The sequence below is a fragment of the Pseudomonas neuropathica genome (assembly GCF_051174785.1).
Classification (GTDB): Bacteria; Pseudomonadota; Gammaproteobacteria; order Pseudomonadales; family Pseudomonadaceae; genus Aquipseudomonas; species Aquipseudomonas neuropathica_A.
The window spans coordinates 4,190,001-4,651,373 of the sequence record NZ_CP195111.1 but is presented as its reverse complement, the minus strand read 5'-3'; the positions used below and the strand labels follow the sequence as shown (position 1 = coordinate 4,651,373).

Sequence of the window (461,373 nt, the reverse complement as noted above, 5' to 3'; positions counted from 1 at the left end):
CCCGAAACTCGCTGAAGAGTTCGGCTTGCGCGTGACACTGGGGATCTGGATCAGCCCCGACCAGGAACGCAACGAACGGGAAATCACCCGCGCCATCGAACTGGCCAACACCACGCGCAGTGTGGTGCGCGTGGTGGTCGGTAACGAAGCGATCTTCCGCAAGGAAATCACCGCCCAAGAGCTGAGCGTGCTGCTCGATCGCGTGCGCGCAGCGGTGAAAGTGCCAGTGACCACCTCCGAGCAATGGCACGTCTGGGAAGAACACCCGGAGCTGGCCAAGCACGTTGACCTGATCGCCGCCCACGTTCTGCCGTACTGGGAATTCATCCCCGTCGACAAGGCCGGCCAGTTCGTTTTCGACCGCGCCCGCGATCTGAAAAAGATGTTCCCGAAAAAACCGCTGCTGCTCTCCGAAGTCGGCTGGCCGAGCAACGGCCGCATGCGCGGTGGCGCCGATGCGTCGCCGGCGGATCAGGCGATCTACCTGCGCACCCTGGTCAACAAGCTCAATCGCCAGGGCTTTAATTACTTCGTGATCGAAGCGTTCGACCAGCCGTGGAAGGCCAGCGACGAAGGTTCGGTCGGCGCCTACTGGGGTGTGTTCAACGCCGCGCGACAGCAGAAATTCAACTTCGAAGGTCCGGTGGTCGCGATCCCGCAGTGGCGCGTGCTGGCCATCGGTTCGGTGGTGCTGGCGCTGTTGTCGCTGACCTTGCTGATGATCGACGGCTCGGCCCTGCGTCAACGCGGGCGTATCTTCCTGACCTTTATCGCCTTCCTTTGCGGGTCGGTGCTGGTGTGGATCGGCTACGACTACAGCCTGCAATACAGCACGTGGTTCAGTTTGACGGTCGGCTTCCTCTTGGCGCTCGGTGCGCTCGGGGTGTTCATTGTGTTGCTCACCGAAGCGCATGAACTGGCCGAAGCGGTGTGGATTCACAAGCGTCGGCGCGAGTTCCTGCCGGTCGAGGGCGACTCCAGCTACCGCCCGAAAGTCTCGATCCACGTGCCGTGCTACAACGAGCCGCCGGAGATGGTCAAACAGACCCTCGACGCCCTCGCCGCGCTCGATTACCCGGACTACGAAGTCCTGATCATCGACAACAACACCAAAGACCCGGCGGTGTGGGAGCCGGTGCGCGATTACTGCGAAACCCTCGGCCCGCGCTTCAAGTTCTTCCACGTCTCGCCCCTGGCCGGTTTCAAGGGCGGCGCACTGAACTACCTGATCCCGCATACCGCCAAGGATGCCGAAGTGATCGCCGTGATCGACTCCGATTACTGCGTGCACCCGAACTGGCTCAAGCACATGGTGCCGCACTTCGCCGACCCGAAAATCGCCGTGGTACAGTCGCCGCAGGATTATCGCGACCAGAACGAAAGCACCTTCAAAAAGCTCTGCTATGCCGAATACAAAGGCTTCTTCCACATCGGCATGGTCACCCGCAACGACCGTGACGCGATCATTCAGCACGGCACCATGACCATGACCCGGCGTTCGGTGCTGGAAGAGCTGGGCTGGGCCGACTGGTGTATCTGTGAAGACGCCGAACTGGGTCTGCGCGTGTTCGAGAAAGGCCTGTCGGCGGCGTATTACCACGACAGCTACGGCAAGGGGCTGATGCCGGATACGTTTATCGACTTCAAGAAGCAGCGTTTCCGTTGGGCCTACGGTGCGATTCAGATCATCAAACGTCACACCGGCAGCCTGCTGCGCGGCAAGGACACCGAACTGACGCGCGGCCAGCGTTATCACTTCCTCGCGGGCTGGTTGCCGTGGGTCGCGGATGGCATGAACATCTTCTTCACCGTCGGCGCGCTGTTGTGGTCGGCGGCGATGATCATCGTGCCGCAACGGGTCGATCCACCGTTGCTGATTTTCGCAATCCCGCCGCTGGCGCTGTTCGTGTTCAAGGTCGGCAAGATCATCTTCCTCTACCGTCGCGCCGTCGGCGTGAACCTGAAAGATGCGTTCTGCGCGGCATTGGCCGGGCTGGCGTTGTCGCACACCATCGCCAAAGCGGTGCTGTACGGCTTCTTCACCAGCAGCATTCCTTTCTTCCGCACGCCGAAAAACGCTGACAACCACGGCTTCTGGGTGGCGATTTCCGAAGCGCGGGAAGAGCTGTTCATCATGCTGCTGTTGTGGGGCGCGGCGCTGGGGATTTTCCTGGTCAACGGCATGCCGAGCAACGACATGCGTTTCTGGGTGGTGATGTTGCTGGTGCAGTCGCTGCCGTATCTGGCCGCGCTGATCATGGCGTTCCTGTCGTCGTTGCCGAAACCGGCCACTGCGCCGGAGCCGGCGCCGGTCGTCTAAATCCTCATCGATGCACTAAACGGCGGCCAATGGTCGCCGTTTTGCTTTAAGATAACCGCCATTTTGCGGGGCTTGGCGTGATACGCGGTGTAACTGACCGAACCCAATCCCTGTGGGAGCGAGCTTGCTCGCGAAGGCTTTGTAACATTCAACCCTTATGTTGCCTGATACACCTCTTTCGCGAGCAAGCTCGCTCCCACATTGGCCCTCGCTCAAATTCATGATCCCGGAGTTTTCCATGACGGCCCACGCCGACCTTTCGCCGACCCTCCAACTCGCCATCGACCTGATCCGCCGTCCATCCGTGACGCCGGTCGACGCCGATTGCCAGAAGCAGATGATGCAGCGCCTGGGCGATGCCGGTTTCACTCTCGAACCGATGCGCATCGAAGATGTGGATAACTTCTGGGCCACTCACGGCAGCAACGACGGGCCGGTATTGTGCTTCGCCGGCCACACCGACGTGGTGCCGACCGGCCCGATCACCGCATGGCAGATCGACCCGTTCAACGCCGTGATCGATGAACACGGCATGCTCTGCGGCCGCGGCGCGGCGGACATGAAAGGCAGCCTGGCATCGATGACCGTTGCCGCTGAGCGTTTTGTCGCCGACTATCCGAACCACAAGGGCAAAGTCGCGTTCCTGATCACCAGCGACGAAGAAGGCCCGGCGCACCACGGCACCAAAGCAGTGGTCGAGCGTCTGGCCGCGCGTAGCGAGCGTCTGGACTGGTGCATCGTCGGCGAACCGTCGAGTACCACACTGGTCGGCGACGTGGTTAAGAACGGCCGTCGCGGCTCGCTGGGCGCCAAGCTCACGGTCAAAGGCATTCAGGGTCACGTCGCCTATCCGCACCTGGCGAAGAATCCGATTCACCTCGCCGCTCCGGCGCTGGCCGAACTGGCCGCCGAGCATTGGGATCACGGTAACGATTTCTTCCCGCCGACCAGTTTCCAGATCTCCAACGTCAACTCCGGTACCGGCGCGACCAACGTGATTCCGGGCGATCTGGTGGCGGTGTTCAATTTCCGTTTCTCCACCGAATCGACCGTGGAAGGCCTGCAGAAACGTGTGGCCGATATTCTCGACAAGCACGATCTGGACTGGCACATCGACTGGGCGCTGTCCGGCCTGCCGTTCCTCACCGAACCTGGCGCGCTGCTCGACGCCGTGTCGGCGAGCATCAAGGAAATCACCGGTCGCGAGACCAAGGCGTCGACCAGCGGCGGCACGTCCGATGGCCGCTTTATCGCAACCATGGGCACGCAAGTGGTTGAACTGGGCCCGGTCAACGCGACCATTCACCAGGTCAACGAGCGCGTGCTGGCGGCGGATCTCGACGTACTGACCGAGATCTACTACCAGACCCTGATCAAGTTGCTCGCCTGATGCTTGCGTGCCCGATCTGCAATGAACCGTTGAATGCGCTGGATAACGGCGTGGTCTGCCCCGCCGGCCACCGTTTCGACCGTGCGCGGCAGGGTTACCTGAACCTGCTGCCGGTGCAGCACAAGAACAGCCGCGACCCTGGCGACAACCAGGCCATGGTCGAAGCGCGCCGCGATTTCTTGAACGCTGGCCATTACGCGCCAGTGGCCAAGCGTCTGGCCGAACTGGCAGCGAGTTATGCGCCAGATCGCTGGGTCGACATCGGCTGTGGCGAGGGTTATTACACCGCGCAAATCGCTGAGGCGTTACCGAACGCGGATGGCTACGCATTGGACATCTCCCGTGAAGCGGTCAAACGCGCCTGCAAGCGCAACCCGGCAATCACCTGGTTGATCGCCAGCATGGCCCGCGTGCCGTTGGCGTCGGGCAGTTGCCAGTTTCTTGCCAGCGTGTTCAGTCCTCTGGACTGGGAAGAAGCCAAGCGCTTGCTCAGTGTCGGCGGCGGTCTGATGAAAGTAGGCCCGACCAGCGGCCACCTGATGGAATTGCGCGAACGCCTGTACGACGAAGTGCGCGAATACACCGACGACAAGCACCTGGCCCTGGTGCCGGAAGGAATGGCGCTGGCGCACAGTGAAACCCTGGAATTCAAACTGACGCTGGACAAGCCCGAGGATCGCGCCAACCTGTTAGCGATGACGCCCCACGGCTGGCGCGCCAGTGCCGAGCGTCGTGCGGCGGTGATCGAACAGGCCGAGCCGTTCGAGACCACCGTGTCGATGCGCTACGATTATTTCGTTCTTCAATAACTTTTGGTCTCGGGCGAGTGCCCGGGGCCGGCTAAATCCGCGAATGGATTTTTCAGACCCGCAGTGAGGACATCCATGCGCCAACCGGATATCGAGATTTACCTGAAAGACGCCGACGTCGACCACAAGGCCATTGCGGCCTGGCTGGGCGCCGCGTTGGGCCCGTGCAGCGACTGGGTACAGAAAGGCCAGACTTACAAGTGCAAGGCCGGCAACATTCCTGTGACATGGCTGCCGAAAGCCGTGGGCAAATGGAACAGCCTGTACCTGGAAAGCGACCAGACGCCATGGGACGACGACATCGCCTGCGCGCGTGCCGCGTTTGCCGCGCTGAACGTCGAAGTGCGTTGCGCACCGGGGACGTGGGTCGAGGAAGAAGGTGAGGAGACGGCAGATCGCTGGATGCGCATCAGTGCCGATGGTGAAGAAGAAATCACCTGGAAAACCGCGTAACAACAGGCAACGCGGATACAAATGTGGGAGCGAGCCTGCTCCGGGCGGCGTTCCGACGAATGCGTAGTGTCAGTCGATATGAATGGTGACTGATACAGCGCATTCGCGAGCAGGCTCGCTCCCACAGTGGTTTTTGGCGTTCTGGAGGTTTGTGTTACAGGCCTACAACATCCTCAGCCTGCAAACCCTTCTCGCCGGTAATCACCGCGTACTCGACCTGCTGACCTTCAGCCAGCGACCGATGCCCTTCGCCGCGAATCGCACGGTAGTGCACGAACACGTCCACCCCGTCTTCGCGCTGGATAAAGCCGTAGCCTTTGGCGTCGTTGAACCACTTCACATTGCCGGTTTCACGTGTTGCCATCTGTTCATACTCCTTTTTTATTATTGAACAGGCTTTTCGCAGGAAAGCCTTAGAGGAACGTCAGCCTGCGTCCGACGTCCATAAAAGGGCCCCGGCGACAGACCGCCGAGTATATGACAGGTGCGAAAAGTCTCAACAGGAGATTACTTCGCCGCTTTTTTGCCGATTTTCGAGTAATCCGGCACACTATCGCCCACCCGAGCAAACGCTCGGTTTTATTCACTCACGCAGAAGCCGTATGACCCGTTCCCCGTTCCGCCGTCTTGTGTTTGGCACCTTGCGCCGACTGTTGTACCTCTGGGTTCGCTCGGAGACGATCAACCAGTCGTCGTTCACCCTCAACCTCGACCGCAGTCGTCCGGTGTTCTACGTCCTGCAAAACCCTTCGCTGACCGATCTGGCGGTGGTCGACACCGAGTGCACCAAGGCCGGCCTGCCGCGTCCGGTGCTGCCGGTGTCGGTGGGTTCGCTGATCGAACCAGCGGCGTTTTTCTACCTGACGCCGGATCCGGACTGGCTCGGGCGCCAGGACAAGCGCGGCGCACCGCCGACCCTGACCCGTCTGGTCAGCGCCCTCACCCAGAACGCTGCTGAAGATGCGCAGATCATCCCGGTCAGCGTGTTCTGGGGCCAATCGCCGGACAGCGAAAACAGTCCGTGGAAGTTGTTGTTCGCCGACAGCTGGGCCGTTACCGGGCGTCTGCGTCGGCTGCTGAGCATCATTGTTCTCGGGCGCAAAACCCGCGTGCAGTTCTCCGCGCCGATTCACCTGCGCGAGCTGATCGAACACAACAAGGGCCACGAGCGCACCGTGCGCATGGCCCAGCGGATCCTGCGCGTACACTTCCGCAATCTGAAAGCTGCGGTGATCGGCCCGGACATTTCCCACCGCCGCAATCTGGTCAAAGGTCTGCTCAACCAGCCGTTGGTCAAACAAGCGATCCTCGACGAAGCCGAGCGCGAAAACATCTCCCCGGAGAAAGCCAAGGCCCAGGCCCTGCGCTACGGCAACGAAATCGCCTCGGACTACACCTACACCGCGATCCGTTTCCTCGAAGTGGTGCTGAGCTGGTTCTGGAACAAGATCTACGACGGCATCAAGGTCAACCACATCGAAGGCGTACAGAAAGTCGCCCAAGGTCACGAAGTGATCTATGTGCCGTGCCATCGCAGCCACATCGACTATTTGCTGCTGTCGTATCTGCTGTTCCGCAACGGCCTGACCCCGCCGCACATCGCCGCCGGGATCAACCTGAACATGCCGGTGATCGGCAGCCTGCTGCGCCGTGGCGGCGCGTTCTTCATGCGTCGCACCTTCAAGGGCAACCCGCTGTACACCTCGGTGTTCAACGAATACCTGCACACCCTGTTCACCAAAGGTTTCCCGGTCGAGTACTTCGTCGAGGGCGGCCGCTCGCGCACCGGGCGCATGCTGCAGCCAAAAACCGGAATGCTCGCGATCACCATGCGCAGCTTCCTGCGTTCGTCGCGGATGCCGATCGTGTTTGTGCCGGTGTACATCGGTTATGAGCGCGTGCTGGAAGGTCGCACCTACCTCGGCGAACTGCGCGGCGCGAGCAAGAAGAAAGAATCGATCTTCGACATTTTCAAAGTCATCGGTGCGCTCAAACAGCGTTTCGGTCAGGTCGCGGTAAACTTCGGCGAACCGATCAAACTCGCAGAATTCCTCGACGCCGAGCAACCGGACTGGCGCCAGCAGGAACTCGGCCCGCAGTACAAGCCGGCGTGGCTCAACGAAACCACCAATCGCCTCGGCGAAAAGGTCGCACAGCACCTCAACGAAGCCGCCGCGATCAACCCGGTCAACCTGGTGGCGCTGGCGCTGCTGTCGACCACGCGTCTGGCGCTGGATGATCGCGCCATGGCGCGGGTGCTGGATCTGTATCTGGCGCTGCTGCGCAAAGTCCCGTACTCGCCGCACACCACACTGCCGGAAGGCGATGGCCGCGCGCTGATCGAGCACGTGAAAGACATGGACCTGCTCGCCGAGCAGAACGATGCGCTGGGCAAGATTCTCTATCTGGACGAGCAGAACGCCGTCCTGATGACTTACTACCGCAACAACGTCTTGCACATCTTCGCCCTGCCGGCGCTGCTCGCGAGCTTCTTCCAGAGCGCGTCGCGCATGAGTCGCGAACAGATCCTGCGCTACACCCGCGCACTGTATCCGTACCTGCAATCGGAACTGTTCATTCGCTGGACGCTGGACGAACTGGACGGTGTGGTTGATCAGTGGCTCGAAGCATTCGTCGAGCAAGGCCTGCTGCGCTTCGAGAAAGAGGTCTATCTGCGCCCGGCGCCAAGTTCGCGGCATTTCGTCCTGCTGACGCTGCTGTCGAAGAGCATCGCCCAGACCTTGCAGCGCTTCTACATGACCGTGTCGTTGCTGATCAACAGCGGCCAGAACAGTATCAGCGCCGAAGAGCTGGAAGACCTCTGCACGGTCATGGCCCAGCGCCTGTCGATCCTCCACGGCCTCAACGCCCCGGAGTTCTTCGACAAGAGCCTGTTCCGCCACTTCATCCAGACCCTGCTCGACCTCGACGTGCTGCGTCGCGACGAGGCCGGCAAACTGAGTTATCACGAACTGCTCGGCGAACTCGCCGAAGGCGCGGCCAAACGTGTGTTGCCGGCGGAGATTCGCTTGTCGATCCGTCAGGTCGCGCTGCATCGCAGTGAAGATGCTGCAGATCAGGTCGTCGCCCAACCCGAGACCTGATGCAAACCTGGTGGGAGTGAGCTTGCTCGCGAAGATAGAGTGTCAGTCGACATCTGAGTGACTGAAACACCGCTTTCGCGAGCAGGCTCGCTCCCACATTGAAAAGGAGAACGTCCGATGAAAAAACTCACCCTGCTCGCCGCCGCCACAATACTGAGCGCCTGCCAATCGACAACACCTGCCGGCAAGGTCGGTCTCGACGGTGAAGTGTTCTACTTGCAGCGCATCGCCCTGCCACCGAGCGCGACCCTCAGCGTCAGTCTGCAGGACGTTTCCCTGGCAGACGCGCCAGCCGTAGTGCTGGACGAGCAAAAAGGCCCGGTCAAAGGCCAGGTGCCGCTGCCCTTCCACTTGAGCTACGATCCGGCGCAGGTCAAACCCGGCCATCGTTACTCGGTCAGCGCGCGCATTGAAGTCAACGGCGAACTGATGTTCATCACCACCGAAAACCACGCCGTGCAACTCGACGGCAACGACCCGCAACCACTGAAAATCCGCGTCGACGCCGTTCGTTAATTCACTTTCTGCAACAAGGAAGCCGCCATGCTCCGCCCTACCCTCCGCTTCGCCGGCCTGTGTGCAGGCCTGATGATCTCCGCCAGCGCGCTGGCCCTGTCGCTGAGTGACCTGTCGCAAAAAGACGCCACCGGCGGCCTCAAGGATGCCCTGACCCAAGGCGCGCAAATCGCCGTCAAGCAACTGGGTACCCCCGGCGGTTTCAGCAACAACCCGGACGTGAAGATCGAACTGCCGGGCAAACTCGGCAAAGCCGCGAGCAAGATGAAAGCCTTCGGCATGGGTGCTCAGGTTGAAGAACTGGAAACCGCCATGAACAAGGCTGCGGAAAGCGCCGTGACCCAGGCCCAGCCAATCCTCGTCGACGCCGTGAAGAAAATGAGCGTGGAAGACGCCAAAGGCATCCTCAGCGGCGGCAAGGATTCGGCCACGCAATACCTCGACAAATCCAGTCGCGAACAGATCCGCGTCAAGTTCCTGCCGATCGTCAAGCAGGCAACCGACAAGGTTGGCGTAGCGCAGAAGTACAACGCCTTCGCCGGCCAGGCCGCGACGTTCGGCGTTGTCGATGCGAAGAGCGCCAACGTTGAAAACTACGTCACCGAGCAAGCGCTCAATGGCTTGTTTGAAATGATCGGCAAACAGGAAGAAACCATCCGCCAGAACCCGGCCGCTGCGGCGACCAGCCTGGCGAAGAAGGTGTTCGGCACGCTTTAAGCAGTCGCAACACGGGGGCGATTCGATTCGCTCCCGTGCTTCCCTCCACGTACAGAATTACGTAAAAAAAATACCCACTCCCGCCCCATCTTCCTTCTCTCAAAAAGCTGCAATTGGTCCAGCCCCTCCAGAGCCGAAGTCGCCTCGCTGTACGAGCAACCAAAATTTTCCGCCACATTATTCGCTGTGAACTCCTTCGCCTCCCCGCTTTTTGCCGCCTGATACACCGCGCGCTGTTTTTCCGTCATCTGATCGAAGTAGCCAGAATTCGTCAGCCAGCGCTCGAACTTTTCGGTGTAGGCCACGCTCTTGCGGTAAACATCGGCAAACCCGAGCACCGCTCGCTGGATCACCGAACACTGGAATTCGATGAAGTACGTCAGATCCAGTTCATCCGCCTCGGTATGCAGGTATGAACGTCCATATTTCACTGGCGCATTACGCAGTAACAAACTGATCGCTATGTAGCGAAACGCCGCAAATTCATTCTTGAACATGAACCAGTAAAACAACGCCCTGGCGACCCGCCCGTTGCCGTCGCGAAAGGGATGCTCGTAGCCCAAGGCAAAGTGCAGCGTGATCGCCTTGATCAGCGGATGCAGGTAGCTCGCCTCTTGCGGTGTGCCCTCTGGAAGGTTGATCCAGTGCGACAGCCTCTCCAGCCGCGTGGCCAATCCTGTCGCAGGTGGTGGCCGGTGCACGGTGTTGCCCGCCCCATCCTGAACGACCACTTCGTCGTTGGTTCTGAACACCCCGGGTGAATACTGCTCGTCATCGATGCCCTCGACCCCCACCCGATGAATCGCTGCAATCAAATCCACGCTCATGGGTTCGTAACGTCTCTCCCAGGCAAAATTCATCATCCGGTAATTACCCATCACCATGCGCTCATCCGGAGTACGGGGCTGGCGCCGCTGCTTGAGCATGTCCTTGGCCACACGCGTAGTCGTCGCAGCGCCTTCCAGCTGACTGCTGGCGATGGCTTCATCTTCGATCAAATCGTTAAGCAGATAACTGAAATGTGCCCGTTCGCCGATCTGGCTGGTCATGTATTCCAGCGCCGCCGTACTGGCCTGCCGATCCACAATTGAGATGGTTTTCTGTGCCAACGGCGTCAACAGATACTTGCCCCACTGCACAGGCTCGCCCAGTGGCAGAAGGTTAATGTGCTGGGCAGCCCGTGCCTTCTTGACCAAGGCCCAGCACAGTCTGGCATCCAGCCCCGCCGCCCAGCGATAACGCAACGCTTCAAATGGCAGATAACGACCTTGATCATCGAGCGGCTTGAGTAGCGCAAGATAGTCAGCCAGACGCTGCCGATGGGGCGGGCGCGCCAACAAGTCGAACACCGGGTCGGTTCTGCCTTTCAATGCTGGCGGCTTTTTCATCAAGACAAACTCAGGAAAGCTGTAAAGCAGAGGCTGGAGTACAACATCCGAGGCAATCTGGCTCAAGATCAGAGGCTTCTGAAAAAGATGTAGGAAGTGGCGCAAGTAAAGCGGGCTATGGGTCGTCAGCTAGAGACTGGTCGGCGATCAGGCTCGCACACAGTTGAACTGAGTACACCTGCAAAAAACAGGTCGGCTGTCAGGCCGCCATCGCGAGCAAGCTCGCTCCCACAGTTGGATTGAGTACACCTGCAAAAAACAGGTCGGCTGTCCGGCCGCCTTCGCGAGCAAGCTCGCTCCCACAGTTGGATTGAGTACACCTGCAAAAAACAGGTCGGCTGTCCGGCCGCCTTCGCGAGCAAGCTCGCTCCCACAGTTGGATGGAGTACACCTGCAAAAAACAGGTCGGCTGTCAGGCCGCCATCGCGAGCAGGCTCACTCCCACAGTTGGATGGAGTACACCTGCAAAAAACAGGTCGGCTGTCAGGCCGCCATCGCGAGCAGGCTCACTCCTACAGTTGGATGGAGTACATCTGCAAAAAACAGGTCGGCTGTCAGGCCGCCTTCGCGAGCAAGCTCGCTCCCACAGTTGGATTGAGTACACCTGCAAAAAACAGGTCGGCTGTCAGGCCGCCATCGCGAGCAGGCTCACTCCTACAGTTGAACTGAGTACACCTGCAAAAAACAGTTCGGCTGTCAGGCCGCCTTCGCGAGCAGGCTCGCTCCCACAGTTGAATTGAGTACATCTGTAAAAAACAGGTCGGCTGTCAGGCCGCCTTCGCGAGCAGGCTCGCTCCCACAGTTGAATTGAGTACATCTGTAAAAAACAGGTCGGCTGTCAGGCCGCCTTCGCGAGCAGGCTCGCTCCCACAGTTGGATTGAGTACACCTGCAAAAAACAGGTCGGCTGTCAGGCCGCCTTCGCGAGCAGGCTCGCTCCCACAGTTGGATGGAGTACATCTGCAAAAAACAGGTCGGCTGTCAGGCCGCCATCGCGAGCAGGCTCACTCCCACAGAAGAGCAAGAGCAGACCGCTTCTGCTCCTCACCACTCAACAGGATGAGCGTTAGCTCGGCTGCAGCTTTTGATCTTAGAGCCCGTCGGCAGGCTGAGTGGAGGGATTGATCCGGGGGTGGGAGCGCAGCGACCGTTCGACGAAGTCGAACACATCGAAAGGAGGTGCAGCGAAGCAAACCGGAAGCGATGCCCCCGGATCGATCCCGGAGCGAAGGGACCCCGAGCCTCAGCGAGGGGCCGAACGTCAGGGCAAAGCCTTTTGGGTTACCTTTTCGGCGTTTGGAAAAGGTGACTCGCTGTAAGAGCGAAACCGCCAGCGGCAGCACCCGAAGCAACGGATATTCACAAAGAACAACCAGAGCATGGTCGGCCCAAAGGCCGCCACGCTACCCACAAATCAAACGGAGTCTTTGCGAACCCTGAACCAAGCCGCATACAACGCCGGCAAAAACAACAGCGTCAGCGCAGTCGCAACAATCAACCCCCCCATGATCGCCACCGCCATCGGTCCAAAAAACACACTGCGCGACAACGGAATCATCGCCAATACCGCCGCCAGCGCCGTCAACACAATCGGCCTGAAGCGTCGAACCGTAGCCTCGATAATCGCCTGCCAAGGCTTAAGCCCCGACGCAATATCCTGCTCGATCTGATCCACCAGAATCACCGAATTGCGCATGATCATCCCGGACAACGCAATCGTCCCCAACATCGCCACAAACCCGAACGGCTGACGGAACACCATCAAAAACAACGTCACCCCGATCAACCCCAGCGGCGCCGTCAAAAACACCATCGCCGTACGCGAAAAACTGCGCAACTGCACCATCAACAACGTCAGCACAACGACGATGAACATCGGCACCCCGGCATTCACCGACTTCTGCCCACGCTCGGAATCCTCCACCGTGCCGCCAACATCCAACAGATAACCATCGGGCAACTCGGCACGAATCGAATCCAGCGTCGGCATGATCTGCTTCACCAGCGTCGCCGGCTGCTCCTTGCCATAAATATCGGCGCGCACGGTCACGTTCGGCAGCCGATTGCGATGCCAAATAATCCCTTCCTCAAAGCCGTATTCCAGCGTGGCAATCTGCGACAACGCCACACTGCGACCGTTATCCGTCGGCACCGCCAGACTCGGCAGCAACGACAATTCAGTGCGCTCATGCACCGTGCCGCGCAGCAGAATCTCGATCAACTCATTGTCTTCGCGATACTGACTGACACTCGACCCGGTCAACGAACTCTGCAGAAATTTCGCCAGATTCGCCGTGCTCACACCCAACGCCCGGGCACGATCCTGATCGATATTCAGGTACACGACCTTGCTCGGTTCCTCCCAATCCAGATGCACATTGACCACATGCGGATTCTCGCGAACCTTGGCTGCAACCTTACGTGCCAGCGCACGGACTTCTTCGATGTGTTCACCGGTGACGCGGAACTGCACCGGATAACCAACCGGCGGACCGTTTTCCAGACGCGTAACCCGCGAACGCAGCGCCGGGAATTGCTCGTTAAGCGTTTCAATCAACCAGCTGCGCAGCGCCTCACGCTCCTCGATGTTCTTTGCCAACACCACAAACTGAGCGAAGCTCGCCGCCGGCAATTGCTGATCGAGCGGCAGATAGAAACGCGGTGATCCGGTGCCGACGTAAGCCACGTAATTGTCGATGCCGGCGTGATCCTTGAGCAGCGCTTCCAGACGTTTGACTTCACCGGTGGTATTGGCCAACGACGCGCCTTCAGCCAGTTTCAGATCTACCATCAACTCCAGTCGATTGGAGGCCGGGAAGAATTGCTGCGGGACGAAGCGGAACAACATCACCGAGGCAATAAACAGCCCGACTGTCAGCACGATCACAGTCTTGCGGTGCGCCACGCACCACTCCACCAAGCGCCGAACGCGCTGATAAAACGGCGTGCCATACGGATCAGCCTGACCGTCACCCGTGCCATGTTTGGCCGCATGAATTTTTGCCAGATCCGGCAGGAGTTTTTCCCCCAGATACGGCACGAACACCACCGCTGCCACCCAGGACGCGAGCAACGCAATGGTCACCACTTGAAAGATCGAGCGGGTGTACTCGCCGGTGCCGGATTGCGCCATGGCAATCGGCAGAAACCCGGCGGCGGTGATCAATGTGCCGGTGAGCATCGGGAACGCGGTGCTGGTCCAGGCGTAGCTCGCCGCGCGGATGCGGTCGAAGCCCTGCTCCATTTTGATCGCCATCATTTCCACGGCGATGATCGCGTCGTCCACCAGCAAGCCCAGCGCCAACACCAGCGCGCCAAGGGAGATCTTGTGCAGGCCGATGCCCAGGTAATACATGCAGGCGAAGGTCATCGCCAGCACCAGCGGAATGGTCAGCGCCACGACCATGCCGGTGCGCACGCCGAGGGAGAAGAAGCTCACCAGCAAGACAATCGCCAGCGCCTCGACCAACACCTGGACGAACTCGCCGACCCCGGTTTTCACCGCCGCCGGCTGGTCGGAGACCTTGCGCAATTGCATGCCGGCCGGGAGGTTTTTCTGGATGCGTGAGAACTCGACCTCCAGTGCTTTGCCGAGCACCAGAATGTCGCCGCCATCCTTCATCGCCACCGCGAGACCAATCGCGTCTTCGCCCATAAAGCGCATGCGCGGCGCCGGTGGGTCGTTGAAACCGCGACGCACATCGGCGACATCGGCGATGCGGAACGTACGATCACCGACGCGGATCGGGAAGTTCTTTATCTCATCGACTGTCTGAAAATTCCCCGAGACCCGTAGCTGCAAGCGCTCGCTACCGGTTTCAAAGAACCCCGCAGTGGACACCGCGTTCTGTTCTTGCAGCGCTTGTTGTACCGCCGCCAGCGGCAGGCCGAGGGTCGCCAGTTTGACGTTGGACAACTCGACCCAGATCTTCTCGTCCTGCAAACCGAGCAAGTCGACCTTGCCGACATCCTTGACCCGTTGCAGCTGGATCTGGATACGGTCGGCGTAATCCTTGAGCACCGCGTAATCGAAACCATCCCCCGTTAGCGCATAGATATTACCGAACGTGGTGCCGAATTCATCGTTGAAGAACGGCCCCTGAATATCCGGCGGCAACGTCTGGCGAATATCGCTGACCTTCTTGCGCACCTGATACCAGAGGTCGGGAATCTCCTTGGAGTGCATCGAGTCGCGGGCAATGAAGGTGACCTGGGATTCACCGGGGCGCGAGAACGAGACGATGCGCTCGTATTCGCCGGTTTCCATCAGTTTCTTTTCGATGCGTTCGGTGACCTGACGCGAGACTTCCTGCGCGGTCGCACCCGGCCAGCGAGTCTGGATGACCATCGCCTTGAAGGTGAACGGCGGGTCTTCACTCTGGCCGAGCTTGGTGTAGGACAACGCACCAACGATGGCCAGCAAAAGCATCAGGAACAGTACGATCTGGCGATTACGCAGCGCCCATTCGGAAAGGTTGAAGCGCATCGGGACTTACTCCTTGTCCGCCAGATTGACCACACGGTTGGAGCGATCCACCGGACGCACCTGCTGCCCTTCAAGCAACACATGCACACCAGCGGCGACCACCCAGTCGCTTGCGTTCAAGCCTTCGAGCACCGGCACGCTTTTCTCGCCGAACGGGCCGATGCGCACCGGGGTTTTCTTCAAGGTGTTGTTGCCGTTGACGACCCACACGTAGGTCGCGCCGTTTTCGGCGGTGAGCGCCGAGAGCGGCACCGACAGGGAAACGCTATCGGCCGACTGCACAAACACCCGGGCGCTCTGGCCCAGTTCAGCCGGGACTTTGCCGCTGGTGAAAGAAATGCGTGCGGCGAAGGTACGCGAGCGCGGATCGGCGGCGGGCGACAGTTCGCGGATCTGCCCGGCGAAACGCTGGTTTTGCTGCGTCCACAATTCAACAGTTACCGGCTGACCGACCTTGAAGCGGCCAAAGCTCTGCTCCGGCAGGCTGATCAGCACTTCGCGCTCGCCATCAGTGGCCAGGGTGAATACGGTTTGCCCGGCGGCAACCACCTGCCCAACCTCGACCGAACGCTTGGCGACCACGCCATCCTGCGGCGCACGGAGCACCGCGTAACTGGCCTGATTGGTCGATACGTTGAATTCGGCTTTGATTTGTTTGAGGCGGGCTTCACCGGAGCGGTAAAGGTTTTCGGCATTGTCGTAAGCCGAGCGGCTGACCATCTGCCGATCCATCAGGGTCTTGTAGCGATCACGCTCGGCACGCACCAGATTGAGATTGGCTTCGGCGGCAGCAACCTGAGCGCGGGTGGCTTCCAGTTGCAGGCGCACGTCTTGCGGATCGAGTTCGGCGAGCGGTTGATCAGCCTTCACCCGCTGGCCTTCATCGACCAGTCGTCGGCTGACTTTGCCGCCAATGCGGAACGCCAGATCGGGTTCGTAGCGAGCGCGAACCTCGCCCGGATAACTTTCCATCGCCTGCCCCGAAGGCTCTGGCTGCACGACCATGGCCGGTCGCACGGTGACTTGCGTCGCCTCTTCCTGACCGCACGCTGACAAAAGGAACGCCAGACTCACTGGCAACGCGAGGGACAACGCATGGCGGAACATGGTGACGGACCTTTCGCTAATGGTGCTTGGAATAATTATACTGGTGGGTATGGTATTAATAGCAAACTCACCAGTCCAGTATTAAAAGCGAAGAATGTCGAACAATCTTTCAGCTCCAAACGGTCCGGGCCGCCCCAAGGATCTGGCCAAGCGCCAGGCGATCCTCGACGCGGCGAAAATTCTGTTTCTGAGTCATGGCTATGCCAACACCAGCATGGACGCGGTGGCGAGCGAGGCGGGCGTGTCGAAGCTGACGGTCTACAGCCATTTCAACGACAAGGAGACGCTGTTCTCCGCCGCCGTGGTGGCCAAATGCGAGGAGCAATTACCGCCGTTGTTCTTCGAATTGCCCGAAGGCATCGCCGTCGAAAATGTGTTGCTGAACATTGCGCGAGGCTTTCATCACCTGATCAACAGTGATGAGTCGGTGAATTTGCACCGCTTGATCATGGCGCTGGGCAGTCAGGACCCGAAGCTGTCGCTGATCTTCTTCGAGGCCGGCCCGCAGCGCATGGTGCAGGGCATGGAGCGGCTGTTGACGCGCATCCACGAAACCGGCGCGCTGAGCATTGATCTGCCGCGCAATGCCGCTGAGCATTTCTTCTGCCTGATCAAGGGTGCGGGGAATTTTCGGCTGTTGTATGGATGTGGTGAGCCGTTGAGCGAAGAGGCAGCGGAAAGCCATGTGCAGGAAGTTGTAGCGTTGTTTATGCGTGCTTACAGGCCCTGACTTTTAAGGTGCCTGAGCGGACGCCTTCGCGAGCAAGCTCGCTCCCACCTTAGAATGCATTTCAAATGTGGGAGCGAGCTTGCTCGCGAATGGGGGCGCCTCGGTCTCAGGGTTTGAGCGCTTTCTTCGGGTAGATGTCATACCGGCTCGATTTGCCATCCAGCGCATGACTCGGCTTCGGCCCCTCGATGCACGGCGCCTTGCGTGGTCGCTTGACCACCACCCGGTGCGTCGCCAACGCCAGCGCAGCCTGCAACAGCGCAGGCGCATCCGGATCATCGCCCACCAACGGTCGGAACAGGCGCATCTCTTTCTTCACCAGCGCAGTCTTCTCGCGATGCGGAAACATCGGATCGAGATAAATCACCTGCGGCGGCTCGCCTTCCCAATTCTGCATGACCTCGATGGAATTGCCCTTGAGCAACTTCATTCGCGCCACGATCGGCGCCACATCGAAATCTTCCGCAGCACGCGCCAGACCATCTTCCAGCAGCGCGCCAATCAGCGGCTGGCGTTCGATCAGGCTCATTTCGCAACCTAGACTGGCCAGCACGAATGCATCCTTGCCCAAGCCTGCCGTGGCATCCAGCACGCGCGGACGCACGCCTTGAGCGATGCCGACCGCCTTGGCGATCATCTGCCCGCTGCCGCCGCCGTATAGCCGACGATGCGCCGCGCCACCCTCAACGAAGTCGACCCGCACCGGCCCCGGTGCGTCCGGGCCGAGCTGTTGCAGCTGCAAACCCTGCTCGCCGACCTGCAGGGCAAACTCGCCGTCCGCCACTTCAAGCGGCAGGCCCAGGCGCTCGGCCCACTGCCCGGCTTGCGCTTCAAACGTCGGGCCGAGGGCCTGAACATGGATGCGGCAGGCCGCAGGTTGCTCGATCATGGAAAACACGCTCAAAAATTCAAGGATCGGCAAAAACCGCCGATAATTCATTCAACGCGCATTTTGCCAGAGCTGAGCGTCAACCGAAAAAAATGTCAGGCATTCTTCCCACATCGATTGGCTACATCTCGCCCCATGGCGACTTTAGCCGTCACAACACTCAAGCACTGAGCGGCGTCAGTCATCTGTGGCAGGATTTCTTTGCCCAGGCGCTGGCCGAACAGACGAGTGAAGTGGTGCCTGCCTGCGGCACGTTCCCTCCGGTTGACCTGAGCAGCCCTGAAGAACCGACCATCGGCAGCGAGCTGCACGCGCACATCGTCAGCCAGCGCGAATGCAATGTGGTTGAGACCGAAGTGCGTCCGCCGGAACCGCTGTTCCTGCCGATCGCCGAATTCGAAATGGACTTGCTGGACAAACCATTCCCGCCGTTCCCGCCGGAAGAACTGAAAGCTCAGCAAGAACAACAGGATTTCGACAGCAGTTGGGTGCGTCCGGTGGTGATCAACAATGGTCAGCCCGTTCCAGAGCCTGGCCCGGCCCCGCAGAAGAAGCCGCTGTACCTGCCGATTGCCGAATTCGATCTGGATCTGCTGCAAAAGCCTTATCCGCCGTTCCCACCGGAAGAAATCGTCGAGCAACAGAAGGCGCTGGACTTCGATAACGGCTGGGCACGCCCGATCGTTCTGCAGAACCTGCGCCTCGCCGCTTAAGCCTCAGCGACACACGCTCCAGCGTCCGACATCGACATGAAAGTGATTGCGGTGGGCGGCGTTGTAATCCGGACTCAACACCACACTGAACGCCTCACAGGCGCCATCGCGCAGCTGACGCAGAAACTGCGCGTCCTGATTTTGCTTGGGCCAGTCCTTGAGCACGCTGACCGTGCGGCCATCGGCCAGACGAACCCCGGCAATGTCCAGCGCATCAGCACTGGCGTGGCGGCTTAGCGCACCGCTTTCGCGATTGTAGACATTGCGACAGGCGAAGCTGCCGAGGTGATCAACCCGTGCGACCTTTTGCCCGTAAACGGATTGCGCGGCGGGTTGCAGCGTTTGGTGTTCGAACATCGCGTAGGCCACCGCCAACGGGCAACTGGCGAGGAAACTGCTGCTCAGCGCCACCTCACCGCCCTGCACACGCAAGGCGCCGATCAGCGGACACTTGGCGTCGGGGCTGTCGGATTGCCGCGTGACACGCAGAGCAGAACTGCTCAAGGCCTGGTCGCAGAGTTCGGGGTCGCTGCGCAAGCGCATCAGCTTGTAGCCAGTCAGCCAGTTGGGCGCGGCTTTCACGTCCAGTGGCACCCATGGATTCCATTGCGGCGGCACGTCCAGCCAACCGCGCCAGACACTGAGCGCAGCGCCGCCAATCATCAGCAGCACCAGCCAGAATATCCACCGCCCCATGTTCAGCCTTTGAAAAACTGATTGGCTTTGGCGTACGCCATCGACTGCGAGGTAAAGCCGAACGTGCCGGACTGCTGGATTTCTTCAGCGGCGCGGAAGAACTCGCCGAACGCTGCCAACGCCAGTGCCGAACCGGTACTGATGCGACGCACGCCCATTTCCTGCAGTTCCTGCACGGTCAGTTTCAATCCGCCAGACATCAACACATTCACCGGTTTCGGCGCCACCGCGCGTACCACCGCCAGTACTTCTTCGACGTTGCGCAAACCTGGCGCGTACAACACGTCGGCGCCCGCTTCGGCGAAGGCCTGCAAGCGGCGAATGGTGTCGTTGATATCAGGATTGCCGTGCAGGTAGTTTTCCGCGCGCGCCGTCAGGATGAACGGAAATGGCAGCGTGCGCACAGCGGCGACGGCGGCTTCGATACGTGCCACCGCGTGTTCGAAGCAATAGATCGGCGCATCCGCGCGACCCGTGGCGTCTTCGATCGAGCCACCGACCGCACCCGCCTCTGCTGCGCGAAGCAGGCTTTTCGCAGCCTCGGTCGGATCATCGGAAAAACCGTTTTCCAGATCCACTGCCACCGGTAAATCGGTGGCCGCGACAATCGCGCGGACATTGGCCAGGGTCTCGTCGAGACTTAACGCGCCATCGGCCTTGCCCTGGGAAAACGCATAACCGGCGCTGGTGGTTGCCAACGCCTGATAGCCGAGACTGGCGAGCATTTTCGCCGACCCTGCATCCCACGGATTGGGAATGACGAAAATCCCCGGACGTTCATGCAGGGCTTTGAAGGCGTGTGCTTTAACGGCTTGGGCATCCATCGGCAGGCTCCAGGGCAGGAAAAATCCGCCTCAGAGCAGGCCAAGTTGCTCCGCGGCGGGTTCTCTGTATAGCTCAGGCAGCGCTGGCAGGCCAGGCAAACGTTGCATCAGTTGTGCGTGAAAACGTTGCGCCAGCTTCGCCGCAAGGAGGTTGTCGGCGGTGTGCAGGAAGATGTACGGCGTGCGGCCCTCTTCGATCCACTCGGCGATTTTCGCCACCCACGGCACCAGGAACGGGTCATTGGCTTCCAGCTCCGGGTGGCCGATGAAACGCACCTGCGGGAACTGGGTGAACGCCGCCGGGCGCGTCGGCACTCGCGGCTTTTTCGATTGTGCGTGGATCACCGAGGACTCGGTCGACAGGCAACTGAACAGCGCACGCGGGTCGAGGCAGATGCGTTCAACGCCACGGTCCAGCAGCAGGCGATTGAGCAAGCGTTCGCTCTCGCCCTTGGCGAAGAACTGTTCATGCCGCACTTCCACGGCCAACGGGCAATCCAGCGCATCGATGAACGCCGCCAGTTCCGGCAGGCGATGCGGTGTGAAGCTTTTCGACAGTTGCAGCCACAGCGGCGAAACGCGTTCACCAAGAGGCTTGAGTAATTGCAGAAAGGTTTCGGCGGCGGTCAGTTGCTCGCGCAGGTCACCGCTATGGCTGATATCGCCGGGGAATTTGGCGGTGAAGCGAAAGTGTGCGGGCATGACCTCGGCCCAGCGCTGTACGGTGGCGGGCGACGGGCTGGCGTAAAAGGTCGTGTTGCCCTCGACGGCGTTGAACACCTGCGAATAGAGAGCGAGGAAGTCGGACGTTTTTGCGTCTACCGGGTACAGATACTCGCGCCAGGCGTTTTCGCTCCAGGACGGGCAACCGAGGTAGTAAGGCAGAACCATCAGATGTACAGATCGAGGCCCAGCACGTCTGCATCCCAATCAACAAAACCGGCGGTACTCAGGTAACTGGCCAAGGCCATCGCTACGCTCTTTTTCATCGCACGGTGATAGATCATGTCTTGCTGACGGGCAGGCAGATTGCTCAGGCGTTGGGCCGAGGCCTTGGCAGCACGGGCAGCCAATTGCTCTTCAGTCGGGAATTCCAGCTCGCCGTCGATATCGTCGACGGATTCATCCAGCGCCACATTGCCTTTGCGAGGCTTGCGCTTGATGGGGTAGGACTGAGAGGAGAGGCCGTCTATACGCATAAATTCATGCTCGGTATCGATGATGGCAATTTAGCGGCACTTGACCGACTTAGCAAACCGCCGAGTGATAACTAGAACACATAAAGCGCAAAAGGTTTAAAGCGAGGGGTTAGAAACTGACGATTGGCTGGATTCGCGGGCGACTTAGTTCCATGTGGGAGCGAGCTTGCTCGCGAAGGCGGTGTGTCAGAAAAGCAGATCGGGACTGAGACACCGCATTCGCGAGCAAGCTCGCTCCCACAGGTGTTGTGGTGAATCAGCGAGCTTTCGGGGTGGCGACTTTGTCGCGCAAGTAAACCGGTTGCGCGTCATCCGCCGGAATCGATTCGCCGCGTTCCCAGGCAAAACGCGCCAAGGTCAGCAAATCTTCGGCGTGAGGCAGCATGCCGGCGTCGGAGCCGGTCAGCTCGACCGCGATACGCTCGCCATAACCCCAACCGGTGCCAGCACCAAACCAGTCGCCACTGGCATCGGCCGGCAGCGCAGCAACTTCTGGTGGCAACACCGCTTCGGCACCGACCAGACGCATCTCCCCTGCTGTCTCGCGGTAGCAGCCCCAATACACTTCATCCATCCGCGCATCGATGGCCGCGGCGACCTGGCTCACGCCATGTTCACGCAACGCTCGCTGCGCCAGCACTGCGAGGTTGGACACCGGCAACACCGGACGATCCAGCGCAAACGCCAAACCTTGCACAACACCAATGGCAATCCGTACCCCGGTGAATGCACCCGGCCCGCGACCGAAGGCGATCGCATCGACCGCTTGCAGCGTGGTGCCGGCGTCGGCCAGCAGTTGCTGGATCATCGGCAGCAGCTTCTGCGCATGCAGGCGCGGGATCACCTCGTAATGGCTCGTGACCTTGCCGTCATGCAGCAAGGCAACGGAGCAAGCTTCAGTCGCGGTGTCCAGGGCCAGCAAGGTGCTCATCGATGTTTCCAAAAACAGGGGTGGGAAAGGGCGTCAGTATAAACAACTACGGCCCGCAAGCGGGCCGTGGATGATGCTGCGGTTCAGACATTTCAGCTCAGAGCAGCCAGCACCTTGGTGGTGATTGCATCAACCGAACCGACGCCAGGAATGTGGCTGTACTTCGGCTTGCCGTTGGCAGCGGACAGCTTCTGGTAGAACTCCACCAGCGGCTTGGTTTGCGAATGGTAGACCGACAGGCGATGACGCACGGTTTCTTCGGTGTCGTCCTTGCGCTGTACCAGCTCTTCGCCAGTGATGTCGTCTTTGCCCGCAATTTTCGGCGGGTTGTAGACGATGTGGTAAACGCGGCCGCTGGCTTCGTGAACACGACGGCCGGCGATGCGTTGCACGATTTCTTCGTCTTCAACAGCGATTTCAACCACTGCATCCAGCTCAACGCCGGCAGAAACCAGTGCTTCAGCCTGCGGAATGGTGCGCGGGAAGCCGTCGAACAGGAAACCGTTGGCGCAGTCTGGCTGAGCGATACGGTCCTGAACCAGTGCGATGATCAGGTCATCCGACACCAGGCCGCCGGCATCCATGATGCTCTTGGCTTGCACGCCCAGCGGAGTACCGGCCTTGACCGCTGCACGCAGCATGTCGCCAGTGGAAATTTGTGGAATGCCGAATTTTTCGGTGATGAACTTAGCCTGAGTACCTTTACCGGCCCCGGGAGCTCCCAGCAGAATGACGCGCATTAGATGTGCTCCTCAATTTTTTTATAAAAAGCTTTTACAAAACAAAGGATTCGCCGCTTGGGACGAATCCTGAAAATACGGGTCGTGGCCGCACAAACGGCCAAAGGCTGATCAAGATACACAGCAGGCTGCGCCCACACAAGACGCCAAAAGTCGGAGAAACCGACGCCCCCCGCGACCTTGCGACGCGGTAACCCAAGTCGCAACCCCATCATTAACTGTCGCCTGCCGGCACTTTCCGTCGTCAGGCAACGCGGCATCCGGTGAGTGTTCCGGGGGCCGCGTGCCCAGACAAAAACATTAGCCGGTATTTCGCAAACCGGCGGCAATCCCCGCCACAGACACCAGCAACGCCTGTTCTACCGGGCTGCCCTGCTCGACATTCTGTTGCCGCGAGCGGGCCAACAGTTCGGCCTGCAATAGATGCAGCGGATCGAGGTAGGTATTGCGCAGGCGGATGAATTCCAGGGTGTCAGGGCTATGGGCCAGCAGCTGCGACTGCCCGGTCAGGCCGAGCACCACGGCGCACGCCTGCGACAATAGGTCGCGTAACTGCGCGCCCAACGGCAGCAGATCCGGCTCGACCAGACGCTCGTCGTAGGACAAGGCGATGTCGGCATCAGCCTTGGCCAGGACCATTTCCAGCATGTCGATGCGCGTACGGAAGAATGGCCACTGCTCGCGCATCTGCCCGAGCAACTCACCTTCGCCGCGTTCCAGCGCCTTGCTCAGTGCCGATTCCCAGCCGAGCCAGGCCGGCAGCATCAGCCGCGTTTGCGTCCAGCCAAAAATCCACGGAATCGCCCGCAGGCTTTCAATGCCGCCGGCACGACGCTTGGCCGGACGACTGCCCAGCGGCAAGCGGCCCAATTCCTGCTCCGGCGTGGACTGACGGAAGTACTCGACGAACTGCGGATTTTCCCGCACGACCTGGCGATAAGCACTGACACCGTCAGCCGCCAATTCATCCATCAGATGGCGCCATTCCGGCGTCGGTGGCGGTGGTGGCAGCAACGTCGCTTCAAGCACCGCCGCCAGATACAGATTGAGGTTTTGCTCAGCGATGTCCGGCAGGCCGAATTTGAAGCGAATCATTTCGCCCTGCTCGGTGGTGCGGAAACGCCCCGCCACCGATCCCGGTGGCTGCGACAGAATCGCCGCGTGCGCCGGGCCGCCGCCACGTCCCACGGTGCCGCCACGACCGTGGAACAGCAGCAGTTCGACTTGTTGCTCGCGGCAGATTTCCACCAAGCGTTCCTGCGCGCGATATTGCGCCCAAGCCGCCGCCGTGGTGCCGGCGTCCTTGGCCGAATCGGAGTAGCCGATCATCACTTCCTGCGGGCCTTGCAGTCGTGCGCGGTAACCCGGCAGCAGCAACAGCCGCTCCATCACTGGCCCGGCGTTGTCGAGGTCGGCGAGGGTTTCGAACAACGGCACCACGCGCATCGGCCGCAACACGCCGGACTCTTTGAGCAGCAGTTGCACGGCGAGCACATCGGAAGCCGCGCCGGCCATGGAAATCACGTAGGAGCCGAGCGAGGCGCCCGGTGCGGCAGCGATTTCCTTGCAGGTGTTGAGCACTTCAGCAGTGTCGGCGGACGGTTTGAAATGCGCCGGCAGCAGTGGCCGACGATTAGTCAGTTCTTGCGTGAGGAAACGGATGCGCTGTTCTTCATCCCAATCTTCATAGCGACCGAGACCGAGGTAGTCGGTGATTTCGGTCATCGCCGAACTGTGCCGCGAGGAATCCTGCCGCACATCGAGACGCACGAGGAACAGGCCAAACGTCACCGCCCGGCGCAAGCAATCAAGCAACGGGCCGTCGGCGATCACGCCCATGCCGCATTCGTGCAGCGAGTTGAAACACAGCTCCAGCGGATCGAGCAGATCGCGGTTGTTGTGCAGCACATCGGCTGGCGCCGGGGTTGGCGCAGTCAGCGCGGCGTGTGCCCAGTTGCGCGTGGCGCGCAGGCGTTCGCGCAGTTGTTTGAGCACCGCGCGATACGGTTCAGCACTGTCGCCGGCCTTGGCTTTGAGAGCGTCGCTGGCCTGCTGCATCGACAGTTCGGCTGCCAGATGATCGACATCGCGCAGGTACAAATCCGCGGCCATCCAGCGCGCCAGCAGCAACACTTCACGGGTTACTGCGGCGGTGACGTTGGGGTTGCCGTCTCGGTCGCCGCCCATCCACGACGCGAAGCGAATCGGCGCCGCTTCCAATGGCAGGCGCAGGCCGGTCGCTTCATGCAAAGCCTTGTCGGCCTTGCGCATATGGTTGGGGATCGCTTGCCACAGCGAATGCTCGATCACCGCGAAACCCCATTTGGCTTCATCGACCGGTGTCGGTCGGGTGCGGCGAATTTCTTCAGTGTGCCAGGCTTCGGCGATCAGCCGTTGCAGGGTGTTTTGAATCTGTTCGCGTTCGGCGCTCGTCAGGTCGCGATGATCTTGCGCGGCGAGTTGCCCGGCGATCGCGTCGTACTTCTGGATCAGTGTGCGTCGTGCGACTTCGGTCGGGTGCGCGGTCAACACCAGTTCGATTTCCAGCCGTGCCAATTGCCGGGCCAGCGACTCGGCGCTGTGACCTTCGTTGCGCAAACGGGCGAGCAATTCCGGCAGCACGCGGGACTCGAATGGCGCCGGCTGCGACTCTTCGCGCCGATGGATCAACTGATACTGCTCGGCGATGTTCGCCAGATTGAGAAACTGGTTGAACGCCCGCGCCACCGGGAGCAATTCGTCTTCGCTCAATTGATTGAGGCTGGCGCTCAGTTCAGCGTCCATCGAGCCACGCCGGTCAGCCTTGGCGCCTTTGCGAATCTGCTCGATCTTGTCGAGGAAAGCCTCGCCGTACTGATCTCGAATGGTGTTGCCCAGCAGCTCTCCGAGCAGGTGAACATCTTCGCGCAAGCGTGCATCAATATCGGTCATCAGCAGTTCTCCAGCAGTAATCCGGACGGCTTAGAAACGAGTGCATGACCTAGAGAGTGCCGCTCTACGACGCTTCTTACAAGCAGCCGACGAAGGGACGTTAAACCTTGTGGGGGAAAGCTAGTCTCAACAGTAAGCCGTACAACGGCTTGCCGCCGGCGCTGCCGGACACTCACCCAGGCCTGCCATGAGCAGGCGCGAAATGAGGTCATCATGAAAATTCGTGAACTCGCCCAGCATTGGGAAGAAAACGCCAAGGGTCGCCTGACCGACACTGGCTACACGATTCATCTGGACGTCGAAGCCGCTGCGCGTCTGGCAGCGATTGCCGAGATGTACCCCAAACGGCACGCCGAAGAACTGCTCGGCGAACTGATTGGTGCAGCCCTTGAAGAGTTTGAAGCGAGCCTGCCGTATGTTAAGGGTTCGACGGTGGTGGCGACCGATGAGGAAGGTGATCCGTTGTATGAGGATGTTGGGCCGACGCCGAGGTTTCTGGCGTTGTCGCGCCGGCATTTGCATGACCTCTCGGCCACTGCCGGCAAGCAGAAACACTGACACAACCTAGTCCATAACTGTGGGAGCGAGCCTGCTCGCGAAAGCGGTATATCTGTCGACATTGATGGTGACTGGCAAACCGCTTTCGCGAGCAGGCTCGCTCCCACATTGACTGCATTTCTGCCTCCAGATCGACGTTTTTCCAGTATTGAAAATGCCCGCGCGTACCACTCTCTGCCGCCAAAGTTCCCGCTTTAGAGCCTTGTCCATTCGGTCAAAGTTTTTTTTGGCGATTAGCCATCTTTTCTGAACTTTTGAAAAATCCCACCGGTCGGAACCTGTAACCACGCCTGGAACGAGCGTTTCAAAAACGCGCTTTCACACGTCGCTTGCGGCTCCTCGACCAGGATGGATTCAGATGTATTCAGGAGATGCCTAATGGAGTTGAAGACCATGAAAAACCAAACCTCGTTTACCCACCTGCGCGGTCTGAAACTGGCTGCTCTGGCGATCGGTACCAGCTTCGTGCTGGCCGGTTGCGCTGGTAACCCACCGACCGAGCAATACGCCGTGACCCAGTCGGCCGTGAACAGCGCGGTCAGCGCTGGCGGTACCGAGTTCGCTGCGGTTGAGATGAAGCAAGCGCAGGACAAGCTGAAACAAGCTGAAATCGCCATGCACGACAAGAAGTATGACGAGGCTCGCACCCTGTCCGAGCAAGCCGAGTGGGACGCTCGCGTCGCCGAACGCAAGGCTCAGGCAGCCAAGGCTGAACAAGCCGTGAAGGATTCCCAGAAAGGTGTTCAGGAACTGCGTCAGGAAAGTCAGCGCACCGTGCAGTAAGCGCGCATCCCGATAGCAACGCTGAAACTTTATCGATAGAAAGGACGAAAATTATGCGTAAGCAACTGATGATCCCAGCTCTTCTGGCCGCAAGCGTCGCTCTGGCTGCCTGCTCGACTCCGCCCAACCCGAACCTGGAACAGGCGCGCACCAACTACGCCGGCTTGCAAGCCAACCCACAGGCGAGCAAGGTCGCGGCGCTGGAAACCAAAGACGCCAGTGATTACCTGGACAAGGCCGACAAGGCTTATCTGGACAAGCAAGACGCAGCCAAGGTCGACCAACTGGCCTACCTGACCAACCAGCGCGTGGAAGTGGCCAAGCAGACCATCGCCCTGCGCACCGCTGAAAACAATCTGAAGAACGCTGCCGCTCAACGTGCTCAAGCGCGTCTGGATGCTCGCGATCAGCAGATCAAACAGCTGCAGGACAGCCTGAACGCCAAGCAGACCGATCGCGGTACGCTGGTGACCTTCGGTGACGTGCTGTTCGCCACGGACCGCGCCGACCTGAAATCCAGCGGTCTGGTCAACATCAACAAACTGGCGCAATTCCTCCAGGAAAACCCGGATCGCAAAGTGATTGTCGAGGGCTACACAGACAGCACCGGTACCGCTAGCCACAACCAGTCGCTGTCCGAGCGTCGCGCCAACTCCGTGCGTACTGCACTGGTGAAAATGGGCGTTGATCCAGCCCGTATCGTTACCCAAGGCTACGGCAAGGAATATCCGGTTGCCGAGAACGGCAGCGTTTCCGGCCGTGCGATGAACCGTCGCGTGGAAGTGACTATTTCCAACGACAACCAGCCAGTAATGCCGCGTTCGGCGGTCAGCTCGAACTAAGCTTCAGGCTGTAACGCAAAAGCCCCGCCTGAGTGATCAGGCGGGGCTTTTTTGTGTGGGCTGAAATCGCAGCCCCTCACCCCAGCCCTCTCCCGAGGGAGAGGGAGCCGATTTGTGGTGCTTTCAGAATTTGTGTTCGACACGATGGATCAGGCCGGGCTTTTTTGTGTGGGCTGAAATCGCAGCCCCTCACCCCAGCCCTCTCCCGAGGGAGAGGGAGCCGAATGGGGGATGCTCAATAGCTGCGTCGACCTGAGAGCGCTTTGCCGAATCCATAATCGACACAATCTTTCAGGTCGGTGTATAGCGAAAGACAACTCGGTCAGTCCCCTCTCCCCCTGGGAGAGGGCTAGGGTGAGGGCTGAACCTGCAGAATCACTCCTCCAGCTTCTGCGGGGTCTCTTCGCCCATGCAACGCACCGCTTTTTTCTGCGCGTTGATCAATACGCCGGTCAGGCCTTTCTGCTCGGTGTCGAATAATACCAGCACGCCATCGATGCACTGCGCGACTTGCGGTGCAGGCTGAAGCGAAATCTTGTAATCCTCACCCGGCACGGTCTTGAGCATGGTGAATTCATTGAGCAGCAACGCATCCTCGGGTTTGGCGAAGTGCAGGTAGCCGTAGTACCACAGCGCCCCGACGGTGCCGAGGATGCTGCAGATACCGGTAATGATCAGCGGGATGGCGTTGCGTTCTTCAGTCATTGCGGACTCTCATCTTCAGAATTCGGGGGTGTCGGGTAATTAGGGATTTCGCCGAGGCGGCGCAGGCCGTTGAAATGCTCGGGATCATCCAGATAACGCAGCATGACTTGGCGCCAGACCGGGTCGCCGAAGGTCTGCACATGGCCGCCACGGGTCAGTTGCAGCACACGCGGTGGCGGCGCAGCCTGATACAGACGGATGCCGTTAGAAAGTGGTACCAGCGGATCGTCGATGCTGTGGAAGATCAGTTTCGGCACGCCGTTGAGTTGCGGCATCGAGTTGATTGCGCTGTCGCTGTCCGGCACCAGCCACGACAGTGGTACCTGGAATGGCCAGGTCAGCCACGAAGTGCTGAGAGCATATTGGCCGACGCTGCGATAGCTCGCGGGCACGCCGTCGAGCACCACAGCCTTGAGTTGTTTCTGCCGCTCGGGATGCTGCACCAGCCAATGCACGGCCATCGAACCGCCGAGGCTCTGACCGAGCAGAATCAGCGGCTTGCCTTTGACCTCGGGCGCCTTGTCGAGCCAGGCGAACGCGGCGTCGATGTCCTGATAGATCGCCGGCAAACTCGGCTCGCCCTCGGACAGGCCATAACCGCGATAGTCGACCAGCAGCACTTGATAGCCGTTTTTCGGCAACCACCAGCTGCCGCCCAGGTGCATCGGCAGATTGCCGCCGTTGCCGTGCAGGTGCAGAACCGTGCCTTTGACCTCGACACCGGGTTTGGCTGGCAGCCACCAGGCATTTAGCTTCAAGCCGTCAGCCGTGACCAGCGTGACGGTGCGGTATTCGAGTTTGGCTTTTTCCGGGGTGAAGATTTGACCGGGCTCGGGGTAGAACAACAAAGAGCTGCAACCACCGAGGGTCAGTAGCAGGCAGATGATGCCGAGGATTCTCATCCGGTGAAACCTCGCGAAAATAGGGAGTCAGACACAAATCAAAACTGTGGGAGCGAGCCTGCTCGCGAAAGCGGTGTGTCAGCCAACATTAATGTTGAATGTGAAATCGCATTCGCGAGCAGGCTCGCTCCCACAGGGGATATTGGTTATTCAAAGGATGTTGGAATAGTCCGCTTCGATCCGGTCCAGGCTCAAGTGATTGAGGAAGTTGGAGAAGCACATCCACGCCGACAACGCATTCAAATCGCGGAACTGGTCCGGCAGATACTTCGGCGGCACCACCAACCCTTCATCCACCAACTGACGCAAGGTACGCATGTCTTCCAGCGTGGTCTTGCCGCAGAACAACAACGGAATCTGCTCAAGCTTGCCCTTACGCACGGCCAACTGAATGTAGTTGTAAACCATGATAAAGCCCTTGAGGTAGGACAAGTCTTTGGTGAATGGCAGACCGGTCGGTGTCGAACCACGGAAAACGCGACTGGCGTTGCCGTAACTTTCCGCCATCTCAAAGCCCTGCTCGCGGAAGAACTCGAAGATCTGCAGGAAGTCGGCGCCCTCCTCGACCATATGAATGGCGCGGGTGCGGTTGGTCAGTTTGCGCAGACGACTCGGATAGGAGGCGAAGGTGATGATCTCCATCAGGATCGCCAGGCCTTCCTGGGTCACCGTCGACGACGGCGGGCCTTTGGACAGGAAGGTGCAGATCGGCTGATTCAGACCGTTGAGCGTAGTGCCGACGTGCACCAGGCCTTCGTGGACTTCCAGCGCGCGAACGTCACGATCGTTGAACAACGCGTCGGTGCGGATCTTGATGTAGTCAGCGCCCGCCGCTGCGTCGGCAACGATACCGTCGGACTCAAAGACGCGGATGGTTTCCTCGGCCTCGCCAAAGACCTTGTTCAGACGGGTTTGCAGCAGGTGCACGGCGTCCTTGGCGGTGAGGATTTTTGGCTCGTCCTTCAGATCGCCACGGCCGTCGATGTTGTTCAGGTAGTCGGACATCATCAGACCGAGGTCCGCCAAGGTCGGGTCGCCAGCGTGGAAAGCATCGGAGGCGGCGCCGTACAGCTCTTGCGAGATCAGGCCGAAATCCTCGGTGCCGCGCGCTTCGAGCATGCGCACCACCATGCGGTACTCCTTGCACATGCGCCGCATGATCTGCCCCACCGGGTTGAACTGACCGAGCTGGCGGGTGATGTCGCGCTCGATGTTCTGGAATTCCAGTTTGACCTTGCTCGAATCGAAGGTCAGCGGCCGGTTGAGGTAGTAGTCACGATCAACGGCGGGCATTTCCTTGCCCTTGGCCTTGAGAAAGCCCTTGCGCACGTTCTCGTCCCACTTGACCGCGTCGAGTACGCGGATCGGCGTCTGCGCCAGCACAATGCGATCGGACAACATGCGTATCGTCTGCTGGTAATCGTCCACCCGAAACTCCTGTAGAAAACCTGACGTAATGAATTATTGGGCGCGGGCCTGGCGCTGGTAGCGCACGGCTTCAACGAAGACATCGGAATTGGCCGGATCGTCGAGGTAAGCAAAGACCTTGTCGAGGTTGCTGTCGACGTGCACGCCGTCGCCATCGTCGGTCTGGAAGACCTGACCGTCGAGGGCTTTTTGCTTGATCGCTTGATTGATCTGTTCGAGATCGAGGTTGTAGACCACCAGTTCGTGTTTGTCGGTGAGTTCGAAACCGGCGATGGTGAAGTGGCCGCCGTACTGCGCCGGGACTTTCGCCGACAGATACCAGCGGTTGCCATGGCGCGACACGGTGAACGGATAGGCTTCGCGTTCGTGGGGCTTGGCCCTGAAGTACGTGACCGCCTGATAGCGGTCGTTGCCCAGGCGCGTCAGCTCAAGGTTCATCGGCTCGCCCCAGGCGTTGGTGCTCGACCATTTGCCGAGCAAGCCCTTGGGCGCGGGATCGCTGGCGGCCAATGGCTCCTTGAAGGTCACCAGACAACCACTGAGCAGCAGGAACGACAAGGCCAACAGCACGCCACGCCAGGCTTTCATTCAATACTCCCTATGAACACACAGCCCTGAAATATCGCCGCAATTCCCTGTGGGAGCGAGCCTGCTCGCGAAAGCGGTGTGTCAGGCAACAGAGATGTTGAATGTCAGACCGCATTCGCGAGCAGGCTCGCTCCCACAGGGTGAAGCAACAGCGGATTACACCGACGCGAGCACCAGGTGCATGTAGCGCGTCAGAATACCGAGCATGTCCTCTTCGGCCAAAGGCTCGGCGTCGTTGAGCAGGCCCTGATATTCCATCCGTCCGATAATCGCCGTCAACACCTTGGCATCCTGTTGCGGTTCACGCGAGCCCAACACCTGGAATAACTGGCAGGTACCCTGCAACAGAATCTGCTGATGTGAACGCACCAGAATCGCCAGGCGCGGGTTGAGCAACGCTTCCTGGCGAAACGCCTGTTCAGCCATCAAATGCTCGCGACGGTTTAGCAATTGCCGGTGAACATAGTCAGCCATCAACCGCGCAATGTCGTCAGCCAGTTGCGAGCGCGACTCCGGGCTGCCGTCACCACTGACGACCATGTCACGCAACAGACCTTCATTGTTGACCCACAACTTGGCCATGTACGCCGCGCTGCGCTCGACGTATTGAGCGAAGGTATCGGTGAGCAGGTCATCGATGTCCTTGAAGTAGTAAGTGGTCGCCGACAGCGGCACACCGGCCTCGGCGGCCACTGCGCGGTGGCGCACGGCACGCACGCCGTCACGCACGACAATACGCATCGCTGCATCGAGAATGTCCTGTCGACGCTGCTCACTGCCCTGTCGGCTGGCCTTGCGACCCTGGTACTGAACGCTTTCAGCGACCGCAGTGGCGATACCCGCTGCACCTTCTTGAGCTATTGCACCCATCACGACAGGACTTCCTCTGCTATTGCAAAATTAACCAATTGATACATTTGTACCAGACAGGCAATAAAAAGCCGCCTGTTTTAGGCGGCTTTTTAACTGAAACGTTTACGCTTGCGGTCGCATGTGCGGGAACAGGATCACATCGCGGATCGACGGCGAGTTGGTCAACAACATCACCAGACGATCGATGCCGATACCTTCACCGGCCGTTGGCGGCATGCCGTACTCCAGCGCGCGCACGAAGTCAGCGTCGTAGTGCATGGCTTCGTCGTCGCCGGCGTCCTTGTCGGCCACCTGCGCCATGAAGCGCTCGGCCTGGTCTTCCGCGTCGTTCAACTCGGAGTAGGCGTTGGCGATTTCACGGCCACCGATGAACAGCTCGAAACGGTCGGTGACGTTCGGGTTGTCATCGTTGCGACGGGCCAGCGGCGACACTTCGAAAGGGTACTGAGTGATGAAGTGCGGCTGCTCCAGCTTATGCTCGACCAGCTCTTCGAAAATCATCACCTGCAGCTTGCCCAGACCTTCGAAGCCCAACACCTTGGCGCCGGCCTTCCTGGCGATGGCGCGAGCCTTGTCGATGTCGTTCAGATCATCGGCAGTCAGCTCAGGGTTGTACTTGAGGATCGAGTCAAACACCGACAGGCGCACAAACGGCTCGCCGAAGTGGAACACCTTGTCGCCGTACGGCACGTCGGTGCTGCCCAGTACCAGCTGCGCCAGTTCACGGAACAGTTCTTCGGTCAGGTCCATGTTGTCTTCGTAATCGGCGTACGCCTGATAGAACTCCAACATGGTGAATTCAGGGTTGTGACGAGTCGAAACGCCTTCGTTACGGAAGTTGCGGTTGATCTCGAAAACCTTTTCAAAACCACCGACCACCAGACGCTTGAGGTACAGCTCAGGCGCGATACGCAGGAACATTTCCATGTCCAGCGCGTTGTGATGGGTTTCGAATGGCTTGGCCGCGGCGCCGCCCGGAATGGTCTGCAACATCGGCGTTTCGACTTCGAGGAAGTCGCGCTTCATCAGGAAGCTGCGGATGTGCGCGATGACTTGCGAACGCACGCGGAAGGTCTGGCGCACGTCTTCGTTGACGATCAGGTCAACGTAGCGCTGACGGTAGCGCTGTTCGGTGTCGGTCAGGCCGTGGTGCTTGTCCGGCAGCGGACGCAGCGATTTGGTCAGCAAGCGCACGCTGGTCATTTCAACGTACAGGTCGCCCTTGCCGGAACGCGCCAGGGTGCCTTCGGCGGCAATGATGTCGCCCATGTCCCAGGTTTTCACCGCGGCCAAAGTGTCTTCCGACAGGGTTTTACGGTTGACGTAGACCTGGATGCGACCGGTCATGTCCTGGATCACCATGAACGAGCCACGGTTGAGCATGATGCGACCGGCAACCTTGACCGGGATTGCAGCCTCTGCCAGCTCTTCCTTGGTCTTGTCCGCGTACTGTTTCTGCAGTGCATCGCAGTAGTTTTCGCGGCGGAAGTCGTTCGGGAAGGCATTGCCCTTGGCGCGCTCGGCAGCCAGCTTTTCCTTGCGCAGGGCGATCAGGGAGTTTTCTTCCTGTTGCAGGGCTTGCGGGTCGAGTTGTTGGTCGCTCATGTCTTTAGATATTCCATCAGGTTCGTTGCCCCCGGGCCTTGCAGCCCGGGGATCGCCAGCAGGCTGGCTCCTACAGGGATCGGGTTGAATCAGCCGATCCTGTATGCGTCTTTTACAGCCCGGATTTCAGGCTGGCTTCCAGGTACTCGTCGATATCACCGTCGAGTACCTTGTCGCAGTCGCTGCGTTCGATGTTGGTACGCAGATCCTTGATCCGCGACGCATCGAGCACGTACGAGCGGATCTGGTGACCCCAGCCGATGTCCGACTTGGTGTCTTCCAGCGCTTGCGACGCGGCGTTGCGTTTCTGCATTTCCTGCTCGTACAACTTGGCCCGCAGCATTTTCATGGCGGTGTCCTTGTTGGCGTGCTGGGAACGTTCGTTCTGGCAGCTGACCACGGTGTTGGTCGGTACGTGAGTGATACGTACGGCCGAGTCGGTGGTGTTTACGTGCTGACCACCGGCACCGGAGGAACGATAGGTGTCGATCCGCAGGTCTGCCGGGTTGATTTCGATTTCGACCTTGTCGTCGATCTCTGGCGAGACGAACACCGCGGAGAACGAGGTGTGGCGACGGTTGCCGGAGTCGAACGGGCTCTTGCGCACCAGACGGTGCACGCCGATCTCGGTACGCAGCCAGCCAAAGGCGTATTCACCCTTGATGTGCACGGTCGCACCTTTGATACCGGCGACTTCACCGGCCGACAGTTCCATGATGGTCGCGTCGAAACCGCGTTTATCCGCCCAGCGCAGGTACATGCGCAGCAGGATGTTGGCCCAGTCCTGGGCTTCGGTGCCACCGGAACCGGCCTGAATGTCCAGGTAGGCGTTGTTCGGGTCCATTTCATGGCTGAACATGCGGCGGAATTCCAGCTTGGCCAGATTTTCCTCGAGACGGGCCAGCTCGGCGACGACATCGCCCACTGCGCCTTCGTCGTTCTCTTCGACGGCCATGTCCAGCAGGTCGCGGCAATCGGCCAGACCGCCGTTCAGTTCGTCGAGGGTATCGACGATCTGTGCCAGCGCGGCGCGCTCGCGGCCCAGTTCCTGGGCGTATTCAGGTTTGTTCCAGACGCTCGGATCTTCAAGCTCGCGATTGACTTCAGTCAGACGCTCATGCTTTTGATCGTAGTCAAAGATACCCCCGAATAGTTTCGGAGCGCTCGGACAGGTCCTTGATGGTGTTCAGGATCGGGTTGATTTCCATGACGGGCAGCACTCGTTGGCGAACTTTTGAAAGCCGGCGAGTATAACGTAATCAGGCTGTGACGGCAGCCCGTCTGGCGGCTCCGGGGGTGAATGGCTTGAGGTTTCTGTGTGAGTCGAGATTGCCAGCCCTCACCCTAGCCCTCTCCCGGAGGGAGAGGGGACCGATCGGGGGATATTTGAGAGATACGCCGACCTGAAATGGTTATACCGAATCCATAATTGCCACGCTTACAGATCCATAATCGCCGAGGTCTTTCAGGTCGATGCAGGACCAAAGACACCTCGGTCGGCCCCCTCTCCCTTTGGGAGAGGGCTGGGGTGAGGGTAAGCGTTTATTCGATCCCGACCTGATTACGGCCGTTGTTCTTCGCCAGGTACAGGCCACGATCCGCCGCCGAAATCAGCAACCGGCAATCACTACCCGCCTGCGGCACCATCGTCGCCAGACCAATACTGATCGTCAGGCTCGCCCCTTCCGCCGGGGTGTTGTGCGGAATTTTCAGCGAAGCCACGGTCTGGCGCAGTTTCTCCGCGACCAGCCGCGCGCCGCCCGGCGAGGTGTTCGGCAGCACCAGCACAAACTCCTCACCGCCATAACGCGCCGGCAAGTCCGAGGGCCGCGCGCTGGCATCACGGATCGCCGTAGCGACCTTGCGTAACGCTTCATCGCCTTCAACGTGACCAAAGCTGTCGTTGTAGGACTTGAAGTAATCAACGTCGATCATCAGCAACGACAATTGGCTCTGGTCACGTAGCGAGCGGCGCCACTCCAGTTCCAGGTACTCGTCGAAGTGCCGGCGGTTGGACAGCCCGGTCAGGCCATCGGAGTTCATCAGCCGTTGCAGCACCAGATTGGTATCGAGCAATTGCTGCTGGCTGACGCGCAACGCACGGTAAGCGGCATCGCGTTGCAACAGAGTCATGTACGAGCGCGAGTGATAGCGGATGCGCGCCACCAGTTCGATGGTGTCCGGCAGTTTCACCAGATAATCGTTGGCCCCGGCGGAAAACGCCGCGCTTTTGATCAGCGGGTCTTCCTTGGTCGACAAGACGATGATCGGAATGTCCTTGGTCGCCGGGTGATTGCGGTATTCGCGCACCAGGCTCAGGCCATCGAGGCCGGGCATCACCAGGTCCTGCAGGATCACCGTCGGTTTGATCCGCACCGCCTGGGCAATGGCCTGCTGCGGGTCGGAGCAGAAGTGAAAGTCGATGTTTTCTTGATTCGACAGCCCACGGCGCACCGCTTCGCCGATCATCGCCTGATCGTCCACCAACAACACCATGGCGGCGTTTTCGTCGGTTTTAATGTCGTCGATCTGTAAGTCATTCATGGGCGGTCACCTGAGTACTGCGGGGGTCAGGATTGCGGATAAACCTGTTCATTTGGGGAAAACCTCCAGCAATCGTGACGCTATCTTTTCCAGTGCACGGATTTCGACGGCGGCATCAATGGCCGCAGCGGCCTTGGGCATGCCGTACACCGCACTGCTTTGCTGATCCTGCGCGATGGTCAGGTAACCCTGTTGGCGCATGAGCTTAAGCCCTTGCGCCCCGTCGCGCCCCATCCCGGTCAATAAAACCCCGACGGCGTCGCCATTCCAATAGCTGGCGACACTCTCGAAAAACACATCGATCGAGGGTCGATAGATCTCGTTGACCGGCTCGGCGGTGTAGGCCAGCGTGCCGTTTTTCAATAAACGAATATGGTGATTGGTGCCGGCCAGCAGCACCGCGCCCGCTTGCGGCGGTTCGCCCTCGCGGGCCAGACGTACATCGAGGCCGCTGGCGCTGGCCAGCCATTCGGCCATGCCGGCGGCGAACACCTGATCGACGTGCTGCACCAGCACAATTGCCGCCGAGAAGTCACGGGGCAGGCCTTTGAGCAAGACTTCCAGCGCTGCCGGGCCGCCCGCAGACGATCCGATCGCCACCAGCCGCTTGCACGAGGCGGAGCTGCGCTGGGGTGTCGGCGCCGGGCGCGAGCGTTGCGGCTTGTCGCCGATCAGCCAGCCAATATTGAGGATCTTGCGCAGCAACGGCGCCGCCGCTTCCTGCGCATTGCCAGCGCCGAGGGCCGGGGTATCGACCACGTCCAGCGCGCCGTGGCCCATGGCTTCGAAGACCCGGTGCACGTTCTGCTGGCGGTCGACGGTGACGATGACGATCGCGCACGGCGTTTCGGCCATGATCCGCCGGGTGGCCTCGACGCCATCCATAACCGGCATGATCAAGTCCATCAGGATCAGATCCGGGGTGTTTTCGGCGCACAGTTGCACTGCCTCGGCGCCGTTGCGGGCGACCCAGACCACCTGGTGCGCCGGCTCGAAGGCCAGCGCCCGGCGCAGGGCCTCCACCGCCATGGGCATGTCGTTGACGATTGCGATCTTCATGCCCGCGCTCCTCCGATAAGCTCGACCACTGCGTCGAGCAGGGCGTCGTCATGAAAACTGGCTTTGGCTAAATAATAGTCGGCGCCGGCATCGAGGCCACGGCGGCGATCCTCTTCCCGATCCTTGTACGACACCACCATCACCGGCAGCGATTGCAGACGGTTGTCGCGGCGCAACAGGGTGACCAGTTCGATGCCGTCCATGCGCGGCATGTCGATGTCGGTGATCAGCAAATCGAAGTCCTCCGAACGCAATGCGTTCCAACCATCCATGCCGTCCACCGCCACCGCGACGTCGTAGCCGCGATTGAGCAGCAGTTTGCGTTGCAGTTCGCGCACGGTCAGCGAATCGTCGACCACCAGCACCCGCTTGCGCGCCGCCTCGGCGGCCTGATTGCCATGACGGGCGATGCGTTCAAGGCGCCCGGTGTTGAGCAGTTTATCCACCGAACGCAGCATGTCTTCGACATCGACGATCAGCACCACAGAACCGTCGTCGAGCAAGGCGCCAGCGGAGATATCCTGCACTTTGCCCAGACGCTCATCGAGTGGCAAGACCACCAGGGTGCGCTCACCGATGAAGCGCTCGACGGCAACGCCGTAAACCGCATCACGTTCGCGGATCACCACGACTTTCAGGGTTTCGCCACTGTTCTGGCTGGCTGGGCGATTAAGCAACTGGCTGGCCGCAACCAGCCCGACGTGCTGGCCTTCGTGCCAGAAATGCTGTCGACCTTCGACTTGCACGATGTCTTCCGGGGCCAGATCACACATGCGCTCGATGTGCGCCAGCGGGAAGGCATACGCCTCTTCACCAACTTCCACCACCAGACTGCGCACCACCGACAAAGTCAGCGGCACTTCCAGATGAAAGCGACTGCCCTCGCCCGCCGTCTGCTCCAGCACAACCGCACCGCGCAACTGGCGAACCATGTGTTGAACGGCATCGAGGCCGACGCCCCGCCCGGACACTTCGGTGACCGTGTCGCGCAGGCTGAAACCGGGGAGGAACAGGAACGTCAGCAGTTCTTCTTCGCTTAGCTGCGCTGCGGTTTCAGCTGGGGATAACTGCCGCTCGACGATGCTGCGACGGACCTTCTCCAGGTCGACGCCATTGCCGTCATCGTTCAACTCCAGCACCAGCAGGCCGGCCTGATGCGAGGCGCGCAGGCGGATCAGGCCTTCCTCGGGCTTGCCCTTGAGCAAACGCTGCTCCGGGGTTTCGATGCCGTGATCGACGGCGTTGCGCAGCAAATGCGTCAGCGGTGCTTCGAGTTTTTCCAGGACATCGCGATCGACCTTGGTTTTCTCGCCTTCGATCTCCAGGCGTACCTGTTTTCCAAGGCTGCGGCCCAGATCGCGGACCATGCGCACCTGACCGGTGAGCACATCGGCGAAGGGCCGCATGCGACAGGCCAACGCCGTGTCGTAAAGCACTTGCGCGCGTTGGCTGGCCTGCCAGGCGAACTCGTCGAGTTCGGCGTTTTTCTCGCTGAGCAGTTGTTGGGATTCGGCGAGCAAACGGCGCGCGTCTTCCAGGGCTTCCAGCGCTTCAAGGCTCAGCGCGTGCTCCTTGAGGTGCACGTTGAGGTTTTCCAGCGCGCGCAGGCCGTTGTTCTGCATGCGCTTGAGACGCTGCATGGTTGCCAGGTGCGGTTTCAGGCGTTGGGTTTCCACCAGCGATTTGCTCGACAGATCGAGCAGACTGTTCAGCCGTTCGGCGGTGACCCGCAGCACGCGCTCACCACCCTCGGTGGTGCGTTTGGTCTTGCGCGGCGCAGGCTCCGAAGGTTCGAGCGTGGCTTCGATGGTCGGCGCTGGCGTCGGTTCAAATACGGGTGGCGCTTGAAGTTGCAACTCGGCCATCGGTGGCGTTGCGAGCGCTGCCGGAGGCGTTGAAGGGTCAAGCAAACCTGCCATCAACGCCACATAAGCTTCAATATCGCTCGGCTGCGGAGCATTGGCCGGTGTGGCGATGCGCATCAGCAAATCGGTGCCCTGCAACAACGCATCGATGTGCTCGGGCCGCAGCAACAACCGTCCTTCCTGCGCACTGACCAGGCAATCTTCCATGACATGGGCGACGCTGACACCGCTGTCGATGCCGACAATTCGCGCCGCACCTTTGAGCGAGTGCGCCGCGCGCATACACGATTCCAGTTGATCGGCCTGGGTTGGATTGCGCTCGAGTGCCAGCAGCCCGGCGCTGAGTACTTGGGTCTGCGCTTCGGCTTCGAGGCTGAACAGCTCCAGCAGCGAAGCGTCGCGCATTTGCTCGGGGGTCATGTGAGGCTCCGGGTCACGGCGGACAACAGCTGTTCTTCATCCAGCCAACGCAGGCTGCGACCGCGATATTGCAGAACGCCACGGGTGTATTTCGCGCTGGCTTGCGCCCCGGACTGCGATGCCGCATCAAGAATGCGCTCGTCGATGGCATGAATCCCATCGACCTCATCCACCGGCACCACCACCGGTCCGCCATGGGCGGCGATGATCAACATGCGCGGCATGATGCGCGCGCCGGAGGCTGGCGCGGCGTTGCCATCCAGATCAAGCAACTCAACCAGCGACAGGCACGCCACCAGCGCGCCGCGTACATTCGCCACGCCGAGCAAAGCGCGCGAGCGCTGGTGCGGCAACGAGTGAATCGCCTGCAGCGGCGCGACTTCAACAAGGCTGCGCGTCGCCAGCCCCAGCCATTCTTCGCCGAGACGGAACATCAGCAACGAGCGGGTTTTCACATCGATTTCCACGGCGGTCGCCACCGGGTCGCGCTCGTCCTGCTGCAACGCATAACGGTCGAGCAGGCGCGTGGCGGCGGCGGAATAAACCGAGCAATTGCGGCAGTGAATGTGCTCTTCAAGCAGCGGACAAGACTTGTCGCCGTGGATGCCGATGCGGTTCCAGCAATCGTCGATGGCCCGGGCGTCTTCGTGGGTAACGTTCAAGGTGTCGGACGGGATCATCGTTTACGCTCACTGTCAGCGGTGCGGCCACTGCGGGCGGCGCGCTCCTGCAATCGTCTGGCACCCGCCGTGTCGCCCTGGGCCTGCAGCAGCGCGGCCAGGTGCATCAACGCTTCGGGATGTTGCGGTTCGAGGTACAACGCCTTGCGGTAGAAACCCTGGGCTTCGAGGGTCAGGCCGGCGACATCGCTGAGCAAGCCGAGCCAGTAAAATACTTGGGCCACCGGTTCGTGGCTGCGCAAATATTGTTCGCACGCGGCGCGGGCCTCGGCGCTTTTGCCTTCGTTGGCCAGTGCAGCGATGTTGGCCAGCAGGGTCGCGGCGTCGGGATTCGCGCTTTTGCTGGCAATGGGCAGCGGCGTCACTGCGGCAAACGGTCGATTGCGCACCACCGGAGGCGGCGCGCTGCGCAACGGTTGGCTGACCGGCAACGTGATCGGTTTGGGCGTCGGTAGCGGTTCGGGGTGCGGATCGCTGTGGCGGCTGAACGCAAAGGATTGCGGGATACCGATCGAGCGCATGCCCAAACGCCCGAGCAGACTGCCCTCGGCCGGGCCGATAAACAGCACGCCATCGAAATGGGTCAGGCGCTTGAGCACCTCGAACACCAGTTTTTGCGTTGGCTGATCGAAATAGATCAACAGATTGCGGCAGAACACGAAATCGAACGCCGGCTCACTGGCCAACAGCGTCGGATCGAGCACATTGCCGACCTGCAAACGTACCTGCTCACGTACGTTCTCGTTGACCCGATGGCCATCCTGCTCAGGGGTGAAATGCCGTTCGCGAAAGTCCAGATCCTGGCCGCGAAACGAGTTTTTGCCATACAGCGCACGCCGGGCCTTTTCCACCGAGAGCGGGCTGACGTCCATGCCATCGACCTTGAACTGATGCGGTTTAAGCCCGGCATCGAGCAAAGCCATGGCTATCGAATAGGGTTCTTCGCCGGTGGAGCACGGCAGGCTGAGGATGCGCAAAGCACGCATATTGTTCAGCTCGGCGAGGCGATTGCGCGCCAGCTTGCCCAGCGTGGCGAAGGATTCCGGGTAACGGAAAAACCACGTTTCCGGGACGATCACTGCTTCGATCAGCGCCTGTTGCTCATCCCGTGAGCCTTGCAGCAATTGCCAATATTCATCGGCATTCGCGGCTTGCGAGAGCGTTGTGCGCTGGCGCACGGCCCGCTCGATGATCGCCGGGCCGACCGACGTCACATCGAGGCCGATGCGTTCCTTGAGAAAGTCGAAAAAACGCTGATCACTGCTCATGCCTGCGCCTCAAGCTGCGCCGGACTCAGCGGCGGATCGGGGAACAGCAAAGTACGCACGGCGTCATCGAGCAAGTCATTGACCCGTACCCATTGCACCAGTCCGTGGGCATCTTCACGCACCGGGCCGAGGTAAGGCGCCTCGCGGTTATCGAGGCCGTAAGGCTGAAACTCTTGCGGATGGCAACGCAGGGTGTCGGTGGCCTGTTCCAGAATCAGCCCGAGCCATTGCGCGGATTGCGATTCATCCGGCTGATAATTGACCAGCACCAGCCGGGTGCTGGTGCGCGCTTCGGCGGGATGGCCGAAGGTCAATGCGCTGAGGTCGATCACCGGCACCACCGCACCGCGATAGGCGAATACGCCGGCAACCCACTGCGGCGCCCGGGCGATCGGCTTCAACGGCAGGCGCGGCAGCACTTCCGCCACTTCGGTGGCGCGCAAGGCGTAGCGCTCACTGCCGATGCGAAACAGCAGGAACAACGCCGGCTTCGCCACCTGCGCGGCGCTGCGTTTGGCGATGATTTCGCTCATCAGACTTTGAATCGCGAAACGCCGCTGCGCAGCCCGACGGCCACCTGGCTCAGTTCGTCGATGGCGAAACTGGCCTGACGCAACGATTCGACGGTCTGGCTGCTGGCGTCGCCCAGCTGTACCAGCGCATGGTTGATCTGCTCGGCACCGGTGGCCTGAGCCTGCATGCCTTCGTTGACCATCAATACCCGCGGCGCCAGCGCCTGCACCTGATGGATGATCTGCGACAGCTGCTCGCCAACCTGCTGCACTTCGGACATGCCACGGCGCACTTCTTCGGAGAACTTGTCCATGCCCATCACCCCGGCAGACACCGCCGACTGAATCTCGCGGACCATTTGCTCGATGTCATACGTGGCAACGGCAGTCTGGTCCGCCAACCGCCGCACTTCGGTGGCGACCACGGCAAAGCCGCGACCGTATTCACCGGCCTTTTCGGCTTCAATCGCTGCGTTGAGCGACAACAGGTTAGTCTGGTCGGCGACTTTGACGATTGTCACCACCACCTGGTTGATGTTGCCGGCCTTCTCATTGAGGATCGCCAGTTTGGCGTTGACCAGATCGGCCGCGCCCATCACCGAGTGCATGGTGTCTTCCATCCGCGCCAGACCTTGCTGGCCGGAGCCGGCCAGCACCGAGGCCTGATCGGCGGCGGTGGACACTTCGGTCATGGTGCGCACCAGATCGCGCGAAGTGGCCGCAATCTCACGGGAGGTCGCGCCAATCTCAGTGGTCGTCGCGGCGGTTTCGGTGGCGGTGGCTTGTTGTTGCTTGGAGGTGGCGGCGATCTCGGTCACCGAGGTGGTCACCTGCACCGAGGAGCGCTGCGCCTGGGACACCAGCGCGGTCAGCTCGGTCATCATGTCGTTGAAGCCGGTTTCGACGGCGCCGAACTCGTCCTTGCGGTCGAGGTTAAGACGCGAACTGAGGTCGCCGGTGCGCATGGTTTCGAGGATCTGCACAATGCGGTTCATCGGCGCCATGATCGCGCGCATCAACAACAGACCGCACAGACCGGCGGCCAGCACGGCAACCAGCAGGGAGATGAACATGCTGAATTTGGCGGCCGCCACGGCATCATCGATATTGTTCATGGCCTGATCGGCGACTCTCTTGTTTTCGCCGATGATGTCGTTGAGCTTCATGCGCCCGGAGTACCAGGCAGGCGTGAGCTTGTCGTGGAACATCTTGACCGCGTCCGCTTCCAGATTGCGCTTGTGCAGGTCCAGCACGGCATCCTGAATCTGGATGTAGGCGTCGTGGTACTTCTCGAACGCAGCGAACTCGGTACGGTCCTCGTCGGTGGCCATGGTCTTGCGATAGTTCTCCATCTGCTCCTGCAGACGTGCTTCGAACGCTTTGTAGTCCGCCGCGTCCTCGCTGGAAATCCCCTCGCCTTCCTTGAGCCCGAGCAGTTCTTGCGTCTGCAGATAGCTGTCGACCCAGGCGCCACGGATCATCGAGCTGTAATAGACGCCGGGAATTGCGTCATCACGCACGCTGTTTTCACTGGCTTCGATCTTCAACAGCCGTGAATACGAAACGACGACCATCAGCAACATGATGGCGATAATCACCGCAAAGCTCGCCAAAATGCGTTGGCGCAACGTCCAGTTCTTCACAGTGATTCCTCGTGCCTGATCGAAATGCGGGGAGTATAGCCGAGGGCGGTGTTTCATTTATAAGACGCTTTTTAACCCTCGGGCCCGTCCGGCATGGTTTGCGGGAGGGCTCTGGGGTGGGACTGTCCGACAATTGCAGGTGAGCGTGCCAGTGGGGTACTGGCAAAAGGAGGCGATAGATCGGCCATGGCGTATGCAGTGAGGCTGAAACATCATCGCGAGCAGGCTCCGTGCACGCCGGAATAACCTGTGGGAGCGAGCCTGCTCGCGAAGAGGCCGGAACGGTCAACATCGATGTCGTCTGACCCGGGCGCCTTCGCGAGCAGGCTCGCTCCCACAGGGGGTTGCGATTGTTAAAGCACGCCGTCTCTACACAGAGGCCAGCCGCACCTGCTTCTCCAGCTCCGACTTCAACCCCGGCTCGAGCTTCAACTGTCGCGCCAGTTCATCCAGATAGCTCTTCTCCATGAAGTTCTCCTCATCCACCAGCATTACGCTGGCGATGTACATCTCCGCGGCCATCTCAGGTGTGCTCGCCGCACGGGCGACATCGGTCGGGTCGAGGGGTTTGTTGAGCTCGGCGTGGAGCCAGTGCTGTAACTCCTGATCGTTATCGAGCTTGGTGAATTCGCCTTCGATCAGCTCACGTTCGCGGTCATCGATATGGCCGTCGGCCTTCGCGGCAGCGACCAGCGCCTTGAGAATGGCCTGGCTGTGTTGTTCGGCCTGCGCCGGTGGCAGACGATCAAGGGTCTGCGGTTCACTTTGTGGGGCGGTGCCTTTCTGCGCGTTGTAGTTGCCATAGGCCTTGTAGGCCAGCACGCCAAGCGCTGCGAGGCCGCCGTAAATCGCGACTTTGCCGCCAACCTTGCGCACTTTCTTGTTACCAAGCAGCAAGCCCATCGCGCCAGCCGCTAACGCACCGCCGCCCGCCCCTGACAACAGGCTGCCAAGGCCGCCAGTGCCCGAAGAACCGCCGAGCAAGCCGCCCAAGCCCCCGCCGGCCGATTTGTTCTGCGCTCCGCCAGCCTTGTTCTGCAACAGATCCTGGCCCGACTTGAGTAGTTGATCGAGCAATCCACGGGTGTTCATGTCACGCCTCCAAACCAAGGGTATCCGGCTTTATAAGGCCGTCAGCCTAGTTCGAAAGTGCCCACGACCTGCCAGTGAGTGTGCTTCCAGATATTACTGCTCTTCCTTGTGCGCCATAAATTGAAGAAGCCCACCCACTGTGTTCAGTCATCAAAGCGTCAGCACAAAATCGTCAAACACCCAGGCAACGTTACCTCGTGCGACAAGCTCCAATCTCTTGATATTCAACCCTGAGAATTCGATACCTCTGTATGGCCTATCGAGTCTGACTTGTCCGAGAGAGCGGCCGTCGTTGTCATAAAAATGAACTTCGCCATAGGTATTCAGGGGTTGATTTGCAGCGAATTTGAAGCTCACCTTTTGGCATGCTCGAACGAACGTAAGTTCTGCCTTCTCTTGCGCCAATACATACCAATGAAGCTGTTTTCCGGGTACACCAGTACCTATTTCAGCATGTGTGTACACAGCCGGATTTGGCTGGTGAACTACAGTCGTTAACAGTTTGAAGGTAAGAACCGGCGTCACGAGAATTTCATTAGCTCGGAAGATCTTCCGCGAAAGCTCATTATCAAAGTTCTCGACCAACAATGTCTTGACCGTATAGATCCTCTCCGGAAACTTCACGACCTGCTTGCCATCGGGGCTGCCCGAATAATTCACGCTCATACCGATTCTTAGCTGGCTTGAGTCATGCAGCGTGAACAGCCAGTCCAATGGTATTGAACGGCTCAGCCCTGAAGCTGGAGCGAGAATCCCCTTGTCCTCGAAACTCGTCGCTTTACCCTCCCGGTCTGTCCCGCTGTAGATAAACGAAACCAGTTGGTTTTTGACCTGATGGGGCCACTGACTGACCTCCAGAAGCGTTTGCGTGTGCAGTTGCGTGACGTCCAGATCGCCGCCATGCGCATCACCGATAATCGGGCTCGGCAGGTCAGGATGGTAGTCCGTAATGGGCCCGATAGTGGCCGCAAGTATTGGCGATGTCTGAATCGGCTTGTCACCGCGCAGGTGCACAGAACTGAGCTCCACCCGCTCGCCGAGATTCGCCGCAATGAATGCACTGTCGAGTTGAAAGTTGGCCCGACTGTAGGAGTTCAGCGGCTTGGGCTCAAAGGTTGGAGATCCCGCTCCCGCGGCGCCCTTAACGATGAGGAGGAATTTTTCGTCCGGGCGCGGAAGATAACCGACGATTTCGATCCGACCCGTAGCACCTTGCAGATTGGCAGAGTCCAGTGGGTCGAGAACTCGTTTGACCGATTTTAGCAACTGCGGTGCAAGCAACCCTGGCAACCCCTCGCCCTTGACTTTGGCAGTGGTGACTGCCGAGTTGCCGACCGAGGCGCCCTCTCTGATAAGTGTGTAGGTCACCGACACGACACTACCAGCGATAACGCTCTTGTTCTCGATCTTTAAAATGCTCGGTTGCTTCTGCCCGAACTGGTCTTTGCCGACGGTGCCCGTGGCCGTAACGACAACGTCCGGGTTGCCTGTGACTCTTGCGGTGAAGGTGGCAAAGATCAAATCGCCAAACAGGAAACGCGGATCACTGGTGAGTACAACGATCAGCAAATCATTTGCACCGAGCTTCTCAAGTTGAATATCCGGGTCATCCTCGGGATCATCAAGGATTTCGCGCAACAAAGCCTTGGGCAATTGGTTACCCGCCAAATCCACATCAATGGTTTGCACAGCCGACCAGAGTGAGTCCGGATCCGGATTGTTACCCAACTGATCGGTAACCGTATAAGAGATGTTGAATTTCGGATGATCCCCGGCCCTTTCCAAGTCTGCACGGGTGACGCTGAAACAGACCTTGACCGGATCACTGGAACCCGGATCTGGCGCCTGAGTCTCGGTGACATCGTGGTACACATCATGGCCATTGAGGTTCAATCGAATGCGGTCAAAAGCACGGCAATATGGGTAAGAAACGCACACTTGGGCACCAGCGGCAGGAAAGTCCGGGCCAACGCCGTTGCGCAATGCATCGGACAGGATCAACTCGAGCTCGGAATGTTCGCCGTCTCCTGGAGTGGTGTCTTGATTACCGGGACGGACCTTGTTGTATAGCAACTCCAGCGGTGGCTCGGAGGTGCCAATGTTTCCACTGCCCCGCTTCACGGTACAGGTGATCCGGTTAACAACATCGGGAAACAGTAACTTATGGGGAATGTGCAGTGTTACAGCATCGTCTTCGGCGAGCGTCTGCACACTGTCGATGCCGGGTTGACCATTCAGATTCAAAAACACCGTATCGCCCCGTCGCTGGTTCAGATACGGATCGAAGACAACTTTTGCGCCTTTCGGCGCCAAATCATAGATGCGCAATGGAACGCCCAAATGCGCGCCTTTGACCGGTCGTGTGGCTTCTGGCAGATCAGGTGGACTCAACGCCAGCACCTGATTGTCCACCTCCATGACACCTGACGTCAGCTCATCACTTTGTGGCAAACAAGTCGGAGCTACCGGTTCTGAGCTATCAGATTGCCCGGTGGGGATCGTGTCCATGTGAATCTCCTTATCGCAGATTGAACGCCAGAAATCTCTGCAATCAGTGAGCGCCGATAAGGGCCACATGGACAACTGTCAGAAATTACAGGTAGAGGCCCTTTCCCGACGAATGGCAGGAGCAAACTGGCGATTCATTTTCGGAAATCGATCCATCGACTAAAAAGATATACAGTCCGAGCCATCGATTAAATCGCCCACCGGGTATTCCCGTCATGATGACCCTGCGTCAGATCCGTCACTTCATCGCCGTGGCCGAAACCGGCTCAATCTCCGCCGCCGCACAAACCGCGTTCATTTCCCAGTCGACCCTGACCCTGGCAATCCAGCAACTGGAAGAGGAAATCGGCGTCAGCCTGTTCAGCCGCCACGCCAAGGGTATGACGCTGACACACCAAGGTCATCAATTCCTGCGCCAGGCGCACCTGATTCTGGCGACTGTGGACAACGCCAAGCGGAGCCTGCAACAGAGCACCGATCAGGTCGCCGGGCAGTTGACCGTCGGTGTGACCAGTCTGGTGGCCGGGTATTACCTGGCAGATTTGCTTACCCGGTTTCAACGTGCCTACCCCAACGTCGAAATCCGCGTGATGGAAGATGAGCGCCCTTACATCGAGCATTTGCTGGTCAGTGGCGAGATCGATGTCGGCGTGTTGATTCTCTCCAATCTGGAAGATCGCCACGCTTTGCAGACTGAAGTACTGACCCACTCACCGCACCGTTTGTGGCTCCCGGCCCAGCATCCACTGCTGGAGCACGACAGCATCAATCTTGCTGACGTCGCCCGCGAGCCGTTGATTCAACTCAACGTCGATGAAATGGATCGCAACGCCCAGCGTTTCTGGCGCGGTTCCGGGCTGCAACCAAAAATAACCCTGAGAACCGCATCCACCGAGGCCGTGCGAAGTCTGGTCGCCGCCGGTTTGGGTGTGTCGATCGAGCCCGACATGACTTACCGCCCATGGTCGCTGGAGGGCGACATCATCGAAGCGCGGCCCATCGCCGACCTCAATCAGACCCTGGACGTGGGCCTGGCCTGGCGCCGCGGCACCGCGCGTCCCGCATTGGTCGACCCATTCCTGACCGTGGCCCGTGAGCAACCCCACGGCGGACGCAAGCCATCTATTTAATCGAATGCTGTCTTCAGTATTTAGAATTTGTCGACCTCGGAGCCGCGCACTAGTCTTGCTGCATCTATAAGACGGTCGGCTCCCGGTTTCAGGGAGCAACAATGGCCACACAAGAAAAGAGATCGCGGAAAATGGTTGGCGTGCAGACCCCGATGTGTACCGCGTTGTTGATCGATGGCGAACTGGTCGGTGGGGAAGGTTTTGTCGAGCCGATTCTCAACCCGGCCACCGGTGAAATTCTTACGCACATCGCCGAAGCCAGCACCGAGCAGGTCGAAGCCGCCATCCTCGCCGCCCACCGCGCCTTCGGCGAATGGTCGCGCACCACGCCGCAGCAACGTTCCAACCTGCTGCTCGACATTGCCAACGCCGTGGAAAAACACGCCGACCACCTCGCCCGCCTCGAATCGCTGAACTGCGGCAAGCCGTTGCACCTGGCGCGTCAGGACGATTTGACGGCGACCGTCGATGTGTTCCGTTTCTTCGCTGGCGCCGTGCGCTGCCAGACTGGTCAGTTGAGCGGCGAATACCTGCCCGGCTACACCAGCATGGTCCGTCGCGACCCGATTGGCGTGGTCGCCTCGATTGCGCCGTGGAATTACCCGATCATGATGGCCGCGTGGAAGATCGCCCCGGCCCTCGCCGCCGGCAACACGCTGGTGTTCAAACCGTCCGAACACACACCGCTGTCGATCCTCGCCCTGGCGCCAGCGCTGGCCGAAATCCTGCCGCGCGGGGTGATCAACATCATCTGCGGTGGTGGCGAAGGCGTTGGCAGCCATTTGGTCGGCCACGCCAAAGTACGCATGGTCTCGCTGACCGGCGATATCGTCACCGGGCAGAAAATCCTCCAGGCCGCCGCGAAAACCCTGAAACGCACGCACCTCGAACTTGGCGGCAAAGCCCCGGTGATCGTCTGCAACGACGCCGACATCCAGGCCGTGGTCGACGGCGTGCGCACCTACGGTTACTACAACGCCGGGCAGGACTGCACCGCCGCTTGCCGGATCTATGCGCAGGGCGGGATTCACGACAAGCTGGTCGCCGAACTCGGTGCTGCCGTCAGCAGCCTGCGCTTCGCCGGCAAACGTGATGCCGACAACGAGATCGGCCCGCTGATCAGCACCCGCCAGCGCGACCGCGTGGCCAGTTTCGTCGAACGCGCCCTCGGTCAGCCGCACATCGAACGCGTGACCGGTGCGGCGGTGCATTCCGGCGCCGGTTTCTACTATCAGCCGACGCTGCTCGCCGGTTGCAAACAAAGCGATGAAATCGTCCAGCGCGAAGTGTTCGGCCCGGTGGTCACCGTGACCCGTTTTGACGAACTCGCGCAGGCCGTCGACTGGGCCAACGACTCCGAATACGGCCTCGCCTCGTCGGTCTGGACACAGAACCTGGACAAGGCGATGCAGGTCGCCGCGCGCTTGCAGTACGGCTGCACGTGGATCAACAGCCATTTCATGCTGGTCAGCGAAATGCCCCACGGCGGGCTGAAACGCTCCGGCTACGGCAAAGACTTATCCAGTGATTCGCTGCAGGACTACAGCGTGGTGCGGCACATCATGGCCCGCCACGGCCAGCATCTCTGACTACGCTAATAACAAGCCGTTAACGGCATGCTTCACCGCGTTCACAACTGCCCCGACCATAATTTAAAGAAGAGGGTTCAACCATGTTCGTGCACAAGACCGCACTGCTCAGTGCAATCACCACGGCCCTGCTGGCCAGCGCAAGCGTTTCAGCTGCCGAGCCGTTGAAGGCTGTCGGGGCTGGCGAAGGTCAGCTGGATATCGTTGCGTGGCCGGGTTACATCGAACGTGGCGAGAGCGATAAAGCCTACGACTGGGTCACCGGTTTCGAGCAGGAAACCGGCTGCAAGGTCAATGTGAAGACCGCTGCGACCTCGGACGAGATGGTCAGCCTGATGGCCAAGGGCGGATACGACCTGGTCACCGCGTCGGGCGATGCCTCGCTGCGGTTGATCGTCGGCAAGCGTGTGCAACCGATAAACACCGCGTTGATCCCGAACTGGAACACCCTCGACCCACGCCTCAAAGACGCGCCGTGGTACGTGGTCAACCAGCAGACTTACGGCACCCCGTACCAGTGGGGCCCGAACGTGCTGATGTACAACACCAACGTATTCAAGACCGCACCGACCAGTTGGAACGTGGTGTTTTCCGCGCAGGATCTGCCCGACGGCAAGCCGAACAAGGGCCGCGTGCAGGCCTATGACGGGCCGATCTACATCGCCGATGCGGCGTTGTATCTGAAATCGACCAAGCCTGAACTGGGCATCAAGGATCCGTACCAGCTCACCGAAGATCAATACAAAGCCGTGCTCGATCTGTTACGCGCGCAGCAGCCGCTGATCCACCGCTACTGGCATGACACCACGGTGCAGATGAGCGACTTCAAAAACGAAGGCGTGGTGGCGTCGAGTGCCTGGCCGTATCAGGTCAACGGTTTGATGAACGAGAAGCAGCCGATTGCTTCGACCATTCCGAAAGAAGGCGCTACGGGTTGGGCTGATACCACGATGCTGCACGCCGAGGCCAAACACCCGAACTGCGCGTACAAGTGGATGGACTGGTCGCTGAAACCGAAAGTCCAGGGTGATGTGGCGGCGTGGTTTGGTTCGTTGCCGGCGGTGCCAGCGGCGTGCAAGGAGAGCGAATTGCTCGGCGCTGAAGGCTGCAAAACCAACGGTTTCGACCAGTTCGACAAGATCGCTTTCTGGAAAACCCCGCAGGCTGAAGCCGGCAAGTTTGTGCCGTATAGCCGATGGACCCAGGACTACATCGCGATCATGGGCGGCCGCTAGCTCTCAATAACGACGCGGTCTGCCCCCTTTCCCCCTTGGGGGAGAGGGCTGGGGTGAAGGGGTAGCTTTTGCCTTTGCTCTTGATCTCAGAGCACTGGCCGAAACCGCCACCCTCACCCCCCGCCCTCTCCCGGAGGGAGAGGGAGCTAAAAGCAATTTCAGCGCCCTGCACACCTACTGTAGGAGCTGCCGCAGGCTGCGATCTTTTCGACGCACACACGACTTTTTTGAAAGCCCGTTTTACCGGAGCACCGCACCATGACGCTTGCAGTCCAGTTCACCAACGTTTCCCGGCAGTTCGGCGACGTAAAAGCCGTTGACCGGGTCTCCATCGATATCGAGGACGGCGAGTTCTTTTCCATGCTCGGCCCTTCCGGCTCGGGCAAAACCACGTGCTTGCGCCTGATCGCCGGGTTCGAACAACCGAGCGCCGGCTCGATCCGTATCCACGGCGCCGAAGCGGCGGGTTTGCCGCCGTATCAACGCGACGTCAATACGGTGTTTCAGGATTACGCGCTGTTCCCGCACATGAACGTCCTCGACAACGTCGCCTACGGTTTGAAGGTCAAAGGCGTCGGCAAAACCGAACGTCACAAACGTGCCGAAGAAGCCTTGGACATGGTCGCCCTCGGCGGTTATGGCGCACGCAAACCAGTGCAGTTGTCCGGCGGTCAGCGCCAACGTGTGGCCCTCGCCCGCGCCTTGGTCAACCGCCCGCGCGTGCTGTTGCTCGATGAGCCTTTGGGTGCGCTCGATCTGAAACTGCGCGAACAAATGCAAAGCGAACTGAAGAAGCTGCAACGTCAACTCGGCATCACCTTCATCTTCGTCACTCACGATCAAACCGAAGCGCTGTCGATGTCCGATCGCGTCGCCGTGTTCAACAAAGGCCGCATCGAACAAGTCGACACGCCGCGCAATCTGTACATGAAACCGACCACCACTTTCGTCGCCGAATTCGTCGGCACCTCGAACGTGATTCGTGGCGATCTGGCGCGTGAAATCAGCGGTCATCCGCAGCCGTTTTCGATCCGCCCGGAGCACGTGCGTTTTGCCGAAGGCCCGCTGGCCAGTCACGAAATCGAAGTCAGCGGGTTACTCCACGACATCCAATATCAGGGCAGCGCCACGCGTTATGAATTGAAACTGGAAAACGGCCAGACCCTCAGCATCCGTCACGCCAACAATCAGTGGATCGACAGCAGCGCACAGCACCAGACCGGCCAGCGCCTGAGCGCGCGTTGGGCGCGGGAAGCGATGATTCCGCTGCACGACTCCGTGCCGAGCGGGGTGTGACATGAGCACGCTCGCGATGACGTCATCGCCGCCGTTGCGCAGGTTTTCCAACCTGCTCTACCGCAAGCCGAACCTGTACTTATCGATGCTGCTGGTGCCGCCGCTGCTGTGGTTTGGCGCGATTTATCTCGGCTCGTTGCTGGTGCTGTTGTGGCAGGGTTTCTACACCTTCGACGACTTCACCATGGCGGTCACCCCTGACCTGACCCTGGCGAATTTTGCCGCGCTGTTTCAACCGTCGAACTTCGACATCATCCTGCGCACGCTGAGCATGGCCATCGTCGTGTCGATCGCCAGCGCCATCGTCGCGTTCCCGATCGCCTATTACATGGCGCGCTACACCACGGGCAAGACCAAGGCGTTTTTCTACATCGCGGTGATGATGCCGATGTGGGCCAGTTACATCGTCAAGGCGTATGCGTGGACGTTGCTGCTGGCCAAGGGCGGCGTGGCGCAGTGGTTCGTGCAGCACCTTGGATTGGAGCCGGTGTTGCAGTTCATTCTGGGGATTCCCGGCGTCGGCGGCAGCACCTTGTCGACCTCGCATCTGGGGCGGTTCATGGTGTTTGTCTATATCTGGCTGCCGTTCATGATCCTGCCGATTCAGGCGTCGCTGGAACGTCTGCCGCCATCGCTGTTGCAGGCCTCCGCTGACCTTGGTGCGAAGCCGCGTCAGACCTTTATGCAGGTGATTTTGCCGCTGTCGATTCCGGGCATCGCGGCGGGTTCGATCTTCACTTTTTCGCTGACCTTGGGTGATTTCATCGTGCCGCAACTGGTCGGGCCGCCGGGCTATTTTGTCGGCAGCATGGTGTACGCGCAGCAAGGTGCGATCGGCAATATGCCGATGGCGGCGGCGTTTACGTTGGTGCCGATTGTGTTGATCGCAGTTTACCTTTCGATCGTCAAACGACTGGGGGCTTTCGATGCGCTCTGAGAAAGCATCATCAGGCTTAAAGATCGCGGCCTGGGGCGGGTTGCTGTTTCTGCACTTCCCGATACTGATCATCTTCCTCTATGCCTTCAACACCGAAGAAGCCGCGTTCAGCTTTCCACCGAAGGGCTTCACGTTGCACTGGTTCAGCGTGGCGTTTTCGCGACCGGATGTTCTGGAGTCGATCAAGCTGTCGCTGCAAATCGCAGCCATCGCCACGTTGATTGCGATGGTGCTCGGCACGCTCGCATCAGCCGCGCTTTATCGTCGGGATTTCTTCGGCAAACAGGGCATCTCGCTGATGCTGATCTTGCCGATTGCGCTGCCGGGAATCATCACCGGGATCGCGCTGCTGGCGACGTTTAAAACGCTGGGCATCGAGCCGGGGATGTTCACCATCATCGTCGGTCACGCGACCTTCTGCGTGGTGATCGTCTACAACAACGTTATCGCCCGCCTGCGCCGCACTTCGCACAGCTTGATCGAGGCGTCGATGGACCTCGGCGCCGATGGCTGGCAGACCTTTCGCTACATCATCCTGCCCAACCTCGGCTCGGCGTTGCTGGCCGGCGGCATGTTGGCATTTGCGTTGTCGTTCGACGAAATCATCGTCACCACGTTCACCGCCGGGCATGAGCGCACGTTGCCGTTGTGGCTGCTCAATCAACTGAGCCGGCCACGGGATGTGCCGGTGACCAACGTCGTCGCCATGCTGGTGATGATGGTGACCATGTTGCCGATCCTCGGCGCGTATTACCTGACGCGTGGTGGCGAGAGCGTTGCCGGCAGTGGCGGTAAATAAATATCTAACAGACACCAAAAATCCCCCTGTGGGAGCGAGCCTGCTCGCGAAGAGGCCGCCACATCCGACATTGATGTCGACTGATACAGCGCTTTCGCGAGCAGGCTCGCTCCCACAGTTTCAATCCGGTTTCGGCAGAAAAATAATAGATTCAAAGAGGACAAAAGCATGCAAACCAAACTCCTGATCAACGGCCAACTGGTCAACGGCGAAGGCCCGGCGCAACCAGTGCTCAATCCCTCGCTCGGCGAAGTCCTGGTTGAAATCAACGAAGCCAGCGAAGCCCAGGTCGATGCCGCCGTACGCGCCGCCGACAACGCCTTCGCCGAGTGGTCGCAAACCGCGCCGAAAGACCGCTCGCTGCTGTTGCTCAAACTCGCCGACGCCATCGAAGCCCACGGCGAAGAACTGGCCAAACTGGAATCCGACAACTGCGGCAAACCCTACAGCGCCGCGCTCAACGACGAAATTCCGGCGATTGCCGACGTGTTCCGTTTCTTCGCCGGCGCCAGCCGTTGCATGAGCGGTTCGGCCGCTGGCGAATACCTGCCCGGCCACACCTCGATGATCCGCCGCGATCCGGTCGGCGTGATTGCCTCCATCGCGCCGTGGAACTACCCACTGATGATGGTCGCCTGGAAAATTGCCCCGGCGCTGGCGGCCGGTAATACCGTGGTGCTCAAGCCGTCGGAACAAACCCCGCTAACCGCGTTGCGTCTGGCCGAACTGGCGTCGGAAATCTTCCCGGCCGGCGTACTCAATCTGGTGTTTGGTCGCGGCCCTACCGTGGGCAGCCCGCTGGTTACCCATCCGAAAGTGCGCATGGTTTCGCTGACCGGCTCCATCGCCACGGGCGCCAACATCATTTCCAGCACTGCCGACAGCGTTAAACGCATGCACATGGAACTGGGCGGTAAAGCGCCGGTAATCATCTTCGATGACGCCGATATCGATGCGGCGGTGGAAGGGATTCGTACGTTTGGTTTCTACAACGCCGGCCAGGATTGCACTGCCGCGTGCCGGATTTATGCGCAGCAAGGCATTTACGACAAGTTCGTCGAGAAGCTCGGCGCGGCGGTCAGCAGCATCAAGTACGGTTTGCAGGATGATCCTTCGACTGAACTGGGGCCGTTGATTACGGCGCAGCATCGTGACCGTGTTGCCGGGTTTGTCGAGCGTGCTGTGGCGCAGCCGCACATTCGTTTGATCACTGGCGGCAAGGCTGTTGATGGCAATGGTTTCTTCTTCGAGCCGACCGTGTTGGCCGATGCGCAGCAGGACGACGAAATCGTTCGCCGCGAAGTGTTTGGCCCGGTGGTCTCGGTGACCAAATTCACCGATGAAGCGCAGGCGCTGGAATGGGCCAACGATTCGGATTACGGCCTCGCCTCCTCGGTGTGGACAGCGGATGTAGGACGCGCGCATCGCCTGTCGGCACGCTTGCAGTACGGCTGCACGTGGGTGAACACGCACTTCATGCTCGTCAGCGAAATGCCCCATGGCGGTCAGAAATTGTCCGGTTACGGGAAAGACATGTCCATGTATGGTCTGGAGGACTACACCACGGTTCGGCATGTGATGTTCAAGCACTAAGTCTTTAAAAGCTTCGCGAGCAGGCTCGCTCCCACATTAATTGAAATGCGTTCCCCCTGTGGGAGCGAGCCTGCTCGCGAAGGCGTCACCTCGGTTTCAGGAAGGAAACCGGCACTACGCACCACCAGGATCCCAAAACAATAACTACCGAACCGGGCGGCGCCCACAAAGCCCCGCCATGGCCTCGGCCATCCGAAATCTGCCGATTTCACGGAGCAATCACACATGAGTTCCTCACCCGATCTCGTCACAGCCGTTGCCGACAGCGATGCCGAACAACTGCGCAAACTGGGCTACACCTCCAACTTCAACCGCAGCATGAGCCTGTGGGAAAACTTCGCCTTGGGCTTCACTTATCTGTCACCGGTCGTAGGGGTTTATACCCTCTTCGGCCTGTGCCTCGCCGCCGGCGGCCCACCGATGTTCTGGGCCTACTTGCTGGTCGGGTGCGGTCAGTTGCTGGTGTGCCTGATCTTCGGCGAAGTGGTTTCGCAGTTCCCGATTTCCGGCGGCGTTTACCCTTGGGCACGCCGATTGGTCGGCAAGAAATGGGCGTGGATGGTCGGCTGGATTTACTCCATCGCCCTCTGCGTGACCATCGCTGCCGTTGCAGTCGGCGCTGGCCCGTACCTGGCCGCCATGCTGGGATTTGAGCCGAGCAACAACACCAACATCGTCATCGCTCTGGTGCTGACCTTGTTCGCCACGCTGGTCAACCTCAGCGGCACCAAAGTGCTGGCGCGCATCGCCATGTTCGGCTTCCTCTGCGAACTGGTCGGCGCGGTAATCGTCGGTGTTTACCTGCTGATCTTCGAACGTCATCAGCCGCTCAGCGTGCTGTTCAACACCTTCGACATCAGCGTCGACGGCTCTTACCTGCCGGCGTTCCTCACCGCATCGCTGGCAGGGATGTTCCTTTACTACGGCTTCGAGGCCTGTGGCGACGTCGCCGAAGAAACCCCGAACCCGAGCGCAAAAATCCCGGTGGCCATGCGCATGACCATCTACATCGGCGGCATCGCAGCGATGTTCGCCTGCCTCGCTCTGATCCTCGCCGTGCCGGACATGCAAGCCGTGATCAACGGCACCGACAAAGACCCGGTCACCACCATCCTCGACAACGCCTTCGGCCCGGTCGGCTCGAAAGTGGTGATGGGCGTGGTGATGATTTCCTTCATCTCCTGCGTCATCAGCCTACAGGCCGCGGCGAGTCGTCTGCTGTACTCCTACGCTCGCGACGAAATGGTCATCGGCAGCCGACTGCTGAAAAAGATTTCTCCTACCACCCAAGTACCGGTTGCCGCACTGTTCGTGTCCGGCGTCCTGCCGGCCCTGATCATCGCTCTCGGCTTCTTCCTGCAAGACGCCGTCACCACCATCGTCAGCTTCGCCGCCATCGGCATCTACCTCGCGTTCCAGATGATCGTCCTGGCCGCGCTGTACGCCCGCAGCAAAGGCTGGAAACCGAGCGGCAAATTCACCCTCGGCGCGTGGGGCTGGCCAGTGAATGTCGGCGCGCTGGTGTATGGCGTTGGCGCCATCATCAACATGGCTTGGCCACGCACGCCGGATGCGGCTTGGTATGTGAATTACGCGATGGTGTTGAGCACGGCGATCGTGATTGGTTTGGGGCTGGTTTATATGTGGATTGGCAAGCCGTATGACCATGGCAAGGCGCCGGCTGGGGATGCGTGGAAGGTGAGTCGCTAAGAGCCTGCGATCCCGGCATCGACAAGGTGCCGGGGTTCAGGAAAACCGAGAAAAACCATCAAAAAGAAAGCTCTGCCTGATCGTGTTTCAGCAAGGAAATACGATCGAACAGTTTGATTTTTTCATTGGCTTTTTGCTTGGCGTGATCGGACATGAATGCAATCAACTCTTCGAGCTGACTGACGTCTCCGACTACTTTGAATTCCTTTTCCTTGTTGACGAAAACAAGCGACTTCTTCTTTCTCGACAACAATTCAATGACGTTGCTGAGCGTGCCGGTGCTCTTTGCATCCCAGATCATCAAGCCGTAGTCGGCTGCTTCGGCCATGACGACGTCTTTCTCGGTGAAGAAAACTCTCGACCCTTTCGAATGTTTGGAGTCGACTGTTCTGGCGGGCCAGTGCCCAAGGTTGTTCCTCGGCGCCGAACCGCTGCAGAACACCGTGGTTCTGGATCGTTCGAGACTCAGCAGGTACTCCTGAATGGAGGTATCGGCGCCACCTGCATCCCCAACCACCACCTCAAAATCAGACGCCACGATATTATTGATACGCTCTTTAACCTTCGGATCAAGGTTCTTGATGTTGATAGAGCCGGCAATAAATACAGTCGTCATTGAGTTCACTTCCAAGTTAGCGCTGCGACGTAAATTTTCCCCCAGCCCTTATCCCAAGGGCCGTTGATCTGCTTGAGAAACACCTTCATTGAATTCTCCGTTATTCGTCACAATCCTTTGAGCCCGGAAACCAAGGGCCGAGCATCTGTAGCGATGCGCGAGATTCAAACAAATAACGGAAAAAACACTGGTTAGGGGCGGGCTCGCTGGCACCCATGCAAAAACAGGCATTTCCTACAGGCGTGACCTTCAAGGAAAAATCTTGTTTCCTACAGTGGATGGCGACTGAATGGCCTTGGTTCAGCCAGCGCCTGCCAGCAACGTCTCCTCTCAACTACTGAGCCAGGCCAATGGGGGGAGGCTCGGAGAGGACTTATGTGTCAATCGGCTGGGGCTTTGAGAGGGCTTCGAACTCATCCATCAAAAGGTGAATTTCAGTGCTTGGGTTGTGTTCGCCACTGAGGGCGACATCCTCAAGAACTTTGGGGGCCAGCGCTCTTGCCTGCTGAAATGGCTTTCCGAGTAGCTGAGCGAAGTAGCTGACGTCTTTGCCTTTCTGATAGTCAGCCATGCTGGGTTTTGCTCTGAGGCTCTTGGTCACCAAATCAGCCGGAGAGTTCTTCCCGGCTGTGCTGAACGGTTTTCGACTGTAGCCAAAGTGCAGTAGTAGCCAAAACTCGAAGCACGGATAAGATGCGATGACTTGGATTTTTGGATAAGACTTCGCCACATTCAACGCTCGCTCGAAGCACATGTGGGTGTCTCGATCCAAAACACAGAACACCTTATCGAAGCTTTTTTGCCTTACGACTGCTCGCTCAACAATGCCGCTTGGATGTGTAACACCGCAGTGGACGATCTCAACTTGGGCCTTGGCCCGAAAATAAAACGCGGCTTCCTCCAGATAACGTTTCCCTGACTTACTGTCTTCACACAATACCAGCACCTTAGGCTGCGGTTTGAAGCGGGAAGCCTTGCGATCGAACGATTTGAACGAACTCACTACCCTCACCCCCGCCTTATCAGCGGCAGCCCGCGATAACGCCCTTCGAAGTAACGCTTCTCGACATCCTCGCTTTCCCGGCCGCCAAAATCGTGTACGGAAAACAGGCTTGTGGCGCCATGAGCATCACGTTCTGTAATCCAGAACTGGTCACGCCGCAGAATCTTTTCATTCATCAGATGGGTATCGTGTGTCGTGAAAATCAGTTGGGTATCCAACCCACTGTCCAGATGCTTTGCGATCAAGTCAGCGACGATTTCGGGATGAAGACTGCTATTCAGTTCGTCGACGCAGAGGATCCCACTGCCGCCGGTCTGATTCATCATGAACCAGGGCAACCAGAAACCAATCAGGTTTTTGGTACCGCAAGACTCCTCCGAGAAGTCGAACTGCGCATCGCCTGAAATGCTGGAATGCGTGAGGGTCAGTTTGTCCCTTTGAGCCGCCGCGAAGAACTCCTTCAAGGTCAGTTTTCTGTTGCTCAAGTCTGCACAGGCGTCATCCGGGTCGAGTTGTATCGCAGACACAGGAATATCCAGCGCACTGAGAAAATCGCGCAGGTTGCTCGTATGATTTTTGACCATTTGCAGAAAGCGAATCGAGGCTGTGGATAAGCCAAGCATGTTGTTTTGTTCAATGACTAGCAGACCGGTTTGAAACCAACTGAATGGAGTGCCCAGTTGACTCAACTCTTCGCTGCTATGAGTGACGGCTTGTGCAATAAACAGCATCGTCGGACTGGTCAATCGACGCCAGGCGCAATGCACTTCCTTGCCGCCCTCAAGGGCTTTACCAAACAGGTAATGCTCACCTTCAGCATCAAACCGGCGGTCATAAAGCAGTGTTTCCTTACCTTTCGGGTAAGCAGTCAGTTGTTCCTGAACAATCCTCTGCGCGGTCAGCCCGAGGACAAACCGATAGCGCAGTCCGCCCTGAATAAAGTCGTACTCAAAGACACTGGGCGCATCGCTCAGAGTGCAATCAAATCGAAAGGGTGAAACAGGCAGCGCGTCGTCATTTGAACCACGTGGTGTCGCTAGCAAGCGTCCGACGATGCCCAGTGCGCGGATCAGTGAAGACTTTCCGGAGGCGTTCGGACCGTAAATAGCTGCAACCTTCAACAGCTCCGGAAGCTTTTCTGCGCTCGTGGAGGCTTTGAACGTATTGCGCGTTTTGCTCAGACGAGGGCTCGCCGCCATGGACAGGGTTTGCCTATCCCGAAATGAGCGGTAATTGGATACCGAGAATTCGATCAACATGAAGAAAACCTGCAGTTCATTGCTTGGGTTTTCATGAATAAACGAAAAAACAGGCTTCAGATGCAGACGGACTGCAGCGAGTGCAAAAACAGGCATTTCCTACAGATGCAGCCTTCCTGAAAAAGCCCCATTTCCTACAGTTATTGTCGATAGAACAGACTTGGTGCGCAGAGCACACGGCAGATAGTCTTCTTTCCGGCTGTGACATCAGCAGCCCGGTGTCGAAGCCGGAACAAAATCAACATGGCGCAACCGCGCTCATTTGAGTGGCGGCTCTATTCTCGATATTGGAGTCGACAAATGCCTAACCACGTACAAATTCCTTCTGAAACCTCCGCTTTCTTCACCCCCACCGCCTTCACCCGCCACAACCGTTTCCTCCACGCCTTCATGCAAGATCACGAAGCCTGGTTCTGTGTTCAGGATCTCGGTCGCCTGATGGGCTATCCGCTAAACGAACGCCTCACCCTGAAACTCGATCCCGACCAGCGTCGCCATGTCCTTCTGCGTCGGGACGGCGAAATCATCGATTGCGCGATGGTCAGCGAATCCGGCCTGTTCGCCCTGCTCGTCCATCACTTCGTCCCGGAAAACCGACACCTGCGCCAATGGCTGAGCCATGAAGTCATCCCGATGCTGCGCGACACCCATTCAAGCCCAGTAGGAAACCATCCGAGCTTGAGTTCGATGCATTGGGCAGGCGTCACCGTGCCGTTGCTGCACTGGCAACAGCAGGCGTGGGTCAAATGGCGGGATGTGCCGGAGTTGATACACGGCCAACGGCCGTATCCAGTCCTGGGAACGTGTAGCTGATCCAAATAAAAAGGGGCGGACCTTTCAGTCCGCCCCTTTTTATTTCCACTCAAAACCGCGAAACACTCCGCATCGCATCCACCAGATACCGCATCGCAATCCGGTCGTTCTCCGAAAGCTCCCGATAACGCTCCACCAGCTTCACTTCGTCAGAGCTGAGCCGACGCCTTTTGCGGCCGCTGCCGAGGCAGGGAAAGATGCCCAACATGTCGGTGATCCCTTGTATTTTTGCCATGGACGATGTCCTTCAATACTTCAAAGAATTGCTAAACCACCACATCGCCCTGCCCCTTACAGCAGCGCCGTGTGCCCTACCGGTCAGCACCGGTCATGCCCATAGAATAGAAATTAAATCGGCGCTGAAAAGCGGTTTTTAGAGTAATTAGTCGAAAAAAGCAGATATGCCGTGTAAATCAGAACGCCCTGTCAGATTTTTAACCGACATGTCTTGTTTCATTGACACACTGGCGCGGTGAATCAACGAATTTTGCATTGCGAGCGAACCGTTTAAGCTAGCGGGCATCTGTTAATAGTCCGTTGCGTTTGGCCGAAGGCTTGTCCGAACCGTTATTTCTGATCCAGCACGTGCCAGGAACGGCGCGGGATTGCACACGACAGGTTGTATTTATGCACCGCAGGAATTTGCTCAAAGCGTCCATGGCCATTGCGGCTTACACCGGTCTTTCGGCCACTGGCTTGCTGGCCAGCCGTGCGTGGGCGGCCAATGGCGGCGCCGCCGATGGCGAGGCTCAGGCCTTCGACTTCGAAGCGCTGAAGCGCCAGGCCAAGCAACTGGCTGGCAGCGCCTATCAGGACACCAAACAGGTGCTGCCGCCGACCCTGGCGACCATGACCCCGCAGAACTTCAATGCGATCCGCTACGACGGCGAGCATTCGCTGTGGAAGGAAAACAAGGGTCAGCTGGACGTGCAGTTCTTCCACGTCGGCATGGGGTTCCGTCAGCCGGTGCGCATGTACAGCGTCGACGCCAAGACCCGCACTGCCCGCGAAGTGCATTTCCGCCCGGCGCTGTTCAACTATGAAAACACTTCAGTCGACACCCAGCAGCTCAAGGGTGACCTCGGTTTTGCCGGCTTCAAGCTGTTCAAAGCGCCGGAGCTGGATCGTCACGATGTGTTGTCGTTCCTCGGCGCCAGCTATTTCCGTGCGGTAGACGCCACTGGCCAATATGGCCTCTCGGCGCGCGGCCTGGCGATCGACACATACGCGAAAAAACGCGAAGAATTCCCTGACTTCACCAAGTTCTGGTTCGAGACACCGGACAAGAACGCCACCCGATTTGTGGTGTATGCCTTGCTCGACTCGCCGAGTGCCACTGGCGCCTACCGTTTCGACATCGACTGCCAGGCCGAGCGCGTGGTGATGGAAGTCGATGCGCACATCAATGCGCGCACGGCGATCGAGCAACTGGGTATCTCGCCGATGACCAGCATGTTCAGTTGCGGCACCCACGAGCGCCGCATGTGCGACACCATCCACCCGCAGATCCACGACTCGGATCGTCTGGCGATGCGGCGCGGCAACGGCGAGTGGATCTGCCGCCCGCTGAACAACCCGGCGACCCTGCAATTCAATGCGTTTGCCGACAAGGATCCGAAGGGTTTCGGGCTGGTGCAGACCGACCACGAGTTCGCCAACTATCAGGACACTGTCGATTGGTACAGCAAGCGCCCGAGCCTGTGGGTAGAACCGACCACCGCGTGGGGTGAAGGCTCTATCGATCTGCTGGAAATTCCTACGACCGGGGAGACCCTCGATAACATCGTGGCGTTCTGGACACCGAAAAAACCGGTGGCTGCCGGGGATTCGCTGAACTACGGCTACAAGCTGTACTGGAGCGCGCTGCCGCCAGTGGGTACGCCGTTGGCACGGGTGCACGCGACCCGTTCCGGCATGGGCGGATTCACCGAAGGTTGGGCACCGGGCGAGCATTATCCGCCGGTCTGGGCACGTCGTTTTGCCGTGGACTTCACCGGTGGTGGTCTGGATCGTCTGCCGCAGGGTACCGGGATCGAGCCGGTAGTGACCTGCTCGAACGGCAAGGTGCAGGACTTCAGCGTGCTGGTGCTGGATGACATCAAGGGTTACCGGATCCTGTTCGACTGGTACCCGACCAATGACAGCGTGGAGCCGGTGGAACTGCGCTTGTTCATTCGCACAAATGACCGCACGTTGAGCGAGACCTGGTTGTACCAGTATTTCCCGCCGGCGCCGGACAAGCGTAAGTACCCTTGAGGTTGCTCTAGCGTTTGGGCGGGCCTCTTCGCGAGCAGGCTCGCTCCCACAGTTGATCTCGGCCGATCACAAAAGTCATGACCGGCATGATCCAATGTGGGAGCGAGCCTGCTCGCGAAGGCCGTACAGGCAAAACAACATTCAGCAGATAAAAAACAAAGCCCCGGCCATCACTGACCGGGGCTTTTTTGCTTTACCGCGACTGACTCAATCGCGCAAATCAGACTCATGAATCGGCTGATCACGATGGGTCGCACGCTGATACTGCGCCGGCCACACCGCTTTGCGCCCACCCAGATCATCGTCCGCGTGCAGCGGCCAATACGGATCACGCAACAGTTCGCGGGCGAGGAAGATGATATCGGCCTGACAGGTGCGCAGAATGTGCTCGGCCTGCGCCGGCTCGGTAATCATTCCCACGGTGCCGGTGGCGATGCCTGACTCCTTGCGCACACGTTCGGCGAAGCGCGTCTGATAACCCGGCCCGACCGGAATTTCCGCGTTGGCCGCCGTCCCACCCGACGACACATCAATCAGATCCGCGCCAAGGGTGTGCAGGCGCCGCGCCAGCTCTACGGTTTCGTCCGGATTCCAGCCGTCTTCCACCCAGTCAGTCGCGGACACGCGAACAAACACCGGCAACTCCTCAGGCCAGACCGCCCTCACAGCTTCAGTCACTTGCAGCACCAGACGAATACGATTTTCAAACGAACCACCATACTGATCCCGGCGCTGATTGCTCAGCGGCGAAAGAAACTGATGCAGCAGATAACCGTGCGCGGCATGCACCTCAACCACACTGAAGCCGGCCTTCAGCGCGCGCTTGGCGGCATCGACAAACGCCTGAATGACGTCGGCAATCTGCCCTTCATCCAGCTGTTTCGGTTGCGTGTGTTGCGGATCGAAGGCAATCGGCGAGGGCCCGACCGGGGTCCAGCCGCCATCATCGGGTTTGACGCTGCCATGCTTGCCGATCCACGGCCGATGGGTGCTGGCCTTGCGCCCGGCGTGGGCCAGTTGAATGCCGGCGACCGCGCCTTGGGACGTGATGAAGCGGGTGATGCGTTGCAGCGGTTCGATCTGTTCGTCATTCCACAGGCCAAGGTCTTCGGCGGTAATTCGCCCGTCGGCTGTGACCGCCGTGGCTTCGGTAAATACCAGACCGGCACCACCCACCGCGCGGCTGCCGAGATGCACCAGGTGCCAGTCGTTGGCCAGGCCGTCGACGCTCGAGTATTGGCACATCGGTGAGACGGCGATGCGGTTGGGCAGGGTCAGTTGGCGCAGGGTGAAGGGTTCAAGCAGCAGACTCATGGGGCACCTCTCAAATCAGTGGGCAGGCTCCAGGGTTCTGTTTGAATAGTCGACGAGTGACAGGAAAAGGTGCAGCACCCGCCCCCGCGGGCAAAAAATTCGACAAGACGTCACAAGGCCAATCAAGCAGTGCTTAGAGCCTAGTCGACAACCGGGGATGAGGGAGGGTTCAGAGTAATTCTGTGTGTGAAAGTCCGCCTTCGCGAGCAGGCTCGCTCCCACAAGGACAACACCGTACCTGTGGGAGCGAGCCTGCTCGCGAAGGGGTCAGCGCGGTTCGATATGAGCAATCATCAGTTGCACAGTCTCGTTACCCCGAAATTCGTTAACGTCGAGCTTGTAAGCCAGTTCAACCCATTGAATCGTCGGATTCGGCCAGATATCGCGGTCAATACCAAAGGCAATGCCATCCAGTTTCACCGAGCCGCACTCGCTCTTGAGCACCACTTTCAGGTGCCGCTCGCCGACCACCCGCTGTTCGACCAACTGGAACACGCCATGAAACAGCGGCTCCGGGAAGTGCTGCCCCCAAGGCCCGGCATGGCGCAAGGCGCGGGCCAGTTCGAGGTGGAATTCTTCAACCGCCAGCGTGCCATCGGTCAGCATGCGCCCGGTCAGGTCTTCTTCGCGAAGTTGCCTACGCACCTCAGCGTCAAAGGCCTCGGCGAACAGCGGAAAATTCTCCTGTGGCAAGGTCAGACCGGCCGCCATTGCGTGACCACCGTACTTGGCGATCAGGTTTGGATGCTGCGCCGCTACCACGCTCAAGGCATCGCGAATGTGAAAACCTTGAACCGAACGCCCCGAGCCCTTGAGCAAACCATCGCCCGCATCGGCAAAGGCAATGGTCGGACGGAAATAACGTTCTTTCATACGCGACGCGAGGATGCCGATCACACCCTGGTGCCACTCCGGATCGAACAGGCACAAACCAAACGGCATTGACTCCACTGGCAAGTCCTTGAGCTGCGCCAGCGCTTCACGCTGCATGCCCTGCTCGATGGATTTACGATCCTGGTTCATGCCGTCCAGTTGTGCGGCCATTTCCCGGGCCTGATTGGCGTCGGCGGTGAGCAGGCATTCGATGCCCAGGCTCATGTCATCCAGCCGTCCGGCAGCATTCAGGCGCGGGCCGACGATGAAACCGAGATCGGTGGAGGTAATACGTGCAGCGTCACGCTTGGCCACTTCAAGGATCGCTTTGATCCCCGGCCGTGCGCGTCCAGCGCGAATTCGTTCGAGGCCCTGATGCACCAGAATCCGGTTATTGGCGTCCAGCGGCACCACGTCAGCGACGCTGCCCAGCGCCACCAGATCAAGCAGTTCGCCGATGTTCGGCTGCGGCTTGTTCTCGTACCAGCCGAGGCTGCGCAAGCGTGCGCGCAACGCCATCAACACATAGAAAATCACCCCGACGCCGGCCAGCGCCTTGCTCGGAAATTCGCAACCGGGCTGGTTCGGATTGACCAGCGCATCGGCCAGTGGCAGTTCATCGCCGGGCAAGTGGTGGTCGGTGATCAAGACCTTCAGACCTGCACGCTTGGCTGCTGCCACGCCTTCGACACTGGAGATGCCGTTGTCGACGGTGATCAGCAATTGCGGCTCGCGGGTCAGCGCAACTTCAACGATTTCCGGGGTCAGGCCGTAGCCATATTCGAAACGGTTCGGCACCAGATAATCGACATGGGCCGCACCGAGCAAGCACAAGCCGAGCATACCGACGGTACTCGCCGTCGCGCCGTCCGCATCGAAGTCGCCGACGATAAGAATGCGCTGACGTTGCTCCAGCGCCGTCACCAGCAGGTCCACTGCCGCATCAATGCCCTTGAGCTGCTGGAACGGAATCAACCGCGCCAGGCTCTTGTCCAGCTCCGCCTCGGATTGCACGCCCCGCGCCGCGTACAAGCGGGTCAACAGCGGTGGCAGATCACCGAGAAAAGGCAGAGTGGCAGGCAGTTGGCGAGGTTCGATACGCATGGGGTGACGGAGACTTCTCTTGATTACGTGGGATTATTCCGGTGGTGACGCGGGATCAGCCGCGCTCACCTTGCAGCCATTGCAACTGGACTTCGTGCTGACCACGATCGTCGGTGACGAAGATCGTCCCTTCGCTGATCATCACGTCCCACTTGATAACGCGGGGCATGTCCTTGGCCAGGGTTTCCAGCACTTCTTGCGGAACCGCTGCGATGTTGACGTTTTTCAGGTTCTTGATCGCCGGGATCACCTTGGTTTCCCAGACGCGCAGGCTGCCGTAGGCCAGCAGGCTGGTGCGCTCGGTACGACGCGAGCACCAGGTCAGACGATCGGCGTCTGGCTGGCCGACTTCGATCCAGTGCAGAACACGGTCGTCCAGGCTCTTTTCCCACAGCGCAGGTTCATCCACGTCTGACAGACCACGGCCAAACGACAACTGCTCGTTGTACCAGAGGGCGTAGGCCAGCAGGCGCACGGTCATGCGCTCTTCGGTTTCCGAAGGGTGACGGGCGATGGTCTGCTTGACGCTCTCGTAGACACTGCGGTCGAGGTCGGTGAGGTTCAGTTCAAACTTGTAGGTAGTGGACGGCTGGGCCATGAACGGGCTTCTTGATACGAGGAAAGTCGGCAAGTCTAACCGATGCGGTAGGCAATCATCGAATTGATGGCGATCAACCTGCGGCGTCTGACAGCCGGCTATGTTAAAACGCTGTATCCGCTCAGCCTTGTCCTACAGGATTTCGCATGCCGTTCACCAGCAAACCGCTCTCGGGTCTGAAAGTCATTGAATTGGGTACATTGATTGCCGGGCCGTTTGCCTCGCGTATTTGCGGCGAGTTCGGTGCCGAAGTGATCAAGATCGAGTCGCCAGACGGCGGTGATCCCTTGCGCAAATGGCGAAAACTGTACGAAGGCACGTCGCTGTGGTGGTTCGTCCAGGCGCGCAATAAAAAGTCGCTGACGCTGAACCTCAAACACCCTGACGGTTTGGCGATCCTGAAACAACTGCTCAGCGAAGCCGACATCCTCATCGAGAATTTCCGTCCCGGCGTGCTGGAAAAACTTGGCCTGAGCTGGGAAACCCTGCACGCGTTAAACCCGAAACTGGTGATGGTGCGTCTGTCCGGTTTCGGTCAGACCGGGCCGATGAAAGATCAACCGGGCTTCGGTGCGGTCGGCGAGTCCATGGGCGGTCTGCGCTATATCACCGGTTTCGAGGACCGGCCACCGGTGCGTACCGGGATTTCCATCGGCGATTCGATTGCTGCGCTGTGGGGGGTGATTGGCGCACTGATGGCGCTGCGTCATCGCGAGGTTAACGGTGGCACCGGTCAGGTTGTCGATGTGGCGTTGTATGAAGCCATTTTCGCGATGATGGAAAGCATGGTGCCGGAGTTCGACGTGTTCGGTTTTATCCGCGAGCGCACCGGCAACATCATGCCCGGCATCACGCCCTCTTCTATTCACACCAGCGCCGACGGCAAGCACGTGCAGATCGGCGCCAATGGTGACGCGATCTTCAAACGCTTCATGCTGATCATCGGCCGTGAAGACCTGGCTAACGATCCGACACTGGCGAGCAACGACGGCCGCGACAATCGCCGCGACGAGCTGTATGGCGTGATTGATCGTTGGGTCAATTCGTTGCCGCTGCAAACTGTGCTCGATCTGCTCAATCAGGCCGAGGTACCGGCCAGCCGGATCTTCAGCGCCGAGGACATGTTCAACGATCCGCAGTACCTGGCCCGAGAGATGTTCCTGCACGCCAAGCTGCCTGACGGCAAAGACTTCAAGATGCCGGGCATTGTGCCGAAACTCTCTGAGACACCGGGCTCCTCCGAATGGGTCGGGCCGCAGCTCGGTGAACACAATGCGCAGGTACTCCACGATCTTGGCTACGACGAAAAGCAGATCGCCCGGTTGCGCGAAGACGGAGCCATTTGAACTGAAACGCCTGCCGACACCGGACGCCAACCGCGCTCACCAGTGGTGGACGTGGCGGCTGTTCGGCTTGGTGTTTCTACTGACCTTGCCAGCGTGGGCTCAGGCGAAACCGACGTTGACCTGGTTATTGCGCGACTTGCCACCACTGACCATTTTCGAAGGCCCGAAAAAGGGCTTGGGTGTCATTGATCACCTCATGCCGATGCTGATTGACGGAATGCCGCAATACGAACACAAGCTGATGCGAGTCAATCGAGCCCGAGGCATTCAGATGCTTCACGAAGCCTCCTTCACCTGCGACCCGTCGCTGATCTGGAGCAAAGAGCGCGCGCAATGGATCGCGTACTCCATCCCGGCCTTCCGCGCCGTCAGTAATGGGCTGGTAGTGCGTCAGAAAGATCGCGGAGTGTTGGAGCCGTTTCTCGTGGAGGGTGAAATCGATCTGGCAGCGCTTCTAGCCAATGGCAAAGAGAAAATCGGTGTCGTGGCTGAGCGCAGTTACGGTGAAAGGGTCGATGACTTGCTGCGCCAGGCACCCCAGGACGCCCTGACACCTCATTACGGCAATGACGCCCTGAATAGTCTGCTGATGATGCAGCGCCTGGGACGACTACAGGTGGTGCTGGGCTATTGGCCAGAAATTCGTTATCAGGCTCATCTGGCGCAAATCGCCGAAGACGAGTTGCTGTTTTATCCGATTCGCGGCACCGGTAAATACCTGTCGGGCTACATCGGCTGCTCCGACACACACCAGGGCCGCCAGGCGATCAGCGAAATAAACCAACTGCTGCGCACCCTCCCCCACGATCAACTGAACCAGTTGTACGCCGACTGGCTGGACCCCGCGATGCGAAGCGACTACCTCGAACAGGCCCAGGCATTCTTCGAGCAGCAAGCGGCGCCATGAGCAAATCGCAGGCAAAAGAAACCCCGAGAAGTGGGGAGACGACTCGGGGTTAAACGTGGCCTACATAAAGACCCGTAGCAGCAAGCGACAAGCACCGGAGCACAATGCTTGATCCTGCTGTTATGGGGTCTGACTGACAAGGATGCAGGAAGGTTCCCACAAAAAATATTTCATCTTTACAGCGCCGCACGCTTGTCCAGTGCAGCGTTGCGCAAGGCCGCGATCACACAAGGCTCCAGCCGTCCTTCAGCGATCAGAACGTCGCGGTGCAAACCGTCGACGACATCGGTCAACTGGCGCTTGTCGGTCAGTTGCGCCTGATTGAATTCGCGTTCCACCACAATGGCGCCGTGACTGTTCTTCAAGGTCACCAGGCATTCGCCACGGGAACCGCTTGGAGACAACGAAACCTGATACGGGCTCAGAGCCTCACCGAGCAATAGACTGATACTTTCCATCTCGATCTCCACTCAATAGTCCGAAAACTGTGTGCCTGGGGCGTGTTCACAATAAATGACCACCGGCCCGAGAAGAAAGTTCTGCATACCGATCGCCCCGTTCCTGGAGTGTCACCGGTCTGTCAGAGCATGCACGGCGAAGATGACAGAAAAATAACCGTCCCTGTCAAACCCGGGCGGGTGGCGAAGCGGCGATCAGGTAGCTGTCGAGCAAACCGCGCATCAGTACCGCCGACACAGGGGTTTGCAAGCGCCCCAGCAAGCGCAACCGGTGCTTGCACAGCAAGGGTTGGAGATCGTTCAGCAGGCTCGGTGCGACCGTCCCCAGCAGTATCAGCGCACGCGCCTCATGTTCAACCGCCAGATGCTGGATCAACGCCAGGCCATCGCCGCCCTTGAGTTGCGGATCGCAAATCGCGATATCGACCACGCCGCGATGACTCAAGGAAGACAGGGCCGATGCCAGCGACGGCGCCGTCAGCACGTCATAGATGCCAATGGCATTGAGCATTTGATGCAATGCCATCAGCTGGAACGGATTGGGTTCTAGTATCAGGACTTTAAGCGAGCGCATAAGCGACCTCTGAAGCGACAATCGCGGACTCTCACCGCAGTGGTTGTCACTCTAGGGCAGCCGTCCTAAGCCTCCCATCAGAAAAGTAGCCGCGTCGTATAGGAGATTTCCCATCTTCAATGCAGACATCGGCACCCGCTCTCTGTACGACGCTGGGTTATGTCCGTCCAGCCACCCAAAAGCCCACGCAATTTACCGTCGGCACTGTAGAACGGTACCGTCCATTGATAGACCTCACGGGGACCGCTCTTGAACTGCAATCGCCGTTTGCTGAAGCGCGACTTGCGCGTGCGCAACTGCACCATGAACTCATCGTGCAACATCAGCGCCGTGGCGTCGGGCAGCGAATCAACCTCGATCAGCAACCGCCCTTGCACCTGATCCAGTCGAATCGACAGCGCCTCCTCATAGCTGCGATTGCACATGACCAGCCGTCCTTGCAGGTCGCGGACGAACACCGGATCAGGCATCGAGTCGATCAGCGCATGCTGAAACGCCAGTTGATCGCCCAGATCCTTTTCCGCCGCGCGCCGCAGTTTGATAACTGCCGTCAAACGCCGATTCCACACCAGCGACAACAAACCGAACACACCGAGCCCGCCCATGCCCCAACACCCCCATTCAAGCATCTGCTGCCAGACCGACGGCACGGGCGCCGGAGCTATACCTTCCAGCCATTTCAGGCGGATCGCCCGCAATTCGGCTGCGGGAAACGCCTCAAGGGCCTTGTTGAGAATACTCAGCAGCACAGGCATGCCTTTGCGCACGGCCAGGTTATCCGCTTCCCATTTGCCCTCGACCAGACCTCCGACCTTGAGCAAACCCAGCGGGTAAAGCTGCGCGCCAATTTCGTTTTCGATGGTGGCGTAGGCTTCACCGCTTTCAACCAGCGCCCGCGCCTCGGCGTAAGTCTTGACCGAGCGAATCTCGATCGAGGGGAAGTCACGCCTGATCATGTCTTCCAGCGCATGCCGGGCCGGCAGCACCAGCACCCGCTTGCTCAATTGCTCGAAAGATTCCAGCCGCGGCGCATCAGCGCGGCCGACAAACACCCAGCCCGCGCCACCGAACGCGTGGCTGTAATCCAGGAACGCCTTGCGCTCCTCGCTCATGGCCAGGGTCGTACTGATATCCGCCGCGCCGCTCTCCAGACGTTCGAGCATGTGATCGGTGGAAAACGATTCCTGATGTACAAACCGCAACCCGGTCATCGCCGTCACACGCTTGAGTACATCGTTGTTCAAGCCGCTCCATTGCCCGTGCTCATCCTGGAACAGATACAACGGGTACTGCACCGACGTGACCGTCACCTCGGGGTTGTCGCGAATCCATTGACGCTCGTGTGCGGCCAGTTCGATGGGCTGGACTTTGCCAGCCACGGCCTCGTCATGCAGCGCCAGTTGCGCCGCCTCACTGCTGCGCATCAAGGCCAGTAATGCGAACAAGAACAGCCCAACCAGTGCCGGTTTCAAACCTCTATAAAACAGCATTGCCACTTCCTTCGTGATCGACTCACCCGTCCTTCGTGGGTGAAAACCCGAGCAGTGTGGCAGCAGAAACAAAAAAGCCCGTCAGGAGACGGGCTTCAAAATGTGACAGCTTTTACTGGCTTAAAGCGGCTTGCCGCGGTTGCCATGCTGGCTGACAAAGGCTTGCACGGCTTTCAGTTCGTTTGGCAGAACGGTGCAACGCTCGTTTCGCTCAAACAAATCAGAAAGATGTGTAGGTAGCTCGAGCGCTTTTCCTACACCGGCTTTCTCCACTGCATCCGGGAATTTCACTGGGTGCGCGGTGCCGAGGATCACCATCGGTATGTCCAGACTGCGGCGACATTCACGCGCAGCTTTGACGCCAATGGCGGTGTGCGGATCCAGCACTTCGCCGGTCTGCTCGTAGACTTCGGCGATGGTTTCGCAGGTTTGCGCATCGTCTACGGCCAGCGAGTCGAACAGTTTACGGGCTTCAGTCCAGCGCTCTTGCTCGACGCTGAAACCGCCGCCCTGTTTGAACGAGTCCATCAGGCCGGCAATCGCCGCGCCGTTGCGACCGTGCAGGTCGAACAGCAGGCGCTCGAAGTTCGACGAGACCATGATGTCCATCGACGGCGACAACGTGGCGTGCAAGGTTTCCTTGACGTACTGATTGCCGCTCATGAAGCGGTGCAGGATGTCGTTGCGATTGGTGGCGACGATCAACTGGTTGATCGGCAGGCCCATGTTGCGCGCGAGGTAGCCGGCGAAGATGTCGCCGAAGTTGCCGGTTGGCACCGAGAACGACACCGAACGCGCCGGGCCGCCCAACTGCAGGGCTGCATGGAAGTAGTAAACGATCTGGGCCATGATCCGCGCCCAGTTGATCGAGTTCACCGCGACCAGACGCGTGCCTTTGAGGAAGCTCTGGTCAGCGAAGCTGTTCTTGACCATTTCCTGGCAGTCATCGAAGTTGCCTTCGATGGCGATGTTGTGGATGTTCTCGCCGAAAATCGTGGTCATCTGGCGACGCTGCACTTCGGACACACGGTTGTGCGGGTGCAGGATGAAGATGTCGACGTTTTCGCAGTGCTTGCAGCCTTCGATGGCGGCCGAACCGGTATCACCGGAGGTGGCACCGACGATCACTACGCGCTCGCCGCGCTTTTCCAGTACGTAGTCGAGCAGACGACCGAGCAGTTGCAGGGCGAAGTCCTTGAACGCCAGGGTCGGGCCATGGAACAGCTCCAGCACCCATTCGTTACCGTTCAACTGACGCAGCGGCGCCACGGCGCTGTGGGCGAACACACCGTAGGTTTCTTCGAGAATCTTTTTGAAATCCGCATCGGGGATGCTGCCGGTGACGAACGGGCGCATGACGCGGAAAGCCAGTTCGTGATACGGCAGGCCGGCCCAGGAAGCGATTTCTTCCTGGGTGAAACGTGGCAGGTTTTCCGGAACGTACAGACCGCCGTCGGTGGCGAGACCGGCCAGCAGGACGTCTTCGAAATTCAGGGCCGGTGCCTGGCCGCGGGTACTGATGTAACGCATGACTGACTCCAATGGAGAGTGTTCACAACAGCGGCCCCACTGACGGGGCCACCGCAGGACAACGACTTAGTTCAGGTGCTCGACGCGGATCCGTACAACCGGACCATTGACGCCGGCCAACGCTTCGAGGGCGGCGATGGCATCGTTGATGCGCTGCTCGACCACGCGATGGGTCAGCAGGATCATTGGCACCAGACCGTCGTGTTCCTCGACTTCCTTCTGCATGATCGACTCGATGTTGATACCGCGCTCCGAGAGTATGCTCGCCACCTGAGCCAACACGCCCGGATGGTCCTTGGCCTGAATGCGCAGGTAGTACGCGCTTTCGCAGGCTTCGATCGGCAGGATCGGATGCGCCGACAGCGAATCCGGCTGGAAGGCCAGGTGCGGCACACGATTCTCCGGATCGGAGGTCATGGCGCGAACCACGTCGACCAGGTCAGCGATCACCGACGAAGCGGTCGGCTCCATGCCGGCGCCAGCGCCGTAGAACAGCGTCGAACCGGCAGCATCACCGTTGACCATCACCGCGTTCATCACGCCGTTGACGTTGGCGATCAGACGATCGGCCGGAATCAGCGTCGGGTGTACGCGCAACTCGATACCGGCGGCGGTGCTGCGCGCCACACCGAGGTGCTTGATGCGATAGCCCAGCGCTTCGGCGTAGTTGACGTCAGCGGTGGTCAGTTTGGTGATGCCTTCGGTGTAAGCCTTGTCGAATTGCAGCGGAATGCCGAACGCGATGGAGGCCAGAATCGTCAGCTTGTGCGCGGCGTCGATGCCCTCAACGTCGAAGGTCGGATCGGCTTCGGCGTAACCCAGTGCCTGAGCTTCGGCCAGCACGTCTTCGAAGGTACGGCCCTTCTCGCGCATTTCGGTGAGGATGAAGTTACCGGTGCCGTTGATGATCCCGGCGACCCAGTTGATACGGTTGGCGGACAGGCCTTCACGGATCGCCTTGATCACCGGAATGCCACCGGCCACGGCCGCTTCGAATGCGACGATCACGCCTTTCTCGCGAGCCTTGGCGAAAATTTCATTACCGTGAACGGCAATCAGAGCCTTGTTCGCGGTGACCACATGCTTGCCATTCTCGATGGCCTTGAGTACCAGCTCGCGGGCAACGGTGTAGCCGCCCATCAGCTCTATGACGATGTCGATCTCAGGGTTCGTGGCCACTTCGAAGACATCGTTGGTAATCGCAATACCGGTCGTCTGGAACTGAGGCTTTGGCGTGCGCATGGCAATTTGTGCCACTTCGATTCCACGCCCGGCACGACGAGCGATTTCCTCGGCGTTGCGCTGAAGTACGTTGAAGGTACCGCCACCGACGGTCCCTAACCCACAGATGCCTACTTTGACCGGATTCACTGTGAACTCCCCATAAAACGGCCGACGCGGGGTCGGCCGGAAAACAACCGCGTGCTCGCGGCTCTCTATTAATGGCCCGGCGATGGTGCTGCCAGGCCATGATCGTCACGGCTGACCGTGACGATGCGAATTTACTTCGCGCCCAGCGCCAGTTTGGCGACTTGTGGCGCAGGCTGGTAGCCCGGAATCACTTGTCCGTCAGCCAAAACGATGGCCGGTGTACCGTTCACGCCGATCGACTGACCGAGGGCAAACTGTTTGGAAACCGGGTTATCGCATTTGGCGGCCTTGATTTCCTTGCCATCGACCATTTTGTCCATGGCGGCTTTTTTGTCTTTCGAGCACCACACGGCTTGCAGTTGCTCGTCACCCGGCGAGTTCAGACCCTGGCGCGGGAACGCGACGTAACGCACTTCGATGCCGCGCTTGTTCAGCTCAGGCACTTCGGCGTGCAGCTTGTGGCAGTACGGGCAGGTGGTGTCGGTGAACACGGTGATATGCGACTTGGTCTCGCCCACGGCCGGGTAAACCACGGTTTCGGCGACCGGGATAGCGTTGATCAGTTTGGAAATGCCCAAGCGTTCGGTCTTCTCGGTCAGATTGACCGGTTTGCCGTCCTTGAGCTGGAACAGGTAACCCTGAACGATGTACTGGCCATCGGCGCTGGCGTACAGCACGCGGCTGCCTTTGAGTTTGACTTCGTACATGCCAGGCAGCGGGCTGGCATTGATGCTTTCTACCGGAACCTCGAGTTCGAGTTTTTCCAGGCTTTGACGAATCGCTTTGTCGGCCGCGTCATCGGCGACGGCAAAGGTGCTGACCAACGCAATGGCTGCGGCGGCGAAAATCTGGGTCAGACGCATGAGAACTCCTGAAGGCGGACAAATGAAACGATCAGAACGCCCGTGCCGGAACACCGGGTCATAACCGTCCATCGTGCAAACCGGCAAAGCCTAACACATAAGGCCACGGTGGCCGAATGCGCCTGTCGCCGTAGATCACACCGCTTTATGTAGGAGCTGCCGAAGGCTGCGATCTTTTGATCTTGCTTTTGATTTCAAGAAAACAACATCAAAAGATCGCAGCCTTCGGCAGCTCCTACAGACAATCGTGTGTTCAGCCGCGTGGATGGTGTTTGGCGTGCAGATCCTGCAAGCGGGCGCGGGCGACGTGGGTGTAGATTTGCGTGGTGGAGAGGTCGCTGTGGCCGAGCAGCATCTGCACCACGCGCAAATCCGCGCCGTGGTTGAGCAGGTGCGTGGCAAACGCATGACGCAAGGTGTGCGGCGACAGCGACTTGCCGATCCCCGCGACCTTGGCCTGATGCTTGATGCGGTGCCAGAAGGTCTGACGGGTCATCTGTTCGCCGCGCTGGCTGGGGAACAGCACATCGCTGGGCCGCCCACCGAGCAGTTCACCTCGACCGTCACGCATGTAGCGTTCGACCCAGACAATCGCCTCCTCGCCCATTGGCACCAGCCGCTCCTTGCTACCCTTGCCCATCACCCGCAACACACCTTGACGCAGGTTGACCTGCTCCAGCGTCAGGCTGACCAGTTCGGTCACGCGCAGTCCGCAGGCGTAAAGCACTTCAAGCATGGCGCGGTCACGCTGGCCGATCGCTTCGCTCAGATCCGGTGCTTTGAGCAGCGCCTCGACGTCGGCTTCCGACAGGGATTTTGGCAGTGGCCTACCGAGTTGTGGCATATCGACGCGCAACGTCGGGTCAACGCTGATCAGCTTTTCCCGCAGCAGATAGCGATAAAATCCACGCACGCCGGAGAGAAATCTCGCGGTCGAACGCGGTTTGTAATTCTGCTCCAGCCGCCAGGCCAGATGATCGAGGATCAACTCGCGTCCGGCATTGATCAGTTCCAGGTTCTTCTCCTGCAACCAGCCATTGAACAGCGCCAGATCACTGCGATAAGCGCCACGGGTGTTATCGGACAGGCCTTTCTCCAGCCATAAAGCGTCGAGGAATTGATCAATCAGCGGATGGTCGATGGCAGGCATGGGCGCTCAAGTCACACAGCCTCAAAGACTGTGCGCAAATGTAGAGTGAACTGTAGGAATGGGCGCTAGTCTTTCATAGCCCGCTATTTCAAGGAACAGGGAGCTTCAATGAACGAGCAGCAAATTCTCGTGGCGTTTGGCGGGATTGGCGCGGCAGCGCTGGGTTGCCAATGGCTGGCCTGGCGCCTGAAGCTGCCGGCGATTCTGTTTCTGTTGCTGACCGGCATTCTGGTCGGCCCGGTGCTGGGCTGGCTCGATCCACAGGAAATGTTCGGGCCGCTGTTGATGCCGCTGGTGTCGCTGGCCGTCGCGCTGATTCTGTTCGAGGGCAGCCTGACCCTGCACCTGTCGGAGTGGAAGGAGATCGGCAGCGTCGTTCATCGTCTAGTGACCATTGGTGCGATCTCGACCTGGATTGTCATCGCGGTCGCCACGCATTTCCTGCTCGGCTTCGACTGGATGCTGGCCATCCTGTTCGGCAGCCTGACGCTGGTCACCGGCCCGACCGTAATCGTGCCGATGCTGCGCGTGGTGCGGCCGAAAGCCTCGATCGCCAACATTCTGCGCTGGGAAGGCATCGTCATCGACCCGATCGGTGCCCTCCTCGCCGTGGTGGTTTACAGCTTTATCATTGCCAGCGCTGAGGGCCATGGCCTCAAGCAAAGTCTGTTTACTTTCGGTGGCGTGATTCTCTGCGGTGCCGTATTCGGCATTGTCGGTGGCTGGCTGCTCGGCACGGTGATCCGCAGGCAGTGGCTGCCGGAGTATCTGCATAACCTCGCCTCGTTGGCGGCGGTGCTGGGGATTTTCATTGCTTCGAACACCGTGATGCACGAGTCGGGACTGCTGGCGGTGACGCTGATGGGCATGTGGCTGGCAAACATGAAGGGCGTGGATGTGCGGCATATCCTGCACTTCAAGGAAAACCTCAGTGTGCTGCTGATTTCCGGGTTGTTCATTCTGTTGGCGGCGCGCCTGGATTTGTACGCCTTGATCGGATTAGGCCCGCTGGTGCTGATCCTGCTACTGGTAATCCAGCTGATTGCCCGGCCATTGAATGTGCTGCTCAGTACAGCGGGGTCCAGCCTGAGCTGGCGTGAGCGCGCGTTGCTGTGCTGGATTGCGCCGCGCGGGATCGTCGCGGCGGCGGTCTCGGCGATTTTTGCGATTCGCCTGCATGAGGCAGGACATGAAGGTGCATTGCTGCTGGTGCCGCTGACCTTTGCGGTGATTATCGGCACGGTTGTGCTGCAAAGCGCCACGGCACGACCGCTCGCGCGCCTGCTGAAGGTTGCAGAACCGGCGCCGAGTGGCTTCCTGATCGTCGGCGCCAACGGCCCGGCGCGGGAGCTGGGCAAATCGCTGCAGCAACTGGGCAGCCGTGTGCTGCTGACCGATTCGAGCTGGGAAAACATTCGTGCCGCACGCATGGAAGGCTTGCCGACATATTTCGGCAACCCGGCCTCGCAACATGCCGATGCGCATCTGGATCTGGTCGGGCTGGGGCATTTGCTGGCGCTGTCGCCGTCGGGTGAACTCAATACTTTGGCGGCCATGCGCTTTCGCCATGACTTCGGACATCAGCGCTTGTTTGGCTTGGCGAGTGGGCATGAGAGTCGGCGCAGCGATAAACATCGGGCGAGTCTGGAACATCGAGGCAATCAGTTGGGCAGCGAGGCGTTCACCTACGCGAAACTGGCCAGTCAGATGGGCCAGGGCGCCGAGTTGTACAGCACGACGCTGACGGATGGCTTCGGATGGGAGGATTACCGCGCACTGCATGGCAATCGCGCCACGTTGTTGTTTATGCGCGATGACAGTGGCTGGGTGCATGTGGTGACGCCGGAGACTGCGTTGAAACCGGGATCCGGGTGGACGTTGTTGGCGTTGGTTCAGCCTGAGGCCAGCGGCGCCTGAGCTGACGCCTTCGCGAGCAGGCCCGCTCCCACAGGTTCTGTGCCGGACACAAATGTTGCATTCACCCCGATCACTGTGGGAGCGAGCTTGCTCGCAAAGGGCGCGACTCGGATTTGGATCAGGCCGCAAAGCCTGGCAGCACCGGCACCGGCCGCTTGTCATCATCAATGGCGACAAAGCTGAACTGCCCATGAATCGCCTTCTCACGGCCATCACAGCTCATGCTCTCGACAAACACTTCCACCTCGACCTTGAGACTGGTGTTGCCGACCTTGATCACCTTCCCGACCAGCTCAACGATGGAGCCGGCCGGAATCGCGTGATTGAAATCGATGCGATCGGTGGACACAGTCACCAGCGGCAGCCGGCAAAAACGCGTAGCGGTGATGAACGATACTTCGTCCATCCACGCCAGCGCGGTACCGCCGAACAGGGTGTTGTGGTGATTGGTGGTCGGCGGGAAGACGGCTTTGGTTACGCGGGTCACCGAGAGCTCGGTGCGGCGTTCGATTTCCTGGTCGCGGGGGGTCATGGCAATTGCTGCTCGTGTATACGGGTGCCAAGCAAAGCAAGATCAAAAGATCGCAGCCTTCGGCAGCTCCTACAGGGGAATGGGAGGAATTGCGGGCAACAAAAAAGCAGCCCGTAGGCTGCTTTTTTCTGCATCGGAAGCTGGACTTAAGCCAGTTTTTCCTTGATGCGAGCTGCTTTACCCGACAGGTCGCGCAGGTAGTACAGCTTGGCTTTACGTACGTCACCGCGACGTTTAACAGCCATGCTGTCGATCTGCGGGGAGTAGGTCTGGAAAGTACGTTCTACGCCAACACCGTTGGAGATTTTACGAACGGTGAACGCACTGTTCACGCCGCGGTTACGCTTGGCGATTACAACGCCTTCGAACGCTTGCAGACGGGAACGATCGCCTTCCTTCACTTTCACCTGAACGACAATAGTGTCGCCTGGGGCGAAGGTAGGGATTTCTTTGGTCATCTGCTCTGCTTCGAGTGCAAGGATGATTTTGTTGGTCATGCTGTGCTCCTAAGGTAAATCGTTCGATCTACCATCGATACGTTGTTAACTATCGTCCCGCTCGCGGATGTATTCCTCGAGCAGCTTCTTCTCTTCTCCAGAAAGCGAGCGGCTTTCCAGAAGATCGGCGCGTCGTTCATAGGTCCGACCAAGGGACTGCTGTAAACGCCAACGCCGGATATGCGCGTGATTGCCACTCAGCAACACGTCGGGAACACGCTGATCCGCATACACCTCAGGTCGGGTGTAGTGCGGGCAATCCAGCAGACCATCCGTAAAGGAATCTTCCTCAGCGGAATCCGCATGCCCTAAAGCTCCAGGCAGCAGTCGTGTAACCGCATCGATCAGGACCATGGCCGGCAGCTCGCCGCCAGACAGTACATAGTCGCCAATCGACCACTCTTCATCGACATGAGCCTCAATAAAGCGCTCGTCAATGCCTTCATAGCGGCCGGCAATCAGGATCAATGCATCCGATTGTGCCAGCTCGCGTACCGCCGACTGAGTCAGTTGACGGCCTTGGGGGGACAGGTAAATCACCTTCGCCGCCTCCCCGGCTGCTGCCTTGGCCTGAGCCAGAGCATCTTCCAGGGGCTTGATCTTCATCACCATGCCCGGACCACCGCCAAACGGGCGATCGTCTACAGTGTGATGCCGATCCGTCGTGTAATCTCGCGGATTCCAACAGGTCAGCTGCAAGAGCCCCTGTTTGACCGCACGACTGGTGATGCCGTAGTCGCCGATGGCGGAAAACATCTCGGGAAACAAACTGATCACTTCTACGCGCAAATTAGCCACGTTTAGAAGTCCGCGTCCCAATCCACCTTCATCTCGCCCGCTGCCAGGTCGATGGCCAACACACATTGCTCCGTATAGGGCAACAGGCGTTCGCGATCATCCAGGCTGCCAGCGCAAGGCTTGACGACCATTACATCATTGGCGCCGGTTTCCAGAAGATGATCGATTTTCCCGAGCAATTGCCCAAGGGTGTCGATGACCTTCAGACCTTCCAGCTGGTACCAGTAGTACTCGCCTTCGGTCAATTCAGCGAACAGATTGCGCGGCACGCAGATTTCATAACCGGCCAGAAGACGAGCTTCTTCACGATCATCGAGACCCTTGAGCTTTGCGACCAGGAACTTGTCGCTCCCGCGTCCACTGACCAGCTCGACCTGTTTCACATTGCCTTCGCGCTTGAGCGTCCAGGTTTTGTACTGCAACAGGTTTTCAGTCGGATCAGTAAAGGAATAAACCTTCACTTCGCCGCGAACGCCATGAACAGAATAAATTTTGCCAATAACGATCAAATCATCGGCAACAGCAGGCGTCGCGTTCATATTGCTCAGGCCGCAGCCTTGGCAGATTCCTTCAACAACTGAGCAACGCGCTCAGAAGGTTGTGCACCAACGCTCAGCCAGTAGGCTACGCGCTCTTGGTTCACGGACAGACGAACTTCCTGACCACGGGCAACAGGGTTGAAGAAACCAACCTGTTCTTTGTGGGAGCCGTCACGCGGGTTACGCGAGTCGGTTACGGTCAGGTGGTAAAACGGGCGCTTTTTGGAGCCGCCAAGGGCAAGACGGATTGTTAGCATGTGAACATCGTTCCTGTAGTCGGTGCTGCAAATCTAAATGCACAGCGGGCATGGGTGCCCGAAAGGCCGCATATTCTAAGGAATATCCGGACTTTTGCAAATGACTTTTTCCGGCGCCTGTGGCATGCCGTGCAGATTTGCATAGAGAGCCGTCGATGAAAACGGCCAGTCAGCTCCCGCCGAGTGCGGGTTTGCTGTTGATCCTGCGTCCTTGCAGGGTCTGCGCCGGTGCGACGACCGGCGAAGTCTTGGTGTCCTGTCTCACCCATTTCGCTCATTTTTGGCGAGCAGAATGGGTGAGACGGGACACCTTACATTTTTGGCATGCCGCCGCCGGGCAACATTCCGCCCATGCCGCGCATCATTTTCGCCATACCGCCCTTGGCGGAGAATTTCTTCATCATCTTCTGCATCTGCTTGTGCTGCTTGATCAAGCGACCGATGTCCTGCACCTGAGTGCCGGAACCCATGGCGATCCGGCGCTTGCGCGAACCACTGATCAGCTCAGGGTCGCGGCGCTCGGCCGGGGTCATGGAATTGATGATGGCTTCCATCTGCTTGAATTGCTTCTCTGCGGCGTTCTGGGCATTGCCCATTTGCGACAGGTTGACGCCGCCGATGCTCGGCAGTTTGTCCATGAGCCCACCCAGGCCACCCATGTTCTTCATCTGTTGCAGCTGATCGCGGAAGTCTTCGAGGTCGAAGCCCTTGCCCTTCTTCAGCTTCTTGGCCAGTTTGTCGGCCTTGTCTTTATCGAGGGTCGCTTCAGCCTGTTCGATCAGGCTGAGCACGTCGCCCATGCCGAGAATCCGCGAGGCGATACGCTCAGGGTGGAACGGATCGAGCGCTTCGCTCTTCTCGCCCATACCGATGAACTTGATCGGTTTGCCGGTGATGGCGCGTACCGACAGGGCCGCACCGCCACGGGCGTCGCCGTCAACCTTGGTCAGAATCACACCGGTCAGCGGCAGCGCATCACCGAAGGCCTTGGCCGTGTTGGCGGCGTCCTGACCGGTCATGGCGTCGACCACGAACAGGGTTTCGACCGGATTGATCGCGGCGTGCAGCGCCTTGATCTCGCCCATCATCTCTTCGTCGATGTGCAGACGACCGGCGGTATCGACGATGACCACGTCGATGAATTTCAGTTTTGCTTCTTTAATAGCCGCGGTGGCGATGTCGACCGGCTTCTGGCTCAGGTCGGACGGGAAGAACGTCACGCCGATATCGTTGGCCAGGGTTTCCAGCTGTTTAATTGCGGCCGGGCGGTAAACGTCCGCCGACACGACCATGACCGACTTCTTCTTGCGCTCTTTAAGGAAGCGCGCCAGCTTGCCGGCGGTGGTGGTTTTACCGGCGCCCTGCAGACCGGCCATCAGAATGACGGCTGGCGGTACGGCGCTCAGGTTCAAATCTTCGTTGGCTGCACCCATCAGGCTTTCGAGTTCGGCCTGGACGATCTTCACGAACGCCTGGCCCGGCGTCAGGCTGCGCGACACCTCGGTGCCGACAGCGCGCTCCTTGACCGAATTGACGAAGTCCTTGACCACCGGCAGGGCGACGTCGGCTTCGAGCAACGCCATGCGCACTTCACGCAGGGTGTCTTTGATGTTGTCCTCGGTCAGCTTCGCCTTGCCGGTGACATGGCGCAGCGTCTGCGAGAGACGGTCGGTTAAGTTTTCAAACATTGCGCGATCCTTTCAGGCCCTGTGTAGACCGGGATAATGGCGGCCCAGACCGGAATCAACATGTGCTCGGCGAGCCTGCGGCGTGGGCAGGTCGCGGATTATAGCGAAGACTGCGGCTGGCGGACACCTCGCTGTCAGCTTCCTGAGTCTTTCGTGCCATGGCGGTTCTATGCCAAACTCAGCCCCTTTCGGGCTTGCCTAACAGGATTTATGCTCCCCTTGTCACCCAGTTTATTGACTACCCTCGCCGCCGCCCTTCTATATGCCGCTGCGACCCTTTATCAGAGCACCCGTCTGGCCACCGGCGCCAAGGCGAACAAGCGCCTGCTGGTCAGCCTTGGCGTTCTCGCCGTCGTGGCCCACGGCGCCAGTCTGCTCACGCATTTGCTGACCCCGATCGGTCTGGGCCTGGATTTTTTCAGCGCCTCCAGCTTGATTGCCGCGGCAGTGATCGCGCTGACACTGATTGCCTGCTCGCGGATTCCGGTGGAAAACCTGCTGGTGCTGCTGTTCCCGCTAGGTGCGATCACCGTGCTGCTGGCGCAGTTCGCGCCGACCGGTACGGTGCAGATCATCGATGAAGAGCCGGGCATCCTCGCGCACATTCTATTGTCGATCCTCGCGTACGGCATGTTCACCATTGCGGTGTTCCAGGCCTTGCTGCTGCTGGTTCAAGATCACCAGCTCAAGCACAAGCACCCGTCCGGGCTGATCAAGAATTTCCCGCCGCTGCAAACCATGGAAAGCCTGTTGTTTGGTTTCCTCTGGGCTGGCTGGACACTGCTGTCGCTGTCGCTGATTTCCGGCTGGCTGTTCGTCGAGAACCTGTTCGCCCAGCATCTGGTGCACAAGACCCTGCTGGCGTGCCTGGCCTGGATCGTCTTCAGCGTACTGCTCTGGGGCCGTAATCGTCTCGGCTGGCGCGGTCACAAGGCGATTCGCTGGACCCTCGCCGGTTTCTGTCTGCTGATGTTGGCGTATTTCGGCAGCAAACTGGTTCGTGAATACATCCTGCACATCTGACGGGCGGCATAAATGGACGCTTTGCCCATAGGGCCGATGCTCGCGGTATTTGTCCTGCTGATTTTGTGGTCAGGGCTGTTTACCGCCGTCGAAATCGCGCAGCAGCACCTGCTCGCGCAACGCACCGCCTCGCGCGCCAGCGATAAACCGCTGGCGAAGCTGAGCTTCCCGCTCGACAGTTTGATCCTCTGCAACACCCTGTGCCGCGCACTCGCGGTCGTCATCGCGACGTTGCTGGCGATATTCCTCTGCGAAGAAAACGGCCCTTGGGCCGCATGCCTCGGCGCTGGGGCAATCCTGCTGGTGTTTGCCGATTACTTCCCGCGCACCGTCGCCCAGCGCTATCCCGATGCCGTGCTGGCGTTCGGCAATACCTTGCTGGCGGTGCCTCTGAAGATTGTCTATCCGTTTGCCTGGCTGTTCAGTCGTATCAGTGGTTTGCTGATGAGCCCTTTCGTGCGCAAGGTCCAGGTCGTGCAGCAAAGCGAAGATGACTCGCCTGCCGATCGATACGACGATCCAGAGCATCCAGTGCGCGCGCACCCGGTCTCAGGCATTCATGCGCTGGACAACATCACGGTCAACGACATTCTGGTGCCGCGCAGTGACGTCGACGGTATCAACCTCGACGACTCGATCGAAGAGATCATCGAACAACTGCGCCATAACAAACGCACACGCCTGCCGGTGTTTCACAGCGACATCAACCAGGTCGAAGCGGTACTCAACACCCGGCAGATCCGGCATCTGCTGAACAACGGTGATCTGACTCGCGAGGCGCTGCTGGCCGCCAGTTACGAACCGTACTTCGTGCCGGAAAGCACGCCGCTGCAACTGCAGTTGCTGAATTTCCACAAGCAGCAGCGGCGGCTGGGCATGGTGGTCGACGAGTACGGCGAAGTGCTCGGCATCGTCACACTGGAAGACATTCTCGAAGAAATCGTTGGCGAGTTTGAAAGCGAGCACAGCCTCGATAATCCGCATATTCATCCGCAGGGCGATGGCCGTATGGTAATTGACGGTACCGCGTCGATCCGCGAGTTGAACAAGTGTTTGGGCTGGCATCTGCCGAGCGATGGGCCGAAAACGCTGAATGGGCTGGTGACTGAAGCGTTGGAGACGATTCCCGAGAGTGTGGTTTGCTTGAAGATCGGTCGTTATCGCCTGGAGATTCTCGAGACCGAGGAGAACCGGGTGAGCAAGGTGTTGATCTGGCATACCTCTTCTGCGCCTGCTTTGGTGCCTGCCCGATAAAAAATCAGAAGATCTTTTGCTCTTGTTTGATTGTTAGCCTCCTTCCTATAATCGAAACGCTTACCCAAGCCCCGCCGAACCTTGTGCTTACCCCGCACCCAACAGGCTTCGGCCATTTCTGTTGTACTCCGGCGACTGTTCCTACCTGAAACAGCGACCGCGCCTCATCCCACATCCCTGGGTGTTCGACCATAATAATTCGCTCCAACGGAGCTCATGACTGTCAGGGATCACCGCATGACGACCAGTACTGCTTATAGCGACACCGCGCCTGCCCAACCGACGAATTCCGCCACCCGCGTGGCCACGGCGAGTTTTATCGGCACCGCAATCGAGTTCTACGACTTCTATGTTTACGCCACGGCCGCTGCGCTGGTGATCGGGCCGGTGTTCTTTCCGCAGACCTCCGGCACGGCGCAGATGCTCTCCGCGTTTCTCACTTTCGGCATCGCGTTTCTCGCCCGCCCCCTGGGCTCGGCACTGTTCGGCCACTTCGGTGACCGCATCGGGCGCAAATCGACGCTGGTTGCTTCACTGCTATTGATGGGCGTGTGTACGACACTGATCGGCGTGCTGCCGGGTTACGCCACCATCGGTGCCTGGGCGCCGATTCTGCTGTGCGTGCTGCGTTTCGGCCAGGGTCTCGGATTGGGCGGTGAATGGGGTGGTGCCGCTCTGCTGGCCACGGAAAACGCGCCGAAAGGCAAACGTGCCTGGTTCGGCATGTTCCCGCAGCTTGGCCCTTCGATTGGCTTTCTCGCCGCCAACGGTTTGTTCCTGACGCTAGCCATGACCCTCGATGACGAGCAATTCCGCAGCTGGGGTTGGAGGATTCCGTTCCTGCTCAGCGCCGCGCTGGTGATGGTCGGTCTGTATGTGCGATTGAAACTGCATGAAACACCGGTGTTCGCCAACGCCATCGCCCGCCAGGAACGGGTAAAGGTGCCGCTGGTCGAGCTGTTCAGCCAGTATTGGGCACCAACCTTGTTGGGCGCAGCGGCGATGGTGGTCTGCTATGCACTGTTCTATATCTCGACGGTGTTTTCCCTGAGCTATGGGGTTTCCACGCTGGGTTATAGCCGTGAGACGTTCCTTGGTCTGCTGTGCTTTGCCGTGCTGTTCATGGCGGCCGCGACACCGCTGTCAGCCTGGGCCAGCGACCGTTACGGGCGCAAACCGGTGCTGATCATCGGTGGCGTACTGGCGATTCTTTCCGGTTTTTTGATGGAGCCGTTGCTGACTCAGGGTTCGACCTGGGGCGTGGCGCTGTTTCTGTGCATCGAGCTGTTCTTGATGGGCGTGACGTTTGCGCCGATGGGGGCACTGTTGCCTGAGCTGTTTCCGACCCATGTGCGTTATACCGGCGCTTCGGCGGCGTATAACCTGGGCGGCATTGTCGGAGCCTCGGCGGCGCCGTTCTTTGCGCAGAAACTGGTGGCGATGGGTGGTTTGAGTTATGTCGGCGGGTATGTGTCGGCGGCGGCAGTGCTGAGTGTGATTGCGGTGCTGTGCCTGAAGGAAACGCGCAATAACGATCTGAATCAGGTTGCCTGACAGAAGGTCAAAAGCTTCGCGAGCAAGCTCGCTCCCACAGGGTTTTGGGGTTGGTCACAGATTCTGTGTTCACCCCATCCCATGTGGGAGCGAGCCTGCTCGCGAATGCCGCGACTCGGTTTAGAGTTCTACGACAACAGCCTGAGCAGCACGGGTCGCCTTGGCACGCGCAGCCTCGATCGACTCATCTCGCGCCAGCGCCACGCCCATGCGGCGCTGACCATTCACTTCCGGCTTTCCGAACAGGCGCAACGCCGTGTCCGGCTCGCTCAGCGCAGCGCCGAGGTTGGCGAAGGCGGTCTGTGTCGACTGCCCTTCTACCAGAATCACCGCCGAAGCCGAAGGCCCGAACTGGCGAATCAGCGGCACCGGCAGACCCAGAATCGCGCGAGCGTGCAAGGCGAACTGCGACAGATCCTGCGAAATCAAGGTCACCAGACCGGTATCATGCGGACGCGGCGAGACTTCGCTGAACCACACCTGATCACCCTTGATGAACAGCTCAACGCCGAACAGACCACGACCACCCAGCGCTTCAGTCACCGCTTTGGCAACACGCTCGGATTCAGCCAGGGCAATCGGGCTCATGGCTTGTGGCTGCCACGATTCCTGATAGTCGCCCTTCTCCTGACGGTGGCCGACTGGCGCGCAGAAAGTGGTGCCGCCGATGTGGCGCACGGTCAGCAGGGTAATTTCGTAATCGAAATCGATGAAACCTTCGATGATCACCCGACCTTTGCCCGCGCGACCGCCCTCTTGCGCGTAGTCCCAGGCTTTCTGCACGTCATCGGCACTGCGCAGCAAGCTCTGGCCTTTACCCGACGAACTCATCACCGGTTTGACGACGCATGGGAAACCCAGGTCCTCAACGGCTTTGCTGTAGTCCTCGAAGGTGTCGGCAAAGTGGTACGGCGAGGTCGGCAGGTCCAGCTCTTCAGCGGCCAGACGACGGATGCCTTCGCGGTTCATGGTCAGCTGCGCAGCACGCGCGGTCGGGATCACGGTGAAGCCTTCGGCTTCCAGCTCAACCAGAGTGGCAGTGGCGATGGCTTCGATTTCCGGCACGATGAAGTGCGGCTTCTCGGCTTCGATCACGGCACGCAGGGCCGCGCCGTCGAGCATGTTGATCACGTGGCTGCGATGGGCAACCTGCATGGCCGGCGCGTTGGCGTAGCGGTCGACGGCAATCACTTCAACGCCCAGGCGTTGCAGCTCGATCACCACTTCCTTGCCCAACTCACCACAGCCACACAGCAATACGCGGGTCGCGGTTGGCGACAATGGAGTTCCGATACGGGTCATCTCAGGTCCTCAAAGAAGCGGATCATCGAGGAAAGCAACGCCAGACGCGCTTTCCATGGGGAGAAAGCGCGGCATTTTACATGAACCTGAGGGTTTGGCTTCAGCCGGCGACAGCCTGTTTGCGCTCACGCCAGGCCATGATCAGCCAGACGGCAGTGACGCCGGCAAATTTCGAAGCCAGTGCGGTGATGATCACCGGCGGCGTCAACAGGTCGATCATGCCGAAGAAGATGAAGGTATCGAGGGGAATGCTCAGTGCCGAGCTGATCCACAAACGGTCGCGCAATGGTCGCTTGGTGATGCTGAACACCAGCCAGTCTATGCACTCGGAGACCGCGAACGCTGTGGCGCTGGCCAGCGCGATGGAGGGATCTGAGGTGACGTAGGACAGCACCAGCGCCGCCAGCATCGCGACGATCGCGCCGTGGCCGAAGCGGGTTTGCACCATATCGCGCAACACGAACACCAGACCGCCCCAGGCCGACCAGATGATGTCCAGGTGTGGCGCGGTGGAAAAGGCGAAGTTGATCAGCACAACGCTGCTGATGTAGGCGATGAGGAAAATCATGGAGGCGACCTGTCAGATTGGCGCACAGGTTACTTGACCGGCAGATCAAGAGCCACCCCCTCACCCCAGCCCTCTCCCCCATGGGGGCGAGGGGGAAAGGGAGCCGATCTCCATGATGTTCAAAACCGAGTTCGACGCGGTATTTTCAGGTCGGCGTGACTCGTCCAAACAACCCGGTCAGTCCCCTCTACCTCTGGGAGAGGGCTAGGGTGAGGGCCTTCCCAAGCCGATCACGACTTCGACGAAGGCAGCATCCACACCAACCCACTCGCCTTCGCCCGCTCATGACACAACCCCAGCACCACCCGGCGCTCGTCATTGCTCATGCGGCCCCAGCGGGTGATCTCCTCGACCGTACGCTGGCAGCCAGTGCAGATGTCAGCCTCATCCAGCGCACAAATATTCACGCATGGCGAGGCGACCGGTCTTTCGGGCGTGTTCATTCTTCCTGCTCAACCAGATCGCGCGCATAACGCTGGGAGTTATGCACATAGTGCGCGGCGCTAGCCTCAAGCATCTTTTTCTGCGCCTCGGTCAGCTCGCGCACGACTTTGCCCGGCGAGCCCATCACCAGCGAGCCGTCAGGAATTTCCTTGCCTTCGCCGATCAGCGAGTTGGCGCCAATGATGCAGTTCTTGCCGATCTTCGCGCCGTTGAGAATCACCGCGTTGATGCCGATCAGACTGTAATCGCCAACGGTGCAGCCATGCAGCATGGCGTTGTGGCCGATGGTCACGCCAGTGCCAATGGTCAGCGGAAAGCCCATATCGGTGTGCATCACCGTGCCGTCCTGCACGTTGCTGTTCTTGCCGATCAGGATCAGTTCGTTGTCGCCGCGCAGCACGGCGTTGAACCAGACGTTGGCGCCCTCTTCGAGTTTGACCTTGCCCACCAGCACGGCATTGGGGGCGACCCAGCTCTGTGGATGGGTCTCGACACGGGCGTCGCCCAAGCGGTATTTCATCTTGTTTTCCTCAGGGCTCACGGTGTGATGGCCATTCGAACGATGGCTTAGGTGTTGATAAAGCTTTTCGGTGGTTGATGCAGGCTGATTTTCGCGTCATAGAGCAGGTTGATCAACTCGACGATCATGATCGCCGTCAGGCCCCAGATCTTGAAATCGCCGTAGCGATAGCTCGGCACGTACCAACTGCGGCCCTGATAGTCGATGCGGTGAGTGTGCTCGCGAGGGTCTTTGCGGAAGAACTCCAGCGGCACACTGAACACGGCCGCGATTTCGGCATCGTTGGCGCGGTATTCGACAAAGTCGGGGATGACGCCGACATAAGGTGTGACCTTGATGCCGTGCAGGGAAATCAATGGGCTGAGTGGACCAATGACTTCTACCAGTCCCGGCGGCAGGCCGATTTCTTCTTCGGCCTCACGCAGCGCGGTAAAGATCAGGTCCGGGTCTTCCGGATCGCGGCGGCCACCGGGGAAAGCGACTTCGCCACCGTGGGTCGAGAGCCCGCTGGCGCGCAGGGTCAGTACCAGTTCCGGCTCGTCACTGCGGGTGATCGGCACCAGAACGGCGGCCTCGGGGAAACGTGTATCGGTCTCCAGCGTGCGCGGTGTGTGGTTGCTTACCCGATGCAGTAGCTCGTCCAGCATGAGTGTTCTCGATCTGTGCCTTACCCCGCATCATGCACCAATCATTGCGAGCGCCCAAGCCCCCGAAACCCTTCGTGTCGCGAAACGACAACTTGCCGACCGGCACCGCAGCACGCCAAGATAGGCGCAGCATTCAGGAAGCCCAGCATGAAATTTTGCAGCCACTGCGGTAACCCGGTCACCCAGCGCATTCCCGAAGGCGATTCGCGGCTGCGATTTGTCTGTGACAGCTGTCAGACCATTCACTATCAGAACCCCAACATTGTTGCCGGCTGCGTGCCGACCTGGGGCACGAAAGTGCTGTTGTGCCGCCGCGCCATCGAGCCACGCTTGGGTTACTGGACCTTGCCAGCCGGTTTCATGGAGAACGGCGAGACCATCGAACAGGCCGCCGTGCGTGAAACTGCCGAAGAAGCCTGCGCTCGGGTGCGCAATCTGAGCATCTACACATTGATCGATGTGCCGCACATCAGTCAGGTGCATGTGTTCTTCCGTGCCGAGCTGGTCGATCTGGACTTCGCCGCCGGCCCGGAAAGTCTTGAAGTGCAACTATTCGACGAAGCCGACATTCCCTGGGACGAGCTGGCTTTCCGCACGGTGGGGCGTACCTTAGAATGCTTCTTCGCTGATCGGCGTATCGAGGCGTATCCGGTTCGTTCGGAATCGATTCCTCCACTCGCTCAGCCTGCCATCACCTGAAATATCCATAAATAAAATAGCTGCGTCACTCCCTGGGGAATCGTTTCAATGCGCTGGTTGCTTGCCCTGTTGTGCCTGTCGTTCGTTACCGTCTCCCAAGCGTCATTCGTGACCACCGTGACGCCGGCGAATACACCGCTTATCGAGAAAGTCCTGGTACTCAAATCGGCTCATCAACTGCAGTTGATTGCCGACGGCAAGCCGCTCAAGACCTATCGCATTTCCTTGGGCAAGGGCGCGAAAAAAGGCCCGAAACTGATTGAAGGCGACAAACGCACACCGGAAGGTTTCTATTGGATCGACTGGCGCAAGACCAGCGACAAATTCAACCTGTCGATGCACATTTCCTACCCGAACATCAGCGACTCGGCCCGCGCCCGGCGTGAAGGTGTCGAGCCTGGCGGGATGATCATGATCCACGGCACGCCGGATTCGGAAGAAACCCCGGAAGACCTGTTCCACACCCTCGACTGGACTGATGGCTGCGTCGCCATGCGTAACGTCGACATGCGCGAAGTGTGGAATCTGGTGCCGGACGGCACGATGGTCGAAATTCGCCCTTGATCCCTGACCACTGGTCACCTGCAAAAAAATAAATCAAAAGATCGCAGCCTGCAGCAGCTCCTACCGAGGTGATACCACTCTCAACTGTAGGAGCTGCCGCAGGCTGCGATCTTTTGCTTTTTACAGGCCACCACTAATACCACTTGAAACCACAACCTCTGAAAGCCGCCAATCCATTGGGCCAGATACCATTTCATCGCGTTGACATGGTATTCAAGTGGTATTAATTTCCGCCCCACAAGCGAGCCACAACAATCCTATACTCGCGTCGGAAATGACCTACATGAACGACTTCCAGACCCTACGCCCAGACGACTCCCAGCCGACGCCGCTGTACCTGCAACTGGCGCGCAATCTGGAAGCGGCGATTCATGCCGGGCAGTGGAAATCCGAGCAGGCGATGCCCTCGGAACGCAACCTCAGCGAGCAACTGGGCATTTCCCGGGTGACTGCACGCAAGGCGTTGGAAGTCCTCCTCGATCAGGGGCTGATCCGTCGCCTGCAAGGTTCCGGTACCTTCATCACCCCACGCCTCGAACAACCGCTGTCGCGCCTCTCCGGTTTCAGCGAAATGCTCCGCCTCAAGGGCTTCGTGCCCAGTTCACAGTGGCTGGAACGCGAAATCACCCTGCCGACCCACGAAGAACTGATCCGCCTCAGCCTGTCGCCGAACGACAAGGTCGCGCGCATGAAGCGTCTGCGCAAAGCCGATGACACCGTTATGGCCATCGAAATGAGCACCCTGCCCGCCTCGATCATGCCCAAGCCGCAACTGGTCGGGGATTCGCTCTACGAATACCTCGACGGTATCGGCAAACCGATCGTTCGCGCCTTGCAGCACATTCAGGCGATCAACGCCTCGGACGAGTTCGCCGCGCTGGTCGGCATCGCCCCCGGCACCGCCATGCTGCTGATGACCCGGGTTGGCTACCTGGAAGACAACACACCAATCGAAGTCACCGACACCTATTGCCGCAACGACTACTACGACTTTGTTGCAGAGCTGCGCCGCTAAGCGGCCCAAAGCGAGAATCAAAATGTCCGAAGACAACATCCTCACCGCCAGCGGCTGGGTTCGCGGCCGGCTGATCCACGAACACGGCAAAGTCGTGTCGATCGAAGGCGTGCCTTGCGACCCGGCAAGTAATGACTTGCCGTATCTGCTGCCGGGCTTCATCGACCTGCACGTCCATGGCGGCGGCGGCAAAGACATCATGGAAGGCGCCAGCGCTTTCGAAACCATCACCAAAACCCACGTGCGTTTCGGCACCACCTCGCTGCTGGCCACCACCATGACCGCGCCGAGTGCCGAGATCTCCAGCGTCTTGAAGGAAGTCGGAGCATTCTGCGAACAGCGTCCGCAAGGTGCCGCGCGTGTCCTCGGTGTGCACCTCGAAGGCCCGTACATCAACCCCGGCAAACTCGGTGCACAGCCGAACTTTGCCCACACTGCTTTGATGGCCGAGGTCGAAGAATATCTGGCACTGGCGCCGATCCGGGTGATCACCATCGCCCCGGAAATCGCCGGCCACGACGGTTTGATCCGTGAGCTGAGCAGCCGTGGCGTGCGCATGCAGATCGGCCACACCCTCGGCAGTTACGAGGAAGGCGTCGCCGCCCTGGATGCCGGCGCGACCAGTTTCACTCACCTCTACAACGCCATGAGCCCGCTGCATCACCGCGAACCGGGCATCGTTGGCGCGGCACTGGCTCACGCCAAATTCGCCGAGCTGATACCGGATCTGCTGCACGTGCATCCCGGTGCCATTCGCGTGGCCCTGCGTTCGATCCCGTGCCTGTATTGCGTCACCGATTCGACCGCCGCCGCCGGCATGCCCGACGGTGAATACAAACTCGGCAGCCACACCGTGACCAAATGCCTGGGCGGTGTGCGCCTGCCCGACGGCACTCTGGCCGGCAGCACGCTGACCATGGATCAGGCCCTGCGCAATCTGGTGAAGATCGGATTGCCGATCGCCGAGGCTTCGCAACGACTTTCGCAATTCCCCGCCGACTACCTCGGCATCACTGAACGCGGGCGCCTTGCACCTGGGGCCTGGGCCGACTGCGTGCGGCTGGATCGCTCACTCACACTGACCGCCGTCATGGTCGAAGGAGAAGACATTGACTTCAAAAATGCTTGAGGAGGCGCTGTCCTCCTTCGAGGCCGTGCAGGCCCAACTGCAACAAATCGACCCGCAGATGATCGAGATTGCCGGACGCCTGCGTCGGCAGCCACCGCAAGTGGCGATGACCGTTGCGCGCGGCAGTTCCGACCACGCGGCGAGCTACTTCGCTTACCTGACCATGCAGCAACTGGGTGTGCCGGTGGCGTCGTTGCCGATGTCGGTGGTGACCATGCAGCAAGCGCCGTTGAAGGTCAGCGGTCAGGTTGCGTTCGCGTTCTCGCAGTCGGGACAGAGTCCGGATCTGGTCAACAGTCTGCGTCTGTTGCGTAAACGTGGCGCGCTCAGTGTGTCGATGGTCAACGCTGCCGATTCACCACTGGAAGCTGCCTGTGAATTCAGCGTGCCGCTGCTCGCCGGCATTGAAAGCAGTGTCGCTGCGACCAAGAGTTTTATCGCCACCCTCAGCGCCAGCGCCCGTTTGATCGCGCACTGGAAAGAAGACAGCGAATTGCTTGAAGCCGGCAATGCCCTGCCTGAAGGCCTGCAAGAAGCCGCGAAACAGGACTGGAGTGTGGCCATCGAAGCGCTGCGTGATTGCGAGCGTTTGATGGTCATCGGCCGAGGCGCCGGATTCGCCATCGCTCAAGAGGCAGCACTGAAATTCAAGGAAACCTCGGCGATTCAGGCCGAAGCCTTCAGCAGCGCGGAAGTCCGTCACGGCCCGATGGCGCTGATCGATGAACATTATCCGTTGCTGGTTTTCGCACCGCGCGGAGCTGAACAGGCTGGCCTGTTGAGTCTGGCAGCAGAGATGCGTCAACGCGGCGCCCGTGTGTTACTGGCCGCGCCGGATGACATCGCCGAGCGCGACCTGACGCTGACCCGCGCCGAACACCCGGCCCTTGATCCGATTCTGGCGATCCAGAGTTTCTACGTGATGGCCGCTGGTCTGGCCGTGGCCCGTGGCATGGACCCGGATCAGCCGCGCCACCTGAGCAAAGTGACCCGCACGCACTAACTCCGAATGACTGCACACCTGATGAGACCGAGCCATGCACAACAACAATAAAGAGCTGACCCTCAGCGCCCCGCTCAGCGGCCCTGTGCTGACGCTCGCCAAAGTCCCGGACGCGGTGTTCGCCAGCGGCGCGATGGGCGACGGGATTGCCATCGACCCCATCAACGACACCCTGTACTCGCCGTGCGCCGGGGTGATCATTCACGTCGCCCGCACCGGCCACGCACTAACCGTACGCGCAGATAATGGCGCGGAAATCCTCCTGCATCTGGGTCTCGACACCGTTGAACTGAACGGCGAAGGCTTCTCGATGCTGGTCAAGGATGGCACGCGTGTCAGCAAGGGTCAGCCGTTGTTGCGCTATGACCTGGACAAGGTCGGCCAGCAGTGCAAAAGCCTCGTCAGCCTGTTGATTCTGACCAACAGCCAGGATTTTCAGGTGCGACCGATTACGCTGAAAGCGGTGAAGGTTGGCGAGCCGTTATTACACATTGTTGCGCGTAACAGCGTGGCGGCGAATGTCGCGGAAGTCGGCGGACCTGAGGTTCACGGTCATGTGCTGGTAGCTCATCGCGGCGGTTTGCATGCACGCCCCGCTGCGCTGATTCGGCAGACCGCGCAAGGTTTCAAAAGCCAGTCGCAACTGCACTTCGCCGGCAAATCGGCGCCGTGCAACAGCCTGATCGGTCTGATGGGGCTGGCGGTTGGCGAGCAGGATGAAGTGCAGGTCAGCTGTCAGGGGCCGGATGCCGAAGCGGCGCTGCACGCGTTGCTCACCGCGTTGGCCACGGCGCTGCCGGATGACTGTCACGCTACGGCGCCGGTGAGTGTCGCGTTGGTCAAACGCCCGGCCGAGGCTGGCGTATTGCACGGTGTGTGCGCTGCACCGGGATTGGTCGGCGGGCCGCTGTTTCGTTTGAACGCGATCAGTTTGCCGGTGGATACGGGCAATCATGATCCGTTGCAACAACTGCAGGCGCTCGACACTGCATTGAATCAGGTGCGCAGTGAAATCGACGGCACCCTCGCCCAAGCGAAAAAACACAAGAATGCCGACGAAGAAGCAATCTTTGCCGCGCACTTGGCACTGCTGGAAGATCCGGCACTGCTCGATGCTGCACAGCAATCCATCGAACAAGGCACGGCGGCGACTCACGCCTGGAGCCAGTCGATCGACGTACAGTGCGAAGTCCTGCAACACACCGGCAGCGCCCTGCTAGCGGAACGCGCCAATGATTTACGCGACCTCAAACAACGCGTGCTGCGTGCGTTGCTCGGCGAAGCGTGGAATTACGATGTGCCGGCCGGCGCTATTGTTGCGGCGCATGAGCTGACACCGTCGGATCTGCTGCAACTCAGCGCCCAAGGTGTCGCCGGGTTGTGCATGGCCGAGGGTGGCGCGACGTCGCACGTGGCAATTCTGGCGCGCGGCAAAGGTCTGCCGTGCATGGTTGCATTGGGTTCGGCATTGCTTGATCAACCGCAAGGGCAATCGGTGGTGCTCGACGCCGACGGTGGTCGCCTCGAACTGGTGCCAAATGCCGAACGTCTGGCCGAAGTGCAACAGGCGCAAATTGACCGTCAGCAACGCCGCGACGCGCAACAAGCCAAGGCTCACCTGCCTGCCGAAACCCGTAATGGTGTGCACATCGAAGTCGTCGCTAACGTTGCCTCCAGCGGTGAAGCGGCAGATGCCTTCGCCAACGGTGCCGATGGTGTCGGTCTGTTGCGCACCGAGTTTCTCTTCGTCGATCGCCAGACCGCACCCGATGTCGAGGAACAGCGTGCTGCCTATCAAGGCGTGCTGGATGCAATGGGCGATCACCCAGTAATCATCCGCACCATCGACGTCGGCGGCGACAAGCAACTCGACTATCTGCCGTTGCCGATCGAAGCCAACCCGGTGCTCGGCCTGCGCGGCATTCGTCTGGCTCAGGCCCGTCCGGAAATCCTCGACCAGCAACTGCGTGCGCTGCTGCAAGTCAGCCCGCTGCGTCGTTGCCGGATCCTGTTGCCAATGGTCACCGAAGTCGATGAGCTGCTGCACATCCGCCAACGCGTCGATGCGCTGAGCCTGGAGATGAGCATTACGCAGCGCCCGGAAATCGGCGTGATGATCGAGGTCCCCGCCGCCGCGTTGCAAGCCGAACAACTGGCCGAACATGCCGACTTCCTTTCGATCGGCACCAACGACCTCTCGCAATACACCCTGGCGATGGATCGCGATCACGCAGGTCTGGCCGCCCGCGTCGACGCCCTGCATCCGGCGCTGCTGCGCCTGATCGCCATGACCTGCGAAGGCGCGGCGCTGCACAAGCGTTGGGTCGGCGTCTGCGGTGCCCTCGCTTCCGATCCGCTGGCCACGCCGGTACTGATCGGTCTGGGCGTCACCGAACTGTCGGTCAGCCCGGTGCAGATCGGCGAAATCAAGGATCGCGTGCGCCAGGTGCACGAAGCCGAATGCCAGCGCCTCAGCCGCGACCTGCTCAAACTCAGCAGTGCCGCCGCCGTGCGCCACGCCTGTCATCAACATTGGCCTCTGCGCTAACAAAAACAAAAAGGACAAACGCCATGTATCAACTCTTTATCGAAGGCCTGCAACGCCTCGGCCGCGCGCTGATGCTGCCGATCGCGATCCTGCCGATTGCCGGCCTGCTGCTGCGTCTGGGTGACACTGACCTTTTGAACATCGCGATCATTCACGACGCAGGTCAGGTGATCTTCGCCAACCTGGCAATGATCTTCGCCATCGGCATCGCCGTCGGTTTCGCCAAGGACAACAACGGCACCGCCGGCCTGGCCGGAGTGATCGGTTATCTGGTGATGATCTCCACGCTGAAGGTGCTCGATGCGAGCATCAACATGGGCATGCTCGCCGGGATTGTCAGCGGCCTGATGGCAGGCGCGCTGTACAACCGCTTCAAGGACATCAAGTTGCCGGAGTACCTCGCGTTCTTCGGCGGCCGACGGTTTGTGCCGATCGTCACCGGGTTCGCAGCGGTCGGTCTGGGCGTGGTGTTCGGCTACATCTGGCCGCCGATTCAGCACGGCATCAACGCCTTCGGTGCACTGATGATGGAAAGCGGCAGTATCGGCGCGTTCGTGTTTGGCGTGTTCAACCGCCTGCTGATCGTCACTGGCCTGCACCACATCCTCAACAACATGGCGTGGTTCGTGTTCGGCAACTTCACCGACCCAACCACCGGAGCTCTGGTCACGGGTGACCTGTCGCGCTACTTCGCTGGCGATCCAAAAGGCGGCCAGTTCATGACTGGCATGTTCCCGATGATGATCTTTGGCCTCCCGGCGGCGTGTCTGGCGATGTACCGCAATGCCCTGCCGGAACGCCGCAAGGTGATGGGCGGGATTTTCCTGTCGATGGCGTTGACCTCGTTTTTGACCGGGGTGACCGAGCCGATTGAATTCGCCTTTATGTTTTTGGCGCCGTTGTTGTATCTGCTGCATGCGTTGCTGACCGGGTTGTCGATGGCGATTACCAATGCGCTGAACATTCACCTCGGCTTCACCTTCTCCGGCGGCTTTATCGACATGGTCCTGGGTTGGGGGCGTTCGACCAATGGCTGGCTGGTGATTCCGGTCGGGCTGGCGTATGCCGTGGTGTATTACGCAGTGTTTGATTTCTGCATTCGTCGCTTCAATCTGAAGACGCCGGGGCGTGAGGATGTGGCTGTCAGTGAAAAAGCCGTACTCACGGAAAACGAACGCGCCAGTGCCTACATAAAGGCATTGGGCGGGGCGGAGAACTTGGTCACCGTTGGCGCCTGCACTACGCGGTTGCGCCTGGAGATGGTCGATCGCAACAAGGCGTCCGACGCTGATCTGAAAGCGCTGGGCGCGATGGCGGTTGTGCGTCCGGGCAAGGGTGGGAGTTTGCAGGTTGTTGTCGGGCCAATGGCGGACAGCATTGCGGATGAGATTCGCCTCGCCATGCCTTCACTGGGGCGTGCGGTTCTGGTTGAAACAGCTGTTATTGCTGATGAGCCGAAAGTTGTTGCCGTTGCCGGTTCCGAGGCGCAGCAATGGCTGAACGCGTTGGGCGGTGGCGACAATGTGCTGCAACTGGATTGCATTGCGATGACGCGGATTCGCCTGCAATTGGCGGATGGAAAGGCGTTGTCCGAGGCGCAGTTGAAGGATCTGGGTTGTCACGGTGTCAGCCAGTTGGATGGCGGGGTCTGGCATTTGCTGGTGGGCGATAAGGCGGCGAGTTTGAGCGGGGCACTGGAAAGCCTGGTCAACCGCAGCGAGGTTAGCGCCAAAGTCTGACCCCACACATCACCCCTGTAGGAGCTGCCGCAGGCTGCGATCTTTTGATTTTGCTTTTTTACAATCATAAGCAAGAGCAAAGAGATCGCAGCCTCGTTTCACTCGACAGCTCCTACAGGGAAGCTATCTACCCGAAGAATCAGGTCGGCTATCAGGTCGCCATCGCTGGCAAGCCAGGCTCCCACAGATTGCGCATTGTTCTCCTTGTGGGAGCCAGCCTGCTGGCGATGAACGATGACGCGGTCGTCAGGTTTGTGGATCGACTCGATCCAGTGCGCGGTTTACTGCGAGTTCGGCGAGCATGATGATTTGCTGGATACCTAGCGCGGTGCTGCGCTGCAGGCCGGTTAGCTCATTGGCAAAGTTGCTGGTAGCAGCGCTTGCCGAGGCTAACGATTCGCAGGCGTGAGCGAGCAGGCTTTCGGTGTCGACCTCTGGGCAGACCATGAACATGGTGCTCGGTCGGCGGGGCTTTGCGGGTTCGGGGCACAGATAGAAATCGAGGGCGCGTTTGATGGCTTCGCGGTTTCGGGTTTGGTCTTCGGCGCGGAGGGCTTCTTCGAGTGGGGTTTTGGTTTCGGGTGGATCGGGTACGGGCTTAGTCATTGCAATGATCTCTAATCAATGATTGAGCCATCACTGGTCGTTTCTCACGCGACGAAGAGGTGGCAGCTATGTGCGGAGTGAGAAACCGGTAAGAGATCAACCCGGCCGAACCGAAGTCCGCCCGCACACAGCCGCCATAGAACATCACCGGCAGCAAATGAGCTGGCGGCGATTATGGTGCTACTGACGTTTGATTAAAACCTCTTACCGGGTTCTCACACCCGATCACCGATTTGCGGTGACAGCCAAAGACTAGAGACCCGACGTCCGACGGACAACCTGAAAACCTTGTGGGAAGGTTCTGGCTATTCGACACATCATTAAACAGCCAAAAGCAAACCCTCACCCTAACCCTCTCCCAGAGGGAGAGGGGACTGACCGAGGTGTCTGGTGGATGTACGCCGACGTGAAAGACCGAGTCGAATTCAGATCTTGAAAAGCCCAAAAATCGACTCCCTCTCCCTCTCCCTCGCCCTCGGCAGAGGGCTGGGCAAGTGGCGTTCCGATGAGGGGCAGCTCCAACACAAATCAAAAACCGAACACCCCGTGCTCTTCACCACTCAATAGGCCGAGTGTCAGCTCGCCTGCTTTTGATCTTGATCCACCGGCCCCGTCGGCAGGCTTCGTTCCGGGATTTATCCGGGGGTGGGAGCGCAGCGACCGTTTGGCGCAGCCAAATGCATCGAGAGGAGGTGCAGCGAAGCAAACCGTAGGCGATGCGCCCGGATGGATCCCGGAGCGAAGGAACCCCGAGCTTTAGCGAGTGGGCCGAACGTTGGGGCAAGCGTTTTTGGTTACTTTTTAGGCGTTTGTAAAAAGTGACCCGCCGTAAGGGCGGAACCCTAAGAAGCCGTTACCGCAGCAAAGGATATGTACCCGATCAGTCAGAACATCATTGCCTGATCCGACGCCTTCGCGAGCAGGCTCACTCCCACATTAAAAAAACGCCATCACCCGAAAAATCACAGGCAACAAAAAACCCGCAGACAATCTCTCATCTGCGGGCTTCCTGCTTAAGCAGCAAGAAAGATCAGAAATCTTCCAGCCGCCACACTTCATAAGCCGGTGTCTCGTAAGGATGACTGAGCTTCAACGCCGCCACTACAGCAACGATCAACTCATCCGCCACCACAAGCTCAACCTTCCATTCCTCAACCCGCTCAACCTGCCCCGCTTCACCAATAAACGGCTGACTGCCGTCCAAAGGCCGAAACTGACCAGACCCAAGCGCCTGCCACGCACAGTGGTCATAGTCACCGATCCGCCCGCCACCGGCAGCGAACACAGCCCCTTTGACCACCTCGACATGACTGTCAGGAACAAAAAACCCGAGCTTGTACACAGGCCTTAGTTCACCCAGACGCGCGCGTTACGGAACATACGCATCCACGGTGCATCTTCGTTCCAGTCTTCCGAACGCCACGAGTTCTGCACGGCACGGAACACACGCTCCGGGTGCGGCATCATGATCGTCACACGGCCATCACGGCTGGTGAGACCGGTAATCCCGCGCGGCGAGCCGTTCGGGTTGGCCGGATAACGCTCGGTGACCTTGCCGTGGTTGTCGACGAAACGCATCGCCACGCAACCCGACAGATCGGCTTCCAGCAGTGCTTCTTCGCTGGAGAACTCGGCGTGGCCTTCACCGTGGGCAATAGCGATCGGCATACGCGAACCGGCCATGCCCTGCAGGAAGATCGAGTTCGACTCCTGAACCTGAACCATCGCCACACGCGCTTCAAACTGCTCGGAGCGGTTACGCACGAAGTGCGGCCAGAATTCGCTGCCCGGAATCAGCTCGTGCAGGTTGGACATCATCTGGCAACCGTTGCACACGCCTAGGGTGAAACTGTCGTTACGCTCGAAGAAGCCCTGGAAGGCATCGCGGGCGCGGCTGTTGAACAGTGCCGACTTGGCCCAGCCTTCACCGGCGCCGAGAACGTCACCGTAGGAGAAACCACCGCACGCCACCAGACCTTTGAACTCGTTCAGGTCAACACGGCCGGCGAGAATGTCGCTCATGTGCACATCGATCGCGTTGAAACCGGCGCGGTCGAACGCTGCGGCCATTTCCACCTGACCGTTGACGCCCTGCTCACGCAGCACGGCAACCTGTGGGCGGATGCCTTTCTTGATGTAAGGCGCAGCGATGTCCTGGTTGACGTCGTAGCTGAGCTTGACGCTCAGGCCCGGGTTGTCTTCTTCCAGCAGCACGTCGAACTCTTGTTCGGCGCAGTCGGCGTTGTCGCGCAGACGCTGAATCTGGTAGCTGGTTTCAGCCCAGGTACGTTGCAGCAGACGACGCTGGCCTTCGAACACGGTGTCACCGTTGAAGGTGATGTTGATCTGGCCATTGTTGATCGGTTGACCGATCACCGACACGCAGTCGCCCAGGCCGGCGGCGCTGAATTGCGCGAGGATGTCCGGAGTCGCGTCCTGACGAACCTGGATCACTGCGCCCAGTTCTTCGTTGAACAGGATCGCAGCGATTTCCGCCGAGGACTCGGCAACGCTGTCGAGGTTCAGGCTCAGACCACAGTGGCCGGCGAAGGCCATTTCTACCACGGAGGTCAGCAGACCACCGTCGGAACGGTCGTGGTAAGCCAACAAGTGACCGTCGGCGTTGAGGCCCTGGATCACGGCGAAGAAGGCTTTCAGGTCTTCGGCGTCATCGACGTCCGGCGCGTGCTTGCCGAGTTTGCCGTGGACTTGGGCCAGGATCGAGGCCCCCATACGGTTCTGACCGCGACCGAGGTCGATCAGGATCAGGTCGGTAGTGCCCTTGTCCATACGCAGTTCCGGGGTCAGGGTCTGACGGATGTCAGCCACTGGCGCGAAACCGGTCACGATCAGCGACATCGGCGAGGTCACGGTTTTTTCTTCGCCGTTGTCGTTCCAGCGCGTGGCCATGGACATCGAGTCCTTGCCCACCGGAATGGTGATGCCCAGCTCAGGGCACAGTTCCATGCCGACCGCTTTCACGGTGTCGTACAGACGCGCGTCTTCGCCCGGGTGACCGGCAGCGGACATCCAGTTCGCCGACAGTTTGATGTCGGAGATCTTGTTGATGCGCGAAGCAGCGATGTTGGTCAGGGTTTCGCCGATGGCCATACGGCCCGACGCCGGAGCGTCCAGCAATGCCAGCGGAGTACGCTCGCCCATCGCCATCGCTTCACCGGTGTAGACGTCGAAGCTGGTGGCGGTGACGGCAACGTCAGCCACTGGAACCTGCCACGGGCCGACCATCTGGTCACGGGCCACGAGGCCGGTGATGGTGCGGTCGCCGATGGTGATCAGGAAGCTTTTGCTCGCCACGGCCGGGTGATGCAGAACGCGTTCGATGGATTCGCTGATGTCGAGGTTCGACGGATCGAAGTCATCGCCCAGCTCGGCTTCGCGTACCACCGAACGGTGCATGCGCGGGGCTTTGCCCAGCAACACTTCCAGTGGCATGTCCACCGGGTTGTTGCCGAAGTGGCTGTCGGTCACGGTCAGTTGCGGTTCAGCGGTGGCTTCACCGACGACGGCAAACGGGCAGCGCTCGCGCTCGCAGATCGCCTGGAAGCGCTCGAAGTCTTCCGGGCCGACCGCCAGAACGTAACGTTCCTGGGATTCGTTGGACCAGATTTCGTGCGGGGCCATGCCCGGCTCGTCGTTTGGAATGTTGCGCAGTTCGAAACGGCCACCGCGGTCGCCATCGTTGACCAGTTCCGGGAAGGCGTTGGACAGACCGCCCGCACCCACGTCGTGGATAAAGCTGATCGGGTTCTTGTCACCCAGTTGCCAGCAACGGTCGATGACTTCCTGGCAACGACGCTCCATTTCAGGGTTTTCACGCTGCACGGAAGCGAAGTCGAGATCCGCCGAGCTGGTGCCGGTGGCCATCGAGGAAGCAGCGCCGCCGCCCAGACCGATCAACATCGCCGGGCCGCCGAGAACGATCAGCTTGGAGCCAACGACGATCTCGCCTTTCTTGACGTGTTCTTCACGGATGTTGCCCATGCCGCCAGCGAGCATGATCGGCTTGTGGTAACCACGAACTTCGTCACCGTGCGGGGTAGTGATCGATTGTTCGAAGGTACGGAAGTAGCCGGTCAGGGCCGGACGACCGAATTCGTTGTTGAACGCAGCGCCGCCGAGCGGACCTTCAATCATGATGTCCAGCGCGGTGACGATGCGCTCAGGCTTGCCGTACGGCACTTCCCACGGCTGTTCGAAGCCCGGGATCTGCAGGTTGGACACGGTAAAACCGGTCAGACCAGCCTTGGGCTTGGCGCCACGGCCGGTTGCACCCTCGTCACGGATCTCGCCACCGGAACCGGTGGAGGCGCCCGGGAACGGAGCGATCGCGGTCGGGTGGTTGTGGGTTTCAACCTTCATCAGGATGTGCACCGGCTCCTGCACCGCACCGTACTGGCGGGTCTCAGGATTCGGGAAGAAACGGCCGGCAACGTTGCCGACGATCACCGAGGCATTGTCCTTATAAGCCGACAGAACGCCCTCGCTGTGCATCACGTAGGTGTTCTTGATCATGCCGAACAGGCTTTTTTCCTGGTTCTCGCCATCAATATCCCAACTGGCGTTGAAGATCTTGTGACGGCAGTGCTCGGAGTTGGCCTGGGCGAACATCATCAGTTCGATGTCGTGCGGGTTGCGCTTGAGGCCGTTGAAGGCGTTGACCAGGTAGTCGATCTCGTCTTCGGCCAAGGCCAGGCCCAGCTCGGTGTTGGCTTTTTCCAGCGCGGCGCGACCGCCACCGAGGATGTCGATCGCGGTCAGCGGCTTCGGTTCGGCGTGGCTGAACAGACCGGCGGCCTGTTCGAGGTTGCCCAGAACGATTTGCGTCATGCGGTCATGCAATACATCGGCAATCTGCTGGGCTTCGGCTTCGCTGAACTGACCGGCCACGTAGAACGCGATACCGCGCTCCAGACGCTGGATCTTGCTCAGGCCGCAGTTGCGAGCGATATCGCTGGCCTTGCTCGACCATGGCGAGATGGTGCCGAAACGCGGCAACACCAGAAACAGACGGCCGGTCGGCTCTTGAACCGGAACACTTGGACCGTACTTCAGAAGGCGCGCTAGCACCTGCTGTTCGTCGCCGGTCAGGACGCCGGTGACTTCGGCGAAGTGAGCGAATTCAGCATACAGGCCACTGACAGCTGGAACCTTCTGGCTCAGTTGCTCAAGGAGTTTGCTGTGGCGAAAGGCAGAAAGGGCAGGAGCGCCGCGCAGGATCAACATCTTCGGGACAGCCTCGGGAAGGGGTGTGCTTTGAGGCCGTGCATTCTAGCCTAAACCGCCCTCAACATCACCCGAAACGCTACGCACGGTTGCACTCGGGTATCAATCTGTGTTTCCGACTTCAGAGTCAGGTAAATCAGCGATTCAGAGGGCGCTTATTTTTACTGTAACAAAAAGCCGTGAAGGCCCATTCCTGCTGGGTTTCGTTCGATTTTGTGATCTCTAGCAGACTCGTCCTGCGCTGTCGAGATATGGCGCCCGTGGCCGTTTGCGTATACTGCGCAGATGTTTTTTCCAACGGCTTTGCGTCCGCGGTACGCCAAATGGCTGATCGCAACCGGACTCTTCCTGATGCTCGGTGGCTGTGTTGATAAACCCAACACACTCGAGCGCATAAAGGAGGATGGTGTGCTGCGGGTGATTACCCGTAACAGCCCCGCCACCTACTTTCAGGACCGCAGCGGTGAAACCGGCTTCGAATACGAGCTGGTGAAGCGCTTCGCCGACGATTTGGGCGTAGAACTCAAGATCGAGACGGCCGACAACCTCGATGACCTGTTCGATCAGATCGGCAAACCCAACGGCCCGGTGCTGGCCGCCGCCGGTCTGGTCAGCAGCGAACAGCGCAAGCAGCAGGTGCGGTTCTCGCACTCCTACCTTGAAGTCACCCCGCAGATCATCTATCGCAATGGCCAGTCGCGGCCGACCGATCCCGGTGATCTGGTCGGCAAGAAGATCATGGTGCTCAAGGGCAGCACCCACGCCGAACAACTGGCCGAGCTGAAAAAGAAATTTCCCGGTATCGAATACGAAGAGTCCGATGCGGTTGAAGTGGTCGACCTGCTACGCATGGTTGATGAAGGGCAGATTGACCTGACCCTGGTCGATTCCAACGAAGTGGCGATGAATCAGGTGTACTTCACCAACATTCGCGTAGCCTTCGACCTCGGTGATGCGCGCAGCCAGAGCTGGGCGGTTGGCCCAGGCGAAGACAACAGTCTGCTCAACGAAATCAACGCATACCTCGACAAAGTGCAGAAGAACGGCACCCTGCAACGCTTGAAGGATCGTTATTACGGTCACGTCGATGTGCTTGGCTATATGGGCGCTACGACCTTCGCCCAGCACTTGCAGCAGCGCCTGCCGAAATACGAACAGCACTTCAAGAACTACGCGAAGAAAGAGAAAGTCGACTGGCGCCTGCTGGCCGCGATCGGCTATCAGGAATCGTTGTGGCAACCGACCGTCACCTCGAAAACCGGCGTTCGCGGGTTGATGATGCTGACTCAGAACACTGCGCAGGCGATGGGCGTGTCCAACCGCCTAGACCCCAAGCAAAGCATCATGGGCGGCGCCAAGTACCTGGCTTACATGAAGGACCAGCTCGACGACTCGATCAAGGAGCCGGATCGCACCTGGTTCGCCCTGGCGGCGTACAACGTCGGCAGCGGTCATCTGGATGACGCGCGCAAGCTGACAGCCAAGGAAGGGTTGAATCCGGACAAATGGCTGGACGTGAAGAAGATCCTGCCACGCTTGTCGCAGAAGCAGTGGTACAGCAAGACGCGTTATGGCTACGCCCGAGGCGGCGAGCCGGTGCATTTTGTGGCGAACATTCGTCGCTACTACGACATTTTGACCTGGGTGACGCAGCCGCAACTTGAGGGTGATCAAGTGGCTGAGGGCAATTTGCATGTGCCCGGTATCGACAAGTCAAAGCCCACTCAAGAACCTGCCCCGCTCTAACCAACACCCTAAATCAAATGTGGGAGCGAGCTTGCTCGCGAATGCAGTGTGTCAGTCAACGAATATGTCGGCTGACACTACGCCTTCGCGAGCAAGCTCGCTCCCACAGGGGTTATGCGTTAGCCTTTCAACGCGGCCGCCAGAATCAGCGCTTTCATTTCAGACACAGCAGACTTGAAGCCGACGAACAACGCATGCGCCACCAGCGCATGGCCAATGTTCAGTTCGTTGATGCCTTTGATCGCCGCTACGGCTTCAACGTTGTGGTAATGCAAACCGTGACCCGCGTTAACGATCAGGCCTTGGGCCAATCCAAACGCCACACCATCGGCGACGCGCTTTAGCTCTTCAGCCACTTCGGTCGGGGTTTCGGCATCGGCGTAACGACCGGTGTGCAGCTCGATCGCCGGCGCACCGACGCGCTTCGACGCAGCGATCTGACGCTCGTCGGCATCGATGAACAACGACACTTCGCTGCCGATCTTCGACAGACGTTCAACCGCCGCCTTGATGCGCTCTTCCTGCCCCGCTACATCCAGACCACCTTCAGTGGTCAGTTCCTGACGGGTTTCCGGGACCAGGCAAATGTGCGCCGGACGGATGCGCTCGGCGAACGCCATCATTTCTTCGGTGACGCCCATTTCGAAGTTCATGCGGGTTTGCAGCACGTCCTTGAGCAGTAAAACATCGCGTTCTTGAATGTGCCGGCGGTCTTCACGCAGGTGCACGGTAATGCCGTCGGCGCCCGCCTCTTCCGCATCCAGCGCCGCCTTGACCGGATCCGGGTAGCGCGTGCCACGGGCCTGACGCAGGGTGGCGACATGGTCGATGTTCACGCCAAGAAGAATGCGATTGCTGGTGGTCACGGATGCGCTCCTGAATTGAGAGATTCGGCGCACAGCATATCAGGGCTTGCGAAACAGCTCGCGGCTTACCAGCGGACGACCGCCCAAATGAACGGCCAGTGCCTGACGCATCAGACGCTTGGCGGCGGACAGCGCGCCGGGGGCGGTCCAGTCGGCTTCGGCCATCGCCAGTAATTCAACGCCGTTAAACAGGCCCGGTTGCAACAGGAAGACCCGCTCCAGCCCCGCGTCCACTTGCAGACGATAGAGACCGTCCGCCGCGACGGGTTCACCGTGAACGTCAGTGTTCAGTGAAAAGCCGTAACCGAGGTCATCCAGCAGCCGCCACTCGAAGGAGCGCAGCAACGGTTCCAGCGGCCGACCTTCGGCCAATGCCAGCAATGTTGCGGCGTAGTGATCGAAGACACCCGGGTGCGGGTCCTCGGCTGGCAGCAAACGGATGAGCAGCTCATTCAGGTAAAGACCGCTGAATAGCGCCTCACCGTTAAGCCACGCCGAAGTGCCGGAGCTTTCCATGCGCCCGACATTCTTCAGCTCGCCCTTGCCGCGAAATTCGACTTCCAGCGACACGAATGGCCGCGCCAACGTCCCGGCCTTGCCCCGAGCACTGCGCAACACCGCCCTCAGCCGCCCTTGCGGCGTGAGGAAATCCACCAACGCACTGGTTTCGCGGTAGGCGCGACTGTGCAGGACGTAGGCGGGTTGGGCGGGAGGTGGTGTTGAGGACATGGAGTTCTCATTGATAAAAACGTGGTTCTATATTCACCCCAAAACCAATGTGGGAGCGAGCTTGCTCGCGAATGCTGGGTGACAGTCAACAAATATGTCGGCTGGCACTACGCCTTCGCGAGCAAGCTCGCTCCCACAGGTTTCTTCGGTGTTGCGACAACCGCGTTTTTACAGGTCGCCGTAACCCAGCGAACGCAGCGCACGCTCGTCGTCGGACCAGCCGCCCTTCACCTTGACCCACAGGTTGAGCATGATCTTGGAGTCGAACAGCAGCTCCATGTCCTTGCGCGCTTCGGTGCCGATGCGTTTGATGCGCTCGCCCTTGTCGCCAATGATGATCTTCTTCTGGCCGTCACGTTCAACGAGGATCAAAGCGTGGATGTGCAGGGTTTTACCCTGCTGCTTGAACTCTTCGATCTCGACGGTGATCTGGTACGGCAGCTCGGCGCCCATCTGGCGCATGATTTTCTCGCGCACCAGTTCAGCAGCAAGGAAACGGCTGCTGCGGTCGGTGATCTGGTCTTCCGGGAAGAAGTGATCGTTCTCCGGCAGGTGATCGGCGATAACCTTTTCCAGCGCTTCGAGGTTGTGCCCGTGCTGTGCGGAAATAGGAATGATCTGCGCATTCGGCAGTTGTTCCTGCAACCAACTGAGGTGCGGCATCAGCTCGGCTTTGTCTTCGATGCGGTCGGTCTTGTTCAGCGCGACGATCAGCGGGCCGGTCACGTATTGCACCCGCTCGAGCACCATCTGGTCTTCGTCGGTCCACTTGGTGCGATCAACCACGAAGATCACCACGTCAACGTCTTTCAACGCCGCCGAAGCAGTCTTGTTCATGTAACGGTTCAGGGCCTTTTCGCCACCTTTGTGCATGCCCGGGGTGTCGACGTAGATCGCCTGCACGTCACCTTCGGTTTTGATCCCGAGCATGTTGTGGCGAGTGGTCTGCGGCTTGCGCGAGGTGATCGCGAGCTTCTGGCCGAGGATGTGGTTCAGCAGCGTCGACTTACCGACGTTGGGACGGCCGACGATGGCAACATAGCCACAGCGAGTTGCGTTTGTATCAGTCATTGCCATTCTCCACGCCCAGGGCAATCAGTGCTGCGGCGGCCGCTACCTGTTCGGCAATACGACGACTCACACCCTGACCTCGGCTTTTTTCATTCAGTAAGACAACTTCGCATTCGACGAAGAAGGTTCGGCAGTGCGGCTCGCCCTGGATATCCACCACTTCATAGCGTGGCAGATCGCAACCGCGCGATTGCAGGTGTTCCTGCAAGCGGGTCTTCGGATCCTTGTTGGTATCGACCAGCGTCAGGCCTTCGAACTCGCCGGCCAGCCAGGCCAGCACGCGCTCACGCGCCATGTCCATGCCGGCATCGAGATAGATCGCACCGATCAAAGCTTCGAGGGCGTCGGCCAGAATCGACTCGCGACGGAAACCGCCGCTTTTCAACTCGCCGGAACCCAGTCGCAGGTAATCGCCAAGGTCGAAACCACGTGCCAGGACAGCCAGCGTCTCACCTTTTACCAAACGTGCGCGCAAACGCGACAACTGGCCTTCACGGGCCAGCGGGAAGCGATCGAACAACGCCTCGCCAGCGACGAAGTTGAGGATGGCATCGCCGAGGAATTCCAGGCGTTCGTTGTTGCGCCCGGCAAAACTGCGGTGCGTCAGAGCCAGCAGCATCAGCTCCTGGTCCTTGAAGGTGTAACCGAGCTGACGCTCGAGACGGCTTAGAGAAACGCTCACGGTTTACCCACGCTGAGTTCGTGGCTGGATTCCACTGCCATCGCCGGGATACGGCGCAGGCCTGGGACAATTAACGCTGTGTTCAAAAATTAAATCCTGGCGATTGCGAAGCCGATTGTGCCGGCTCCAGAAATGCATTCGGCGCTGTGGTCAACAGCGCCGTGTGTGATTACTTGATCAGGCCAACCCGCGAGAAATTCGGCAGGTGACTCAGTTTCGGTTCCGGCCAGCTCATCCAGACCGCGAAGGCCTTGCCGACGATATTCTGGTCGGGAACCATGCCCAGCAGATCCTTGGGAATGTTCGGATCATCCCAGTAGCGACTGTCGTTCGAGTTGTCGCGGTTGTCGCCCATCATGAAGTAGTGCCCGGCGGGTACTGTCCACGAGCGGTCCGGCGTGGCGCGGTAGCGGCTCATTTCCTTGCGGATCAGATGCTCGGCAGCGCCCAGTTTCTCTTTGTACAGTTCGGCGCTGCCCAGCGTGCCCGGCTCGGCGCCGACCATCTGCTCGGCAATCGATTCGCCATTCACAAACAGTCGCTTGTCAGCGGTGTAACGCACGGTGTCGCCCGGCAGACCAACCACACGCTTGATGTAGTTGACGTTCGGATCGCTCGGGTAGCGGAACACCATCACATCGCCACGCTGTGGATCACCGACTTCGATGATTTTCTTGTCGATCACCGGCAGGCGGATCCCGTAAGAAAACTTGTTCACCAGAATGAAGTCGCCGACGTCCAGGGTTGGCTTCATCGAACCGGACGGGATCTGGAACGGCTCCACGAGGAACGAACGCAGCACCAGCACAATGAACAACACCGGAAAGAACGACTTGCCGTATTCAACCAGCAGCGGCTCTTTGTTCAGTTTCTCGACGACCACGACATCGGGCTGGCTGACACTGCCTTGATAAGAGGCAATGGCCGCCCGGCGACGCGGCGCCAGGATCAACAGATCAAGCAACGCCAACAGGCCGCAGACGAACACGGCGATGACCAGCAACAGCGGGAAATTTAGTGACATAGGACCTAACTATCCAACCTGAGCACGGCAAGGAAGGCTTCTTGTGGAATTTCCACGTTGCCGACCTGCTTCATGCGTTTCTTACCGGCCTTTTGCTTCTCGAGCAGTTTCTTCTTACGGCTGACGTCACCACCGTAGCATTTGGCCAATACGTTCTTTCTGAGCGCCTTGACGGTTGTCCGGGCAACGATCTGACCACCAATGGCAGCCTGAATCGCCACGTCGAACATCTGACGAGGAATCAGTTCTTTCATCTTCTCGGTCAACTGGCGACCTTTGTAGTGCGAGTTGTCACGGTGCACGATCAATGCGAGGGCATCGACCTTGTCGCCGTTGATCAGCACATCCAGTTTCACCAGATTAGCCGATTGGTAGCGGTCGAAATGGTAATCCAGCGAAGCATAGCCACGGCTGGTGGATTTGAGGCGGTCGAAGAAGTCCAGCACCACTTCGTTCATCGGCAGGTCGTAAGTGACTTGCACCTGATTACCGAGGAACAGCATGTCGACTTGAACGCCGCGTTTCTCGATGCACAGGGTGATGACGTTGCCCAAGTGTTCCTGCGGCACCAGAATGTTGGCGCGCACGATCGGCTCGCGCATGTCTTCGATCGACGACACATCCGGAAGCTTGGACGGGTTGTCGACGTAAATCGTTTCACCGGTTTTCAGCACCAGTTCGAAGATTACGGTTGGCGCGGTGGTGATCAGGTCCAGGTCGTACTCGCGCTCAAGGCGCTCCTGGATGATCTCCATGTGCAGCATGCCGAGGAAGCCGCAACGGAAGCCGAAGCCCAGTGCGTCGGAGCTTTCCGGGGTGTATTGCAGCGACGAGTCGTTGAGGGTCAGCTTCTGCAGCGCTTCGCGGAAATCCTCGAAGTCGTCGGAGCTGACCGGGAACAGACCGGCGTAAACCTGTGGCTGGATGCGTTTGAAGCCGGGCAGCACTTCCACGTCCGGGGTCGAACTCAGGGTCAGGGTGTCACCGACCGGTGCACCGTGGATGTCCTTGATGCTGGCGATGATGAAGCCCACTTCGCCGGCCTTGAGGTCAGACGTGGCGGTGTGTTTCGGGTTGAACACGCCAACGCTGTCGACCAGATGGATCTTGCCGGTGGACTTGACGAGGATCTTGTCGCCCTTTTTCACGCGACCATGACGCACGCGCACCAGGGAGACAACGCCCAGGTAGTTGTCGAACCAGGAGTCAATGATCAATGCTTGCAGCGGATCTTCGATATTGCCGGTCGGCGCAGGAATGGTGTGCACCAGGCGCTCGAGCACTTCGTCGACACCCAGGCCGGTCTTGGCGCTGCAAGTGACGGCGTCGGTGGCGTCGATGCCAATGATCTTCTCGATCTCTTCCTTGACGCGATCAGGATCGGCCTGTGGCAGGTCGATCTTGTTCAACACCGGCATGACCTCGAGGCCCTGCTCGATCGCGGTGTAGCAGTTGGCCACGGACTGGGCTTCAACGCCCTGACCGGCATCGACCACCAGCAAGGCACCTTCACACGCGGCCAGGGAACGGCTGACTTCGTAGGTGAAGTCAACGTGGCCCGGGGTGTCAATGAAGTTCAGCTGATACTTGATGCCGTCTTTGGCGGTGTAATAGAGGGTAACGCTGTGGGCCTTGATGGTGATCCCGCGTTCACGCTCCAGCTCCATGGAATCCAGTACCTGGGCTTCCATTTCACGCTCGGCCAGGCCGCCGCACATCTGGATGAAGCGATCGGCCAGCGTCGACTTGCCATGGTCAATGTGGGCGATGATGGAGAAATTGCGGATATGACTCAAATCACTCACGGATCAACACTCAAAAAGGCTGCAGGCATGGCCCGCCGAAAAATAGCCGGGAATTGTACCTGATACACGGCGCAAGCGTCACGTTCGCCTGTCATCCGGATTGCATGCAAAAACGCCCCGATCTGTCGACCGGGGCGTTTTCAAGTTTAAAGCGCGGGTAAAAACGCGCGCATCAACCGGCTCTTCGCAGCAGCCAGACACCTGCCAGCGCACAGACGCCGGCCGGTACCAGCACCGCGAACAGCGGCGAGAAACCGAACACCAGGCTCGACGGGCCGAGCAAATCCTGGACGATACGGAAGGTGAAGCCCACCAGCACGCCGGTGAATACTCGCTGACCGAGAGTCACCGAACGCAGCGGGCCAAAGATGAAGGAGATGGCCATCAGCACCAGCGCGGCGGTGACCAGCGGTTGCAACACCTTGACCCAAAATGCCAGCCAGTAACGGCCGTTGCTCAGGCCCTGCTCGGCCAGATAGTGGATGTAACCCCACAGACCGCTGATCGACAGCGATTCAGGGGCCATGACCACGGTGCTGAGCAGTTGCGGGCTCAACGCCACGTCCCATTGCTCGCTCGGGGCATTGACGACTTCAGTACTGCGCTCATGGAACAGCGTGGTGGCAACGTCGGTGAGCTGCCATTTATTGCCGTCGAACTCGGCCTTCTTGGCGAAGCTCGAACTCAGCAGATGACGCTCTTTATCGAAGTGATAACGAGTCACGCCATACAACAGGCCGTTCGGTTGCACGGCGTTGATGTGAATGAATTCCTCACCCTGACGGTGCCACATACCGTGCTTGGCGCTCTGCGCGTCGCCGCTGCCTTGCGCCAGCGAACGGTTGGCCTGGGCCATGCTTTCGGTCGCCGGAGCGACGTATTCGCCGATCAGCACGCCGGCCAGCATCAGCACCAGCATTGGCTTCATGACGGCCCAGACGATACGGCCGATGGACACGCCAGCAGCGCGCATGACCGTCAGCTCACTGCTGCTGGCCAGACTGCCGAGGCCGATCAGGCAGCCGATCAATGCGGCCATTGGCAACATTTCGTAGAGACGGCGCGGTGCGGTCAGCAACACAAAACTCAGAACATCGACCAGCGTGTAGGTATCGCTGACGTCACCCATCTCATCGATAAAGGCAAACAGGGTCGCCAGACCGAGAATGATGGCCAGCACGGCAATGATCGCCATGAACACGCTGCTGCCGATGTAGCGATCGAGTTTAACCACGGGCCACCTCCAGCGCTGCGGAGCGACGGCTGGCCATCTTCAGGCGTAGCGGCTCCCAATAGAGCAGGCCGAGGCCGATGAACAAGAAGATCGCATGCACCCACCACAGACCAAGGGCCGGCGGGATCTTGCCTTTTTCAAGGGCGCCGCGGGCGGCAATCAGGATGGTCAGGTAAGCCATATAAAGAAGAATCGCCGGCAGCAGCTTGAGGAAACGCCCTTGGCGCGGATTGACTCGCGACAGCGGCACCGCCATCAGGGTCACGATAAATACCAGCAGCGGCAGGGACAAACGCCATTGCAGTTCGGTTTTCGAGCGGATGTCATCGCTGCCCAGCAGAGATGAGGTCGGCATGGCGTCGCGATCGGTGACTTCTTCGCTGACGTCCGGCTTGGGCAACAGCACACCGTAGGTTTCGTAATGAATGGCCCGATAATCGGCCTGACCCGGGCTGCCGTCGTAGCGATAGCCGTTATCGAGGATCAGATAGCGGTTGCCATCGGGGCGCACTTCCTGGCGACCGCTTTCGGCCACCAGCACGGAAATCCCGCGATCCTTTTGATCGGCACCGAGGTTCTTCTGCGAAATGAACACGCTACCCAGATTGACGCGATCGTCGCTCAACGTCTCGGTGTAGGTCACCCGCGTACCGTCACGCAGGGCCTGGAAACGCCCCGGCTCGAGGGTATCGAACTCGGTCAGCGCGTCCTGCTTGTTCAGCAGCAACTGGAACTGGTTGGCGCCTTGCGGGGCCAGGCCCAGACTCAGCCACGCTACGACCAGCGCAACCAGGGTCGCCGGAAACAAGGTCATGCGAAACAGCTTCTGCTGGCTCATGCCGGTGGCCGAAAGCACAGTCATCTCGCTTTCCAGGTACAGGCGACCGTACGCCAGCAAGATCCCGAGGAACAGGCCCAGCGGCAGAATCAGTTGCAGGAAACCCGGCAGACGAAAGCCCATGATCAGGAACAGCGAGCCCGGATCGAGCTGGCCGGCAGCGGCCTGAGCCAGATATTTGATGAAGCGACCGCTCATGATGATGACCAGCAGCACGGCACTCACGGCGCTGAGGGTCAACAGGACTTCGCGGGACAGATAACGGAAGACGATCAAACCAGACACTCCAGGGTTGTCAGGCTAAGGCGGCCAAACAAGCAAACACATCGACCGGCCCGCAACGCAGAGCCGTCGAAAAAAGATGCGGCATTATCCTGTGATTGGGGGCGCCTGTCACTGCGCACACTCATCCATGTCTGTAATCCTTTGCAGATCGTACAACCTAGGGGGCGTTCTCAATTAGTTTTCACACCGCGCCGGGTCTGCTGTTGTGCAGGGCAAGGCGCGAGAAGCGTGGTTTGGTCATTCCAAATAAGCTTCGAGCAACGCAGCCCTGCACAACAGCAGGCCCGGCCCTTCGGGTTGTGCCTTAAAGCCGGCCAGTCTGCGTTGCAGGCCTTGGAAAGGGAACAACCATTCCCAGCGGCCTGCGCCTTGCCTGGCTGGCTTTAAGGCGACAACGCGGCGTGGAAACTAATTGAGAACGCCCCCTAGGGTTGTCAGGTGCGGGGAGCGAGGTTCAAACTGCGGCCCTTGTCGCGGGCTTTGGCCTGCGCCTCTTCTATTTATAAGCAGGCGACTGCGGACACCGTCGAACGCCTGCGTGTTGACCATTCATTCAGGGATCCGGACATGGAACTGGTTGTAAAAAGCGTTAGCCCAGAAACGTTGAAAACCGCCACCCTGGTGGTTGCTGTCGGCGAAGGCCGCAAACTCGGTGTCGCCGCCAAACAAGTCGACGAACTGAGCGGTGGTGCGATCAGCGCCGTCCTCAAGCGTGGCGACCTGGCCGGCAAGGTCGGCCAGAGCCTGTTGCTGCACAGCGTGCCAAACCTGAAAGCAGAGCGCGTGCTGCTGGTCGGTGTGGGCAAGGATGAAGAACTGGGCGACCGTCCGTTCCGTAAAATCGTGGCCGGCATCCTCAACACTTTGAAGGGTCTGGGCGGCAGCGACGCCGTGCTGGCGCTGGATGAAGTCATTGTCAAAAACCGCGACAGCTACGGCAAAACCCGTCTTCTGGCAGAAACCCTGGTGGATGGCGAATACACCTTCGACCAGTTCAAGAGCCAGAAAGCCGAACCGCGCGCTCTGAAAAAAATCACCCTGCTGACCATCAAGGCTGCACAAGCGGAAGTGCAGCGCGCGGTGAACCACGCCACTGCAATCGCCAACGGCATGGCGTTCACCCGCGACCTGGGCAACCTGCCGCCGAACATCTGCCACCCGATCTTCCTCGGCGAACAAGCGAAGAATCTCGGCAAAGAATTCAAGGATCTGAAAGTCGAAGTGCTCGACGAGAAGAAGATCAAATCCCTGGGCATGGGCTCGTTCTACGCCGTCGGCCAAGGCAGCGCCCAGCCACCGCGCTTGATCGTCATGCAATACAACGGCGGCAAGAAATCCGAGAAGCCGTACGCGCTGGTCGGTAAAGGCATCACCTTCGACACCGGCGGTATCAGCCTGAAGCCGGGCGCCGGCATGGACGAGATGAAGTACGACATGGGCGGCGCTGCCTCCGTGTTCGGTACCCTGCGCGCCGTGCTTGAACTGAAACTGCCGATCAACCTGGTGTGCATCCTCGCCTGCGCCGAGAACATGCCGAGCGGCAATGCTTCGCGCCCGGGCGACATCGTCACCACCATGAGCGGCCAAACCGTGGAAATCCTCAACACCGACGCCGAAGGCCGTTTGGTGCTGTGCGATGCGCTGACCTATTCCGAGCGCTTCAAGCCACAAGCCGTGATCGACATTGCCACCCTGACTGGCGCTTGCGTCGTTGCCTTGGGCGCCCACACTTCGGGTCTGCTGGGCAACAACGACGAACTGATCGACCAACTGCTCAGCGCCGGCAAAGCCGCTGACGACCGCGCCTGGCAACTGCCGTTGTTCGACGAGTATCAGGAGCAACTGGACAGCCCGTTCGCCGACATCGCCAACATTGGCGGGCCGAAAGCCGGCACCATCACTGCGGCGTGTTTCCTGTCGCGCTTCACCAAGAACCTCAACTGGGCGCACCTGGACATCGCGGGCACCGCATGGACCAGCGGCGGCAAAGACAAGGGCGCCACTGGCCGCCCAGTACCGCTGCTGACCCAGTACCTGCTGGATCGCGCCAAAGCCTGAATCCGCTGACGGGCGGCGTCACTTTCGGGTGACGCCGCCTGCTGCTCTGGAACCGCAATGACCAAAGTCGACTTCTATATCCTGCCCAGCGCCGATCCTTCGGCTCGCCTGGACTTTGCCTGCAAGCTCACTGAGAAAGCCTGGCGCATGGGGCACCGCATCTACCTGCATTGCAGCGACACGGCTCAGCGTGACGATCTCGATGCGCGCCTGTGGGCATTCAAGGGCGAAAGCTTCGTGCCGCATGGCTCGGCCGACAGCGAGCCAGAGGGTTTGATCGTTTTGGGCCTGGGTGACGACTGCGGTCAGCATCAGGATTTACTGGTCAATCTCGACCTGAAAGTCCCGGCCTTCGCCAGCAAATTCGCCCGGGTGGCGGAAGTGGTGGTCGAAGATCCAACGATTCGGGCGGCCGCGCGGGAGAGTTTCCGTTTCTACCGCGAACAGGGCTATCCTCTGCAAGATCACCGTTTACAGCGACTCTGAGCATTCCAATGGACACTCCGAAACCGCAGCAAAAGTCCGCACACCTGCTGGATGATCTTGAATCGATCCGTCAGTTGCTCGGCGATGACAACCTGCAACCACCGCTGCTGACCGACACGGTCGACGATGGCGAACAGGAACAGATTCCGATGTTATTCGAAGCGGTCGGCAACGAGCCGGTTGCTCTCGAACCACCACCCGCTCCAACTCCGGCGCCGGCCGCGCAACCTGCGCCCCCTGTGAATAAAGGCCCCGACGCCCTGCTTCACCTCGACAGCGAACTGCGCGCCGCCGCGCAATTGATCATGCAAGACGTGATCGACGACTTCGCGCCGCACATCGAAACCGAAATCAAACGCCGCCTCGATGCGCGGATGGAACGGCTACTCAGCCAGTACGAATAACGCACCCCGTGTAGGAGCTGCCGCAGGCTGCGATCTTTTGACCTTTGTTTTTAAAGACAAGATCAAAAGATCGCAGCCTTCGGCAGCTCCTACATTTAGATCTCCATCCGGCCCGCCCCGCTCGCCCTCGGCCCCATGCCCCGCTATACTCGTCGGCTTTTCCTGAATTAATGCCAATAGGGTCCCGCCGCGCATGGATAAGACCTACCAGCCGCACGCCATTGAAACTTCCTGGTACAACACCTGGGAGTCCGAGAACTACTTCGCCCCGCAAGGCGCGGGCGACTCCTACACCATCATGATCCCGCCGCCGAACGTCACCGGCAGCCTGCACATGGGTCACGGTTTCAACAACGCGATCATGGACGCCCTGATCCGTTTCCGCCGCATGCAGGGTCGCAACACCCTGTGGCAGCCGGGCACCGACCACGCCGGTATCGCCACGCAGATGCTGGTCGAGCGTCAACTCGAAGCCCAAGGCCAGAATCGCCACGATCTGGGCCGTGAGAAGTTCCTCGAGAAAGTCTGGGAATGGAAGGATCAGTCCGGCGGCAACATCAGCCGTCAGATCCGCCGCCTCGGCTCGTCCGTTGACTGGAGCCGCGAGCGCTTCACCATGGACGACGGCCTCTCGGAAGCGGTTAAAGAAGCCTTCGTACGCCTGCACGAAGACGGCCTGATCTATCGCGGCAAGCGTCTGGTCAACTGGGACACCAAACTGCACACGGCGATTTCCGACCTCGAAGTGGAAAACCACGACGAGAAAGGTTTCCTGTGGAACCTGAAGTACCCGCTGGCTGACGGCGCAAAAACCGCTGACGGCAACGACTTCCTGATCGTCGCGACCACCCGTCCGGAAACCATGCTCGGCGACTCCGCCGTTGCGGTGAACCCGAACGACGAGCGCTACCAGGCCCTGATCGGCAAGTTTGTCGAGCTGCCACTGGTTGGCCGCCGCATCCCGATCATCGCCGACGATTACTGCGATCCTGAATTCGGCACCGGCTGCGTGAAAATCACCCCGGCCCACGATTTCAACGACTACGAAGTCGGCAAGCGTCACAACCTGCCGCTGCTGAACATCTTCGACAAGAACGCCAACGTGCTGCCGGCAGCGCAGGTGTTCAACCTCGATGGCACGCTGAACGACAGCATCGACGGCAAGATCCCGGCCGAATACGCCGGTCTCGAGCGTTTCGAAGCGCGCAAGCAAATCGTTGCCGCGTTCGACGCCGCTGGCCTGTTGGTCAGCGTCAACGACCACGGCCTGAAAGTACCGAAAGGCGACCGCTCCGGCACCATCATCGAGCCGTGGCTGACCGACCAGTGGTACGTGTCGACCAAGCCTTTGGCAGAGCCTGCGATTGCCGCCGTTGAAGACGGTCGTATCCAGTTCGTGCCGAAGCAATACGAAAACATGTACTTCTCGTGGATGCGCGACATCCAGGACTGGTGCATCAGCCGTCAGCTGTGGTGGGGCCACCGGATTCCGGCCTGGTACGACGAGTCGGGCAAGGTTTACGTCGGTCGCGACGAAGCCGAAGTGCGTGCCAAGCACAACCTCGGCCCGGACGTTGCGCTGCAGCAAGACAACGACGTACTCGACACCTGGTTCAGTTCCGGCCTGTGGACCTTCTCCACCCTCGGCTGGCCTGAGCAGACCGAATTCCTGAAGAAATTCCACTCCACCGACGTACTGGTGACGGGCTTCGACATCATTTTCTTCTGGGTTGCCCGGATGATCATGCTGACCATGCACCTGATCAAGAACGAGGACGGTACGCCGCAGGTGCCGTTCAAGACCGTTTATGTGCACGGTCTGGTACGCGATGGCCAGGGCCAGAAGATGTCCAAGTCCAAGGGCAACGTCCTGGACCCGCTGGACATCATCGACGGTATCGAGCTGGAAGAACTGGTGCAGAAGCGCACCTCCGGCCTGATGCAGCCGAAACTGGCGAAGAAGATCGAGAAGCAGACCCGCGACGAGTTCGCCGACGGTATTGCCAGCTACGGCACCGACGCCCTGCGCTTCACCTTCTGCTCGCTGGCTTCGACCGGTCGCGACATCAAGTTCGACATGGGCCGCGTTGAAGGTTATCGCAACTTCTGCAACAAGATCTGGAACGCCGCGCGTTACGTTCTGGACAAGGGCGAAGACTGCGGCCAGAACGGCGAAGCCTACGAGCTGTCGCTGGCGGACCGCTGGATCATCTCGCAGCTGCAACGCACCGAAGCCGAAGTGACCCGTCAACTCGATCAGTTCCGTTTCGACTTGGCGGCGCAAGCGCTGTACGAGTTCATCTGGAACCAGTACTGCGACTGGTACCTGGAACTCTCCAAGCCAGTGCTGTGGGACGAGAACGCACCGGTTGAACGTCAGCGCGGCACCCGCCGTACGCTGGTTCGCGTACTGGAAGTAGCGTTGCGTCTGGCGCATCCGTTCATGCCGTTCATCACTGAAGAAATCTGGCAGCGCATCGCGCCGCTGGCCGGCATTCAGGGCAAGACGATCATGCTGCAAGCGTGGCCAGTGGCCAACGAAGAGCGCATTGATCCGGCCGCCGAAGACGATATCGAATGGCTCAAGGAACTGATGCTCGGCACGCGCAACATCCGTGGCGAAATGAACATCGGCCCGGGCAAGCCATTGCCGATCTACCTGAAGAACGTCAGCGCTGAAGACCAGCGCCGTCTGACCGAGAACGAAGCGCTGCTGAAGAAGCTGGCGCGTCTGGAATCGATCACCGTTCTACAGGCTGGTGAAGAAGCGCCGCTGTCCGCCACCGCCCTGGTTGGCGAGATGGAAGTGCTGGTGCCGATGGCCGGCCTGATCGACAAGGGCGCTGAACTGGCGCGTCTGGACAAGGAAATCCTGCGCCTGCAGGGCGAAGTCCAGCGGGTTGGCGGCAAACTGTCCAACGCCGGTTTCGTCGACAAGGCCCCGGCCGAAGTCATCGAGAAGGAACGCGCCAAACTGGCCGAGGCGGAACAAGCCTTGGGCAAACTGGCCGAGCAGCACGCGCGGATTGCCAGCCTGTAAGGGTAAATCGCAATGAAAAAGGGAGGCCCAAGTGGCCTCCCTTTTTTATTCCTGATCACCACAAATCCCCTGTGGGAGCGAGCCTGCTCGCGAAAGCGGTATGTCAGTCGACACATCCGCTGGATGTGAAACCGCCTTCGCGAGCAGGCTCGCTCCCACAGTTTGAACGGTGTTGCCTTGAGATGTGGGACAATACCCGCCACTTTCAGCCATACCCGAATCGACCACGCCCATGAACGCCCCCCGCACACCCAAACCTGCGCGCAAGAAGCCTGACACCGCGACCCCGGCCAAGACCGTCGAGCCGCGTGAAAAGGCCAGCCTGCACCCGCGCAATCGCCATCAGGGTCGTTACGACTTCCCGGCGCTGATCAAGACAACGCCGGAACTGGCGAAGTTCGTGATCACCAACCCGTACGGCAAGGAAAGCATCGACTTCGCCAGCCCCGATGCGGTGCGCGTATTCAACCGGGCGCTGCTCAAGTCGTTTTATGGCATCCAGCATTGGGACATTCCGGCGGACTACCTCTGCCCACCGGTTCCGGGCCGCGCCGATTACGTGCACTTCCTCGCTGACCTACTGGCAAGCATGAACGACGGCAAGGTCCCGCGCGGCGCAATCGTCAACGTGCTGGACATCGGCATGGGCGCCAACTGCGTGTATCCGCTGATCGGTAACAGCGAGTACCGCTGGCACTTCCTCGGTTCGGAGATCGACCCGACGGCCGTGGCTGCTGCCCGAGCCATCGTTCAGTCAAACGACCTGAACAAAGTCATCCAGCTGCGTCAGCAGGAAAACCGCAAGCACATCCTGATCGGCTTGCTGGAGCCGGGTGAGCGCTTTGATCTGACCATGTGCAACCCGCCTTTCCACGCCTCGATGGATGAGGCGACCAAGGGCAGCGAGCGCAAATGGCGCGCACTGGGCAAGGCCGACCCGAAACGCAAACTGCCGGTGTTGAACTTCGGCGGTCAGTCGGCCGAGCTGTGGTGTGAAGGCGGCGAAGCACGCTTCGTGACGCAACTGATCGCCGAGAGCGCGAACTTCCAGCATAAAGTGCTGTGGTTCAGCACCTTGGTGTCGAAAGCGTCGAACCTGCCGGCTATCGAAACCGCGCTGAAAAAGGCCGGCGTGCTGGAAAGCCAGGTCGTCGAGATGTCCCAAGGTCAGAAGCAAAGCCGTTTCGTCGCCTGGACGTTTCAGACCAAGTCCGAGCAGCAGATCTGGCGCCGCGAGCGCTGGGTTCGCTGATAGCTGCGCAGATGCCCCTGTAGGAGCTGCGGCACGCTGCGATCTTTTGATCTTGATCCTGAAGAACAAGATCAAAAGATCGCAGCCTCGTTTCACTCGACAGCTCCTACAAGGCGGTCTCAGTTCTCGCCAAATCGCAGACACAAAAAAACCGTGCCCGGATCGCTCCGGTGCACGGTTTTTTTGTGTCTGCGTCTTACTTGTTCACAGCGTCGGTCAGGCCTTTGGCCACAACCAGCTTGATCACTTTCTTAGCAGGGATTTCGATGGCAGCGCCAGTCGAAGGGTTACGGCCAGTGCGGGCAGGACGCTCGGTCACTTTCAGCTTGCCGATACCTGGCAAGGTGATTTCGCCGCCGTTTTCCAGCTGATCGGCAACGATTTGGCCCAGTTGGTCCAGAGCGTTACGCGCGGTGGTTTTCGGCGCGTCGATAGCTTCAGCGATGTCGGCGATCAGTTGGTCTTTAGTAAGAGCCATGTAGTGTTCCTTCCCTATCAAATTCATATGGATTGCAGAGTGCAGTGTCAGCCATCGAGCCCGATCTTCTGGATCTGGCACCCTCGGCGATAACCACGACGAGTCGGGTTATAGATGCCGAAATCAGGGTTTGGTTCGACCTGACAAATGCTGATTGCACGCTTAACGCAGTGACTTCGCGTAAGACCGGGCAAAACTAGCACAGAGACGGGGAAATATCCGCCTCTAGCTACCCATTTGGTCAGCTTTATTGCGCTAAATCGGTAAATAACTGCATAAGGCCGGTCGCGCGCCCCGGTTTTGCCCTACAACCCGCGCCAAAACCAGTGGTTGCGGTACACTGGGCACTTTTTCGGGGGAGCCTGCCCTCCTCCCTTCCAACAGCCGAGAAGCCCATGCCGATCCGTCATTGCATCGTCCACCTGATCGACAAAAAACCCGACGGCACGCCCGCAGTTCTGCACGCCCGTGACACGGAACTGGCCGAGTCAGCAGCCATCGAGAACATGCTCGCCGACCTCAACGAGAGCTATAACGCCAAACAGGGCAAAGCCTGGGGCCTGTTCCATCCGGAGTCCGGCGCGTTCCCGTTCAGCGGCTGGCTGAAGGAATACATGGAAGGCGGCACGGACTTCACCGCGTTCAGCAAAGTCGCGGTCGAGCACCTGCAAAAACTGATGGAAGAGTCGAATCTGTCGGTCGGCGGCCACGTGCTGTTCGCCCACTATCAGCAAGGCATGACCGATTACCTGGCCATCGCCCTGCTGCACCACAGCGAAGGCGTGGCAGTGACCGATGAACTGGACGTGACCCCGTCGCGCCACCTCGACCTCGGTCAGTTGCACCTGGCGGCGCGGATCAACGTCTCCGAGTGGCAGAACAACAAGCAGTCCAAGCAATACATCTCGTTCATCAAGGGCAAGAACGGCAAAAAGGTTTCGGAATACTTCCGCGACTTCATCGGTTGCCAGGAAGGTGTCGACGGCCCGGGCGAGACCCGCACGCTGCTCAAGGCCTTCAGCGACTTCGTCGAGAGCGAAGATCTGCCGGAAGAGTCTGCCCGCGAGAAGACCAAGACACTGGTGGACTACGCCAGCAGCCAGGCCAAACTCGGCGAACCGATGGGCCTGGAAGAACTCTCCGAGCTGATCGACGAGGAACGCCCGAAAGCCTTTTACGATCACATCCGCAACAAGGATTACGGCCTGTCGCCGGAGATTCCGGCGGACAAACGCACCCTGAATCAATTCCGTCGCTTCACAGGCCGCGCCGAAGGCCTGTCGATCAGCTTTGAAGCGCATTTGCTGGGTTCGAAGATCGAATACGACGAAGAAGCTGGCACTCTGGTAATCAAGGGCCTGCCAACCTCGCTCACCGATCAGCTGAAGCGGCGTAACTGATGCTCGGCAATGTGCTGAAGAAGGTCGCGCTGGTTCTGCTGGTGGTTGTGGTCTATCAGAACTGGGGCAAGATCGAGCGGGTGTTCAATCCGTCGCAGATGGTTGCAGAGCAAACCCGCGCGCAGGCCAACGTCGTGCTCTACGCCACCGACTGGTGCGGCTACTGCAAACAGACCAAACGCTTTCTCGACAGCAAGGGGATTGCGTTCAAGGAGTTCGATATCGAGAAGGATGCCGAGGCGCGCAAGGCGTATGAGGCATTGGGTGGGCGCGGGATTCCGTTGATCGACGTCAACGGCACGTTGATTCGTGGATTTGACCCGGACGAGATTCTCGCCGCCCTGAAATAACCTGTAGGAGTGAGCCTGCTCGCGATAGCGGTGTGTCAGTCGATAAATCCGCCGATTGACACACCGCTATCGCGAGCAGGCTCACTCCTACAAAGTTTTGCTACAGACTTGAGAGATCAGCGGGCTTCGATACGGAAACCGAACCGCGGGAAGTGCACATGCACCACGCCGCCACGCTCGTCTTCGCGACGAATGATCAACTCTTCACTACCGGCAAACAGCAACTCACCCACCACCGGATCAACCCCGTAATCCGTCGCGGCAATCGCCACCTGCTGACCAGCCTTGAAACCGTTCGGATCAACGAACTGCTCATCCGGCAATGCCGCCGGCGTCGTGTTGCGTGCAACCTCAAGCGCCTCTTCGGACGTCATCGCACTCGCCGCGCCATGGCCAAAGCCCAGCACTCGACTCAGCCATACCGAAACCGCCGGATACTCATCCACCAGCGGTGCGGTGACATGAGTAGCCTTGAGGAACCACAGCGGATGCGCCAGCGCGAAGTCGGCAATCGACGGCTCGCCAAACAGGAAGTCCCCCTGCTCGCGCTGTAACTGCTGCTCCAGCCGCGCCATGATCGTCGGCCACTGATGCTTGGCTTGTTCGGCGGACAAACGCGTGGAACTGCCACCCGAGAACAAACCTGCACGGTCGGCGATAAACGCCTTGATCGCTTCCGGCGGCAACTTGGCGAAACGCACGGCAACCGATTCCGGCTGGAACACCAGACTCACGGCATGCTGAAACACCACCGAATCAGCCCAAGTGGCGAAACTGGCAGCGGTAAATTCCTGACCTTCGGGAAAGAACGCCGGCAATGCCTTTTCCTGCTCCAGGCGACGCGCAATCAGCGAAGTGTCGCAATAGATGTCGGCACCGATCTGCAACACCGGGGTCTTGCGATAGCCGCCAGTGAGCGCGGTCAGATCCGGTTTCGGCATTACCGGCGAGATATGCACCGAGCGCCACGACAAGCCTTTGAAACCCAGCAGCAGGCGGGCCTTCTCGGCAAATGGAGAGGTCGGGTAATGGTGGAGAATCAACTCGGACATGCTCGGCTCCGCCGCTCAGATAGTGAGCTGGCAGCTTAGCGCGCATTTGCTTAGCAGCCTACAGATCTGCCTGATGGGAACTGATCAGTCAGATTGATAAGACGCGACCAGGCATTCCTTGGCGCTCTTCCTGAGTTTTTTGATCAAACGTTCCTGGCGCAGCGCATCGCTTTTATCGCGGCACAGCTCGGTATAAACCAGCGCCATCGCCGGGCTGGAGAGGAAGAACCGTGCGCCTTTGCCGCTTTGATGCTTGGCGAAGCGGCGCACCGGGTCGTCGCTGATCCCGCAGTACAACGAACCATTGGCTGCGCGAACGAGGTAGACGAACCAGGACTTGCTCACCGGTTCGGCGACATCGACAGATTTTTCGCTAAGGCTGGTCACTTCGGGATCAAGACGTGTAGGAAACAGGCGGCGATCTTATCAGCGACCGGCCTGAAATGCCTTCAGTCCCTTCAATGCCTGGGCGCGCACGGCGTTGCGCACCAGCGGCGTCCAGCCCAGTAGCAGGCCTTTGAAACCCAGGGCCTGACGCGACCAGCGCCACAGATCAAAATGATCGTGGTGCTCGCAAATCTTGCCGTCACGAAAGACGAAGCGGGCCTGGATATCGTTGACCACGACATTGCCGGTCTGACTGAACAGGTAGGTCGCGACCCAATGCGCGCCGCCGCTGCGCTCGTCGGCGCGAACGTTGTCGAAGGTCAGCGAGAAGTCTTTGGCGCGGGTGGTGAGCATGCGCCACATGTCACCGGCATCGCGGCCACGCAATTCGCCGAATGCCGGGTCGCTGAACACGATGTCGTCGGTGTAGCAGGCGGCCATGGCTTCGGCGTCCAGGCGCTGCAAGGCCTGGTAGAAGCGGGTGATCAACGCGGCGTGGGCTTCGCTCATGGGCAATCTCCATAATAGGTACAGATTGCCAGTACGATAATCCGCAATGCGCAGAAACACTATCGGCATTCGCACACCGAATACCTGCAGCACGCAAAACCAATGTTGGAGCGAGCCTGCTCGCGAAAGCGGCGTGTCAGTCGACACAGTTATTGAATGTAAAATCGCCTTCGCGAGCAGGCTCGCTCCCACATTTAAAATCAGTGCATTCAGATCCTTTCGCTTTGCACTTGCACGTACAACGCACGCCCGGCACCGAGGCCAGCAATGATCGCGCCGGTGCCAATGATGCCGAAAATCCAGCCCACGGCATTCCAGCCGCCAGTCCAGTCATGCACGACACCCACTGCGAACGGCCCCATCGACGCCAGCGTGTAACCAAAGCCCTGAGACATGCTCGACAGGTTCGCCGCGACATGTGAATCGCGCGAACGCAGCACGATCAACGTCAAAGCCAGACTGAATGTCCCGCCCTGCCCCAGCCCCAGCAGAATCGCCCAGCCCCACAGGCCTTCGATCGGCGCATACAGGCAGCCGAACAGTCCGCCAAGGGTCAGCGCCATCACCACAACGATGGCCAGACGCTGATCCTTGCCGCGAGTGGCGAGCCATGGCGCGGCCAACGAGCTGGCAAGCTGGATGATCACCGAACCGGACAACACCAGACCGGCCTGGGTCGGGGTCAGACCGCGCCCGATGAGGATCGAAGGCAACCAGCCGAACACGATGTAGGCCAGCGACGATTGCAGGCCCATGTACAAGGTCACCTGCCAGGCCAGCGGATCACGCAGCAACCCGCGCACGCGATAGGCGACGTTGTGGGCACCATGTTTCTGGCCGATTTGCGGCAGCCAGAACACCGCCGCAACCAGCGCCGGAATCACCCAGAAACCCAGGCCCATCGCCCAGCTACCACCGAAGTGCTCACTCAGCGGCACACTGGAACCAGCCGCCATCGCCGCGCCCAGGCACAGCGCCATGGTGTAGACGCCGGTCATGGTGCCGGCGTGTTTGGCGAAGTCGCGTTTAACGATGCCCGGCAACAATACCCCGACAATGCCAATGCTCGCGCCGCCCAAAACGCTACCGGCGAACAAGCCGATCTCGCCAAAGTTGCTGCGCAAAATGATCCCGCCAGCCAGTGTCAGCAAAATCCCCAGCACCACCCGCTCAGCGCCAAAACGCCGCGCCAGAATCGGCGCCAGTGGCGCAAACAAACCGAGGCACAACACCGGCAGCGTGGTCAGCAGACCGGCCTGAGCCGCCGACAAGCCAAGACTTTTCGACACATCGCTGAGCAGCGGCGCCATGCTCGACAGCGCCGGGCGCAAATTCAGCGCCACCAGAATCAAGCCCAGCAGCAACAGCCACGGTCGACGCACCAGTGGGTGACTTTGCTGCACTTGCTCGTCGTCGGCCTCGGCGTCGATCAACAGCTCTTCGAGTTCTGCCGTGCGTTTGGGGGTTGTGGATATCTCACTGCGGGACATGGTTTTCTCGGTTTCAAGGTTCATTGATCAACTGCCTCGACAAGGCTTTGGCCCGTTCCGGGTCGCGTTGTTCGACCGCATCGAGCAACGCGATGTGCAGGTCGAACACTTCCTGACGGCGCGGGACGATGTTCAGGGTCTGGCGCAATTGCGCGCCGACGATGCTGGAGAAATAGCGATACAGCTCGCTCAGGGTCGGGTTGTGCGCGGCATCGACCAGACGACGGTGGAACACCAGATCGCAGGCGATATAGGTGTCGAGATCGCCGTGGTAGTGGCTGCCGCTGGTGCCGAGCGCTTCACGCAATGCGACGAGGTCCTCATCGGTACGGCGCAACGCGGCCAGGCCGATCGCCTCGACTTCGAGGATGTGCCGGGTTTCCCGCGCCTGATCCAGCGAGCAGCGCGACAAGGCTTTCAGCGTGTCGAGCGGATCGACCACTGCGCGCAGGTAACTGCCATCGCCCTGGCGAATCTCGATCAGCCCGGAAAACGCCAGCACGCGCATTGCTTCGCGCACGGTGTTGCGGCTGATGCCCAACTCGGCGCAGAGCTCGGGTTCGGTCGGCAAACGCTCGCCGACCTGCCAGGCACCGCTATTGATGCGCTGACGAAGTTGATCCAGGGCCTGATCGACCAGGGATCGCTTAATGAGTGGAGAAATGTCTGACATAGGATTCACCCTTTCATCCAATCATAGGATGAATTTTCTGACATGTTAGTCAGACCCGTGTAGGACGGCAACCACCTAGGGTCAATCGGAGACACATGGAGCGGCATTTTCGATTGGTCAAAATTACCCTTTAAGGGTAATTTCAGGGACAGGGTTTTGGTTTCTTATGGAGAAGAACACACCCCATTACGACTTGGCGGTGATCAAGGCGGAAGTCAGACGACTTGGCAGACAAGCTTTCACCAAGACCGCGGAAAAAACCGGTCTCGATCTCGGTTTTAGCTTCACAGAAATGCAGGAGATCGTTTTCGAGTTGCAGAACTGGATGTTGTACAAATCGATGACCACCTATGACGATCATCGAGTCTGGCAGGACGTGTATCACATCAACTCAAAAGGCCTGGAGATTTACATCAAGGTGACATACCGCCCTGCCGGCGGCGCACCGGTAATCTCCTTCAAGGAGAAAAACCCATGAAAACCCGGCAATGTTTCAGCTGTGGTGCCCGTGAGGGAATGAGGCATTTCGAGGGCCGCGGTGAGACCCTGAGTGTCAAAGGCATGGAGCGCCGCGTAGATGATCTCGCTGGCTGGGAATGCCGGCAGTGCGGGGAAATCGAGTGGGATGACGGCACCGATAGCGCTGATCGTTACACGCAAGCAGGCGATGAACTGGTTATCGCTGCCCGGCAAATGATCGGTTCCGAGATGAAGCGCATCCGGCGCAAATTGCACCTGACGCAAAAAGAGACGGTGCAACTGCTGTCAGGTGGAGGCCACAACGCATTTTCAAGGTACGAACGCGGCGAATTGCTGCCACCCAAGGCCTTGATGCTGTTGATGCGTTTGCTGGATCGCTATCCGCACTTGCTTGCCGATGCGAGAGTCTTGGCCGAAGGGGCTGACTTGAGAGGCGCGTTCAAGTACACAATCCACAAAGAACACGAAACTCTCACCGCCTCCTGACCACCAAAAAAACAAACCCGGCACAAGGCCGGGTTTGATTTACGCAAAAACCATCAATGCAAAATCTGACTCAAGAACAACTTCGTCCGCTCATTCTGCGGGTTATCGAAGAAGTCATTCGGTGCCGCCTGCTCAACGATCTCGCCCTTGTCCATGAAGATCACGCGATTGGCCACGGTACGGGCAAAGCCCATTTCGTGGGTCACGCAGAGCATGGTCATGCCGTCTTCAGCCAGACCGATCATGGTGTCGAGTACTTCCTTCACCATCTCCGGATCGAGCGCTGAAGTCGGTTCGTCGAACAGCATGATTTTCGGTTTCATGCACAGGGCGCGGGCGATTGCCACACGCTGCTGCTGACCACCGGACAGTTGTCCCGGAAACTTGTGCGCCTGCTCCGGAATGCGTACGCGCTCCAGGTAATGCATGGCAATTTCCTCGGCCTTGCGCTTGGGCATCTTGCGTACCCACATCGGCGCCAGGGTGCAGTTCTGCAGGATGGTCAGGTGCGGGAACAGGTTGAAGTGCTGGAACACCATGCCGACTTCGCGGCGGATCGCTTCGATCTGCTTGAGGTCGTTGGTCAGTTCCACGCCGTCGACGACGATGCGGCCCTGCTGGTGTTCTTCCAGACGATTGAGGCAACGAATCGTGGTCGACTTGCCGGAACCCGACGGCCCGCACAGAACGATACGCTCGCCCTGTTTGACGTTGAGGTTGATGTCTTTGAGCACGTGGAACTGGCCGTACCACTTGTTGACGCCCTGCATCTGAATAATGCCTTCAGAACCTGCAGGCTTTTTGATTGCTTCACTCATTTACAGAACTCCTAACGCTTGTGGCCAGTGTCGAGCTTGCGTTCCAGATGCATGGAATAGCGCGACATACCAAAACAGAAAATCCAGAACACCAGGGCGGCGAACACGTAGCCTTCGGTGGCCATGCCCAGCCATTTCGGATCGGCAGCGGCTTGTTTGACGCTGTTGAGCAGGTCAAAGAGGCCGATGATGATCACAAGGCTGGTGTCCTTGAACAGCGCAATGAAGGTGTTGACGATGCCGGGGATCACCAGCTTCAGGGCTTGCGGCAGAATCACCAGACCCATCGAACGCCAGTAACCGAGACCCATCGCAGCAGCCGCTTCGTACTGGCCTTTGGGGATCGCTTGCAGACCGCCGCGCACCACTTCGGCGACGTAGGCCGACTGGAACAGGATCACGCCGATCAGTGCCCGCAGCAGCTTGTCGAAGTTCATGCCTTCCGGCAGGAACAGCGGCAACATCACCGAAGACATGAACAGCACCGTAATCAACGGCACGCCGCGCCAGAACTCGATGAAGGTCACGCAGACCACACGAATCGCCGGCATGTTCGAGCGACGACCCAGCGCCAGCACAATCCCCAGCGGCAACGCGCCAGCGATACCGACAGTGGCGATGACCAGGGTCAGCATCAGACCGCCCCACTGGCTGGTTGCCACCGTGGTCAGACCGAAACCGCCGTGCAGCAGGGTGAAGGCAATGATCGGGTACAGCACCAGAAAGCTCAGCCCGTAGATCGCTTTACGCGGTACACGCGAGATGAACAATGGCGCCGCGCCAATCACCGCCAGCCACACGGTCAGGTCGACACGCCAGCGCAGTTCCGTCGGGTAATAGCCGTACATGAACTGGCCGAAACGCTGCTGAATGAACACCCAGCAGGCGCCTTCCTTGGTGCAGTCGGCGCGGGTGGTGCCGACCCAGTTGGCATCGACAATCGCCCAGCTGAGGATCGGTGGCACCACGAGGTAGATCAGGTAGAACGCAAACAGCGTCAGCAGGGTGTTGAGCCAGCTGGAGAACATGTTCGCGCGCATCCACGCCACCACGCCGATGCTGCTGTTCGGTGGGGGCATGTCGGGTTTGAAAGTATGAGTACTCATGCGCTTTTCCTTACCGCTCGATCAGCGCAATGCGCTTGTTGTACCAGTTCATCAGCAGGGAAATGCTGATACTGATCGCCAGGTACACGCTCATGGTGATGGCAATCACTTCGATGGCTTGACCGGTCTGGTTGAGCACGGTGCCGGCGAACAGCGAAACCATTTCCGGGTAACCGATACCAGCCGCCAGCGAGGAGTTCTTCGCCAGGTTGAGGTATTGGCTGGTCAGCGGCGGAATGATCACGCGCAGGGCCTGCGGAATGATCACTTTGCGCAGGGTCGGGCCGTTGCGCAGGCCGAGGGAACGCGCCGCTTCGGTCTGGCCATGGCTGACCGACTTGATCCCGGAACGCACGATCTCGGCGATGAACGCCGCGGTGTACACGGTCAAGGCCAGGGTCAAGGCGAGCAGTTCCGGGATCAGCACCCAGCCGCCAACGAAGTTGAAGCCTTTGAGCTCAGGCATCTCCCAGTGCAGAGGAGCGCCGAAGATCAGTGCGCACAGAGTCGGGATCACCAGCAGAATCGCCAGCCCCACCCAGAACTTGTGGAACGGCACGCCGGTTTCTTCAAAGCGCTGATTGGCCCAGCGGCACATCAGCACGATGCCGACAATGGCCACCACGATGCTGATCACGAACGCCCAGAAACCATCAGCGGCCAGCGCGGCCGGCATGTTCAGGCCACGGCTGCTGACGAAGAAGGTGTCGCCGAAGTTATGGCTGTTGCGCGGCCCCGGCATGGTCAGGAACACCGCGAAGTACCAGAACAGGATTTGCAGCAGCGGCGGAATGTTGCGGAACACTTCCACATACACGGTCGCCAGTTTGCTGATGATCCAGTTCTGCGACAGCCGCGCTACACCGATGATGAAGCCGAGGATCGTCGCCAGAACCACGCCGATCACGGTCACCAACAGGGTGTTGAGCAGACCGATGACAAACACACGGGCATAGCTGTCCGCTTCGGTGTAGTCGATCAGGTGTTGAGCGATGCCGAACCCGGCACTGCGCTCCAGAAAGCCGAAACCGGAGGTAATGCCCCGATGCTGAAGGTTGGTTTGCGTGTTGTCGAACAGGTACCAGCCCAGCGAGACCACCGCCACAACGGTGATGATCTGGAATAGCCACGCACGCACTCGTGGATCGCTGAGGCTGAGCCTCTGCTTTGGTGCGCCGATTGAATTTTGCATGAAGTGCCCCGGAAAAAATGGAACAAGAACATCACCCGGCGGTTGGCCCGCCGGGCGATAGAACCATTAGCGCACTGGTGGTGCGTACTGAATGCCGCCGTTGTTCCACAGGGCGTTCAAGCCGCGGTCGATTTCCAGCGGAGTGCTCTTGCCGAGGTTTTTCTCGAAGATTTCACCGTAGTTGCCGACTTGTTTGACGATCTGCACCACCCAGTCTTTCGGCAGTTTCAGATCTTTGCCGTACTCGCCGTCAGCGCCGAGCATACGGGCGACGTCCGGGTTCTTGGTCGACTTGGCTTCCGCTTCGACGTTCTTCGAAGTGATGCCGGCTTCTTCGGTGTTGAGCAGCGCGTAGCCAACCCAACGCACGATGGCCAGCCACTCGTCGTCGCCATTACGTACGACCGGGCCCAGAGGTTCTTTGGAAATGGTTTCCGGCAGAACCACGTAGTCCTTCGGCGAGGCCAGCTTGCTGCGCTGGGCGAACAGCTGGGACTTGTCGGAGGTCAGCACGTCGCAACGACCGGATTCCAGCGACTTGGCGCTTTCATCAGAGGTGTCGAAAGTGATCGGGGTGTATTTCAGACCGTTGCCGCGGAAGTAGTCGGAAACGTTCAGCTCGGTGGTGGTACCGGCCTGGATGCAGATGGTTGCACCGTCCAGCTCTTTGGCACTTTTCACGCCCAGCTTGTTGTTTACCAGGAAGCCGATGCCGTCGTAGTAGGTAATGAAGCCCGGGAATTTCAGGCCCATGCCCGCGTCACGGGAGCTGGTCATGGTGGTGTTGCGCGACAGAATGTCGATCTCGCCCGATTGCAGCGCGGTGAAGCGCTCTTTGGCGTTCAACTGACTGAATTTGACTTTGGTCGCGTCGCCGAAAACAGCAGCGGCCACAGCGCGGCAGACGTCAGCGTCGATCCCGAGGATCTTGCCGGTCGCGTCCGGTACCGAGAAGCCCGGCAAACCGTCGCTCACGCCACACTGCACGAAACCTTTCTTCTTCACGCCATCCAGGGTTGCACCCGCCTGAGCGAACCCGCTGACGCCGAGAACTGTTGCTGCAGTCACGATCGCCAGGGTGGATTTCAACATCTTCATTCAAACCTCCAGTTTTGCTCTTGTTGTGTCGGAGCTTGAGTCCAGTCGCACCCTTTTGAGGCGTTGTTGACCCGTGTTGGCTTTTTTTGGGGTCAACCGACGTCAGGACCTTCGCTATGAGTCTTTCAGGAGAAAATCCACATCATGGACAACTCACTTCTCACCAATCGGCCGAACGGGCTGTAGCCCTTTCACGTTCGCTGCGCCCGTAGCGGCCATTGGCGAACATCCATCACCGGATTCTTTGCAATCCCGTCGCGGGTCGTACACTGATAGTGTTACCGCCCACGCAAGATCGGTTGCACGGTTCAAGCCATAGCAAAGCCCGTACCACACCGCTTACCGAATCGATTCGGCGACAGGTCAATAGCAAAACTTGTAACCTTGCGACATCTTCTTAACGGATCCACCGGACGCGCACTCCAATCACGCACTTAATGAGAGCGCCCGCACATTTTTGGAGCAGACATGACCGAGCCCTTGATTCTTCAGCCTGTTAAGCCCGCAGACGCCTGCGTGATCTGGCTGCACGGCCTCGGCGCCGATCGCTACGACTTCCTGCCGGTGGCCGAAGCGTTGCAGGAAAGCCTGCTGAGCACACGCTTCGTGCTGCCGCAGGCGCCGACCCGTCCAGTGACGATAAATGGCGGATATGCCATGCCGAGCTGGTACGACATCAAAGCCATGAGCCCGGCGCGCGCGATTGACCGTAAGCAGTTGGAGGAGTCCTCCGATCGCATCATCGAACTGATCGAAGACGAGCGCACCAGCGGAATAGACGCTTCGCGGATTTTCCTCGCCGGGTTTTCCCAGGGTGGCGCGGTGGTGCTGCACAGCGCATTTGTGAAATGGCAGGGACCTTTGGGCGGTGTGCTGGCGCTGTCGACGTATGCGCCGACCTTCACTGACGAGATGGAGCTTTCCGCCAGTCAGCAGCGGATTCCCGCACTGTGCCTGCACGGCCAGTTCGATGGCGTGGTGCAGAACTCGATGGGCCGCAGTGCTTACGAGCATTTAAAGAAGCATGGTGTCACCGTGACATGGCAGGAATACCCAATGGAGCACGAAGTGTTACCCGAGGAAATTCGCGACATTGGCGTCTGGTTGAGCGAACGTCTGCGCTAAGCGTCGAGATTAAAACCGCCCTTTGATCCCTCCCCCTACGCCGCGCCCGTTTCTTGCATTACACTGGCCGGCGTACATTCCTTAACCAATTGATGAGATGACCGTGCTCAAAGCACTCAAAAAGATGTTCGGTAAAAGCGAGGCTGAGCAGCTCGCGCCAGTTCCCAGTGCGCCGTCGCACGTCCCCGGTCATCGCACCGATGCGCCACAGGCCGACCGCCCTGCTCCCGTAGCGGCACCGAAACAAGCCCCGCAACCGGCACCGGCCGCGCCCATCGCCGCCGAACCTGCCCGCAGCGAAGCGCCAAAACCGGCCAGACCGCGCCGCGAACCGAAGCCCAAGGCGCCGGTGATTCCGTGGAAACTCGAAGATTTCGTCGTCGAGCCACAGGAAGGCAAAACCCGCTTCCATGATTTCAAACTGTCGCCAGAACTGATGCACGCCATTCAGGATCTGGGCTTCCCGTATTGCACGCCGATCCAGGCACAGGTGCTGGGCTTCACTCTCGCCGGCAAAGACGCCATTGGCCGCGCGCAGACCGGCACCGGTAAAACCGCCGCGTTCCTGATCTCGATCATCACTCAGTTGCTGCAAACGCCGCCGCCGAAAGAACGCTACATGGGCGAGCCCCGTGCGCTGATCATCGCGCCGACCCGTGAGCTGGTGGTGCAGATCGCCAAGGACGCCGCTGACCTGACCAAGTACACCGGCCTCAACGTCATGACGTTCGTCGGTGGCATGGACTTCGACAAACAGCTCAAGCACCTCGAAGCGCGCCACTGCGACATCCTCGTGGCCACCCCGGGCCGCTTGCTAGATTTCAACCAGCGCGGCGACGTGCACCTGGACATGGTCGAAGTGATGGTGCTGGACGAAGCCGACCGCATGCTCGACATGGGTTTCATCCCGCAAGTAAGGCAGATCATTCGCCAGACCCCGCCGAAGTCCGAGCGCCAGACTCTGCTGTTCTCCGCGACCTTCACCGAAGACGTGATGAACCTCGCCAAGCAGTGGACCACCGACCCGTCGATCGTCGAAATCGAATCGCAGAACGTGGCCAACGAAAACGTCGAGCAGCACATCTACGCGGTGGCCGGTGCCGACAAATACAAACTGCTCTACAACCTGGTCAACGATAACGGCTGGGAACGCGTGATTGTGTTTGCCAACCGCAAGGACGAAGTGCGGCGCATCGAGGAGCGTCTGGTGCGCGACGGCATCAATGCCGCGCAACTGTCCGGCGATGTACCACAGCACAAGCGCATCAAGACCCTGGAAGGTTTCCGCGAAGGCAAGATTCGCGTGCTGGTCGCCACCGATGTCGCCGGTCGCGGCATCCACATTGACGGCATCAGCCACGTGATCAACTTCACCCTGCCGGAAGTCCCGGACGACTACGTGCACCGTATCGGCCGTACCGGTCGGGCCGGCGCCGATGGCGTGTCGATCAGCTTCGCCGGCGAAGACGACTCCTATCAGTTGCCGTCCATCGAAGAGAAGCTTGGTCGCAAGATCAGCTGTGAAACGCCGCCAACACATCTGTTGCGTGCGGTAGAGCGTAAGCGTCCGCAGTAAGCGACGCTTGAAAGAAAAGCGCAGCCGGCAACGGACTGCGCTTTTTTTTGCCCGGCATTTGATCAGGTGCTTGCGAGAGAAAACTAAAAGTCCATAATGGACAAATTAGTTTAAATACATACTCCGGAGCCTGACATGTCCATTACGCCTTACATGATCGACCAGCATCAGGCCCGCGAGCTGTTGACGCGCATCGATGTGCCGCAAATCCTGCGCAAGCTGTTCCGAGATCTCGCTGCCGGACACGCCGTGCAACCAGCGCAGCAACTGGTGGAGTTCCCGCAGGGTGCCGGCGACTTCATCAACTATCTGGGCGTGTTGGCCGAGGACGGGGTTTACGGCGTGAAAACCTCGCCGTATATCGTTCGCGAGCAGGGTGCCCTGGTCACTGCATGGACCTTGTTGATGTCGATGAAAACCGGTCAACCGCTGCTGCTCTGTGATGCGGGTGAATTGACCACCGCGCGCACCGCCGCGACCACGGCCGTGGCAGTCGACGCCCTCGCTCCGCTGAATGCCACGCGACTGGCAATCATTGGCAGCGGTAAGGTTGCCCAGGCGCATCTGCACTACGTGAAATCGCTGCGTGACTGGCAGAGCATCAGCCTGTATTCGCCGAGCCTGTCCGCCGACGCTCAAACCCAGTCACTGTTGAAAGCCATCACGCCCAATCTGAAGATCGCTGAGAGCCGTGAAGCGGCCATCGCCGAGGCCGACGTGATCATGCTGTGCACCTCGTCCGCCGGGCCGGTGATCGATCCTGCCGCGCTGAGCAAACCGGCCCTGATCACCTCGATCAGCACCAACGCCCCGCGCGCTCATGAAGTGCCGCCGCAGAGACTCAACGGCATGCAGGTGTTCTGCGACTATCGTCTGACCACGCCGGGGTCGGCGGGTGAGATGTTGATTGCCAGTGAACAACATGGCTGGAGCCAGGATTCGATTGTTGGCGACCTCGCCGATCTGCTCAGCGAAAAAGTGCACCGTCCCGATTACGATCGTCACGTGTTCTTCCGTTCAATCGGCTTGGGCCTGGAAGACATTGCCCTCGCCAATGCGATTTATCACTTAACCCACTAACGCCCAAAAAAACCCTGTGGGAGCGAGCCTGCTCGCGAATGCGGTCTGACATTCACCGAAGATGTCGACTGATACACCGCTTTCGCGAGCAGGCTCGCTCCCACAGGGGACTAGCGAACGCCTTGATATTACGTACCCACTGGAGACCTTCATGAGCCAGGCAGATTTCATCATCATCGGCGGCGGGATTGCCGGCGCTTCCAGCGGTTTCTGGCTGTCGCCGCACGGCAAAGTGATCGTGCTCGAACGTGAATCGCACCCGGCCTATCACTCCACCGGCCGCTCTGCTGCGCTGTTCACCGCCGCGTACGGCACACCTCAAGTGCGCGCACTGACCCAGGCCAGCCGGGCGTTTTTCGACAACCCGCCCAGCGGTTTCTGCGAACACCCACTGCTGACCCCGCGCGGCGAAATGACCGTGGACTTCACCGGTGACGCCGCCGAACTCAATAACCAATACCTCAGCGCCAAAGCCACCGTGCCGGAAATGCAGTTGCTCAGCGCCGACGAAGCCTGTGCGCGGCTGCCGATCCTGCGTCGGGAAAAAGTCCACGGCGCGATCTACGACCCGAGCGCCAGCGACATCGACACCGATGCCTTGCATCAGGGCTACCTGCGCGGCATCCGTCGCAACAACGGCGAAGTCCACACCGACTGCGAAGTACTCGGCCTGGACCGCGATGCCGATGGCCTCTGGCACGTGCAAACCAACGGCCGGACCTTCAGCGCGCCGGTGATCATCAACGCCGCCGGCGCCTGGGCCGACAAGATCGGCGCACTGGCCGGCGCCCGTCCGCTGGGGCTACAGCCGAAACGCCGCGCCGCGTTTATTTTCGCCGGGCCCGAAGGCGTCGACATTCACCACTGGCCAATGCTGGTCAGCCTCGATGAATCCTTCTATATGAAGCCTGACGCCGGGATGTTCCTCGGTTCGCCGGCCAATGCCGACCCGGTCGAACCTCACGATGTGCAGCCGGAAGAACTGGACATTGCCATGGGCATCTACCAGATCGAAGAAGCGACGACGCTGAGCATCCGCCGCCCGACCCGCACCTGGGCCGGGCTGCGCAGTTTCGTCGGCGACGGTGATCTGCTCAGCGGTTTCGATTCACAGGTGCCGGGATTGTTCTGGGTCGCCGCGCAAGGTGGTTACGGCATTCAGACTTCGCCAGCGATGGGCCAGGCCAGCGCGGCGTTGGTGCGTGGTCAGCCGCTGCCCGAGCACTTGCGCAACTTCGGCCTGAGCAGCGCCATGCTCTCGCCCGCCCGCCTCGGCTGATCGTCCCTGCGGATGACGCGCCCAACGGATTGCGGCACACTCGCAGCGCCTCCTGATCACGGGGGCGTTGACGCTGCCTGGAGCTCCACTGTCATGACCGCCCCTGAACTCGACCCGGCCCTGGATAACTTCCGCGCCATCGCCGACGCCATCGCCACGCTGTTCTATCCGCACGCCGAAGTGGTGCTGCACGACCTGCGCACACAGAAGGTCGACTACATTGCCAACAACCTGTCCAAACGCGAAATCGGCGACGACTCGTCACTGGAAGACATGCTCAGCGAGGATGTCGCCGAGCGGAACATCGGCCCGTACGAAAAGCTCAATTGGGATGGCCAGAAGATCCGTAGCCTGAGCAGCGTCCTGCGCGACAGCGAAGGCCTGCCGCTGGCGGTGCTGTGCATCAATCTGAATATTTCGCTGTTCGAGAATGCCAAGGCGGCGCTGGACCTGTTCCTCTCACCGAGCAAACTGATCCCGCAACCGGATTCACTGTTTCGCGATGACTGGCAGGAACGCATCAACACCTTCCTCCACGCCTGGCTACGCGAACGGCAACTGAGCCTGAATCTGCTGACCCGTGATCACAAGCGTGAACTGGTGCTGGCGCTGCACGCCGAGGGCGCGTTCAAGGGCAAGAGCGCCTCGAACTATGTGGCCAATGTGCTGAACATGGGGCGGGCGACGGTGTACAAGCATTTGAAGGAATTGAAGGGCTGAAGATTCAGGAGTTGTATTGCCTGGAATGACCTCTTCGTCGGAACGCCGCCCGGAGCAGGCTCGCTCCCACAGGGGATTTGTGCACGGCACAGATCCAGTGTGGGAGCGAGCCTGCTCGCGAAAGCGGTAGATCAGTCGCCGTAGATGTCGGACTTGAAATACTTCTCGGAAATCTTCTGGTACTCGCCACTCGCGCGAATCCCATCAATTGCACCATTCAACTGGCTGACCAGTTCGGCATTACCCTTGCGCACCGCAATCCCCGCGCCCTCACCGACGTACTTCGGATCCTTCAACTCAGGCCCGACAAACGCATAACCCTTGCCACGCGGCATCGACAGGAAGTCATTCAACGGAATGGTGTCGGCAAAAATCGCATCAAGCCGCCCTGCTGCCAGATCCATGTAAATCTCTTCGTTGTTGCTGTAGCGCTTGACGTTGATGCCCTTCGGTTCGAATACCTCAGTGGCATAACGATCAGTGGTGGTCGCACGCTGCACGCCGACATTCTTGCCCTTGAGGCTGGCGTATTGATCGTCGACGGTGGCGCCTTCTTTCATCACCAATCGTGACGAAGTGAAGTAGTACTTGTGGGTGAAATCCACCGACTTCTTGCGGTCTTCGTTGATGGTCATCGACGACAGGGCCATGTCGATTTTCTTCACTTTCAGCGAGGGAATCAGGCCATCGAACTCACCTTCGACCCACACGCACTTGACCTTCATCTGCGCGCACAAGGCGTTGCCGATGTCGTAGTCGAAACCGACGATTTCGCCCTTGTCGGTTTTCGAGGCGAATGGCGGGTAGGCAGCTTCGATGCCGATGCGCAGGGTTTGCTCGGCGGCGAACACGCTGGCGCAGGACAACAGGCTGAGGGCCAGACCGGTGATGAGGGGGAGTTTCTTCATGTTCGTTCTCTCGCGGGTTGTTGTTGGTTTGGCAAGATGAAGAAGAGCAGCTGCTAGCGGGGAGCTACGAGCGGCCAGACTGAAGCTGTTTTTTTGTACTTGGAAATCCATATTGGACTTATACGTACAAGCCGTCAATCGGGCCAGAGAGGCAAGATTGTGGTGATTCAGATGACGCCTTCGCGAGCAGGCTCGCTCCCACAGGGGATCTGTAGCGAACACAATATCTGCGTTCATGGAGATCCAATGTGGGAGCGAGCCTGCTCGCGAAGGCGTACTGAGGGACGCTACAGGAATTACTTTTTCCAGCGATCCGCGGCGGCATGATCACTGTCCCGCCCCTCAACCCATCGCGGCCCGTCGCTGGTGTTTTCCTTCTTCCAGAACGGCGCGCGGGTTTTCAGGTAGTCCATGACGAAGGCGCAGGCATCGAAGGCAACCTGGCGATGGGCGCTGGCGGCGCCGACGAAGACGATCGGTTCGCCCGGCTCCAGCGCGCCGATGCGGTGCAGCACTTCCAGCTTCAGCAAAGGCCAGCGCTGTTCGGCTTCGATGGCGATCTTGCCGAGGGCTTTTTCGGTCATGCCCGGATAGTGTTCAAGGAACATCCCTGCCACATCCAGTCCGTCGTTGAAGTCGCGCACGTAGCCGACAAAACTTACCACCGCGCCGACGCCGACATTGGCCGCGTGCATCGCGTTGACTTCAGCGCCCGGATCGAACGGCGTGGCCTGCACGCGAATCGCCATGGCTCAGCCTCCCGTCACGGTGGGGAAAAACGCCACTTCGTCGCCATCGACCACCGGCTCATCGAGTTGGCAGAGGTCTTCGTTGCGCGCGCACATCAGGTTCTGCTCGCTCAGCACTTCAGCGCCATCACGTTGCGCCAACAGCGCACGCACGTCGTCAACAGTGGCGAAATCGCCCTCAACCTTCACCGAATCCACACCCAACGCTTCACGGTAACGGGCAAAAAACTTAACGGTCAGGTTCATGGCTGCTCCGCTTGAAAGTGTCCGCTCTTGCCGCCGACCTTCTCCAGCAGGCGCACGCTTTCGATGGTCATGCCACGATCGACGGCTTTGCACATGTCGTAGATGGTCAGGGCGGCGACGCTGGCGGCGGTCAGCGCTTCCATCTCGACGCCGGTCTGCCCGGACAGTTTGCAACGAGCGACGATGCGTACGGTGTCGTCGCCATCCGCGCTGAGCTCGACTTTTACGCCGGTGAGCATCAGCGGATGGCACAGGGGAATCAGATCGCTGGTTTTCTTCGCCGCCTGAATGCCGGCAATGCGCGCCACGGCAAACACGTCACCCTTGGGATGGCCGCCGCTGACGATCATCTGCAGCGTTTCGGGGAGCATGCGCACCAGCGCTTGGGCCGTCGCTTCACGGAACGTCACGGCTTTTTCGGTGACGTCGACCATGTTGGCGCGACCTTGGGAATCGAGATGAGTCAGCACGGGATTACTCCTGATCAGGAGCGTGGATTGTAAACCTGCGGGTCAAATTTCCGCACGCACGATTATCTGAACACTGAAGAACCTTGTGGGAGCGAGCCTGCTCGCGAAGGCGATGCATCAGGCAACATCGTTGGCGACTGACACACCGTATTCGCGAGCAGGCTCGCTCCCACAGGGGTTATGCATTTATCCAGAAAAAAACCGGGCGGTTTTAAGAGCCGCCCGGTCTTGGGTGAAGGGTTACAAATGCGATTCGGCGTATTCAGCCAGAATCGAGCGAGGCACCCCTTGCAGGGTGATGTGCACACCGTTGGGGAAATCCTTGAAGCGTTCGGTCAGGTAGGTCAGCCCGGAACTGGTCGCGGACAGGTAAGGGGTGTCGATCTGTGCAAGGTTACCCAGGCACACCACTTTCGAACCGGCGCCGGCACGGGTGATGATGGTTTTCATCTGGTGCGGCGTGAGGTTCTGGCATTCGTCGATCAGGATCAGGCTCTGCTGGAAACTGCGACCGCGAATGTAGTTGAGCGATTTGAACTGCAACGGCACTTTGCTGAGGATGTAATCGACGCTGCCATGGGTGTTTTCGTCATCCATGTGCAAGGCTTCGAGGTTGTCGGTGATGGCGCCCAGCCAAGGCTCCATCTTTTCCGCTTCGGTGCCGGGCAGAAAACCGATTTCCTGATCCAGGCCCTGCACGCTGCGGGTGGCAATGATGCGGCGATAACGCTTGCTGACCATGGTCTGCTCGATCGCAGCGGCCAGCGCCAGAATGGTTTTACCGGAACCTGCGGCACCCGACAGATTGACCAGGTGGATGTCCGGATCGAGCAGCGCGTACAACGCCAGACTCTGGTAGATGTCGCGCGGCTTGAGCCCCCAGGCCTCTTGATGCAGCAGCGGTTCCTGATGCAGGTCGAGGATCAGCAGCTTGGCCTCATCGATCTCCTTGATCCAGCCGACAAAGCCCTGTTCGTCGATGATGAACTCGTTGATATGCACCGCCGGCAGGTTGTCGATCAGTTGCACTTGATGCCAGGTGCGGCCGTGATCCTGACGGGTATCGACCTTGCTCACGCGGTCCCAGAAAGAGCCGGTCATGTTGTGGTAGCCGTTGGGCAGCAGGGACACGTCATCGACCAGTTGGTCGGTGCTGTAATCCTCGGCATCGATGCCGCAGGCGCGCGCCTTGAGGCGCATGTTGATGTCTTTGGTGACCAGCACGACCGGTTTTTTCGGATCGCGGGTGTGCAGGTCGATCAGCTGGTTGATGATTTTGTTGTCGTTCAGGTGCTCGGGCAGAATCAGATTCGACTCGGCCTGTTTGCTCATCAGAATTGACAGCAAGCCCTTCGGCCCGCCCTTGCCGCGCTGGATCGGCACACCCAGTTCGACATCTTCCGGGGAAGCATCGCCCAGGGTCTTGTCGATCAGCCGGATGGCCTGACGGCATTCAGCGGCCACGCTGTGATGCCCGCTCTTGAGCTTGTCCAGCTCTTCAAGCACGGTCATCGGGATCGCGACGTGGTGTTCTTCGAAATTCAGCAGGGCGTTTGGATCGTGAATCAATACGTTGGTATCGAGTACATAAAGGATTGGCTGGTTGGAGGAAGGGCTACGTCCGTGATCATCCATACTCGGTCACCTTTGTCAGAGCCAGTAGACGCAATACCTGAGCGGTGCTGCGCCTCGAAGTGACTGCCGAAATCTCACCTGCGGAGATTCAAGTGACTGCAAACAAACGGGTCTTGGAAGACGCCACCTGTGTTGCAGGTTTCGGCGGTCTGTCTTCGTAATACTCCAAAACCGATGACATAAAAAAGTACTTTGACGGTTTTTTTAAGTTTATTTTGCAGAGTGACGAAAAGCCCTTGGCGGACTGTCCATAGCCCGCTAAAGTCGGAAGTCCGCCTGCACCGAAATCCCGTAAAAAATCGCCCCAAGCCCAATGTTTCCGGGCTTTTGCCGTTTCTCAGCGAAACGCGTCCTGACAGTCTTCCCAGCCGATACCGCTCTGCGCGGTTTGCGTGATCAACCACGGCAACGAAGTCTTCACCGCGTCCTGTTTCATGTTGAAATTGATCACCCCGTGGCGCCACAACAGCATCAGGGTCAGCACCCGCTGCGCGCTCGCTGAGCCCTTGAGTTTGCCCGCGCCGTCCTGGGCGTCGATGTCCCATAACGCGACTTGCAGGCCCTGGGTGTTGAAGAAACCTTGGGCGTCGCTGCGCCGCTGACCTTCCGGCGGGCGGAACAGCGGCACGTAATTCTCCGGCAATTTGCTCTTCACCAGATCAGCGCTGCGCCGCACCGAGTCCTGCCAGTCCTGCCAGTGGCTGTGGGAACGGAACTCCCAACCCTGCACGCCGACGCATTGTTTCGAGAACCCGGCTTGCAGGCTGCTCACGGAGCGATCGGCCAGCCGCGCCTGAATATCCTTGCCCAACACAAAGAACGTGCCGCTCAGGTTCGACTTGCGCAGATATTCGGTGAGCCAGTCGGTGTTGTCCGGTTGCATGTTGGCAGCGCTGTCGAAGGTCAGCAGAAACAGCCGGTCATGCATCTCGTCGCCATTGCGCTCGTAGTCGCCGAAACGATCGACTTCACTGCTGGTCTGCGGGAATAACGCGGCCTTGCGCATCAATTCGTCCAAATACTGCAGATGAAAGATCCGGCTCGGCTCGGCCCACTTTGTGTAATAGCTGTCGTCGCTGACCACAAACTTGGCAGCTTGCTCACGCAGGGTCGGCAGGTCTTCGACGAGGAAACAGAACGAGGCGTCCTGATCACAGCTTTGCTGGGCGTAGTTGTAGTTGGCCAACAGCCGCTGCCAGAGACGTTGACGCAGGCTATTGACCGCATCGATGTTGATCGTGCGCAGGCCCAGACGCTGAGCCAACGCGGCTTCGTCCATCGATTCGGTACCGAGCAGACCACGGGCGAACATCAGGATTTCTGCCCGTGAGGCGACGTCAAACAGCGTCGGATTGCTGAGCTGCTCTGGCCAGGTGCTGCGATCCAGCGTCGCCACATCACCCGGCGCCGCCACGGCACCAAAGCTCAACAGCCACGCGGTGAATAAAAGAACAATGCGCAAAAGGGATGTCTCCATAACAAAACCCGCGCGGCACTATAGCTGATGTGCAAGGCTGAAGGACGCCGCCCTCACCCCAGCCCTCTCCCGGGGGGAGAGGGAGCCGATCTTCATTGATTTCAAAATTTGAGTTCAACTCGATTGATCATGTCGGCGTAAATCGACAGTACAACTCGGTCAGCCCCCTCTCCCTCCGGGAGAGGGCTGGGGTGAGGGAAAAATTCCACCAGCCGTCGCAAATGCCCAAGCTTCCCCACACCTATTACCCCCATAGCTGGAGTCAACCGCGCCAACCCCCTAGAATCGCCCCACGATTAAAGGAGACGACTTCATGCTGATGGTGATTTCCCCCGCCAAGACCCTCGATTACGAAACACCGCCGGCGACCCAGCGCTTCACACAGCCGCAATACCTCGACCATTCCCAGGAACTGATCCAGCAACTGCGCGAGCTGACGCCGGCGCAAATCAGCGAACTGATGCACGTGTCCGACAAGATCGGCGGGCTCAACGCCGCGCGTTTCGGCAGCTGGACACCCGCGTTCACCCCGGACAACGCCAAGCAGGCGCTGCTCGCGTTCAAGGGCGACGTCTATACCGGTCTCGACGCGCAATCCTTCAGCGAAGCCGACTTCGATTACGCGCAAAAACACCTGCGCATGCTCTCCGGCCTCTATGGCTTGCTGCGCCCGCTCGACCTTATGCAACCGTATCGCCTGGAAATGGGCACCAAACTGGCCAACGCTCGTGGCAAAGACCTGTACGCCTTCTGGGGCACGCGCATCAGCGAATGGTTGAATGAAGCGCTGGTCGATCAGGGCGACGACGTGCTGCTCAACCTTGCGTCTAACGAGTACTTCTCGGCAGTGAAACGCACAGCCCTGAATGCGCGGATCATCAACACCGAGTTCAAGGATCAGAAGAACGGCCAGTACAAGATCATCAGTTTCTACGCGAAGAAAGCACGTGGGCTGATGAGCCGTTTCGTGATTCAGGAAAAAATCAACGATCCGGCCCTGCTCAAGCAGTTCGATGTGCAGGGTTATCGTTACAGTAACGAGCAGTCGAAGCCGGACAATCTGGTATTTTTGCGCGATCACGCCCCCGAATAAAGCATGCCCAATGCACGACTCGTTATATAAAGAGTCGTGCAGCTCGCACGATGTCAAAAAACCCTCGCTACATTTCGCCATTTTACTGGCGCCAGAAAATCATCCCTGCCTTTTCTAAGATTAGTTTCACTCGACACTGATCATTTTTTTCAGTAGTGGCACTTGATTTTTTTCACTGTAGTGGCACAAAACTATCTAATGTGATTATTCGCCTGTTAATAAAGGTCGAAAACGAAAGTGCTATCAAATTGAGATTAGTGCCATCTCTGACAATATTTCAAGAAATTTCAGATTTCGCGATGAGCGGACAGGAACTTCGTCCGAATGCATAGCTCATACCACCGGTAACGATTCTCGCCGAGTTTGTACGAGATAACTTACGCAGAGCTGATAGCCATGTAACCAAGTTGTCACAGCAACTTGCCTGGATGACTAACTAGTCTCAAAACAGACGATGGACAGGAGATACGCACCATTTATATCCCCTACAAAGGCCATGGCCGCGCCCTTATAAACGTGCTCACCTGAGCACCCAACCGCTTGATTTACGGGACTTTCATCCTGACATCGAGCGCGCAAGACGATTGCACAAGAGTCTTCTATCAAGAAGATCGGCTGCATAACAGGGCAAGTCATAACAACAAGGCCTGGTTGCGCACATCTTGAGTGCACTTATTTAGACACTCGAAACTTAGTATGCCTGCACACGGCATTGTGGCGCCTGTATGCCGCACTTTCGAGTGCACTAATGAACGCTGAACACCATTAACTCCGGCCCTCTAAGGCCTGATATATACAGAGGTAATTGCGATGCGCATCAGCATATTTGGTTTGGGTTACGTTGGCGCAGTATGTGCCGGTTGCCTGTCTGCACGGGGCCATGACGTAGTTGGCGTCGATGTTGCCAAAGACAAGATCGACATGATCAACGCCGGCAAATCGCCGATTGTAGAACCGGGCCTGGGCGAACTTCTGCAACAGGGTATTCAGACCGGTCGCCTGCGTGGCACGACCAACTTCGCCGAGGCGATTCGTGACACTGACCTGTCGATGATCTGCGTCGGTACGCCGAGCAAAAAGAACGGCGACCTCGAACTGAATTACATCGAAGCGGTATGCCGCGAGATCGGTTTTGTTCTGCGTGAAAAAACCACCCGCCATACCATCGTCGTACGCAGCACCGTACTGCCGGGCACTGTTGCCAACGTGGTGATCCCGATTCTCGAAGATTGCTCGGGCAAGAAAGCCGGCGTCGACTTCGGCGTTGCGGTCAACCCTGAGTTCCTGCGTGAATCCACCGCTATTGCCGACTACGACCTGCCACCGATGACCGTTATCGGCGAGTTCGACAAGGCCTCGGGCGACGTTCTGCAATCGCTGTACGAAGAGCTCGACGCACCGATCATCCGCAAGGACATCGCCGTTGCCGAGATGATCAAGTACACCTGCAACGTCTGGCACGCGACCAAAGTGACCTTCGCCAACGAGATCGGCAACATCGCCAAAGCGGTCGGCGTCGATGGTCGTGAAGTGATGGAAGTGGTCTGCCAGGACAAGACCCTCAACCTGTCCCAGTACTACATGCGCCCGGGCTTCGCCTTCGGCGGTTCGTGCCTGCCGAAAGACGTGCGTGCGCTGACCTACCGCGCCGGTTCCCTGGACGTCGAAGCGCCGCTGCTCAACTCGCTGATGCGCAGCAACGAATCGCAAGTGCAGAACGCCTTCGACATCGTTGAAAGCCACGACAAACGCAAAGTCGCCCTGCTCGGTCTGAGCTTCAAGGCCGGTACCGACGACCTGCGCGAAAGCCCGCTGGTAGAACTGGCCGAGATGCTGATCGGCAAGGGTTACGACCTGAGCATCTACGACAGCAACGTCGAGTACGCCCGCGTTCACGGCGCGAACAAGGACTACATCGAGTCGAAGATCCCCCACGTATCGTCGCTGCTCAACGCGGACTTCGATTCGGTGATCGACAACTCCGACGTGATCATCCTCGGCAACCGCGACGAGAAGTTCCGCCCGCTGGCACAGCAAGCGCCGCACGGCAAGCAGGTCATCGACCTGGTCGGCTTCATGGCCAAAGCCACCGACGCTGGTACGCGCACCGAGGGTATCTGCTGGTAATGCAGACCTAAGCGACAAGCTCCGAGCTGCAGGACTTGCAGCTCGAAGCTTGCAGCTTGAAGCCTCCCTTACCTTCGGATGACGCTGATGAGCAAGCTCAAACATTTTTTTCTGCAATCAGCCGGCTGGCTTTTTTATCTCAGTCTGCTGATGGGCCTGGCCTTGATGCTGCCCACGTCCACATTCGACTCCGAGTCGAAGGACTTCATTTTCCTGATTGGCGCCGTGGGTATCTGGCGCTACTCGATGGGTGCAACGCACTTTGTGCGCGGCATGATTTTTCTCTACATCGTTTACCCGCACCTGCGCCGCAAAGTGCGCAAGCTGGGTAAGGCGGCGGACCCGTCGCATGTGTTCCTGATGGTCACCAGTTTCCGTATCGACGCGCTCACCACCGCGCAGGTCTACAGCTCGGTGATCCGCGAAGCCATCGACTGCGAACTGCCGACCACCGTGGTCTGCTCCATCGTCGAAATGTCCGATGAGCTGCTGGTCAAGGCGCTGTGGGCACGGATGAATCCGCCCGACCGCGTCAAGCTCGACTTCGTGCGCATTCCCGGCACCGGCAAACGTGATGGCCTGGCCTATGGTTTCCGCGCGATCTCCCGTCACCTGCCGGACGACCGCGCCGTGGTGGCCGTGATCGATGGCGACACCGTGCTCGGTGAAGGCACCGTGCGCAAGACCGTGCCGTGGTTCCAGCTGTTCGGCAACGTCGGCGGCCTGACCACCAACGAGTTCTGCGAAGTGCGCGGCGGCTACATCATGAGCGAATGGCACAAGCTGCGTTTCGCCCAGCGCCACATCAACATGTGCTCGATGGCCCTGTCCAAACGCGTACTGACCATGACCGGTCGTATGTCGGTGTTCCGCGCCACCGTGGTGACCAACCCGGAATTCATCGCCGACGTTGAAAGCGACTCGCTGCAACACTGGCGTCTGGGCCGTTTCAAGTTTTTGACCGGCGACGACAAGTCGAGCTGGTTCAGCCTGATGCGCCTCGGTTACGACACCTTTTACGTGCCTGACGCGGCGATCAACACTGTTGAACACCCGCCGGAAAAGAGCTTCATCAAGGCCAGCCGCAAACTGATGTTCCGCTGGTACGGCAACAACCTGCGCCAGAACTCGCGAGCGCTGGGCCTGGGTGTGAAACGTCTCGGCGCGTTCACCTCGGTGGTGCTGTTCGACCAACGCGTGTCGATGTGGACGTCCTTGCTCGGCCTGACCGTGGCGCTCATCGCCAGCTTCAAGTACGGCACCGCGTTCATCCTGGTCTACCTGCTGTGGATCGGCATCACCCGCCTGATCCTGACCTTGCTGTTGTCGTGTTCCGGCCACCGGATCGGCCCGGCATATCCAGCGATTCTCTATTACAACCAGATCGTCGGTGCGCTGGTGAAGATCTACGTGTTCTTCCGCCTCGACCAACAATCCTGGACGCGCCAACCCACATCCCTGACCCGTGATCTCGCCAGCTTTCAACGTTGGTTCAACACCTGGTCGTCTCGGACCATGACCTTCTCCGCCGGCAGCATTTTCGTCGCCGTGCTGCTGATGATGGTCTGACCCGCCCCTATTGAATTAACAAGGAAATCGCCCCTATGAATACCGCCGTCAACGCCAACGTAGTGCATGAATCCGAAGCCCAGCGCCAACACGCCCGCGTGAAAATCCCGGCCAAACTGCGCTTCTTCGGCCCTGACCGGACACCGATCGAAGCGCGGGTCATCGACCTGTCCGCCGGTGGCCTGGCATTCAACGCCGGGCAACTGCCGCTGACCATCGGCGAGGTGTACAAGGCGCGTCTGCAATTTGTCATCGACAACCTCGGCCTGGCCATGGACGTTGAACTGCAAGTGCGTTCCTTCGACCGCCAGACCGGCCGCGCCGGTTGCCAGTTCCAGAACCTCGAGCAGCAGGACATTTCCACCCTGCGCCACCTGATCACTTCGCACCTGGCCGGCGACATCGTCAGCATTGGCGAAGTGCTGGCGACCCTGCAGCGCGACAACTTCACCAAAGCACGCAAGGTCAAGGACGGCGGCTCCGGCATGACCCCGTTCGGGCGCCTGAAAGCGGTGACGTTCAGCGCCGGCATCTTCGCGGTCGGCCTGGTCGCGGCGGGTTTCATTTTCAAATCGGTATACGGCATGTACTTCGTCAGCCACGCGCAGGCCGGTCTGGTCAGCGTGCCGGGGATGAACATCACCATGCCGCGCGACGGCACCGTGCAGAGCCTGATCAAATCCGACGGCGTTGCCGCCAAAGGCGCGCCACTGGCGACCTTCAGCACCAGCATGCTCGATGTGCTCAAGGGCCATCTGGAAGAGGATCAATTGTCGCCGGCCAAGGTTGAAGAACTGTTCGGCAAGCAAATGACCGGCACCCTGACTTCGCCGTGCGATTGCACCGTGGCCCAGCAACTGGTCGCCGACGGTCAATACGCGAGCAAGGGCGACGTGATCTTCCAACTGGTGCCGCGCAACACCCAGGCCACCGTCGATGCACGCTTCTCCTATCGCCAGTTCGGCGACGTGCGTCCGGGCACCCCGGTGAGCTTCCAGATCGCCGGCGAAGACAAGACCCGCACCGGCAAGATCGTCAGCAGCACCAGCCTGAAAAGCGCCGACCTGTCTTCCGATATCCGCGTACAGATCCAGCCTGACGAGCCGCTCGACAGCAGCCTCGCCGGCCGCCCGGTGGAAGTGAACAGCGACCGTGGCCCGAACCTGAACTGGCTGATCGACAAAGCCATGGCTGCCGGTCTTTAAGTCGAGGACATGCCTGTGACTACTCCTATCTTCAACACACCGCCAACCCTGTGGGAGCGAGCCTGCTCGCGAAAGGGTCAGCACGGTTTGTCTGATGTACCGAGTCGACTGCTTCGCGAGCAAGCTCGCTCCCACATGGGTTTGATGGTGTGCTCGCTGGCTTTGGCAGTCTCTCTGGCCGGTTGCGCCGGCCTGCCCGATCAGCGTCTGGCCAACGAAGCGCTCAAGCGTGGCGACACTGCCACCGCCGCGCAGAACTATCAGCAACTGGCCGATCTGGGTTACAGCGAGGCACAAGTCGGCCTCGCCGACATCCAGGTCGACAGCCGAGACCCCGAGCAAATGAAACAGGCCGAGGCGACTTACCGCGCCGCCGCCAGTGTTTCGCCGCGTGCTCAGGCACGCTTGGGTCGCCTGCTGGTGGCCAAGCCGGGTTCCACCGAAGCCGAGCACCACGAAGCCGAAACTCTGCTGAAAAAAGCCGCCGCCAATGGCGAAGGCAACACGTTGATCCCGCTGGCGATGCTCTATCTGCAATACCCGCACAGCTTCCCCAACATCAACGCGCAGCAGCAGATCGATCAGTGGCGCAAATCCGGCTACCCGGAAGCCGGTCTGGCGCAGGTGCTGCTGTATCGCACCCAAGGCACCTACGACCAGCACCTGGATGACGTCGAAAAGATCTGCAAAGCCGCGCTCAACACCACCGACATCTGCTACGTCGAACTGGCCACGGTCTATCAGAAACGTGCCCAGCCAGAACAGCAAGCCGAGCTGATCAAGCAGATGCAGGCCGGTTACAGCCGTGGCACCGTCACCGCGCAGCGCGTCGATTCCGTGGCCCGTGTTCTGGCCGATTCGACCCTGGGCAAGACCGACGAAAAAACCGCGCAGTCGCTGCTCGAGCCGATCGCTCCGGGCTACCCGGCGTCGTGGGTGACCCTCGCGCAATTGCTTTACGACTACCCGGAACTGGGCGACGTCGACCAGATGATGAAGTACCTCGACAACGGCCGCGCCGCCGATCAGCCGCGCGCCGAACTGTTGCTGGGCAAGCTCTACTACGAAGGGAAAATGGTCCCGGCCGACGCCAAAGTCGCCGAGGAACATTTCCAGAAAGCCGTCGGCCGCGAAGTCGCCGCCGACTACTACCTCGGCCAGATCTATCGCCGTGGTTACCTGGGCAAGGTCTATCCGCAGAAGGCTCTCGACCACCTGTTGACCGCTGCGCGCAACGGCCAGAACAGTGCCGACTTCGCCATCGCGCAACTGTTTTCCCAAGGCAAGGGCACCAAGCCCGACCCGCTCAACGCCTACGTGTTCAGCCAATTGGCCAAGGCACAAAACACCCCGCAAGCCGATGAGCTGGCGACCACCCTCGCCGCGCAATTGCCGCCCGAGCGTCTGGCCGAAGCGCAACGTCTGCTGCAACAAGAGCAAGCCAGCCGTGGCGCTCTGAACCCGAACACGCTGCAACTGCACGCCCTGCAAGAAGAAGACGGCGAGGAAAAATTATGAAGCTGAATCCATTCGTGAAGGCCGGCATTGGCCTCTCGTTCGCGCTGATCTGGTCTTGCCCGACACTGGCCGCGATGACTGAAACCAAGAACTTCGGCCTGGAAGTGAAAGTCACCGGCCAGTCCGAAGACGACCGTGACCTCGGCACCGCCGGTGGCGGCGACGTCAACGGCGTCGGCCTCGACCTGCGTCCGTGGATCTACGGCGAAAGCGGCGCGTGGAGCGCCTACGCCATGGGCCAGGCCGTGACCTCGACCGACATCATCGAAACGGACACCCTGCAACAATCCGACGGTGAACAAGCCACCGACAACAGCGATCGCAAAACCAAGAAAAACTATCTGGCGATGCGCGAGTTCTGGGTCGGCTACAGCGGCCTCACTCCGTACCCGGGCGAGATGCTCAAGTTCGGTCGCCAGCGCCTGCGCAACGACGACGGCCAATGGCGCGACACCAACATCGAAGCGCTGAACTGGACCTTCGACACCACCCTGTTGCGTGCCAACGCCGGTGTTGCCGAACGCTTCAGTGAATACCGCACCGACCTGAAAGAGCTGGCGCCGAAAGACAAGGATCGCCTGCATGCTTACGCCGATGCGGCCTATCAGTGGACGCCGGGCAACTGGGTCGGCATTCGCGGTCATCACACCCACGACGACGGCAAACTCGATTATGCCGAACCGGGCGTACCGCGCGATTCGCTGGATAAAACCGAGAACGGCGACATCAGCTGGCTCGGCCTGACCGCCGACAGCGACGCCTACAACTGGCGCAACACCAACACCGTCAACTACTGGGGCAGCATCACCGGCATGAGCGGCGACCGCGACACGGTCAACGCCCTGAATGCCGACGGTTCGCGTCCGGCGCAAGCCAAGCGCAGCGATGACGTCAACGGCTGGGCCACCGACATCGGTGTGCGCCTGCGCCTTGATCCGCAATGGCAAGTCGGCGGTGCGTATGCCCGCGCCAGCGCCGATTACGAGCAGACCGGTCTGGAGAGCAACCGCTCCAACTACACCGGTACGCGCTCGCGTGTGCACCGTTTCGGCGAAGCCTTCCGTGGCGAAATGAACAACATGCAGACCGCGACCCTGTTCGGTTCGTGGATGGTCAACGACGAGTACGACGCCAGCCTGATCTACCACAAGTTCTGGCGTGTCGACGGCAACAAGCCGGTGGGCAGCAACGGCATCAACGCCGTGGAAAACAACACCGACGACGCCACCGGCGCGATCCTCTCCAGCACTTCGCTGCCGCTTGAAGACGGCAACAAGGATCTGGGTCAGGAGATGGACCTGGTCGTCACCAAGTACTTCAAGCAAGGCCTGTTGCCGGCGGCGCTGAGCCAGTCGATCGACGAGCCTTCGGCCCTCGTGCGTTTCCGTGGCGGTGTGTTCAAACCGGGCGATGCCTACGGCAAGCAGGTTGATTCGTACATGCACCGCGCGTTCATCGACGTGATCTGGCGCTTCTGATGCAAACCGCCAAGGGAGTGCCCGACATGATCAGCACCAGGACAGGCTCACTCAGCCTGCTGGCCGGCGCGATGCTGCTGGCCAGCGCCAGCGCCTTCGCGACTGTGGAGCCGGTTAAGCCGGTGACCACCGCGAAAGAGCTGCAACAAGCCAAGACCTACACCGTCAGCAGCGCGCCGACCGAAGCGCTGAATCTGGCCGCGCCGAAACTGCCGGACATTTCCGGCTACACCGCCGACGCCGCTGCGGCGAAAATCGTCCGCAGCAAACCGGGCAAGATCAGCGTGCGCCGGATGATGCAGGAAGACGCGCTGAAGGACTTTATCGGCGGCGACAACAAAATGGCCGAATGGGTGGTGCGTCAGCACGGCATCCCGCAGGCGATCTTCGTCGACGACGGCTACATGAACCTCAAGGACCTGGCGCAGAAACTGCCCAAGCAGTATTTCAGCGAGACCTCGCCGGGCGTGTACCTGTCGAAGCTGCCGATCGTGGTGGGCCGTAAAGGCATCCTCGAAATCGACGGCCAGACCCAGGAACTGCGCCTGTCGCAAGAGGCCGGTGCGTTCATGGTCAACGACGGTCAGTTGTTCGTGCGTGACACCAAAGTCACTGGCTGGCGCGAGAAGGAAAACGGCCCGGCGACCTTCCGTTCGCCGAAGGAATTTCGTCCGTTCCTGCTCGCTTGGGGTGGCACCGAGACCTACATCGTCAACAGCAAGATGGCCAGTTTCGGCTACGCCAACAGTAAGTCGTACGGCGTGAGTATTTCCCAGTACACGCCGAACATGGCCAAGGTGCTCAAGCGCCCTGAACCGACCGGCTGGATCGTCGGTTCCGAGTTCTCCGACATGTGGTACGGCTTCTACTGCTACGAGACCCGCGACTTCGTGGTCAAGGGCAACACCTACAAAGACAACATCGTTTACGGCATCGACCCGCACGACCGTTCCCACGGCCTGATCATTGCCGAGAACACTGTGCACGGCACGAAGAAAAAGCACGGGATCATTATTTCCCGTGAGGTCAACGACAGCTTCATCTTCAACAACAAAAGCTTCGACAACCACCTCTCGGGCCTGGTGATCGACCGGAACAGCGTCAACAACATCATTGCCTACAACGAGATCTACAAGAACCACACTGACGGCATCACCCTCTACGAGTCCGCCGACAACCTGCTGTGGGGCAACAAGGTCATCAGCAACAAGCGCCACGGCATCCGCATTCGTAACAGCGTGAACATCCGCCTCTACGAAAACGTCGCCATGGCCAACGGTCTGACCGGCGTCTACGGCCACATCAAGGATCTGACCGACACCGACCGTGACATCAAGCTCGACCCGTTCGATGCGCAGGTGTCGCTGATCGTCGTCGGCGGTGAACTGGCGGCCAACGGCAGCGGCCCGCTGTCGATCGATTCACCGTTGAGTGTCGAGCTGTATCGCGTGTCGATGCTGGCGCCGACCAAATCCAGCGGCATCAGCTTCAACGGCATCCTCGGCGAGCGCCAGGATGAAATTCTCGACCTGCTGGTGCGCCAGCAGAAAGCCGTGCTGATCGACCCTGTCGAACGCCAGACCGAAATGCAGGACTGAGGATAATTTTATGCACCCACACTTGATCAGATTACTCAGCCTGTCGGCCCTGACCGTGGGCATTCTCGCGGCCAGCAACGGCGCCCGCGCCGATGAAGGCACCGCCGCCACGCCGCCAAAGTTCAGCGCCGAACCGTGCTGCAACCTGTGCCCGGCCGCCCATGACGCGAAGAACTACACCACGCGTTATCAGCAGAACTTCACCACCCTGGTGCAGGCGCAAGGCGACTGGTTGTTCCGGACTCAGGAAGACCTGCGCACCGAGTTCAACACCACCCCGGCCGGCTACAAACGCCTGCAACAACTGCACGATGCGTTCAAGGCCAAAGGTGTCGAGCTGGTAATCGTTTACCAGCCGACCCGTGGCCTGGTGAACCGTAACAAGCTCAACCCGCAGGAAAAAGCCGCGTTCGATTACGAGAAAGCACTGGGCAACTACAAGACCATGCTCGGCCGTTTCGCCAAGATGGGTTACGTGGTACCGGACCTGTCGCCGCTGACCAACGAATCGCTGCCGGACACCCTGCCCGCCCACGATTTCTACTTCCGCGGCGACCAACACTGGACGCCATACGGTGCACAGCGCACGGCGAAAATCGTCGCCGAAAAGGTCAAGCAGATCCCGGCCTTCGCCGACATTCCCAAGCGTGAATTCGAAACCAAGCGCTCCGGGCGCATGGGCAAGACCGGCACCCTGCACAACATGGCCGGGCAACTGTGCGGCACCAGTTACGCGATCCAGTACATGGACCAGTTCACCACCGAGCCTAAGGGTGAAGCGGGTGACGGCGACCTGTTCGGCGATTCCGGCAACCCGCAAATTACCCTCGTGGGTACTTCGCACAGCGGCAAGAACTACAACTTCGCCGGCTTCCTCGAAGAGGCCATCGGCGCCGACATCCTCAACGTCGCCTTCCCCGGCGGTGGCCTGGAAGGTTCGATGTTGCAGTACTTGGGCAGCGACGAATTCCAGAAGACTCCGCCGAAGATTCTCATCTGGGAATTCTCGCCGCTGTACCGCCTCGATCAGGAAACCATCTACCGCCAGATGATGTCCCTTCTCGACAACGGCTGCGAAGGCAAAGACGCGCAAATGTCCGCGAGCACCACGCTCAAGCCGGGCAGCAAACAAGAACTGCTGGTCAACAGCAAGAACCTGAACCTGCAGAACAGCAGCCATCAGGTCGACATCCGCTTCGCCGACCCTTCGGTGAAAACCCTGCAAGCCACCCTCTGGTACATGAACGGTCGCCACGAGGACATCAAGATCGAGAAACCGGAAACCTCCGACACCGACGGTCGTTTCGCCTTTGAACTGCGCACGGACGAAGACTGGGCCTCGCAAAACCTGCTGGCGGTCGAAGTCCAGGGTCCGGAAGCGGGCACCGCGCCACAGAAAGTCGAAGCGAAAATCTGCAAACGCAACGTATTCCCGGGCGCTGGGCAACAAACCGCTCAGGTCGGGCAATGAGGTCTGCTATGCGAAACTCGAAACTGAAAACTCTTTTAGCGCCGACGCTGCTCGGGCTGGCGATCTTCGCCGGCACCGTGCAGGCCGCCGCGCCACTGCGTCCACCTCAGGGCTATTTCGCGCCTGTGGATAAATTCAAGACCGGTGACAAAAGCGAAGGCTGCGATGCGATGCCGGCGCCGTACACCGGGCCGCTGCAATTTCGCAGCAAATACGAAGGTTCGGACAAGGCCCGTTCGACCCTGAACGTGCAGTCGGAAAAAGCCTTTCGCGACACCACCAAAGACATCACCACGCTGGAACGCGGCACCGCCAAACGGGTGATGCAGTTCATGCGCGACGGTCGTCCGGAACAGCTCGAATGCACGCTGAACTGGCTGACCGCGTGGGCCAAGGCCGATGCGTTGATGTCGAAAGACTTCAACCACACCGGCAAGTCGATGCGCAAATGGGCGCTGGGCAGCATGGCCTCTTCGTACATTCGCCTGAAGTTCTCCGACTCGCATCCGCTGGCGCAGCATCAGCAGGAAGCGCAGTTGATCGAGGCGTGGTTCAGCAAAATGGCCGATCAGGTGGTCAGCGACTGGGACAACCTGCCGCTGGAAAAAACCAACAACCACTCGTACTGGGCCGCATGGTCGGTGATGGCGACGTCGGTCGCGACCAACCGCCGCGACCTGTTTGACTGGGCGGTGAAGGAATACAAGGTCGGCGCCAATCAAGTCGATGCCGACGGCTTCCTGCCGAACGAGCTCAAGCGCCAGCAACGCGCCCTCGCCTATCACAACTACGCCCTGCCGCCGCTGGCGATGATCGCCAGTTTTGCCCAGGTCAATGGTGTCGATCTGCGTCAGGAAAACAATGGGGCGCTGAAACGTCTCGGTGATCGGGTGTTGTCGGGGGTGAAAGACCCGGATGAATTCGAGAAGAAGAACGGCAAAGAGCAGGACATGACCGACTTGAAAGAGGACATGAAATTCGCCTGGCTCGAACCGTTCTGCACGCTCTACACCTGCCCGGCGGATGTGCTGGAGAAGAAGCACGGCATGCAGCCGTTCAAGACTTTCCGCCTCGGTGGGGATCTGACCAAGGTCTACGACCCGTCGCATGAAAAGGGCAACAAAGGCTCATAAAGCAAAAGCCCCTCACCCTAACCCTCTCCCAAAGGGAGAGGGGACTGACCGAGGTGGCTGTGCGAGTTACGCCGAAATGAAATACCGAGTCGATCTCAGATGTTGAAAAACAACCGAGATCAGGCTGCAAGGAAATACCGGGTCGATCTCAGGCGTTGAAAAACAATCGAGATCAGGCTGCAAGGAAATACCGAGTCGATCTCAGGCGTTGAAAAACAACCGAGATCAGGCTGCAAGGAAATACCGAGTCGATCTCAGGCGTTGAAAAACAACCGAGATCAGGCTGCAAGGAAATACCGGGTCGGTCTCCATTTTTGAAAACCATGGAGATCAGGCTCCCTCTCCCTCCGGGAGAGGGCGGGGGGTGAGGGGCGCGGTCTGAAGGCCTCCCCGAAACCTCAAGCAGACACGCATCACCCCTCCACTACCACGGGGGGTTTGGGGGGGCTTTGGCCCTTGACTGTTGGTTCAAACATGGAGAGATCGGGATGGTATTTTCATCCAACGTGTTCCTGTTTCTGTTCTTGCCGATCTTTCTCGGCTTGTACTACTTGAGCGGGCAACGCTATCGCAACCTGCTGCTGCTGATCGCCAGCTACGTGTTCTACGCCTGGTGGCGTGTGGACTTCCTCGCGCTGTTCGCCGCGGTCACGCTGTGGAACTACTGGATCGGCCTCAAGGTCGGTGCCGCCGGCGTGCGAACCAAACCGGCGCAGCGCTGGCTGTTGCTCGGTGTCGCAGTCGACCTGTGCATCCTCGGCTACTTCAAGTACGCCAACTTCGGCGTCGACAGCATCAACGCGATGATGACGTCGGTCGGTCTTGAGCCGTTCATCCTCACCCACGTGCTGCTGCCGATCGGGATCTCGTTCTACATCTTCGAGTCGATCAGCTACATCATCGACGTGTATCGCGGCGATACCCCGGCGACGCGCAACCTGATCGACTTCGCGGCATTCGTGGCGATCTTCCCGCACTTGATTGCCGGCCCGGTTCTGCGCTTCCGCGACCTCGCCGACCAGTTCAATAACCGCACGCACACCCTCGACAAGTTTTCCGAAGGCTGCACGCGGTTCATGCAGGGTTTCATCAAAAAGGTCTTCATCGCCGACACCCTCGCGGTGGTCGCTGACCATTGCTTCGCCCTGCAAAACCCGACCACCGGCGATGCCTGGCTTGGCGCGCTGGCGTACACCGCGCAGCTGTATTTCGACTTCTCCGGTTACAGCGACATGGCCATCGGTCTGGGCTTGATGATGGGTTTCCGTTTCATGGAAAACTTCAAACAGCCGTACATCAGCCAGTCGATCACCGAGTTCTGGCGTCGCTGGCACATCAGCCTGTCGACCTGGCTGCGTGACTATCTGTACATCACCCTCGGCGGTAACCGCAAAGGCACGCTGATGACCTATCGCAACCTGTTCCTGACCATGCTCCTCGGTGGTCTGTGGCACGGTGCGAACATCACTTACATCGTCTGGGGCGCCTGGCACGGCATGTGGCTGGCGATTGAAAAAGCGCTGGGCCTGAACACCTCGCCGCGCAGCCTCAACCCGATCCGCTGGGCACTGACCTTCCTGCTCGTGGTCATGGGCTGGGTGATCTTCCGTGCCGAGAACCTGCACGTTGCCGGTCGGATGTACGGCGCGATGTTCAGCTTCGGTGAATGGTCGTTGTCGGAACTCAATCAGGCCAGCCTCACCGGTCTGCAAGTGGCGACTTTGGTTGTGGCGTACGTGACGCTGGCGTTCTTCGGCCTGCGCGATCTGTACACCAACCAGCCACCGGCCAAGAGCAAGCCTGAAGTCAACGTCGAGGCCAACGGCCCTGCCACCGCGACTCCGGGGATGATCAAGGCCGCGCCTGGCGAAAACCCGGCGAGCATCCACGAGCCTGGCTACACCGTCGGCGTCGAAGCCCAAGTGCAACCGGCTTACTGGACGGCGGACTGGTCGCGCTACGTGATGCGCGGTCTGATCCTGCTGCTGTTCATCGCCTCGATTCTCAAACTCTCGGCGCAAAGCTTCTCGCCGTTCCTTTACTTCCAGTTCTGAGGGATCTGACATGACCCGCTCATTACGCATCTTCTACATCGCCCTGTTCCTGGTGACCCTGTTGGTCTTGGGTCTGTGGTCGGTTCGCAGCTTCTTCGGCTTCAGCACCAATGCCGATGCGACGGTACTCAACGGCCGCTGGACCAAAGCGGTGGAAACCCATTACGACGATGAATTCCCGATCAAGCGTCTGGGCACCAATCTCTGGGCTGCGCTGGATTTCAAACTGTTCAACGAAGGTCGTCCGGGCGTGGTTCTCGGTCGCGATCAGTGGTTGTACAGCGATGAGGAATTCAACCCGATCGTCAACGAAGAGCTGAACCTGCAAGGCAACTACGCGCTGGTCGAAGGCGTGCGCCAGACCCTCAAAGAGAAAGGCGTGAAACTGGTGATGGCGATCGTGCCGGCCAAGGTTCGTCTGTACCCGGAGCATCTGGGTGAAGTGAAACCGGCGAGCATCCACGAAAACCTTTATGAGGATTTCCACCACCGCGTCGCGGCGGACAAGATCCTCGCCCCTGACCTGCTCAAGCCATTGCAACAGGCCAAGCAGAACGGTCAGCAAGTGTTCCTGCGCACCGACACCCACTGGACGCCGGAAGGTGCCGAGATCGCCGCCAACACCCTGGCAAAAACCATCGCCGACAAGTTCCCGCTCAGCGGCGAGCCGCAGCGCTTCGTCACCACGCCAGCGGAGAAGGTCACGCACAAGGGCGATCTGCGCTTGTTCCTGCCGCTCGATCCGCTGTTTGAAAACCTGATGCCGGCGCAAGAGCCGCTGCAAAAGCGCAACACCGTCGCAGCCGGCGATCAGCCTGCCGGTGACGACGCGCTGTTCGCCAGCAATGAAGTGCCGGTGGCACTGGTCGGCACCAGCTACAGCGCCAACCCGAACTGGAACTTCGTCGGCGCGCTGAAACAAGCGCTGCACAGCGACGTGGTGAGCTACGCCGAAGATGGCCACGGCCCGATCCTGCCGATGCTCAGCTACCTGAAAAGCGATGACTTCAAGAACAGCCCGCCACAGGTGCTGATCTGGGAGTTTCCTGAACGTTATCTGCCTGTGAACAACGAAATCGGCGACGCCGACCCGCAGTGGGTCGCAGAGCTTAAACAAGCCGGCGCGCGCCAACAAAACGTAGCCATCAACACTAAATCCGAGACGCCCGATCGGGCGCAAAACTGAAAGAGAGGTACACCATGACTTTCACTACTACTCCTCGTCGTCTCGCTAAAAGCTTCGCACTGGTTGCTGGCCTCAGCGTGCTCTCCGTCCCTGCCTTTGCCGGTGGCGACGCCGCCCTGTACGGCCCGACTGCACCGAAAGGCTCGACCTTCGTGCGTATCTACAACGCCAGCAACGCTGAAGTCAGCGCCACCGTCGGCAGCACCAATCTGAGCGACGTTGCGCCATTGGCCAGCAGCGACTTCAGCTTCATGCCGGGCGGTGATTACAGCGCCAAGGTCGGCAGCCAGACCCTGCCGGTGAAACTCGCCGGTGACCACTACTACACCCTGGTCAACAACGCTTCCGGCGCGCCGCAACTGATCGAAGAGCCGCCGTTCAAGAACAAGCAGAAATCCCTGGTGCGCGTGCAGAACCTCAGCGACAAGCCGCTGACTCTGAAGACCGCCGACGGCAAGACCGACGTGGTGCCGAACGTGGCTGCCAAGGGCCGTGGCGAACGTGAAATCAACCCGGTGAAAGTCAGCCTGGCGCTGTACGAAGGTGACAAGAAAGTCGGCGACGTCAAACCGGTTGCCCTGGAGCGCGGTGAAGCAGCGGTGCTGTACGTCACCGGCAGCGGTAGCAGCCTGTCGCCAGTCTGGGTGAAACGCCCGGTATCGACTCGCTAATCATTTTTCCTGACTGACGCATATCCCCTGTGGGAGCGAGCTTGCTCGCGAAAGCGGTCTGACATTCAACAGATGTGTCGACTGATACGCCGCCTTCGCGAGCAAGCTCGCTCCCACAATGAATCGGGTTGTCAGTTTGGATACGAGACAAAAACAAGAGTGAAACGACACAGCGTTCGTGCCTCTAACCAATCGATTTTATGGAGTAAACAATATGATTCCGGTGATCTTGTCAGGTGGTAGCGGTTCGCGTCTCTGGCCGCTTTCGCGTAAGCAGTTCCCTAAGCAATTCCTCGCCCTGACCGGCGAACACACACTATTCCAGCAAACCCTCGAGCGCCTGGTGTTCGAAGGCATGGACACCCCGATCGTGGTCTGCAACAAGGATCACCGTTTCATCGTCAACGAGCAGTTGAGCAACCGCAATCTGGAATGCCAGCGCATCCTGATGGAACCGTTCGGCCGCAACACCGCCCCAGCCGTGGCGTTGACCGCGATGATGCTGGTCAATGAAGGTCGTGACGAACTGATGCTGGTGCTGCCGGCCGACCACGTACTGGAAGACCAGAAAGCCCTGCAACGCGCATTGGCTCTGGCCACCGTCGCAGCCGAAAACGGCGAAATGGTGCTGTTCGGCGTGCCGGCGACCAAACCGGAAACCGGTTACGGCTACATCAAATCCACCGGCGATTCGCTGCTGCCCGAAGGCGTCAGCCGCGTTTCGCATTTCGTCGAAAAACCTGACGTCAAACGTGCCACCGAGTACGTCGAGTCCGGCGGTTACTACTGGAACAGCGGCATGTTCCTGTTCCGCGCCAGCCGCTTCCTCGAAGAACTGAAAAAGCACGATCCGGACATCTACGACACCTGCCTGCTGACCCTCGAACGCAGCCAGCAGGACGCCGACACCATCACCTTTGACGAAGCCACCTTCGCCTGCTGCCCCGACAATTCCATCGACTACTCCGTCATGGAAAAAACCCAGCGCGCCTGCGTGGTGCCGCTGACCGCTGGCTGGAGCGATGTCGGTTGCTGGTCGTCTCTGTGGGAAGTCAACGAGAAAGACGCCAACGGCAACGTCACCAAGGGCGATGTGGTGATTCAGGACAGCAAGAACTGCATGATCCACGGCAACGGCAAACTGGTGTCGGTGATCGGCCTGGAAAATATCGTTGTGGTCGAAACCAAAGACGCGATGATGATCGCCCACAAAGACAAGGTTCAGGGCGTCAAGCAAATGGTCAACACGCTCAACGAGCAGGGCCGCAGCGAAACCCAGAACCACTGCGAAGTCTATCGTCCGTGGGGCTCGTATGACTCGGTGGACATGGGCGGGCGTTTCCAGGTCAAGCACATCTCGGTAAAACCGGGCGCGTGCCTGTCACTGCAGATGCACCACCACCGCGCCGAACACTGGATCGTGGTCAGCGGCACCGCTGAGGTGACCTGCGATGAAAACGTGTTCCTGCTCTGCGAGAACCAGTCGACCTACATCCCGATCGCCTCGGTGCATCGCCTGCGCAACCCGGGCAAGATCCCGCTGGAAATCATCGAAGTGCAGTCGGGTTCGTACTTGGGTGAAGACGATATCGAGCGCTTCGAAGATATCTACGGCCGCTCCACCCCGATTGAACGCGGCGTATCGGTGAAGACCATCGCCCAGTAACGATCGGCAACGTCCAGTAAAACAAGAAGCCCCCGTCCAGCCCACTGCGTCCCCTATCCGCAGCGGGTTGGGCGGGGGCTTTTTTCAGCCGAACGAATGTTGTCGGGTCAATTTCGACCGGGGGCCTCCTCCCAGCGATTGCTGCCTTCCTGCATATGGCGTCGGTGCGATCAATCCAATGAAGTCCTGAGTCCGTTCCAGCGCTTGAATGGTGCTCGATGTTTGCATTGAAAGCTCGGCAACCGTTTCGAAAAGCTCGGGATCTGAACTGCCGGCAGTCGCCAACTCGTTCACGATGGCTAACGTCCTGAACGTTGCCATGTCGATGTTTACCGGAATATGTTCGTAAGCTTCACTCAACGCCCCGGCATTCAAACCTCGCGAAGCATGGGCGAACTCCCGCCCCGTCTGGATCAGGCCCGGTGCCTCTGATCCCAGTTTGTCGGCGACTTTCTCCATTACTTTGTCCTCCACCTTGGTGCCAGCCATTTTCAGCAGACGTGATCGACCGTCGGCAGTGCGCGGATCATGGGCGGCCAACTGCAGTTTTACCTTGGCGAGACTGAGTTTCGTTTTTGGCTCCACGCTTTCAACGAACGCCTTCGGATTCATCTCGCTGCCCTTGAAGTTGATAGGGCGGTTCAACTGAAAGGTGTCCACGACCTTGTCGATGGCGGCGTTCGCCAGCGCAGTGCCAGCCTTCGCACCCAACTGCCCCCCGAGTGCCCCCACTGCCGGCCCCAATGTTCCCCCCAACGTTGCGCCTGCCGCACCACCCAACGCTTTAGCTCCAGTTCTGACCAGACTGCTGCCCAGTTGCGTCGTCACCCGCCTGGCCAGCGCCTGAAAGCGGTGCCGCGCCTGAGTGTGATTGAGTAATGAGTTTCTGACATCCGCAGCAGCCGAGGTCATGGACTCCAGCAGTGCCGTCTGCTTTTGCGCACTGTCAGCCAGCTCCGACGTATCGGTCTTTTCACCGCCGTCGCTGTCGGCATGCCGCATCGGTGAGTTACCGACCATCTGGTACAGATTCGGCCCGTCGATAAAACCTTTCGGGTCAGGATTCAACCAGCGCTGCAACCACGGCATGTAATAACGAAAACCATAGTAGTACAGACCCGTGGCATCACGCTCCTTGCCCGAATAACGCACAGTTTTGTAACTGATGTCGCTTTCCTCACTCCACGCGGTCGCCCCGAATGGATAGAAATGCTCGCGGCTGATCAATTGCGCATCTGCCGTCAGCTCCAGACTGATCGATCCCAGATGATCATTGAAACTGTAGCGATACTGATCGTTAACGCCTGCCGGCGGCGGACTCTCCCAGTGCAGAACACGAACACTGTTCAGGGCGGTCTGCACCGTGATGACTTGCAGCACCTCGCCGGTGCCGTTGTCAGTGCGTAATTCCAGCTCCGGGAGGTAGCGTACCTGCGCAACGACAGCACGAACCCTGGTCTGCAGCGACCGAATCTTGCGTACGCGCTGGCCAGCGCCGTCGTAGAGATAGACTTCGTGATCATCCGCACCGCAATCGCGTTGCACCGCTACGACCGCATCCAGTTGATTGCGCAGATTCCACTGCAACTGCCGGCCTTGATCCAGCAGCAGCAAGTTACCGCGAGCGTCGAACGCTGCGGCAATCTCTGCTTCGTCGGGGGGCACGCCATTGCGCCAGGGCAGGCAGCGGTTGCTGTAACGGCCAGCCTGCAGATCATGACCTGGACTCTGTGCGCCGACGTGGGTCAGCTTGAGCAGATTGCCGCCAGCGTCATAACCGTAGGTTTGTAAATAGTTGGCGATCGCTGTCGGGCCACCATCGCCCGGCCCCGCCTCCCATCCGCTGGCCTCGCTCAACTGGTAGAGGCTGTCGTAGGTGAAGCGGCTGATCGGTTCGATACGCTGGTTGGCGAAGTAGCGCACGGGCAGCGCCTTGTCTTCGATGCTCAGCACATTGCCTGTCCGGTCGTATTGGTACAGCAGATGCTGCAAGACCACGCCCTGACCGGTTTCGGCGTGACGCGTCATCAGACGCCCATCCTCTTGATGGTAGGTCAGCGCTGTCAGCACGCCATTGCCTGCCAGTTCCTGCGTGACCTGCCCTTCTGCGTTGTAGTGAATATCGCTGACCACCGCCCGCCGCTCTGTCTGATGGCTCAACTGCAGATGGCGGGCGCGCAAGCCTCCATCGAGGGTGAATTCACTGGCATGCCGGTTCCCCTTCGCATCGATCTGCTCGAGCACCACTCCGAGGGGCCCGAAACGCCAATGGGTCTTTGCGCCCTCACCGGGTTCGAGCAAACGCTGGCGCTCATCAATCGGCTCAGGCCAATCCGGGGAGACGGCTTCAAGGGTGAAATGCCGGGTACTTTCAACGCTCTCCCCAGTGATCGCGAAGGCCTCGAACAGCATGCTTCCCGCCGGGTCTTCGTGACGAATCAATTGGCCAAGCTGATTACGCGTCTGATCGGCAACACCCGGCTGACCATATCCAAAACGCTCGGCGCAACGGCGTGGTTGCAACTCGCCAGCTTCGAACACCGCCGTCGGCCGCAGTAACAGGTCATGTTCAATGTCCCGGCGGGTGCTTCGACTGTCCCAATCCATCAGCGTCTCTGAACCCAGACCGAACAGACTGATCTGCATCCCGCCGTCGACGCTGTTCGAGCGCAGAACCTGCCCGTTCAACAAGTAAACGGTGCTCAGGTTGGCCGGCGCTAGCGGATCATCGCTTTGCAGCGCCCACAATCGCGGGTCCCACTGCGTCACCGCGCGACCCGCCGCGTCGTGGGCCGTGCGATGGATGCGCGGTTCAGGTGCTTGATGAACATCGCAACGCCAGTAATCGATCCTGCGAACGGCCAGCCCGCGTGGGTCGTTCACTGCCAGCACCGGTGTTTTGCTGAACATGTCCATGTAGCTCACCCCGCTCGATAACCGCGTCCACTGCGCCTGCAATGATCTGAGCAGACGCGCAGCGAGGTGCCTACTGTCAGAAATTACAGTTCCGACCAACGGCTAAATCAGCCGCACAACAAATGTCCATTCCAGCGGGCCTTCGGTAGGATGGTGCGCACGAACTCACGGAGCGTTCCAACATGTTCATCGGCATTCTGCTGGTCATCACCTGGTTGATCCTGCTGTTGCGCTACCCGGCCAAAGCCTTGCCGGTTTCAGTGGCGGCGGCGATTGGCCTGGGCTTCGTGGCCATGTGGGTGGTGTGGCTGGACAACCGCGAGATCAAGCAACTGGCGCGCCTTGAGATGCGTATCGCCTACGCTCCCGAACAATGCCCGGCTGATCGTCCGCTGCAACTGAAAATGAAAAACGCCAACGACGTGCCCCTGACCGAACTGCGCTGGCGCATCGCCGCCTATGCGCCGGGCGACACAGTCAATCTGGCCGACAACCAATACACCGCCCCGCGCTATCGCGGCCCCGGCGAATTGCAGGCCGGCGGCGACTGGGAAGACTGCCTGCCGATACCGCCGCTGCGCCCCGGTTATCGCCCGCAAACCCTGGAGTTTCGCGCCGAGCGACTGCAGGGTAGTTTCTCCGACTGATCTCCTCCCTCAATTTTTCTGCACAAGGAATGCGCCATGCCCGTTGCGTTGATTACCGGTTGTTCCAGTGGCATCGGCCGCGCCCTCGCCGATGCGTTCAAAGCCGCAGGCTTCGAAGTCTGGGCCAGTGCGCGCAGGGCTGAAGATGTCGCGTTGCTGGCATCAGCCGGGTTCATCGCCGTGCAACTCGACGTCAACGACAATACGGCGCTGGAGCAACTCGGCGAGCGGATCAACCAGCAACACGGCGGCCTTGATGTGCTGATCAACAATGCAGGCTATGGCGCCATGGGGCCGCTACTCGATGGCGGTGTGCCGGCGATGCAACGGCAGTTCGAGACCAACGTGTTTTCGATTGTCGGCGTCACTCGCGCGTTGTTTCCGGTGCTGCGCCGGGCCAAGGGTCTGGTGGTGAATATCGGCAGTGTGTCCGGTGTGCTGGTCACGCCGTTTGCCGGTGCTTACTGCGCGTCGAAAGCGGCGGTGCATGCCTTGAGCGATGCTTTGCGCATGGAACTGGCGCCTTTCGGTATTCGCGTAATGGAGGTGCAACCGGGGGCGATTCAATCGAGTTTCGCCAAGAACGCAGGGCATGAAGCCGAGCAGCTGATCAATGAACAATCACCGTGGTTTCCACTGCGCGAAGGCATCCGTGCGCGGGCCAAGGCGTCGCAGGACAAGCCGACGCCGGCCAGTGAGTTTGCGGCGGTGTTGCTCAAGGCTGTGCAACAGAGCAAACCGCCGCGCTTGATCCGCATTGGTAATGGCAGCCGGGCGTTGCCCTTGCTGGCGGCGTTGTTGCCCAAGGGCTTGCTGGAATCGACGTTGATGAAGCGGTTCGGCTTGCGCGCAAAGCTCTGAGACCGGGTTGACGCTTTCGCAAGCAGGCTCGCTCCCACATTGGCTATCTGTCACACCGAAGATCTCCTGTGGGAGCGAGCTTGCTCGCGAAGAGGCCAGAAAATACACCTCAAACACTCAGCCCCACTCCTTCATGAAATCAATGAACGCCCGCACTTTCAGCGGCAAATGCCGGGTGTCCGGGTACAGCGCATAAACGCCTTGCGGCGCAAACCGGTAATCCACCAGCAAACGCTGTAACCGCCCGGCATCGAGATCGTCCTGAATCAGCCATTGCGGCAAAATCGCCACGCCTTGCCCGGTCAATGCAAACGCCCGCAGCGTCGCCGAGTTGTCCGCAACGATCGCGGTAGTTCCAGGCTTTGGCTGATAAAAATGCTCTTTACCGGCCGGATCGGTCACGGTCATTTCCGGTACCCGCCCATGCCCCAAAGTCGGCATCGACTCCAGCGTTGCCAGCGTGGCCACCGGCGCAAAGCGTTCGACCAACCCCGGTGCCGCCACTGCCAATACCTCGAACGTCGACAACTGCACCGCACGCAGATTGGAGTCGTGCATACGACCCAGACGAATCGCCATGTCAAACCGTTCGGAAATCAGATCGGCGTGGGTCGAAGATGTGGATAGATGAATGTTCAGCTGCGGTTGCTGCTGGCGAAACACTTCCAGCGCCGGCACCACCTGAGCCAAGGCAAACTCGACAGTCGTGGTGATGCGCAACGTGCCTTTGAGTTGCGCGTGCTCGGAACGCGCCTCTTCGATGGCCAGCCGCGCCTCATCCAGCGTACGCAGGCAGCGTCGATAAAAGCGCTCTCCGGCATCGGTCAGCGCCAGTTGCCGGGTGTTGCGCGTGAGCAAGGTCACGCCCAGTTCTTCCTCCAGGCGCTTGAGGTTGAAGCTGACCACCGCGCGCGTCTGCCCCAGCGTATCGGCAGCAGCGGTCAATGAACCGGCCTCGACCACGGCTTTGAAGGTGTCAAAACGATCAAGGCTGACCATATCCACAGTACTCTTTGTCAAAATAATTTTGACAAACTAGCAGCCAAACCAGCGTTTTCCTATGACCAAAAGATCCCTACCCTGCACGTCTCATCACAGGGAAGCTGCCATGGCTTATCGCTCGAAAGTCGCGCTGGTGTATTTGTTGGGCTTCGCGCTCGACCTGCTGAACATGTTCGTCGCCAGCATCGCTTACCCCGACATCGCTCAACAACTGCACGCCTCGGTGACGCAACTGGCGTGGATCAGCAATGCCTACATGCTCGGCCTGACGCTGATCATTCCGCTCAGCGTGTGGCTGGCGACCCGGGTCGGTGAACGGCGACTGATCCTCGCTTCGCTGCTGTTGTTCGGGATCGGGTCTGCGCTGGTGGCGCAGGCGGGATCGATTGAAAGCCTGATTGCCTGGCGACTGCTGCAAGGCCTTGGCGGTGGACTGCTGTTGCCGGTGGGGCAAGCTCTGGCGTATCGACAGTTTCCGGCGACGCAACGCGCGCACTTCACCGGTGTGGTGTTGCTGGTGGCGCTGCTGGTCCCGGCACTGTCGCCGGCGGCCGGTGGGCTGATCGTTCAGGCGCTGTCGTGGCGCTGGATTTTCTATCTGAATCTGCCGATGACGCTGCTGGCGTTCGGGCTGGGCCTGCTCTGGCTGAAAGCCGATGAACCATTGAATGAGCGTCCGACGCTGGATGCCCGCGGTCTGCTGCTGGCCGCGTCGGCGCTAAGTCTATTGTTGATCGCCATCAGCTTGGTGAGCGACGCCAATACCCGCACCCGCGGCGTCGTTGTTCTGCTGCTGAGCCTTGTAACCCTAGGCATTTACTTGCGCGATGGCTGGCGCAAACCCGGCGCGATCCTCGACCTGCAACTGATCAAGAACCCGTCGTTGCGTCTGGCGATGTTGATCTACCTGTGCGTGCCGGGGGTGTTCACCGGCACCCACATGATTGCGGTGTTGTACCTGCACAACCTCGGCGTCGGTGCGGCGCAAACCGGAGCACTGATGCTGCCCTGGGCAATCGGTTCGGGCGTGGCGATCATGCTCGGCAAACGCTGCTTCAACCGCCTGGGCCCCAAACCATTGCTCAGCGCCGGCATGCTCCTGCAATGCCTGGGCATCGTTTTGCTGATGCGCATCGAACAACCCGCCAGCACGCCGCTGATCATCGCCTACGCCCTGATGGGTCTGGGCGGCAGCCTGTGCAGTGTCACCGCGCAGACCTTGGCCTTCGTTGGCATTGCAGCGGAAAAAATGGGCCACTCCAGTGCCCTGTGGAACATCAATCGCCAGCTCGGTTTTTGTCTCGCGGCGGCGCTGCTCAGCTCACTGTTGGGTGCGTTGGGTGGTAACGGTTTCAGTGCCTGCTTTATCGCCGCCGCGCTGCTGACCCTGTTGCCAATGGTCGCCGTCCTGCGTTTCGACTCGAGCCACGTGCTCGCGCTATTGAACCCACCTGCCCTTGAGGAAAAAACTGCATGAATGACGCCACGCCCTACCTGGACGAAGTGATCCAGGCGCACGAAGCCATCGAACGATGGTTTGCCGTAGAAGAAGATGACGCCGCGCTGCAGCGATTGCTGGCGCGCTTTTCACCGCGTTTCTCCATGGTGACGCCGTTGGGCCGAGCGCTGGATATCGATGCCTTGCGCCTGCTGTTCCAAGCCGCAGGGGGGCAGAAGAAAGGTTTCAGAATTCAGCTCAGTGAGTTACACGTGATTGCCCTGCATCAGCGCGGCGCGACCGTGAGTTACCGCGAGCAGCAGACCGACGCGAGCGGTGTGCACACGGATCGGCGCTCGACGGTGGTGTTTGAAAAACTCGAATCCGGACGGGTGTTCTGGTTGCATTTGCAGGAGACGTTTTGCGCTGAGTGATTGCGCGGTATTGGTCTGAAATACCGAGTCGCCCCCTATTCGCGAGCAGGCTCGCTCCCACATTTGAAATGCATGACCTCTGTGGGAGCGAGCCTGCTCGCGAATGGGGGCGACACGGTCTGTCAGTTGTCCACAGCGCTCTGATTCACCACCACGGTGCACGTAATCCCCGCCGCCAACAGAACACCTTCCGGCACTTCATCAATATGAATCCGCACCGGCACCCGCTGCGCCAGCCGCACCCAGTTGAAGGTCGGGTTCACATCGGCGATCAGCTCGCGGCTTTCCGGGTTGTCGCGGTCGTAGATGCCGCGGGAAATGCTTTCCACATGGCCCTTGAGCACTTCGCCGCTCATCAGTTGCATGTCGGCCTTGTCCCCTACTTTCACGTGGGGCAGTTTGGTCTCTTCGAAAAAGCCATAAACCCAGAACGAGTTCATATCGACCACGGCCATTTTCGCCTCGCCGATGCGCGCGTAATCACCGCGATGCACGTTGAGGTTGGTCACGTAACCGTCGACTGCCGCACGCACTTCGGTGCGTTTGAGATTGAGTTCAGCGGCTTCCAGTTGCGCCTGGGCGTGTTGATAATCGGCCAGTGCGGCGTCGGCGATGTTGCTGGCGTCGTCACGGTTTTCCTTGGAGATCACCAGATTGTCGAGGTCGGCGCGGCGATGGGCGTTGACCTTGCGCATCTCCCATGTCGATTTGCGCGAAGCGACCAGCGACTGCGCCTGTTTCACCGCGATACGGTAGTGCTCGGGGTCGATCTGCATGAGCAGATCACCCTTCTTCACTAACTGATTGTCGCGCACCGGCACGTCGACCACTTCACCGGTGACGTCGGCGGCGACGTTGATGATGTCGGCACGCACGCGACCGTCGCGGGTCCACGGTGTGTTCATGTAGTGCTGCCACAACGTGCGGCCGATCCACAACGCCATGGCCAGCACCAGCAGGGTCGCGAGCAGGCTGAAAAACTTTTTCATCAGAACGTTCTCAACGGTAGACAGTCAGCGCCATGGCGCCGAACAGACAGGTAAACAGACTCAGACGCAGCAGCGCCGGGTGCCAGAAAAAACGGTACAGATCGAACCCGGACAGGAACCGGTCCACCGCCCAGGCCAGTGCCGCAGCGATGAAAAACATCAGGGTCATGGTCGGCATGTACACGCCGTGGAAGGCGATTTCACGAGGCATGGGCAAGTCCTTCGGGCTTGGCGACGGCGTAGGCAGCGAGCGGTGATTGTGGGTCGAGCAGCGAAGTGCGGATGAAGTGCAGATAGCTCTTCACCCGCCGCAACGCCGAGGTGTCGAAATGCGGCGCGAACGGCTCATCTGTCGCCGCGACGCGGCTGATTGCGTGATCCACGGCGACCAGTGCGCGCTCGAGATTGCTGGAGTTCGGTTGCAGGAACAGTCGCACCAGCGCCCGGCCCATCACGCGGATCGCCTGACGCCACGGCTGCGATTCGACATACGCCGGGTGCACCGGCAGGATCGCCTGTTCCTTGCGCAACTCGATGATCGCGTGGCCGACTTCCAGGACCACGAACATCCAGCGCAGCAAGTTTTTTTGCACCTTCGGCTCACCGGCCGCGAGACCGTAGGCCTGATGCAGCAGATCGCGGGTGCGGCTCTCGAAACTCGACGCCAGGCCTTTGAGCTTTCCACTGATCGCATAGACCACTTGGCCGCGCAGATCCTGCTCCAGACGTTTCCACAACCAGCGGCTGTTCGGCGGCAGAATAATTGCCCCGGCGGCGGCACAGACCAGCATGCCCATGACCATGGCGATGTAGTCGTTGATGAAAGTGTAAGGGTTGTAGATGGTCAGGTTGTCCGGCACCGAACCGGTGCTGAAAAAGATCAGCAAACCGAGGCCGACTCCGGCGTATTGCGGCCGCGAGGTGAGGAACGAACCGAGCACAATCACTGGTGCGAGCATCACGCACAGCAGCGGGAAACCGTCTATCCACGGGAAGATGAAAAACATCTCGACGAAGCCGATCAGCGCGCCGAGGAAGGTTCCGCACGCCATCTGAAATGCCATGCGTTTCGGGTTCGGCGTGGCGGCGGAGAGACCGACGGTGGCGGCGGCGATCAGGGTCATCGTCGCGCCGCTTGGCCAGGCGGTGGCGACCCAGTAACTGCCCAGCACAACCAGAATGAACGAGGCGCGAATGCCCGACGCAGCGGCCGCCCACCAGTTGGTTTGCGGGGTGAACGGCTCGTCCCAGCGCTCGCGCTCGTGGCGATGATCGGCCAGCGAAGCGTGAGTCTGTGCATAACTGTGCAAATCATCGACAAAGCGATAGAGCAATTCGTACGCGGTGTGGAAATCCAGTTGTTCAGCGTCGCTCGGCCCGGTTTCCTGAAAGATTGCACGCAGGCTGCGCACGCGAGCCGGCAGGCCTTCCTTGTAGCTCGCCAGCGCGGTCGCCAAACGGGCGGCATCGGGGCTGGTCAGGGCGCGGCCGCTGAAACCATCGAGCACCTCGGCGAGATCCTGCAGGCCCGGTCTGATCGCCGCGACCACATGTTCTTCGCCATTGCCACGCAAGCGTTCGAGTAATTGATGCAGGGCGTTGAACCGGGTGGTGATGCCCATGAATTCGCTGTTCAAGCGGCTCAGGCGACCGTTGCGCCGACGCATGTGCGGGTCTTCGAATACGGTCACGCTGCGCAGCCCTTCCAGCCCCACGGCTTCAGCAATGAAACGCACGTTGCTCGCCTCGAAAGACTCGGCTTTGCTGCGTCCGCGCAGGCCATCGGTGACGAACAACGCAAACACGCCGAAGCGCTGATACAGGGCGTTGCGCATAGCGGCGCTGGCGGTTTGCGGCAGGATCGCGGCGCTGACCAGGGTCGAGCAGAGAATTCCCAGCGAGATTTCCAGCACCCGCCACACCGCCGCCATGAATGCGCCGTCCGGGTGCGCCAGTGCCGGCAGCCCGACCATCGCTGCGGTGTAACCGGCGAGGACAAAACCGTAGGCGCGGAAGTTGCGGCAACGTGCGGCACCGGCCGAGCAGATACCAACCCAGATCGCCAGCGAGCCGAGAAAGAGTTCGGTGTTCTGCGCGAACAATGCGATCAGCGTGACCATCATCGCTGAGCCGGCCAGCGTCCCGAGGAAGCGATAGAAACTCTTGGCAAACACCTGGCCGCTCTGCGGCTGCATGACGATAAACACAGTGATCATCGCGGTACGCGGTTGCGGTAATTCCAGGCGCATGGCCAGCCACAGCGTGAGGAATGCGGCGAGCAACACCTTGAAGATGTAGACCCAGGTCACGCCATCGCTGCGCGCCCAGTCGAAGAAACCACGGCGCCATTCCAGGGAGTAGAGCCAGCGCAGAGGTGCGGGCAAAGGAGTCATTGAATTGTGCTCAAAGAGATTCGGTCTGGTCGCAGAACCTGTGGGAGCGAGCCTGCTCGCGAATGCGTTTTCATATTCAACGTTGATGTCGACTGATAAACCGCTTTCGCGAGCAGGCTCGCTCCCACATTGGGTCGTGTGTTCAACGCAGGAGTGCCGGGGTTTTCGGTGCCTGGGTTTTCTCGGCCGACGGCACATCGTTGCCAGCGCCGAGGCCACCACCCAGCGCAGTCACCAATTCGGCATGCGCACTCAACCGCGCCGCCTGCACCTGCTGCTGCACCTGCTGCTGCTTGAACAGCAACGTCTGCGCATTGAGCACGTTGAGGTAATCGGTGAGGCCGCGCTGATAAGCGATCATCGCGATGTCATAAGTCTTCTGCGCCGTGGCCACCGACTCGGCGGCAAAACCTTGCTGCTTGTCCATCGACTCGCGGCGGATCAATTGGTCGGAGATATTCTTCAGCGCATTGACCAGTGTCTGGTTGTAATGCGCCACGGCAATGTCGTAGCCGGCGGAGGCTTCACCCAGCTCTGAGCGCAATCGGCCACCGTCAAAGATCGGCAGCGAGATCGCCGGGCCGACGTTGTAGTTGAGTTTTTTGCCAGTCAAAAACTCCAGCGCGCCACCACCGGTGGCCATGTAACCGAGGCTGCCGACCAGATCGACGTTGGGATAAAACCCGGCATGCGCGACATCAATCCCGCGCGCCTGCGCCGCCACTTGCCAGCGACTGGCAACCACGTCCGGACGCTGGCCGAGCAGTTCGGCGGGCAATGCCGACGGCAGTTTCAGCGCCGCACCGAGCGACAGGGTCGGGCGCTGCAACTGCGCCCCCGCCCCTGGACCTTTGCCGGCGAGTGCGGCGATCTGGTTGCGACTCAGGGCGATTTCTTCGTCCAGCGCATCGAGCTGACGATGGGTTTCCGGCAGCGGCGTTTCGGCCTGACTGACTTCGAAGTGCGTGCCGATGCCACCGTTCAGACGTTTTTGCGCCAGATCGAGAATCTGCTGTTGCTGTCTGAGCGTCGCCGCGACGATGTCGCGCTGGGCGTAATGCAACGACAGCTCGATGTAGGCGCGGACGATGTTGTTCTGCAATTCGAGCTGCGCCAACCGCGCCTCAGCGGCGCTCATGTGCGCCAGATCCACAGCGCGTTCGCTGGTATTGCTTTCGCGCCCCCAGAGGTCGAGCGCGTAGCTGAAACCGAGCGCGGCATTGTTGTCCCAGGTGGTGGTGTTGGCCAGCTCGCCGGGGCCGTAGAACTGGTCAGTCGGCCAGTTGTGGCGTTTGAGGGTCGACTCGCCATTGATCTGCAATGACTCGGCGGATTCGGCGACGCCGGCCATGGCTTTGGCTTGACGTAAACGCGCAGCGGCCATGGCCATGCTCGGGCTGCCTTGCACGGCGAGGTCGATCCAGCGATTGAGTTGCGGGTCGCCGTAGGCTTGCCACCATTGCGTGGTGGGCCAGTGGGCGTCACGGGCGGCGTGAGCAATGGCGTCGTCGGTGGCCAGTGTATTGGCCTCCATTGCCTTGCCCTGTGGGGCGATTCCGTCCGTTGAGATGCAGCCGCCAAGACCCAAAGTAAAAGCCAGAACACTGAGCGGCAAAAGCGCTCTGTTAATGCGACGCGGCACAGCTGCGAATTCCTGAGAAGAGGATAAGGCGGGGCTTGTTCTCTGTAGGAGCTGCCGCAGGCTGCGATCTTTTGATCTTGATTCCCTTAAAACAAAATCAAAAGATCGCAGCCTGCGGCAGCTCCTACAGGGATCGGCGCAATTCTATGGAACGCCCTGTACGGCGATAAGCTGGGATTTCTGTGAATCTTTGTTACGGTTAACGAGATAATCCCTTGGTCGGGGGTCTCAGCCCCTGAAACTTCGTGTCACAATTTGCCATCTCCCTTGAGAGCACCCCATGGACACTTTGCAAAACATGCGCGCCTTCAGTTGTGTCGCCGAAGCCGGCAGCTTCACCGCCGCCGCCGTGCAACTCGACACCACCACCGCCAACGTCTCGCGCGCGGTCTCCAACCTGGAAGCCCACCTGCAAACCCGCTTGCTCAACCGCACCACGCGGCGCATCGCCCTGACCGAGGCAGGCAAACGCTACCTGCTGCGCTGCGAGCAGATTCTGGCCTACGTCGAAGAGGCCGAAGCCGAGGCCAGCGACGCCCATGCGCGCCCGGCCGGGCAACTGAAAGTGCACACCATGACCGGCATCGGTCAGCATTTCGTCATCGACGCGATCGCCCGCTACCGCAAGACCCACCCCGACGTCACCTTCGACCTGACCCTGGCCAACCGCGTGCCGGACCTGCTCGACGAAGGCTACGACGTGTCCATCGTGCTCGCCAGCGAACTGCCGGACTCAGGCTTTGTTTCGCAACGGCTGGGCATCACCTACAGCATCGTCTGCGCCTCCCCCGCCTACGTGAAAGCCAACGGCGCCGCGCAAAAGCCCAGCGACCTGCTCAACCATGCCTGCCTGCGCCTGGTCAGTCCGGTGATCCCCCTGGAAAAATGGGCCTTCGACGGCCCGGAAGGCCAGGAAATGGTCACCATCAACAGCTCGCCATTTTTGGTGAACTCCGCCGACGCGATGAAAACCGCGATCACCAGTGGCATGGGCGTGGGCGTGCTGCCGGTGTATGCGGCGATCGAAGGCCTGCGCAACGGCACGCTGGTGCGGGTCATGCCGAACTACCGCTCGCAAGAGCTGAACCTGTATGCGATCTACCCGTCGCGGCAATATCTGGATGCGAAGATCAAGACGTGGGTCGAGTATCTGCGTGGGTCGTTGCCGGAAATTCTCGCGGCGCACCAGGCGGAATTGGCCGCCTACGAACTCAGCGGCAGCCTCGCCGGCGCGCGCGTCGCCAACTGATTTCAACACACCACGAAACCTGTGGGAGCTGCCGCAGGCTGCGATCTTTTGATCTTGATGTTTAAAAATCAACAGATCGCAGCCTACGGCAGCTCCTACATTGCGATGATTTCGCGGATGTTTCCGACAGGTTTTGCAGGTTGTCCGTCGGAAGTGCGCTGGCTAGGATTTGGGTGTCGCTGACGCATCAGTGACCGGGTCTGGAAAACCCGATTTCAACTACCAAAGCTCATGGCATACTGCGGCGCTTTTTAGCTCGCAATGTTATGGCGGCTGTGCGCGGGAGGCCCTAGGGCCTGCCGGTTTTGGTGAGTTGACCGGTTTTTCCAGTCCGCGCGCAGCTGCCACCCTTTCGCCTGGAAAACGAAAAGTGGCAGCTTCAACTCAACTTGCCACGAGTATGTTTCCTATGTTCAAACCAACGCCCAATCCGCCCGAAGCGGAGAACACCACCCCCTACGAATTCCCCGGCTCGAAGAAATTCCACGAAGCCGCCGACCGCGCCCTCGACCACTACCTCAAACCCAACGCCCTCACCCTGCGCTTCCACAAACCCAGCACCATGTTCCAGGTCGCCCCGGAACAGGACAGCGAAAGCCTGCTGGTCCACGCCTGCGAATCACTGGCCCAGGCCAGCCTGATGACCAGCGATATCGCCGCCTACATCGACCTGCCGCAACGGCGGACGATTCTGGCGATTCAGCAGATCATCATGCTCGCCGAACTGGCGGTGAATCGCGTGCTGGATAACCACGAAATCCCCCAATCCCCGGCACACAACTAAAAGCCCCTCACCCTAACCCTCTCCCGGAGGGAGAAGGGACTGACCGAGGTGTTTGGATGAGCTACACCGAAGTGAAATACCGGGTCGAACTCAGATTTTGAATCAGATCAAAAGCCCCTCACCCTAGCCCTCTCCCGGAGGGAGAGGGGACTGATCGAGGGGTTTGGAAGAGCTAGGCCGACGTGCGATACCGAGTCGAACTCAGACTGTGAAAAGCCCAAAAATCGACTCCCTCTCCCTCGGGAGAGGGCTGGGGTGAGGGGCAAACCCACCACAACCCCAAAGCCGAACACCCGCTCTTCACCACTCAACAGGATGAGCGTTAGCTCGGCTGCAGCTCTTGATCTGTAGGGCGACGTCGGAAGGCTGAGTGGAGGGATTGATCCGGGGGCGGGAGCGCAGCGACCGTTTGGCGCAGCCAAACACAGCGAGAGGAGGTGCAGCGAAGCAAACCGGAGACGCTGCGCCCGGATCGATCCCGCAGCGAAGGAACCCCGAGCCCCAGCGAGCGGGCCGCACGTAGGAGCAAGCCTTTTTGGTTACTTTTTCGGCGTCTGGAAAAAGTGACCCGCCGTAAGGGCGGAACCCTAAGCCGCCATCACCCAAAAAACGGATATACACCCAAAACCCCAAGAACATGGTCGGCCCAGAGGCCGCCAAGACAACCCCAAAACAAAAATGTTAGCTTGCTAGGTATCAAGCCCGAACAAGAGCCAAAAACGATGAAAAAGACTGTCCTGGCCTTCAGCCGCATCACCCCGCCCATGATCGAAAACCTGCAACAGGAATTCGACGTCATCGTCCCCAACCCAAAAGCCGGCGACATCAACGCCCAATTCAACGAAGCCCTGCCCCACGCCCACGGCCTCATCGGCGTCGGCCGCAAACTCGGCCAGGCCCAACTCGAAACCGCAACAAAACTCGAAGTGGTCTCAAGCGTCTCGGTCGGCTACGACAACTACGACCTCGACTACTTCAACCAACGCCGGATCATGCTCACCAACACCCCGGATGTGCTCACCGAAAGCACCGCCGACCTCGCCTTCGCCCTGATCATGAGCAGCGCCCGCCGCGTCGCCGAACTCGACGCCTGGACCAAGGCCGGCCAATGGCAAGCCAGCGTCGGCGCCCCGCTGTTCGGCTGCGACGTGCACGGTAAAACCCTCGGCATCGTCGGCATGGGCAACATCGGCGCCGCCGTCGCCCGCCGAGGCCGCTTCGGTTTCAACATGCCGATCATCTACAGCGGCAACAGCCGCAAGACCGACCTGGAACAAGAACTCGGCGCGCAATTTCGCAGCCTCGATCAACTGCTCGCCGAGGCCGATTTCGTCTGCCTGGTGGTGCCGCTCAGCGACAAGACCCGCCACCTGATCAGCCATCGCGAACTGGCCCTGATGAAACCCGACGCCATCCTGGTGAACATCTCTCGTGGCCCGGTGGTCGATGAACCGGCCCTGATCGAAGCCCTGCAAAACAAGCGCATTCGTGGTGCCGGTCTCGACGTTTACGAAAAAGAACCGCTGGCCGAATCGCCGCTGTTCCAGTTGAGTAACGCCGTGACCCTGCCGCACATCGGCTCGGCGACGAATGAAACCCGCGAAGCCATGGCCAATCGTGCGCTGGCCAATCTGCGCAGCGCCTTGCTCGGCGAACGCCCGCAGGATCTGGTCAACCCGCAAGTCTGGCGCGGATAAGAAAGTACGGGTAAGTGCGCTATCGCACTTGCCCGTTAGTTATGCCTTACACAACTTGAAATTGAACAAAAAAGCCAATCAAACAACAGCATTATAAGCTCTGCCTGCCTGTCGAATAATCGACAAACGCTATGGAGAGCCAATACCTTGAATGCCCTGACAACCGACAAACTTATCCGCTACAGCAAAGTTATTTTGATGGCTTACATCAGCTTCTTTGGACTGTTGGTGATGATCCATAACTTCACCGACTATGATTCAAACTACACCTACGTGGCGCATATCCTGAGCATGGACACCACCACTGCCAGCGAAACAATCAAGTATCGAGCTATTGATTCGCCGATGATTCACCACCGGATCTACTGGTTCATCATCACCCTGGAAGTCACCTATACGGTACTGTGCCTGATGGGCACCTATCAGTTGTTGCGTCATATCAATGCCCCTGCCGAGGTATTCCATGAAGCAAAGAAGTTCTCGATCATGGGCATACTCGCAGCCATTTTCATTTATTACGTTTGCCTGCAAACCGTGGGTGTGGAATGGTTTGACATGGACACTTCGCAATCATGGAATGCCAAGGATTGGGCGCGACATATCGTTGACTTCATCTTCCCGGTGATGATTTACATCACATTGAAAGTCGAGCGCTGAAGTTCAGCGCTCGTTTATTTCAAGCCAACTTTCCCTGTGCCGGCGCCACCATCGTTTTCGGCTTACGAAACACCAGTACATTGCCCAGCATCACTAACACCAGTCCGACCAGCGCCGGCGCTGTCCATTGGTAACCTTCAGCAAACGCCGAGACATTCAAGGCCACCACTGGGAACAGCACCGTGCAATAAGCCGCGCGCTCCGGCCCCATGCGCCCGACCAGCGTCAGATACGCGGTAAAGCCAATGACCGAACCCGGGATCACCAAATACAGCAATGCACCGACATAACGCGGGCTCCAATCCATATCGAATGGAATGCCTTTGACCAGGCACCACACCGACAGCATCGCCGCGCCATAGGCCATGCCCCAGGCGTTGGTAGTCAGCGGCTTGAGACCGGCCTTCTGCTGCAGACTCGAGAGCATGTTGCCCGCCGAGAAACACAAGGTGCCGCACAACGCCAGACCGAGGCCGAGCAAGGTTTGCGGACTAGCCTGATGCCCGGCCAGTTCCGGCCAGAACAACATGCCCAGGCCGAACAACCCAAGTGCACCGCCCATCAGCACATTGCGCGCGATGCGCTGGCCAAAGAACATCCGCGCATTCAGCGCGTTCCACAGCGTTGCGGTGGAGAACACCACCGCGACCAGGCCACTGGGAATCCACTGACTGGCGGTCAGAAAGCACATGAAGTTGACGCAGAACAGGCACAAGCCTTGAGCCACGCAGATCAGATGCCCCCGGCGGTTCATCGGTTGCAGACGCCGGCTGAGCAGCAACAACGCAAACAGCACCAGTGCGGCAAGGCCGAAGCGATAGACAATCGACACCGGAATCGCCACCACGCCCAGTTGCCATTTCAGGGCAATCCACGTGGTGCCCCAGATCAGCACGGTCAGCAAGTACAACGACAGGTTCATGGCACACACTCCTCGATAGGCCTTGAGTGTCTGCCCGGGCCCGGTGTGTGCGCTTGCAGAATCTTGCGCTTTTGTCTGGCGGCAGGCTGGCAGCGCGGCGCCTACGGAGTAGGATGCAAGGCGTTGAAGAGAACCGACTATGGCCGCCATCGATACCCTGCAAGTCTTTCAAGCGTTAAACAGCTCGCCGAACGCAAGCCTTGTGCACAGCGCCGAGCTCGGCGACGGCTTGTCTGCCGCTTTGTGGACCAACCACCACGATGCGCAGGATTACGAAGCGCCGAGCCACCACACCCTGTCCTGCTACATCGCCGGTGGCACCGGCACATTCCGGCGCGATCAACCCGGTCAGAAAGGCGGGCCGGACAAGCTGTGCATCCTGCCGGCCGATCATGAATCGGGCTGGGTGATCAACGGCGATATTCGTCTCGCGCACCTGTATTTCAGCGCTGAACAATTCGCCCTTGGCTGCATCACTCTGCTTGATCGCGAACCCCGAGAGATGCAATTGCGCGAGCAGACTTTTCTGGAAGATCCACAACAGGCGCAGCGTTTTCGGCAATTGCTGACGCTGAACTGGGACGAGCCTGCTGAACGTCTGCTGACCAGCAGCCTCGCCCATGAACTGATCAGCCACACTTTGCTCAGCCAGGTCGGCGCGCGTCAGGGTTTGCGTTTGAAGGGCGGACTGGCGCCTCACCAGCGCCGACAACTGGTGGAGTTCATCGACAACCAGTTGGCCGAACCGATCAGTCTGGGACAACTGGCCGGGTTGTGTGCGCTGTCGGAATACCACTTTGCGCGGATGTTTCGCACCAGTTTCGGCCTGCCGCCACATCAATATGTGCTGGCGCGGCGCTTGAGCCGGGCACGGGAGTTGTTGCGCGGTACGGTGTTGCCGTTGGGTGAGATCGCGCTGGCGTGCGGGTTTGCCAGCGCGAGTCATTTCACTAATCGGTTCAAGCAGGTTCTGGGCGGGACGCCGGGCGAGTATCGGCAGGCGTTTTTGCGTTAAGCCCTTTTTCCCTCACCCCAGCCCTCTCCCAGAGGGAGAGGGGGCCGATTGGGGGATGCTCAAGCTTTACACCGACCTGAAAGTACCTTTCTGAATCCATAATCGACTCGATGTTTCAGGTCGACGTATCGCGCAATACACCTCGGTCAGTCCCCTCTCCCCCCGGGAGAGGGTTAGGCGGGCGGCGTTCCGATGAGGGGCTTTTGATCTTGCCTTAAAACTCCAAAGTGCTCGACAGCGATACCTGCCGCGCATCCCCCATCGACACAAAGAACCGGCTCGCCGCCGAGGTGTAATACGTGCGATCAAACAGGTTCTTCACATTGAGCTGAAACTTGACCTTCTGCCCTTCGACCCGAGTGTCGTAAGTGGCAAACGCATCCGCCACGGTATAGCTCGGCAGATCAAAATCATTCACCGCGTTACCCGCACGCTCACCGACATACCGCGCCCCGGCACCGACGCGCAACTGGTCGCCACCGATCACGCTGCCGAAGTCATACACCGCCGACAACGAACCGGAATTCTTTGCCACGTTTTGCAGGCGCTTGCCTTTGTACTCCGGGTCTTCGGTCACTTCGGCATCGGTGTAGGCGTAGCTGCCGATCATGCTCCAGTGGTCCGTCAGTTGACCCGTGAGGTCCATTTCCAGACCGCGCGAACGCACCTCACCGGCGGCGCTGTAAATCGTCGTCGGGCCTTCGGAATTGGCCACCAGCACGTTGCGTTTCTTGATGTCGAACAACGCGATGTTGCCGGTGACACGCCCCGGCATATCCAGGCGCGTACCCAGCTCCCATGACTTGGCTTCTTCCGGTGCGATGCTGCCGTCAAGCACGGTGCTGCTGCCGCTCAGCGGGGCGATCGTCGAGTTGGGCTTGAACGATTCGGTGTAGCTGCCGTAGAACGACAAGGCATCAGTGTAGCGATACACCAGACCGGCGCGCGGCACCCACTTCTGCCCGTTGCTGTCGGTGTTGGCCTTGAACGGCACGCCTTTGCCGGCGTACTGGTCGTACTCCTGGAAGCGTCCGCCGGCGACCAGAATCCACTGGTCATTGAGGTGAATCGAGTCCTGCATGAACACCGAATCGCTGCGCAGTTCATCAGTCTGCGCGCTGTCGGGGGCGCTGACGGTCGTGCCGGCGACTTCACGACCGTACACCGGATTGAGGTAACTGAACGTGGTCAGGCTTTTCTGCCGGATCAAGTCCTCGCGGTAGATCTTGCGGTACTCGTCATCAACACCGAACACCAGATCATGCTGCATGCCCAGCACGTTGACTTTGCCTTCAAGACTGGCGGTGGTGAAACGGTCAGTGCTGATCGCGTTCTGGGTGCCGTCCATGCTGCGGGTCAGCGTGCCCTTTTTGGTGTCGATGGCGGTCACGCGAACCTGGCTGGCGTCGTAGGTCTCGCGGTTCCAGCTGTAACCGAAGTGGGCTTTCCAGTCATCGTTGAGGTCGTGGTCGGCTTCAAAATGATAGAGGTCGGAGCGGCCTTCCATGTTGTTGAACGGCTCGTCGAGGCGTTCTTTGCGCGAGATATCCAGCGGGTGATTGGTGCGTGGATCGATCAGCGTGCCACGGTCGAACGGCGTGAGAAATTCGCGGTGCTCGTAGGCGAACAACAGCTTGGTGCTTTCGCCGAACCAGGCCAGCGACGGCGCAATCAGGGTTTCGCGGTGGGTGCCGAAGTTGCGCCAGTAATCTTCGTCTTCATGGTCGAGCACCATCCGGTAGGCCAGCCCGGAGTCGCCCAGCGGGCCAGTGCTGTCGAGGGTGCCGCCGCTGCCGTTCTTGCCGTCGCCGTAGGTCGAGCCGCGCAGGGTCAACGCATTGTATTGGGTGAGTTCCGGCTTCTTGCTGACCAGGTTGACCACGCCGCCCGGGTCCTGAATGCCATAAAGCAACGAGGCCGGGCCTTTGAGCACTTCGACGCGATCGACGGTGGCGTTCATGCCGCGCCCCTGCACGATCGGCATGCCGTCACGCATGATCGAGCCGTTGCGGTTGTCACCGAAACCGCGGGTCATCACCGAATCCTGAGTGCTGCCCAAGGTGTTGCCCTGGGTGATGCCGCTGACATTGGCCAGCGCGTCATCCAGATTGCGCGGTGCCTGATCGCGGATGACCTGTGCGGGGATGACGTTGACGGTCTGCGGGACTTCCTGCAACGACGCCGAAGAACGCATCACCGAACTGGTTTCCGGCGGCTGGTAGCTCATCGACTCGTCGCGCATCGAGGTGATGGTCGTGGCACCAAGGTTCAACGCGCCTTCGGTGGGTTTGGGCTCCAGCGCCAGCGTGTGGCTATCGGTGCGGCGGAAGTTCAGGCCAGAGCCACTGAGCAAGCGTTGCAGCGCTTGTTCGGCACTCATCTGGCCATTGACGGCCGGCGCGGTGAGGCCGTATGGCGCTTCGTCGGTGTAGACCACGCTTTGCCCGGTAACGCGGCTGAAGTCGCTCAAGGCTTGCGGCAGCGGTTTGGCGGCCAGGGAAAAATTGAACTGTTTTTGCGCCGGGCTGCTGATGGTTTCAGCGGCCAGCGCCACGCTCAGCGGCAACAGTGCCAGTGCCGAAAAACTCAATGCCGAAACGCCCAACCACTGTTTGACCGAACCCGATTTTGCCCTGGACTTCATGACTCAATGACCTGTGTAGAACCGCAACGGATGCGAATGACTCGCAGTTTCAGTCACTACACGGATGGGGCTCGGGTTTACCTCACCACAAATTTGAAAATAATTTTGGAGGTGTGTTGTTGCGGCCGACGCCTTCGCGAGCAAGCTCGCTCCCACAGGGGTTTTGTGTCGATCACAGATCCAATGTGGGAGCGAGCTTGCTCGCGAAGAGGTCATCAGCCCTAACGCAAAATAATCAAATGCCCCAACACCTGATGTTGCTCAAACCCCATCACCCCTTGCAGGGAGCTGAGCACCGCCTGCGGATCCCTGCTCGGAAAACTGCCACTGACCTTGCGCGCCGCCAGCTCATCGTTGAGCAACACAATCCGCCCCGGGTAGTAACGGCGCAGATCCTCGACCACATCGGCCAGCGTCGATTTGTAGTAAGTCAGCCAGCCCTGACGCCAGGCCAGTTGCGCCTCACTGTCCACCGCATGCAGTTTCTCCGCCGCTCCGTCACCGTAAGCAACCTGCTGGCCGGCTGTGAGAATCTGCTGTTCGCCACCATGCTCCGCGGTCACGCCGACGCGTCCGGACAGAACCGTGACCTGCGCGCCATGCGGTTGCAGTCGCACTTCGAATTGCGTCCCGAGCACCCGCGCCTGACCTTTCTCGGCCTCGACCACAAAAGGCTCGCCGGTGTGCGTAACCGTGAAAAATCCGGCACCGCGACGCAACTGGACATGCCGCTCGCCACGGCTGAAATCCACGGCAATCGCACTGTCAGCATCCAGCGTTACTTGCGATTGATCAGCCAGGGTCACGGTGCGTATTTCACCCGGCGCCGAAACGTAATCCGCACCCAGATCATCGATCCAGCGCTGCGGCTGCCAGCCGGTGCCAAGGCTGACCATCAGTAACAGGCACGCGGCCATCGCCAGCGCGCCCGACCAGCGCAACAACTGAGGACGACGCGGACGATCCATCGCATCGAGATAACCCTGCAATGCCACAGCCTCTTCATCGGCCAGCGTGCGCGCCGGGCCTTCACTCAGTTCCCAGAGCACCTGCGCCTGCGCATAAGCCTCGGCGTGAGCAGGATCGGCACGCAGCCATTGGCTGAATGTAAGTTGATCGCCAGCGCTTGGACGATCATGCAACAGGCTCAGCCAGGCAAACGCGGCCTGCTCCTGAGCAAGCGTCGGGGTGACGGAATCGGATGGCTTCACGGTGCTTTCCCTGGCAGGCGTGGCGCGGGTTCGCGCAGGCTGGCCTTGCAGGCCTCGAGGGCGCGCATCATATGTTTTTCCACGGCACTTTGGGACAGGCCCATGGCTTTGGCGATTTCCGCGTACTTGCGGCCGTGGATGCGATTGAGCAAAAAAATCTGCCGGGTGCGCTCGGGCAAGGCGCGCAACGCCGCTTCGACATGCTTCAGATCATTACCCGCTTCCAGCGCCGCTTGCGGTTCGCTGCCGTGACTGTCCGGCGCGTCCGGTTGCCAGCCTTCGTTGACGCGCGTGCGTGTGCCTTCACTGCGCAGATGGTCGATGGCGATGTTGCCGGCGCAGCGCAAAAGATAGGTGCTGAGTTCTTCGACCTGCACCAGCGGCCGCCGCCAGAAACGCAGAAACAGATCCTGTACCAGATCCGCCGCCGTCGCCCGACAACCGACGCGACGGTTCACCAGCGCCTCCATTTGCGAACGCTGGGACAGGAACACCTGCAGAAAATGCGCGCGCGCGCCTCGCGGCTCGTCGTCGCGGGATTCCGGTGGCAGACCAATCAGCACTTCAGCACTGCGCCCATGCGGCGACCGGGCTGGCCAACAGGCTGGCCGCGGCCAGCGCCAACGCCAGACGCGGGCGATACGGCAGCAGCAATACCAACGCCAGGGCGCTGAGCATCAGCACGGCGAACCAGTCGACCAGACCGAAACTCCAGCCGTTCGCCGAGACGGCGGCCCACAGCGACAGACTCAGCAGTAACCAACCGGCCAAGGTCAGCCCCTGACGGCGACGCGTGGACGGTTTGTGGCCGAGCAATTCATCGTGGTGACGAGGCATCGACAGGCACAACGCGGTGAATCCGGCGTAGGTGAGCAACAGGGCCAGCAGCATCAGTTTGTCCCTTGCTCAAGCATGATCGGCAGGGTCTTTTCGCGTGGTGTTTTTTTCACCCTGACTGTGCTGCCGGCGCGCCGCATTTTCCACGCGGCCCAAGCCAGAAACAGACCTGTGGCGAGGCAGGTCAAATCAAAACCGGCCAACGCCCAGTCACCCTGTATCAACGCGACGCCGAGATTCCAAGGGGTGGTCAGCGCATTGATCAGCGGCACCGCGACAAACAGCGCAGCACCGAAAACAAGCTGTTCAACCCAGGCTTTGCGCCCCGGTCGTAACATCGCGTGCAGCACGCTCAAGCCCCAAGCCATGAAGAACGCGTTCACCTCCCAATCTGCACGTTCGGCAAAGCTAACCGGCAACAGACGATTGGCCAGGAAGAACACCGCCACCGCAGACACCAGTCCGGCCATGCTGGCGATGTTCAGTACTTCCACCAGCCGCAATTCGAACGGCATCACGCCGCTCTTGGCATGTTTGAGCTGACGCTTGCCGAGCCAGATGACCAGCCCGGTGCCGATCATCGCGGTGCCGGCCAGCCCACAGATGAAATACAGCCAGCGCAGCACCGGCCCGGCGAAGTGGCCCATGTGCAAACCGTAGAACGCGCCCCCCACTGCCATCGCCAACGGCTGTTCCGGTGTGCTGCCGAGCATCTGCCCGCTCACACCGTTGAAGGTCACGGCGCGGCCGAAATCATGCACTACACGGTCGCCAGCACGGGACAGCACTACCGTCGCATTGGCATCGCCCGGATTGCTCACCGACAGGCGCGCCGTGTGGCCGCCCGACCATTGCTCGCTAGCCTTGTTCAACAGCGGTGCCATGGCCGCCAACGGTGCCGCGATGTCGGCGCGTTCCGGGGTCTTCGACGCCGGGAAAACTTCGTCATAGAACTTGCGTACGTCACTGCCGTAAGACGCAACGATGCTCGCCGGCATGACCATCGACATGAAAATCACCAGGCTGCTGTAAGTGATCATCAGGTGAAACGGCAACACCAGCACACCCACCGCGTTATGCCCGTCGAGCCACGAACGCTGGCCCTTGCGCGGGCGGAAAGTGAAGAAGTCCTTGAAGATTTTCTTGTGGGTGATGATCCCGGTGATCAACGCGACGAACATCACCATCGCGGCAATGGTCGATAGCCAACGGCCCCATGGGTAAGGCATTTGCAGTTGAAAGTGGAAACGGTAAAAGAACTCGCCGCCCATGCTGTCGCGGCCCTGCACTTCAGCGCCGGTTTGCGCGTCGAGGGTTTTCGCTTCGAACCGCCCGCGCTCGCCGGGTTTCGCCGGTGCTTGCTGCCAGCGCACGGTGAGGCCGGGATCACGCGCATCGGGCAAATCGATCAGCCAGCGTGAGGCGCCGGCCGCGTGTTGCTGCAAATAGTTCTGGGCCAGCGTCAGGCTGGTCTCGGCACTCACCGAACGCGCGGGGATTTCCGGCTGCATCCAGTGGCTGATTTCATCCTTGAAATAGGCCAATGTCCCGGTCAGAAAAATCGCGAACAGCAACCAGCCGAACAGCAGTCCGGTCCAGGTGTGCAGCCAGGCCATCGCCTGACGAAAACCCTCTTTCATGCCAGACCCAATCCACGCGCCGCGCCGGAAATGGTCGCCAGAATCACACTCGGCACCAGCAAACCGACCCAGGCCGACCAAGCCGTACGGCAGGCAAAGCACCAGAGCACGGCCACCAGATAGACCAGAAAGGAAATGGTCATGCCGGTCACCACCGCTTCGGCACGGCTCAACGGCAGCCACAGCGTCAGCGTGACACTGGCCAGCGCCGCGACCAGATAGCCGCCAAACACCGCCGCCAGCACCCGAGAAGTGACGGCCAGACGATAGGACATGGGAAGTGTGGCGAGTTTGCCTTTCATGTTTCGACCCTGAAACGAAAAACGTCCGGCCGATCAGCCGAACCTACAGGCGAGCAATATTAATGATAAATATTCTCATACGCAAAAGCATCTGATTGCCGGTGGAGTACCTCGACCACTACAATGCGAACAGTTCTTGTTCTCTAACGTACTCTCTACCGCGTCAAGAAAGCGCCCGGAGTCCACCGTTGTCGTCCGCCCATCCCGTCGAATCGCTCTATCAGGCCCACCACAGCTGGCTGACCGGCTGGCTGCGGCGCAAGCTCGGCTGCCCGGACAACGCGGCGGATCTGGCGCAGGACACCTTCATCAAGGTGCTGACCGCCCGCGAACCGCCGGTGATCATCGAGCCGCGCGCCTTTCTGACGACGTTGGCCAAGCGCGTTCTGTTCAATCATTACCGCCGTCAGGATCTGGAACGCGCTTACCTCGATACCCTGTCGCAGATGCCGGAAATGGTTGCACCGTCGGAAGAAGACAAAGCGATCATCCTGCAAACCCTGATGGAACTGGATGAGTTGCTCGACGGTTTGCCGCGCCAGGTCAAACGCGCCTTTTTGCTGGCGCAGGTCGATGGCCTGACGTATCCACAGATTGCCGCCGAACTGGGCATTTCCGTGGCCACAGTTAAACGGCATTTGAACAAAGCAGCGATGCGCTGCTACTTCGCCCTATGAACCGCGCGCCGGATTTTTCCTCCCAGGTTGCCGAGCAGGCGGTGCACTGGCTGATGGAAATGCAGCAGGGCACGCTCACTCCACGCCAGCAACAGGCTTGGCAACAGTGGCTGGAGGCGCACAGTGAGCACCGCCGCGCGTGGGAGCATATTCAGCGGGTCAACCAGCGCTTGCGCGGTGTGTCTTCGCCGCTGGTACACGCGGCGTTGAACGGACCGAAGTCCGGCAGTCGTCGTCAGGCACTCAAGCTGCTGCTGATTCTCGGCGCCGGCTCGGCTGTCACTTGGGGCATGCGCGAGCACAATCCGCTACCGTCGCTGCTTGCCGACTACCGCAGCCCGATCGGGCAACGGCGCAAGGTGGCGCTTGGTGCCGGCGATCAGTTGCAGCTCAACACAGCCAGTGCCGCCGATGTGGATGTCTCGGCGCGACTGATTCGCTTGCTCGAAGGCGAAATCCTCCTGACTGCCGCGCAATCTTTCGAAGTGCGCACCGCTCAGGGCATTCTTGAAACTCACGGTGCACGTCTCAATGTGCGTCAGTTTGCCGATCGCACGCAGGTTGCGCTGTTTGACGGCCGCGTCGAACTGAGCAGCAATGGACGCGCGCCGATGCTGCTGCCGCTTGCACGGCAACTGAGTTTCACCTCGAAATCCATCAGCGAAGCCAAACCGCTGGATGCCAACAGCGGCGCCTGGGCCGACGGCATGCTGGTGGCCGCGCACATGCGTCTGGGCGACTTCCTCGATGAGCTCGGTCGCTATCGTCGCGGCCAGCTCAATTGCGCCAAGAGCGTCGCCGACCTGTTGATCTCCGGGACGTATCCACTGGACGACAGCGAGCGGATTCTCGACCTGCTGGAAATCAGTTTGCCGGTGAAGGTGAAGCGCTTTACCCGCTACTGGGTGACCGTCGAAGCGCGGGTTTAAAAATCTCAAAAATAAATGAGCCGTTTTTCAGATCTGGCGTGACAGAGAAGGAAAGCCCCCTTGATTCAACCTTCTCAGGATCATCCGACATGCACTCCACCCGCCTCACGCCACTGGCTCGCACCCTGCGCAATCTTGTCCTCGGCGCCAGCCTGAGTTTCAGTGCCCTGCCCGCTGCGATGGCCGGTGATGCCAAGGCTTATCACATCGCACCGTCGTCGCTGGAAAACGCCCTCAACCAGTTTGGTCGTGAAGCAGGCGTGCTGATTTCATTCGGTTCGCAAGTCACCAGCGGTGTGCAAAGTCGAGGCCTGGAGGGCAGCTACACGCCTGAGCAAGGTCTGAATGCGTTGCTCGAAGGCACCGGACTGCAAGCACGCGTCGAGGGCAACAATGCGTTCAGTTTGCAACCGGTGGCGGATGCCGCGCTGGAACTGGACACGTCGAAAGTCGTCGGCGACTGGCTCGGCGACGCCGCGCAAATCAATGTCTTCGAACATCCCGGTGCTCGCGACGTAATCCGCCGCGAAGAGTTCGAACGTCAGGGCGCGACTCAGGCGCGTGATGTGCTCAACCGCATCCCCGGCGTCAATGCCCCGGAAAACAACGGCACCGGCAGCCATGACATGGCACTGAACTTCGGCATCCGTGGTTTGAATCCACGCCTGGCCGCGCGCTCGACGGTGTTGATGGACGGCATTCCTGTGCCGTTCGCGCCTTATGGCCAACCGCAGCTATCGTTCGCGCCAATCAGCATGGGCAACATGGATGCCGTGGACGTAGTGCGTGGCGGTGGCGCAGTGCGTTACGGCCCGCAGAACGTCGGTGGCGTGGTCAACTTCGTGACCCGGGCGATCCCCGACGAGCCAACGGTCAAGGGCGGCTTCCAGACGGAAACCAGCCCGTCGTCGAGCCATGACGGTTTCAAGACCAGCGCCAACCTGCTGGGCGGCGGCACCAATGCCAATGGCCTCGGTGGCGCGCTGCTCTACTCTGGCACCCGCGGTGGTGACTGGCGTGAACACAGCGACACCGAGATTGACGACCTGATTCTCAAGGGCAAGTACCAGCTCGACGAGGCCAACAGCTTCAACGCCATGGCCCAGTATTACGAAGGCAAGGCCGACATGCCCGGCGGGTTGAACGTCGCCGATTACGACGCTGATCCGTACCAGTCGACGCGGCCAAAAGACCAGTTCTGGGGCCGGCGGACGATGTTCAACGTCGGTTATCGCTATCAGGAAGATCGCCGCGAGTTCACCGCCAACACGTTCTTCACCAAGACCCTGCGCAGCGGTTATCTGGATCAGGGCACGTTCCTCTCGCTGTCACCGCGCAAGTACTGGGTGCGCGGTCTGGAAACCCGTTTCGCCCAAGGCTTCGACCTCGGTCCGACCAGCCATGAAGTCGGCGTCGGCTACCGTTATATCAACGAGGCCGGCCACGAACTGCGCTATCGCACGCCGATCAGCAGCAACGAATACCCGAGCACCGCCAGCCGCAACGACCGCGATACCCGTGGCGGCACCGAAGCCAATGCGTTCTTCGTCGATGACCGCATCGACATCGGCAAATGGACGATCACCCCGGGCGTGCGTTACGAGATGATCGAGTCGCAGCAGACCAACAACCTGACCGACGTCAAATACAAGGGCGATTACAACACTGCGCTGCCGGCGTTGAACGTGCTCTATCACCTGACCGATAGCTGGAATTTGTACGCCAACACCGAAGGCTCGTTCGGCAGCGTGCAGTACAGCCAAATGCCCAACCGTGTGAGCAGCGGCGAAGTGAAACCGGAGAAGGCCCGCACCTGGGAGCTCGGCACGCGCTATGACAACGGTGCGTTGCGTGCAGAGATCGGCGCGTTCCTGATCAACTTCGACAATCAGTACGAAAGTAATCAGACCAACGACTCGGTGATCGCCCGTGGCGAAACCCGTCACCAGGGCATCGAGACCAGCATCAATTACGCGCTGGATGACTTGAACCCGGCGCTGGCCGGTTTCGATGTCTACGCCACTTACGCCTATGTTGACGCGACCATCCGCGAGGACGGACCGAACAAGGGCAATCGCGTGCCGTTCTCGTCGAAACACAAGGGCACGATTGGCGTTGGTTACACCGAAGGGCCATGGAAGCTGAATCTGGACAGCAGCTTCCAGAGCGACCAGTTCGCCGACAACGCCAACACTTCGAAGGAAAGTGCCGATGGCAGTGCCGGGAAGATCCCGGGTTACATGCTGTTCAGCAGCCGCGCCGGGTATGACTTCGGGCCGCAGTTGGCGGATCTGAATGTGGCGGTGGGGGTGAAGAACATCTTCAACACGCAGTACTTCACGCGGTCGTTTGATGACAACAACAAGGGTAAGTATGTGGGGGAGCCGAGGACGGTTTATGTGCAGACTTCTGTGGCGTTCTGAGGATTGAAAAGCCCCTCACCCTAACCCTCTCCCAGAGGGAGAGGGGACTGACCGCGTTGTTTTGGCGGGTTACGCCGACATGAGATATCGAGTCGAGCTTACGTTTGAAAAGCGTAAAAATCGGCCCCCTCTCCCTCTGGAAAGGGCTGGAGTGGGGGTCAGCGAGTCATGGTCTACAGTAAAACTTCAACCCAACTTCACAAGGATCGTGAAGCATGCAAACCCGCCCCACCCTCGCCCAGTTCGCCCGCCATCTACGCGTCAATCAAACCGACTGCGAACACCTGCTCTGGCAAAAACTCCGCTCCCGCCAAATCGCCAATCTGAAATTTCGTCGGCAATTTCCGTGTCCGCCTTACGTGCTGGATTTTTATTGTGCCGAGTTGAAGTTGGCGATTGAGCTGGATGGTGGCCAGCATTATGAAACGCCGGGACTGATTCATGACCAGCGTCGGACGCAGTACATGAATCTAAAGGGCATTGAAGTCGTGCGTTTCAGTAATCTCGAGGTGATCCAGCAGATGGACGATGTGCTGGAGCAAATCATGAGAATTGCGGCGAATCGAAAAATGCCCTCACCCTAACCCTCTCCCAGAGGGAGAGGGGACTGACCGGGGGATGCTTTAGAAATGCATCGACCTGAACGTATTGGACCGAATCCATAATCGACTCGGTCTCTCAGGTCGACGTACCTCTTCAGACACCTCGGTCGGCCTCTTCCAGAAGAAGATGGGCTGACCGGGATGCTTCAGAAATTCATTAGCCTGAAAGTACTGCGTCGGATCCATAATCGACTGGGTCTTTCAGGTCGACGTACCCCGCAAGACACCTCGGTCGACCCCCTCTCCCTCCGGGAGAGGGCTGGGGTGAGGGGCCGCTTTCTTACGCCCTGTGCAAATACCTCCAAAAGCAAAAACGGGCCTGCTATCGCAGGCCCGTTCTATTGGGTGGCTTATGAAAGTTCTATTGGGTGGCTTATGAAATCAGCGCATCAACTGTTGATCGCTGCCTGTTCATTCTCGTCAAACTCTTCTGCCAACAGCTTGTCATTGGCTTTGCCGGTGAAGGGCACTACAGCGGCACGTGGCTTACCTCGCAGTTTGCCGAACAGATGGTCCAGTTTGTGCTCAAGCTTTTCAGCAGCACCGTCGATCGCCTGGTCCAGCGAATCGGCCTTGTGGGTCACGGAAATCGGTTGATGGCCTTTTGGCCGCGCTTCCAGCTGGCAGCGCATGTCATGGGGACCTGGTTTGTCACCGTTCTCGTCGGCCAGATGGACTTCGACGCGGGTCAGGTCTTCTTCATAACGTTCGAGCGTGCTCTCAATGGTTGTACGTACCCACTCCTCCAGTCGTTGACTACTTTGAATATGGTTATCGCTGTTGACTTGGATTTGCATAGTTCATCCCTTATTTCAGCTAGCTCGCGAGGGGCCTTGAATTGAATTTCCTGACCCCTTGGTTACAACAATCGGCCCGACCGGCGAACATTTCAACCCCTGAAAAAAGATAAATTTTCATTCGCAAAAAAAGCCGGACAACCGAGCAAAGCACTGGTAAGGTCGGGAGTTGGGTCGCCTCGCAACCCAGCAAAATTTGCTCACAATTGCCCGTCATTCAACGGGTGCAAGCTGCGAAAAATCCCCGCTTCCTCCACCAGCCAGTCATGCACCGCACGCACGCCCGGATGGCTCAACGCCCCTGGCGCGTACAGCAACACATAGCGTTTATGGTTGGGCACCGACAGGCCAAATGGCACGATCAACGTCCCCCGTTCCAGCTCATCGTTGAGCAATGTACGCCGGGCAATCGCCACGCCCATGCCGGCAATCGCCGCTTCAATGGTCAGGTGATTGCGATTGAAGGTATGTCCACGCCGTACGTCGGCGCCTTCAAAACCGATCGCGTTCAAATAGAACTCCCACTCCGCGTATTCATAACTGCCACGCCAGGCGGTGATGTCGTGCAGCAACGGGAAATGCACCAGATCCGCCGGCCCGTGTAGCGGTGGTCGTCCGCGTAGCAGGCTCGGTGCGCACACCGGGAAAATCTGCTCGTCGAGCAAGGCTGTGGATAACAGTCCCGGATAACTGCCGTCGTTCAGATCAATGGCCAGGTCGAAGTCGCCCTCGTGCAACGGCACGCTGCTGTCCTCGGCCACCAGCCGCAGCTGAATGTCTGGATAGCGCTGTTGCAGCCGTGGCAAGCGCGGTGTCAGCCATTTGCTGAGGAACGACGGAATCGAGCGCACGCGCAAAATCCCGCTGATCATTCCGGCATCCAGTCGACGCAGTTCGGCATCGATGCTGCCGTATGCCTCGTTAACGGTGATCGCCAACCGCTGCCCTTCTGCGCTCAACTCAACGCCGCGCGCGCGCCGATGAAACAGACGAAACCCGAGGCGCTCTTCCAATTGCCGAATCTGCTGACTGACCGCCCCAGGGGTGATGTGCAGTTCTTCTGCGCAACGGGTGAACGACAGGTGCCGCGCGGCACAGGAAAACACCTGCAGCCAGACGTAGGTCTGGGCGTGCAATTGACGACTCATCGTTTAGTCCTGCTAAAGGCTTACTTAGGAAGTTTCGTTAGTCACGTAGGACCGAGGTAGGCAGTATCGCCGACATTGCGCTTGTCCTACAAAAAATGGCAGCGATTCCTACTCCATTGCTTGTAAGGGTTTAGCATGGCTATCAGTGTTTTCGATCTATTCAAAGTCGGCATTGGCCCGTCCAGTTCCCATACCGTCGGCCCGATGCGGGCGGCAGCGACCTTCGCTCAGGCGCTGATTGATCAGTGTTTGTTGAACGACGTACGCCGTGTGGAAATCCGTTTATACGGTTCCCTGTCGGCCACTGGCGTCGGCCATGCCACCGACCGCGCCACGGTCATGGGCCTGATGGGTGAATGGCCAGACAGCATCGACCCGGCGACCATCGACCCACTCATCCAGCAACTGCGCGAGACGGGCCAACTGTCCCTCGCCGGGCAAAGAGAAATTGCCTTCGACTGGCAGCGCGATCTCCTGCTGCTGGATGAGAGCCTACCCTACCACCCCAACGCTATGTCGCTGACAGCCTTTGGCGAAACTGCCGAGCTGTTCGAGCAGACGTACTACTCGGTAGGCGGCGGCTTCATCATCGAAGCGGCGGAAGCCGAGTCCGGTGTCGCTCCGGCCGGCGACGTGGTGTTGCCGTACGATTTCTCCAGCGCCGCCGAACTGTTGTCACTGTGCAAACAGCACAACCTGCGCGTCTCTGAACTGATGATGGCTAACGAGCGCGCCTGGCGCAGCGACGCCGAAATCCGCCAGGGCCTGTTGCACATCTGGTCGGTGATGCGTGAATGCGTCGAACAGGGCTTGAGCCACGAAGGCATCCTGCCCGGCGGTCTTAATGTGCCGCGCCGCGCGGCGAAATTGCACCGCAGCCTGCTGGAAATCGGCAAGCCGAACGTGATCAGTTCAACACTGTCGGCAATGGAATGGGTGAACCTGTTCGCCCTTGCCGTCAACGAAGAAAACGCCGCCGGCGGGCGCATGGTTACCGCGCCGACCAACGGTGCAGCCGGAATCATCCCGGCGGTTCTGCACTACTACATGAAATTCAATCCGGACGCGTCTGACGATGACGTGGTCGCTTTCTTCCTCGGTGCGACTGCCGTCGGCATTCTATGTAAGAAAAATGCCTCGATCTCCGGCGCCGAAGTCGGCTGCCAGGGTGAAGTCGGTTCGGCTTGCGCGATGGCAGCAGCGGGCCTGGCCGATGTACTCGGCGCCACTCCGGAGCAACTGGAAAACGCCGCCGAAATCGGCCTGGAACACAACCTCGGCCTGACCTGCGACCCGGTCGGCGGCCTGGTGCAAGTGCCGTGCATCGAGCGCAACGCCATCGCCGCCGTGAAAGCGATCAACGCCACACAAATGGCACTGCGCGGCGACGGCAAGCACTTCATTTCCCTCGACCGGGTGATCCGCACCATGCGCGATACCGGCGCCGATATGCATGACAAATATAAAGAGACTTCACGGGGCGGCCTGGCCGTGAGCTGGGTGGAGTGCTGAGGCGCTTTCCCTGACCGCCCCGGCAGACCGCACCCGACGGTCTGCCAACCGTGAGCCCGAGCAAAAATAATAACGAGGCGATACCGATGACCGATGTACGTACACCTGCTGCCGAAAATCCCGCCGTAGACCGCACACGCAATGCAGAAACGGCCCACAAGGGCTGGAACAAATTCGACACCACTTGGATGCTCGGCCTGTACGGCACCGCGATCGGTGCTGGCACCTTGTTCCTGCCGATCAATGCCGGCGTCGGCGGTTTCTGGCCTTTGCTGATTCTCGCCGTACTGGCTTTCCCGATGACGTTTTTTGCCCACCGTGGGCTGACCCGTTTCGTGTTGTCCGGACGTTCCGGGGACATCACCGAAGTGGTTGAAGAACACTTCGGCATCGGCGCCGGCAAGCTGATCACGCTGCTGTATTTCTTCGCGATCTTCCCGATCCTGCTGGTGTACAGCGTCGCGCTGACCAACACCTTGAGCAGTTTCCTCGAACACCAACTGCACATCGCCCCGCCACCACGGGCGATTCTCTCGCTGGTGCTGATCCTCGGATTGATGGCGATTGTTCGTTGCGGTCAGAGCGTGATCGTCAAAGCCATGAGCGTGTTGGTGTATCCATTCGTCGCCGCGTTGCTGCTGCTCGCGGTCAGCCTGATTCCGAACTGGAACGGCGCGTTTTTCGCCAGCGCTCAAGAAGCCATGCCAATGTCCGTATTTCTCAAGACGCTGTGGCTGGCGATCCCAGTGATGGTGTTCTCGTTCAACCATTCGCCGATCATCTCCGCGTTCGCGGTTGAGCAGAAACAACGCTACGGCGAGCAGGCCGAACGTAAAAGCAGCGGCATCCTCGCCATGGCCCACGGCATGATGGTCGTGACGGTGATGTTCTTCTGCTTCAGCTGCGTGCTGGCGCTCTCGCCCGCCGATCTCGCAGCGGCGAAAGCGCAGAACATTTCGATCCTGTCGTACCTGGCCAACCACTTCCAGACCCCGGTCATCGCTTACGCCGCGCCGCTGATTGCGCTGGTGGCGATCACCAAATCCTTCCTCGGCCACTACATCGGTGCCAGCGAAGGCTTTCAGGGCATGATCGTGAAAAGCCTGCGCAGTCGTGGCCGAGTGATGTCGGCGAGCTGGCTGAACCGCGCAACCGCCGTGTTCATGATTCTCAGCTGCTGGGCCGTAGCGACCTTCAACCCGAGCATCCTCGGGATGATCGAGGCTTTCGGTGGGCCAGTGATAGCCTGCCTGCTGTTCTTGATGCCGATGTACGCCATCCGCCGCGTGCCAGCCTTGCGCCAGTATTCGGGCCAGGTGTCCAACGTGTTTGTGGTGTTGATCGGCCTGATTGCACTGTCAGCGATCATCTACTCGGTTCTGCCCTGAAAACGCGCCATAAAAAAAGGCGAGCCGTGTGGCTCGCCTTTTTTATGCCCGTGTTCATTGTTCGACAATTTTCCCGGCACAGCCCTTGCTACTCCCCTGTAGGAGCCGCCGCAGGCTGCGATCTTTTGCTCTTCATGATCGAAATCAAAACAGCGAAGAGCAAAAGATCGCAGCCTCGTTCACTCGACAGCTCCTACATGAAGCAACAAATACAGGCCACGGAAGGGCCGGTGATCCGGTTTGGCGAACCAACCCGATCACGGCCGGTCAACAACTGCACGTTCAATCAGGCGGTGACGCATCATGGACAACCCATTTCAGATCATTACCGATGCCTTCGCGCCGGACTATCAGATCAACCTGAGCATTCAGGGCCTGGACGGCAGCATCATGCTGACCCTGTCCAACAGCGGCCGAATCGTGGCCAAACGCATGATCAGTGCCGAACAACGCAATGACCCCGCGCGCCTCAAGCGGCTGGTGCAAAGCATTCAATTCGGCATCGCTATCGAACAAGGCCACAGCGCCATGGCCATCCTCGAAGCGATGACCAGCGGTGACGGGCTGACCCCGCCACCACCGCGCATCATTGGCCAGCCCCGGCCAGCGGCCGGGCTTTAAAGCTCGCCCTTTTCGACTTCGGGATGCTCGCTGGAACCGGCGCCGAGTTTGCGCTGCGGCTTCTCGATCTTCACCGAGGGAAATTGTGACGAGGCGTAACGCACCACCAGAATCGAGAACGCCAGCAGCAGAATCCCGCCGCACAGGTAGATGATGCCCATGTCCGGCGGGTTGTGGTGCGAGACGTTGGAGATCAGCAAACGGGTCAGCGCGGTGATCGCCACATAAATCAGGAAGCGCACCGGCATGTGGTTGGTCTTGAAATAAATCCCGACCATCGCGCCCAGTTCGAGATAGATGAACAGCAGAAGAATGTCATCGATCTTGATGTGGCCTTCCTCGAGCATCCCGAGAAACTCCATCACCGCCGCCCACGCCGTCACCGCACCGATGGCGAATAGCGCCAGATAGTGGAAGGTCTCGACGAACAGGTTGCCCAGGGACTCGGCCAGTTGATGCACGTTCTGCCGCAGTTTCTCGGCCCAGTTGATTTTCACGATGATGTTCCTTAGCTCGAATGCGAGCGGATGATGCGTGTTGGACGTGACGGTTTTCTGCACGTAACGATTTTCATGCAGAAAAGAGGCCACGCCATCATGGCGAGCCGCCGCCAAACCCGCGCCGTGGCGTTTGGTCGCACCACCTCCGCCGTTGTGGGAGCGAGCCTGCTCGCGAATGCAGCAACACGATCTCCTGACAAACCCGAAATCCGGTCTACATTGAAAAGCCACTACCCATGGCGCAGGGATTCGCTTATCCTTTTCGCTGTATATGGATACAGTAGTCGTCAAGACAACTTAATGTGAAGGCATGTGAGGTGGTGAATGGCCGTCGAAGTGGTATACCGCAGCAGCCGAGATCTGGAGCGCTTGTTCATGGATAAAGCCGAAGCTGACCGTCATGACAAAATGCTCGAACTGGCCGAATATCTGGCCGATGTGCTGCAAAAAGCCGTTCCGTCCCTGACTGAACAGCAAGTGGAAGAAGCCGGGATCTACATGGCGAAGAATCGCGATGTATTCGCCCGGGCGTTCAAGAGCCAGCCGGATGCACTGTCCGAGTTGCTCAATGCACCGGCCGAGCCTGTCGAGAACGCTGAAGTGGTGGAATCGGTTGAAGCGCCGGCCAAGCCTGCCAAAGCGGTAAAAGCTGCGAAGTAATCAGCGCGCCCTTAAAAGATCGCAGCCTTCGGCAGCTCCTACATTTGGAATGCATATTTCCTGTAGGAGCTGCCGAAGGCTGCGATCTTTTGCTTTTTCAGCGATACAAAACTTTCTCCGCCAGCTCATCCGCCACCCGCGCCGGTGAACGCTTCTCCGCCTGCGCATGGGCAAAAACTTCAGTCAGCCGTGAACTGATCTTCGACAGGTGCGCAGTAATCGTCGGTAATTCCTCGCCACGATGTTTCAGCGAGACGTAAATCAGCCCACCCGCATTGATCACATAGTCCGGCGCATACAGAATTCCGCGTCGCTCCAGTTGATCGGCGACATCCAGGTGCGTCAGTTGATTGTTTGCCGAACCGGCCACGGCCGAACACCGCAGCTGGGTGACCGTGTGGCTGTTCAGCACACCACCCAGACCGCACGGTGCAAGGATGTCGCACGGGGTGCTGAGTAACGCGTCGTTCGCGATCGGATGGGCGTTGAGTTGCTCCATCGCCAGTTGCACCTTGCCGTGGTCGATATCGCTGACCAGCAGTTCAGCCCCGGCGGCGTGCAGTTGCTCGGCCAGGGCAAAACCGACATTGCCCAGGCCCTGAATGGCGATGCGCAAACCTTCGAGATTATCACTGCCCAGTCGAGCCATCGCCGTTGCGCGAATGCCGGCAAACACGCCCATGGCAGCATGCGGCGCCGGGTCGCCGGCTGACGTGGTGCTGGTGACATGCTGGGTCTGTTGGGCGATGCAATCCATGTCCGCGACCGAGGTGCCGCTGTCGATGGCGGTGATATAGCGGCCATCGAGCTGATCGATGCAGCGGCCAAAGGCTTCGAACAGCGCGCCACGACTTTCCACATGAACCGGACGCACAATCACCGCGACGCCACCGCCCTGAGCCAGCCCTGCCAACGCGGCTTTGTAGCTCATGCCCTGAGCCAGGCGAATGGCATCTTCGACGGCGGATTCGTCATTGGGATAGGCAAGATAACGACATCCGCCCAAGGCTGGCCCGAGGCGACTGTTATGGATGGCAATGACCGCCTTCAACCCGGTGACCGGATCAACGCTAAGGTGCAGCGATTCCAGGCGAGTGCTTTGCATGAGCGCAAACATCGTTGGGCTCCCGAATCACTTCTTGTAGAACGCCAGTATAGGCCTGCGCCCGAAAATTGCTGGAGCGCACCGGAATAAGCGCCCGCGCAGACAACGGCTTTGCGGCATAACCCGACACCTGCGCAGCGGGGCACTGGACGAATCTCGCGGACCGGGCTAAAACGAGGCATTCCCCGGAGATTGCGATGAGTGCGCGTCAACGTTTTTTCGAATGCCTGCACCGTTCACCGCCCGCGCTGTTCGAAGCCGCGCTGTGGATGGCGGCCGAGCACGAAAAAGCGGTGGATCCCGACGCGCTGCTGCACGAATTCAAAGAACTGCAACAACGGGTCAGTTACGGTTTGCCAATGCTGCCGGTAAGCGAGCTGGCGCAACCGTTGTTACGCCGCATGACCGATCTGGGTTTTGCACAGGACGATTTTCTGCCACTGCGTCCACAGGCTGCGCTGCTGCACAAAGTGTTGCAGACCCGTCGCGGCCAGCCGCTGGCATTGGCGCTGATTGCCCTGGAGTTGGCGCGCGGGCTGGAAATTCCTCTGGTTGGAGTCAACTTCCCCGGGCACTTCCTGTTGCGGGTGCCCGGCGCCGATCACTTGCTGGATCCCTGCGGTGGCCGGCGCTTGTATCCCAATGACTGTCGCGAACTGTTGCAGCGCCAATACGGGCCGAACATGAAGCTGACTGCCGAGCATCTGCTGACCGCGACACCCCAGCAGATGCTCCAGCGCCTGTCACGCAACTTGCGTCAGTTGTACCTGACGCATGATGATTTCATTGCCGCGCTGATCGATGCCGAACGCGTACTCGAACTGGGTGACGCCGGCGTTGCCGATTACTTGGCCCGGGCCAGTCTTTATCAGCGGCTCGACTGCCCGAACGCCGAGCGCTTCGATCTGGAGCATGCGCTGCTGCTCAGCGACGACCCGATTCAACGCCTGCGCCTGACCGAGCGCCTCGGGCACCTGCCGCCCAACTCCGTCGTCCATTAAAAGCAAAAGATCGCAGCCTTCGGCAGCTCCTACATTGAAATATGCATTCCCATGTAGGAGCTGCCGAAGGCTGCGATCTTTTGCTCTTCAGGATTTGACAGATATCCCCATTCCAACTGTCGAATTTCCTTCGGAGGGTGAACGCACCTGAATAATCAGCAGCGCAGCAATCACCGCAGGGATCGCGCAGAAGAAAAAAATCTGCGCCACCGGAATGTGCATCGCCAGTAACAGGCTGCCGAACAGCGGCCCGAGTATCGAACCGAAGCGCCCCACGCCCAGTGCCCAACCGGTGCCCGTCGCGCGCACATGCGCCGGGTAGAAATTACTGGCGAACGCATTTAACGTCAGTTGCCCGCCGATGATGCAGAAGCCGGCGGCAAACACGCAGGCCACCAGATAGCGTGGGTTGTCGTGATTGAGCCCGAGCAAAATCGTGCACAGCGCTGCGCCTGCCAGCACCGCTGACAACAGACGCACCTTGCGCTTCAAGCGGTCAGCAAACCAGGCAATGCAAATCGCGCCCAAAGTACCGGCGAACAGGAACATCGACGTCACCAGATTAGCTTCGTTGAGTTTCAACCCGCTTTCCAGCAACAGCGTCGGCAACCAACTGATCATGAAATACAACAAAATCAGGCTGACGAAAAACGTCGCCCAGATCAGCAAGGTCGGCCGTGCGTAACCGTTGCGGAACAACTCGACCACGGTCAGTTTGCTGCCCTGCTCGTGCTCGTTCTGTTCGACGCTGGCAACGGGCGGTTGCCAGTCCGGCAGCATGCGCGCGGTGACTTTGCGCAGCCGCGCATACGGCGGTGCATCACGCAGCAAACGTGGCAGCGATTCTGGCAGCATCCACCAGAGAAACGGAAACAACAGCAACGGCGTGACGCCACCGGCGAGGAACACCGCTTGCCAGCCGAACCGGTCGATAAACCCGGCGGCGACGAAACCACCCGCCGCGCCACCGAACGAGAAGCCACAGGCCGCCAGCGTCACCATCAAAGTGCGCAACCGCGGTGGCGAGTATTCCGACATCAACGCCATGGCACTGGGCATCGCCCCGCCCATACCGATGCCGCAGATAAAGCGCGCGATCATCAGCGTGTTCAGGGAATCGGCGAAGACCATCAGCACGGTCAGCGTGGCGTAGATCAGCACGCAGGCGAGCAGAATCCGCCGCACGCCAAAGCGGTCAGCCAGCGGCGTGACAGCCAGTGAACCAAGGGTGAGACCGAGCAGATTGGCGCTGAAAACAGGTCCGAACGCCGACTTTTCCAGGCCCCAGTCCTGCGCCAGCGCGGGCACCACGTAACCGAGCACCTGAGCGTCGTAGCCGTCGGTGACCAGCAACAGCGCCAGCAGGATCAACAGTAACCACTGATAGCGAGACACAGGACGGGCGTCGAGTGCCGCCCGGAAGCTGGCAATCTGGTTATGCATCGCAAGGTACCTGTTTTGTTTTTATGTTTTTTGGGTCGTTCAACGCCAAACCTTGTGGGAGCGAGCCTGCTCGCGAATGCGGTGTGTCAGCCAAATGAATGGTGACTGACACTCATCTTTCGCGAGCAGGCTCCACAAGGTTACGGGGTATCGGGTTGATGGGCGGGATGCGCCTTGATGAACGCTGGATGTTCAGCCGCCAGTGCGGCAACACGACGAATTTTCGGATACGCCTCAAGGCTGACGTTGAATCGTTCCGCGGCGTACAACTGCGGAATCAGGTACACGTCGGCCACGCACGGCCACTCGCCAAAACAGAAACCCTCATCGCCAATCAGTTGCTCCACCGTCGCCAGCCCTTGGCTGATCCAGTGACTGATCCACTCGACCACCTGCGGCTCGTCCTGCCCCAACTGGCGCAGACGATTGAGCACGCTGACGTTGTGCAGCGGATGCACGTCGCAACCAATCACTGCTGCCACACCGCGCACCTGCGCACGGGCGAGCAGATCTTCAGGCAGCAACGGCACCTGTGGATAACGTTCTTCCAGGTACTCGATGATGGCCGGCGACTGAATCAGCAAATCGCCTTCGTCAGTGCGCAAGGCCGGCACACGACCCTGCGGGTTGATCGCCAGATACGCCACCTGCCGATGCTCGCCGCCCGGCGGTGCAATCAGGTTGACCGGCAGCGCCTGGTAGTCCAACCCTTTGAGCGCCAGCGCGATTCGTACCCGGTACGATGAGGTCGAACGATAGTAGGTATAGAGATCCATGAGCCGCTCCTGTCAGCGCGCCGGCAACACTTTGCCGCGGCACTCGCCGAAGCCGATCGAAGCAAAACCATCACGGGCACAACGTGCGCGCAGAATGATTTCGTCACCGTCCTCAAGGAATTTACGTACTTCGCCAGAGGCCAGTTCGATCGGCTTTTTGCCGCCCTCAGTGATTTCCAGCAGGCTGCCGAACTGACCGTTTTCCGGGCCGGACAAAGTGCCCGAACCGAACAGGTCACCGGCCTGCAACTGGCAGCCGTTGACGCTGTGGTGCGCGACCATTTGCGCGACAGTCCAGTACATGTAGCGGGTGTTGCTCAGGGTCAGGCGATGGGCCGGCAGGTTCTGCTCGCGCATGGCTTCGGTGAGCAGCAGCACTTCCAGTTCGATGTCGAAGGCACCGCCGTCCTGATCGCGTTTGTCGAACAGATACGGCAAAGGTTGCGGATCACCTTCAGGACGCTTCGGCTGCGCGGTACGGAATGGCTCCAGCGCTTCCGCCGTGACGACCCACGGCGACACACTGGTGATGAAGCTCTTCGACAGGAACGGCCCCAGCGGCTGGTATTCCCAGGCCTGGATATCGCGGGCCGACCAATCGTTGAGCAGGCAGAAACCGGCGATGTGATCAGCGGCGTCACCGATGGCGATCGAATCGCCCATCTCGTTGCCCTGACCGATCCAGATGCCCAGCTCCAGCTCATAGTCCAGACGTGCGCATGGGCCAAATGTCGGCTCGGTCTGACCGGCCGGCAGCGTCTGGCCTTTCGGCCGACGCACGTCGGTGCCGGAGGCGCGCACAGTGGAGGCGCGACCGTGATAACCGATCGGCACGTGCTTGTAGTTCGGCAGCAACGGGTTATCCGGACGGAACAGTTTGCCGACGTTCTGCGCGTGCTCGATGCCCACGTAGAAGTCGGTGTAATCGCTGATGCGTGCCGGCAGGTGCAACTGGCAATCGGCGGCCAGTGGCAACAGTTTCGCGCCTTGAGCTTCAATGTTACCGCGCAGGGTGCTGCCTTCGCTGAACAGTTCCAGCAGGCGTGTACGCAAAGCCACACGTGCCTCACGACCGAGATCAAAGAACGCGTTCAACTGGCCGCCGTGCATGGCTTCCACTGCACTGCGCGCAATGCCGTCAAACAGACCGGCCTCCAGCGCCACTTGCAGATCGAAAATGTGGTCGCCAATCGCCACGCCAGCGCGCGGCAGCGCATCGGCGATGCTGAATACGCCGAGCGGCAGGTTCTGCAACGGGAAATCTGTGTGGCCGTTGGCCGAAGCGACCCAACTGCGGGTGATGGAATTCTGCGTCATGGGTTATCTCCGGGTCGGGTCGAACGTGGCGGGCAAAGTAGCCCAGCAGGCGTCGTAATTGGGTTGCAGTTGCGGGCAGTCGAGGGCGAAACGGCTTGGGCGCAGCACCTGACTGGTTTCAAACATGAAGGCCATGGTGTTGTCGATTTTTGCCGGTTTGAGTTCGGCATTGATCGCTCTGGTGCAGGTCTCGCCATCCGGGCCGTGGGCGCTCATGCAGCTGTGCAGCGACGCACCGCCGGGCACAAAACCTTCGGCCTTGGCGTCGTATTCGCCCTGGATCAGGCCCATGAATTCATTCATCAGATTGCGGTGGAACCACGGCGGCCGGAAGGTGTTCTCGGCCACCATCCAGCGCGGCGGGAAGATTACGAAGTCGAGGTTGGCCAAACCGTGCACGCTGGTCGGCGAGGTCAGCACGGTGAAGATCGACGGATCCGGGTGATCGAAACTCACCGTGCCGATGGTATTGAAGCGGCGCAGATCGTATTTGTACGGCACGTTGTTACCGTGCCAGGCGACCACGTTCAGCGGCGAGTGATTAAGTTCGGTGGCCCACAGCTGGCCGAGGAATTTCTGCACCAGGGTGGTCGGTTGCTGCAGGTTCTCGTAAGCGGCGACCGGGGTCAGGAAATCGCGCGGGTTGGCCAGACCGTTGCTGCCGATCGGCCCCAGATCCGGCAGGCGCAGCGGCGCGCCGTGGTTCTCGGCGACATAGCCGCGCGCTTGCGGGTCGAGCAATTCGACACGGAATTTCAGACCGCGCGGCAGCACGGCGATTTCCAGCGGCGCGACTTCCAGCACACCCAGTTCGGTGGCAATGCGCAAACGGCCGAGTTGCGGCACCAGCAGCAGTTCGCCGTCGGCGTTGAAGAACACGCGTTCCATCGAACGGTTGGCGGCGTAGTTGTAGATGCTGATGCCGGCCGGTTTCTCGGCGCCGGCGTTGGCGGCCATGCTCACCAGACCGTCGATGAAATCGGTCGGCTCGGCCGGGATCTCCAGCGGATTCCAGCGCAGGCGATTCGGCGTCACTTCACTCAACGGGCCACCGGCCAGTTGCCGCTCCAGTTTGACAAAGGCCGGGTGATTGGCCGACGGCTGAATGCGGTACATCCACGTACGCCGCGCTTCACTGCGAGTCATGGTGAACGCGGTGCCGGAAAACAATTCGGTATAGAGGCCGTAAGGAGCTTTTTGCGGGGAATTCTGGCCGACGGGCAGCGCGCCGGGCAACGCTTCAGTGCTGAATTCGTTGCCGAAACCGGACTGATATGCCAGCGCCTGGACGGTTGAATCGAGGTTCATGGAGCCTCCTGAACAGGGAGTCGGCAGTGGCCCATCGCTCTGGCTCAGAGGTTTCGGCACGCCGGGGTTGTTATTATCGTAATTCGATTACGCATAACGTAATTTGCTCGCTATCCAGCGTCAAGCTATAAAGACGCCCATTCGTTTCGGAACCCGGCCGCACCATGGAAAAAATCAGCGACAGCAACGGCAAACAGAAAGTCCGCTCTGCCGAAGTCGGCACCGACATCCTCAAGGCCTTGGCCGAGTTGTCGCCATCGACTTCGTTGTCGCGCCTGGCCGAGCACGTGCAGATGCCGGCGAGCAAAGTTCACCGCTATCTGCAGGCGTTGATCGCCTCGGGTTTTGCCGAGCAGAACACTGCCACAAACCACTACGGTCTCGGCCGCGAAGCTCTGCGTGTCGGCCTGGCCGCCCTCAACAGTATGGACGTGCTGAAAGTCGCCGCCCTGCCGCTGGCCGAACTGCGCGACGAACTCAACGAAACCTGCTTTTTGGCGGTGTGGGGCAATCAGGGCGCGACCGTGGTGCACATTGAGCCGGCGGTGCGTGCGGTGACGGTGGTGACGCAACTGGGTTCAGTGCTGCCCCTGCTCAGTTCATCGACCGGACTGGTGTTCAGCGCCTACTTGCCGCCTCGGGAAACCGATGAATTGCGTGACCGCGAAATCGCCGCAGCGGATCATCCGCTGAAGGACGAAAAAACCTACGCAACCCTGTGTGAACAGATCCGCGAACGCGGTCTGCATCATGTGCATGGCTTGTTGATGCCGGGTGTGGATGCGTTGTCCGCACCGGTGTTCAACGCTGTCGGCCAGGTCGCCGCCGTGTTGACCATCGTTGGCCCGACCTCGCTATTCCACGCCGACGAAAACGGCCCGGCGGCGCAGCGGTTGCTGGCGGCGACGCGGGCCGTGAGTTGGCGGATGGGATTTGATGCGGACAGGCACCCGCCCGCCCGCTAGTCAGTATTTTGCAGAGGGCTTACAGCAAAACGGTTTTGCTGTCGCTCGCCGGCTCCTCTGCAAGGATCTCTTCCAGCAATTCCAGGAAGCGCTCGTAGCCGAGCTTCTGACCGGTTGCCGAAGCGACCAGGCCGACAATGGTCTTGCTGTCCCCCATCAGCTGAATCAGGGTTTTCTGCGCCTTGGTCGCTTCCTTGCCGCCAGGAACCAGCGAATACAGATCAAGCAAGGCATCCTTGAAATTGTCGAATGCCGCGGCCCTGTCGCCATATCGGTAGGCTTCGGCGCCATCCAGTACATTCCTGGTGATCTGCACGACGGTGAGGGCCACGCCTACCGGTGGAATTACCAGACTGACCGCGCTTGCCGCCAGGACCGCCGCCTCATACGCCAGCTTGCCGATGACTTCGCTGAGGCTGGTGGTTTGTGCGTCAACATCGGAAATGATCCGTTCAATGCGCTCGTTATAACTCGAGCGTAGCGACAGCACCCGGCTGTTCAACTCAAGCACTGGAGGTTTTTCAGAGATATTGGTGAACTCCACATTATTAATGAAGGTTCCCATAATCGGTTGATCTACATACTTTACCCGCTTATATAAATACTGACCCAATCCACGTTCCCTGATGGACTCAAAGAGCTGGCTCAATGGGCGAAAGTTAACCCCGTCAGGTGCGTTAGGCGTGTAAAGAACCTCATTAATCTTACCGTTCTGCACCAACCTGAAAACATACACTCCTTCAACCAGGCATCGTTTCACGTGAAACTTGAAGACCGCACTAGATTGCACAGTAGAAGGGACTTCACCGTAAGGTGGAAAAGATGACGAAGTGCCTGTATCAAACTTATCGATCAGCACGCCAATTTGATCGGCCACCTGACTGGACAGCTCGCCGGCAAAATAGCTGGATAGCACCGCACGCGTCATTTCCGCATACTTCGTGCGGAAGTGAGCCTCCCGCTTAAACTCATAATCCGGGTGCAACCGATTCAAATAGTCGGCACGCAGCATGGCGATGTACTGTTCTCCCGGACGCAAAGTCCTGGACCAACTCGCTACCTGACGTATATCCAGATTACGCAGCAGAGGATGTTTCGCACCCAGGCGCAAACGAGGATAAACCCCAACAAGTTCTCCGCCGCCCTCATGGGCATAAAACGGAGTCTCTTTAATGATCAGATCACTGAGAGAAACTTTCTCTCTTTCATTTAATTCAATATAAATATCATCAGGATTTACCTCTACATTTTCACCAACGTTTTTTAGTAGATCCTCAATTCTTTGTTTGATCAGGTTATAACAGAAGCGTTCGTAGGTCAGGACTCCCGCTTCGCGTGTGCCTACCGTGTAGAGCGCTTTAAGCTCGGTATGCAAGCGAGCGAATAGCTGACGCGTCTCCCCTGACGACTCGCGATAGACAGCCGGATACGCCTGTTCTTGTTGTTTCCGATCCCACTCCAACTGATGAAACATCGGTTCTGCAAGAATCCCTTCGGGACCCGCAGACCATTCCTTGAACGTCAATCCCTTCCAGGCACTGGGGAGTTGTCGCAGCGTTGTCGCATATTTCGCCAGTACCCCCTTCTGGTCAGGATCTGCCTGCGAAGACAGATACGCCATACCCCGGTCAGTACGCACCCAATCCAGGACCGTGGTAACAATACCGTCGCTATTGGGAAACTCATACCAGTCACGCCCGTCAGGCGAACCGGGTGCAAACAGCACACAGTTGCCGAACGGTCTGGCTTTCTCACGGAAAACCATCAGATCCCTGAAACTGAATCGGTAATTATTAACCACCACGGCAGACGCTGAAATACTCTGATCGCCGCGCATGAAGCGGTCGACCATGTCCATGTTCTGTCGCTTGAGGTGTCCTTGCAAGGTTGCGGCAAATACGCTGTACGCGATCCGCGCGCCGAGAGCCTCAATCAAGATGATTTGCAGATCATATTCATTAAGCGCTTTACGACGCGCCTCTCGAAAGTCGGAACGTATATCAATATTAGAGAGCCAATTTTCAACTTTTGCAGAGGTCAACCCTGAAGGCACCGGCCCTTCGAAAGCCATATCAAATCGATAATTACGATCATGCAGACCAAACAGCGCCAGCTCCACAAATGTACGTTTGTCCTCTTGAACCAGAGAACGTTGGCCAACTTTTATTTTATAGCGGCAAGTCACTTTGATCTGCTCTGGATCAATCGACACACCCAGCGCACTATTTACCCAATCTTTAGCACTGGCAGCGGCAAAGGTTCTCAAAGAGGCCGTCTTACCGAGCAGACCATCACGCTGGCGTTCCAGCTCAACCAGTTGCTGCATTAAATCATCATGTTGCTTCAGATCTTGCTCGCTGACGCGTGACAACCACACCGGCCGAAGAGCTGCAGACTCAATTAAATCACTCATGTTCAACTCCTTTTTTTGCACTAATAAAATGACATCAGGTCACTTATCGAATGCAACAAAGTTATCGAACACGCGCAACCATTAAAACCACACAGACGTTACTTCAGATTTTAAAAAGTCATAAAACATCTCCGAAAAATATTCAGACAGATAAATATCACTTTACCCGTAACAAACTCAAGACAGATCCAGACCCAACAACTTGGCACTCGCAACCGCTTGCGTTCGACGCTTCACACCTAGTTTTCCATGTATCCGTCTCGCATGAGTTTTTACCGTATGCAAAGAGATATAAAGTTGATCGGCAATTTGTTGATTGGAATATCCTCTGGCAATCAGGCACAACACTTCCAACTCACGCTGACTGAGTAAAGCGCTATGAGTCAATGTCTCGGCACCAGGTGCTTCAGCAACCTTTTCCAACAACGACAACAGGCTCGGCTGGCGCAATTTCAGTTCATGCAGGGCCTGATGCAGCCCATGCTGGCTGACCCGTTCAAGCCCCTGTCGCAAGTGCTGGCGTGCGCCAGCTTGATCACCCAGCGAAAAGGCGGCCTCTGCCATCGCCAGATGCAGGTCGGTTTCCAGCGAGATCATTTTGCATCGTTGCGCCGTCTCAAGCAGACGCCCGAGCTCGACCATCGGGTTGCAAGCCGTACCTGAACCCACCTGCGCAAGGACTAACAGGTATTCAACTCGCGGAATCAGCTCAAGTGTCGCTGGCGGGGCCTGCAATGCCGCTGAGCCTTGATAATGCCGCAACAATCGCGTCATCGCCTCGCATGCCAATTCGGCACGTCCTTGCTGCAACCAGAACAGGCTGCTGACCTGTAACACCACTCCCCGATAAACCGTGTCTGGAATCTGCCGTTGCTGCATCAGTCGCTCGGCGTCACGCAGCCATACAAACGCGGCGTCGTAATCGGTCTGGTTGGCGGCCAGTTGCGCCAGTCCCAAATAGCCGTAAAGAACACGCTTGTCACCGTTGCGTTTGCAATCCTCAAGTCCGGAGTTGAAGAACGCTGCTGCCGATGCCTCCTGCCCCTGACTCAACGCAAGACGCCCTCGACGCAGGGCTATCCTTCCCCTGAGCGGTGTCAGCCGATTCGGTTGTCGGGCGAGCAAATCATCAACGCCCGCCAAGAGGCTTTCGGCGCGAGATGCCGCGCCACGCTGCTCGAGTAATTGCGCATGATCAAACTCAAGCAGCGCTTCGAAAACCAGCGAACCGTGCGCCCGAGCCAGGCACAAGCCTTGTCGGTTGAGCGCGTGGGCCACGTCGAGTTGACCTCTCAACAGCCCCTGCTGAGTCAACCCGGACAGACACATCACCCGCGCGATCCAATTGTCGCCATCAAGGGTCTCCAATGCCTGCGAGAAGTGTTCATGGGCGCCATCCATCCGCCCTTCCAAATGACATAACCAGCCCTTCAGCGTTTGCCAGCGGGCGATCAATTGCTGCTCGAGCGCTGCCGAGGGCTGCGGCATGAACCGTGAGAGGTGGGCGATGCTCCGAACCGCCTGCCCGAAGCGACCGGCAAACAGCAACGCAGCAGTAATCAACCCGACCAACTGAGGGGTACCCATCGTCAGCTCTTCACCCTGGCACTCATGCAGACGTAACAGCAGCACCACCGTCTGCTCCTCGAACAAGTGCTCGAAACTGAAGTGCTGCAAGAGACTGACTGCGGTTTCGAACTCTTCGGCAAGCAATGCCTGTTCAAACGCTGAACGCCAGTCATGCCTGAGCGCAAACCACTGGCATGCCCGGCGGTGCCATGAGCGGCCGGCCGGCCAATGTTCATCCTGCATCACCCGTGACAGCAGTGGAAAAACCTGCAGCCAGTCGGCGGAATCCTGCCAAGGCTCGATAAAACATCCGAGAACTTGAAGTGAACGCAGGCTTTGCGCCCCCTCTCCGGCACCGAACAAGTGCTCACACAGTTCAGCGTTGAAGCGCGGCAAATCAGCCAGTACCCGCCAGACTTCCGCCAACTCTGGCGTCAGACTGCTAAACAGTTCGTGCTGCAGATAATCCAGCAACGTTTCCACCCGTTGCTGCGGCTGGGTGCTTTGCGCCCAGTCGCATTTTTGCAGCAGCGCCATGCGCACCCCGGCGCACCAGCCACCGGTTCGATGGACGATCCGGGTGGCCACTCTGGCAGCTTGCTCCGCTGACAAATGTTTCAATGCCTGGGCGATCTCGTTCTGGGTCAGCGCCAGCGTCGCGTTTTCGCATTCATACAATTCGTCATCCAGCAGCAACCGTGGCCAATTACATGGCGGCCGTCGGCGCGTAGCGATCCACCAGATCAATGCCGGACTGCTGAGCGCCAGCAAGCGGTCCAGTAGCGCATCGAGTGCCGGGGCGGGGAGCCGACAGTAGTCGTCGATAAACAGCCAGGTGGGTGTCGACCAGCGTGCCAGAGCAACCGTCAACTGCGCCTCATCCATCTCGGCCAGCCCCAACGCCTGACTCAGCCGCCGACAGAACGCCTCGGCACTCAAGGACACGCCCATCAATGGCAGCCAGTGCACTACACAATGTGCCGGCGCCTGTAACAGGCACTCCGAGAGCAACGCGCTTTTGCCACTGCCGGCCGGCGCACAGATCAGTCTGATCCGTGCCACCGACGTCAGTAGCGGTTCGCTCAAACGCGGGCGGAGCTGATGATGGGAAGAAAGTCTGGGCAGAAATCCGGGGCGATCCAGACAAGCAGTCATGGCGGTCATCGGGTGAGCCTTTTTATCGTTGTGCCCTCACCCTAGCCCTCTCCCATGGACTTGTTGACGAGTATTCAGCGCGCTGATTGACGCCCATAAAAAAGGCGACCGAGCGGTCGCCTTTTGTCTTGGCCTTGTATCAAAACCGTTACCGCACGCCCTCTGCGCGCAAGGCCGATGGCGTGTAGTCGGCAGCCTTGGCTTCGAAGCCGAACTCGAAACTGTGCTTCTCTTCGTTCTTCATCCCCAGGGCAATGTATCGACCGGCGATGATGTCGTAGAGCGCTTCAAGGGTGTAAGCCTGCGCCTGGTGATCGTAGTAATACTGCGCGTGACCTTCGGCAACGCGCCACAGTTGTCCGCGACCGTCATAGTGGTCAGCGAGCGCCACCTGCCAGCTGTCTTCATCGATGTACATGTGACGCTTGGCGTAGATGTGCCGCTCGTTCGGTTTCACCGTGCCGATCACTTCCCACACCCGGTGCAGTTCGTAACGGGTCAGGTCCTGATTGATGTGCCCCGCCTTGACGATGTCGTCGTACTTGAGGCTCGGCGAGTCGAGTTTGTAGCTGTTGTACGGGATGTACATTTCCTTTTTGCCGACCAGTTTCCAGTCGTAGCGATCCGGAGCGCCGGAGAACATGTCGAAGTTGTCCGACGTGCGCAGGCCATCGGCGGCGGTGCCCGGGCCGTCATAGGCCACTTGCGGCGCACGACGCACGCGGCGCTGACCGGCGTTGTAGATCCACGCCAGACGCGGCTCCTTCACCTGATCGAGGGTTTCGTGCACCAGCAGCACGTTACCGGCCAGACGTGCCGGCGCGGTCACCGACTGCTTGAAGAAAGTCAGCACGTTGGCGGCTTTTTCCGGGTCGAGATCCTTCATCAGTTGCGGCACGGCGATCTCTTCTTCGAAGCGGATCGGCGTGTAGCTGCCGTTGGTCTGCGGTGTCACTTGGGTGATGATGCGCCGCAGGTTGCCGCCGTGATAACGGGTGATGTGGTTCCACAGCACCTCCACACCGTTCTTCGGAATCGGAAAGGCGTAGTAGCGGTTGCCAGTGAAATTGGCCAGGCCGTTACCATCGTTAATGCTGGTGACATTAAGCGCACTGCGCTTGGCTGACTCGTAGATTTCCGCTGGTGCGGCGACCGTGCGATGGGTCGGATAAACCGGGATCCTGTAGGTTTCCGGGTAGCGTTTGAACATCGCCACCTGGCCATCGGAAAGCTTGTCCTTGTACTTGTCGACATTGGCCGCGGTGATGGTGAACAGCGGTTTTTCATTGGCGAACGGGTCGGCGAGGAAACCTTTGCTGTCCACCGCCCCGGCATTTTTCGGGATGCCGCCGCTCCATGCCGGAATCGAACCGTCAGCGTTGCCGGCCTTCTCGGCGCCGAGCGGGGTCAGGCTGGTGCCGAGTTTGTTGGCCTCGTCTGGCGACACCGCCGCCATCACATTGGCTGCCAGCAGACTCAGGGCCAGCACACCACATTGCAGAATCGTTTTGCGCATTGCAGTCATCCTTCTCGGGCAGATCAGAAGTTCACGCCGAAGCTCAGGGCCACGAAGTCACGGTCTTCGAGGACGTTGTAGTCGCCGCCGAAAAAGTCGGTGTAACTGAGGCTCGCGGTGTAAGTGTTGCGGTAGTCGGCATCGACGCCGACGCTGATCGCTTTCGCGCCTTCGTTGAACAGCCCGTTGGGGCCGTAACCGGCGACGTCATGCGACCACGACAGGTTGGGTTTGAGGTTGATCCCGCCGATCACGTTGGCGTAATCGAGGATCGCCCGGGCGCGGTAGCCCCACGAGGTCGAGGTGACGAAACCGTCGGTGTCGCCGCCGAAACCGTACTGGCCGTACACCGAGTCGCGGCCATAACGCAGCTTGTTGCGCGACTCCAGGCCGCCGACCCGTACCACCGCCGCTTCACCGACCAGGGTCAAGCGTTGAGCGCCCCAGACCTGATCGAAAAAGTGCGTGAGGGTGCTCTGGATTTGTGTGACCTCTTTGCGCCGATAGCCTTTGTTGTCCGCTCCCGGTGACGTCGAAAGTGGCGACGCCGTGCCACCCGCAATCGGGTTGAGCAGCGCCAGCGTCAGGTCGTTGGTGTTGACCTGCACCGGAGCGTTGGGCCGGTAGCTGATCTCACCGGTCCACGCGGTACCGGTCGGCAAGGTAGTGGAGAAACTGGCGCCGTACAGACGGATGTCTTCCGGATAGTCGAGGTAGTACTGACCGCGTCCGAGCATCACGCTCTGCGCCAGACCGGAACCACTGCCAGGTGCCAGGCCATTGGCGATCCCGACCATGCCCGGCAATGCCGCCAGCGTCGACAGGCCGGCCGTGGTGGTGCCGACGGTCGGCGTACGGCTGTGATAGTTCATGAAGTAGAGACCGTACTCAGTGTCGTCACCGAGCCAGCGCAACGCCGTGCCCCACTGCCCGGAATCCCGCGCATCACGGTCGCCGCCACGGGGGATCACCACGCCTTCGCGAGTCACCTGAATGCCTTGGCCAAAGGCCTGAGTCAGCGGGACAAACGGTGCGATCGCCGGGTTGCCGACGGTGTAGCCGTTGTTGCAGCCGTCAGCCGCCACGTCGACACCGAAGAAGGTGCCGCAGTTGTCGAGAACGGTCTGGTCCCATTCCAGTTGATAGAAACCTTCAACGGTCAGTTGATCGGTCAGACCTTGCGAGCCAAACAGCATGTTGACCGGAATCAGACCTTCCTTGATCTCCGCTCCGGGGCGCCGAAACGCTGAAACGTCGATCGGGTTGATGCTGTTGATCGAGTTGCCGATAAACGTACTTTCGCCCCAGCTCACCACCTGTTTGCCGGCGCGCACGGTGCCCGGCAGATCGGCAATGGAATAGTTGTGATAGACGAACGCATCGAGAATCTGCGCGCCGGAAGATTTCGCCCCTTCCTTGCGGCCGCTGTCGCTGATCGGCTTGAACTCGCGGTCTTCGTCTTTCAGCTCGAAGTCATACCAGTACTTGCCGCGCACGAAGACACCGGTGTCGCCGTACTTGAGTTCAAGGTCGTGAATGCCTTTGAAGATTTTCGAGAAGGTCTCGCCCTTCTTGAAATTCAAACGCCCGTCATCACCGGTCGAAGATTGCCCGGTACCCCCATTGACCGTGCCGACCAGCGACTTGTCGGCATCACGCATGCCCCAGCTCGCACCGATCGATAGCGATGAGTCGAAGGTGCCCTCGATCTCGCCAATGTTGAACGCAACCGCTTGCGCCTGGGCGCAGCAACCCAGAGCCACCGCGGCTGCCAGCGCCTGCGGTGTGAAGATGGCGCGCATTGTTGTTTTTGTCATGCGTCTTCCCCGGTGAGTGACAGAAGGCCCCACCCTACTGCCGGGCAACCGCGTCGATAAGCGCACCAAGGAGGTATTCGTGTTGTCGCTCGAAAGGATGAATGGCCTTGCAGGATGGGGCTTTGCGCCGTTCATGGATTGGCTGGATGGAGGGTCATCAGTGCAGTGCATGGTGCACATCGGATCACGGGACTGTTGCATGCTCCGCAACAGTGCATGTCCGGAATCGGTATTTTTCCTACGCGTTCAAGACCTTATTCTGAACGCGCTTTCACGGGACACGCCGCAAAGCACGAAGCACTGGCCTTTGAGAACTCAGGCCATTGCTGACAGATTTCAGATAAATCGAAGACTTCGGTTTATCGCCCCGGTGTTCACTGACGTTGATTTGTAGCTCCTTGATCCAACGTCTTACCTTGGCCGCTGCGTTTGCAGCGGCCTTTTTTATGGGCAATAAATTTTGTGCAGAAGAGGTTTTCAGAGGGATGACAGGACCCAGATGAATCCTGTCGATTGATGAGTAGGGATCAGAGTGAATACTTCTGCAAATTCGCCATCATTTCCTTCAGCGCCTCAATATTGTCCTTCGGATGCGCCGCCCCTTCGAAATCACAAATCTGCTGCCAGTGCGCCGCGACATCTTCTGGCGAGAAACCCGCCCGTGGATCAAACCCAGCACCGAGGCTGCGTTCCCAGCGCACCTTACCCATCCAGCCGCCACCGACCTCGAACAGCCCCGACGTTTCCTGGCATTGTTCACTGGCCAGATACACCACCAGCGGGCTGACCAGTTCCGGTTTGAGTTGCTCGAACACTTGCGGCGGAATCAAGCCTTCGGTCATGCGCGTGCCGCCGGTAGGCGCGATGGCGTTGACGAGGATGTTGTTCTTGCGACCTTCGATGGCCAAGGTGCGGGTCAGACCGTAAAGGCCAAGTTTGGCCATGCCGTAGTTGGACTGGCCGAAATTGCCGTAGATGCCGGAGGTCGAGGCGGTGAAGATCACCCGGCCGTAGTTTTGCTCGCGCAGGTGTGGCCATGCGGCGCGGGTGACTTTGTAGGCGCCTTCGACGTGGACGCGGTAAACCAGATCCCAGTCGGCGTCGTCCATTTTGTGGAAAGTCTTGTCGCGCAGGATTCCGGCGTTGTTGACAACGACATCGACCCGGCCGAAGGCATCGAGGGCGTTCTGCACCAGTTTGTCGCCATCGGTGACCGAGTCGTGATTGGCTTCGGCGATACCGCCAGCTTCGCGGATTTCTGCGACGACGCGGTCGGCAGCCGAAGCATTGGCGCCTTCACCCTGGGTCGAGCCGCCGAGATCATTGACCAGCACCTTGGCGCCTTGTTTGGCAAACAACAATGCGTGGGCGCGTCCGAGGCCACCACCGGCTCCGGTGACGATGACAACTTTATCTTCGAAACGCACAGACTCATTCATCGCAGCAACTCCAGCAGGCCAGTATTGATCCTGAGTGTCAGGCACGGGGCTTTGAGTCACAACGAACACGGCTGAGGCTGAATGGTGTGCGATAAGGTTGGGGGATGATGAGGGCGTCAAAGAAACAAAAGATCAAAAGATCGCAGCCTGCGGCAGCTCCTACACAAATCCAATGTAGGAGCTGCCGCAGGCTGCGATCTTTTGATCTGTCAGGAGCATGCCACTTTGCGCGGTGGCAGCACAAAACGCTCACGAAACTCCAGGTAATGCTTGAGCACCTGTACCGGCGCTTCGGTCTGTGGATAGTGGCCGATGCCCGGCAACAGCACCGTGTCCGCGTCGGCGATCAATTCACGGTAACGCTCGACCATGTGTGCCCCGGAAATCGGATCGACTTCGCCATCGATCACCCGCAACGGCACCTCACCGCGCTGCATCGCCGTCACCCAGCGATCACGCTGCACCCGACGCTCGGGAATGTAGCCGATCAATTTATGCATGATACGTGGCCCGCGATTACTGTCGACCAGGCTCCAGAAATCGTCCAGTTCGCTTTCGCTCGGCCGGGTTTGCGCGCCGAAGATCTGCCGGAAGCTTTTCACCAGAGCATCGCGGGTGAACGCGCGACCGATCATCCAGCCCAATGGGCTAAGCAGCAGTTTCTGCATCAGCACCGGGCGATGGGTTTCCGGAAATAATCCGCCATTGAGAAACACGCAACTGGCCACGTTGATCTTGTCTTCGTAATGGCGGGCGAGCAATTCCTGCGCAACGCTGTCACCGTAATCATGCGCCAGCACATGCACCGGTTGTTCGACCTGCAGATGCGCGAGCAACGCCTGCTGGAGATCGGCCTGCTCAAGCAAACTGTAAGTGTGATTGATCGGCTTGGCCGAATCACCAAAGCCGAGCATGTCGCAGGCAACCACCCGATAACGCTGGGCCAATGGTTGCCACAGGTAGTGCCAATCCCAACTGGCGGTCGGAAAACCGTGGATCAGCAACAGCGGCTCACCCTGCCCCGCCGTCCAGTAGCGAATCGGCTGGCCACGAAAGACAAACGTCTGGCTGCGTTTACGCCAGACACACAGAGGAATCTCGGCAAGAGGCATTAGAGTTTATATCCGGGGTCTTGTTTATCGAGTTTGCGCAGCAGCGCCGGCCAAGCCAGCGCACCACCCATGCCTTGAGCACTTTTGGTGACGCCGGCGATCATCGCTTTGGCGCCCGCCAGAATGTGCGGTTCGATAGCGATGAGTTCCGCGCCGCCGGTTTGCGCCATGACCTGAATGTCGCAGGCGCGCTGGAAGGTGAACATCATCAGAAACGTATCGGCGATGGTGCCGCCACAGGTCAGCAGACCGTGGTTGTGCAGCATCAGGAAATTGTTCTCGCCCAGATCGGCCTGCAACCGCGCCTTCTCTTCGTGATTCAGCGCCACGCCTTCATAGGCGTGATAAGCCAGACTTGAGAGAACGAACAGCGACTGCTGACTGATCGGCAACACCCCCTGCTTTTGCGCCGACACCGCGACACCGGAAGCGGTATGTGTATGCAGCACGCAAACCACATCGTGCCGCACTTCGTGCACGGCGCTGTGGATGGTGTAGCCGGCGGGGTTTATCTCGTAGGGGCTGTCCATGAGTTTGTTGCCGGCCTGATCGACTTTCACCAGGCTCGACGCGGTGATCTCATGGAACATCAGACCGAACGGGTTGATCAGGAAATCTTCGGTGCCCGGCACCTTGGCGGAAATATGCGTGAAAATCAGATCGTCCCAGCCATGCAGCGCGACCAGACGATAACAAGCGGCGAGATCGACACGGGCCTGCCACTCTGCGGCGCTGACCTGGTCTTTGACATTAAGGGACGATTGGACGGGGGCTACGCTCACTGTATGCACCTCTGCGTTCTTATTGTTCTGCACGTGTCAGCAGTCTAGTCAGGCGCAGAGGATCGCGTAGTTGCATTGGCAGCCAGCTTGATGACTGACCGGGTCAGCGACGCAAACAGCTTGGATCCATGTCAAAGCAACGACGCCAACAAAGGCGCGGCGAACAGATTTAGCAACCCGGTCAAGACCATCACCAGCCCGGCGACAGAGCCTTCTTCGCCGCCCACTTCATGTGCCCGGCTGACCCCGGCACCGTGCGCGCCGACCCCGAACAGCGCACCGCGGGCCAAGGCACTGCGCAACGGTAACCACTTCAACAACACGCCGCCGAGCATCGCGCCGAACACACCGGTGAACATCACGAACACGGCGGTCAACTCCGGCACACCGCCGAGATTTTGCGCCAGCGGCATGGCGAACGGTGTGGTGATCGAACGTGGCACCAGTGACATCGTCACCGAACTGTCGAGCGCCAGCGCCCTGGCCAATCCGAAGGAAGTACCAATCGATGCTGCACTGCCGGCAATCATCCCCAGCAGGAGTGCCGACCAGTGCCGCATCAACAAACGGCGTTGCTGCCAGATCGGCACGGCAAAAGCCACGGTGACGGGACCGAGCACCAGCATCAGCCAGTGGGTGTTGCTGGAATATTCGGCATAGGCAGTGTGCAGGGGCACGGCGAGCGCCAGCAGCAACGCCGGCACCAGAATCAGTGGTGACAAGACGTAGCGTCCGGTGCGTCGATACAACCAGCGACTGAACAGATACGCCAACAGGGTTAACGCCAGCCAGAACATCGGCATCCATTCAAGCTTCATGGGAACGCCTCATGCGCACGGCCAGTTCTACGGTGAAAGCCGTCACCAGCATCACCATCAAGGTGCTGGCAGCGATGACCAGCAGGATCCGCCAGCCGTCATTGCGCAACAGCGCGCCGTAGTCGAGCAGACTCATCAGCGCCGGAATGAAAAACAACAACATCTCGGCCATCAGCAATCCCGCGCCCAATTGCAGGGCTGCCGGTTTGACCAATCCAAAGGCAAATGCCAGCAGCAACAGCGCCATACCGATGACGCCGCCGGGGATTGGCCACGCCAGCCAGGTCGCCAGTTGGCAGCCGAGCAGGTAGAGACCGAGCAGTACTGCAAGTTCGGCGAATAAACGAGATAGGTGCTTGAGGGTGACGGCGTTCATGATTTTGCTCCTGACAGGGGCTTATTTTACGAAGTGTCCCGCCATCGCCGAAGCGAATTGTTAGACTCAAAGCCATTCCAAAATGGAATCAGGTAATGGAATTCAAACAGCTGCGAAGTTTTGTCGAAGTCATGCATCAGGGCGGTTTCACCCAGGCCGCAAAAAACCTGCACATCAGTCAATCAGCGGTCAGCAAACAGATCGCGCAACTGGAGCAAAGTCTCGGCACACCCTTGCTCGAACGGCTCGGTTCACAATTGCGCCTGACCGCCGCGGGCAGCGTGGTGCTGCAACGGGCCGAGGGCATGCTGCGTTTGCGCAACGAACTGCTCGCGGAACTGGACGACCTCAGTCATATGGCACGAGGAGAGCTGCGCCTCGGCCTGCCACTGCTCGGCAGCGACGCGCTATTCGCCGAATTGTTTGCTGAATACCGGCGGCGCTATCCGAATATCAGCGTCCAGTTGCTCGAAGGCGGTAGCCGCAATATCGAGCAGGCTGTGCTGAGCGGTGAACTGGAGTTGGGCGGCAGTCTGTTGCCAAAGGATCCGCAATTCGACTGTCAGCCGTTTTGCGATGAGCAACTCGACGCCCTGCTGCCGGTGGATCATCCACTGGCCGAGCGGGGTGAGATCGGTCTGGAGGAATTGGCCGAGACGCCCTTTCTGCTCTATCAGCGCAGCTTCGTGCTCAACGATCGCTTGCTGCAGGCGTGCCAGCAACTGGGCTTCACGCCTAAGGAAGGCGGACGCAGCGGTCAGGCTGATTTTCTTGCCGCGCTGGTCGCCGCCGGACAAGGCGTGGTGCTGTTGCCCAGCGTGGTCGCACGCGGACTGGTGCGGCCAGGCGTGGTCCGCCTGACCTTGCGCGCGCCGGATTATCTGCGTTGGGATATCGCGTTTATCTGGCGGCGCGGTGCCTATCTATCGAAAGCGGCGCAGGCATGGCTGGCGTTGTTGCGCGAGCGCGGAATCAGCCCTTGAGCGTGGCGATCAACTGCGCCAGCCAAGGCTCGGCGTCGGTTTCCGGGGTAACGCTTTCGCTGGCGTCGATGCGCAGCATCTCTTGCACTTCGTGCACGCCGAGTTCGCCGAACAGTTCACGCATTTGCTCGCCACCGCCGCAGAAGGTGTCGCCATAACTGGCGTCGCCCAAGGCAATCACGGCACCCGGCAAACCGCGCCATGCGGCTGGCAACTGGTCGCGAATCGTCGAGTACAGCGGTTGCAGGTTGTCAGGCAATTCGCCCATGCCGGTGGTCGAGGTCACCGCGAGCAATGCTTCGGGACCGAACGCCTGAATGTCGGCGAGGCTGGCGCGCGAGTTGTAGAAGGTCTCAAAGCCAGCGTCTTTCAACAGGTTCTGGGCGTGACGGGCGACTTCTTCGGCGGTGCCGTAGACCGAACCGGAGAGGATGGCGACTTTCATCAATCTGATCCTGAAACTGAAAAAAAGAGCGGCGATAGTAACAGCCTCCAGCGCAAAGCTGCGACTGGATCTCAATTGGCGGTAATGGCCAGTAGACAGCGCCTACGGTTCTTCTAGAATGCGAGCCACTGACAACTCTGAAAGGATTCAAAGATGATCAACGCCAGCCTGCTGCAAATGGTAATCAACGCGTCGAACGACGGCATCGTGGTCGCCGAAAAAGAAGGGGAGCAGGACAACATCCTGATTTATGTGAACCCGGCGTTTGAACGTCTGACCGGCTACACCAGTGAAGAAATTCTCTATCAGGACTGCCGTTTCCTGCAGTCCGGGGACCGCGACCAGGAGAGTCTGGAACTGATTCGCGACACGTTGCGCGACGGCGGATCGTGCCGGGAAATTCTTCGAAACTATCGCAAGGACGGCACGCCGTTCTGGAATGAACTGTCGCTTTCCACAGTAAAAAGCGCCGATGACGGGCAGACTTATTTCGTTGGCGTGCAGAAGGACGTCACCGTTCAGGTCAAGACGCAACAGCGCGTTGTTCAACTGGAAGCTGAAGTCGCTGCCCTCAAAGCAGAATTGGCTGCGCTGAAAACGACAAACGGTCAAAACAAAATCGCGAACTAATTGTCATTAACTACAATCACCAATAACTTTGTAACTATATCTTTTGAGTTAGCCATGCAGCGCGACGCCCTCCTCACTCAGGATGAGCTGGATTTTATCCAGACCATGCAGCACAACCCACAACTGAACGTGCGGGATGCAACGTCGAGTCTGCTGGTTAACGGCGGTTCGCAGATCCGTGATTTGCTCACGCGTCTGGCCGCTCACGAGCAAGTGACCATTCAGGCCAGCTTCGAAAATCAGCAGATGACCTTCCCGTTGCATCTGGTCGAAGACGAGTTTCACGCGTTGCATCTGCGTCTTGGCGTACCGAGTATTTACGAAGACGGCCCGATGGTGCGGCCATGGCGTTTGACTCTCGAAGAGCCGGTAGCTCTGGAAAACGCCAAAGGGCAGCCGGGCACATTGTGGGTCCACGAGGTTTCGCACAAAGGTATGTTGCTGGAAGTGCGCAACAAGACCAAACCACCCAAGCATTTCGCCTTGTGGTTCAGCCCTTCGGGTTATGAGCGGATTTCATTGCGCGGTAATTTCGAACGGGAAACCGAAAGTGGTTTTTACGCCTACGAACTGAGCCAGACCGACACCGACGAAACCGAACGTCTACGCCAGTTCATCCTGCAGCAACATCGTCTGACGCATCCTGCCCTTCACACCTGAGTTTCAGGTGTCCAGATTGCCGGCCAGAAACTGCAACATACGCTGACGCATGTTCGCCCCTTCATTGCCCAGACAGGCAACAGAGGATCCGGCCAGGCTGTCCTGCACCAGATCTGAAGCGTCACCCGCCAGCATCAACTGACAATCGAGGCTCAACGCCAACCGGTTCAAACGTCGAGGCAATTCGGCGCTGGGCGCGTGATTGGAAAACAGCACGAGTGCATCAGGTTTGATCTTTTCGCACACCAACGTCAGCTCATCGAATGGCTGACCTGTCGTCAGCACACGAACACCGGAATTGCTGTCGCTGAGAAACAGCGCCGCCACCAGCAACTCCAGCTCTCGACATTGCCCGGCCAGCGCGCTGACGATCACCCGGCGCGGTTGGGTACCACGCAGCATGACGATCCGTTGCAACACCCGCGCCCGCAGGAATCCATCGAAGAACAGCCATTCGCTGGTTTGCCCGAACGCCTCCTGGCGCTGCAACAATTGCAGCCACAGCGGCATGAGAATGTCCTGAAACACCACCGGCAATGAGTAAGAAGAAAAAATCTGACCATAGACGCGGTCCAGTTGCTGATCATCGAAGGCGCTGACCGCCTGCTGAATCTGCTCCTGCCACTGCAGATAATCAGCCTGCACCAGATCATCGGGGATGATGTGCGCCAGCACTTTCATCGGTTCGGTCTTGGCGAGGATCTTGCCGACTTTGCTCACGGCGACACCGCGATCAATCCAGTCGACGATGCTGCGCACGCGCTCGATATCGGTCATCGAATAGAGCCGATGCCCACTTTCGGTGCGTGTCGGCTGAATCAAACCATAGCGTCGCTCCCAGGCGCGCAAGGTCACCGGGTTGACACCTGTCAGGCGTGCGACCTCACGGATCGGGAACAGATCGGTGCGTTCAAGCGCAACAGAGGCCTGCGTAGCGGGGCTTGCGTCCGTGATGACAGGCATATGGCGTTCAACTTCCATGTCGGTTCAATTGGATCCTATTCTAACGCTTATGCCCCGATCTCGATCAAGTGATGAAATGCGACGAAAGTCGCTGGTTTAATCGTGAAAAACCGGAATAATCCTTGCTTGTTGAAAAACGCAGGCCTCTACCCCGGTCCTGCGTCAGGCGAAACTCCTACCCGGAGCGACGCAATAGAAATACGGAGATACATAATGTCTACTTCCCCCGTCACGCTGATGGTTGCCCGTCGCGTCGCTAATGGCCGCTATCAGGACTTGATCGCCTGGCTGCGCGAAGGCGAACAACTGGCCACAGATTTCCCCGGTTACCTGGGTTCTGGCGTGCTCGCACCGCCACCCGGCGATAACGAATTCCAGATCATTTTCCGCTTTGTCGATGAGCAGACGTTGCATGCGTGGGAGCATTCGGTTTCACGCACCGCGTGGTTGAGCCGTGGCAGCGATCTGTTCGCCCACCCCAAAGAGCACCGGGTCAGCGGTATCGAAGGCTGGTTCGGCGTCGCCGGTCAGCGTCCACCGCGCTGGAAGCAGGCCGTCGCGATCTGGCTGGCGTTTTTTCCGGTGTCACTGTTGTTCAACTTTGTCCTCGGCCCGTTGCTCGCTGACATGAGTTTGTTGCCGCGCGTATTGATCAGTACGGCGTGCCTGACGCCGCTGATGGTTTACTTCTTTATTCCGCTGTCGACCCGGCTGCTGGCGAACTGGTTGAACAGTACCTCGGTGCGGCCGTTGCCAGTGACGTCTTCTGCACAGAATCGATGATCTCTGTGTGGAAGCGAGCCTGCTCGCGAATACGGACTGACCTTCAACATTGATGTCGACTGAGACACCGCTTTCGCGAGCAGGCTCGCTCCCACAGTAATGGGGGGGAAAGCCAACGATAGGTGGGCAAGCCATGTCGCTGTTATAGTTTTTGCTCCCACCGCGATGCGAGCCGTTCATGCCTGATTCCTCAGCCCCGATCCTTATCACCGGTGCCGGCCAGCGTGTCGGTCTGCATTGTGCGCAGCGGTTGCTCGAAGAAGGCTATCGCGTCATCTTCACCTACCGCAGCGAACGCCCCGGCGTGAAGACACTGCGCGATCTGGGCGCCATCGGCCTGTTCGCCGATTTCTCCAGCGAAGCCGGGATTCTTGTTTTCATCGAAACACTGAAAACCCATACCGAGAGCCTGCGCGCCATCGTGCACAATGCTTCCGAGTGGCTGGCCGAAACCCCGGACAGCGAGGCCGAAGCCTTCACGCGCATGTTCAATCTGCACATGCTCGCGCCGTACCTGATCAACCTGCACTGTGGCGAATTGCTGCAACGCTCGACGCCCGCCGACATCATCCACATCAGCGACGATGTCACCCGCAAAGGCAGCAGCAAGCACATCGGTTATTGCGCCACCAAAGCCGGGCTCGACAACCTGACGCTGTCCTTCGCCGCCCGCTATGCGCCGGCAATCAAGGTCAACGGCATCGCGCCGGCCCTGCTATTGTTCAATGCCGACGACAACGCGTCGTACCGCGCCAAGGTCCTGGCCAAATCCGCGCTAGGCATCGAACCGGGCAGCGAAGTGATCTATCAGAGCCTGCGTTATCTGCTCGACAATCCTTATGTCACCGGGACAACCCTGACCGTCAACGGCGGAAGGCACGTCAAATAACGCCCGCCTGCGAGGAAGTCCATGACCCGCTCACTGCCCGAGAATTACCGCGAAATCCTCATCGGCCTCGGGGAAGATCCCGACCGTGAAGGATTGCTCGACACCCCGCTGCGCGCGGCCATGGCCATGCAGTACCTTTGTCACGGCTATGAGCAGAGCATCGACGAGATCGTCAATGGCGCACTGTTTGCCTCGGACAGTGACGAGATGATCATCGTCGCCGACATCGAGTTGTACTCTTTGTGCGAACATCACCTGCTGCCCTTCATCGGCAAAGCCCATGTGGCTTATATTCCGACGGGCAAGGTGTTGGGCTTATCGAAAATCGCACGCCTGGTGGACATGTTCGCCCGGCGCCTGCAGATTCAGGAAAACCTCACCCGGCAAATCGCCGACGCGGTGCAAAAAGTCACCGACGCTGCGGGCGTCGCGGTCGTCATCGAGGCCAGACACATGTGCATGATGATGCGCGGTGTCGAAAAACAGAATTCGACCATGAACACCTCGGTCATGCTCGGCGCCTTTCGCGAGTCGAGCAACACCCGTCAGGAGTTCCTGCAATTGATTGGACGGAGCAAATAAATGGCACAACTTCAACCGGGAATGGCGCGCATCCGGGTCAAGGATCTGCGCTTGCGCACCTTTATCGGGATCAACGAGGACGAAATCCTCAACAAACAGGATGTGCTGATCAACCTGACCATTCTGTATGCCGCGCAGGAAGCGGTGCGTGACAACGACATCGACCACGCGCTGAATTACCGCACCATCACCAAAGCGATCATCGCGCATGTCGAGGGCAACCGCTTTGCGCTGCTCGAACGGCTGACTCAGGAATTGCTCGACCTGGTGATGAGTAACGGTTCGGTGCTGTACGCCGAAGTCGAAGTCGACAAGCCGCATGCGCTGCGCTTTGCCGAATCGGTGTCAATCACCCTCGCGGCAAGCCGCTGAGTGTATCTGGCGCATTGGCCGTCAGACTTTTATCATCCGCGCCACGAATTGACTGCACAGAGCCCATCATGACCGAGCAACAACGCCTCGAACTCGAAGCCGCCGCCTTCCGCCGGCTGGTCGCCCACCTGGACAGCCGCAAGGATGTGCAGAACATCGACCTGATGAACCTTGCCGGGTTCTGCCGCAACTGCCTGTCGAAGTGGTACAAGGCCGAAGCCGACGAGCGCCAGATCGAGGTCAGCCTCGACGACGCCCGTGAAGTGGTTTACGGCATGCCGTACGCCGAGTGGAAAGCCCAATATCAGCAAGAAGCCAACGCCGACCAGCAAGCGGCGTTCGCCCAAGGAAAAACCCATGAGTGACCTGAACACCCTGCGCGCCAGCCTCAAGAGCGGCGAACACGCTTTCGCCGACACCCTGGCGTTCATCGCCGTCGGTTACGACTACCAGCCGCAAGCCTTCAACAACGGTGGCGTGGAAAACGCCGCCGGGCAGAACGAAGGTTCGTGCAAGACCTTGGGTCTGGCGCTGCTGGAGGGACTGAGCGATGAAGAAGCGCTGCTGGCGTTTGGTGAGCATTATCGTTCGGTGGTAGCGACGCCTGAGGGCAGTGATCACGGCAATATTCGTGCGCTGATCAAGCACGGTCTGGCCGGCGTCAAATTCACCGCCCAACCCCTGACCCGCCGCTGATCCCTACAGCCCCCCCCCCTGTGGGAGCGAGCTTGCTCGCGAATACGGACTGACATTCGACATTAATGTCGACTGACAAGCCGCTTTCGCGAGCAAGCTCGCTCCCACAGAGTTATGCGGCGTGGCTGAACCTGCGGGCACAAAAAAACCGGCCGAAGCCGGTTTTTTTATGCCTGCGATCTTAGAACGAAGCGTTCTGCAGACCGTCCAGGTAACGCTCGGTGTCCAGTGCCGCCATGCAGCCAGCGCCGGCCGAGGTGATCGCCTGGCGGTAAACGTGGTCAGCCACATCACCGGCAGCGAAGATGCCTTCGACGCTGGTTGCAGTCGCGTTGCCTTCACGGCCGCCGTGCACCACCAGGTAACCGTCTTTCAGGGTCAACTGACCTTCGAACAGCGAAGTGTTCGGGGTGTGGCCGATGGCGATGAACACGCCGTCGACGGTGATTTCGTCGAAGCTGCCGTCGTTGTTCTTCAGACGCGCACCGGTCACGCCCATGTTGTCGCCCAGCACTTCGTCGAGGTTGGCGTTCAACTTGAGGATGATCTTGCCTTCAGCGACGCGAGCGTTGAGCTTGTCGATCAGGATCTTCTCGGCGCGGAAGGTTTCGCGACGGTGGATCAGAGTCACGGTGCTGGCGATGTTGGCCAGGTACAGCGCTTCTTCAACGGCAGTGTTGCCGCCGCCGACCACTGCAACAGGCTTGTTGCGATAGAAGAAACCGTCACAGGTCGCGCAGGCCGAAACGCCTTTGCCCATGAACGCTTCTTCCGAGGGCAGGCCCAGATAGCGCGCGCTGGCGCCGGTGGCGATGATCAGGGCGTCGCAGGTGTAAGTCGCGCTGTCACCGGTCAGGGTGTAAGGCTTGGCGGCGAAGTCGACGGCGTTGATGTGATCGAAAACGATCTCGGTTTCAAAACGCTCGGCGTGCTCGCGCATACGCTCCATCAGTGCAGGACCGGTCAGGCCATGGACGTCGCCCGGCCAGTTGTCGACTTCGGTGGTGGTGGTCAGTTGACCGCCAGCCTGCATGCCGGTGATCAGCAGTGGCTTGAGGTTGGCGCGGGCCGCGTATACCGCAGCGCTGTAACCGGCAGGGCCGGAACCGAGAATAATCACTCGCGAATGACGGACTTCAGACATGACCTGCTCCTGTTGACCGGGCCGAAAAACAGGCCCGGATCGCCGGACTGCCGGCGGGAATAAAAAAGGACCGTGGAAAACCTTGGGGAAGGCTTGAGCTCGACAGTCCTGTAAAAAGTTGGGTGCAGCGTATCGAGGGGGGCAAGATTAAGGAAATACGGTTTAACAATCCAGCTCATAGGTGGTCTCTATGCCGACACACTGACGAGATGGACGTCTTTGTTACAGTGAATGTCGATCGCTCTACCGCGCTTTCGCCGCCGAGGCAAAGTCGGTAAGGTCGGCGCGTTTTCCCTTGCTCGGAGCACCTTATGCCCGCCCCCGTTCTGTCCGGCCCGCAATACCTGCGCGAAGGCCTGAAACTGGTTCTCAGCCCTGGCTTGCGCCTGTTCGTGTTGTTGCCGCTGGCGATCAACCTGGTGCTGTTCGTCGGATTGATCTATCTGGCCGGCCACCAGTTCAGCCTGTGGGTCGATACGCTGATGCCGTCGCTGCCGGAGTGGCTGAGCTTCCTCAGCTACATCCTCTGGCCCTTGTTTGTGGTGCTGGTGGCGTTGATGGTGTTCTTCACCTTCACCATGCTCGCCAACGTGATCGCCGCGCCGTTCAACGGCTTCCTCGCGGAAAAAGTCGAAGTGGTGGTGCGCGGCACTGATGACTTCCCGGCGTTCAGCTGGGGCGAACTGATCGCCATGGTCCCGCGCACCCTCGCCCGGGAAATGCGCAAACTCGGTTACTTCCTGCCCCGCGCCATCGGCCTGTTCATCCTCTCGTTCATCCCGGTGGTGAACATCATCGCCGCACCGCTGTGGCTGCTGTTCGGCGTGTGGATGATGGCGATCCAGTACATCGACTACCCGGCGGACAACCACAAACTCGGCTGGAACGAAATGCTCGCCTGGCTGCGGCAGAAGCGCTGGCAGAGCATGAGTTTTGGCGGGATTGTTTATCTGGTGTTGCTGATTCCGGTGGTGAACATCCTGATGATGCCGGCAGCAGTGGCTGGAGCGACGTTGTTCTGGGTGCGCGAGCGCGGCGCGGAGAATCTGGTGACTCAGCGCTGAGCCACCCCAGCCATAGCGCGTCACAAATCCATCATCCGAACGTCACAAGCACGACATGGCCTCAGCCGACACTGAGGTCATGACGACAGCTCTACACATCACCCTGATCAGCGAAACCTTCCCACCGGAAATCAACGGGGTGGCCAATACTCTTGGCCGCTTGTGCGATGGGCTGCGCGCGCGCGGCCACCAAGTGGAACTGGTGCGCCCGCGTCAGGCCGGCGATCCGCAGCGCAGCGAAGATGATGCGCTTCTGCTGTGCCGAGGCTGGCCGCTGCCGGGGTATCCGGGGCTGCAATGGGGTCAGTCGTCGATGCACAAACTGCTGCGGCGCTGGAAGCGTCAGCGTCCCGATGTGCTGTATATCGCCACGGAAGGCCCGCTCGGGTTATCGGCCCTGCGTGCGGCGCGGCGTTTGGGCATTTCGGTGGTCAGCGGGTTTCACACAAACTTTCAGCAATACACCAGTCAGTACGGCCTCGGTCTGCTGACGCGGATGCTCACACATTATCTGCGCTGGTTTCACAATCGCTCGGCGTTAACCTTGGTGCCAAGTGTCAGTCAACGCCTGGAACTGGAGCGCCGGCATTTCGAGCGCTTGGCGCTGCTATCGCGGGGTGTGGACAGCCAGTTGTTTCATCCGAGCAAACGATTGAACGCATTGCGTGAGCAGTGGGGTCTGTCCGAGCAGGACATTGCCGTGATTCATGTCGGACGACTCGCGCCGGAGAAGAACCTTGGCTTGCTCAAACGCTGCTTCGAAAAACTGCGGGGCACTTATCCACAGCGCAATCTGAAACTGATCGTCGTCGGCGACGGGCCGCAGCGGCTGGCGCTGGAAAAGGATTTGCCCGGGGCGATTTTCTGCGGCGCGCAGCGCGGTGAAGCGTTGTCGGCGCACTATGCGTCTGGAGATTTGTTTCTATTTCCGAGTCTGACCGAAACCTTCGGCAATGTGGTGCTGGAGGCACTGGCCTCGGGACTGGGTGTGGTGGCTTACGACCAGGCAGCAGCGGCGCAGCATATTCGCCATGGCTACAACGGCGTGCTGGCGATGCCCAGTGATGAACAGGCGTTTTGCGAGGCGGCGGCATGGTTGCTGGAGGAGGATGAGACGTTGCGTTGTGTGCGCCTGAATGCGCGGCAGCATGCGAGTCGCCAGGGCTGGCCGGCGGTTATCGAGCAGTTTGAAAAGCATTTGCGCGGGGCTTGTGTGGGGGAGCAAGTGGTGCCGAATGCGCAGACATTGCCTTGAATATTTGCTGACCTTAGAACCGCTTTCGCGAGCAGGCTCGCACACAGGGGATCTTCGGTGAACACACATTTTGTGAACACCAGAGATACCGGTGGGAGCGCGCCTGCTCGCGAAGGGACCAGTGAAAGCGCCGCTTAAACCAGCGTCATCAACGCCTCACGGCTGAACGGCAGAATATCCTGCTCACGCCCTTCGCGGACTTTCTGCGCCCAATCCGGATCGACCAGCAGCGCGCGGCCCACCGCCACCAGATCGAATTCCTCTTTGTTCAAACGCTCCAGCAGGTTTTCCAGACTGGCCGGTTGCGCGACCTTGTCGGTGTTGACCATGAACTGCAGGAACTCGCCATCGAGACCGACGCTACCGACGGTGATGGTCGGCTTGCCGGTGAGCTTGCGGGTCCAGCCTGCCAGGTTCAGCTCGGAACCATCGAACTCCGGCTCCCAGAAACGCCGCGTCGAGCAGTGGAAAATATCCACGCCAGCGTCGGACAGCGGCTTGAGAAACTCACCCAACGCTTCCGGGGTTTGCACCAGACGCGCGGTGTAATCCTGCTGCTTCCATTGCGAGAAACGGAAGATGATCGGGAAACCCTCGCCGACCGCTGCACGTACCGCTTGAATCAGTTCAATGGCGAAACGCGAACGGTTGGCCAGGCTGCCGCCGTATTCGTCGGTGCGCTGGTTGCTGCCTTCCCAGAAAAACTGGTCGACCAGATAACCGTGGGCGCCGTGGATTTCCACGCCGTCCATGCCGATGCTTTTGGCATCTTTGGCCGCTTGGGCGAAAGCTGCAATTACGTCCTGGATATCCTGTTTGGTCATTCCGTGTACCACGACCTGACCGTCCTTGAGTTTTTCCGACGGGCCGTAAGCCGGCACGCTGGCGTCCGGCTCGGTGCCGATGCGGCGTACGCTGCCCACGTGCCACAGTTGCGGAACGATCTTGCCGCCTTCGGCGTGAACGGCGTCGACGACTTTCTTCCAGCCGGCCAATGGCGCGTCACCAAAGAATTGCGGCACGTTCGGGTAGCCGTTGGAGGCAATGTGGCCGACGGTGGTGCCTTCAGTGATGATCAGGCCAACACCCGCCGCCGCGCGACGACGGTAATACTCGATGACTTTCGAATTCGGTACGCCGCCCGGGGAGAACGAGCGGGTCATTGGTGCCATGACCACGCGGGTCGGCAGTTCGAGGGCACCGAGGTGGAACGGTTTGAACAAGGCTTGAACGGGCATCGAAGGGCTCCACAGAGAAGGCTTTATGACGGCGATAATATGGAGACGCGAACCCTTTGAACAGCACTATTGATTTGGGTGATCAAGGATTAAAAGACGCAAAGCAAAAGATCGCAGCCTCCGGCAGCTCCTACTCGGGATTTGAGATCACCTGCAGGAGCTGCCGAAGGCTGCGATCTTTTGATTTTGCTGTTTCAGCTCAGCGCTTTTTCAATCGCATGCACAATGGTCGGATCATCCGGCGCCGTGCGAGGCGAAAAGCGGGCCAGCACCCGGCCGTCCTTGCCGAGCAGAAACTTCTCGAAATTCCAGGTGATGTCACCGGGAAACTCCGCGCCCTCGCCCGCCAGCAGACGGTAGAGCTGATGACGATCATGACCGTTGACTTCGAGCTTGCTCGCCAACGGGAACGTCACACCATAGTTGAGGCTGCAGAATTCCTGAATTTCCTTTTCAGAACCTGGCTCCTGACCGGCAAACTGGTTGCACGGCAGGCCCAGCACGCTGAAGCCTTTGCCTTTGAATTGCTGATGGAGGTTTTCCAGTGCCGCGTACTGAGGCGTCAAGCCGCACTTGGAGGCGACGTTGACCACCAGCACGACTTGGCCCTTGAACGGCGCCAGCGGTAGCTCCTGACCATCCAGGGCTGTCAACTTAAGGTCGTGAAAAGCACTCATGACGAACTCCAAGATTCCCGTGTTCTACTCGAAACAGCCACTTGGCGAAGTCACCAAGGACAGCCGCGGACTAAAAAGGCGCCCGCAGGCGCCTCTCCAGTACTCGAAGCTTAGCGCAGAAAATCAGTGGTGATGGCCACCTTCGCCATGGACGTGGCCATGAGCGATTTCTTCCTGGCTGGCGTCACGGATGTCAACGATCTTCACTTTGAAGTTCAGGCGCTGACCGGCCAGTGGGTGGTTGCCGTCGACAGTCACGTCGTCGCCGTCGAGGTCACGGATGGTGACGATTTGCATCTGGCCGTCCGGCGCCGAAGCGTGGAACTGCATGCCGACTTCCAGCTCGTCAACGCCTTCGAACATGCTGCGGCTCAGGGTGCTGACCAGCTCAGCGGCGTATTCGCCGTAAGCGTCTTCAGGCTCAACGGAAACTTCCAGCTCGTCACCAACAGCTTTGCCTTCCAGAGCTTTTTCCAGGCCCGGGATGATGTTGCCTGCGCCTTGCAGGTAGACCAGCGGAGCGCCGCCGGCGGAGCTGTCGATGACCTCACCAGCGTCGTTGGTCAGGGTATAGTCGATGGAGACAGCCTTATTGGCGGCGATCAGCATGGGGCGAGACCTTTTGCATAAGAATATAGAAAGGCCAAGTTTAGCGAAGCAATCGCGCGAAAGCGAACACAACCCGGACAAACGGGTTTCGACGATCGCAGGCTTCCATCAGGACGAGGACGGTCACTGGGTGGTCGAGCTTTCCTGTGGCCACACCCAGCACTTGCGTCACCAGCCGCCCTGGCAATCACGTGCCTGGGTGCTGGACCCGGCGCAACGTATTGAAAAAATAGGCCAACCCTTTGCCTGCGGTTGGTGCGCACAAGGCTCGGTTAGCGATAACCTTGGCGACTGAATTTCGGCAGATTGTCAGTAAAAGATGATCGCCATTGCCATGCACCCTTAGAGAATTCGCATGCAAACTTTTTTTATCGCACCCACCGATTTTGGCGTGGGTCTGACCTCCATCAGCCTCGGGCTGGTACGCACGCTTGAGCGCGCCGGCCTGAAAGTCGGTTTCTTCAAACCGATCGCCCAGCCGCATCCGGGCGACACCGGCCCTGAGCGTTCCACCGAACTGGTGGCGCGCACCCACGGTCTGAAACCGCCGCAACCACTGGGCCTTGCCCACGTTGAGCGAATGCTTGGCGATGGTCAGCTCGATGAACTGCTCGAAGAAATCATCACCCTCTATCAGCAAGCGGCCATCGGCAAAGACGTATTGGTCGTCGAAGGCATGGTGCCGACCCGCAGCGCCAGTTATGCCGCACGGGTCAATCTGCACTTGGCCAAGAGCCTGGATGCCGAGGTCATTCTAGTCTCCGCGCCGGAAAACGAAGTGCTCGCCGAACTCTCCGGCCGAGTCGAATTGCAGGCGCAATTGTTCGGCGGGCCGAAAGACCCGAAAGTTCTCGGGGTGATCCTCAACAAGGTCAAGACTGAAGAAAGCATGGACGCCTTCGCCGCGCGTCTGAAGGAGCATTCGCCGTTGCTGCGCAGCGGTGATTTCCGCTTGCTCGGCTGCATTCCCTATCAGCCGGAACTCAACGCACCCCGCACCCGCGACGTCGCCGATCTGATGGGCGCGCAAGTGCTCAACGCCGGTGATTACGAAACCCGGCGCATGACCAAAATCATCATCTGCGCGCGGACCATGCGCAACACCGTCGAGCTGCTCAAGCCCGGTGTGCTGGTGGTGACCCCGGGCGATCGCGACGACATCATCCTCGCCGTCAGCCTCGCGGCGATCAACGGCGTGCCGCTGGCCGGCCTGCTGCTGACCAGCGACACCCTGCCCGACCCGCGCATCATGGACTTGTGCCGTGGCGCATTGCAGGCCGGTTTGCCGGTGTTGTCGGTGAGCACCGGCTCCTACGACACCGCCAACCTGCTCAATGGTCTGAACAAGGAAATCCCGATCGACGACCGCGAGCGTGCGGAAATCATCACCGACTTCGTCGCCAGCCACCTCGACGCCAAGTGGCTGCACCAGCGCTGCGGCACGCCTCGGGAAATGCGCCTGTCGCCGGCAGTATTCCGCTATCAGTTGATTCAGCGCGCGCAGGCGGCGAACAAGCGCATCGTCCTGCCCGAAGGCAGCGAGCCGTTCACCGTGCAAGCGGCGGCGATCTGTCAGGAACGCGGGATCGCCCGTTGTGTGTTGCTGGCCAAACCGGAAGACGTCGAAGCCGTCGCCCGCGCTCAAGGCATTGTGTTGCCGCCGGGCCTGGAAATTCTTGATCCGGATCTGATCCGCGAGCGCTACGTCGAGCCGATGGTCGCCCTGCGCAAAACCAAAAGCCTTAATGCGCCGATGGCCGAGCAGCAACTGGAAGACACCGTGGTGATCGGCACCATGATGCTCGCACTGGACGAAGTCGACGGGTTGGTATCGGGCGTGATCAACACCACCGCCAACACCATCCGCCCGGCCTTGCAACTGATCAAAACGGCGCCGGGCTGCACGCTGGTGTCGTCGGTGTTCTTCATGCTGTTCCCGGAAGAAGTGCTGGTCTACGGCGACTGCGTGATGAACCCGCATCCTAGCGCCACCGAACTGGCCGAGATTGCCTTGCAAAGCGCGGATTCGGCGGCCGCGTTCGGCATTACACCGCGCGTGGCGATGATCAGCTACTCCAGCGGCGAATCGGCCACCGGTGAGGAAGTCGAGAAAGTCCGCGAAGCCACCCTGCTCGCCCACGAGCAGCAGCACTCGCTGCTGATCGACGGCCCGCTGCAATACGACGCCGCGGCCAACGCCGAAGTCGCCCGGCAACTGGCGCCGAACAGTCAGGTGGCCGGTCGCGCCACGGTGTTCGTATTCCCGGATCTAAACACCGGCAACACCACGCACAAAGCCGTGCAACGCAGCGCCGACTGCGTCAGCCTCGGGCCGATGCTGCAAGGCCTGCGCAAACCGGTGAATGACTTGCCGCGCGGCGCGCAGGTCGATGACATCGTCTACACCATCGCCCTCACCGCGATTCAAGCCGCCAACCGACCTATGGATGTGTAAATGCTGGATTTTCTACCTGCACCCGTGCGCGGCGCGATCGCTTCGCTGCTGTTGGCGCTCAACACGATTCTGCTGTGCTCGTTTCTGTTCTGCGTGGCGCTGATCAAAGTGCTGCCGTTCGACCTCGCCCGACGCGCCTCGCTGTGGCTGATGAGCCACACCCACGAAGCGTGGATCAGCAACAACAAGGCCTGGATGAACCTGGTGCGACGCACGCGCTGGCACATCAGCGGCCTGCAAGGCCTCGACTACCAGCACTCGTATCTGATCACCAGCAACCACCAGAGCTGGGTCGATATTCTGGTGCTGCAATACGTGCTCAACCGCCGCATTCAGCCGCTGAAGTTCTTCCTCAAGCAGGAGCTGATCTGGGTGCCGGTGATCGGTCTGGCTTGGTGGGCGCTGGGCTTTCCGTTCATGAAGCGTTACTCCAAGGCCTACCTCGCCAAGCACCCGGAGAAAAAAGGCAAAGACCTCGAAACCACGCGCAAGACCTGCGCGAAGTTTCGCAATAATCCGGTGGGGATTTTCAACTTCGTCGAGGGCACGCGGTTTACCGAAGGCAAACACGCGCAGCAGCAGTCGCCGTTCAAGCATCTGCTCAAGCCCAAGGCTGGCGGGATTGCCTTTGTGCTGGATGCGATGGGCGAGCAACTGGAGTCGATCGTCAATGTGACGATTCATTACCCGGCCGGGCGTCCGGGGTTCTGGGATTTGCTCTGCGGCAATGTGCACGACGTGGTGGTGCACTTTGAAGAGCTGAAGATTCCTCAGCAGTTCATTGGCAAGAATTACGATCAGGACGGCGAGTATCGATTGCAGTTTCAGGGCTGGATCAATCAGCTGTGGCTGGACAAGGATGCGCTGCTGGAACAGATGCACCGCGAATACCCAGCCAAACACTCACTCCTACAATTGACCGAGCCCGAATAAAAAAGCCCGCCGATGATCACTCATCGGCGGGCTTTTTCTTGAAGCTAGAAGCTTGCAGCTGCTTCTGTCTTAGATCGCGCCACGCTTGCGCAGCAGATCCAGCACTTGCTTGACGCTTTCTTCCAGACTCAACGTCTGCGTGTCGATCACCAGGTCGGCATTCAGCGGCACGTCGTACGGGAAGGATTCGCCCGGGATGTTGTCGCCACCCGCAGCGTACAGACCTTGCGGATCACGCTCGGCGCACACGGCCGGCGAAGCCTGTACATAAACCGTCAGCAGACGATCCTTGCCGATCAGGTCTTTGGCCTGCTCGCGGCCTTCGGCGCTAGGCGCAACGAACGCGGCCAGGGTCAGCAGACCGGCTTCGTTGAACTGACGCGCAACATGCGCGGCACGACGCCAGTTCTCGGTACGCCCGGCGCGATCCTGTGGCAGACCTTTGTTGAGGTCGTGGCGCAGGTTCTGACCATCCAGCACAAACACCGCACGGCCCAGGTCGAACAGCTTGCGCTCGACCGCGTAGGCCAGCGTGCTCTTGCCCGCGCCCGACAGACCGCTGAACAGCACGGTGGCCGGTTGCTGGCCGAAACGCTGAGCGCGCTCTTCAGTGGCAACGTGCGCCAGTTTGCCGTGGTGCGTGGCAGTGCCATGGGTCACTGGTTGGGCGACGATCATGCCGGCGCCAACGGTGCCGTTGGTCAAGCGGTCGATGACAATGAACGCGCCGGTGGTGCGGTTGCTTTCGTAACCGTCGAGGGCGATCGGCGCGTCGAGCGCGATCTTCACCTTGCCGATTTCGTTGAGCTGCAACGCGCTCGCCGGGCCTTCTTCAAGGGTGTTCACGTCGACCTTGTTGACGATGCTGGCGATCGAGCCCGGCACGTAACTGGTGGCGCGTTTGATGTCGTATTTCTTGCCCGGCAGCATCGGCTCTTCAGCCATCCACACCAGCATCGCTTCGAAGCTGTCGGTAACCGGCGGCACGTTGTCGGCATGCACCAGCAGGTCGCCACGGGAGATGTCGATTTCGTCTTCCATGGTCAGCGTTACGGCCTGACCTGGACCGGCGTGCTCCAGCTCACCTTCGAAAGTGACGATGGATTTCACGCGGCTGCTCTTGCCCGACGGCAGCACCACGACTTCGTCGCCTTTGTGCACGATGCCGCTGGCCAGCGTGCCGGCGAAACCACGGAAGTTCAGGTTCGGACGGTTGACGTACTGCACCGGGAAACGCAGATCGGTGAAGTTGCGATCGCCCGCGACTTCCACGGTCTCGAGGATTTCCATCAGCGACTGGCCGGTGTACCAAGGCGAGCGCTCGGACTTGTTCACCACGTTGTCGCCCTTGAGGGCAGACATCGGCACGAAGTGCATGCTGGTCGGCTTCATCTTCAAGCCTTCGGCGAACTTCAGGTAGTCGGCCTTGATCGACTCGAACACGCCTTCATCGAAGTCTTTCAGGTCCATCTTGTTGATGGCAACGACGATGTGCTTGATCCCCAGCAGGGAGGCGATAAAGCTGTGGCGACGGGTCTGGGTCTGCACGCCGTAACGCGCGTCGACCAGAATGATCGCCAGGTCACAGGTGGACGCACCGGTGGCCATGTTGCGGGTGTACTGCTCATGGCCGGGGGTGTCGGCGATGATGAATTTACGTTTCGCGGTGGAGAAATAGCGGTAGGCGACATCGATGGTGATGCCCTGCTCGCGCTCGGCCTGCAGGCCGTCGACCAGCAATGCCAGGTCGATGTCGTCACCGGTGGTGCCGACTTTCTTCGAATCGCGGGTGATCGCTTCGAGGTGATCTTCGTAGATCATCTTCGAGTCGTGCAGCAGGCGCCCGATCAGGGTGCTCTTGCCATCATCGACGTTACCGCAGGTCAAAAAGCGCAGCAGCTCTTTACGTTCGTGCTGGCCCAGGTAGGCGAGGATGTCCTCGCTGATCAAATCAGAAACATGCGACATGACAGCCCCTTAGAAATAGCCTTGACGTTTTTTATCTTCCATCGAGCCGGCGCCATCGTGGTCGATGACACGGCCCTGGCGCTCGGAAGTTCGCGTCAGGAGCATTTCCTGAATGATGTCCGTCAGGCTTTCGGCCTCGGACTCCACCGCGCCCGTCAACGGGTAGCAGCCAAGGGTACGGAAACGCACTTTCTTTTTGACGATGCGCGCTTTGTCTTCATCGGACAGGTGCTCGAGGATGCGCTCGTCGTCGATCATGATCAGCGTGCCGTTCTTCTCGATCACTTCGCGTTCGGCGGCGAAGTACAGCGGCACAATCGGGATGCCTTCGAGATAGATGTACTGCCAGATGTCCAGCTCGGTCCAGTTCGACAACGGGAACACACGGATGGATTCGCCCTTGTTGACCTTGCCGTTGTAGACGTTCCACAGCTCCGGGCGCTGATTTTTCGGGTCCCAGCGGTGCTTGCTGTCGCGGAACGAGTACACGCGCTCTTTGGCGCGGGATTTCTCTTCATCGCGACGGGCGCCGCCGAACGCTGCGTCGAAACCATGCTTGTCGAGTGCCTGTTTCAGGCCTTCGGTTTTCATGATGTCGGTGTGCTTGGCGCTGCCGTGGGTGAACGGGTTGATGTTCTGCGCCACGCCGTCCGGGTTGATGTGGGTGATCAGGTCCAGGCCCAGTTCTTCGACCATCTTGTCGCGGAACTTGTACATCTCCTGGAATTTCCAGCGGGTGTCGACGTGCATCACCGGAAACGGCAGTTTGCCCGGGAAGAACGCCTTGCGTGCCAGGTGCAGCATCACGGCGGAGTCTTTACCGATGGAGTACAGCATCACCGGGTTATCGAACTCGGCGGCCACCTCGCGGATGATGTGGATGCTTTCCGCCTCCAGCTGTTTCAGATGCGTCAGTTTGTCGACCATGGCTACTCACGAAAACTTTCTTATGAACGGCCAGCGGGCCGTGTTCGAGCGGGAAATCCTAGCACAGCGGCCTCTTCTAATCAGGACGCCAACTAGATCGAAAGGGTATATGAATATGCCTGCCAGTTCGGCCGAGCAGTTCCCTTGTGGGAGCGAGCCTGCTCGCGAAAGCGGTGTGTCAGGCACCTTTGTATTGAAAGTCTGACGCCTTCGCGAGCAGGCTCGCTCCCACAGGAATTTGTGGTGGATTCAGATCGGGTTCGGGCAGTCGATGAAGATATGTTCAACGGCAAAGCGTTTCGCCAGATAGTCACCCAATGCCTGTACGCCGTAGCGTTCGGTGGCGTGGTGGCCGGCGGCGATGAAGCTGATGTCGTTCTCGCGGGCGCTGTGGAAGGTCTGCTCGGACGCTTCACCGCTCAGGTACAGATCGACGCCTGCGGCGACGGCTTGATCGATGTAGCCTTGGCCGCCGCCAGTGCACCAGCCGACTCGACGGATCATCGGATTACCTTCAATCAGCAACGGTTCGCGGCCCATGACTTCTTGCACCTTGCGGGCGAAATCGCGTGCCGTCATCGGCTCTTTCAAAGATCCGACCAGACCAACGACTTTAAGATTGTCCGGATCCAGCGGGCCTTCCACAGTGATGTCCAGTTGACGCGCCAGTTGCACGTTATTGCCGACATCGGGATGCAAATCCAGCGGCAAGTGGTAAGCGAGCAGACTGATATCGTGCTTGAGCAACGTCTTCAGTCGACGCTGTTTCATGCCGGTGATGCAGGGGTTCTCACCCTTCCAGAAGTAACCGTGATGCACCAGCACCAGATCAGCCCCGGCCTCAACGGCAGCGTCCAGCAACGCCTGGCTGGCCGTGACGCCGCTGACGATACGCATCACCTGAGGACGGCCCTCGACCTGCAAGCCATTGGGGCAATAATCGGCAATTTTCGCACTGCCAAGGTAACGGTCGGCTTCTTCGACGAGGGTGCTGAGGGCAACGGCCATGAAAGACTCCTAAATATCCCGTTCAGAGGCGCGCGCGGCCTCGTATAATGCGCGACATTATGGGCGGTCTGACCCCGCCTGCAACTTTTCCAGGACGTGCTTAATGCTCAAGGCGCTGCGTTTTTTCGGCTGGCCGTTGTTGGCCGGTGTGCTTATCGCTCTGTTGATTATTCAGCGTTACCCGCAGTGGGTCGGGTTGCCGAGCCTCGACGTCAACCTGCAACAGGCTCCGCAAACCACCAACGTGCAGCAGGGGCCGGTGTCCTATGCCGACGCGGTGACAATCGCCGCACCTTCGGTGGTCAACCTCTACACCACCAAAGTCATCAACAAACCGGCGCATCCGCTGTTTGAGGATCCGCAGTTTCGCCGTTTCTTCGGTGACAACTCGCCGAAGCAAAAACGCATGGAATCGAGCCTCGGTTCCGGCGTGATCATGAGCCCGGAAGGCTACATCCTGACCAACAACCACGTCACCAGCGGTGCCGATCAGATTGTGGTCGCCCTGAAGGATGGCCGCGAAACCCTCGCCCGGGTGATTGGCAGCGATCCGGAAACCGACCTGGCCGTATTGAAGATCGACCTGAAAACCCTGCCGGCGATCACCGTCGGCCGCTCCGACAACATCCGCATCGGCGACGTTGCACTGGCCATCGGTAACCCGTTTGGCGTCGGCCAGACCGTGACCATGGGCATCATCAGCGCCACCGGGCGTAATCAGTTGGGGCTGAACAACTACGAAGACTTTATCCAGACCGACGCGGCGATCAACCCGGGCAACTCCGGCGGCGCGCTGGTCGATGCCAACGGCAACCTGACCGGCATCAACACGGCGATCTTCTCCAAGTCCGGCGGTTCGCAAGGCATCGGCTTCGCGATCCCGGTGAAACTGGCGATGGAAGTGATGAAGTCGATCATCGAACACGGTCAGGTGATTCGCGGCTGGCTCGGCATTGAGGTGCAACCGCTGACTCAGGAACTGGCTGAGTCGTTCGGTTTGTCCGGGCGTCCGGGGATTGTCGTGGCGGGGATCTTCCGCGATGGTCCGGCACAGAAGGCTGGCTTGCAATTGGGCGACGTGATTTTGAGCATCGATGGCGAGCCTGCGGGCGATGGCCGTCGTTCGATGAACCAGGTCGCACGGATCAAACCGACCGACAAAGTGACGATTCAGGTGATGCGCAACGGCAAAGAGATCAAGCTCACCGCTGAAATCGGCCTGCGTCCGCCACCGGCGCCGGTGAAAGAAAAAGAAGAATAAAACTTTCTTCGCGCTTACCGCGCGAATAAAAGACATTCTCAACAGGCATGTTATATTGTTTCAATTCTAAGAATTGGAACAACATAACATGTCGTCTCGAACAAAGGCTTCTCTGCTCGGCCTGAGCCTCGGTTTGCTGGTCGATCCAGCGTTCGCCGAAGAACCCAAACCTCTCGAACTCGACGCCATCAGCGTCATCTCCGACTACGAATCGCCGACCGGCCCGGTCAAGGGCTACCGCGCCACACGCTCGTCCAGCGCGACCAAAACCGACACGGCAATCCGTGATATCCCGCAAGCGATCAGCGTCGTACCGGCCAGCGTGCTCAAGGATCTGGGTAGCAGCAGCGTTGAGCGTGCGCTGGATTTCGCCGGTGGTGTGTCGAAGCAGAACAATTTCGGCGGTCTTACGCTTTACGAATACAGCGTGCGCGGCTTCACCACCTCGGAGTTCTACAAGGACGGTTTCAGCGCCAATCGCGGCTACCCGAGCACACCCGACGCGGCCAACATCGAGCGCATCGAAGTGCTCAAAGGCCCGGCCGCCAGCCTCTATGGCCGAGGCGACCCCGGCGGCACGGTGAACATCGTCATCAAGAAACCGCAGCCCGAAGCCTTCACCACGTTGCAAACCAGCGCCGGCAGTTGGGACCGCTATCGCACCGCGCTGGACGTCAACACGCCACTCGATGAGCAAGGCGATGTGCTGTCGCGGATCAACCTCGCGGTCGAGGACAACCACAGCTTCCGCGATCACGTAGACAGCCAGCGCGTGTTCGTCGCGCCTTCGATCAGTTGGCAATTGAACCCGGACACATCGCTGTTGGTGGAAAGCGAAATCGTCCGCCACAGCTCCACGTTCGATCGCGGCATTGTCGCGCCGAACAACAAATGGAGCGGCGTGTCGCGCTCGACCTTCCTCGGCGAACCCAACGACGGCAACATCGACAACCACAACAACCTGCTGCAGGCGACCCTCGAACATCACCTCAATGACAGCTGGAAGCTGCGTCTGGCCAGCCATTACAAGGAAGGCAAGCTCTGGGGCGACGCCTCGGAACAACGGGCGCTGAACGCCGACGGCCACACCGTCAACCGTCGCTTGCGCGAACGCGATACAAGTTGGCACGACAGCATCACCCAACTGGAACTGCGCGGTCTGTTCGACCTCGGTCCTTGGCAGCATGAACTGCTGATCGGCACCGAGTACGAAAACTTCCGCAAGAACGAACGCGTCACTACGATTGCTGGCGGCCCGTACGCCATCGACATCTATAAACCGATCTACGGTCAGCCAAAACCCAACGGCGCGCGCTCGGGCAGCGACTTTTTCGAACACGTCGAAAGTCATGCACTGAACCTGCAGGATCAGATTATCTTCAGCGACAAACTGCGCGGGATGATCGGTGCGCGTTTCGAGCATTTCGATCAGCGCATCGACGACCACAGTCGCAACGCCACAAACAACCAACGCCACGACGCCCTCACGCAGCGCGCCGGCCTGCTCTATCAACTGACGCTGAACACCGGCCTGTTCGCCAACGCCTCGACCTCATTCAAACCGAACAACGGCCTCGACGCCTCCGGCAAATCCTTCGATCCCGAAGAAGGCGTCGGTTACGAAGTCGGCATCAAGAACGAACTGTTCGATGAGCGCCTGAGCAGCACCCTCGCCTTCTTCCACATCGACAAGGAAAACGTCCTCGCCCTCGACCCGGCCACCGACACCAGCCGGGCGATGGGCAAGGCGCGCAGTCGTGGTTTCGACCTGCAAGTCACCGGACAGGTCACCGACGCTGTACGTGTCATCGGCGCCTTTGCCTACATCGACGCCGAAGTGACCAAGGGTGACGCGGTGATTCCCGCCGGCAGTCGCATCCTCGGCGTGGCCAAACGCAGCGGCAGCCTGCTCGGGGTTTATGAGTTTCAGGATGGCCATTTACGCGGCTCGGACGTTGGCGCTGCGTTCACCTATGTCGGTGACCGCTCGGGAGAGTCCGGCAGCGACTTCGAACTACCGGCGTATCACACCGTCGACCTGCTCGCGCATTACAAGGCCAGCGAAAAGGTCACCGTCGGCCTCAATCTGAATAACCTTTTCGACGAAAAATATTACGAGCGCTCCTACAGCAACTACTGGGTCAACCCCGGCGAGCCGCGCAACTTCACCGTCAGCCTGACACTCAACCTGTAATAGGACGTCACCATGCAATACGGCAAAACCCTTGTACTGATCGCCGCGCTGTTCGCCGGCCAAGTCTCGGCCCATGGCCTATGGACCGAAGAGCGTCGCGGCAATATCGAAGTGGTCTACGGTCATGGCGCCGAGGACAACGCGTTCAAAGCGCAGAAGATCAGAGGTGCCTGGGCTTACGACGTTGCCGGCAAGATGATTCCGGTCAGCGTCGAGCGCCTGGCAGATCATGCTCGCCTGAAACCTTTGAAGTCGCCGGCGGTGATGGCGGTGGCATTGAACAATGGCATGTGGTCACAGACGGCGGACAAGAAGTGGATAAACGAAGGTCGCAGCAAAGTGCCAGGCGCTGTCGAGGCAACCGAGACGTTTAAATACAGTCTGGCGATTTATCAGCCGGGGGCGAAGTTGCCCAAGCTCGATCAGATCAAGTTGCTGATTTTGCCGGAGGTTGATCCGCTGACCGTAGGGCCGGGCAAATCATTGCCGGTGCGGGTGTTGCTCGATGGCAAACCGGCGGCCGGGGTGAAGTTGATTGGCGACTATCGCAGCGCGCCGAACACGTTGAGCACAGAGACTGACAAGGATGGGCGGGCGCAGGTATTGGTGAGGAATGAAGGGTTGAATGTGATTGCGGCACAGGTTGAGGTGCCGGTGAAGGGCAGTGTTGATGTGGATAGCCGCGGCTTATTTACCTCACTGACATTCCTTGGCGAACCGCATCACGAGTAAGAGCAGACCCTCATCGGAAACGCCGCCCGCCCAGCCCTCTCCCGGAGGGAGAGGGGGCCGACCGAGTTGTCTTGTGAGGTACATCGGCCTGAAAGACCGAGTCGATTATGGATTCGGTAAAGCAGCATCAGGTCGGTGCAGTTCAACAGCATCCCCCATTTAGTCCCCTCTCCCTCCGGGAGAGGGCTAGGGTGAGGGGCTTTTGCTTTTAGAGGTCGCCAAGCCCATCAATCAGCGCCTGATTCTGCTCCGGCGTACCAATCGAAATCCGCAGGAACTGCGCAATCCGCTCCTGCTTGAAGTGCCGCACGATCACACCCTGCTCACGCAGCTTGGCCGCCAGCCCTGCCGCATCATGCTGCGGATGCCGGGCGAAAATGAAGTTCGCCGCCGATGGCAGCACTTCAAACCCCTTGGCCTGCAACTGCGCGATCACCCACTCACGGCTCTCGATCACCAGACGGCAGGTCTTGTCGAAATGCTCGCGATCTTCGAACGCTGCAGTTGCACCGACAATCGCCAGACGATCGAGCGGATAAGAGTTGAAACTGTTCTTGATCCGCTCCAGTGCCTCGATCAGATCGGGATGCCCAACCGCCAGACCAACGCGCAAACCCGCCAGCGAACGCGACTTGGACAGGGTTTGCGTCACCAGCAAGTTCGGATAACGGTCCACCAGAGTAATCGCCGTTTCGCCGCCAAAGTCGATGTATGCCTCGTCAACCACCACCACCGAATCCGGGCTGGCCTTGAGGATCTGTTCGACCGCTTCCAGCGCCAGCAGGCAACCGGTTGGCGCGTTCGGATTCGGAAAAATGATCCCGCCGTTCGGCTTGGCGTAGTCCGCCGGGTCGATCTGGAACTGTGCATCCAGCGGCACCGCGTCGTATTTGATGCCGTACAAACCGCAGTACACCGGATAGAAGCTGTAGCTGATGTCCGGAAACAGTAGCGGCTGATCGTGTTGCAGCAAACCATGGAAAATGTGCGCGAGCACTTCGTCCGAACCGTTGCCGAGGAACACCTGATTACTCTGCACACCGTAGTAGTTGGCAACAGCCGTTTTCAGCAGATCACTGTTCGGGTCCGGGTACAGACGCAGGTTGTCATTCAGTTCAACCTGCATCGCCGCCAGCGCCTTTGGCGAAGGGCCGTAGGGGTTTTCGTTGGTGTTGAGCTTGACCAGTCTGGTCAGCTTCGGTTGTTCGCCCGGCACGTAGGGCACCAGATCCTTGACGAACGGGCTCCAGAATTTACTCATCGCTCAGTTCCCCTGCCCTTTTAGAAAGTCTTCGTCTTTGATGCGGTATTCGGCGCTGCGCGCGTGTGCGCTCAGGGATTCACCACGGGCCAGTACCGATGCAGTCTTACCCAGCTCGGAAGCACCGGCCTCGGAGCAAAAGATGATCGACGAGCGCTTCTGGAAGTCGTACACGCCCAGCGGCGAGGAGAACCGCGCGGTGCCCGAAGTCGGCAGTACGTGGTTCGGGCCTGCGCAGTAATCGCCCAGCGCTTCGGAGGTGTGGCGGCCCATGAAGATCGCGCCAGCGTGGCGGATCTGCGGCAGCCAGGCCTGTGGGTCAGCCACCGACAGCTCCAAGTGTTCCGGGGCGATGCGGTTGGCGACTTCGATGGCTTGGGCCATGTCCTTCACGTGAATCAGCGCACCACGGCCATTGATCGAAGTTTCGATGATGGTCGCGCGGTCCATGGTCGGCAGCAGTTTATCGATGCTCGCGGCGACCTTGTCGAGGAACTCGGCATCCGGGCTGACCAGAATTGCCTGCGCGTCTTCGTCGTGCTCGGCTTGCGAGAACAGGTCCATGGCGATCCAGTCCGGATCGGTCTGGCCGTCGCACACCACGAGGATTTCCGAAGGGCCGGCGATCATGTCGATGCCAACCTGACCGAAGACGTGGCGCTTGGCAGTGGCGACATAGATGTTGCCTGGGCCAACGACTTTGTCGACTTTCGGCACGCTTTCGGTGCCATAGGCCAGCGCCGCAACGGCTTGCGCGCCGCCGATGGTGAACACCCGGTCGACACCCGCAATGCACGCGGCCGCCAGCACCAGCTCGTTGATTTCACCGCGCGGGGTCGGTACGACCATGACCACTTCGGTCACGCCCGCCACTTTGGCCGGAATCGCGTTCATCAACACCGACGACGGGTACGACGCCTTGCCGCCCGGCACGTACAGGCCAGCGCGATCCAGCGGCGTGACTTTCTGGCCCAGCACAGTGCCGTCAGCCTCGGTATAGCTCCAGGAATCCTGCTTCTGTTTTTCGTGGTAGCTGCGCACGCGAGCGGCGGCTTTTTCCAACGCTTCGCGCTGTGGCACGGTGATGCGGGTCAGCGCCAGTTCCAAGCGCTCGCGCGGCAGGATCAGGTCGGCCATCGACGCGACTTCGAGGCCATCAAACTTCTGGGTGAACTCGACCAGCGCTGCGTCACCGCGTTCACGCACAGCCTTGATGATGTCCAGCACCCGCTGATTGACCGAGTCGTCAGACACACTTTCCCAGCTCAGCAAATGATCCAGATGATGCGCGAAATCCGGGTCAGCAGCGTTGAGTCGGCGAATTGCAGTCGGTGCGGTCATAGCGAGAGCCTCATAGGAATGGCAAAAACTCAGGCGCCCGAAACTATCATTCGATCCGCTTGGGCACCTGAGAATTCTGGCTATGAGGCGGATAGACGGCGCGACCTGGGGACGCGCAGGTAAATCAGCCGCGGTGTCGCGATTCCACTGCGTTGCGCAGGGTATCGATCAACGCCTGGATTCGGGCGTGTTGCATTTTCATCGAAGCTTTATTGACGACCAGGCGCGAGCTGATCGTGGCGATCAGTTCCTGAGGTTCCAGACCGTTGGCGCGCAGGGTGTTGCCGGTGTCGACCACGTCAATGATCTTGTCCGCCAGACCGATCAGCGGCGCCAGCTCCATCGAGCCGTAGAGCTTGATGATGTCGACCTGACGGCCCTGCTCGGCGTAGTAGCGCTTGGCGACATTGACGAACTTGGTCGCCACGCGCAGACGGCCCTTGGGCTCGGGCGCGCCGATCTTGCCGGCGGTCATCAGCTTGCACTGGGCGATCTGCAGATCCAGCGGCTCGTACAGGCCCTGGCCGGTGTATTCCATCAGCACGTCTTTACCGGCAACGCCGAGGTCAGCCGCGCCATGCTCGACGTAAGTCGGCACATCGGTGGCACGCACGATCAGCAGACGAACGTCGTCTTGCGTCGTGGGGATGATCAGCTTGCGGCTCTTGTCCGGATTCTCGGTCGGCACGATGCCCGCTTCGGCGAGAAGCGGCAGGGTGTCGTCAAGGATGCGGCCCTTGGACAGTGCGATGGTCAACATGGGAAACGTCAGTCCTTATCAAGGTACTCATGTCCGGTCGCAATCGGCGCCGGACACACATCGAGCCGGAAACCGGCTCGACTCTTAAAATCAGTGGACACGTCCCTGTGTCCCAATGCAGCAATCAGCCCGGAACGCGACGGATCTTGGCGCCCAGCATCTGCAGTTTTTCTTCGATGCACTCGTAACCACGGTCAATGTGGTAGATGCGGTCGATCAGTGTGTCGCCTTCGGCAACCAGTGCGGAGATCACCAGGCTGGCCGAAGCACGCAGGTCGGTGGCCATCACTGGCGCGCCCTTCAGGACTTCAGTACCGGTAACGATGGCAGTGTTGCCTTCGACCTGGATCTTGGCGCCCATGCGGTGCAGCTCATAGACGTGCATGAAACGGTTTTCGAAGATCGTCTCGATCACCGCACCGGTGCCTTCGGCAATGGCGTTGAGCGAGATGAACTGCGCCTGCATGTCGGTCGGGAATGCAGGGTACGGCGCGGTGCGCACGTTGACTGCTTTCGGACGCTTGCCGTGCATGTTCAGCTCGATCCAGTCTTCACCGCAGGTGATTTCTGCACCGGCTTCACGGAGTTTTTCCAGAACGGCTTCAAGGATGGTCGGATCAGTGTCCTTGACCTTGACGCGGCCGCCGGTCACGGCAGCGGCAACAAGGTAGGTGCCGGTTTCGATACGGTCAGGCATGACCTTGTAGAAAGCCGAACCCAGACGCTCGACGCCATCGATGGTGATGGTGTCGGTACCAGCGCCGGAAACCTTGGCGCCCATGGCATTGAGGAAGTTCGCCAGGTCAACCACTTCAGGTTCGCGAGCGGCGTTCTGCAACACGCTGCGGCCCTTGGCCAGAGCAGCGGCCATCATGATGTTCTCGGTACCGGTCACACTGACGGTATCGAAGAAGAAGTGTGCACCGCGCAGGCCACCTTCAGGCGCCTTGGCCTTGATGTAGCCGCCTTCGACGTCGATCACCGCGCCCATGGCTTCGAGGCCACGGATGTGCAGGTCGACCGGACGCGAACCGATGGCGCAACCGCCAGGCAGTGCAACTTCGGCTTCACCGAAGCGGGCAACCATCGGGCCCAGTACCAGGATCGACGCACGCATGGTTTTCACCAGTTCGTACGGCGCGATCAGGGTCTTGATGGTGCGCGGGTCGATTTCGACGCTGAGCTTCTCGTCGATAACCGGCTCAATGCCCATGCGACCGAACAGCTCGATCATGGTGGTGATGTCGTGCAGGTGCGGCAGGTTGCCAACGGTCACCGGGCCATCGCACAGCAGGGTGGCAGCCAGGATCGGCAGGGCAGAGTTCTTTGCCCCGGAAATGCGGATCTCGCCATCAAGACGAGCGCCACCGGTAATAATCAATTTATCCATAAGAATCTCGACGCCCTTAGGCTCAGGTGCGCTCGGCCCAGGCCGCGCTGCTGAAAAATTTCATAGTGACCGCATGGATGCTGCCATCGGTGATCCATGGGTTCAAATGGGCATAGATCTGCTGCTGACGCTTCACCGGGCTCAACGCCGCCAGTTCATCGCTAATCACGTTCAGCTGGAAATTGCAGCCTTCGCCCTCAACTTCTACCAACGTTCCGGGCAGCTTTCCTTCAAGGAAGCTCTTCACTTCTACGGCCTGCATGCTCAACCTCAATCGGCGCCCTGTGCGCACGGGTCGGACATCATACAAAAAAGCCCCGCGCCTGCGAACCCCGCATGGCAGGACTCTGACGGGGGGCTTCTTTATAGATGTGGGTTCAGGGGTGCGCCAACAGTTCGGTCAGCTCACTGACCTGAGCAATTTCGCGCATGTCTTCGGGCATCGCACGGATGCTCACAGCCTTGCCGGCCGCGATGGCATCGCGCATGAAGCACAGTAGCAACGACAAGCCGACGCTGCTGGACTTCTTCACCGCCGAGCAATCGATCACCAGCGAAGAGGCTTTGCTGGACTTGATCAACGCCTGACCTTGCTTGCGCAGGTCTGCGCCGGTGCGATAGTCCAGCACCCCGCTAAGCAGAAGCTCGTCGACATCGCTCATACGAACTGCGGCCTCATTCATTGCGCGGGGTTCTTTTCGGTGGCTTCTTTGGCCTTGGCCACTTCCCCGGCCCAACCATTGATGGTCTTGTCCAGATCGTTGCCATTGCGCTGCATGGCATCAGCGAACTGATCACGGAACAGCTTGCCGATGTTGATGCCGTTGATGATCACGTTGCGCAGTTTCCACTCACCGTTGATCTTCTCCAGCGTGTACTGCACAGGATAGATTGCGCCGCTGCTGCCCTTGACGGTCATGTTGACGCTGGTGCGATCGCCCGATTCGTCCTTGGCCGGATCAACAGTAATGCCCTGGTTGTTGTACTCGAGCAAGGCGTTGCCGTAGAACTGGAACAGGCCTTTCTTGAAGTTTTCCTGGAAGGTCTGCATCTGCGCAGGCGTGGCCTTGCGCGAGTACTTGACCGTCATGATGCTCTTGGAAATGCCTTCGGCGTCTACCACTGGCCCGACGATGCTGTTGAGCGCCGCGTAGAAATCCGTCGGATCCTGCTTGTACTTCTCTTTGTTGGCAGCCAGGTCGGCCAGCAACCGGGTGGTTGTGTCCTGCACCAGATCATGTGCCGAGGTCGCAGCAGCCATGGCGTTACCCATCAACGGCAGGGCCGCCAGTAACACCAACAGGCTACGTCGCAAGATAGAGATCATTCAAAAGCTCCTCATTTGGCGTCTTTGCTAACGGTATTGAGCAGGAATTTACCGATCAGGTCTTCCAGTACCAGTGACGACTGCGTGTCATGGATGGTTCCGCCATCCTTCAACGGTTTGTCTTCCCCGCCGACGCTGATACCGATGTACTTCTCGCCCAGCAGACCAGCGGTCAGGATAGACGCTGTGGAGTCGGTCGGCAGGTTGTCGACCTTTTTATCCACTTGCAGGGTTACCCGACCGGTGAAGCTGTCGCGATCCAGATCGATTGCCGTGACCTTGCCGATGGTCACACCGGCCATGGTCACTTTGGCTCTGACCGTCAAACCGGCGATATTGTCAAAGTAGGCATACAGTTTATAGGTGTCAGTGGTCGACGTCGGAGACAGACCACTGACCCGCAAAGCAAGCAGCAACAAAGCCAGGATCCCTGCCAGCAGGAACAGGCCGACACCGATTTCCAGGGTGCGGTTTTGCATCAGAAATCTCCAAACATCAAAGCGGTCAGAATAAAGTCCAGGCCGAGCACTGCCAGCGAGGCAAACACTACAGTCTTGGTGGTGGCGCGACTGATGCCCTCGGAAGTGGGCTCACAGTCATAGCCTTGGAATACGGCGATCCAGGTCACTACAAAGGCGAAAACGATGCTTTTGATCACGCCATTGAGCACGTCACTGGTGAAGTTCACGCTGTTCTGCATGTTCGCCCAGTAAGAGCCTTCATACACACCCAGCCAGTCGACAGCCACCCACGAACCGCCCCAGATGCCCACCACGCTGAAGATCATCGCCAGCACCGGCAGGGAAATGAAGCCGGCCCACAGGCGCGGGGCAATAATATATTTGAGCGGATCGACGCCGATCATTTCCAGGCTGGAAAGCTGTTCGGTGGACTTCATGTTGCCGATCTCTGCGGTCAGTGCCGAACCGGCACGACCGGCGAACAACAGCGCAGTCACCACCGGACCCAGCTCACGCAACAGGGTCAGTGCAACCATCTGCCCCACCGCCTGCTCCGAACCGTAGCTCGACAGAATGCTGAAACCCTGCAGCGCCAGCACCATGCCGATGAAAATCCCGGAAACGACGATGATCACCAGCGACATGACGCCGACTGAATGCAACTGCTTGACCAGCAGACTGAAACCGCCGCTGATCCCGCCTCGCCCCAGCAAGGCATGAAACAGGAACAGCGTTGCACGACCGAACACCGCGATGGCGTCGATCGCCGCCTCGCCGAACCGGCGCACGCGTTCTATTAATGAAATTCTGCGCATCAGCGCTTCCCCAGAAGATCTGCGCGGTAATCCGTCGCTGGAAAATGGTACGGCACCGGGCCATCGGGATCGCCGGTCATGAACTGACGGATCCGCGGCTCGTCCGAGTTCATCAACTCGTCCGGCGTACCCTGCCCCAGCACCTGACCATCACCGACCACATAGATGTAGTCGGCGATGCTCGCGGTTTCAGCCAGATCGTGGGACACCACGATACTGGTGATCCCCAGCGCATCATTGAGCAGACGGATCAGACGGACCAGCACGCCCATGGCGATCGGGTCCTGCCCGACGAACGGTTCGTCGTACATGAGAATCTGCGGATCGAGCGCAATCGCCCGCGCCAGTGCAACGCGGCGCTTCATGCCACCGGACAGCTCATCCGGCATCAACTCGATGGCACCGCGCAGGCCGACCGCCTGCAATTTGAGCAGGACGATGTCGCGGATCATTTCTTCCGGCAAATCGGTATGAACACGCAGGGGGAAAGCCACGTTCTCGAACACATCGAGATCGGTGAACAGCGCGCCGCTTTGAAACAGCACACCCATGTGCTTTCGCGCATCGAACAGATCGCTGCGCGAAAGCGCAGGCAGATTCTGGCCGTTGACCCAGACTTCGCCGCTGGCAGGACGCAATTGTGCGCCCATCAATCGCAGCAGCGTGGTCTTGCCACACCCGGAAGGCCCCATGATGCCGGTGACCTTGCCGCGCGGTATGCGAATATCGACGTTATTGAAAATGCTGCGCGCACCGCGCTTGAAGGAGACTCCCTTCAGCTCGACCGCGTAGGCGTTATCGGCACTCATCTAAACTCCTTGCGATGCAGCCTCTCACTCGGACGCCTGTCTTTACTTGAAAAGTACGTACATCCCGGGCAGGCCGAACTGGCGGCGAACTATATCACTGCAAAGGCGAAGCGCCCAAGGCTTGTACCAGCCTGAGTTCGGCGATATGACAGGTGCGCAGGCTCTTTTACCGGGTTTTGGTAACGAGTAATGACAAAGCACGACGAACTAGCGTGAGGCTTTGCAACATAACCGCTATAATCGCCGCCTTTTCATCGGGCTATACGATTTCTGACATGAGCCAATCCAGCGACCTGATTCAATCGGCACAACGCACCATCCAACTCGAAGTGGAAGCCGTACAAGGCTTGTTGCCCCATATCGACGCCGATTTCGTACGCGCTTGCGAGATGATTCTGGCCAGTAAAGGCCGTGTAGTCGTGGTCGGCATGGGCAAATCCGGGCACATCGGCAACAAGATTGCCGCGACCCTGGCCAGCACCGGCACCCCGGCTTTCTTCGTCCACCCGGCCGAAGCCAGTCATGGCGACATGGGCATGATCACTCGCGATGATGTGATCCTCGCCCTGTCGAACTCCGGCTCGACCAACGAAATCGTCACCCTGCTGCCACTGATCAAACGCCTGGGCATCCAGCTGATCAGCGTCACCGGCAACCCGCAATCGCCGCTGGCCAAGGCTGCCGAGGTCAACCTCAACGTTCACGTCGAGCATGAAGCCTGCCCGCTGAACCTGGCGCCGACCTCCTCGACCACCGCAGCACTGGTCATGGGCGACGCGCTGGCGGTCGCACTGCTGGAAGCGCGCGGTTTCACTGCCGAAGACTTCGCCTTTTCTCATCCGGGTGGCGCCCTTGGCCGTCGCCTGTTGCTGAAAGTGGAAAACGTCATGCATGCCGGTCAGGAGTTGCCGCAAGTACAGCGCGGCACGCTGCTCAAGGATGCGCTGATGGAAATGACCCGCAAGGGGCTGGGCATGACCGTGATCCTTGAAGCCGATGGCAAACTCGCCGGGATCTTCACTGACGGCGACTTGCGCCGCACCCTGGACCGCAGCATCGACATTCGCAGCGCCACCATCGACCAGGTGATGACGGCCCACGGCAAGACTGCCCGGCCGGAAATGCTGGCCGCCGAAGCCCTGAAAATCATGGAAGACCACCGAATCAACGCACTGGTTGTTGTGGATGAAGATGATCGCCCGGTCGGCGCCTTCAACCTCTCCGATCTGCTGCGCGCAGGAGTGATGTAATGAACAACGATCTGCTGCAACGCGGCAAAGCGATCAAACTGGCGGTTTTCGACGTCGACGGCGTTCTCACCGACGGGCGCCTGTACTTCCTTGAAGACGGCAGCGAATTCAAGACCTTCAACACCCTCGACGGTCAGGGCATCAAGATGCTGATGAACGCCGGTGTGCAGACCGCCATCATCAGTGGCCGCAAGACGCCCGTGGTGGAACGCCGCGCCAAAAACCTGGGCATCCCGCACCTGTTTCAGGGACGCGAAGACAAATTGGTCGTTCTCGACGGCCTGCTGGAGCAACTGGGCCTAAGCTATGAACAGGTCGCCTATCTCGGTGACGACCTGCCTGACCTGCCGGTGATTCGCCGTGTAGGCCTGGGCATGGCCGTGGCCAACGCTGCCGACTTCGTCCGCGAACACGCCCATGGCGTTACCCGCGCCCGTGGTGGTGAAGGCGCCGCCCGCGAATTCTGCGAATTGATCCTGCGCGCCCAAGGCCGCCTCGATGCGGCCAACGCCGCGTACCTGTGAGCCAAGCCATGTTCAGCAAAAAATTTCGTAACTTCCTGCTGTTCGGCTGCATCGCTGCGATTTTCGCAGCGGTCGGCTATTGGAATATCAGCCCGGAACGTTTTCTCGACAAACCTCCGGTCACCTCGGTGGAGACGCCTATCGACTGGTATGCAACCAACACGCATACCCTGCAATACCTGCCGGATGGCAAGGTGCAGTATGAAATGACGTCCGAAAAAGCCGAGCACGTGAAGGCAACCGATGTCACGCTCGTGACCAAACCCGACCTGAACATGTATCGCGGAACGGAATTTCCGTGGCACGTGACCAGTGAGCGCGGCGAAGTGAACTCAGGCGGCACCGAAGTCGAACTGATCGACTCGGTACGCGTTGCGCGCACCGATGAAAAGAAGCGTGACATCCTGATCACTTCCACTCGCATGACCGTGTTCCCGCAGCAGGAATATGCGCAGACCGAGCAACCCGTTAGAATCGACGGCGCTGGCGGTGTATCGACTGGCGTTGGAATGAAAGCGTACCTGAAGGAAAGCAGGATACACCTGCTATCGAACGTAAGAGGACAGTATGAGGCTCGTTAAAACCCTCCCTATTTTGCTCAGTCTGGGCGCAGCACTGGGAAGCGTGAGCGCCTGGGCTCTGCCGAACGATCAGCAGCAACCTATCCGCATTCAGGCCGACGACGCCCAACTGGATGACAAGAACGGCATTGCCACCTATAAGGGTGATGTAATCATCACCCAGGGTTCGATGATCGTTAAAGGCAACACCGTCACCATGACTCGCGCGCCGAATGGCGATATCGACGTAGTGACCTCCGTGGGCAACCTCGCTTACTTCGAGCAGTTGCAAACCCAGGGCGACACCAAACCGGTTCAAGGCTACGGCGTGACGATTCAATACCACGCCCAGCAAAACCGCGTCGTACTGATCGATAAGGCCAAGGTCGTCGACAAAGACGGCAACGTTACTCAGGGCGAGAAAATCGTCTATGACACCGTGAAGAAACTGGCCAGCGCCGGTCGCGCTACCGGCAGCAAGGTCACCGAGGCGCGTCCGCGCATCGACATGGTGATCCAGCCGAAGAAGAAAACCGACGAGAAAACCCAGTAATGGCAACTCTGAAAGCTCAGCACCTGGCCAAGGCCTATAAAAGCCGCCAGGTCGTGCGTGACGTCAGCCTGTCGATCGACAGCGGCCAGATCGTCGGTCTGCTCGGCCCGAACGGTGCCGGCAAGACCACGTGCTTCTACATGATCGTCGGCCTGGTACAGGCCGATCAGGGCCGCGTACTGATCGATGATCTGGACGTCAGCCATCAGCCAATGCACGGCCGTGCAAAGGCTGGCATCGGCTATCTGCCGCAAGAAGCGTCGATCTTCCGCAAACTGTCGGTGGCCGACAACATCATGGCTATCCTCGAGACCCGTCAGGAGCTCGACAAGGCCGGTCGCCGCAAAGAGCTGGAAAGCCTGCTGCAGGAATTCCACATCAGCCACATCCGCGACAACCTTGGCATGAGCCTGTCCGGTGGTGAACGCCGCCGGGTGGAAATCGCTCGCGCGCTGGCAACGGCACCGAAATTCATCCTGCTCGACGAACCGTTCGCCGGTGTCGACCCGATTTCGGTCGGCGACATCAAGCAGATCATCCACCACCTCAAGGCCAAAGGTATCGGTGTATTGATCACCGACCACAACGTTCGAGAGACACTGGACATCTGCGAAACCGCTTACATCGTCAACGATGGTCAACTGATCGCTGAAGGCGACGCAGAAACCATCCTGGCCAACGATCTGGTCAAGGAAGTGTATCTGGGTCACGAGTTCCGCCTGTAAGCGCGACAGTGCCCGGTGCGCCGCCGGGGCGCTGTATCGATTCAAGCAGGAATTAATACGCTTTAATTGTTACAGCGCTCTAGGCAAACACTTCAGTTTCAGGCATATAATTTGCTTAAGTTTGGCGCTTCGGCGCCCTGTAGTGGATGGCGCATAGCGCCGGCGAATAAGGTGTTAAGCCCCTGCCATGAAACCATCGCTAGTCTTGAGAATGGGCCAGCAGCTGACGATGACACCGCAGCTGCAACAGGCCATCCGCCTGCTCCAATTGTCGACCCTGGATCTGCAACAGGAAATCCAGGAGGCGCTGGAATCCAATCCGATGCTCGAACGCCAGGAAGAAGGCGACGACTTCGACAATTCCGACCCCATGGCCGACAACGCCGAACAAAAGCCCAATACCGAAATCCAGGAACCCTCCTATCAGGAAACCGCCCCGACGGTGGACAACCTTGAGGAAGGTGACTGGAGCGAGCGTATCCCCAACGAACTTCCCGTCGATACCGCGTGGGAAGACGTTTACCAGACCAGCGCCAGCAGCCTGCCCAGCAGCGATGATGACGAATGGGACTTCACCACTCGCACCTCTGCCGGCGAGAGTCTGCAAAGCCACCTGCTGTGGCAACTGAACCTCGCACCGATGTCCGACACCGATCGCCTGATCGCCGTGACCCTGATCGATTGCATCAACAATCAGGGCTACCTGGACGAAACCCTCGAAGAAATTCTTGAGGCGTTCGACCCGGAACTGGACATCGAACTGGACGAAATCGAAGCCGTCCTGCACCGCATTCAACAGTTCGAGCCGGCCGGGATCGGCGCGCGCAACCTCGGCGAATGCCTGCTGCTGCAATTACGCCAATTGTCGGCCAAGACGCCTTGGCTGGCTGAAGCGAAACGTCTGGTCAGCGATTACATCGACCTGCTGGGTAGTCGCGACTACAGCCAGTTGATGCGGCGCATGAAGCTCAAGGAAGACGAACTGCGTCAGGTGATCGAACTGGTACAAAGCCTGAATCCGCGTCCAGGTTCGCAGATCGAATCCACCGAAGCCGAATACGTTGTGCCTGACGTCATCGTGCGCAAGGACAATGAGCGCTGGCTGGTCGAGTTGAACCAGGAGTCGGTGCCACGCCTGCGCGTCAACGCCCAGTACGCCGGTTTCGTCCGTCGCGCCGACACCAGTGCCGACAACACGTTCATGCGCAATCAGTTGCAGGAGGCTCGCTGGTTCATCAAGAGCCTGCAAAGCCGCAACGAAACCCTGATGAAAGTTGCCACCCAGATCGTCGAGCATCAGCGCGGTTTTCTGGAGTACGGCGACGAAGCCATGAAGCCGTTGGTCCTGCATGACATCGCCGAAGCGGTCGGCATGCACGAATCAACGATTTCCCGGGTGACCACGCAGAAATTCATGCATACCCCGCGCGGTATTTATGAGTTGAAATACTTTTTCTCCAGCCACGTCAGCACCTCCGAAGGCGGCGAATGCTCGTCCACAGCGATCCGCGCGATCATCAAAAAACTGGTTGCAGCGGAAAATCAGAAAAAGCCGTTGAGTGACAGCAAGATCGCTGGTTTACTGGAGGCACAAGGCATTCAGGTGGCTCGCCGCACCGTCGCCAAGTACCGCGAATCCTTAGGGATCGCGCCTTCGAGCGAACGCAAGCGGTTGATGTAAGCCACGTTACAGCGTTCCAGTGGCAGGCTATCCAGCCTGCCGCTTTATGCACTGGCAACGAAGGAGAAGCTGTATGCAAGTCAACATCAGTGGACACCAACTGGAAGTGACCCAACCTCTGCGTTCCTATATCGAGGAAAAACTCCAACGACTGGAGCGACATTTCGACAAGATCACCAACGTGCAAGTCACGATGTGCGTCGAAAAGCTGAAGCAGAAAATCGAAGCCACCTTGCATATACCCGGCAGCGAAGTGGTCGCCAACGCAGAAGATACTGATATGTATGCTGCGATCGACTCACTGACCGACAAGCTGGATCGCCAACTCAAAAAGCATAAGGAAAAGACCCAGAGCCTCCTTCAGGGCGCAACCGGTCGTTAACATCCCTAATCCATGATCCGACTTGAAACCATCCTGACCCCCGGCCGTTCCCAAGTGAACGCGCCGGGCGGCAGCAAGAAAAAAGCCCTCGAACAGATTGCCAACCTGATCCATCGCGAAGTGCCGGTTCTGGCGATGCAAGATGTCTTCGAGGCGTTGATTGCCCGTGAAAAACTCGGTTCTACCGGTTTTGGCAACGGCATCGCCATTCCTCACTGCCGCCTCAAGGGTTGCCAGTCGCCCATCAGCGCGCTGTTGCACCTTGAAGCCCCTATCGATTTCGACGCCATCGACGGCGCGCCGGTGGACCTGCTGTTTGTTTTGCTGGTCCCGGAAGCCGCAACCGATGCGCACCTGGAATTGTTGCGTCAGATCGCCAGCATGCTCGATCGCAAGGAAGTACGCGATAAACTGCGCAGCGCCCCGAGCAGCGAAGCCTTGTACCAGGTCGTACTGGACGAGCAGAACGGGCATTAATCATGCGTTTGATCATCGTCAGTGGCCGTTCGGGCTCGGGCAAAAGTACCGCCCTGAACGTCCTTGAGGACAACGGTTACTACTGCATCGACAACTTGCCGGCGGGATTGCTGCCGGAGCTGGCCGAGCGCGCCCTGATTCACACTGAATTGGCGCAACCGCTGGTGGCCGTGTCGATCGATGCGCGCAACTTGCCAAGTCACCTGTCACGCTTCCCCGAATTGCTTGAAGACGCCAGAAGCAAGCATATCCAGTGCGATGTGCTGTACCTGGACGCTGACGAGGAAACCCTGCTCAAGCGGTTTTCCGAGACCCGTCGTCGTCATCCGCTGAGCAATGCCAATCGCTCGCTGGCCGAGGCGATTCAGGATGAAACCGCCCTGCTCGGCCCGATCGCCGATCTCGCTGACCTGAAGATCAACACCACCAACCTCAACCTGTATCAGTTGCGCGATTCCATCAAGCTGCGCCTGCTGAATCAGCCGGAGCCGGGCACGGCGTTTCTGGTCGAGTCATTTGGCTTCAAGCGCGGCATGCCGGTTGATGCCGATCTGGTTTTCGATGTGCGCTGCCTGCCAAATCCATACTGGAAACCGGAACTCCGCGCGCAGTCAGGCCTCGATGCGCCGGTGGCCGAATATCTGGCGGAACAGCCGGATGTCGAAGAAATGTATCAGGACATCTTCGCCTACCTGCACAAGTGGCTGCCGCGCTTCGCCGCCAGCAACCGCGCCTACGTCACCATTGCCATTGGCTGCACCGGCGGACATCACCGCTCTGTCTACCTGACCGAACGCCTGGGTCAGGCCCTGCAGAAAACCCTGAAGAACGTCCAGGTTCGCCACCGCGACCTCACTTAAAGGATTCACTCCGCGATGCCTGCTCGTGAAATCGAAATCATCAACAAATTGGGTCTGCATGCCCGGGCATCGGCTAAATTTGTCGGCGTGGCCGGCAAGTTTCCGGAGACGACGATTAGAGTCGGTCGCACGCCCGAGACAGCAGTGGACGGTAAAAGCATCATGGCGATGATGATGCTCGCGGCCGGCAAGGGCACCAAAATCCATTTGAGCACCGAAGGTGAACAGGCTGAGGAGGCCATGGATGCCTTGGTGGAGCTGATCAACAACTACTTCGATGAAGGCGGTTGATCCGCCAATGAGGGAGCTTGCTCCCTCTTCACCTTCATTCAGCCCAGCGCCGTATCCATTACCATCATCAAACAAAACCCGATCAACAAACCAAGACTGGCCAGCTTGTCATGACCATGGCGTCTCGACTCGGGAATCACTTCATGGGTCACCACCAGCAACATCGCCCCTGCCGCCAGCGCCAGCCCTAAAGGCAACAACACCTGCGCCAGACTGACCAGCCAGGCACACAGCAGCGCAAACACCGGCTCAACCAGACCTGAAGCCGCGCCGATCAGAAACGCCTTGACCCTCGACATCCCCGCCCCGGCCAGGACCAGCGCAATCACCAGACCTTCCGGCACATCCTGTAAAGCGATGCCCATGGCCAGACTGTCCGCATCCGGCATGCCGCCGCCAGCAGAAACGCCAACGGCCATGCCTTCAGGAATGTTATGGGCAATGATGGCGAACACGAACAGCCAGATCCGTGGCGGAATCACCGGATGCTCGACGGTGCCGACGAGCATTTCCGGGGACGCGCCCGACACCTTGCGATCAACCAGATACAGGCCAAACGCACCGAGCATGATGCCGAAGCAGATCAGGCCACTGGCACCCCACGGAGTCAGGCCGAGGCTTTCAGCGGCAGCGATGCCCGGCACGATCAGCGAAAACGCCGTCGCCGCCAGCATCACCCCGGCGCCAAAACCCAGCAAGGTATCGCTGAGTGCCTGTGGCATGCGCCGAATCACCAGCACCGGCACAGCGCCAAGTGCCGTGCCGAGGGCGCAGATCGCACCGCCCTGCAATGCCCGTGACAGCCTCGGCTCGAGATTCAGCCATTCCAGTCCGTGGGCAACCAGTAAGGTCACGCCCGCCAACAGCAATAGCAATCCCACTGCGTAACGAAACATTCGCCCACTTCCGATCGCCAGTGTTTCAGTGCCCATAGTCAGCCCTGGATTGTTTTTATAGAAGACTTAAACCAGTGCGGCCTGATAGCGCGCTGCGACTTCAGGCCAATTGATCACGTTGTAAAAGGCGTTGATGTATTCCGGGCGACGGTTCTGATAGCGCAGATAATAGGCGTGCTCCCAGACGTCGAGACCAAGAATCGGCGTATTGCCGTTCATCAACGGACTGTCCTGGTTGCCGCTGCTCTCCACGATCAGTTTTTTCTCCGGGGTCACGCTGAGCCAGGCCCAGCCGCTGCCGAAACGAGTCAGCGCGGCTTTGGTGAACGCCTCCTTGAAGCTGTCGAGCCCCCCCAGTTGTTCTTCGATAGCCTTGGCCAGCGCACCGTCAGGTTTCCCACCACCGCTTGGCACCATCACTTCCCAAAACAGCGAGTGATTGGCGTGACCGCCGCCCTGATTGATCACCGCCGCACGCAGTTTTTCCGGCAGTTGCTGAACACTGGCGACGAGTTTTTCTACCGGCCATTCAGCGTACTCAGTGCCTTCTACAGCGGCGTTAAGGTTGTTGATGTAAGTCTGGTGATGCTTGGTGTAGTGAATCTCCATGGTTTGCGCATCGATATGCGGTTCGAGGGCGTCGTAGGCGTAAGGCAAGGCAGGCAGGGTAAAAGCCATTTCAATGGACTCCATGGTGATGGGGGGCAGGCGCACGGCGCGCATTGCCGGTGTCGGGGTGCAATAAGCGCTGGGTGCGCGGATATTCGCCGTGCTCGCTGATGAAATTCAGCAACTCGACGTAAGTCTTGCTGCTCTGGCGCAGTGCCGCTTCACGCAACGCCGGGCGCAGTCGCTCGTCCTGCATGGTCTGCAACAGCCGTTGGTGGATGGCGCAAAGGTATTCGGCGCTCTCCTCCGGCTGATTCAGACGCAGGTGCAAATCCGCGAGGTTGTGGTGGGAGATGACGCAGGCCGCCACCGCTTCGTCGGCATCTGCCCAGCGCTCGTACAACACTTGCGCCAGGGCCAGGGCTTGCAGGTAAGCCTCACGGGCATCGATCAGTTCGCCCAGCATGAAGCAGCGATTGGCCCGTTCGATCGTGCGTTTCCAGTGCTCCATGGTGAGCCTCCAAAGCGGTAGCGGGGTTTACACGCCGCCGGCGGTGAGTTTCTCGGGATTGAGCAACTCTTCCAGTTGGCTGCGCGACAGGTCGGTGTGTTCCAGAGCGACATCAATCACCGCACGGCCTTCCTTGTAGGCCTGCTTGGCGATTTCAGCGGCTTTCTGGTAACCGATGATCGGGTTGAGCGCGGTGACCAGAATCGGGTTGCGCGACAACGCTTCTTTCAGGCGCGACTCGTTAACCTTGAAGCTGGCGATGGCTTTGTCACCGAGCAAGCGGCTGGAGTTGGCCAGCAGTTCGATGCTGCTCAACAGGTTCTGCGCGATGATCGGCAGCATCACGTTGAGTTCGAAATTGCCCGACTGACCGGCGATGGTGATCACCGAATCGTTGCCGATCACTTGCGCGGCGACCATGGCGGTGGCTTCCGGGATCACCGGATTGACCTTGCCCGGCATGATCGACGAACCCGGTTGCAGGGCTTCCAGTTCGATTTCGCCGAGGCCGGCGAGCGGGCCGGAGTTCATCCAGCGCAGGTCGTTGGCGATTTTCATCAGCGATACCGCGATGGCCTTGAGCTGGCCAGAGACGGCAACGGCGGTATCCTGCGAGCCGATCAGCGCAAACAGATCCTTGCCCGGGGTAAATTGCACGTCGGTCAACTGGCTCAACTGACGACTGAAACGTGCGGCGAACTCAGGATGCGCGTTGATCCCGGTGCCGACCGCCGTGCCGCCCTGCGCCAGCGATTGCAGGCTCGGCAGCAAATCCTGCAAATGCGCGATGTTGGCTTTGAGCTGCTGTGCCCAGCCATTGAGTACCTGGCTCATGCGCACCGGCATCGCGTCCATCAAATGCGTGCGCCCGGTTTTGACGTGGTGATGCACCTGCCCGGCTTTTTGCTCGATCACTTGCACCAGGTGCAACAGCGCCGGCAGCAGTAGTTCGTGCAGGGCCAGCGCAGCGCTGACGTGGATGGTGGTCGGGATGATGTCGTTGCTGCTCTGACCACAGTTGACGTGATCGTTAGCGTTGACCGGCGTGCCGAGCAGACGGCTGGCCAGGGTGGCGATCACCTCGTTGGCGTTCATGTTGGAACTGGTGCCGGAGCCGGTCTGGAAAATGTCCACCGGGAAATGCTGCATGAAATCGCCTTCGAGCAAACCTTGCGCGGCGTCGCTGATGGCTTTGCCCTGAGCGGCAGTGATCTGGTTGAGTTCGACGTTGGCGCGGGCTGCGGCGGCTTTGGCGAGGATCAGTGCGCGAATGAATTGCGTCGGCATCGGTTTGCCGCTGATCGGGAAGTTATCCACTGCGCGCTGGGTTTGCGCGCCGTAGAGAGCGTCCACCGGCACCTGCAGTTCGCCCATGCTGTCGCGCTCAATACGTGTCTTGGTCATCTGAAAATCCTTGCACCAGTTCAATAAGAGGAATCGAAGGAAGCAGTTCGCAAGTGGCGAGCTGCCAGGTGTAGCGTTGCCAGCGGGTGAGCCGGCATTTGCACAGGGACAGGCGCTCCATTTCACGCAGCGGGCGCCAGGCTTGATCGAGACAGACGCTGCGCCAATGCCACGGCAGCGCGATGTCGGTGGCGGTGTCGAGCAGCAAACGGAAGGAGGTTTCAGCGATGGTCCAGGGAGAAGTTGCCGTACAACAAGCCAGATACCGGCCTTCGGCCAGATAGTGTTCGATCAGGCGCGGTTCGTCGGGATCCATCGCGCAACGGATCTGGCGACTCATCCAGCGCCAGCTTTCGAGGTACGGCTGCTCGTGCAAGGCAGAACTCATGATCCGGGGCTCATCCGATAATGAGATTTATTATTAGATGATAATGAGAACCAAAACAAGGGCGCCGAGCGATGCAGATTTCAGGGTGGGAGCGAGCCTGCTCGCGAAGGCATCCTGTCAGTCACCTTGGCGGTCGGCAGTAAAAACGCTTTCGCGAGCAGGCTCGCTCCCACATTGGTTTTGTGTGGAGCCAATAAAAAAGGCGCGCCACCCGATGAGGTGGCGCGCCTTTTTGGTGTGACGGCTGGGACTTAGCTGCCCGCCACCGTCATCCTTTCGATCAACACCGAGCCGGTGCGAATGTTGCTGCGCAGTTCCAGATCATTACCCACGGCAACGATCTGCTTGAACATGTCACGCATGTTGCCCGCGACGGTGACTTCCTGCACCGCGAACTGGATTTCTCCATTCTCGACCCAGAACCCCGCCGCCCCGCGTGAATAATCGCCAGTGACCATGTTCAAGCCGTGCCCCATCAATTCGGTGACCAACAAGCCACGGCCCATACGCTTCAACAGCGCCGCCTGGTCTTCATCGCCGTGGGTCACGAACAGGTTGTGCACGCCGCCAGCATTGGCGGTGCTCGGCATGCCGAGTTTGCGTCCGGAGTAAGTACCAAGAATGTACGACACCAACTCACCTTTTTCGACGAACGGTTTGGCATACGTTGCCAGACCATCACCGTCGTACGAAGCACTGCCCATCGCGCGCATCAGGTGCGGACGCTCATCGATGGTCAGCCATTCCGGGAACAGCTTCTGCCCCAGAGTGCCTTCAAGGAAGGATGACTTGCGATACAGACTGCCGCCGGACACCGCCGAAAGGAAACTGCCAAAAAGACCGCCAGCCAGCTCTGCGGAAAACAGCACCGGCACCTCGCAGGTCGGCACCGGACGCGCGCCCAGACGGCTTGCCGCCCGTTGCGCAGCACGCTGGCCGATGCTCACGGGATCAGCCAGCAAACTGCCCTGACGGTTCACGTCATACCAGTAATCGCGCTGCATCTGGCCATCGGCCTCGGCAATCATCACGCAACTCAGGCTGTGCCGGGTCGAGGCATAGCCGCCGATGAAACCGTGGCTGTTGCCGTACACACGGCAGCCCTGATGAGTGCTCAGCGTCGTGCCATCGGCGTTCTTGATCCGCGCATCGGCGTCGAATGCCGCTGCTTCACAGAGCAAGGCCTTCTCGATGGCCTGCTCCGGCGTGATGTCCCATTCGTGGAACAGGTCAAAATCGTGCTGTTCCTTGGCCATCAACGCCGCATCGGCCAAACCCGAGGCTTCGTCTTCGGAAGTATGTTTGGCAATGGCCAATGCCGCCGCGACGGTCTCGCGAATCGCATCCGGACCGGTCGCCGAGGTGCTGGCCGAACCTTTTCGCTGGCCAACATACAGCGTGATGCCAAAACCCTGATCACGGTTGAATTCGACCGTTTCGACTTCGCGCTGGCGCACCGACGTCGACAGGCCCTGCTCCAGCGACACCGCTACTTCGCAGGCGCTGGCGCCCTGACGCTTGGCTTCGGCGATGATCTGCTCGACTTGTTCCTGCAGTGCCGGCAATGCCTGCGGGCCGACGCTTTGAACTGCACTCATGCTCATCTCCACTCAAATTCTGCTTTCGGCTGGGGTCATCGAGCGACCGGGCCGGACAAGCGGCCCCCGACTGGTTATCATGGCGGCGTTTCTTTGCGGACTGCCACCATGGTTGATTCTTACGACGACTCCCTCGATACGGGAGAAAAAAGCAAATCTCAGGTCAAACGCGAGCTGCATGCTCTGGTTGACCTCGGCGAGCGCCTGACCACACTCAAGCCAGACTTGATCGCAAAACTGCCGCTGACCGACGCCATGCGCCGGGCCTTGGCCGATGCGCCCAAGCACACCGCGAACATCGCGCGTAAACGGCATTTGCAGTTCATCGGCAAACTGATGCGCGATCAGGACACTGACGCGATTCTCACGTTGCTCGATCAACTCGATGCCTCGACTCGCCAGTACAACGAGCGTTTCCACAATCTCGAACGCTGGCGTGATCGCCTGATCGCAGGCGACGATGCCGTGCTGGAAAAATTCGTCGTCGAGTACCCGGACGCCGATCGCCAGCAACTGCGTTCCCTGATCCGTCAGGCTCAGCACGAGGTTGCGCAAAACAAACCTCCTGCTTCCAGCCGCAAGATCTTCAAGTACATCCGTGAGCTGGACGAGACTCAACGCGGTCTGCGTTGATATTCGCCACTTGTAGGAGCTGCCGCAGGCTGCGATCTTTTGATCTTAAGAGCAAAGATCGCAGCCTGCGGCAGCTCCTACACACGTTTATTTATGCGCCCGTGCCACCCACGGTGATCGCATCGATTTTCAGCGTCGGCTGACCTACGCCTACCGGCACCGATTGCCCATCCTTGCCGCACGTGCCCACACCGCTGTCCAGCGCCAGATCGTTACCGACCATCGACACCCGGCTCATCGCCTCGGGGCCGTTGCCGATCAACGTCGCGCCTTTGACCGGCGCGGTGATCTTGCCGTCTTCGATCAGGTACGCCTCGCTGGTGGAGAACACAAACTTGCCGCTGGTGATATCGACCTGACCGCCGCCGAGGTTGGCGCAGTAGATGCCCTTCTTCACCGAAGCGATGATTTCCGCCGGATCACTTTCGCCGCCGAGCATGTAAGTGTTGGTCATCCGTGGCATCGGCAGGTGCGCATAGGACTCACGACGCCCGTTACCGGTGCGGGCCACGCCCATCAGGCGCGCGTTGAGCTTGTCCTGCATGTAGCCTTTGAGTACGCCGTTTTCGATCAGCGTGGTGCACTCGGTCGGCGTGCCTTCGTCGTCGACGTTCAGCGAACCACGACGGCCGCTCAAGGTGCCGTCATCGACAATCGTGCAGAGCTTGGAGGCAACCATTTCACCCATGCGCCCGCTGTAGGCGGAACTGCCCTTGCGGTTGAAGTCACCCTCCAGACCGTGGCCGACCGCTTCGTGCAACAGCACGCCAGACCAGCCCGAACCCAACACCACCGGCAGGGTACCGGCCGGAGCGGGGATCGCTTCCAGATTCACCAGCGCCTGGCGCAGCGCTTCACGGGCATAGCCCATGGCGCGGTCTTCGGCGAGGAAATAACGGTAGTCGGTACGCCCGCCGCCACCATGTCCGCCGCGCTCGCGACGGCCATTCTGCTCAACGATCACACTGACGTTGAAGCGCACCAGTGGCCGCACATCCGCCGCCAGCCCGCCATCGGTGGACGCCACCAGAATCCGCTCCCAAACGCCGGCCATACTGACGCTGACCTGCTGGATACGTGGGTCGAGCGCGCGGGTAGCCACATCAATGCGCTTGAGCAGCTCGACTTTCTCGGCGCGGCTCAGCACTTCCAGCGGGTTGTCCGGCGCATACAGTTGCGCAACATCCTGCGTGGTGAACGCCTGCACCGTGCCGTTCTGCCCGGCCCGGGAGATCGAACGCGCAGCACGGGCCGCTGCGCCGAGCGCTTCGAGGGTGATCGCGTTGCTGTAGGCAAAGCCGGTTTTCTCACCGGACTGCGCGCGCACGCCGACACCCTGGTCGAGGTTGAAGCTGCCTTCCTTGACGATGCCGTCTTCCAACGCCCAGGACTCGGAAATCTGGCCCTGGAAATACAGGTCGGCCGCATCAATGCCAGGACCGGCCAGATCACCGAGCACGCCTTGCAGGCTCTCGATCGTCACGCCGCCGGGCGCCAACAGGTGATCACTGACTGAGGACAACAACTCGCTCATAGGTTTACGCCTTAAATTCGTGTTCTGAAGCAGGCCGCTGTGCGCCCTGCGAGAAAAACCGCCGGTGACTCGTCACCGGCATTCGCGCCCTGATGGACGCTTGTTCATTGCTATCGCGTTCGGCCAACAACACCGCCTCGCCTTGATCCTGACTCGCCAGCACGCGGCCCCACGGATCGATAATCGCCGCATGACCGAAGGTTTCTCGCGGCCCCGGGTGGGTTCCGCCCTGCGCTGCGGCCAGCACATAACACTGTGTCTCGATGGCCCGCGCGCGAATCAGCACATCCCAATGCGCCGCGCCGGTCACCGCAGTAAACGCCGACGGTGCGGTAATCAGTTCAGCACCGGCAGCACGCAATTCGCTGTACAGCTCGGGAAAGCGCAAGTCGTAGCACACGGTCAGACCGAGTTTGCCTACCGGTGTGTCGGCAACCACGACGCCACTGCCATAAGCATAGTCATCGGATTCGCGATACCGACCGCGATTGTCCGCCACATCGACATCAAACAGATGCAACTTGTCATAGCGTGCAACGATTTCGCCCTGATCATCGACCAGCAGCGAGCAGGCATTGGCTTTGGCCGTCGGCTGATCCACTGGAGGCAACGGCAAAGTACCGGCCACTATCCATAACTTGAGGTCGCGGGCGGTCTGTTTCAACCATGGCAGGATCGGTCCTTCGCCCATTGCTTCGGCGCGGCCGATATCAGCGATGTCGCGACGGCCCATGGCGGCGAAGTTTTCCGGCAGCACCGCCAGCTTCGCGCCACCGGCCGCAGCCTGTTCGAGCAGGCGCCGGGCCTGAGCCAGATTGGCCAGAACGTCGCTCTGGCTGACCATTTGAATCACCGCTAAAGACATGGCCGCTCCTCGGAATCTGCACATAAATCTGTAGGAGCTGCCGCAGGCTGCGATCTTTTGATCTGACTCTTAAAACAAAAGATCGCAGCCTTCGGCAGCTCCTACCAAGGCGTAGTGTCTGCTAGTTAAAAAGGCTTGTCGAAGGTGATTTTCGGCTCTTTCCATGGGCCTTTGACGGTGTACTTCACACTGGCGAAGCGCGCCACACGGTCACCGATCAACTTATCGATGAGGAACAGCGCACCGCCCACCGCCGGTGCACCGACGATCAGCGCGGCGATCGGCAGGTTGTTGGTCACCGGCAAGGTCACCAGCAACTTGGCGTCAACCTTGTCGCCGACCAGATCCAGCGTACCGTCCAGCTCAAGGTTGCTGGAAGGACCGGTCAGGCGAATCGGCTCGCGGGTGACATACACACCGTTGTTTGCCACCAGCAAACCTTTGACCCGGTCATAGCTCAAGCCTTTGCCGAACAAATCAGAGAAGTCCAGACGCAAACGCCGGCCGATGGAGTTGAAGTTGAGCAGACCGAACACCCGCAACGCCTGTGCGCCACCCTCCACCTCAACAAACTGGCCTTTGTTCAGCGACGCATCAAGGGTGCCGGAGAAACGCTTGGTCGCCAGCCATGCCGGCGAGCCCGGCCAACGTCCATCGACATCCATGTGGAATTCTTCGCTGGTCACGCTCGGGGCAAAGCCCCAGCCCTTGAGGACATCGGCGAGGTTTTTGCCGCCAATCCGGCCTTTGAACCAGCTATTGGTCGCACCCGGCGTGCCTTCCCAACCGCCGTTACCCTGCAACAGGATGCCTTTGAGGCCCATGTCGAGATTGTTCAGGGCGATACCTTTGGCAGTCGGCCGAACCTTCAACGACCAGCCGCCGACCAGATCCGGTCCCAGAAACAGCTGATTGACGGTGATATCCAGTGCCGGAATCTTCGTCGGATCGACAGAGACCAAAGGGTCCGGCGAATTCTCGTCAGCCTGAACCGTCGGGTCCGGCGCCGGCAGTTTCACGTATTGCAGATTGACCGCAATCGGTACGCCTTTGGCGTCCGGCAGGTTCGCCGAGCCTTTGGCCTGCTGACTATCGAGGGCCACATTCCACGCGCCCGGCTTGCGGTTGACCTGAACCGATGCCTGATCCAGCGTGGTCCCGAATGCCGTGAGCTTGCCGACCTTGAAATCAGCACTGTTGAGCAATTGCTTGGCGCTGCCGCCCGGATCCTGACCGGCGTACTTGTTGGCCAGATCCTGCCACGGTGCGACGTCCAGCTCCGAAAGCACCCCGCGAATCCGCAAGCCTTTGGCACCCGGCAGCACTGCTTCGCCGGCCCCGAGGAACAACTCGCCACGGCCCTCGGCGAAGTTCGTCGGTGGTGCCGCAAAAGTGAAATTGGCCAGTTGATCGTAATTGACCCAGTAACGCCGCTCCTGCCCCTGCAAGGTCATACGGAACACCGTATCGCGACCGACATCCGCCGCCATGCCGAACGGCGCCGGCAGATCCACCGCGACACCTTTCATGCTGGAGCTGACCATCAACTGGCTGTCGGCGCCGTCCAGATTCAATTGCAATTGATAGGGAATGGTCCCGGAGACCGGCAATGGTTGTGTCACGCCCAGCCAGTCGGTGAGTTTCTTGACCTCGACCTGCCCGGATGCCGCCACCCGAGTCCTGAGTTTGCCAGGGCTGCCATCGGCGAAGATCTGCGCGGTTACCGGTTTGTCGAACGCACGTGCGGCGATGTTCTGCCCGCTGAGTCCCTTGGCGCTGTCAAAGCGGAAATCGCCTTTGAGTTGAGTCAGCTCCAGCTTCGGCTCAGCCAGTTTCAGCCGCGCATTGGCGGTTTTGAAGTCGACAAGGATTTTCGGCTGGTCGCCACCCTTGTCCAACGGGATATCGAGCTTGAGCTTGCCTTGCAGATCCCCCGCGCCTTCCCAACCAGCGAAGGTCTCACCCGTGCCGATCGGTGCGTCCTGCAGAATTTTCAGGCCATCACCGAGACCGCCGGCAAAGCCGCCATCGAGATACATGTGCGTGTGTTGTCCGGCCGGCACATGGGGAATATTGACGAAGACATCACTGACCTGCGTGTCGAGCAACTGGCCCTTGTCAGCCCAGATCCGCACGCCACTGTCTTCGATGAACACATCGCCACTGACCTTGCTCACGTGCGGCCAGCCCGGCTGGAAGGCCAATTCAGCGTCGTGCACTTTGAAGAACAGACTGATGCTGCGATCGGCCTCACCGGCATTCTTGCTCAGCGAGCCCTGATACTGGAAGAAGCCCTGATCAACTGCACCTTTAAGGATTGCCGTACGCAGCCACTCGTCGAGTGCCGGACTCAAGACTTCGGGCAGGTATTTGGCCGTGTAGCGACCATCGCCCTCGACCAGCCCGACCCGCAGGTCCATGTAGTCTTCCTGGCTATGGTCGAAATGCAGACGAATCAGGAAGTCGCCGGCAATCTTGCCCTCCTCGCCAAGCACCTTCAGGTATGGAGCAATCAGGGTGAAGCCGTCTTTGTCGAGCTTCCAGGTCAGGCGTGCGTTGGCCTGAATGTACTGCCATGGCTTGGCGAAAATCGGGTCGAGGTGCAGGACAAAATCCTTACTATCCATGCGCAACTCGCCACCGTCGAGGTTGCCGCTGAGGCTGCCGCTGACGTTTCGAGCCGCCGGTGCGCCGTGATAGGCGTCGAAACCGACGTTATCCAGGTTGGTGGCGAAACTGAATTTGTTGCCGTCGGTGGCGTTGGGGCGAAAATCCAGCAACACATTGCGCAGACCACCGGTGACCTTCAGATGATCGACGGCCGTGGCGAATCCTTGCGGCAGCGGCCCCAAGGCGTTCAATAGCGGAGTGATCGGGGTCAGATCGAGACGATCCGCCTGCAAGTGCCAGAGTTCTTCGACCTTGTCGGTCGCGCGTGTCTGTTTCAGCTGTACATGCGATTCCCAACGGTTTTCGCCGAAATTCATCGCCAATGAATCGAGGGTGACGGTCGCGCCCTCAGCACCGTTCGCGTAATACGCGTTGAGCGCCAGATTGTTGATCTGGATCGGCTTGCGATCGGCATAGGCGCCGGTCAGTTGCGGCGCATTCAAACGGATCGCCGCACTTTGCAGCGTGCCTTCGGCCCAAGTGACCCAGAGTTCGCCGCCGGCCTTGATCTCGGAAAAATTCCACTGCTGGGTCAGGCGCTCCGGCAACCACTTCGACCAGTCGCTTTGCGGCAGGCTGGCGTAGCCCTCCACAGAACTGTTGTGCAATTGGTCGGGGCGAATCCGCGTGCGCAAACTCAGCGCCACCGGTTGACCATCCGGCAAGGTCAACCGCGCATCGAGGCGTTGGCGGCTGGCACCGGTTTTCAGATTGAGGCCGACATAGGTGAGGGTCAGTGGTGGGTGATCCTGTGGCTGCAAGGTCACCTGACTGTCGAGCACCGACAGCTGCTGAATCATTTGCGAACGATTGAACAGTTGCTGCGGATCGAGCGGCTGATCGTTCTGCACCGGCAGACCTTCCAGTGCCCAGGTGCCGTCCTCGGCTTCCTTGAGGCTGATTTTCAGACCGTTGAGTTCGAGATGGGCAATGCGCACTTCGCGCGCCAACAGGCTGGCCCACAAATCCGGCACCGCGCGCACCCGATCCAGACGCAAGGCATTAGCGCCGGAGCCAACCATCACATCATGAGCCAGCAGGATCGGCGCAAAACCGCTCCAGTTACCCTCCAGCTCGCCGATCTGCAACGGCATGCCGAGGGCGGCACTGGCCTTGTCTTCAATGTCGGTGCGGTATTCAGCCACCAGCGGGGTCAGCTCGCGGCCAAGACTGACATACAACGCCATCGACACCAGAACCAACGCGCACAGGCCCAGCCCCCAGCGGGTGATTGCGGCCAAAATGCGTGTCAGACGCTCCATGTCAGTCGGCTCCCATGGCAAAAATACTGCGAAAAGCTGAGGCCAGCCGCGGTGGAATAAAAGTGACGCAGGGGATCAGAGCAACACCACGTCATATTGTTCCTGGGAATACATGGTTTCCACCTGGAAGCGTATGGTGCGACCGATAAACCCTTCAAGCTCGGCGACGTTACCGGATTCTTCGTCAAGCAAACGATCGACGACTTTCTGGTTCGCCAGCACCCGATAACCCTCGGCCTGATAAGCCCGGGCTTCCCGCAGGATCTCGCGGAAAATCTCGTAACAGATGGTTTCCGCGGTTTTCAGTTTGCCGCGCCCCTGACAACTGCTGCACGGTTCGCACAGCACTTGCTCGAGACTTTCGCGCGTGCGCTTGCGGGTCATCTGCACCAGGCCCAGCTCGGTGATGCCGATGATGTTGGTCTTGGCGTGATCGCGCTCCAGCTGTTTTTCCAGAGTGCGCAGCACTTGGCGCTGATGCTCTTCATCTTCCATGTCGATGAAGTCGATGATGATGATCCCGCCCAGATTGCGCAGGCGCATTTGCCGGGCAATTGCCGTGGCCGCTTCGAGATTGGTCTTGAAGATGGTTTCTTCGAGATTGCGATGGCCGACGAAAGCCCCGGTATTTACATCGATGGTGGTCATGGCTTCCGCCGGATCGACCACCAGATAACCGCCGGATTTCAGCGGTACCTTGCGTTCGAGGGCTTTCTGGATTTCGTCTTCGACACCGTACAGGTCGAAAATCGGCCGCTCACCTGGATAGTGCTCCAGACGATCGGCGATTTCCGGCATCAGTTCAGCGACGAACTGCGTGGTTTTCTGGAAAGTTTCCCGGGAATCGATACGGATCTTCTCGATCTTCGGGTTGACCAGATCCCGCAGCGTACGCAACGCCAGACCGAGGTCTTCGTAAATCACGCTAGGCGCGGAGATGGTTTTGATCTGTTCGTTGATCTGGTCCCACAGACGCCGCAGGTAGCGGATGTCCATAAGGATCTCGTCGGCGCCAGCGCCTTCGGCAGCAGTGCGCAGAATGAAACCGCCCGCCTCCTTGATGCCTTCTTTGGCCACGCAGTCGCTGACTACCTGTTTCAGACGTTCGCGTTCGGCTTCGTCTTCGATTTTCAGCGAAATGCCAACGTGGGCGGTGCGCGGCATGTACACCAGATAGCGCGACGGAATCGACAGCTGCGTGGTCAACCGCGCACCTTTGGAGCCGATCGGGTCTTTGGTGACCTGCACCACCAGACTTTGGCCTTCGTGCACCAGCGCGCTGATACTTTCGACCGCAGGACCTTCGCGCAGAGAGATTTCAGCGGCGTGAATGAACGCGGCACGATCCAGGCCGATGTCGACGAATGCCGCCTGCATACCCGGTAGCACCCTGACGATCTTGCCTTTATAGATGTTGCCGACGATCCCGCGTTTTTGCGTGCGCTCAACGTGGACTTCTTGCAGCACACCGTTTTCGACCACCGCCACGCGCGACTCCATCGGCGTGATGTTGATCAGAATCTCTTCACTCATGGCAGGATCTCGTTCAGGCGTGTTCACGATAATGGCCGCATCTGGATTCGTACGACGCTTATTGCGCGTTCAGGTTTTGCCAACAGGGTATGCCGAAATGGCCTAACAGTTCTGCGGTTTCGCAAACTGGCAGCCCGACCACCGCCGAATAACTGCCATTGAGCCCGGCGACAAACACCGCGCCGAGCCCCTGAATGCCATAACCACCGGCCTTGTCCCGCGGCTCACCGCTGGCCCAATAGGCAGCAGCTTCTTCACCGTTGATCGGACGGAACCGCACCAGACTGCGCACCACCCGCGACTCGCAGCGCTCGCCCTCAAGCACGGCGATAGCGGTCAGCACTTCATGCTCCTTGCCGGACAACATCTTCAGCATGGCGCATGCATCGGCTTCGTCCACCGGTTTGCCAAGAATTTTGCCGTCAAGCACCACGGCGGTGTCGGCACCCAGCACGCAGAATGGCTGAGTAGACACGACCGTGCGCCGACCAGCCTCGGCTTTGCCGCGCGCCAGACGCTCGACATAGGCCAACGGTGATTCTTCGGGTAATGGAGTTTCGTCAATATCCGCACTAATGGCGGAGAATGGAACGCCGATCTGCGTGAGCAATTCACGTCGACGCGGCGATCCGGAGGCGAGGTAAAGCGGCTTCATCAAAACTTCTCCCTGTTCAGTGCCCTGCTTCACCGGCTCAATTGATTTTGTAACGTCGGCGCAATCCGCGGAGGGCAAAACTGACCCAAGGCCAGAGCAAGGCACTGACCAGCGCCGGAAGTACCAGCGCCAGGGTTGGTTGACGGTTACCGGTCAAGGCGCTGAGCCACAACTGCACCAGCTGCGCGAGGCCGAAAATCACCAGAATTACCAGGCATTGCTGCCACATCGGGAACATCCGCAGGCGTTGTTGCAATGACAGCACGAGGAAGGTGATCAGCGTCAGGATCAACGCGTTCTGGCCCAGCAGCGTGCCGTAGAGCACGTCTTCAGCCAGGCCCAGACAGAACGCCGTGACCATGCCGACTGTTTGCGGCATGTACAGCGCCCAGAATGTCAGCAGCAGCGCCAGCCACAGCGGACGCAGGATTTCCATGAACTGCGGCAACGGCGAGACACTGAGCAACATGCCAATGAGAAACGTCAGCCAGACAATCCAGCCGTTTCGCGATGCGGTAGCGCCGACCATTATTCTTGTCTCCCGGTTGTCGCCGGTACGCTAGCAGGCGGTTTGACCGCAGGTCGCGCAGCAGGCTGGGCAGCTGGAGGTTTGGTTGCCGCCGGCGTAGAGGCCGGTGGTTTCGCCGCCGCTGGCGGTTTACTGGCAGCGGGTTTGGCCGGTGTGGCGCTGGCGGCAGCGGTCGGTGCGGCAGGTGCTGCAGGCGCCGGAGTAGCAGTTGCCGGCGCAGTCACGGTTTTCGGCACAGTGGCCGGAATAATCGGGCCACCACCGAAGGCATCAAGATTTTCCTGCGCTTGCGCGGCGTCGTTGGCGCGCTCTTCGGCGGTGCGATTGTCACTGAATACCAACAGCAGATAACGACTGCGATTGAGTGCGGCAGTCGGCACTGCGCGGACGATCGCGAACGGCTGGCCGGAATCGTGGATGACTTCCTTGACCGTGGCCACCGGATAACCGGCCGGGAAACGCTGGCCGAGACCGGAGCTGACCAGCAGATCGCCTTCTTTGATATCGGCGGTGTCGGCAACGTGGCGCAGTTCCAGACGCTCCGGGTTACCGGTGCCGCTGGCGATCGCGCGCAGACCGTTGCGGTTCACCTGCACAGGAATGCTGTGGGTGGTATCGGTCAACAACAATACACGGGAGGTGTAAGGCATCAATTCGACCACTTGGCCCATCAAACCGCGCGCATCCAGCACGGGCTGCCCCAGTACCACGCCGTCGCGCTCACCTTTATTGATGATGATGCGATGGGTAAAGGGGTTGGGGTCCATGCCGATCAACTCGGCCACTTCGACCTTTTCATTGACCAACGCAGAGGAATTGAGCAACTCGCGCAGCCGAACGTTCTGCTCGGTGAGGGCAGCAAGCTTTTGCATACGCCCCTGATACAGCAGGTTTTCGGTCTTGAGTTTTTCGTTTTCGGCGACCAGTTCGGTGCGACTGCCGAACTGACTGGCGATCCCTTCCCACAGCCGTCCGGGCAGGTCGGTGATCCAGTAGGCGTCCATCAACACCAGCGACGCTTGTTTGCGCGCGGGCTTGAGCAGGTCGAAGCGGGCATCGACCACCATCAGCGCGACCGATAGCACGGCCAGCACCAACAGGCGCACACCCAACGAAGGGCCTTTGGCGAAAAGCGGTTTAATAAGCCGCTCCTCCCAGGCAAATGTTCTGTTTATTCATACGGCATCAAACCGGCCTGGATGAAGACTGACAGAAGATAAACGCCAACAGGCAGCACTGCAAAGTGCTGCCTGCGCGCTCACCCACGTATTGCACCCGGCGACTTATTCGCTCGAGAGCAGGTCCATGGTGTGCTTATCCATCATTTCCAATGCACGGCCACCGCCGCGAGCAACACAGGTCAACGGATCTTCGGCAACGATGACTGGCAGACCGGTTTCCTGGGCCAGCAACTTGTCGAGGTCACGCAGCAGCGCGCCACCACCGGTCAGCACCAGGCCACGCTCGGCGATGTCGGAAGCCAGTTCCGGCGGCGATTGCTCCAGCGCGCTTTTCACGGCCTGAACGATGGTTGCCAGGGACTCTTGCAGAGCTTCCAGCACTTCGTTGGAGTTCAGGGTGAATGCGCGTGGAACGCCTTCGGCCAGGTTGCGACCGCGAACGTCGACTTCGCGAACTTCGCCGCCCGGGTAGGCTGTGCCGATTTCCTGCTTGATGCGCTCAGCGGTAGATTCACCGATCAGGCTGCCGTAGTTACGGCGCACGTAGGTGATGATCGCTTCGTCGAAACGGTCGCCGCCAACACGCACGGATTCGGCATAGACCACACCGTTCAGGGAGATCAGGGCGATTTCGGTAGTACCACCACCGATATCCACGACCATCGAGCCGCGCGCTTCTTCGACCGGCAGGCCGGCACCGATCGCAGCAGCCATTGGCTCTTCGATCAGGAACACTTCACGGGCACCGGCACCGAGGGCCGATTCACGGATGGCGCGACGCTCAACCTGGGTGGACTTGCATGGAACGCAGATCAGCACACGAGGGCTAGGCTGCAGAAAGCTGTTTTCGTGAACCTTGTTAATAAAGTATTGCAGCATCTTTTCGCAGACGCTGAAGTCGGCGATCACGCCGTCCTTCATCGGACGAATGGCAGCAATGTTGCCCGGCGTACGGCCGAGCATGCGCTTGGCCTCGGTGCCGACAGCGACGACACTTTTCTGGTTACCGTGTGTCCGAATGGCCACAACCGATGGCTCATTCAGGACGATACCGCGCTCGCGCACGTAAATAAGGGTGTTGGCAGTGCCCAGGTCAATGGAAAGATCGCTGGAAAACATGCCACGCAGTTTCTTGAACATGGGAAAGGGACCCTAGGCAACGCGTGGGTAAAAAAGTGCGGCAAACTCTAACAACGACAGGGATTTTGGGCAAGGCGCCAATATGTTAAATTGGCCGCTTTTCTGTGCACCAAGCCCCACAATCGCGGCCTTATGACCGTAGAAGTGCGGTAGTGTTCCGACAATCTAACACACGGACGCCGTCCGTTCTGTTTTCCACAGGAGAATCCCGATGGCGCTAGAACGCTCCGACGTGGAAAAAATCGCTCATCTGGCCTGCCTTGGCCTCAATGATGCCGATCTTCCACACATTACTTCCGCTCTCAACAGCATTCTCGGTCTGGTCGACGAAATGCAGGCTGTTAATACCGACGGAATCGAGCCTCTGGCCCACCCGCTGGAAGCCAGTCAGCGCCTGCGCGCCGACGTCGTGACCGAGAGCAATCACCGCGAGGCCTACCAGTCCATCGCACCAGCGGTCGAAAACGGCCTGTATCTGGTTCCGAAAGTCATCGACTAAAGGGAAAGAGCCTGCAATGCATCAAATGACTCTGGCCGAGATCGCCCGCGGTCTCGCCGATAAAAAGTTTTCCTCCGAAGAGCTGACCAAAGTCCTGCTGGCGCGCATCACCCAGCTCGATCCGCAGCTCAACAGTTTCATCAGCCTCACCGAAGAGCTGGCCCTCGAGCAGGCGAAAGCCGCCGATGCCCGCCGTGCCAACGGTGAGAGCGGCGCCCTGCTCGGTGCGCCGATCGCTCACAAAGATTTGTTCTGCACCCAGGGCATTCGCACCAGCTGCGGCTCGAAGATGCTCGACAACTTCAAGGCCCCGTACGACGCCACCGTGGTCGCGAAGCTCGCCGCTGCCGGTGCCGTGACCTTGGGCAAGACCAACATGGACGAATTCGCCATGGGTTCGGCCAACGAGTCGAGCTGGTACGGCGCGGTGAAAAACCCGTGGAACCTGGAACACGTACCGGGCGGCTCCTCCGGCGGTTCGGCAGCCGCCGTTGCCGCTCGTCTGTTGCCAGCGGCAACCGCCACCGACACCGGCGGTTCGATCCGTCAGCCGGCGGCGTTCACCAACCTCACCGGCCTGAAACCGACCTACGGTCGCGTGTCGCGCTGGGGCATGATTGCTTATGCCTCCAGCCTCGATCAGGGCGGCCCGTTGGCACGCACCGCCGAAGACTGCGCAATTTTGTTGCAAGGTATGGCCGGCTTTGATCAGAACGATTCCACCAGCATCGATGAGCCGGTTCCGGATTACTCCGCAAGCCTGGGCGATTCGCTGCAAGGCCTGCGCATCGGTGTGCCGAAGGAATACTTCAGCGCCGGTCTCGACCCGCGCATCGCCGAGCTGATCCAGAACAGCATCAAAGAGCTGCAGAAGCTCGGTGCCGTAATCAAGGAAATCAGCCTGCCGAACATGCAGCACGCGATTCCTGCGTACTACGTGATTGCCCCGGCTGAAGCCTCTTCGAACCTGTCGCGTTTCGACGGTGTGCGTTTCGGCCATCGCTGCGAGAACCCGGAAAACCTCATCGATCTGTACAAGCGCTCGCGTGGCGAAGGCTTCGGCCCGGAAGTCCAGCGCCGGATCATGGTCGGTGCCTACGCACTGTCCGCCGGTTATTACGACGCCTACTACCTGAAAGCGCAGAAGATCCGTCGTCTGGTGAAGAACGATTTCATGGCTGCCTTTAATGAAGTCGACATCATCCTCGGCCCGACCACGCCGAACCCGGCCTGGAAACTCGGCGCCAAGAACAGCGACCCGGTCGCTGCCTATCTGGAAGACGTCTACACCATCACCGCCAACCTCGCGGGCCTGCCGGGCCTGTCGATGCCGGCCGGTTTTGTCGACGGTCTGCCGGTGGGCGTGCAACTGCTCGCGCCGTACTTCCAGGAAGGTCGCCTGTTGAACGTTGCTCACCAGTATCAGCTCAACACTGACTGGCACACCCGCACCCCAACCGGCTTCTGAGGAGACACACATGCAATGGGAAGTCGTGATCGGGCTGGAGATTCACACTCAGCTCACTACCCGGTCGAAAATCTTTTCCGGTAGTTCCACCACGTTCGGTTCCGAGCCGAACACCCAGGCCAGCCTGATCGACCTGGGCATGCCTGGCGTTCTGCCGGTGCTGAACCAGGAAGCGGTGCGCATGGCGGTGATGTTCGGTCTGGCGATTGACGCCGAGATCGGTCAGCACAACGTGTTCGCCCGCAAAAACTACTTCTATCCGGACCTGCCGAAGGGCTACCAGATCAGCCAGATGGAATTGCCGATCGTTGGCAAGGGCCACCTGGACATCGCCCTGGAAGACGGCACCGTCAAACGTGTCGGCATCACCCGCGCGCACCTGGAAGAAGACGCCGGCAAGAGCCTGCACGAAGAATTCAACGGTGCCACCGGCATCGACCTGAACCGTGCCGGCACGCCGCTGCTGGAAATCGTTTCCGAGCCGGACATGCGCAGCGCCAAGGAAGCCGTGGCTTACGTCAAGGCGATCCACGCCCTCGTACGTTACCTGGGCATTTGCGACGGCAACATGGCCGAAGGCTCGCTGCGTTGCGACTGCAACGTCTCGGTGCGTCCGAAAGGCCAGGTTGAATTCGGCACCCGCTGCGAGATCAAGAACGTCAACTCGTTCCGCTTCATCGAGAAGGCGATCAATACCGAGATCCAGCGTCAGATCGAGCTGATCGAAGACGGCGGCAAAGTGATCCAGCAAACCCGTCTGTACGATCCGAACAAGGACGAGACCCGTCCGATGCGTTCGAAAGAGGAAGCCAACGACTACCGTTACTTCCCCGATCCGGACCTGTTGCCGGTGGTCATCGAAGAGTCGTTCCTCGGCGAGGTGCGCGCCACCCTGCCGGAACTGCCACCGCAGAAACGCGAGCGCTTCCAGAGCCAGTTCGGTCTGTCGGCCTACGACGCCAATGTGCTGGCCACCAGCCGTGAGCAAGCGGACTACTTCGAGAAAGTCGCAGCCATCGGCGGCGACGCCAAACTGGCGGCGAACTGGGTGATGGTCGAGTTGGGCAGCCTGCTCAACAAGCAAGGCCTGGACATCGACGAGTCGCCGGTTTCCGCTGAGCTGTTGGGCGGTATGCTGCAGCGCATCAAGGACAACACCATCTCCGGCAAGATCGCCAAAGTGGTGTTCGAAGCGATGGCCAACGGCGAAGGCAGCGCAGACGAGATCATCGAAAAACGTGGCCTGAAGCAAGTGACCGACAGCGGCGCGATCTCGGCCGTACTGGACGAAATGCTCGCGGCCAACGCCGAGCAGGTTGAACAGTATCGTGCGGCGGATGAAGCCAAGCGCGGCAAGATGTTCGGCTTCTTTGTTGGCCAGGCGATGAAAGCCTCCAAAGGCAAAGCCAACCCGCAGCAAGTGAACGAACTGCTGAAAAGCAAGCTCGAAGGCTGACCACAATGGAGCCAGATCCAAAGCCTGGCTCTATTCCCTGTGGGAGCGAGCCTGCTCGCGAAAGCGTCATGACATCCAATAGAGATATTGAATGTGATGGCCTCTTCGCGAGCAGGCTCGCTCCCACATTGTTATTTGGGAGCTTTCGAATGAAACGTCTGCTCGGCGCCTGCGCCCTGCTCTCTATACTGGCCGGTTGCGCCAGCACCGACACCATCGACCCGCACGGTTACGACCAGACCGGCGTCGCCTCTTATTACGGTGCCAGACACCACGGTAAACGCACCGCCAGTGGCGAGCCGTTCAACCAGAATTCCCTGACCGCCGCCCATCGCCAGTTACCTTTCGGCACGCGGGTGAAGGTCACCAATCTGAAAAACGATGAGTCCGTCGTAGTCCGCATCAATGATCGTGGCCCGCACACACGCGGGCGCCTGATCGACGTCTCCCGCGAGGCCGCCGAACAACTCGGCATGCTGCGCAGCGGCACCGCACGGGTTCGCGTGCAGGCCCTCGACTGATGGAGCGCTGACCATTTTCGGACTAGCCGACTTACCCCTGATCAGCGTGATCGAACTGCTCGCGGGTCTGTGCCTGCTGATCTTCGGTGCCGAACTGATGGTGCGGGCGGCGGTGCGCCTGGCGGCGCGTCTGCATGTGCGGCCGCTGATCATCGGTCTGACCATCGTCGCCCTCGGCAGCAGTGCGCCGCAGATGGCCGTCAGTCTTCAAGCGGCACTGGCGCATAACCCGGACATTGCCGTTGGCAGTGTGGTCGGCAGCAGTATCTTCAACATCCTCGTCACCCTCGGCCTGTCAGCGCTGATCATTCCTCTGCGCGTCTCGCGGCAATTGGTACGGCTGGATATTCCGCTGATGATCGGCGCCAGCCTGCTGGTGTTCATCCTGGCGTGGAACGAAGAGATCGGTCGTTTCGACGGCATCCTGTTGTTGGTCGCACTGGCGCTGTATCTCGGCTTATTGTTGCGCCAGTCACGGCACTCGACGCGGCCGCACACGGAGCGCGTTGAAACAAGCGAAGCGTCGTGGATCGGCAGTTCGCTGATGATCATCGTCGGTTTGGCGATGCTGGTATTTGCCGGGCACCTTTTGCTCGGAGCTGCCGTGGTGGTGGCAACTGATCTTGGATTTTCCGAGCGCGTCATTGGCCTGACCGTCGTCGCTGTCGGCACCTCCCTGCCGGAACTGGCGACCTCGCTGATCGCCGCACTGCGCGGGCAACGCGATATTGCCGTCGGCAACGTGATCGGTGCCAATCTGTTCAATCTGCTCGGGGTACTCGGCCTGACCGCATTGATCGCACCGACGCCACTGTCGGTGTCGCCGAACGCACTGGATTTCGACCTGCCGGTAATGCTCGGCGTCGCCGCGCTGTGCCTGCCGGTGTTCTATTCCGGCTACCGCGTGACCCGCGCCGAAGGCTTGCTGTTGCTCGGTTTGTACCTGGCGTATGGGCTGCACGTGGTGTCGTTCACCACCGGCATGCCGCTGGCCGGCAAGCTTGAGCGGCTGATGCTGTTTTATGTCTTGCCGACGCTGTTGACGTTTCTGCTGTTCACGTCGATACGCGCCTGGCGCCGCCAACACCACAAGAGGGATATGCCATGACCGAATCGAAGCAGTCCGGGGTTGAAGTCCGCCGCCAGGTAATGGGCGATGCGTTTGTTGATCGCGCCTTGGGCAATGCCACCGAGTTCACTCAACCGTTGCAGGATTTCGTCAATGAACATGCCTGGGGTGGCGTATGGAATCGTGAAGGTCTGCCGCTGAAAACCCGCAGCCTGATCACCCTTGCCGCGCTGACCGCATTGAAATGCCCGCAAGAGCTGAAGGGCCATGTGCGCGGTGCGCTGAACAATGGCTGCACGGTGGACGAGATTCGTGAGGCGTTGCTGCATTGCGCGGTGTATGCCGGCGTGCCGGCGGCGATTGATGCGTTTCGCGCGGCGCAGGAAGTGATCGATACCTACCAGAAGCCTGAGTGATTGAACTGACGCCTTCGCGAGCAAGCTCGCTCCCACATTGGAATGCATTTCAAATGTGGGAGCGAGCTTGCTCGCGAAGAGGCCCGGGAGAGCAACCCAAGATTCAGGCTAGATCCATCCACCCCACTGCAAAACAAAGATCCCGATATTGGTGGTGATCGCCGCCATCAACGTGGTCATCACAATAATCGCCGCCGCCAGTTCATGATTGCCCTGAGCCGCCCGGGCCATGACGAAACTTGCCGCCGCCGTCGGGCTGCCAAAGTACAAAAACAGAATCCCCAACTCCGCGCCGCGAAATCCCCACAACCACGCCCCCAGCGTCGCCAGCACCGGCAAACCGATCATCTTCACCAGGCTGGAACTGAGCGCCATATTGCCGCTCTTGCGCAACGCCGCCAGTGACAGCGTGCCGCCAATGCAGATCAACGCCAGCGGCAAGGTGGTCTGCGCCAGATACTGCCCGGAAGTCTCCAGCCATCCCGGCAAACCGATCTTGAAATAGGCAAACGGCGCCGCCGCAATCACGCTAATGATCAGCGGGTTGCTGAACACGCTCTTGCAAATGCTCCACGGATCGGACTTGATCACCGGGCTGTACACCGCCAGCACGATGGTCGACAGCGTGTTGTAGAACAGGATCACCAGCGCCGCGAGAATCGCCCCGAGGGAAATCCCGTAATCGCCGTACATGCTCGCCGCCAACGCCAGACCAATCACGCCGTTGTTGCCGCGAAACGCGCCTTGGGTGTAGATGCCGCGATCTTCACGCGGGCATTTGAAAATCGCCCAGCCCCAAGCCACGGCGAAACTCACCAGCGTGGCGAGGGAGAAGTAGATCAGCAGGGACGGTTGCAACGCGGCGTGCAGGTCGGCATGCAGAATGCCAAGGAACAGCAACGCCGGCATAGTGACGTTGAACACCAGCGACGAAGCAGTGTGGATGAAGTTGTCGTTGATCCAGTCGATGCGCTTGAGCAGCACACCGAGAAACAGCATGGCAAACACCGGCGCGGTGATGTTCAGGGTTTCGAGGAAGATTGCCAGCATGCCGGGGAGCCTTGGGTGAGCGTCGTTAGGGGCCAATGATAAAGCAAAAGCCCCTCACCCTAGCCCTCTCCCGAAGGGAGAGGGAACCGATCGGGGGATATTGCAGTAATCCACCGACCTGAAATGACTTCGCTGAATCCAGAACTGCTTGTCGAGTCCATAATCAACTCGGTATTTCAGGTCGATGTATTGCGCAAGACAACTCGGTCGGCCCCCTCTCCCCCAGGGAGAGGGAACCGATCGGGGGATATTGCAGTAATCCACCGACCTGAAATGACTTCGTTGAATCCAGAACTGCTTGTCGAGTCCATAATCAACTCGGTATTTCAGGTCGATGTATTGCGCAAGACAACTCGGTCGGCCCCCTCTCCCCCAGGGAGAGGGAACCGATCGGGGGATATTGCAGTAATCCACCGACCTGAAATGACTTCGTTGAATCCAGAACTGCTTGTCGAGTCCATCATCAACTCGGTATTTCAGGTCGATGTATTGCGCAAGACAACTCGGTCGGCCCCCTCTCCCCCAGGGAGAGGGCTGGGGTGAGGGTAGCTCTTGACCCACCCCCAAACCATCAAGTAATCGGCGCCGGATTGAACAACGTAATGTCGTTATGCAGCTTGTGCTTCTCCGCCCACGTCTGCTGTTTGCCGCTAGCAACATCCAGGTAGTAGTGGAACAACTCCCAACCCAACTCCTCGATCGTCGCGCGCCCGGTAGCAATGCGCCCGGCGTCGATATCAATCAGATCAGGCCAGCGCTGCGCCAATTCCGTGCGCGTCGAAACCTTCACCACCGGCGCCATCGCCAAACCGTACGGCGTACCCCGCCCGGTGGTGAACACATGCAGGTTCATCCCTGCCGCCAACTGCAACGTACCGCAGACAAAATCACTCGCAGGCGTCGCACAGAAAATCAGCCCCTTCTGCTTGAAGCGTTCGCCCGGGCCGAGCACGCCGTTGATCGCGCTGCTGCCGGATTTGACGATCGAACCCAGCGACTTCTCGACAATGTTCGACAGCCCGCCCTTTTTGTTGCCCGGCGTGGTGTTGGCGCTGCGATCCGCTTCACCCTTGGCCAGGTAACGGTCGTACCAGTCCATCTCACGCACCAATTCCTCAGCGACAGTTTTGCTTTCGGCGCGTGAAGTGAGCAGGTAAATCGCATCGCGCACTTCGGTGACTTCGGAAAACATCACCGTCGCCCCGGCCCGCAGCAACAAGTCCGAGGCATAACCCAGCGCCGGGTTGGCGGTGATCCCGGAGAACGCATCACTGCCGCCACACTGCATGCCGAGGATCAACTCGGAGGCCGGCACGGTTTCGCGACGGCGCTGGTCGAGTTTCTTCAAACGGACTTCAGCCAGATCCATGATCTGTTCGATCATCTCGGTGAACCCGTGACTGGAATCCTGCAAGCGATACAGCCACGGATCGCTGAGATCCACCGAAGCATCGTCTTCGTGCATCACCTGTCCGGCCTGCAATTTCTCGCAGCCGAGGCTGATCACCAACGCCTCGCCACCGAGGTTCGGATTACGCGCCAGATTGCGCACGGTGCGAATCGGGATGTAGGCGTCGGTCGCGGTAATCGCCACGCCGCAGCCGTAACTGTGAGTCAGCGCCACCACGTCATCAACATGCGGGTACTTCGGCAGCAGTTCTTCCTTGATGCGTTTTACCGCGTGATCAAGCACGCCGGTGACGCACTGCACCGTCGTAGTGATGCCGAGAATATTGCGCGTACCGACGGTGCCGTCGGCGTTGCGATAGCCCTCGAAGGTGAAACCATCCAGCGGTGCCTGCGCGTCCGGCACCTCGGTGGACAGCGGCAGGCTGTCCAGCGGCGGCGCGGTCGGCATGCGCAGTTGATCTTCCTTGACCCAACTGCCACGGCGAATCGGCTGCAACGCGTAGCCGATCACCTGACCGTAGCGAATCACCTGGCCGCCCTCGGGAATGTCTTCGAGGGTGACCTTGTGGCTCTGCGGCACGAATTCCAGCGTCACCAGGCCATCGGCAAACTCAGTGCCGGCCGGTGCGCCCTGGTCGTTGACCACGACCACCACATTGTCCCGCTCGTGCAGGCGGATGTGGCGCGGCGAGTCAGAATGTTCAATCAACTGCATGACGCCGCTCCTCAGGAATGCGCTTGGGACAATTTGCCGGTGGCTTCAGTACCGCCGCTGGTTGGCGGCTCTTTGAGTACCACACGTTTGATCGGGCCAACGATGACCAGATAGCTGAACACCGCGACCAGTGCGTTGGCACCGACGAACACCAGCGCCCATTTGAACGAACCGGTGGAGCTGATGATGTAGCCAATCACGATCGGCGTGGTGATCGAAGCAATGTTGCCGAAAGTGTTGAACAGGCCACCGCTCAGACCGGCGATCTGTTTTGGCGAAGTGTCGGAGACCACCGCCCAACCGAGTGCGCCGACGCCTTTGCCGAAGAAGGCCAGGGCCATGAAGCCAACCACCATCCATTCCACTTCAACATAGTTGCAGGCAACGATGCTGCTGGAAACCAGCAGGCCGGCAATGATCGGCGCTTTGCGGGCGAAGGTCAGCGAGTGGCCCTTGCGCAGCAGGTAATCGGAAATCACCCCACCGAGTACGCCGCCGATAAAGCCGCAGATTGCCGGCAACGAGGCAATGAAACCGGCCTTGAGAATGGTCATGCCACGCTCTTGCACCAGATACACCGGGAACCAGGTCAGGAAGAAATAGGTGATGCCGTTGATGCAGTACTGGCCCAGATACACGCCGAGCATCATGCGATTGGTCAGCAACTGACGGATGTAATCCCACTTCGGACCGTCGGACTTTTTGCCCTTCTGATCCATGTCGACCATGCCGCCGTTTTCAGCGATGTGTTTGAACTCGGCTTCGTTGATACGCGGGTGTTCACGCGGGCTGTAGATCACTTTCAGCCAGACCAGCGAGAAGATGATCCCGAGAATCCCCATGACGATAAACACGTGCTCCCAGCCAAAGGAATACACGATCCAGCCCATCAGCGGTGCGAACAACACGGTGGCAAAGTATTGCGCCGAGTTGAAGATCGCCGAAGCGGTGCCGCGTTCAGCGGTCGGGAACCACGCCGCGACGATGCGCGCGTTGCCGGGGAACGAAGGCGCTTCAGCCAGGCCCACGAGGAAGCGCAGCATGAACAGCGCAACGATGGCGGTGGACATGCCGAACTCACCGACAAAGCCTTGCAGCACGGTGAACAGCGACCAGGTGAAAATGCTCAGGGCATAGACTTTTTTCGAGCCGAAGCGATCGAGCAGCCAGCCACCGGGAATTTGCCCGGCCACGTAGGCCCAACCGAATGCGGAGAAGATATAGCCGAGGGTGACCGCGTCGATGCCCAGATCTTTTTGCAGGCTGGAGCCGGCGATGGCGATCGTGGCGCGGTCGGCGTAGTTGATCGTGGTCACCAGAAACAGCATGAGCAGGATCAAATAGCGGACGTGAGTCGGCTTGGACGATTGCATGTAGATGTACTCCCACTGATTATTTTTATGCGGGTAAAACATTCTTTGGTCTTGTGCCGCGCAGGGCCTCAGGCGAAGGCCCGGCGCGGGTGCAGCGGGTTACGATCCGATGTAGGCAGTTTTTACGACCGTGTAAAACTCTTGCGCATAGCGGCCTTGCTCACGTGATCCATAGGATGAACCTTTACGCCCACCAAACGGAACGTGGTAATCCACGCCAGCGGTTGGCAGGTTGACCATCACCATCCCGGCTTGCGAGTGGCGCTTGAAGTGGTTGGCATACTTCAGCGAAGTCGTTGCAATACCCGCCGACAGACCGAATTCGGTGTCGTTGGCCATCGCCAGCGCCGCGTCGTAATCGGCCACGCGAACGATGTTGGCCACCGGGCCGAAGATCTCTTCGCGGCTGATGCGCATCGACGCTTCACTGTCGGCAAACAGGGTTGGCGCGAGGAAGTAGCCTTCGGTGTCACACGTCACCAAGCCACCGCCACTGACCAGACGTGCACCTTCGGACTGGCCGATGTCGATGTACTTCATGTCCTGTTCCAGCTGCGCTTGCGAAACCACTGGACCAATATCGGTACCGGATTTCAGCGCGTGGCCGACCTTGATCGACTTCATGCGCTCGGCCATGGCTTCAACGAACTTGTCGTGAATCCCGGCAGTAACAATCAAACGGCTCGACGCTGTGCAACGCTGGCCGGTGGAATAGAACGCGCTCTGCACCGACAGCTCGACCGCTTGCTTGAGGTCGGCGTCGTCGAGAATGATCTGCGGGTTTTTGCCGCCCATTTCCAGCTGGACTTTGGCCTGGCGCGACACGCAGTTGACCGCGATCTGACGACCCACGCCAACCGAACCGGTGAAGCTGATGCCGTCGACCTTCGGGCTCTGCACCAAGGCATCGCCAACCACGCGACCGCTGCCCATCACCAGATTGAACACGCCGGCCGGGAAGCCTGCGCGCGAGATGATTTCGGCCAGTGCCCAGGCGCAGCCCGGTACCAGATCGGCCGGCTTCAACACCACGCAGTTGCCGTAGGCCAGCGCCGGAGCAATCTTCCAGGCAGGAATGGCAATCGGGAAGTTCCACGGGGTGATCAAACCGACCACGCCCAGTGCTTCGCGGGTCACTTCGACGTTGACGCCCGGGCGCACCGACGGCACGTAGTCGCCGGACAGACGCAGGCACTCACCGGCGAAAAATTTGAAGATGTTGCCGGCGCGGGTCACTTCGCCGATAGCTTCCGGCAGGGTCTTGCCCTCCTCCCGGGCCAGCAAGGTGCCGAGCTCTTCGCGGCGGGCGAGGATTTCCGTGCCGACTTTATCCAGCGAATCGTGGCGAGCCTGAATGCCCGAAGTCGAATATGCCGGGAATGCCGCGCGGGCGGCGTCGATGGCGGCGTGAACCTGAGTCAGGTCAGCCTTGGCGTAATCGCCGATGGTGTCGCTCAGCTCGGACGGGTTGATGTTGGCCGAGTAGTCGGCACCGGCAACCCATTCGCCGTTGATGTAGTTGTCGTAGCGTTTTGCATTTGTCACAGGGGCAGCCCTCAAAACTAAAAGCCTTTACGCAAAAAGCCGCTGATTACTCAGCGGCCGCGTTTTTGTCGGGTGTTACTGCGCACCTTGCTTGTCGATCAGCGCAGCGAGCATTTCGTACTCTTCGCCAGTCAGATCGGTCAGCGGTGCCCGCACCGGGCCTGCGTCATAGCCGGCGATTTTCGCGCCTGCCTTGACAATGCTCACGGCGTAACCGGCCTTGCGGTTGCGGATGTCGAGGTACGGCAGGAAGAAGTCGTCGATGATCTTGCCGACGGTGGCGTGATCTTCACGGGCGATCGCGTGGTAGAAGTCCATCGCGGTTTTCGGGATGAAGTTGAACACCGCCGAGGAGTAAACCGGTACGCCCAGCGCCTTGTAGGCCGCGGCATAGACTTCGGCAGTCGGCAGACCACCCAGGTAGCTGAAGCGATCACCGAGGCGGCGGCGGATCGACACCATCAACTCGATATCGCCCAGGCCGTCCTTGTAGCCGATCAGGTTCGGGCAGCGCTCGGCCAGACGTTCCAGCAGCGGCGCGGTCAAGCGGCATACGTTGCGGTTGTAAACGACTACACCGATGTTGACCGATTTACACACGGCTTCAACGTGGGCGGCAACGCCGTCCTGGCTCGCTTCGGTCAGGTAGTGCGGCAGCAGCAACAGACCTTTGGCGCCCAGACGCTCGGCTTCTTGAGCGTACTCGATGGCCTGGCGGGTCGAACCGCCGACACCGGCCAGAATCGGCACGCTGGTAGCGCAGGTGTCGACGGCAGTCTTGATGATTTCCGAATATTCGCTGGCAGCGAGGGAGAAGAACTCACCAGTGCCACCGGCGGCGAACAAGGCCGAAGCGCCATACGGGGCCAGCCATTCCAGACGTTTGATGTAGCCGGCGCGGTTGAAATCGCCCTGCGCATTGAAATCGGTCACCGGGAAGGACAGCAGGCCGGCAGAGAGGATGGACTTCAGTTCTTGTGGATTCATTATTCGAACACCCTGATAGCAACGTTTTTTGTGATTGGTCCGTTCAGCCTTCGCTGAAGTTGTAGGTCATCGTACAACTTAAATAATAACCGTCAACAGCATTTCATCGTTGCGGGTGGTTTTTTGTCGGACAAAAATGTTCAGGGCGTTGCCGAACTTGTCGCAAAGCCACGGGCTTGAAGGGTTATAGCGCGGAAATGTCTGGTCAAGATTCGTTTACTGAGCGCTGGAGAAACGCCGGGTAAGGTGTGACGACTGCCACGAAGGATCGTGGCGGACCTTCGAAGGAAACCGAAATGTTTTTGAATTATGCTGCACCGACCCTCGCGCAAATCGCCTCTTCTGCCTCTGACACCCTCACCCTGCAGCTATCCGCGCTACCCGATGTATTGATCGTACAGGTCCCGGATTCGAGTGATTTTCCGGCGAACTGGAGTGTTTATCCGATTCTCGGTGATGACCCGGAAGAGCCGGAATGGGCAGGCGAAGAAGTGGACACGGGCACCTGGGACGATGCCGAGGACGAGATGGAAAAACTGACGGGGATCGAGTTGCAGTTGCCTAAAGAGGTGCTGCGTCCGTACCTGAACAGAGAGATTGAACTGCGCTACAAGTTTTGTGATGAGTCGAGTATGGAGCCGTTTTCGGAGGTGTTGAGGTTGCGGATTGAGGCTTGATCCTGAATTTTCGCTTGACCGATTCACGGCTCTGGCGCGTGCGCTTCGCATGATAACCGTTCGTCGGGACTGGTATTTCTTACAGGTGCGTACGAATGGGTATTCCTGAGCTAATCCTGTCAGGAGATTCAAACCGACTCCGATCGTAGTGTGCCATCACTACACGATTGCAAAGGTTTATTGGTTAAAAAGGAATTTCGATCATGAATATTCAAGTAAAAGCACTCGCTGCCCCCTCCTCCGCGAAGCCATCGTGCACAACGGAAAGCTCATACTTTTCGTGCACAACCTGGTCGATCCTGCCCACGGCGAAGTCCAGTCATACCCAAATGTTAGCAAGGGAGACAAGATCACATTCAAGGGTCAGTACTTCCACAGGGAATGAATACAGCCGGGAACTTGCCGTAGGGTCACCCGCCGATGCTCCATTTGTATTCGAGATCCCGAAAAAGATATTTGCAGAAAAGCTCGTACCAGGTGCCACCGCTAAATTGAGTTATAGCGTGCAGACCTCGTCAGGTAATACGGCTCAGTCTGCAGAGCTGCTGGTTTACCTCGAACTCCAATAAGTACTAACCCTGCGCCTGTGCCTCTTCATGGGCCTGGCGCAGTCTTTCACGGCTGTTGGTCAAATGCAGACGCATCGCCGCACGCGCTGCATCGGAATCCTGACGCGCAATCGCGTCGTAGATCTCTTCGTGCTCACGGCTCAGGCGGCTCATGTAGTGCTGCTGATCATCATGGGCCAGGCGCGCCGAATTCAGCCGCGTACGCGGAATGATGCTGGTGCCAAGGTGGGTCATGATGTCGGTGAAGTAGCGGTTGCCGGTGGACAGGGCGATTTCCAGGTGGAAAGCAAAGTCCGACGCAACAGCATCACTGGCGTGGGCAGCGCTTTCGTTGAGCGCATCAAGGGCGGCGCGCATGGTCGCCAGCTGCTCGGCGCTGCGACGTTGCGCGGCAAGGCCGGCAGACTCGACTTCGAGGCTGATGCGCAATTCGAGAATCGCCAACACGTCACGCAGGGTGACGACGGTGGCCGGGTCGATACGGAAACCACTCGGGCTCGGCGTGTCGAGCACAAAGGTACCGATGCCGTGGCGGGTTTCCACCTGGCCGGCAGCCTGCAAACGGGAAATCGCCTCACGCACCACGGTGCGGCTGACGCCATGGGCTTCCATGATCGCCGACTCGGTAGGCAATTTGTCACCGCGCTTGAGCAGACCATCGCGGATCTGCTCGCTCAGCACCGTCACCAATTCCTGGGCCAGGCTACGGCGCTTGCGCGGGAGACGCGGGGTGTCGATCAGGTTTTCCATGGTGTGCATCTTGTCTCGAAAATTCGGCTTGGAGGCATGATAGCTCAAGCGGGTTGTACGATCACTGTTTGGCAGGCGACCGGGTTGATGTGGGAGCGAGCCTGCTCGCGAAAGCGTACCTTCAGTCGACACCTACTTCGACCGGAACATTGCCTTCGCGAGCAGGCTCGCTCCCACAGGGGATGTGCGCTGATCAGGCAGTCACGGTCTGTTCAACCAAATGGCCGCTGTCAATCCGTACATGCCGTGGATGGAAGCGTTTCAAGCTGCTGCGATGGCCGACGCTGACAATGCTCAACCCCGGTATCTGATCAATCAACGCCTGATACAGCGTCGCTTCGTCTTCCTCATCCATCGCCGAAGTGGCTTCGTCCATGTACAGCCACTGCGGTGCGTACAGCAACGCGCGAGCGAAGGCCAAGCGTTGCTGTTCACCCGGCGAGAGCATGCGCTGCCAGTGATTGGCCTCGTCCAGCCGCGCGACCAGATGCGGCAAGCGGCAGGTTTCCAGCACTTGTGCATAACGTTCCGGCGCGTAGGTGTCGCCCGGTTGTGGATAACTCAACGCCTCGCGCAGGGTGCCGATCGGCAGATACGGTTTCTGCGGCAGGAACAGATAGCGCGCCGCCGGCAAACGGATATTGCCGTGCCCCGCCGGCCACAAATGCCCCATCGCTCGCAACAGCGTCGACTTGCCGCTGCCAGACCGACCGCTGAGCATCACTCGCTCCCCCGGTTCGACCGTCATGTCGGCATTGGTCAGCAGATGACGACCATCGGCCAGATCCAGGCCAAGGTTGTGCACCTGCAATTCGCTGCCCTGGTTCTGTACATCAATGGCCGGGCTGCGCTCTTCGTTGTCGGTCATGGCCTGGCGGAAACTCAGCAGACGATCAGTAGTGGCCTTCCAGTTCGCCAACGACGCATAGGCGTCGATGAACCAGCTGAAGTTCTCCTGTACGTTGCCGAATGCCGAGTTGATTTGCATCAGCTCGCCCAGCTCGATCTTGCCCGAGAGGTAACGCGGGGCGGCGACGATAAACGGGAAAATGATCGCGATCTGGCCGTAACCCGAGGTGAAGAATGTCAGGCGCTTGGACACGCGCATGATGTCCCAGAAGTTGTGCCAGACCAGACCGAACCGGCTGCTCAAACGACGATTTTCGTTGGGTTCACCGTTGTACAACGCAATGCTTTCCGCGTTCTCGCGCACGCGCACCATGGAAAAGCGCAGATCAGCTTCAAAGCGTTGTTGTTGGTTGTTCAAGCCGATCAAGCGTCGACCGATCAGGTGCGTCAACCAACTGCCGACAGCGGCATAAATCAGCGCACACCAGAACATGTAGCCGGGAATTTCGATGCCGAAGACTTCGATGCTGCCGGAAACGCCCCACAAAATGATCGAGAACGACACCAGACTGACCACCGTGCGAATCAACCCCAAAGCCAGGCTCAGGGTGTTGCTGGTGAACGTGTTGAGATCCTCGGAAATCCGTTGGTCAGGGTTATCGGTGTAGCCGCCCTGTTCCAACTGGTAGTAATTCTTGTGCCCGAGCCAGCGCTTGAAATGGTTTTCGGTGAGCCACGCCCGCCAGCGGATCGTCAGCATCTGCGTCAGGTACTGGCGATAGACCGCCCCGAGAATCGCCACGGCGGCAATGCCGCAGAAGTACAGGATCAACTGCCAGAACGCCGCTTCATCCTTCTTTTGCAGGGCGTTGTAGAAATCCTTGTACCAACTGTTGAGCCACACCGAGATACCGACGCTGAACAACGACAGCGCGATCACGGCAATCAGCAATGTCCAGGCTTTGCCCTTCTCTTCGCTGCGCCAGTACGGCGTGATCATCGCCCACGCCTTGCGAAAAAACTGCCCGCGCACAGCATCGTTGACCGCGGAATATTCAGCGTTCTGATTCATGGATAAGGCTCGATATAGAAAAGAACAGACACGCACCGATCATAGATGATCGGTGCGTTTTATCGCGAGGGCTGACGATAGTCGTTCAGCGCAGGTTCAGCGACGAACCGGGCGCTTCTGCAGTTTGCGCTGCAGGGTGCGGCGGTGCATGCCCAGGGCACGGGCCGTGGCGGAGATGTTGCCTTCGTGCTCGGTGAGTACGCGCTGGATGTGCTCCCATTGCAGGCGGTCAACCGACATCGGGTTTTCCGGCACCAGACTGTCGAGGTCGGCGTGTTCGGAGAGCAGCGCGGCCAGCACGTCGTCGGCATCGGCCGGTTTGCACAGGTAGTTGCAGGCGCCGCGCTTGATCGCCTCGACGGCGGTGGCAATGCTCGAATAACCGGTGAGGATCACCACGCGCATTTCCGGGTCCAGCTCCAACAGTTTGGGCAGCAGCACCAGACCGGAGTCGCCGTCCATTTTCAGGTCGAGCGCAGCGTAGTCAGGCAGATCGGCCTGGGCGATGGTCAGGCCTTCTTCGGCGGAACCGGCGGTGCTGACGCGAAAGCCACGGCGAGCCATGGCGCGGGCCATCACTCGGGTAAACGTTGCGTCGTCGTCGACCAGCAGCAAATGCGGCAGTTCTTCGCCTTCGACTTGGATTTCGTCACTCATGTTGGTCTCCTCGGGCGCCGTGGGGTAGGCGCAGCTCGGTGAGCGTGCCGCCTTCCTCATGACTATAGAGTTTCACTGAGCCGCCGGCGCGTGTCACGCTGGCCTTGCTCAAAAACAGGCCCAGGCCGAAACCTTTGCCCTTGGTGGTAAAAAACGGTTTGCCGATCTGTTCGGCGATGGCCAGCGGCACACCGGCGCCGTGGTCACGAATGCTGATGGTCACGGTTTCCGCGTCCCAGTCCAGGGTCACCTTGAGGTTTTCCGGGCAGGCATCGGCGGCGTTGTTGAGCAGATTCAACAGCGCCTGAGTCAGATCCGGCGGCGGCGCCATGCGCGGCACCGTGCCTTGGCCGAGGCGATGGAAGCGGTAACTGGCCTCCGGGCGCATCAAGTGCCAGCGGTTCAGCGCCTCGTCGAGCCAGTCGGTGACGTCCTGCATCTCGACGGCCAGACGCCGGTTGGCCTCGGCGGCGCGTACCAGTTGCTGCAAGGTTTCTTTGCACAACTTGACCTGATCCTGCAGCACTTTCAGATCGTCCTGCAGCATCGGGTCGGGATGATCCTGCTGCATTTCCTTGAGCAACACGCTCATGGTCGCCAGCGGTGTGCCCAGTTCATGGGCGGCGCCAGCGGCCTGAGTGGCCACGGCGAGCAACTGCTGATCGCGCAGACCCTCTTCACGACGGATCGCGCGTAATTCTTCCTGACGGCGCAACTCTTCAGCCATGCGTGCGGCGAAAAACGTGATCACCGCCGCCGCAAGCGCGAAGCTCAACCACATGCCGTAGATCTGCAGGTTCTCACGGGCGACCGGCAAGGTTTCCAGCGGATAGAAGCGCGTCAGCATCACCGTGTACAGCGCCAGCGCGATGCCGGAGAGAATTACCGAATAGCGCCACGGCAGCGTCACCGCGGCGATGGTCAGCGGCACCAGATAATAGGAAACAAACGGGTTGGTCGAGCCGCCGGAGAAATACAGCAGCGCACTGTGGATCACCAGATCACAGGCCAGTTGCAGCGCGTATTCGAGTTCGGTCACCGGCCACGAAGTACGCAGGCGCACCGCGGTGAACACGCAGAGCAGCGTCGAGCAGCCGAGGGTCATCGCCAGTTGCACCCACGGCAACGGCAACAATTGCAGCCAGTAGGCCAAGCCAACGGAGCCGGCCTGCGCGGCGAGCACCAGCGTGCGGATGAAAGTCAGTCGCCAGAGGTTCTGGCGAGTGGCGGAAGTCAGTTGTACGGGGGCGAGCATGAGCTCTCCTGATGAGCGCTCCAGGCGGATCGCACGGAGTATAACCAAGCCGCGGCCTTGAGAGGCGAAAGTGCGGCAAACGACCACATGGCGGAAACATCTTCGGCGGCTATAAGGGACTCTTCGCGAGCAGGCTCGCTCCCACCTTTGAAGGCATTCCCCTCTGGGAGCGAGCCTGCTCGCGAATGGCTGCGCAGCAGCCCGGCCATCTGTATAGAAGTTGTAACTGGGCGAACCGGACCGTAGAGGCTAGAGTCTGATGGTTTCACGCAGGCCCGAACCAACACCTGCGCATTATTCAAGGAGCCTTCATGCACACATTTCGCCGCAGCGCCGCCCTTCTCGCCCTGACCGTCGGCAGCATCGCCAGCCTTCCGGCCCTGGCCGCCGATGAGCTGCACTACAACCAGATTTCCCTGCGCGCCGAAGTCAGCACGGAAGTCGCCCGCGACCTGATGATCGTCACCCTCTACACCGAAGAACAAAACACCGACCCGGCCAAACTCGCCGCCGACGTCAGCACCACCATGAACAAAGCCCTGGCCCAGGCCAAGCAAGTCAAAGACATCACCCTGCGCCAGGGCAGCCGCAACAGCTACCCGATCTACGACACCAAGGGCCAGAAGATCACCGGCTGGCGTGAACGCGCCGAACTGCGTCTGGAAAGCGCCGACTTCGCCGCCCTGTCCAAACTCACCGGCGAACTGCTCGGTGACCTGAAAATGGGCGGCATGGACTTCGCCATCGCCGACCCGACCCGCAAATCCAGTGAAGACCAGTTGCTCAAAGAAGCCGTGACCGCCTTCAAGGCCCGCGCCCAACTGGCCACCGATGCACTGGGAGGCAAGGGTTACAAAATCGTCAACCTGAACCTCAACAGCAACGGTTATCCACAGCCGTACCTGCGCGCACCGATGATGATGAAAGCGGCGGCAATGGATTCCGCGCCGGTGACACCGGAAGTTGAAGCGGGCACCAGCCAGGTCAGCATGACCGCTGATGGTTCGATTGAAGTGTTGATGCAGTGATTTGATCTAGGCTGAATAAAAAACCGCCGATCGGTGAATGATCGGCGGTTTTTTTGTGCCTGGGATTTATAGCGAACAATCCGCCGCCTTCGCGAGCAGGCTCGCTCCCACAGGTTGAACGCATTCCAATGTGGGAGCGAGCCTGCTCGCGAAGAACGATAACGCGGTCTCAGGTCTGCGGATCAACCCGATCCAGCGCCCGATTCACCGCCAACTCGGCCAGCATAATGATCTGCTGAATCGCCAACGCCGTATTACGCTCGGGCCGGCCCAACTGATCGGCAAAGTTACCCGTCAGCGTGTTCGCCGATGCCAGTGACTCACAGGCATGCGCCAGCAGGCTCTCGGTTTCGATGTTTGGCTGGATCAGGAACATCGTGCTGGGTTGCCGGGGTTTGACCGGGTCGGGACTGAGATAGAAATCCAGGGCGCGTTTGATGGCTTCGCGGGTTTTGATCTGATCGTCGGCGCGGATGGCTTCTTCGAGTGGGGATGTGGGATCGATAGGTGGATCGGGGACAATTTTATCTTTCATGAGAATCTGCTCGTCATTCGAGCCGCCCTTGGCCATTTCTCACGTGGCAAAGGGTGGCAGCTATGTGCGGAGTGAGAAACCGGTGAGCAGAAAACCGGCCAGACCGAAGTCTGCCCGCACACAGCCGCCATAAGGCATTGCGACAGCTTATAAGCCGGCCGCAATTATGGTCTTACTGGTGCTAGTTTCAAGCTCGGCGGGTTCTCACACCCGATCACTGAACATTCAGCGACAAACAGAGCCTAGAGAGCCCACGTCCGACGGACAACCTGAAAACCTTGTGGGAAGGTTCTGGTTATCTGACACAGATTTAAACAGCCAAAAGCAAACCCTCACCCTAGCCCTCTCCCAGAGGGAGAGGGGACTGACCGTGGTGTTTGGGAGAGTTACGCCGACGTGAATTACCGAGTCGAATTCAGATTCTGCAAACAGATCAAAAGCCCCTCACCCTAGCCCTCTCCCGGAGGGAGAGGGAACTGACCGACGTGTTTGGGCGAGCTACGCCGACGTGAATTACCGAGTCGAACTCAGATTCTGAAGCAGATCAAAAGCCCCTCACCCTAGCCCTCTCCCGGAGGGAGAGGGAACTGACCGACGTGTTTGGGCGAGCTACGCCGACGTGAATTACCGAGTCGAACTCAGATTCTGAAGCAGATCAAAAGCCCCTCACCCTAGCCCTCTCCCGGAGGGAGAGGGAACTGACCGACGTGTTTGGGCGAGCTACGCCGACGTGAATTACCGAGTCGAACTCAGATTCTGAAGCAGATCAAAAGCCCCTCACCCTAGCCCTCTCCCCGAGGGAGAGGGAACTGATCGAGGTGTTTGGGAGAGCTACGCCGGCGTGCGATACCGCGTCGAACTGAGGCTTTGAAAAACACACAAATCGGCGCCCTCTCCCTCCGGGAGAGGGCTGGGGTGAGGGGCGAATCCACCACAAAACCAAAGCCGAACACGCCCTGCTCTTCACCACTCAATAGGCCGAGTGTCAGCTCGCCTGCTCTTGATCTTGATCCACGGGCGACGTCGGAAGGCTGAGTGGAGGGATTGATCCGGGCGTGGGAGCGCAGCGACCGTTTGGCGCAGCCAAACGCAGCGGGAGTAGGTGCAGCGAAGCAAACCGGAGACGCTGCGCCCGGATCGATCCCGGAGCGAAGGAACCCCGAGCCCCAGCGAGCGGGCCGCACGCAGGAGCAAGCCTTTTTGGTTACTTTTTCGGCGTTTGGAAAAAGTGACCCGCCGTAAGGGCGGAACCCTAAGCAGCCATCACCGCAGCAACGGATATGCCCACAACCGCTGGATATACCGAGATAGACGCTTCAACAGGAAAAACGATATTTCCGCCAACACCCCCGCCCCAGCTACTCTTCCACGATTACCACCGCCGATTCCCCGGGGCCCCCATGCCAAGATCCACCCTAAAACCGCTGTTAATCTCCCTCGCACTAACAGCCATAGCCCCAATCGCCAACGCCACCACAACACTCGTTTATTGCTCCGAAGCCAGCCCGGCAGGCTTCGACCCCAGCCAATACACCAGCGGCACCGACTTCGACGCCTCTGCCGAAACCGTCTTCAACCGCCTCACCCAATTCCAGCGCGGCGGCACCGACATCGAACCCGGCCTGGCAACAAAATGGGACATATCCAACGATGGCCTGCAATACACCTTCCACCTGCGCCAAAACGTAAAATTCCACACCACCGACTACTTCAAACCCACCCGCGACTTCAATGCCGACGACATCCTCTTCACCTTCCAGCGCCTGCTCGACCCGGAAAACCCCTTCCGCAAGGCCTACCCCGCCGAGTCCCCGTACTTCACCGACATGGGCCTGAACACCACAATCAAATCGGTAGAAAAACTCGACGAGCAAACCGTGCGCTTCAACCTCAACAACGTCGACGCCGCCTTCGTGCAAAACCTCGCCATGAGCTTCGCCTCGGTGCAATCGGCCGAATACGCCGCCCAACTGTTGAAGGAAGGCAAAGCCGCCGACCTCAACCAGAAACCCATCGGCACTGGTCCATTCGTGTTCAAGCGCTATCAGAAGGACTCGCAAATCCGCTACGCCGCCAACCAGGCCTACTGGAAACCCGAAGACGTCAAAATCGATAACCTGATTTTTTCGATCACCCCGGACGCTGCCGTACGCCTGCAAAAACTCAAGGCCGGCGAATGCCAGGTCAGCGGCTACCCACGCCCGGCCGACATCGAAGTGATGGAAAAAGACCCGAACCTGCGCGTGCTCAAGCAGGCCGGTTTCAACCTCGGTTTCCTCGCCTACAACACCACCCACGCGCCTCTCGACCAGCTCAAAGTGCGCCAAGCGCTGGACATGGCCATCGACAAACCGGCGATCATCAAAGCCGTCTACCAAAGCGCCGGTCAGTTGGCACAAAACGCCTTGCCGCCGGCGCAATGGTCGTATGACCCGAACATCAAGGACGCTCCCTTCGACCCGGCAAAAGCAAAGGTGCTACTGAAAGAAGCAGGGGTTGCGCCGGGTACAACCATCAACCTTTGGGCGATGACAGTGCAACGCGCTTCGAACCCGAATGCGCGAATGTCGGCGCAGATGATCCAGCAGGATTGGGAGAAAATCGGCATCAAGGCCAACATCGTCAGCTATGAGTGGGGCGAGTACATCAAACGCGCGAAAAATGGCGAGCACGACGCCATGATCTATGGTTGGACAGGTGACAACGGTGACCCGGACAACTGGCTTGGCGTGCTCTACAGCTGCGCGGCGGTAAAAGGCAGCAACTACGCCAAATGGTGCGATCCGGCCTACGACAAACTGGTGCAACAGGCCAAGTTATCCACGGATAAAGAACAACGGGTAAAACTGTATCAACAGGCGCAACTGATCCTTAAACAGCAAGTGCCGATCACACCGATTGCCCACTCCACGGTGTTCCAGCCGCTGCGCAAGGAAGTCACCGACTTCCGGATCAGCCCGTTCGGTCTAACCCCCTTCTATGGCGTGGGTATAAATAAGTAACACCAAGCCCCAAGGCGGCGCGCAGAAGGTGACCAGCGCACCGTTTTGGGGCTCCATTTGCACCGTAAAAACCACTCGCAAACGGTCAAATGCGTCAGAAGTTATACAGATGCGACATTAAGGTACGTTCGTGCCACGCTTTGAGGCCGGCAGTCACTCTGGATCTTGCAATGGGTATGGCCCCTGCATAAGTATCCGCAGGCACGACTCACGAGGTCGTACCTCACTACTAAAAAATGACAACAAATCATGAGGCCAACATGCTTAAACACGCGGTCATTCCGTTTTTAGTCGGCGCAGGCTTGTTAGCCTCCGCACCTTTCGCATCCGCTGCGACTAACCTGGTGTTCTGCTCCGAAGGCAGCCCGGCCGGTTTCGACCCAGGCCAGTACACCACCGGAACCGACTTCGACGCCTCAGCCGAAACCATGTTCAACCGCCTGACCCAGTTCGAGCGCGGCGGCACCGCCGTGATTCCTGGTCTGGCGACCAAGTGGGACATTTCCGATGATGGCCTGACTTACACCTTCCACCTGCGTGAAGGCGTCAAGTTCCACACCACCCCGTATTTCAAGCCGACTCGTGAATTCAACGCCGACGACGTGCTGTTCACCTTCAATCGCATGATTAACAAGGATGACCCGTTCCGTAAGGCGTACCCGACCGAATTCCCGTACTTCACCGACATGGGGATGGACACCAACATCACCAAGATCGATAAAGTCGACGACCACACTGTCAAGTTCACGTTGAAAGAAGTGGATGCCGCGTTCATCCAGAACATGGCCATGAGCTTCGCGTCGGTACAGTCCGCCGAGTACGCAGCGCAGCTGCTGAAAGAAGGCAAGGCTGCCGACATCAACCAGAAGCCGATCGGCACCGGCCCGTTCGTATTCAAGAGCTATCAGAAAGATTCCAACATCCGTTACACCGGCAACAAAGACTACTGGAAGCCTGATGACGTGAAGATCGACAACCTGATCTTCGCCATCACCACCGACCCGTCGGTACGTATTCAGAAGCTGAAAAAGAACGAGTGCCAGGTCACCCTGTTCCCGCGTCCAGCCGACCTGAAAGCGCTGAAAGAAGACAAATCCCTGAAGATGCCTGACCAGGCCGGTTTCAACCTGGGCTACATCGCCTACAACGTTATGGACAAGGTCAAGGGCAGCAACGAGGCGAACCCGCTGGCTGACCTGCGTGTACGTCAGGCGCTGGACATGGCAGTGAACAAGCCACAGATCATCGACTCGGTTTACCAGGGCGCAGGCCAACTGGCGGTCAACGCCATGCCGCCGACCCAATGGTCTTACGACACCACCATCAAAGACGCCAAGTACGATCCTGAGAAAGCCAAACAGCTGCTCAAGGAAGCCGGCGTCAAGGAAGGTACCGAAATCGTGCTGTGGGCGATGCCGGTGCAGCGTCCGTACAACCCGAACGCCAAACTGATGGCTGAAATGCTCCAGTCCGACTGGGCCAAGATCGGCTTGAAAGTGAAGATCACCAGCTACGAGTGGGGCGAGTACATCAAGCGCTCCAAAGGTGGCGAGAACCAAGCCATGATCATTGGCTGGAGTGGTGACAATGGTGATCCGGACAACTGGCTGAACGTGCTGTTCGGTTGCGACTCGCTCAGCGGCAACAACTTCTCCAAGTGGTGCGACAAGAAGTTCGATGGCCTCGTCAAAGAAGCCAAGCGCACGACCGATCAGGGCAAGCGCACCGAACTGTACAAACAGGCGCAACACGTCCTCAAAGATGCAGTCCCTATGACACCTATCGCTCACTCGACGGTGTACCAACCCATGCGCGCCAACGTGCAGGACTTCAAGATCAGCCCATTTGGCTTGAACTCCTTCTACGGCGTCAGCGTCAGCAAATAAGGCACTGCAGCGGCGACGTTTTTAACGTCGCCGTTGTTTTACCTGCCGGGAAGCCAGGAAATTGCCTACAGCCAATTCCACTGCGGATTACCGCGGCGGTATAGGACGCGTTGCCTTTTCCTACGAGCTTTAAGGCATTTACGTATTTACTGCCAGGACCGCGGCCCCTACCGTCGGGTACTGACCAGTTTCTGCGTGGGCCACCGGTTTGCCGTACTGAATGGATTGAGTTCGATGTGGCCAGAATGTCTCCGAATGAGATGACGGCGCATTGAGCAACACTAAAAAAGAGGGAGCGTCATGCGCCACACCTTGGTTTTTTCCGCATTGCTCGGCGCCGGTCTGTTGGCCGCGTCGTCGGTCAGTTTCGCCGCCAGCAAAAGTCTGGTGTTCTGCTCCGAAGGCAGCCCGGCGGGTTTTGATACCGCGCAATACACGACGGCCACCGACAATGACGCGGCCGAACCGCTGTACAACCGTCTGGTCGAGTTCGAAAAGGGTGCGACCAACGTCGTTCCGGGTCTGGCAACTACGTGGGATATTTCCGAGGATGGTCTCAAGTACACCTTTCACCTGCGTGAAGGTGTGAAGTTTCATACAACGCCGTACTTCAAGCCGAGCCGTGACATGAACGCCGACGACGTGCTGTTCACGTTCAATCGCATGCTGGATGCCCAGCAACCTTTCCGTAAGGCTTATCCCACCGAGTTTCCGTATTTCAACGGGATGAGCCTGAACAAGAACATCGCCAAGGTCGAAAAGACCGGGCCGCTGACCGTGGAATTCACGCTCAACAGCGTCGATGCCGCGTTCATTCAGAACATCGCCATGAGCTTCGCCGCCATCCTGTCCGCCGAATACGCCGACAAACTGCTGGCCGAAGGCAAGCCAAGCGATATCAACCAGAAACCGATCGGTACCGGGCCGTTCGTGTTCAAGAGTTATCAGAAAGACTCGAACATCCGTTACACCGGTAATAAACATTACTGGGACCCGAGCCGGGTCAAACTCGACAATCTGATCTTCGCGATCAACACCGACGCTTCGGTGCGCGTGCAGAAGCTCAAGGCCGGCGAATGCCAGATCACCCTGCACCCGCGCCCTGCCGATGTTGAAGCGCTGAAGGCCGACCCGAAACTGCAACTGATCTCCAAGCCGGGTTTCAACCTCGGCTACATCGCCTATAACGTGCGCCACAAGCCCTTCGACCAGCTCGAAGTGCGTCAGGCGCTGGACATGGCGGTGAATAAACAAGGGATTCTCAACGCTGTTTATCAAGGCGCCGGCCAACTGGCCGTCAACGGCATGCCACCGACCCAGTGGTCCTACGACGACAGCATCAAAGACGCCGCCTACAACCCGGAAAAAGCCAAAGAGCTGCTCAAGGCTGCCGGCGTCAAAGAAGGCACCGAGATTACCCTGTGGGCGATGCCGGTGCAGCGCCCGTACAACCCGAACGCCAAACTGATGGCCGAAATGCTCCAGGCGGACTGGGCCAAAATCGGTCTGAAAGTGAAGATCGTCAGCTACGAATGGGGCGAGTACATCAAGCGCACCAAGAATGGCGAGCACGACATCAGCCTGATCGGCTGGACTGGTGACAACGGGGATCCCGACAACTGGCTCGGCACGCTCTACAGCTGCGACGCCATTGGCGGCAACAACTACTCCATGTGGTGCGATCCGGCTTACGACAAGCTGATCAAGGAGGCCAAGGTCGTCACCGACCGCGACCAGCGCACCGTGCTCTATAAACAGGCCCAGCAATTGCTTAAACAGCAAGTGCCGATCACGCCTGTCGCCCACTCGACGGTCAACCAACCGTTAAGCGCCAGGATCGAGGGCTTCAAAGTCAGCCCGTTCGGTCGCAACGTGTTCTCGGGTGTCGGTATCGATTAAACCAACCGTTTTAGCCGCAACGCTGGGGGGCACTGTCTAGCCCCTCACGCAAGCGCTTTGCCGAAATTCGCCAATCCGGCCTTTGGCAAACGTTTGCGATGTGTGAATGAGTTCTAAACCAATAACCGGCATACCAAAAAAAGCCGGCATAAAAAGAAAGTAAAGGAGCTTCACCCATGAAACTGAGCAGCACCGCGATACTGGCCCTGGCCATCAGCAGCATCACCGCCACGGCGTACGCAGAACCTGCAAGTCAGGAGTTCGTCCCTACCACGTTGGCCGGCAGTAGCGCCCAAAGCGAGGCCAAAGGCTTTATCGATGGACAAAGCCTGGGCGGCACAACCCGTAACTGGTACGCCAATGAACTGCGTCGTCGTGACGACAGTTTCAGTTACGTGAAAAACAGCGACAAAGACACCTCGCCAGTGGTGAGAACAAAAACCCCGCGTCGTATCAACTGGGTTCAGGGCACCATCGTCAACTACACCTCGGGCTTCACCCAAGGCACTGTTGGCGTGAGCACCGAAGTTGCCGCTTATAACGCCATCGTCCTCGACCGTGACCGCAAGGATATCGCCGGCGGCTCCAACCGTACGCTGGCGCACTCCGATGGCGACGCTGTCGACCAGTGGAGCAAACTGGGCCTGGCCAACGTCAAGCTACGCGTCTCCAACACCACATTGACCGCCGGTCGCCAGAACTTCAGCACGCCGATCGTTGACGTCATCGGCAACCGTCCGCTGCCTTCGAGCTTTGAGGGTATTACCCTGCACAGCGAAGAGTTCAATAACCTGTCGTTCGACCTCGGTGGCTTCGACCGTGTTTCGCCGCGTACCGAGCAGAGCCTGTCGAAATTCCGCACCGAGTACTCGGCCACTGGCGTTGAGACCGACAAGGTCTACATCGCCGGCGTCAACTACCAGCCGTTCAAGAGTCTGAAAACCAGCCTGTACGGTTCTAACGTCGAAGACTTCTGGAACCAGTACTACTTCGGCGCCACCCACGAACTGGGTGACAGCCAGGTGCTGAGCCTGACCACCGGTCTGAACTACTACAAGACCGTCGACGAAGGCAAAAAGCTGATGGGCGAGATCGACAACGATACCTACTCGCTGTCGCTGGGTCTGGCTCACCAGGCTCACAGCCTGACCTTCTCGTACCAGGAAGTGAATGGCGACACCTACTTCGACTACCTGCACGAAACCAACGGCATCTACCTGGCCAACTCCCTGCTGTCGGACTTCAACGGCCCGAACGAGAAGTCCTTCCAGATCGCCTACGGCATCAACATGGCCGAATACGGCGTACCAGGTCTGAAGTTCAACATCTATCAGGCTCGCGGCTGGGGCATCGACGGTACTCACTACCGCGGCACCGCTTACACCATTCCAGATGACAAGCGCGGCGATCTGAGCCTGATGGACGGCGAATCCCACTACGAATACGGCATCGGTGCTTCCTACGCCGTGCAGAGCGGTCCGCTCAAGGCCACCGCGATTCGCGCGACGTACACCACGCACCGCGCCAGCGAGCATCAGGCTGACGGCAACATCAACGAGTTCCGTCTCGTGACCACGATTCCATTCAACATCCTGTAAAAACGCCAGCCGACGGCTGACTCATGATGAGTCGGCCGTTCGGCTTTTTGTCTTCAACCGATTGCAGAGGGTTATCGATGAAAATGCTTCCCCTACGTGCGGCCATTGCTGCCGCCTTGCTGAGTGCCGCTCTCGGCGTCTCGGCCAAACCCTTGGTGGTCTGCACCGAAGCCAGCCCGGAAGGCTTCGATATGGTCCAGTACACAACTGCAGTCACGGCGGACGCTGTGGCCGAAACCATCTTCAACCGCCTGGCCGATTTCAAGCCCGGCACCACTGAAGTGATCCCGGCACTTGCCGAGTCCTGGGACATCAGCGAAGACGGCCTGACCTACACGTTCCACCTGCGCAAAGGCGTCAAGTTTCACACCACCGAATATTTCAAGCCGACCCGCGACATGAACGCCGACGACGTGGTCTGGAGCTTCCAGCGTCAGCTGGACCCGAATCACCCGTGGCACAAACTGTCGAGCGTGGGCTTCCCGTACTTTGAAAGCATGGGCTTCAAAGAACTGCTGAAGAATGTCGAGAAAGTCGACGACAACACGGTCAAGTTCACCCTGACCCGCCGCGAAGCGCCGTTCCTGGCCGACATCGCGATGGCGTTCTCCTCGATCTACCCGGCCGAATACGCCGACCAGTTGCTCAAGGCCAACAAGACCGGCGACCTCAACAACAAGCCGATCGGCACCGGCCCGTTCATCTTCCAGCGCTACGCCAAGGATGCTCAGGTGCGCTTCAAGGCCAACCCGGAGTATTTCCGTGGCAAGCCGCCAGCCGATGCGTTGATCCTGGCCATCGCCACCGACAACAACGTACGCCTGCAAAAGCTCAAGGCCAACGAGTGCCAGATCGCCCTGTATCCAAAACCGGACGATATCCCGAGCATCAAGAAAGACAGCAACCTGAAAGTCGACGAGCTGGACGCGATGACCGTCTCGTACATCGCCATGAACACCCAGCACAAATACATGAGCGATGTGCGTGTACGTAAGGCCATCGACATCGCTTTCGACAAGGAAGCCTACGTCAACGCCTTGTTTGGCAAGGGCAATGCCTCGGTCGCGGTCAACCCGTACCCGCCAACCTTGCTGGGCTACAACCACGACCTGAAGAACCCGCCACGTGACCTCGACAAGGCCCGCGCCCTGCTCAAGGAAGCCGGGGTTCCGGAAGGCACCGTGTTTACCCTGTTTACCCGCAACGGCGGCGGCCCGACCAACCCGAACCCAATGCTTGGCGCACAAATGATGCAGGCTGACCTGGCGAAAGTCGGGATCAAGATCGACATCCGCGTGATGGAATGGGGCGAAATGCTTAAACGCGCCAAGGCCGGCGAACACGATATGGTCTCGGCCGGATGGGCGGGTGACAACGGCGACCCGGATAACTTCCTGACGCCTATGCTCAGTTGCGAAGCTGCCAAGAACGGCGAAAACTACGCGCGCTGGTGCAACGAGAAATTCCAGGCACTGCTCGACGAAGCACGGGCTAAAGTAGATCCGGCCGAACGCGCGAAACTCTACGAACAGGCTCAGGTCCTGTTTAATCAGGATCAACCGTGGATCAGCATGGCCCACACGCGGATGTTTACTGCAATGCGCAACAACGTAGAGGGCTATCACATCAGCCCTCTCACCACTAATAACTTCGCCACCACCCAGGTGAAGTAGATAAGAAACTCCCGGTGTTCCTGAACCCAGGGACACCGGGCACGCCTAACCGGCTGATGAGGTACCACACAAGATGTTTAGTTTTATTGCCCGCCGACTGGGGTTGTTGATCCCCACGTTTTTCGGCATCACCTTGCTGACTTTCGCGTTGATTCGCATGATTCCGGGCGACCCCGTGGAAGTGATGATGGGCGAACGTCGGGTCGACCCCGAAATGCACGCTCAGGCAATGGAACGCCTAGGTCTGAACAAGCCACTGTATGCCCAGTATCTGGACTACATCGGCAAACTGGCTCAAGGCGATCTCGGCGAATCCCTGCGTACGCGTGAGAGCGTATGGACCGAGTTCACCTCCCTCTTCCCGGCGACCCTGGAACTGTCCATGGCCGCCCTGCTGTTCGCCGGCATTCTGGGCCTTTTGGCCGGGGTGATCGCGGCACTCAAGCGAGGATCATTGTTCGACCACGGGGTGATGGGCATCTCCCTCGCGGGTTATTCGATGCCAATCTTCTGGTGGGGCCTGATCCTGATCATGTTCTTCTCCGTGAGCCTGGGCTGGACCCCGGTTTCCGGGCGGATCGACCTGCTTTATGACATCGAGCCACGCACCGGTTTCATGCTGATCGACACGCTGCTGGCCGATGACGTCGGTGCGTTCTTCGACGCGCTGCATCACTTGATCCTGCCGGCCATCGTGCTCGGCACTATTCCGCTGGCAGTGATCGCGCGGATGACCCGTTCGTCGATGCTCGAAGTGCTGCGCGAAGACTACATCCGCACCGCCAAGGCCAAAGGCCTGTCGCCGTCGCGCGTGGTGTTCGTCCACGGTCTGCGTAACGCGCTGATTCCGGTACTCACCGTGGTCGGTCTGCAAGTCGGCACCCTGCTGGCGGGTGCGGTCCTGACCGAAACCATCTTCTCCTGGCCCGGCATCGGTAAATGGCTGATCGAAGCCATCGGCGCCCGGGACTATCCGGTTGTGCAAAACGGCATCCTGTTAATCGCCTGCCTGGTGATTCTGGTCAACTTCGTAGTGGACATCCTCTACGGCTTTGCCAACCCACGCATCCGTCATCAGCGCTGAGGTCAATAACCATGAGCACTCCAACATCCTCAGTAGCCACCGCCGCCGCCAACGCGGATCAAAGTCTGCTGTATCCCTCTCCGTACAAAGAATTCTGGCAAGCCTTCTCGAAGAACAAGGGCGCGGTTGCCGGCCTGCTGTTCATGCTGCTGATCATCTTCTGCGCGATCTTCGCGCCGTGGGTGGCGCCGCATAACCCGAGCGAGCAATACCGTGACTTCCTGCTGACGCCGCCGGCCTGGCTGGAAGGCGGGCAGATGCAATTCCTGCTCGGCACCGATGAATTGGGTCGTGACTTGCTGTCGCGTCTGATCCAGGGTTCGCGCCTGTCGCTGCTGATCGGTTTGTCGTCGGTGGTGATGTCGCTGATTCCGGGGATCCTTCTCGGTCTGTTCGCCGGTTTCTTCCCGAAGATGATCGGCCCGACCATCATGCGTCTGATGGACATCATGCTGGCCCTGCCGTCGCTGCTGCTGGCGGTGGCGATCGTCGCCATCCTCGGCCCTGGCCTGATCAACACCGTGATCGCCATTGCTGTGGTCTCGCTGCCGTCCTACGTGCGTCTGACCCGTGCTGCCGTGATGGGTGAACTGAACCGCGACTACGTGACTGCCGCGCGCCTGGCCGGTGCCGGTCTGCCGCGTCTGATGTTCATCACCGTGCTGCCGAACTGCATGGCGCCGCTGATCGTTCAGGCAACTCTGAGCTTCTCTTCGGCGATTCTCGATGCCGCTGCGTTGGGCTTCCTCGGCCTTGGCGTTCAACCGCCAACCCCTGAGTGGGGCACCATGCTGGCCTCGGCCCGCGACTACATCGAACGCGCCTGGTGGGTGGTGAGCCTGCCTGGTTTGACCATTTTGCTCAGCGTGCTGGCAATCAACTTGATGGGCGACGGTCTGCGCGATGCGCTGGACCCGAAACTCAAGAACGCCGCCTGAGGAGATTCCCATGTCACTGCTAGAAATCAAGAATCTCAACGTTCGCTTCGGCGACAAGACCGCGACCCCGGTGGTCGACGGCCTCGACCTGAAAGTCGACAAAGGCGAAGTATTGGCCATCGTTGGCGAGTCGGGTTCGGGCAAATCCGTGACCATGATGGCGCTGATGGGCCTGATCGAGCATCCCGGCATCGTCACCGCCGACTCGCTCAGCTTTGACGGCAAAGACATGCTCAAGCTGAGCAACCGTCAGCGTCGGCAGATCGTCGGCAAAGACCTGTCGATGGTCTTTCAGGACCCGATGACCGCGCTGAACCCGAGCTACACCGTCGGTTTCCAGATCGAAGAAGTGCTGCGCCTGCACCTGAAAATGTCCGGCAAGCAAGCGCGCAAACGTGCGATCGAGCTGCTGGAAAAAGTTGAAATCCCCGGCGCCGCCAGCCGTATGGACGCCTACCCGCATCAACTATCCGGCGGTATGAGCCAGCGTGTTGCAATCGCCATGGCAATTGCCGGCGAGCCGAAACTGCTGATCGCCGACGAACCGACCACGGCACTCGACGTAACCATTCAGGCACAGATCATGGATCTGCTGCTGGCGTTGCAGAAAGAGCAGAACATGGGCCTGGTGCTGATCACTCACGACCTCGCGGTTGTGGCTGAAACCGCCCAGCGCGTCTGCGTGATGTACGCAGGTCAAGCCGTTGAAGTCGGTCAGGTGCCGCAACTGTTCGACATCCCGGCGCACCCCTACAGCGAAGCCCTGCTCAAGGCAATTCCCGAGCACAGCCTCGGCGCCTCACGCCTGTCGACCCTGCCGGGCATCGTCCCGGGCCGCTACGACCGTCCGCAGGGTTGCCTGCTGTCACCGCGCTGCCCGTACGTGCAGGACAGCTGCCGCGCGCAGCGTCCAGGTCTTGATCCGAAAAGCCACAGCCTCGCCCGCTGCTTCTTCCCGCTGAACCAGGAGGTGGCGTAATGGCCGTCGTACTTACCGCCCGCGACCTGACCCGTCACTACGAAGTTTCCCGTGGCCTGTTCAAGGGCCACGCGACCGTACGCGCACTGAACGGCGTGTCGTTCGAACTGGAAGCCGGCAAGACCCTCGCTGTTGTAGGCGAATCGGGCTGCGGCAAATCCACCCTCGCCCGCGCTTTGACGCTGATCGAAGATCCGTCGTCCGGATCCTTGAAAATCGCCGGCCAGGAAGTCGCCGGCGCCGACAAGGCCCAGCGCAAGCAACTGCGCAAAGACGTGCAGATGGTCTTCCAAAGCCCGTACGCGTCGTTGAACCCACGGCAGAAAGTCGGTGACCAGCTCGGCGAACCGCTGCTGATCAACACCAACCTGAGCGCTGCCGAACGTCGCGAGAAAGTTCAGGCGATGATGAAGCAGGTCGGCTTGCGCCCTGAGCATTATCAGCGCTATCCGCACATGTTCTCCGGCGGTCAGCGCCAGCGTATCGCCCTGGCCCGCGCCATGATGCTGCAACCGAAAGTGCTGGTGGCGGATGAGCCGACTTCGGCATTGGACGTGTCGATTCAGGCGCAGGTACTCAACCTGTTCATGGATCTGCAGCAGGAGTTCAACACCGCGTACGTGTTCATCTCGCACAACCTCGCGGTGGTGCAACACGTAGCCGATGACGTGATGGTGATGTACCTCGGTCGCCCGGTAGAACTGGGGCCGAAGAACGACATCTACGAGCGTCCGTTGCACCCGTACACCCAGGCGCTGCTGTCGGCGACCCCGACCATTCACCCGGACCCGAACAAGCCAAAAATCAAAATCGTCGGCGAACTGCCCAACCCGCTGAACCCGCCACCGGGCTGTGCTTTCCACAAGCGCTGCCCGTATGCGACCGAGCGTTGCAGCACGGAAGAGCCGGCATTGCGCCAGCTCGACAGCCGGCAGGTGGCTTGCCACTACGCCGAGCAGTTCCTCGACGGCGCGGCGTAAGCAAATCTGGAGAGCGATACAAAACACTGTGGGAGCGAGCTTGCTCGCGAAGGTGTTGGATCATTCAACATAGATGTCGCCTGATACATCGCTTTCGCGAGCAAGCTCGCTCCCACAGGGATCGCATTTCAAAGAAAGTGACGTGTTGAGCAAACCCCTTCCATCTCGATTGCGCATCAGTCGAGGCAGAAGGGGTTTTCTTTTGCCTGCGATTTACGTCTGGCTATCGCCTTCGTCATCCGGATCATCAGAGTCCGGTTCATCGGTGGTCGAGTCGTCGTCATCGGCGCTGCCACCCTGCCCCTGACCGCCTGGCTCCGACTCGGACTTGGCGAGCATCAAGCCGCTATGCCCGACCTGTCCGTTGAACGCCTGGGAATCGTGATCCTCGCACTCGGCCCAGGCCGTCGCAGTGCCGAGGGACAGCATGACCATCACTTTCAACAGCAATAAAACCCGTAGCAACCTGCTTTTCATAGCCGACTCCATCCATTTTCAGGTGAGACATTCGTGCCTGACTGGCGCTGTGTGAAATCTAGTTCCGATCCATCGGGTTCACCAGATAGGACGCCAACGGGCAGGCAGAAATGCCCTTCGCACACAGACGGGTTTCGAATAATGTCTATCGCCGGATCAGCTAAGCGGGCGGGTGGCTTGCCACGTTAAGGGAATCGACATCAGCACCAACAGCGTGCTGGCCAGCCAGACACTGTGCCCACCGAAATGGCCGTACAACTGACCGCTTAGCACCGGCGACAATAATGCGCTGGCACTCCAGCTCATAAAGAAAAGACCGAAGTACTGACCGCTTTTGCCACTCTGCGCAAACTGCATCGCCAGCACATTCAGCGGCGGCATGAACAACGCCTCGCCCAAGGTCCAGATCAGCGTCGACAGACAGACGAACGCCAGCCCGGAACCGAACGGCAACATGCCCAGCCCGCACGCCAGCAGCAAACTCCCCGCGAGCATCTGCCGACGCGTGCCCCAACGCTCGCCCCAGTGCGACAGCGGAATCTGCAGGGCGATCACCAGCAACGCATTGAGCCCGAACTGCCAGCCGATCGCCCCGGTGCTCAACTGATAGTAATCACGAAGATAGTTGCCCAGCGTGCTGTAGACCGTGTCGAACGCGATGCCAAGCACGGCGGTCGCCGCCAGCAACCAGAGGAATGGTTTGTCGAGATACGGCACACCCGATCCACCGGCAGCAGTCGTGGAGGACTCATCAATGATCAACACCGGCCGCTGCCACGTGGTGCGGACAAACCACAGCAGCGCCAGCAGCGTCATCGCCGCACTGCCAAAAAATACCCAGCGAAAATCCGTCTGCGCCAACACCCCACCCGCCACACCCGCGGCGGCCATGCCGAGGTTACGCGCCACCCGGCTCAAGGCCTGCGCGCGCGAGCGTTGAGCGACTTCGCAATATTCCATGATCAGTCGTTGATGCAAGGTGCGGATGGCCCCATCGATCGTCCCGCTAAGCAACAACAATGCAGCGAGCAACGGCACTTGTGTGACCAGCCCCAGCAGGATCAACACCCACACCGAAACAAAGAACAACGCCGCCGTCAGCCGCGCCGTGCGCACATGATCACTGAGCCAGCCACCGAGCATCGAACCGACCAGCAAACCCGCACCGTACGCCGACAGCAACCAGCCAACCGTCTCGATCGCCAGCCCCAGCTCCTGACGCAGGTACAACGCCATGAACAGCTTGACCATGCTGCTCAGGCGATTGATGAACAACAGCGCTGCGAGCACCCAGGCCATCACGCCGAAATAACCGTCCAGTCGTAGCAAGTGAGTCAGGCGACTCGTCATTCCGTTGACCTCTCAAAAGCGACTTGCGTGGAGCTGGAACACTAACGGGGAGCACGCGTGTTGTCGCGCTGAAGAACATCGAGATCGCAAAAAAGGAATCGCCCTACGGACTCACCCAGCGGTGCTGTAATTTGGTCTTTTGCTTACTTATCATGCGCGCCTCAAAAACAGGATCAGACGTACGGTTTGAAGTCGTTGCTGTCGCGAATCAACAGTTGCATCAGTTTGGGGTGGATAAAGAGTTTTTCCTTGCCGACCTGTATTTCTTTAAGTACGCCGATGACGACTAGCTCTTTGAGGTAGCGGGAGGCTGCCTGACGCTGGGCAACCTGTTTGTCGACGACGTTGCTGATGCGACAATAGGGTTGCTCGAAAATGACGTCCACCAGCTCGCGGGAATAGGTTTTCGGCAACTGCTCGCGAACAAACTGAGTGGTGTGCTCGGACAGGCTGCGGATGGCGGCGATTTTTGCGCTGGTCCAGCGGGCGGTTTCTTCTACAGCGCTGAGCATATACAGCAGCCAAGGTTCCCAAGCTTGCTCGCGAGTGACATCGAGCAGCAGGCGGTAGTAATCGGCGCGATGGGCGATGATGTACCGGCTGAGGTAAAGAATCGGCAGATTCAGCAGCCCTTCTTGAATCAGGTATAGGGTATTGAGCACTCGCCCGGTACGGCCATTGCCGTCGGTAAACGGGTGAATGGCCTCAAACTGGTAATGACCAACGGCCATGCGAACCAGTGGATCCAGGTCCGTCTCGTTGTGCAGGAAGCGCTCCCAGTTAGCGAGCAGATCACGCAAGTGATCCTCGCCTTCGGGAGGGGTGTAGATGATCTCGCCAGTGCGGTCGTTGGCCAACTGGATACCGGGCACTCGGCGTATATCCATATCCACACCTTTGAGAGTGCGACAAATCTCGACTGCCGTACCAGTGGAAAGTGGCCGTTCGGCCAAAGACTGGTAGCCATGATGGAGGGCCTTGCGATAGCGCAGAGCTTCTTTAGTAGCGGGATCAGCGTGGTTTTCGCCATCCTGGGCGTGCTGAAAGAGCAAGTCCGTCGTGGTGACGATGCTTTCGATCTCCGAGCTGTCCTTCGCTTCCAGTAATGGGATGGTGTTGATCAAAACCGTTTGGTTCGGAATCAGCTCGGCTGCCTGTTTCAACTCGGCAAGCGCTGTGCGGGCCTCGATACAGCGCTTGAGCACTGCGCGAGTCTCCAGCTCCGCTCTGGGCGGCAAGGTCGGAAGCTGGTTATAGGGCTTGTCGGCCTGCCAAGGGAAAGGGTATGCGGTCATGGATGAGGGCCTGATCCTTTGGATCCATCTAAAGCAAGGGCACTCGATAAGGGCCCTTTTCGTGGCGTCAGTGTAAACACGTGCACCATACGTGTCGCCGCTTTTCAATTTTTACGACACGTTTTGATCTTATGTCGCTGGCGGCGACACGTGCATATCTCGTGTCTTTGAAATGGATTTTGAGCGACGTGTAGCTAACGACTCAGAGAACATTAAATAGAGGCCCAAGCAGCCAAAACCAAAACCAGCAGGCCAAAAAAAGCCCCCAAGGCATACACCTCAGGGGCTTCGGACAAACCAACTAAAAGCTTAGTGATGCTCACGCGTCGCGCGGAATTTCACATCCGGCCAACGCTCTTCCATCAACGCCAGATTAACCCGCGTCGGCGCAAGATAGGTCAGGTGACCACCGCCATCGACCGCCAGGTTCTCCACAGCCTTGTTGGAAAACTCCTCAAGCTTCTTCTTGTCGCTGCACTCAATCCAGCGCGCGGAGTACACAGTAATCGGCTCATACGAGCACTCAACCTTGTATTCCTCCTTCAAACGGCTGGCGACCACATCGAACTGCAGCACACCCACGGCGCCGAGAATGATGTCGTTGCTGCGCTCGGGGAAGAACACCTGCGTCGCGCCCTCTTCGGCCAACTGCTGCAGACCCTGACGCAGTTGCTTGGACTTCAGCGGATCACGCAGACGCACACGACGGAACAGCTCAGGCGCAAAGTGCGGGATACCGGTAAAGCCCAGTGTTTCACCTTCACTGAAGGTGTCACCAATCTGGATGGTGCCGTGGTTGTGCAAACCAATGATGTCGCCGGCAAAGGCTTCTTCAAGCTGCTCACGCTCGGAGGAGAAGAACGTCAGGGCATCGCCGATACGCACATCCTTACCGGTGCGCACGTGGCGCATCTTCATACCTTTCTCGTACTTGCCGGAGCAAATGCGCATGAAAGCGATGCGGTCGCGGTGCTTCGGGTCCATGTTCGCCTGGATCTTGAAGATGAAGCCCGAGAACTTCTCTTCGACCGGCTCAACGGTGCGCTCGTTGGCCACACGGGCCAGCGGACGTGGCGCCCAATCAACGACGGCGTCCAATACGTGGTCAACACCGAAGTTGCCCAATGCGGTACCGAAAAACACCGGAGTCAGCTGACCGTCGAGGAATTCCTGCTGGTTGAATTCGTGGCAGGCGCCCTGCACCAGTTCGAGCTGCTCGATGAAGCGGTCGTACTCGTCGCCCAGATGCGCGCGGGCTTCGTCGGAGTCGAGCTTCTCGATGATCTTGGTTTCGGTGCGTTCGTGACCGTGACCGGCGGTGTAGACAATGATGTAGTCGTCGGCCAGGTGATACACGCCCTTGAAGTCGCGGTAGCAACCGATCGGCCAGGTGATCGGCGCGGCCTTGATCTTCAGCACGGCTTCGATCTCGTCGAGCAGTTCGATCGGGTCGCGGATGTCACGGTCGAGTTTGTTGATGAAGCTGACGATCGGCGTGTCACGCAGACGGCAGACGTCCATCAGGGCAATGGTCCGTGGCTCTACACCTTTACCGCCGTCGAGGACCATCAATGCCGAGTCCACCGCAGTCAGGGTGCGGTAGGTATCTTCGGAGAAGTCTTCGTGGCCCGGGGTGTCGAGCAGGTTGATCATGTGTTCGCGATACGGGAACTGCATGACCGACGTGGTAATGGAAATACCCCGTTGCTTCTCCATCTCCATCCAGTCGGATGTCGCATGGCGATCGGATTTACGGGATTTCACCGTACCGGCCACCGCAATCGCCTTGCCCATCAACAGGAGCTTTTCGGTGATCGTGGTTTTACCGGCATCGGGGTGGGAAATAATAGCGAAAGTGCGGCGTTTCGCGACTTCGGCGGCCTGGTTGGTCATGGGAAATCGCCTGGCGGTGATTCAAAAAAGGGCCGCGATTATAGCCCAACTCGATGCAATAACCGAACCGTTGAGCACATTAAGGGTGGCCAAATGCTGCCGCAGATGGGAACCTTTTAAAGCACGGAGACGTCCATCCCCTGTTACGAATTTTCGTCAGGGGCTGAAAAATCAGCAAGTTAGCCTGACGAGGCTGCGCTCATGGCTCGCTTTCAGACCGCTTTGCCGGGACTGAAAAACGGCTACTTTTCGCGAATGACGCTCTCGGCAGCCATGTACGGCTTGCCACACGGGAGTGCGCTCGCCGACTACAAAAAAAGGAGTCCGCCTGTGGCTATCCGCTATGGCAAAGGGCTGATGGGAGGTGCGGTGGTGATCGCGCTCCTGGCCCTGCTGGTCCACTGGATCGGCATCAACACGATCGAACACTACCGCGACGATTTGTTGTTTTACCTGCAAGCTCATCTGATTCTCGTCCTCGCTTCAATGCTGGCCGCCCTTATAGTGGGCATCCCCGCCGGTATCTTTCTCAGTCGCCCGACCATGGTCGGCCGCGCTGAACGCTTCATGCAGATCTTCAATATCGGTAACACCGTGCCGCCGCTGGCCGTGCTCGCGATTGCCCTGGGCGTCCTCGGCATCGGCAGTGGTCCGGCGATCTTCGCTTTGTTCCTCGCTTCTTTGCTGCCGATTGTGCGCAACACCTACGAAGGCTTGAAAAATGTCCAGAGCTCGCTGAAAGAAGCAGCCGTCGGCATCGGCATGACCCCGCGCCAGGTGCTGTGGAAAGTCGAGCTGCCCAACGCCGTGCCGATCATCGTCGGTGGTGTGCGCGTGGCTTTGGCAATCAACGTCGGCACCGCCCCGCTGGCGTTCCTGATCGGCGCCAACAGCCTTGGCAGCCTGATCTTCCCTGGCATCGCCCTGAACAATCAGCCGCAACTGCTGCTCGGCGCCGCGTGCACCGCGCTGCTGGCCTTGCTGCTCGATGGCGTGGTCACCCTCGCCAGCCGCCTCTGGCTGGAACGCGGTTTGCGCCCGTCTTAAGGCTTTTGCGAAGGAATATTTATGAAACGACTTAGCTTGATCTTAGGCTGCGTATTGCTGTTCGCGGGAATCGCGCAAGCCGCCGAAAAACCGGTCATCCGCCTCGGCGCCCGGGTGTTTACCGAGCAGACCCTGCTCGCCGAAATCACCGCGCAATACCTGCGCAGCAAAGGTTATGACGCGCAGATCACTGGTGGTCTGGGCAGCAACCTCGCCCGCAGCGCTCACGAAAGCGGGCAGCTGGACATGCTCTGGGAATACACCGGCGTGTCGCTGGTGGCCTACAACCATGTCACCGAGAAACTCGACAGCGCCCAGTCCTACGCCCGGGTAAAAGAACTCGACGCGAAAAAAGGTCTGGTCTGGCTGACGCCGTCGAAATTCAGTAACACCTACGCCCTCGCCCTGCCGAAAAAAGTCGCCGAGGAATATCCGCAGATCAACAACATCAGCCAGTTGAACGAAGTCCTGCGCGCTGAAGCCAAGACCAATCACCTGGTGGCGTTGGACACCGAGTTCGCCAACCGCTCAGATGGCCTGATCGGCATGGTCGATCTCTACGGCATGAACCTGACCCGCAAAAACATCCGCCAGATGGATGCCGGGCTGGTTTACACGGCATTGCGCAACGGTCAGGTGTTTACCGGTCTGGTCTACACCACCGACGGTCGTTTAAACGCCTTCGGCTTGAAACTGCTGGAAGACGACAAGCACTACTTCCCCGACTACACCGCCGCGCCAGTGGTGCGTCAGGCCTACCTCGACGCCCATCCACAACTGGCCGAGCAACTCAAGCCGCTGGCCGAACTGTTCGATGACGAAACCATGCGCCAGCTCAATGCGCGGGTCGACGTCGATCACGAAAGCCCCTCGAAAGTTGCCGCCGATTTCCTGCGCCAGCACCCACTTGATTAAGGAGGAAAAGTCATGGAATTTCTGAACGCCTTTTCCCACCTCGACTGGCAGCAGGTGATGCACCTGACCTGGCAACACATCACTTTGGTCGGAATCGCCGTGACCCTGGCGATTGTCGTTGGCGTGCCGCTGGGTATCCTGATGACACGCTTTCCGACCCTCGCCGGCCCTTTGCAGGCCAGCGCCACGGTGCTGCTGACGGTGCCGTCGATTGCCCTGTTCGGTCTGCTGCTGCCGTTCTACTCCAGGTTCGGCCAGGGCCTCGGCCCGATGCCGGCGATCACCGCCGTGTTCCTTTATTCACTCCTGCCGATCATGCGCAACACCTACCTCGCATTGACCGGTGTCGAACCCGGCATCCGTGAAGCCGCACGCGGCATCGGCATGACCTTCGGCCAGCGTCTGCGCATGGTCGAGTTGCCGATTGCGGTGCCGGTGATCCTCGCCGGCGTGCGTACCGCCGTGGTGATGAACATCGGCGTGATGACCATCGCCGCGACCATCGGCGCCGGCGGCCTCGGTGTGCTGATCCTCGCGTCCATCAGCCGCAGTGACATGTCGATGCTCATCGTCGGCGCGCTGCTGGTCAGTCTTCTGGCGATCTTCGCCGATCTCTTCCTGCAGTGGCTGCAACGTTCGCTGACTCCAAAAGGACTCCTCAAATGATCGAACTTCAAAACCTCAGCAAAACTTTCCAAAGCAACGGCAAAGATGTCAAAGCCGTGGACTCGGTGAGCCTGACCGTCAATGAAGGCGAAATCTGTGTGTTCCTCGGGCCGTCGGGTTGCGGCAAAAGCACCACGTTGAAAATGATCAACCGCCTGATCAAACCGACCTCGGGCAAGATCCTCATCAACGGCGAAGACACTACCGATCTGGACGAGGTGACCCTGCGTCGCAACATCGGTTACGTGATCCAGCAGATCGGCCTGTTCCCCAACATGACCATCGAAGAAAACATCGTCGTCGTGCCGAAACTGCTCGGCTGGGACAAACAGAAATGCCACGACCGCGCTCGCGAACTGATGAGCATGATCAAGCTTGAGCCCAAGCAGTATCTGCATCGTTATCCACGCGAATTGTCCGGTGGCCAGCAACAGCGCATCGGCGTGATCCGCGCACTGGCGGCGGATGCACCGTTATTGTTGATGGACGAACCATTCGGTGCGGTCGACCCGATCAACCGCGAGATGATCCAGAACGAGTTCTTCGAGATGCAGCGTGCGCTGAACAAGACCGTGATCATGGTCAGCCACGACATCGACGAAGCGATCAAACTCGGCGACAAGATCGCGATCTTCCGCGCCGGCAGACTGCTGCAGATCGATCACCCGGACACGCTGCTCGCGCATCCGGCAGACGACTTTGTCAGCAGCTTCGTCGGCCAGGACAGCACGCTCAAGCGCCTGCTGTTGGTGAAAGCCGAAGATGCCGCAGATAACGCGCCATCTGTCAGCCCGGAAACGCCGGTGGCCGATGCGCTGGAATTGATGGATGAACATGACCGTCGCTACGTGGTGGTCACCTGTGCCGAGAACAAGGCGCTGGGGTATGTGCGTCGTCGTGACCTGCACCGTCAGACCGGCACTTGCGCGCAGTTCCTGCGTGAGTTCAACGCCACCGCCGCGTATGACGAGCATTTGCGCATCCTGCTGTCGCGCATGTACGAGTTCAATCGCTCGTGGCTGCCGGTGATGGATGCCGAGCGGGTGTTCCTCGGTGAGGTGACGCAGGAGTCGATTGCGGCGTATCTGAGTTCGGGTCGTTCGCGCGGGATGAAGACCAGCATCGTCTCGCCGGCTGAGGCAGTGGCGTAACCACTTGAAATGGGGCTGCCACAGCAGCCCCTGATCATCTGCAATGAGTTGAATTGATCGGAACACATACAAGCCGATAGCATCGTGGTTTGCGGATAATGACGTCCGCGCGAACCGATCAAGGACCCTTGCATGATCGATCAAATTGCAGCCCTGAACTCGCTACGTAAAGATCTGCCAGATGCCATTGGCTGGACAACGATGGGGCCTTATCTGTTTCACGCTCCAGCAGAGATGGTGACTGGGGAAACTCGTTACACCTGCACGCAAATCGCACTTTATAACGAGTCGGATTCAACCCTGGCCGACGTCAAATTGCTGTACCGGGGAAACTTCGAATTCGTCCCGCTTATCACGTACTCCCGACACGAAGCAGCCGTGAAATGGGAACACAATGCGGCGGACAAGGAACTGGTGCTCAAACAGGTTCCGCCCAATGAAGAAGTCGATATCTCGATCTACAACCCACGGGATTTCGAGGTTGTGCAGGTTCTGGTGAATGGAAGGAAAATCACCGATTTCATGACTCGCAGAGCCTTGGCCAAGGCGTATCCCACTCCACTGCGCTGGCGGATCGCACTCCCCGTGCTAGGCATTCTTGCCCTCGGCGCGCTGTCGTACACCAGTTGGCAGACCTACTCGATGGTCAAGAGCAACATGGATTACGAACGTGATTACTCGCTTCTCTCTACGGTGCCCAACGGCTTTTCCGGTTGCCATCCCTATGTTTTTGACAACCCTCCAAACGATTCCAGTGAGAAACAACTCGAGCGTCTCTTGAAACAGCAAAACCAGTGGATGGATTTCATTCTGGCGATGAACAAAGTTTCATTACCTGAGGAGTTACACCTTAAGGATCGGGTGGTGCTGTGCAAGTCGATCGAGAAATCCTGAATCAAATGGGCTGGTCACCGGTTTGTCGGTGATAGGTCCGGAAAGTTTGCAGCGATGGTCTGTGATGCCCATGCGGGACTTAACGCTCGCAAGCTTGGGCGGTGAATTTTCATCGCTTCATGTCTGGAAAGAAAAATGAACACCGGCGCTGGGCATCGGCTCGCTGATTTCTCCTTTAACACAACTCAAATTACGTCATTGAGACTGTCTTTGCGGGGAACGTCGGGGATGTCGAGTCTATTGAAGTTAACTGGCATCTAGCGGAGATCGGCAGCGAACGTGCAGGCATTTTTAACACTGAAAAAATCGACGGGAACATCTGCCCGTCATCTCGGTCGGCTACAAAGAGAGATGAATGCGACGTACGTCAGAAGCGTGCAAAAACGCGACATTTTTAGTTGATCTCAGGCCCCTCACGCCCTAAAGTTCGCGCCGAACGTCCATGCTGGAAACGATCCATCCGGCTCAAGTACTGACGACGAGACAGCAAGGCCAAGGGAAGCTGCACATCCCGTGGCCTTTTTGCTTTCGGCGACATGCCTTGGGAAGTAGGCGAACCAAAGTGGGGATACGGAGGACGTTCATTTGCACCCATTGTTTTTACTTGTTTGCCCATAGGAGCTCCCAGCATGTCGATCCAGGTCGAAGACTATTTCGCGCGCGCTACATTCGACAAAATGAAGGCGTTCGCCGACAAACAGGAAACCCCGTTCGTGGTGATCGACACCGCGATGATCGCCCAGGCCTACGATGACCTGCGTGCCGGTTTCGAATTCGCCAAGGTCTACTACGCGGTCAAGGCCAACCCGGCCGTCGAGATCATCGACCTGCTTAAAGAGAAAGGTTCGAGCTTCGACATCGCCTCGATCTACGAGCTGGACAAGGTGATGGATCGCGGCGTCAGCGCCGACCGTATCAGCTACGGCAACACCATCAAGAAATCCAAGGACATCCGCTACTTCTACGAGAAGGGCGTGCGTCTGTTCTCCACCGACTCCGAAGCTGACCTGCGCAATATCGCCAAGGCTGCACCGGGTTCGAAAGTCTATGTGCGCATCCTCACCGAAGGCTCGACCACGGCTGACTGGCCGCTGTCGCGCAAATTCGGCTGCCAGACCGACATGGCCATGGACCTGCTGATCCTCGCTCGCGACCTCGGCCTGGTGCCTTACGGCATCTCCTTCCACGTCGGTTCGCAACAGCGCGACATCAGCGTCTGGGACGCGGCGATTGCCAAGGTCAAAGTGATCTTCGAGCGTCTGAAAGAAGAAGACGGCATTCACCTGAAGCTGATCAACATGGGCGGCGGCTTCCCGGCCAACTACATCACCCGCACCAACAGCCTGGAAACCTACGCCGAAGAAATCATCCGCTTCCTGAAAGAAGACTTCGGTGATGATCTGCCGGAAATCATTCTCGAGCCGGGCCGTTCGCTGATCGCCAACGCCGGTATTCTGGTCAGCGAAGTGGTGCTGGTTGCACGCAAGTCGCGCACTGCGGTCGAGCGCTGGGTGTATACCGATGTGGGCAAGTTCTCCGGCCTGATCGAAACCATGGATGAAGCGATCAAGTTCCCGATCTGGACCGAGAAAAAAGGCGAGATGGAAGAAGTCGTGATCGCCGGCCCGACCTGCGACAGCGCTGACATCATGTACGAGAACTACAAGTACGGCCTGCCGCTGAACCTGGCGATCGGTGATCGTCTGTACTGGCTGTCGACCGGTGCTTACACCACCAGTTACAGCGCGGTTGAGTTCAATGGCTTCCCGCCGTTGAAATCGTTTTACGTGTAAGCGCTGAACCGGTAATGCAAAAAGCCCATGACGTGTCATGGGCTTTTTTGTGTCTGTGTGTTTGGCTTGATGTTTTGCGGGGTACTTGAGACCGAGGCCCCTCACCCCAGCCCTCTCCCAAGGGAGAGGGAGCCGACCGAGGTGTAAAGCGTCATTCACCGACCGGAGAGACCGTGTCGATTATGGATTCGGCAAAGCACCTTCAGGTCGGCGTAACTCTTCAATATCCCCCGGTCAGTCCCCTCTCCCTCCGGGAGAGGGTTAGGGTGAGGGCTCTTGGCACCGAAGCGCATACCGCCCAGCCAACGCCTGAATCCTCGGATCAACAGCACTCGCCAACGTCTGACTCGCCACCCGCAGAAAATTCAGATTGCCGCCGGCCAAAGCTTTCTCAAGCCAATCGACCGCCTCATCAATCCGCCCTTCACCCGCCAACACCGCGGCAAAACTGAACTGCCCACGAAAATCCCCGCCCTCAGCTGAGCGCCGATACCACTCACGCGCCGCCAAAGGATCCGCCGGGCACACCTGCCCTTCTTCCAGATAGCGCCCCAGCAGATTCATCGACTTCGCATGGCCCAATTCAGCCGCACGCCGATACAGCGCCAACGCCTGTTGATGATCCACCGCCACACCCCGCCCGGTCGCGAGCAGATTGGCGAAGTTGTACATCGCCCAATCCAGTCCGGCCTCCGCCGCAATCCGATAGTGCTGCGCGGCAACCGACGTATCCGCCGCAACGCCCCAGCCGTGCTCAAGACAACGCCCAAGCATGTTGCGCGCCATCAAATGCCCGCGCCCGGCGGCAATGCTGAACCAGCGCAGCGCCAGCGCTTGATCCTGCGCGATGCCCTGGCCGTCCAGAAGAATCTGCCCAAGCAACGCCTGCGCCTCTACTTCGCCCTCGCCCGCCGCAAGCAGAATCGCCTGCGCCGCGCGTGCCGGGCTTTCTACAAGCATGGCGCTGAGTTGTTCACCGTCGAGGACTTCCTCGCGGCGCAGTTGAAAACTCATACCTCGACCCAGCGCCGCAGCAGGTTGTGATACGTACCGGTGAGGCGGATCAGCGAAGGGTGATCAGGCATGTCTTGAGTCAGTTGCTGAATCGCCCCGTCCATCTCGAACAGCAACGCACGCTGGCTGTCTTCGCGCACCAGACTCTGTGTCCAGAAGAACGACGCATAGCGCGCGCCGCGAGTGACCGCGTTGACCTTGTGCAGACTGGTGCCGGGGTACAAGACCATGTCGCCGGCCGGCAACTTCACCCGCTGGATGCCATAGGTGTCCTGGATTTCCAGCTCGCCGCCGTCGTAATCCGCAGGCTCGCTGAAAAACAACGTCGCCGACAGATCGGTGCGCACCCGCTCGATACTGCCCTTGGGCTGGCGTACGGCGTTATCGATGTGGAAATCGAAACTGCCACCGGCCGTGTAACAGTTCACTAACGGCGGGAAAACCTTGTGCGGCAACGCGGCGGACATGAACAGTGGATTTTTCCACAACCGCTCCAGCATCGCCGCGCCGATTTCCTTGGCCAGCGGATGACCTTCTGGCAGTTGTAGATTGTGCTTGGCCTTGGCCGATTGAAAGCCGGCGGTGATCTTGCCATCGGCCCAATCGGCCTGCTCCAGCGCCTCACGAATGCGCTGCACTTCGTCTTTCGCGAACAGCCCGGGGATGTGCAACAGCATGGCAATGACACCTGATGGCAAAGAGGCGGCAATGGTATTGATTCTTATTGGCCCTGTAAAACCCGAGAGACGAATGAACTGGCAAAAACCGTAAGGTTAAATTGTAAAGAATGTAAATTCAGTGCGAATAACAATGTTTCGCAATTGATACGAATACTTGTTTAACCTATATTCCGCCGCCTCAAATCCTTGGGGAGGGGAATAAAAATGGCACGTCAACACGCACAATTACCGGTCAGTTCACCACGTCTGCTCGCCTCTGCAATCGGTGTGGCAATCACCGCCGGCTCCGCTGGCCAGATGGTGTTCGCCGCGGAAAAAACCGACAGCAAAGCCGCCGGCAATGCCATTGCCCTGGACGCCACATCGATCACTGGCGAAGCCCAGGACTCGACGTCCTATCAGGTCGAAAAAGCCTCCTCGCCCAAGTACACCGCGCCGTTGGTCGATACACCGCGCTCGGTCACCGTTATTCCGCAACAAGTCCTCAAAGACACCGGCGCCCTGAACATGCAGGACGCGCTGCGCACCGTGCCGGGCATCACCTTCGGCGCCGGTGAAGGCGGCAACCCACAGGGCGACCGTCCGTTCATCCGTGGCTTTGACGCCCAGGGCGATACATACCTCGACGGCGTGCGCGACACCGGTTCGCAGAGCCGCGAGATCTTCGCCGTGGAAAACATTGAAGTCAGCAAGGGCCCGAACTCCGCCATCGGCGGTCGCGGCGCGGCCGGCGGCAGCATCAATCTGGTGAGCAAGAAAGCGCACCTGGGCAACTCGTTCGATGGTGGTTTCACTTGGGGTTCCGATCAGACCCAGCGCTACACCCTCGACGGCAACTACCAGTTCAGCGACACCGCCGCTGGCCGTCTGAACCTGATGAGCCACGAGAGCAATGTCGCCGGTCGCGACAAAGTCGATTACGACCGTTGGGGCATCGCTCCTTCCCTGGCGTTTGGCCTGGGCACCGACACCCGCGTCAACCTTGATTACTACCATCTCGAAAGCAACGACACCCCGGACTCGGGCGTGCCGTACACCATTCCTTCCGGCGGTTCGGCTGCACGCACCAAATCCAACCCGGACAAGCCATATGCCGGCGGTGACCACAGCAATTTCTACGGTCTGGATCGCGATTTCCGCAAGGGCCGCACCGACACCGCGACCTTCGCCATCGAGCATGACCTGAGCGACTCGCTGACGATCAAGAACACCCTGCGCCACGGCACCAGCATGCAGGATTACATCCTGACCCAGCCGGACGACAGCAAGGGCAACGTCAACAATGGCAGCCTCTGGCGTCGTGCCAACACTCGGGTGAGCAACACCGAGACCACCACCAACCAGACCGACCTGTTCGGCAACTTCTACGTTGCCGGCTTCAAGAACAGCTTTTCCACCGGCGTTGAATACACCCGTGAGGAAAGCCAGAAGTCCTCGTACAACGTCAACACCGACACCACCCCGCGCACCACCAACGTGCCAGCGAGCAGCAACTGCACGCCGTCGATGATCGGCGCGCCGAGTAACTACAACTGCACGTCGCTGTCGAACCCGAACCCGAACGATCCGTGGAACGGCGCAATCTCGCGCAACTACGCCGGCACCGACACCCAGGCCAACACCTACGCACTGTATGTGTTCGATACCCTGGAGCTGAACGAGCAGTGGCTGGTGAACATGGGTCTGCGTTACGACCACTTCGACACCGACTACAAGACCTACAACGCCGCTGGCACCACCACGTCCAAGGGCGATGACACCAGCGAGTTCGTCACCGGTCAGTTCGGCGTTGTCTACAAGCCTGCGGAAAACGGCAGTATCTACGCCTCCTACGCCACCTCCGCCACGCCGCCGGGCAACACCTTGGGCGAAGGTCAGGAAGGCAACCCGTTGGGCGGCACCCCAGATCGCAGCGGCAACCTGCTGAGCAGCGACATGGAGCCGGAAACCACCAAGAACTACGAAATCGGTACCAAGTGGGATCTGCTCAACGATCGTCTGTCGCTGACCGCTGACGTCTTCCGCACCGAGAAAGAAAACGCTCGCGTACAAGTCGACACCTCGTCGTACGAAAACGCCGGCAAGACCCGTGTGCAAGGTGTCGAACTGTCGGCCAGCGGCAAGATCACCGACAAGTGGCAAGTGTTCGCCGGTTACGCCTTCATGGACAGCGAACAAGTCGACGGCGGCCCGATGGGCAAGGCCAACGATGGCAACGAACTGCCGAACACGCCGAAAAACAGCGCCAGCCTGTGGACCACTTACCAGGTCACCCCGAAGCTGACCATCGGTGGCGGCGCGTTCTACGTCGACGACGTTTACGGCAGTGTGGCCAACACCACCATGGTTGACTCATATGTTCGCTACGACGCGATGGCGGCTTACAAGCTGACCAAGAACATCGACCTGCAACTCAACGTGCAAAACCTGACCAACGAAACCTATTACGACAAAGCCTTTTCGACCCACTTCGCCAACCAGGCGGCGGGCCGTACGGCATTGTTGAGCACCAACTTCCACTTCTAAGCAAGGTGGAACCTGTGAAACCTGTGGGAGCGAGCTTGCTCGCGAAAGCGGTGGGTCAGTCAGCCTTCATGTCACTGACAGATTGCATTCGCGAGCAAGCTCGCTCCCACAGGTGATGTGATCAAAAGGCTTGGCCCCGTTCATTCAATTGAACGGGGCTTTTGTGCGTAAGAAAGAACGCTTCTCGATAACCCACGGCATAATGCGCGCCGTGAAGACAATTTCCGAATGGACGGCGAGTGACGTGTTGAAGAAAACCCTGTTCCAGTTGCACTGGTTTTTTGGCATCACCGCAGGCCTGGTGCTGGCGTTGATGGGCATCACCGGCGCGGCCTATTCGTTTCAGGACGAAATCCTGCGGGCGCTGAATCCCTCCGTCCTGCAGGTGGAAAAGCAGGTGGCCGGCGTGCTGCCGCCCGTCGAACTGGTCGAGCGCATCGAAGCCACGTCGGGCAAGAAAGTCTCGATGCTCTGGGTCGAAACCGACAGCGGCAACGCGGCGAAAGTCTTCTTCACCCCGCCCAAGGGTGAACGTCGCGGTGAGATGCGCTATTTCGATCCGTACACCGCCGAGTTCATGGGCGATGCCGTCGGCCAGGATTTCTTCGGCCTGATGCTGCAACTACACCGCTTCCTCGCCATGGGCGATACCGGGCGCAACATCACCGGCGCCTGCACGCTGATTCTGTTGTTCTTCTGCCTCTCCGGCCTGTACCTGCGCTGGCCGCGTCAGTGGCACAGCTGGCGCGTGTGGCTGACCCTGGACTGGAAGAAAAAAGGTCGCGCCTTCAACTGGGATCTGCACTCGGTGGCCGGCACCTGGTGCCTGCTGGTCTATCTGCTGCTGGCGTTGACCGGATTGTCGTGGTCGTACGAGTGGTACAACAAAGGCCTGACCAAATTGCTTTCCGACTCACCACAAAACGAGCGCGTGCGCGGTGGCCGCGGCCCGGCGCCGGAAGGCCCGGCACCGACCGCCGATTACGCGGCGATGTGGAGCAGCATCTACAGCGCTGCCGGCCCGGGGCTGGCGGCGTACAACATCCGTATGCCGGCCGTCGCTGGCCAACCGGCGACCGTGTTCTACCTGCTCGACAGCTCGCCGCATGATCGCGCGCTGAACCAGATCACCCTCGACCCGGCCACCGGCATCGTCAAACGCGTCGACCGTTACGCCGACAAGAGCTTCAAGGCGCAACTGCTGACCAGCATTTATGCGCTGCACGTCGGCAGTTATTTCGGTCTGATCGGGCGGATCATCATCACGCTCGCAGCGGTGTGCATGCCGCTGTTTTTCATTACCGGATGGCTGCTGTACCTCGACCGTCGGCGCAAGAAAAAACAGATCAAGGATGCTCGCCAAGGCCTGGAACAACCGGCCGGCGACGCGTCGGCATGGCTGATCGGTTTCGCCAGCCAGAGCGGTTTCGCCGAGCAACTGGCGTGGCAGACCGCCGGGCAATTGCAGGCCGCCGGATTGCCGGTGAAGGTGCAGCCACTGGCCAATGTCAGCGAGCAGGATCTGCGTGAATCGAACAATGCTTTGTTCGTGGTCAGCACCTTCGGTGACGGCGAAGCACCGGACAGCGCCCGTGGTTTCGAACGCAAAGTGCTGGCCGGGGCCTCGACACTCCACAGCCTCAACTACGCAGTGCTCGGCCTCGGCGATCGGCAGTACGCGCACTTCTGCGGTTTCGCCAAACGCTTGCATCAATGGCTCGGCGAGCACGGCGGCAAGACCTTGTTCGCGCCAGTGGAAGTCGACAGCGGCGATCCTTACGCGCTGCGTCACTGGCAAACGCAACTGGCTCAGTTGACCGGACAGGCGCCAAGCGAAACCTGGCAAGCGCCAAGCTACGACAACTGGACGCTGCTCCGGCGCGAACTGATGAACCCCGACAGCAGCGGCGCACCGGTCTATCTGCTCGGTCTCAAAGCCCCGGACACGCGAAGCTGGCTGGCCGGTGATCTGGTCGAAGTGCTGCCGCGCAATTGCCCGTGGGCCATCGAACATTTCCTCGACGGCCTCGGCATTCGTGGCGAAACCACAGTAAAAATCAACGGCCTCGACGAGCCGCTCGAAGTGGCGCTGGCCTCGCGGCAATTGCCCGAGCACCGCGCACATCTGGTCGGTATGCATGCGCAATCGCTGGTCGATGCGATGGTGCCACTGGCCATGCGCGAATACTCGATCGCCTCGATTGCCGCCGACGGCGTGCTGGAGCTGATCGTGCGTCAGGAACAGCATGCCGATGGCACCCTCGGCATCGGTTCTGGCTGGCTGACCGAACATGCGCCAGTGGGCGGCAGTATCAGTTTGCGGGTGCGACGCAACAGTGGTTTCCATCTGCCGAACGACCCCGTGCCGATGATTCTGCTGGGCAACGGCACCGGACTGGCCGGGTTACGCAGCTTGCTCAAGGCACGGATTGCCGATGGTCAACAGCGCCAGTGGTTGCTGTTTGGCGAGCGCAATCGTGAGCACGATTTCCTCTGCCGCGCGGAGCTGGAGGAGTGGCTGATCAATGGTGATCTGGAACGGCTGGATCTGGCGTTTTCGCGGGATCAGGCGGAGAAGGTTTATGTGCAGGATCGTTTGCGTGAATCGGCTGACGAGTTGAAGAAATGGTTGGCGGATGGTGCGGTGATTTATATCTGCGGCAGCTTGCAGGGAATGGCCTCGGGGGTTGATCAGGTGCTTAACGACATTCTCGGGGCAGCCGAAGTGGAGCGGTTGATTGAGCAGGGTCGATATCGGCGTGATGTCTATTAAGAGCCCCTCACCCTAACCCTCTCCCAAAGGGAGAGGGGACTGACTGGGGGATGCTTGAGATGTACGCCGACCTGCGACTGCTTTACCGAATCCATAATCGACTCGATCTTTCAGGTCGACGTATGACGCAAGACCACTCGGTCGGCCCCCTCTCCCTCCGGGAGAGGGCTGGGCGGGCGGCGTTCCGATGAGGGTTAGCTTTTGATCTTCAAACGGGCTGCAATTTTTTCTCAAAAACCGCCACCCCATTCAAATCCCGCAACACCACACTCATCTCCCCACTCTGCCCTTCAATATTGACCTCGCCAAAAAACTGAAACCCGGCAAATGGTGACGTGTTCTGCGCCGGTGGCGCCTTCTCGAACACCACCTCCGGGCCAAAGGTTTTATCCAGCGGATTAGGCCCGAAGCTCCCGGCATTCAGCGGCCCCGCTACAAACTCCCAGAACGGTTCGAAATCCTGAAACGCTGCACGCTCCGGGTGATAGTGATGCGCCGCGCAGTAATGCACATCCGCCGTCAGAAAGACGAAATTGCGCACCTGCTGCGCGCGCAGATAACCGAGCAATTCGGCGATTTCCACCTCGCGCCCCTGCGCCGGTCCCGGGTCACCGTTAGCCACCGCTTCCCAACGCGCCACGCCCGGGCTGACCTCACCATCCGGCACACCGAGGCCAATCGGCATGTCAGCGGCGATGACTTTCCATTGCGCTTTCGACTTCTTCAAACCGCGCTTGAGCCAGTCCAGTTGCTCACGCCCGAGAAACGGTTTCGCCGCACCAAGATTGTCGTCATTGGCGCCGCGATAACTGCGCATGTCGAGCACGAACACATCGAGCATCGGCCCGTAGCTGATCTTGCGATAAATCCGCCCGCCCCCATCGGCAGCCTGCAAACGCATCGGTGAATATTCCAGCCACGCCTTGCGTGCGCGTCCGACCAGGGTGTGGATATCTTTTTCCTGATAACGCTCGTCGAGCTGCTTGCCCGGCGACCAGTTGTTCACCACTTCATGGTCGTCCCACTGCCAGATCTGCGGCACTTCGGCGTTGAAGCGACGGATGTTTTCGTCCATCAGGTTGTAGCGGTAGTTGCCGCGATAGTCGTCGAGGGTCTGCGCGACTTTGCTCTTGGCTTCGGTGGTGAGGTTGCGCCAGATGCGACCGTTTTCGGTGGTGAGCTGAGCGGGTACGGGGCCGTCGGCGTAGATGGTGTCGCCGCTGTGGATAAAGAAGTCCGGCAGGCGCAGGCGCATGGCTTCGTAGATGCGCATGCCGCCGATGTCCGGATTGATACCGAAGCCCTGGCCGACGGTGTCGCCGCTCCAGACGAAACGAATATTGCGACGCGCCGTCGGTGCACTGCGCAGGTGACCCAGCCACGGTTCGCTGGCGACGCCGGTGCGGGCGTCCTTGAAATACACGCGGTAAAAAATCGCCTGATCGGCGGGCAGTCCGGTGAGTTCAACGCGGGCGGTGAAGTCGCTGCGGGCATCGGCGAGCGCCGAAACCAGCCGGCGTGGATGGCGAAACTGGCTGCGGGTGTCCCACTCAACCACCATATGCGCCGGGCGATCGCTGCGGCTCCAGATCATCGCGCGGTCGCCTTGCAGGTCGCCGGACTGCACGCCATCGGTCAACTGCGGACGATCCTTGACCGAGGCAATCACCGCCGGCGCCAGGCTTGGCATCAGCAGACCGGCGCCAACGACTTGCATGACACGCCGGCGACCGGGGTTGAAATCGCTCATGGTGTTCTCCCTGAAAAAAGGAAAACTTAAGCACGCTCACATGACCCGGAAATGACACCAGACACACCACACAACCAATGTGGGAGCGAGCTTGCTCGCGAATGCGTCTTATCAGTCGAAATCTTATTCGCTGACACACCGCTTTCGCGAGCAAGCTCGCTCCCACAGGGTTTTGTGGAGCCAGTTAAGCCTTGGCGGGTTCCAGCGCCAGCTCTACGGCTTCCGGGCGTTTGACCGTCGCGTAGACAACGGCGGTCAAGAGGCTCCCCGCGACAATCGCCAGCAAATACAGCAATGCATGATTGATCGCATTCGGAATCGCCAACACAAACAAGCCACCATGCGGCGCCATCAGTTTGCAGCCGAAATACATCGACAACGCACCGGTCAACGCACCACCGGCAATGCTCGCCGGGATCACCCGCAACGGGTCTTTCGCAGCAAACGGAATCGCTCCTTCGGAGATAAAGCACAGGCCCAATACAAACGCCGCTTTACCCGCCTCGCGCTCAGTCTTGGCGAACTTGCGCCGCGCAATAAACGTGGCGATGCCCAGGCCAATCGGCGGCACCATCCCGGCGGCCATGGTCGCGGCCATTGGCGCATAACTCTGCGACGCCAACAGCCCCACCGAGAACGCGTACGCGGCTTTGTTGATCGGCCCGCCGAGGTCGACGCACATCATGCCGCCAAGCACCACGCCGAGCAGAATCGCGTTGGTGGTGCCCATGCTGTCGAGAAAATTGGTCAGCGCCAACAGCATCCCGGCGACGGGTTTGCCGACCACGTAAATCATCACCAGACCGGTGAACAGACTGGCGAACAACGGGATGATCAGAATCGGTTTCAGTGCTTCGAGACTTTGCGGCAAGGCGACATATCGACTGATCGCCTTGGCCGCATAACCAGCGATAAAACCGGCAACGATGCCGCCGATAAATCCGGCGCCCAACGTACTCGCAAGCAAACCACCAATCATCCCCGGCGCCAGGCCCGGACGGTCAGCAATCGAATAGGCGATATAACCTGCCAGCAGCGGCACCATCAGTTTGAATGCAGTCTCGCCGCCGATCTGCATCAGCGCCGCGGCCAGCGTGCCTTCTTCCTTGAACGCGGTGATGCCGAACACGAACGACAGCGCAATCATCAAACCGCCCGCCACCACCATCGGCAGCATGAAAGACACACCGGTCAACAGGTGTTTGTAGACACCGGTCTTCTCTGACCTGGTCGCAGGTTTTCCGTCACTGGCAGCGCTTTCCACCTTGCCTTCCGCCAGCGCTTTTTTCAGCGTGGCTTCGGACTGTTTCAACGCAATCCCGGTACCGCAACGATAGATCTTCTTGCCGGCGAAACGCTCGGTGGCGACTTCGATATCCGCCGCCAGCAACACCACGTCTGCCTCGGCAATCGCCGCTGCGCTCAACGGGGTCTTCGCCCCCACTGAGCCCTGGGTTTCGACCTGCAATTCATAGCCCAGACGCTTGGCGGTTTGCTGCAAGGCTTCGGCCGCCATGAAGGTGTGCGCGACACCGGTCGGGCAGGCAGTAATGGCAACGATGCGTGGGGCACGCAGTGCATCAGCAACCGGTTCAGCCGCGCCGGCGACGTAAACTTCAGCCTCTTCAGCACCACGACGCAGCACCGCTTCGACATCCTGCAGCGCCTGCGCCGGGGCGATCTGGAAAACACGTTTACCGACAAAACGCGTCATGTCGACCGCGCCGGTGGCAACCAGCAAAACCCACTCGGCCGCTGCAATGGTCGCCGCCGACAACTCGCGTTCCGGGTGCGCCGCATCGACCACTTCCACGCTGGTGCTCCAGCCCTGACGCTGCGCCGCCGCATCGAGCAAACGCGCGCACAGCACACTGGTGACCATGCCGTTCGGGCAAGCCGTAACAATGGCTAATTTCATGACAAACCCTCTTATTGTTCTGTCAGGGGACGCACGCGCACGCCCTGTTCGAGCTGCGCCAGTTGCGCAGCGTCGTTGATGCCAAAACCGATCTGGGTCACCGCCATCGCGGCAATCGCGGTGGCCGTGCGCAGGGTTTGTTCAGGCGTGTCGGCGCTGAGCAGACCGTGAAGCATGCCGGCCAGCAACGAATCACCGGCACCAACGGTACTGGCGACGCTGACCTTCGGCGGCGTGGCGTGCAGTGCCGAACCGACGCTGAACCAATTCACACCGTCAGCACCGTGGGAAATCACCACGTGCTCGATGCCTTGCGCATGCAAGCGCGCCGCTGCTTGCACTTGCGCCGCGTGCGAAACCACCTCGCAACCGAGCGCCTCGGCGAGTTCTTCCGTGTTCGGTTTGATCAGCCACGGACTGGCCTGCAACGCCGCACGCAAGGCTTCGCCGCTGGAGTCGAGGGCGACTTTCAAACCGAGCTGGTTGAGCCGTTCGATCAGTTCACGCAACCACTGCGCGGTCACGCCACGCGGCAAACTGCCGGCGACCACCACCGCATCGTGACCCGGTGCAATCTGCACCAGACGATCCAGCAACGCCTGCTGCGCGGCGGCATCGACCACCGGCCCCGGGCCGTTGATGTCGGTGATGCGCCCACTCTGCTCCGCCACTTTGATATTGCTGCGCGTCTCGCCCGGCACGCGGATGAATGCGTCGACAAAACCACGCTTGGCGAACAAGGTTTCGAACGCTTGCAGATTGTCTTCGCCGAGAAAACCGCTGACCGTCAATTGATGGCCGAGGTCGGCGAGCACCTGGGCGACGTTCACGCCTTTGCCGGCGGCGTGGGTGTGCATCTCGTCGCTGCGATTGACCTGACCGGCCTCCAGGTGTGGCAGTTCGACGGTGAGGTCGAGCGCCGGGTTGAGGGTCAGGGTAAGAATCTTGGCCATTACAGGGCCTCCACTAATGCGCGCACTTCGTTCGCGCTGCCCACGGCCAGGGCGTGTTGAGCAAGGGTTTGCGCCTGAGTCAGGCTGAGCTCGCGGATGCGTGCTTTCACTTCAGCAATGCTGCGCCCGGAGACACTGAGTTCATCGACACCGAGGCCGACCAGCACCGGCACCGCCAGCGGATCTGCCGCGAGTTCACCGCAGACGCCGACCCATTTGCCATGGGCATGGGCCGCGCGCACGGTGATGTCGATCAGTTGCAACACCGCCGGGTGCAAGCCGTCCGCCTGCGCCGACAGGGTCGGATGACCACGGTCGATGGCCAAGGTGTATTGCGTGAGGTCGTTGGTACCGACGCTGAAGAAGTCGACTTCCTTGGCCAACACTGGCGCAAGCAAAGCGGCGGACGGCACTTCGATCATGATCCCCAATTGCAGATCGGCGACCGGAATTTCCAGGCGCAGACGCTCGGTCATGTCGCGGGCCTGACGCCATTCTTCAACGCTGCCAACCATCGGGAACATGATCCGCAACGGACGGTTATCCGCCGAACGCAGCAAGGCGCGCAATTGCGCTTCCATGATTTGTGGGCGCTGCAAGGTCAGGCGAATGCCGCGCACGCCGAGGAATGGGTTTTCTTCCTTGGCGATCGGCCAATACGGCAGCGGTTTGTCGCCGCCGACATCAAGGGTGCGCACCACCAGCGGACGACCGGCGAGGCCATCGAGGACGCGGCGGTATTCGGCTTCTTGCGTGGCTTCGTCCGGCGCTTGCGGATGGGCCATGAAAATCAGTTCGGTGCGCAGCAGACCGATACCTTCGGCGCCCTGCTCCACTGCGCTGATCACGCCCGCGCTTTCGCCGATGTTGGCGAACACTTCGACCGCATGACCGTCGGTGGTGTGTGCCGGTTGATGGCGTTGCTCGGCGGCAATTTTCAGACGTTGTTCGCGGGTGTCGCGTTCTTCGGCAGCGCGTTGCAGCGTCGCGGCATCGGCGTCGACGTGCAGGCGACCGCGTTGGCCATCAAGCAGCAACGGCGTGCCCGGCGCCAGCAACAACACCGCTGCGCCAGCGCCGACCAGTGCTGGAATCCCGAGAGCACGGGCGACGATGGCGCTGTGCGCGGTAGCACCGCCGCGTGCGGTGAGAATCCCCGCGACGCGCGCCGGGTCCAGCCGCGCGACGTCGGAGGGGCCGACTTCGTCCATCACCAGAATGTACGGTTGCTCAGGCTCGCTCGCGGACTGCACGCCACACAGTTGCGCCAGGACGCGGCGACCGATGTCACGCAGATCCGCCGCACGCTCGGCGAGCAAAGCGTCCTGCAACGATTCCTGTTGTTTGGCCGCCGCCTCGATCACCGCCATCCACGCTGCTTCGGCGCTTTCGCCTTGTTTGAGGCGGGTGTCGACTTCGTCGGTGAGGTCCGGGTCGTCGAGCATTTCCTGATGGGTGATGAAGATCTCGCGGATGGCTTTGGCTTTGCTGCGCTCGATCAAACCTTGAATGTCACTGCGCACATCACTGAGCGCTTGCTTGAGACGTTCGCGCTCAACGGCGGCGGACTCGCCGCGCAGCGGATAATCGATGGTTTGCTGCACTTGGATGTGTGCCGGGCCGATGGCGATGCCGGGTGCTGCCGGGATCGCCTGCAACTGAGCGCCGGACGCTGGAGCTATCAGCACTTCGGCGATGTCGGCAATGACTTCGCGTTGCTGACTCACCGCTGGCAGCGGCTCGACTTCTTCACCGAGGCCTTCTTCGATAGCAGCCAAGAGTGCCGGCAAGGCATCCGCGGCAATGCTCGGTTCAGCGATCAACTCCAGCACCTGACCACGACGGGCGCCAAGGCTGAGCAGTTTGCTCAAACTCTTCACCGACACGGCGCTGTCCTGACCGTCGACGATGCGCACACGAATCTCGCCATCAAAACTCTTCGCCAGTTGCGCGAGGATCTTCGCCGGGCGCGCATGCAGACCGTGGGCGTTGGCCAGGGCAATACGCGCGCTCGGCCAGTCGGCGGGCAACTCACCGCCGAGCACTTCGAGGACTTTGCGACTGCTGGTAGCGCGGCCCAGCTCATGGCCGCGACCTTCGATGAGCAACGCGCACAAACGTTCGAGCAACGCTTGATGTGCCTCGCCGAGACTGGCCAGGCAGAACAGGCCGCTGAGCGGCTGGCCGAGGTAACGCATCGGTTTATCCGGCGTGACAAACGCCAACCCCGGACGCTTCACCGTTTGCTCGCTGTGCAGCCACCACAAGCCATCACCCAGCGGCAGCGCTTCGACCTGCTGCAACACGCCGGCAAAACCGTTGCTCACACAATCGGCCTGACGCAGCAGACGCGCGCCACGCCAGACCAGTTCTTCGAAATCGTCGGCCGATACACCGAGGCCAATCATCTGCGCGTCCAGCGCCAGTTCCTGCGGCGCGCCTTGCAGCAGTTTCAGCAGGGCTTCGGGGGAACTGGCGCGACGCAGGGCCTGGCCCAGATCGGTCTCGCCGAGGGCACGGGTCAGCAGTTGCAGCAGGCGCAGGTGTTCGTCGGATTTGGCAGCGATACCAATCGCCAGATAGACGATCTGGCCATCGCCCCAGTCCACGCCTTCCGGGAACTGCATCAGGCGCACGCCAGTAGCGAACACCTGATCGCGGGTTTGCGGAGTGCCGTGGGGAATGGCAATACCTTGACCGAGAAAGGTCGAGCCCTGGGCTTCCCGTGCTTGCAATCCAGCGAGGTAACCGTCGGCAACCAGACCATCGGCCACCAGGTGATTGGCAAGCAGTTGCAAGGCAGCGGGTTTATCCACAGCCGATTGGCCCATGGATATCTGCTCTATAGTGAGCTCGAGCATGCGATCTCCTTTTTGGCGCTTCATGAGTGCCAGGTATTGTTTTGGATGGTTTGCAGCTTAGGCGCTTTACCGCTTTGCTTTTCAGCGGCAGTTTTGGCGGTTTCACGGCAGAACCGACCAAAGACGTCTAAAACGTAGAAAATACGCTTGCTGAAACGTTTAATCTAGATTGATCGGCACGTTACTCGATAATGTCCCATCCTTGAAGTCCAACTTGTCGGATGCGCTGCGACAATAGTCGCCTGCCCTAATCGGGTAGGATTGGCGAAAATGTCGCGGCAAGCTCGAATAAACAAGGAAATCCCGGGTTGAAACTCAGTGATATCGCGCGGTTGGCCGGAGTGTCCGTGACCACCGCCAGCTACGTCATCAACGGCAAGGCCGAACAGCAACGCATCAGCACCGCCACCGTCGAGCGTGTGCGGGCGGTGGTCGATCTGCACGGCTTCACGCCAAACCCTCAAGCGGCCGGGCTGCGCAGTCGGCACACGCGTACGCTGGGCTTTATTCTGCCGGATCTGGAAAACCCCAGTTACGCGCGGATCGCCAAACTGCTCGAGCAAGGTGCGCGGGCGCGCGGCTATCAATTGCTGATCGCCAGTTCCGACGATGCGCCCGACAGCGAGCGCCAGTTGCTGCAACTGTTCCGTGCGCGCCGTTGCGATGCGCTGATCGTCGCCAGTTGCCTGCCGGCCGGCGATGACAGCTATCGGCAGTTGCAGGCCAAAGGTCTGCCGATCATTGCCATCGACCGGGTCATGGAGCCTGAGCACTTCTGCTCGGTAATCAGTGACGACCGCGAAGCCAGCCTGCACCTGACCCAGAGCCTGCTTGATCCGCAACCGAAGCAGATCGTACTGCTCGGTGCGCGTCCGGAACTGAGCATCAGCCAGGAACGTGCCGCCGGTTTCAAACAGGCGTTGGTCGACTTCAAAGGCGAAGTGCTGGTCGAGCACGCGGAATCTTTCAGCCGTGAGTGCGGAAAGCAACTGATGGAAGAACTCCTGCAGCGTCTGGGGCATTTGCCCGACGCGCTAATCACAACTTCCTACGTCCTGCTGCAGGGTGTATTTGATGCGCTGCATGACTTCCCGCTGAAATCGCGGCCACTGCGCCTCGGCACCTTCGGTGATACGCAGTTGCTGGATTTCCTGCCGCTGCCGGTCAACGCCATGGCCCAGCAACACCAGTTGATCGCCGACAAGGCGCTGGAACTGGCGCTGGCCGCGGTCGAGCAATCGGAGTACAAGCCCGGCGTGCAGGCCATTGCGCGGACTTTCAAGCAGCGTATTCACCGGGACTGAACCGTGGAGCTGATCGACAGCCACACCCACCTCGACTTCCCCGACTTCGACGCCGATCGCCCGGCGTTGCTCGCCGAAAGCCGCGCCCTCGGGGTGCGGCGGATGGTGGTGTTGGGGGTTTATGAGGGGAACTGGCAACGGGTGTGGGATCTGGTGCGGAGCGATGCGGATTTGTACGCGGCATTCGGTCTACACCCGGTGTATCTCGATCAGCATCGTCCCGAAGATTTATCGGCGCTGGGTGATTGGCTGACTCGTTTACGCGGTCATCGGCAGTTGTGTGCGGTGGGCGAGATCGGTCTGGATTACTTCATCGAAACCCTCGACCGCGAACGGCAACAGGCGCTGTTCGAGGCACAACTGCAATTGGCCGCTGACTTTGAATTGCCGGCGCTGATCCATGTGCGACGCAGCCACGCGGCAGTGATCGCGACGCTCAAACGCTTCAAACTCAAACGCGCGGGGATCATCCACGCCTTTGCCGGCAGCCGTGAAGAAGCGCGGGAATACATCAAACTCGGTTTCAAACTGGGTCTGGGCGGCGCGCCGACCTGGCCGCAGGCGTTGCGCATGCATCGGGTGCTGGCGGAACTGCCGCTGGCGTCGATCGTGCTGGAAACCGATTCACCGGACATGGCACCGGCGATGTTTCCCGGCGTTCGCAATTCACCGGCGCACTTGCCAGCGATCTGCGCGGCGCTGGCCGAGTTGATGAAGATCAGCCCCGAACATTTGGCCACCGCCAGCACCGCCAACAGCTGCGAAGTCTTCGGCTGGTAACACATCTCCCCCTGTAGGAGCTGTCGAGTGAAACGAGGCTGCGATCTTTTGATCTTTGAAATCAAGATCAAAAGATCGCAGCGTGCCGCAGCTCCTACGGGGGATTTGTGTATGGCTCAGACGCGGAAGGCGCTGATCAGTTGTTTAAGTTCAACAACTTGGGCTGAAAGCGCCCGGCTGGCATCTTCGGTCTGGCACGCACCTTGCGCCGTGCGCTCGCCGGCACGGTTGATCTCGACAATATTCTGGTCAATGTCGTGGGCCACCGCTGTCTGCTGTTCAACGGCCGCGGCAATCTGCTGGTTCTGATCGACGATCATGCCCACCGCACCAAGGATATTTTCCAACGCCTGCTGGACCTTCTCCGACTGCCCTACCGTGCCATTGGCCATCTGATGGCTGACGCCCATGGCCTTCACCGCCGCGCCGACACCGCCGTGCAGTTTCGCGATCATCTGTTCGATTTCTTCGGTCGATTGCTGGGTGCGCTTGGCAAGCGTACGCACCTCATCCGCAACCACGGCGAAACCACGCCCCTGCTCGCCCGCACGGGCGGCTTCGATCGCGGCGTTGAGCGCCAGCAAGTTGGTTTGTTCGGCGATGCTCTTGATTACTTCCAGTACACGACTGATCGCTTGGCTGTCGCTGGCCAACTGGTTGATCACCAGCACCGATTGATCGATTTCGCTGGCCAGCGCGGCGATGCTGCCCTGTTGCGACTCGACCAGGCCACGACCACTGATGGTCTCGTCATTCACGCTGTGGGCACTGCTCACCGCCGCGGCGGCACTGCGCGCCACCTCCAGAGAGGTTGCCGACATCTGGTTCATCGCCGTCGCCACTTGCTCTATCTGCGTGCGCTGTCCGGCGACTGCCTGATTGCTTTGCGCGGAGACGTTTTCAACCTGCCCGGCCTGGCGCTCGACCTCGCCGACGGTCTGCCCCACGCGCTCGATCAAGTCATGAATCTTGCGCACCGTGCCGTTGAACACCTCGCCCAACTCACCTAACTCATCGCGACTGTTGGCCTTGAAGTTGACCGTCATATCGCCGGCCGCAACCTTGTCCATCATCGCCCCCAAGCGTTTCAGCGTGGTGCGGGTCGAGGCGTAGAAACCGCCGTAGAGATAGAAAATCAGCACAAACACCACCGACAGCGCCACCGCCTGCAAAACCATGTGCGTGCGGTTCTGCGCCAGACGCTGCTGCAATTGAGTGTCGAGGAATTTCAGCGTGGCTTCGTTGAGCTGGTAAGTCCGGTCGATCAGGCCGGTGACTTGATCGTAAAACGCCTGCCACGGCGCATCGAGCGTGTCAGCCATCACCACCTGTTCTTCGAACAGTTCGCTGGCCTGTTTCAGCGAGGCTTTGCTGCTGTCAGCCGCCGCGCTGAGGTTTTCCCGCGCGGCTTTGCTGGAGCCGAGGGCGTCCTGCAGCTTCAGGCCGTATTCGGCCTGGAGTTTTTCGATCTGCACCATCAACTCATCGAAACGTGTGCTCGAGGCGCTGTTGAGAAAACCCTGGCCCAATGAATACGAACCCATGGCTCGGCCTTCGCCGAGGGTTTGCGTGACGGTCGGCGTGATCAGGGTGACCAGTTCGCTGAGTTGACGAATATCGCTCTGGTTGTCGCGGCTGAGTCCGGCCTGACTGCTGATGATCTGGCTGAAAATCTGCGCACTGGCCAGCAGTTTGCTGATCAACGCGCTTTTGCTCTGCAGCGAGTTTTCCACTTGCTGGGCCTTGAACGCTGCGATCATTTCATCGCGTTTGCCGTCGAACACCTTGATCTGTTCGGGATCGTCGGTCATCGCTGTCAGCCCTTGCAGCCGCGTCAAAACCGCTTGCTCGAGGGTGGTGATCTGCGCCTCGACATTGCCGGCCTTGCCGGACTGGCCGAGGGTGACGTTGATCTGTACCAGATTGTTGAGAGTCTCCAGATCCCGGCGCAGGGCCAGGCTGCTGCCCAGCAGATCGAGGCTTTGCAGTTCGACGCGGGTGCCCTGGAATTCGCGATAGGAATCGCGCACCAGATAGAAATTGGTCACCAGCATCGGCACCAGGAACAACACGCTGATCAGGCTGAACTTCATGCCGAAGCTCAGACGGTTCATCAGCGAGACGGCGGGATAGAGCAAGCTCTTCACTGGAAGTCTCCCTTGGTTTTTCTTGTTTTTATTGGCAGGCGCGGGGCGACAGCAGATAGCCACTATCGCGCGCCATCTCTGTATAGCTCAAATCGAGGAAGGGTTTTGTAACTTAAGGTTAACAACATCGCAGCCCGCGACACTCAGATCTCCTCGTAGGAGCTGCCGCAGGCTGCGATCTTTTGATCTTTCTTGAAATCAGTGGATCAGGACTGTCCACAAGGCAAACCCGGCATACCACAGCACCGCCGCGCGCAGCAGTAGTTCCCACAGGCAATCGAGGGTGTTGATGCCTTCCGGCCCGACCACTGGAGGTGGAATCTCGCCCGCCGCCAAACCGACCCGGTTGATCAGTTGCGCCGCACTGATGTTCCAGTTGAGCAACTCATGCAGCATCACCCGACTGACTGCGACAAAGTTGCCGACCAGCGCCAGACTCGCGGCCAGCAAGCGTACCGGCAACCAGTCGAAGGCATGCCGCAGTTGCGCGGCGCGCTCGACCAGCGCCGGATTCTGCCCATGCTCTTGGGCCAGTGCCAACAGGCGATACGCCAACGCTGCCACCGGGCCGAGCACGAAATACCAGAAGATCACCGCAAAAAAGCTCTGATAGGCCTGCCACAGAAGATGCCCCTGCACACGCTCGAGCAACTGCTCGCCGCTGTCGGCGCAGATATCCAGATCACGCTTGGCCACATGGGCTGCGGCTTGCAGATCCTCACGGCGCCAGGCATCACGAAATGGCCCGAGACCGCCGAGCAAGTCGCCGCGCCCCAGGCTGTAAATCACCACCAGCAAATGCACCGGCAACGCCAGCAAACCGTAAGCCACCGGCTCCAGTACCAGCAGCAACAGCGCCAGCAAGGCCACTGGAAACAGCACCAGAATCGTCAGCACCAGCCAGGGCTGACTGGCCAGCCGCTGGCTGGTTTCGAGCTTGTTCAGTTCGCGGATCCATCCGCCATCGCGTTGAACCCGATGGCGCAGGGCCGAAAACTTCTCGATCCACAGCGCCAGCAGTAACACCAGAAAACTCATTGTCCTTCCTCTTGTGCCAGGGCCGCGCGGTAACGCGCCCAGTCGAATGCCGGGCCAGGATCGGTCTTACGCCCGGGTGCTATGTCGCTGTGCCCGCAAATACGGGCGCCGGTGATGGCCGGAAATGCTGCTTGCAACTGACGGGTCAGCGCCGTTAACGCCTGATACTGCGCCTCGGTGTACGGCAGATCATCGGTGCCTTCAAGCTCAATGCCCACGGAAAAATCGTTACAGGTTTCCCGGCCTTCGAACATCGACACGCCGGCATGCCACGCCCGCTCAAGACAGGAGACAAACTGGGTGACCTTGCCGTCACGTTCGATCAGAAAATGCGCGGAAACGCGCAGGTCAGCAATCCCTGCAAAATAGGGATGCTCGGTGACCTCCAGACGATTCTGGAAAAATTCCTGCACCTTGCCGGTCGCGAATTGTGCCGGCGGCAGACTGATGTTGTGGATGACCAACAGGGAAATTTCGCCCGCAGGGCGTTCATTGAAGTTGGGCGATGGGCAAACCTGCACCCCGTGACACCACCCGCTAGCGGGATCCAACTGCATACCGATTCCTTCAACGCCGACTGTGTTGGCGCCCAGTATGCCGTGATCGGCCCCCGGCGCGCGATCACTTGCCGCGATTGAGTCGCCGCAGATTACCCAGCACCGACTCCAGCGCCCGGTCGAACAGCAAGGTGTCGTCCAGCGCACGCACCGCCCCGCGCTCGAATTCCATGGCCAGCGCTACGCGGCTGCGCTCCAGCACTTTCATCCCGGTGCGATCGACAAACACATACTTGCCGGTGGCTTCGACGATTACCGCCAGCTTGCAGCGCAGACTGTGTTCATCGTCTTCCTGAAACGCTACCCAACTGCCCAGACGCAGTTGCTCGACCTGGCGCAGACCCGCGGCGTCGTGGGGCAAACGTACCGACGTCAATGCCATGCTGCTGTCGTCGGTGGTTTGCAGCACGATCTGCTGCGACACCTCGATCATCGGCGCGGCCGGATCCGGCTCGACGGAACGCTCCAGCACCCGCACATGCAGGGCTTCAAGCTCACTGAAAAATTCGCTGGTGGCAAAGGGGTCAAACGCCGAACTGCTCAGACCATCACGCAGCGACTTGAGCAACCCCGGCACCAGTGCCAGCAAGCGCAAGCTGGATTCAGTGTCTTCATGACGCTGCACACTCCAGATCAATTGCTCCATGGTCTGCACATCGGCCTGCCATTCAGCTGACTGATCGCCATGCTTGAGGCAGGTCAGCAGCAGTACTTTGCTCCAGGCATCCTGGACGAAGGTGACCACCGAGGGCGGCAGGGTTTTGCCCAGCAGCGCTTGATTCAGCGCCCGTTCGACCCGGCGCCGGGCCAGCTCGGTTTTTGCCCGCCCTTCTTCGGCGTCACGCAAACGTTGCTCAAGCAACTCACTGCGTCGGCGTTCGTCGCTGGTGAACGCGAGGAAATCGGCCAGTAACTCGGAAAAAATCGCCGGATCATCGACAAAGTCAGTCAGCAGACGCTGCACCACTTGCTCGATCCGCAGGTACAAGCTGTCGCGCGCCTCACCGTCGCAATCGCCCCAGCCCATGGCCGCCTCAGCGATTTCGTTGAGCAGGCGCCGCGCCGGATGGGTACTGCGGCTGAAGAAACTCTTGTCGAGCACCGCCACCTTGAGCATCGGGATCTGCAATCGAGCGATCAAGGCCTTTAGCGAATCCGGCACATTGCGGTCTTCAAAAATGCAGTCGAAGACCATGGCGATCAGGTTGATCACGTCTTCGTCCGCGTCGCCCACGATCCGAGATTTGCCGCTTCTGACGCTGACCCGGGTCAGCAGTTGTTCGAGCTGATTGCGCAGATCGAAGTCATCCTGAGCCGCCAGCGCCGGCACGTACTGTTGCAAGTGCGAGAGCAGACGCAACAGGTCGCGAGTGGAAATCGGCTGCGCCGCAGCACTGGACTCCAGCGTCGGTGCGACACTGCCGCGCACATGCGCGAGCAATTGCTGCAGCGCGGCGAAGACCTCCTGCACCCCTTCATCGACGGGTGGCGTGTCGTTGCTCTCCTCGCTGCTCACACTGGCGATCGCACGATCGATCGATCGCCGCGCGGGGGCGGCTTTTAACTCGGGCAACACACCGGTGGCGAGCAACAATTGATTGGCTTCGGCGTAAAGCTGCTCGGTGTCGGCCAAGACATAACGCTCGAAGAGTTTGAGCAGGATCAGCTTGACCTTGATCTCCACGCCCAGATTGCGCCCGGCCTGGAGGAAAAACTCGCAGAGCAGCGCCGGGCCGAGCGGGTTGTGTTGATCGTCGAGGGTGTTGCCGAGCAGCGCGTTAAGCCGCGCGGTCAGTTGATCGAGCGCGAAGCCGTCACGCTTGAGCACGCGACCGACCATGGTCTCGACCGCCACACTGCGTTCCATGTCGTCGCTACGCGGGGCGAGTTCGTCGTATATCAGGGCGTGCGGTAGCGTGTTGGGCGTGGGATCGTATTGAGTCAGGCCGACGAAGGCGTCGAAAAACTGCTCGAGAAAGCCGCGCTCGATGTTTTTGCGCTTCAGACGCAGGTCGCGCATGGCTTCGAAGAAGATGTTCTGCTCGACGTCGTTGCGCGCCCGGTCGGCCATTTCAAACAGTGTGTCGTCGGCGTTATCAAACAGCTCCTGCAAGCCGTGGCGCAGTTGCTGGGCAGCCTTGTCGCGAACCTGAAGCAGAATCACAGGCAGGCGGGCGAGCGGCGAATGATTCGCCTGATCGGTAGCAGCCTTGTGCAAAGGCACTACTTTCCCGTCGTTGTGCATCCAAGCCTCCTGAAACGGTGATTCGTTCGGTCAAGTCAACCCGGATCCCTGTGGGAGCGAGCCTGCTCGCGATAGCGGTGTATCAAGCCGCAGCAATGTCACTGAAAGAATGCATTCGCGAGCAGGCTCGCTCCCACAAGTTCAATCAGGACGTCAAAGCTATGACGTCAAATGCAAGGCGAATTATCTTTCATAACTCGTATCTGGCGCCATAGCCGTCAGGGTTTCCCCTATGCCCTCTCAGTGACCCCGTCCGGGCGGGGTTTGCTCAAAGAAAATCGACCGGATGCAGGCAACCAGCGGAGTTCTCGCCTTGGGTTGGCTCATGCCATGCCCCTATAATCGAACCACTTTGTTTGTGGAGCCCGTTATGCCGAATCTACGTCTCGCCGATTTGACCGCCGAAATCGAAGCCAACGTGCGCCGTGCGTTGCTCGAAGACATCGGCAGCGGCGACATCACCGCGCAACTGATCCCGGCCGAACGCCTGGCCAAAGCCACCATCATCACGCGCGACGCCGCCGTCATCTGCGGCACGGCGTGGGTCGATGCCGTGTTTCGTCAGCTGGATCCACGGGTGGCAGTGCATTGGCAAGTGGTCGATGGCCAGCGGGTACAACCCAATCAGCCGTTGTTCCATCTGGAAGGCCCGGCCCGTTCGCTGCTGACCGGAGAACGTAGTGCGCTGAACTTCCTGCAATTGTTGTCCGGCGTGGCCACGCGCGCGCAGTACCTAGCCGATTTCGTCGGTGCCACTCAGGTCAAACTGCTCGACACCCGCAAGACTCTGCCGGGTCTGCGTCTGGCACAGAAATACGCGGTGACGTGCGGCGGCTGCCACAACCATCGCATCGGTCTGTACGACGCGTTCCTGATCAAGGAAAACCACATCGCCGCCAGCGGTGGCATTCCACAAGCCATTGCCGCCGCGCACAAGATTGCCCCGGGCAAACCGGTGGAAGTCGAGGTGGAAAGTCTGGAGGAGCTGAAGGAAGCACTGGCCGCCGACGCCGACATCATCATGCTCGACGAACTGAGCCTGGACGACATGCGCGAAGCCGTGCGCCTGAACGGCGGCAAGGCGAAGCTGGAAGCCAGCGGCGGCATCAACGAAAGCACGTTGCTGCCGATTGCCGAAACCGGGGTGGACTACATCTCGATCGGTGCGATGACCAAGGATGTCAAAGCGGTGGATCTGTCGATGCGCTTGAGCCTCTGAAGGTTTCACGCAATAAAAAACGCCAGCCCGGTTGAGGCTGGCGTTTTTGTTTCAGACCACCAGATTATTCATCTCGCAGTATTCTTCCCATTCGACACCCAGCACTTCGGCTGCCTCTTTGTGCAGAACGAGGCGCTGCGCCTCGAACTCCTCCGGCGTGCTCGTGTACTTGAGCGTCAACTCCCACGGCTGCAAGCCCTGGGCTTCGGCTTCGTCTTCGAAGGCCCACTGGATCTGATCTTTTTGATCATCGGGACTCAGGTCCTTGATCTCTTCTTTCAGGTCCGGTACGTCCAGAATGTACTTTTCCAGCGCTTGTTCGTGACGTTGCTCTTGAGTTAATTCGGTCATGGCGTTCTCGCTGATCTTAGGAATGGAGGATGGATCTGGATCATCAAGGATCTCTCTGACGCGGATTGTCCGGCCTTCGGAACCATTCGGGATCATCTGAAAACTGCTGGGCGATGCTCATGCAGGCACCGAATATAGGACGTTTGCATGACGAATTACACGGCTCTTTACATCTCTCCCACAAAAACCTGACCTGCGGAACATAAATCCACATGGGGATAAGTGAGAGTGATGAAGAAGGTGGTGCCCGAGACAGGAATCGAACCTGCGACCTTCGCGTTACGAGTGCGCTGCTCTACCGGCTGAGCTACACGGGCGGTGGGCTAAACCTAGCACCGGTCTTGAAGTCCGGCAACGTCACAGAATGTCCCGATATTTCGCAGACAAAAAAATGCCCCACCGTTTTCACGGCGGGGCATTTTTATTGCGCTAACGCTTTGGGCTTATTAAACGCCCGAAGCCTTGGCAGCTGCCACGTCTTTGATCGACAGCTTGATACGGCCGCGGTTGTCCACGTCCAGTACCAGTACTTCAACTTCCTGGCCTTCTTTCAGGATGTCGGTCACTTTCTCTACGCGAGCGTCGCTCAGCATCGAGATGTGAACCAGACCGTCCTTGCCTGGCAGAATGTTGACGAATGCGCCGAAGTCGACGATGCGCTCAACCTTGCCGACGTAGATCTTGCCGATCTCGGCTTCAGCGGTGATGCCCAGAACGCGCTGACGAGCTGCTTCAGCGGCTTCCTTGGTTTCGCCGAAGATCTTGATCGAACCGTCGTCTTCGATGTCGATCGAAGCCTTGGTTTCTTCGCAGATCGCACGGATGGTCGCGCCACCTTTACCGATAACGTCACGGATCTTGTCGGTGTCGATCTTCATCGCGATCATGGTCGGAGCGTTGGCCGACAGTTCGGTACGCGACTGGCCGATGATCTGGTTCATCTGACCGAGGATGTTCAGGCGCGCTTCCAGGGCTTGGCCCAGAGCGATCTCCATGATTTCTTCGGTGATGCCTTTGATCTTGATGTCCATCTGCAGCGCAGTAACGCCTTTGGCGGTACCGGCTACTTTGAAGTCCATGTCGCCCAGGTGGTCTTCGTCACCAAGGATGTCGGTCAGGACGGCGAATTTCTCGCCTTCTTTAACCAGACCCATGGCGATACCGGCAACCGGAGCTTTCATCGGCACACCAGCGTCCATCAGGGCCAGGGAAGCGCCGCAAACGGAAGCCATCGAGCTCGAGCCGTTGGATTCGGTGATTTCCGAAACCACACGGATGGTGTACGGGAACACGTCAGCCGCTGGCAGCATGGCCGAAACCGAACGACGGGCCAGACGGCCGTGACCGATTTCACGACGACCAGCACCACCCATGCGACCACACTCGCCCACCGAGAACGGAGGGAAGTTGTAGTGCAGCATGAACGGGTCTTTTTTCTCGCCTTCCAGGGTGTCCAGCAGTTGTGCGTCACGGGCGGTGCCCAGAGTCGCAACTACCAGAGCCTGGGTTTCACCACGGGTGAACAGCGCCGAACCGTGAGTCTTCGGCAGAACGCCGACTTCAATGTTCAGCGGACGTACGGTTTTGGTGTCGCGACCGTCGATACGTGGCTTGCCGTTGACGATGTTTTCGCGAACGGTGCGGTATTCGATTTCGCCGAAAGCAGCTTTGACTTCGCTGGACGAAGGCTGGCCTTCTTCACCGGACAGCTTGGCAACGACTTGATCCTTCAGCTCGCCCAGACGCGCATAACGGTCAGCCTTGACGGTGATGGTGTAAGCCTGGGAGATCGCTTCGCCGAACTCGGCACGGATAGCACCCAGCAGTTCGGTGGCTTCTGGAGCAGGCGCCCAGGTCCAGGTTGGCTTGGCAGCTTCAGCGGCCAGTTCTTTAACAGCGTTGATCACCACCTGGAACTCGTCGTGAGCAAACAGTACCGCGCCCAGCATCTGGTCTTCGGTCAGCTCTTTGGCTTCCGATTCAACCATCAACACAGCGTCGGAAGTACCGGCAACGACCATGTCCAGGCTCGAAGCAGCTTGCTGCTCGTAAGTCGGGTTCAGCAGGTAGCCGGTGCTTTCGTGGAAAGCAACGCGAGCGGCGCCGATCGGGCCGTCAAACGGGATGCCCGAGATAGCCAGGGCAGCCGAGGTACCGATCATCGCAGCGATGTCCGGATCGGTCTTCTTGCTGGTGGAAACGACGGTGCAGACAACCTGCACTTCGTTCATGAAGCCTTCTGGGAACAGCGGACGGATCGGACGGTCGATCAGTCGGGAAGTCAGGGTTTCTTTCTCGGAAGGACGGCCTTCACGCTTGAAGAAACCGCCAGGGATCTTACCGGCAGCGTAAGTCTTTTCCTGGTAGTGAACCGACAGAGGGAAGAAGCCCTTGCCTGGATCGGCTTGTTTTGCACCGACTACAGTCACCAATACGCTGACGTCGTCGTCAACGGTGACCAATACTGCGCCGGAGGCCTGACGGGCGATACGGCCAGTCTCGAGGGTAACGGTCGATTGACCGAACTGGAATTTTTTGATTACCGGGTTCACGGTGTCCTACCTTCTTTGTGGCTCTTGGGGGAACTGGTTTCTTGCGAATTCTTGGGCAATGTCGGGAATCGGCCCAACCCTTGTCCGGGGTAAAACGTGTATCCAGATAAAACTTGAGGCTGGGAGCCTGCAAGACGCCGGCGGTAAACCGCTGACGTCCGACAGACCACCAACCTCATAGCGCAATCGCTGATTAGCGACGCAGACCCAGGCGAGCGATCAGAGCGCTGTAACGGCTCACGTCCTTGCCTTTCAGGTAGTCCAGCAGCTTGCGACGCTGGTTTACCATGCGGATCAGACCACGACGGGAGTGGTGATCTTTACCGTTGGCCTTGAAGTGACCTTGCAGTTTGTTGATGTTGTGGGTCAGCAGTGCAACTTGCACTTCTGGCGAACCAGTGTCACCAACAGCTTGCTGGTAGTCAGCAACGATTTGAGCTTTTTCTTGAACGTCGAGAGCCATGAGGCAATCCTTTTATCAGGAAACTGTTTCAGGGAAACAGCTTCAACAGGCCAGGGACAAATCCCTGTATCTATAAATGAGTCGTGACCGTGCCTGTTAACAGCCACACTCGCCGACCTGCTGTTACACAGGCCGGTTCCGGTCATTCTGACCGAATCAATCGACGTGGTGCGATGCGCCCGTCTTCACTCACTTCACCGATACCGATGAAGCGACCATTGTGATCCTGTACCCGTACCATGCCGAACTTCGGAGCATCCGGGGCACGTACCGGCTGGCCGTTGAGCCAGTAGAACGCGCTCGCTTCCGAGAAGTGCAGCAGCGGCCAATCCTGCAGGCCGCTGTCCGATGGCATCAGGAAGCGATCAACCGCTTCGTTGCCGCCTTCGGCATGTACCGCTTCAAGCTCTTCGAGGGTCACGGTCTGCGCCAGGGTGAAAGGCCCGGCCTGGGTACGGCGCAATTCAGCGACGTACGCACCACAACCGAGTTGCTCACCGATATCCTCCACCAGGGTGCGAATATAGGTGCCCTTGCTGCAATCCACCGCAAGACGCGCAGTATCGCCTTCGAAGGTCAGTAATTCCAAGCGCGCAATAGTAACAGAACGCGGTTCACGCTCCACTACTTCACCTGCACGCGCCAACTTGTACAGCGGCTGGCCATCACGCTTGAGCGCCGAGTACATCGGCGGTATCTGACTGATTTGCCCACGAAATTTCGGCAGAGCCGCTTCGACATCGGCGCGACCAACGGTCACTGGGCGCTCCTGCAAAACTTCACCCTCGGCATCCGCCGTGGTGGTGGTCTTGCCCAGTTGCGCCAGGGTTTCATAACCCTTGTCGGAATCGAGCAGATATTGCGAGAACTTGGTGGCCTCACCAAAGCACAACGGCAAGACACCGGTGGCCAATGGATCAAGGCTGCCGGTGTGACCGGCCTTCTCGGCATTGAGCAGCCAGCGAACCTTCTGCAACGCGGCGTTGGAGGTAAACCCCAACGGCTTGTCGAGCAGGATGATGCCACTGACGTTACGACGGATACGTTTGACCTGAGCCACCGAATTACTCCTTGGTGTCTTCAGGTTCAGCAGCGACCGGGTGCTGATTGTCTTCAGCAACCGCACGCTCGATCAAGGCCGACAAGTGCGCACCACGTACAACGGATTCGTCGTAGTGGAAGTGCAATTGCGGCACGCTGCGCAGCTTCATTTCACGGGCCAGTTGCATACGCAGGAAACCTGCGGCGGCGTTGAGCACCTTGATGCTTTGCGCGATGTCTTCAGCGTTGTCCTGCCCCATCACGGTAATGAAAATTTTCGCGTGACCGACGTCACGGCTGACTTCCACTGCGGTAATAGTAACCAGACCCACGCGTGGATCTTTGACTTCACGACGGATCAGCTGGGCCAGCTCACGCTGCATCTGATCGCCGATACGTTGGGTACGGCTGTATTCTTTTGCCATGATTTGTTACCTGTTACTGCCCTGCGGTGAAACCCGCAAGGTCTGAAAGCGGCAAACGCCCGGCCTGACAAAAGCCAGACCGGGCGTTGCGTTTAGAGTCCGGGTGATGCGCCACACTGTTGAGTGCGGCCGACCATCACGGCTCCTGAAGTGCGCGAGTTAGAGGCTGCGAGCAACCTGAACCTTCTCGAATACTTCGATCTTGTCGCCGACTTTGACGTCGTTGTAGCTCTTCACACCGATACCGCATTCCATGCCGGCACGTACTTCGGAAGCGTCATCCTTGAAGCGGCGCAGGGATTCCAGCTCGCCTTCGAAGATAACGATGTCTTCACGCAGTACACGGATCGGACGGTTACGGTGCACAACACCTTCGATCACCATGCAGCCTGCGATCGCGCCAAACTTCGGCGAACGGAACACGTCACGCACTTCGGCCACACCCAGGATGTTCTCGCGAACATCGCTGCCGAGCATGCCGGTCAGGGCTTTCTTGACGTCTTCGATGATGTCGTAGATCACGTTGTAGTAACGCATGTCCAGACCTTCCTGCTCGACGATCTTCCGTGCGCCAGCATCGGCACGCACGTTGAAGCCGAACAGTACAGCATTGGAAGCCAGTGCCAGGTTAGCGTCGGACTCGGTGATACCACCGACACCGCCGCCGACTACGCGCACTTGAACTTCGTCGTTGCCCAGGCCATTCAAGGCACCGTTCAACGCTTCCAGCGAACCACGGACGTCGGATTTGAGGACGATGTTGAGCGTCTTCTTCTCGGCCTGACCCATGTTTTCGAAGATGTTTTCCAGCTTGCCGGCGTGAGCGCGAGCCAGTTTGACTTCGCGGAACTTGCCTTGACGGAACAGAGCCACTTCACGGGCTTTCTTCTCGTCAGCAACCACGCTCATCTCGTCGCCAGCGTCCGGGGTACCGTCCAGGCCGAGGATCTCGACAGGGATGGAAGGACCGGCTTCCTTGATTGGCTTGCCGTTCTCGTCGAGCATGGCACGCACGCGGCCATAGTTCGAACCGACCAGGACCATGTCGCCTTGGCGCAGGGTACCGTCTTGAACCAGAACGGTTGCAACCGGGCCACGACCTTTGTCGAGACGCGATTCAACCACAACGCCACGGCCAGGAGCCGATGGAGTTGCTTTCAGCTCGAGAACTTCAGCTTGCAGCAGAACGGCTTCAAGCAGCTCGTCCACGCCAGTACCGACTTTCGCCGAGACCGGTACGAACGGCGTATCACCGCCCCACTCTTCGGAAGTCACGCCGTGAACCGACAGTTCGCTACGGATGCGATCGAGATCGGCGCCCGGCTTATCGATCTTGTTCACTGCAACAACCAGTGGAACGCCAGCCGCTACTGCGTGCTGAACAGCTTCAATGGTCTGCGGCATCACGCCGTCGTCCGCTGCAACCACCAGGATCACGATGTCGGTCGCCTTGGCACCACGAGCACGCATTGCGGTAAACGCGGCGTGACCCGGGGTGTCGAGGAAGGTGACCATGCCGCGTTCGGTTTCAACGTGGTATGCACCGATGTGCTGAGTAATACCACCGGCTTCGCCAGCAGCTACCTTGGCACGACGGATGTAGTCGAGCAGGGAAGTTTTACCGTGGTCAACGTGGCCCATTACGGTCACGACTGGCGCACGGGAGAACGACTCACCTTCAAACTTCAAGGACTCGGCCAGGGAATCTTCCAGAGCCGTGTCGCTGACCAGGGTCACTTTGTGGCCCAGTTCTTCGGCTACCAGCTGAGCAGTTTCCTGATCAAGCACCTGGTTGATGGTCGCTGGAGTACCCAGTTTGAACATGAACTTGATGATTTCAGCAGCCTTGACCGACATCTGATTGGCGAGATCGCCAACAGTGATGGTCTCGCCGATCTGCACATCACGCACGACAGGGCCAGTTGGGCTCTGGAAACCGTGGGCGTTGCGCTTCTTCAGCTTGGCCTTGCCGCGACCACCGCGACGGAAGCCATCGCTTTCTTCGTCGGTAGTGCGTGGCGCCACACGTGGAGCCGGCGCTTTTTCTTTGACCGAGGCGCGATGCGGAGCGTTTTTGCGCTCGCCATCACCACCACCGCTGCGACGATTGTTATCGTCGGCACGTGGCTTGTCCGGACGGCGCTGTTCGTTCTGCTTGTTGCGAACTTCAGCAGACGGTGCTGGAGCAGCAGCCACCGGCGCGCTTTCGCGAACAGGTTCGGCAGCTGCAGCCGGCGCCGCAACGGCGTCGCTGGTAGCGGTCTGCGCAGCAGCTGGCTGGCGGCGCGCTTCTTCTTCGGCGCGCTGCTTGGCTTCTTCTTCAGCCTTCTGACGGGCAGCATTTTCTACTGCGCGACGCTCATCCAGTTCACGCTTGCGCTCGGCTTCGATTTCTTCCGGGCTGCGCTGTACGAAAACTTTCTTTTTGCGGACTTCAACGCTGATGCTCTTGCTGCCAGCAACACGCAGGGTGCTGGTGGTTTTACGCTGCAGCGTGATCTTGCGTGGTTCTTCCACTTTCGCCTTGTGGCTGCTTTTCAAGTGAGTCAGCAGGGACTGCTTCTCACTGTCAGTCACATTTTCTTCGGCGGCGGTGTGCGGCAGACCTGCCTCACGCATCTGCTGCAACAGGCGCTCTACCGGTGTTTTGACCTCATCGGCCAGTTGTTTCACCGTGACTTGCGTCATGCACTTCTCTCCTCAGGCCGCGCCTAATTACTCGAACCAGTGGGCTCGGGCGGCCATGATCAACTTGCCGGCACGATCATCGTCAATGCCGTCGATGTCGAGCAGGTCGTCAATAGACTGCTCGGCCAGGTCTTCGCGGGTAATTACGCCGCGCACCGCCAGTTCCATCGCCAAATCCTTGTCCATACCCTCAAGCGAGAGCAGGTCTTCGGCCGGATGGGCGTCTGCCAGCTTTTCCTCAGTAGCGATGGCTTTGGTCAACAAACGATCCTTGGCACGAGCGCGAAGCTCGTTGACGATGTCTTCGTCAAAGCCGTCGATGTTGAGCATTTCTTCCAACGGTACGTAGGCAATCTCTTCCAGGCTGGTGAAGCCTTCATCTACCAGCACCTGAGCCAGTTCTTCGTCGACTTCCAGCTCGTCGATGAAGTTGCGCAGGATGTCGCCGGTTTCTGCTTGCTGCTTAGCCTGGATGTCCGATTCGGTCATCACGTTCAGGGTCCAGCCAGTCAACTGGCTCGCCAGACGCACGTTCTGACCACCACGACCGATGGCCTGAGCCAGATTGTCTGCGCCAACGGCGATGTCCATTGCGTGGGCATCTTCGTCAACGATAATTGCCGCAACCTCAGCCGGGGACATGGCGTTGATCACGAACTGAGCCGGGTTGTCGTCCCATAGAACGATATCAACACGCTCACCGCCCAACTCACCCGACACTGCCTGGACGCGCGAACCGCGCATACCGATGCAAGCGCCTTGCGGGTCGATGCGTTTGTCCTTCGAGCGGACGGCGATCTTGGCGCGCGAACCCGGATCACGGGACGCTGCCATTACTTCGATCAGGCCTTCGGCAATTTCCGGCACTTCGATGCGGAACAGCTCGATCAGCATTTCCGGCGCGGTACGCGACAGGATCAGCTGCGGGCCGCGGTTCTCGGTGCGGATTTCCTTGAGCAACGCACGCAAGCGCACGCCGACACGGAAGGTTTCACGCGAAATGATGTCTTCACGGGCCAGCAACGCTTCAGCGTTGTTACCCAGATCGACGATCACGTTGTCGCGGGTGACTTTCTTCACGGTGCCGGAGATGATTTCTCCCAGGCGCTCGCGATAGGCGTCGACCACTTGAGCGCGCTCGGCCTCGCGAACTTTCTGCACGATGACCTGCTTGGCAGTCTGTGCAGCAATGCGGCCGAACTCGATGGATTCGATCTTTTCTTCAACGACGTCGCCAACCTTGGCACCTGGATGCGTTTCGGCAACCTTGGTTGGCCAGGTTTCGATGGCCGGATCGTCGAGATCATTCTCTTCGACGACCGTCCAGCGACGGAAAGTTTCGTAAGAACCGGTGTGGCGGTTAATTTCCACACGCAGGTCAACTTCGTCTTCAAAACGCTTTTTGGTAGCAGTGGCCAGAGCCAGCTCCAGCGCTTCAAAAATTACGCTTGCCGGTACGCCCTTTTCATTGGATACCGACTCAACAACCAGCAGTACTTCTTTGCTCATCGTACGCCTCGCCTTTCGCAAGCCATTGGATCCGCGGGATCCGCGTCTCAGTCAAAACTGGGAATAATGTTGGCCTTGTCGATCATATCGATCGGCAACAGGAACTCATGGTCTTCTACCTGCACCACGACATCCTGCTCTTCTACACCGCGCAGAAGGCCCTGAAAGTTGCGTCGCCCTTCAAATGGCGAGCGCAGCTTGATCTTCACTTGTTCACCGGCAAACTTTGCAAACTGCTCAAGAGTGAACAGTGGGCGCTCCATGCCAGGCGAGGAAACTTCGAGGGTGTATTCAACGGAGATCGGATCTTCAACATCCAGTACACCGCTGATCTGACGGCTGACAATGGCGCAATCGTCCACCAGCACGCCGCCCTCTTTATCGATATAAACGCGCAACATCGAGTGACGACCTTGAGCCGAAAACTCGATCCCCCAGCATTCATAGCCCAGGGCCACGACCACCGGGGCCAGCAAGGCCTGCAACTCTTCTAGCTTGCTCGACACCTGAACCCCCTAGTGCATGATATGTGCATGCTTTGCAAAATAAAAAAATGGGCATAACGCCCATCCTTGAAACGCCGTCGAACAGCGGCGTTGAAAGTGTCCAGCTAACAAAAAGCCCCTTAAAAGGGGCTCCTTAAACTGGTTGCGGGGGCCGGATTTGAACCGACGACCTTCGGGTTATGAGCCCGACGAGCTACCAGACTGCTCCACCCCGCGACAAAGCTGGGGCGGAAGTATACGACCGATCCCTTATAGGGTCAATGTAACCTTCCACCTGCAAGAAAGCCCGCAACAGCGGGCTCTCCTGACTAATTGGTACCGAGAAGGGGACTCGAACCCCTACACCCTATGGGCACAACCACCTCAAGGTTGCGTGTCTACCAATTCCACCACCTCGGCAAAACTACGTTTGAAACCCTTCTTACTTCTGCTCTTGAGCTGGAGGTACGTCAGTCGCTGGAGTAGCCGACTTTTGCTCTTGAAGCACCGGGACATCATCAGAAGCCGGTTGTTGTTGCTTAGGTACTTCCAACACTGCTGGATCTGGCAATCCTGCTTGAGTCAGCTGATGAGCCTTCTCTTTAGCAAAGTAACCTAACCCCAAGCTGGTTATGAAGAAACCGGCGGCAAGTATAGCAGTAAACTTACTAAGAAAGGTAGAGGAACCTTGGCTTCCGAACACAGTATTTGAAGCACCTGCTCCGAAAGACGCGCCAGCGTCCGCACCCTTACCCTGCTGCAGCAAAACCAGAGCAACTACGCCCAATGCACCCAGCAGATGAAAAACGACTACGACTGTTTCCAGCATTTTTTCAGTTTCCCGCGGCGCGACAGATCGCACCGAACTCATCTGCATTCAGGGAAGCTCCACCAATGAGCCCCCCATCGATATCCGGCATGCCGAACAGTTCGACCGCATTGGCCGCCTTCACGCTGCCGCCGTATAGAAGCCGCACACCTCGTGCGACTTCAGAATTCTCTGCCGCCAGTTGCTCGCGAATGGCTTTATGCACATCCTGAGCTTGCTGCGGCGTTGCAGTCAGTCCGGTACCAATAGCCCAGACCGGCTCGTAAGCAATGACTGCCTTGGCAAAGGCACCTACACCCAGCTCCTCGATGATACTGCCCAGCTGACGCCCGACAACCTCAAGAGTTTTTCCGGCTTCGCGCTGCTCCAGGGTCTCCCCTATACACAACACCGGAATCAAGCCACATGCCTGTGCCGCTGCGAACTTGCGATTCAGCATTCCGTCTCGCTCGCCCATTATCTGGCGGCGTTCGGAGTGCCCGACAAGCACCAGGGAACAACCTGCATCCACCAACTGACTCGGAGCAATTTCACCGGTCAATGCACCTTGCATGGATTCCACCGCAGAATTCTGCGCACCGACCGAAATCGACTTGCCTTTCAAGCCATCAATCACTTGATTGATATACAAGCAAGGCGGGAATACCGCGACATCAACACCGCTTGGCAAGGCCAGATGACGAAGGCCGTTGATCAGCTCAGCGACGCTGGCGCGGGTACCGTGCATCTTCCAGTTACCAGCTACCATAGGGCGACGCATGCTGTACCTCGTCGGTCAAAGTGGGCGCAGATGTTACCCAACACAATCATGGCTTGCAAGCCGTATCAGGCAGAAACTTCAGTTACCAGTTTTGCCAGCTCTTCGGCGTAGTTGCGAACCTGGGTTTCATCTTCGCCTTCGACCATTACGCGCACCAAAGGCTCTGTCCCGGACTTGCGCAAAAGCACGCGACCGCGCCCTGCCATTGCCTGGGTAACACGCGCACTGGCTTCCTTGACAGCCGGGTGTTCCAGCGGACTTTCGCCACCACCGAAACGCACGTTGATCAGCACTTGAGGGCACTTGCGCAACGCCTGCCGGGTTTGCGCCAGGCCTTCATTACGGGTCTTCAGCGCCATCAGTACCTGCAACGCAGCGATAATCGCATCACCGGTCGTGGTGTGATTGAAGCAAACGATATGCCCCGAATTCTCGCCGCCCACCAGCCAATTGCGCTCAAGCAACTCAGCGATAACGTACCGGTCGCCGACATTGGCACGAATGAATGGAATCGAAAGATCGGCCAGCGCGAGTTCCAGGCCAAGATTACTCATCAGGGTGCCAACCACGCCGCCCTGCAATTTCCCGCGCTCATGCAGATCGCGAGCAATGATAAACAGCAGTTCGTCCCCATCAACAATCGCACCGGTATGGTCGACCATCAAAACACGATCGCCGTCGCCATCAAAAGCAATGCCCAGATCGGCGTGCTCGGCCAGCACCGCTGCCTGCAACTGCCCCATATGGGTCGAGCCGCAATTTTCGTTGATGTTCAGACCATTTGGTTGCGCCGACAGAACGACGACCTCGGCCCCCAACTCCCGGAAGACGCTCGGGGCCACTTTATAGGTCGCGCCATGCGCACAGTCGATGACGATTTTGAGGCCGGAAAAACTGGTACCGGTTGGCACACTGCTCTTGCAGAACTCAATATAACGCCCTGACGCATCGTTGATTCGCGATACTTTGCCGATCTTGCTCGACTCGACAACGGTCATCGGGGTGTCCAGCAACTCCTCAATCATCAATTCCAGTTCATCCGGCAGCTTGGTGCCTTTACCGGAGAAGAATTTGATGCCGTTATCGTCATGGGGATTATGCGAAGCACTGATCACGATACCGGCCTCAGCCTGGAACGTTCGCGACAGATAGGCGATAGCCGGTGTCGGCATAGGGCCTAGCAGCATCACATCAGCGCCCGCCGATGTCAGGCCTGCCTCAAGCGCCGATTCGAACATATAACCGGAAATCCGCGTGTCCTTGCCGACCAGCACCTTGCAGGCGCCCATCTTGCGAAACGCCATGCCGGCAGCCCAGCCGAGCTTGAGCATGAAGTCAGGAGTAATCGGGTATTCACCGACTCGACCACGAATGCCGTCAGTACCAAAGTATTTCTTGCTCATAAGTGCTCCATCTTTCTTATTCGGCTGATTCCACGGCCGCGATCATCCGCACCACGTCTACCGTTTCCGCAACATCATGGACGCGCAATATACGCGCACCTTTCACCGACGCCAGAGCCGCCAGCGCAAGTCCGCCATGCAGCCGCTCGCCGACAGGACGATTCAAGGCCAGCCCGATCATGCTCTTTCGAGAAACACCCACCAGCAAGGGTCTGCCCAACGCATGCAGAGCCTCCATGTGCTTGAACAAGCTTAGATTGTGCTGCAGGGTTTTGGCGAAACCGAAACCAGGATCGAGAATGATCCGTTCGGAGGGAATACCTGCCGCCGCACATTGCGCCATACGCTCAACGAGAAAGTCGCCGACTTCGCGCGTGACATTCTGATAATGCGGATTGTCCTGCATATCGCCGGGCTCGCCGAGCATATGCATGAGGCACACCGGCAAACCGGTAGCCGCCGCCGCATCCAGCGCACCATCGCGCTGCAGCGAACGCACATCATTGATCAACCCGGCCCCCAACCGCGCGGTTTCGCGCATGACGGCAGGTGTAGACGTATCCACCGAGATGATCACATCAAGCTCGCGATTGATCAGCTCGACGATCGGCGCGACGCGCTCAAGCTCCTCAAGCGGAGAGACAGCTCGCGCGCCAGGACGAGTAGATTCGCCACCAACATCGATCAGCGTCGCACCGGCAGCAACCATGGCTGCAGCGTGGCGCAAGGCCGCGTCGAGCTGACTGTATTGGCCGCCGTCGGAGAAAGAATCGGGGGTGACATTGAGAATACCCATGACATGCGTCTGGGCTAAATCAAGAACCCGGTTGCCGCAAGGCAACCGGGTCAAGGACTGTACAGAAGTCATTTCAAACCTTAAACGTCAGCAGCCGGACCGCCGATCGGTGTTTCCGGACGCTCGTCCCGAACCACTGGAGGTGGTGGTGTACCAGTGCCGCCCGACCAGTCACGAGGCTCGCGAGGTGTACGACCTGCCATGATGTCGTCGATCTGTTCAGCATCGATCGTTTCGTACTTCATAAGGGCATCGGCCATGGCATCAAGCTTGTCACGGTTATCCGTAAGGATCTGCTTGGCCGTGCCGTAACACTGGTCAATGATGCTACGCACTTCGGAGTCGATCAACTTGGCTGTCTCACCGGAGAAGCTGGCAGCCTGCCCACCACCGCCGCGACCGAGGAATACTTCACCCTCTTCTTCGGCATACATCAACGGACCGAGTTTTTCCGACAACCCCCACTTGGTCACCATGTTCCGCGCAATCTGGCTGGCACGCATGATGTCGTTAGAGGCGCCGGTAGTCACACCGTCGAAGCCCAGGGTCATTTCTTCTGCAATACGGCCGCCGTACAGCGAGCAGATCTGGCTGATCAGCGCGCGCTTGGACAGGCTGTAGCGATCTTCTTCCGGCAGAAACATGGTCACACCCAGCGCACGACCGCGCGGAATGATCGACACCTTGTAGACCGGATCATGCTCAGGCACGACGCGACCAACGATGGCGTGGCCTGCTTCGTGATAAGCGGTGTTCTGCTTCTCTTTTTCGGACATGACCATCGATTTGCGCTCGGCGCCCATCATGATCTTGTCTTTGGCCAGTTCAAACTCTTTCATTTCAACGATACGCTTGCCGCTGCGTGCAGCGAACAGCGACGCCTCGTTGACCAGGTTCGCCAGATCAGCACCTGAGAAGCCCGGAGTACCACGCGCGATAACGGCCGGAGCGACGTCGTCACCCATTGGCACTTTGCGCATGTGAACCTTGAGAATCTGCTCGCGGCCACGGATATCCGGCAAACCAACGACAACCTGACGGTCGAAACGGCCCGGACGCAGCAGCGCTGGGTCGAGTACATCAGGCCGGTTGGTTGCAGCAATAACAATGATGCCGTCGTTCATTTCGAAGCCGTCCATCTCAACCAGCAACTGGTTGAGAGTCTGCTCGCGCTCGTCGTGACCGCCACCCATGCCGGCGCCACGATGGCGACCGACGGCGTCGATTTCGTCGATAAAAATGATGCACGGCGCGTGTTTCTTCGCCTGTTCGAACATGTCACGAACACGGCTGGCACCGACACCGACGAACATCTCGACGAAGTCAGAACCGGAAATGGTGAAGAACGGAACCTTGGCTTCGCCGGCAATCGCCTTGGCCAGCAAGGTTTTACCGGTACCCGGAGGACCGACCATCAGCACACCGCGAGGAATACGACCGCCCAGGCGCTGGAACTTGCCCGGATCACGGAGGAACTCAACCAGTTCGCCGACTTCTTCCTTGGCTTCGTCGCAACCGGCAACGTCAGCCAATGTGGTTTTCACCTGATCTTCGGAGAGCAGGCGCGCCTTGCTCTTGCCAAAGCTCATCGGTCCGCCCTTGCCGCCAGCGCCGCCCTGCATCTGGCGCATGAAGAACATGAACACCGCGATGATCACCAGGATCGGAAAGCTGGCTACCAAAAGCTGGGTCCAGATGCTTTGCTGTTCAGGCTGCTTGCCTTCAACCACAACGTGGTTGTCGACCAGATCGCCGATCAGGCCATTGTCCTGAATTGCCGGACGAATGGTCTTGAAGCTGTCGCCATCGTTGCGCTTGCCGGTGATTACATAGCCATCAACCGCTACGCGCTCGACCTTGCCATCCTTGACCTGCTGGATGAAGTCGGAATAGTTGAGGGTCTGCGGCTCGTTAGGGCTGGAGAAGTTGTTCATCACCGTCACCAGGACAGCCGCGATGATCAACCACAGGATCAGATTCTTTGCCATATCGTTCAATTAACTACCCTCTGAAGCAAGCTCCGCTACTGGCGCGCGCTTCGCATGATATTCACCGGCCTAACTTACTACATTACCTACGGCTCTGGCAGGCGCCGTCTGTAACCCTTTGTGAAACACTTTCTACACAATATTCGTTAATGCTAGCCGGGCGAAATACTAAAAACCTATCACCCCGCACAAAAACCTCGTTTTACTCACTACGTCCGCGGTAACCCCAAGCCAGCATGTACTGCTCGCGAGAGCTGCCACGGGAGGAGTCCGGCTTGATCATCTGGATCTTGTCGAACTTCTTGCGGGCATCCTTCAGGTAAACATCAAACCCTTCGCCCTGAAAAATCTTGATCACGAAATTACCACCCGGCTTGAGAATCCGTTCCGCCAGATCAAGCGCCAGCTCGCACAGGAACATGGCTTTGGGCATATCCACTTCAGGCGTACCACTCATATTGGGGGCCATATCGGAAATCACAAGGTCCACCTGCGAATTACCCACAGCTTCAAGAATCCGCCCGAGCACTTCGTCCTCGGTGAAGTCTCCCTGAATGAAAGTCACGTCCGGAATGCTGTCCATTTCCAGGATGTCCGAGGCGATCAGACGTCCCTGACCGCCGATCAGTCGACTGGTGACCTGAGACCAGCCACCGGGCGCCGCACCCAGGTCGACAACGCTCATGCCGGGACGAATCAGCTTGTATTTCTCCTGGATCTCCAGAAGCTTGTAACTCGCACGCGAGCGGTAGCCATCCTTCTGTGCTTGTTTCACATAAGGATCATTGACATGTCTTTTCAGCCAACCAAGGCTTGTCTTGGAACGCGCCATTGGGCACCTCGTTGATAAGGGTCGTGATTAATTGGGCGGATCCACGAGCCCTCGGGTAAAATGGCCGCCATTTTACAGAATCCAGACGAAAGGGTCAGATTATGCCGCTCACTCCAGAGCAGAAGAAACAGTACAAATCCATTGGCCACCACCTCAAACCAGTTTTGACGGTGGCTGACAACGGTTTGACTGAAGGTGTTTTAGCCGAACTTGAACGCGCTTTGGCGGATCACGAGCTGATCAAAATCAAGCTCAACATCCTTGATCGCGAGTCGCGCCTGGCGCACATCGCAGAACTGTGCAAGGTTGGCAAAGCGGATCTGGTGCAGGTCATCGGCAAGATGGCACTGGTTTACCGCAAGAACTTCAGCGTCAACAAGCAGCTGTCGAACGTTCATCGCTTCAAGTGATGACAAGGGTCAAGGGTGTGCTTCGCGCACCCTGCCACTCCATCCCGGCACCGGTTGCATCACCAGCACCAGCCCGGAAAAGCCCAGAACCAGATAACTGAACACCTGCCAGCGCTGCGCATCCGGCCAGCCGACACGCACTGCGACAAACATCGCACACGCATACAACGCCATCAGCAGCACCTGCCCGCGAAAATCCCGCCATAGGCTGGCAAGGCCCTCGGCCTGTACCAGCACCAAAGCCTGAAAAATAACGCATGCGGCGGCAAACCCCACCACCAGCATTTCAAATGCACTGGTGACTTCATCGATCAGCAGGGGGGCCAGGCCAATCTTGCCCAGCGCCGGCTGCAAACCAAGATGAATAAGCCATAGACCGCCGACCCAAAGCATCTGGGTCAGCTGCCAAAGCATGGCGCCCGCATGCAGCGGGCGCCCTTTTTCAGATGTGACGGACTTCGACAATCTCGTACTCGATAACGCCGCTCGGCGTTTTCACGGCGACGACATCGCCCTCTTCCTTGCCGATCAAGGCACGGGCCAAAGGCGAGCCGACCGAAATCTTGCCGAGTTTGAAGTCAGCCTCATCCTCACCCACGATGTGGTAAGTGACGCTTTCGTCGGTCTCGACGTTGGCGATTTCGACGGTCGTGCCGAAAATCACCTTGCCGGTATGAGGAATGGTCGTGACATCGATGATGACCTGATTCTGAATCCGGCCTTCGATGTCGCGAATCCGCGCCTCGACCATACCTTGCTGTTCGCGGGCGGCATGGTATTCAGCGTTTTCCTTCAAGTCACCCAACTCGCGGGCCGTACCGATGTCCTGGCTGAGCTTCGGACGGACGACCTTGGTCAGGTGAGCGTGTTCTTCTTCCAGGGCTTTAGCGCCCTGGACGGTCATTGGGTATTTGATCATGCCTTCAATCCTGCGTGTAGATCCTGCAAGCGGCGTACGGTTTTTTCAGGACCGAACTTCAGCGCTTCACAGATAGCTTCGCCAGCAGCAATGGTGGTGGTGCAATAGATCTTGTGCTGCAAGGCATTACGACGAATGGAGTACGAATCAGCGATCGACTGACGACCTTCGGTGGTGTTGATGATCAGGGTGACTTCGTCATTCTTGATCATGTCGACCACGTGCGGACGCCCCTCGGTCACCTTGTTCACACGGCGCACTTTCAGGCCTGCGGCTTCGATCAGCTTGGCAGTGCCGGCAGTGGCAACCACTTCGAAGCCCAAGTTGATCAGATCACGGGCTACGCCTGCAACCAGAGGCTTGTCGTCGTCGCGCACGCTGATGAACGCAGTGCCGCCGGTCGGCAGCACTTCACTGGCACCCATCTGGGCTTTGGCGAATGCTTCACCGAAGGTGTCACCGACACCCATCACTTCACCGGTCGACTTCATTTCCGGGCCGAGGATCGGGTCAACGCCAGGGAATTTGGCGAACGGGAAGACCGCCTCTTTCACGCTGTAGAAGTTCGGAATGATTTCTTTGGTGAAACCGATTTCTTTCAGTGTCTTACCGGCCATTACGCGGGCAGCGATCATGGCCAGGGAGACACCGATGCACTTCGATACGAACGGCACGGTACGGGAAGCGCGCGGGTTGACTTCGATGACGTAGATGTCTTCGCCCTGCAAAGCCAGCTGCACGTTCATCAGGCCGACAACGCCCAGTTCCAGGGCCATTTTCTTGACCTGTTCGCGCATCTCGTCCTGGATGTGCGCCGGCAGCGAGTACGGCGGCAGCGAGCAAGCGGAGTCACCGGAGTGAACGCCAGCCTGTTCGATGTGCTGCATGATCGCGCCGATCACTACGTCTTTGCCGTCGCAGACCGCATCCACGTCCATTTCGATGGCGCAGTTGAGGAAGTGGTCGAGCAGCACCGGGCTGTCGTTGGACACTTGCACCGCATCACGCAGGTAACGCTTGAGTTCGTCTTCCTTGTAAACGATTTCCATCGCACGGCCGCCCAGTACATAGGACGGGCGCACCACCAGCGGATAACCGATTTTCGCGGCAGCACGAACAGCTTCGTCTTCGCTGCGCACGGTGGCGTTTGGCGGCTGACGCAGGTTCAGACGCTCAACCATTTGCTGGAAGCGCTCACGGTCTTCGGCACGGTCGATGGCGTCAGGGCTGGTGCCGATGATTGGCACGCCAGCCGCTTCCAGAGCGCGGGCCAGTTTCAGCGGAGTCTGGCCACCGTACTGGACGATCACACCTTTCGGCTTCTCGACGCGGCAGATTTCCAGCACGTCTTCCAGGGTTACCGGCTCGAAGTACAGACGGTCGGAAGTGTCATAGTCGGTGGAAACGGTTTCCGGGTTGCAGTTGACCATGATGGTTTCGTAGCCGTCTTCGCGCAGTGCGAGGGCGGCGTGTACGCAGCAGTAGTCGAACTCGATGCCCTGGCCGATACGGTTTGGACCGCCACCCAGAATCATGATCTTGTCGCGACCCGACGGCGCGGCTTCGCACTCTTCCTCGTACGTCGAGTAGAGGTAAGCGGTGTCAGTGGCGAACTCGGCGGCGCAGGTGTCAACGCGCTTGTAGACCGGGAACACTTCGAGCTTCTGACGGTGCGTACGCAGGTTTTTCTCGGTGACTCCCAACAGCTTGGCCAGACGCTGATCGGAGAAGCCTTTGCGCTTGAGCTTGAACATCAGGTCGCGGTCGATAGCGGACAGACCGAGGGTTTTGACCTTCTCTTCTTCCTTGATCAGATCTTCGATCTGTACCAGGAACCACGGGTCGATCATGTTCATGCCGAAGATGTCTTCGACCGACAGGCCGGCGCGGAAAGCGTCCGCCACGTACCAGATACGCTCGGCGCCCGGCACGGTCAGTTCGCGCTTGAGCACGCTCATGCTTTCCGGATTGCTCAGGTCGAGCTTCTCGTCCAGACCGCAAACGCCCACTTCCAGACCGCGCAGGGCTTTCTGCAGGGATTCCTGGAAAGTACGGCCGATGGCCATGACTTCACCGACCGACTTCATTTGGGTGGTCAGGCGCGCGTCAGCCTTGGCGAATTTCTCGAAGGCGAAACGTGGCAGCTTGGTGACGACGTAGTCGATCGACGGTTCGAAGGACGCCGGGGTCTTGCCGCCGGTGATGTCGTTCGACAGTTCGTCGAGGGTGTAACCCACCGCCAGCTTGGCGGCGACTTTGGCGATCGGGAAACCGGTGGCTTTCGAAGCCAGTGCCGAGGAACGCGATACGCGCGGGTTCATTTCGATCACGACCATACGGCCAGTGTTCGGGCAGATACCGAATTGAACGTTGGAACCGCCCGTCTCGACGCCGATCTCGCGCAGTACAGCCAGCGAGGCGTTACGCAGGATCTGGTATTCCTTGTCGGTCAGGGTCTGAGCCGGGGCAACAGTGATCGAGTCACCGGTGTGTACGCCCATCGGGTCGAAGTTTTCGATCGAGCAGACGATGATGCAGTTGTCCTTTTTGTCGCGGACAACTTCCATTTCATATTCTTTCCAGCCGATCAGCGATTCGTCGATCAGCAGCTCTTTGGTCGGCGACAGGTCCAGACCTCGGGCGCAGATTTCTTCGAACTCTTCACGGTTGTACGCGATACCGCCACCAGTGCCGCCCATGGTGAAGGACGGACGGATGATGCACGGGAAGCCCAGGGTTTCGAGAACCGCGTTGGCTTCTTCCATGCTGTGCGCGATACCGGAACGCGGGCACGCCAGGCCGATGGATTTCATCGCCTTGTCGAAACGCGAACGGTCTTCAGCCTTGTCGATGGTGTCGGCGTTGGCGCCGATCATTTCTACGCCGAACTTCTCCAGAACGCCTTCGCGCTCCAGGTCCAGGGCGCAGTTCAGAGCAGTCTGGCCGCCCATGGTTGGCAGCACCGCGTCCGGACGCTCTTTTTCGATGATCTTGGCAACGGTCTGCCACTTGATCGGCTCGATGTAGGTGGCGTCGGCCATGTCCGGGTCGGTCATGATGGTGGCCGGGTTGGAGTTCACCAGGATGACGCGGTAACCCTCTTCGCGCAGGGCTTTACAGGCCTGGGCGCCGGAGTAGTCGAATTCACAGGCCTGGCCGATAACGATCGGGCCAGCGCCGAGAATCAGGATGCTTTTAATGTCTGTACGTTTTGGCATGGGTTTGTCACTCAAATCCGCAGGTCAGTCGGCAAGCCGTCTTGATCGATTTCTGAAGTCTCGAAGGGGCCGCCGGTATCGGGGCCGCCTTCGAAGGGCTTCTCTCTACAGTCTCAAGGCGAACGCTTAGCGTCGCTTGGCCATCTCGTTGATGAAGCGGTCGAACAGTGGCGCGACATCGTTCGGGCCCGGGCTCGCTTCAGGGTGACCCTGGAAGCTGAACGCGCTCTTGTCGGTGCGTTCGATGCCTTGCAGGGTGCCGTCGAACAGCGATTTGTGGATCGCACGCACGTTGGCTGGCAGGGTTTCTTCATCTACCGCGAAACCGTGGTTCTGGCTGGTGATCATCACGACGCCAGTGTCCAGATCCTGCACCGGGTGGTTGGCACCGTGGTGGCCGTGGCCCATTTTCAGGGTCTTGGCGCCGGAGGCCAGTGCCAGCAGTTGGTGACCGAGGCAGATGCCGAATACCGGAATCTCGGTTTCCAGCACTTCCTTGATCGCCTTGATCGCGTAGTCGCATGGCTCCGGATCACCGGGGCCGTTGGACAGGAACACGCCGTCCGGCTTCAGTGCCAGCACATCAGCGGCTGGAGTCTGTGCAGGCACCACGGTGACGCGGCAGCCGCGCTCGACCAGCATGCGCAGGATGTTGACCTTGACGCCGTAGTCGTAGGCAACCACGTGGTAAGGCAACTCGGAAGCGTCGATGGTCGCGTGGCTGTCGGTCTTCAGATCCCAGACAGTCGAGCGCCATTCGTATTGAGTCTTGGTGCTGACGACTTTCGCCAGATCCATGCCCTTCAGGCCCGGAAAACCTTGCGCCGCAGCGATTGCCGCTTCTTCGGAGATGTTGTCGCCGGCCATGATGCAGCCGTTCTGTGCGCCTTTTTCACGCAGGATGCGGGTCAGGCGACGGGTGTCGATACCGGCGATGGCCACAACGTTGTTGGCTTTCAGGTAGTCAGACAGGGACATCGTGTTACGCCAGTTGCTCGCTACCAGCGGCAGGTCACGGATGACCAGGCCAGCGGACCAGACGCGATCGGACTCGGCGTCTTCCGGCGTGGTGCCGGTGTTGCCGATGTGCGGATAGGTCAGGGTAACGATCTGTTGGGCGTAGGAAGGATCGGTAAGGATTTCCTGATAGCCGGTCATTGCGGTGTTGAACACCACCTCACCAACGGTTTGACCGTCGGCACCAATGGCTTCGCCGCGAAAAATGCTGCCATCAGCAAGGGCAAGTATGGCTGGCTTAGTCAAGAAGACCTCCCGTAAATAACGCATGAAAGGGCGATCGCAGGTTGTAAAAAAGCGGAGTGACGTATGGACACGTCACCCCGCTTCTTCACTGAATTATTCTGCGCGCTTTTAGTGGACACACTAAAGCTGTAGCTTACAGAAAAAGGCTTTTTTGGTCCACCGCTAAAGAGCCGAAAAGGCTGGAGAATGCGACAGGTCGTCGCCAAGCGGAGAAAAACCAGCGCAAACAGGGCGTTTGCGCTGGGTTCAGCAGTGTATCAACGCAGGTCGAGCACGTCTTGCATGTCGTACAGACCCGGTTCGCGACCGTCCAGCCACAACGCCGCACGCACCGCGCCCTTGGCGAACGTCATGCGGCTCGACGCCTTGTGCGTGATCTCCAGACGCTCACCTTCGCAGGCAAACAGCACGGTGTGATCACCCACCACGTCACCGCCGCGCACGGTGGCAAAACCAATGGTGTCACGCTCACGGGCGCCGGTGTGACCCTCGCGACCGTAGACCGCAACCTTCTGCAGATCTCGATCCAGTGCACTGGCGATCACTTCACCCATGCGCAACGCCGTACCCGACGGCGCATCGATCTTGTGACGGTGATGCGCTTCGATGATTTCGATATCCGCATCATCACCGAGCACGCGCGCCGCCATATCCAGCAGCTTCAGCGACAGATTGACGCCGACACTGAAGTTGGCCGCGAACACGATCGGAATATCCTTGCCCGCCTCGGCCAGCAACTGCTTCTGCGCAGCGTCCAGCCCGGTGGTGCCGATAACCATGGCCTTGCCCGCCTTGCGGCAGAACGCGAGGTTTTTCAGCATCACCTCCGGCAGGGTGAAGTCGACCAATACATCGAATTCTTCAGCCACAGCCTCGATATGCCCGGACAACGGCACGCCGATGCGACCCAGCGACGCCAGCTCACCGGCATCGACGCCGATCAGCGTGCTGCCAGGACGAACCACGGCGGCGGTCAAACCGGTCAGCGGCGCGCGCTGCTGCACGGCTTCGACCAGAATCTTACCCATGCGCCCAGCAGCGCCCATCACAGCTATACGTCGCATGCCGACTCCTTAGAGATCGCCGAAGAAGCGCTTCACACCGTCGAACCAACCGGTGGTTTTTGGCGAATGGCTATTGTCGTCGGCCAGCGAGCTGCGGAACTCTTCCAGCAATTCGCGCTGACGACGGTTCAGATTGACCGGAGTCTCGACTGCCACACGGCACATCAAGTCACCCGCACCGCCGCCACGCACCGGCGCCACGCCTTTGCCGCGCACACGGAACTGCTTGCCGGTCTGAGTACCTTCGGGGATTTTCAGTTTGACGCGACCGTCGAGGGTCGGAATTTCCAGCTCGCCGCCCAGCGCCGCATCGACGAAACTGATCGGCACTTCGCAGAACAGATGCTTGCCATCGCGCTGGAAAATATCGTGCTCGCGGACATTGATGACCACGTACAGGTCGCCCGTCGGGCCGCCCTGCGTACCCGCCTCGCCTTCGCCGGACAGACGAATGCGGTCGCCGGTATCGACGCCGGCCGGCACTTTGACCGACAGGGTTTTGTACTCTTCAACGCGACCGTCACCGTGGCAGGAGTCGCACGGATCGGAAATGATCTTACCCTGGCCATGGCAACGCGGGCAGGTTTGCTGCACCGAGAAGAAACCCTGCTGCATACGCACTTGACCGATGCCACCGCAAGTCGGGCACGTCGATGGCGAGGAGCCTTTCTTCGCGCCGGAACCATCGCACGGCTTGCAGTTGACCAGTGTCGGAACGCGGATATTCACCGACGTGCCGCGCACCGCTTCTTCCAGATTCAACTCCAGGGTGTAGCGCAAGTCGCTGCCACGCTGAGCGCCGCCACGGGAACCACCGCGACCGCCACCGAAGAAATCACTGAAGACATCGCCAAAGATGTCAGAGAAGTTCTGGCCGCCAAAACCGGCGCCACCGCCCCCCATGCTCGGGTCGACGCCGGCATGACCATACTGGTCGTACGCCGCACGCTTGCTCGAGTCGGACAACACTTCATAGGCCTCGTTGGCCTCTTTGAACGCCTCTTCCGAAGCTTTGTCGCCGGGATTACGGTCGGGGTGGTGCTTCATTGCCAGACGGCGATAGGCCTTTTTCAGGTCCGCTTCGCTCGTGCCCCGCTCAACACCCAACACTTCGTAATAGTCACGCTTTGCCATAAGTCTTCTGCACTCTTGAGGACGTTCGGCAAACCCCTCCTGAGGATGGCCAAACTCGTTGAGCCCCAATACAGGCCCGGACCCAACTCACGTCAATTCAACGATCCTGGTCTTTGTTTCTTGCGGTACTTGCGGCGTGAAAAGCAGGAGCATCTTCAGCCATACCGCCAACATCCGAGCCTTGTCGCATGCTGTAAAAATTCGCGTATTCCAGATACGCCAACGCGGGAGCTAGCTCCCGCGCGGCGACATCCTACCAGTCACTGCCTAAAGGCAGTCAACCGGCCGACCAACAACTTACTTGTGGTCTTTGACTTCTTCGAACTCTGCATCGACAACGTCGTCAGCCTTCTCAGCCGATTCGCCTTGCGGGGCTGCGCCATCAGCTGGCTGAGCCTGTTCGGCGTACATCTTCTGAGCAACCGGAGCGGAGACTTTCGACAGTTCTTCAACCTTGGCTTCGATAGCAGCCTTGTCGTCGCCTTTGACAGCGGCTTCCAGAGCAACCACAGCAGCTTCGATCGCAGTCTTCTCTTCAGCGGTGACTTTGTCGCCCGCGTCAGCAATCATCTTGCGAGTCGAGTGAACCAGTGCGTCACCCTGGTTACGGGCAGCGGCCAGCTCTTCGAACTTGCGGTCTTCCTCAGCGTTGGCTTCGGCGTCACGCACCATGCGCTCGATTTCTTCGTCGGACAGACCGGAGTTGGCCTTGATCACGATCGACTGAGTCTTGCCGGTCGCCTTGTCTTTCGCACCAACGTGCAAGATGCCGTTAGCGTCGATGTCGAAGGTCACTTCGATCTGCGGCACACCACGTGGAGCTGGTGGAATGTCGGCCAGGTCGAACTTGCCCAGAGACTTGTTCTGAGTGGCTTGCTTACGCTCGCCCTGCAGCACGTGAATGGTCACTGCGCCCTGGTTGTCGTCGGCAGTCGAGAACACTTGCGATTTCTTGGTAGGAATCGTGGTGTTTTTCTCGATCAGCGCAGTCATCACGCCACCCATGGTTTCGATACCCAGGGTCAGCGGGCTAACGTCGAGCAGCAGAACGTCTTTCACGTCACCGGCCAGAACAGCACCCTGAATCGCGGCACCCATGGCCACAGCTTCGTCCGGGTTAACGTCTTTGCGAGCTTCTTTACCGAAGAAATCGGTAACCAGCTTCTGCACCAGCGGCATACGGGTCTGACCACCGACCAGGATCACGTCATTGATCGCGCCAACGTCCAGACCTGCGTCTTTCATGGCGATGCGGCAAGGTTCGATGGTGCGCTGAACCAGGTCTTCAACCAGTGCTTCGAGCTTGGCACGCGAGATCTTCACGTTCAGGTGCTTAGGACCGGTCGCGTCTGCAGTGATGTACGGCAGATTGACGTCGGTCGACTGAGCGGACGACAGCTCGATCTTGGCTTTCTCAGCGGCTTCTTTCAGGCGCTGCATGGCCAGCGGATCACCTTTGAGGTTCATGCCGCTTTCTTTCTTGAATTCGTCAACGAGGTAGTCGATCAGACGAATGTCAAAGTCTTCACCGCCGAGGAACGTGTCACCGTTGGTGGCCAGAACTTCGAACTGGTGCTCGCCGTCAACTTCAGCGATCTCGATCACGGAAACGTCGAAAGTACCGCCACCCAGGTCATAAACGATCACGGTGTGATCGCCCTTGGCCTTGTCCATACCGTAAGCCAGAGCAGCTGCGGTTGGTTCGTTGATGATACGTTTTACGTCCAGACCGGCGATGCGGCCGGCGTCTTTGGTCGCCTGACGCTGGCTGTCGTTGAAGTAGGCCGGAACGGTGATCACCGCTTCGGTCACGGTCTCGCCGAGGTAGTCTTCGGCGGTCTTCTTCATCTTTTTCAGGATTTCAGCCGAGATTTGTGGCGGTGCCATTTTCTGGCCGTTCACTTCTACCCAGGCGTCGTTGTTCTCAGCCTTGACGATCTTGTAAGGGACCATCTGGATGTCTTTCTGCACGACTTCTTCGTCGAAACGACGACCGATCAGACGCTTTACCGCGTACAGAGTGTTGTGCGGGTTGGTTACAGCCTGACGCTTGGCCGACTGACCTACCAGGATTTCGCCATCGTTGGCGTAAGCGATGATCGACGGCGTGGTACGCGCGCCTTCAGCGTTTTCGATAACTTTTGCTTTGCCGTTTTCCAGCACGGAGACGCAGGAGTTGGTAGTCCCCAGGTCGATACCGATAATTTTGCCCATGTTAACTCTCCCGAAACTTTGGATTTTTTTGCCGCAGCAGTGGTGGCTGACTGCGGTAATACTTAAACGCTTGACTTCTAAATGGGGGCCTTGCGGCTAATTTCAAGCCTGCTCGTCAATCGAAGGCGAAACTGGCGCAGGCGCCTTGCTGACCACAACCATGGCCGGGCGCAACAGGCGACCGTTGAGCTGGTAGCCCTTCTGGAACACCTTCAGAACGCTGTTCGGTTCTACGTCGGCACTTTCCTGCATGGCCATCGCCTGATGCTGAACGGCGTTGAACGGCTCGCCATGCGGATCGATCGCTTCCAGCTGATAACGCTTGAGGGTGTCGTGGAACATTTTCAGCGTCAGCTCGATACCTTCGCGCATCGGGCGGATGCTTTCGTCGTCCGGGTTCGACAACTCGAGGCCGCGCTCCAGGCTGTCGACGATCGGCAGCAGGTCGCCGGCAAATTTTTCGAGGGCAAACTTGTGCGCCTTCTCGACGTCCTGTTCGGCACGGCGACGGACGTTCTGCAGATCGGCAGCAACACGCAGAGATTGATCCTGCGCGGCGGCCAATTGCTCTTCGAGCACTTGTACACGGGTCGCCAGGTCATCACCCGAACCTTCGGGCGCCTGATTGGCTTCTGGGTTTTGCGTATCTACTGTCTGTTCGTCAGCCATAGAATTCTCCTTTCAATTTCGTCCGCGAGCCTGACTCGCGCTTCTGCCCCGATATATGGGGCCGCAAAATCAGGCTTCAAGGGCCTTCTAGCATTAACCCTACAAAAAAGTGCCGCATTGTCATTCCTCGATGCGCTAAGCAGATTTGCGGTTCAAGCAAATCGACCTAAGGGAGGGCATTGTCAGCCAGAAACAAAACACTGTATAAATAACCAGACCTAAAGCCTGGGAGCGGCCTTTATGCTGGTGCACCTGTCCGTACATAACTACGCCATCGTTGAACATCTCGATCTCGAACTCGATCGCGGGATGAGCGTGATCACGGGCGAAACCGGCGCCGGCAAGTCGATCATGCTCGACGCACTGGGCCTGACCCTCGGCGATCGTGCCGACAGCGGCGTGGTTCGTCCCGGCGCCGACAAGGCCGATATCCTTGCGACCTTCGATCTGGCTGATATCCCTGAAGCCAGTGCCTGGCTGGCCGAGCGCGATCTGGAGACTGACGGCCCGTGCATCCTGCGCCGCGTGATCACGTCGGAGGGTCGTTCGCGCGGCTACATCAATGGCACCCCTTGCCCACTCGGTGACCTCAAGTCTCTGGGCGAGTTGTTGATCGATATCCACAGCCAGCATGAACACCAGTCCCTGCTGAAAACCGATACCCATCGTCGCCTGCTGGACGAGTACGCCGGCGCTACTGATCTGGCTCGCCAGGTTCAGCTCGCCGCCCAGCGCTGGCGGCAGACTCGCCAGGAACTCGAGCGCCTCTCCAATTCCGGCGACGAACAACGTGCGCGCCATCAATTGCTCAGCTATCAGCTCGAAGAGCTGGAAAACCTCGGCCTCGGTGACAACGAGCTGGAGCAACTGGAGCAGGAACACAAAAACCTGACCAACGCCGAGACGCTGCTGGGCATTTGCCGGCAAGTGGTCGAGCAATGCAGCGAAAGCGATTCCGGCAATGTGCTGAACGCACTAACCGCCAGCCTCAACCGCCTGTCGAGCGTGAATAACTCCGTCGGCGCACTGGGCGAAGCCAGTAGCCTGCTGACCAGTGCGCAGATCCAGGTTGAAGAGGCCGTTGGCGAACTCAATCGCTTCCTCGATAACTTCGATGCCGATCCGGCACGCTTGCAATATCTGGAAGAACGTCTCGACGCGATCTACACCCTGGCGCGCAAGCATCGAATTCAACCCACCGAAGTCGGCGAAATGCAGCAGAAGTTGCTGGATGAAATCGAAACCCTCAACGCCAACGACGAATCCATCGAGCGCCTGGGTGAAGAACTGGCCTCGTACGCCCGCCACTATCAAGAGAAGGCGCGAGAGCTGAGCGATTTGCGGCATCAGGCTGCCGGCAGTCTCGCCAGCGCGGTTGAGCAGGAGATTCAGCGACTGGGCATGCCGGGTGGTCGATTTACCATCGAATTAAAAGCCAACAGCAGTGACGAGTTGCTGCCCCACGGGCTGGAACAGGTTGAATTGCTGGTCAGCGCCAACCCGGGCCAGCCGCTGAAGGCACTGGCAAAAGTGGCTTCCGGCGGTGAGCTGTCACGGATCAGTCTGGCGATTCAGGTGATCACCGCACAGACATCCCGTGTTCCGACGCTGGTATTCGACGAAGTGGACGTTGGCATCGGTGGCCCGACGGCTGAAATTGTCGGCCAACTGTTGCGCCGTCTCGGGGATCGCGGCCAGGTACTGACCGTGACGCACTTGCCTCAGGTGGCAGCGCAGGGTCATCAGCATCTGTTCGTGCACAAGGTGCGCGGTGAAGAAGCGACTCACACTGCCGTCTCCAAACTGAGCAAGAACGACCGCATAGAAGAAGTGGCGCGCATGCTCGGCGGCATTGATCTGACCAAAGAGTCCCTGGCTCACGCGAAAAAAATGGTCGTCACCGCCAAGGTTTGACAATGACAGAAAGCACGAAGGCGACCCTTGGGTCGCCTTCGTTCGTTTCGCGAACGTGAAATTCGCGCGACATGCTTACTTTTTCTTGCGCACGTACAGCACCAGGTTGTGATCAACCAACTCGACACCGTGCTCCTCGGCAATTGCCTTCTGGAGCTTTTCAATTTCGATGCTGACGAATTCGACGACTTCACCGGTTTCCACGTTGACCATATGGTCGTGGTGGCCACCGTCAGCCAGTTCGAATACCGCGTGGCCGCCGTCGAAGTTGTGACGGACCACGAGGCCAGCCGCTTCGAACTGGGTCAGAACACGGTAAACCGTGGCCAGACCGACGTCCTCGCCAGCTTCCATCAACGCCTTGTAGACGTCCTCGGCGCTCATGTGACGCTGCTCGGTAGAGTCGAGCATTTGCAGGATCTTGACCCGTGGCAGGGTCACTTTAAGGCCGGCTTTGCGTAGTTCGCTATTTTCAACCATGGTCAGCTTTCTCGCGATGCTGCTTCGCAGCTTCTCTTAATGCGGGTATGATCGGCGTTTACGTTGTCCCAGCCAAGATAGTGGAAGTCGCCCACCGATGCAAAACACCAAGCTCTTGCTAACCAGTTTCACCTTTGTGGGACTGCTCGCACTCGCCGGTTGTTCATTCCCCGGGGTTTACAAAATCGACATCCAGCAGGGCAATGTCGTCACGCAGGACATGATAGACCAGTTACGCCCGGGAATGACCCGGCCGCAAGTACGGTTTATCATGGGTAACCCTCTGCTTGTCGACACGTTCCATGCCGATCGCTGGGATTATCTGTACAGCCTGCAACCGGGTGGCGGTGAACGCCAACAGGAACGCATCAGCGTTATTTTCAACTCAAACGACCAGCTTGTCAGCCTGTCCGGTGACTTTATGCCGGGCGTAAGCCGTGACGAAGCCATTCTCGGCAAGGATAGTGGCACTACGGTGACCGCTCCTGCTGAAAACGCCGAGAAGCCAACACCGGAAAAACCGGTCAAGCCAGGTTCCTTGCTGGATCAGATCCAGAAGGACGTCGATGGTGTAGAAACCGTTCCGGTTCCAACACCAGAGCCGCTGGATACCTCGCCGCAATAATTGGCGAGACAATAAAAAACCCGGAAATCCCGGGTTTTTTATTGTCTGCGATTTGGCTTTTACGCGTTTCGGGCCTTCGCTTCGGCAGCCTTGGCTGCACGCAAGCGTCGAACCTCTTTTGGATCAGCAAGCAATGGCCGGTAAATCTCGATGCGCTCGCCCGCCTGAATTACCCGCGATTCCGGGTCAACAACCACTTTGCCAAAGATGCCCAGCGGGCACTCCGTCAGATTCAGCTCAGGAAACTCGCTACCGATACCCGATGCAAGCATTGCCGCCCGAACCGTCATCCCAGGCGGCACGCTCACCGAGCGCAAAACCTGACGATCACCGGTCGCGTACACCACTTCTATCTCGATCACAGGTTCAACCATACATCTGTTTGGCGCGCTGGCAGAACGCGTCCACCAGCGTATTGGCGGCCTGATTGAACAGCGGCCCCAACGTCGCGCGCACCAGCGGCCCGGCGTAATCGAACGACAGATCCAGGCTGATCTTGCAGGCCTTCTCGTTCAACACCTTGAACACCCAGACACCGTGCAACTGGTTGAACGGGCCTTCTTCCAGGTTCATTTCGATCGACTGCCCCGGCACCAGCGTATTGCGCGTCACGAAATGCTGACTGAGACCGCCCTTGGCCACACCGACGCTGGCGCGCATGTGTTCCGGCGAGCTTTCCAGCACTTCTGCAGAGGAGCACCATGGCAGAAATTCCGGGTAGCGCGCCACGTCGTTGACCAGGTCATAGATAAACTGCGCCGGGTACGGCAGCAATGCCGATCGTTGAATATGTGTCGTCATGTGAGCGTTACTTCCAGAGCTGAGCGGCAAACACTACAAGAATGCCGATGGGCGCCACGTAGCGCATCAAGAACAAAGACAGGGCGAACAGTGCCGGATTGCGGATCGACAACTCGTCGCGTACCGCTTCACGCCCCATCACCCATCCGGCAAACAGCACAAAACACAGGCCACCGAGCGGCAACATGATCCGCGAGGTGAAGAAATCGATCACGCCAAAGAAGTCCAGACCGCTCTGCGCACCCCATTGGTAGAGATGGAACATCCCGCCTTCGTTCACGAAAAATTTGGCTTCCTTCCAGATATTGAAGGAGAACACCGTGCCCAGACCGACGAACCAGCAGATGAACGCCAGCCAGAAAGTAACCCAGGCGCGACTGACTTTCGTGCGTTCAACCAGATAGGCAACCATTGGTTCCAGCAGGGAGATCGCCGAACTCCAGGCAGCAATCGCCACCAGCACAAAGAACACCACGCCCATCAATTGCCCGAAAGCCACGTTACCAAAAGCAAATGGCAGGCTGACGAACATCAAGCCAGGCCCTTCGCTAGGGTTCAAGCCTCCGGCAAACACAATCGGGAACAGAGCCAGACCGGCGACCAGCGAAACAAAGGTATCGAGCAGCGCCACGCCGACGACCGTGCCGGACAACGACGAACTCTTCGGCATGTAAGCGCCGTAAATCATGATCGAGCCGACACCGACGCTTAGCGAGAAAAACGCATGCCCCATCGCTGGCAACAAACCGTCGAGGACTTTTTCCGGGTGGAAGTCGAACATGAAATGCACGCCTTCCATGAAATGCCCGGTGGTCATGCTGTAACCCAGCAACACCAGAATCATCACGAACAGCAGCGGCATCATGATGCGCAGGCTGCGCTCAAGCCCGGCAACCACGCCTTTGGCGATGACGAAGGCCGACAGCAGCATGAAAATCGTGTGCCAAAGTGTCAGGCGCCATGGATTGGAGATGACATTGCCGAAATAAGCGCCGACCTGATCGGCCGTCGCGCCCTGGAAGTCACCGCGGCCCATGTCGACGATGTAGTCCAGCGACCAACCACCGACCACACTATAGAAAGACAGGATCAGCAACGCCGTGATCATCCCGGCGAAGGCTCCCCACGACCATTTTCCGGAGTGTCCGGCTTCCAGCGCCAGCACCTTCAAGGCGTTCGCCGGACTTTGCCGGGCGCGTCGGCCGATCAGGGTTTCAGCGAGCATGACCGGGATGCCGATCAGCGCGATGCACGCCAGAAACATCAGCACAAAGGCGCCGCCGCCGTAGACCCCGACCATGTAGGGGAACTTCCAGATACTACCCAGTCCCACGGCCGAACCGGTCGCGGCGAGTATGAATACCCAGCGGCTAGCCCAACTGCCGTGGACAGAAACCTTGTCTGTCGACATCGTTTATCACGCCCAAGCGTTAGAAAAAGAGGCCGCATTGTCCGGGATTCACTCAACCTGCTCAAGCACGCAGCATCACCGTAGCCGACAGCCGTTTATCTCCATATAATGCCGCCCCTATGGCTAAACAGAAGAAACACCCAACAGGGACCATCGCGCAGAACAAAAAGGCGCGACACGATTACTTCATCGAACACAAGTTCGAGGCTGGTCTGGTCCTGGCCGGCTGGGAAGTAAAAAGTCTGCGGGCAAGCAAGCTACAGCTGGTTGACAGCTATGTGCTGCTCAAGGATGGCGAAGCGTGGTTGCTCGGCAGCCACATCACGCCTCTGATGACCGCAAGCACCCACGTCATCGCCGACCCGGTGCGCACGCGCAAGTTGCTGCTCAACCGCCGCGAGCTGGAAAAGCTCGCCGCCGCTGTACAGCAAAAGGGTTACGCCTGCGTCTGCCTGTCCTGGTACTGGAGCAAGCACATGGTCAAGTGCGAAATTGCTTTGGGCAAGGGCAAAAAGGAATACGACAAGCGTGATACCGAGCGCGAGCGCGACGCAGGTCGTGAGCTGCAGCGTGCGGTGCGCAACAAAGGCAAGGAAGATTAATTTTTTCTGCCTTTAGAGCGTATTCGCGAGCAAGCTCGCTCCCACCTTGGAATGCATTTCAATGTGGGAGCGAGCCTGCTCGCGAAAGCTATTGCACAATCTACGCACAAACAACTGATCACATACCCTTGCGCCGCTCCGCCCGAGCCATGCGCTGAACCTCCTGCCGCACCTCTTCCAGCACCTCCTGCACATACAAAATATGTCGACTGGAAACTTCCCGCGCCTGCTCCGCACGACCTTCAATAATCGCCAGATACAATTCCCTATGCTGGGTAATCAGCATGTCGCGGGTTTCCGTGCGCTGCTTGTACATGCCGCCGATGTTGGTGACCACGTTGCGCTTGAGCAGATCGAACAACCCGCGAATGGTGTGCAGCAACACCGCGTTATGGCTGGCTTCGGCAATCGCCAGATGAAATTTCGCATCCGCCGCGCCCTCCTCTGCCCGACTGACTTCATCGTGACGCGAATAGCAGTCCTGCAGCTCTTCGAACGCTGCGGTCAAGCGCTCGCGATCCACATCCGTAGCGCGCAATGCGGCGTAATAGGCGCACGATGCCTCCAGAGTGTGCCGAAATTCCAGTAGATCGCGTTGTGCCTCGGGGTTGCTTTCAAGCAGCTGCAACAGCGGATCACTAAACGTCGAGCCCAGACTTTCCACCACATAATTGCCGCCACCCTGCCGACTGACCAGCAGACCTTTGGCTGCCAGTTTCTGAATCGCTTCACGCAGCGACGGCCGTGATACGCCAAACTGTTCGGCCAGCGTGCGCTCCGCCGGAAGCCGTTCGCCGGACTTCAGCGTGCCCTCAAGGATCATCCCCTCAAGTCGCTCGACGATATCGTCAGACAAACGGCGCTGCCGAATCTGATCAAACCCCATAACTCATTTCTCCACGATCCCGACCGCTCGCCGGGCTCTCTATTCTGGCCTATCGGCGCCTTGCCGACACCTACCAGACGCTACTTGCCGAAACCGGATCAGATGCGATCTGCACCGCTTGTTCGACAAAAGTTTCAGGGCGACAAATTGACACACCGCCATCAAGGCTTTTACCCTAGCCAACAGCGATTGTAAATTGGTCTTACCAATTACCCAAAAACGCTGACAGTGCCTGACCAACAACAATTAGGGGCCACCCCATATGCAAACCTGGCAACAGCTCTACAGCCCGCTCGGCAGTCTCGGCGTGTCCGCACTCGCGGCCGTCATCCCCATCGTTTTCTTCTTTCTCGCGCTGGCGGTGTTCCGCCTCAAAGGCCACGTGGCCGGCAGTATCACCCTTGCCCTGTCGATTGCCGTGGCGATCTTCGCGTTCCAGATGCCGGTCGACATGGCGTTCGCCGCCGCCGGGTATGGCTTCGCCTACGGTCTGTGGCCGATTGCCTGGATCATTGTCGCGGCGGTGTTCCTCTACAAACTGACGGTGAAAAGTGGTCAGTTCGAGGTCATTCGCAGTTCGGTGTTATCGATTACTGACGACCAGCGCCTGCAAGTGCTGCTGATCGGTTTCTGCTTCGGCGCTTTCCTGGAAGGTGCCGCCGGTTTCGGTGCGCCGGTGGCGATTACTGCCGCACTTCTTGTCGGCCTGGGTTTCAACCCGCTGTACGCCGCCGGCCTGTGCCTGATCGCCAACACCGCACCGGTGGCGTTTGGTGCCTTGGGGATTCCGATCATTGTTGCCGGGCAAGTCACCGGTATCGACGCGTTCAAGATCGGCGCCATGACCGGTCGCCAACTTCCATTGCTGTCGCTATTCGTGCCGTTCTGGCTGGTGTTCATGATGGATGGCTTGCGCGGCGTGCGCGAAACCTGGCCGGCTGCACTGGTTGCGGGTCTGAGTTTCGCCGTCACTCAGTACTTCACCTCGAACTTCATCGGCCCGGAACTGCCGGACATTACTTCGGCCTTGGCCAGCCTGATTTCCCTGACCCTGTTTCTGAAAGTCTGGCAGCCAAAACGCGCTGCCGGCCAACATATCGCCGGCGCCGTTTCCGCTTCGGTGGTGACCGCCAGCGTCGGCGGTTTCGGCCAGAAGCGCACTACCGTGGCGTCGCCTTACAGCCTCGGGGAAATTTTCAAAGCCTGGTCGCCGTTCCTGATCCTCACCGTGCTGGTGACCATCTGGACGCTGAAGCCTTTCAAAGCGATGTTCGCCGCCGGCGGCTCGATGTACAGCTGGGTGTTCAACTTCGCGATCCCGCACCTTGATCAACTGGTGATCAAAACTGCTCCGATCGTGGCTGCTCCGACTGCTATTCCGGCCGTGTTCAAACTCGACCCGATTTCTGCAACGGGCACGGCGATTTTCTTCTCCGCACTGATCTCGATGCTGGTGCTGAAGATCAATTTCAAAACTGGTCTGACCACTTTGAAAGAGACCTTCTATGAACTGCGCTGGCCAATCCTGTCGATCGGCATGGTGCTGGCGTTTGCCTTCGTCACCAACTACTCCGGCATGTCTTCGACCATGGCGCTGGTGCTGGCCGGTACTGGCGCGGCCTTCCCGTTCTTCTCGCCATTCCTCGGCTGGCTCGGCGTGTTCCTCACTGGTTCGGATACTTCGTCCAACGCGCTGTTCAGTTCGCTGCAGGCGACCACCGCACACCAGATCGGCGTCAATGACACCCTGCTGGTAGCGGCGAACACCAGTGGCGGCGTGACCGGCAAAATGATCTCGCCACAATCGATCGCCGTGGCCTGCGCCGCGACCGGGTTGGTGGGCAAGGAATCGGATCTGTTCCGCTTCACCCTCAAGCACAGCCTATTCTTTGCAACGATTGTCGGTTTGATCACCTTGGCTCAGGCCTACTGGTTCACCGGAATGCTGGTGCACTAAACCTACAAGAAACACAGAAAAAACCGACGCCGGTCCGTGATGCCGGCGTCAGCAATTCACAACCCGGTCTGTAAGGCTGCTGAAAGCAACGCTCTCTATATTCAGCAGCCTCAGCGGACGGATAACCGGGACCACACGGAGACACGCCTGATGAGCGAGCTTTTTTATAACGCTGTGCCGAACGCGACCCGTGTGGCACCGCCACTGCCCGAACCTCGGCAATACCCCAGCGAGAAACCGTCGCGGGTCTACCTGTTCGGCACGTGCGTGGTCGACCTGTTCTACCCCGAAGCCGGGATGGACGCGATCCACTTGCTGGAGCGCGAAGGGATCCGGGTCGAGTATCCGCAAGGGCAAAGTTGCTGCGGCCAACCGGCCTACACCTCGGGTTACACCGAGCAGGCGCGGACGGTAGCGCGCTCACAACTGGCGCTGTTTGCCGGAGATTATCCGGTGGTGGTGCCGTCGGGTTCCTGCGCCGGCATGCTGCGCGAGCATTACGCCGACTTGTTCAAGGACGAGCCGGAAACGTTGAAACAGGTTCAGGCCCTCGCGGCCCGCACCTATGAATTGGCCGAGTTCCTGTTGTTTGTCTGCAAGGTGCAGTTCAAGGACAGTGGCGAGCCAGTGAAAGTCGCGTTGCACACTTCCTGTTCGGCACGCCGCGAAATGAACACCCACCTGCACGGCCGCGAGCTGTTGGCGCAGTTGAGCAATGTGGAACGGGTCAACCACGACCACGAAAGCGAATGCTGTGGCTTCGGCGGAACATTCAGCATCCGTATGCCAGACATTTCCGGCGCGATGGTGGCTGACAAGACCAAAGCGTTGAAGGATTCCGGCGCGCATCAGGTCTTGAGTGCCGATTGTGGCTGTTTGATGAACATCAACGGCGCATTGGAGAAACAAAAAGAAGCGCTGCGCGGGCAACATCTCGCCAGCTTCTTGTGGCAACGAACCGGGGGTGCGCAATGAGCACTTCCGCGATTATTCCTACGGTTGCCGTAGAAGAAGATTTCCGCACCCGGGCTCACAACGCCCTGGGTGATCAGCAGCTGCGGAACAACTTCCGCACTGCCATGGACTCACTGATGGTCAAGCGGGCAGCCGCTTTCAGTGATGCCCACGAAAGAGAACATTTGCGCGCACTGGGCAATTCGATCAAGGCCCGCGCGCTCTCCAAGTTGCCCGACCTGCTCGAGCAACTTGAACAGAACCTGACCCGCAACGGTGTGACAGTGCACTGGGCGGAAACGGTGGACGAAGCCAATGGCATCGTCTTATCGATCATCCGCGCTCACGAGGCGCGGCAAGTGATCAAGGGCAAATCGATGGTCAGCGAAGAGATGGAGATGAACCATTTCCTCGAGGCTCGGGACATTGAATGTCTGGAGTCCGACATGGGGGAATACATCGTCCAGCTCGACCACGAGAAGCCTTCACACATCATTATGCCGGCGATCCACAAGAATGCCGGTCAGGTCGCGTCCTTGTTCCACGACAAACTTGGCGTGGAATACACCAAGGACGTTGACCAACTCATTCAAATCGGTCGCAGAGTCCTGCGGCAGAAATTCTTCGAAGCGGACATCGGCGTCTCCGGTGTCAACTTCGCCGTCGCCGAAACCGGCACCCTGCTGCTGGTGGAAAACGAAGGCAACGGCCGCATGACCACCACCGTGCCGCCGGTGCACATCGCCGTCACCGGTATCGAAAAAGTCGTGGAAAACCTGCGTGACGTGGTGCCGCTGCTGTCACTGCTGACGCGCTCGGCGCTGGGCATTCCGATCACCACCTACGTCAACATGATCTCCGGCCCGCGCAAGGCACACGAACTCGACGGCCCGCAGGAAGTGCATCTGGTGTTGCTCGACAACGGTCGCAGCCAGGCTTTCGCCGACAGTGAATTGCGTCAGACGTTGAATTGCATCCGCTGCGGCGCTTGCATGAATCATTGCCCGGTCTACACCCGCGTCGGTGGCCACACCTATGGCGAGGTGTACCCGGGGCCGATCGGCAAAATCATCACGCCGCACATGGTTGGCCTCGCCAAGGTTCCGGATCACCCGAGTGCGTCATCGCTGTGCGGTGCCTGCGGTGAAGTGTGTCCGGTAAAAATTCCTATCCCGGCGATCCTGCGGCGTCTGCGCGAAGAGAACGTCAAAGCCCCGGACAGCCCGAATCAAGTGATGCGCGGTCAGGGCAGCAAGTATTCGCGCAAGGAACGCTTTATCTGGAACGCCTGGGCCCGGCTGAACAGCTCTCCGACCTTGTATCGATTGTTCGGTTTCTTCGCCACGCGTCTGCGTGCGCTGACCCCGAGCAACGTTGGCCCTTGGACACAAAACCACAGCGCGCCGAAACCCGCCGCCCGCTCGCTGCACGACATGGCCCGCGAGCATCTGGCCAAACAGGGAGACCGCTGATGAGCGCCAAAGAAAATATCCTCGCCAAGCTGCGGAAAAGTCTGACTGGCGCCACGCCGATTGCCGACAACTTCAATGTTGATCTGGTGACGCAGCCTTACACCTACACTGCCGAACAGCGTATTCCGCAACTGCGAAAATTGATGGAAGCGGTGCACACTGAAATCCACCTGACTTCGGGTGAAGGTTGGCCGGCACTGCTCGCGCAACTGCTGCGCGATCGTCAGTTGCCGAGTCTGTTGATCGCACCGACTACCGCGCACGGGCAGAAAATCACACAGCACTGGGCGAACAATCCAGATCTGCCAGCACTGAAATCCTACGACCGGCCGATGGAAGAGTGGAAAGCCGAGCTGTTCAACGACACTCCGGCCAGTCTCACCGGCACCCTCGGTGCGATCGCCGCTACCGGCAGCCTGATCATCTGGCCAACCCGCGAAGAGCCGCGTTTGATGAGCCTGGTGCCGCCGGTGCATTTCGCCCTGCTCAAGGCCAGTGAAATCCGCGACAACTTCTATCAGGTGCAGCAGGAATTCGAATGGGCGCAGGGCATGCCGACCAACGCGTTGCTGGTGTCCGGCCCGTCGAAAACCGCCGACATTGAACAAGTGCTGGCCTACGGCGCCCACGGCCCGAAAGACCTCGTGGTGCTGATCCTGGAGGACCAATGACGCTTCCGGCTAATTTTCTGCGTGATGCGCAACAACTGATTCCGGCCGAGCGCCGCTTTGATGATCCATTGTCGACGCTGGCCTTCGGCACCGACGCCAGTTTTTATCGACTGATTCCGCAACTGGTAATCCGCGTAGAGTCCGAAGATGAAGTGGTCGCGCTTTTGAAATTGGCTCAGCACGACCATGTCCCGGTGACCTTCCGTGCGGCGGGCACCAGCCTGTCGGGTCAGGCGATCAGCGATTCCGTTTTGATCGTGCTTGGGGATAACTGGAACGCTCGCGAGATTCGTGGCCAAGGCACGCAAATCCGCCTGCAACCGGGAGTGATCGGCGCACAGGCCAACGCATGGCTGGCACCGTTCGGGCGCAAGATCGGTCCGGATCCAGCGTCGATCAACGCCTGTAAAATTGGCGGCATTGTTGCCAACAATGCCAGCGGCATGTGCTGCGGCACGGCACAAAATACCTATCACACGCTGGCCGGGATTCGCTTGGTGCTGGCCGATGGCACGCGCCTGGATACCGAAGACCCGGCGAGTGTTGCGGCATTCCAAGTCAGCCACGGTGATCTGCTCGAGCGCTTGGCGACATTGGGCCGCGAGACCCGTGCCAACGCCGAACTGGCTGCACGAATCCGCCACAAATACCGTCTGAAAAACACCACTGGCCTGTCGCTCAACGCCTTGGTAGATTTCGATGAGCCTGTGGATATCTTGAGCCACTTGCTGGTCGGCTCCGAAGGCACCCTCGGCTTTATCAGCGCGGTGACTTACGACACAGTAATCGATCACCCGAACAAAGCCTCGGCGCTGATCGTCTTCCCGGATGTGGAAACCTGCTGCAACGCCGTTACCGTGCTGAAAAGCCAACCGGTGTCCGCGGTGGAGTTGCTGGATCGGCGCAGCCTGCGTTCGGTGCAGGACAAACCGGGCATGCCCGCTTTCGTACAACAGCTGTCGAACAATGCCTGCGCGCTGCTGATCGAATCTCGCGCTGCGTCTTCCACTTTGCTGCAGGAACAACTGAAGCAGATCATGGCGTCGCTCAGTGGTTTCCCGGTGGAAAAGCAGATCGACTTCACCGAAGACCCTGCCGAAAACGCCAAGCTCTGGGCGATCCGCAAAGACACCTTCCCCGCCGTCGGCGCGGTGCGCAAAACTGGCACCACGGTGATCATCGAAGACGTGACCTTCCCGGTCGAACAACTGGCCATCGGTGTGAACCGCTTGATCGAACTGTTCGACAAACATGCCTACGACGAAGCGATCCTTTTCGGACACGCGCTGGAAGGTAATCTGCACTTCGTCTTCACCCAAGGCTTCAACAACCCGGAAGAAGTCGCACGCTATCAAGCGTTCATGGACGACGTCGCGCAACTGGTCGCGGTGGAATTCGGTGGCTCGCTGAAAGCCGAACACGGCACCGGACGCAACATGGCGCCGTTCGTGGAACTGGAATGGGGCAGCGACGCCTATCAACTGATGTGGCAGCTCAAACGTCTGCTCGACCCTAACGGCATTCTCAATCCCGACGTGGTGCTCAGCGAAGATCCACAGATCCACCTCAAGCATCTGAAGCCGCTGCCGGCAGCCGACGAGATTGTCGATAAGTGCATTGAGTGCGGCTTTTGCGAACCGGTCTGCCCGTCGAAAGGTCTGACCCTGAGCCCGCGCCAGCGCATTGTGATCTGGCGCGATATTCAGGCGAAGAAACGTGCCGGCGTCGATACCCGCGAACTGGAAGAAGCCTACGAATATCAAGGCATCGACACCTGCGCCGCAACGGGGCTGTGTGCGCAACGCTGTCCCGTAGGCATCAATACCGGTGAGCTGGTGAAAAAGCTGCGTGGCCGACACGCGACGCATCAGAAAACCGCTGACTGGATCGAAGGAAATTTCGCCAAGACCCTGCAAGGCGCACGCTTCACTCTGCACGTAGCCAACGGTGCGCGGATGATGCTCGGCGCACCGCGGCTGGCGAGACTTTCAGCAACGATTACGCGCCTGTCCAAAGGTCAGGTGCCGCTGTGGACGAATGCGATGCCACAGCCAGAGAAGGCGATTCGCTTCAGCCCCAGCGTCTCGGACGCACGTCCGCGTGTGGTCTATCTAGCCGCGTGTGTATCGAGAGTCATGGGCCCGGCGGCGGGCGATAAAGAGCAGATGTCTCTGTACGACAAAACCCGTGGGCTGCTGGAAAAGGCCGGTTACCAAGTGGTCTTCCCGGACAATCAGGACAACCTCTGCTGCGGTCAGCCCTTCGCCTCGAAAGGCTACGCCGAGCAGGCAGAACACAAGCGTCAGGAGCTGATCAGCGCATTGCTGCATGCCAGTCGCGGCGGGCTCGATCCGATCTATTGCGACACCAGCCCGTGCACGCTGCGGCTGGTGCAGGACGTAGGAGAAAACCGTCTGGATCTGTACGACCCGGTGCGCTTCATCCGTACGCATCTTCTCGAACGACTGGACTTCACCCCGCAAGATGCACCGATCGCCGTACACGTGACCTGCAGCACGCAACATCTGGGCGAAAGCCAGGCGTTGATCGATCTGGCGCGCAAGTGCAGCAACAACGTGGTGATTCCGGAAGGCATTCACTGCTGCGGATTTGCCGGCGACAAAGGCTTCACCACGCCGGAGCTGAACAGCCACTCGCTGCGCACGCTCAAGGAAGCCGTGCAGCACTGCAGCGAGGGGATTTCCACCAGCCGCACCTGCGAGATCGGTCTGACGCAACATGGCGGAATTGACTACCACGGACTGGTCTATCTGGTGGATCGAGTGACCCGGGCGAAGGCCTACTGAAGAAAAATAGAACCCTTGAGTTCGACTGTAGTCCACAGATTAACCCCGCCTGATCGGGGTTTTTCTTCCATACGGTTGCCCGTCCTGACGGCCAGCGAAGTCTGGACCCACTCGGTTCAAGGAGATACACATGAAACGTTCTGTACTGTTAGGTCTGTTCGTTACTGCATCGATGATGGCGTCCACTTCGTTCGCCGCAGACAAGCCTGCTGACCTGTGTGATGCCAATATTCAGACCATCAATAATATGAAGGGTCAGCTGTCAGCAAAGCCAGAACTGAGCCAAAAGGCTGAAGCCACTGTGACCAGAGCACACGACCTCAAGGCCAAAGGTCAAATCGATAACTGCGTTGCGGAAACCTCGCAACTCATTACGGACCTTCAGAAAGCGGCCGGCACCAACAATTGATCTGAGCCCGGCCAACCTTCGGGTTGGCCTTGTGGGCTGATTGGCGTACACTGCACACGCTTGTTGCTCAAACAGATGTACTGAGCAATGAGTTCGGGGCCGTTTAGGATTCGACGCCGGTTGCGAAACTTTAGGTGCATGCCGACTTGGTAACAGAAGTCGTAAATCCACTGTTGCAACTACTTATAGTTGCCAATGACGACCAATACGGTGTTGCTCTCGCTGCTTAATTGCAGCTGACAATGCTCCTGGTACCTTCGGGTCCAGCAATCATTAGGGGATGTCTGTAAACCCAAAATGATTGTCATATAGAACAGAATCGCCGTGCAGTACGTTGTGGACGAAGCGGCTAAAACTTACACAACTCGCCCAAAGCACCCTGCCCGTCGGGTCGCTGAGGGTTAACTTAATAGACACGGCTACGCATGTAGTACCGACAGCGGAGTACTGGCGGACGGGGGTTCAAATCCCCCCGGCTCCACCAACTCTCAAAGACAAAGCCCGCCAAGTGCGGGCTTTGTCGCATCTGGCCGTCCCATCCAGCCCCTTTCGAAAACCAACCCCGCCCACACACCTCAATGCTCATGCCGATGATGCACATCCGGAAAATGCGCATGCCGGTGACGCATCGGCATATGCACATGCGGATGACTATGCGGCTCCGCTCCATCCCATTCAAACCCGTGCGTATGCTGGTGATGCTCATCGTGTGTGTGGCGATGATCGTGCTCGAGCAGTTCATGCTGATGCTCATGAGTATGGTTTTCCATCAGGTGAATCCATACCCCCACGGCCATTAACGCTGCAGCGAGCAGGAACATCAGCGATACCGACTCACCCAGCAGCAGAATCGAGATCGCTGCGCCCAGAAACGGCGCGGTGGAAAAGTACGCGCCGGTGCGCGCACTGCCCAAGCCACGCAGGGCGAGGACGAACATCACCAGGCTGACGCCGTAACCGAGAAACCCGACCAGCAGGATGGGCACCAGCGAGGTGGCTGCGGGCAGTTGTTTGCCGATGAACAAGGCGAGGCTGCAGTTGACCAACCCCGCCACAAGACCTTTGCTGCCCGCGATAAACAGTGCATCCGAGGCAGACACCTTACGCGTCAGGTTGTTGTCGATGGCCCAGCAAAAGCAGGCGAAGGCGACGGCCAGCGGTCCTGTCCAGTCCTGCGCCGAGACGGCCTCTTGCGGCCAGGACAACACGACACCGCCGGCCACGATGGCGAGCATGCCGATCACGATTCGCCGGTCGGCGTTTTCCTTGAACACTAGCCACGCCAGCAGTGCCGTGAGCACTGATTCCAGATTGAGCATCAGTGACGCGCTCGCGCCGGACGTTCTGGTCAAACCGAACATCAACGCCACCGGTGCCAGCACGCCGCCGAAGCCGATGGCTCCGACCAGCCACGGCCATTCGCCGGCTCCGAGTCCGGAACGCTGCCAGCCTCGATCGCGAGCAAAACGCAGGACGGTCAAACCCAGACCGCTGCCCAGATAGAGCAATCCGGCCAATAGAATCGGCGAAACCTGTACTCCCAAGAGCTTGGCGAGTGGCGTACTGGCGCCAAACAACGCAGCCGCAACCAACGCGTAGAGAACGCTCACATTCATGAAGGAATCACTCGCTCGGGCCGATGAAATACCGGCAACAATCATCGCAGAACTCAGGTGAGAATTATGTGAGCGGTTTCGCCCGCTGAGCACATGCCTTGAGTTGACTATCCGTGCTCATCACGACTGCCGTTTGGTTTTATCGCCACGCCCTCCTTCCCACACCGAACGTCCTAGGAAAATTCCCGCAACACGCGTCGACTTTGATGAACTGGTGGACAGTTCCTCAGGGCGTTACGCTCCACGACCACTGCCAACCAGCGGACGGTTTGGCAGCCGCAATTGCAGTGAATGTTCACTCCACGGAGCTACGTCATGAAGAAAATCCCCCGCCTTTCGCTGGTTGGCCCGGCACCGTCCGATGCGCCAACGTCCAGCACCCAACCGCAATCGAATACCAGCGCACACAGCGAAGCGCACAAACGGCGCCGTAGCGTCCCGCTCAATCAACTCATCAGGGTGCGCGACGATGTCGACACCCTGACCCTGCTCACCCACGCCAGCGAGATCCTCGATTCCCTCACGGCCATCAGCGCAAACTTTGCCGATGAGTTCGACGGCTCGAAACGTCATGTGGCAGTGGCGATGAAGCAGTTGAGCGCGCTGGCCGAAATTCTGATTTGTCGGGCAAGGGACAATCTGGATCCGCATGGACCGCAGACCTCCTTCGGGCCTGAAACCCGTCATTGACCGGCGAAAACCCGGCGTTCGGTTGCGCATCGGACTGGATTGGGGCCGCCCATCGAGATGAATTTTTCTTCACTGCAGCTGCGCGGCCAACCCTTGTACAGTCCGCTCGCTCATTCAAGAAACTACGGTTCGCCCGCGCTCCTGCGGGCTTTTTTTTGCCTGAAACAAAGCCCCTTCTTCGCCACGACTTGCCGTGACCCCGCAGATTGCGCGACTCTGCCTGCAGATCCCACAAGCCGGAGCGCCCGATGCCGCTGTTGACCCTGCCCTGCCAACGCCTGACGCTCGCGATACTCGCACCGGAGCAGGCCGAGCTTGAAAGCGAGTTCTACCGACGTAACCTGCGCCACCTCGCGCCCTGGTCACCGATCCGCACCACTGAATATTTTTCCACCGAGCAGATTCGCCGACGCCTTGAAATACAGGCCAGTGCATTCGAGGCCGGGCTGGCCATGCATTTCGCGCTGCTGACTGCGGACGGCCAGCAGATGATCGGCGCGTGCAACTTCAGTGGCATCATTCGCGGGGCCTTTCAGGCGTGTTATCTGGGTTATCACATCGATGAGACCCAACAGGGTCAGGGCTTGATGCAGGAAGCGCTGGAGGCAGGTATAGGCTACATGTTCGATACCCAGAATCTGCACAGGATCATGGCCAACTACATTCCCGGCAACGAGCGCAGTGAGCGCTTGCTTGAGCGTCTGGGCTTCGAACGCGAGGGTTACGCCAAGGCGTATCTGAACATTGCTGGACGCTGGCAGGATCATGTGCTGACGGCGCTGGTCAATCCGCAGTTCGAAACGCCGGAGAAGCGTTGGTCGCGACGACTGGCCTGAACTTCACAATTTATTCAGGATTGCCGCCGTATGCTCAGGCTCCCGCCTCTTCCGGTTGCCTGAAACCATGTCGCGTGCCGCCACTTCCCTGTTTCTGCTTGCCGCCCTGCTGTTTTTCTTCGCGTTGGGCGGTCATCAATTGCAAGGCTCCACCGAGGCCCGCGTCGCCGGCATCGCCATGGAGATGCACCTTGATAACGACTGGGTGACGCCTCGGCTGTTTGGTGAACCGTTTCTGGAAAAACCACCGCTGAGCCTGTGGCTGGATGCTGGCGCCATGCGTGTGTTCGGCGTTTCACCGTGGGCTGTGCGGCTGGCGTCGGCGGTTGCCGGGTTGCTCAGTGTGATGCTGCTATACGGCATATTGCGGCGTTTCGAACGACCGAAAATGATCGCGTGGGCCGCAGGCATTCTGCTCGCGACCATGGCCAGTTACTGGAGCAATGTACGCGGCGTCGGTGAGGATGCGCTGCTCGCACTCGGCGTGACCACGGCGCTGCTGGCCTTTTTCCAGGCGCAGCGGGCACCGACGCTCGGCAACTCGCTGCTGTTTGTCGTCGGGATCGCCATCGCCACATTGAGCAAAGGTGTGCTGGGGCTGGCCATGCCCGGGGTGGTGATTTTTGCTTACCTGCTGGCTGACAACCTGATGGACAAACGACTGAAAATCGCTGACTGGCTGCGCCCGGGTTTACTGACAGTGGTCGGTTTGATTCCGCTGCTGATCTGGCTCGTCATCCTCTACCAGCATGGCGGTGCGCAAGCGGTCAGAGAAGTGCTGCTGACCAACAGCGTCGGACGCTTCAGCGGATCGTTCGTCGAGGCCGGGCACTACGAACCGTTCTATTACTACCTCGCCAAACTCCCGGAAGCCTTTCTGCCATGGAACATTCTGGTGTACCTGGGGCTCTGGCATTTCCGCAAACAATTGAAGGCCAACCGTTACCTGCTGTTTTTCAGCCTGTGGATCGTTGCGCAATTCGTGATGCTGACGTTGGCGTCGAGTAAGCGCACGGTGTACCTGATGTCGATGACACCCGCCGCCGCAGTGATCGCAGCGGAATATGCCTGCGTACTATTCGAGCGATTGAAGCAGTACGAATCCGGTAATCGATTGGTAGGCCGAATCGCCCGGCACCGTCAGACTCTTGCAGTCGGCGTACTCACGCTTGTGATCGGCAGTTATCTCGCGGCCGCGCAATGGGCGCTGCCCCACGCCGACAAAAAACTATCGTTCCTGCCGTTGAGCCAACACATTCAACTGCTGCAATCCGAGGGTCGACAAGTTGCGTTGTTTCAAGCCAATGAACGCGTCGGCGGCGCCAGCGTTTTTTACACCCAGCAGGTGCTGAAAGGCCTGGATACCGACGCGCAACTGAAAGACTTCCTCTCAGCCTCGCCATCCCATGTCGCCGTCATGGCGGCAGACCACGAACCCGCCCCACCGTTGAAAGCGCTCAAGACCCTGAGGGTCGGTCGGCAGGCTTATTACTTCGTCGGTTATTGATGTAGCCACTACACGATCATCTCGGAAGGCACGGCCCTGGACCCTCAATGAAAAAGGGCCTCAGCGGGCTTGTTACAAATTCCGTAGGACAAAATCCTTTCAGCTCTGGGAAATGCGGCCGATACAAACCTGCTAACACCCTTGCTGGCTCAAAAAAACAACAATCTTCCAGCCTAACCGACGACAAGAAACCCAACGTTTCTGGAGGATTTTTGATGAATAGCTGGTTCGGCAACATCAGCGTGAACATGAAACTGGGCCTGGGCTTCGGCCTGGTGCTGGCCCTGACCTGCGTGCTGGCCCTGACGGGCTGGACCAGCCTCGGTGGCCTGATCGACCGCAGCAACTGGATGAGCGACATCACCCAGCTCAACGCCGGTCTGACCAAACTGCGCGTGGTGCGCCTGCAGTACATGCTGACCAATGGCGATGAAACCGCCGCACAGAATGTGCAGACCACCCTCGAAAGCTTCGCCGCGCAGCAACAGAAGCTGATCAACAGTTTCAAGAGCCCGGAAAACGTCAAACTGCTCAAGGAGCAGGCCGCGACCATCGCTGAATACCAGACGTCGCTGAACAAAATGCGCAACGCCTATCGTACCGGCAACAGCGCCCGCGACAGCATGAGCGTGAGTGCTGAAACTGCGTACAACCAGATCGAATCGATCAGCAAACGCGTGCAGCAGATGGACATGAGCGAACAGCGCTTCGAACAGTTCCAGGCGATCACCGCCGCCAAGGAAGCGTTCATCCTCGCGCGCTACGAAGTGCGCGGCTACACCGCCACCACCAACGCCGAAACCGAGCAGAAAGCCGTCGGCCAGATCGACGCGGCCATCGCCAGCCTCAAGTCATTAAATGCGCAATTTGCTGCGACTCAGCAGGATGCCTTGCGCCAACTGGAATCTGCGTTGACCAGCTATCGCAGCGCGTTGATGGCATACAAGAACGCCAACACCGATGCCGTGCAGGCGCGTAAGGAAATGACCGACCAGGGCACCACCATCGTCGCCCTGAGCGAACAGCTGTATCAGATCCAGCTCGATCGCCGTGACGCTGAAAGCGCCCAGGCGCGTACCTTCCAGTTGATCAGCACCCTGCTCGCCCTGCTGGTTGGCGTGATTGCTGCGGTGATCATCACCCGTCAGATCACCCGTCCACTGCAGGAAACTCTGGCCGTGGTCGAGCGCATCGCCAGCGGCGACCTGACCCAGAACGTCACCGTGACCCGCCGCGACGAACTCGGCGTGCTGCAACAAGGCATCGCCCGCATGGGCGTAACCCTGCGTGACTTGATCAGCGGCATCCGCGACGGCGTCACCCAGATCGCCAGCGCCGCCGAAGAACTCTCGGCCGTGACCGAACAGACCAGCGCCGGTGTAAACAGCCAGAAAGTCGAGACCGATCAGGTCGCCACCGCCATGCACGAGATGACCGCCACCGTGCAGGAAGTCGCGCGCAACGCCGAAGAAGCGTCGCAAGCCGCTGCGGCAGCTGACGGCGAAGCCCGTGAAGGCGACAAAGTGGTCAACGAAGCCATCGCCCAGATCGAGCGTCTGGCCAGCGAAGTGGTGCGTTCCACCGAAGCCATGAGCGTGCTGCAACAGGAAAGCGACAAGATCGGCAGCGTCATGGACGTGATCAAAGCGGTTGCTGAACAGACCAACCTGCTGGCCCTCAACGCTGCGATCGAAGCAGCCCGTGCCGGTGAAGCCGGTCGTGGTTTTGCCGTGGTCGCCGACGAAGTTCGTGGCCTGGCTCAGCGTACGCAGAAATCCACCGAAGAAATCGAAGGCCTGGTCGCTGGTTTGCAGAACGGTACCCAGCAGGTTTCGGCGGTGATGAGCAACAGCCGCGCCCTGACCGACAGCAGCGTCGCCCTGACCCGCAAGGCTGGCGCCTCACTGGAAAACATCACCCGTACGGTGTCGAACATCCAGTCGATGAACCAGCAGATCGCCGCAGCGGCTGAACAGCAGAGCGCCGTGGCCGAAGAGATCAGCCGCAGCATCATCAACGTGCGCGACGTATCGGAACAGACCGCAGCGGCTAGTGATGAAACGGCTGCATCGAGTGTTGAACTGGCGCGTTTGGGTGGTCAGTTGCAACAAATGGTCAGCCACTTCCGCGTTTGACCCTGATTCAGCGCTGAAGCTACAACCGCATCGCGAGCAGGCTCACTCCTACAAGGAATGGTGTTGATCACAGATTATGTGAACGACGCCAATCCCCTGCAGGAGTGAGCCTGCTCGCGATTGCGTTAGACCTGTCACGGCATCCCGTCAAACCACACCATGCATAAAAAACTCAACCGGCACTTTAAAGAACTCGGCGAATCCCTTTATCTGGGCAACGGTCATTTTTCGCTTGTTATTCAATATCTCTGAAACAGCACTCTGAGTTGCGATCTCAGACAAGTCCTTCTGTTTAACGCCTCTTTCCGACAGCAGAAACGCCAGCGCTTCAGATTGGGACGAATAAGCAATCAACACCGTTTCATTCTCGTACTCATAAACCCGATCAGCCACAAACTCCGCAAATCGTGCCGCAGCATGATCCTCGGTGCTTGCGTGGGAATAAAGCTCATCAATCAGGGCCATTCGCACTTGTAGATCGTCATCATTTTTTATCGGATCATGGCAGGCAGACAACAACTTGGACAAAGTCGCTAGCTGATCGCCCAGTCCCTCAAGCATGGGTGAAATATCGGCTATGAAGGAATCCAGTCCTGTCGCTTCGACTTTATTACGCTTCATTGAGATCACCTGTATTTTCGTTAAACATAAATAGCGTATTTCATTCTGGCCAACTACTTGACATCACCCTTCCACCATTTGTCGTATCCGGAATGGGGAAGAATGTCCTTGATATAGATAGTGCCAGTCTTCGTGTTGATCCACGTAATGACACGGCACTCGTTTTTCTTGATATCAAAAACGTAAATATCAAGCGGGCCTTTCTTGCTCGTCAGCCTCAGCTTCGAGTGAGGGATACGATCGACGTTCCAACCTGAGGCGCTGGTCCAGTCTTGACGAAGCTTCTCAAACGACTCGAAACGCAGCGATGCTCTGTCGAAGATGGTTAGCCACAAGGTGAGAGGATCTCTCCACTGGCCATGAGTCTCAATGGCCCGCGCAACCGCCGCTTTTGTGATCACTCTCATACAATTTTCGGTTCTGGTATCCCTACATGCGGGCAAATTATCTCAAATACAGATATCTGTAAAGCAGATATTTTTAGCTCCACAGAACAAACCCGAAGCCGAATGCATCAGTGGCTTCGGGCTTTTTCTGTCAGTGGTGGACTTAGACTTCAGCCATCAGCGCGTCCCACGCTGCCGCAACGCCGACGGCATAAAATACGCATCCTCCGGCACCGGCTGCGCGAAATCCACCGTCTCCGCCTCTTCGTTATCAAGGTTCTGCACGTAGTAACGCCGCGCCTGCAAATCATGGAAAACATCCAGCGCACTCCACGTCGTCGGCAGGTCGTAGAAGTTTTTCAGGTAGGCCATCGACACGCGCCACAACTCCCCTCGCCCATCGTACTGATCGACCAGCGCGGCGCCCCAGCTGTCTTCATCGAGAAACAGCACGCGTTTGGAGTAGATGTGTCGCGAGCCCGGTTTCAGGTTGCCTTCCACCACCCACACGCGGTGCAGTTCATAGCGGGTGTATTGCGGGTTGAGGTGGCCTGGGGTGAGCAGTTGCGCGTACTTCACGTCGGGGCTGGCGACTTTGTAGTTGTTGTAAGGGATATAGATTTCCTGTTTGCCCTTGAGCTTCCACTCGTAGCGATCCGGTGAGCCGTTGAACAGGTCGGTATCGTCGGCGGTACGCAGGCCATCGGAGGATGCGATCGGCGTGTCGTAGGCGAGGTTCGGTGCGCGGCGCACACGGCGTTGGCCGGCGTCGTAGATCCACGCTTGGCGCGCGTCCTTGAGCTGATCGAGGGTTTCATGCACGAGGGCGGCACCGCCGGCCAGGCGTGCGGGGCTTTTCACGAAGGCGAGGTAGTAGAACAGGATGTTCTTCAGGTCGGCGAACTGGCCGTTCGGGCGGTAGTAGTTGAACAGGGCTTCCTGCTGCGAGGTAACCAGGGCAAAGCTGCCATTGCGTTGTACCGGTGCTTCGGAAGCGCGGCGCACGACGTAGGTGCCGCGATAGCGGGTGATGTGATTCCACAGCACTTCAACGCCGTCCTTGGGCACCGGGAATGGCACGCCACCGTAGGCATCGGAGAAGCCGCTGCCGCCTTCGAGCAGCTTGGCCGAGGTGGCGTTTTTCAGGGTGTTGTCGTACAGCCACTGCGGTGCCGAGCCGGAGCGGCGGGACGGATAGATCGGCATCTGGAAGGTGTCGGGGTAGCTGTTGAACAGGGCGATCTGGCCGGGGCTGAGGTGGGCCTTGTACTGGTCGAGGTTGGCTTTGGTGATGGTGAACAGCGGTTTGTCGGCCGCGTATGGATCGGGGTGATGCTGGCCGGGCTTGTAGCCGGCGGGCGCCTGGGTGATGCCGCCAGTCCACGCAGGGATGGTGCCGGCCGAGTTACCCGCGCGCTCGGCGCCCATGGGGGTCAGGGTGGTTTTCAGTTGTTCGGCTTGTTGCGGGGTGATGGCGGCGAAAGCGCTACTGGTCGCCAGCCCCATGACGAGCGCCAGCATGGTCTTGGTCAATCGTGAAGTGTGAAACATGATCTTCTCCAAATACAAAAACCTGTGGGAGCGAGCTTGCTCCGGGCGGCGTTCCGACGAAAGCGGTGTATCAGGCGATACCTGTTTTGAATGTGCCGGCCTCTTCGCGAGCAAGCTCGCTCCCACAGGGGGATGATGTGTTGCAGAAATCTCGTATGAAACTCAAAGGAAATACTTGAAGTTGAACCCGACATTGTCGCGGTCGCGAATACCGTTGTTCTGCCCGCCGCCATAGAACTCGGTGTATTGCAGTTCGGCTTCGAGCTTGTTCTGATAGTTGGCCTTGATCCCCAGCGTGTAGGCCTTGCGCCCTTCGATGGTGTTGCCGGCCTGATAGCTGTTGCCCTCGAAATCGTCCTTGTAGACGATGTACGGCGAGACGTTGACCCCCGCGTACACATCGTTCCAGGTGCCGTTGAGCATTGCCGTGTAGCTGTAGGAATTGCGGTTGACCTGATCGTCGCGATCACCGCCGGAGACATAGGAATAGTTGCCCGTGCCGGCGTAGTAACGACGACTGCCGTCATAAGCGGTGTATTGCAGACTACTGCCGCGCAGGTGCTCGGAGGCCAGTTCGAAGATGCCGAACAGCGAGTCGAACGAAGCCGTGGGGCCGAAGTTATAGATGGTGCCCAGCGAGATGTTGAACGCGTCCACGCGCGCGGCGTTGTTGATCTGGCTATCGAGGGTGACCATTTGTCCGCCAACATTGATCGACTGGCCCGTCACCGCTGCCGCGGCACCATTGGCCAGGTCACCAATCAAATCGTTGGTCGCCGCAACGCCGATCGGCAGGTTCGGCCGATAAGCAATCTCACCAAACACCGAGGCCTCGCCCAACGTGGTGTTGAAGCTGAAGCCGTACATACGAATGTCTTCGGCGTAACGCCGATGCGCCTGGATATTGCCCATCACATCCGCCGTGGCCAGACCGTTGGCCAGTGCCCCGGCCTGACTGCCAGCGACGCCCGCCAGCAGATTGGTCAGCGCATCCATGTCGATGCCGTTGTAGCCGCCCAGATCCGCCGCGATGGTCGGTTCCTTGGCGTGGTAGTTGACCATGTACAAACCGAACTCGGTGCTGTTGAGTTGTTCAGCGATGTAGCGAAAGGCAAAGCCGAACTGACCATCGTTGCGCGCGTTGTAGTCCTTGCCGATGCTCGCCACTTTGAGCGTGTTGCCGTAGGCCGGCGTCACGCCGTTGGCGTACAGGCCCGTGGTTTGCAGGGCGGAGTTCAGCAATGGGTTGTTGCCCAGCGCGCTGTATAAACCGATGACGTTGCCAAATCCCGGCACAGGCGTATCCAGCGCCGTGCCGCTGAAGTTGTTGTAACCGGTGTTGCCGCCGTCGGCGAACAGGTCGGTCTGCGAGTAGAACGTGCCGACCGGGTCGATGCGGGTTTCCTTCCAGTTGGTCTGGTAGAAACTCTCCATCGTCAGCGAATCGGTCAGGCCGATGTTGAAGCTCAGCGCCTCGACCGGCACCAGCACTTCCTTCACTTCGGCGCCGGGCAAGCGGTACTTGGCGGCGTCCACCGGGTTGGTGGTGTTGATCCCGCCGCGATAGAAAATCCCCTCGCCCCAGTTGAACACCTGCCGACCGACGCGCGCCGTCACCGGCATCTGCGCAACGTCCCAACTGCCATGCACATAGGCGTCGAGCATCTCGATGCGGCTGCCGGCGATGTCGCGTGTCTGGCCGGTGAAATGATCGTCCTGCGGGTAGCTCTGGCTCGGCTGCGACGGGCTGTTGTTGTCGTAGTAGTCGTTGCGCTTGTCCATCAGCTGCGTGTCGTAGAACGCGGTGCCGCGCACGAACACGCCATAGTTCTGATAGTTGGCTTCAAGCTCGGAAGTGATCTTGTACACCTCGGAAACCAGCCCGGTGTCGAAGTTGCGATTGCCGTCGTTGGTGTTGACGTCATCGTTAGTCTTGTCGCGGCCCTGCACCCGCCACAAACGGCCGTAAGACAAGGTCGTGTCGAGGGAGCCGGTGACCTGCTTGTCCATCAGGCTGAACTCCACCGCGTGCGCCGCATCGACTGCGCACAACTGCAGCAGCCCTGCCAGGCCGACACCGGGGAGCGCGACGCCCGTCAGGCGCAATCGAGAGTTGATCATCTGTTCCTCCTTCGCTGTTTTTTATTGTTTTGTTGTCCTGCCGCGATGGCTAGGGCGCCAATCCCGCGCTGACGTAGATTCGGCTGTGCGAGCCGAAATGCCTCAGTAACTTGAACAGTTGCTGGTTGAGTGTCGGATGGTCGAAATCTTCTCGATGCAGCTGATTGCCGCTGCTGAAATCACTGCTGACGGGCGCCGTTTCCAGCCACTGGCCGATGGCTTCGTCGAACGCTGCAGAATCGTTGACCGACTCGGCACTGACCACTTCGCGCAGGTAGTCGACCGAGTACGGCGGGTAGCTTTTGTCCTGAGCCACATCAGCGTAAGCCGCGAGCATCGGGTGCGACTGACCGGCACGCAGCACGCGCCGCAGCCAGGTCGACTGGTACTTCTCCACTTCCATATGCCGAGTGGCGACGCGCTCGATGGAGGCTTGTTTGTCCTCAGCGAAACCGGCGATGGCCTTGCCTTCCAGCAGCAAAAGACTGGCGAGATCGACACCGGGCAACGGCTTGGCGTGATACGGCTGGGTCAGATCCTGAATGTGGTGCAGGCCCCAGCCGAGAAAGCGATAACCCCAATACCGATGACCGCTGGCAAACGCCAGTCGCGCAAGGCCCATGTACTGATAGGCGCGCCAATCCGGCCAACTGCGCTCGAGGAAACCGGCAGCCGCGTACACCACCGCGCTTTCATGGAAGAAGCCCATGTGGAACGGCGCCTGCGAGCTGTACTGGAAACGCGCATCGCCGAACGGTTGCGGGCCGAAACCGTATAGCGCGCCGACCCGGCCAGGGTTGTCGCTGAACAGATTGATGTCGTGGCCGTAATCCGGCTCGTCAGCAGCGCTGGCGAGCACGGCCAGCGGTGCGACTTTTTCGTGCTCGGCGATGACGATGAAGCGCTGGCGATTCCACGGTGACAGGGTTTGCTCGACCATGACTTGATTGGCCTGCAGATGCTCACGTTCTGGCAGGTCTTTGCCGGGCAATGGCTGGATGATCATCGCCAGATGTATCTCGGGATTGATGCGCAGCGCCGAGAGGAAATCGTGGCGCAGATTGTCGCTTGGCACTGCGGGCAATTTCAGATTGTCGGGGCGTGGCGGGTACTGAGCGAAGTGCTCGCGGGCGAAGGTTTCCTGTTGTTCCAGCAGCGCCAGCACGGCCGGATATTGCTCGGTGAGAAACTGCTCCAGTGGCTCGACTTCAACCGCTGGCGCATCACGCAACGCCGGCAGATCCTGCAACGCCAGATAGCTGCCCACCGTGTGGTTGGACCAGCCCCAGGCGCTCGGGGCCGTTGCACAAAGCAGCAACAGGAGGAAGGTCAGCTTCATTGCTTGTCGTTCTTATTGGCGGTGCCGTGGGGGATGAGCCTAACAACCGACCCCGGCGCTGACACTGTCCGATCTCTCCAGAAAAAGTCTCCGATGGCGCCACATCGAGTCGCAATATGGTCCCTGTAGGAGCTGCCGAAGGCTGCGATCTTTTGACGTTGATCTTAAAAAACAAGATCAAAAGATCGCAGCCTTCGGCAGCTCCTACAGGGGATTGGTGGTGTTTTTTCAGGCGGGGTAACCGGTGATTTTGCGGATGCTTTGATACAGCGGTTTAAGCTGGCGGTACATGCGCAGGTAGACCTCTTTGTACAGTTGCTCGTAGATCTTCTGCGCCTCGGGTTGCGGGGTGAAAACCGCACCGACGCGGGTCATCGCCGCGATCGCCGTGGGGAAATCCGCGTGCAGTCCCAACCCCACCGCACAACAAATCGCCGCGCCCAGGCCAGACGCTTCGTACACATGCGGACGCTCCGCCGGCAAGCCGAAAATATTCGCCGTAAGCTGCATCGCCGCATCACTCTGCGAACCGCCACCCGCCACGCGCAGACGCTTGATCGAGACCTTCGAACGCCGCTCGATATTCTCCATGCCCTGACGCAACGCATACGCCAGCCCCTCAAGAATCGCCCGGTAAATATGTGCACGCGTGTGCACATCACCGAAGCCGATCATCGCGCCTTTCGCCTCGACACCCGGCTCGCGAATCCCCGGCGACCAGTACGGTTGCAGCATCAAACCCATCGATCCCGGTGGAACCGCTTCCACCAGCGCGTCGAATAATTGCTCCGGCTCGATGCCTTGCTCTTTGGCCTGCTGCATCTCGCGCAACCCGAACTCGTTCTTGAACCAGCTGACCATCCAGTAACCGCGATAAATCATCACCTCGCAGTTGTACTGATCCGGTACCGCCGAGGGATACGGCGGAATCAACGGGACGATTTCCAGATAGCGCGAGCGGGTGCTGGTGATTGTCGCCGTGGTGCCGTAAGACAAGCACACCGTGCTCGCATCGACCACACCGGCACCGACCACTTCGCAAGCCTTGTCGGCGCCGGCAGCAATCAACGGCAAACCTTCGGGAATGCCGGTGTGGCGCGCGGCTTCAGCGGTGATGTAGCCAAGGGTTTCAGCGGGTTTGTGCAGGGTCGGCAATTGCTCGGGACGCACCGCCAGCGCCTGCCATTTCCAGTCACTCGGCGCGGCCCATCTCAACCGTTTGAAATCGAACGGCAGGTAGCCGACGCAACAGCCGATCGAGTCGACAAAGCGTCCGCACAATCGATGGGTGAGAAAACCCGAGAGCAGTAAAAACCTGTCGGTCGCCGCCCACACTTCTGGCTGATGCTGAGCGATCCAATTCGCCTCAGCCTGAGCGCGAAAATAATCCACGGTGCCTTGCGCGCCGACCAGTTTGAACAGCCAACCCCACGGTCCTTTGATCCCGCCCTCGACTTCGCTCTGCCGTTGATCGAGCCACAGAATCGCCGGGCGCAGCGGTTTGCCCTCGGCATCGACATTGATCACCGTACCGCGCTGCGTGGTCAGGGAAACGCCGGCAATCTGTGAGCGATCAATGCCAGTCTGCTGCCAGACCTGCTGACACGCCTCGCCGAGTTTCGCCCAGTAATACTCCGGATCCTGCTCGGCCCAACCCGGCTGCGCCGAGTAATACGCCTGCAACTCGACCTTGCCTTTGCCAAGCAGATTGCCCTGCAGATCGAAGAGCAACGCGCGCACGCTCTGGGTGCCGTTGTCGATGGCCAGCAGATAACGCTTGTTCGGGTGGTTGTCCATGGAGCTCTCTTCAAGGGGCATCAAGGCGTGGCATCTGGCAAACCGTGATGGCGTTGCCACAACGCCCGATAACGCTGAATTTCTTGCTGCCAGTGTTCGTCGCTCCAGGTCAGTCGTGGCTGGCAGAGTTGGCGAATGGCGGCGAAATAGTCTTCGCCACCGCGCGGTAGCAGCAGACCGAGACGCGTGCGGCGCAGGAGCAGATCGTCGAGGTGCAAGATCATTTCCGCTTCGCAGGCGTAGGCAAGTTCTGCCCACAAAGTGTCCGTGGGGCCGACCGTGGCGTGGCCGATTTCTTTGATCAGTTGCGCCAGCCTTGGCAGGTTTCGGCCATGCCGTCCTGCCAGACGTCGCCACTGTTGGCTGCTCAACTCAGGAATCGCCTGCACAGGAACAGCGGCGAACACGGGGGCGGCGTCATCGACGAAGGGACGTTCGAGCATGTCTGCGCAGGCCTTGAGCACTTCGATGGCTTGCGGGCGAAACGTGGTCAGTTTGCCGCCGGCCAGGGTCACGCAACCGGGCTCCTGCCACAGCACATGTTCACGGGTTTCGTTCGACGGTTTGTCTTGATGCGCACCTGCGCTGCCCACCACCGGACGCACGCCCGACCAGGTCGACAACACATCCGCCGCGCTCACTTCGGCGCCGGGAAACTGTTGCGTGCAGGCCGCCAGCAAATAGTCGAGTTCTTCAACGCTGATGCTCGCGCTCTGATCCAGATCGTCGCGATGGTCGAGGTCTGTAGTGCCGACCACCGTCGCGCCCTCCCACGGAAAAACAAACACCGGCCGCCGATCACGCTGATGCAGGAAAGTGAACGCCTGCGCCACCGGCAGACGCCAACCCGGCAGCAATAAATGACTGCCGCGCAACGGTCGCAATTGCCGTGGCGCCTCTGACGGTCGCAAGCGTTCAGCCCAGGCGCCGGTAGCCACCGCGAGCACGCCGCAGCGCAATTGCATTGACGTGCCGGCCTCGCAATCCTCGACCTGAACGCCGCACACTCGGCTGTTTTCTCGCAGCAAATGCTCGACGCGAACGCCGTTAACCACGACAGCGCCATCGGCCCGCGCTTCGCTCAACACCCGCATCACCAGTCGCGCGTCATCGGTCAGCGCGTCGACAAAACAGGTGCCGCCGAGCAAGTCGTTTTCCTTCACCCCCGGCGCCAGATAACGCAGTTGTTGCGCATCATGAAAGCGATGGCTGCGCCGTCCCGCCAAGGCGTCGTACACGCTCAGCAAACCACCCAACACCCGAGGCCCGGGAAAGCCGCCGCGATAGTGCGGCATCATGAAACTCATCGGCTCGACCAGTCCCGGCGCTTCGTCGAGCAAGCGCTGACGTTCGCGCACCGAATCACGGGTCAGGCGCCACTGGCCCTTGGCGATGTAACGCAAACCGCCATGGACCATTTTCGATGATCGGCTGGAGGTGCCCCAAGCGAAATCACGTTGCTCAAGCAGCAGGCAGCGCCAGCCTCGACGTGCGGCTTCACGCAGGATTCCGGCGCCGCTGATTCCGCCGCCGATGACGATCAGATCCCAGGTTTCTTCCACCAGTGTTGGCAAAATCTGCTGGCGCCACGCGGCGTTCCAGTCCTGACTCATCGCCGTCACTCCGGCAGCAGCGTGCCGGGGTTGAGGCGCCCGGCCGGATCGAAGTGTTTGCTCAGCGCCTGCAACGCATCCGTCGCCAATGCGCCCTTCTCCCGTAACAGGTACGGCGCGTGATCTTTGCCGACGCCGTGCTGGTGACTGATGGTGCCGTGGTTGTCGACGATGGTCTGGCTGGCCGCGTGTTTGAGCGCTTTCCAGCGTGCCAGCGTCGCCGGGTAATCCGCCGCCGGGCGAAACACGTAAGTGGTGTAGATGCTCGAACCTTCGCCGTAGACGTGGGACAAGTGGGTGAACACATGCACACGCTCGCCCTCGGCGGCCAAAGCGTCGCGCAGGCTGTTTTCGACGAGGTTGAGCAGGTTGTCGACATTGCTCCAGTCGGTAGCGGTTTCGAGGGTGTCGACCACGTAACCGGCGTTCCACAGGTTCTCGCGCAGATAGGGGAAACGGAAGCGGTTCTGCGCCCATTTCTTGCCGAGCAAAGTGCCGGTGAACACGCCGCCGAAGGCCTTCAGATGCTGCCGCGCCTGGGTCAGCGACAATGCGTTTTGTCGGCGATTACCGGTCACGCCGAACGTCAGCAGGCATTTACCCGCGCCCGCCCCGCGCAGATTCAGATACTTTTCCAGCCAGGCGATTTGTTGCGGATGACCGGCGAGTGCCAGTTGCGTTTCAGTTTCCACGGCGTTGGACAGGCGCAGCATCGACAGTGGTACGCGCGCCTGGGCCAATTGGCGAATGGCTCTGAGTGCCTGCGGCCAATCGGGTAGAAATACACCGTAGAAACGCTCATCGGCAGGCAATGCGCTGACCCGCACCTTGACCTCGGAAATGATCCCGAAACGGCCCTCGCAACCGAGCACAACTTCGCGCAGATCAGGGCCCGCCGCTGAAGCCGGGAAAGTTGGGATTTCCAAAGGCCCGGCAAAGGTTTCCAAGGTTCCGCCCGCAAACAATTGCTCGATCCGGCCATAGCGCAACGACTGCTGACCGCTCGAACGGCTGGCCACCCAACCGCCCAGCGTCGACAACTCCCACGACTGCGGGAAATGCCCCAGCGTGTAGCCCCGCGCACGCAACTGACTTTCCACCTGCGGGCCACTCGCACCGGGGCCGAACGTCGCCAGCAGGCTTTGTTCGTCGAGATCGATCAGGCGATTCATCCGCGCCATCGATACTGTCACCACTGGCCGCGCCGAATCCGGCGGATTGATGTGCCCGGCCACCGATGTGCCGCCGCCATACGGGATCAGGCACAAGTCCTGTTCATGGGCGAGCGCCAGCAACTGGCGAATATGTTCAGCCGTTTCGGGAAACGCCACCGCATCGGGATAATTGCCCAGTGCACCTTCGCGCAATGCCAGCCAGTCCGGCAGGCTCTGGCCCCGCGCATGCAGCAAGCGGTCATGGGCATCGACGCTGTATAAGGCGTTTGCTTGCAACCGCGACGTTGGCACGCGGGCCAATGCCTCTTCAAGCGTGGCATCGGGCAGCGCTCGCCCCTCGCCCAGTCGTTCATGAAGAAACTCCGCGCCCTGGGCCGGCAGTTCGACCACCGTACTTGCCTCTCCCCAGCCGTTCCAGCGTCGCATGCGTGTGCCCTTCTTGCCGTCAGATCAGTGAACTTTCAGGCCTCCATACTAGCCAGCGGCCGCAAAGTGTCACGGTCGCATCCGGCCAGTTCGTGTAGCCAATTGAGTCAAACGTCGCGCAAGCGTCAGCCATTTACTTTAGTCGGGGTTTCAAATTACCTTTCAGGCTATTCGTCCGCCTCCGCCGCCGTTGATCAAAGGAATGGGATCATGCAATCGCTCGGCTTCACCTCGGTTCCGCCGCTGCTCAAGTACCTGCGCCATGCCGAACAACTGGGCATGGCCATCGAGCCGGCGTTGGCCGCAGCGGGTTTGCAGGCGCAGCAGTTGAGCGACAACACCCTGCGTTTGCCCGGTGAGGCGCATGAACGGCTGCTGGATTATTTCTGCGAGCATTCGGGGGATCCGTTGTTCGGGCTTAACGCGGCGAATTTCGTTCTGCCCAATTCGTGGAGCGTGCTCGGTTACATCACCATGAACTGCGCGACGCTGGGCGATGCGATGAGCCGGATCATGCCGTTCGAAAAACTGGTCGGCGACATGGGCGTCAGTCGCGCCGAGGTGCAGGACGGTCATGTGCATCTGATCTGGACCTGCCGTTATCAGCGCCCGCGAATTCGTCGGCATCTGGTGGAAAACGTGCTGGGATCGTGGCTGCACTATGCGCGCTGGATCGCCGATACGCAGATGTCGCCGGCCGGGGTCTGGCTCGAACATACATGCCCGGTCGAGGCTACGCCGGCGCAGTACGAGGCGTTTTTCGGTTGCCCGGTGTTGTTCGATCAGCCTTATTCGGCGCTGGTCGTGCCGCTGGCGTATTTGCAGTTGCCGCTGCGTCAGGCCGATGCGCAGTTGCTGCGAACTTTGGAAGAACATGCGTTGGGGCTGATGGCGACGCTGGAGGATGCGTCGCTGGAACAGCAGGTGAAGAACATCCTGCGGCAGTTGCTCAAGGAGGGTTTGCCGCGCAAGGAGCAGGTCGCCGAACAGCTCGCCGTTTCAGTGCGGACGTTGCAGCGGCAGTTGCATCAGGCGGGGACGTCGTATCAGCAGATTCTCGATGATTTGCGTCAGGAGCTGGCTGAGCATTATTTGCTCAACAGCACACTGCCGATTCAGGACATTGCGCAGTATCTGGGGTTTACCGAACCGAGGTCGTTTCACCGCACGTTCAAGAGTCGGCGGGGGATGCCGCCGGGGGAGTTTCGGCAGATGCATCGCGGGTGATTATTCGGGCCTCTTCGCGAGCAAGCTCGCTTCCACAGTTGATCTCGGCTGCTCACCAATTCGATGTTCACTGCAGATCCATTGTGGGAGCGAGCTTGCTCGCGAATGCGCCAGTTGCAGCAACCGATTCCTACAGGTAAATCTTCGATACTTGAGCGCAATAAACATCCTGCACCACAGGTGTTTAAAGACACTCAGCGTTACGCGAAACAGCCCACAAATCCTTGCGCCGTAACCTACGCCTAAGCCAGAATCCGCCGGCTTGTACGCCCGGAGCATGCTGCGTAACTTGATTGCGTCACTGATTTCCAGTGATCGGGTTTAGTAGCCCGGTGGTAACTCTGCTGGTCGTACATTCATCACAGGTACTCGCGTATCTGAGCTTGATGGTGGCTGTACGCAGGGCGCTTCGGCGCGCCGGCTTTTAGCTGAGTTCCCCGGTCTACTAACCTGCGTACAGCTGCCACCCCTTCGTTTAGTAGCCAAAGGGTGGCCGCTCAACAAAGGGAACACAGCTATGTTCAAGATAACGCCAAATCCGCCGGTCACCGACCCGGCATCCCCCTACGAATCCGCCGATTCAAAGAAATTCCACGAAGCCGCCGAGCGCGCGCTCGACCACTATCTCGGTCCGACGAACGCCGACCTCATGGCCACGCCCTACTCCCCTAACACGCTGTACATGGCCAACCCCGAAGCCAACACCGAATCCCTGCTGGCCGACGCCAGCGAAACCCTCGGTTCGGCGACGGTCATGCTCAACAACCATGCCGCGCAGGTTGAAGGCACACACCGCAAGACACTGCAGGGTATTGCGCAAGTGGTGATGGTGGCGGAAATGGCCGTCAATCGCGTGTTGGACAGGTTAGTGCCGACCGAGTAACGAAAAAGCCCGCGACCCCAACTGTGATGGTCAGGTGGCGGGCTTCTTTTTGCGGTGTGCCATTTTCCCTCACCCCAGCCCTCTCCCGGAGGGAGAGGGGGCCGACCGAGGTGTCTGGCGCTATACATCGACCTGAATGACCGAGTCGATTATGGATTCGACCGAGCAGGTTCAGGTCGGTGTATCTCTCAAGCAACCCCGGATCGGTCCCCTCTCCCTCTGGGAGAGGGCTAGGGTGAGGGCCGTGAATCTATAATCGATGCAGATCTTTCAGGTCGGTGCATAGCGCCAGACACCTCGGTCAGTCCCCTCTCCCTCTGGGCGGTCCGACGTTTCGGGAGGGCTAGGGTGAGGGGCTTTTCGCTTCAGAGGCTGATCGCGTTGGTAAACACCAGCCGATTACCAAACGGATCAACGATCGTCATGTCCTGACTCCCCCAAGGCATCGCCTGAATACCCGGGTGCGAAAACTTGTAATCCTTGGCCACCAACTGCTGCTGAAACGCCTCCAGCTCATCGGTCTCGATACGCAGCGCCGAACCCGGCGTCGCATCGCCATGGTGCTCGGACAAATGCAAGACACACTCGCCACGCGACACCTGCAGATACAACGGAAAATTCGCCTCGAAGCGATGCTGCCAGTCGATCTTGAAACCGAGGAAGTCGACGTAAAACTCGACAGCTTTGGCTTCATCGAAGATCCGCAGGATCGGGGTGGTTTTGCCGAAGCTCATGGGGTGCTCCCTGACTGATTGGCCCCACAGTGTAGACGGGGTGGATGTCAGCAATTCGGCCTGTTGATGGCTTTCTTTAATCTCAGAGTGCCACTATGAGGCGTAAATCAAAAGATCGCAGCCTTCGGCAGCTCCTACAGGGATATGCGTTCCACTGTAGGAGCTGCCGAAGGCTGCGATCTTTTGGCGCCATCAGAATCAATGAAACCCTTGGCGCAAATCACCTTCGCGTGCCAGAAAACGCCCTTCTCTCCTACCCTTCGCCTGTCCATCGCGGTAACTCAACACGCCATTGATCCAAACCCCATCAATCCCCTGCGCCGGCCGTTGCGGATCATTGAAATCCGCCACATCACGTACCGTCGCCGGATCGAACAACACCAGATCCGCCCAATAGCCTTCACGAATTTCGCCGCGCTCCTTCAACCCAAACCGCGCCGCCGACAAACCGGTCATCTTGTGCACCGCGGTGTGCAATGGAAACAGCCCGACATCACGACTGAAATGGCCCAACACCCGTGGGAACGCGCCCCACAGTCGCGGATGCGGGAACGGATCTTCCGGCAGTCCGTCAGAACCGACCATCGATAACGGATGCGCGAGGATTCTTCGTACATCCGCCTCGTCCATGCCGTAGTACACCGCGCCGGCCGGTTGCAGGCGTTTGGCGGCATCAAGCAACGGCATGCTCCATTCGGCGGCGATATCGATCAGGTCGCGGCCGCTGACTTCCGGGTGCGGCGTCGACCAGGTGATGGTGATGCGATGCGCATCGGTGACTTGCTTCAGATCCAGCGTCGATGAACTCGCCGCATACGGGTAGCAATCGCAGCCGACCGGGTGAGTTTTGGCGGCTTCTTCCAACGACGCGAGCAATTGCGGACTGCGCCCCCAATTACCGACGCCAGCGCATTTGAGATGAGAAATGATCACCGGCGATTTCGCATGTCGACCGATCTGGAACGCTTCATCCATCGCTTCCAGCACCGGGGCGAATTCGCTGCGTAAATGCGTGGTGTACACCGCACCGAACGCCGTGAGTTCTTCAGTCAGTTGCATCACTTCATCGGTGGAGGCGCTGAAGGCGCTGGCGTACGCCAGACCTGTGGATAACCCCAACGCGCCCGCCTCCAGACTCTCACGCAGTTGCTTGCGCATCGCCACAATTTCTTCCGGCGTGGCGCTGCGGAACAGGTCATCCAGATGGTTGCTGCGCAGCGCGGTGTGACCGACCAGTGCAGCCACGTTTAAAGTGATGTTGGCCGCTTCGACCGCCGCACGGTAATCGCTGAAGCGTGGATAAACGAATGCCGCCGCGCTGCCGAGCAGGTTCATCGGATCCGGCGGATTGCCCTTCAGACTGACCGGCGAGGCGCTGATCCCGCAGTTGCCGACAATCACCGTGGTCACGCCCTGGCTGAGTTTTGGCAGCATCTCGGGCTGACGAATCACCACGGTGTCGTCGTGGGTGTGCACATCGATAAATCCCGGTGCCAGCACCCGCCCCGCCGCATCGATTTCTTCTGTTGCATGAGCATCCTGCAAGTCGCCGATACGCTCGATGCGACCCTTACGGATTGCCACATCGGCGGGGTAGCCGGCCACATTGCTGCCATCAATGACGAGCGCATTGCGGATCAGCGTGTCGTACTGCATGTCAGTCTCCAGGCGGCAGACTGGTATCAACGTCTGCCCTTGATCAAATGGTGATCGAAGCCTTGTTCTATCAGGTATCGCCACGCCGCCTCAACCGCTTCGGGAATCAACTGCGGGGCCTGAAAACCCAGCGAAGGGTAAACCATGATCCGGTGCACATCGCCGACCATTTCGTCGATCACTCCCAAGACCCCGATCAGATTGCTGATCTCGTCAGGAAAACTGAACGACGGCGCGTCCACCCAAGCTTCAACTTCGGGCCATTGAACGGGCAAGGTCAATGCCACGCGGCGGATCGAATTCGGTTTGGTCAGAAAGGTCGCTCGACGCACGTCGGGAAACAGCGCCTTGGCAAACGCAATGTTTTCGGCAAAGTTGGTGGCGCGCGATTCCAGGGTGAATTGATCCGGCCTGACGCCCAGCGCCTTGGCCCGTTGGGCAAAAATATCGGCTTCGCTGCGATCCCACAAATGCTTCGTCCAGTTGCCGGTATGGCCAGTGAACAGCAGATGCTCGGCAACGCCTTTGCTCAGCAATTGGCAGGCGTAATCGCAGACTCTGAGGTCGTAGGAGCCGCAGACCACGATCAGTTCACAGCGGTTGTGCGTGCGCCCGGCGCCAAGGAATTCCCAAAGAACGCGGGCGTGTTGCAGGGTCTGGGTCATGGCCGGGCGAACCTCTGCGCAACGGGTGCACTGATGCGCAGGCCGCCCTCGCTGTAAGCGTGTGGCCCCTGCTCTGTCCGGGAAACCGCGAGCGCGGTGAAATCGGCATACGCACACAGCGCACCGTGAGCGGTCAGGGTTGGATCGTCGCCAATGCCGATACACAAGGCGCCGCTGCTGATCGCCGACTGCACACCGCTGACTGAGTCCTCAAAGACCAGACATTCATCGCTCTGACGCGCCAATTGAGCCGCTGCCAGGCGATAGGGATCGGGGGCCGGTTTGCCACTGCGTACGTCGTCTCGGCAAATGATGCTGTCAAAGACCGACGTCAGCTTGTGTTGCTGCAGAACATGCTCGACGCGTGCCCGCCAACTGCTGGTGACCAGCGCCAGGGGCACCGCGCAATCCTTGAGCAGCGTGATAAACGCCGCGACGCCGGGCACCAGCGAACAATCGGAAAGCTCCTCAAGGGTATCGACCTGTTGCTTGATCGCCACCCGCTCCTGCTCGTCAAACTGTCCGAACAAGGCTTGTAACGTGTAGCCGCCCGGGCGCCCGTGAATGTGCTCGTGGATAAATGCCTGATCGACTTCGATACCGTATTGGCGCGCGACCGTGGTCCAGGCCGCTTCAATGACCTCGCGAGACTGGATCAGCACGCCGTCCATATCAAAGCAGACGGCGGTAAAGGTTCGTGGTGTCATGAGTTGAACTTCGCATTTTCAAATGAGCGAGAAATGCCAGCACTGTGCCCACCAGGGCAAACAGCGCCATCACGTAATAGGACCACTGCGGGTGAGTTTCGTACAAATACCCGGCGAAGGGTGTCGCCAGCCCCATGGGCAAGGCCACCGCCAGGGAGTAATAAACCCCTTGAGTAAAGACCTGAATATCCTGCGGCGCGTGATCGCGAATAAAGCGCATGATCGCCGCGTGATACGCGGCAAAACTCAACGCGTGCAGACACTGCCCGAGCACGATCACTGGTAGCGCATCGCTATTGGAAAACAGCGCCCAGCGCGCCGCGGCACAGAGGCTGGAAAACATCACAATGGACAACGGTGAGCACCACGACAGGACTTTGTTGGACAGGGCGAAATAGCTGATTTCGGCAATGACCGCCACCGACCAGAACATCCCGATGGCCGAAGAAGAGTAGCCCTTCACGCCCCAGCCGATCGACGCGGTAGAGAAATACAGGGTGTGACTCAGTTGAATGAAACTGGCCGCGGCAATCGCGATCAACAGGCTTTTTTGCGCCAGCAACGCCTTCCAGTCCGGGCGTTTGATTGCGCGCCTGAGCGGCTCCGCTTGCGTGCGCGAGACCTGGCGTTTCAAGCGCAGACACGCGATTGCGGTAAACAACATGCACGCGGCAACCACCATCGGCACCCATGACTGGCTGTACTGGGCAAACAGAAAACCACCCAGGGTCGAGGTCAGAATAAACGCAGAAGATCCCACCGCCCGCACCCAGCCATAGTTCTGCAGCGCCTGTTTATCGCGCTTGAGCAGATAGGCCTCGGACAAGGGCAACACCACCATCCACAGCCCGCCAAACAGAATGCTCAGCCCGACAAACAGCCACAAATGCACCGGCACGAAATAAAACAGCGCGGTGCACAACGCCGCCGAGAATCCGAGAAATGCCGCCAGACGCAGTTGGTCGACGCGCCAGTCGGCCACGTAAGTGATAAACACCCCGGTGAATACCTGGGGCCAGTAAGCCGCTGCAATCAGCAGGCCGATCTGACTGGCGCTCAAGCCCAGTGAATCAAGCCAGGTTGGCCAGAACGGATAGATGATCCCTTCTGCCGCAAAGAATCCGAAGAAGATTAGATACATTCGACATCCATACGCTCGATACGCCAAAACAGGGCTCCAGCGGAGCCCTGCCCACATCACTTCATTACTCGAAGCGTGTTTGGGTGAAGCTGTTTTTGCCCTTGCGCCAGACGATCAGCGACTCGCTCATGACCACCAGATCGACCATGCCCTCTTTCAAGGCATCCAGAGCATCCTGAGAAGAACACACGATGGGCTCTTCGTGACGGTTGAACGAGGTGTTGATCAACGCCGCCTGACCGGTCCTGGCGTGCCAGGCATTCAGCAGACGGTGCATGAACGGGTCGGCTTGCGGGCGAATGATCTGCGGCCGTGCGGTGCCATCGATGTGCACCACCGCCGGGCTCGCCTCGATGAACGCCGGGTGACAATCGTAGGTCATGGTCATGGTGTCTGCCGCCACTTGCTCCTCGTTCCAACCGACGTAACAGGCGGCGGCCTGTTCAATCGCGGTGACCGGCCCGAAGGGCATGAATTCGGTGCGGTGCATGCGTTTGTTGAGCCAGTCGTTAACCTCGGCATCCTGGGCGTGATAGACGATGCTGCGATTGCACAGCGAGCGCGGGCCGAATTCCATCTTGCCTTTGAACATGCCCAGCACCTGATTTTCCAGCAGCGCCTCGGTGAGCACCTCGATGAGGTTGGCAGGCGTGTGGTAACCCAGTTCCGGGTAGTCGCGATGGATCAGATTGATGTTCTGCGAAACGCTGCGCGACTCCGGCCCGAGCGCCATTGACGGGGCCTTGAAGCGAGTACCGTTTTGCAGATAAGCGGCGCCGACCGCCGCCGCCAATGCCAGGCCTCCATCGCCCATGCACGGCAACACGTAGACATTCTTGACGTTGGCTATCTCGCGCAGGCGCTGATTGAGCTTCACGTTGCCAAACACGCCGCCGGCCAGACACAGATTGCTACTGCCGCGTTGTTCCAGATGATGGGTGACCACCGCGACCAGCAAGTCTTCGCTATGCCGTTGTACGGCGGCCGCGATGTCCTCGGGGGTTTCCTCAGCGAACAGCGCTTGCAGCGGATCGCTGTAGTTGTTGTAGGACGGCAGGAACAGATCGCCGCAATACGCCTTGATGCGCCCGTCCTCGAAACGGATCATCTGCTGCATCACTCCCAGCAGTTTTTGCGGGTCGCCGAATGCTGCGAGCCCGGTGACCTTGCCTTCATGGCGGTTCGGCTTGTAACCGAGCAAATGGGTAATCCGCCCGTAGAAATAGCCCAGGCTGTCGATGCTGGTCTCGCGTTGCAATACGCTGGTTTCAGTCGGGCTGTACCAGGTCACGGTCAGGGACTGGAAGTCGCCGCGCCCGTCACAGGTCAACGTCAGCGCCTCATCGAACGGCGAACAGACGTAGGCACCGAGGGCATGACATTCATGGTGATCGATGTAGTACGCCTTGCCCAGCAAACCATTGGCCGCGATGAACTCATCAAATTCGGCGCGTTTCTCTTTATCGTTCCGGACCTCATCGGTGACTCGCTGGCGGAATTGCGTCAGGCCTTGAGGGTTAGTCCTGACCTCCTCAACGATGCGATCAAAATACAATTCAAGATGCTTATCGGCACTGAATCCGGCGTTCCATCCATAGGCGACATAGTCGACATCTTCCAAAGACAAACCCGCCTGGCTCAAGACGAATTCAATGGACTGCGCGGGCCAGATCTTGTGGTCCTTGATACGGGTGAAGCGCTCCTCGCTGACCGCTGAAAGAATCAGGCCGTCGCGCACCAGGCAAGCTCCCGATAAATCGTTGTTGGTAACACCCAAAATGATCATAACTATTCCTTGTTTTTGCCAATTTCAGTGATGACGTTACCCACGCCCTGAACACGCGAAGCGCAGGCGGGACTGTTTGAAGGAGGTGCGGCAGCCATGGCCGACAGCCATTAACCGCGAGAAGGCGAAGTGAATCTGTCCGCCCGGGATACACCTTTACGAAAAGGCATCAGTAGCGTGCTGTCATCGCAAAATCCTTTTGCATAAAAACTCCACAAGCATTGAGCTGCAGAACCGGCTTCATGCCGTTGCAGCCAGTTGATTTGGCTATCCAGAGGGCGCCGCGACGGGCGCCGAGCTGTTTAGCCGGAAGACAGCCTAATAGGAAATTTCCGGCTAAAACGGTTCAGGTTGACCTGAAAATTAAATGCGCTCTGCCGTGCCATGGTTTTCCGGGCCAGCCGAGGACGTGAGAAAAACTGTGGGAGCGAGCGTGCTGGCGAAGCGGTTTTTTCATTCAACATGCGCGTTGAATGGTTGGCCGCTATCGCTGGCAAGCCAGCTCCCACAGGTTTCGGGGTGATCACTCGGAAGGGGTGAACTCAAACCATTTCGTTACGAATCCATTCAACCACCGACGTGCGCTTCGGTGCGAAGTCTTAGGTGATGTTTTTCAAGTCCAGTCAAGCGCTATACTCGCCTGACAACTTCCGTAGAGTCCCTGCCATGACCTCCGCGCGTCGCACCCGAAAAAAACTGACAACCGATACGTTGATCCGCGCAATCGCCAGCTCTACCGCCATCGAGACCGGGCAGAGTGTCGAGACGATTGAGCGCAAACTCAAAGTCAGATCCAGCAAATTTCAGCACCTTTCTCTGGCCAGGTAGCGTCGTACCTCAAGTCCACAATGCCTGCCGGACCCAATACTCCATGGGTTCGTAGTTGCCGTTCAGCCCTTGGTTGATGGCTGCAAAATAAGCCTCTTTGTTTCGTTCCCAACTACTGTAGTCCAGCGGCACGTAGCCCGCCTGCACGGCCATGACATCCGCCAGTAATCGCGACAAGCGTCCGTTACCCTCGCGAAAGGGATGAATAAGGATGAACTCGACGTGCGTTACAGCAATGGCGCGAATCAGGTTCTCGTCCAGATCGGCCCGACATGGCGTGTATTTGGCGAGACAGTCCCTTTCAAATCCGTCGAGCAACCGAGGAATTTGCGGCGCAGCAGCGAAGAAAAATCCATCCTTGCCCAAATTTACCGCACGGACATCGCCCGCCCATGGATAGATGTTCCCGAGCCAGTGTCGATGCCAATCCTTCAGATCCTGAACAGTGATTGACCGATCAGGCAAATGCTCGATGAGCACAGATTGGTAGAGCTTTTCCAACAAAACCAGCTCTGCATCATCCATGTCTTCGGGTTCGATAATTCCCAGCTTATTGCTCAGCACTTGCTCATGCGAGCCGGGCTGAAAGCTGCTTTGCGCCCCTTCTCCGTCATAACGGTTAATCATCCTTGTACCTGCTGAACTGGCAATGTTCAGAGCACCATAGGTCTGGCGTGACACAAGCGCAAAGCCCGAAACGAAAACGGCTGCCCGATGGCAGCCGTTCTAAAGGGTGATAACAAAGCCCGGCGGGGCTCAAACTGCAATCACACCATTTCGTTACGAATCCATTCAACCACCGACGTGCGCTTCGGTGCCCAGCCCAGCAGTTCGCGGGCGTGTTTGCCGCGTACGCGGCTGTTGGAGCCGAGGCCGTAGTTGGCCATTTCGTAGCCCCATTCGGCTTCGGCGTCTTTCAACGGCCAGTCTTGCGGTTGACCCAGGTTCAGGGCTTCGGCCATGGCGGTGGTCATGTCGATAAACGACGCTTCGCCGCTCTCGACGAAGTAGAAAGTGCCCGGGACGTTCTTGGTCAGCGCCAGCAAGTACAGGGCGACGACGTCTTCAATGTGCACGTTGGACCAGATGTTCTGGCCGGTGCCGACGTGGCGCACCACGCCGCTTTTGTGTGCCTGCTTGAGCAGTCGCGGCAATTGCACGCTGTCGCGGTTGACGCCCAGGCTGTGGCCGTAAATCAGCGTGTTGCAGATGACGGCGGAGTTCACGCCGTCCTTCGCCGCCGCGAGGATCAGATTGTCGATGGCCACACGCGCGGCTTTGTCGACGGTCGGTTCTGGCAGGTTGTCCTCAAAGTAGATGACATCGCTGGATTTACCGCCGGAGGCATCGCCAACGATGCTCGAACCGCTGGTGTGCAGGAACACTTTGTTCGAACCGCGCAAGGCATCGAGCAGCGCTTCAACCGCACCGCGATGGTCGCTGCTGGCGGCGTTGATCACGGCATCGGCAGCGCGGGCCTGTTCAGCGAGTAGCGCTTTGTCATCGAGGGTGCCGATGACCGCAGTCATGCCGAGTGCCTGGAGCTCAGCGGCCTGTTCAGCGCTGCGCACCAGACCGGTGACGGTGTGACCAGCCTGAACCAGACCGGTAGCGATCGAGCCGCCAATAAAACCGGCAGCGCCGGTGACGAATACGTTCATGGAGTAACTCCCTGCGTGAGTAAGTGATGGGACGAGTATCTGCCCCTGAGCCGGAGGGAAAAACCCGTCCCCGCCCAATTCACTCTTGCGCAGAGGTCACGAATCAGCCCTTGAAATCGGCGCTGGCGTAAGCGGCGAGTTTGCTCTGGATAAAGTCGAGGAAGCACTGAATACGCAGCGCCAGTTGCGAGTTACGGTAGTACACGGCGTTGATCGGCTGGCGATAGCCGCTGTTGAATTCACCGAGCAGGACTTTCAGGCGTCCGGCGCGGATGTCATCAATAGTCATGAAGTGCGACAGGCAGGCAATGCCCTGCCCTTCCAGCGCCAGATGGCGCACGGTCTCGCCGCTGGAGGCGCTGATGGCCGGGGTGATCGGCCAGCGGTCGCCATGCACATAGCGCAGCGGCCATTGATTGAGACCTTCGTTCTGAGTGAAGCCGAGCAAGGTGTGTTCGCTCAGATCGGCGACTTGCTGCGGCGCGCCATGCTTCTTCAGATAGGCGGGACTGGCGACGATCAGCAGCGGACTGCAACCAAGCGAACGCGCGTGCAATGTCGAATCGGCGAGAGTGCCGATGCGAATGGCGACGTCGGTGCTTTGTTCCAGCAGGTCAATGATCAGGTCATTGCTGTTGAGTTCGAGCTGGATGTCCGGATAGAGGCGGCGGAATTCGTCGATGTACGGAACCACCGCGTGGAGCATGAACGGCGATGCGGCATTGATCCGCAAGCGCCCGGACGGGGTTTGCTGGCGCGAGGACAGGCGTTCTTCGAGTTGATCCATTTGATCGAGAATCAGCTTGGCCTGCTCGAAGAAATACTTGCCCTCTTCGGTCAGATCCATGCGCCGCGTGGTGCGATTGATCAGCGTGGTGTCGAGCTTGGCTTCCAGCTTCGACAACGTGCGACTGACCGCCGACGGCGTTTGCCCGACCTGCTCGGCAGCGGCGGAAATCGAACCGCACTCGATCACGCAGACGAAAATCTGCAACTCATCGGATCTGGCTTTCACGGGTGTCCTCTTTGAAATCGCCAAGATCGCAGCCTTCGGCAGCTCCTACATGGAAATGGGTTCCTGTAGGAGCTGCCGAAGGCTGCGATCTTTTGCTGTTACCACCGATAGTAGCTTGAAACACTCAAGCCTTGAGGCCAAACACCTCGGTCAAATGCTGCTCATAACGCGCCACATCAGCCTCGATGTTCGGCCGCTTCATCACGTCCACACAGAGGAACGTCGGCAAACCGGTCATACCGAGAAACTCATTGGCCTTGTGAAACGGGAAGTACACGGCGTCGACGCCTTTGGCTTCGAAGAAATCAGTCGGGTCATCGAAAGCCTGCTGAGGCGCATTCCAGGTCAGCGACAGCATGTATTGCTTGCCCTGAATCAGACCACCGCTGCCGTACTTCTGCGACGCATCGGAACGGGTACGGCCATCGCTGGCGTAGAGGCTGCCGTGGCCTTCGGTGAAGACTTCGTCGAGGTACTTTTTCACCGTCCACGGCGCGCCCATCCACCAGCCGGGCATCTGATAAATGATCACATCGGCCCAGAGAAATTTGGCCACTTCTTCAGCGACGTCGTAACCCTCGTCGATGAAAGTGGTTTTGACGTCGACACCGCCGCGATCGAGCACGCTCAGCGCGGCTTCGTGCAGGGTGGCGTTGTAGCGACCGTCGGAGTGGGCAAATTTTTTACCGCCATTGAGCAACAGCACTTTTTTCATGAGAAAGCCTCGGCGCAGCCATTGGGCTGGGTGGAGAAGAGAAATGGGAATGGCGGCAGACTAACGATCCGCCTCGCGCGGAATAAGCCGGTTTTGCGCAAAATACATTTGATCAAAAAGCACGAATCGAATACCGATTGTTGCCATAGCATTTGCGGCCATCAGAATTTGAGGAGTTGCTGCGATGAGTGAACGCCAGGGGTTTATCCTGCACGCCAAGACCCGCCCGGAAAAAGCCGAGGCCTTCGAGGCGCTGTTTCGCGCCTATGTTGAGCCGAGCCGCGCGGAACCGGGCTGCATCGAGTACCACATGCTGCGCGATAAAGAAGACCCGACGCTGTTCATCTTCTACGAAATCTGGGCATCGCAAGCCCACCTGGATGTGCATTCGAATCTGCCGCACATGAAGGCATTCTTTGAACAGCGCATGGACTATCTGGAGCGCGATTTTGAAATCCGCCAGATCGAAATGCTCAGCGAAGCCTCGGCTAACCGCTGATCAACAGATGGGCGCCGAGCGCGCCCAGTCCGATGAAGAACACCCGCTTGAACAGCACCGCGCTGATGCGTTCGCGCAACCATTGGCCAAGCAACATGCCGAGAATGGCCGGGATCAGCGCCAGCAACGAAGCACCCAGTTCGCCGCCACCGAGAGCGCCACGCCAGAGCAATCCGGCGGCCAGCGCCAACGTCGAAACGGTGAATGAGAGGCCCAGCGCCTGCACCAGTTGATCGCGATTCAAGCCCAGCGCTTGCAGGTACGGCACCGCCGGAATCACGAAGACGCCGGTGGCCGAGGTGATGACACCAGTGATCAAACCGCACGCCGGACCGAGCCAGCCTTCATGGCGCGGATTTATGCTCAGCGTTGGCAGAAACAAGCCACTCAACGCATAGAGCAACAGCGCCGCGCCCAACCCGCGCACCACCCAATGCCCGCCCGCCATACCGATCGATAACGTGCCGATTGCGGTGCCGAGGAAGATCATCAGCAGCATCGGCCAGAGGCGTTTGATCAGTCCTTTCAAGTGCCCGCCGAATGCCAGTTGCCAGACATTGGTCAGAGTGGCCGGGATGATCAGCAACGCGGCTGCCTGCGACGGCGCCATAGCCAGACCGAGCAGCCCCATGGCAACGGTCGGCAGGCCGAGGCCGATCACGCCTTTGATCAGGCCGGCGAGGATGAAGGTCATGATGACCAGCATGGACAGGGCCAGGCCGAGGTGCTGGTAGAAATCTGTGAGTGTGTTCATGGCGCTACTGTGCGCCGGTCAGGGTTGGCTGAAAATCTGCCATATACTGAGGCTGCCTCTCTCTACACAAGAGGCTGATATTTTCTTTGAGGCCTCTGGCCGCTTCGCGAGCAAGCTCGCTCCCACATTGGATAGGTGTCGTACGCAACTCCCTGTGGGAGCGAGCTTGCTCGCGAAGAGGCCAGCCCGCCCCCCCTAAAACCAGAGGCTGCCACTATGCACTTCGACCTCACCGACCTGCGCCTCTACCTGCACATCCTCGACACCGGCAACATCACCGCCGGCGCCGCCCGCAGCCACCTCTCGCTGGCAGCCGCCAGCGCCAGAATACGCGCCATGGAAGCCTCACTCGGCACCGATTTTCTCGAGCGCGGCCGCCGTGGCGTCACACCGACGCCGGCCGGCAAAGCCCTCGCCCAGCACGCGCGCATCCTTCTGCAACAAGCCGAACGCCTGCAGCAGGATCTGGCCGACTATGCCCAAGGCGTCAAAGGTCAGGTGCGCTTGCTATGCAACACCACAGCGATCACCGAATACCTGCCGGAAGTACTCGCGGACTTTCTGCGCGATCATCCCAATCTCGACATCGACTTGCAGGAGCTGCCCAGCGCGCGCATCACCCACGCCCTGCGCCAGGGCGCGGCGGACCTCGGGATCGTCTCCGATGCGGTCGACACCCATGGCCTGCAAACCCGGCCCTTTCGCGACGATCCATTGGTACTGATCCTGCCCCCTGACCATGCTCTGGCGAGTCGGCCGTCACTGACGTTTGGTGAAACCCTAGCGCACGACTATGTCGCGCTTGGCAGCCACAGCGCGCTGGCGATTCACCTGGAGGAACAAGCTCTCCACATCGGCCAGCGCATGTCGATCCGGATCCGCGCCGATGGCTTCGAGGGCGTCATGCGCATGGTGGCGCGAGGTGCGGGGCTGGCCATCGTGCCCAAGGTGGCCATCGAGCGCTGGGCGGCAGTGCACTCGGTAACGTGCCGACCGCTGGATGAAGTCTGGGCCCATCGCACCTTGCAACTGTGCGCACGCGACTTCGACCACCTGCCCGGTTACGCCCGGGCCTTGTTTGATGCGCTGGTGCCTTGACTCTACCGCTAGGGGCAGACTCTATCCTGTGCGCTTCATTTCAGGAGTACACACAATGAGCAAACGAATGCTCGTGATACTGGGTCACCCCTCCACCGACAGCTTTTGCGGGGCATTGAGTGACACCTATGTTCAGGCCGCCAAGGACGCCGGGCATGAGGTGCGGCTGTTGCGTCTGGATGCGCTGGAGTTCGACCCGGTCCTGCACGAAGGCTACAACAAGGTGCAGCCACTGGAGCCGGACCTGCTGCAAGCACAGGCCGATATCACCTGGGCCGAGCACCTGACATTCGTCTATCCGATCTGGTGGGGCGGGATTCCGGCACTGCTGAAGGGCTTCGTGGACCGGATTTTCCTGCCGGGTTTCGCCTTCAAATACCGCGAGGGCAAAGCCTTCCCCGACAAGCTGCTCAAGGGCCGCACCGCGCATTTGCTGGTGACCATGGACACGCCGTACTGGTACTACAAATGGATCTATGGCATGCCCGGGCTGAATCAGATGCGCAAGACCACGCTGGAATTCTGCGGCATCAAGCCACTGAAGACGCTGACCTTCGGGCCGATCCTCGGCTCCAAGCCAAACCAGCGCGATGCCTGGCTGGAACAGGCGCGCGTGACCGCCGCCGTCTAAGGCTTTCCAGCCGCCTCAGCTGACGGCGCACAAGCCGCCGTCAGTGCCTCTTCGGGCCCCCTTCACGCGCCCGTCCGTCGCCTGTGCACGTCATTTACGCGCAGTTGCAATTTTCCGATGGTATTGGACATATAATCGCCGCCGATCCGGCATGACGCCTGATCGCGCTAGCTATGTTTGACCATCGAGACGGACCTTTATGTATATCGGCAAAGCCGCCCAGCTGTCGGGCACCACAGTCAAAAGCATTCGCCATTACGAAGAAATCGGCCTGTTGCCCGAGCCCAAGCGGGAAGGCAAATACCGCATCTACAGCCAGCAAAGTGTCGAAGTGTTGACGTTCATCAAGTGCGCCCAGCAACTGGGCTTCAAGCTCAAAGAGCTGCAGGTGATCCTCAACAACTACCGCGGCGACGAATTCCCGTGGGACATGGCACAAAGAGCCATCGCCGAAAAAAAAGCCGAACTGGTAACCCAGATCGGCGATTTGCAGCAATTGCATGATGGCCTCGAGGCGTTTGAACACAACCTCAACGACGCCCGCCAGGAATGTCAGTTCGAACGCATCGCCCGTTATGGCGAAAAAAACCCGGTCAATACACTGAACTGAAAACCCTGCTGCGCCGCATGACCAGACTCGCCTGCCGTCTCAGGGCAGGCGCGCCCGCGCGTTGGCGAATCAACCCGGCACCGGCTCCCCCTCTGTGCGCACTGCTGGGGCCGGCGCATGCACCGGCGCAATCGCTGCAAAGAACCACGGCGATACCAGCGTCACCAGGACAATGGTCATAACCCCGCTGGAAAACAGCGCCATCGCCACCAGTGCGCCGAGATCGACAATCGGCTTGAAGTCGGAAAACAGCAGCGCCATGAAACCCACGGAGAAGATCACCACGTTGATCACCGTCGAACGACCAACGCTGTGCATCGCCTGCAAAATGGCCGCGTCGATCTCAATGCCCTGCTGCACCAGCAACTTGATGCGTGACAGCAGGTGCACCGCGTAATCCACCACCCCGACCACCAGGAACGTCACCAGCGTCGTGCCGATGTTCAGCTCGATACCGAACAGGAACATGAAGCCGTAGACCGTCACCGACGTGGTCAGCAAGGTCAGCATGCCGAGCACCCCGAGGCGCACCGATTTGAGCCAGTACATCATCATCAGCGTGACGACCAGCAAGGCCAGGGAAAAACTCAGCACCTGGCCCTGAGTGATTTCCTGCAGGACGCCGGTCCAGATCAACGGCGTGCCGGCGTGGGTCACCTCAAGGTTGGCCGGTTTGTTCACCAGCAGCCAGGCATCAAGGCGGTCGAGCATGCCCTGATAGTCGCTGGCGACCGACGAGGTCATGGTGTACAGGGTCAAGGCCTTGGAGAAATCGGCGTTGAGCACGTTGTTCAGGTCCGAACCGCCACCGTTTTCGAACAGCATCACGTGCTGCTCGATCAGCGAATTGCCCGGCACTTCAAACTGCTCGACCTGCCCGTCGTCATTGATCGACGTGACCTTCTCCACGGCATTCGGCACCCGCAGATAATCCGGGTTCATGTCGTTGAGCACCAGGTTCATGCGTTTGACGTAGGTGGCCAGCGAGTAGCCGTAACTGACGTTCGGTTGCTGCTTGATGAAGTGGTCGAGCTTGTCGATGAACTGCACCACTTCGGTGGTCAGCACGCCGCGTGGTTCGTTGCTGTCGATCGCGATCCAGCCCGGCGCCGTGCCCGCCACTTTGGCGTGGTTGATGAACTGATCGGACACGCGAATGTGGCTTTCCGGCTTGAAGTAGGCGATGCCGGAGTCTTCGATATCGACGCGGAAGGTGAACACGGTGGCCAGCGCCAGCAACGGCAGCATGACCAGCAGGATCGGTTTGCGAAAGCGGATCATCCAGGCACAGAACGCGACCAGATACCGCGAGATGATCGATTCCTTGTGCACCTCGGCCTTGGTCTGCTGCGGCTGATCCTTGCCCCAGATGGAGATCCACGCCGGAATCAGCAACAGCGAAATAATCAGCGCCGCCGTCAGGCCGATCGACATGAACACGCCGAAATTGCGGATGCTGACAATGTTGTTGGTGGTGGAAATCATGAACGTGGCGATGGTCGTCACGGTCGTCAACACCACCGGCACCACCATCAAGCGCTGGGTTTCACGGTTGGCCTCACGATTGCTCTTGCCGGCGTTTTTCTGCTCGTAATATTCGGCCATCACGTGGATAGCGTCCGAGCAGCAAATGGTGAACAGGAACACCGGCAGCACACTGGTCAGCAGGTCGAACGGCACGCGCAATAGCGCCATCAGGCCCAACGTCCAGATGGTGCAGAACAGAATATTGAACAGCGGCAGCAACACGCCCAGTGGTTTACGGAAGAAGAAAATCAGCAGCAAGGTAATCAGCAGAAACACGATCGGGAACAGCACGGCCAGGTCGTGATCGATGATCTCCTGCTGCGCGGCGATGAAGATCGGCATGCCGGCGATGAAGATTTCGTCCTTGTACTCCGGGTGCTCGGCCTGATATTGCGCGACGATGCCGCGCACGATCTGATAAGCCCGCAGTTGCGCCTGAGCGTCGTCCTGCTTGGTGCCGAGTTCGGCCACCAGCATCGCGACTTTCTTGTCTTTGGACACCACCCCGTCGACCATCAACTCGTTACCCATGATCTGCGACTCGACCAGCGCCGGGTCCATGTCATAGGCATTCAGGGTTTTGTGGATCAACAGTTCGCCGTCGTCGGTCAGGACGATGTTTTCCAGATCGCCCATCGAGGCCATTTCGCGAATCGGATTGATCCGTTCGGCGAGAAAGGTCAGGAACAGCTGATCGTGGGAATCCCAGTTCTGGCTCTGAGCATGATCACGCAATGCCTTGGCGTTGGCGTAATCGTTCTGCGAAAAACCACCCTCGAGAATGTCCCGGGTCAACAACTGCGCACGGCTGTCGTCTGGATGCCGGGCGACGATCTGCGCCAACTGCTCCTTGTCGGCATCGTTGGCCAGGATCATTTTGCGCACCGACTGCGACATCGAAAACAACGCGTTGAGTGTTGATTTGTTGAACACCGTTTGCGGGTTGTTCAGCGCCACCATCACCGAGTCGAACGTGCCGGTGAACTCACCCTGCAAATCGATGATGGTCTTGCGCGCCGGGTGGCTTTCCTTGAGCAGGTAAGGGTTGGTGTCGGACACCAGCGCGCCCAGCGTATAAGTGAAATACGCCGTAATTGCCACCAGCAGGAAAACAATCGCCCGCGCATAGCGCTCGACGAAATTCAGATATCTTTCCATGATCATGCGGTTCCAGGTCGTCGGGGTCGGCGCTTAGCGGGCAGACACGGCAAATTCCGGCAGGTCACCGGTTTTCAGCCCGCGCTTGATGGCGGTCTGGGTGAAGAGGCGGTCTTCCAGAGAGACGTTGTACTGCAACTGGTTAAAGCGCATTTCCGAACGCGTGCCGTCGATGAAGTGCTCGGTTTCGCTGAGCACAATGCTGTCGATCGAATCGATGGTCGCGACTTTCTGCGTGCGCATCTGCTTGATCAGCACACCTTTGACGTCGAAGAAGTCCTGACGCATGACCAGGAAATTCTGCTTGTCGATCCACACTTTCAGCTTGTTGTAACCGGTCTTGGCCAGCACCTCGGGGGACGCCGGTTCACGCTCGATCACGTAGCAGTCGCGGCCCTTGATCTGTTCTTCGCCGACGAGTTTCTGCGAGTAGTCCTTGACGCGAATCTTGTCCAGATCGGCGTACGAATACTCACTGCCCATGAACGAGCCACGCTTGTCGGTGGTGGAGATGCGGCGAGTCTGGCGGCTGACCGGCAGGTACATCCACTGGCTGTCTTCCAGGCCGAGGGTTTCGTGCGGGTTTTCGATGTGGAAGGCAACGTCACGCACGTCAGTCGGTGCGGAAAAGTACATGCTGAACTTGTCGCTGTCCGGGTAATCCTTTTGCAGGTAGGTGAACTCGCGAACGCGGGTATTGCCTTTTTTGTCATGCAGGATCAGTGAAACCTGGGACATGAAGCTGTTCCCGTCATTGCGATCGCGTACCTGACGGATGATCTCATCGGCATTGCCGGCCTCGGCGGCATTGACGCAGGCGCTACCGAGGATCAATGCGGCGGCGGTCAGACTTTTCAAAAACGGCAACATGACAACTTCCTTTTCGTTGGATGAATGCACCTGCGCGCAAGAGCGGCAGGCGTGATGGGTCAGAACAGATAACCGGCCGACAGCCGCACTTGGTCGCGCTTGCTGTACTCGCCGAAAGTCTTCTCGGGCTTGCCGAAGAACACGTCCACCTCCAGCCCGAACTTGATGTAGTCGACCGGCTTGTAGGTGAAGATGCCTTGCAACAAGGCGTCGTCCTGAAACGGCGGTGAGCCAGCGACCACCAGACGACTCTTGAGGCGGTCCTGCCAATGAGTGCCTTCGGCCGACAGGGTGAACAGCGGTTCGTGTTTGTCCTGCAACATGCCGTCCTGCCAGTCGAGCAACACCTGCTCCTGCCACTGCGTGGAAATCAGCCAGTCGCGCAACAGGTAGTCGACACCCAGCAGCGACTTGACCATCGGCGTGCTGTCGGCACCGTAGGCGCGGGTCGGATTGGTCACTCGCCAGTTGTCGAAATACGCGACCTCGCTGCGCACCACGATGCTGTGCCCGGCGTCGATCGCCAGCCCGGCACCGCCCATGGTGTAACGGGGAAACTGCCGTTCCAGTCGCGTACGACCGTCATCGGCGAGGCCTTCGACGGCGTACACCGGGTCTTGCTGACGGGCGCTCAAGGCAACAAAACTGGTGTCCACCGCGCCGATCCGACCGTTGGCGTTCAGGCCATAGGAATAGCCCTTGTCGCCGTCATAACCGGGTTTGGAATCGAGCAGAAAATACTGCGGGTCCGGCGCGGCAAACAATGGCGCGGAAAATTCACTGCCCTCAACCGGCGCCTGGTTTTTCACGAAGTCGGTGATCCACAGCGCCTCCAGTTCCCACTCGCCCACCGGTTGTGCAAAGCGCACCATGGGCACGGCGATGCGGCTGTCTTCGAGCAGCGGTGTCAGGCCATCGCGATAGTCCAGCGGGTTGATCTGATCGAGCACGCGCAATTCATCCGCGCGGCCCCAGACCACTTGCTGCCAGCCCACTGTCACTTCACCGTCACCCAGCGAATGGCCGACGTAGAGGTGCCGCCAATCGGCGTCGAAACGGTACTTGTCCCGCGCCCGTCCGCTGTACGGATTGTTGCCGTCATAGCGCGCGTCGTAACGCACGCGGCCCTTGGCCTTGTAGTAACCGCCCTCCCAGTTGTCTTCCAGGTTGGCCTTGAAATACACGGCTTTCTGCGTGACCTGATCGTCACCGTGCAGGCGCACAGCCGTGGCCACGCCGACTTCACCGTCGGCGTAATCGGGCTTGAGATCATCGACGGTAAATTCGGCCATCGCGATAGGCGCAGCCATGCACGCCCACACCGCACCCACGATGTGACTGTTGTGAAATCGAGGCATCGTTACATTCCCAACCCGACACCGCCATCGATCACCAGACTCTGCGCGGTCACCCCGCCAGCCTCGGGGCTGGCCAGGTAACGCACCATCGCCGCCACTTCTTCGCTCTGGATAAAACGGCGCATCGGCAGTTTCTTCTTCGCGTTGCGTACGATCTGTTCCTGGGTCAACCCTGCAATCGCCGCTTGCGTCGCCAGTTCACCCTGCAACATCGGCGTATCGATCCACGCCGGCAGAATCGCGTTGACGGTGATCTGCCGCGAAGCGAGATCCAGCGCCAGCGCCTTGGTCATGCCGACGATGCCGTGCTTGGAGGCGCAATACGCGGTGTTGCGCACCTTGCCGGCACGGCCGAGGATCGACGACATGTTGATGATTCGCCCACGGTCCGGCATCAGCGCCAGACACAGCGAGGTCACGTAGAACGTGCCGTTGAGGTTGACCGAAATCACCTTGTGCCAGTTGTGCAGGTCTTCCGGCTCGTTCTCGTTGCAGATGCCGGCGCTGTTGACCAGCACGTCGACGTACTCGACTTGCGAACCGAGGGTTTTGAAGAATGCTTGCATGGCCGGCAGGTCGGCAATGTTCGCCGCATGGGTTTCGACCCGCGCCTGGATCTGCTCCTGTTGCTCATCGACCCAGCGCTGCAGTTCGGCCAGATCGAGATCCAGCAGAATCAGGCGATTGCCAGCCTCGGCGGCAAAGTTCTCGGCGACCGCGCGGCCGATGCCTTTCGCCGCTCCGGTGATCAGAATGGTCCGGCTCATGGCATCTTCAACCCGCCGTTGACCGACAGGACCTCCCCGGTCAGGTACAAACCGCGATCGGCGAGGTACAGCACCGCTTCGGCAATTTCCTCCGGTTCGGCGTAGCGTTTGATCAGTAGACGCGACTGGATTTCTTCTTCCTGACTGCCGATCAGCGCCGTACTCATCTCGGTCTTGACGATGCCCGGGGCAACCGCGTTGACACGAATGTTGCGTGGCGCCAGCTCCACCGCCAAGGCACGGGTCAACGATTCGACCCCGCCCTTGGCAGCGGCATAGTTGCTTTGGCCTTTGCCGGGCTTCTGCGCCGCCACCGAACTGATGTTGACGATGCAACCGCTACGCTGGCGCAACATGCCCGGCACCACCTGCTGACAGCAGAGCATCGTGCCGATCAGGTTGGTCTGGATCACCTCGACCAGGTCGCGCGCTGACATCGTCGCCAGCAAGCCGTCACGGGTAATACCGGCGTTATTGACCAACAGATCGATACGCTGAAAATGCTGATCGACCCGCTCGAAAAACGCCTTGATGCTGTCGCCGCTGCTGACATCGCACTGCAACGCCAGGCAATCGATCCCCGACGCCTGAACCTCATCGCGCAAGGCCATCGCCGCGACTTCATCGCGTACGTAACTGAACGCGATCTGATAACCCGCCCCGGCCAGGGTCTGGACAATCGCCCGACCGATGCCACGACTGCCACCGGTCACCACTGCTACTTTATTCGGCATGACCGTTCCTTAAAGCGAGTTATCGGTTTTGAATTGCGCGAGGCTGAAGCCGTGGGTCGCGGCCAGTGCTCGAATCTGCTGCACTTGCTCGCGGCTGATGTCGCCGTAGGAGTAGTGCTGTTTCATACCGGACAGGCCCATCAGCACCGATTCGGCCATGCACGCGTACAACTGGCCTTGCTTGAGATAGGCCCGAACGTTTTTCACCAGGCCATCGCCCAGCGGCGTCTGCACGATGCCGCCGTGCATGTAGAGCACGTCGGAGCGTTGGCTGGCGAGGTCCTGGTCAACGTTCAGCGGTACGGCGATGTCGCAGATCACGCTGTTTTCGGCGAAGTGCTCGGCGAAAAGAAACGGCTGCGGTGCGTTGGCCGCGCAGAGCACGATGCGCGCCTGTTTCAGCACATCAAGATCGTTGCTGACGGTGATGAAAGCGTTCGCGCCCAGGCGTTCCTCGACCAGTTTTGCCACGCGCTGCCCCAGATCGGTACTGCTGCCGTGGGACTGCAAGATCCCATCGATTCCATCAATTTGCTGCAGGCGACGGGCGAGGCGATCGTGTTCGGCGACACCCTTGAGGATCGCGCGAGCGGCTTCGGCATAAATCTGGTGAGCGGTTTTTTCCAGACGACGCAGGGAACCGTCGCGGCCGCTGCCGATGAGGATCAGGTGCTCGACGCTGGTCGACAGCAGTGAGGCGTAGGTCGAGGCAATATTGCCCGCCGCACCGACCACCGCAGCGGTCTGCTCGCTCAGTTCCAAGCCTTGCTGCTTGCAGCCCTGCTCGATGGCTTCCAGGCCCATGCCGATGGTCAGCGCGTTGCCGGAAGTCAGCGCCATGTCAGGAATCTGCAAGGCCTGGCAGTTGTTGGTGACGATCGAGGTGTACATGCCCAGCCCGGCGACGCTGTAGCCGTCGGCGCGGGCATCCTTGATACGGTTGCCGACTTCTTCGCGGATGGTTTGCAGATCGCCGCTGGCGATGTACGCCGCCATGGCATCGGAATCCATGCACAGCGGGTACAGGGTGAACTCCACGGCAGTGCCGAGTTTCGAGCGAATCAGCACCGGGCCGATTGGCGCGGCACGGCGCTCGGGCGCCATGCGTTTGATGAATTCGCGCTTCTGCTCGGCGCTCAGGGTCGACAGTGACGGATCGACGTCGCTGAGCATGTCCGAATCAATCAAATGGTTGATGAACGCCACGCGAGCCACCACACGCACGTTCTCGTCAGACTTTGGGCGGGTTTCGCTCTCCTTGAAGCTGACCTCGCGCGCGGGCACGTCAGCGATGCTGTCGGCGCACACACCGGCGGCCAGCGGGAAGGCGTCGCGGCGGCGCAGCATGTCGCAGACTTTCTGCAAGGAAGCGATCAGTCCATCGATCTCTTCGAAGGTGATGCACACCGGCGGTTCCAGTCGAATCACATTGGCGTTGCTGCCCGACGGCGCCACGCGCAGGGATTCGAATTGCAGCAGGTAGCCGGCGATGATGTAGCCCAGCGCATCGTTGTACTGCGCCGAGGCCTGAACCAACGAACTGGTGCCGGTCAGGTCGTGCAGTTCGAAACCGAGCAGCAAGCCGCGACCACGCACGTCGGCGATCACGTCCGGGTAGGCCGCCTTGAGTTCCAGCAGCGAAGCCTTGAGGTATCCGCCCTTCTTGTTCACGTCCTTGAGCATCGCGCTGTCGTTCTCGAACAGACGGCGCAGGGCCGACAGGGCGATATGGCAGGACGCATCATCTTCGGCAAAGGTCGAACTGTGGATGTAGCTGAAATCGTTTTCGTAGTGGCTGGCGCGAATCACCGTCGCGGCAATCTTCATCAGGCCACCGCCCAGCGCTTTCGACAGGCAGTAGTAGTCACCCTGCAAGTTGAAATGGCTGGCACCCAGCAAAGTGCCGGTGCGGCCGAAACCCGATTGCACTTCGTCGATGATCAGCGGGCATTGCTGCTCGTTGCACAGGCGCCGCAGGCCGAGATAGAACTCATTGGCGAACTCGTTGATGCCGCCCTCGCCCTGAATCGGCTCCAGCAATACCGCGGTGATCGCGCTGAATGCTTCGCGGCGCACTTGCAGGGTTTCGCCGCTCCATTCCAGGCTCAGCCAGTGACGTACGTGACGGGCCGGCAGTTCTTGCAATTGCTGGGGTTGCTGCGGGTCGATGAACTCGACGTTGAGGCCGAAACGGGCGAACGGCTTGCGGTACTGCTTGCCATAGGTCAACTGAACGGTGTTCACCAGTTTGCCGTGGAAGCTGCCGCGCACAGCCAGGAACACCGGCTCGACATGCAACTGCGCCAGGTTGTGCTGACGCACCGCTTCGACCACTTGGCGCACGGTGACGCAGGACAGATTCTGCGGCAACAGACCGGCGGGCAAATCGAGATCGTCAATGTCCAGTTCGACGTAAGCCTTGTCGCTGGCGACCAGATTGGCGAGAGCGAAATCGCGCTCGTCGAATTGCTTCTGCAGGTTTTTCTGACGGCGGTATTCGGCGTGCTTGACGGCGATTTCCACCGACTCGGCGCCACTGTTGGAGAAGGTCGAAATGTAGCGTTCGCTGTTGTTCAACTCACGGTTGAACGCTTCACTGAGTTCACGCCCCAACTGCCCCGCCGCACCGCGCACCGACATCTGCGCGTTGAACGGTACATCGGCACGCAACAGGTCGACGAGTTGATCGACAAATTGCGGATCGTTGTGACCATACAGCGCGGCGCCGTAACCGCCGAGGAAGTCAGTGACAGTCACCTCTTCGCCCTGCCGGTCGCGGTAAAACAGTTTGCTGCCCAGCGCTCTGTGGAACTGGCATTCGAGGCCCAGGGCCTGCATCAATTCAACGAATTTCGGCCGTACGTAATCGCGGTAATCCATGACAGTTCTATCCCTTGAGTAAAAAATCAGCTGCGTTTCGTTGCGTGCCGACGGTCAGTCGGCCGCGTGAAATTCGAGGTGGTAACCGGCACTGAAGCCGTTGTCGTCACGGTTGATCACCAGGCAATCGTGCAGCACGGCATCGCGCGGCTCAGCCATGACAAATGGCAGATGCGCATCCAGCGGTTGCTGCAGGCCACTGACCGGCGGGATGCTTTGCGCCTGCAAGGCCTGCCGGGCGAAGATCAGATCAACCAGACTCGGTGCACCACTCAGAATGCCGGTCAGCGATGTGCTGCTGGTGATGTGCGCGGCACCGGTTCGTGCCAGCGTGCGGGCCAGATCGGCATCTTTTTGCGGCTCGCCAGTGGCGCTGCTGATCAGCAGATCCACCTGTTTGTCCGGCAGGCTCAGCGAGTCCAGACGCGGGTGTGCGAACAGAGCGGTCAGGCAGGTTTGCGGCCCCGCCGGCAGATCATCGGCGCGGCGCAGTACCAACGCTGCCGCGCCTTCGCCGGCAATGCCGCCACGACCCTGGCGATCAAAGGCACGCAGGCTTTGCGAACCGTCGGTGCTGATCACCCCCGCTTCGGCCAGTGCGGCGAGCGCCAGCGGATCAAGCTCACTGCCGGCGCCGACGACAATGGCCGCATCCACTCGACCGCTTTGCAGCGCGGCGCAGGCTTCGCGCAGTGCCGCCAGATTGCCGGCCACGCCTTGCATGTAGGCGTTGCATTCGCACTCAAGCTTCAAGGCCAGACTGACGACGCCGAGCAAACCGTTGCTGAGGCTTTTGAGGACCAGAAACGGATCGAGCGCGCGCTCCTGCAACACGCGTTTGGCCAGACGCTGCATGTCGGCACCGGTCTCGGTCTGACACTCGTGCAACAGTTCGCCGTAAGACGCGAGCGACGGATGGGTGTAGCCGCCCTGGCAGCAATAGAGACCAAAACGCACGTTGTCGCGGCCCGGTTCAAGCCCGGCCTCGGCCAGCGCCTGGCGCACCGCACTGACGCCCCAGATCACCGCCGGCGGGCAGTAACGCTGGAGGTTTTGCGCAATGTCCTGACGGCTACGTTGATGGTCTCGATCAGCGATGTGCCCGAACGCAATGACCCGCTCGCTGTGGAACAACGACGAGTTCAGGGGCGAGATCGCGCTGCGCCCCTCGCGGGCCGCCGACCAGAAACCTTCTACGCCCCAGCCGGTGGGCAAGACACAACCGCTGCCGGCGATCGCGACACGTACAGTGGCATTAGTCATAGTCCGTGCTCCCGATATTTACCAAGGGCCAGCGAGGTATTGAGGCCACCGAAACCGAAGGAGTTGCTCAACGCGTAATCCACTCGGCGGCTGACGGCTTGACCGGCGCAGTAATCCAGATCGCACTGTTCGTCGGCGTCATGCAGGTTCACCGTTGGCGTCACCAGATCGTTGAGGCAGGCCAACGCGGTGACGATGCATTCAGGGGCGCCAGCGGCTGCGATCAGGTGACCGAACTGTGATTTGTTGGCGCTGACAGCCAAGGCTTGATAGTGCTTGTGTTCGGCGAACACGCTTTTGATCGCGAGGGTTTCGGCAACGTCGTTGAGCGGTGTCGAAGTGCCGTGGGCGTTGATCAAATCGATCTGCTGCGGGCGTAGCGCGGCGTCGTCGAGCGCGGCCTGCATCGCCAGTGCCGCACCGCGTCCCTCCGGTTGCGGTGCAGTGACTTTGTAGGCGTCCAGACTGCTGCCGAAACCCAACACCTCGGCATACGGCGTGGCGCCACGGGCCAAGGCATGTTCGAGGCTTTCCAGCACGACGAAACCACCGCCCTCGCCAGCAATCAGACCGCTGCGATTACGATCGAACGGGCGGCACAGATCCGCGCCCCAGCGTTGCTCGCCCGAAGCGGCACCCAACAGATACAACGCGGCCATGGTGTCGAGGTTGAGCACCGAGTCGGCGCCCCCCGCCAGCGCTACGCTGACTTCTCCGCGACGAATCATCTGAAAGGCATTGCCAATGGCCTGCGAAGCGCCGGCGCAGGCACTGCTGATGTTGATCACCGGCCCTTCACAACCCAGGTCGTCGGCGATTACCCGCGCCAACCGGTCGTTGCTCTGACGCAGCGAGCCATCGGCATTCACTTGCCCGGCCCGCGACATCAGGTACGACCAGCTCGGGGTGCCGCCATTCGGAGCTTCGGTCAGCAGCATGTCGGCGAGCATGTGCTGCGGTGCTCCCGAGGCACACAGCACCGCCGCGCCACGCAACTGTTCTGGCTGCAAGCCGCTGTCACCGACTGCCTGCGTGGCAGCCACCCAGCCAAACCGACTGCGCTTTTCCAGCGGCATCGTCCAGGCCGGATGGCTTTGCAGTTTTTCCGGCAACAGGCGCATGTCGACCGGTGCTGCATAACGCACCGCGAACGACGCCTCTTGCACGTCGTCCGGCTGCCATGGCCGCACGCAATGTTCGGCGCCGAGCATTTTTTCCCAGAGGGTCTGCCATTCGAAACCGAAACCGGTGACGGCGCCCATGCCGGTGATCACAATCCGTGTCGCACTCATGCGTGCTTCTCCATGGTTTCACTGGCCAACAACAATGCGCCCCAGTGACCGGCGCGAGTGTGGCTGACAAGCAACGTGTAGCCCGGCGTCGCCGCTACTTCACGGCTGAGGTGCAAGGTCAGTGCGACCTCGGTCAGCAAGCCGCTGGCACCCAGTTCACCGGTCATGGCGCGGGTGCTGCGAATCTCGCGCGGGAAAGCTTCGAGCAACTTCATCACTTGCCCGTCAGCGCAATTGCCGACGATATGCTCGACGTCGCCGACTCGCAGTTTCTCGACACTCAGGACCTGGTCGATCACGCGGCGCCCCACCGCCACAGAGCGTTGCGGATCGGTGCTGTAACCACGGGCAAACCCGGCAATGCGCACGGCGTGTGCCGCACCCGGCGCAGGTGTCGACGCCAGCAACAGCGCCGCGGCGCCCTCACCGAAAATCGGTTCGCTCGCCTGATCGGGCTCGCGCAGGTACAGGGCCGGCGTCAGGTTCGGACTGCTGCTGACCACCAACGCGGCGTCGGCATGCCGCTCGCCAATCTGCTGGCAGGCTTCGATCAGCGCATCCAGTCCGGCGTTGTCCTGAGAACAAAATCCGCCCATTGGCCCGTGGCAACTCAATGCTTCGGCGACATAAGCCATGACGCTGCTGTTGAGCAGGGTCAACGCATGCAGGGGCGGTGTGTTGGCCAACAATTGGCTGAGTTGTTTGTGTGGCTGTTCGATGATCGCCTGCACCGCATCCCAGCAAGGGCTCGGCGCATCGACTTCAGGAATGGCCGCTGTCAGGGCAATGCGTGAGGCAGGCAATTGCAGCGCCGCCAGTGCTGGCGCCAGCCGTGCGGCGCAATGCAACAGGCGCAAGCCCTGCGGTTCGACGCTGCGCTGGATCTTGCGATCAAACAGGTCACTGGCCAGTCGCGGCGTCGGCAAGGCAAACGCCTGACGCTGTGCATCAAATGCCAGCGGTTGCGCCGCGCAGGGCGTGCCGAGCAAGTCAGCACATTCACCGCCCGCCACGTTCAGCACCGCAGCGGCATTGAGATAGATGGCCCGGTTCATGTCATGCCCTCCCCAGAATCAGCGAGCTATTGATGCCGCCGAAGCCGAACGAGTTGGACATCACCACGCTGATCGGCTGTCGTACCGGCTCGCTCAAGAACTTCAGCGAAGGGTATTCGGCACGCTCGGGGTCGTAATTCAGAGTGGGCAACAGCACACCGTCACGCAGGCTCATCAGTGACAGCACTGCTTCGATCGCACCACTGCCTGCCAGTGAATGGCCGATGGCGGACTTGTTGGCGGTGAAAGTCATGAAGTCCTGGCATCCGCCGAACAGACGCTGTAGCGCCAAAGCTTCACAACTGTCATTGGCCTGCGTGGAGGTGCCGTGGGTGTTGACGTGTTGCACGGCGCTGCGCAGCAGCCCGGCGTCCTCGATTGCTGCTTCCATGCATTCCTCGTATTTACTGCCATCGCGGCTGCTGGAGGTCATTTTCTGCGCCTCGCAGACATTCGCATAACCCAACACCCGGCCCAGTGGCGCAGCCTTGCGGCGCTGCGCGTGTTCAGCGGATTCGAGAATGAGCATCGCCGAGCCTTCGCTGAGGACAAAACCGCTACGGTCAGGCATGAACGGGCGGCTCTGTTCGCTCGCCGGCAAGTCGGCCTGACAGAGCGCGCCGAGGCTGTTGAACATGTAATAAGGCAATTCATTGGCCATCAGTTCGACGGCGCCGCAGATAGCCAGATCGATCTCGCCGCGCTCAATGGCCCGGTAAGCACTGCCGATGGCCATGGTGCCGGCGGCACAGGCATCGGAATGGGTCGAGATGTGATCGCGGATGCCGAGCCGATCGGCCAGGTGTTGCGTCTGTTGATCGACGCGCCGGATGAAGGGCACGCTGGACGTTGCCGGACTGTCCAGCAGACGGTCGAGGTCGACGCGGCCGGCCTCGTCCATGCAACGGCTGAGCCGCTGCAGGTCGTGGCTGTCGGCACAGTATTTGTTGGCGCCCAGGAACAGACCGCTGCGACTGTGGGCAAAGTCTGCCGGCGTCAGGCCGGCATGCTCCAGCGCCTGCCGGGCAACGTATTCGGCCAGCACACTTTGCCGTGGGTGCAGCGCCGCGTTGCCGCCGAAACCGGCGCCGATCCGCTGCCACTGCGTATCGTCGATAAACCCGGCTGCGCTGTTGTTGAATCCCAGCGCCTTGAACCGGGGATGTTCGCGGACACAGGATTGCTTCCGGCAAATCCGCTCGAACAACGTGGCAGCGTCCAGCGCCATGGGCGCCACCAGACCGAACCCGCTCACATAGACTTCTCGTGCCCGCATGAGAACTCCTACACCGCTTCTTTGGTGTGAGTGGTAACAAACTGCTCAACCAATTGACGCGACACTTCATCGCCATCCGCCGGCACCAGACGCGCACTGCACGCGCCGCAGACCACTTGTTGGCGCTCGTTCAGAATCGCTTGGTGGGCGTTGCAATCCGGGCAGGTCGCCGGCAGGTAGTTGAAGAGATTGCGGCACTGGTTGGCCCAGTTGCGCACGGTAGTCGCGGCGAACACTTGAGCCGGTTGCATGCCCGCCTTCAGTTGATCCGGGGTGTAGGCGCTGAGGCTTTGCTCAAGCAGGTGCTTGCCGTTTTCGGTAATGCGACCGTTGGCGAGAAACTCACTGGCATCACCGCAAACCGCCACTGCATGGTCGAGCACGCTGGTTTTCGGCAGTGTGCAGCCATATTGGCGGCCCAACTGGAAGCTCAGGTCGACGATGTCCAGCGAGTCGGCACCGAGGTCTTCGACGATGCTGCTGTTTTCTTCGATGTCATTCGCATCCATCACCAACAGCTGTGCGAGGATTTCGCGAGTGCTGGCAACGACATGTTCCAAGTCCAATGGATTGTTCATTTCTATCTCCCTATATGTCGTGACTACTTCATGAATTCGACTTATGAAAAGTAACTTTTCCCACAGCAACTTCTCACGCGGCGGGAATCTAAACTCTGCCCTTAAGGGGAGAGTCAACGAACTATTCAAGGTTTTTTTACAACTCGAAAAAAGTCTGCAAAACCCCACAGACACCGCACCTCCTTGGTGCGGCGAACGACTTATTTACTTAACAAAGACGGGGTATGGTGGGGCGCCCGCGCTATCGGGCAGGCTGACTATCGAAAGCAACTAAGGACACAACGGAACCGACGTACTAAAAGCAAAAACCAGACAAGTAAAATAGTTATAACTTCATAACCTTTGTTTTAGATCAGTACTGCCGTTAATTGATTTTGCTGGAAGGTTTACGCTTCCATCCGTAAAACGCTGGCAGCGTTTATGGATATCTGAATGTCGAGCACAGACATCTGGGCAGAGGCACGGCGCTATAGGGTGCAGCTTCCGTTTGATCGCCTTGTCTGGAGCCGACACATGACTGCCCCTATCACCGTTCTGCGCGACACCCACCCGCTGCCGGTACTCGATGCCTGCAAATGGGAAAAACTCGAAGGTGACCCGCACACCGTCAACCTCAACGCCTACACCAGCGAAGACGGCAGCAAGATCATGGGCACGTGGATCTGCACACCAGGCAAGTGGCGCGTTGATTATGTGAAGTGGGAGTACTGCCATTTCCAGGAAGGCTACTGCGTGATCACCCCGGACGGCATGGCGCCGATCCACCTGCGTGCTGGCGATATCTTCGTGGTTGAGCCGGGGATGAAAGGCACGTGGGAAGTGGTCGAGACCGTGCGTAAATATTTCGTTTTTGCCTGATGCAAAAAAGCCGGGAGATCACCCGACGTGATTTCCCGGCAAATGTCCCAGATTCACTCAAATCCCTGTGGGAGCTAGCCTGCTAGCGATTGCGGTGGATCTGGCAAAGAAAGGCTGCCTGACACTCAGCCATCGCTACCAGACTCGCTCCCACGGTTCGTTCAGCGCTGTCCTTCTATTGCAGGCTTGCGGTAGCTGTTGATGATCGCCGAGAAATCTTTCCCGCCATCCCCACGCTGACTCATCGCCTGATACAACTGCTGCGCCACCGCGCCGAGCACCACCGGTTGGTGCGCCTGACGCGCCGCTTCTGTCGCCAGGCCCAGATCCTTGAGCATCAACTCGGCGCCGAAACCACCGGTATAACCACGGGACGCTGGTGCGGTTTCGACGATGCCCGGCCACGGGTTGTACATCTCCGAACTCCAGCAGCGTCCGGTCGAGCTGTTGATGATCCCGGCCAGCACAGTCGTGTCGATGCCCAGTGCATCGCCCAGCGCCATCGCCTCGCTGACGCCGACCATCGAAATCGCCAGCAGCAGGTTGTTGCAGATTTTGGCGATCTGCCCGGTACCGACTTCTCCGCAATGCACAATGTTGCGGCCCATTTGCGCCAGCACCGGTTGCAGGGTGGCAAACAGTTCCGGGGTGGCGCCAACCATAAAGGTCAACGTGCCGGCAGTGGCGCCACCGGTGCCACCGGACACCGGCGCATCGGCCATGGCCACGCCTTGTTTCGCCGCAGCGGCAGCCACATCGCGCGCCGTCTGCGGATCGATAGTGCTGCAATCCACTGCCGGCACACCTTGGCGAATACCAGCCAGCACACCGTCATCACCGAGCCAGACACTGCGCACATGCACCGCCGCTGGCAGCATGGTGATTACCAGTTCGGCATCTTCAGCAGCTTCGCGAGCCGAAGCGCGAATGGTGCCGCCCAGTTGCTCCAGTTCCGCCAGCACGGTTTTGTTCAGGTCGACCAGGTTCAGCGAGTGCCCCGCCTTGATCAGGTTGCGCGCCATCGGCGCGCCCATGTTGCCCAGACCGATAAATGCGATTTTCATGGCCATTCCTCAGCGCAGGTTGATGGTGGTGTTCACGCCGTCGTTGACGCTGTCGTCATCGAACCAGCGTGCCGTGACTGTTTTGGTCTGCGTGTAGAACTGCACCACTTGCTTGCCGTACGGACCAAGGTCGCCGAGTTTCGAGCCGCGCGAACCGGTGAAGCTGAAGAACGGTACCGGCACGGGGATCGGGATGTTGATGCCGACCTGGCCGACGTCGATTTCCGTCTGGAATTTACGCGCCGCCGCACCGCTCTGGGTGAACAGGCCGGTGCCGTTGCCGAACGGGTTGGCGTTGACCAGCGCAATCGCCTGATCGAGGGTATCGACTTCCAGCACCACCAGCACCGGGCCGAAGATTTCCTGGGTGTAGATCTGCATGTCGGTGGTCACGCCCGAGAACAGGGTCGGGCCGACAAAGTTGCCCTGCTCGTAACCCGGCACCTTGATGTCGCGACCGTCCAGTTCCAGCTTGGCGCCTTCCTTGATGCCACTTTCGATCAGATCGAGAATCCGCGCTTTGGCTTTTTTCGAGATCACCGGACCGACATCAGTGCCCGGCTCGCTGCCGGCGTTGACGGTGAGTTTTTGCGCCAGCGCTTTCAGATCCGGCAGCCATTGTTTCGCCGCGCCGACCAGCACCACCACCGAAGTGGCCATGCAACGTTGCCCGGCCGCACCGAAACCGGCGCCGACCAGCGCATTCAGCGCTTGCTCGCGATTGGCATCCGCCAGCACCACGGCGTGGTTTTTTGCGCCCATCATCGATTGCACGCGTTTGCCGTGCTTGCCGGCCAAGTCGTAAACGTGGGTACCGACAGCGGTCGAACCGACGAAGGACACGGCTTTGATGTCCTTGTGCGTGCACAGGCCATCGACCACGTCTTTACCGCCGTGAACCACGTTCAACACGCCGGCCGGAACACCGGCCTCGATCGCCAGTTCCACCAGCAGCATGGTCGACAGCGGATCCTGTTCGGACGGCTTCAAGACGAAGGTGTTGCCGCAAGCGATGGCCATCGGGAACATCCACAGCGGAATCATCGCCGGGAAGTTGAACGGCGTGATGCCGGCGCACACGCCGATCGGCTGACGCAGGGTGTAAGTATCAACGCCGCCGGCGACGTTCTCGGCAAACTCGCCCATCTGCAGGCTGCCGATCGAGCACGCATGCTCGACCACTTCCAGACCACGGAAAATATCGCCCTCGGCGTCAGCAATGGTTTTGCCCTGCTCGGCGCTGAGCACCACGGCAATACGTTTGGAGTGTTCGCGGATCAACGCTTGCAGCTTGAGCATGATGCGCATCCGCGCGCCGATCGGGGTCAGTTTCCAGGTCTGGAAAGCGCGCTGAGCGGCGCTGACGGCGGCATCGACTTCAGCGGCGGTGGCGAACGGGACTTTCGCCAGCACTTGCTGGGTCGCCGGGTTGACGATGTCGTGCCATTCGGTGGACTGCGACTCGACCCACTCGCCGTCGATCAGCAGTTTGACCTTCTGCAGCGTGGTGTCGTTGGGCGTAAGCGATGCGTTCATGCTGGTCTCCAGAACTTGTTTTTATCGTAGGAGCCAAGGCGAAAGGTTCGCCTTGAGATGAGGCGTATGTCACGAATTGGTTGTCGGACTGTTTTTGGAGTATAGATGTGCAAACTTCTAATAAGAACGCACATATAAGCCCGTCCATCATGCAAAAAAACATCACCTCGCTAGGTTCGCTGAACTGGGACGACCTCAAGTTTTTCCTCGAAGTCGCCCGCACCCGCAAGGCCAGCACTGCTGCCAAACGGCTGGCTGTCGACTACACAACCGTGTCGCGGCGGATCAGTTCGCTGGAAGCAGCATTGGGGACCTTGCTGTTCGAAAAATCGCGGACCAGCGGCTTCGTCCTGACCACCGAAGGCCAGCGTTTGCTCGGTTATGCCGAGTCGATCGAAAGCACATTGCACATGGCCTGCGAGCAGGTGTCAGGCTCCGGCGTGGCGTTGTCCGGGCATGTGCGCATGGGTTGCACCGAAGGCTTCGGCAGCTTTTTCATCACCCCGCAGCTAAGCCACTTCGTCGACGCCTACCCGGCCATCTCGGTGGACATCCTGCCGCTGCCGCACTTCATCAGCCTGTCCAAGCGCGAGGCCGACATCGTCATCGCACTTGAGCGCCCGGAGCACGGGCCGTACGTGTGCTGCAAACTCTGCGACTACCGCTTGCAGCTCTACGCGACCCAGGATTATCTGGACCAACACCCACCGATCCGCCGCCCGGCAGACTTGGGCAAGCATCAATTCATCAGTTATGTGGATGATCTGGCGTTCAGCTCGGAGCTGCTCTACCTGGCGAACGTGCTGCCCGGCGCCAGCGCCAACTTGCGCAGCACCAGCGTGATCGCGCAGTTTGTCGCGGCGCAGCAGGGGCGCTCGCTGGCGATTCTGCCGTGCTTCCTCGCCGCGCAGGATCCGCGCCTGTTGCCGGTATTGCCGGAGGAAATCGATATTACCCGGCAGTTCTGGATGTACTGCCGAGAGGATCTGAGGAAGTTGAAGCGGATCACCTTGTTGTGGGATTACATTCGTGAGGTGACGGAGCGCAATCAGAGTCTGCTGATGGGTGAGACCCGCGACATGCAGTTCGCCGACTAGTCGGCACTGACCACAATCGACACCCGGCGGTTTTCGGTGCGACCGGCCGCCGTGTTGTTGGACGCCACCGGCTCTTTGCTGCCGAGACCCTGCAACTGGATGTTCTCTTGCTTCATGCCGACCGTGCCCAGCACGTTGGCGACACTTTTCGCACGACGCAGCGACAGTTGCTGGTTGTAGGTTTCCTTGCCCGAGGCGTCAGTGTGGCCATCGACCCGCACGCGCTCTATGCCGACCCCCAGCAGGGCCTTGCCGATGCGTTCGACGATCTCGGTGCTTTGCGGGTTCAGGCTTTCGACGTCGCTGCCAAACAGCACCTTGCCGGACAAGCCAAACTCCCAGCCCTCGTCGGTCAGCTCAAAGCCCTGTTGTTTGAGGACGGCGACTTGCACCGGGGTCAGGCCTTTTTGTGGTGCAGTCTGGCAACCGGTCAGGGCCAGTACGGCCATCAACAGCACCGCGTAAAAAGATCGAATGGACAATGTGAACACGAGAGTCAGCTCCTGGTTTGAACGGAATCGACCGGGTGCTCCGCCCCGGCCGTGAATTGGGCGCCGCGCGACAGGCGCTTGGCTTGATACATCGCCGCATCGGCGGCATCGAGCAAGGCCCCCGGCGTGGCACCATGATCGGGATAAACCGCTATGCCGATACTGAGCGAGGTCACCACACTGGTGTCACCCGGCAGCGCGATGGGCATGTCCATGCTGGCGAGGATCTTGTCGGCAATACGCTCGGCGTCTTCGACCGTGTGCAGCGGCGTGAGCAGCACGGCGAACTCGTCACCACCCAACCGCGCCACCAGATCTTCTTCGCGCAACTGCGCACGAACGCGATTGGCCACCGCCACCAGCACCGCATCACCCGCCGCGTGGCCGAAGTTGTCGTTGATGCCTTTGAAGCGGTCACTGTCGAGAAACAACACGGCAACGCGCTCATCGTGTTTGCCGGCATTGCGCAATGCGCGGATCAAGCGCCCTTCGAAAAAGGCACGGTTCGGCAGCCCGGTCAGGCTGTCGTGACTGGCCTGGTGAGCGAGGGTTTCGTTTTCGTTTTGCAGATGGGTTTGCCACGACTCCAGTTCATCGAGCAAGGCATTGAAGTCATTGCCGAGGTTGTCGAGTTCGGCGATCTGCGCTTGCGGTACGCGACGGTCCAGTGCGCGTTCGCTACGTGCGGCGTGGGCCACATTGGCCAGACTGCGCAGGGGACCGGTGATCGCGCGTAACTGGCGGCGCGCCAGGTAGAGTGCAACCCAGGCGCTGATCGCGGTACAGAGGATGATCCCCGCCAGACCGCTGAGCAGAAAGCGCATCAGGCTGCCACCATGGCCGGTGAGCAGTACACGACCGATTTCACGGTCCTGATGCTCGATCGGCAGACTGACAGGCCTTTCCAGGATGGCGCGAGTGATCTGCATTTCCAGCTCAGAGAACAAACCGTTTTCCGGGCGTTGCCAATGCGCGAGCAGTTGTCCCTGACTGTCCAGCACCTGGGCGTCAGCGACCTCTTCGGAGGAAGCAATCAGCGCCAGCGATTCATTGGCGGCGGTCTTGTCGTTGAACACCACCGCAGCTTCCACGGTGTAGCTGATCGAACGGGCGATCAAATGCAGGTTGTGATCGGCATAAACCCGTAATGCCAGTACGCCGAGCAACGTCAGCGAAACGCTGGCCATCGCCACGCCCACCAGCGCGACCGTCAAATGCCCTCGGCCAATGACCGAACCCAGCGTTGGGCGGCTATTCGATCTGAACAGGTTCATGGCGCCGCCGGTTTGCGACGCGACAATTGCAGCACGCTGGGGTGAATGCGCACGCCGCTGCGGGCAACGGAGTCGAGATTGACCTCGAAGGACACTTGTTCATCGCCAACACGCAGACAGAACAGGCTACCGACCGTGCATTGATCGCCACCTTCGCTAATGCTCAGTACCGGATGACCGATCAGCGAAGCGAACAAGCGAGTGCGTTCATCCGCCGTAAGTTTGCCGATGTACACCGCATCGCATTCGCTAACGATCGCCGGATTGTCGGCGAGCAGGCGACGTACGGTGACCGGTCGCCCCGTGGCTTGCGTGGTGCCTTTGACCAGGTCATCGGTGTATTCGGTGGGGCCGACGATGCACAGACGCAATTGCGCCGGCTCCACCGGCCAGCGCGCGTAGCTGAGAATGCCAAGAACAACCTGAGTGACAGATTTGGCCCGTTGTTCGGCCATGCCCGTCGGCGCTTGCGGCTGCGCGACAGCCGCGCCCGTCAATATCCAGAGCAGAGCAACAAGCAACGCGTGCTTGCAGACAACTACGCGCTCTGTCGCCCAGACAGACACCTTCATGCAGGGATTCTCTTGGATCGTAGCGAAATGATGCCGCAACGATAGCACAGCAGTGAAACGCCAGCGAGACAGCGACCTCTGACCGGTTGGTCAGTAATCGCCGCCAATCACCGGGATTCTCACCTCTGAGGCAATGCGCCCCCCTCCAGTTCCAGCATCAGCCCACTCAGGCGTTTGACCTTGCGCTGCACCGCTTCTTCAAACACGCCGGATCGGGATTCGATCAAGGTGAACCAATGCTTGGCCCGGGTAATGCCGGTGTAGATCAATTCTTTGGTCAGCACCGGGTTCAAGGCATCGGGCAGAATCAGCGCCGTATGGGCAAACTCCGAGCCTTGGGATTTGTGCACCGTCATCGCGTAGACGGTTTCGACGTCGTTGAGCCGGCTCGGCAATACAAAGCGCACGCCGCCCTGACCATCGTTGCGCGGGAATGCCACGCGTAATACCGGCTTGCCTGCATCAGGTCCTTCGCGCTCGGGCAGTTTGAGGGCGATCCCGATATCGCCGTTCATCAGGCCCAGACCGTAATCATTACGTGTCATCAAGACCGGACGGCCTTCGTACCATTGCTGATCGTTTTCGATCAGTCGTGCTTTGAGCAGCGCTGCGGTGATGCGATCATTCAGCCCCTCGACACCCCACGGCCCTTTGCGCACGGCACACAACAACTGGAACGTGTCGAACGCCTGCAGGACTTCGCGGGCCCAAATGACCCAGTCCGGATGTTCCAGTGGCCTGTCCGACGGTGGGCGCTGATTGCGCAGCACACTCAGGTAATGGCGGTAGCCCTGTGGGCCGTCGCCATGTCCCTCAAGCAACAGACGCTCGAGCTTGTGATCGTGCTCGCCCTTGAGCGGCAACGAATACACATCGTCGTAGTGCCCGGTCGTGAGCAACTGCCGCGCTTCATCCGGCAACTGTTGGTTGACCCGACGCGCGAGCTGACCGATTCCACTACCCTCGCCGAAGCGCCGTGAGTGGCGCAGCATCACCACTTGCTGAGCCAGCGGGTGAGAACCATCGGTGTCCTCATGCAAGCCGCTGCCCTGCAACGACTCACCGCTGACTGACTCCAGCCACTGGCGCGTCTGCGGGCTGTACCAGCCACCTTCGGCGTCTCGGCACAAATCCCCGAGCACCGCGCCGGCCTCCACAGAAGCCAATTGATCCTTGTCGCCGAGCAATACCAGTCGAGCATGGGTGGGCAAGGCATCCAGCAGGTTGGCCATCATTTCCAGGTCGATCATCGAGGCCTCGTCGACTACCAGCACGTCCAGTGGCAGGCGGTTTCCGGCGTGGTGACGGAAGTGGCGGGTGCCGGGACGACTGCCCAACAGACGATGCACGGTGGTGACGTCGCAAGGGATTTTCGCCCGCACCGCTTCGCTGACTTCCAGCGACTGCACTTGCTGGCTGATGGACTCGGTCAACCGCGCCGCAGCCTTGCCTGTCGGTGCCGCCAGACGAATCCGCAGCGGATGACCGGTGGCGACTGCCGGTGCTTGAAGCAAGGCCAGCAAACGCACCACAGTGGTGGTTTTGCCAGTGCCCGGCCCGCCAGTGACAATGCTGAAGGCGCCGCGAGTGGCGAGGGCGCAGGCGAGCTTCTGCCAGTCGATCACTGCTCCCGCCTTGGCTGATCCGAACAGCTCACTCAGTCGCTGCGGCAGATCGTCCGGCGTCGGCTCAACCTGCTGCAGACGCTGACGCAACGCCGTATCAATCCGTCGTTCGTAGGCCCAGTAGCGTCGCAAGTACAGGCGCTTGCCCGACAACACCAGCGGGCGCTGCTGTGCCGAATCACTGCTATCCGCCGCCAGTGCGACCAGAGAACTGCCCGCCAGAACCTTGCACCAATGCGCACCATCAAGCGCCTCGAGCAATTGCGAAGGCAGCAGCAACACACCACCTTGCACGTCCCCTTCGGGCGGCAGCGACAGCGCGAAGTCGGGAGCTTTCAGGGTCTCGTACAGATCGAGACAGACATGACCGTGGCCAAGTTGATGGCTGGTCAGGGCGGCCGCGAGCAACACCAGCGGATCCGTGTCGCGCTCAAGTTCGTGCAGGAAGCCGACAAACGCTTTATCCAGCGCACGCAGCCAGCCGCGCTCTACCCAACGAGTCAGCAATATCAACAGGTCGTCGGCACTGGTCAGTGGCGACAGCCTCGACAGACTGTCGGCTGCCAGCGGTGTCGGGAGCAGGTCGGCAAAAGTGCGGCTCATAGCAGGACTCCCTGTTCCCAGGCGGGTTCGATCTTGGGTTCGGGTTTTCCTTGAAACATTCGGTCGAGACGTTCGATCAGTTCACGGGGCGGACGAACAAAATACACACCGCGACTGTCCGCGCGGGTGCCGCGCAGGAACAGATACAACGCGCCGCCGACATGCCGGTCGTAATCGTAATCAGGCAGCCGTGCCTTGAGCTGGCGATGCAACGCCAACAGGTACAGCACGTATTGCAGGTCATAGCGGTTGTCGAGGATCGACTGTTCCATGGCTTGCTCGGTGTAGGCCAGATCATCCACGCCAAGCCAGTTGGATTTGTAGTCCGCCACGTAGTAGCGACCTTGGTGTTCGAAGGTCAGGTCGATGAAACCTTTGAACATGCCGTTGAGCTGCACCGATTCTGCCGCCACGCGGGCCACGCCCCTGTGAGTGTGCTGACGCACCAGTTCGTCGAGTTTGAGCACATCGACTTTATGGCTGGCGAACCAGAACTCCATCTCGACCCGGTATTGCTTCAGTTGCTCAAGAACAACCGGCGGTTGCCCGCCAGCGATCGGCAATGGCGATGTGAGCAAATGCTGTAGCCAGTCACTCAGGGTGGTGATCCAGCCTTCCCAGCCACGCAGGTTGCAGCGCCGGGCAATTGCATCTTCCAGCGCCTCGCGGGTAACGGCAAAGCCGTCATCACCGGCCCATTCCAGCAAACCGTGGAGAAACGTTCCCGGATTGGGGCCTCGCGGGAAGCGATGAATATCGGCGCCGCCGGCAATGATTTCTCGGGGGGCGTCGGGGTCGAGGCGTTCATCATCAAACAGCTTTTGCGCCTGCGGGCTGTCCGGCGCTTCATCGCTGCCGACACTCAATACGTCGCTGATGCGCAATGCGCTGTAGGAAGCGATCCACCAGTTTTCACTGGCCTTGCGCCTGGGCACCAGCGTGGCGCGCAGCACGGCGTCATTGCGTGGCGGCTGGTAATGCTCGTCGGTGGGTTGTGGCATCTCATCGATGTCGATGGCCGGGCAGTCGTGTTGCAGGTCTTGCAGCCAGCGTTTCAGTTCGCTGGACTCGCCCAGAGAAACGCCACCGCCGAGCAGATAGCCCAGCGCCGATAGGTGCAGAACCGAGCTGTTGTTATTGCCCCGTTTGAGATCCGTCACGCCCAACCAGCAGGCATGCTGCGCGCGCGTCAGGGCAACGTAGAGCAAGCGCAGGTCTTCGGCCAGACGCTCATCGTCCGCTTGCGCTATCAGCTCGGCGGTCGGCTTGAGGCTTATCTGAGCCTTGCCCGCAGCATCGTGGTAATGCAGCGGCAAGCGGCTACCATCCACCGGTTTAGCCGAGCAAATGAACGGCAGGAACACCAGTGGATACTCAAGGCCTTTTGACTTGTGAATGGTCACGACTTTGACCAGTTGTTCGTCACTTTCCAGACGCAGAATCTGCTCTTCGCCAGCCTGGCCGGACACTGCCAGCAGTTCGGCCAGATGACGAATCAGCGCTTGTTCACCGTCCAGTTCCGCAGCCGCTTGCTGCATCAGTTCCGACAGATGCAAAAGGTTGGTCAGTACACGCTCGCCATCCGTGCGTGTCATCAAGGTTTGCGGCAGATGGAAGTCGTGCAGCAGACGCCGCAACATCGGCAGCACGCCTTGTTTGCGCCATAACTCGCGATAGCCACGGAACTGCATGACCCGGGTTTCCCATACCAGCTCGTCCTGGTTCAGACGTTCCAGCTCGGCCAATGGCAGGTTCAGGGTGATACAGGCCAACGCGGCTTTCAGGGAACGTTCGACATCCGGCTCGGCACAGGCCTTGAGCCAGGACAACAGGTCGTGGGCTTCTTGCGCCGCGAATACCGAATCCTTGTCCGACAGGTAAACACTGCGTACGCCGCGGGCGGCGAGTTCACCACGTACTGCCTGGGCTTCTTTGCCGTCGCGCACGAGAATAGCGATGTCGGACGGCCGCAGACCTCTGAAGTCTTTGCCGTCCTGAGTGAATCCTGCGCTAGCGTTTTGCCCACCATTGAGCAACGCGGTGATTTCGCTGGCGCATGCCGCTGCCAACTGCTGGCGATAGACAACGCCCGACAGTGGCTGGTCGCCAGGCAAGTGCCAGATATTCAACGCCGCGACATCTCGCCCGGCCACCTGCAGTCGTTCCTTGCGCCCTTGGGATTCCACGGGAAGGAACGGCACCGGATTGTCGCCGTTTTTCTCGCGGAACAAAAACGCGCCACGGCCCAGCTCTCGGGACTCGGCACGTGCGAATACATGATTGACCGCGTTGACCATGCCGTGGCTGGAGCGAAAGTTGGTGCCCAGCGTATGCAGCCGGCCAGTAGTGGCCTGACGCGCGCGCAGGTAAGTGTAGATGTCTGCACCGCGAAAAGCGTAGATCGCCTGCTTCGGATCACCGATCAGAAACAGCCCGGTGTCAGGACTGTTGTCTTCGATGCGATAGATACTTTCGAAGATCCGGTACTGCACCGGGTCGGTGTCCTGGAATTCGTCAATCAGCGCGACCGGAAACTGCTCGCGAATCAACGTCGCAAGACGTTCGCCACCGTCGGATTGCAGAGCGGCATCCAGGCGCAAGAGCATGTCGTCGAAACCCATCTCGGCGCGACGCCGCTTCTCTTCTTCAAAGCGTGTGCCTACCCATTTGGCGGCATGTTGCAGCACAGCGGCATCAGGGGTCGGCAATGCATCGAGGCTCGACTTGAGTTTTGGCATGGCGTCCAGACCCGGATGGCTCGGGGGCTGACCTTTCCACGCTTCGGCCATGCCGTCGGGGGTCAGTCGGGTGAAGCCGGTGCCGATATCGAGTTGCTCGAGGGACTCGTCCTCAGCCCACGCCTTGAGCTTCTCGAACCAGGGTTCAAAGTAACGCGCCTGCATCTTGCGGCCATCGACGGTCTTGCTGGCGACGCCCTGGTGACAGATGGCGAGTAACTCGTCTGCCCACTGGCGCCAGGGCATTTTCAGTTCGATCAGCGCCGCGCGGCGTTCTTGCAGACATTCATCGATCATCTGCGCAGGGGCCTTGCCCTCGTCGCTGTCGCGCTCACTGGCGAACAGGCCGCGTACGCGAGGCAACAAGGCCGCCGGCCCGCCCCAGTTGCTGCGCACCCAATTCAAGGCGTCGCCCTGCATCGGGTAACAGAACAGCCGCCAGTAATCTCGCAACACTTCGCCGAGCAAGTCGCTGTGATCGGTTTCCAGGGATTGGGTGAACAAGCTGCCGCTATCGAACGCGTGCTCACGCAGCATGCGCTGACACCAACTGTGGATGGTCGAAACGGCGGCCTCGTCCATCCATTGCGCAGCGACATCGAGGCGGCTGGCACAGCCGGGCCATTGTTGAGTGTCGAATTGATCACGCAATTCGGCGATCAGTGCATCGGGGGCGGGCGTTTCGTTACGGAAGAATCGAGCGGCCTCAGCCAGACGCGTGCGTATGCGCTCACGCAGCTCCTTGGTCGCGGCATCGGTGAAGGTCACGACGAGAATCTGTGGCGGTAGCAGCTCACGACCGAACCTGCTCGACTCGTCACCATGCCCCAGGATGAGCCGCAAATACAAAGCAGAGATGGTGAAGGTTTTACCAGTCCCGGCACTGGCTTCGATCAACTGGCTGCCACGCAGGGGGAATGCCAGAGCAAGCGGTGTTTTCGTGCTCATCAGCGCGCCCCTTCGCTGGAGAGTGATTGCCATGGTGCTTCAAAGAGTGGGCGATACAGGGCGTCACACCAACCGGAGAACGTTTCGTCCTCAAGCAATGCATCGAAGTTGGCGTATTGGCGGGACAGTGCAGGACTCTCGCGGCGCTCGCCTTCGCTGGTCTGCCCGTCCCCCTCATAGGCTTTGCGGGCGGCCGCTTCGGCCTTCAGCGGCTCGGTCTGAGAGAGCCACGCGAAAGCGGTTTTTACTGCGATCGGCAGTGGCTGTCGCATGCCGGCCTGCCAGGCGAGGAGCAAATCGCCGAGAAAACGTATAGCCCGATCTGGTTCCATGGGTTCAAGCAGCAATGTGTCGTCGCTGGCCACCAACGCGGTGGTCAGGGACAACCCGCTGGCGCAGGCCACCAGATGATCGACCCAAGGCTTGGTCAGGCGATGCCATTTGCGACTCTTGATCGAGCCAATGCTGTTGGGAATGGTCGTGACGGACAACAGGCCATCGTCGGCGCGTTGATGCAAACCGGCGAGCCAGCCTTCAAGGCGCACGCCCTGCAATTCAAGATTGACGGGGATCGCACTGCTCAATGGCTTTGGCCAGAGCGTGAGCAGTTGTTGATAACGTTGCAGCAAATCCGGCAGAGGCTCGATCAGCTCCCGTTGCAAACACTCGCCAAACCCGGCCATTGGCAACAGGCCGCTGTTTTGCAGACGCCGGGCCTGGGCAGTCAGAGCCTGATCGACATTGTCCGGTTGCCGGAGAGCGGCTTCGAGCAGGCTGTCGCTCAGCGTGTAACGCTGCAATGCGTCCAGCACGAAAGGTTCTTCATCGGCCAGCGGTGCTTCGGCGGCTTCGAAATACACCTTGAGGCGCTGGGTGAAAAAGTGCCGAACCGGGTTGCGCAAAAAGTCCTGCAACAACGCCAGGCTCAATGGTTCTTCTTGCACATAAGGGGTCAGTAACTGCCCTTCGTTTTGAGGCGCCTGCTGTTGATGCAGAACCTGCCATTCGCTGGCATAGCTGAAGAGTTGATCGCCTTCATGAAAGTAGCGCGCACTAAACGGTTGCAGTGGATGCTCTTGCGTCATGGCACCCAACAGATCGCCGCTTTCGTCGAGCAATCGCCAACCGCTGGCGAGGTGATCGCGCAACTGGCCAATCAACACGGAAGCCGGTCGCTCACTGTTGTCGCGAATGCTGCGACCGACCCAACTGATGTAGAGCTGATGACGTGCCGACAGAAGCGCCTCGAGCAAAAGATAACGGTCGTCTTCACGCCGCGAACGATCTCCCGGGCGGTAATCGCTGCCCATGAGGTCGAAGTCCAGAGGAGGCTGCGCACGGGGATAGTCGCCGTCGTTCATCCCCAGCAGACAGACCAGTTTGAATGGAATGGCGCGCATAGGCATCAGCGTACAAAAATTCACGGCACCGGCCAGAAAGCGCTGAGACAAACGCCCCTGATCCAGCCCCGCGAGCCAGGCTTCGCGAACGACTGTGAGTGGCAGCTCATCCGCCAGACCTACCGTCTCACACGTTTCCAGCCAGGTTTCGCGCAGCTCTTCGAGCTGCGCCAACAAGTAATCGTCATGCTCGTTGCTGGCTTTGAAGAACAGTTGCATCAGCGCTTGCAATCGATAGCCCCACTCGTTTGGCTGAGCGGGTTGGGTAAGCTGTTGATGGGCGAGTTCCAAGGCATCGAGCAGAGCCACCAACGGCCCGATCAGGGCGGCGTCGAGTCCGCCGATTTCATCGTAGGGTTCAATCCCTTCACACGCGTTGGCGCTGCCGACGGCATAGCCCAAGAGCATGCGGCGCAGACCGAAATGCCAGCTGTTTTGCTCAAGCTCGTCGGGTAACCCCAGGCCCGCTCGTTGCTCCGCATTCATTCCCCAACGCACACCCGCACCTTCGATCCAGCGGTGCAGTGTCGGCAGGTCGCGTTCCTCCACGCCAAAACGTGCTCGAAGTGCGGGAACGTCGAGCAAGTCGAGGATTTCACTGACCGGAAAACGACTGTCGGGAAGCTTGAGCAAGTGTTCGACCGCGATAAGCAATGGATCACGACCACGCTGCCCCTGATCCGCCAGGGTGAAAGGGATGAACCGCGGATCATGGCGATCGAGCTGACCAAACACCGCACGAATATGCGGTGCATAGCTATCGATGTCAGGCACCATCACGATCACATCGCGAGGACGCAGATCCGGGTTGGCGCTGAAGCGCGCCAAGAGCTGGTCATGCAGTATTTCGACTTCACGCTGAGCGCTATGGGCAATGTGAAAACGGATCGACTCATCACTTGTCAAATCGACAGCGGGCCAGTGTTCGCGAGTCTCGATGAGTGGGCGCAGTTCGAGGATGTCGTCCTGGAGCTGATTGAGCAGGTTGTGTGGCGGGGTGTCGCTGAACAGGTCTATACGACCGTCGCGAAAAGCCGCTCGATAGCTATTGGGATCGTCATAACTGTCGAGCAGGTTGATGTAGTCCCGCCCTTGTTTGCCCCATGCAGCCAACAGTGGATGGGCGTGTTGATGAAGTGCATCAGGGTCCAGCACTGCGGGCATTCCGGTCTTGCGCGATTGTCGTTTGTACTGGTGCCGCAACAGATCCTTGTCGGCGACAATATCGGCCCAGTGATGACGGCACGGGTTATGTACACACAGCAGGACCTGGCTGAAACGCGCAAGCCCGGCCAGCGCCTCAAGCACTTGGGCGGGCAGCGAAGAAATCCCGAAAACAATCACTCGTGAAGGCAATCCCGCAGGAGCCTTGGCGAGGTTGTTGATGCGCTCGATAAACCGCTGGTGAACGCCGGCACGACTCTGCGCCATACCTTGCTCGCCTACGTCATCCAGCAGCGCACGCCACAGTTCTGCCTGCCAGCAACTGGTCGGGGGCAGTGGTTTTACCTCACCTCTGACATTGCGCAATTGATGCCGGCCTTCTGCCCAGTCTTCAAGCCAGTCAGCCCGGTACACCTGATATTGGTCGAACAGATCCGCCAGGCGTTCGGACAATTGATAGCGCTTGCGCAGATCGGTGTCATGGGTGAAGAAGCGTTGTAGCGGCTCAAAATGCGCACGATCAATGACTTGTGGAAGCAGGCGCATGAGGCGCCAGGTCAACGGGGCTTTATCGAGAAGGGATTTGGGAGGAATTTCATCTCGGCCCAGCACCATGCGGTACAACTGCCACATGAAACTGCCCGGCAGTTGCACATCAATCGCTGCGGCAATACCGCAACCGCCAAGGTCGTCTTCCTCAGGGTCTTCGGCCAAGGCCAATTTGAGCCATTGGGCAATGCCGTTGCTCTGCACGAGCGCAATTTCGTTTTCCAGGGGAGCCAGCGGATAGCGCCGCATGATGCTGATCACAAGGCTGCGCAGTTCGTCCAGGCTGTTGCTCTGGACGACCATGAATGCAGCGTTGAGGGACTGAGCGTCCGGCATAAAGTATTCCTTGGAAAGTACGAAAGCCAGGGCAGAACCTTAGCATTGTCGGCAGGTTGTGACAGCCGGACGTAAGCGTATGGCGATCACGCCTTGCAACCAGTTACATTTCTACTGGTGGCGATTTTAATCTGGCCGTCAAAGCTTTTTGCTCATGAAAACACGACTCGCACCTTCTGGGTCACAGGCTATTTCCCCAAAACGTATCCACCCGTTTTTTTCGTAAAAACCAGGTGCCTGGAAGCTAATGGTGTAAAGCACGGCAGAGCGACATCCCCGGCTACGCGCCTCATCCTCGAACGCTCTCAGGACTTTCGTCCCTAAACCCGATCCACGGAGAGAGTCTGGAAGATGAAAGAGATCGAGAAACGCCAGCCCTAGAGACGATCTTCCGATGATTCCTCCCAAGGCCTCTTTCGTATTGGGGTCTCTGACAATCACCGTCAGTGGACTGCGATCATTTGAGCCAGTTATCTGATCATTGAATGCATCCAAACCAAGGCTAATTGCTTCCTCAAGCTCGGGATTTGGCTCATTACCAACCACGATGAGATTCGTTTTCATGATTTTTCTATCCGTCCTTGTTTTAAGTCATGAGCCTCTGCCGAGCCCATCTTAAATGAGTTACGCACGCATCCAGTTATGAGGCAACACCTCGGTAATCTCACTCGCCCGCTGCGTCGGCAGGCGATTGAGGACGTCTTTTTTAGTACGCATATGGATCATGCCCATTGAGTCGTACTGATTGGAGCAGACTCATTATTGCAGCCGCGCGCTTGCCGCTGCGTAAAGAGCCTGCAAACAGCCAGTTTGAACGCCCAAGTGCCCACGGCCGGATTTGATTTTCGCACCAGTTGTTATCGATGGGCACAGCACCATCATCGAGATAGCGCGTCAGTGCTATCCAGCGTTTGATGCTGTAATCCAAGGCTTTGGCCATGGCCGATCCCTCCGGCACAAGCTGCCTTTGCGCGATCATCCAGGTATGAAGTACGACGATGATTGGCGCAGCTTTCTCTCGCCGTATTCGATGTCGGTCACCGGGTTCCAGTTCGTGAACCTCTCGCTCAACTTCGTACAAGGCCGCGATGTAGTGCAGTGCTTTTTCGGCGATTTGGCTCTTGTTGGTCGCGTGCAGGTCGAAGAACTTGCGCCGTGCATGGGCCATGCGGCCGATCTCCGTAACGCCCAGCTCAAATCCTGCCTTGTAGCCAGCGAAGTCATCGCAGACCAGCTTGCTGGCGCTCGACAGTGAAGACGCCAGGTTTGTAGTCGAGCTCTTCGCTGGCGCATGCGTTTGGACCTTGGGCTCTAACGTCAAAGGAATGAACGCTGGCAGATGTTTACCGCCCAGCTCACTGTAAAGCGGTATCTATTTGCGCACCAGATTGGCGTTGATGCCGTGGCCCAGCGCAGCGCTTGCGATAGATGCACCAGGCTGCAAACATTCCTGGACGACGTGGGCTTTGAAAGATTTGAGGTAAGAGTGTCGTTGTGGCATGACGATCCGCTTAATGGGCTAAAAATGGTGTCCACTTGAATAGGTGTCCACCATCGCCGTAAGCGTTGGAGTCAGGAAGGTGTATTGGCCGGACGCTTACAGCCGGACGGCGTCCGTGAATGCTGTACGAACTTTTCTACAGGCAAAACAAAACCCCAACTGCTTTCGCAATTGGGGTTTCGGAATTTAATCTTGACGATGACCTACTCTCACATGGGGAAACCCCACACTACCATCGGCGATGCATCGTTTCACTGCTGAGTTCGGGATGGGATCAGGTGGTTCCAACGCTCTATGGTCGTCAAGAAATTCGGGTACCGAGTCGTGGCCAGATGGCCTCGCTTCAGCAAATTGGGTATGTGACAGCTGGTGCTTTGTGAGTCTTTCGAACTTTCGGTTCATTTCGTCTTCACACACCGCAATCTGGTGCTCTCTCGCTTTTCAGCTTGAAGCATGCAAATTGCTTGGGTGTTATATGGTCAAGCCTCACGGGCAATTAGTATTGGTTAGCTCAACGCCTCACAGCGCTTACACACCCAACCTATCAACGTCGTAGTCTTCGACGGCCCTTCAGGGAACTCAAGGTTCCAGTGAGATCTCATCTTGAGGCAAGTTTCCCGCTTAGATGCTTTCAGCGGTTATCTTTCCCGAACATAGCTACCCGGCAATGCCACTGGCGTGACAACCGGAACACCAGAGGTTCGTCCACTCCGGTCCTCTCGTACTAGGAGCAGCCCCTCTCAAATCTCAAACGTCCACGGCAGATAGGGACCGAACTGTCTCACGACGTTCTAAACCCAGCTCGCGTACCACTTTAAATGGCGAACAGCCATACCCTTGGGACCGGCTTCAGCCCCAGGATGTGATGAGCCGACATCGAGGTGCCAAACACCGCCGTCGATATGAACTCTTGGGCGGTATCAGCCTGTTATCCCCGGAGTACCTTTTATCCGTTGAGCGATGGCCCTTCCATACAGAACCACCGGATCACTAAGACCTACTTTCGTACCTGCTCGACGTGTCTGTCTCGCAGTCAAGCGCGCTTTTGCCTTTATACTCTACGACCGATTTCCGACCGGTCTGAGCGCACCTTCGTACTCCTCCGTTACTCTTTAGGAGGAGACCGCCCCAGTCAAACTACCCACCATACACTGTCCTCGATCCGGATAACGGACCTGAGTTAGAACCTCAAAGTTGCCAGGGTGGTATTTCAAGGATGGCTCCACGCGAACTGGCGTCCACGCTTCAAAGCCTCCCACCTATCCTACACAAGCAAATTCAAAGTCCAGTGCAAAGCTATAGTAAAGGTTCACGGGGTCTTTCCGTCTAGCCGCGGATACACTGCATCTTCACAGCGATTTCAATTTCACTGAGTCTCGGGTGGAGACAGCGCCGCCATCGTTACGCCATTCGTGCAGGTCGGAACTTACCCGACAAGGAATTTCGCTACCTTAGGACCGTTATAGTTACGGCCGCCGTTTACCGGGGCTTCGATCAAGAGCTTCGCGTTAGCTAACCCCATCAATTAACCTTCCGGCACCGGGCAGGCGTCACACCCTATACGTCCACTTTCGTGTTTGCAGAGTGCTGTGTTTTTAATAAACAGTCGCAGCGGCCTGGTATCTTCGACCGGCATGAGCTTACGGAGCAAGTCCTTCACCCTCACCGGCGCACCTTCTCCCGAAGTTACGGTGCCATTTTGCCTAGTTCCTTCACCCGAGTTCTCTCAAGCGCCTTGGTATTCTCTACCCAACCACCTGTGTCGGTTTGGGGTACGGTTCCTGGTTACCTGAAGCTTAGAAGCTTTTCTTGGAAGCATGGCATCAACCACTTCGTGTTCTAAAAGAACACTCGTCATCAGCTCTCGGCCTTAAGATCCCGGATTTACCTAAGATCTCAGCCTACCACCTTAAACTTGGACAACCAACGCCAAGCTGGCCTAGCCTTCTCCGTCCCTCCATCGCAATAACCAGAAGTACAGGAATATTAACCTGTTTTCCATCGACTACGCTTTTCAGCCTCGCCTTAGGGACCGACTAACCCTGCGTCGATTAACGTTGCGCAGGAAACCTTGGTCTTTCGGCGTGGGTGTTTTTCACACCCATTGTCGTTACTCATGTCAGCATTCGCACTTCTGATACCTCCAGCAAGCTTCTCAACTCACCTTCACAGGCTTACAGAACGCTCCTCTACCGCATCATCCGAAGATGATACCCGTAGCTTCGGTGTATGGTTTGAGCCCCGTTACATCTTCCGCGCAGGCCGACTCGACTAGTGAGCTATTACGCTTTCTTTAAAGGGTGGCTGCTTCTAAGCCAACCTCCTAGCTGTCTAAGCCTTCCCACATCGTTTCCCACTTAACCATAACTTTGGGACCTTAGCTGACGGTCTGGGTTGTTTCCCTTTTCACGACGGACGTTAGCACCCGCCGTGTGTCTCCCATGCTCGGCACTTGTAGGTATTCGGAGTTTGCATCGGTTTGGTAAGTCGGGATGACCCCCTAGCCGAAACAGTGCTCTACCCCCTACAGTGATACATGAGGCGCTACCTAAATAGCTTTCGAGGAGAACCAGCTATCTCCGAGCTTGATTAGCCTTTCACTCCGATCCACAGGTCATCCGCTAACTTTTCAACGGTAGTCGGTTCGGTCCTCCAGTTAGTGTTACCCAACCTTCAACCTGCCCATGGATAGATCGCCCGGTTTCGGGTCTATTCCCAGCGACTAGACGCCCTATTAAGACTCGCTTTCGCTACGCCTCCCCTATTCGGTTAAGCTCGCCACTGAAAATAAGTCGCTGACCCATTATACAAAAGGTACGCAGTCACAGAACAAAGTCTGCTCCCACTGCTTGTACGCATACGGTTTCAGGATCTATTTCACTCCCCTCTCCGGGGTTCTTTTCGCCTTTCCCTCACGGTACTAGTTCACTATCGGTCAGTCAGTAGTATTTAGCCTTGGAGGATGGTCCCCCCATATTCAGACAAAGTTTCTCGTGCTCCGTCCTACTCGATTTCATGACCAAGAGATTTTCGCGTACAGGGCTATCACCCACTATGGCCGCACTTTCCAGAGCGTTCCGCTAATCTCAAAGCCACTTAAGGGCTAGTCCCCGTTCGCTCGCCACTACTAAGGGAATCTCGGTTGATTTCTTTTCCTCAGGGTACTTAGATGTTTCAGTTCCCCTGGTTCGCCTCTTGCACCTATGTATTCAGTACAAGATAACCATCTTATGATGGCTGGGTTCCCCCATTCAGACATCTCCGGATCAAAGTCTGTTTGCCGACTCCCCGAAGCTTTTCGCAGGCTACCACGTCTTTCATCGCCTCTGACTGCCAAGGCATCCACCGTATGCGCTTCTTCACTTGACCATATAACCCCAAGCAATCTGGTTATACTGTGAAGACGACATTCGCCGAAAATTCGAATTTCTCAACTAAGAGAACTCACAAATTTTACCTTAGCCTGATCCGTTACCAGTGAAAGTAACGTCCAGTCTATCTTTCTATCACATACCCAAATTTTTAAAGAACGAACTAGTCAAAGACTAGAAATCAACATTCATCATCATCTTGATGGAATGCTCATTTCTAAGCTTTCAAACTTTAGAAGCAGTAGTGGTGGAGCCAAGCGGGATCGAACCGCTGACCTCCTGCGTGCAAGGCA

395 protein-coding genes, 4 tRNA genes, 2 rRNA genes, 1 other RNA gene and 3 pseudogenes (2 of these 405 running past the window's edge) are annotated in these 461,373 nt (G+C 59.2%); 163 read left to right on the top strand and 242 right to left on the bottom strand.

What is annotated here, in order from left to right:
* The 4 genes from ACRRSD_RS20910 to ACRRSD_RS20895 all read left to right on the top strand — a co-directional run.
* On the top strand, positions 1-2,320 hold the 3' portion of the coding sequence (locus ACRRSD_RS20910; protein ID WP_435035101.1) for a glycosyltransferase. It extends 272 nt beyond the left edge of the window; 2,320 of the gene's 2,592 nt are visible here — the last part of the coding sequence; its start codon lies off the left edge, out of view; it ends in the stop codon at positions 2,318-2,320.
* A gap of 238 nt (positions 2,321-2,558) precedes the next feature.
* Positions 2,559-3,710, top strand: a complete 1,152-nt coding sequence (dapE, locus tag ACRRSD_RS20905; protein ID WP_435035100.1) for a succinyl-diaminopimelate desuccinylase — start codon at positions 2,559-2,561, stop codon at positions 3,708-3,710.
* On the top strand, positions 3,710-4,519 hold the full coding sequence (locus ACRRSD_RS20900) for a putative RNA methyltransferase (RefSeq protein ID WP_435035099.1): 810 nt from the start codon (positions 3,710-3,712) through the stop codon (positions 4,517-4,519). The genes dapE and ACRRSD_RS20900 overlap by 1 nt, the downstream gene beginning before the upstream one ends.
* A 75-nt stretch (positions 4,520-4,594) precedes the next feature.
* Positions 4,595-4,972: a hypothetical protein gene (locus ACRRSD_RS20895; protein WP_435035098.1), complete on the top strand. Its 378-nt coding sequence runs from the start codon at positions 4,595-4,597 to the stop codon at positions 4,970-4,972.
* A 154-nt stretch (positions 4,973-5,126) separates the two neighbouring features.
* On the opposite strand, the gene ACRRSD_RS20890 is transcribed toward ACRRSD_RS20895, so the two are convergent.
* Positions 5,127-5,336, bottom strand: a complete 210-nt coding sequence (locus ACRRSD_RS20890) for a cold-shock protein (RefSeq protein ID WP_053117589.1) — start codon at positions 5,334-5,336, stop codon at positions 5,127-5,129.
* 238 nt (positions 5,337-5,574) lie between these two features.
* Between ACRRSD_RS20890 and plsB the strand changes: the two genes are divergently transcribed.
* From plsB to ACRRSD_RS20875, 3 genes are all read left to right on the top strand, one after another.
* Complete coding sequence (gene plsB, locus ACRRSD_RS20885) at positions 5,575-8,076, top strand: glycerol-3-phosphate 1-O-acyltransferase PlsB (protein WP_435035096.1); 2,502 nt, start codon at positions 5,575-5,577, stop codon at positions 8,074-8,076.
* 117 nt (positions 8,077-8,193) lie between these two features.
* Complete coding sequence (locus tag ACRRSD_RS20880) at positions 8,194-8,592, top strand: YbaY family lipoprotein (RefSeq protein WP_435035095.1); 399 nt, start codon at positions 8,194-8,196, stop codon at positions 8,590-8,592.
* Between the two features lie 27 nt (positions 8,593-8,619).
* Complete coding sequence (locus ACRRSD_RS20875) at positions 8,620-9,309, top strand: DUF4197 domain-containing protein (protein ID WP_435035094.1); 690 nt, start codon at positions 8,620-8,622, stop codon at positions 9,307-9,309.
* On the opposite strand, the gene ACRRSD_RS20870 is transcribed toward ACRRSD_RS20875, so the two are convergent.
* From ACRRSD_RS20870 to ACRRSD_RS20860, 3 genes are all read right to left on the bottom strand, one after another.
* Entirely contained in the window at positions 9,306-10,697 is a 1,392-nt protein-coding gene (locus tag ACRRSD_RS20870; RefSeq protein WP_435038528.1) for a Fic family protein, read from the bottom strand. The genes ACRRSD_RS20875 and ACRRSD_RS20870 overlap by 4 nt on opposite strands.
* Positions 10,698-12,110: 1,413 nt before the next feature.
* A complete protein-coding gene (locus ACRRSD_RS20865) occupies positions 12,111-15,182 on the bottom strand; it encodes an efflux RND transporter permease subunit (protein ID WP_435035093.1) in 3,072 nt (1,023 codons plus the stop codon).
* A 6-nt stretch (positions 15,183-15,188) separates the two neighbouring features.
* Entirely contained in the window at positions 15,189-16,289 is a 1,101-nt protein-coding gene (locus tag ACRRSD_RS20860) for an efflux RND transporter periplasmic adaptor subunit (RefSeq protein WP_435035091.1), read from the bottom strand.
* Between the two features lie 94 nt (positions 16,290-16,383).
* Between ACRRSD_RS20860 and ACRRSD_RS20855 the strand changes: the two genes are divergently transcribed.
* A complete protein-coding gene (locus ACRRSD_RS20855) occupies positions 16,384-17,019 on the top strand; it encodes a TetR/AcrR family transcriptional regulator (protein ID WP_150691961.1) in 636 nt (211 codons plus the stop codon).
* Between the two features lie 106 nt (positions 17,020-17,125).
* Here the strand turns inward: ACRRSD_RS20855 and ACRRSD_RS20850 are convergent, their stop codons facing one another.
* A complete protein-coding gene (locus ACRRSD_RS20850) occupies positions 17,126-17,908 on the bottom strand; it encodes a class I SAM-dependent methyltransferase (RefSeq protein ID WP_122600895.1) in 783 nt (260 codons plus the stop codon).
* A 92-nt stretch (positions 17,909-18,000) separates the two neighbouring features.
* On the opposite strand from ACRRSD_RS20850, the gene ACRRSD_RS20845 reads away from it, so the two are divergent.
* Positions 18,001-18,621 carry an energy transducer TonB gene (locus ACRRSD_RS20845; RefSeq protein ID WP_122600862.1) on the top strand — a complete coding sequence of 207 codons (621 nt, stop codon included), beginning with the start codon at positions 18,001-18,003 and terminating at the stop codon, positions 18,619-18,621.
* 3 nt (positions 18,622-18,624) lie between these two features.
* Here the strand turns inward: ACRRSD_RS20845 and ACRRSD_RS20840 are convergent, their stop codons facing one another.
* From ACRRSD_RS20840 to ppc, 7 genes are all read right to left on the bottom strand, one after another.
* Positions 18,625-19,317 carry an extensin-like domain-containing protein gene (locus ACRRSD_RS20840; protein WP_435035090.1) on the bottom strand — a complete coding sequence of 231 codons (693 nt, stop codon included), beginning with the start codon at positions 19,315-19,317 and terminating at the stop codon, positions 18,625-18,627.
* A gap of 2 nt (positions 19,318-19,319) precedes the next feature.
* Positions 19,320-20,141, bottom strand: a complete 822-nt coding sequence (locus ACRRSD_RS20835; RefSeq protein ID WP_435035089.1) for an isocitrate lyase/PEP mutase family protein — start codon at positions 20,139-20,141, stop codon at positions 19,320-19,322.
* Positions 20,142-20,171: 30 nt separating this feature from the next.
* On the bottom strand, positions 20,172-21,032 hold the full coding sequence (locus ACRRSD_RS20830; RefSeq protein WP_435035088.1) for a DUF72 domain-containing protein: 861 nt from the start codon (positions 21,030-21,032) through the stop codon (positions 20,172-20,174).
* Positions 21,032-21,340, bottom strand: coding sequence for a hypothetical protein (locus tag ACRRSD_RS20825; protein ID WP_007908889.1), 309 nt, complete (start codon positions 21,338-21,340; stop codon positions 21,032-21,034). Before ACRRSD_RS20825 ends, ACRRSD_RS20830 begins: the two co-directional genes overlap by 1 nt.
* 256 nt (positions 21,341-21,596) lie before the next feature.
* The gene (gene tsaB / locus ACRRSD_RS20820; protein ID WP_123374582.1) at positions 21,597-22,271 is read right to left on the bottom strand and encodes a tRNA (adenosine(37)-N6)-threonylcarbamoyltransferase complex dimerization subunit type 1 TsaB; all 675 of its coding nucleotides are present in this window, start codon (positions 22,269-22,271) and stop codon (positions 21,597-21,599) included.
* A 92-nt stretch (positions 22,272-22,363) separates the two neighbouring features.
* Positions 22,364-23,011: an adenylate kinase gene (adk, locus tag ACRRSD_RS20815; RefSeq protein ID WP_435035086.1), complete on the bottom strand. Its 648-nt coding sequence runs from the start codon at positions 23,009-23,011 to the stop codon at positions 22,364-22,366.
* A 300-nt stretch (positions 23,012-23,311) separates the two neighbouring features.
* Positions 23,312-25,942 carry a phosphoenolpyruvate carboxylase gene (gene ppc / locus ACRRSD_RS20810; RefSeq protein ID WP_435035084.1) on the bottom strand — a complete coding sequence of 877 codons (2,631 nt, stop codon included), beginning with the start codon at positions 25,940-25,942 and terminating at the stop codon, positions 23,312-23,314.
* Positions 25,943-26,155: 213 nt separating this feature from the next.
* Between ppc and ACRRSD_RS20805 the strand changes: the two genes are divergently transcribed.
* The 3 genes from ACRRSD_RS20805 (at position 26,156) to ACRRSD_RS20795 (ending at position 28,125) form a co-directional block, all read left to right on the top strand.
* A complete protein-coding gene (locus ACRRSD_RS20805) occupies positions 26,156-26,500 on the top strand; it encodes a hypothetical protein (RefSeq protein WP_038357825.1) in 345 nt (114 codons plus the stop codon).
* A 378-nt stretch (positions 26,501-26,878) separates the two neighbouring features.
* Positions 26,879-27,283: a DUF4398 domain-containing protein gene (locus ACRRSD_RS20800; RefSeq protein WP_034154861.1), complete on the top strand. Its 405-nt coding sequence runs from the start codon at positions 26,879-26,881 to the stop codon at positions 27,281-27,283.
* A 53-nt stretch (positions 27,284-27,336) separates the two neighbouring features.
* On the top strand, positions 27,337-28,125 hold the full coding sequence (locus ACRRSD_RS20795; protein ID WP_038357819.1) for an OmpA family protein: 789 nt from the start codon (positions 27,337-27,339) through the stop codon (positions 28,123-28,125).
* 375 nt (positions 28,126-28,500) lie between these two features.
* Here ACRRSD_RS20795 and ACRRSD_RS20790 read toward each other — a convergent pair whose 3' ends face one another.
* The 16 genes from ACRRSD_RS20790 to ACRRSD_RS20715 all read right to left on the bottom strand — a co-directional run bounded on the left by ACRRSD_RS20790 (position 28,501) and on the right by ACRRSD_RS20715 (position 47,817).
* Positions 28,501-28,830 (bottom strand): hypothetical protein, encoded by a 330-nt coding sequence (locus ACRRSD_RS20790; protein WP_134174866.1) that lies wholly within the window; start codon positions 28,828-28,830, stop codon positions 28,501-28,503.
* Positions 28,827-29,732 (bottom strand): alpha/beta hydrolase, encoded by a 906-nt coding sequence (locus ACRRSD_RS20785; RefSeq protein WP_435035083.1) that lies wholly within the window; start codon positions 29,730-29,732, stop codon positions 28,827-28,829. The genes ACRRSD_RS20790 and ACRRSD_RS20785 overlap by 4 nt, the downstream gene beginning before the upstream one ends.
* 150 nt (positions 29,733-29,882) lie before the next feature.
* Positions 29,883-31,133 carry a flavohemoglobin expression-modulating QEGLA motif protein gene (locus ACRRSD_RS20780; protein ID WP_191625110.1) on the bottom strand — a complete coding sequence of 417 codons (1,251 nt, stop codon included), beginning with the start codon at positions 31,131-31,133 and terminating at the stop codon, positions 29,883-29,885.
* Between the two features lie 60 nt (positions 31,134-31,193).
* On the bottom strand, positions 31,194-31,748 hold the full coding sequence (locus ACRRSD_RS20775) for a hypothetical protein (protein ID WP_435035082.1): 555 nt from the start codon (positions 31,746-31,748) through the stop codon (positions 31,194-31,196).
* A gap of 156 nt (positions 31,749-31,904) precedes the next feature.
* Positions 31,905-32,618, bottom strand: coding sequence for a TetR/AcrR family transcriptional regulator (locus ACRRSD_RS20770; RefSeq protein ID WP_102900566.1), 714 nt, complete (start codon positions 32,616-32,618; stop codon positions 31,905-31,907).
* Positions 32,619-32,723: 105 nt separating this feature from the next.
* On the bottom strand, positions 32,724-34,226 hold the full coding sequence (gene lysS, locus ACRRSD_RS20765; RefSeq protein ID WP_435035080.1) for a lysine--tRNA ligase: 1,503 nt from the start codon (positions 34,224-34,226) through the stop codon (positions 32,724-32,726).
* 112 nt (positions 34,227-34,338) lie between these two features.
* Positions 34,339-35,434, bottom strand: a protein-coding gene (prfB, locus tag ACRRSD_RS20760; protein ID WP_099758102.1) for a peptide chain release factor 2 whose coding sequence is annotated in 2 segments (ribosomal slippage) — positions 34,339-35,361 and positions 35,363-35,434 — 1,095 coding nt in all. Because the reading frame shifts where the segments join, the coding sequence is not laid out codon by codon here.
* 334 nt (positions 35,435-35,768) lie between these two features.
* Complete coding sequence (locus ACRRSD_RS20755) at positions 35,769-36,770, bottom strand: response regulator (protein ID WP_007908918.1); 1,002 nt, start codon at positions 36,768-36,770, stop codon at positions 35,769-35,771.
* A 48-nt stretch (positions 36,771-36,818) separates the two neighbouring features.
* Positions 36,819-37,829 carry a chemotaxis response regulator protein-glutamate methylesterase gene (locus tag ACRRSD_RS20750; RefSeq protein WP_435035077.1) on the bottom strand — a complete coding sequence of 337 codons (1,011 nt, stop codon included), beginning with the start codon at positions 37,827-37,829 and terminating at the stop codon, positions 36,819-36,821.
* Complete coding sequence (locus ACRRSD_RS20745; protein WP_435035075.1) at positions 37,826-40,114, bottom strand: hybrid sensor histidine kinase/response regulator; 2,289 nt, start codon at positions 40,112-40,114, stop codon at positions 37,826-37,828. The genes ACRRSD_RS20750 and ACRRSD_RS20745 overlap by 4 nt, the downstream gene beginning before the upstream one ends.
* The gene (locus ACRRSD_RS20740; protein ID WP_435035073.1) at positions 40,111-40,794 is read right to left on the bottom strand and encodes a chemotaxis protein CheW; all 684 of its coding nucleotides are present in this window, start codon (positions 40,792-40,794) and stop codon (positions 40,111-40,113) included. The genes ACRRSD_RS20745 and ACRRSD_RS20740 overlap by 4 nt, the downstream gene beginning before the upstream one ends.
* Complete coding sequence (locus ACRRSD_RS20735; RefSeq protein WP_435035071.1) at positions 40,791-42,062, bottom strand: CheR family methyltransferase; 1,272 nt, start codon at positions 42,060-42,062, stop codon at positions 40,791-40,793. The genes ACRRSD_RS20740 and ACRRSD_RS20735 overlap by 4 nt, the downstream gene beginning before the upstream one ends.
* On the bottom strand, positions 42,059-42,595 hold the full coding sequence (locus ACRRSD_RS20730) for a chemotaxis protein CheW (protein ID WP_435035069.1): 537 nt from the start codon (positions 42,593-42,595) through the stop codon (positions 42,059-42,061). Before ACRRSD_RS20730 ends, ACRRSD_RS20735 begins: the two co-directional genes overlap by 4 nt.
* Complete coding sequence (locus tag ACRRSD_RS20725) at positions 42,595-44,217, bottom strand: methyl-accepting chemotaxis protein (RefSeq protein WP_435035067.1); 1,623 nt, start codon at positions 44,215-44,217, stop codon at positions 42,595-42,597. The genes ACRRSD_RS20730 and ACRRSD_RS20725 overlap by 1 nt, the downstream gene beginning before the upstream one ends.
* Before the next feature lie 369 nt (positions 44,218-44,586).
* On the bottom strand, positions 44,587-45,309 hold the full coding sequence (locus tag ACRRSD_RS20720) for a tellurite resistance TerB family protein (protein ID WP_435035065.1): 723 nt from the start codon (positions 45,307-45,309) through the stop codon (positions 44,587-44,589).
* A gap of 150 nt (positions 45,310-45,459) precedes the next feature.
* The gene (locus ACRRSD_RS20715; protein WP_435035064.1) at positions 45,460-47,817 is read right to left on the bottom strand and encodes a hypothetical protein; all 2,358 of its coding nucleotides are present in this window, start codon (positions 47,815-47,817) and stop codon (positions 45,460-45,462) included.
* Between the two features lie 215 nt (positions 47,818-48,032).
* Between ACRRSD_RS20715 and ACRRSD_RS20710 the strand changes: the two genes are divergently transcribed.
* The 8 genes from ACRRSD_RS20710 to ACRRSD_RS20675 all read left to right on the top strand — a co-directional run bounded on the left by ACRRSD_RS20710 (position 48,033) and on the right by ACRRSD_RS20675 (position 58,106).
* Complete coding sequence (locus ACRRSD_RS20710) at positions 48,033-48,947, top strand: LysR family transcriptional regulator (protein WP_435035062.1); 915 nt, start codon at positions 48,033-48,035, stop codon at positions 48,945-48,947.
* 131 nt (positions 48,948-49,078) lie between these two features.
* Entirely contained in the window at positions 49,079-50,536 is a 1,458-nt protein-coding gene (locus ACRRSD_RS20705) for a gamma-aminobutyraldehyde dehydrogenase (protein ID WP_435038527.1), read from the top strand.
* 83 nt (positions 50,537-50,619) lie between these two features.
* The gene (ydcS, locus tag ACRRSD_RS20700) at positions 50,620-51,771 is read left to right on the top strand and encodes a putative ABC transporter substrate-binding protein YdcS (protein ID WP_435035060.1); all 1,152 of its coding nucleotides are present in this window, start codon (positions 50,620-50,622) and stop codon (positions 51,769-51,771) included.
* 258 nt (positions 51,772-52,029) lie between these two features.
* Entirely contained in the window at positions 52,030-53,067 is a 1,038-nt protein-coding gene (locus tag ACRRSD_RS20695) for an ABC transporter ATP-binding protein (protein ID WP_435035058.1), read from the top strand.
* 16 nt (positions 53,068-53,083) lie between these two features.
* Entirely contained in the window at positions 53,084-54,004 is a 921-nt protein-coding gene (locus ACRRSD_RS20690) for an ABC transporter permease (RefSeq protein WP_008081597.1), read from the top strand.
* Positions 53,994-54,803, top strand: coding sequence for an ABC transporter permease (locus tag ACRRSD_RS20685; protein WP_435035057.1), 810 nt, complete (start codon positions 53,994-53,996; stop codon positions 54,801-54,803). The genes ACRRSD_RS20690 and ACRRSD_RS20685 overlap by 11 nt, the downstream gene beginning before the upstream one ends.
* Positions 54,804-54,971: 168 nt before the next feature.
* Positions 54,972-56,396 (top strand): gamma-aminobutyraldehyde dehydrogenase, encoded by a 1,425-nt coding sequence (locus ACRRSD_RS20680; RefSeq protein WP_435035056.1) that lies wholly within the window; start codon positions 54,972-54,974, stop codon positions 56,394-56,396.
* A 225-nt stretch (positions 56,397-56,621) separates the two neighbouring features.
* Positions 56,622-58,106 (top strand): APC family permease, encoded by a 1,485-nt coding sequence (locus ACRRSD_RS20675; protein WP_435035055.1) that lies wholly within the window; start codon positions 56,622-56,624, stop codon positions 58,104-58,106.
* Between the two features lie 58 nt (positions 58,107-58,164).
* Here the strand turns inward: ACRRSD_RS20675 and ACRRSD_RS20670 are convergent, their stop codons facing one another.
* The 3 genes from ACRRSD_RS20670 to ACRRSD_RS20660 form a co-directional block, all read right to left on the bottom strand.
* The gene (locus ACRRSD_RS20670) at positions 58,165-58,722 is read right to left on the bottom strand and encodes a hypothetical protein (protein ID WP_435035053.1); all 558 of its coding nucleotides are present in this window, start codon (positions 58,720-58,722) and stop codon (positions 58,165-58,167) included.
* A gap of 373 nt (positions 58,723-59,095) precedes the next feature.
* Positions 59,096-59,734 carry an RloB family protein gene (locus ACRRSD_RS20665; RefSeq protein ID WP_038357775.1) on the bottom strand — a complete coding sequence of 213 codons (639 nt, stop codon included), beginning with the start codon at positions 59,732-59,734 and terminating at the stop codon, positions 59,096-59,098.
* Positions 59,731-60,984, bottom strand: a complete 1,254-nt coding sequence (locus ACRRSD_RS20660) for an AAA family ATPase (RefSeq protein ID WP_435038526.1) — start codon at positions 60,982-60,984, stop codon at positions 59,731-59,733. Before ACRRSD_RS20660 ends, ACRRSD_RS20665 begins: the two co-directional genes overlap by 4 nt.
* Before the next feature lie 300 nt (positions 60,985-61,284).
* Here ACRRSD_RS20660 and ACRRSD_RS20655 point away from each other — a divergent pair, with 300 nt between their 5' ends.
* Positions 61,285-61,797 carry a BRO-N domain-containing protein gene (locus ACRRSD_RS20655; protein WP_435035051.1) on the top strand — a complete coding sequence of 171 codons (513 nt, stop codon included), beginning with the start codon at positions 61,285-61,287 and terminating at the stop codon, positions 61,795-61,797.
* 49 nt (positions 61,798-61,846) lie between these two features.
* Here the strand turns inward: ACRRSD_RS20655 and ACRRSD_RS20650 are convergent, their stop codons facing one another.
* A complete protein-coding gene (locus ACRRSD_RS20650) occupies positions 61,847-62,032 on the bottom strand; it encodes a hypothetical protein (protein ID WP_007908956.1) in 186 nt (61 codons plus the stop codon).
* Positions 62,033-62,424: 392 nt separating this feature from the next.
* On the opposite strand from ACRRSD_RS20650, the gene ACRRSD_RS20645 reads away from it, so the two are divergent.
* The gene (locus ACRRSD_RS20645) at positions 62,425-64,053 is read left to right on the top strand and encodes a glucan biosynthesis protein D (RefSeq protein ID WP_435035049.1); all 1,629 of its coding nucleotides are present in this window, start codon (positions 62,425-62,427) and stop codon (positions 64,051-64,053) included.
* A 207-nt stretch (positions 64,054-64,260) separates the two neighbouring features.
* Here ACRRSD_RS20645 and ACRRSD_RS20640 read toward each other — a convergent pair whose 3' ends face one another.
* The 3 genes from ACRRSD_RS20640 to ACRRSD_RS20630 form a co-directional block, all read right to left on the bottom strand.
* Positions 64,261-65,367, bottom strand: coding sequence for an NADH:flavin oxidoreductase/NADH oxidase (locus ACRRSD_RS20640; RefSeq protein WP_095119340.1), 1,107 nt, complete (start codon positions 65,365-65,367; stop codon positions 64,261-64,263).
* A 267-nt stretch (positions 65,368-65,634) separates the two neighbouring features.
* Positions 65,635-67,344: a single-stranded-DNA-specific exonuclease RecJ gene (gene recJ / locus ACRRSD_RS20635; RefSeq protein ID WP_435035047.1), complete on the bottom strand. Its 1,710-nt coding sequence runs from the start codon at positions 67,342-67,344 to the stop codon at positions 65,635-65,637.
* 55 nt (positions 67,345-67,399) lie between these two features.
* Entirely contained in the window at positions 67,400-67,942 is a 543-nt protein-coding gene (locus ACRRSD_RS20630) for a YaeQ family protein (protein ID WP_007908961.1), read from the bottom strand.
* Between the two features lie 146 nt (positions 67,943-68,088).
* Here ACRRSD_RS20630 and ACRRSD_RS20625 point away from each other — a divergent pair, with 146 nt between their 5' ends.
* Both ACRRSD_RS20625 and ACRRSD_RS20620 read left to right on the top strand, forming a co-directional pair.
* Complete coding sequence (locus tag ACRRSD_RS20625) at positions 68,089-69,288, top strand: CaiB/BaiF CoA transferase family protein (RefSeq protein WP_435035046.1); 1,200 nt, start codon at positions 68,089-68,091, stop codon at positions 69,286-69,288.
* Positions 69,236-70,195: a TIGR02285 family protein gene (locus ACRRSD_RS20620; protein WP_435035045.1), complete on the top strand. Its 960-nt coding sequence runs from the start codon at positions 69,236-69,238 to the stop codon at positions 70,193-70,195. The genes ACRRSD_RS20625 and ACRRSD_RS20620 overlap by 53 nt, the downstream gene beginning before the upstream one ends.
* Positions 70,196-70,371: 176 nt before the next feature.
* Here the strand turns inward: ACRRSD_RS20620 and ACRRSD_RS20615 are convergent, their stop codons facing one another.
* The 7 genes from ACRRSD_RS20615 to xerD form a co-directional block, all read right to left on the bottom strand.
* Complete coding sequence (locus ACRRSD_RS20615) at positions 70,372-70,653, bottom strand: DUF3509 domain-containing protein (protein ID WP_435035043.1); 282 nt, start codon at positions 70,651-70,653, stop codon at positions 70,372-70,374.
* Between the two features lie 166 nt (positions 70,654-70,819).
* Positions 70,820-71,227 carry a response regulator gene (locus ACRRSD_RS20610; protein ID WP_435035042.1) on the bottom strand — a complete coding sequence of 136 codons (408 nt, stop codon included), beginning with the start codon at positions 71,225-71,227 and terminating at the stop codon, positions 70,820-70,822.
* Between the two features lie 116 nt (positions 71,228-71,343).
* On the bottom strand, positions 71,344-72,717 hold the full coding sequence (locus ACRRSD_RS20605) for a transporter substrate-binding domain-containing protein (RefSeq protein WP_435035041.1): 1,374 nt from the start codon (positions 72,715-72,717) through the stop codon (positions 71,344-71,346).
* A 120-nt stretch (positions 72,718-72,837) separates the two neighbouring features.
* Positions 72,838-74,247 carry a threonine synthase gene (thrC, locus tag ACRRSD_RS20600; RefSeq protein ID WP_435035040.1) on the bottom strand — a complete coding sequence of 470 codons (1,410 nt, stop codon included), beginning with the start codon at positions 74,245-74,247 and terminating at the stop codon, positions 72,838-72,840.
* Positions 74,248-74,313: 66 nt separating this feature from the next.
* Positions 74,314-75,618, bottom strand: a complete 1,305-nt coding sequence (locus ACRRSD_RS20595) for a homoserine dehydrogenase (protein ID WP_007908972.1) — start codon at positions 75,616-75,618, stop codon at positions 74,314-74,316.
* Positions 75,619-75,749: 131 nt separating this feature from the next.
* Positions 75,750-76,481 carry a bifunctional protein-disulfide isomerase/oxidoreductase DsbC gene (gene dsbC / locus ACRRSD_RS20590; protein WP_122609598.1) on the bottom strand — a complete coding sequence of 244 codons (732 nt, stop codon included), beginning with the start codon at positions 76,479-76,481 and terminating at the stop codon, positions 75,750-75,752.
* Positions 76,482-76,734: 253 nt separating this feature from the next.
* Positions 76,735-77,631, bottom strand: coding sequence for a site-specific tyrosine recombinase XerD (gene xerD / locus ACRRSD_RS20585; RefSeq protein WP_038357750.1), 897 nt, complete (start codon positions 77,629-77,631; stop codon positions 76,735-76,737).
* Between the two features lie 108 nt (positions 77,632-77,739).
* Between xerD and ACRRSD_RS20580 the strand changes: the two genes are divergently transcribed.
* Positions 77,740-79,548 carry a cation:proton antiporter gene (locus ACRRSD_RS20580; RefSeq protein ID WP_435035036.1) on the top strand — a complete coding sequence of 603 codons (1,809 nt, stop codon included), beginning with the start codon at positions 77,740-77,742 and terminating at the stop codon, positions 79,546-79,548.
* 118 nt (positions 79,549-79,666) lie between these two features.
* Here the strand turns inward: ACRRSD_RS20580 and ACRRSD_RS20575 are convergent, their stop codons facing one another.
* The 6 genes from ACRRSD_RS20575 to ffh all read right to left on the bottom strand — a co-directional run bounded on the left by ACRRSD_RS20575 (position 79,667) and on the right by ffh (position 83,859).
* Positions 79,667-80,080 (bottom strand): acyl-CoA thioesterase, encoded by a 414-nt coding sequence (locus ACRRSD_RS20575; protein WP_042557826.1) that lies wholly within the window; start codon positions 80,078-80,080, stop codon positions 79,667-79,669.
* A gap of 146 nt (positions 80,081-80,226) precedes the next feature.
* Entirely contained in the window at positions 80,227-80,577 is a 351-nt protein-coding gene (gene rplS / locus ACRRSD_RS20570) for a 50S ribosomal protein L19 (protein WP_003175895.1), read from the bottom strand.
* A gap of 45 nt (positions 80,578-80,622) precedes the next feature.
* Positions 80,623-81,375, bottom strand: coding sequence for a tRNA (guanosine(37)-N1)-methyltransferase TrmD (gene trmD / locus ACRRSD_RS20565; RefSeq protein WP_038860625.1), 753 nt, complete (start codon positions 81,373-81,375; stop codon positions 80,623-80,625).
* Positions 81,376-81,377: 2 nt separating this feature from the next.
* Positions 81,378-81,914: a ribosome maturation factor RimM gene (rimM, locus tag ACRRSD_RS20560; RefSeq protein WP_150650192.1), complete on the bottom strand. Its 537-nt coding sequence runs from the start codon at positions 81,912-81,914 to the stop codon at positions 81,378-81,380.
* A gap of 5 nt (positions 81,915-81,919) precedes the next feature.
* Complete coding sequence (rpsP, locus tag ACRRSD_RS20555) at positions 81,920-82,171, bottom strand: 30S ribosomal protein S16 (protein WP_003198088.1); 252 nt, start codon at positions 82,169-82,171, stop codon at positions 81,920-81,922.
* 311 nt (positions 82,172-82,482) lie between these two features.
* The gene (gene ffh, locus ACRRSD_RS20550) at positions 82,483-83,859 is read right to left on the bottom strand and encodes a signal recognition particle protein (RefSeq protein ID WP_007908988.1); all 1,377 of its coding nucleotides are present in this window, start codon (positions 83,857-83,859) and stop codon (positions 82,483-82,485) included.
* A gap of 210 nt (positions 83,860-84,069) precedes the next feature.
* Here ffh and ACRRSD_RS20545 point away from each other — a divergent pair, with 210 nt between their 5' ends.
* The 3 genes from ACRRSD_RS20545 (at position 84,070) to ACRRSD_RS20535 (ending at position 87,690) form a co-directional block, all read left to right on the top strand.
* Complete coding sequence (locus ACRRSD_RS20545) at positions 84,070-84,882, top strand: cytochrome C assembly family protein (RefSeq protein WP_435035031.1); 813 nt, start codon at positions 84,070-84,072, stop codon at positions 84,880-84,882.
* 12 nt (positions 84,883-84,894) lie between these two features.
* Positions 84,895-86,136 (top strand): transporter associated domain-containing protein, encoded by a 1,242-nt coding sequence (locus ACRRSD_RS20540; RefSeq protein WP_435035029.1) that lies wholly within the window; start codon positions 84,895-84,897, stop codon positions 86,134-86,136.
* A gap of 237 nt (positions 86,137-86,373) precedes the next feature.
* Positions 86,374-87,690, top strand: a complete 1,317-nt coding sequence (locus ACRRSD_RS20535; protein ID WP_435035027.1) for an MFS transporter — start codon at positions 86,374-86,376, stop codon at positions 87,688-87,690.
* A gap of 120 nt (positions 87,691-87,810) precedes the next feature.
* Here ACRRSD_RS20535 and purT read toward each other — a convergent pair whose 3' ends face one another.
* The 5 genes from purT to ACRRSD_RS20510 form a co-directional block, all read right to left on the bottom strand.
* Positions 87,811-88,992, bottom strand: coding sequence for a formate-dependent phosphoribosylglycinamide formyltransferase (purT, locus tag ACRRSD_RS20530; protein ID WP_102900595.1), 1,182 nt, complete (start codon positions 88,990-88,992; stop codon positions 87,811-87,813).
* A 100-nt stretch (positions 88,993-89,092) separates the two neighbouring features.
* Positions 89,093-89,560, bottom strand: a complete 468-nt coding sequence (locus ACRRSD_RS20525; RefSeq protein ID WP_016986366.1) for a VUT family protein — start codon at positions 89,558-89,560, stop codon at positions 89,093-89,095.
* A 230-nt stretch (positions 89,561-89,790) separates the two neighbouring features.
* Positions 89,791-90,003 (bottom strand): DUF1289 domain-containing protein, encoded by a 213-nt coding sequence (locus ACRRSD_RS20520; RefSeq protein ID WP_435035024.1) that lies wholly within the window; start codon positions 90,001-90,003, stop codon positions 89,791-89,793.
* The gene (locus ACRRSD_RS20515; RefSeq protein ID WP_134174792.1) at positions 90,000-90,524 is read right to left on the bottom strand and encodes a gamma carbonic anhydrase family protein; all 525 of its coding nucleotides are present in this window, start codon (positions 90,522-90,524) and stop codon (positions 90,000-90,002) included. Before ACRRSD_RS20515 ends, ACRRSD_RS20520 begins: the two co-directional genes overlap by 4 nt.
* Positions 90,525-90,571: 47 nt before the next feature.
* The gene (locus tag ACRRSD_RS20510; protein ID WP_122598053.1) at positions 90,572-91,171 is read right to left on the bottom strand and encodes a CoA pyrophosphatase; all 600 of its coding nucleotides are present in this window, start codon (positions 91,169-91,171) and stop codon (positions 90,572-90,574) included.
* A 147-nt stretch (positions 91,172-91,318) separates the two neighbouring features.
* Here ACRRSD_RS20510 and ACRRSD_RS20505 point away from each other — a divergent pair, with 147 nt between their 5' ends.
* From ACRRSD_RS20505 to nagE, 7 genes are all read left to right on the top strand, one after another.
* Complete coding sequence (locus ACRRSD_RS20505) at positions 91,319-91,870, top strand: NUDIX hydrolase (RefSeq protein ID WP_122609587.1); 552 nt, start codon at positions 91,319-91,321, stop codon at positions 91,868-91,870.
* Between the two features lie 48 nt (positions 91,871-91,918).
* The gene (locus ACRRSD_RS20500; protein ID WP_435035022.1) at positions 91,919-92,434 is read left to right on the top strand and encodes a L,D-transpeptidase family protein; all 516 of its coding nucleotides are present in this window, start codon (positions 91,919-91,921) and stop codon (positions 92,432-92,434) included.
* Positions 92,435-92,717: 283 nt separating this feature from the next.
* Positions 92,718-93,449 carry a GntR family transcriptional regulator gene (locus ACRRSD_RS20495; RefSeq protein WP_435038525.1) on the top strand — a complete coding sequence of 244 codons (732 nt, stop codon included), beginning with the start codon at positions 92,718-92,720 and terminating at the stop codon, positions 93,447-93,449.
* A 22-nt stretch (positions 93,450-93,471) separates the two neighbouring features.
* Positions 93,472-94,578, top strand: a complete 1,107-nt coding sequence (gene nagA, locus ACRRSD_RS20490; protein WP_435035021.1) for an N-acetylglucosamine-6-phosphate deacetylase — start codon at positions 93,472-93,474, stop codon at positions 94,576-94,578.
* Complete coding sequence (locus ACRRSD_RS20485; RefSeq protein ID WP_435038524.1) at positions 94,571-95,581, top strand: SIS domain-containing protein; 1,011 nt, start codon at positions 94,571-94,573, stop codon at positions 95,579-95,581. The genes nagA and ACRRSD_RS20485 overlap by 8 nt, the downstream gene beginning before the upstream one ends.
* Before the next feature lie 34 nt (positions 95,582-95,615).
* Entirely contained in the window at positions 95,616-98,129 is a 2,514-nt protein-coding gene (gene ptsP / locus ACRRSD_RS20480; RefSeq protein WP_435035020.1) for a phosphoenolpyruvate--protein phosphotransferase, read from the top strand.
* A gap of 23 nt (positions 98,130-98,152) precedes the next feature.
* Positions 98,153-99,868: an N-acetylglucosamine-specific PTS transporter subunit IIBC gene (gene nagE / locus ACRRSD_RS20475; protein ID WP_435035019.1), complete on the top strand. Its 1,716-nt coding sequence runs from the start codon at positions 98,153-98,155 to the stop codon at positions 99,866-99,868.
* 246 nt (positions 99,869-100,114) lie between these two features.
* On the opposite strand, the gene ACRRSD_RS20470 is transcribed toward nagE, so the two are convergent.
* The 3 genes from ACRRSD_RS20470 to purL form a co-directional block, all read right to left on the bottom strand.
* Entirely contained in the window at positions 100,115-100,474 is a 360-nt protein-coding gene (locus ACRRSD_RS20470) for a DUF6124 family protein (RefSeq protein WP_435035018.1), read from the bottom strand.
* A gap of 1,030 nt (positions 100,475-101,504) precedes the next feature.
* Positions 101,505-101,816 carry an NGG1p interacting factor NIF3 gene (locus ACRRSD_RS20465; protein WP_435035017.1) on the bottom strand — a complete coding sequence of 104 codons (312 nt, stop codon included), beginning with the start codon at positions 101,814-101,816 and terminating at the stop codon, positions 101,505-101,507.
* 5 nt (positions 101,817-101,821) lie between these two features.
* The gene (gene purL / locus ACRRSD_RS20460) at positions 101,822-105,718 is read right to left on the bottom strand and encodes a phosphoribosylformylglycinamidine synthase (protein WP_435035015.1); all 3,897 of its coding nucleotides are present in this window, start codon (positions 105,716-105,718) and stop codon (positions 101,822-101,824) included.
* 285 nt (positions 105,719-106,003) lie between these two features.
* On the opposite strand from purL, the gene mltF reads away from it, so the two are divergent.
* On the top strand, positions 106,004-107,464 hold the full coding sequence (gene mltF / locus ACRRSD_RS20455; RefSeq protein WP_435035013.1) for a membrane-bound lytic murein transglycosylase MltF: 1,461 nt from the start codon (positions 106,004-106,006) through the stop codon (positions 107,462-107,464).
* Positions 107,465-107,583: 119 nt separating this feature from the next.
* On the opposite strand, the gene pdxJ is transcribed toward mltF, so the two are convergent.
* The 8 genes from pdxJ to lptF form a co-directional block, all read right to left on the bottom strand.
* Positions 107,584-108,330 carry a pyridoxine 5'-phosphate synthase gene (gene pdxJ, locus ACRRSD_RS20450; protein ID WP_047292711.1) on the bottom strand — a complete coding sequence of 249 codons (747 nt, stop codon included), beginning with the start codon at positions 108,328-108,330 and terminating at the stop codon, positions 107,584-107,586.
* A gap of 39 nt (positions 108,331-108,369) precedes the next feature.
* The gene (gene recO / locus ACRRSD_RS20445; protein WP_435035011.1) at positions 108,370-109,059 is read right to left on the bottom strand and encodes a DNA repair protein RecO; all 690 of its coding nucleotides are present in this window, start codon (positions 109,057-109,059) and stop codon (positions 108,370-108,372) included.
* 168 nt (positions 109,060-109,227) lie between these two features.
* Positions 109,228-110,130, bottom strand: coding sequence for a GTPase Era (gene era / locus ACRRSD_RS20440; RefSeq protein WP_016771562.1), 903 nt, complete (start codon positions 110,128-110,130; stop codon positions 109,228-109,230).
* A complete protein-coding gene (gene rnc / locus ACRRSD_RS20435) occupies positions 110,123-110,812 on the bottom strand; it encodes a ribonuclease III (protein WP_016986099.1) in 690 nt (229 codons plus the stop codon). The genes era and rnc overlap by 8 nt, the downstream gene beginning before the upstream one ends.
* A gap of 169 nt (positions 110,813-110,981) precedes the next feature.
* Positions 110,982-111,836 carry a signal peptidase I gene (lepB, locus tag ACRRSD_RS20430; RefSeq protein WP_038357688.1) on the bottom strand — a complete coding sequence of 285 codons (855 nt, stop codon included), beginning with the start codon at positions 111,834-111,836 and terminating at the stop codon, positions 110,982-110,984.
* A 5-nt stretch (positions 111,837-111,841) separates the two neighbouring features.
* Positions 111,842-113,641: a translation elongation factor 4 gene (lepA, locus tag ACRRSD_RS20425; RefSeq protein ID WP_435035010.1), complete on the bottom strand. Its 1,800-nt coding sequence runs from the start codon at positions 113,639-113,641 to the stop codon at positions 111,842-111,844.
* 172 nt (positions 113,642-113,813) lie between these two features.
* Positions 113,814-114,875 (bottom strand): LPS export ABC transporter permease LptG, encoded by a 1,062-nt coding sequence (gene lptG, locus ACRRSD_RS20420; protein ID WP_435035008.1) that lies wholly within the window; start codon positions 114,873-114,875, stop codon positions 113,814-113,816.
* Positions 114,868-115,989: an LPS export ABC transporter permease LptF gene (lptF, locus tag ACRRSD_RS20415; protein WP_007909044.1), complete on the bottom strand. Its 1,122-nt coding sequence runs from the start codon at positions 115,987-115,989 to the stop codon at positions 114,868-114,870. Before lptF ends, lptG begins: the two co-directional genes overlap by 8 nt.
* A gap of 576 nt (positions 115,990-116,565) precedes the next feature.
* Between lptF and ACRRSD_RS20410 the strand changes: the two genes are divergently transcribed.
* The 5 genes from ACRRSD_RS20410 (at position 116,566) to rlmF (ending at position 123,238) form a co-directional block, all read left to right on the top strand.
* On the top strand, positions 116,566-118,056 hold the full coding sequence (locus ACRRSD_RS20410) for a leucyl aminopeptidase (RefSeq protein ID WP_435035007.1): 1,491 nt from the start codon (positions 116,566-116,568) through the stop codon (positions 118,054-118,056).
* A gap of 57 nt (positions 118,057-118,113) precedes the next feature.
* Positions 118,114-118,542, top strand: coding sequence for a DNA polymerase III subunit chi (locus tag ACRRSD_RS20405; protein WP_435035005.1), 429 nt, complete (start codon positions 118,114-118,116; stop codon positions 118,540-118,542).
* Between the two features lie 8 nt (positions 118,543-118,550).
* Positions 118,551-118,946, top strand: a complete 396-nt coding sequence (locus ACRRSD_RS20400; protein ID WP_435035004.1) for a DNA polymerase III subunit chi — start codon at positions 118,551-118,553, stop codon at positions 118,944-118,946.
* 193 nt (positions 118,947-119,139) lie between these two features.
* Complete coding sequence (locus ACRRSD_RS20395; protein ID WP_435035002.1) at positions 119,140-121,986, top strand: valine--tRNA ligase; 2,847 nt, start codon at positions 119,140-119,142, stop codon at positions 121,984-121,986.
* A 232-nt stretch (positions 121,987-122,218) separates the two neighbouring features.
* Positions 122,219-123,238, top strand: coding sequence for a 23S rRNA (adenine(1618)-N(6))-methyltransferase RlmF (gene rlmF / locus ACRRSD_RS20390; protein WP_093436942.1), 1,020 nt, complete (start codon positions 122,219-122,221; stop codon positions 123,236-123,238).
* Between the two features lie 196 nt (positions 123,239-123,434).
* On the opposite strand, the gene ACRRSD_RS20385 is transcribed toward rlmF, so the two are convergent.
* Positions 123,435-123,716, bottom strand: a complete 282-nt coding sequence (locus ACRRSD_RS20385; RefSeq protein WP_003221909.1) for an HU family DNA-binding protein — start codon at positions 123,714-123,716, stop codon at positions 123,435-123,437.
* 395 nt (positions 123,717-124,111) lie between these two features.
* On the opposite strand from ACRRSD_RS20385, the gene yejK reads away from it, so the two are divergent.
* Together yejK and ACRRSD_RS20375 are read left to right on the top strand one after the other, a co-directional pair.
* Positions 124,112-125,116, top strand: a complete 1,005-nt coding sequence (yejK, locus tag ACRRSD_RS20380) for a nucleoid-associated protein YejK (protein ID WP_435034999.1) — start codon at positions 124,112-124,114, stop codon at positions 125,114-125,116.
* A complete protein-coding gene (locus ACRRSD_RS20375; protein WP_008083649.1) occupies positions 125,116-125,466 on the top strand; it encodes a glutaredoxin family protein in 351 nt (116 codons plus the stop codon). Before yejK ends, ACRRSD_RS20375 begins: the two co-directional genes overlap by 1 nt.
* Before the next feature lie 116 nt (positions 125,467-125,582).
* Here ACRRSD_RS20375 and ACRRSD_RS20370 read toward each other — a convergent pair whose 3' ends face one another.
* The 5 genes from ACRRSD_RS20370 to ACRRSD_RS20350 all read right to left on the bottom strand — a co-directional run bounded on the left by ACRRSD_RS20370 (position 125,583) and on the right by ACRRSD_RS20350 (position 129,578).
* The gene (locus ACRRSD_RS20370; protein ID WP_435034997.1) at positions 125,583-126,518 is read right to left on the bottom strand and encodes a glutathione S-transferase family protein; all 936 of its coding nucleotides are present in this window, start codon (positions 126,516-126,518) and stop codon (positions 125,583-125,585) included.
* Positions 126,519-126,602: 84 nt separating this feature from the next.
* Positions 126,603-126,905: a GIY-YIG nuclease family protein gene (locus tag ACRRSD_RS20365; RefSeq protein WP_008083651.1), complete on the bottom strand. Its 303-nt coding sequence runs from the start codon at positions 126,903-126,905 to the stop codon at positions 126,603-126,605.
* A 39-nt stretch (positions 126,906-126,944) separates the two neighbouring features.
* Positions 126,945-127,415, bottom strand: coding sequence for a nuclear transport factor 2 family protein (locus ACRRSD_RS20360; protein ID WP_435034994.1), 471 nt, complete (start codon positions 127,413-127,415; stop codon positions 126,945-126,947).
* A 209-nt stretch (positions 127,416-127,624) separates the two neighbouring features.
* Positions 127,625-128,929: a CynX/NimT family MFS transporter gene (locus ACRRSD_RS20355; RefSeq protein ID WP_435034992.1), complete on the bottom strand. Its 1,305-nt coding sequence runs from the start codon at positions 128,927-128,929 to the stop codon at positions 127,625-127,627.
* Positions 128,919-129,578 carry a FadR/GntR family transcriptional regulator gene (locus ACRRSD_RS20350; protein ID WP_150706007.1) on the bottom strand — a complete coding sequence of 220 codons (660 nt, stop codon included), beginning with the start codon at positions 129,576-129,578 and terminating at the stop codon, positions 128,919-128,921. The genes ACRRSD_RS20355 and ACRRSD_RS20350 overlap by 11 nt, the downstream gene beginning before the upstream one ends.
* A 166-nt stretch (positions 129,579-129,744) precedes the next feature.
* Between ACRRSD_RS20350 and ACRRSD_RS20345 the strand changes: the two genes are divergently transcribed.
* Both ACRRSD_RS20345 and ACRRSD_RS20340 read left to right on the top strand, forming a co-directional pair.
* A complete protein-coding gene (locus tag ACRRSD_RS20345) occupies positions 129,745-130,056 on the top strand; it encodes a type II toxin-antitoxin system MqsR family toxin (protein WP_435034990.1) in 312 nt (103 codons plus the stop codon).
* Positions 130,053-130,544, top strand: a complete 492-nt coding sequence (locus ACRRSD_RS20340) for a type II TA system antitoxin MqsA family protein (protein ID WP_435034988.1) — start codon at positions 130,053-130,055, stop codon at positions 130,542-130,544. The genes ACRRSD_RS20345 and ACRRSD_RS20340 overlap by 4 nt, the downstream gene beginning before the upstream one ends.
* A gap of 53 nt (positions 130,545-130,597) precedes the next feature.
* Here the strand turns inward: ACRRSD_RS20340 and ACRRSD_RS20335 are convergent, their stop codons facing one another.
* The 4 genes from ACRRSD_RS20335 to ACRRSD_RS20320 form a co-directional block, all read right to left on the bottom strand.
* The gene (locus ACRRSD_RS20335) at positions 130,598-131,362 is read right to left on the bottom strand and encodes an amino acid ABC transporter ATP-binding protein (RefSeq protein WP_007914351.1); all 765 of its coding nucleotides are present in this window, start codon (positions 131,360-131,362) and stop codon (positions 130,598-130,600) included.
* 11 nt (positions 131,363-131,373) lie between these two features.
* Positions 131,374-132,468 carry an amino acid ABC transporter permease gene (locus tag ACRRSD_RS20330; RefSeq protein ID WP_220558024.1) on the bottom strand — a complete coding sequence of 365 codons (1,095 nt, stop codon included), beginning with the start codon at positions 132,466-132,468 and terminating at the stop codon, positions 131,374-131,376.
* A 10-nt stretch (positions 132,469-132,478) separates the two neighbouring features.
* A complete protein-coding gene (locus ACRRSD_RS20325; RefSeq protein ID WP_435034985.1) occupies positions 132,479-133,660 on the bottom strand; it encodes an amino acid ABC transporter permease in 1,182 nt (393 codons plus the stop codon).
* A 66-nt stretch (positions 133,661-133,726) separates the two neighbouring features.
* A complete protein-coding gene (locus tag ACRRSD_RS20320; RefSeq protein WP_127925921.1) occupies positions 133,727-134,758 on the bottom strand; it encodes an amino acid ABC transporter substrate-binding protein in 1,032 nt (343 codons plus the stop codon).
* Positions 134,759-135,226: 468 nt separating this feature from the next.
* Here ACRRSD_RS20320 and ACRRSD_RS20315 point away from each other — a divergent pair, with 468 nt between their 5' ends.
* The 5 genes from ACRRSD_RS20315 (at position 135,227) to ACRRSD_RS20295 (ending at position 140,538) form a co-directional block, all read left to right on the top strand.
* On the top strand, positions 135,227-135,883 hold the full coding sequence (locus tag ACRRSD_RS20315) for an alpha/beta hydrolase (protein WP_435034982.1): 657 nt from the start codon (positions 135,227-135,229) through the stop codon (positions 135,881-135,883).
* Positions 135,884-135,980: 97 nt separating this feature from the next.
* Complete coding sequence (rhlB, locus tag ACRRSD_RS20310; protein ID WP_435034980.1) at positions 135,981-137,459, top strand: ATP-dependent RNA helicase RhlB; 1,479 nt, start codon at positions 135,981-135,983, stop codon at positions 137,457-137,459.
* A 135-nt stretch (positions 137,460-137,594) separates the two neighbouring features.
* Positions 137,595-138,539 (top strand): ornithine cyclodeaminase family protein, encoded by a 945-nt coding sequence (locus tag ACRRSD_RS20305; RefSeq protein ID WP_435034978.1) that lies wholly within the window; start codon positions 137,595-137,597, stop codon positions 138,537-138,539.
* 151 nt (positions 138,540-138,690) lie between these two features.
* On the top strand, positions 138,691-139,818 hold the full coding sequence (locus ACRRSD_RS20300; RefSeq protein WP_435034975.1) for an NAD(P)/FAD-dependent oxidoreductase: 1,128 nt from the start codon (positions 138,691-138,693) through the stop codon (positions 139,816-139,818).
* A gap of 93 nt (positions 139,819-139,911) precedes the next feature.
* The gene (locus ACRRSD_RS20295) at positions 139,912-140,538 is read left to right on the top strand and encodes a helix-turn-helix transcriptional regulator (RefSeq protein WP_435034973.1); all 627 of its coding nucleotides are present in this window, start codon (positions 139,912-139,914) and stop codon (positions 140,536-140,538) included.
* A 131-nt stretch (positions 140,539-140,669) separates the two neighbouring features.
* Here the strand turns inward: ACRRSD_RS20295 and ACRRSD_RS20290 are convergent, their stop codons facing one another.
* The 6 genes from ACRRSD_RS20290 to ACRRSD_RS20265 all read right to left on the bottom strand — a co-directional run bounded on the left by ACRRSD_RS20290 (position 140,670) and on the right by ACRRSD_RS20265 (position 146,023).
* Positions 140,670-141,446 (bottom strand): ABC transporter substrate-binding protein, encoded by a 777-nt coding sequence (locus tag ACRRSD_RS20290; protein ID WP_016985013.1) that lies wholly within the window; start codon positions 141,444-141,446, stop codon positions 140,670-140,672.
* A 296-nt stretch (positions 141,447-141,742) separates the two neighbouring features.
* On the bottom strand, positions 141,743-142,195 hold the full coding sequence (gene moaE, locus ACRRSD_RS20285; RefSeq protein ID WP_435034971.1) for a molybdopterin synthase catalytic subunit MoaE: 453 nt from the start codon (positions 142,193-142,195) through the stop codon (positions 141,743-141,745).
* A 3-nt stretch (positions 142,196-142,198) separates the two neighbouring features.
* The gene (locus tag ACRRSD_RS20280) at positions 142,199-142,441 is read right to left on the bottom strand and encodes a MoaD/ThiS family protein (RefSeq protein ID WP_016985014.1); all 243 of its coding nucleotides are present in this window, start codon (positions 142,439-142,441) and stop codon (positions 142,199-142,201) included.
* On the bottom strand, positions 142,438-142,911 hold the full coding sequence (moaC, locus tag ACRRSD_RS20275) for a cyclic pyranopterin monophosphate synthase MoaC (protein ID WP_093437022.1): 474 nt from the start codon (positions 142,909-142,911) through the stop codon (positions 142,438-142,440). The genes ACRRSD_RS20280 and moaC overlap by 4 nt, the downstream gene beginning before the upstream one ends.
* Before the next feature lie 240 nt (positions 142,912-143,151).
* The gene (locus ACRRSD_RS20270) at positions 143,152-144,546 is read right to left on the bottom strand and encodes a PhoH family protein (RefSeq protein ID WP_007914309.1); all 1,395 of its coding nucleotides are present in this window, start codon (positions 144,544-144,546) and stop codon (positions 143,152-143,154) included.
* A gap of 337 nt (positions 144,547-144,883) precedes the next feature.
* On the bottom strand, positions 144,884-146,023 hold the full coding sequence (locus ACRRSD_RS20265) for a polysaccharide deacetylase family protein (RefSeq protein WP_435034967.1): 1,140 nt from the start codon (positions 146,021-146,023) through the stop codon (positions 144,884-144,886).
* A 313-nt stretch (positions 146,024-146,336) separates the two neighbouring features.
* On the opposite strand from ACRRSD_RS20265, the gene yaaA reads away from it, so the two are divergent.
* The 13 genes from yaaA to ACRRSD_RS20200 all read left to right on the top strand — a co-directional run bounded on the left by yaaA (position 146,337) and on the right by ACRRSD_RS20200 (position 164,792).
* A complete protein-coding gene (yaaA, locus tag ACRRSD_RS20260; protein ID WP_435034965.1) occupies positions 146,337-147,116 on the top strand; it encodes a peroxide stress protein YaaA in 780 nt (259 codons plus the stop codon).
* Between the two features lie 810 nt (positions 147,117-147,926).
* Positions 147,927-149,243 carry a nucleotide sugar dehydrogenase gene (locus ACRRSD_RS20255; protein WP_007914305.1) on the top strand — a complete coding sequence of 439 codons (1,317 nt, stop codon included), beginning with the start codon at positions 147,927-147,929 and terminating at the stop codon, positions 149,241-149,243.
* An 87-nt stretch (positions 149,244-149,330) separates the two neighbouring features.
* A complete protein-coding gene (gene alg8 / locus ACRRSD_RS20250; RefSeq protein WP_007914304.1) occupies positions 149,331-150,812 on the top strand; it encodes a mannuronan synthase in 1,482 nt (493 codons plus the stop codon).
* Positions 150,813-150,847: 35 nt separating this feature from the next.
* On the top strand, positions 150,848-152,017 hold the full coding sequence (locus tag ACRRSD_RS20245; RefSeq protein ID WP_435034962.1) for a PilZ domain-containing protein: 1,170 nt from the start codon (positions 150,848-150,850) through the stop codon (positions 152,015-152,017).
* 15 nt (positions 152,018-152,032) lie between these two features.
* Positions 152,033-153,535 carry an alginate biosynthesis TPR repeat lipoprotein AlgK gene (algK, locus tag ACRRSD_RS20240; RefSeq protein ID WP_435034960.1) on the top strand — a complete coding sequence of 501 codons (1,503 nt, stop codon included), beginning with the start codon at positions 152,033-152,035 and terminating at the stop codon, positions 153,533-153,535.
* Positions 153,532-155,013 carry an alginate export family protein gene (locus ACRRSD_RS20235; RefSeq protein ID WP_435034958.1) on the top strand — a complete coding sequence of 494 codons (1,482 nt, stop codon included), beginning with the start codon at positions 153,532-153,534 and terminating at the stop codon, positions 155,011-155,013. Before algK ends, ACRRSD_RS20235 begins: the two co-directional genes overlap by 4 nt.
* 26 nt (positions 155,014-155,039) lie before the next feature.
* On the top strand, positions 155,040-156,611 hold the full coding sequence (gene algG, locus ACRRSD_RS20230; protein ID WP_435034956.1) for a mannuronan 5-epimerase AlgG: 1,572 nt from the start codon (positions 155,040-155,042) through the stop codon (positions 156,609-156,611).
* 10 nt (positions 156,612-156,621) lie between these two features.
* Positions 156,622-158,082: an alginate O-acetyltransferase gene (locus ACRRSD_RS20225; RefSeq protein WP_435034955.1), complete on the top strand. Its 1,461-nt coding sequence runs from the start codon at positions 156,622-156,624 to the stop codon at positions 158,080-158,082.
* Positions 158,083-158,090: 8 nt separating this feature from the next.
* Entirely contained in the window at positions 158,091-159,215 is a 1,125-nt protein-coding gene (locus ACRRSD_RS20220) for a mannuronate-specific alginate lyase (RefSeq protein ID WP_435034953.1), read from the top strand.
* A gap of 488 nt (positions 159,216-159,703) precedes the next feature.
* Positions 159,704-161,269 (top strand): MBOAT family O-acyltransferase, encoded by a 1,566-nt coding sequence (locus ACRRSD_RS20215; protein ID WP_435034952.1) that lies wholly within the window; start codon positions 159,704-159,706, stop codon positions 161,267-161,269.
* 10 nt (positions 161,270-161,279) lie between these two features.
* Entirely contained in the window at positions 161,280-162,455 is a 1,176-nt protein-coding gene (locus tag ACRRSD_RS20210; protein ID WP_435034951.1) for an alginate O-acetyltransferase, read from the top strand.
* A 14-nt stretch (positions 162,456-162,469) separates the two neighbouring features.
* A complete protein-coding gene (locus ACRRSD_RS20205; protein ID WP_038357614.1) occupies positions 162,470-163,126 on the top strand; it encodes an alginate O-acetyltransferase AlgF in 657 nt (218 codons plus the stop codon).
* A gap of 214 nt (positions 163,127-163,340) precedes the next feature.
* On the top strand, positions 163,341-164,792 hold the full coding sequence (locus ACRRSD_RS20200; protein ID WP_077571209.1) for a mannose-1-phosphate guanylyltransferase/mannose-6-phosphate isomerase: 1,452 nt from the start codon (positions 163,341-163,343) through the stop codon (positions 164,790-164,792).
* 84 nt (positions 164,793-164,876) lie between these two features.
* Here ACRRSD_RS20200 and ACRRSD_RS20195 read toward each other — a convergent pair whose 3' ends face one another.
* A complete protein-coding gene (locus ACRRSD_RS20195; protein WP_435034948.1) occupies positions 164,877-167,708 on the bottom strand; it encodes an RHS repeat domain-containing protein in 2,832 nt (943 codons plus the stop codon).
* Between the two features lie 182 nt (positions 167,709-167,890).
* Here ACRRSD_RS20195 and ACRRSD_RS20190 point away from each other — a divergent pair, with 182 nt between their 5' ends.
* A complete protein-coding gene (locus ACRRSD_RS20190; protein ID WP_435034946.1) occupies positions 167,891-168,355 on the top strand; it encodes a multidrug transporter in 465 nt (154 codons plus the stop codon).
* A 36-nt stretch (positions 168,356-168,391) separates the two neighbouring features.
* The gene (locus ACRRSD_RS20185) at positions 168,392-169,216 is read left to right on the top strand and encodes an SDR family oxidoreductase (RefSeq protein WP_435034944.1); all 825 of its coding nucleotides are present in this window, start codon (positions 168,392-168,394) and stop codon (positions 169,214-169,216) included.
* A 117-nt stretch (positions 169,217-169,333) separates the two neighbouring features.
* Here the strand turns inward: ACRRSD_RS20185 and ACRRSD_RS20180 are convergent, their stop codons facing one another.
* Positions 169,334-170,215, bottom strand: a complete 882-nt coding sequence (locus tag ACRRSD_RS20180; RefSeq protein ID WP_435034942.1) for a LysR family transcriptional regulator — start codon at positions 170,213-170,215, stop codon at positions 169,334-169,336.
* Positions 170,216-170,324: 109 nt separating this feature from the next.
* Here ACRRSD_RS20180 and ACRRSD_RS20175 point away from each other — a divergent pair, with 109 nt between their 5' ends.
* A complete protein-coding gene (locus ACRRSD_RS20175) occupies positions 170,325-171,695 on the top strand; it encodes an MFS transporter (protein WP_435034940.1) in 1,371 nt (456 codons plus the stop codon).
* Positions 171,692-172,090, top strand: a complete 399-nt coding sequence (locus ACRRSD_RS20170) for a DUF4440 domain-containing protein (protein WP_435034939.1) — start codon at positions 171,692-171,694, stop codon at positions 172,088-172,090. The genes ACRRSD_RS20175 and ACRRSD_RS20170 overlap by 4 nt, the downstream gene beginning before the upstream one ends.
* 122 nt (positions 172,091-172,212) lie before the next feature.
* Here the strand turns inward: ACRRSD_RS20170 and ACRRSD_RS20165 are convergent, their stop codons facing one another.
* The 4 genes from ACRRSD_RS20165 to ACRRSD_RS20150 form a co-directional block, all read right to left on the bottom strand.
* Positions 172,213-173,079 (bottom strand): efflux RND transporter periplasmic adaptor subunit, encoded by an 867-nt coding sequence (locus tag ACRRSD_RS20165; protein ID WP_435034937.1) that lies wholly within the window; start codon positions 173,077-173,079, stop codon positions 172,213-172,215.
* A gap of 10 nt (positions 173,080-173,089) precedes the next feature.
* Positions 173,090-173,290, bottom strand: coding sequence for a DUF1656 domain-containing protein (locus tag ACRRSD_RS20160; protein WP_007914106.1), 201 nt, complete (start codon positions 173,288-173,290; stop codon positions 173,090-173,092).
* Positions 173,280-175,472, bottom strand: a complete 2,193-nt coding sequence (locus ACRRSD_RS20155; protein ID WP_435034934.1) for an FUSC family protein — start codon at positions 175,470-175,472, stop codon at positions 173,280-173,282. Before ACRRSD_RS20155 ends, ACRRSD_RS20160 begins: the two co-directional genes overlap by 11 nt.
* 142 nt (positions 175,473-175,614) lie before the next feature.
* Positions 175,615-177,114 carry an efflux transporter outer membrane subunit gene (locus ACRRSD_RS20150; RefSeq protein ID WP_435034932.1) on the bottom strand — a complete coding sequence of 500 codons (1,500 nt, stop codon included), beginning with the start codon at positions 177,112-177,114 and terminating at the stop codon, positions 175,615-175,617.
* A gap of 280 nt (positions 177,115-177,394) precedes the next feature.
* Here ACRRSD_RS20150 and ACRRSD_RS20145 point away from each other — a divergent pair, with 280 nt between their 5' ends.
* The 4 genes from ACRRSD_RS20145 (at position 177,395) to ACRRSD_RS20130 (ending at position 181,501) form a co-directional block, all read left to right on the top strand.
* Positions 177,395-178,363 carry a LysR family transcriptional regulator gene (locus ACRRSD_RS20145; RefSeq protein WP_007914118.1) on the top strand — a complete coding sequence of 323 codons (969 nt, stop codon included), beginning with the start codon at positions 177,395-177,397 and terminating at the stop codon, positions 178,361-178,363.
* Positions 178,364-178,772: 409 nt separating this feature from the next.
* The gene (locus tag ACRRSD_RS20140) at positions 178,773-179,147 is read left to right on the top strand and encodes a DUF6124 family protein (RefSeq protein WP_150749519.1); all 375 of its coding nucleotides are present in this window, start codon (positions 178,773-178,775) and stop codon (positions 179,145-179,147) included.
* A gap of 722 nt (positions 179,148-179,869) precedes the next feature.
* Positions 179,870-180,844 (top strand): 2-hydroxyacid dehydrogenase, encoded by a 975-nt coding sequence (locus ACRRSD_RS20135; RefSeq protein WP_435034929.1) that lies wholly within the window; start codon positions 179,870-179,872, stop codon positions 180,842-180,844.
* A gap of 147 nt (positions 180,845-180,991) precedes the next feature.
* Positions 180,992-181,501, top strand: coding sequence for a DUF2165 family protein (locus ACRRSD_RS20130; RefSeq protein WP_435034927.1), 510 nt, complete (start codon positions 180,992-180,994; stop codon positions 181,499-181,501).
* 19 nt (positions 181,502-181,520) lie between these two features.
* Here ACRRSD_RS20130 and ACRRSD_RS20125 read toward each other — a convergent pair whose 3' ends face one another.
* Positions 181,521-182,423: a DMT family transporter gene (locus ACRRSD_RS20125; RefSeq protein WP_435034925.1), complete on the bottom strand. Its 903-nt coding sequence runs from the start codon at positions 182,421-182,423 to the stop codon at positions 181,521-181,523.
* Positions 182,424-182,562: 139 nt separating this feature from the next.
* Here ACRRSD_RS20125 and ACRRSD_RS20120 point away from each other — a divergent pair, with 139 nt between their 5' ends.
* Positions 182,563-183,438 (top strand): helix-turn-helix domain-containing protein, encoded by an 876-nt coding sequence (locus ACRRSD_RS20120; protein ID WP_435034923.1) that lies wholly within the window; start codon positions 182,563-182,565, stop codon positions 183,436-183,438.
* Positions 183,439-183,652: 214 nt separating this feature from the next.
* On the opposite strand, the gene ACRRSD_RS20115 is transcribed toward ACRRSD_RS20120, so the two are convergent.
* The 6 genes from ACRRSD_RS20115 to ACRRSD_RS20090 all read right to left on the bottom strand — a co-directional run bounded on the left by ACRRSD_RS20115 (position 183,653) and on the right by ACRRSD_RS20090 (position 190,072).
* On the bottom strand, positions 183,653-186,082 hold the full coding sequence (locus tag ACRRSD_RS20115) for a TonB-dependent siderophore receptor (RefSeq protein WP_435034921.1): 2,430 nt from the start codon (positions 186,080-186,082) through the stop codon (positions 183,653-183,655).
* Between the two features lie 221 nt (positions 186,083-186,303).
* Positions 186,304-187,293, bottom strand: coding sequence for a FecR family protein (locus ACRRSD_RS20110; protein WP_435034919.1), 990 nt, complete (start codon positions 187,291-187,293; stop codon positions 186,304-186,306).
* Positions 187,290-187,856: an RNA polymerase sigma factor gene (locus ACRRSD_RS20105; RefSeq protein ID WP_435034917.1), complete on the bottom strand. Its 567-nt coding sequence runs from the start codon at positions 187,854-187,856 to the stop codon at positions 187,290-187,292. Before ACRRSD_RS20105 ends, ACRRSD_RS20110 begins: the two co-directional genes overlap by 4 nt.
* Position 187,857: 1 nt before the next feature.
* The gene (locus ACRRSD_RS20100; RefSeq protein ID WP_435034915.1) at positions 187,858-188,184 is read right to left on the bottom strand and encodes a DUF3325 domain-containing protein; all 327 of its coding nucleotides are present in this window, start codon (positions 188,182-188,184) and stop codon (positions 187,858-187,860) included.
* A complete protein-coding gene (locus tag ACRRSD_RS20095) occupies positions 188,184-189,770 on the bottom strand; it encodes a PepSY-associated TM helix domain-containing protein (RefSeq protein WP_435034913.1) in 1,587 nt (528 codons plus the stop codon). Before ACRRSD_RS20095 ends, ACRRSD_RS20100 begins: the two co-directional genes overlap by 1 nt.
* Entirely contained in the window at positions 189,767-190,072 is a 306-nt protein-coding gene (locus ACRRSD_RS20090) for a DUF3649 domain-containing protein (protein ID WP_016986986.1), read from the bottom strand. The genes ACRRSD_RS20095 and ACRRSD_RS20090 overlap by 4 nt, the downstream gene beginning before the upstream one ends.
* A 188-nt stretch (positions 190,073-190,260) precedes the next feature.
* Between ACRRSD_RS20090 and ACRRSD_RS20085 the strand changes: the two genes are divergently transcribed.
* The 4 genes from ACRRSD_RS20085 to ACRRSD_RS20070 all read left to right on the top strand — a co-directional run bounded on the left by ACRRSD_RS20085 (position 190,261) and on the right by ACRRSD_RS20070 (position 194,685).
* Positions 190,261-190,749 (top strand): sigma-70 family RNA polymerase sigma factor, encoded by a 489-nt coding sequence (locus tag ACRRSD_RS20085; protein WP_435034911.1) that lies wholly within the window; start codon positions 190,261-190,263, stop codon positions 190,747-190,749.
* Positions 190,746-191,678 (top strand): DUF4880 domain-containing protein, encoded by a 933-nt coding sequence (locus ACRRSD_RS20080; RefSeq protein WP_435034910.1) that lies wholly within the window; start codon positions 190,746-190,748, stop codon positions 191,676-191,678. Before ACRRSD_RS20085 ends, ACRRSD_RS20080 begins: the two co-directional genes overlap by 4 nt.
* A gap of 89 nt (positions 191,679-191,767) precedes the next feature.
* Complete coding sequence (fecA, locus tag ACRRSD_RS20075) at positions 191,768-194,101, top strand: TonB-dependent Fe(3+) dicitrate receptor FecA (RefSeq protein ID WP_435034909.1); 2,334 nt, start codon at positions 191,768-191,770, stop codon at positions 194,099-194,101.
* Between the two features lie 215 nt (positions 194,102-194,316).
* A complete protein-coding gene (locus tag ACRRSD_RS20070; RefSeq protein ID WP_435034907.1) occupies positions 194,317-194,685 on the top strand; it encodes an endonuclease domain-containing protein in 369 nt (122 codons plus the stop codon).
* A gap of 407 nt (positions 194,686-195,092) precedes the next feature.
* Here ACRRSD_RS20070 and ACRRSD_RS20065 read toward each other — a convergent pair whose 3' ends face one another.
* Both ACRRSD_RS20065 and ACRRSD_RS20060 read right to left on the bottom strand, forming a co-directional pair.
* Positions 195,093-195,500, bottom strand: coding sequence for an HPF/RaiA family ribosome-associated protein (locus tag ACRRSD_RS20065; RefSeq protein WP_435034906.1), 408 nt, complete (start codon positions 195,498-195,500; stop codon positions 195,093-195,095).
* Between the two features lie 200 nt (positions 195,501-195,700).
* On the bottom strand, positions 195,701-196,648 hold the full coding sequence (locus tag ACRRSD_RS20060; protein ID WP_007914183.1) for a LysR substrate-binding domain-containing protein: 948 nt from the start codon (positions 196,646-196,648) through the stop codon (positions 195,701-195,703).
* 135 nt (positions 196,649-196,783) lie between these two features.
* Here ACRRSD_RS20060 and ACRRSD_RS20055 point away from each other — a divergent pair, with 135 nt between their 5' ends.
* The 3 genes from ACRRSD_RS20055 to ACRRSD_RS20045 all read left to right on the top strand — a co-directional run bounded on the left by ACRRSD_RS20055 (position 196,784) and on the right by ACRRSD_RS20045 (position 200,169).
* Positions 196,784-198,160, top strand: a complete 1,377-nt coding sequence (locus ACRRSD_RS20055) for an L-serine ammonia-lyase (protein ID WP_435034904.1) — start codon at positions 196,784-196,786, stop codon at positions 198,158-198,160.
* Positions 198,161-198,246: 86 nt separating this feature from the next.
* Positions 198,247-199,548: an HAAAP family serine/threonine permease gene (locus ACRRSD_RS20050; protein WP_435034902.1), complete on the top strand. Its 1,302-nt coding sequence runs from the start codon at positions 198,247-198,249 to the stop codon at positions 199,546-199,548.
* A 303-nt stretch (positions 199,549-199,851) separates the two neighbouring features.
* Positions 199,852-200,169 (top strand): DUF3509 domain-containing protein, encoded by a 318-nt coding sequence (locus ACRRSD_RS20045; protein WP_435034901.1) that lies wholly within the window; start codon positions 199,852-199,854, stop codon positions 200,167-200,169.
* On the opposite strand, the gene ACRRSD_RS20040 is transcribed toward ACRRSD_RS20045, so the two are convergent.
* Positions 200,166-200,666: a phosphate-starvation-inducible protein PsiE gene (locus ACRRSD_RS20040; protein ID WP_026000737.1), complete on the bottom strand. Its 501-nt coding sequence runs from the start codon at positions 200,664-200,666 to the stop codon at positions 200,166-200,168. The two genes, ACRRSD_RS20045 and ACRRSD_RS20040, sit on opposite strands and share 4 nt — an antisense overlap.
* 327 nt (positions 200,667-200,993) lie before the next feature.
* On the opposite strand from ACRRSD_RS20040, the pseudogene ACRRSD_RS20035 reads away from it, so the two are divergent.
* Positions 200,994-201,248, top strand: a pseudogene (locus ACRRSD_RS20035) (YebG family protein); the annotation flags it as partial.
* Between the two features lie 178 nt (positions 201,249-201,426).
* Here ACRRSD_RS20035 and ACRRSD_RS20030 read toward each other — a convergent pair.
* Entirely contained in the window at positions 201,427-202,446 is a 1,020-nt protein-coding gene (locus ACRRSD_RS20030; RefSeq protein ID WP_435034900.1) for a Glu/Leu/Phe/Val dehydrogenase dimerization domain-containing protein, read from the bottom strand.
* 185 nt (positions 202,447-202,631) lie between these two features.
* On the opposite strand from ACRRSD_RS20030, the gene ACRRSD_RS20025 reads away from it, so the two are divergent.
* Entirely contained in the window at positions 202,632-203,435 is an 804-nt protein-coding gene (locus tag ACRRSD_RS20025; RefSeq protein ID WP_435034899.1) for a SirB1 family protein, read from the top strand.
* 87 nt (positions 203,436-203,522) lie between these two features.
* Here ACRRSD_RS20025 and ACRRSD_RS20020 read toward each other — a convergent pair whose 3' ends face one another.
* The 4 genes from ACRRSD_RS20020 to hmgA form a co-directional block, all read right to left on the bottom strand.
* The gene (locus tag ACRRSD_RS20020) at positions 203,523-204,878 is read right to left on the bottom strand and encodes an MFS transporter (RefSeq protein ID WP_435034898.1); all 1,356 of its coding nucleotides are present in this window, start codon (positions 204,876-204,878) and stop codon (positions 203,523-203,525) included.
* Positions 204,879-205,018: 140 nt separating this feature from the next.
* The gene (gene maiA, locus ACRRSD_RS20015) at positions 205,019-205,654 is read right to left on the bottom strand and encodes a maleylacetoacetate isomerase (protein WP_435034896.1); all 636 of its coding nucleotides are present in this window, start codon (positions 205,652-205,654) and stop codon (positions 205,019-205,021) included.
* Between the two features lie 12 nt (positions 205,655-205,666).
* A complete protein-coding gene (gene fahA, locus ACRRSD_RS20010; RefSeq protein ID WP_435034894.1) occupies positions 205,667-206,971 on the bottom strand; it encodes a fumarylacetoacetase in 1,305 nt (434 codons plus the stop codon).
* Between the two features lie 3 nt (positions 206,972-206,974).
* Complete coding sequence (gene hmgA, locus ACRRSD_RS20005) at positions 206,975-208,279, bottom strand: homogentisate 1,2-dioxygenase (protein WP_435034892.1); 1,305 nt, start codon at positions 208,277-208,279, stop codon at positions 206,975-206,977.
* A 164-nt stretch (positions 208,280-208,443) separates the two neighbouring features.
* On the opposite strand from hmgA, the gene ACRRSD_RS20000 reads away from it, so the two are divergent.
* Positions 208,444-209,244 carry an IclR family transcriptional regulator gene (locus ACRRSD_RS20000; RefSeq protein ID WP_435034890.1) on the top strand — a complete coding sequence of 267 codons (801 nt, stop codon included), beginning with the start codon at positions 208,444-208,446 and terminating at the stop codon, positions 209,242-209,244.
* Between the two features lie 19 nt (positions 209,245-209,263).
* Here the strand turns inward: ACRRSD_RS20000 and ACRRSD_RS19995 are convergent, their stop codons facing one another.
* The 9 genes from ACRRSD_RS19995 to ACRRSD_RS19955 form a co-directional block, all read right to left on the bottom strand.
* The gene (locus ACRRSD_RS19995) at positions 209,264-211,657 is read right to left on the bottom strand and encodes a dermonecrotic toxin domain-containing protein (RefSeq protein WP_435034888.1); all 2,394 of its coding nucleotides are present in this window, start codon (positions 211,655-211,657) and stop codon (positions 209,264-209,266) included.
* A 177-nt stretch (positions 211,658-211,834) separates the two neighbouring features.
* Entirely contained in the window at positions 211,835-214,390 is a 2,556-nt protein-coding gene (locus tag ACRRSD_RS19990) for a LuxR C-terminal-related transcriptional regulator (protein WP_435034887.1), read from the bottom strand.
* Positions 214,391-214,529: 139 nt separating this feature from the next.
* Complete coding sequence (locus ACRRSD_RS19985) at positions 214,530-215,897, bottom strand: DUF1329 domain-containing protein (protein WP_435034886.1); 1,368 nt, start codon at positions 215,895-215,897, stop codon at positions 214,530-214,532.
* Positions 215,898-215,920: 23 nt separating this feature from the next.
* The gene (locus ACRRSD_RS19980; protein ID WP_435034885.1) at positions 215,921-217,714 is read right to left on the bottom strand and encodes a DUF1302 domain-containing protein; all 1,794 of its coding nucleotides are present in this window, start codon (positions 217,712-217,714) and stop codon (positions 215,921-215,923) included.
* Positions 217,715-218,241: 527 nt separating this feature from the next.
* On the bottom strand, positions 218,242-219,153 hold the full coding sequence (locus ACRRSD_RS19975) for an SDR family oxidoreductase (protein ID WP_435034883.1): 912 nt from the start codon (positions 219,151-219,153) through the stop codon (positions 218,242-218,244).
* Positions 219,154-219,362: 209 nt separating this feature from the next.
* Positions 219,363-220,265, bottom strand: a complete 903-nt coding sequence (locus ACRRSD_RS19970) for an alpha/beta fold hydrolase (protein WP_435034882.1) — start codon at positions 220,263-220,265, stop codon at positions 219,363-219,365.
* Entirely contained in the window at positions 220,265-221,047 is a 783-nt protein-coding gene (locus tag ACRRSD_RS19965) for a class II aldolase/adducin family protein (protein WP_435034881.1), read from the bottom strand. Before ACRRSD_RS19965 ends, ACRRSD_RS19970 begins: the two co-directional genes overlap by 1 nt.
* A gap of 131 nt (positions 221,048-221,178) precedes the next feature.
* The gene (locus ACRRSD_RS19960; RefSeq protein ID WP_435034880.1) at positions 221,179-221,865 is read right to left on the bottom strand and encodes an LrgB family protein; all 687 of its coding nucleotides are present in this window, start codon (positions 221,863-221,865) and stop codon (positions 221,179-221,181) included.
* Positions 221,855-222,241 carry a CidA/LrgA family protein gene (locus tag ACRRSD_RS19955; RefSeq protein ID WP_435034879.1) on the bottom strand — a complete coding sequence of 129 codons (387 nt, stop codon included), beginning with the start codon at positions 222,239-222,241 and terminating at the stop codon, positions 221,855-221,857. Before ACRRSD_RS19955 ends, ACRRSD_RS19960 begins: the two co-directional genes overlap by 11 nt.
* Positions 222,242-222,336: 95 nt before the next feature.
* Between ACRRSD_RS19955 and ACRRSD_RS19950 the strand changes: the two genes are divergently transcribed.
* The gene (locus tag ACRRSD_RS19950; RefSeq protein ID WP_435034878.1) at positions 222,337-223,224 is read left to right on the top strand and encodes a LysR family transcriptional regulator; all 888 of its coding nucleotides are present in this window, start codon (positions 222,337-222,339) and stop codon (positions 223,222-223,224) included.
* On the opposite strand, the gene ACRRSD_RS19945 is transcribed toward ACRRSD_RS19950, so the two are convergent.
* Positions 223,214-223,669, bottom strand: coding sequence for a flavodoxin (locus ACRRSD_RS19945; RefSeq protein WP_435034877.1), 456 nt, complete (start codon positions 223,667-223,669; stop codon positions 223,214-223,216). The two genes, ACRRSD_RS19950 and ACRRSD_RS19945, sit on opposite strands and share 11 nt — an antisense overlap.
* A 153-nt stretch (positions 223,670-223,822) precedes the next feature.
* On the opposite strand from ACRRSD_RS19945, the gene ACRRSD_RS19940 reads away from it, so the two are divergent.
* Positions 223,823-224,299 (top strand): PAS domain-containing protein, encoded by a 477-nt coding sequence (locus ACRRSD_RS19940; protein ID WP_435034876.1) that lies wholly within the window; start codon positions 223,823-223,825, stop codon positions 224,297-224,299.
* Positions 224,300-224,353: 54 nt separating this feature from the next.
* On the top strand, positions 224,354-224,959 hold the full coding sequence (locus tag ACRRSD_RS19935; RefSeq protein ID WP_435034874.1) for a hypothetical protein: 606 nt from the start codon (positions 224,354-224,356) through the stop codon (positions 224,957-224,959).
* 3 nt (positions 224,960-224,962) lie between these two features.
* Here ACRRSD_RS19935 and ACRRSD_RS19930 read toward each other — a convergent pair whose 3' ends face one another.
* Entirely contained in the window at positions 224,963-225,922 is a 960-nt protein-coding gene (locus tag ACRRSD_RS19930) for a MerR family transcriptional regulator (RefSeq protein WP_435034872.1), read from the bottom strand.
* A gap of 213 nt (positions 225,923-226,135) precedes the next feature.
* On the opposite strand from ACRRSD_RS19930, the gene ACRRSD_RS19925 reads away from it, so the two are divergent.
* The 6 genes from ACRRSD_RS19925 (at position 226,136) to ACRRSD_RS19900 (ending at position 229,244) form a co-directional block, all read left to right on the top strand.
* A complete protein-coding gene (locus ACRRSD_RS19925) occupies positions 226,136-226,705 on the top strand; it encodes an antibiotic biosynthesis monooxygenase (protein WP_435034871.1) in 570 nt (189 codons plus the stop codon).
* 178 nt (positions 226,706-226,883) lie between these two features.
* Positions 226,884-227,594 carry a dihydromonapterin reductase gene (folM, locus tag ACRRSD_RS19920; protein ID WP_435034869.1) on the top strand — a complete coding sequence of 237 codons (711 nt, stop codon included), beginning with the start codon at positions 226,884-226,886 and terminating at the stop codon, positions 227,592-227,594.
* 21 nt (positions 227,595-227,615) lie between these two features.
* Positions 227,616-228,176, top strand: a complete 561-nt coding sequence (gene folE / locus ACRRSD_RS19915) for a GTP cyclohydrolase I FolE (protein ID WP_435034868.1) — start codon at positions 227,616-227,618, stop codon at positions 228,174-228,176.
* Positions 228,177-228,548 (top strand): dihydroneopterin triphosphate 2'-epimerase, encoded by a 372-nt coding sequence (gene folX, locus ACRRSD_RS19910; RefSeq protein WP_339432020.1) that lies wholly within the window; start codon positions 228,177-228,179, stop codon positions 228,546-228,548.
* A gap of 68 nt (positions 228,549-228,616) precedes the next feature.
* A complete protein-coding gene (locus ACRRSD_RS19905; protein WP_435034867.1) occupies positions 228,617-228,913 on the top strand; it encodes a DUF1244 domain-containing protein in 297 nt (98 codons plus the stop codon).
* Positions 228,906-229,244 (top strand): HopJ type III effector protein, encoded by a 339-nt coding sequence (locus tag ACRRSD_RS19900; protein ID WP_435034866.1) that lies wholly within the window; start codon positions 228,906-228,908, stop codon positions 229,242-229,244. The genes ACRRSD_RS19905 and ACRRSD_RS19900 overlap by 8 nt, the downstream gene beginning before the upstream one ends.
* A gap of 181 nt (positions 229,245-229,425) precedes the next feature.
* Here the strand turns inward: ACRRSD_RS19900 and trxB are convergent, their stop codons facing one another.
* Complete coding sequence (gene trxB / locus ACRRSD_RS19895; RefSeq protein ID WP_007912350.1) at positions 229,426-230,388, bottom strand: thioredoxin-disulfide reductase; 963 nt, start codon at positions 230,386-230,388, stop codon at positions 229,426-229,428.
* Between the two features lie 311 nt (positions 230,389-230,699).
* Here trxB and cysZ point away from each other — a divergent pair, with 311 nt between their 5' ends.
* The gene (gene cysZ, locus ACRRSD_RS19890) at positions 230,700-231,452 is read left to right on the top strand and encodes a sulfate transporter CysZ (RefSeq protein WP_007912358.1); all 753 of its coding nucleotides are present in this window, start codon (positions 230,700-230,702) and stop codon (positions 231,450-231,452) included.
* 55 nt (positions 231,453-231,507) lie between these two features.
* Positions 231,508-232,707, top strand: coding sequence for a glycosyltransferase family 4 protein (locus ACRRSD_RS19885; protein WP_435034864.1), 1,200 nt, complete (start codon positions 231,508-231,510; stop codon positions 232,705-232,707).
* 134 nt (positions 232,708-232,841) lie between these two features.
* On the opposite strand, the gene ACRRSD_RS19880 is transcribed toward ACRRSD_RS19885, so the two are convergent.
* From ACRRSD_RS19880 to ACRRSD_RS19870, 3 genes are all read right to left on the bottom strand, one after another.
* The gene (locus tag ACRRSD_RS19880) at positions 232,842-233,945 is read right to left on the bottom strand and encodes an NADH:flavin oxidoreductase (protein WP_435034863.1); all 1,104 of its coding nucleotides are present in this window, start codon (positions 233,943-233,945) and stop codon (positions 232,842-232,844) included.
* 194 nt (positions 233,946-234,139) lie between these two features.
* Positions 234,140-234,622 (bottom strand): glutathione peroxidase, encoded by a 483-nt coding sequence (locus ACRRSD_RS19875; protein ID WP_435034861.1) that lies wholly within the window; start codon positions 234,620-234,622, stop codon positions 234,140-234,142.
* 123 nt (positions 234,623-234,745) lie between these two features.
* Positions 234,746-235,231, bottom strand: coding sequence for an FKBP-type peptidyl-prolyl cis-trans isomerase (locus ACRRSD_RS19870; protein ID WP_007912368.1), 486 nt, complete (start codon positions 235,229-235,231; stop codon positions 234,746-234,748).
* Between ACRRSD_RS19870 and ACRRSD_RS19865 the strand changes: the two genes are divergently transcribed.
* From ACRRSD_RS19865 to ACRRSD_RS19855, 3 genes are read left to right on the top strand one after another with little or no spacing between them, the layout of a single operon-like run.
* Entirely contained in the window at positions 235,200-235,526 is a 327-nt protein-coding gene (locus ACRRSD_RS19865) for a DUF3565 domain-containing protein (protein WP_093436299.1), read from the top strand. The genes ACRRSD_RS19870 and ACRRSD_RS19865 overlap by 32 nt on opposite strands.
* Positions 235,527-235,586: 60 nt before the next feature.
* Positions 235,587-237,686, top strand: coding sequence for a phosphate acetyltransferase (gene pta / locus ACRRSD_RS19860; protein ID WP_008085028.1), 2,100 nt, complete (start codon positions 235,587-235,589; stop codon positions 237,684-237,686).
* The gene (locus ACRRSD_RS19855; protein WP_435034860.1) at positions 237,687-238,619 is read left to right on the top strand and encodes an acyltransferase; all 933 of its coding nucleotides are present in this window, start codon (positions 237,687-237,689) and stop codon (positions 238,617-238,619) included.
* A 69-nt stretch (positions 238,620-238,688) separates the two neighbouring features.
* Here ACRRSD_RS19855 and cysN read toward each other — a convergent pair whose 3' ends face one another.
* The 3 genes from cysN to ACRRSD_RS19840 all read right to left on the bottom strand — a co-directional run bounded on the left by cysN (position 238,689) and on the right by ACRRSD_RS19840 (position 242,522).
* The gene (gene cysN / locus ACRRSD_RS19850) at positions 238,689-240,587 is read right to left on the bottom strand and encodes a sulfate adenylyltransferase subunit CysN (RefSeq protein ID WP_435034858.1); all 1,899 of its coding nucleotides are present in this window, start codon (positions 240,585-240,587) and stop codon (positions 238,689-238,691) included.
* Between the two features lie 9 nt (positions 240,588-240,596).
* Positions 240,597-241,514 (bottom strand): sulfate adenylyltransferase subunit CysD, encoded by a 918-nt coding sequence (gene cysD, locus ACRRSD_RS19845; RefSeq protein ID WP_007912374.1) that lies wholly within the window; start codon positions 241,512-241,514, stop codon positions 240,597-240,599.
* Positions 241,515-241,763: 249 nt separating this feature from the next.
* Positions 241,764-242,522 (bottom strand): Nif3-like dinuclear metal center hexameric protein, encoded by a 759-nt coding sequence (locus tag ACRRSD_RS19840; protein ID WP_435034855.1) that lies wholly within the window; start codon positions 242,520-242,522, stop codon positions 241,764-241,766.
* A gap of 103 nt (positions 242,523-242,625) precedes the next feature.
* On the opposite strand from ACRRSD_RS19840, the gene algW reads away from it, so the two are divergent.
* The 3 genes from algW to ACRRSD_RS19825 all read left to right on the top strand — a co-directional run bounded on the left by algW (position 242,626) and on the right by ACRRSD_RS19825 (position 246,709).
* Entirely contained in the window at positions 242,626-243,783 is a 1,158-nt protein-coding gene (gene algW / locus ACRRSD_RS19835; RefSeq protein ID WP_435034854.1) for a Do family serine endopeptidase AlgW, read from the top strand.
* 88 nt (positions 243,784-243,871) lie between these two features.
* Complete coding sequence (locus ACRRSD_RS19830) at positions 243,872-245,977, top strand: TonB-dependent siderophore receptor (RefSeq protein ID WP_435034852.1); 2,106 nt, start codon at positions 243,872-243,874, stop codon at positions 245,975-245,977.
* 12 nt (positions 245,978-245,989) lie between these two features.
* The gene (locus ACRRSD_RS19825) at positions 245,990-246,709 is read left to right on the top strand and encodes a DUF4198 domain-containing protein (protein ID WP_435034850.1); all 720 of its coding nucleotides are present in this window, start codon (positions 245,990-245,992) and stop codon (positions 246,707-246,709) included.
* A gap of 208 nt (positions 246,710-246,917) precedes the next feature.
* On the opposite strand, the gene hisC is transcribed toward ACRRSD_RS19825, so the two are convergent.
* From hisC to ACRRSD_RS19775, 10 genes are all read right to left on the bottom strand, one after another.
* Entirely contained in the window at positions 246,918-247,970 is a 1,053-nt protein-coding gene (gene hisC / locus ACRRSD_RS19820) for a histidinol-phosphate transaminase (protein ID WP_435034848.1), read from the bottom strand.
* A 3-nt stretch (positions 247,971-247,973) separates the two neighbouring features.
* Positions 247,974-249,311 carry a histidinol dehydrogenase gene (hisD, locus tag ACRRSD_RS19815; protein ID WP_122597946.1) on the bottom strand — a complete coding sequence of 446 codons (1,338 nt, stop codon included), beginning with the start codon at positions 249,309-249,311 and terminating at the stop codon, positions 247,974-247,976.
* A 124-nt stretch (positions 249,312-249,435) separates the two neighbouring features.
* The gene (gene hisG, locus ACRRSD_RS19810) at positions 249,436-250,071 is read right to left on the bottom strand and encodes an ATP phosphoribosyltransferase (RefSeq protein WP_007912384.1); all 636 of its coding nucleotides are present in this window, start codon (positions 250,069-250,071) and stop codon (positions 249,436-249,438) included.
* Between the two features lie 124 nt (positions 250,072-250,195).
* Positions 250,196-251,461: a UDP-N-acetylglucosamine 1-carboxyvinyltransferase gene (gene murA, locus ACRRSD_RS19805; RefSeq protein WP_007912385.1), complete on the bottom strand. Its 1,266-nt coding sequence runs from the start codon at positions 251,459-251,461 to the stop codon at positions 250,196-250,198.
* A 22-nt stretch (positions 251,462-251,483) separates the two neighbouring features.
* Complete coding sequence (locus ACRRSD_RS19800) at positions 251,484-251,723, bottom strand: BolA family protein (RefSeq protein WP_007912386.1); 240 nt, start codon at positions 251,721-251,723, stop codon at positions 251,484-251,486.
* A 115-nt stretch (positions 251,724-251,838) separates the two neighbouring features.
* Positions 251,839-252,144, bottom strand: a complete 306-nt coding sequence (locus ACRRSD_RS19795; RefSeq protein ID WP_435034845.1) for an STAS domain-containing protein — start codon at positions 252,142-252,144, stop codon at positions 251,839-251,841.
* Complete coding sequence (locus ACRRSD_RS19790) at positions 252,141-252,788, bottom strand: MlaC/ttg2D family ABC transporter substrate-binding protein (protein WP_435034843.1); 648 nt, start codon at positions 252,786-252,788, stop codon at positions 252,141-252,143. Before ACRRSD_RS19790 ends, ACRRSD_RS19795 begins: the two co-directional genes overlap by 4 nt.
* Positions 252,789-252,799: 11 nt before the next feature.
* The gene (gene mlaD / locus ACRRSD_RS19785; protein WP_007912400.1) at positions 252,800-253,267 is read right to left on the bottom strand and encodes an outer membrane lipid asymmetry maintenance protein MlaD; all 468 of its coding nucleotides are present in this window, start codon (positions 253,265-253,267) and stop codon (positions 252,800-252,802) included.
* Positions 253,267-254,064 (bottom strand): lipid asymmetry maintenance ABC transporter permease subunit MlaE, encoded by a 798-nt coding sequence (mlaE, locus tag ACRRSD_RS19780; RefSeq protein ID WP_435034842.1) that lies wholly within the window; start codon positions 254,062-254,064, stop codon positions 253,267-253,269. The genes mlaD and mlaE overlap by 1 nt, the downstream gene beginning before the upstream one ends.
* Positions 254,064-254,873 (bottom strand): ATP-binding cassette domain-containing protein, encoded by an 810-nt coding sequence (locus ACRRSD_RS19775; RefSeq protein WP_007912403.1) that lies wholly within the window; start codon positions 254,871-254,873, stop codon positions 254,064-254,066. Before ACRRSD_RS19775 ends, mlaE begins: the two co-directional genes overlap by 1 nt.
* 275 nt (positions 254,874-255,148) lie before the next feature.
* On the opposite strand from ACRRSD_RS19775, the gene ACRRSD_RS19770 reads away from it, so the two are divergent.
* The 10 genes from ACRRSD_RS19770 (at position 255,149) to ACRRSD_RS19725 (ending at position 262,176) form a co-directional block, all read left to right on the top strand.
* The gene (locus tag ACRRSD_RS19770) at positions 255,149-256,123 is read left to right on the top strand and encodes a KpsF/GutQ family sugar-phosphate isomerase (RefSeq protein WP_175555334.1); all 975 of its coding nucleotides are present in this window, start codon (positions 255,149-255,151) and stop codon (positions 256,121-256,123) included.
* Positions 256,123-256,647 carry a KdsC family phosphatase gene (locus ACRRSD_RS19765; RefSeq protein WP_435034840.1) on the top strand — a complete coding sequence of 175 codons (525 nt, stop codon included), beginning with the start codon at positions 256,123-256,125 and terminating at the stop codon, positions 256,645-256,647. The genes ACRRSD_RS19770 and ACRRSD_RS19765 overlap by 1 nt, the downstream gene beginning before the upstream one ends.
* Positions 256,648-256,655: 8 nt before the next feature.
* Entirely contained in the window at positions 256,656-257,228 is a 573-nt protein-coding gene (lptC, locus tag ACRRSD_RS19760) for an LPS export ABC transporter periplasmic protein LptC (protein WP_038357537.1), read from the top strand.
* Entirely contained in the window at positions 257,215-257,760 is a 546-nt protein-coding gene (gene lptA / locus ACRRSD_RS19755) for a lipopolysaccharide transport periplasmic protein LptA (protein ID WP_038357536.1), read from the top strand. The genes lptC and lptA overlap by 14 nt, the downstream gene beginning before the upstream one ends.
* Positions 257,760-258,485 carry an LPS export ABC transporter ATP-binding protein gene (lptB, locus tag ACRRSD_RS19750; protein WP_008085069.1) on the top strand — a complete coding sequence of 242 codons (726 nt, stop codon included), beginning with the start codon at positions 257,760-257,762 and terminating at the stop codon, positions 258,483-258,485. Before lptA ends, lptB begins: the two co-directional genes overlap by 1 nt.
* A 187-nt stretch (positions 258,486-258,672) precedes the next feature.
* Positions 258,673-260,166 carry an RNA polymerase factor sigma-54 gene (locus ACRRSD_RS19745; protein ID WP_435034838.1) on the top strand — a complete coding sequence of 498 codons (1,494 nt, stop codon included), beginning with the start codon at positions 258,673-258,675 and terminating at the stop codon, positions 260,164-260,166.
* 73 nt (positions 260,167-260,239) lie between these two features.
* Entirely contained in the window at positions 260,240-260,548 is a 309-nt protein-coding gene (hpf, locus tag ACRRSD_RS19740) for a ribosome hibernation-promoting factor, HPF/YfiA family (protein WP_007912419.1), read from the top strand.
* A gap of 12 nt (positions 260,549-260,560) precedes the next feature.
* Complete coding sequence (gene ptsN / locus ACRRSD_RS19735; protein ID WP_435034835.1) at positions 260,561-261,025, top strand: PTS IIA-like nitrogen regulatory protein PtsN; 465 nt, start codon at positions 260,561-260,563, stop codon at positions 261,023-261,025.
* Between the two features lie 2 nt (positions 261,026-261,027).
* Positions 261,028-261,885: an RNase adapter RapZ gene (gene rapZ / locus ACRRSD_RS19730; protein ID WP_414870804.1), complete on the top strand. Its 858-nt coding sequence runs from the start codon at positions 261,028-261,030 to the stop codon at positions 261,883-261,885.
* A 15-nt stretch (positions 261,886-261,900) separates the two neighbouring features.
* Positions 261,901-262,176: an HPr family phosphocarrier protein gene (locus tag ACRRSD_RS19725; protein ID WP_252875611.1), complete on the top strand. Its 276-nt coding sequence runs from the start codon at positions 261,901-261,903 to the stop codon at positions 262,174-262,176.
* A 38-nt stretch (positions 262,177-262,214) separates the two neighbouring features.
* Here ACRRSD_RS19725 and ACRRSD_RS19720 read toward each other — a convergent pair whose 3' ends face one another.
* The 6 genes from ACRRSD_RS19720 to pmbA all read right to left on the bottom strand — a co-directional run bounded on the left by ACRRSD_RS19720 (position 262,215) and on the right by pmbA (position 267,582).
* A complete protein-coding gene (locus tag ACRRSD_RS19720) occupies positions 262,215-263,108 on the bottom strand; it encodes a ZIP family metal transporter (protein ID WP_435034834.1) in 894 nt (297 codons plus the stop codon).
* A gap of 30 nt (positions 263,109-263,138) precedes the next feature.
* Entirely contained in the window at positions 263,139-263,750 is a 612-nt protein-coding gene (locus ACRRSD_RS19715) for a superoxide dismutase (RefSeq protein ID WP_435034832.1), read from the bottom strand.
* 1 nt (position 263,751) lies between these two features.
* On the bottom strand, positions 263,752-264,192 hold the full coding sequence (locus ACRRSD_RS19710) for a hypothetical protein (RefSeq protein WP_008085084.1): 441 nt from the start codon (positions 264,190-264,192) through the stop codon (positions 263,752-263,754).
* A 27-nt stretch (positions 264,193-264,219) separates the two neighbouring features.
* Positions 264,220-265,596, bottom strand: a complete 1,377-nt coding sequence (locus ACRRSD_RS19705) for a class II fumarate hydratase (protein WP_435034831.1) — start codon at positions 265,594-265,596, stop codon at positions 264,220-264,222.
* On the bottom strand, positions 265,577-265,984 hold the full coding sequence (locus ACRRSD_RS19700; RefSeq protein WP_435034830.1) for a FagA protein: 408 nt from the start codon (positions 265,982-265,984) through the stop codon (positions 265,577-265,579). The genes ACRRSD_RS19705 and ACRRSD_RS19700 overlap by 20 nt, the downstream gene beginning before the upstream one ends.
* A gap of 251 nt (positions 265,985-266,235) precedes the next feature.
* A complete protein-coding gene (gene pmbA / locus ACRRSD_RS19695) occupies positions 266,236-267,582 on the bottom strand; it encodes a metalloprotease PmbA (protein ID WP_435034828.1) in 1,347 nt (448 codons plus the stop codon).
* A 108-nt stretch (positions 267,583-267,690) separates the two neighbouring features.
* On the opposite strand from pmbA, the gene yjgA reads away from it, so the two are divergent.
* Positions 267,691-268,215: a ribosome biogenesis factor YjgA gene (gene yjgA / locus ACRRSD_RS19690; protein ID WP_007915377.1), complete on the top strand. Its 525-nt coding sequence runs from the start codon at positions 267,691-267,693 to the stop codon at positions 268,213-268,215.
* 91 nt (positions 268,216-268,306) lie between these two features.
* Here yjgA and tldD read toward each other — a convergent pair whose 3' ends face one another.
* From tldD to mreB, 8 genes are all read right to left on the bottom strand, one after another.
* Positions 268,307-269,749 (bottom strand): metalloprotease TldD, encoded by a 1,443-nt coding sequence (gene tldD / locus ACRRSD_RS19685; protein ID WP_435034826.1) that lies wholly within the window; start codon positions 269,747-269,749, stop codon positions 268,307-268,309.
* A gap of 4 nt (positions 269,750-269,753) precedes the next feature.
* Positions 269,754-270,614, bottom strand: coding sequence for a carbon-nitrogen hydrolase family protein (locus ACRRSD_RS19680; RefSeq protein WP_435034824.1), 861 nt, complete (start codon positions 270,612-270,614; stop codon positions 269,754-269,756).
* Positions 270,615-270,739: 125 nt separating this feature from the next.
* Positions 270,740-274,546 (bottom strand): YhdP family protein, encoded by a 3,807-nt coding sequence (locus tag ACRRSD_RS19675; RefSeq protein WP_435034822.1) that lies wholly within the window; start codon positions 274,544-274,546, stop codon positions 270,740-270,742.
* A gap of 75 nt (positions 274,547-274,621) precedes the next feature.
* Complete coding sequence (gene rng, locus ACRRSD_RS19670) at positions 274,622-276,079, bottom strand: ribonuclease G (protein WP_034154470.1); 1,458 nt, start codon at positions 276,077-276,079, stop codon at positions 274,622-274,624.
* Between the two features lie 58 nt (positions 276,080-276,137).
* The gene (locus ACRRSD_RS19665) at positions 276,138-276,734 is read right to left on the bottom strand and encodes a Maf family protein (protein ID WP_435034820.1); all 597 of its coding nucleotides are present in this window, start codon (positions 276,732-276,734) and stop codon (positions 276,138-276,140) included.
* A 37-nt stretch (positions 276,735-276,771) separates the two neighbouring features.
* The gene (gene mreD, locus ACRRSD_RS19660) at positions 276,772-277,263 is read right to left on the bottom strand and encodes a rod shape-determining protein MreD (RefSeq protein WP_077571118.1); all 492 of its coding nucleotides are present in this window, start codon (positions 277,261-277,263) and stop codon (positions 276,772-276,774) included.
* Positions 277,263-278,405: a rod shape-determining protein MreC gene (gene mreC / locus ACRRSD_RS19655; protein ID WP_435038523.1), complete on the bottom strand. Its 1,143-nt coding sequence runs from the start codon at positions 278,403-278,405 to the stop codon at positions 277,263-277,265. The genes mreD and mreC overlap by 1 nt, the downstream gene beginning before the upstream one ends.
* A gap of 141 nt (positions 278,406-278,546) precedes the next feature.
* Positions 278,547-279,584 (bottom strand): rod shape-determining protein MreB, encoded by a 1,038-nt coding sequence (gene mreB / locus ACRRSD_RS19650; protein ID WP_002555108.1) that lies wholly within the window; start codon positions 279,582-279,584, stop codon positions 278,547-278,549.
* A 211-nt stretch (positions 279,585-279,795) separates the two neighbouring features.
* Here mreB and gatC point away from each other — a divergent pair, with 211 nt between their 5' ends.
* From gatC to ACRRSD_RS19620, 6 genes are all read left to right on the top strand, one after another.
* Complete coding sequence (gatC, locus tag ACRRSD_RS19645; protein WP_007915356.1) at positions 279,796-280,083, top strand: Asp-tRNA(Asn)/Glu-tRNA(Gln) amidotransferase subunit GatC; 288 nt, start codon at positions 279,796-279,798, stop codon at positions 280,081-280,083.
* 16 nt (positions 280,084-280,099) lie between these two features.
* A complete protein-coding gene (gene gatA / locus ACRRSD_RS19640; protein ID WP_064585968.1) occupies positions 280,100-281,551 on the top strand; it encodes an Asp-tRNA(Asn)/Glu-tRNA(Gln) amidotransferase subunit GatA in 1,452 nt (483 codons plus the stop codon).
* A gap of 10 nt (positions 281,552-281,561) precedes the next feature.
* Positions 281,562-283,007: an Asp-tRNA(Asn)/Glu-tRNA(Gln) amidotransferase subunit GatB gene (gatB, locus tag ACRRSD_RS19635; RefSeq protein WP_123451664.1), complete on the top strand. Its 1,446-nt coding sequence runs from the start codon at positions 281,562-281,564 to the stop codon at positions 283,005-283,007.
* 149 nt (positions 283,008-283,156) lie between these two features.
* On the top strand, positions 283,157-283,528 hold the full coding sequence (locus tag ACRRSD_RS19630) for a septal ring lytic transglycosylase RlpA family protein (RefSeq protein ID WP_435034817.1): 372 nt from the start codon (positions 283,157-283,159) through the stop codon (positions 283,526-283,528).
* Between the two features lie 46 nt (positions 283,529-283,574).
* A complete protein-coding gene (locus ACRRSD_RS19625; protein ID WP_435034815.1) occupies positions 283,575-284,636 on the top strand; it encodes a calcium/sodium antiporter in 1,062 nt (353 codons plus the stop codon).
* Positions 284,633-285,013 (top strand): carboxymuconolactone decarboxylase family protein, encoded by a 381-nt coding sequence (locus ACRRSD_RS19620; protein ID WP_064119346.1) that lies wholly within the window; start codon positions 284,633-284,635, stop codon positions 285,011-285,013. The genes ACRRSD_RS19625 and ACRRSD_RS19620 overlap by 4 nt, the downstream gene beginning before the upstream one ends.
* A 108-nt stretch (positions 285,014-285,121) precedes the next feature.
* On the opposite strand, the gene ACRRSD_RS19615 is transcribed toward ACRRSD_RS19620, so the two are convergent.
* The 5 genes from ACRRSD_RS19615 to kdgD form a co-directional block, all read right to left on the bottom strand.
* The gene (locus ACRRSD_RS19615; protein ID WP_435034812.1) at positions 285,122-286,063 is read right to left on the bottom strand and encodes an AEC family transporter; all 942 of its coding nucleotides are present in this window, start codon (positions 286,061-286,063) and stop codon (positions 285,122-285,124) included.
* 571 nt (positions 286,064-286,634) lie between these two features.
* A complete protein-coding gene (gene garD / locus ACRRSD_RS19610; protein ID WP_435034811.1) occupies positions 286,635-288,188 on the bottom strand; it encodes a galactarate dehydratase in 1,554 nt (517 codons plus the stop codon).
* A gap of 11 nt (positions 288,189-288,199) precedes the next feature.
* Entirely contained in the window at positions 288,200-289,561 is a 1,362-nt protein-coding gene (locus tag ACRRSD_RS19605) for an MFS transporter (protein ID WP_435034809.1), read from the bottom strand.
* A 99-nt stretch (positions 289,562-289,660) separates the two neighbouring features.
* Positions 289,661-291,106 (bottom strand): aldehyde dehydrogenase family protein, encoded by a 1,446-nt coding sequence (locus tag ACRRSD_RS19600; protein WP_016984320.1) that lies wholly within the window; start codon positions 291,104-291,106, stop codon positions 289,661-289,663.
* Between the two features lie 75 nt (positions 291,107-291,181).
* Positions 291,182-292,093: a 5-dehydro-4-deoxyglucarate dehydratase gene (gene kdgD / locus ACRRSD_RS19595; RefSeq protein WP_007981458.1), complete on the bottom strand. Its 912-nt coding sequence runs from the start codon at positions 292,091-292,093 to the stop codon at positions 291,182-291,184.
* Between the two features lie 296 nt (positions 292,094-292,389).
* Between kdgD and ACRRSD_RS19590 the strand changes: the two genes are divergently transcribed.
* Together ACRRSD_RS19590 and ACRRSD_RS19585 are read left to right on the top strand one after the other, a co-directional pair.
* Positions 292,390-292,770, top strand: coding sequence for a hypothetical protein (locus tag ACRRSD_RS19590; protein ID WP_435034806.1), 381 nt, complete (start codon positions 292,390-292,392; stop codon positions 292,768-292,770).
* Between the two features lie 203 nt (positions 292,771-292,973).
* Positions 292,974-293,339 (top strand): hypothetical protein, encoded by a 366-nt coding sequence (locus ACRRSD_RS19585; protein WP_435034804.1) that lies wholly within the window; start codon positions 292,974-292,976, stop codon positions 293,337-293,339.
* 3 nt (positions 293,340-293,342) lie between these two features.
* Here ACRRSD_RS19585 and ACRRSD_RS19580 read toward each other — a convergent pair whose 3' ends face one another.
* From ACRRSD_RS19580 to ACRRSD_RS19565, 4 genes are all read right to left on the bottom strand, one after another.
* The gene (locus tag ACRRSD_RS19580) at positions 293,343-294,089 is read right to left on the bottom strand and encodes a FadR/GntR family transcriptional regulator (protein ID WP_176472316.1); all 747 of its coding nucleotides are present in this window, start codon (positions 294,087-294,089) and stop codon (positions 293,343-293,345) included.
* A gap of 193 nt (positions 294,090-294,282) precedes the next feature.
* A complete protein-coding gene (locus ACRRSD_RS19575) occupies positions 294,283-296,010 on the bottom strand; it encodes an ABC transporter ATP-binding protein/permease (protein ID WP_435034802.1) in 1,728 nt (575 codons plus the stop codon).
* A 96-nt stretch (positions 296,011-296,106) separates the two neighbouring features.
* On the bottom strand, positions 296,107-296,667 hold the full coding sequence (locus ACRRSD_RS19570) for a response regulator transcription factor (RefSeq protein ID WP_003221630.1): 561 nt from the start codon (positions 296,665-296,667) through the stop codon (positions 296,107-296,109).
* Entirely contained in the window at positions 296,660-297,922 is a 1,263-nt protein-coding gene (locus ACRRSD_RS19565; RefSeq protein ID WP_038357512.1) for an ATP-binding protein, read from the bottom strand. The genes ACRRSD_RS19570 and ACRRSD_RS19565 overlap by 8 nt, the downstream gene beginning before the upstream one ends.
* 311 nt (positions 297,923-298,233) lie before the next feature.
* Here ACRRSD_RS19565 and ACRRSD_RS19560 point away from each other — a divergent pair, with 311 nt between their 5' ends.
* The gene (locus ACRRSD_RS19560) at positions 298,234-298,950 is read left to right on the top strand and encodes an SIMPL domain-containing protein (RefSeq protein WP_016984326.1); all 717 of its coding nucleotides are present in this window, start codon (positions 298,234-298,236) and stop codon (positions 298,948-298,950) included.
* Between the two features lie 169 nt (positions 298,951-299,119).
* Here the strand turns inward: ACRRSD_RS19560 and ACRRSD_RS19555 are convergent, their stop codons facing one another.
* Positions 299,120-299,485: a DUF6124 family protein gene (locus ACRRSD_RS19555; protein WP_435034800.1), complete on the bottom strand. Its 366-nt coding sequence runs from the start codon at positions 299,483-299,485 to the stop codon at positions 299,120-299,122.
* A gap of 1,400 nt (positions 299,486-300,885) precedes the next feature.
* Here ACRRSD_RS19555 and ACRRSD_RS19550 point away from each other — a divergent pair.
* The 9 genes from ACRRSD_RS19550 to ACRRSD_RS19510 all read left to right on the top strand — a co-directional run bounded on the left by ACRRSD_RS19550 (position 300,886) and on the right by ACRRSD_RS19510 (position 313,524).
* A complete protein-coding gene (locus tag ACRRSD_RS19550) occupies positions 300,886-302,487 on the top strand; it encodes an ABC transporter substrate-binding protein (protein ID WP_435034798.1) in 1,602 nt (533 codons plus the stop codon).
* A 260-nt stretch (positions 302,488-302,747) separates the two neighbouring features.
* Complete coding sequence (locus ACRRSD_RS19545) at positions 302,748-304,373, top strand: ABC transporter substrate-binding protein (protein ID WP_435034796.1); 1,626 nt, start codon at positions 302,748-302,750, stop codon at positions 304,371-304,373.
* Positions 304,374-304,673: 300 nt separating this feature from the next.
* Entirely contained in the window at positions 304,674-306,272 is a 1,599-nt protein-coding gene (locus tag ACRRSD_RS19540) for an ABC transporter substrate-binding protein (protein ID WP_435034795.1), read from the top strand.
* A 176-nt stretch (positions 306,273-306,448) separates the two neighbouring features.
* On the top strand, positions 306,449-307,870 hold the full coding sequence (locus tag ACRRSD_RS19535) for an OprD family porin (RefSeq protein WP_435034794.1): 1,422 nt from the start codon (positions 306,449-306,451) through the stop codon (positions 307,868-307,870).
* Between the two features lie 77 nt (positions 307,871-307,947).
* Positions 307,948-309,543 (top strand): ABC transporter substrate-binding protein, encoded by a 1,596-nt coding sequence (locus tag ACRRSD_RS19530; protein WP_435034792.1) that lies wholly within the window; start codon positions 307,948-307,950, stop codon positions 309,541-309,543.
* A 73-nt stretch (positions 309,544-309,616) separates the two neighbouring features.
* On the top strand, positions 309,617-310,627 hold the full coding sequence (locus ACRRSD_RS19525) for an ABC transporter permease subunit (RefSeq protein ID WP_007917620.1): 1,011 nt from the start codon (positions 309,617-309,619) through the stop codon (positions 310,625-310,627).
* Between the two features lie 11 nt (positions 310,628-310,638).
* A complete protein-coding gene (locus ACRRSD_RS19520; protein ID WP_122606107.1) occupies positions 310,639-311,565 on the top strand; it encodes an ABC transporter permease subunit in 927 nt (308 codons plus the stop codon).
* A gap of 10 nt (positions 311,566-311,575) precedes the next feature.
* A complete protein-coding gene (locus ACRRSD_RS19515; RefSeq protein ID WP_095125386.1) occupies positions 311,576-312,544 on the top strand; it encodes an ABC transporter ATP-binding protein in 969 nt (322 codons plus the stop codon).
* Entirely contained in the window at positions 312,544-313,524 is a 981-nt protein-coding gene (locus tag ACRRSD_RS19510) for a peptide ABC transporter ATP-binding protein (RefSeq protein ID WP_007917625.1), read from the top strand. Before ACRRSD_RS19515 ends, ACRRSD_RS19510 begins: the two co-directional genes overlap by 1 nt.
* 213 nt (positions 313,525-313,737) lie before the next feature.
* Here ACRRSD_RS19510 and ACRRSD_RS19505 read toward each other — a convergent pair whose 3' ends face one another.
* From ACRRSD_RS19505 to ACRRSD_RS19490, 4 genes are all read right to left on the bottom strand, one after another.
* Entirely contained in the window at positions 313,738-314,001 is a 264-nt protein-coding gene (locus ACRRSD_RS19505; protein ID WP_435034790.1) for a hypothetical protein, read from the bottom strand.
* 156 nt (positions 314,002-314,157) lie between these two features.
* The gene (locus ACRRSD_RS19500) at positions 314,158-315,351 is read right to left on the bottom strand and encodes an MFS transporter (RefSeq protein ID WP_435034789.1); all 1,194 of its coding nucleotides are present in this window, start codon (positions 315,349-315,351) and stop codon (positions 314,158-314,160) included.
* A gap of 173 nt (positions 315,352-315,524) precedes the next feature.
* Positions 315,525-316,646, bottom strand: coding sequence for a protein adenylyltransferase Fic (gene fic, locus ACRRSD_RS19495; protein WP_122606111.1), 1,122 nt, complete (start codon positions 316,644-316,646; stop codon positions 315,525-315,527).
* A 309-nt stretch (positions 316,647-316,955) separates the two neighbouring features.
* Complete coding sequence (locus ACRRSD_RS19490; RefSeq protein WP_095049730.1) at positions 316,956-318,539, bottom strand: peptide chain release factor 3; 1,584 nt, start codon at positions 318,537-318,539, stop codon at positions 316,956-316,958.
* A 357-nt stretch (positions 318,540-318,896) separates the two neighbouring features.
* On the opposite strand from ACRRSD_RS19490, the gene ACRRSD_RS19485 reads away from it, so the two are divergent.
* The 6 genes from ACRRSD_RS19485 (at position 318,897) to ACRRSD_RS19460 (ending at position 325,005) form a co-directional block, all read left to right on the top strand.
* On the top strand, positions 318,897-319,586 hold the full coding sequence (locus ACRRSD_RS19485) for an ABC transporter permease (RefSeq protein ID WP_435038522.1): 690 nt from the start codon (positions 318,897-318,899) through the stop codon (positions 319,584-319,586).
* A 21-nt stretch (positions 319,587-319,607) separates the two neighbouring features.
* Entirely contained in the window at positions 319,608-320,501 is an 894-nt protein-coding gene (locus tag ACRRSD_RS19480) for a glycine betaine ABC transporter substrate-binding protein (RefSeq protein WP_435034787.1), read from the top strand.
* Between the two features lie 12 nt (positions 320,502-320,513).
* Entirely contained in the window at positions 320,514-321,167 is a 654-nt protein-coding gene (locus tag ACRRSD_RS19475) for an ABC transporter permease (protein WP_435034786.1), read from the top strand.
* Positions 321,164-322,318, top strand: a complete 1,155-nt coding sequence (locus ACRRSD_RS19470) for an osmoprotectant ABC transporter ATP-binding protein OsmV (RefSeq protein WP_435034785.1) — start codon at positions 321,164-321,166, stop codon at positions 322,316-322,318. Before ACRRSD_RS19475 ends, ACRRSD_RS19470 begins: the two co-directional genes overlap by 4 nt.
* A 132-nt stretch (positions 322,319-322,450) precedes the next feature.
* On the top strand, positions 322,451-323,212 hold the full coding sequence (locus ACRRSD_RS19465) for a hypothetical protein (protein WP_435034783.1): 762 nt from the start codon (positions 322,451-322,453) through the stop codon (positions 323,210-323,212).
* A 629-nt stretch (positions 323,213-323,841) separates the two neighbouring features.
* Positions 323,842-325,005 (top strand): type III PLP-dependent enzyme, encoded by a 1,164-nt coding sequence (locus tag ACRRSD_RS19460; RefSeq protein WP_034154440.1) that lies wholly within the window; start codon positions 323,842-323,844, stop codon positions 325,003-325,005.
* 261 nt (positions 325,006-325,266) lie between these two features.
* Here the strand turns inward: ACRRSD_RS19460 and ACRRSD_RS19455 are convergent, their stop codons facing one another.
* Both ACRRSD_RS19455 and ACRRSD_RS19450 read right to left on the bottom strand, forming a co-directional pair.
* Complete coding sequence (locus ACRRSD_RS19455; protein ID WP_435034781.1) at positions 325,267-326,019, bottom strand: tetratricopeptide repeat protein; 753 nt, start codon at positions 326,017-326,019, stop codon at positions 325,267-325,269.
* Positions 326,016-326,696: a Fe2+-dependent dioxygenase gene (locus tag ACRRSD_RS19450; RefSeq protein ID WP_435034779.1), complete on the bottom strand. Its 681-nt coding sequence runs from the start codon at positions 326,694-326,696 to the stop codon at positions 326,016-326,018. The genes ACRRSD_RS19455 and ACRRSD_RS19450 overlap by 4 nt, the downstream gene beginning before the upstream one ends.
* A gap of 207 nt (positions 326,697-326,903) precedes the next feature.
* Between ACRRSD_RS19450 and ACRRSD_RS19445 the strand changes: the two genes are divergently transcribed.
* The gene (locus ACRRSD_RS19445) at positions 326,904-329,225 is read left to right on the top strand and encodes a TonB-dependent receptor (protein WP_435034777.1); all 2,322 of its coding nucleotides are present in this window, start codon (positions 326,904-326,906) and stop codon (positions 329,223-329,225) included.
* A gap of 244 nt (positions 329,226-329,469) precedes the next feature.
* A complete protein-coding gene (locus ACRRSD_RS19440; RefSeq protein ID WP_435038521.1) occupies positions 329,470-331,998 on the top strand; it encodes a PepSY domain-containing protein in 2,529 nt (842 codons plus the stop codon).
* A 208-nt stretch (positions 331,999-332,206) separates the two neighbouring features.
* Here the strand turns inward: ACRRSD_RS19440 and ACRRSD_RS19435 are convergent, their stop codons facing one another.
* From ACRRSD_RS19435 to ptsP (ACRRSD_RS19420), 4 genes are all read right to left on the bottom strand, one after another.
* Positions 332,207-333,748, bottom strand: a complete 1,542-nt coding sequence (locus tag ACRRSD_RS19435; protein WP_435034776.1) for an alkaline phosphatase D family protein — start codon at positions 333,746-333,748, stop codon at positions 332,207-332,209.
* 184 nt (positions 333,749-333,932) lie between these two features.
* Positions 333,933-335,666, bottom strand: coding sequence for a PTS fructose-like transporter subunit IIB (locus ACRRSD_RS19430; protein ID WP_435034775.1), 1,734 nt, complete (start codon positions 335,664-335,666; stop codon positions 333,933-333,935).
* An 11-nt stretch (positions 335,667-335,677) separates the two neighbouring features.
* Positions 335,678-336,619 carry a 1-phosphofructokinase gene (pfkB, locus tag ACRRSD_RS19425; RefSeq protein ID WP_435034773.1) on the bottom strand — a complete coding sequence of 314 codons (942 nt, stop codon included), beginning with the start codon at positions 336,617-336,619 and terminating at the stop codon, positions 335,678-335,680.
* Positions 336,619-339,480, bottom strand: coding sequence for a phosphoenolpyruvate--protein phosphotransferase (gene ptsP / locus ACRRSD_RS19420; protein ID WP_435034771.1), 2,862 nt, complete (start codon positions 339,478-339,480; stop codon positions 336,619-336,621). Before ptsP (ACRRSD_RS19420) ends, pfkB begins: the two co-directional genes overlap by 1 nt.
* Positions 339,481-339,788: 308 nt before the next feature.
* Here ptsP (ACRRSD_RS19420) and cra point away from each other — a divergent pair, with 308 nt between their 5' ends.
* Both cra and ACRRSD_RS19410 read left to right on the top strand, forming a co-directional pair.
* Positions 339,789-340,784, top strand: coding sequence for a catabolite repressor/activator (cra, locus tag ACRRSD_RS19415; protein ID WP_435034769.1), 996 nt, complete (start codon positions 339,789-339,791; stop codon positions 340,782-340,784).
* Between the two features lie 3 nt (positions 340,785-340,787).
* Positions 340,788-341,564 (top strand): TatD family hydrolase, encoded by a 777-nt coding sequence (locus ACRRSD_RS19410; RefSeq protein WP_435034767.1) that lies wholly within the window; start codon positions 340,788-340,790, stop codon positions 341,562-341,564.
* 116 nt (positions 341,565-341,680) lie between these two features.
* Here ACRRSD_RS19410 and ACRRSD_RS19405 read toward each other — a convergent pair whose 3' ends face one another.
* The 4 genes from ACRRSD_RS19405 to ACRRSD_RS19390 all read right to left on the bottom strand — a co-directional run bounded on the left by ACRRSD_RS19405 (position 341,681) and on the right by ACRRSD_RS19390 (position 347,551).
* On the bottom strand, positions 341,681-343,711 hold the full coding sequence (locus ACRRSD_RS19405) for a methyl-accepting chemotaxis protein (protein ID WP_435034765.1): 2,031 nt from the start codon (positions 343,709-343,711) through the stop codon (positions 341,681-341,683).
* Between the two features lie 198 nt (positions 343,712-343,909).
* On the bottom strand, positions 343,910-344,749 hold the full coding sequence (ampE, locus tag ACRRSD_RS19400) for a regulatory signaling modulator protein AmpE (protein WP_435034763.1): 840 nt from the start codon (positions 344,747-344,749) through the stop codon (positions 343,910-343,912).
* Entirely contained in the window at positions 344,746-345,306 is a 561-nt protein-coding gene (gene ampD / locus ACRRSD_RS19395) for a 1,6-anhydro-N-acetylmuramyl-L-alanine amidase AmpD (protein ID WP_435034761.1), read from the bottom strand. Before ampD ends, ampE begins: the two co-directional genes overlap by 4 nt.
* Before the next feature lie 64 nt (positions 345,307-345,370).
* Complete coding sequence (locus ACRRSD_RS19390) at positions 345,371-347,551, bottom strand: DUF1631 domain-containing protein (protein WP_435034760.1); 2,181 nt, start codon at positions 347,549-347,551, stop codon at positions 345,371-345,373.
* A gap of 370 nt (positions 347,552-347,921) precedes the next feature.
* On the opposite strand from ACRRSD_RS19390, the gene nadC reads away from it, so the two are divergent.
* Positions 347,922-348,770: a carboxylating nicotinate-nucleotide diphosphorylase gene (gene nadC / locus ACRRSD_RS19385; RefSeq protein WP_435034759.1), complete on the top strand. Its 849-nt coding sequence runs from the start codon at positions 347,922-347,924 to the stop codon at positions 348,768-348,770.
* A 51-nt stretch (positions 348,771-348,821) separates the two neighbouring features.
* Here the strand turns inward: nadC and ACRRSD_RS19380 are convergent, their stop codons facing one another.
* The 17 genes from ACRRSD_RS19380 to rlmE form a co-directional block, all read right to left on the bottom strand.
* A complete protein-coding gene (locus ACRRSD_RS19380; protein WP_123452824.1) occupies positions 348,822-349,121 on the bottom strand; it encodes a DUF6388 family protein in 300 nt (99 codons plus the stop codon).
* A 241-nt stretch (positions 349,122-349,362) separates the two neighbouring features.
* Positions 349,363-349,438, bottom strand: a tRNA-Thr gene (locus tag ACRRSD_RS19375).
* A gap of 129 nt (positions 349,439-349,567) precedes the next feature.
* Positions 349,568-351,673, bottom strand: a complete 2,106-nt coding sequence (pnp, locus tag ACRRSD_RS19370) for a polyribonucleotide nucleotidyltransferase (protein ID WP_007915263.1) — start codon at positions 351,671-351,673, stop codon at positions 349,568-349,570.
* A gap of 193 nt (positions 351,674-351,866) precedes the next feature.
* On the bottom strand, positions 351,867-352,136 hold the full coding sequence (gene rpsO, locus ACRRSD_RS19365; RefSeq protein WP_003197723.1) for a 30S ribosomal protein S15: 270 nt from the start codon (positions 352,134-352,136) through the stop codon (positions 351,867-351,869).
* A 142-nt stretch (positions 352,137-352,278) separates the two neighbouring features.
* Positions 352,279-353,196: a tRNA pseudouridine(55) synthase TruB gene (gene truB, locus ACRRSD_RS19360; RefSeq protein ID WP_435034758.1), complete on the bottom strand. Its 918-nt coding sequence runs from the start codon at positions 353,194-353,196 to the stop codon at positions 352,279-352,281.
* Positions 353,197-353,200: 4 nt separating this feature from the next.
* On the bottom strand, positions 353,201-353,602 hold the full coding sequence (rbfA, locus tag ACRRSD_RS19355; RefSeq protein ID WP_007915259.1) for a 30S ribosome-binding factor RbfA: 402 nt from the start codon (positions 353,600-353,602) through the stop codon (positions 353,201-353,203).
* Positions 353,603-353,761: 159 nt separating this feature from the next.
* On the bottom strand, positions 353,762-356,290 hold the full coding sequence (gene infB, locus ACRRSD_RS19350; RefSeq protein WP_122598523.1) for a translation initiation factor IF-2: 2,529 nt from the start codon (positions 356,288-356,290) through the stop codon (positions 353,762-353,764).
* Positions 356,291-356,317: 27 nt separating this feature from the next.
* Positions 356,318-357,799 carry a transcription termination factor NusA gene (nusA, locus tag ACRRSD_RS19345; protein ID WP_093435760.1) on the bottom strand — a complete coding sequence of 494 codons (1,482 nt, stop codon included), beginning with the start codon at positions 357,797-357,799 and terminating at the stop codon, positions 356,318-356,320.
* A 47-nt stretch (positions 357,800-357,846) separates the two neighbouring features.
* The gene (rimP, locus tag ACRRSD_RS19340; RefSeq protein WP_007973115.1) at positions 357,847-358,305 is read right to left on the bottom strand and encodes a ribosome maturation factor RimP; all 459 of its coding nucleotides are present in this window, start codon (positions 358,303-358,305) and stop codon (positions 357,847-357,849) included.
* Positions 358,306-358,444: 139 nt separating this feature from the next.
* A tRNA-Met gene (locus ACRRSD_RS19335) sits at positions 358,445-358,521 on the bottom strand.
* Between the two features lie 97 nt (positions 358,522-358,618).
* Positions 358,619-358,704 (bottom strand) — tRNA-Leu (locus tag ACRRSD_RS19330).
* Positions 358,705-358,726: 22 nt separating this feature from the next.
* The gene (gene secG, locus ACRRSD_RS19325; RefSeq protein ID WP_027610782.1) at positions 358,727-359,113 is read right to left on the bottom strand and encodes a preprotein translocase subunit SecG; all 387 of its coding nucleotides are present in this window, start codon (positions 359,111-359,113) and stop codon (positions 358,727-358,729) included.
* 4 nt (positions 359,114-359,117) lie between these two features.
* Positions 359,118-359,873 (bottom strand): triose-phosphate isomerase, encoded by a 756-nt coding sequence (gene tpiA / locus ACRRSD_RS19320; protein ID WP_016986498.1) that lies wholly within the window; start codon positions 359,871-359,873, stop codon positions 359,118-359,120.
* A 65-nt stretch (positions 359,874-359,938) separates the two neighbouring features.
* Positions 359,939-361,276 (bottom strand): phosphoglucosamine mutase, encoded by a 1,338-nt coding sequence (glmM, locus tag ACRRSD_RS19315; protein WP_064119464.1) that lies wholly within the window; start codon positions 361,274-361,276, stop codon positions 359,939-359,941.
* A gap of 16 nt (positions 361,277-361,292) precedes the next feature.
* The gene (gene folP / locus ACRRSD_RS19310) at positions 361,293-362,144 is read right to left on the bottom strand and encodes a dihydropteroate synthase (protein WP_435034757.1); all 852 of its coding nucleotides are present in this window, start codon (positions 362,142-362,144) and stop codon (positions 361,293-361,295) included.
* Positions 362,145-362,152: 8 nt separating this feature from the next.
* Positions 362,153-364,060 carry an ATP-dependent zinc metalloprotease FtsH gene (ftsH, locus tag ACRRSD_RS19305; protein ID WP_016986501.1) on the bottom strand — a complete coding sequence of 636 codons (1,908 nt, stop codon included), beginning with the start codon at positions 364,058-364,060 and terminating at the stop codon, positions 362,153-362,155.
* Between the two features lie 202 nt (positions 364,061-364,262).
* Positions 364,263-364,892 (bottom strand): 23S rRNA (uridine(2552)-2'-O)-methyltransferase RlmE, encoded by a 630-nt coding sequence (gene rlmE, locus ACRRSD_RS19300; RefSeq protein WP_007915237.1) that lies wholly within the window; start codon positions 364,890-364,892, stop codon positions 364,263-364,265.
* A 101-nt stretch (positions 364,893-364,993) separates the two neighbouring features.
* Between rlmE and ACRRSD_RS19295 the strand changes: the two genes are divergently transcribed.
* Entirely contained in the window at positions 364,994-365,302 is a 309-nt protein-coding gene (locus tag ACRRSD_RS19295) for a YhbY family RNA-binding protein (protein ID WP_003221534.1), read from the top strand.
* Between the two features lie 9 nt (positions 365,303-365,311).
* Here ACRRSD_RS19295 and ACRRSD_RS19290 read toward each other — a convergent pair whose 3' ends face one another.
* The 8 genes from ACRRSD_RS19290 to grpE form a co-directional block, all read right to left on the bottom strand.
* On the bottom strand, positions 365,312-365,716 hold the full coding sequence (locus ACRRSD_RS19290; protein ID WP_435034754.1) for an MFS transporter: 405 nt from the start codon (positions 365,714-365,716) through the stop codon (positions 365,312-365,314).
* A 28-nt stretch (positions 365,717-365,744) separates the two neighbouring features.
* Positions 365,745-366,221 carry a transcription elongation factor GreA gene (gene greA / locus ACRRSD_RS19285; RefSeq protein WP_003221530.1) on the bottom strand — a complete coding sequence of 159 codons (477 nt, stop codon included), beginning with the start codon at positions 366,219-366,221 and terminating at the stop codon, positions 365,745-365,747.
* Positions 366,218-369,439, bottom strand: coding sequence for a carbamoyl-phosphate synthase large subunit (gene carB / locus ACRRSD_RS19280; protein WP_007915231.1), 3,222 nt, complete (start codon positions 369,437-369,439; stop codon positions 366,218-366,220). Before carB ends, greA begins: the two co-directional genes overlap by 4 nt.
* A gap of 126 nt (positions 369,440-369,565) precedes the next feature.
* The gene (gene carA, locus ACRRSD_RS19275; protein WP_007915228.1) at positions 369,566-370,702 is read right to left on the bottom strand and encodes a glutamine-hydrolyzing carbamoyl-phosphate synthase small subunit; all 1,137 of its coding nucleotides are present in this window, start codon (positions 370,700-370,702) and stop codon (positions 369,566-369,568) included.
* Positions 370,703-370,959: 257 nt separating this feature from the next.
* Positions 370,960-371,766 (bottom strand): 4-hydroxy-tetrahydrodipicolinate reductase, encoded by an 807-nt coding sequence (gene dapB / locus ACRRSD_RS19270; RefSeq protein WP_435034752.1) that lies wholly within the window; start codon positions 371,764-371,766, stop codon positions 370,960-370,962.
* 9 nt (positions 371,767-371,775) lie between these two features.
* On the bottom strand, positions 371,776-372,900 hold the full coding sequence (gene dnaJ / locus ACRRSD_RS19265; RefSeq protein ID WP_122607580.1) for a molecular chaperone DnaJ: 1,125 nt from the start codon (positions 372,898-372,900) through the stop codon (positions 371,776-371,778).
* Between the two features lie 297 nt (positions 372,901-373,197).
* Positions 373,198-375,114, bottom strand: coding sequence for a molecular chaperone DnaK (gene dnaK, locus ACRRSD_RS19260; protein WP_435034750.1), 1,917 nt, complete (start codon positions 375,112-375,114; stop codon positions 373,198-373,200).
* 102 nt (positions 375,115-375,216) lie between these two features.
* Positions 375,217-375,783 carry a nucleotide exchange factor GrpE gene (gene grpE, locus ACRRSD_RS19255; RefSeq protein WP_122598517.1) on the bottom strand — a complete coding sequence of 189 codons (567 nt, stop codon included), beginning with the start codon at positions 375,781-375,783 and terminating at the stop codon, positions 375,217-375,219.
* Between the two features lie 240 nt (positions 375,784-376,023).
* Here grpE and recN point away from each other — a divergent pair, with 240 nt between their 5' ends.
* Positions 376,024-377,697 (top strand): DNA repair protein RecN, encoded by a 1,674-nt coding sequence (recN, locus tag ACRRSD_RS19250; RefSeq protein ID WP_435034748.1) that lies wholly within the window; start codon positions 376,024-376,026, stop codon positions 377,695-377,697.
* A gap of 75 nt (positions 377,698-377,772) precedes the next feature.
* Here recN and fur read toward each other — a convergent pair whose 3' ends face one another.
* Entirely contained in the window at positions 377,773-378,177 is a 405-nt protein-coding gene (gene fur, locus ACRRSD_RS19245) for a ferric iron uptake transcriptional regulator (protein WP_064119476.1), read from the bottom strand.
* A 97-nt stretch (positions 378,178-378,274) separates the two neighbouring features.
* On the opposite strand from fur, the gene ACRRSD_RS19240 reads away from it, so the two are divergent.
* Complete coding sequence (locus ACRRSD_RS19240) at positions 378,275-378,802, top strand: outer membrane protein assembly factor BamE (protein WP_007915215.1); 528 nt, start codon at positions 378,275-378,277, stop codon at positions 378,800-378,802.
* Between the two features lie 59 nt (positions 378,803-378,861).
* On the opposite strand, the gene ACRRSD_RS19235 is transcribed toward ACRRSD_RS19240, so the two are convergent.
* The 3 genes from ACRRSD_RS19235 to ACRRSD_RS19225 are packed head-to-tail and all read right to left on the bottom strand — an operon-like array spanning position 378,862 to position 381,014.
* The gene (locus tag ACRRSD_RS19235; RefSeq protein ID WP_435034747.1) at positions 378,862-379,176 is read right to left on the bottom strand and encodes an RnfH family protein; all 315 of its coding nucleotides are present in this window, start codon (positions 379,174-379,176) and stop codon (positions 378,862-378,864) included.
* Complete coding sequence (locus ACRRSD_RS19230) at positions 379,169-379,603, bottom strand: type II toxin-antitoxin system RatA family toxin (protein WP_435034746.1); 435 nt, start codon at positions 379,601-379,603, stop codon at positions 379,169-379,171. The genes ACRRSD_RS19235 and ACRRSD_RS19230 overlap by 8 nt, the downstream gene beginning before the upstream one ends.
* A 7-nt stretch (positions 379,604-379,610) precedes the next feature.
* On the bottom strand, positions 379,611-381,014 hold the full coding sequence (locus tag ACRRSD_RS19225; protein ID WP_007915211.1) for a sodium-dependent transporter: 1,404 nt from the start codon (positions 381,012-381,014) through the stop codon (positions 379,611-379,613).
* 119 nt (positions 381,015-381,133) lie between these two features.
* Between ACRRSD_RS19225 and smpB the strand changes: the two genes are divergently transcribed.
* A complete protein-coding gene (gene smpB / locus ACRRSD_RS19220) occupies positions 381,134-381,616 on the top strand; it encodes an SsrA-binding protein SmpB (protein WP_007915208.1) in 483 nt (160 codons plus the stop codon).
* 118 nt (positions 381,617-381,734) lie between these two features.
* Here smpB and ACRRSD_RS19215 read toward each other — a convergent pair whose 3' ends face one another.
* Entirely contained in the window at positions 381,735-382,502 is a 768-nt protein-coding gene (locus ACRRSD_RS19215) for an FCD domain-containing protein (RefSeq protein WP_007915207.1), read from the bottom strand.
* 262 nt (positions 382,503-382,764) lie between these two features.
* Here ACRRSD_RS19215 and ACRRSD_RS19210 point away from each other — a divergent pair, with 262 nt between their 5' ends.
* The 7 genes from ACRRSD_RS19210 to ssrA all read left to right on the top strand — a co-directional run bounded on the left by ACRRSD_RS19210 (position 382,765) and on the right by ssrA (position 391,256).
* Positions 382,765-384,459, top strand: coding sequence for a lactate permease LctP family transporter (locus ACRRSD_RS19210; protein WP_122595216.1), 1,695 nt, complete (start codon positions 382,765-382,767; stop codon positions 384,457-384,459).
* Positions 384,460-384,609: 150 nt separating this feature from the next.
* A complete protein-coding gene (locus ACRRSD_RS19205; protein ID WP_435034742.1) occupies positions 384,610-385,434 on the top strand; it encodes a (Fe-S)-binding protein in 825 nt (274 codons plus the stop codon).
* On the top strand, positions 385,431-386,885 hold the full coding sequence (locus ACRRSD_RS19200; protein WP_435034731.1) for a LutB/LldF family L-lactate oxidation iron-sulfur protein: 1,455 nt from the start codon (positions 385,431-385,433) through the stop codon (positions 386,883-386,885). Before ACRRSD_RS19205 ends, ACRRSD_RS19200 begins: the two co-directional genes overlap by 4 nt.
* On the top strand, positions 386,885-387,556 hold the full coding sequence (locus ACRRSD_RS19195; RefSeq protein WP_435034728.1) for a LutC/YkgG family protein: 672 nt from the start codon (positions 386,885-386,887) through the stop codon (positions 387,554-387,556). Before ACRRSD_RS19200 ends, ACRRSD_RS19195 begins: the two co-directional genes overlap by 1 nt.
* A complete protein-coding gene (locus tag ACRRSD_RS19190; RefSeq protein ID WP_435034726.1) occupies positions 387,553-390,363 on the top strand; it encodes an FAD-binding and (Fe-S)-binding domain-containing protein in 2,811 nt (936 codons plus the stop codon). The genes ACRRSD_RS19195 and ACRRSD_RS19190 overlap by 4 nt, the downstream gene beginning before the upstream one ends.
* 130 nt (positions 390,364-390,493) lie before the next feature.
* On the top strand, positions 390,494-390,772 hold the full coding sequence (locus ACRRSD_RS19185; protein WP_435034724.1) for a hypothetical protein: 279 nt from the start codon (positions 390,494-390,496) through the stop codon (positions 390,770-390,772).
* Positions 390,773-390,867: 95 nt separating this feature from the next.
* Positions 390,868-391,256: a transfer-messenger RNA gene (ssrA, locus tag ACRRSD_RS19180) on the top strand.
* A 91-nt stretch (positions 391,257-391,347) separates the two neighbouring features.
* On the opposite strand, the gene ACRRSD_RS19175 is transcribed toward ssrA, so the two are convergent.
* Entirely contained in the window at positions 391,348-392,388 is a 1,041-nt protein-coding gene (locus ACRRSD_RS19175) for an EamA family transporter (RefSeq protein ID WP_435034722.1), read from the bottom strand.
* Positions 392,389-392,703: 315 nt separating this feature from the next.
* Between ACRRSD_RS19175 and ACRRSD_RS19170 the strand changes: the two genes are divergently transcribed.
* The 5 genes and pseudogenes from ACRRSD_RS19170 to ACRRSD_RS19150 all read left to right on the top strand — a co-directional run bounded on the left by ACRRSD_RS19170 (position 392,704) and on the right by ACRRSD_RS19150 (position 397,556).
* A complete protein-coding gene (locus ACRRSD_RS19170) occupies positions 392,704-393,078 on the top strand; it encodes a DUF6124 family protein (RefSeq protein ID WP_435034720.1) in 375 nt (124 codons plus the stop codon).
* Positions 393,079-393,326: 248 nt separating this feature from the next.
* Entirely contained in the window at positions 393,327-393,914 is a 588-nt protein-coding gene (rimJ, locus tag ACRRSD_RS19165; RefSeq protein WP_435034719.1) for a ribosomal protein S5-alanine N-acetyltransferase, read from the top strand.
* A 67-nt stretch (positions 393,915-393,981) separates the two neighbouring features.
* Entirely contained in the window at positions 393,982-395,421 is a 1,440-nt protein-coding gene (locus tag ACRRSD_RS19160; protein ID WP_435034717.1) for an ArnT family glycosyltransferase, read from the top strand.
* 47 nt (positions 395,422-395,468) lie between these two features.
* Positions 395,469-396,698, top strand: a pseudogene (locus ACRRSD_RS19155) (methyl-accepting chemotaxis protein); the annotation flags it as partial.
* Entirely contained in the window at positions 396,693-397,556 is an 864-nt protein-coding gene (locus ACRRSD_RS19150) for a methyl-accepting chemotaxis protein (protein WP_371748303.1), read from the top strand. The pseudogene ACRRSD_RS19155 and the gene ACRRSD_RS19150, both read left to right, overlap by 6 nt.
* Positions 397,557-397,703: 147 nt before the next feature.
* Here the strand turns inward: ACRRSD_RS19150 and ACRRSD_RS19145 are convergent, their stop codons facing one another.
* The 8 genes from ACRRSD_RS19145 to ACRRSD_RS19110 all read right to left on the bottom strand — a co-directional run bounded on the left by ACRRSD_RS19145 (position 397,704) and on the right by ACRRSD_RS19110 (position 408,585).
* Positions 397,704-398,177, bottom strand: coding sequence for a helix-turn-helix domain-containing protein (locus ACRRSD_RS19145; protein ID WP_100846304.1), 474 nt, complete (start codon positions 398,175-398,177; stop codon positions 397,704-397,706).
* A 53-nt stretch (positions 398,178-398,230) separates the two neighbouring features.
* The gene (locus ACRRSD_RS19140; RefSeq protein ID WP_435034715.1) at positions 398,231-398,584 is read right to left on the bottom strand and encodes a type II toxin-antitoxin system HigB family toxin; all 354 of its coding nucleotides are present in this window, start codon (positions 398,582-398,584) and stop codon (positions 398,231-398,233) included.
* Positions 398,585-398,740: 156 nt separating this feature from the next.
* Entirely contained in the window at positions 398,741-400,069 is a 1,329-nt protein-coding gene (locus ACRRSD_RS19135; protein ID WP_435038520.1) for a DUF1329 domain-containing protein, read from the bottom strand.
* A gap of 207 nt (positions 400,070-400,276) precedes the next feature.
* On the bottom strand, positions 400,277-402,235 hold the full coding sequence (locus ACRRSD_RS19130) for a DUF1302 domain-containing protein (RefSeq protein WP_435034714.1): 1,959 nt from the start codon (positions 402,233-402,235) through the stop codon (positions 400,277-400,279).
* A gap of 49 nt (positions 402,236-402,284) precedes the next feature.
* Positions 402,285-403,574 (bottom strand): phospholipase, encoded by a 1,290-nt coding sequence (locus ACRRSD_RS19125; RefSeq protein WP_435034712.1) that lies wholly within the window; start codon positions 403,572-403,574, stop codon positions 402,285-402,287.
* Between the two features lie 228 nt (positions 403,575-403,802).
* Positions 403,803-405,371 carry an FGGY-family carbohydrate kinase gene (locus ACRRSD_RS19120; RefSeq protein ID WP_435034710.1) on the bottom strand — a complete coding sequence of 523 codons (1,569 nt, stop codon included), beginning with the start codon at positions 405,369-405,371 and terminating at the stop codon, positions 403,803-403,805.
* Positions 405,372-405,391: 20 nt separating this feature from the next.
* Positions 405,392-406,984 (bottom strand): glycerol-3-phosphate dehydrogenase/oxidase, encoded by a 1,593-nt coding sequence (locus ACRRSD_RS19115; protein ID WP_435034708.1) that lies wholly within the window; start codon positions 406,982-406,984, stop codon positions 405,392-405,394.
* Positions 406,985-406,989: 5 nt separating this feature from the next.
* The gene (locus ACRRSD_RS19110) at positions 406,990-408,585 is read right to left on the bottom strand and encodes an FAD-binding oxidoreductase (protein ID WP_435034706.1); all 1,596 of its coding nucleotides are present in this window, start codon (positions 408,583-408,585) and stop codon (positions 406,990-406,992) included.
* A gap of 210 nt (positions 408,586-408,795) precedes the next feature.
* On the opposite strand from ACRRSD_RS19110, the gene gliR reads away from it, so the two are divergent.
* Together gliR and ACRRSD_RS19100 are read left to right on the top strand one after the other, a co-directional pair.
* The gene (gene gliR / locus ACRRSD_RS19105) at positions 408,796-409,812 is read left to right on the top strand and encodes an AraC family transcriptional regulator GliR (protein ID WP_435034704.1); all 1,017 of its coding nucleotides are present in this window, start codon (positions 408,796-408,798) and stop codon (positions 409,810-409,812) included.
* Positions 409,813-410,329: 517 nt separating this feature from the next.
* Positions 410,330-410,695, top strand: coding sequence for a DUF6124 family protein (locus ACRRSD_RS19100; RefSeq protein ID WP_194933470.1), 366 nt, complete (start codon positions 410,330-410,332; stop codon positions 410,693-410,695).
* A gap of 365 nt (positions 410,696-411,060) precedes the next feature.
* On the opposite strand, the gene ACRRSD_RS19095 is transcribed toward ACRRSD_RS19100, so the two are convergent.
* From ACRRSD_RS19095 to ACRRSD_RS19050, 10 genes are all read right to left on the bottom strand, one after another.
* Entirely contained in the window at positions 411,061-411,429 is a 369-nt protein-coding gene (locus ACRRSD_RS19095; protein ID WP_435034701.1) for a glyoxalase superfamily protein, read from the bottom strand.
* 198 nt (positions 411,430-411,627) lie between these two features.
* Positions 411,628-413,085: an N-acyl-D-amino-acid deacylase family protein gene (locus tag ACRRSD_RS19090; RefSeq protein ID WP_435034699.1), complete on the bottom strand. Its 1,458-nt coding sequence runs from the start codon at positions 413,083-413,085 to the stop codon at positions 411,628-411,630.
* Between the two features lie 26 nt (positions 413,086-413,111).
* Positions 413,112-413,750, bottom strand: a complete 639-nt coding sequence (locus tag ACRRSD_RS19085; protein ID WP_435034697.1) for a YdcF family protein — start codon at positions 413,748-413,750, stop codon at positions 413,112-413,114.
* Positions 413,747-414,457, bottom strand: coding sequence for an HAD family hydrolase (locus ACRRSD_RS19080; protein ID WP_435034695.1), 711 nt, complete (start codon positions 414,455-414,457; stop codon positions 413,747-413,749). Before ACRRSD_RS19080 ends, ACRRSD_RS19085 begins: the two co-directional genes overlap by 4 nt.
* Positions 414,423-415,598 carry an MFS transporter gene (locus tag ACRRSD_RS19075; RefSeq protein ID WP_435034694.1) on the bottom strand — a complete coding sequence of 392 codons (1,176 nt, stop codon included), beginning with the start codon at positions 415,596-415,598 and terminating at the stop codon, positions 414,423-414,425. Before ACRRSD_RS19075 ends, ACRRSD_RS19080 begins: the two co-directional genes overlap by 35 nt.
* Before the next feature lie 64 nt (positions 415,599-415,662).
* Complete coding sequence (locus ACRRSD_RS19070) at positions 415,663-417,384, bottom strand: carbamoyltransferase family protein (RefSeq protein WP_435034693.1); 1,722 nt, start codon at positions 417,382-417,384, stop codon at positions 415,663-415,665.
* A gap of 837 nt (positions 417,385-418,221) precedes the next feature.
* Positions 418,222-418,839, bottom strand: coding sequence for a Fic/DOC family protein (locus ACRRSD_RS19065; RefSeq protein ID WP_435034692.1), 618 nt, complete (start codon positions 418,837-418,839; stop codon positions 418,222-418,224).
* Positions 418,840-418,979: 140 nt separating this feature from the next.
* Positions 418,980-419,873 (bottom strand): NAD-dependent epimerase/dehydratase family protein, encoded by an 894-nt coding sequence (locus tag ACRRSD_RS19060; RefSeq protein WP_435034691.1) that lies wholly within the window; start codon positions 419,871-419,873, stop codon positions 418,980-418,982.
* 103 nt (positions 419,874-419,976) lie between these two features.
* Positions 419,977-420,888, bottom strand: coding sequence for a LysR family transcriptional regulator (locus tag ACRRSD_RS19055; RefSeq protein WP_277760502.1), 912 nt, complete (start codon positions 420,886-420,888; stop codon positions 419,977-419,979).
* 124 nt (positions 420,889-421,012) lie between these two features.
* A complete protein-coding gene (locus ACRRSD_RS19050; RefSeq protein ID WP_102901516.1) occupies positions 421,013-421,603 on the bottom strand; it encodes an NAD(P)H-dependent oxidoreductase in 591 nt (196 codons plus the stop codon).
* A gap of 184 nt (positions 421,604-421,787) precedes the next feature.
* On the opposite strand from ACRRSD_RS19050, the gene ACRRSD_RS19045 reads away from it, so the two are divergent.
* The gene (locus tag ACRRSD_RS19045) at positions 421,788-422,102 is read left to right on the top strand and encodes a putative quinol monooxygenase (RefSeq protein WP_435034690.1); all 315 of its coding nucleotides are present in this window, start codon (positions 421,788-421,790) and stop codon (positions 422,100-422,102) included.
* On the opposite strand, the gene ACRRSD_RS19040 is transcribed toward ACRRSD_RS19045, so the two are convergent.
* Positions 422,092-422,856 carry a sulfite exporter TauE/SafE family protein gene (locus ACRRSD_RS19040; RefSeq protein ID WP_435034689.1) on the bottom strand — a complete coding sequence of 255 codons (765 nt, stop codon included), beginning with the start codon at positions 422,854-422,856 and terminating at the stop codon, positions 422,092-422,094. The two genes, ACRRSD_RS19045 and ACRRSD_RS19040, sit on opposite strands and share 11 nt — an antisense overlap.
* Positions 422,857-423,072: 216 nt before the next feature.
* Between ACRRSD_RS19040 and ACRRSD_RS19035 the strand changes: the two genes are divergently transcribed.
* The 3 genes from ACRRSD_RS19035 (at position 423,073) to ACRRSD_RS19025 (ending at position 425,195) form a co-directional block, all read left to right on the top strand.
* Positions 423,073-423,954 (top strand): LysR substrate-binding domain-containing protein, encoded by an 882-nt coding sequence (locus tag ACRRSD_RS19035; protein ID WP_007911587.1) that lies wholly within the window; start codon positions 423,073-423,075, stop codon positions 423,952-423,954.
* Between the two features lie 55 nt (positions 423,955-424,009).
* The gene (locus ACRRSD_RS19030) at positions 424,010-424,585 is read left to right on the top strand and encodes an NAD(P)H-dependent oxidoreductase (RefSeq protein WP_212623040.1); all 576 of its coding nucleotides are present in this window, start codon (positions 424,010-424,012) and stop codon (positions 424,583-424,585) included.
* 199 nt (positions 424,586-424,784) lie between these two features.
* Positions 424,785-425,195 (top strand): MerR family transcriptional regulator, encoded by a 411-nt coding sequence (locus ACRRSD_RS19025; protein ID WP_034154373.1) that lies wholly within the window; start codon positions 424,785-424,787, stop codon positions 425,193-425,195.
* A gap of 69 nt (positions 425,196-425,264) precedes the next feature.
* On the opposite strand, the gene ACRRSD_RS19020 is transcribed toward ACRRSD_RS19025, so the two are convergent.
* From ACRRSD_RS19020 to ACRRSD_RS18970, 11 genes are all read right to left on the bottom strand, one after another.
* Complete coding sequence (locus ACRRSD_RS19020; protein ID WP_435034686.1) at positions 425,265-427,880, bottom strand: efflux RND transporter permease subunit; 2,616 nt, start codon at positions 427,878-427,880, stop codon at positions 425,265-425,267.
* A 33-nt stretch (positions 427,881-427,913) separates the two neighbouring features.
* The gene (locus tag ACRRSD_RS19015; protein WP_435034685.1) at positions 427,914-428,750 is read right to left on the bottom strand and encodes an outer membrane lipoprotein-sorting protein; all 837 of its coding nucleotides are present in this window, start codon (positions 428,748-428,750) and stop codon (positions 427,914-427,916) included.
* A gap of 59 nt (positions 428,751-428,809) precedes the next feature.
* Positions 428,810-430,042 carry a DUF1302 family protein gene (locus tag ACRRSD_RS19010; protein ID WP_435038519.1) on the bottom strand — a complete coding sequence of 411 codons (1,233 nt, stop codon included), beginning with the start codon at positions 430,040-430,042 and terminating at the stop codon, positions 428,810-428,812.
* 68 nt (positions 430,043-430,110) lie between these two features.
* Positions 430,111-430,875 (bottom strand): SDR family NAD(P)-dependent oxidoreductase, encoded by a 765-nt coding sequence (locus tag ACRRSD_RS19005; protein ID WP_435034684.1) that lies wholly within the window; start codon positions 430,873-430,875, stop codon positions 430,111-430,113.
* The gene (locus ACRRSD_RS19000) at positions 430,872-431,609 is read right to left on the bottom strand and encodes a 3-oxoacyl-ACP reductase family protein (RefSeq protein WP_007911596.1); all 738 of its coding nucleotides are present in this window, start codon (positions 431,607-431,609) and stop codon (positions 430,872-430,874) included. The genes ACRRSD_RS19005 and ACRRSD_RS19000 overlap by 4 nt, the downstream gene beginning before the upstream one ends.
* Before the next feature lie 9 nt (positions 431,610-431,618).
* Positions 431,619-434,489 (bottom strand): aminotransferase class III-fold pyridoxal phosphate-dependent enzyme, encoded by a 2,871-nt coding sequence (locus ACRRSD_RS18995; RefSeq protein ID WP_435034683.1) that lies wholly within the window; start codon positions 434,487-434,489, stop codon positions 431,619-431,621.
* Between the two features lie 54 nt (positions 434,490-434,543).
* Positions 434,544-435,752, bottom strand: coding sequence for a beta-ketoacyl synthase N-terminal-like domain-containing protein (locus ACRRSD_RS18990; RefSeq protein ID WP_435034681.1), 1,209 nt, complete (start codon positions 435,750-435,752; stop codon positions 434,544-434,546).
* Positions 435,749-437,044, bottom strand: coding sequence for a beta-ketoacyl-[acyl-carrier-protein] synthase family protein (locus ACRRSD_RS18985; protein WP_435034680.1), 1,296 nt, complete (start codon positions 437,042-437,044; stop codon positions 435,749-435,751). Before ACRRSD_RS18985 ends, ACRRSD_RS18990 begins: the two co-directional genes overlap by 4 nt.
* Positions 437,041-438,099, bottom strand: coding sequence for a beta-ketoacyl synthase (locus ACRRSD_RS18980; RefSeq protein WP_435034679.1), 1,059 nt, complete (start codon positions 438,097-438,099; stop codon positions 437,041-437,043). Before ACRRSD_RS18980 ends, ACRRSD_RS18985 begins: the two co-directional genes overlap by 4 nt.
* A 1-nt stretch (position 438,100) precedes the next feature.
* Positions 438,101-439,375, bottom strand: coding sequence for a beta-ketoacyl-[acyl-carrier-protein] synthase family protein (locus ACRRSD_RS18975; RefSeq protein ID WP_435034677.1), 1,275 nt, complete (start codon positions 439,373-439,375; stop codon positions 438,101-438,103).
* Between the two features lie 8 nt (positions 439,376-439,383).
* The gene (locus ACRRSD_RS18970) at positions 439,384-439,953 is read right to left on the bottom strand and encodes an acyl carrier protein (RefSeq protein ID WP_435034675.1); all 570 of its coding nucleotides are present in this window, start codon (positions 439,951-439,953) and stop codon (positions 439,384-439,386) included.
* A gap of 513 nt (positions 439,954-440,466) precedes the next feature.
* Between ACRRSD_RS18970 and ACRRSD_RS18965 the strand changes: the two genes are divergently transcribed.
* Positions 440,467-440,811, top strand: coding sequence for a cupin domain-containing protein (locus ACRRSD_RS18965; protein WP_003177747.1), 345 nt, complete (start codon positions 440,467-440,469; stop codon positions 440,809-440,811).
* A 161-nt stretch (positions 440,812-440,972) separates the two neighbouring features.
* Here the strand turns inward: ACRRSD_RS18965 and mmsB are convergent, their stop codons facing one another.
* Together mmsB and ACRRSD_RS18955 are read right to left on the bottom strand one after the other, a co-directional pair.
* A complete protein-coding gene (gene mmsB, locus ACRRSD_RS18960) occupies positions 440,973-441,875 on the bottom strand; it encodes a 3-hydroxyisobutyrate dehydrogenase (protein WP_435034674.1) in 903 nt (300 codons plus the stop codon).
* 9 nt (positions 441,876-441,884) lie between these two features.
* Positions 441,885-443,411: a CoA-acylating methylmalonate-semialdehyde dehydrogenase gene (locus tag ACRRSD_RS18955; RefSeq protein ID WP_435034673.1), complete on the bottom strand. Its 1,527-nt coding sequence runs from the start codon at positions 443,409-443,411 to the stop codon at positions 441,885-441,887.
* Positions 443,412-443,560: 149 nt separating this feature from the next.
* Here ACRRSD_RS18955 and ACRRSD_RS18950 point away from each other — a divergent pair, with 149 nt between their 5' ends.
* A complete protein-coding gene (locus ACRRSD_RS18950; protein WP_435034672.1) occupies positions 443,561-444,508 on the top strand; it encodes a LysR family transcriptional regulator in 948 nt (315 codons plus the stop codon).
* On the opposite strand, the gene ACRRSD_RS18945 is transcribed toward ACRRSD_RS18950, so the two are convergent.
* From ACRRSD_RS18945 to ACRRSD_RS18890, 12 genes and pseudogenes are all read right to left on the bottom strand, one after another.
* Entirely contained in the window at positions 444,505-444,957 is a 453-nt protein-coding gene (locus ACRRSD_RS18945) for an OmpA family protein (RefSeq protein WP_435038517.1), read from the bottom strand. The genes ACRRSD_RS18950 and ACRRSD_RS18945 overlap by 4 nt on opposite strands.
* 47 nt (positions 444,958-445,004) lie before the next feature.
* Entirely contained in the window at positions 445,005-446,273 is a 1,269-nt protein-coding gene (locus ACRRSD_RS18940; protein WP_435034671.1) for a diguanylate cyclase domain-containing protein, read from the bottom strand.
* Positions 446,270-446,845: a YfiR family protein gene (locus ACRRSD_RS18935; protein ID WP_038357433.1), complete on the bottom strand. Its 576-nt coding sequence runs from the start codon at positions 446,843-446,845 to the stop codon at positions 446,270-446,272. Before ACRRSD_RS18935 ends, ACRRSD_RS18940 begins: the two co-directional genes overlap by 4 nt.
* 119 nt (positions 446,846-446,964) lie before the next feature.
* Complete coding sequence (recD, locus tag ACRRSD_RS18930; protein WP_435034670.1) at positions 446,965-449,073, bottom strand: exodeoxyribonuclease V subunit alpha; 2,109 nt, start codon at positions 449,071-449,073, stop codon at positions 446,965-446,967.
* Positions 449,070-452,759 (bottom strand): exodeoxyribonuclease V subunit beta, encoded by a 3,690-nt coding sequence (gene recB / locus ACRRSD_RS18925; RefSeq protein WP_435034669.1) that lies wholly within the window; start codon positions 452,757-452,759, stop codon positions 449,070-449,072. The genes recD and recB overlap by 4 nt, the downstream gene beginning before the upstream one ends.
* Positions 452,759-456,208, bottom strand: coding sequence for an exodeoxyribonuclease V subunit gamma (gene recC, locus ACRRSD_RS18920; RefSeq protein WP_435034667.1), 3,450 nt, complete (start codon positions 456,206-456,208; stop codon positions 452,759-452,761). The genes recB and recC overlap by 1 nt, the downstream gene beginning before the upstream one ends.
* Before the next feature lie 138 nt (positions 456,209-456,346).
* Positions 456,347-456,772 carry a GNAT family N-acetyltransferase gene (locus ACRRSD_RS18915; RefSeq protein ID WP_435034666.1) on the bottom strand — a complete coding sequence of 142 codons (426 nt, stop codon included), beginning with the start codon at positions 456,770-456,772 and terminating at the stop codon, positions 456,347-456,349.
* A 60-nt stretch (positions 456,773-456,832) separates the two neighbouring features.
* Positions 456,833-457,445, bottom strand: a pseudogene (gene tnpC / locus ACRRSD_RS18910) (IS66 family transposase); the annotation flags it as partial.
* 135 nt (positions 457,446-457,580) lie between these two features.
* Positions 457,581-457,709, bottom strand: coding sequence for a transposase (locus ACRRSD_RS18905; protein ID WP_435034665.1), 129 nt, complete (start codon positions 457,707-457,709; stop codon positions 457,581-457,583).
* 190 nt (positions 457,710-457,899) lie between these two features.
* Positions 457,900-458,015: ribosomal RNA gene (gene rrf, locus ACRRSD_RS18900) — 5S ribosomal RNA — on the bottom strand.
* 169 nt (positions 458,016-458,184) lie between these two features.
* Positions 458,185-461,078, bottom strand: a 23S ribosomal RNA gene (locus ACRRSD_RS18895).
* A 247-nt stretch (positions 461,079-461,325) separates the two neighbouring features.
* Positions 461,326-461,373 (bottom strand) — tRNA-Ala (locus ACRRSD_RS18890) (it continues 28 nt past the right edge of the window).

Coding starts and splice junctions, on each gene's coding strand:
- recJ (WP_435035047.1), bottom strand. CDS start 67,344: ATGCGTATCGAACCTCGCCAACTGCCTGCCACTCTGCCTTTTCTCGGT.
- secG (WP_027610782.1), bottom strand. CDS start 359,113: ATGCTGGAAACAGTCGTAGTCGTTTTTCATCTGCTGGGTGCATTGGGC.
- ACRRSD_RS19535 (WP_435034794.1), top strand. CDS start 306,449: ATGAAACTGAGCAGCACCGCGATACTGGCCCTGGCCATCAGCAGCATC.
- ACRRSD_RS20740 (WP_435035073.1), bottom strand. CDS start 40,794: ATGATCCCGTCCGACACCTTGAACGTTACCCACGAAGACGCCCGGGCC.
- recB (WP_435034669.1), bottom strand. CDS start 452,759: ATGAGCACGAAAACACCGCTTGCTCTGGCATTCCCCCTGCGTGGCAGC.
- ACRRSD_RS19630 (WP_435034817.1), top strand. CDS start 283,157: ATGAAACGTCTGCTCGGCGCCTGCGCCCTGCTCTCTATACTGGCCGGT.
- ACRRSD_RS20305 (WP_435034978.1), top strand. CDS start 137,595: ATGTCCATTACGCCTTACATGATCGACCAGCATCAGGCCCGCGAGCTG.
- ACRRSD_RS19830 (WP_435034852.1), top strand. CDS start 243,872: ATGTCGTCTCGAACAAAGGCTTCTCTGCTCGGCCTGAGCCTCGGTTTG.
- ACRRSD_RS20710 (WP_435035062.1), top strand. CDS start 48,033: ATGATGACCCTGCGTCAGATCCGTCACTTCATCGCCGTGGCCGAAACC.
- ampE (WP_435034763.1), bottom strand. CDS start 344,749: ATGAGTTTTCTGGTGTTACTGCTGGCGCTGTGGATCGAGAAGTTTTCG.
- ACRRSD_RS18980 (WP_435034679.1), bottom strand. CDS start 438,099: ATGAACCGGGCCATCTATCTCAATGCCGCTGCGGTGCTGAACGTGGCG.
- ACRRSD_RS20655 (WP_435035051.1), top strand. CDS start 61,285: ATGCCTAACCACGTACAAATTCCTTCTGAAACCTCCGCTTTCTTCACC.
- ACRRSD_RS19480 (WP_435034787.1), top strand. CDS start 319,608: ATGAAACGACTTAGCTTGATCTTAGGCTGCGTATTGCTGTTCGCGGGA.
- ACRRSD_RS19955 (WP_435034879.1), bottom strand. CDS start 222,241: ATGAACGCCGTCACCCTCAAGCACCTATCTCGTTTATTCGCCGAACTT.
- ACRRSD_RS19875 (WP_435034861.1), bottom strand. CDS start 234,622: ATGAGTGCTTTTCACGACCTTAAGTTGACAGCCCTGGATGGTCAGGAG.
- ACRRSD_RS20675 (WP_435035055.1), top strand. CDS start 56,622: ATGAGTTCCTCACCCGATCTCGTCACAGCCGTTGCCGACAGCGATGCC.
- ACRRSD_RS20055 (WP_435034904.1), top strand. CDS start 196,784: ATGGCTATCAGTGTTTTCGATCTATTCAAAGTCGGCATTGGCCCGTCC.
- ACRRSD_RS20220 (WP_435034953.1), top strand. CDS start 158,091: ATGCGAAACTCGAAACTGAAAACTCTTTTAGCGCCGACGCTGCTCGGG.
- ACRRSD_RS19145 (WP_100846304.1), bottom strand. CDS start 398,177: ATGAAGCGTAATAAAGTCGAAGCGACAGGACTGGATTCCTTCATAGCC.
- recC (WP_435034667.1), bottom strand. CDS start 456,208: ATGCCGGACGCTCAGTCCCTCAACGCTGCATTCATGGTCGTCCAGAGC.
- rhlB (WP_435034980.1), top strand. CDS start 135,981: ATGACCGTGCTCAAAGCACTCAAAAAGATGTTCGGTAAAAGCGAGGCT.
- ACRRSD_RS20185 (WP_435034944.1), top strand. CDS start 168,392: ATGCCCGTTGCGTTGATTACCGGTTGTTCCAGTGGCATCGGCCGCGCC.
- folX (WP_339432020.1), top strand. CDS start 228,177: ATGGCACAACTTCAACCGGGAATGGCGCGCATCCGGGTCAAGGATCTG.
- ACRRSD_RS19100 (WP_194933470.1), top strand. CDS start 410,330: ATGTTCAAGATAACGCCAAATCCGCCGGTCACCGACCCGGCATCCCCC.
- ACRRSD_RS19800 (WP_007912386.1), bottom strand. CDS start 251,723: ATGCAGGCCGTAGAAGTGAAGAGCTTCCTTGAAGGAAAGCTGCCCGGA.
- ACRRSD_RS19035 (WP_007911587.1), top strand. CDS start 423,073: ATGCACTTCGACCTCACCGACCTGCGCCTCTACCTGCACATCCTCGAC.
- folP (WP_435034757.1), bottom strand. CDS start 362,144: ATGACTTCTGTACAGTCCTTGACCCGGTTGCCTTGCGGCAACCGGGTT.
- ACRRSD_RS19005 (WP_435034684.1), bottom strand. CDS start 430,875: ATGAGCCGGACCATTCTGATCACCGGAGCGGCGAAAGGCATCGGCCGC.
- ACRRSD_RS19210 (WP_122595216.1), top strand. CDS start 382,765: ATGCAAACCTGGCAACAGCTCTACAGCCCGCTCGGCAGTCTCGGCGTG.
- ACRRSD_RS20520 (WP_435035024.1), bottom strand. CDS start 90,003: ATGAACACGCCCGAAAGACCGGTCGCCTCGCCATGCGTGAATATTTGT.
- cysD (WP_007912374.1), bottom strand. CDS start 241,514: ATGGTCGACAAACTGACGCATCTGAAACAGCTGGAGGCGGAAAGCATC.
- ACRRSD_RS19570 (WP_003221630.1), bottom strand. CDS start 296,667: ATGAGTGACGAAATCCAAGTCGAAGGCGAAGAACTGCCGCATTTGCTG.
- hisG (WP_007912384.1), bottom strand. CDS start 250,071: ATGTTGACCATCGCACTGTCCAAGGGCCGCATCCTTGACGACACCCTG.
- cysN (WP_435034858.1), bottom strand. CDS start 240,587: ATGTCGCATGTTTCTGATTTGATCAGCGAGGACATCCTCGCCTACCTG.
- ACRRSD_RS18995 (WP_435034683.1), bottom strand. CDS start 434,489: ATGGATTACCGCGATTACGTACGGCCGAAATTCGTTGAATTGATGCAG.
- ACRRSD_RS20225 (WP_435034955.1), top strand. CDS start 156,622: ATGCACCCACACTTGATCAGATTACTCAGCCTGTCGGCCCTGACCGTG.
- ACRRSD_RS20315 (WP_435034982.1), top strand. CDS start 135,227: ATGACCGAGCCCTTGATTCTTCAGCCTGTTAAGCCCGCAGACGCCTGC.
- rpsO (WP_003197723.1), bottom strand. CDS start 352,136: ATGGCTCTCGACGTTCAAGAAAAAGCTCAAATCGTTGCTGACTACCAG.
- ACRRSD_RS20095 (WP_435034913.1), bottom strand. CDS start 189,770: ATGAAAGAGGGTTTTCGTCAGGCGATGGCCTGGCTGCACACCTGGACC.
- rimJ (WP_435034719.1), top strand. CDS start 393,327: ATGCCGCTGTTGACCCTGCCCTGCCAACGCCTGACGCTCGCGATACTC.
- lptB (WP_008085069.1), top strand. CDS start 257,760: ATGGCAACTCTGAAAGCTCAGCACCTGGCCAAGGCCTATAAAAGCCGC.
- ACRRSD_RS20375 (WP_008083649.1), top strand. CDS start 125,116: ATGCTCGGCAATGTGCTGAAGAAGGTCGCGCTGGTTCTGCTGGTGGTT.
- folE (WP_435034868.1), top strand. CDS start 227,616: ATGACCCGCTCACTGCCCGAGAATTACCGCGAAATCCTCATCGGCCTC.
- ACRRSD_RS18950 (WP_435034672.1), top strand. CDS start 443,561: ATGCAAAAAAACATCACCTCGCTAGGTTCGCTGAACTGGGACGACCTC.
- xerD (WP_038357750.1), bottom strand. CDS start 77,631: ATGCCTGCCATCGACCATCCGCTGATTGATCAATTCCTCGACGCTTTA.
- ACRRSD_RS19025 (WP_034154373.1), top strand. CDS start 424,785: ATGTATATCGGCAAAGCCGCCCAGCTGTCGGGCACCACAGTCAAAAGC.
- ACRRSD_RS20735 (WP_435035071.1), bottom strand. CDS start 42,062: ATGAGCAGTGATCAGCGTTTTTTCGACTTTCTCAAGGAACGCATCGGC.
- ACRRSD_RS20610 (WP_435035042.1), bottom strand. CDS start 71,227: ATGCGCTCGCTTAAAGTCCTGATACTAGAACCCAATCCGTTCCAGCTG.
- ACRRSD_RS19525 (WP_007917620.1), top strand. CDS start 309,617: ATGTTTAGTTTTATTGCCCGCCGACTGGGGTTGTTGATCCCCACGTTT.
- mlaE (WP_435034842.1), bottom strand. CDS start 254,064: ATGCGCAGAATTTCATTAATAGAACGCGTGCGCCGGTTCGGCGAGGCG.
- ACRRSD_RS20575 (WP_042557826.1), bottom strand. CDS start 80,080: ATGACCCCCCGCGACCAGGAAATCGAACGCCGCACCGAGCTCTCGGTG.
- ACRRSD_RS19720 (WP_435034834.1), bottom strand. CDS start 263,108: ATGGGCACTGAAACACTGGCGATCGGAAGTGGGCGAATGTTTCGTTAC.
- gatA (WP_064585968.1), top strand. CDS start 280,100: ATGCATCAAATGACTCTGGCCGAGATCGCCCGCGGTCTCGCCGATAAA.
- ACRRSD_RS20295 (WP_435034973.1), top strand. CDS start 139,912: ATGACCGCCCCTGAACTCGACCCGGCCCTGGATAACTTCCGCGCCATC.
- ACRRSD_RS19620 (WP_064119346.1), top strand. CDS start 284,633: ATGACCGAATCGAAGCAGTCCGGGGTTGAAGTCCGCCGCCAGGTAATG.
- ACRRSD_RS19900 (WP_435034866.1), top strand. CDS start 228,906: ATGAGTGACCTGAACACCCTGCGCGCCAGCCTCAAGAGCGGCGAACAC.
- lptA (WP_038357536.1), top strand. CDS start 257,215: ATGAGGCTCGTTAAAACCCTCCCTATTTTGCTCAGTCTGGGCGCAGCA.
- greA (WP_003221530.1), bottom strand. CDS start 366,221: ATGATCAAATACCCAATGACCGTCCAGGGCGCTAAAGCCCTGGAAGAA.
- ACRRSD_RS19795 (WP_435034845.1), bottom strand. CDS start 252,144: ATGAATGAGGCCGCAGTTCGTATGAGCGATGTCGACGAGCTTCTGCTT.
- ACRRSD_RS20690 (WP_008081597.1), top strand. CDS start 53,084: ATGACGTCATCGCCGCCGTTGCGCAGGTTTTCCAACCTGCTCTACCGC.
- ACRRSD_RS20350 (WP_150706007.1), bottom strand. CDS start 129,578: ATGTCAGACATTTCTCCACTCATTAAGCGATCCCTGGTCGATCAGGCC.
- mreD (WP_077571118.1), bottom strand. CDS start 277,263: ATGGTCGGCGCTACCGCATCGCGAAACGGCTGGATTGTCTGGCTGACG.
- ACRRSD_RS20900 (WP_435035099.1), top strand. CDS start 3,710: ATGCTTGCGTGCCCGATCTGCAATGAACCGTTGAATGCGCTGGATAAC.
- ACRRSD_RS20795 (WP_038357819.1), top strand. CDS start 27,337: ATGCGTAAGCAACTGATGATCCCAGCTCTTCTGGCCGCAAGCGTCGCT.
- ACRRSD_RS20695 (WP_435035058.1), top strand. CDS start 52,030: ATGACGCTTGCAGTCCAGTTCACCAACGTTTCCCGGCAGTTCGGCGAC.
- rpsP (WP_003198088.1), bottom strand. CDS start 82,171: ATGCTAACAATCCGTCTTGCCCTTGGCGGCTCCAAAAAGCGCCCGTTT.
- ACRRSD_RS20080 (WP_435034910.1), top strand. CDS start 190,746: ATGAACCGCGCGCCGGATTTTTCCTCCCAGGTTGCCGAGCAGGCGGTG.
- ACRRSD_RS20190 (WP_435034946.1), top strand. CDS start 167,891: ATGTTCATCGGCATTCTGCTGGTCATCACCTGGTTGATCCTGCTGTTG.
- ACRRSD_RS20090 (WP_016986986.1), bottom strand. CDS start 190,072: ATGAAAGGCAAACTCGCCACACTTCCCATGTCCTATCGTCTGGCCGTC.
- ACRRSD_RS19945 (WP_435034877.1), bottom strand. CDS start 223,669: ATGAAAGTCGCCATCCTCTCCGGTTCGGTCTACGGCACCGCCGAAGAA.
- ACRRSD_RS19855 (WP_435034860.1), top strand. CDS start 237,687: ATGCTGGATTTTCTACCTGCACCCGTGCGCGGCGCGATCGCTTCGCTG.
- era (WP_016771562.1), bottom strand. CDS start 110,130: ATGACTGATACAAACGCAACTCGCTGTGGCTATGTTGCCATCGTCGGC.
- ACRRSD_RS20265 (WP_435034967.1), bottom strand. CDS start 146,023: ATGGAGACATCCCTTTTGCGCATTGTTCTTTTATTCACCGCGTGGCTG.
- dsbC (WP_122609598.1), bottom strand. CDS start 76,481: ATGCGTCTGACCCAGATTTTCGCCGCCGCAGCCATTGCGTTGGTCAGC.
- ACRRSD_RS20245 (WP_435034962.1), top strand. CDS start 150,848: ATGAATACCGCCGTCAACGCCAACGTAGTGCATGAATCCGAAGCCCAG.
- ACRRSD_RS20500 (WP_435035022.1), top strand. CDS start 91,919: ATGCGCTGGTTGCTTGCCCTGTTGTGCCTGTCGTTCGTTACCGTCTCC.
- ACRRSD_RS18975 (WP_435034677.1), bottom strand. CDS start 439,375: ATGCGGGCACGAGAAGTCTATGTGAGCGGGTTCGGTCTGGTGGCGCCC.
- ACRRSD_RS19560 (WP_016984326.1), top strand. CDS start 298,234: ATGCACACATTTCGCCGCAGCGCCGCCCTTCTCGCCCTGACCGTCGGC.
- ACRRSD_RS20400 (WP_435035004.1), top strand. CDS start 118,551: ATGGACACTCCGAAACCGCAGCAAAAGTCCGCACACCTGCTGGATGAT.
- fahA (WP_435034894.1), bottom strand. CDS start 206,971: ATGACGCAGAATTCCATCACCCGCAGTTGGGTCGCTTCGGCCAACGGC.
- ACRRSD_RS20495 (WP_435038525.1), top strand. CDS start 92,718: ATGAACGACTTCCAGACCCTACGCCCAGACGACTCCCAGCCGACGCCG.
- ffh (WP_007908988.1), bottom strand. CDS start 83,859: ATGTTTGAAAACTTAACCGACCGTCTCTCGCAGACGCTGCGCCATGTC.
- ACRRSD_RS19290 (WP_435034754.1), bottom strand. CDS start 365,716: ATGCTTTGGCAGCTGACCCAGATGCTTTGGGTCGGCGGTCTATGGCTT.
- fic (WP_122606111.1), bottom strand. CDS start 316,646: ATGACCGCATACCCTTTCCCTTGGCAGGCCGACAAGCCCTATAACCAG.
- ACRRSD_RS18985 (WP_435034680.1), bottom strand. CDS start 437,044: ATGAGTGCGACACGGATTGTGATCACCGGCATGGGCGCCGTCACCGGT.
- ACRRSD_RS20750 (WP_435035077.1), bottom strand. CDS start 37,829: ATGAAGATCGCAATCGTCAACGACATGCCCATGGCGGTGGAGGCCCTG.
- ACRRSD_RS20880 (WP_435035095.1), top strand. CDS start 8,194: ATGAAAAAACTCACCCTGCTCGCCGCCGCCACAATACTGAGCGCCTGC.
- ACRRSD_RS19090 (WP_435034699.1), bottom strand. CDS start 413,085: ATGCAGTACGACACGCTGATCCGCAATGCGCTCGTCATTGATGGCAGC.
- ACRRSD_RS19490 (WP_095049730.1), bottom strand. CDS start 318,539: ATGACCAACCAGGCCGCCGAAGTCGCGAAACGCCGCACTTTCGCTATT.
- ACRRSD_RS19665 (WP_435034820.1), bottom strand. CDS start 276,734: ATGAAGCCGCTTTACCTCGCCTCCGGATCGCCGCGTCGACGTGAATTG.
- ACRRSD_RS20300 (WP_435034975.1), top strand. CDS start 138,691: ATGAGCCAGGCAGATTTCATCATCATCGGCGGCGGGATTGCCGGCGCT.
- algG (WP_435034956.1), top strand. CDS start 155,040: ATGATCAGCACCAGGACAGGCTCACTCAGCCTGCTGGCCGGCGCGATG.
- ACRRSD_RS20345 (WP_435034990.1), top strand. CDS start 129,745: ATGGAGAAGAACACACCCCATTACGACTTGGCGGTGATCAAGGCGGAA.
- ACRRSD_RS20875 (WP_435035094.1), top strand. CDS start 8,620: ATGCTCCGCCCTACCCTCCGCTTCGCCGGCCTGTGTGCAGGCCTGATG.
- ACRRSD_RS19085 (WP_435034697.1), bottom strand. CDS start 413,750: ATGACCCAGACCCTGCAACACGCCCGCGTTCTTTGGGAATTCCTTGGC.
- ACRRSD_RS19430 (WP_435034775.1), bottom strand. CDS start 335,666: ATGAAATTAGCCATTGTTACGGCTTGCCCGAACGGCATGGTCACCAGT.
- ACRRSD_RS19175 (WP_435034722.1), bottom strand. CDS start 392,388: ATGAATGTGAGCGTTCTCTACGCGTTGGTTGCGGCTGCGTTGTTTGGC.
- dapE (WP_435035100.1), top strand. CDS start 2,559: ATGACGGCCCACGCCGACCTTTCGCCGACCCTCCAACTCGCCATCGAC.
- ACRRSD_RS19975 (WP_435034883.1), bottom strand. CDS start 219,153: ATGAATGAGTCTGTGCGTTTCGAAGATAAAGTTGTCATCGTCACCGGA.
- ACRRSD_RS20270 (WP_007914309.1), bottom strand. CDS start 144,546: ATGGATGATCACGGACGTAGCCCTTCCTCCAACCAGCCAATCCTTTAT.
- ACRRSD_RS20000 (WP_435034890.1), top strand. CDS start 208,444: ATGGAAAAAATCAGCGACAGCAACGGCAAACAGAAAGTCCGCTCTGCC.
- gliR (WP_435034704.1), top strand. CDS start 408,796: ATGCAATCGCTCGGCTTCACCTCGGTTCCGCCGCTGCTCAAGTACCTG.
- ACRRSD_RS20370 (WP_435034997.1), bottom strand. CDS start 126,518: ATGTCCGAGTTGATTCTCCACCATTACCCGACCTCTCCATTTGCCGAG.
- ACRRSD_RS19540 (WP_435034795.1), top strand. CDS start 304,674: ATGCGCCACACCTTGGTTTTTTCCGCATTGCTCGGCGCCGGTCTGTTG.
- hmgA (WP_435034892.1), bottom strand. CDS start 208,279: ATGAACCTCGATTCAACCGTCCAGGCGCTGGCATATCAGTCCGGTTTC.
- cysZ (WP_007912358.1), top strand. CDS start 230,700: ATGCCCGCCCCCGTTCTGTCCGGCCCGCAATACCTGCGCGAAGGCCTG.
- gatC (WP_007915356.1), top strand. CDS start 279,796: ATGGCGCTAGAACGCTCCGACGTGGAAAAAATCGCTCATCTGGCCTGC.
- ACRRSD_RS20870 (WP_435038528.1), bottom strand. CDS start 10,697: ATGAAAAAGCCGCCAGCATTGAAAGGCAGAACCGACCCGGTGTTCGAC.
- ACRRSD_RS19380 (WP_123452824.1), bottom strand. CDS start 349,121: ATGACCGAATTAACTCAAGAGCAACGTCACGAACAAGCGCTGGAAAAG.
- ACRRSD_RS19520 (WP_122606107.1), top strand. CDS start 310,639: ATGAGCACTCCAACATCCTCAGTAGCCACCGCCGCCGCCAACGCGGAT.
- ACRRSD_RS20045 (WP_435034901.1), top strand. CDS start 199,852: ATGGACAACCCATTTCAGATCATTACCGATGCCTTCGCGCCGGACTAT.
- ACRRSD_RS19455 (WP_435034781.1), bottom strand. CDS start 326,019: ATGAGTTTTCAACTGCGCCGCGAGGAAGTCCTCGACGGTGAACAACTC.
- ACRRSD_RS19130 (WP_435034714.1), bottom strand. CDS start 402,235: ATGATCAACTCTCGATTGCGCCTGACGGGCGTCGCGCTCCCCGGTGTC.
- ptsP (WP_435035020.1), top strand. CDS start 95,616: ATGCACAACAACAATAAAGAGCTGACCCTCAGCGCCCCGCTCAGCGGC.
- ACRRSD_RS20100 (WP_435034915.1), bottom strand. CDS start 188,184: ATGCTGCTGGCCCTGTTGCTCACCTACGCCGGATTCACCGCGTTGTGC.
- ACRRSD_RS20145 (WP_007914118.1), top strand. CDS start 177,395: ATGGACACTTTGCAAAACATGCGCGCCTTCAGTTGTGTCGCCGAAGCC.
- ACRRSD_RS19880 (WP_435034863.1), bottom strand. CDS start 233,945: ATGCCCGTTCAAGCCTTGTTCAAACCGTTCCACCTCGGTGCCCTCGAA.
- ACRRSD_RS20540 (WP_435035029.1), top strand. CDS start 84,895: ATGGACGCTTTGCCCATAGGGCCGATGCTCGCGGTATTTGTCCTGCTG.
- alg8 (WP_007914304.1), top strand. CDS start 149,331: ATGAGCAAGCTCAAACATTTTTTTCTGCAATCAGCCGGCTGGCTTTTT.
- ACRRSD_RS19580 (WP_176472316.1), bottom strand. CDS start 294,089: ATGGAAAACCTGATCGACACCCCGCGTCTCCCGCGCAAGCGCCGTAGC.
- nagA (WP_435035021.1), top strand. CDS start 93,472: ATGTCCGAAGACAACATCCTCACCGCCAGCGGCTGGGTTCGCGGCCGG.
- ACRRSD_RS19865 (WP_093436299.1), top strand. CDS start 235,200: ATGGAGACAGCCTTATTGGCGGCGATCAGCATGGGGCGAGACCTTTTG.
- ACRRSD_RS19030 (WP_212623040.1), top strand. CDS start 424,010: ATGAGCAAACGAATGCTCGTGATACTGGGTCACCCCTCCACCGACAGC.
- moaE (WP_435034971.1), bottom strand. CDS start 142,195: ATGGCGATTCGCGTGCAGGCCACGCCGTTCGATCCGGGCGCTGAAGTC.
- ACRRSD_RS19505 (WP_435034790.1), bottom strand. CDS start 314,001: ATGAAAAGCAGGTTGCTACGGGTTTTATTGCTGTTGAAAGTGATGGTC.
- mlaD (WP_007912400.1), bottom strand. CDS start 253,267: ATGCAAAACCGCACCCTGGAAATCGGTGTCGGCCTGTTCCTGCTGGCA.
- ACRRSD_RS20800 (WP_034154861.1), top strand. CDS start 26,879: ATGGAGTTGAAGACCATGAAAAACCAAACCTCGTTTACCCACCTGCGC.
- murA (WP_007912385.1), bottom strand. CDS start 251,461: ATGGATAAATTGATTATTACCGGTGGCGCTCGTCTTGATGGCGAGATC.
- ACRRSD_RS19745 (WP_435034838.1), top strand. CDS start 258,673: ATGAAACCATCGCTAGTCTTGAGAATGGGCCAGCAGCTGACGATGACA.
- yjgA (WP_007915377.1), top strand. CDS start 267,691: ATGGTTGATTCTTACGACGACTCCCTCGATACGGGAGAAAAAAGCAAA.
- ACRRSD_RS20775 (WP_435035082.1), bottom strand. CDS start 31,748: ATGAAAGCCTGGCGTGGCGTGCTGTTGGCCTTGTCGTTCCTGCTGCTC.
- ACRRSD_RS20165 (WP_435034937.1), bottom strand. CDS start 173,079: ATGAAAAAGTTTTTCAGCCTGCTCGCGACCCTGCTGGTGCTGGCCATG.
- ACRRSD_RS19060 (WP_435034691.1), bottom strand. CDS start 419,873: ATGAACGTATTCGTCACCGGCGCTGCCGGTTTTATTGGCGGCTCGATC.
- ACRRSD_RS18945 (WP_435038517.1), bottom strand. CDS start 444,957: ATGGCCGTACTGGCCCTGACCGGTTGCCAGACTGCACCACAAAAAGGC.
- ACRRSD_RS20840 (WP_435035090.1), bottom strand. CDS start 19,317: ATGGGGCGGTGGATATTCTGGCTGGTGCTGCTGATGATTGGCGGCGCT.
- ACRRSD_RS20120 (WP_435034923.1), top strand. CDS start 182,563: ATGGCCGCCATCGATACCCTGCAAGTCTTTCAAGCGTTAAACAGCTCG.
- pmbA (WP_435034828.1), bottom strand. CDS start 267,582: ATGAGTGCAGTTCAAAGCGTCGGCCCGCAGGCATTGCCGGCACTGCAG.
- ACRRSD_RS19070 (WP_435034693.1), bottom strand. CDS start 417,384: ATGATCATTTTGGGTGTTACCAACAACGATTTATCGGGAGCTTGCCTG.
- ACRRSD_RS20325 (WP_435034985.1), bottom strand. CDS start 133,660: ATGCAAAATTCAATCGGCGCACCAAAGCAGAGGCTCAGCCTCAGCGAT.
- ACRRSD_RS19930 (WP_435034872.1), bottom strand. CDS start 225,922: ATGCCTGTCATCACGGACGCAAGCCCCGCTACGCAGGCCTCTGTTGCG.
- ACRRSD_RS18940 (WP_435034671.1), bottom strand. CDS start 446,273: ATGAACCTGTTCAGATCGAATAGCCGCCCAACGCTGGGTTCGGTCATT.
- ACRRSD_RS20790 (WP_134174866.1), bottom strand. CDS start 28,830: ATGACTGAAGAACGCAACGCCATCCCGCTGATCATTACCGGTATCTGC.
- ACRRSD_RS19530 (WP_435034792.1), top strand. CDS start 307,948: ATGAAAATGCTTCCCCTACGTGCGGCCATTGCTGCCGCCTTGCTGAGT.
- ACRRSD_RS20830 (WP_435035088.1), bottom strand. CDS start 21,032: ATGGTTCTGCCTTACTACCTCGGTTGCCCGTCCTGGAGCGAAAACGCC.
- ACRRSD_RS20845 (WP_122600862.1), top strand. CDS start 18,001: ATGTCAGGCATTCTTCCCACATCGATTGGCTACATCTCGCCCCATGGC.
- ACRRSD_RS20200 (WP_077571209.1), top strand. CDS start 163,341: ATGATTCCGGTGATCTTGTCAGGTGGTAGCGGTTCGCGTCTCTGGCCG.
- ACRRSD_RS19475 (WP_435034786.1), top strand. CDS start 320,514: ATGGAATTTCTGAACGCCTTTTCCCACCTCGACTGGCAGCAGGTGATG.
- ACRRSD_RS20645 (WP_435035049.1), top strand. CDS start 62,425: ATGCACCGCAGGAATTTGCTCAAAGCGTCCATGGCCATTGCGGCTTAC.
- ACRRSD_RS20340 (WP_435034988.1), top strand. CDS start 130,053: ATGAAAACCCGGCAATGTTTCAGCTGTGGTGCCCGTGAGGGAATGAGG.
- ACRRSD_RS20855 (WP_150691961.1), top strand. CDS start 16,384: ATGTCGAACAATCTTTCAGCTCCAAACGGTCCGGGCCGCCCCAAGGAT.
- tldD (WP_435034826.1), bottom strand. CDS start 269,749: ATGAGCGAGTTGTTGTCCTCAGTCAGTGATCACCTGTTGGCGCCCGGC.
- ACRRSD_RS20485 (WP_435038524.1), top strand. CDS start 94,571: ATGCTTGAGGAGGCGCTGTCCTCCTTCGAGGCCGTGCAGGCCCAACTG.
- fecA (WP_435034909.1), top strand. CDS start 191,768: ATGCACTCCACCCGCCTCACGCCACTGGCTCGCACCCTGCGCAATCTT.
- ACRRSD_RS19470 (WP_435034785.1), top strand. CDS start 321,164: ATGATCGAACTTCAAAACCTCAGCAAAACTTTCCAAAGCAACGGCAAA.
- ACRRSD_RS19575 (WP_435034802.1), bottom strand. CDS start 296,010: ATGAATCAGAACGCTGAATATTCCGCGGTCAACGATGCTGTGCGCGGG.
- ACRRSD_RS20410 (WP_435035007.1), top strand. CDS start 116,566: ATGGAACTGGTTGTAAAAAGCGTTAGCCCAGAAACGTTGAAAACCGCC.
- kdgD (WP_007981458.1), bottom strand. CDS start 292,093: ATGAATCCACAAGAACTGAAGTCCATCCTCTCTGCCGGCCTGCTGTCC.
- ACRRSD_RS19075 (WP_435034694.1), bottom strand. CDS start 415,598: ATGTATCTAATCTTCTTCGGATTCTTTGCGGCAGAAGGGATCATCTAT.
- ACRRSD_RS20865 (WP_435035093.1), bottom strand. CDS start 15,182: ATGCGCTTCAACCTTTCCGAATGGGCGCTGCGTAATCGCCAGATCGTA.
- ACRRSD_RS20745 (WP_435035075.1), bottom strand. CDS start 40,114: ATGACCCCCGAGCAAATGCGCGACGCTTCGCTGCTGGAGCTGTTCAGC.
- ACRRSD_RS20705 (WP_435038527.1), top strand. CDS start 49,079: ATGGTTGGCGTGCAGACCCCGATGTGTACCGCGTTGTTGATCGATGGC.
- ACRRSD_RS19225 (WP_007915211.1), bottom strand. CDS start 381,014: ATGTCGACAGACAAGGTTTCTGTCCACGGCAGTTGGGCTAGCCGCTGG.
- ACRRSD_RS20850 (WP_122600895.1), bottom strand. CDS start 17,908: ATGATCGAGCAACCTGCGGCCTGCCGCATCCATGTTCAGGCCCTCGGC.
- ACRRSD_RS19230 (WP_435034746.1), bottom strand. CDS start 379,603: ATGACGACACATATTCAACGATCGGCATTGCTGCCGTACCCGGCGCAG.
- ACRRSD_RS20660 (WP_435038526.1), bottom strand. CDS start 60,984: ATGTTGATCGAATTCTCGGTATCCAATTACCGCTCATTTCGGGATAGG.
- folM (WP_435034869.1), top strand. CDS start 226,884: ATGCCTGATTCCTCAGCCCCGATCCTTATCACCGGTGCCGGCCAGCGT.
- recO (WP_435035011.1), bottom strand. CDS start 109,059: ATGTCCTCAACACCACCTCCCGCCCAACCCGCCTACGTCCTGCACAGT.
- ACRRSD_RS19200 (WP_435034731.1), top strand. CDS start 385,431: ATGAGCACTTCCGCGATTATTCCTACGGTTGCCGTAGAAGAAGATTTC.
- ACRRSD_RS20020 (WP_435034898.1), bottom strand. CDS start 204,878: ATGCATAACCAGATTGCCAGCTTCCGGGCGGCACTCGACGCCCGTCCT.
- ACRRSD_RS19500 (WP_435034789.1), bottom strand. CDS start 315,351: ATGACGAGTCGCCTGACTCACTTGCTACGACTGGACGGTTATTTCGGC.
- ftsH (WP_016986501.1), bottom strand. CDS start 364,060: ATGGCAAAGAATCTGATCCTGTGGTTGATCATCGCGGCTGTCCTGGTG.
- ACRRSD_RS20680 (WP_435035056.1), top strand. CDS start 54,972: ATGCAAACCAAACTCCTGATCAACGGCCAACTGGTCAACGGCGAAGGC.
- ACRRSD_RS19050 (WP_102901516.1), bottom strand. CDS start 421,603: ATGAAAAAAGTGCTGTTGCTCAATGGCGGTAAAAAATTTGCCCACTCC.
- ACRRSD_RS20125 (WP_435034925.1), bottom strand. CDS start 182,423: ATGAACCTGTCGTTGTACTTGCTGACCGTGCTGATCTGGGGCACCACG.
- ACRRSD_RS19765 (WP_435034840.1), top strand. CDS start 256,123: ATGAACAACGATCTGCTGCAACGCGGCAAAGCGATCAAACTGGCGGTT.
- ACRRSD_RS19135 (WP_435038520.1), bottom strand. CDS start 400,069: ATGGGGCTGGCGACCAGTAGCGCTTTCGCCGCCATCACCCCGCAACAA.
- ACRRSD_RS19205 (WP_435034742.1), top strand. CDS start 384,610: ATGAGCGAGCTTTTTTATAACGCTGTGCCGAACGCGACCCGTGTGGCA.
- ACRRSD_RS19885 (WP_435034864.1), top strand. CDS start 231,508: ATGGCCTCAGCCGACACTGAGGTCATGACGACAGCTCTACACATCACC.
- ACRRSD_RS19790 (WP_435034843.1), bottom strand. CDS start 252,788: ATGATCTCTATCTTGCGACGTAGCCTGTTGGTGTTACTGGCGGCCCTG.
- dnaJ (WP_122607580.1), bottom strand. CDS start 372,900: ATGGCAAAGCGTGACTATTACGAAGTGTTGGGTGTTGAGCGGGGCACG.
- rlmF (WP_093436942.1), top strand. CDS start 122,219: ATGAACGCCCCCCGCACACCCAAACCTGCGCGCAAGAAGCCTGACACC.
- rplS (WP_003175895.1), bottom strand. CDS start 80,577: ATGACCAACAAAATCATCCTTGCACTCGAAGCAGAGCAGATGACCAAA.
- ppc (WP_435035084.1), bottom strand. CDS start 25,942: ATGACCGATATTGATGCACGCTTGCGCGAAGATGTTCACCTGCTCGGA.
- recD (WP_435034670.1), bottom strand. CDS start 449,073: ATGAGCCGCACTTTTGCCGACCTGCTCCCGACACCGCTGGCAGCCGAC.
- ACRRSD_RS20030 (WP_435034900.1), bottom strand. CDS start 202,446: ATGTTTGCGCTCATGCAAAGCACTCGCCTGGAATCGCTGCACCTTAGC.
- ACRRSD_RS19825 (WP_435034850.1), top strand. CDS start 245,990: ATGCAATACGGCAAAACCCTTGTACTGATCGCCGCGCTGTTCGCCGGC.
- ACRRSD_RS19240 (WP_007915215.1), top strand. CDS start 378,275: ATGCAAAACACCAAGCTCTTGCTAACCAGTTTCACCTTTGTGGGACTG.
- ACRRSD_RS20215 (WP_435034952.1), top strand. CDS start 159,704: ATGGTATTTTCATCCAACGTGTTCCTGTTTCTGTTCTTGCCGATCTTT.
- ACRRSD_RS20630 (WP_007908961.1), bottom strand. CDS start 67,942: ATGGCCCAGCCGTCCACTACCTACAAGTTTGAACTGAACCTCACCGAC.
- ACRRSD_RS20650 (WP_007908956.1), bottom strand. CDS start 62,032: ATGGCAAAAATACAAGGGATCACCGACATGTTGGGCATCTTTCCCTGC.
- ptsP (WP_435034771.1), bottom strand. CDS start 339,480: ATGCTCGAGCTCACTATAGAGCAGATATCCATGGGCCAATCGGCTGTG.
- ACRRSD_RS20895 (WP_435035098.1), top strand. CDS start 4,595: ATGCGCCAACCGGATATCGAGATTTACCTGAAAGACGCCGACGTCGAC.
- ampD (WP_435034761.1), bottom strand. CDS start 345,306: ATGCAGTTGGATCCCGCTAGCGGGTGGTGTCACGGGGTGCAGGTTTGC.
- ACRRSD_RS20545 (WP_435035031.1), top strand. CDS start 84,070: ATGCTCCCCTTGTCACCCAGTTTATTGACTACCCTCGCCGCCGCCCTT.
- ACRRSD_RS19565 (WP_038357512.1), bottom strand. CDS start 297,922: ATGCTCGCCCCCGTACAACTGACTTCCGCCACTCGCCAGAACCTCTGG.
- ACRRSD_RS18955 (WP_435034673.1), bottom strand. CDS start 443,411: ATGAACGCATCGCTTACGCCCAACGACACCACGCTGCAGAAGGTCAAA.
- ACRRSD_RS19040 (WP_435034689.1), bottom strand. CDS start 422,856: ATGAACACACTCACAGATTTCTACCAGCACCTCGGCCTGGCCCTGTCC.
- ACRRSD_RS19125 (WP_435034712.1), bottom strand. CDS start 403,574: ATGAAGCTGACCTTCCTCCTGTTGCTGCTTTGTGCAACGGCCCCGAGC.
- ACRRSD_RS19020 (WP_435034686.1), bottom strand. CDS start 427,880: ATGGAAAGATATCTGAATTTCGTCGAGCGCTATGCGCGGGCGATTGTT.
- recN (WP_435034748.1), top strand. CDS start 376,024: ATGCTGGTGCACCTGTCCGTACATAACTACGCCATCGTTGAACATCTC.
- rimM (WP_150650192.1), bottom strand. CDS start 81,914: ATGAACGCGACGCCTGCTGTTGCCGATGATTTGATCGTTATTGGCAAA.
- ACRRSD_RS20255 (WP_007914305.1), top strand. CDS start 147,927: ATGCGCATCAGCATATTTGGTTTGGGTTACGTTGGCGCAGTATGTGCC.
- ACRRSD_RS19870 (WP_007912368.1), bottom strand. CDS start 235,231: ATGCTGATCGCCGCCAATAAGGCTGTCTCCATCGACTATACCCTGACC.
- ACRRSD_RS19110 (WP_435034706.1), bottom strand. CDS start 408,585: ATGCGACGCTGGAACGGCTGGGGAGAGGCAAGTACGGTGGTCGAACTG.
- ACRRSD_RS18915 (WP_435034666.1), bottom strand. CDS start 456,772: ATGAAAACGAATCTCATCGTGGTTGGTAATGAGCCAAATCCCGAGCTT.
- ACRRSD_RS19445 (WP_435034777.1), top strand. CDS start 326,904: ATGGCACGTCAACACGCACAATTACCGGTCAGTTCACCACGTCTGCTC.
- ACRRSD_RS19150 (WP_371748303.1), top strand. CDS start 396,693: ATGGGCGTAACCCTGCGTGACTTGATCAGCGGCATCCGCGACGGCGTC.
- ACRRSD_RS19710 (WP_008085084.1), bottom strand. CDS start 264,192: ATGGAGCACTGGAAACGCACGATCGAACGGGCCAATCGCTGCTTCATG.
- ACRRSD_RS20780 (WP_191625110.1), bottom strand. CDS start 31,133: ATGTTGTCCGATCGCATTGTGCTGGCGCAGACGCCGATCCGCGTACTC.
- ydcS (WP_435035060.1), top strand. CDS start 50,620: ATGTTCGTGCACAAGACCGCACTGCTCAGTGCAATCACCACGGCCCTG.
- ACRRSD_RS20770 (WP_102900566.1), bottom strand. CDS start 32,618: ATGGGTGCAATAGCTCAAGAAGGTGCAGCGGGTATCGCCACTGCGGTC.
- ACRRSD_RS19485 (WP_435038522.1), top strand. CDS start 318,897: ATGGGAGGTGCGGTGGTGATCGCGCTCCTGGCCCTGCTGGTCCACTGG.
- ACRRSD_RS20140 (WP_150749519.1), top strand. CDS start 178,773: ATGTTCAAACCAACGCCCAATCCGCCCGAAGCGGAGAACACCACCCCC.
- ACRRSD_RS19770 (WP_175555334.1), top strand. CDS start 255,149: ATGAGCCAATCCAGCGACCTGATTCAATCGGCACAACGCACCATCCAA.
- purT (WP_102900595.1), bottom strand. CDS start 88,992: ATGACCCGTATCGGAACTCCATTGTCGCCAACCGCGACCCGCGTATTG.
- adk (WP_435035086.1), bottom strand. CDS start 23,011: ATGCGCGTCATTCTGCTGGGAGCTCCCGGGGCCGGTAAAGGTACTCAG.
- ACRRSD_RS20355 (WP_435034992.1), bottom strand. CDS start 128,929: ATGAACCTTGAAACCGAGAAAACCATGTCCCGCAGTGAGATATCCACA.
- ACRRSD_RS20360 (WP_435034994.1), bottom strand. CDS start 127,415: ATGAGCGAAGCCCACGCCGCGTTGATCACCCGCTTCTACCAGGCCTTG.
- rbfA (WP_007915259.1), bottom strand. CDS start 353,602: ATGGCAAAAGAATACAGCCGTACCCAACGTATCGGCGATCAGATGCAG.
- ACRRSD_RS19995 (WP_435034888.1), bottom strand. CDS start 211,657: ATGAGTGATTTAATTGAGTCTGCAGCTCTTCGGCCGGTGTGGTTGTCA.
- ACRRSD_RS20525 (WP_016986366.1), bottom strand. CDS start 89,560: ATGATTTTCCTCATCGCCTACATCAGCAGCGTTGTGCTGATCAACTTC.
- ACRRSD_RS19905 (WP_435034867.1), top strand. CDS start 228,617: ATGACCGAGCAACAACGCCTCGAACTCGAAGCCGCCGCCTTCCGCCGG.
- ACRRSD_RS19450 (WP_435034779.1), bottom strand. CDS start 326,696: ATGCTGTTGCACATCCCCGGGCTGTTCGCGAAAGACGAAGTGCAGCGC.
- ACRRSD_RS19675 (WP_435034822.1), bottom strand. CDS start 274,546: ATGGAGCGTCTGACACGCATTTTGGCCGCAATCACCCGCTGGGGGCTG.
- ACRRSD_RS20170 (WP_435034939.1), top strand. CDS start 171,692: ATGAATGACGCCACGCCCTACCTGGACGAAGTGATCCAGGCGCACGAA.
- ACRRSD_RS20730 (WP_435035069.1), bottom strand. CDS start 42,595: ATGAGCGAAATCATCGCCAAACGCAGCGCCGCGCAGGTGGCGAAGCCG.
- algW (WP_435034854.1), top strand. CDS start 242,626: ATGCTCAAGGCGCTGCGTTTTTTCGGCTGGCCGTTGTTGGCCGGTGTG.
- ACRRSD_RS20535 (WP_435035027.1), top strand. CDS start 86,374: ATGACGACCAGTACTGCTTATAGCGACACCGCGCCTGCCCAACCGACG.
- trxB (WP_007912350.1), bottom strand. CDS start 230,388: ATGTCTGAAGTCCGTCATTCGCGAGTGATTATTCTCGGTTCCGGCCCT.
- ACRRSD_RS19960 (WP_435034880.1), bottom strand. CDS start 221,865: ATGAAGCTTGAATGGATGCCGATGTTCTGGCTGGCGTTAACCCTGTTG.
- ACRRSD_RS20155 (WP_435034934.1), bottom strand. CDS start 175,472: ATGACTCCTTTGCCCGCACCTCTGCGCTGGCTCTACTCCCTGGAATGG.
- ACRRSD_RS19680 (WP_435034824.1), bottom strand. CDS start 270,614: ATGTCTTTAGCGGTGATTCAAATGGTCAGCCAGAGCGACGTTCTGGCC.
- ACRRSD_RS20640 (WP_095119340.1), bottom strand. CDS start 65,367: ATGAGTCTGCTGCTTGAACCCTTCACCCTGCGCCAACTGACCCTGCCC.
- smpB (WP_007915208.1), top strand. CDS start 381,134: ATGGCTAAACAGAAGAAACACCCAACAGGGACCATCGCGCAGAACAAA.
- plsB (WP_435035096.1), top strand. CDS start 5,575: ATGACCCGTTCCCCGTTCCGCCGTCTTGTGTTTGGCACCTTGCGCCGA.
- fur (WP_064119476.1), bottom strand. CDS start 378,177: ATGGTTGAAAATAGCGAACTACGCAAAGCCGGCCTTAAAGTGACCCTG.
- ACRRSD_RS20670 (WP_435035053.1), bottom strand. CDS start 58,722: ATGACGACTGTATTTATTGCCGGCTCTATCAACATCAAGAACCTTGAT.
- glmM (WP_064119464.1), bottom strand. CDS start 361,276: ATGAGCAAGAAATACTTTGGTACTGACGGCATTCGTGGTCGAGTCGGT.
- ACRRSD_RS19115 (WP_435034708.1), bottom strand. CDS start 406,984: ATGAGTCAGGACTGGAACGCCGCGTGGCGCCAGCAGATTTTGCCAACA.
- mltF (WP_435035013.1), top strand. CDS start 106,004: ATGTTTTTTCCAACGGCTTTGCGTCCGCGGTACGCCAAATGGCTGATC.
- ACRRSD_RS19615 (WP_435034812.1), bottom strand. CDS start 286,063: ATGCTGGCAATCTTCCTCGAAACCCTGAACATCACCGCGCCGGTGTTT.
- ACRRSD_RS20605 (WP_435035041.1), bottom strand. CDS start 72,717: ATGCTGTTTTATAGAGGTTTGAAACCGGCACTGGTTGGGCTGTTCTTG.
- pfkB (WP_435034773.1), bottom strand. CDS start 336,619: ATGGCCAAGATTCTTACCCTGACCCTCAACCCGGCGCTCGACCTCACC.
- ACRRSD_RS19935 (WP_435034874.1), top strand. CDS start 224,354: ATGCAGCGCGACGCCCTCCTCACTCAGGATGAGCTGGATTTTATCCAG.
- gatB (WP_123451664.1), top strand. CDS start 281,562: ATGCAATGGGAAGTCGTGATCGGGCTGGAGATTCACACTCAGCTCACT.
- tsaB (WP_123374582.1), bottom strand. CDS start 22,271: ATGAGCACCTTGCTGGCCCTGGACACCGCGACTGAAGCTTGCTCCGTT.
- nagE (WP_435035019.1), top strand. CDS start 98,153: ATGTATCAACTCTTTATCGAAGGCCTGCAACGCCTCGGCCGCGCGCTG.
- ACRRSD_RS20195 (WP_435034948.1), bottom strand. CDS start 167,708: ATGGACATGTTCAGCAAAACACCGGTGCTGGCAGTGAACGACCCACGC.
- ACRRSD_RS20070 (WP_435034907.1), top strand. CDS start 194,317: ATGCAAACCCGCCCCACCCTCGCCCAGTTCGCCCGCCATCTACGCGTC.
- ACRRSD_RS20580 (WP_435035036.1), top strand. CDS start 77,740: ATGAACGAGCAGCAAATTCTCGTGGCGTTTGGCGGGATTGGCGCGGCA.
- ACRRSD_RS20135 (WP_435034929.1), top strand. CDS start 179,870: ATGAAAAAGACTGTCCTGGCCTTCAGCCGCATCACCCCGCCCATGATC.
- ACRRSD_RS19190 (WP_435034726.1), top strand. CDS start 387,553: ATGACGCTTCCGGCTAATTTTCTGCGTGATGCGCAACAACTGATTCCG.
- lptC (WP_038357537.1), top strand. CDS start 256,656: ATGTTCAGCAAAAAATTTCGTAACTTCCTGCTGTTCGGCTGCATCGCT.
- ACRRSD_RS20050 (WP_435034902.1), top strand. CDS start 198,247: ATGACCGATGTACGTACACCTGCTGCCGAAAATCCCGCCGTAGACCGC.
- ACRRSD_RS20510 (WP_122598053.1), bottom strand. CDS start 91,171: ATGCTGGACGAGCTACTGCATCGGGTAAGCAACCACACACCGCGCACG.
- ACRRSD_RS19095 (WP_435034701.1), bottom strand. CDS start 411,429: ATGAGCTTCGGCAAAACCACCCCGATCCTGCGGATCTTCGATGAAGCC.
- ACRRSD_RS19465 (WP_435034783.1), top strand. CDS start 322,451: ATGATCGATCAAATTGCAGCCCTGAACTCGCTACGTAAAGATCTGCCA.
- dnaK (WP_435034750.1), bottom strand. CDS start 375,114: ATGGGCAAAATTATCGGTATCGACCTGGGGACTACCAACTCCTGCGTC.
- rlmE (WP_007915237.1), bottom strand. CDS start 364,892: ATGGCGCGTTCCAAGACAAGCCTTGGTTGGCTGAAAAGACATGTCAAT.
- ACRRSD_RS20180 (WP_435034942.1), bottom strand. CDS start 170,215: ATGGTCAGCCTTGATCGTTTTGACACCTTCAAAGCCGTGGTCGAGGCC.
- ACRRSD_RS19590 (WP_435034806.1), top strand. CDS start 292,390: ATGTTTTTGAATTATGCTGCACCGACCCTCGCGCAAATCGCCTCTTCT.
- ACRRSD_RS18970 (WP_435034675.1), bottom strand. CDS start 439,953: ATGAACAATCCATTGGACTTGGAACATGTCGTTGCCAGCACTCGCGAA.
- ACRRSD_RS20210 (WP_435034951.1), top strand. CDS start 161,280: ATGACCCGCTCATTACGCATCTTCTACATCGCCCTGTTCCTGGTGACC.
- ACRRSD_RS19980 (WP_435034885.1), bottom strand. CDS start 217,714: ATGACAAAAACAACAATGCGCGCCATCTTCACACCGCAGGCGCTGGCA.
- ACRRSD_RS19435 (WP_435034776.1), bottom strand. CDS start 333,748: ATGAGCGATTTCAACCCCGGTCGCCGGCGTGTCATGCAAGTCGTTGGC.
- lepB (WP_038357688.1), bottom strand. CDS start 111,836: ATGTCACTAAATTTCCCGCTGTTGCTGGTCATCGCCGTGTTCGTCTGC.
- ACRRSD_RS20755 (WP_007908918.1), bottom strand. CDS start 36,770: ATGAATGACTTACAGATCGACGACATTAAAACCGACGAAAACGCCGCC.
- yejK (WP_435034999.1), top strand. CDS start 124,112: ATGCCGATCCGTCATTGCATCGTCCACCTGATCGACAAAAAACCCGAC.
- ACRRSD_RS18965 (WP_003177747.1), top strand. CDS start 440,467: ATGACTGCCCCTATCACCGTTCTGCGCGACACCCACCCGCTGCCGGTA.
- dapB (WP_435034752.1), bottom strand. CDS start 371,766: ATGCGACGTATAGCTGTGATGGGCGCTGCTGGGCGCATGGGTAAGATT.
- ACRRSD_RS19700 (WP_435034830.1), bottom strand. CDS start 265,984: ATGAGTTCTGCCTTGCACGAGCAGCCGTACCTCGAAAGCTGGCGCTGG.
- ACRRSD_RS20205 (WP_038357614.1), top strand. CDS start 162,470: ATGACTTTCACTACTACTCCTCGTCGTCTCGCTAAAAGCTTCGCACTG.
- infB (WP_122598523.1), bottom strand. CDS start 356,290: ATGACGCAAGTCACGGTGAAACAACTGGCCGATGAGGTCAAAACACCG.
- grpE (WP_122598517.1), bottom strand. CDS start 375,783: ATGGCTGACGAACAGACAGTAGATACGCAAAACCCAGAAGCCAATCAG.
- ACRRSD_RS19045 (WP_435034690.1), top strand. CDS start 421,788: ATGAGTGAACGCCAGGGGTTTATCCTGCACGCCAAGACCCGCCCGGAA.
- thrC (WP_435035040.1), bottom strand. CDS start 74,247: ATGCGTTACATCAGTACCCGCGGCCAGGCACCGGCCCTGAATTTCGAA.
- ACRRSD_RS20025 (WP_435034899.1), top strand. CDS start 202,632: ATGAGTGCGCGTCAACGTTTTTTCGAATGCCTGCACCGTTCACCGCCC.
- ACRRSD_RS19390 (WP_435034760.1), bottom strand. CDS start 347,551: ATGCACAACGACGGGAAAGTAGTGCCTTTGCACAAGGCTGCTACCGAT.
- ACRRSD_RS20785 (WP_435035083.1), bottom strand. CDS start 29,732: ATGAGAATCCTCGGCATCATCTGCCTGCTACTGACCCTCGGTGGTTGC.
- nadC (WP_435034759.1), top strand. CDS start 347,922: ATGCCGAATCTACGTCTCGCCGATTTGACCGCCGAAATCGAAGCCAAC.
- ACRRSD_RS19010 (WP_435038519.1), bottom strand. CDS start 430,042: ATGGCCGAATTTACCGTCGATGATCTCAAGCCCGATTACGCCGACGGT.
- ACRRSD_RS19215 (WP_007915207.1), bottom strand. CDS start 382,502: ATGGGGTTTGATCAGATTCGGCAGCGCCGTTTGTCTGACGATATCGTC.
- ACRRSD_RS19000 (WP_007911596.1), bottom strand. CDS start 431,609: ATGCCGAATAAAGTAGCAGTGGTGACCGGTGGCAGTCGTGGCATCGGT.
- ACRRSD_RS19235 (WP_435034747.1), bottom strand. CDS start 379,176: ATGGTTGAACCTGTGATCGAGATAGAAGTGGTGTACGCGACCGGTGAT.
- ACRRSD_RS20405 (WP_435035005.1), top strand. CDS start 118,114: ATGACCAAAGTCGACTTCTATATCCTGCCCAGCGCCGATCCTTCGGCT.
- ACRRSD_RS19015 (WP_435034685.1), bottom strand. CDS start 428,750: ATGTTGCCGTTTTTGAAAAGTCTGACCGCCGCCGCATTGATCCTCGGT.
- purL (WP_435035015.1), bottom strand. CDS start 105,718: ATGTTGATCCTGCGCGGCGCTCCTGCCCTTTCTGCCTTTCGCCACAGC.
- nusA (WP_093435760.1), bottom strand. CDS start 357,799: ATGAGCAAAGAAGTACTGCTGGTTGTTGAGTCGGTATCCAATGAAAAG.
- ACRRSD_RS19990 (WP_435034887.1), bottom strand. CDS start 214,390: ATGACCGCCATGACTGCTTGTCTGGATCGCCCCGGATTTCTGCCCAGA.
- ACRRSD_RS20335 (WP_007914351.1), bottom strand. CDS start 131,362: ATGAGTGAAGCAATCAAAAAGCCTGCAGGTTCTGAAGGCATTATTCAG.
- ACRRSD_RS19840 (WP_435034855.1), bottom strand. CDS start 242,522: ATGGCCGTTGCCCTCAGCACCCTCGTCGAAGAAGCCGACCGTTACCTT.
- ACRRSD_RS18935 (WP_038357433.1), bottom strand. CDS start 446,845: ATGAAGGTGTCTGTCTGGGCGACAGAGCGCGTAGTTGTCTGCAAGCAC.
- ACRRSD_RS20890 (WP_053117589.1), bottom strand. CDS start 5,336: ATGGCAACACGTGAAACCGGCAATGTGAAGTGGTTCAACGACGCCAAA.
- ACRRSD_RS19950 (WP_435034878.1), top strand. CDS start 222,337: ATGGAATTCAAACAGCTGCGAAGTTTTGTCGAAGTCATGCATCAGGGC.
- ACRRSD_RS20290 (WP_016985013.1), bottom strand. CDS start 141,446: ATGAAGAAACTCCCCCTCATCACCGGTCTGGCCCTCAGCCTGTTGTCC.
- carB (WP_007915231.1), bottom strand. CDS start 369,439: ATGCCAAAACGTACAGACATTAAAAGCATCCTGATTCTCGGCGCTGGC.
- hpf (WP_007912419.1), top strand. CDS start 260,240: ATGCAAGTCAACATCAGTGGACACCAACTGGAAGTGACCCAACCTCTG.
- ACRRSD_RS20280 (WP_016985014.1), bottom strand. CDS start 142,441: ATGAACCTGACCGTTAAGTTTTTTGCCCGTTACCGTGAAGCGTTGGGT.
- ACRRSD_RS20860 (WP_435035091.1), bottom strand. CDS start 16,289: ATGTTCCGCCATGCGTTGTCCCTCGCGTTGCCAGTGAGTCTGGCGTTC.
- ACRRSD_RS20065 (WP_435034906.1), bottom strand. CDS start 195,500: ATGCAAATCCAAGTCAACAGCGATAACCATATTCAAAGTAGTCAACGA.
- ACRRSD_RS19985 (WP_435034886.1), bottom strand. CDS start 215,897: ATGCGCAAAACGATTCTGCAATGTGGTGTGCTGGCCCTGAGTCTGCTG.
- ACRRSD_RS20175 (WP_435034940.1), top strand. CDS start 170,325: ATGGCTTATCGCTCGAAAGTCGCGCTGGTGTATTTGTTGGGCTTCGCG.
- ACRRSD_RS19715 (WP_435034832.1), bottom strand. CDS start 263,750: ATGGCTTTTACCCTGCCTGCCTTGCCTTACGCCTACGACGCCCTCGAA.
- ACRRSD_RS19185 (WP_435034724.1), top strand. CDS start 390,494: ATGAAACGTTCTGTACTGTTAGGTCTGTTCGTTACTGCATCGATGATG.
- ACRRSD_RS19725 (WP_252875611.1), top strand. CDS start 261,901: ATGCCTGCTCGTGAAATCGAAATCATCAACAAATTGGGTCTGCATGCC.
- ACRRSD_RS20505 (WP_122609587.1), top strand. CDS start 91,319: ATGAAATTTTGCAGCCACTGCGGTAACCCGGTCACCCAGCGCATTCCC.
- mreB (WP_002555108.1), bottom strand. CDS start 279,584: ATGTTCAAGAAACTGCGTGGCATGTTTTCCAGCGATCTTTCCATTGAC.
- ACRRSD_RS18990 (WP_435034681.1), bottom strand. CDS start 435,752: ATGACTAATGCCACTGTACGTGTCGCGATCGCCGGCAGCGGTTGTGTC.
- ACRRSD_RS20805 (WP_038357825.1), top strand. CDS start 26,156: ATGAAAATTCGTGAACTCGCCCAGCATTGGGAAGAAAACGCCAAGGGT.
- ACRRSD_RS19080 (WP_435034695.1), bottom strand. CDS start 414,457: ATGACACCACGAACCTTTACCGCCGTCTGCTTTGATATGGACGGCGTG.
- hisC (WP_435034848.1), bottom strand. CDS start 247,970: ATGAGTAAATTCTGGAGCCCGTTCGTCAAGGATCTGGTGCCCTACGTG.
- rng (WP_034154470.1), bottom strand. CDS start 276,079: ATGAGTGAAGAGATTCTGATCAACATCACGCCGATGGAGTCGCGCGTG.
- tpiA (WP_016986498.1), bottom strand. CDS start 359,873: ATGCGTCGCCCTATGGTAGCTGGTAACTGGAAGATGCACGGTACCCGC.
- ACRRSD_RS20060 (WP_007914183.1), bottom strand. CDS start 196,648: ATGAGTCGTCAATTGCACGCCCAGACCTACGTCTGGCTGCAGGTGTTT.
- ACRRSD_RS20715 (WP_435035064.1), bottom strand. CDS start 47,817: ATGGACACGATCCCCACCGGGCAATCTGATAGCTCAGAACCGGTAGCT.
- ACRRSD_RS19170 (WP_435034720.1), top strand. CDS start 392,704: ATGAAGAAAATCCCCCGCCTTTCGCTGGTTGGCCCGGCACCGTCCGAT.
- ACRRSD_RS19065 (WP_435034692.1), bottom strand. CDS start 418,839: ATGATTAACCGTTATGACGGAGAAGGGGCGCAAAGCAGCTTTCAGCCC.
- hisD (WP_122597946.1), bottom strand. CDS start 249,311: ATGACCGCACCGACTGCAATTCGCCGACTCAACGCTGCTGACCCGGAT.
- ACRRSD_RS19775 (WP_007912403.1), bottom strand. CDS start 254,873: ATGAGTGCCGATAACGCCTACGCGGTCGAGCTGAAGGGAGTCTCCTTC.
- ACRRSD_RS19295 (WP_003221534.1), top strand. CDS start 364,994: ATGCCGCTCACTCCAGAGCAGAAGAAACAGTACAAATCCATTGGCCAC.
- ACRRSD_RS20825 (WP_007908889.1), bottom strand. CDS start 21,340: ATGCGTATAGACGGCCTCTCCTCTCAGTCCTACCCCATCAAGCGCAAG.
- ACRRSD_RS19140 (WP_435034715.1), bottom strand. CDS start 398,584: ATGAGAGTGATCACAAAAGCGGCGGTTGCGCGGGCCATTGAGACTCAT.
- ACRRSD_RS20330 (WP_220558024.1), bottom strand. CDS start 132,468: ATGAGTACTCATACTTTCAAACCCGACATGCCCCCACCGAACAGCAGC.
- garD (WP_435034811.1), bottom strand. CDS start 288,188: ATGCAGTTGATTGAACATTCTGACTCGCCGCGCCACATCCGCCTGCAC.
- ACRRSD_RS19925 (WP_435034871.1), top strand. CDS start 226,136: ATGTCTACTTCCCCCGTCACGCTGATGGTTGCCCGTCGCGTCGCTAAT.
- ACRRSD_RS19160 (WP_435034717.1), top strand. CDS start 393,982: ATGTCGCGTGCCGCCACTTCCCTGTTTCTGCTTGCCGCCCTGCTGTTT.
- lysS (WP_435035080.1), bottom strand. CDS start 34,226: ATGAGCGACCAACAACTCGACCCGCAAGCCCTGCAACAGGAAGAAAAC.
- mmsB (WP_435034674.1), bottom strand. CDS start 441,875: ATGAAAATCGCATTTATCGGTCTGGGCAACATGGGCGCGCCGATGGCG.
- ACRRSD_RS19120 (WP_435034710.1), bottom strand. CDS start 405,371: ATGGACAACCACCCGAACAAGCGTTATCTGCTGGCCATCGACAACGGC.
- ACRRSD_RS20115 (WP_435034921.1), bottom strand. CDS start 186,082: ATGAAGTCCAGGGCAAAATCGGGTTCGGTCAAACAGTGGTTGGGCGTT.
- ACRRSD_RS20835 (WP_435035089.1), bottom strand. CDS start 20,141: ATGGATGCCCAAGCCGTTAAAGCACACGCCTTCAAAGCCCTGCATGAA.
- ACRRSD_RS20515 (WP_134174792.1), bottom strand. CDS start 90,524: ATGAAATACCGCTTGGGCGACGCCCGTGTCGAGACCCATCCACAGAGC.
- pta (WP_008085028.1), top strand. CDS start 235,587: ATGCAAACTTTTTTTATCGCACCCACCGATTTTGGCGTGGGTCTGACC.
- ACRRSD_RS19515 (WP_095125386.1), top strand. CDS start 311,576: ATGTCACTGCTAGAAATCAAGAATCTCAACGTTCGCTTCGGCGACAAG.
- ACRRSD_RS20685 (WP_435035057.1), top strand. CDS start 53,994: ATGCGCTCTGAGAAAGCATCATCAGGCTTAAAGATCGCGGCCTGGGGC.
- ACRRSD_RS20160 (WP_007914106.1), bottom strand. CDS start 173,290: ATGCCTCGTGAAATCGCCTTCCACGGCGTGTACATGCCGACCATGACC.
- ACRRSD_RS19970 (WP_435034882.1), bottom strand. CDS start 220,265: ATGCCTCTTGCCGAGATTCCTCTGTGTGTCTGGCGTAAACGCAGCCAG.
- ACRRSD_RS19195 (WP_435034728.1), top strand. CDS start 386,885: ATGAGCGCCAAAGAAAATATCCTCGCCAAGCTGCGGAAAAGTCTGACT.
- ACRRSD_RS19460 (WP_034154440.1), top strand. CDS start 323,842: ATGTCGATCCAGGTCGAAGACTATTTCGCGCGCGCTACATTCGACAAA.
- ACRRSD_RS20385 (WP_003221909.1), bottom strand. CDS start 123,716: ATGGCTCTTACTAAAGACCAACTGATCGCCGACATCGCTGAAGCTATC.
- ACRRSD_RS20470 (WP_435035018.1), bottom strand. CDS start 100,474: ATGACTAAGCCCGTACCCGATCCACCCGAAACCAAAACCCCACTCGAA.
- ACRRSD_RS19940 (WP_435034876.1), top strand. CDS start 223,823: ATGATCAACGCCAGCCTGCTGCAAATGGTAATCAACGCGTCGAACGAC.
- ACRRSD_RS20720 (WP_435035065.1), bottom strand. CDS start 45,309: ATGAACACCCGTGGATTGCTCGATCAACTACTCAAGTCGGGCCAGGAT.
- ACRRSD_RS19510 (WP_007917625.1), top strand. CDS start 312,544: ATGGCCGTCGTACTTACCGCCCGCGACCTGACCCGTCACTACGAAGTT.
- ACRRSD_RS19555 (WP_435034800.1), bottom strand. CDS start 299,485: ATGAAAGATAAAATTGTCCCCGATCCACCTATCGATCCCACATCCCCA.
- rapZ (WP_414870804.1), top strand. CDS start 261,028: ATGCGTTTGATCATCGTCAGTGGCCGTTCGGGCTCGGGCAAAAGTACC.
- ACRRSD_RS20615 (WP_435035043.1), bottom strand. CDS start 70,653: ATGGAAAGTATCAGTCTATTGCTCGGTGAGGCTCTGAGCCCGTATCAG.
- ACRRSD_RS19605 (WP_435034809.1), bottom strand. CDS start 289,561: ATGCAATCGTCCAAGCCGACTCACGTCCGCTATTTGATCCTGCTCATG.
- ACRRSD_RS20235 (WP_435034958.1), top strand. CDS start 153,532: ATGAAGCTGAATCCATTCGTGAAGGCCGGCATTGGCCTCTCGTTCGCG.
- ACRRSD_RS19585 (WP_435034804.1), top strand. CDS start 292,974: ATGAATATTCAAGTAAAAGCACTCGCTGCCCCCTCCTCCGCGAAGCCA.
- ACRRSD_RS19705 (WP_435034831.1), bottom strand. CDS start 265,596: ATGACCAAGACACGTATTGAGCGCGACAGCATGGGCGAACTGCAGGTG.
- ACRRSD_RS20395 (WP_435035002.1), top strand. CDS start 119,140: ATGGATAAGACCTACCAGCCGCACGCCATTGAAACTTCCTGGTACAAC.
- ptsN (WP_435034835.1), top strand. CDS start 260,561: ATGATCCGACTTGAAACCATCCTGACCCCCGGCCGTTCCCAAGTGAAC.
- maiA (WP_435034896.1), bottom strand. CDS start 205,654: ATGGATCTCTATACCTACTATCGTTCGACCTCATCGTACCGGGTACGA.
- ACRRSD_RS19545 (WP_435034796.1), top strand. CDS start 302,748: ATGCTTAAACACGCGGTCATTCCGTTTTTAGTCGGCGCAGGCTTGTTA.
- ACRRSD_RS20320 (WP_127925921.1), bottom strand. CDS start 134,758: ATGAAGATGTTGAAATCCACCCTGGCGATCGTGACTGCAGCAACAGTT.
- ACRRSD_RS18905 (WP_435034665.1), bottom strand. CDS start 457,709: ATGCCACAACGACACTCTTACCTCAAATCTTTCAAAGCCCACGTCGTC.
- ACRRSD_RS20625 (WP_435035046.1), top strand. CDS start 68,089: ATGCCGTTCACCAGCAAACCGCTCTCGGGTCTGAAAGTCATTGAATTG.
- yaaA (WP_435034965.1), top strand. CDS start 146,337: ATGCTGATGGTGATTTCCCCCGCCAAGACCCTCGATTACGAAACACCG.
- ACRRSD_RS19550 (WP_435034798.1), top strand. CDS start 300,886: ATGCCAAGATCCACCCTAAAACCGCTGTTAATCTCCCTCGCACTAACA.